The sequence below is a fragment of the Methylocaldum gracile genome (assembly GCF_053646815.1).
The window spans coordinates 3,144,247-3,605,619 of the sequence record NZ_CM132196.1; the positions used below are offsets into that span (position 1 = coordinate 3,144,247).

The 461,373-nt window shown below is 58.4% G+C and carries 426 protein-coding genes, 3 tRNA genes, 2 other RNA genes, 3 pseudogenes and 2 CRISPR repeat arrays (2 of these 436 cut by a window edge); of the genes and pseudogenes, 192 read left to right on the top strand and 242 right to left on the bottom strand.

Annotated features, from left to right (window positions below; genetic code table 11):
* Positions 1-1,197 carry the 3' portion of a toxic anion resistance protein gene (locus tag ACWJJK_RS13775; RefSeq protein ID WP_086135047.1) on the top strand. The gene continues 21 nt to the left of window position 1, outside the view, so only the last 1,197 of its 1,218 coding nucleotides appear in the window; the start codon falls outside the window, past its left edge; it ends in the stop codon at positions 1,195-1,197.
* A gap of 965 nt (positions 1,198-2,162) precedes the next feature.
* On the top strand, positions 2,163-2,363 hold the full coding sequence (locus tag ACWJJK_RS13780; protein WP_077729838.1) for a hypothetical protein: 201 nt from the start codon (positions 2,163-2,165) through the stop codon (positions 2,361-2,363).
* Here the strand turns inward: ACWJJK_RS13780 and ACWJJK_RS13785 are convergent.
* A complete protein-coding gene (locus ACWJJK_RS13785) occupies positions 2,329-3,444 on the bottom strand; it encodes a glycerophosphodiester phosphodiesterase (RefSeq protein WP_156879423.1) in 1,116 nt (371 codons plus the stop codon). The genes ACWJJK_RS13780 and ACWJJK_RS13785 overlap by 35 nt on opposite strands.
* 52 nt (positions 3,445-3,496) lie before the next feature.
* Positions 3,497-4,828 carry a SpoIIE family protein phosphatase gene (locus tag ACWJJK_RS13790; RefSeq protein WP_454128180.1) on the bottom strand — a complete coding sequence of 444 codons (1,332 nt, stop codon included), beginning with the start codon at positions 4,826-4,828 and terminating at the stop codon, positions 3,497-3,499.
* Positions 4,829-5,068: 240 nt separating this feature from the next.
* On the opposite strand from ACWJJK_RS13790, the gene ACWJJK_RS13795 reads away from it, so the two are divergent.
* From ACWJJK_RS13795 to ACWJJK_RS13855, 13 genes are all read left to right on the top strand, one after another.
* Complete coding sequence (locus ACWJJK_RS13795; RefSeq protein ID WP_434112306.1) at positions 5,069-6,064, top strand: PspC domain-containing protein; 996 nt, start codon at positions 5,069-5,071, stop codon at positions 6,062-6,064.
* A 204-nt stretch (positions 6,065-6,268) separates the two neighbouring features.
* The gene (gene glyA / locus ACWJJK_RS13800; protein WP_077729841.1) at positions 6,269-7,525 is read left to right on the top strand and encodes a serine hydroxymethyltransferase; all 1,257 of its coding nucleotides are present in this window, start codon (positions 6,269-6,271) and stop codon (positions 7,523-7,525) included.
* A gap of 67 nt (positions 7,526-7,592) precedes the next feature.
* Positions 7,593-8,102, top strand: a complete 510-nt coding sequence (gene nrdR, locus ACWJJK_RS13805) for a transcriptional regulator NrdR (RefSeq protein ID WP_077729842.1) — start codon at positions 7,593-7,595, stop codon at positions 8,100-8,102.
* A gap of 4 nt (positions 8,103-8,106) precedes the next feature.
* On the top strand, positions 8,107-9,219 hold the full coding sequence (gene ribD / locus ACWJJK_RS13810) for a bifunctional diaminohydroxyphosphoribosylaminopyrimidine deaminase/5-amino-6-(5-phosphoribosylamino)uracil reductase RibD (RefSeq protein WP_454128181.1): 1,113 nt from the start codon (positions 8,107-8,109) through the stop codon (positions 9,217-9,219).
* Positions 9,220-9,249: 30 nt separating this feature from the next.
* Entirely contained in the window at positions 9,250-9,906 is a 657-nt protein-coding gene (locus ACWJJK_RS13815) for a riboflavin synthase (protein ID WP_454128182.1), read from the top strand.
* 2 nt (positions 9,907-9,908) lie between these two features.
* Positions 9,909-11,012, top strand: a complete 1,104-nt coding sequence (gene ribBA / locus ACWJJK_RS13820) for a bifunctional 3,4-dihydroxy-2-butanone-4-phosphate synthase/GTP cyclohydrolase II (protein ID WP_205780727.1) — start codon at positions 9,909-9,911, stop codon at positions 11,010-11,012.
* Between the two features lie 17 nt (positions 11,013-11,029).
* Entirely contained in the window at positions 11,030-11,509 is a 480-nt protein-coding gene (gene ribH, locus ACWJJK_RS13825) for a 6,7-dimethyl-8-ribityllumazine synthase (protein ID WP_434151703.1), read from the top strand.
* The gene (gene nusB, locus ACWJJK_RS13830) at positions 11,506-12,102 is read left to right on the top strand and encodes a transcription antitermination factor NusB (RefSeq protein ID WP_077729845.1); all 597 of its coding nucleotides are present in this window, start codon (positions 11,506-11,508) and stop codon (positions 12,100-12,102) included. The genes ribH and nusB overlap by 4 nt, the downstream gene beginning before the upstream one ends.
* Before the next feature lie 36 nt (positions 12,103-12,138).
* Positions 12,139-13,101 carry a thiamine-phosphate kinase gene (gene thiL, locus ACWJJK_RS13835; protein WP_454128183.1) on the top strand — a complete coding sequence of 321 codons (963 nt, stop codon included), beginning with the start codon at positions 12,139-12,141 and terminating at the stop codon, positions 13,099-13,101.
* The gene (locus ACWJJK_RS13840) at positions 13,094-13,606 is read left to right on the top strand and encodes a phosphatidylglycerophosphatase A family protein (RefSeq protein ID WP_434101691.1); all 513 of its coding nucleotides are present in this window, start codon (positions 13,094-13,096) and stop codon (positions 13,604-13,606) included. Before thiL ends, ACWJJK_RS13840 begins: the two co-directional genes overlap by 8 nt.
* Before the next feature lie 83 nt (positions 13,607-13,689).
* Positions 13,690-13,766 (top strand) — tRNA-Met (locus ACWJJK_RS13845).
* Between the two features lie 283 nt (positions 13,767-14,049).
* Positions 14,050-16,161 (top strand): putative bifunctional diguanylate cyclase/phosphodiesterase, encoded by a 2,112-nt coding sequence (locus ACWJJK_RS13850; protein ID WP_454128184.1) that lies wholly within the window; start codon positions 14,050-14,052, stop codon positions 16,159-16,161.
* A gap of 209 nt (positions 16,162-16,370) precedes the next feature.
* The gene (locus ACWJJK_RS13855) at positions 16,371-16,994 is read left to right on the top strand and encodes a urate hydroxylase PuuD (RefSeq protein WP_208110175.1); all 624 of its coding nucleotides are present in this window, start codon (positions 16,371-16,373) and stop codon (positions 16,992-16,994) included.
* Between the two features lie 105 nt (positions 16,995-17,099).
* Here the strand turns inward: ACWJJK_RS13855 and ACWJJK_RS13860 are convergent, their stop codons facing one another.
* From ACWJJK_RS13860 to ACWJJK_RS13880, 5 genes are all read right to left on the bottom strand, one after another.
* Positions 17,100-17,399, bottom strand: coding sequence for a hypothetical protein (locus ACWJJK_RS13860; protein WP_077729848.1), 300 nt, complete (start codon positions 17,397-17,399; stop codon positions 17,100-17,102).
* A gap of 194 nt (positions 17,400-17,593) precedes the next feature.
* Complete coding sequence (locus ACWJJK_RS13865; RefSeq protein ID WP_454128185.1) at positions 17,594-18,355, bottom strand: slipin family protein; 762 nt, start codon at positions 18,353-18,355, stop codon at positions 17,594-17,596.
* Positions 18,352-19,743 (bottom strand): NfeD family protein, encoded by a 1,392-nt coding sequence (locus tag ACWJJK_RS13870; protein WP_454128186.1) that lies wholly within the window; start codon positions 19,741-19,743, stop codon positions 18,352-18,354. The genes ACWJJK_RS13865 and ACWJJK_RS13870 overlap by 4 nt, the downstream gene beginning before the upstream one ends.
* Before the next feature lie 333 nt (positions 19,744-20,076).
* On the bottom strand, positions 20,077-20,724 hold the full coding sequence (locus tag ACWJJK_RS13875; protein WP_077729851.1) for a carbonic anhydrase: 648 nt from the start codon (positions 20,722-20,724) through the stop codon (positions 20,077-20,079).
* 128 nt (positions 20,725-20,852) lie between these two features.
* A complete protein-coding gene (locus tag ACWJJK_RS13880; RefSeq protein ID WP_454128187.1) occupies positions 20,853-22,235 on the bottom strand; it encodes an OpgC family protein in 1,383 nt (460 codons plus the stop codon).
* 145 nt (positions 22,236-22,380) lie between these two features.
* Here ACWJJK_RS13880 and ACWJJK_RS13885 point away from each other — a divergent pair, with 145 nt between their 5' ends.
* Positions 22,381-23,052, top strand: a complete 672-nt coding sequence (locus tag ACWJJK_RS13885) for a response regulator (RefSeq protein ID WP_133718275.1) — start codon at positions 22,381-22,383, stop codon at positions 23,050-23,052.
* A complete protein-coding gene (locus ACWJJK_RS13890; protein WP_454128188.1) occupies positions 23,045-24,430 on the top strand; it encodes a sensor histidine kinase N-terminal domain-containing protein in 1,386 nt (461 codons plus the stop codon). Before ACWJJK_RS13885 ends, ACWJJK_RS13890 begins: the two co-directional genes overlap by 8 nt.
* Before the next feature lie 50 nt (positions 24,431-24,480).
* Here ACWJJK_RS13890 and ACWJJK_RS13895 read toward each other — a convergent pair whose 3' ends face one another.
* Positions 24,481-25,485 carry a sodium:calcium antiporter gene (locus ACWJJK_RS13895; protein WP_454128189.1) on the bottom strand — a complete coding sequence of 335 codons (1,005 nt, stop codon included), beginning with the start codon at positions 25,483-25,485 and terminating at the stop codon, positions 24,481-24,483.
* A 329-nt stretch (positions 25,486-25,814) separates the two neighbouring features.
* Here ACWJJK_RS13895 and ACWJJK_RS13900 point away from each other — a divergent pair, with 329 nt between their 5' ends.
* The gene (locus ACWJJK_RS13900; RefSeq protein ID WP_133718272.1) at positions 25,815-26,183 is read left to right on the top strand and encodes a hypothetical protein; all 369 of its coding nucleotides are present in this window, start codon (positions 25,815-25,817) and stop codon (positions 26,181-26,183) included.
* 215 nt (positions 26,184-26,398) lie between these two features.
* Complete coding sequence (locus tag ACWJJK_RS13905) at positions 26,399-26,725, top strand: BON domain-containing protein (protein ID WP_086135033.1); 327 nt, start codon at positions 26,399-26,401, stop codon at positions 26,723-26,725.
* 156 nt (positions 26,726-26,881) lie between these two features.
* On the opposite strand, the gene ACWJJK_RS13910 is transcribed toward ACWJJK_RS13905, so the two are convergent.
* Positions 26,882-27,253, bottom strand: coding sequence for a hypothetical protein (locus ACWJJK_RS13910; protein ID WP_434151713.1), 372 nt, complete (start codon positions 27,251-27,253; stop codon positions 26,882-26,884).
* Between the two features lie 420 nt (positions 27,254-27,673).
* Between ACWJJK_RS13910 and ACWJJK_RS13915 the strand changes: the two genes are divergently transcribed.
* Positions 27,674-29,629, top strand: coding sequence for a serine/threonine protein kinase (locus ACWJJK_RS13915; protein WP_454128190.1), 1,956 nt, complete (start codon positions 27,674-27,676; stop codon positions 29,627-29,629).
* Positions 29,630-29,669: 40 nt separating this feature from the next.
* Here ACWJJK_RS13915 and ACWJJK_RS13920 read toward each other — a convergent pair whose 3' ends face one another.
* Both ACWJJK_RS13920 and ACWJJK_RS13925 read right to left on the bottom strand, forming a co-directional pair.
* On the bottom strand, positions 29,670-30,050 hold the full coding sequence (locus ACWJJK_RS13920; RefSeq protein WP_454128191.1) for a hypothetical protein: 381 nt from the start codon (positions 30,048-30,050) through the stop codon (positions 29,670-29,672).
* A gap of 152 nt (positions 30,051-30,202) precedes the next feature.
* A complete protein-coding gene (locus ACWJJK_RS13925; RefSeq protein WP_133718268.1) occupies positions 30,203-30,394 on the bottom strand; it encodes a hypothetical protein in 192 nt (63 codons plus the stop codon).
* Between the two features lie 118 nt (positions 30,395-30,512).
* Between ACWJJK_RS13925 and ACWJJK_RS13930 the strand changes: the two genes are divergently transcribed.
* Positions 30,513-32,018: a phenylacetate--CoA ligase family protein gene (locus tag ACWJJK_RS13930; RefSeq protein WP_454128192.1), complete on the top strand. Its 1,506-nt coding sequence runs from the start codon at positions 30,513-30,515 to the stop codon at positions 32,016-32,018.
* A 355-nt stretch (positions 32,019-32,373) separates the two neighbouring features.
* On the opposite strand, the gene ACWJJK_RS13935 is transcribed toward ACWJJK_RS13930, so the two are convergent.
* Positions 32,374-33,636, bottom strand: a complete 1,263-nt coding sequence (locus tag ACWJJK_RS13935) for a ribonucleotide-diphosphate reductase subunit beta (protein ID WP_454128193.1) — start codon at positions 33,634-33,636, stop codon at positions 32,374-32,376.
* 177 nt (positions 33,637-33,813) lie between these two features.
* Positions 33,814-34,035 carry a hypothetical protein gene (locus tag ACWJJK_RS13940; RefSeq protein ID WP_077729863.1) on the bottom strand — a complete coding sequence of 74 codons (222 nt, stop codon included), beginning with the start codon at positions 34,033-34,035 and terminating at the stop codon, positions 33,814-33,816.
* Between the two features lie 215 nt (positions 34,036-34,250).
* Between ACWJJK_RS13940 and ACWJJK_RS13945 the strand changes: the two genes are divergently transcribed.
* Positions 34,251-34,571, top strand: coding sequence for a PilZ domain-containing protein (locus ACWJJK_RS13945; protein WP_077729864.1), 321 nt, complete (start codon positions 34,251-34,253; stop codon positions 34,569-34,571).
* A 129-nt stretch (positions 34,572-34,700) separates the two neighbouring features.
* Here the strand turns inward: ACWJJK_RS13945 and ACWJJK_RS13950 are convergent, their stop codons facing one another.
* Positions 34,701-35,153 carry a hypothetical protein gene (locus ACWJJK_RS13950; RefSeq protein ID WP_347258360.1) on the bottom strand — a complete coding sequence of 151 codons (453 nt, stop codon included), beginning with the start codon at positions 35,151-35,153 and terminating at the stop codon, positions 34,701-34,703.
* 122 nt (positions 35,154-35,275) lie between these two features.
* Here ACWJJK_RS13950 and ACWJJK_RS13955 point away from each other — a divergent pair, with 122 nt between their 5' ends.
* The gene (locus tag ACWJJK_RS13955; protein ID WP_156879411.1) at positions 35,276-36,055 is read left to right on the top strand and encodes a ceramidase domain-containing protein; all 780 of its coding nucleotides are present in this window, start codon (positions 35,276-35,278) and stop codon (positions 36,053-36,055) included.
* 99 nt (positions 36,056-36,154) lie between these two features.
* On the opposite strand, the gene mgtE is transcribed toward ACWJJK_RS13955, so the two are convergent.
* The 3 genes from mgtE to ACWJJK_RS13970 all read right to left on the bottom strand — a co-directional run bounded on the left by mgtE (position 36,155) and on the right by ACWJJK_RS13970 (position 42,763).
* Positions 36,155-37,441, bottom strand: a complete 1,287-nt coding sequence (gene mgtE / locus ACWJJK_RS13960; RefSeq protein ID WP_454128194.1) for a magnesium transporter — start codon at positions 37,439-37,441, stop codon at positions 36,155-36,157.
* 593 nt (positions 37,442-38,034) lie between these two features.
* Complete coding sequence (locus ACWJJK_RS13965; RefSeq protein WP_077729868.1) at positions 38,035-39,396, bottom strand: AAA family ATPase; 1,362 nt, start codon at positions 39,394-39,396, stop codon at positions 38,035-38,037.
* Between the two features lie 445 nt (positions 39,397-39,841).
* The gene (locus ACWJJK_RS13970) at positions 39,842-42,763 is read right to left on the bottom strand and encodes a ribonucleoside-diphosphate reductase subunit alpha (RefSeq protein ID WP_454128195.1); all 2,922 of its coding nucleotides are present in this window, start codon (positions 42,761-42,763) and stop codon (positions 39,842-39,844) included.
* Between the two features lie 250 nt (positions 42,764-43,013).
* Here ACWJJK_RS13970 and ACWJJK_RS13975 point away from each other — a divergent pair, with 250 nt between their 5' ends.
* The gene (locus ACWJJK_RS13975) at positions 43,014-44,156 is read left to right on the top strand and encodes an AI-2E family transporter (protein WP_077729870.1); all 1,143 of its coding nucleotides are present in this window, start codon (positions 43,014-43,016) and stop codon (positions 44,154-44,156) included.
* A gap of 528 nt (positions 44,157-44,684) precedes the next feature.
* On the opposite strand, the gene rlmE is transcribed toward ACWJJK_RS13975, so the two are convergent.
* Entirely contained in the window at positions 44,685-45,308 is a 624-nt protein-coding gene (gene rlmE, locus ACWJJK_RS13980; RefSeq protein WP_240502477.1) for a 23S rRNA (uridine(2552)-2'-O)-methyltransferase RlmE, read from the bottom strand.
* Positions 45,309-45,353: 45 nt separating this feature from the next.
* Between rlmE and yhbY the strand changes: the two genes are divergently transcribed.
* The gene (gene yhbY, locus ACWJJK_RS13985) at positions 45,354-45,626 is read left to right on the top strand and encodes a ribosome assembly RNA-binding protein YhbY (protein WP_240502471.1); all 273 of its coding nucleotides are present in this window, start codon (positions 45,354-45,356) and stop codon (positions 45,624-45,626) included.
* Here the strand turns inward: yhbY and greA are convergent, their stop codons facing one another.
* The 7 genes from greA to ACWJJK_RS14020 form a co-directional block, all read right to left on the bottom strand.
* On the bottom strand, positions 45,627-46,103 hold the full coding sequence (gene greA / locus ACWJJK_RS13990) for a transcription elongation factor GreA (protein ID WP_077729873.1): 477 nt from the start codon (positions 46,101-46,103) through the stop codon (positions 45,627-45,629).
* Between the two features lie 19 nt (positions 46,104-46,122).
* Entirely contained in the window at positions 46,123-49,347 is a 3,225-nt protein-coding gene (gene carB, locus ACWJJK_RS13995; protein WP_454128196.1) for a carbamoyl-phosphate synthase large subunit, read from the bottom strand.
* 60 nt (positions 49,348-49,407) lie between these two features.
* Positions 49,408-50,568: a glutamine-hydrolyzing carbamoyl-phosphate synthase small subunit gene (carA, locus tag ACWJJK_RS14000; protein ID WP_156879407.1), complete on the bottom strand. Its 1,161-nt coding sequence runs from the start codon at positions 50,566-50,568 to the stop codon at positions 49,408-49,410.
* Between the two features lie 163 nt (positions 50,569-50,731).
* A complete protein-coding gene (locus ACWJJK_RS14005) occupies positions 50,732-50,968 on the bottom strand; it encodes a CDGSH iron-sulfur domain-containing protein (protein ID WP_077729876.1) in 237 nt (78 codons plus the stop codon).
* A 188-nt stretch (positions 50,969-51,156) separates the two neighbouring features.
* Positions 51,157-52,227: a homoserine O-succinyltransferase MetA gene (gene metA / locus ACWJJK_RS14010; protein ID WP_086135024.1), complete on the bottom strand. Its 1,071-nt coding sequence runs from the start codon at positions 52,225-52,227 to the stop codon at positions 51,157-51,159.
* A 33-nt stretch (positions 52,228-52,260) separates the two neighbouring features.
* On the bottom strand, positions 52,261-53,100 hold the full coding sequence (locus ACWJJK_RS14015) for an ATPase (protein ID WP_086135023.1): 840 nt from the start codon (positions 53,098-53,100) through the stop codon (positions 52,261-52,263).
* Positions 53,101-53,131: 31 nt separating this feature from the next.
* A complete protein-coding gene (locus ACWJJK_RS14020) occupies positions 53,132-53,527 on the bottom strand; it encodes a group II truncated hemoglobin (protein WP_077729879.1) in 396 nt (131 codons plus the stop codon).
* A gap of 377 nt (positions 53,528-53,904) precedes the next feature.
* On the opposite strand from ACWJJK_RS14020, the gene ACWJJK_RS14025 reads away from it, so the two are divergent.
* Positions 53,905-54,570, top strand: coding sequence for a helix-turn-helix domain-containing protein (locus ACWJJK_RS14025; RefSeq protein WP_240502472.1), 666 nt, complete (start codon positions 53,905-53,907; stop codon positions 54,568-54,570).
* Positions 54,571-54,754: 184 nt separating this feature from the next.
* Here ACWJJK_RS14025 and ACWJJK_RS14030 read toward each other — a convergent pair whose 3' ends face one another.
* The 4 genes from ACWJJK_RS14030 to smpB form a co-directional block, all read right to left on the bottom strand.
* The gene (locus ACWJJK_RS14030; RefSeq protein WP_077729881.1) at positions 54,755-55,201 is read right to left on the bottom strand and encodes a plastocyanin/azurin family copper-binding protein; all 447 of its coding nucleotides are present in this window, start codon (positions 55,199-55,201) and stop codon (positions 54,755-54,757) included.
* A 203-nt stretch (positions 55,202-55,404) separates the two neighbouring features.
* Positions 55,405-56,490, bottom strand: a complete 1,086-nt coding sequence (locus ACWJJK_RS14035; protein WP_454128197.1) for an AI-2E family transporter — start codon at positions 56,488-56,490, stop codon at positions 55,405-55,407.
* Positions 56,491-56,537: 47 nt separating this feature from the next.
* A complete protein-coding gene (locus ACWJJK_RS14040; protein WP_077729883.1) occupies positions 56,538-57,791 on the bottom strand; it encodes a D-alanyl-D-alanine carboxypeptidase in 1,254 nt (417 codons plus the stop codon).
* A 116-nt stretch (positions 57,792-57,907) separates the two neighbouring features.
* Positions 57,908-58,387: an SsrA-binding protein SmpB gene (gene smpB, locus ACWJJK_RS14045; RefSeq protein WP_086135021.1), complete on the bottom strand. Its 480-nt coding sequence runs from the start codon at positions 58,385-58,387 to the stop codon at positions 57,908-57,910.
* Positions 58,388-58,494: 107 nt separating this feature from the next.
* Here smpB and ACWJJK_RS14050 point away from each other — a divergent pair, with 107 nt between their 5' ends.
* On the top strand, positions 58,495-59,847 hold the full coding sequence (locus tag ACWJJK_RS14050) for a sodium-dependent transporter (RefSeq protein WP_156879404.1): 1,353 nt from the start codon (positions 58,495-58,497) through the stop codon (positions 59,845-59,847).
* Positions 59,848-59,878: 31 nt separating this feature from the next.
* Positions 59,879-60,148 (top strand): RnfH family protein, encoded by a 270-nt coding sequence (locus tag ACWJJK_RS14055; RefSeq protein WP_077729886.1) that lies wholly within the window; start codon positions 59,879-59,881, stop codon positions 60,146-60,148.
* A 29-nt stretch (positions 60,149-60,177) separates the two neighbouring features.
* Here ACWJJK_RS14055 and ACWJJK_RS14060 read toward each other — a convergent pair whose 3' ends face one another.
* A complete protein-coding gene (locus ACWJJK_RS14060) occupies positions 60,178-60,630 on the bottom strand; it encodes an outer membrane protein assembly factor BamE (protein ID WP_086135079.1) in 453 nt (150 codons plus the stop codon).
* Between the two features lie 78 nt (positions 60,631-60,708).
* Between ACWJJK_RS14060 and fur the strand changes: the two genes are divergently transcribed.
* From fur to lolD, 3 genes are all read left to right on the top strand, one after another.
* Positions 60,709-61,140 (top strand): ferric iron uptake transcriptional regulator, encoded by a 432-nt coding sequence (gene fur / locus ACWJJK_RS14065; RefSeq protein WP_077729887.1) that lies wholly within the window; start codon positions 60,709-60,711, stop codon positions 61,138-61,140.
* Between the two features lie 64 nt (positions 61,141-61,204).
* Positions 61,205-62,452, top strand: coding sequence for a lipoprotein-releasing ABC transporter permease subunit (locus tag ACWJJK_RS14070; RefSeq protein ID WP_077729888.1), 1,248 nt, complete (start codon positions 61,205-61,207; stop codon positions 62,450-62,452).
* The gene (gene lolD, locus ACWJJK_RS14075) at positions 62,445-63,167 is read left to right on the top strand and encodes a lipoprotein-releasing ABC transporter ATP-binding protein LolD (protein ID WP_077729889.1); all 723 of its coding nucleotides are present in this window, start codon (positions 62,445-62,447) and stop codon (positions 63,165-63,167) included. Before ACWJJK_RS14070 ends, lolD begins: the two co-directional genes overlap by 8 nt.
* Here the strand turns inward: lolD and ACWJJK_RS14080 are convergent.
* Entirely contained in the window at positions 63,164-63,805 is a 642-nt protein-coding gene (locus tag ACWJJK_RS14080; protein ID WP_077729890.1) for a DUF2062 domain-containing protein, read from the bottom strand. The genes lolD and ACWJJK_RS14080 overlap by 4 nt on opposite strands.
* Before the next feature lie 75 nt (positions 63,806-63,880).
* Here ACWJJK_RS14080 and ACWJJK_RS14085 point away from each other — a divergent pair, with 75 nt between their 5' ends.
* Positions 63,881-66,277, top strand: a complete 2,397-nt coding sequence (locus tag ACWJJK_RS14085) for a DNA internalization-related competence protein ComEC/Rec2 (RefSeq protein ID WP_156879403.1) — start codon at positions 63,881-63,883, stop codon at positions 66,275-66,277.
* On the opposite strand, the gene cysN is transcribed toward ACWJJK_RS14085, so the two are convergent.
* The gene (cysN, locus tag ACWJJK_RS14090; protein WP_156879402.1) at positions 66,245-67,897 is read right to left on the bottom strand and encodes a sulfate adenylyltransferase subunit CysN; all 1,653 of its coding nucleotides are present in this window, start codon (positions 67,895-67,897) and stop codon (positions 66,245-66,247) included. The genes ACWJJK_RS14085 and cysN overlap by 33 nt on opposite strands.
* Before the next feature lie 77 nt (positions 67,898-67,974).
* Positions 67,975-68,883 carry a sulfate adenylyltransferase subunit CysD gene (gene cysD / locus ACWJJK_RS14095; RefSeq protein ID WP_077729892.1) on the bottom strand — a complete coding sequence of 303 codons (909 nt, stop codon included), beginning with the start codon at positions 68,881-68,883 and terminating at the stop codon, positions 67,975-67,977.
* Between the two features lie 177 nt (positions 68,884-69,060).
* On the opposite strand from cysD, the gene ACWJJK_RS14100 reads away from it, so the two are divergent.
* The 8 genes from ACWJJK_RS14100 (at position 69,061) to ACWJJK_RS14135 (ending at position 75,079) form a co-directional block, all read left to right on the top strand.
* Entirely contained in the window at positions 69,061-70,170 is a 1,110-nt protein-coding gene (locus tag ACWJJK_RS14100; protein WP_077729952.1) for a multicopper oxidase domain-containing protein, read from the top strand.
* Between the two features lie 129 nt (positions 70,171-70,299).
* A complete protein-coding gene (locus tag ACWJJK_RS14105; RefSeq protein WP_077729893.1) occupies positions 70,300-70,770 on the top strand; it encodes a hypothetical protein in 471 nt (156 codons plus the stop codon).
* Positions 70,771-71,060: 290 nt separating this feature from the next.
* Positions 71,061-71,419, top strand: a transfer-messenger RNA (tmRNA) gene (gene ssrA, locus ACWJJK_RS14110).
* 584 nt (positions 71,420-72,003) lie between these two features.
* Positions 72,004-72,108: a Fic family protein gene (locus ACWJJK_RS14115; RefSeq protein WP_205780690.1), complete on the top strand. Its 105-nt coding sequence runs from the start codon at positions 72,004-72,006 to the stop codon at positions 72,106-72,108.
* A gap of 504 nt (positions 72,109-72,612) precedes the next feature.
* Positions 72,613-73,041, top strand: coding sequence for a hypothetical protein (locus tag ACWJJK_RS14120; RefSeq protein ID WP_156879401.1), 429 nt, complete (start codon positions 72,613-72,615; stop codon positions 73,039-73,041).
* Entirely contained in the window at positions 73,038-73,787 is a 750-nt protein-coding gene (locus ACWJJK_RS14125; RefSeq protein WP_086135479.1) for an energy transducer TonB, read from the top strand. Before ACWJJK_RS14120 ends, ACWJJK_RS14125 begins: the two co-directional genes overlap by 4 nt.
* Positions 73,788-74,001: 214 nt before the next feature.
* Positions 74,002-74,691 (top strand): MotA/TolQ/ExbB proton channel family protein, encoded by a 690-nt coding sequence (locus tag ACWJJK_RS14130; RefSeq protein WP_077729138.1) that lies wholly within the window; start codon positions 74,002-74,004, stop codon positions 74,689-74,691.
* Positions 74,669-75,079: an ExbD/TolR family protein gene (locus ACWJJK_RS14135; protein WP_077729139.1), complete on the top strand. Its 411-nt coding sequence runs from the start codon at positions 74,669-74,671 to the stop codon at positions 75,077-75,079. The genes ACWJJK_RS14130 and ACWJJK_RS14135 overlap by 23 nt, the downstream gene beginning before the upstream one ends.
* A gap of 80 nt (positions 75,080-75,159) precedes the next feature.
* Here the strand turns inward: ACWJJK_RS14135 and ACWJJK_RS14140 are convergent, their stop codons facing one another.
* Positions 75,160-76,806, bottom strand: a complete 1,647-nt coding sequence (locus tag ACWJJK_RS14140; protein ID WP_454128198.1) for a hypothetical protein — start codon at positions 76,804-76,806, stop codon at positions 75,160-75,162.
* A 317-nt stretch (positions 76,807-77,123) separates the two neighbouring features.
* Here ACWJJK_RS14140 and ACWJJK_RS14145 point away from each other — a divergent pair, with 317 nt between their 5' ends.
* The 3 genes from ACWJJK_RS14145 to ACWJJK_RS14155 all read left to right on the top strand — a co-directional run bounded on the left by ACWJJK_RS14145 (position 77,124) and on the right by ACWJJK_RS14155 (position 79,165).
* Complete coding sequence (locus ACWJJK_RS14145) at positions 77,124-77,489, top strand: hypothetical protein (RefSeq protein ID WP_077729141.1); 366 nt, start codon at positions 77,124-77,126, stop codon at positions 77,487-77,489.
* Between the two features lie 350 nt (positions 77,490-77,839).
* Positions 77,840-78,226, top strand: coding sequence for a YkvA family protein (locus ACWJJK_RS14150; protein WP_077729142.1), 387 nt, complete (start codon positions 77,840-77,842; stop codon positions 78,224-78,226).
* Positions 78,227-78,988: 762 nt separating this feature from the next.
* The gene (locus ACWJJK_RS14155; protein ID WP_156879397.1) at positions 78,989-79,165 is read left to right on the top strand and encodes a hypothetical protein; all 177 of its coding nucleotides are present in this window, start codon (positions 78,989-78,991) and stop codon (positions 79,163-79,165) included.
* A gap of 17 nt (positions 79,166-79,182) precedes the next feature.
* On the opposite strand, the gene metE is transcribed toward ACWJJK_RS14155, so the two are convergent.
* A complete protein-coding gene (gene metE / locus ACWJJK_RS14160; RefSeq protein WP_434112253.1) occupies positions 79,183-81,480 on the bottom strand; it encodes a 5-methyltetrahydropteroyltriglutamate--homocysteine S-methyltransferase in 2,298 nt (765 codons plus the stop codon).
* A gap of 100 nt (positions 81,481-81,580) precedes the next feature.
* On the opposite strand from metE, the gene ACWJJK_RS14165 reads away from it, so the two are divergent.
* Both ACWJJK_RS14165 and ACWJJK_RS14170 read left to right on the top strand, forming a co-directional pair.
* A complete protein-coding gene (locus ACWJJK_RS14165) occupies positions 81,581-82,507 on the top strand; it encodes a LysR substrate-binding domain-containing protein (RefSeq protein WP_156879395.1) in 927 nt (308 codons plus the stop codon).
* Between the two features lie 250 nt (positions 82,508-82,757).
* Positions 82,758-82,967, top strand: a complete 210-nt coding sequence (locus ACWJJK_RS14170; protein ID WP_156879394.1) for a hypothetical protein — start codon at positions 82,758-82,760, stop codon at positions 82,965-82,967.
* 158 nt (positions 82,968-83,125) lie between these two features.
* Here ACWJJK_RS14170 and hisC read toward each other — a convergent pair whose 3' ends face one another.
* The 7 genes from hisC to ACWJJK_RS14205 all read right to left on the bottom strand — a co-directional run bounded on the left by hisC (position 83,126) and on the right by ACWJJK_RS14205 (position 90,972).
* Entirely contained in the window at positions 83,126-84,202 is a 1,077-nt protein-coding gene (gene hisC, locus ACWJJK_RS14175; RefSeq protein ID WP_454129044.1) for a histidinol-phosphate transaminase, read from the bottom strand.
* A complete protein-coding gene (locus ACWJJK_RS14180; protein ID WP_156882071.1) occupies positions 84,195-85,145 on the bottom strand; it encodes an IS1595 family transposase in 951 nt (316 codons plus the stop codon). The genes hisC and ACWJJK_RS14180 overlap by 8 nt, the downstream gene beginning before the upstream one ends.
* 93 nt (positions 85,146-85,238) lie before the next feature.
* The gene (locus ACWJJK_RS14185; protein WP_077729147.1) at positions 85,239-85,706 is read right to left on the bottom strand and encodes a GNAT family N-acetyltransferase; all 468 of its coding nucleotides are present in this window, start codon (positions 85,704-85,706) and stop codon (positions 85,239-85,241) included.
* A 19-nt stretch (positions 85,707-85,725) separates the two neighbouring features.
* Complete coding sequence (locus tag ACWJJK_RS14190) at positions 85,726-86,214, bottom strand: cupin domain-containing protein (RefSeq protein WP_347258363.1); 489 nt, start codon at positions 86,212-86,214, stop codon at positions 85,726-85,728.
* 85 nt (positions 86,215-86,299) lie between these two features.
* Complete coding sequence (locus tag ACWJJK_RS14195) at positions 86,300-86,725, bottom strand: SRPBCC family protein (RefSeq protein WP_077729261.1); 426 nt, start codon at positions 86,723-86,725, stop codon at positions 86,300-86,302.
* A 507-nt stretch (positions 86,726-87,232) separates the two neighbouring features.
* Entirely contained in the window at positions 87,233-88,060 is an 828-nt protein-coding gene (locus ACWJJK_RS14200) for a helix-turn-helix domain-containing protein (RefSeq protein ID WP_077729149.1), read from the bottom strand.
* Positions 88,061-89,004: 944 nt separating this feature from the next.
* Positions 89,005-90,972, bottom strand: a complete 1,968-nt coding sequence (locus ACWJJK_RS14205) for an AsmA family protein (protein WP_077729150.1) — start codon at positions 90,970-90,972, stop codon at positions 89,005-89,007.
* Positions 90,973-91,436: 464 nt separating this feature from the next.
* On the opposite strand from ACWJJK_RS14205, the gene ACWJJK_RS14210 reads away from it, so the two are divergent.
* On the top strand, positions 91,437-91,763 hold the full coding sequence (locus tag ACWJJK_RS14210) for a hypothetical protein (protein WP_077729151.1): 327 nt from the start codon (positions 91,437-91,439) through the stop codon (positions 91,761-91,763).
* A gap of 484 nt (positions 91,764-92,247) precedes the next feature.
* Here ACWJJK_RS14210 and ACWJJK_RS14215 read toward each other — a convergent pair whose 3' ends face one another.
* The 8 genes from ACWJJK_RS14215 to hemP all read right to left on the bottom strand — a co-directional run bounded on the left by ACWJJK_RS14215 (position 92,248) and on the right by hemP (position 99,221).
* Positions 92,248-92,562, bottom strand: coding sequence for an HPF/RaiA family ribosome-associated protein (locus ACWJJK_RS14215; protein WP_077729152.1), 315 nt, complete (start codon positions 92,560-92,562; stop codon positions 92,248-92,250).
* 40 nt (positions 92,563-92,602) lie between these two features.
* Positions 92,603-93,754 (bottom strand): baeRF3 domain-containing protein, encoded by a 1,152-nt coding sequence (locus tag ACWJJK_RS14220; RefSeq protein WP_454128199.1) that lies wholly within the window; start codon positions 93,752-93,754, stop codon positions 92,603-92,605.
* 156 nt (positions 93,755-93,910) lie between these two features.
* Positions 93,911-94,609, bottom strand: coding sequence for a PepSY-associated TM helix domain-containing protein (locus ACWJJK_RS14225; RefSeq protein WP_454128200.1), 699 nt, complete (start codon positions 94,607-94,609; stop codon positions 93,911-93,913).
* The gene (locus ACWJJK_RS14230; RefSeq protein ID WP_454128201.1) at positions 94,609-96,756 is read right to left on the bottom strand and encodes a TonB-dependent receptor; all 2,148 of its coding nucleotides are present in this window, start codon (positions 96,754-96,756) and stop codon (positions 94,609-94,611) included. Before ACWJJK_RS14230 ends, ACWJJK_RS14225 begins: the two co-directional genes overlap by 1 nt.
* A 76-nt stretch (positions 96,757-96,832) precedes the next feature.
* Entirely contained in the window at positions 96,833-97,261 is a 429-nt protein-coding gene (locus tag ACWJJK_RS14235) for an ExbD/TolR family protein (RefSeq protein WP_454128202.1), read from the bottom strand.
* Positions 97,261-98,007 carry a MotA/TolQ/ExbB proton channel family protein gene (locus ACWJJK_RS14240; protein ID WP_454128203.1) on the bottom strand — a complete coding sequence of 249 codons (747 nt, stop codon included), beginning with the start codon at positions 98,005-98,007 and terminating at the stop codon, positions 97,261-97,263. Before ACWJJK_RS14240 ends, ACWJJK_RS14235 begins: the two co-directional genes overlap by 1 nt.
* A gap of 4 nt (positions 98,008-98,011) precedes the next feature.
* Positions 98,012-98,773 carry a TonB family protein gene (locus ACWJJK_RS14245; RefSeq protein WP_434112234.1) on the bottom strand — a complete coding sequence of 254 codons (762 nt, stop codon included), beginning with the start codon at positions 98,771-98,773 and terminating at the stop codon, positions 98,012-98,014.
* 259 nt (positions 98,774-99,032) lie between these two features.
* Positions 99,033-99,221 carry a hemin uptake protein HemP gene (hemP, locus tag ACWJJK_RS14250; protein ID WP_086135471.1) on the bottom strand — a complete coding sequence of 63 codons (189 nt, stop codon included), beginning with the start codon at positions 99,219-99,221 and terminating at the stop codon, positions 99,033-99,035.
* 188 nt (positions 99,222-99,409) lie between these two features.
* On the opposite strand from hemP, the gene hppD reads away from it, so the two are divergent.
* From hppD to ACWJJK_RS14290, 8 genes are all read left to right on the top strand, one after another.
* Complete coding sequence (gene hppD / locus ACWJJK_RS14255) at positions 99,410-100,465, top strand: 4-hydroxyphenylpyruvate dioxygenase (protein ID WP_077729160.1); 1,056 nt, start codon at positions 99,410-99,412, stop codon at positions 100,463-100,465.
* Positions 100,465-101,583 (top strand): homogentisate 1,2-dioxygenase, encoded by a 1,119-nt coding sequence (locus ACWJJK_RS14260; protein ID WP_454128204.1) that lies wholly within the window; start codon positions 100,465-100,467, stop codon positions 101,581-101,583. Before hppD ends, ACWJJK_RS14260 begins: the two co-directional genes overlap by 1 nt.
* Positions 101,584-101,585: 2 nt before the next feature.
* Positions 101,586-102,563 (top strand): fumarylacetoacetate hydrolase family protein, encoded by a 978-nt coding sequence (locus ACWJJK_RS14265; protein WP_454128205.1) that lies wholly within the window; start codon positions 101,586-101,588, stop codon positions 102,561-102,563.
* Positions 102,563-103,207: a maleylacetoacetate isomerase gene (gene maiA, locus ACWJJK_RS14270; protein ID WP_240507123.1), complete on the top strand. Its 645-nt coding sequence runs from the start codon at positions 102,563-102,565 to the stop codon at positions 103,205-103,207. The genes ACWJJK_RS14265 and maiA overlap by 1 nt, the downstream gene beginning before the upstream one ends.
* A gap of 130 nt (positions 103,208-103,337) precedes the next feature.
* Positions 103,338-104,273, top strand: coding sequence for a hypothetical protein (locus ACWJJK_RS14275; protein ID WP_454128206.1), 936 nt, complete (start codon positions 103,338-103,340; stop codon positions 104,271-104,273).
* A 753-nt stretch (positions 104,274-105,026) separates the two neighbouring features.
* Complete coding sequence (locus tag ACWJJK_RS14280) at positions 105,027-106,982, top strand: acetoacetate--CoA ligase (protein WP_454128207.1); 1,956 nt, start codon at positions 105,027-105,029, stop codon at positions 106,980-106,982.
* 175 nt (positions 106,983-107,157) lie between these two features.
* Complete coding sequence (locus ACWJJK_RS14285; protein WP_454128208.1) at positions 107,158-108,249, top strand: tryptophan 2,3-dioxygenase family protein; 1,092 nt, start codon at positions 107,158-107,160, stop codon at positions 108,247-108,249.
* Positions 108,250-108,523: 274 nt separating this feature from the next.
* Positions 108,524-109,624, top strand: coding sequence for a M14 family zinc carboxypeptidase (locus tag ACWJJK_RS14290; RefSeq protein ID WP_454128209.1), 1,101 nt, complete (start codon positions 108,524-108,526; stop codon positions 109,622-109,624).
* A 218-nt stretch (positions 109,625-109,842) separates the two neighbouring features.
* On the opposite strand, the pseudogene tnpA reads toward ACWJJK_RS14290, so the two are convergent.
* Positions 109,843-110,082, bottom strand: a pseudogene (gene tnpA, locus ACWJJK_RS14295) (IS200/IS605 family transposase); the annotation flags it as partial.
* Between the two features lie 127 nt (positions 110,083-110,209).
* Positions 110,210-112,837, bottom strand: a complete 2,628-nt coding sequence (locus ACWJJK_RS14300) for a DUF7948 domain-containing protein (protein ID WP_454128210.1) — start codon at positions 112,835-112,837, stop codon at positions 110,210-110,212.
* A gap of 748 nt (positions 112,838-113,585) precedes the next feature.
* Here ACWJJK_RS14300 and ACWJJK_RS14305 point away from each other — a divergent pair.
* From ACWJJK_RS14305 to ACWJJK_RS14335, 7 genes are all read left to right on the top strand, one after another.
* Positions 113,586-114,377, top strand: a complete 792-nt coding sequence (locus ACWJJK_RS14305; RefSeq protein WP_077729168.1) for a GNAT family N-acetyltransferase — start codon at positions 113,586-113,588, stop codon at positions 114,375-114,377.
* Positions 114,352-115,128: a lysophospholipid acyltransferase family protein gene (locus tag ACWJJK_RS14310; protein WP_077729169.1), complete on the top strand. Its 777-nt coding sequence runs from the start codon at positions 114,352-114,354 to the stop codon at positions 115,126-115,128. Before ACWJJK_RS14305 ends, ACWJJK_RS14310 begins: the two co-directional genes overlap by 26 nt.
* Before the next feature lie 72 nt (positions 115,129-115,200).
* On the top strand, positions 115,201-116,010 hold the full coding sequence (locus ACWJJK_RS14315; RefSeq protein ID WP_133716791.1) for a metallophosphoesterase: 810 nt from the start codon (positions 115,201-115,203) through the stop codon (positions 116,008-116,010).
* Positions 115,967-117,007, top strand: coding sequence for a glycosyltransferase family 4 protein (locus tag ACWJJK_RS14320; protein ID WP_454128211.1), 1,041 nt, complete (start codon positions 115,967-115,969; stop codon positions 117,005-117,007). Before ACWJJK_RS14315 ends, ACWJJK_RS14320 begins: the two co-directional genes overlap by 44 nt.
* Positions 117,008-117,200: 193 nt before the next feature.
* The gene (locus ACWJJK_RS14325; RefSeq protein WP_077729172.1) at positions 117,201-117,725 is read left to right on the top strand and encodes a phosphatase PAP2 family protein; all 525 of its coding nucleotides are present in this window, start codon (positions 117,201-117,203) and stop codon (positions 117,723-117,725) included.
* On the top strand, positions 117,722-118,765 hold the full coding sequence (locus tag ACWJJK_RS14330; RefSeq protein ID WP_086135462.1) for an MJ1255/VC2487 family glycosyltransferase: 1,044 nt from the start codon (positions 117,722-117,724) through the stop codon (positions 118,763-118,765). The genes ACWJJK_RS14325 and ACWJJK_RS14330 overlap by 4 nt, the downstream gene beginning before the upstream one ends.
* Positions 118,758-119,147, top strand: coding sequence for a diacylglycerol kinase (locus tag ACWJJK_RS14335; RefSeq protein ID WP_434112218.1), 390 nt, complete (start codon positions 118,758-118,760; stop codon positions 119,145-119,147). Before ACWJJK_RS14330 ends, ACWJJK_RS14335 begins: the two co-directional genes overlap by 8 nt.
* A gap of 193 nt (positions 119,148-119,340) precedes the next feature.
* Here the strand turns inward: ACWJJK_RS14335 and ACWJJK_RS14340 are convergent, their stop codons facing one another.
* From ACWJJK_RS14340 to wecB, 14 genes are all read right to left on the bottom strand, one after another.
* Complete coding sequence (locus tag ACWJJK_RS14340) at positions 119,341-120,951, bottom strand: glycosyltransferase family 4 protein (RefSeq protein WP_434112216.1); 1,611 nt, start codon at positions 120,949-120,951, stop codon at positions 119,341-119,343.
* Between the two features lie 167 nt (positions 120,952-121,118).
* Positions 121,119-122,780, bottom strand: a complete 1,662-nt coding sequence (locus tag ACWJJK_RS14345) for an exosortase C-terminal domain/associated protein EpsI (protein WP_454128212.1) — start codon at positions 122,778-122,780, stop codon at positions 121,119-121,121.
* 29 nt (positions 122,781-122,809) lie between these two features.
* Positions 122,810-123,565 carry a WecB/TagA/CpsF family glycosyltransferase gene (locus tag ACWJJK_RS14350; protein WP_077729176.1) on the bottom strand — a complete coding sequence of 252 codons (756 nt, stop codon included), beginning with the start codon at positions 123,563-123,565 and terminating at the stop codon, positions 122,810-122,812.
* Positions 123,566-124,047: 482 nt separating this feature from the next.
* The gene (locus ACWJJK_RS14355; protein WP_454128213.1) at positions 124,048-125,937 is read right to left on the bottom strand and encodes a heparinase II/III domain-containing protein; all 1,890 of its coding nucleotides are present in this window, start codon (positions 125,935-125,937) and stop codon (positions 124,048-124,050) included.
* A gap of 36 nt (positions 125,938-125,973) precedes the next feature.
* On the bottom strand, positions 125,974-127,275 hold the full coding sequence (locus ACWJJK_RS14360; protein ID WP_454128214.1) for a lipopolysaccharide biosynthesis protein: 1,302 nt from the start codon (positions 127,273-127,275) through the stop codon (positions 125,974-125,976).
* Between the two features lie 40 nt (positions 127,276-127,315).
* On the bottom strand, positions 127,316-127,939 hold the full coding sequence (locus tag ACWJJK_RS14365; RefSeq protein ID WP_086135456.1) for a class I SAM-dependent methyltransferase: 624 nt from the start codon (positions 127,937-127,939) through the stop codon (positions 127,316-127,318).
* A gap of 28 nt (positions 127,940-127,967) precedes the next feature.
* The gene (locus ACWJJK_RS14370; protein ID WP_454128215.1) at positions 127,968-130,160 is read right to left on the bottom strand and encodes a bi-domain-containing oxidoreductase; all 2,193 of its coding nucleotides are present in this window, start codon (positions 130,158-130,160) and stop codon (positions 127,968-127,970) included.
* 135 nt (positions 130,161-130,295) lie between these two features.
* Positions 130,296-131,966, bottom strand: a complete 1,671-nt coding sequence (locus tag ACWJJK_RS14375; protein WP_454128216.1) for a Gfo/Idh/MocA family protein — start codon at positions 131,964-131,966, stop codon at positions 130,296-130,298.
* A 100-nt stretch (positions 131,967-132,066) separates the two neighbouring features.
* Complete coding sequence (locus ACWJJK_RS14380; protein WP_347258100.1) at positions 132,067-133,203, bottom strand: glycosyltransferase family 4 protein; 1,137 nt, start codon at positions 133,201-133,203, stop codon at positions 132,067-132,069.
* Between the two features lie 11 nt (positions 133,204-133,214).
* The gene (locus ACWJJK_RS14385; RefSeq protein ID WP_454128217.1) at positions 133,215-134,372 is read right to left on the bottom strand and encodes a glycosyltransferase family 4 protein; all 1,158 of its coding nucleotides are present in this window, start codon (positions 134,370-134,372) and stop codon (positions 133,215-133,217) included.
* On the bottom strand, positions 134,369-135,226 hold the full coding sequence (locus ACWJJK_RS14390; RefSeq protein ID WP_454129045.1) for a glycosyltransferase family 2 protein: 858 nt from the start codon (positions 135,224-135,226) through the stop codon (positions 134,369-134,371). The genes ACWJJK_RS14385 and ACWJJK_RS14390 overlap by 4 nt, the downstream gene beginning before the upstream one ends.
* On the bottom strand, positions 135,226-136,245 hold the full coding sequence (locus ACWJJK_RS14395; RefSeq protein WP_454128218.1) for a family 10 glycosylhydrolase: 1,020 nt from the start codon (positions 136,243-136,245) through the stop codon (positions 135,226-135,228). Before ACWJJK_RS14395 ends, ACWJJK_RS14390 begins: the two co-directional genes overlap by 1 nt.
* Positions 136,242-137,531, bottom strand: coding sequence for an O-antigen ligase family protein (locus ACWJJK_RS14400; RefSeq protein WP_454128219.1), 1,290 nt, complete (start codon positions 137,529-137,531; stop codon positions 136,242-136,244). Before ACWJJK_RS14400 ends, ACWJJK_RS14395 begins: the two co-directional genes overlap by 4 nt.
* Positions 137,532-137,987: 456 nt before the next feature.
* Positions 137,988-139,112 (bottom strand): non-hydrolyzing UDP-N-acetylglucosamine 2-epimerase, encoded by a 1,125-nt coding sequence (gene wecB, locus ACWJJK_RS14405; RefSeq protein ID WP_454128220.1) that lies wholly within the window; start codon positions 139,110-139,112, stop codon positions 137,988-137,990.
* A 338-nt stretch (positions 139,113-139,450) separates the two neighbouring features.
* Between wecB and ACWJJK_RS14410 the strand changes: the two genes are divergently transcribed.
* Positions 139,451-140,596 carry an IS701 family transposase gene (locus ACWJJK_RS14410; RefSeq protein WP_454128221.1) on the top strand — a complete coding sequence of 382 codons (1,146 nt, stop codon included), beginning with the start codon at positions 139,451-139,453 and terminating at the stop codon, positions 140,594-140,596.
* A gap of 308 nt (positions 140,597-140,904) precedes the next feature.
* Here ACWJJK_RS14410 and ACWJJK_RS14415 read toward each other — a convergent pair whose 3' ends face one another.
* Entirely contained in the window at positions 140,905-142,578 is a 1,674-nt protein-coding gene (locus ACWJJK_RS14415) for a formate--tetrahydrofolate ligase (RefSeq protein WP_454128222.1), read from the bottom strand.
* 312 nt (positions 142,579-142,890) lie between these two features.
* Here ACWJJK_RS14415 and ACWJJK_RS14420 point away from each other — a divergent pair, with 312 nt between their 5' ends.
* The gene (locus ACWJJK_RS14420; RefSeq protein WP_454128223.1) at positions 142,891-143,550 is read left to right on the top strand and encodes an RT0821/Lpp0805 family surface protein; all 660 of its coding nucleotides are present in this window, start codon (positions 142,891-142,893) and stop codon (positions 143,548-143,550) included.
* 378 nt (positions 143,551-143,928) lie between these two features.
* Here the strand turns inward: ACWJJK_RS14420 and ACWJJK_RS14425 are convergent, their stop codons facing one another.
* The 6 genes from ACWJJK_RS14425 to tusD all read right to left on the bottom strand — a co-directional run bounded on the left by ACWJJK_RS14425 (position 143,929) and on the right by tusD (position 148,788).
* Positions 143,929-145,941, bottom strand: coding sequence for a cation:proton antiporter domain-containing protein (locus ACWJJK_RS14425; RefSeq protein ID WP_454128224.1), 2,013 nt, complete (start codon positions 145,939-145,941; stop codon positions 143,929-143,931).
* 281 nt (positions 145,942-146,222) lie between these two features.
* Positions 146,223-147,125 carry a universal stress protein gene (locus ACWJJK_RS14430; protein WP_454129046.1) on the bottom strand — a complete coding sequence of 301 codons (903 nt, stop codon included), beginning with the start codon at positions 147,123-147,125 and terminating at the stop codon, positions 146,223-146,225.
* 304 nt (positions 147,126-147,429) lie between these two features.
* Positions 147,430-147,759: a TusE/DsrC/DsvC family sulfur relay protein gene (locus ACWJJK_RS14435; RefSeq protein ID WP_454128225.1), complete on the bottom strand. Its 330-nt coding sequence runs from the start codon at positions 147,757-147,759 to the stop codon at positions 147,430-147,432.
* Positions 147,760-147,762: 3 nt separating this feature from the next.
* Positions 147,763-148,077, bottom strand: a complete 315-nt coding sequence (gene tusB, locus ACWJJK_RS14440) for a sulfurtransferase complex subunit TusB (RefSeq protein WP_454128226.1) — start codon at positions 148,075-148,077, stop codon at positions 147,763-147,765.
* A complete protein-coding gene (tusC, locus tag ACWJJK_RS14445; protein ID WP_454128227.1) occupies positions 148,071-148,430 on the bottom strand; it encodes a sulfurtransferase complex subunit TusC in 360 nt (119 codons plus the stop codon). Before tusC ends, tusB begins: the two co-directional genes overlap by 7 nt.
* 4 nt (positions 148,431-148,434) lie before the next feature.
* Positions 148,435-148,788 carry a sulfurtransferase complex subunit TusD gene (tusD, locus tag ACWJJK_RS14450; RefSeq protein WP_454128228.1) on the bottom strand — a complete coding sequence of 118 codons (354 nt, stop codon included), beginning with the start codon at positions 148,786-148,788 and terminating at the stop codon, positions 148,435-148,437.
* 91 nt (positions 148,789-148,879) lie between these two features.
* Here tusD and ACWJJK_RS14455 point away from each other — a divergent pair, with 91 nt between their 5' ends.
* Positions 148,880-150,334 (top strand): M48 family metalloprotease, encoded by a 1,455-nt coding sequence (locus ACWJJK_RS14455; protein WP_077729193.1) that lies wholly within the window; start codon positions 148,880-148,882, stop codon positions 150,332-150,334.
* 26 nt (positions 150,335-150,360) lie between these two features.
* Here the strand turns inward: ACWJJK_RS14455 and ACWJJK_RS14460 are convergent, their stop codons facing one another.
* The 3 genes from ACWJJK_RS14460 to ACWJJK_RS14470 all read right to left on the bottom strand — a co-directional run bounded on the left by ACWJJK_RS14460 (position 150,361) and on the right by ACWJJK_RS14470 (position 153,765).
* Entirely contained in the window at positions 150,361-151,902 is a 1,542-nt protein-coding gene (locus ACWJJK_RS14460; protein ID WP_454128229.1) for a long-chain-fatty-acid--CoA ligase, read from the bottom strand.
* A 113-nt stretch (positions 151,903-152,015) separates the two neighbouring features.
* Complete coding sequence (locus tag ACWJJK_RS14465; protein WP_086135442.1) at positions 152,016-152,405, bottom strand: glycine zipper family protein; 390 nt, start codon at positions 152,403-152,405, stop codon at positions 152,016-152,018.
* 142 nt (positions 152,406-152,547) lie between these two features.
* Positions 152,548-153,765 carry a UbiH/UbiF/VisC/COQ6 family ubiquinone biosynthesis hydroxylase gene (locus ACWJJK_RS14470; RefSeq protein WP_454128230.1) on the bottom strand — a complete coding sequence of 406 codons (1,218 nt, stop codon included), beginning with the start codon at positions 153,763-153,765 and terminating at the stop codon, positions 152,548-152,550.
* Between the two features lie 406 nt (positions 153,766-154,171).
* Between ACWJJK_RS14470 and gltB the strand changes: the two genes are divergently transcribed.
* The 3 genes from gltB (at position 154,172) to ACWJJK_RS14485 (ending at position 161,519) form a co-directional block, all read left to right on the top strand.
* The gene (gltB, locus tag ACWJJK_RS14475; RefSeq protein WP_454128231.1) at positions 154,172-158,803 is read left to right on the top strand and encodes a glutamate synthase large subunit; all 4,632 of its coding nucleotides are present in this window, start codon (positions 154,172-154,174) and stop codon (positions 158,801-158,803) included.
* 136 nt (positions 158,804-158,939) lie between these two features.
* Positions 158,940-160,379: a glutamate synthase subunit beta gene (locus ACWJJK_RS14480; protein ID WP_434112179.1), complete on the top strand. Its 1,440-nt coding sequence runs from the start codon at positions 158,940-158,942 to the stop codon at positions 160,377-160,379.
* A 309-nt stretch (positions 160,380-160,688) separates the two neighbouring features.
* Positions 160,689-161,519, top strand: a complete 831-nt coding sequence (locus tag ACWJJK_RS14485) for an EcsC family protein (protein WP_077729199.1) — start codon at positions 160,689-160,691, stop codon at positions 161,517-161,519.
* Between the two features lie 66 nt (positions 161,520-161,585).
* Here ACWJJK_RS14485 and ACWJJK_RS14490 read toward each other — a convergent pair whose 3' ends face one another.
* Positions 161,586-161,957, bottom strand: coding sequence for a YidH family protein (locus tag ACWJJK_RS14490; protein ID WP_077729200.1), 372 nt, complete (start codon positions 161,955-161,957; stop codon positions 161,586-161,588).
* Between the two features lie 190 nt (positions 161,958-162,147).
* On the opposite strand from ACWJJK_RS14490, the gene adk reads away from it, so the two are divergent.
* The 6 genes from adk to ACWJJK_RS14520 all read left to right on the top strand — a co-directional run bounded on the left by adk (position 162,148) and on the right by ACWJJK_RS14520 (position 170,329).
* The gene (gene adk / locus ACWJJK_RS14495) at positions 162,148-162,792 is read left to right on the top strand and encodes an adenylate kinase (RefSeq protein WP_077729201.1); all 645 of its coding nucleotides are present in this window, start codon (positions 162,148-162,150) and stop codon (positions 162,790-162,792) included.
* A gap of 103 nt (positions 162,793-162,895) precedes the next feature.
* Positions 162,896-164,464, top strand: coding sequence for a 3-isopropylmalate dehydratase large subunit (leuC, locus tag ACWJJK_RS14500; RefSeq protein WP_086135439.1), 1,569 nt, complete (start codon positions 162,896-162,898; stop codon positions 164,462-164,464).
* Positions 164,461-165,102, top strand: a complete 642-nt coding sequence (gene leuD / locus ACWJJK_RS14505) for a 3-isopropylmalate dehydratase small subunit (RefSeq protein WP_077729203.1) — start codon at positions 164,461-164,463, stop codon at positions 165,100-165,102. Before leuC ends, leuD begins: the two co-directional genes overlap by 4 nt.
* 33 nt (positions 165,103-165,135) lie before the next feature.
* On the top strand, positions 165,136-166,224 hold the full coding sequence (gene leuB, locus ACWJJK_RS14510) for a 3-isopropylmalate dehydrogenase (protein ID WP_077729204.1): 1,089 nt from the start codon (positions 165,136-165,138) through the stop codon (positions 166,222-166,224).
* An 18-nt stretch (positions 166,225-166,242) separates the two neighbouring features.
* Complete coding sequence (locus ACWJJK_RS14515) at positions 166,243-167,265, top strand: aspartate-semialdehyde dehydrogenase (RefSeq protein ID WP_086135438.1); 1,023 nt, start codon at positions 166,243-166,245, stop codon at positions 167,263-167,265.
* Positions 167,266-167,392: 127 nt separating this feature from the next.
* On the top strand, positions 167,393-170,329 hold the full coding sequence (locus tag ACWJJK_RS14520) for a FimV/HubP family polar landmark protein (protein ID WP_454129047.1): 2,937 nt from the start codon (positions 167,393-167,395) through the stop codon (positions 170,327-170,329).
* Here the strand turns inward: ACWJJK_RS14520 and mrcB are convergent.
* Both mrcB and ACWJJK_RS14530 read right to left on the bottom strand, forming a co-directional pair.
* Entirely contained in the window at positions 170,326-172,659 is a 2,334-nt protein-coding gene (mrcB, locus tag ACWJJK_RS14525; protein WP_347257524.1) for a penicillin-binding protein 1B, read from the bottom strand. The genes ACWJJK_RS14520 and mrcB overlap by 4 nt on opposite strands.
* A 65-nt stretch (positions 172,660-172,724) precedes the next feature.
* Complete coding sequence (locus ACWJJK_RS14530; RefSeq protein ID WP_077729208.1) at positions 172,725-174,563, bottom strand: putative bifunctional diguanylate cyclase/phosphodiesterase; 1,839 nt, start codon at positions 174,561-174,563, stop codon at positions 172,725-172,727.
* A 172-nt stretch (positions 174,564-174,735) separates the two neighbouring features.
* Here ACWJJK_RS14530 and ACWJJK_RS14535 point away from each other — a divergent pair, with 172 nt between their 5' ends.
* Positions 174,736-175,596 (top strand): HDOD domain-containing protein, encoded by an 861-nt coding sequence (locus ACWJJK_RS14535; protein WP_077729209.1) that lies wholly within the window; start codon positions 174,736-174,738, stop codon positions 175,594-175,596.
* 14 nt (positions 175,597-175,610) lie between these two features.
* Here the strand turns inward: ACWJJK_RS14535 and hemH are convergent, their stop codons facing one another.
* From hemH to dusA, 3 genes are all read right to left on the bottom strand, one after another.
* Positions 175,611-176,603: a ferrochelatase gene (hemH, locus tag ACWJJK_RS14540; protein WP_347257523.1), complete on the bottom strand. Its 993-nt coding sequence runs from the start codon at positions 176,601-176,603 to the stop codon at positions 175,611-175,613.
* Between the two features lies 1 nt (position 176,604).
* Positions 176,605-177,162, bottom strand: coding sequence for a GTP cyclohydrolase I FolE (folE, locus tag ACWJJK_RS14545; RefSeq protein ID WP_077729211.1), 558 nt, complete (start codon positions 177,160-177,162; stop codon positions 176,605-176,607).
* 63 nt (positions 177,163-177,225) lie between these two features.
* The gene (gene dusA / locus ACWJJK_RS14550; protein WP_077729212.1) at positions 177,226-178,200 is read right to left on the bottom strand and encodes a tRNA dihydrouridine(20/20a) synthase DusA; all 975 of its coding nucleotides are present in this window, start codon (positions 178,198-178,200) and stop codon (positions 177,226-177,228) included.
* A 287-nt stretch (positions 178,201-178,487) separates the two neighbouring features.
* Between dusA and ACWJJK_RS14555 the strand changes: the two genes are divergently transcribed.
* Positions 178,488-179,753 carry a GGDEF domain-containing protein gene (locus ACWJJK_RS14555; RefSeq protein ID WP_454128232.1) on the top strand — a complete coding sequence of 422 codons (1,266 nt, stop codon included), beginning with the start codon at positions 178,488-178,490 and terminating at the stop codon, positions 179,751-179,753.
* A gap of 25 nt (positions 179,754-179,778) precedes the next feature.
* Here the strand turns inward: ACWJJK_RS14555 and ACWJJK_RS14560 are convergent, their stop codons facing one another.
* The 13 genes from ACWJJK_RS14560 to rpoE form a co-directional block, all read right to left on the bottom strand.
* Positions 179,779-180,435 carry an ATP synthase subunit B family protein gene (locus ACWJJK_RS14560; protein ID WP_133716826.1) on the bottom strand — a complete coding sequence of 219 codons (657 nt, stop codon included), beginning with the start codon at positions 180,433-180,435 and terminating at the stop codon, positions 179,779-179,781.
* 163 nt (positions 180,436-180,598) lie between these two features.
* Complete coding sequence (pdxJ, locus tag ACWJJK_RS14565; protein WP_156879451.1) at positions 180,599-181,351, bottom strand: pyridoxine 5'-phosphate synthase; 753 nt, start codon at positions 181,349-181,351, stop codon at positions 180,599-180,601.
* On the bottom strand, positions 181,351-182,208 hold the full coding sequence (gene recO / locus ACWJJK_RS14570) for a DNA repair protein RecO (protein ID WP_077729215.1): 858 nt from the start codon (positions 182,206-182,208) through the stop codon (positions 181,351-181,353). Before recO ends, pdxJ begins: the two co-directional genes overlap by 1 nt.
* Positions 182,096-182,977 (bottom strand): GTPase Era, encoded by an 882-nt coding sequence (gene era, locus ACWJJK_RS14575; RefSeq protein WP_086135433.1) that lies wholly within the window; start codon positions 182,975-182,977, stop codon positions 182,096-182,098. The genes recO and era overlap by 113 nt, the downstream gene beginning before the upstream one ends.
* Positions 182,974-183,666, bottom strand: a complete 693-nt coding sequence (gene rnc, locus ACWJJK_RS14580) for a ribonuclease III (protein WP_086135515.1) — start codon at positions 183,664-183,666, stop codon at positions 182,974-182,976. The genes era and rnc overlap by 4 nt, the downstream gene beginning before the upstream one ends.
* 144 nt (positions 183,667-183,810) lie before the next feature.
* Positions 183,811-184,188 (bottom strand): DUF4845 domain-containing protein, encoded by a 378-nt coding sequence (locus tag ACWJJK_RS14585; RefSeq protein ID WP_077729217.1) that lies wholly within the window; start codon positions 184,186-184,188, stop codon positions 183,811-183,813.
* Positions 184,189-184,234: 46 nt separating this feature from the next.
* Positions 184,235-185,008 carry a signal peptidase I gene (lepB, locus tag ACWJJK_RS14590; RefSeq protein ID WP_156879367.1) on the bottom strand — a complete coding sequence of 258 codons (774 nt, stop codon included), beginning with the start codon at positions 185,006-185,008 and terminating at the stop codon, positions 184,235-184,237.
* A 28-nt stretch (positions 185,009-185,036) separates the two neighbouring features.
* Positions 185,037-186,842, bottom strand: a complete 1,806-nt coding sequence (lepA, locus tag ACWJJK_RS14595; protein ID WP_077729219.1) for a translation elongation factor 4 — start codon at positions 186,840-186,842, stop codon at positions 185,037-185,039.
* Positions 186,843-186,846: 4 nt separating this feature from the next.
* Entirely contained in the window at positions 186,847-188,253 is a 1,407-nt protein-coding gene (locus tag ACWJJK_RS14600; protein WP_077729220.1) for a DegQ family serine endoprotease, read from the bottom strand.
* A gap of 55 nt (positions 188,254-188,308) precedes the next feature.
* Positions 188,309-188,749, bottom strand: coding sequence for a SoxR reducing system RseC family protein (locus ACWJJK_RS14605; protein WP_168175369.1), 441 nt, complete (start codon positions 188,747-188,749; stop codon positions 188,309-188,311).
* On the bottom strand, positions 188,742-189,692 hold the full coding sequence (locus ACWJJK_RS14610; protein WP_168175370.1) for a MucB/RseB C-terminal domain-containing protein: 951 nt from the start codon (positions 189,690-189,692) through the stop codon (positions 188,742-188,744). Before ACWJJK_RS14610 ends, ACWJJK_RS14605 begins: the two co-directional genes overlap by 8 nt.
* Positions 189,693-189,774: 82 nt before the next feature.
* Positions 189,775-190,296 carry a sigma-E factor negative regulatory protein gene (locus ACWJJK_RS14615; protein WP_077729223.1) on the bottom strand — a complete coding sequence of 174 codons (522 nt, stop codon included), beginning with the start codon at positions 190,294-190,296 and terminating at the stop codon, positions 189,775-189,777.
* A gap of 11 nt (positions 190,297-190,307) precedes the next feature.
* Entirely contained in the window at positions 190,308-190,880 is a 573-nt protein-coding gene (rpoE, locus tag ACWJJK_RS14620; protein WP_077729224.1) for an RNA polymerase sigma factor RpoE, read from the bottom strand.
* A gap of 385 nt (positions 190,881-191,265) precedes the next feature.
* Between rpoE and nadB the strand changes: the two genes are divergently transcribed.
* On the top strand, positions 191,266-192,861 hold the full coding sequence (gene nadB, locus ACWJJK_RS14625) for an L-aspartate oxidase (RefSeq protein ID WP_156879366.1): 1,596 nt from the start codon (positions 191,266-191,268) through the stop codon (positions 192,859-192,861).
* A 53-nt stretch (positions 192,862-192,914) separates the two neighbouring features.
* Here the strand turns inward: nadB and amrS are convergent, their stop codons facing one another.
* Positions 192,915-194,024, bottom strand: coding sequence for an AmmeMemoRadiSam system radical SAM enzyme (gene amrS, locus ACWJJK_RS14630; RefSeq protein ID WP_156879365.1), 1,110 nt, complete (start codon positions 194,022-194,024; stop codon positions 192,915-192,917).
* A gap of 108 nt (positions 194,025-194,132) precedes the next feature.
* Here amrS and amrB point away from each other — a divergent pair, with 108 nt between their 5' ends.
* Together amrB and amrA are read left to right on the top strand one after the other, a co-directional pair.
* Positions 194,133-194,918 (top strand): AmmeMemoRadiSam system protein B, encoded by a 786-nt coding sequence (gene amrB, locus ACWJJK_RS14635; RefSeq protein ID WP_077729269.1) that lies wholly within the window; start codon positions 194,133-194,135, stop codon positions 194,916-194,918.
* A complete protein-coding gene (gene amrA, locus ACWJJK_RS14640) occupies positions 194,905-195,495 on the top strand; it encodes an AmmeMemoRadiSam system protein A (RefSeq protein WP_077729227.1) in 591 nt (196 codons plus the stop codon). Before amrB ends, amrA begins: the two co-directional genes overlap by 14 nt.
* A 133-nt stretch (positions 195,496-195,628) precedes the next feature.
* Here the strand turns inward: amrA and ACWJJK_RS14645 are convergent, their stop codons facing one another.
* Entirely contained in the window at positions 195,629-196,927 is a 1,299-nt protein-coding gene (locus ACWJJK_RS14645; RefSeq protein ID WP_077729228.1) for a hypothetical protein, read from the bottom strand.
* A 331-nt stretch (positions 196,928-197,258) separates the two neighbouring features.
* Between ACWJJK_RS14645 and ACWJJK_RS14650 the strand changes: the two genes are divergently transcribed.
* The 4 genes from ACWJJK_RS14650 (at position 197,259) to ACWJJK_RS14665 (ending at position 200,018) form a co-directional block, all read left to right on the top strand.
* Positions 197,259-197,741 (top strand): hypothetical protein, encoded by a 483-nt coding sequence (locus ACWJJK_RS14650; RefSeq protein WP_077729229.1) that lies wholly within the window; start codon positions 197,259-197,261, stop codon positions 197,739-197,741.
* Between the two features lie 145 nt (positions 197,742-197,886).
* Positions 197,887-198,279 carry a hypothetical protein gene (locus ACWJJK_RS14655; protein ID WP_156879364.1) on the top strand — a complete coding sequence of 131 codons (393 nt, stop codon included), beginning with the start codon at positions 197,887-197,889 and terminating at the stop codon, positions 198,277-198,279.
* A gap of 333 nt (positions 198,280-198,612) precedes the next feature.
* Positions 198,613-198,891, top strand: a complete 279-nt coding sequence (locus ACWJJK_RS14660; protein WP_077729231.1) for a hypothetical protein — start codon at positions 198,613-198,615, stop codon at positions 198,889-198,891.
* Between the two features lie 227 nt (positions 198,892-199,118).
* Positions 199,119-200,018 (top strand): GGDEF domain-containing protein, encoded by a 900-nt coding sequence (locus ACWJJK_RS14665; protein WP_077729232.1) that lies wholly within the window; start codon positions 199,119-199,121, stop codon positions 200,016-200,018.
* A 17-nt stretch (positions 200,019-200,035) separates the two neighbouring features.
* Here the strand turns inward: ACWJJK_RS14665 and rluB are convergent, their stop codons facing one another.
* The 8 genes from rluB to ACWJJK_RS14705 all read right to left on the bottom strand — a co-directional run bounded on the left by rluB (position 200,036) and on the right by ACWJJK_RS14705 (position 206,916).
* Positions 200,036-200,923: a 23S rRNA pseudouridine(2605) synthase RluB gene (rluB, locus tag ACWJJK_RS14670; protein ID WP_156879363.1), complete on the bottom strand. Its 888-nt coding sequence runs from the start codon at positions 200,921-200,923 to the stop codon at positions 200,036-200,038.
* Complete coding sequence (gene scpB, locus ACWJJK_RS14675) at positions 200,898-201,482, bottom strand: SMC-Scp complex subunit ScpB (RefSeq protein ID WP_454128233.1); 585 nt, start codon at positions 201,480-201,482, stop codon at positions 200,898-200,900. The genes rluB and scpB overlap by 26 nt, the downstream gene beginning before the upstream one ends.
* 1 nt (position 201,483) lies before the next feature.
* A complete protein-coding gene (locus ACWJJK_RS14680) occupies positions 201,484-202,374 on the bottom strand; it encodes a segregation and condensation protein A (RefSeq protein ID WP_156879362.1) in 891 nt (296 codons plus the stop codon).
* Complete coding sequence (locus ACWJJK_RS14685; protein ID WP_086135421.1) at positions 202,375-203,025, bottom strand: site-2 protease family protein; 651 nt, start codon at positions 203,023-203,025, stop codon at positions 202,375-202,377.
* 29 nt (positions 203,026-203,054) lie between these two features.
* Positions 203,055-203,675 (bottom strand): L-threonylcarbamoyladenylate synthase, encoded by a 621-nt coding sequence (locus ACWJJK_RS14690; RefSeq protein WP_156879361.1) that lies wholly within the window; start codon positions 203,673-203,675, stop codon positions 203,055-203,057.
* Between the two features lie 88 nt (positions 203,676-203,763).
* Positions 203,764-204,453 carry a tRNA (adenosine(37)-N6)-threonylcarbamoyltransferase complex dimerization subunit type 1 TsaB gene (tsaB, locus tag ACWJJK_RS14695; RefSeq protein WP_156879360.1) on the bottom strand — a complete coding sequence of 230 codons (690 nt, stop codon included), beginning with the start codon at positions 204,451-204,453 and terminating at the stop codon, positions 203,764-203,766.
* Entirely contained in the window at positions 204,450-206,381 is a 1,932-nt protein-coding gene (locus ACWJJK_RS14700) for a helicase C-terminal domain-containing protein (RefSeq protein WP_434112156.1), read from the bottom strand. Before ACWJJK_RS14700 ends, tsaB begins: the two co-directional genes overlap by 4 nt.
* Before the next feature lies 1 nt (position 206,382).
* Positions 206,383-206,916 carry a tetratricopeptide repeat protein gene (locus tag ACWJJK_RS14705; protein ID WP_077729238.1) on the bottom strand — a complete coding sequence of 178 codons (534 nt, stop codon included), beginning with the start codon at positions 206,914-206,916 and terminating at the stop codon, positions 206,383-206,385.
* Positions 206,917-207,242: 326 nt separating this feature from the next.
* Here ACWJJK_RS14705 and ACWJJK_RS14710 point away from each other — a divergent pair, with 326 nt between their 5' ends.
* Positions 207,243-208,481, top strand: a complete 1,239-nt coding sequence (locus ACWJJK_RS14710; protein WP_347258340.1) for a DUF1015 domain-containing protein — start codon at positions 207,243-207,245, stop codon at positions 208,479-208,481.
* Positions 208,482-208,564: 83 nt separating this feature from the next.
* On the opposite strand, the gene ACWJJK_RS14715 is transcribed toward ACWJJK_RS14710, so the two are convergent.
* Entirely contained in the window at positions 208,565-209,680 is a 1,116-nt protein-coding gene (locus tag ACWJJK_RS14715) for a protein-L-isoaspartate(D-aspartate) O-methyltransferase (RefSeq protein WP_454128234.1), read from the bottom strand.
* Positions 209,681-209,748: 68 nt separating this feature from the next.
* Between ACWJJK_RS14715 and ACWJJK_RS14720 the strand changes: the two genes are divergently transcribed.
* Entirely contained in the window at positions 209,749-210,633 is an 885-nt protein-coding gene (locus ACWJJK_RS14720; RefSeq protein ID WP_454128235.1) for a carbohydrate kinase family protein, read from the top strand.
* Positions 210,634-210,643: 10 nt separating this feature from the next.
* On the top strand, positions 210,644-211,501 hold the full coding sequence (locus tag ACWJJK_RS14725; RefSeq protein ID WP_454128236.1) for a CheR family methyltransferase: 858 nt from the start codon (positions 210,644-210,646) through the stop codon (positions 211,499-211,501).
* A gap of 12 nt (positions 211,502-211,513) precedes the next feature.
* Here ACWJJK_RS14725 and lgt read toward each other — a convergent pair whose 3' ends face one another.
* Positions 211,514-212,344 carry a prolipoprotein diacylglyceryl transferase gene (gene lgt, locus ACWJJK_RS14730; protein ID WP_454128237.1) on the bottom strand — a complete coding sequence of 277 codons (831 nt, stop codon included), beginning with the start codon at positions 212,342-212,344 and terminating at the stop codon, positions 211,514-211,516.
* A 302-nt stretch (positions 212,345-212,646) separates the two neighbouring features.
* Between lgt and ACWJJK_RS14735 the strand changes: the two genes are divergently transcribed.
* Positions 212,647-213,111, top strand: a complete 465-nt coding sequence (locus tag ACWJJK_RS14735) for a DUF6763 family protein (protein ID WP_086135415.1) — start codon at positions 212,647-212,649, stop codon at positions 213,109-213,111.
* A gap of 102 nt (positions 213,112-213,213) precedes the next feature.
* Entirely contained in the window at positions 213,214-213,789 is a 576-nt protein-coding gene (locus ACWJJK_RS14740; RefSeq protein WP_454128238.1) for a hypothetical protein, read from the top strand.
* A 224-nt stretch (positions 213,790-214,013) separates the two neighbouring features.
* Here the strand turns inward: ACWJJK_RS14740 and ACWJJK_RS14745 are convergent, their stop codons facing one another.
* Both ACWJJK_RS14745 and ACWJJK_RS14750 read right to left on the bottom strand, forming a co-directional pair.
* Positions 214,014-214,916 (bottom strand): diaminopimelate dehydrogenase, encoded by a 903-nt coding sequence (locus tag ACWJJK_RS14745; protein ID WP_156879354.1) that lies wholly within the window; start codon positions 214,914-214,916, stop codon positions 214,014-214,016.
* Between the two features lie 190 nt (positions 214,917-215,106).
* Positions 215,107-215,841 carry a SagB/ThcOx family dehydrogenase gene (locus ACWJJK_RS14750; protein ID WP_454128239.1) on the bottom strand — a complete coding sequence of 245 codons (735 nt, stop codon included), beginning with the start codon at positions 215,839-215,841 and terminating at the stop codon, positions 215,107-215,109.
* A 475-nt stretch (positions 215,842-216,316) separates the two neighbouring features.
* Here ACWJJK_RS14750 and ACWJJK_RS14755 point away from each other — a divergent pair, with 475 nt between their 5' ends.
* The 4 genes from ACWJJK_RS14755 to ACWJJK_RS14770 all read left to right on the top strand — a co-directional run bounded on the left by ACWJJK_RS14755 (position 216,317) and on the right by ACWJJK_RS14770 (position 221,469).
* Positions 216,317-216,817, top strand: a complete 501-nt coding sequence (locus ACWJJK_RS14755; protein WP_347257704.1) for a Spy/CpxP family protein refolding chaperone — start codon at positions 216,317-216,319, stop codon at positions 216,815-216,817.
* A 47-nt stretch (positions 216,818-216,864) separates the two neighbouring features.
* The gene (locus ACWJJK_RS14760) at positions 216,865-216,999 is read left to right on the top strand and encodes a hypothetical protein (protein WP_347257703.1); all 135 of its coding nucleotides are present in this window, start codon (positions 216,865-216,867) and stop codon (positions 216,997-216,999) included.
* Between the two features lie 337 nt (positions 217,000-217,336).
* A complete protein-coding gene (locus ACWJJK_RS14765) occupies positions 217,337-218,497 on the top strand; it encodes a PrnB family protein (RefSeq protein WP_086135412.1) in 1,161 nt (386 codons plus the stop codon).
* Between the two features lie 452 nt (positions 218,498-218,949).
* Positions 218,950-221,469, top strand: a complete 2,520-nt coding sequence (locus ACWJJK_RS14770) for a PAS domain S-box protein (protein ID WP_086135411.1) — start codon at positions 218,950-218,952, stop codon at positions 221,467-221,469.
* Positions 221,470-221,527: 58 nt separating this feature from the next.
* On the opposite strand, the gene ACWJJK_RS14775 is transcribed toward ACWJJK_RS14770, so the two are convergent.
* From ACWJJK_RS14775 to ACWJJK_RS14790, 4 genes are all read right to left on the bottom strand, one after another.
* Entirely contained in the window at positions 221,528-222,757 is a 1,230-nt protein-coding gene (locus ACWJJK_RS14775) for a dicarboxylate/amino acid:cation symporter (RefSeq protein WP_156879352.1), read from the bottom strand.
* 762 nt (positions 222,758-223,519) lie between these two features.
* A complete protein-coding gene (locus tag ACWJJK_RS14780) occupies positions 223,520-226,687 on the bottom strand; it encodes a discoidin domain-containing protein (RefSeq protein ID WP_454128240.1) in 3,168 nt (1,055 codons plus the stop codon).
* A 42-nt stretch (positions 226,688-226,729) separates the two neighbouring features.
* Entirely contained in the window at positions 226,730-228,445 is a 1,716-nt protein-coding gene (locus tag ACWJJK_RS14785; protein ID WP_077729254.1) for an ABC transporter ATP-binding protein/permease, read from the bottom strand.
* Positions 228,446-228,857: 412 nt separating this feature from the next.
* Positions 228,858-229,280, bottom strand: a complete 423-nt coding sequence (locus ACWJJK_RS14790) for a hypothetical protein (protein WP_133716859.1) — start codon at positions 229,278-229,280, stop codon at positions 228,858-228,860.
* A 582-nt stretch (positions 229,281-229,862) separates the two neighbouring features.
* On the opposite strand from ACWJJK_RS14790, the gene rpoD reads away from it, so the two are divergent.
* On the top strand, positions 229,863-231,665 hold the full coding sequence (gene rpoD / locus ACWJJK_RS14795; protein ID WP_280858449.1) for an RNA polymerase sigma factor RpoD: 1,803 nt from the start codon (positions 229,863-229,865) through the stop codon (positions 231,663-231,665).
* 221 nt (positions 231,666-231,886) lie between these two features.
* Here rpoD and ACWJJK_RS14800 read toward each other — a convergent pair whose 3' ends face one another.
* A complete protein-coding gene (locus ACWJJK_RS14800; protein ID WP_434112139.1) occupies positions 231,887-232,069 on the bottom strand; it encodes a hypothetical protein in 183 nt (60 codons plus the stop codon).
* A 54-nt stretch (positions 232,070-232,123) separates the two neighbouring features.
* Here ACWJJK_RS14800 and ACWJJK_RS14805 point away from each other — a divergent pair, with 54 nt between their 5' ends.
* The 20 genes and pseudogenes from ACWJJK_RS14805 to cas1 form a co-directional block, all read left to right on the top strand.
* A complete protein-coding gene (locus ACWJJK_RS14805; protein WP_077732654.1) occupies positions 232,124-232,432 on the top strand; it encodes a GYD domain-containing protein in 309 nt (102 codons plus the stop codon).
* Between the two features lie 320 nt (positions 232,433-232,752).
* Positions 232,753-233,208: an archease gene (locus tag ACWJJK_RS14810; RefSeq protein ID WP_347258395.1), complete on the top strand. Its 456-nt coding sequence runs from the start codon at positions 232,753-232,755 to the stop codon at positions 233,206-233,208.
* Positions 233,209-233,233: 25 nt separating this feature from the next.
* Positions 233,234-234,664, top strand: a complete 1,431-nt coding sequence (locus tag ACWJJK_RS14815; RefSeq protein WP_077732655.1) for an RtcB family protein — start codon at positions 233,234-233,236, stop codon at positions 234,662-234,664.
* 445 nt (positions 234,665-235,109) lie between these two features.
* The gene (gene acnA, locus ACWJJK_RS14820; protein WP_434112137.1) at positions 235,110-237,935 is read left to right on the top strand and encodes an aconitate hydratase AcnA; all 2,826 of its coding nucleotides are present in this window, start codon (positions 235,110-235,112) and stop codon (positions 237,933-237,935) included.
* A 348-nt stretch (positions 237,936-238,283) separates the two neighbouring features.
* Positions 238,284-239,246 carry a CRISPR system precrRNA processing endoribonuclease RAMP protein Cas6 gene (gene cas6 / locus ACWJJK_RS14825; protein WP_434112135.1) on the top strand — a complete coding sequence of 321 codons (963 nt, stop codon included), beginning with the start codon at positions 238,284-238,286 and terminating at the stop codon, positions 239,244-239,246.
* Positions 239,247-239,324: 78 nt separating this feature from the next.
* A complete protein-coding gene (csm6, locus tag ACWJJK_RS14830) occupies positions 239,325-240,434 on the top strand; it encodes a CRISPR-associated ring nuclease Csm6 (protein WP_434112133.1) in 1,110 nt (369 codons plus the stop codon).
* A 16-nt stretch (positions 240,435-240,450) separates the two neighbouring features.
* Positions 240,451-243,114: a type III-A CRISPR-associated protein Cas10/Csm1 gene (cas10, locus tag ACWJJK_RS14835; RefSeq protein WP_210023805.1), complete on the top strand. Its 2,664-nt coding sequence runs from the start codon at positions 240,451-240,453 to the stop codon at positions 243,112-243,114.
* 12 nt (positions 243,115-243,126) lie between these two features.
* Positions 243,127-243,621, top strand: a complete 495-nt coding sequence (gene csm2 / locus ACWJJK_RS14840; RefSeq protein WP_454128241.1) for a type III-A CRISPR-associated protein Csm2 — start codon at positions 243,127-243,129, stop codon at positions 243,619-243,621.
* Positions 243,622-243,636: 15 nt separating this feature from the next.
* Entirely contained in the window at positions 243,637-244,353 is a 717-nt protein-coding gene (csm3, locus tag ACWJJK_RS14845) for a type III-A CRISPR-associated RAMP protein Csm3 (protein WP_077732661.1), read from the top strand.
* Positions 244,354-244,369: 16 nt separating this feature from the next.
* Positions 244,370-244,603 carry a hypothetical protein gene (locus ACWJJK_RS14850; RefSeq protein ID WP_133716869.1) on the top strand — a complete coding sequence of 78 codons (234 nt, stop codon included), beginning with the start codon at positions 244,370-244,372 and terminating at the stop codon, positions 244,601-244,603.
* Complete coding sequence (locus ACWJJK_RS14855; RefSeq protein WP_077732663.1) at positions 244,603-245,001, top strand: type II toxin-antitoxin system VapC family toxin; 399 nt, start codon at positions 244,603-244,605, stop codon at positions 244,999-245,001. The genes ACWJJK_RS14850 and ACWJJK_RS14855 overlap by 1 nt, the downstream gene beginning before the upstream one ends.
* A gap of 1 nt (position 245,002) precedes the next feature.
* Complete coding sequence (csm4, locus tag ACWJJK_RS14860; protein ID WP_168183899.1) at positions 245,003-245,974, top strand: type III-A CRISPR-associated RAMP protein Csm4; 972 nt, start codon at positions 245,003-245,005, stop codon at positions 245,972-245,974.
* The gene (gene csm5 / locus ACWJJK_RS14865; protein ID WP_168175549.1) at positions 245,971-247,641 is read left to right on the top strand and encodes a type III-A CRISPR-associated RAMP protein Csm5; all 1,671 of its coding nucleotides are present in this window, start codon (positions 245,971-245,973) and stop codon (positions 247,639-247,641) included. The genes csm4 and csm5 overlap by 4 nt, the downstream gene beginning before the upstream one ends.
* A gap of 53 nt (positions 247,642-247,694) precedes the next feature.
* Positions 247,695-248,177, top strand: a complete 483-nt coding sequence (locus ACWJJK_RS14870) for a Uma2 family endonuclease (protein ID WP_077732665.1) — start codon at positions 247,695-247,697, stop codon at positions 248,175-248,177.
* 104 nt (positions 248,178-248,281) lie between these two features.
* Positions 248,282-248,806: a CRISPR direct-repeat array (repeat unit 36 nt; unit sequence GTTTGAATCGAGACCTTATGAAGAAGGGATTAAGAC).
* A gap of 65 nt (positions 248,807-248,871) precedes the next feature.
* Positions 248,872-249,177 carry a CRISPR-associated protein Csx16 gene (gene csx16, locus ACWJJK_RS14875; RefSeq protein WP_156879348.1) on the top strand — a complete coding sequence of 102 codons (306 nt, stop codon included), beginning with the start codon at positions 248,872-248,874 and terminating at the stop codon, positions 249,175-249,177.
* Complete coding sequence (locus ACWJJK_RS14880; protein ID WP_077732667.1) at positions 249,174-249,758, top strand: hypothetical protein; 585 nt, start codon at positions 249,174-249,176, stop codon at positions 249,756-249,758. Before csx16 ends, ACWJJK_RS14880 begins: the two co-directional genes overlap by 4 nt.
* Positions 249,755-251,911, top strand: coding sequence for a CRISPR-associated ring nuclease (locus tag ACWJJK_RS14885; protein ID WP_454128242.1), 2,157 nt, complete (start codon positions 249,755-249,757; stop codon positions 251,909-251,911). Before ACWJJK_RS14880 ends, ACWJJK_RS14885 begins: the two co-directional genes overlap by 4 nt.
* On the top strand, positions 251,908-253,059 hold the full coding sequence (locus ACWJJK_RS14890; protein WP_454128243.1) for a Card1-like endonuclease domain-containing protein: 1,152 nt from the start codon (positions 251,908-251,910) through the stop codon (positions 253,057-253,059). The genes ACWJJK_RS14885 and ACWJJK_RS14890 overlap by 4 nt, the downstream gene beginning before the upstream one ends.
* A 95-nt stretch (positions 253,060-253,154) precedes the next feature.
* A CRISPR array of direct repeats spans positions 253,155-253,470; the repeat unit is 36 nt; unit sequence GTTTGAATCGAGACCTTATGAAGAAGGGATTAAGAC.
* Positions 253,471-254,348: 878 nt separating this feature from the next.
* The gene (gene cas2 / locus ACWJJK_RS14895; RefSeq protein WP_156879344.1) at positions 254,349-254,633 is read left to right on the top strand and encodes a CRISPR-associated endonuclease Cas2; all 285 of its coding nucleotides are present in this window, start codon (positions 254,349-254,351) and stop codon (positions 254,631-254,633) included.
* Positions 254,634-254,640: 7 nt separating this feature from the next.
* A pseudogene (gene cas1, locus ACWJJK_RS14900) lies at positions 254,641-255,492 on the top strand (CRISPR-associated endonuclease Cas1); the annotation flags it as partial.
* 3 nt (positions 255,493-255,495) lie between these two features.
* On the opposite strand, the pseudogene ACWJJK_RS14905 reads toward cas1, so the two are convergent.
* Positions 255,496-255,558, bottom strand: a pseudogene (locus tag ACWJJK_RS14905) (hypothetical protein); the annotation flags it as partial.
* Positions 255,559-255,578: 20 nt separating this feature from the next.
* On the opposite strand from ACWJJK_RS14905, the gene ACWJJK_RS14910 reads away from it, so the two are divergent.
* Positions 255,579-256,346, top strand: a complete 768-nt coding sequence (locus ACWJJK_RS14910) for a CRISPR-associated endonuclease Cas1 (protein WP_086135395.1) — start codon at positions 255,579-255,581, stop codon at positions 256,344-256,346.
* Positions 256,346-256,660, top strand: coding sequence for a CRISPR-associated endonuclease Cas2 (gene cas2 / locus ACWJJK_RS14915; protein WP_077732673.1), 315 nt, complete (start codon positions 256,346-256,348; stop codon positions 256,658-256,660). Before ACWJJK_RS14910 ends, cas2 (ACWJJK_RS14915) begins: the two co-directional genes overlap by 1 nt.
* A 413-nt stretch (positions 256,661-257,073) precedes the next feature.
* On the opposite strand, the gene ACWJJK_RS14920 is transcribed toward cas2 (ACWJJK_RS14915), so the two are convergent.
* On the bottom strand, positions 257,074-257,232 hold the full coding sequence (locus ACWJJK_RS14920; protein ID WP_156879342.1) for a hypothetical protein: 159 nt from the start codon (positions 257,230-257,232) through the stop codon (positions 257,074-257,076).
* 479 nt (positions 257,233-257,711) lie between these two features.
* Between ACWJJK_RS14920 and nifL the strand changes: the two genes are divergently transcribed.
* Positions 257,712-259,307 carry a nitrogen fixation negative regulator NifL gene (gene nifL / locus ACWJJK_RS14925; protein WP_240502432.1) on the top strand — a complete coding sequence of 532 codons (1,596 nt, stop codon included), beginning with the start codon at positions 257,712-257,714 and terminating at the stop codon, positions 259,305-259,307.
* Positions 259,300-260,832, top strand: coding sequence for a nif-specific transcriptional activator NifA (gene nifA, locus ACWJJK_RS14930; protein ID WP_077729108.1), 1,533 nt, complete (start codon positions 259,300-259,302; stop codon positions 260,830-260,832). The genes nifL and nifA (ACWJJK_RS14930) overlap by 8 nt, the downstream gene beginning before the upstream one ends.
* Before the next feature lie 237 nt (positions 260,833-261,069).
* Here nifA (ACWJJK_RS14930) and ACWJJK_RS14935 read toward each other — a convergent pair whose 3' ends face one another.
* The 6 genes from ACWJJK_RS14935 to ACWJJK_RS14960 form a co-directional block, all read right to left on the bottom strand.
* On the bottom strand, positions 261,070-261,600 hold the full coding sequence (locus ACWJJK_RS14935) for a hypothetical protein (protein ID WP_086135394.1): 531 nt from the start codon (positions 261,598-261,600) through the stop codon (positions 261,070-261,072).
* 502 nt (positions 261,601-262,102) lie between these two features.
* Complete coding sequence (locus tag ACWJJK_RS14940; protein WP_454128244.1) at positions 262,103-263,092, bottom strand: Rossmann-like domain-containing protein; 990 nt, start codon at positions 263,090-263,092, stop codon at positions 262,103-262,105.
* A gap of 353 nt (positions 263,093-263,445) precedes the next feature.
* Positions 263,446-263,823, bottom strand: a complete 378-nt coding sequence (locus ACWJJK_RS14945; protein ID WP_077729105.1) for a hypothetical protein — start codon at positions 263,821-263,823, stop codon at positions 263,446-263,448.
* Positions 263,824-264,145: 322 nt separating this feature from the next.
* Positions 264,146-264,349, bottom strand: coding sequence for a hypothetical protein (locus tag ACWJJK_RS14950; RefSeq protein ID WP_454128245.1), 204 nt, complete (start codon positions 264,347-264,349; stop codon positions 264,146-264,148).
* Positions 264,350-264,970: 621 nt separating this feature from the next.
* On the bottom strand, positions 264,971-265,219 hold the full coding sequence (locus tag ACWJJK_RS14955) for a (2Fe-2S)-binding protein (RefSeq protein ID WP_133716884.1): 249 nt from the start codon (positions 265,217-265,219) through the stop codon (positions 264,971-264,973).
* A 24-nt stretch (positions 265,220-265,243) separates the two neighbouring features.
* A complete protein-coding gene (locus ACWJJK_RS14960) occupies positions 265,244-269,008 on the bottom strand; it encodes a pyridine nucleotide-disulfide oxidoreductase (protein ID WP_454128246.1) in 3,765 nt (1,254 codons plus the stop codon).
* 529 nt (positions 269,009-269,537) lie between these two features.
* On the opposite strand from ACWJJK_RS14960, the gene ACWJJK_RS14965 reads away from it, so the two are divergent.
* The 19 genes from ACWJJK_RS14965 (at position 269,538) to ACWJJK_RS15055 (ending at position 281,692) form a co-directional block, all read left to right on the top strand.
* A complete protein-coding gene (locus ACWJJK_RS14965; protein WP_086135392.1) occupies positions 269,538-270,755 on the top strand; it encodes an IscS subfamily cysteine desulfurase in 1,218 nt (405 codons plus the stop codon).
* Positions 270,756-270,792: 37 nt separating this feature from the next.
* Positions 270,793-271,212, top strand: a complete 420-nt coding sequence (gene iscU, locus ACWJJK_RS14970) for a Fe-S cluster assembly scaffold IscU (protein ID WP_077729100.1) — start codon at positions 270,793-270,795, stop codon at positions 271,210-271,212.
* Between the two features lie 24 nt (positions 271,213-271,236).
* A complete protein-coding gene (gene erpA / locus ACWJJK_RS14975; protein WP_240502434.1) occupies positions 271,237-271,620 on the top strand; it encodes an iron-sulfur cluster insertion protein ErpA in 384 nt (127 codons plus the stop codon).
* A gap of 29 nt (positions 271,621-271,649) precedes the next feature.
* On the top strand, positions 271,650-271,973 hold the full coding sequence (gene iscA / locus ACWJJK_RS14980; RefSeq protein ID WP_077729098.1) for an iron-sulfur cluster assembly protein IscA: 324 nt from the start codon (positions 271,650-271,652) through the stop codon (positions 271,971-271,973).
* A gap of 13 nt (positions 271,974-271,986) precedes the next feature.
* Positions 271,987-272,520 carry a Fe-S protein assembly co-chaperone HscB gene (gene hscB / locus ACWJJK_RS14985; RefSeq protein ID WP_077729097.1) on the top strand — a complete coding sequence of 178 codons (534 nt, stop codon included), beginning with the start codon at positions 271,987-271,989 and terminating at the stop codon, positions 272,518-272,520.
* Positions 272,517-274,379 carry a Fe-S protein assembly chaperone HscA gene (gene hscA / locus ACWJJK_RS14990; protein WP_168175360.1) on the top strand — a complete coding sequence of 621 codons (1,863 nt, stop codon included), beginning with the start codon at positions 272,517-272,519 and terminating at the stop codon, positions 274,377-274,379. Before hscB ends, hscA begins: the two co-directional genes overlap by 4 nt.
* 272 nt (positions 274,380-274,651) lie before the next feature.
* Positions 274,652-274,999, top strand: coding sequence for an ISC system 2Fe-2S type ferredoxin (fdx, locus tag ACWJJK_RS14995; RefSeq protein WP_434101703.1), 348 nt, complete (start codon positions 274,652-274,654; stop codon positions 274,997-274,999).
* A 2-nt stretch (positions 275,000-275,001) separates the two neighbouring features.
* On the top strand, positions 275,002-276,186 hold the full coding sequence (gene nifV / locus ACWJJK_RS15000; RefSeq protein ID WP_077729095.1) for a homocitrate synthase: 1,185 nt from the start codon (positions 275,002-275,004) through the stop codon (positions 276,184-276,186).
* 12 nt (positions 276,187-276,198) lie between these two features.
* Positions 276,199-276,561 carry a nitrogenase-stabilizing/protective protein NifW gene (gene nifW, locus ACWJJK_RS15005; protein ID WP_077729094.1) on the top strand — a complete coding sequence of 121 codons (363 nt, stop codon included), beginning with the start codon at positions 276,199-276,201 and terminating at the stop codon, positions 276,559-276,561.
* Between the two features lie 37 nt (positions 276,562-276,598).
* Positions 276,599-276,925 (top strand): (2Fe-2S) ferredoxin domain-containing protein, encoded by a 327-nt coding sequence (locus ACWJJK_RS15010; protein WP_077729093.1) that lies wholly within the window; start codon positions 276,599-276,601, stop codon positions 276,923-276,925.
* 30 nt (positions 276,926-276,955) lie between these two features.
* Positions 276,956-277,420, top strand: a complete 465-nt coding sequence (locus ACWJJK_RS15015) for a hypothetical protein (RefSeq protein ID WP_077729092.1) — start codon at positions 276,956-276,958, stop codon at positions 277,418-277,420.
* 81 nt (positions 277,421-277,501) lie between these two features.
* A complete protein-coding gene (locus tag ACWJJK_RS15020) occupies positions 277,502-277,810 on the top strand; it encodes a 2Fe-2S iron-sulfur cluster-binding protein (RefSeq protein ID WP_077729091.1) in 309 nt (102 codons plus the stop codon).
* A 243-nt stretch (positions 277,811-278,053) separates the two neighbouring features.
* Positions 278,054-278,383, top strand: coding sequence for a Grx4 family monothiol glutaredoxin (grxD, locus tag ACWJJK_RS15025; RefSeq protein WP_086135390.1), 330 nt, complete (start codon positions 278,054-278,056; stop codon positions 278,381-278,383).
* A gap of 5 nt (positions 278,384-278,388) precedes the next feature.
* Positions 278,389-278,670 carry a BolA/IbaG family iron-sulfur metabolism protein gene (locus tag ACWJJK_RS15030; RefSeq protein ID WP_133716889.1) on the top strand — a complete coding sequence of 94 codons (282 nt, stop codon included), beginning with the start codon at positions 278,389-278,391 and terminating at the stop codon, positions 278,668-278,670.
* Between the two features lie 42 nt (positions 278,671-278,712).
* Positions 278,713-278,949 carry an FmdB family zinc ribbon protein gene (locus ACWJJK_RS15035; RefSeq protein ID WP_077729088.1) on the top strand — a complete coding sequence of 79 codons (237 nt, stop codon included), beginning with the start codon at positions 278,713-278,715 and terminating at the stop codon, positions 278,947-278,949.
* A gap of 47 nt (positions 278,950-278,996) precedes the next feature.
* Entirely contained in the window at positions 278,997-279,305 is a 309-nt protein-coding gene (locus ACWJJK_RS15040; RefSeq protein WP_077729087.1) for a hypothetical protein, read from the top strand.
* A gap of 608 nt (positions 279,306-279,913) precedes the next feature.
* Positions 279,914-280,177, top strand: a complete 264-nt coding sequence (locus ACWJJK_RS15045) for a hypothetical protein (RefSeq protein ID WP_454128247.1) — start codon at positions 279,914-279,916, stop codon at positions 280,175-280,177.
* Between the two features lie 52 nt (positions 280,178-280,229).
* Positions 280,230-281,180 carry an IS1595 family transposase gene (locus ACWJJK_RS15050; RefSeq protein ID WP_156882071.1) on the top strand — a complete coding sequence of 317 codons (951 nt, stop codon included), beginning with the start codon at positions 280,230-280,232 and terminating at the stop codon, positions 281,178-281,180.
* Complete coding sequence (locus ACWJJK_RS15055; protein WP_454129048.1) at positions 281,180-281,692, top strand: SIMPL domain-containing protein; 513 nt, start codon at positions 281,180-281,182, stop codon at positions 281,690-281,692. Before ACWJJK_RS15050 ends, ACWJJK_RS15055 begins: the two co-directional genes overlap by 1 nt.
* Before the next feature lie 734 nt (positions 281,693-282,426).
* On the opposite strand, the gene ACWJJK_RS15060 is transcribed toward ACWJJK_RS15055, so the two are convergent.
* The 25 genes from ACWJJK_RS15060 to nifH all read right to left on the bottom strand — a co-directional run bounded on the left by ACWJJK_RS15060 (position 282,427) and on the right by nifH (position 307,131).
* Positions 282,427-282,918 (bottom strand): cytochrome P460 family protein, encoded by a 492-nt coding sequence (locus tag ACWJJK_RS15060; protein ID WP_143735089.1) that lies wholly within the window; start codon positions 282,916-282,918, stop codon positions 282,427-282,429.
* Positions 282,919-283,537: 619 nt separating this feature from the next.
* On the bottom strand, positions 283,538-285,073 hold the full coding sequence (locus ACWJJK_RS15065; RefSeq protein WP_454128248.1) for a choice-of-anchor Q domain-containing protein: 1,536 nt from the start codon (positions 285,071-285,073) through the stop codon (positions 283,538-283,540).
* Positions 285,074-285,399: 326 nt separating this feature from the next.
* Positions 285,400-285,843 carry a CopD family protein gene (locus tag ACWJJK_RS15070; RefSeq protein WP_454128249.1) on the bottom strand — a complete coding sequence of 148 codons (444 nt, stop codon included), beginning with the start codon at positions 285,841-285,843 and terminating at the stop codon, positions 285,400-285,402.
* Positions 285,844-286,137: 294 nt separating this feature from the next.
* Positions 286,138-286,446 carry a hypothetical protein gene (locus tag ACWJJK_RS15075; protein ID WP_086135384.1) on the bottom strand — a complete coding sequence of 103 codons (309 nt, stop codon included), beginning with the start codon at positions 286,444-286,446 and terminating at the stop codon, positions 286,138-286,140.
* A gap of 222 nt (positions 286,447-286,668) precedes the next feature.
* Entirely contained in the window at positions 286,669-287,067 is a 399-nt protein-coding gene (locus ACWJJK_RS15080) for a nuclear transport factor 2 family protein (protein WP_454128250.1), read from the bottom strand.
* A gap of 20 nt (positions 287,068-287,087) precedes the next feature.
* Positions 287,088-287,252, bottom strand: coding sequence for a hypothetical protein (locus tag ACWJJK_RS15085; RefSeq protein WP_166642633.1), 165 nt, complete (start codon positions 287,250-287,252; stop codon positions 287,088-287,090).
* Positions 287,249-287,731 carry a hypothetical protein gene (locus tag ACWJJK_RS15090; RefSeq protein ID WP_086135382.1) on the bottom strand — a complete coding sequence of 161 codons (483 nt, stop codon included), beginning with the start codon at positions 287,729-287,731 and terminating at the stop codon, positions 287,249-287,251. Before ACWJJK_RS15090 ends, ACWJJK_RS15085 begins: the two co-directional genes overlap by 4 nt.
* Positions 287,732-287,807: 76 nt before the next feature.
* On the bottom strand, positions 287,808-289,373 hold the full coding sequence (locus ACWJJK_RS15095; protein ID WP_347259152.1) for a flavin monoamine oxidase family protein: 1,566 nt from the start codon (positions 289,371-289,373) through the stop codon (positions 287,808-287,810).
* A gap of 161 nt (positions 289,374-289,534) precedes the next feature.
* The gene (locus ACWJJK_RS15100; protein WP_434129913.1) at positions 289,535-290,071 is read right to left on the bottom strand and encodes a flavodoxin; all 537 of its coding nucleotides are present in this window, start codon (positions 290,069-290,071) and stop codon (positions 289,535-289,537) included.
* Between the two features lie 358 nt (positions 290,072-290,429).
* Positions 290,430-292,856 (bottom strand): endopeptidase La, encoded by a 2,427-nt coding sequence (gene lon, locus ACWJJK_RS15105; protein WP_434129911.1) that lies wholly within the window; start codon positions 292,854-292,856, stop codon positions 290,430-290,432.
* Between the two features lie 144 nt (positions 292,857-293,000).
* Positions 293,001-294,275 (bottom strand): ATP-dependent Clp protease ATP-binding subunit ClpX, encoded by a 1,275-nt coding sequence (gene clpX / locus ACWJJK_RS15110; protein WP_156879333.1) that lies wholly within the window; start codon positions 294,273-294,275, stop codon positions 293,001-293,003.
* A gap of 69 nt (positions 294,276-294,344) precedes the next feature.
* Complete coding sequence (gene clpP, locus ACWJJK_RS15115) at positions 294,345-294,995, bottom strand: ATP-dependent Clp endopeptidase proteolytic subunit ClpP (protein ID WP_077729074.1); 651 nt, start codon at positions 294,993-294,995, stop codon at positions 294,345-294,347.
* Between the two features lie 19 nt (positions 294,996-295,014).
* Positions 295,015-295,395: a Co2+/Mg2+ efflux protein ApaG gene (gene apaG / locus ACWJJK_RS15120; protein WP_077729073.1), complete on the bottom strand. Its 381-nt coding sequence runs from the start codon at positions 295,393-295,395 to the stop codon at positions 295,015-295,017.
* Positions 295,396-295,670: 275 nt separating this feature from the next.
* A complete protein-coding gene (gene ygfZ / locus ACWJJK_RS15125) occupies positions 295,671-296,771 on the bottom strand; it encodes a CAF17-like 4Fe-4S cluster assembly/insertion protein YgfZ (RefSeq protein ID WP_156879332.1) in 1,101 nt (366 codons plus the stop codon).
* Complete coding sequence (locus ACWJJK_RS15130; protein WP_434112096.1) at positions 296,750-297,400, bottom strand: nitrogen fixation protein NifQ; 651 nt, start codon at positions 297,398-297,400, stop codon at positions 296,750-296,752. Before ACWJJK_RS15130 ends, ygfZ begins: the two co-directional genes overlap by 22 nt.
* Complete coding sequence (gene fdxB, locus ACWJJK_RS15135) at positions 297,400-297,705, bottom strand: ferredoxin III, nif-specific (RefSeq protein ID WP_077729070.1); 306 nt, start codon at positions 297,703-297,705, stop codon at positions 297,400-297,402. The genes ACWJJK_RS15130 and fdxB overlap by 1 nt, the downstream gene beginning before the upstream one ends.
* Before the next feature lie 9 nt (positions 297,706-297,714).
* Positions 297,715-297,903: a CCE_0567 family metalloprotein gene (locus ACWJJK_RS15140; protein WP_077729069.1), complete on the bottom strand. Its 189-nt coding sequence runs from the start codon at positions 297,901-297,903 to the stop codon at positions 297,715-297,717.
* Positions 297,904-298,018: 115 nt separating this feature from the next.
* Positions 298,019-298,498, bottom strand: a complete 480-nt coding sequence (locus ACWJJK_RS15145) for a NifX-associated nitrogen fixation protein (protein WP_077729068.1) — start codon at positions 298,496-298,498, stop codon at positions 298,019-298,021.
* Positions 298,491-298,913: a nitrogen fixation protein NifX gene (nifX, locus tag ACWJJK_RS15150; protein ID WP_077729124.1), complete on the bottom strand. Its 423-nt coding sequence runs from the start codon at positions 298,911-298,913 to the stop codon at positions 298,491-298,493. Before nifX ends, ACWJJK_RS15145 begins: the two co-directional genes overlap by 8 nt.
* A 43-nt stretch (positions 298,914-298,956) precedes the next feature.
* Positions 298,957-300,549, bottom strand: a complete 1,593-nt coding sequence (gene nifN, locus ACWJJK_RS15155) for a nitrogenase iron-molybdenum cofactor biosynthesis protein NifN (RefSeq protein ID WP_156879331.1) — start codon at positions 300,547-300,549, stop codon at positions 298,957-298,959.
* Positions 300,550-300,558: 9 nt separating this feature from the next.
* Positions 300,559-302,247, bottom strand: coding sequence for a nitrogenase iron-molybdenum cofactor biosynthesis protein NifE (nifE, locus tag ACWJJK_RS15160; RefSeq protein ID WP_156879330.1), 1,689 nt, complete (start codon positions 302,245-302,247; stop codon positions 300,559-300,561).
* A gap of 288 nt (positions 302,248-302,535) precedes the next feature.
* Positions 302,536-302,883, bottom strand: coding sequence for a 2Fe-2S iron-sulfur cluster-binding protein (locus ACWJJK_RS15165; RefSeq protein ID WP_077729065.1), 348 nt, complete (start codon positions 302,881-302,883; stop codon positions 302,536-302,538).
* A 144-nt stretch (positions 302,884-303,027) separates the two neighbouring features.
* Entirely contained in the window at positions 303,028-304,587 is a 1,560-nt protein-coding gene (nifK, locus tag ACWJJK_RS15170; protein WP_077729064.1) for a nitrogenase molybdenum-iron protein subunit beta, read from the bottom strand.
* Between the two features lie 93 nt (positions 304,588-304,680).
* Positions 304,681-306,150 carry a nitrogenase molybdenum-iron protein alpha chain gene (nifD, locus tag ACWJJK_RS15175; RefSeq protein ID WP_077729063.1) on the bottom strand — a complete coding sequence of 490 codons (1,470 nt, stop codon included), beginning with the start codon at positions 306,148-306,150 and terminating at the stop codon, positions 304,681-304,683.
* 99 nt (positions 306,151-306,249) lie between these two features.
* Entirely contained in the window at positions 306,250-307,131 is an 882-nt protein-coding gene (nifH, locus tag ACWJJK_RS15180; RefSeq protein WP_077729123.1) for a nitrogenase iron protein, read from the bottom strand.
* A gap of 534 nt (positions 307,132-307,665) precedes the next feature.
* Between nifH and ACWJJK_RS15185 the strand changes: the two genes are divergently transcribed.
* From ACWJJK_RS15185 to ACWJJK_RS15240, 12 genes are all read left to right on the top strand, one after another.
* The gene (locus tag ACWJJK_RS15185) at positions 307,666-308,091 is read left to right on the top strand and encodes a response regulator (RefSeq protein ID WP_077729062.1); all 426 of its coding nucleotides are present in this window, start codon (positions 307,666-307,668) and stop codon (positions 308,089-308,091) included.
* The gene (locus ACWJJK_RS15190; RefSeq protein WP_077729061.1) at positions 308,088-308,522 is read left to right on the top strand and encodes a globin domain-containing protein; all 435 of its coding nucleotides are present in this window, start codon (positions 308,088-308,090) and stop codon (positions 308,520-308,522) included. The genes ACWJJK_RS15185 and ACWJJK_RS15190 overlap by 4 nt, the downstream gene beginning before the upstream one ends.
* Positions 308,523-308,531: 9 nt before the next feature.
* A complete protein-coding gene (locus ACWJJK_RS15195) occupies positions 308,532-309,116 on the top strand; it encodes a hypothetical protein (protein ID WP_086135376.1) in 585 nt (194 codons plus the stop codon).
* Between the two features lie 22 nt (positions 309,117-309,138).
* Positions 309,139-309,954, top strand: a complete 816-nt coding sequence (locus ACWJJK_RS15200; protein ID WP_454128251.1) for an NAD(+)--dinitrogen-reductase ADP-D-ribosyltransferase — start codon at positions 309,139-309,141, stop codon at positions 309,952-309,954.
* Entirely contained in the window at positions 309,954-310,874 is a 921-nt protein-coding gene (gene draG, locus ACWJJK_RS15205; protein ID WP_077729058.1) for an ADP-ribosyl-[dinitrogen reductase] hydrolase, read from the top strand. Before ACWJJK_RS15200 ends, draG begins: the two co-directional genes overlap by 1 nt.
* A gap of 19 nt (positions 310,875-310,893) precedes the next feature.
* Positions 310,894-311,301 carry a GIY-YIG nuclease family protein gene (locus ACWJJK_RS15210; protein WP_454128252.1) on the top strand — a complete coding sequence of 136 codons (408 nt, stop codon included), beginning with the start codon at positions 310,894-310,896 and terminating at the stop codon, positions 311,299-311,301.
* An 11-nt stretch (positions 311,302-311,312) separates the two neighbouring features.
* Positions 311,313-311,642 carry a Rieske 2Fe-2S domain-containing protein gene (locus tag ACWJJK_RS15215; protein ID WP_077729056.1) on the top strand — a complete coding sequence of 110 codons (330 nt, stop codon included), beginning with the start codon at positions 311,313-311,315 and terminating at the stop codon, positions 311,640-311,642.
* Positions 311,643-311,777: 135 nt separating this feature from the next.
* On the top strand, positions 311,778-312,209 hold the full coding sequence (locus ACWJJK_RS15220) for an ArsC/Spx/MgsR family protein (protein WP_454128253.1): 432 nt from the start codon (positions 311,778-311,780) through the stop codon (positions 312,207-312,209).
* Positions 312,209-312,415, top strand: a complete 207-nt coding sequence (locus ACWJJK_RS15225) for a hypothetical protein (RefSeq protein WP_454128254.1) — start codon at positions 312,209-312,211, stop codon at positions 312,413-312,415. The genes ACWJJK_RS15220 and ACWJJK_RS15225 overlap by 1 nt, the downstream gene beginning before the upstream one ends.
* Positions 312,412-314,022 (top strand): SagB/ThcOx family dehydrogenase, encoded by a 1,611-nt coding sequence (locus ACWJJK_RS15230; RefSeq protein ID WP_454128255.1) that lies wholly within the window; start codon positions 312,412-312,414, stop codon positions 314,020-314,022. Before ACWJJK_RS15225 ends, ACWJJK_RS15230 begins: the two co-directional genes overlap by 4 nt.
* A gap of 116 nt (positions 314,023-314,138) precedes the next feature.
* Complete coding sequence (locus tag ACWJJK_RS15235; RefSeq protein ID WP_454128256.1) at positions 314,139-314,402, top strand: hypothetical protein; 264 nt, start codon at positions 314,139-314,141, stop codon at positions 314,400-314,402.
* A 38-nt stretch (positions 314,403-314,440) separates the two neighbouring features.
* Entirely contained in the window at positions 314,441-315,211 is a 771-nt protein-coding gene (locus ACWJJK_RS15240) for an ankyrin repeat domain-containing protein (RefSeq protein WP_086135504.1), read from the top strand.
* 36 nt (positions 315,212-315,247) lie between these two features.
* Here the strand turns inward: ACWJJK_RS15240 and ACWJJK_RS15245 are convergent, their stop codons facing one another.
* Positions 315,248-315,559, bottom strand: a complete 312-nt coding sequence (locus ACWJJK_RS15245; protein ID WP_077729052.1) for a hypothetical protein — start codon at positions 315,557-315,559, stop codon at positions 315,248-315,250.
* Between the two features lie 212 nt (positions 315,560-315,771).
* On the opposite strand from ACWJJK_RS15245, the gene ACWJJK_RS15250 reads away from it, so the two are divergent.
* The 3 genes from ACWJJK_RS15250 to ACWJJK_RS15260 are packed head-to-tail and all read left to right on the top strand — an operon-like array spanning position 315,772 to position 317,424.
* Positions 315,772-316,458: a fumarylacetoacetate hydrolase family protein gene (locus ACWJJK_RS15250; protein WP_156879321.1), complete on the top strand. Its 687-nt coding sequence runs from the start codon at positions 315,772-315,774 to the stop codon at positions 316,456-316,458.
* Positions 316,455-317,072 (top strand): glutathione S-transferase family protein, encoded by a 618-nt coding sequence (locus ACWJJK_RS15255; RefSeq protein WP_077729050.1) that lies wholly within the window; start codon positions 316,455-316,457, stop codon positions 317,070-317,072. The genes ACWJJK_RS15250 and ACWJJK_RS15255 overlap by 4 nt, the downstream gene beginning before the upstream one ends.
* Positions 317,073-317,124: 52 nt before the next feature.
* Complete coding sequence (locus ACWJJK_RS15260) at positions 317,125-317,424, top strand: DUF6156 family protein (protein ID WP_077729049.1); 300 nt, start codon at positions 317,125-317,127, stop codon at positions 317,422-317,424.
* A 459-nt stretch (positions 317,425-317,883) separates the two neighbouring features.
* Here ACWJJK_RS15260 and ACWJJK_RS15265 read toward each other — a convergent pair whose 3' ends face one another.
* The 5 genes from ACWJJK_RS15265 to ACWJJK_RS15285 all read right to left on the bottom strand — a co-directional run bounded on the left by ACWJJK_RS15265 (position 317,884) and on the right by ACWJJK_RS15285 (position 322,528).
* The gene (locus tag ACWJJK_RS15265) at positions 317,884-318,429 is read right to left on the bottom strand and encodes a phage tail protein (protein ID WP_077729048.1); all 546 of its coding nucleotides are present in this window, start codon (positions 318,427-318,429) and stop codon (positions 317,884-317,886) included.
* A gap of 340 nt (positions 318,430-318,769) precedes the next feature.
* A complete protein-coding gene (iscX, locus tag ACWJJK_RS15270) occupies positions 318,770-318,964 on the bottom strand; it encodes a Fe-S cluster assembly protein IscX (protein WP_077729047.1) in 195 nt (64 codons plus the stop codon).
* 198 nt (positions 318,965-319,162) lie between these two features.
* Complete coding sequence (locus ACWJJK_RS15275) at positions 319,163-320,038, bottom strand: tRNA nucleotidyltransferase (protein ID WP_077729046.1); 876 nt, start codon at positions 320,036-320,038, stop codon at positions 319,163-319,165.
* Positions 320,035-321,642, bottom strand: a complete 1,608-nt coding sequence (locus ACWJJK_RS15280; RefSeq protein ID WP_240502430.1) for a protein adenylyltransferase SelO — start codon at positions 321,640-321,642, stop codon at positions 320,035-320,037. The genes ACWJJK_RS15275 and ACWJJK_RS15280 overlap by 4 nt, the downstream gene beginning before the upstream one ends.
* On the bottom strand, positions 321,635-322,528 hold the full coding sequence (locus ACWJJK_RS15285) for an NRDE family protein (RefSeq protein WP_156879320.1): 894 nt from the start codon (positions 322,526-322,528) through the stop codon (positions 321,635-321,637). The genes ACWJJK_RS15280 and ACWJJK_RS15285 overlap by 8 nt, the downstream gene beginning before the upstream one ends.
* A gap of 135 nt (positions 322,529-322,663) precedes the next feature.
* On the opposite strand from ACWJJK_RS15285, the gene ACWJJK_RS15290 reads away from it, so the two are divergent.
* Positions 322,664-323,419: a YkgJ family cysteine cluster protein gene (locus ACWJJK_RS15290; RefSeq protein WP_205780684.1), complete on the top strand. Its 756-nt coding sequence runs from the start codon at positions 322,664-322,666 to the stop codon at positions 323,417-323,419.
* 59 nt (positions 323,420-323,478) lie between these two features.
* Here the strand turns inward: ACWJJK_RS15290 and ACWJJK_RS15295 are convergent, their stop codons facing one another.
* The 29 genes from ACWJJK_RS15295 to ACWJJK_RS15435 all read right to left on the bottom strand — a co-directional run bounded on the left by ACWJJK_RS15295 (position 323,479) and on the right by ACWJJK_RS15435 (position 343,514).
* Positions 323,479-325,176, bottom strand: coding sequence for an AAA family ATPase (locus ACWJJK_RS15295; RefSeq protein ID WP_077729043.1), 1,698 nt, complete (start codon positions 325,174-325,176; stop codon positions 323,479-323,481).
* A 39-nt stretch (positions 325,177-325,215) separates the two neighbouring features.
* Positions 325,216-325,488 (bottom strand): BolA family protein, encoded by a 273-nt coding sequence (locus ACWJJK_RS15300; protein ID WP_077729042.1) that lies wholly within the window; start codon positions 325,486-325,488, stop codon positions 325,216-325,218.
* Positions 325,489-325,673: 185 nt separating this feature from the next.
* Positions 325,674-326,528, bottom strand: coding sequence for an SIR2 family NAD-dependent protein deacylase (locus tag ACWJJK_RS15305; protein WP_086135369.1), 855 nt, complete (start codon positions 326,526-326,528; stop codon positions 325,674-325,676).
* Positions 326,525-326,830 carry an RNA polymerase sigma factor sigma-70 region 4 domain-containing protein gene (locus tag ACWJJK_RS15310; RefSeq protein WP_240507116.1) on the bottom strand — a complete coding sequence of 102 codons (306 nt, stop codon included), beginning with the start codon at positions 326,828-326,830 and terminating at the stop codon, positions 326,525-326,527. The genes ACWJJK_RS15305 and ACWJJK_RS15310 overlap by 4 nt, the downstream gene beginning before the upstream one ends.
* Before the next feature lie 16 nt (positions 326,831-326,846).
* Positions 326,847-327,134 (bottom strand): 2Fe-2S iron-sulfur cluster-binding protein, encoded by a 288-nt coding sequence (locus tag ACWJJK_RS15315; RefSeq protein WP_240502428.1) that lies wholly within the window; start codon positions 327,132-327,134, stop codon positions 326,847-326,849.
* 63 nt (positions 327,135-327,197) lie between these two features.
* On the bottom strand, positions 327,198-328,352 hold the full coding sequence (locus tag ACWJJK_RS15320) for a DegT/DnrJ/EryC1/StrS aminotransferase family protein (protein ID WP_156879319.1): 1,155 nt from the start codon (positions 328,350-328,352) through the stop codon (positions 327,198-327,200).
* Positions 328,353-328,361: 9 nt separating this feature from the next.
* A complete protein-coding gene (locus ACWJJK_RS15325) occupies positions 328,362-328,625 on the bottom strand; it encodes a hypothetical protein (RefSeq protein WP_077729038.1) in 264 nt (87 codons plus the stop codon).
* Positions 328,626-328,627: 2 nt separating this feature from the next.
* Positions 328,628-328,840 (bottom strand): putative nitrogen fixation protein NifT, encoded by a 213-nt coding sequence (gene nifT / locus ACWJJK_RS15330; protein WP_077729037.1) that lies wholly within the window; start codon positions 328,838-328,840, stop codon positions 328,628-328,630.
* A gap of 222 nt (positions 328,841-329,062) precedes the next feature.
* Complete coding sequence (locus ACWJJK_RS15335) at positions 329,063-330,211, bottom strand: cysteine desulfurase family protein (protein WP_077729036.1); 1,149 nt, start codon at positions 330,209-330,211, stop codon at positions 329,063-329,065.
* Positions 330,208-330,567 (bottom strand): DUF3024 domain-containing protein, encoded by a 360-nt coding sequence (locus ACWJJK_RS15340; protein ID WP_077729035.1) that lies wholly within the window; start codon positions 330,565-330,567, stop codon positions 330,208-330,210. The genes ACWJJK_RS15335 and ACWJJK_RS15340 overlap by 4 nt, the downstream gene beginning before the upstream one ends.
* 183 nt (positions 330,568-330,750) lie before the next feature.
* The gene (locus ACWJJK_RS15345; RefSeq protein ID WP_077729034.1) at positions 330,751-331,020 is read right to left on the bottom strand and encodes a nitrogen fixation protein NifZ; all 270 of its coding nucleotides are present in this window, start codon (positions 331,018-331,020) and stop codon (positions 330,751-330,753) included.
* Complete coding sequence (locus ACWJJK_RS15350; protein ID WP_156879318.1) at positions 331,017-331,343, bottom strand: nitrogen fixation protein NifZ; 327 nt, start codon at positions 331,341-331,343, stop codon at positions 331,017-331,019. Before ACWJJK_RS15350 ends, ACWJJK_RS15345 begins: the two co-directional genes overlap by 4 nt.
* Positions 331,344-331,369: 26 nt before the next feature.
* Complete coding sequence (locus ACWJJK_RS15355; RefSeq protein WP_156879317.1) at positions 331,370-332,158, bottom strand: 4Fe4S-binding leucine-rich repeat protein; 789 nt, start codon at positions 332,156-332,158, stop codon at positions 331,370-331,372.
* Positions 332,142-332,714 (bottom strand): tetratricopeptide repeat protein, encoded by a 573-nt coding sequence (locus tag ACWJJK_RS15360; RefSeq protein WP_454128257.1) that lies wholly within the window; start codon positions 332,712-332,714, stop codon positions 332,142-332,144. Before ACWJJK_RS15360 ends, ACWJJK_RS15355 begins: the two co-directional genes overlap by 17 nt.
* 17 nt (positions 332,715-332,731) lie before the next feature.
* A complete protein-coding gene (locus ACWJJK_RS15365) occupies positions 332,732-333,109 on the bottom strand; it encodes a HesB/IscA family protein (RefSeq protein WP_077729031.1) in 378 nt (125 codons plus the stop codon).
* Between the two features lie 9 nt (positions 333,110-333,118).
* Positions 333,119-333,343: a 4Fe-4S binding protein gene (locus tag ACWJJK_RS15370; RefSeq protein WP_077729030.1), complete on the bottom strand. Its 225-nt coding sequence runs from the start codon at positions 333,341-333,343 to the stop codon at positions 333,119-333,121.
* A gap of 83 nt (positions 333,344-333,426) precedes the next feature.
* Entirely contained in the window at positions 333,427-335,004 is a 1,578-nt protein-coding gene (gene nifB / locus ACWJJK_RS15375; RefSeq protein WP_156879316.1) for a nitrogenase cofactor biosynthesis protein NifB, read from the bottom strand.
* 302 nt (positions 335,005-335,306) lie between these two features.
* Complete coding sequence (gene bfr, locus ACWJJK_RS15380; protein WP_077729029.1) at positions 335,307-335,771, bottom strand: bacterioferritin; 465 nt, start codon at positions 335,769-335,771, stop codon at positions 335,307-335,309.
* Between the two features lie 55 nt (positions 335,772-335,826).
* Positions 335,827-336,111 carry an RnfH family protein gene (locus ACWJJK_RS15385; protein ID WP_077729028.1) on the bottom strand — a complete coding sequence of 95 codons (285 nt, stop codon included), beginning with the start codon at positions 336,109-336,111 and terminating at the stop codon, positions 335,827-335,829.
* 14 nt (positions 336,112-336,125) lie between these two features.
* On the bottom strand, positions 336,126-336,815 hold the full coding sequence (locus ACWJJK_RS15390; protein WP_077729027.1) for an electron transport complex subunit E: 690 nt from the start codon (positions 336,813-336,815) through the stop codon (positions 336,126-336,128).
* 15 nt (positions 336,816-336,830) lie between these two features.
* Positions 336,831-337,535: an electron transport complex subunit RsxG gene (gene rsxG, locus ACWJJK_RS15395; protein WP_156879315.1), complete on the bottom strand. Its 705-nt coding sequence runs from the start codon at positions 337,533-337,535 to the stop codon at positions 336,831-336,833.
* Positions 337,532-338,611 carry an RnfABCDGE type electron transport complex subunit D gene (locus tag ACWJJK_RS15400; protein ID WP_086135366.1) on the bottom strand — a complete coding sequence of 360 codons (1,080 nt, stop codon included), beginning with the start codon at positions 338,609-338,611 and terminating at the stop codon, positions 337,532-337,534. The genes rsxG and ACWJJK_RS15400 overlap by 4 nt, the downstream gene beginning before the upstream one ends.
* Positions 338,608-340,080 carry an electron transport complex subunit RsxC gene (rsxC, locus tag ACWJJK_RS15405; protein ID WP_156879314.1) on the bottom strand — a complete coding sequence of 491 codons (1,473 nt, stop codon included), beginning with the start codon at positions 340,078-340,080 and terminating at the stop codon, positions 338,608-338,610. The genes ACWJJK_RS15400 and rsxC overlap by 4 nt, the downstream gene beginning before the upstream one ends.
* A 2-nt stretch (positions 340,081-340,082) precedes the next feature.
* On the bottom strand, positions 340,083-340,628 hold the full coding sequence (rsxB, locus tag ACWJJK_RS15410) for an electron transport complex subunit RsxB (protein ID WP_077729023.1): 546 nt from the start codon (positions 340,626-340,628) through the stop codon (positions 340,083-340,085).
* Positions 340,629-340,636: 8 nt separating this feature from the next.
* The gene (rsxA, locus tag ACWJJK_RS15415; RefSeq protein ID WP_077729022.1) at positions 340,637-341,218 is read right to left on the bottom strand and encodes an electron transport complex subunit RsxA; all 582 of its coding nucleotides are present in this window, start codon (positions 341,216-341,218) and stop codon (positions 340,637-340,639) included.
* A 32-nt stretch (positions 341,219-341,250) separates the two neighbouring features.
* Entirely contained in the window at positions 341,251-341,532 is a 282-nt protein-coding gene (locus ACWJJK_RS15420) for a hypothetical protein (RefSeq protein WP_077729021.1), read from the bottom strand.
* 60 nt (positions 341,533-341,592) lie between these two features.
* Positions 341,593-341,916, bottom strand: coding sequence for a Rieske 2Fe-2S domain-containing protein (locus ACWJJK_RS15425; RefSeq protein ID WP_077729117.1), 324 nt, complete (start codon positions 341,914-341,916; stop codon positions 341,593-341,595).
* A 9-nt stretch (positions 341,917-341,925) separates the two neighbouring features.
* Positions 341,926-342,150 (bottom strand): hypothetical protein, encoded by a 225-nt coding sequence (locus ACWJJK_RS15430; RefSeq protein WP_077729020.1) that lies wholly within the window; start codon positions 342,148-342,150, stop codon positions 341,926-341,928.
* A 20-nt stretch (positions 342,151-342,170) separates the two neighbouring features.
* A complete protein-coding gene (locus ACWJJK_RS15435; protein WP_156879313.1) occupies positions 342,171-343,514 on the bottom strand; it encodes a 4Fe-4S dicluster domain-containing protein in 1,344 nt (447 codons plus the stop codon).
* 367 nt (positions 343,515-343,881) lie between these two features.
* On the opposite strand from ACWJJK_RS15435, the gene ACWJJK_RS15440 reads away from it, so the two are divergent.
* Positions 343,882-344,235 carry a hypothetical protein gene (locus ACWJJK_RS15440; protein WP_139841157.1) on the top strand — a complete coding sequence of 118 codons (354 nt, stop codon included), beginning with the start codon at positions 343,882-343,884 and terminating at the stop codon, positions 344,233-344,235.
* A gap of 108 nt (positions 344,236-344,343) precedes the next feature.
* Here ACWJJK_RS15440 and nifA (ACWJJK_RS15445) read toward each other — a convergent pair whose 3' ends face one another.
* From nifA (ACWJJK_RS15445) to ACWJJK_RS15460, 4 genes are all read right to left on the bottom strand, one after another.
* Positions 344,344-345,969: a nif-specific transcriptional activator NifA gene (nifA, locus tag ACWJJK_RS15445; protein WP_086135363.1), complete on the bottom strand. Its 1,626-nt coding sequence runs from the start codon at positions 345,967-345,969 to the stop codon at positions 344,344-344,346.
* Positions 345,970-346,321: 352 nt separating this feature from the next.
* The gene (cysE, locus tag ACWJJK_RS15450; protein ID WP_086135362.1) at positions 346,322-347,149 is read right to left on the bottom strand and encodes a serine O-acetyltransferase; all 828 of its coding nucleotides are present in this window, start codon (positions 347,147-347,149) and stop codon (positions 346,322-346,324) included.
* Positions 347,150-347,974: 825 nt separating this feature from the next.
* Positions 347,975-349,087: a patatin-like phospholipase family protein gene (locus tag ACWJJK_RS15455; RefSeq protein WP_077729016.1), complete on the bottom strand. Its 1,113-nt coding sequence runs from the start codon at positions 349,085-349,087 to the stop codon at positions 347,975-347,977.
* 102 nt (positions 349,088-349,189) lie between these two features.
* Entirely contained in the window at positions 349,190-349,882 is a 693-nt protein-coding gene (locus ACWJJK_RS15460) for a hypothetical protein (protein ID WP_077729015.1), read from the bottom strand.
* Positions 349,883-349,982: 100 nt separating this feature from the next.
* Here ACWJJK_RS15460 and ACWJJK_RS15465 point away from each other — a divergent pair, with 100 nt between their 5' ends.
* Together ACWJJK_RS15465 and ACWJJK_RS15470 are read left to right on the top strand one after the other, a co-directional pair.
* Positions 349,983-350,252 (top strand): hypothetical protein, encoded by a 270-nt coding sequence (locus tag ACWJJK_RS15465; RefSeq protein ID WP_454128258.1) that lies wholly within the window; start codon positions 349,983-349,985, stop codon positions 350,250-350,252.
* A gap of 134 nt (positions 350,253-350,386) precedes the next feature.
* Positions 350,387-350,602 (top strand): hypothetical protein, encoded by a 216-nt coding sequence (locus tag ACWJJK_RS15470; RefSeq protein ID WP_139841156.1) that lies wholly within the window; start codon positions 350,387-350,389, stop codon positions 350,600-350,602.
* A 432-nt stretch (positions 350,603-351,034) separates the two neighbouring features.
* On the opposite strand, the gene eboE is transcribed toward ACWJJK_RS15470, so the two are convergent.
* From eboE to ACWJJK_RS15560, 18 genes are all read right to left on the bottom strand, one after another.
* Positions 351,035-352,279: a metabolite traffic protein EboE gene (eboE, locus tag ACWJJK_RS15475; protein WP_077729013.1), complete on the bottom strand. Its 1,245-nt coding sequence runs from the start codon at positions 352,277-352,279 to the stop codon at positions 351,035-351,037.
* Positions 352,276-353,154: a TatD family hydrolase gene (locus tag ACWJJK_RS15480; protein ID WP_086135358.1), complete on the bottom strand. Its 879-nt coding sequence runs from the start codon at positions 353,152-353,154 to the stop codon at positions 352,276-352,278. The genes eboE and ACWJJK_RS15480 overlap by 4 nt, the downstream gene beginning before the upstream one ends.
* Before the next feature lie 26 nt (positions 353,155-353,180).
* On the bottom strand, positions 353,181-354,041 hold the full coding sequence (locus ACWJJK_RS15485; RefSeq protein ID WP_139841155.1) for an EboA domain-containing protein: 861 nt from the start codon (positions 354,039-354,041) through the stop codon (positions 353,181-353,183).
* A gap of 46 nt (positions 354,042-354,087) precedes the next feature.
* Entirely contained in the window at positions 354,088-354,966 is an 879-nt protein-coding gene (locus ACWJJK_RS15490; protein WP_156879311.1) for a UbiA family prenyltransferase, read from the bottom strand.
* The gene (locus ACWJJK_RS15495) at positions 354,963-355,811 is read right to left on the bottom strand and encodes a sugar phosphate isomerase/epimerase family protein (protein WP_086135355.1); all 849 of its coding nucleotides are present in this window, start codon (positions 355,809-355,811) and stop codon (positions 354,963-354,965) included. Before ACWJJK_RS15495 ends, ACWJJK_RS15490 begins: the two co-directional genes overlap by 4 nt.
* Before the next feature lie 13 nt (positions 355,812-355,824).
* On the bottom strand, positions 355,825-357,969 hold the full coding sequence (locus tag ACWJJK_RS15500) for a TonB-dependent receptor (RefSeq protein ID WP_156879310.1): 2,145 nt from the start codon (positions 357,967-357,969) through the stop codon (positions 355,825-355,827).
* Positions 357,962-360,448, bottom strand: a complete 2,487-nt coding sequence (locus ACWJJK_RS15505; RefSeq protein ID WP_156879309.1) for a VWA domain-containing protein — start codon at positions 360,446-360,448, stop codon at positions 357,962-357,964. Before ACWJJK_RS15505 ends, ACWJJK_RS15500 begins: the two co-directional genes overlap by 8 nt.
* A gap of 6 nt (positions 360,449-360,454) precedes the next feature.
* The gene (locus ACWJJK_RS15510) at positions 360,455-362,026 is read right to left on the bottom strand and encodes a BatA domain-containing protein (protein ID WP_156879308.1); all 1,572 of its coding nucleotides are present in this window, start codon (positions 362,024-362,026) and stop codon (positions 360,455-360,457) included.
* The gene (locus ACWJJK_RS15515) at positions 362,019-362,918 is read right to left on the bottom strand and encodes a DUF58 domain-containing protein (RefSeq protein ID WP_077729005.1); all 900 of its coding nucleotides are present in this window, start codon (positions 362,916-362,918) and stop codon (positions 362,019-362,021) included. Before ACWJJK_RS15515 ends, ACWJJK_RS15510 begins: the two co-directional genes overlap by 8 nt.
* The gene (locus tag ACWJJK_RS15520; protein ID WP_454128259.1) at positions 362,900-363,922 is read right to left on the bottom strand and encodes an AAA family ATPase; all 1,023 of its coding nucleotides are present in this window, start codon (positions 363,920-363,922) and stop codon (positions 362,900-362,902) included. Before ACWJJK_RS15520 ends, ACWJJK_RS15515 begins: the two co-directional genes overlap by 19 nt.
* 4 nt (positions 363,923-363,926) lie before the next feature.
* The gene (locus ACWJJK_RS15525) at positions 363,927-364,895 is read right to left on the bottom strand and encodes a hypothetical protein (RefSeq protein WP_454128260.1); all 969 of its coding nucleotides are present in this window, start codon (positions 364,893-364,895) and stop codon (positions 363,927-363,929) included.
* 308 nt (positions 364,896-365,203) lie between these two features.
* A complete protein-coding gene (locus ACWJJK_RS15530; protein WP_454128261.1) occupies positions 365,204-365,677 on the bottom strand; it encodes a hypothetical protein in 474 nt (157 codons plus the stop codon).
* Positions 365,674-367,158: a hypothetical protein gene (locus tag ACWJJK_RS15535; RefSeq protein WP_454128262.1), complete on the bottom strand. Its 1,485-nt coding sequence runs from the start codon at positions 367,156-367,158 to the stop codon at positions 365,674-365,676. The genes ACWJJK_RS15530 and ACWJJK_RS15535 overlap by 4 nt, the downstream gene beginning before the upstream one ends.
* Positions 367,159-367,168: 10 nt before the next feature.
* Positions 367,169-368,284, bottom strand: coding sequence for a prenyltransferase/squalene oxidase repeat-containing protein (locus tag ACWJJK_RS15540; RefSeq protein WP_077729000.1), 1,116 nt, complete (start codon positions 368,282-368,284; stop codon positions 367,169-367,171).
* Between the two features lie 31 nt (positions 368,285-368,315).
* Positions 368,316-369,032, bottom strand: a complete 717-nt coding sequence (locus ACWJJK_RS15545) for a hypothetical protein (protein ID WP_454128263.1) — start codon at positions 369,030-369,032, stop codon at positions 368,316-368,318.
* A 39-nt stretch (positions 369,033-369,071) separates the two neighbouring features.
* Positions 369,072-370,307 (bottom strand): inositol-3-phosphate synthase, encoded by a 1,236-nt coding sequence (locus ACWJJK_RS15550; RefSeq protein ID WP_434112018.1) that lies wholly within the window; start codon positions 370,305-370,307, stop codon positions 369,072-369,074.
* A 574-nt stretch (positions 370,308-370,881) separates the two neighbouring features.
* Positions 370,882-372,300, bottom strand: a complete 1,419-nt coding sequence (locus ACWJJK_RS15555; protein ID WP_086135345.1) for a sigma-54-dependent transcriptional regulator — start codon at positions 372,298-372,300, stop codon at positions 370,882-370,884.
* A complete protein-coding gene (locus tag ACWJJK_RS15560; protein WP_454128264.1) occupies positions 372,297-373,721 on the bottom strand; it encodes a sensor histidine kinase in 1,425 nt (474 codons plus the stop codon). The genes ACWJJK_RS15555 and ACWJJK_RS15560 overlap by 4 nt, the downstream gene beginning before the upstream one ends.
* A 284-nt stretch (positions 373,722-374,005) precedes the next feature.
* On the opposite strand from ACWJJK_RS15560, the gene ACWJJK_RS15565 reads away from it, so the two are divergent.
* The 3 genes from ACWJJK_RS15565 (at position 374,006) to ACWJJK_RS15575 (ending at position 377,198) form a co-directional block, all read left to right on the top strand.
* Positions 374,006-375,721 (top strand): thrombospondin type 3 repeat-containing protein, encoded by a 1,716-nt coding sequence (locus ACWJJK_RS15565; protein WP_454128265.1) that lies wholly within the window; start codon positions 374,006-374,008, stop codon positions 375,719-375,721.
* 80 nt (positions 375,722-375,801) lie between these two features.
* Entirely contained in the window at positions 375,802-376,431 is a 630-nt protein-coding gene (locus ACWJJK_RS15570) for a cohesin domain-containing protein (RefSeq protein ID WP_454128266.1), read from the top strand.
* Positions 376,432-376,523: 92 nt separating this feature from the next.
* The gene (locus tag ACWJJK_RS15575) at positions 376,524-377,198 is read left to right on the top strand and encodes a hypothetical protein (RefSeq protein ID WP_086135342.1); all 675 of its coding nucleotides are present in this window, start codon (positions 376,524-376,526) and stop codon (positions 377,196-377,198) included.
* 32 nt (positions 377,199-377,230) lie between these two features.
* Here ACWJJK_RS15575 and ACWJJK_RS15580 read toward each other — a convergent pair whose 3' ends face one another.
* On the bottom strand, positions 377,231-377,848 hold the full coding sequence (locus ACWJJK_RS15580) for a TVP38/TMEM64 family protein (RefSeq protein WP_347258922.1): 618 nt from the start codon (positions 377,846-377,848) through the stop codon (positions 377,231-377,233).
* Positions 377,849-377,993: 145 nt separating this feature from the next.
* On the opposite strand from ACWJJK_RS15580, the gene ACWJJK_RS15585 reads away from it, so the two are divergent.
* The 3 genes from ACWJJK_RS15585 to ACWJJK_RS15595 are packed head-to-tail and all read left to right on the top strand — an operon-like array spanning position 377,994 to position 380,960.
* Entirely contained in the window at positions 377,994-379,235 is a 1,242-nt protein-coding gene (locus ACWJJK_RS15585; RefSeq protein WP_347258923.1) for a radical SAM protein, read from the top strand.
* A gap of 22 nt (positions 379,236-379,257) precedes the next feature.
* Complete coding sequence (locus tag ACWJJK_RS15590; protein ID WP_454128267.1) at positions 379,258-380,250, top strand: methyltransferase; 993 nt, start codon at positions 379,258-379,260, stop codon at positions 380,248-380,250.
* An 11-nt stretch (positions 380,251-380,261) separates the two neighbouring features.
* A complete protein-coding gene (locus tag ACWJJK_RS15595) occupies positions 380,262-380,960 on the top strand; it encodes a YdjY domain-containing protein (protein ID WP_156879297.1) in 699 nt (232 codons plus the stop codon).
* A gap of 518 nt (positions 380,961-381,478) precedes the next feature.
* Here ACWJJK_RS15595 and ACWJJK_RS15600 read toward each other — a convergent pair.
* The 5 genes from ACWJJK_RS15600 to ACWJJK_RS15620 form a co-directional block, all read right to left on the bottom strand.
* Positions 381,479-381,790, bottom strand: a complete 312-nt coding sequence (locus tag ACWJJK_RS15600) for a hypothetical protein (RefSeq protein ID WP_454128268.1) — start codon at positions 381,788-381,790, stop codon at positions 381,479-381,481.
* Positions 381,791-382,303: 513 nt separating this feature from the next.
* On the bottom strand, positions 382,304-383,803 hold the full coding sequence (locus ACWJJK_RS15605) for a HEAT repeat domain-containing protein (protein WP_454128269.1): 1,500 nt from the start codon (positions 383,801-383,803) through the stop codon (positions 382,304-382,306).
* A 36-nt stretch (positions 383,804-383,839) separates the two neighbouring features.
* A complete protein-coding gene (locus tag ACWJJK_RS15610) occupies positions 383,840-391,126 on the bottom strand; it encodes a PKD domain-containing protein (RefSeq protein ID WP_454128270.1) in 7,287 nt (2,428 codons plus the stop codon).
* 93 nt (positions 391,127-391,219) lie between these two features.
* A complete protein-coding gene (locus ACWJJK_RS15615) occupies positions 391,220-391,789 on the bottom strand; it encodes a PEP-CTERM sorting domain-containing protein (protein WP_454128271.1) in 570 nt (189 codons plus the stop codon).
* A 719-nt stretch (positions 391,790-392,508) separates the two neighbouring features.
* Complete coding sequence (locus tag ACWJJK_RS15620; RefSeq protein WP_454128272.1) at positions 392,509-393,876, bottom strand: alkaline phosphatase family protein; 1,368 nt, start codon at positions 393,874-393,876, stop codon at positions 392,509-392,511.
* Positions 393,877-394,049: 173 nt separating this feature from the next.
* Between ACWJJK_RS15620 and ACWJJK_RS15625 the strand changes: the two genes are divergently transcribed.
* A complete protein-coding gene (locus ACWJJK_RS15625) occupies positions 394,050-394,544 on the top strand; it encodes a recombinase zinc beta ribbon domain-containing protein (protein ID WP_347259155.1) in 495 nt (164 codons plus the stop codon).
* 465 nt (positions 394,545-395,009) lie between these two features.
* Here ACWJJK_RS15625 and ACWJJK_RS15630 read toward each other — a convergent pair.
* The 3 genes from ACWJJK_RS15630 to gltX all read right to left on the bottom strand — a co-directional run bounded on the left by ACWJJK_RS15630 (position 395,010) and on the right by gltX (position 396,636).
* Positions 395,010-395,085 (bottom strand) — tRNA-Glu (locus tag ACWJJK_RS15630).
* A 27-nt stretch (positions 395,086-395,112) separates the two neighbouring features.
* Positions 395,113-395,188 (bottom strand) — tRNA-Ala (locus tag ACWJJK_RS15635).
* Positions 395,189-395,232: 44 nt separating this feature from the next.
* Positions 395,233-396,636: a glutamate--tRNA ligase gene (gltX, locus tag ACWJJK_RS15640; protein ID WP_086135334.1), complete on the bottom strand. Its 1,404-nt coding sequence runs from the start codon at positions 396,634-396,636 to the stop codon at positions 395,233-395,235.
* A gap of 272 nt (positions 396,637-396,908) precedes the next feature.
* Between gltX and ACWJJK_RS15645 the strand changes: the two genes are divergently transcribed.
* The 3 genes from ACWJJK_RS15645 to ACWJJK_RS15655 are packed head-to-tail and all read left to right on the top strand — an operon-like array spanning position 396,909 to position 399,381.
* Positions 396,909-397,715 (top strand): HDOD domain-containing protein, encoded by an 807-nt coding sequence (locus ACWJJK_RS15645; RefSeq protein WP_240507114.1) that lies wholly within the window; start codon positions 396,909-396,911, stop codon positions 397,713-397,715.
* Positions 397,716-397,720: 5 nt separating this feature from the next.
* The gene (gene fliK / locus ACWJJK_RS15650; RefSeq protein WP_156879603.1) at positions 397,721-399,109 is read left to right on the top strand and encodes a flagellar hook-length control protein FliK; all 1,389 of its coding nucleotides are present in this window, start codon (positions 397,721-397,723) and stop codon (positions 399,107-399,109) included.
* Positions 399,106-399,381 carry an EscU/YscU/HrcU family type III secretion system export apparatus switch protein gene (locus ACWJJK_RS15655; protein WP_077728979.1) on the top strand — a complete coding sequence of 92 codons (276 nt, stop codon included), beginning with the start codon at positions 399,106-399,108 and terminating at the stop codon, positions 399,379-399,381. The genes fliK and ACWJJK_RS15655 overlap by 4 nt, the downstream gene beginning before the upstream one ends.
* Before the next feature lie 22 nt (positions 399,382-399,403).
* On the opposite strand, the gene queC is transcribed toward ACWJJK_RS15655, so the two are convergent.
* From queC to ACWJJK_RS15730, 15 genes are all read right to left on the bottom strand, one after another.
* Positions 399,404-400,075, bottom strand: a complete 672-nt coding sequence (queC, locus tag ACWJJK_RS15660; protein ID WP_086135497.1) for a 7-cyano-7-deazaguanine synthase QueC — start codon at positions 400,073-400,075, stop codon at positions 399,404-399,406.
* Between the two features lie 8 nt (positions 400,076-400,083).
* Positions 400,084-400,725, bottom strand: a complete 642-nt coding sequence (queE, locus tag ACWJJK_RS15665) for a 7-carboxy-7-deazaguanine synthase QueE (protein WP_086135332.1) — start codon at positions 400,723-400,725, stop codon at positions 400,084-400,086.
* Positions 400,726-400,745: 20 nt separating this feature from the next.
* Positions 400,746-401,597, bottom strand: a complete 852-nt coding sequence (ybgF, locus tag ACWJJK_RS15670) for a tol-pal system protein YbgF (protein WP_454128273.1) — start codon at positions 401,595-401,597, stop codon at positions 400,746-400,748.
* A 4-nt stretch (positions 401,598-401,601) separates the two neighbouring features.
* Positions 401,602-402,186, bottom strand: coding sequence for a peptidoglycan-associated lipoprotein Pal (gene pal / locus ACWJJK_RS15675; RefSeq protein ID WP_156879601.1), 585 nt, complete (start codon positions 402,184-402,186; stop codon positions 401,602-401,604).
* Positions 402,187-402,270: 84 nt separating this feature from the next.
* On the bottom strand, positions 402,271-403,560 hold the full coding sequence (gene tolB / locus ACWJJK_RS15680; protein WP_156879600.1) for a Tol-Pal system beta propeller repeat protein TolB: 1,290 nt from the start codon (positions 403,558-403,560) through the stop codon (positions 402,271-402,273).
* Positions 403,561-403,578: 18 nt separating this feature from the next.
* The gene (tolA, locus tag ACWJJK_RS15685) at positions 403,579-405,096 is read right to left on the bottom strand and encodes a cell envelope integrity protein TolA (RefSeq protein ID WP_077728974.1); all 1,518 of its coding nucleotides are present in this window, start codon (positions 405,094-405,096) and stop codon (positions 403,579-403,581) included.
* Complete coding sequence (gene tolR / locus ACWJJK_RS15690; RefSeq protein WP_077728973.1) at positions 405,093-405,539, bottom strand: protein TolR; 447 nt, start codon at positions 405,537-405,539, stop codon at positions 405,093-405,095. Before tolR ends, tolA begins: the two co-directional genes overlap by 4 nt.
* Positions 405,536-406,213, bottom strand: coding sequence for a protein TolQ (tolQ, locus tag ACWJJK_RS15695; RefSeq protein ID WP_077728972.1), 678 nt, complete (start codon positions 406,211-406,213; stop codon positions 405,536-405,538). Before tolQ ends, tolR begins: the two co-directional genes overlap by 4 nt.
* Positions 406,203-406,628, bottom strand: a complete 426-nt coding sequence (gene ybgC, locus ACWJJK_RS15700; RefSeq protein ID WP_077728971.1) for a tol-pal system-associated acyl-CoA thioesterase — start codon at positions 406,626-406,628, stop codon at positions 406,203-406,205. Before ybgC ends, tolQ begins: the two co-directional genes overlap by 11 nt.
* Positions 406,629-407,657 (bottom strand): Holliday junction branch migration DNA helicase RuvB, encoded by a 1,029-nt coding sequence (gene ruvB, locus ACWJJK_RS15705; RefSeq protein WP_077728970.1) that lies wholly within the window; start codon positions 407,655-407,657, stop codon positions 406,629-406,631.
* 31 nt (positions 407,658-407,688) lie between these two features.
* Entirely contained in the window at positions 407,689-408,249 is a 561-nt protein-coding gene (locus ACWJJK_RS15710) for a Uma2 family endonuclease (protein ID WP_077728969.1), read from the bottom strand.
* Positions 408,250-408,288: 39 nt separating this feature from the next.
* The gene (gene ruvA, locus ACWJJK_RS15715; protein WP_086135330.1) at positions 408,289-408,885 is read right to left on the bottom strand and encodes a Holliday junction branch migration protein RuvA; all 597 of its coding nucleotides are present in this window, start codon (positions 408,883-408,885) and stop codon (positions 408,289-408,291) included.
* Positions 408,882-409,388 (bottom strand): crossover junction endodeoxyribonuclease RuvC, encoded by a 507-nt coding sequence (gene ruvC / locus ACWJJK_RS15720; RefSeq protein WP_077728967.1) that lies wholly within the window; start codon positions 409,386-409,388, stop codon positions 408,882-408,884. The genes ruvA and ruvC overlap by 4 nt, the downstream gene beginning before the upstream one ends.
* 9 nt (positions 409,389-409,397) lie before the next feature.
* Positions 409,398-410,144 (bottom strand): YebC/PmpR family DNA-binding transcriptional regulator, encoded by a 747-nt coding sequence (locus tag ACWJJK_RS15725; RefSeq protein ID WP_156879599.1) that lies wholly within the window; start codon positions 410,142-410,144, stop codon positions 409,398-409,400.
* Positions 410,145-410,234: 90 nt separating this feature from the next.
* Positions 410,235-412,466, bottom strand: coding sequence for a heavy metal translocating P-type ATPase (locus ACWJJK_RS15730; RefSeq protein WP_434101717.1), 2,232 nt, complete (start codon positions 412,464-412,466; stop codon positions 410,235-410,237).
* A 206-nt stretch (positions 412,467-412,672) separates the two neighbouring features.
* Here ACWJJK_RS15730 and ACWJJK_RS15735 point away from each other — a divergent pair, with 206 nt between their 5' ends.
* Both ACWJJK_RS15735 and ACWJJK_RS15740 read left to right on the top strand, forming a co-directional pair.
* Positions 412,673-413,722 (top strand): agmatine deiminase family protein, encoded by a 1,050-nt coding sequence (locus tag ACWJJK_RS15735; protein WP_454128274.1) that lies wholly within the window; start codon positions 412,673-412,675, stop codon positions 413,720-413,722.
* A gap of 1 nt (position 413,723) precedes the next feature.
* Positions 413,724-414,614, top strand: a complete 891-nt coding sequence (locus ACWJJK_RS15740; protein ID WP_156879597.1) for a carbon-nitrogen hydrolase — start codon at positions 413,724-413,726, stop codon at positions 414,612-414,614.
* Between the two features lie 139 nt (positions 414,615-414,753).
* Here the strand turns inward: ACWJJK_RS15740 and ACWJJK_RS15745 are convergent, their stop codons facing one another.
* On the bottom strand, positions 414,754-415,077 hold the full coding sequence (locus tag ACWJJK_RS15745; protein ID WP_077728962.1) for an H-NS histone family protein: 324 nt from the start codon (positions 415,075-415,077) through the stop codon (positions 414,754-414,756).
* Between the two features lie 351 nt (positions 415,078-415,428).
* On the opposite strand from ACWJJK_RS15745, the gene mfd reads away from it, so the two are divergent.
* From mfd to ACWJJK_RS15780, 7 genes are all read left to right on the top strand, one after another.
* A complete protein-coding gene (gene mfd / locus ACWJJK_RS15750) occupies positions 415,429-418,911 on the top strand; it encodes a transcription-repair coupling factor (RefSeq protein ID WP_454128275.1) in 3,483 nt (1,160 codons plus the stop codon).
* A gap of 94 nt (positions 418,912-419,005) precedes the next feature.
* Complete coding sequence (locus ACWJJK_RS15755) at positions 419,006-420,016, top strand: DUF475 domain-containing protein (RefSeq protein WP_077729113.1); 1,011 nt, start codon at positions 419,006-419,008, stop codon at positions 420,014-420,016.
* A gap of 106 nt (positions 420,017-420,122) precedes the next feature.
* An RNA gene (gene ffs, locus ACWJJK_RS15760) (signal recognition particle sRNA small type) lies at positions 420,123-420,219 on the top strand.
* 50 nt (positions 420,220-420,269) lie between these two features.
* The gene (gene dnaX, locus ACWJJK_RS15765; RefSeq protein WP_077728960.1) at positions 420,270-421,919 is read left to right on the top strand and encodes a DNA polymerase III subunit gamma/tau; all 1,650 of its coding nucleotides are present in this window, start codon (positions 420,270-420,272) and stop codon (positions 421,917-421,919) included.
* 11 nt (positions 421,920-421,930) lie between these two features.
* Entirely contained in the window at positions 421,931-422,254 is a 324-nt protein-coding gene (locus tag ACWJJK_RS15770) for a YbaB/EbfC family nucleoid-associated protein (protein ID WP_077728959.1), read from the top strand.
* 37 nt (positions 422,255-422,291) lie between these two features.
* Positions 422,292-422,888 (top strand): recombination mediator RecR, encoded by a 597-nt coding sequence (recR, locus tag ACWJJK_RS15775; protein WP_077728958.1) that lies wholly within the window; start codon positions 422,292-422,294, stop codon positions 422,886-422,888.
* A gap of 107 nt (positions 422,889-422,995) precedes the next feature.
* The gene (locus ACWJJK_RS15780; protein ID WP_086135325.1) at positions 422,996-423,340 is read left to right on the top strand and encodes a histidine triad nucleotide-binding protein; all 345 of its coding nucleotides are present in this window, start codon (positions 422,996-422,998) and stop codon (positions 423,338-423,340) included.
* 104 nt (positions 423,341-423,444) lie between these two features.
* Here the strand turns inward: ACWJJK_RS15780 and ACWJJK_RS15785 are convergent, their stop codons facing one another.
* Positions 423,445-423,894: a hypothetical protein gene (locus ACWJJK_RS15785; protein WP_240502423.1), complete on the bottom strand. Its 450-nt coding sequence runs from the start codon at positions 423,892-423,894 to the stop codon at positions 423,445-423,447.
* 246 nt (positions 423,895-424,140) lie between these two features.
* On the opposite strand from ACWJJK_RS15785, the gene ACWJJK_RS15790 reads away from it, so the two are divergent.
* Positions 424,141-425,064, top strand: a complete 924-nt coding sequence (locus ACWJJK_RS15790; protein ID WP_240502422.1) for a 5'-nucleotidase — start codon at positions 424,141-424,143, stop codon at positions 425,062-425,064.
* Between the two features lie 165 nt (positions 425,065-425,229).
* On the opposite strand, the gene ACWJJK_RS15795 is transcribed toward ACWJJK_RS15790, so the two are convergent.
* The 4 genes from ACWJJK_RS15795 to ACWJJK_RS15810 all read right to left on the bottom strand — a co-directional run bounded on the left by ACWJJK_RS15795 (position 425,230) and on the right by ACWJJK_RS15810 (position 431,766).
* The gene (locus tag ACWJJK_RS15795; protein ID WP_086135324.1) at positions 425,230-426,957 is read right to left on the bottom strand and encodes a cation:proton antiporter; all 1,728 of its coding nucleotides are present in this window, start codon (positions 426,955-426,957) and stop codon (positions 425,230-425,232) included.
* An 88-nt stretch (positions 426,958-427,045) separates the two neighbouring features.
* A complete protein-coding gene (locus ACWJJK_RS15800; protein ID WP_086135323.1) occupies positions 427,046-428,137 on the bottom strand; it encodes an ABC transporter ATP-binding protein in 1,092 nt (363 codons plus the stop codon).
* Between the two features lie 88 nt (positions 428,138-428,225).
* Positions 428,226-430,301, bottom strand: coding sequence for a glucoamylase family protein (locus tag ACWJJK_RS15805; protein WP_156879595.1), 2,076 nt, complete (start codon positions 430,299-430,301; stop codon positions 428,226-428,228).
* A 370-nt stretch (positions 430,302-430,671) separates the two neighbouring features.
* Positions 430,672-431,766 (bottom strand): phosphatidylinositol-specific phospholipase C, encoded by a 1,095-nt coding sequence (locus tag ACWJJK_RS15810; protein WP_454128276.1) that lies wholly within the window; start codon positions 431,764-431,766, stop codon positions 430,672-430,674.
* 416 nt (positions 431,767-432,182) lie between these two features.
* On the opposite strand from ACWJJK_RS15810, the gene ACWJJK_RS15815 reads away from it, so the two are divergent.
* The 10 genes from ACWJJK_RS15815 to pmbA all read left to right on the top strand — a co-directional run bounded on the left by ACWJJK_RS15815 (position 432,183) and on the right by pmbA (position 444,903).
* Positions 432,183-433,088 (top strand): hypothetical protein, encoded by a 906-nt coding sequence (locus tag ACWJJK_RS15815; RefSeq protein ID WP_156879593.1) that lies wholly within the window; start codon positions 432,183-432,185, stop codon positions 433,086-433,088.
* The gene (locus tag ACWJJK_RS15820; RefSeq protein ID WP_086135320.1) at positions 433,069-433,368 is read left to right on the top strand and encodes a helix-turn-helix domain-containing protein; all 300 of its coding nucleotides are present in this window, start codon (positions 433,069-433,071) and stop codon (positions 433,366-433,368) included. The genes ACWJJK_RS15815 and ACWJJK_RS15820 overlap by 20 nt, the downstream gene beginning before the upstream one ends.
* A 112-nt stretch (positions 433,369-433,480) precedes the next feature.
* Complete coding sequence (nadA, locus tag ACWJJK_RS15825; protein ID WP_156879592.1) at positions 433,481-434,578, top strand: quinolinate synthase NadA; 1,098 nt, start codon at positions 433,481-433,483, stop codon at positions 434,576-434,578.
* Between the two features lie 184 nt (positions 434,579-434,762).
* Positions 434,763-435,230, top strand: coding sequence for a 23S rRNA (pseudouridine(1915)-N(3))-methyltransferase RlmH (rlmH, locus tag ACWJJK_RS15830; RefSeq protein ID WP_086135318.1), 468 nt, complete (start codon positions 434,763-434,765; stop codon positions 435,228-435,230).
* Between the two features lies 1 nt (position 435,231).
* Positions 435,232-435,831, top strand: a complete 600-nt coding sequence (locus tag ACWJJK_RS15835) for a Maf family protein (RefSeq protein ID WP_086135317.1) — start codon at positions 435,232-435,234, stop codon at positions 435,829-435,831.
* A gap of 7 nt (positions 435,832-435,838) precedes the next feature.
* Positions 435,839-437,293: a ribonuclease G gene (rng, locus tag ACWJJK_RS15840; RefSeq protein WP_077728946.1), complete on the top strand. Its 1,455-nt coding sequence runs from the start codon at positions 435,839-435,841 to the stop codon at positions 437,291-437,293.
* Between the two features lie 9 nt (positions 437,294-437,302).
* Complete coding sequence (locus ACWJJK_RS15845) at positions 437,303-441,178, top strand: YhdP family protein (RefSeq protein ID WP_454128277.1); 3,876 nt, start codon at positions 437,303-437,305, stop codon at positions 441,176-441,178.
* Positions 441,171-441,992 carry a carbon-nitrogen hydrolase family protein gene (locus ACWJJK_RS15850; protein ID WP_156879590.1) on the top strand — a complete coding sequence of 274 codons (822 nt, stop codon included), beginning with the start codon at positions 441,171-441,173 and terminating at the stop codon, positions 441,990-441,992. Before ACWJJK_RS15845 ends, ACWJJK_RS15850 begins: the two co-directional genes overlap by 8 nt.
* Positions 441,993-442,046: 54 nt before the next feature.
* Positions 442,047-443,492 carry a metalloprotease TldD gene (gene tldD, locus ACWJJK_RS15855; RefSeq protein WP_086135314.1) on the top strand — a complete coding sequence of 482 codons (1,446 nt, stop codon included), beginning with the start codon at positions 442,047-442,049 and terminating at the stop codon, positions 443,490-443,492.
* A 58-nt stretch (positions 443,493-443,550) separates the two neighbouring features.
* Positions 443,551-444,903 carry a metalloprotease PmbA gene (pmbA, locus tag ACWJJK_RS15860; protein WP_454128278.1) on the top strand — a complete coding sequence of 451 codons (1,353 nt, stop codon included), beginning with the start codon at positions 443,551-443,553 and terminating at the stop codon, positions 444,901-444,903.
* A 51-nt stretch (positions 444,904-444,954) separates the two neighbouring features.
* Here the strand turns inward: pmbA and ACWJJK_RS15865 are convergent, their stop codons facing one another.
* Entirely contained in the window at positions 444,955-446,070 is a 1,116-nt protein-coding gene (locus ACWJJK_RS15865; RefSeq protein ID WP_156879589.1) for a glycosyltransferase family 4 protein, read from the bottom strand.
* A gap of 254 nt (positions 446,071-446,324) precedes the next feature.
* On the opposite strand from ACWJJK_RS15865, the gene ACWJJK_RS15870 reads away from it, so the two are divergent.
* From ACWJJK_RS15870 to ACWJJK_RS15900, 7 genes are all read left to right on the top strand, one after another.
* Positions 446,325-447,632 carry an oligosaccharide flippase family protein gene (locus ACWJJK_RS15870; RefSeq protein WP_156879588.1) on the top strand — a complete coding sequence of 436 codons (1,308 nt, stop codon included), beginning with the start codon at positions 446,325-446,327 and terminating at the stop codon, positions 447,630-447,632.
* Positions 447,633-447,654: 22 nt separating this feature from the next.
* Positions 447,655-448,503, top strand: a complete 849-nt coding sequence (locus ACWJJK_RS15875) for an FkbM family methyltransferase (protein WP_156879587.1) — start codon at positions 447,655-447,657, stop codon at positions 448,501-448,503.
* A gap of 11 nt (positions 448,504-448,514) precedes the next feature.
* Complete coding sequence (locus ACWJJK_RS15880; RefSeq protein ID WP_156879586.1) at positions 448,515-449,414, top strand: glycosyltransferase family 2 protein; 900 nt, start codon at positions 448,515-448,517, stop codon at positions 449,412-449,414.
* A gap of 62 nt (positions 449,415-449,476) precedes the next feature.
* Positions 449,477-450,382 (top strand): class I SAM-dependent methyltransferase, encoded by a 906-nt coding sequence (locus tag ACWJJK_RS15885; protein WP_205781137.1) that lies wholly within the window; start codon positions 449,477-449,479, stop codon positions 450,380-450,382.
* A complete protein-coding gene (locus tag ACWJJK_RS15890) occupies positions 450,383-451,453 on the top strand; it encodes a glycosyltransferase family 4 protein (RefSeq protein ID WP_454128279.1) in 1,071 nt (356 codons plus the stop codon).
* Between the two features lie 73 nt (positions 451,454-451,526).
* Complete coding sequence (locus ACWJJK_RS15895) at positions 451,527-452,495, top strand: ABC transporter substrate-binding protein (RefSeq protein WP_086135494.1); 969 nt, start codon at positions 451,527-451,529, stop codon at positions 452,493-452,495.
* A gap of 491 nt (positions 452,496-452,986) precedes the next feature.
* Positions 452,987-453,733: a GlcG/HbpS family heme-binding protein gene (locus tag ACWJJK_RS15900; RefSeq protein ID WP_454128280.1), complete on the top strand. Its 747-nt coding sequence runs from the start codon at positions 452,987-452,989 to the stop codon at positions 453,731-453,733.
* 115 nt (positions 453,734-453,848) lie between these two features.
* On the opposite strand, the gene ACWJJK_RS15905 is transcribed toward ACWJJK_RS15900, so the two are convergent.
* The 7 genes from ACWJJK_RS15905 to ACWJJK_RS15935 form a co-directional block, all read right to left on the bottom strand.
* A complete protein-coding gene (locus tag ACWJJK_RS15905; RefSeq protein ID WP_347258088.1) occupies positions 453,849-455,516 on the bottom strand; it encodes an ABC transporter ATP-binding protein in 1,668 nt (555 codons plus the stop codon).
* Positions 455,513-455,719 (bottom strand): type II toxin-antitoxin system HicA family toxin, encoded by a 207-nt coding sequence (locus ACWJJK_RS15910; RefSeq protein ID WP_077728934.1) that lies wholly within the window; start codon positions 455,717-455,719, stop codon positions 455,513-455,515. Before ACWJJK_RS15910 ends, ACWJJK_RS15905 begins: the two co-directional genes overlap by 4 nt.
* Positions 455,716-455,919: a type II toxin-antitoxin system HicB family antitoxin gene (locus ACWJJK_RS15915; RefSeq protein WP_077728933.1), complete on the bottom strand. Its 204-nt coding sequence runs from the start codon at positions 455,917-455,919 to the stop codon at positions 455,716-455,718. Before ACWJJK_RS15915 ends, ACWJJK_RS15910 begins: the two co-directional genes overlap by 4 nt.
* A gap of 70 nt (positions 455,920-455,989) precedes the next feature.
* Positions 455,990-457,378 (bottom strand): ABC transporter permease, encoded by a 1,389-nt coding sequence (locus ACWJJK_RS15920; RefSeq protein WP_156879581.1) that lies wholly within the window; start codon positions 457,376-457,378, stop codon positions 455,990-455,992.
* A 124-nt stretch (positions 457,379-457,502) separates the two neighbouring features.
* Complete coding sequence (locus ACWJJK_RS15925; RefSeq protein ID WP_077728931.1) at positions 457,503-457,688, bottom strand: hypothetical protein; 186 nt, start codon at positions 457,686-457,688, stop codon at positions 457,503-457,505.
* Positions 457,689-457,750: 62 nt separating this feature from the next.
* Entirely contained in the window at positions 457,751-458,728 is a 978-nt protein-coding gene (locus ACWJJK_RS15930) for an ABC transporter permease (RefSeq protein ID WP_156879580.1), read from the bottom strand.
* A complete protein-coding gene (locus tag ACWJJK_RS15935) occupies positions 458,725-460,815 on the bottom strand; it encodes an ABC transporter substrate-binding protein (RefSeq protein WP_454128281.1) in 2,091 nt (696 codons plus the stop codon). The genes ACWJJK_RS15930 and ACWJJK_RS15935 overlap by 4 nt, the downstream gene beginning before the upstream one ends.
* A gap of 364 nt (positions 460,816-461,179) precedes the next feature.
* Here ACWJJK_RS15935 and ACWJJK_RS15940 point away from each other — a divergent pair, with 364 nt between their 5' ends.
* Positions 461,180-461,373, top strand: partial view of an enoyl-ACP reductase FabI gene (locus ACWJJK_RS15940; RefSeq protein WP_077731210.1) — the 5' end (the start) only. It continues 589 nt past the right edge of the window; 194 of the gene's 783 nt are visible here — the first part of the coding sequence; its start codon is at positions 461,180-461,182; the stop codon falls past the right edge of the window.

Below are 461,373 nucleotides of genomic sequence, written 5' to 3' on the forward strand. Positions count from 1 at the left end.
GACACTCTGACCTTGACTCCGCCCCAGCCGGTCCCCGAAATCGACGAGGAACAGGCGACCAGCATGGTTAAACTGGATCAGGAAACCATTTCCAAATTGGACGAGAAAATTACGGAATTCCTGCACACCGTCCTAGCCGCCGATGTGAACGACGCCGAATTCCGGGAACGGCTATCCGGCGTACACAACATGGGCAATCGCGAGATCAGGGCCGCGGCAACGGTTTCGAACCGGCTTCTGGAACGCCCGGTACGGGCCATGAAATCCGGAGTGTATGACGAGTCTTCGAGCATCTCGAAATCGCTTCAGGAACTGCGCGCGACCGTGGAGCAGCTCGACCCTTCGCGTCAGGGCGACCTCCTGGCCCCGCGGAAACTCCTCGGAATCATTCCGCTCGGCAACAAGCTCAAAAATTACTTCGAAAGCTATCAATCCGCGCAAACGCATCTGAACGCCATCATCCAGGCGCTCTACAATGGCCAGGACGAGCTCCGCAAAGACAATGCCGCTTTGGAGCAGGAAAAAATTCATGCCTGGGAAGTCATGCAAAGGCTCGAGCAATACATCTATGTGGGGAAAAAACTTGACGAGGCCATTGAACGCCGCCTACCGGAAATCGAGGCGCAAGATCCCGAGAAAGCGCGCGTCGTCCGCGAGGAGATGCTTTTTTATACGCGCCAGAAAGTCCAGGATCTGCTGACCCAGATGGCGGTGACGATCCAGGGTTATTTATCGATGGACATGATTCGCAAGAACAACCTGGAGCTGATCAAAGGCGTCGACCGAGCCACGTCGACGACCATATCGGCACTGCGAACCGCGGTCATCGTGGCGCAAGCGCTGACCGATCAAAAGCTGGTGCTGGATCAGATTTCAGCCTTGAACACCACCACCGGCAATCTCATCGCCTCCACGTCGCGCCTCCTGAAACAGCAAGCGGCCCGTACTCACGAACAAGCCGCCAGTTCGGCGGTATCCCTGGATCAGCTGAAACAGGCGTTCGAGAATATCTACGAGACCATGGATGCGATAGCGACATACAAGACTCAGGCGCTCGGCAATATGAAGGAGACCGTCAAGCTTCTAACGCACGAAGTCGATAAAGCCAAGACCTATCTCGACCGGGTTCGGAGCGAACAGCAAGCCGAGGTCATCAAAGAATTCGAATTGGACGAATCGGACGAGATTCGGCTCTAAAGCGAGCCCGACAGCGGAAGAGCATCTCGCTTTTACAACCAGATTCTGCTCCGGCAGAACACGGCGAATCCAGAACGAGGTGGGTAAGCAAGAGACTTGGACTCCAAAGCCTGTTAGGAACTCCGTTAGCCAATTGCATTATCGAGGCTAGGGAACCCTGTTGAGTCAACCGATATCTTGGCCTAGATGATTGATTCTTCGAAGTATCCGTGAAAGCTCGTAACAGGTTCGTTGGCCGGCGCCAGTTCCGCTGAGGTGGCATGATGCCCCTAAACACAATACGAAGAACTGCGCCAGATGCATCACGACGCCGGCCGCTCGTCGGTCGCAATGTCGTAAGCTTCGCGTTATCGACAATTCCGACCGACTAGCCAACGAGGCGGCATCGGATGGTCATGCGAGGGGGAATGGCGCGGAGCAATAAAGCATCATCCCCGACAGACCGTTTCACCTTCTGCTCGTTCGTATTCGAACTGTCAATCCCTTTCCATTCGGCTCGGCTGCGTCGGAATAGTTTGAGTGCTCGGTGTCTCCTGTTTCTGGCACTCGCTTTCACACCCGTTCGCGTCCCGCCGGTGGGCTTCTAACGGCTCATTCCATCCCTTTCGGACCGGATAAACGCGCCGACGCCCAATGACTTTGATACACCCGTTCTGCATATAAGTTCTTCCTGTTGTCTTTTCCTAACACGAGGCTATCGTTTCTATTTGACAAACTAATGACGCAACGGGTTCTTTGGTGTCCTGCAAGATCCGGTAGCGCGCCATTCGACCTCGGAAGATTCCCAAACTGTAGAAAAAATCGGTCACATGCGCGCTAGAATCACCTTCAAGGGGCAAAACACCTACAAACTGCCACTCTTAAGCTAGAATACGGAATCTCCTTAGCCGCCCTGGCTCATCGAACGTCGATGACTTCACTTATCCACTTATCTTCTGCGATGACTCAAATAGGAGACCTACCCTATGAACAAACATGTCGGACACGACCATCTTTCCGGTAACCGTTTCCAGATCGTCGGCTTGGATCCGGCGGCAAACACGGTAGCGATACAATACGATCCCAACGCTTGGATGCCGAATGCCGAACCCAATCAACAGATGACATGGACCGAATTCGTCAGTCATCTGATCAACGGCCATTTTGAAATCTATCGCGGGACTTGATCCCTTTGTTTTTCTTGCCTGCACGCGCGGCGACTGCCGTATCGGGAAACTCCGAAAATACGCCATCGACGCCTAAGCTATAAAACTGGTGGTACTCCTTCAGCGGATCACCGCCATAGTCGCTTGCCAGATAGCGAGATTCGTCGCGAAACGTCCAGGCGTGAACGAACAGGCCGACACTGTGCGCATCCCGAACGACAGCGGTCGGGTACCCCAATTTCTCACCGTAATCATTCCTCGACGCGCCGACTTCGCCGGGATCGGCAAGACCGATCAAATAACGTTTCCATGGTCCGATTCCGTCAGCATAGGTTTTGATTTCCATTAGCCCCTCCGGAGTCAAAAGGTCCGCATAGGTACGGGGATCGCCGCCTGCGGTGAAATCGTACGGCTTGCCGGGTATCGGGCCGCCACCCGGCGCAACACCATCCCCATCGATGAGCTGCACGAGCCGGACCTCCGTCATCTTCCTCAAGGCTTTCAAATTGTCCGTCTCGAAGGACTGGATCACTACAGGAGCCGTTCTTCCGTTCAGTCCGTATCGCTCCAGCATCTCGACCAGTTTCTCCTCCAGCGGCAGGCCGACCGATCGATGGTGAGTGGGGTGCTTGGTTTCCGGATAAATGCCGATGACCCGTCCGCTCCGTTCACTTGCTCGTTTTGCCAATTCAATCACTTCCTGGAAGGTCGGGATTTCGAATCGGTCGTTGAACTGCTGCGGGCGGAACGGAAGACGTTGCCTCGCGCGCAATGTCTTAATTTCGGCAAGCGTGAAATCGTCGGCAAACCAGCCCTCCGCATGTATCCCGTCGATGGTCTTGAATGTGCGGCGGGCGGCGAACTCGGGATGCTCGGCAACATCGGTGGTTTCGCTGATGTTTAGCTCGTGACGCACGATCAACATCCCATCCTTGGTGGACACCAGATCGGGCTCGATAAAGTCCGCGCCTTGCTCGATCGCGAGCTCATACGCGGCAAGCGTATGTTCCGGCAAATAGCCGCTAGCGCCACGGTGGGCGATGACGACGGGCGGTGCTCCGCTTAAGGTCGGAAAGCTTGAGTGAGGCGTACAACCGGTCATGATCAGAATGCAGCAGACGCTAAATCCAAACCCATTGGTTCGGAGATTCTGCCTATTCCATGCACACTTGAAAACGGGATTTTTCGAACGCGATATCGCCGATTTCGACAGCCAACAAACATACATCGTCTTCGAACTCCCCATGGAGAGACGGGCCACGAACACCGTTGAGCAGTTCCTGAACCAGTACCTCGCCCGATTGGCTCATGGTCGCTGCTGCTAACTCCAGCAAACGCTCCTGGCCGAGGATGTCGTCGTCCTCCCCCCGGATTTCGAACAGTCCGTCGGTGAAGAGCAGCACGGCATCCCGCGCCTTCAATTCGGCGCTACCGGTACGATAAGTCACGTCGGGTCTCACGCCGAGTACGCCGCCATTGCTCGATTGCGCGCAATCCAGGTGCACTGCGCGTCCGGATCCCCGACGTAGGTGGATGGGGCAAGGATGTCCGGCATTGGCGTATCGGAGCTGGCCGCCTCCGATATCGATCACCAACGAAAAAGCCGAGACAAACGTCCACAGATTGCTGCACTTCAAAATCTCGCAAAGACTTCGGTTCAGCGACGTCAGTAACCTGCCCGGATCGCTGGCCGCCTCGCGATGATTCTGTATCAACGCCCCCATCATCGCCATCACCAAGGCTGCCTGCACACCGTGCCCCATAACATCAGCGATCAGAATGGCGATAGCATCGTCGGCGATCGGAAAAACCTCGAAAAAATCGCCGCTTACCAGACCGAGGGGGGCATAGTGGCTGAAAATGCGTACAACACTTGAGTCCGGCGCGACCTCGGGAGGAATGGTCGGCACCGTCCGCGGCAACATGGCCAGCTGTACCTCGCGGGCCATGCGCAAGTCTTCCGTCAACTGCTGATTGCGTCGGCTGATTTCGGCCTGCTTTTGCTCCAATTGCACGATGCTTTGCATCAACAGCCGGGTCTGGAGGCGGACCAAGGTTTGCACCGAAATAAGCCCCAGGAACGTGCATCTATCGTCGACCAACAGCACGTCCTGATTGAAGCTTTCGCCGGTCCGCGAAAACACGCGCTGAAGCACGTCCGCCCAAAGCTGGTTGATGTTGATCAACAAAGGCTGTGCGACCAGATGATCGCGGACCGGCGCCGTTCCGAACAGCGAGAACCCGTATTGAGAGCCGAGACACATGCCGATTTCGTGGCGCGCGCACAGGCCGATCACGCGTTTCCTGTCGAGGACGGCCATGAAGCTGACGTCAGCCTGCCGGAACTTCTCCTGGACGCGAGCCAGAGGCTCGTTCTGCTGAACGCAGGTTCTGTGATCCACCAAGTTTTCCCAGTCGACGCTCGCCATCTCGGAAATCGATTCGGTGAGGCCAATCGGGTTCTGTCCTGTTTCTAAATCGTTCATTGCTAGGATTTCCGCACTTTGGCGTTCCAACTCGTTACCCGCTATCTTACCGGAATCGGGATGTGCCATTGTGCTGAATGCGCCGGCTTAGTCCGTACGGCTTTTCCGACCGCGGCGTTTCGGATTTCGAAACTTTCCCGCCCTTTTTCGTTCGAAGTGTCAACTTCTCGTTTAGAATCTAGACCCATGCCGAACACTGGCTATCCGGATACAGCAAATCCGTTCCAATCGCTCCGAAAAATGAGTTCCAGACCCAAACTCCAACGCAACCGTCAGCGGCGCAGGCTGGGCGGCGTATGCGCAGGGATCGCGGATTATTTAGGCGTAGACGTCACGCTGGTGCGTTTTCTCTTCGCCCTATCCGTGTTCTTTTCGTTCAGCCTGACGATGTGGATTTATCTGGCGCTTTGGGCTCTGTTGCCGGCCGGAACCGAGGCGCCGATGCCGGACGTGTCCTGGCGTCTGTCCCGGGAACTCAGACGGGTCGAGAAACTGGTCCGCAAGGCCCATCGCCGGTTGCCGGCGCCAATCGCCGACGAGGTTCAGGAAACCTTCGACGTAATCAAGATCATCGCGCCCTATTTCGAACATACCGGTCTTGCGCCGAGAACGATCGATTCGCTAAGGGAGCAGGCGTTGCTGCGTTTTCCGGCCATCCTGAAACAAATGCTGCCCTTCCCCGTAAACCTGCCTCCTTTCAAACGCGCACACATGGAACTGGCGGAACTGAAGGATGAGCTTCAACGCGCCTCGAACGAATTGATCGATCAGGAGATACACCTCACCGTGGGCGATGCCGACATGATTTCGCCGCACGTAAGGTTATGGAAGGAACGGCTCGCACCTCTCAGAGAAATACTGCGCGAACGTGCGAGTGAAAGCACCTTGCGCACGCTGCAACAAATCGAAGAAAAACTGGCGTTTCTCATGGATAGGACCGATAGCGGCGGCGATGTGTTCGATTTGACGCCTTTCGAGGTGCGCAAGATCGCTTTCGATTATCTGCCGGATACCGTCAACCAATATCTGCAACTTCCGCCGGCCTTGGCGCGCTCGCAACAGTTGAGCAGCGGCAAGACCGCCGAGGAATCGCTCAACGACCAACTGAACTTGCTTGATCGCGCCCTGCACGATCTTGCGAAAAGCCTGTTTGAAAAGGACGCCCAAGGGTTGCTGGTGCACGGACGATTCCTCAAGGAAAAATTCGCCGAGCAATCCTTCCGGCTGCCGGATTGAATGCAGCAGCGGCCAAAACGCTCCGGAACCAAAGGTGTGTATGGCCCACGCCGGCCCCGCCAGTACCGAATTACTGCTGCCATGCCGCCAGCTCGAGGTGATCCATCGTCGAATAATTTTTTGTATGACAAAGCGAGTTTGTCCCCGTGGCCGTTGCGTTACAATATGCCATTCATCTAACCACCAGCCTGTAGGTTCGCTTTTATGTTTAGCAAGGGTATGGAAATCGCGGGATTCGACGACGAACTGTGGTCTGCCATTGAAAAAGAAGAAAGAAGACAAGAAGACCATATCGAGCTGATTGCTTCCGAAAACTACGCCAGTCCCCGTGTGTTGCAAGCACAAGGCACCGTGCTCACCAATAAGTATGCCGAGGGTTATCCCGGCAAACGGTACTACGGCGGCTGCGAGTATGTGGATATCGTCGAGAGTCTGGCTATCGAACGCGCAAAGGAACTGTTCGGTGCCGATTTCGCCAACGTCCAGCCTCACTCCGGCTCGCAGGCCAATGCGGCGGTCTATATGGCCCTGCTCGAACCCGGCGACACCATACTCGGCATGAGCTTGGCCCACGGCGGCCACCTGACCCACGGCGCCAAGGTCAATTTCTCCGGCAAGATTTACAACGCCATCCAGTACGGTCTCAATCCGGCGACCGGCCATATCGATTATGAACAGGTCGAAACCCTGGCCAAGGAGCACCGGCCGAAGATGATCGTTGCCGGTTTCTCGGCCTACTCGCGCGTTGTCGACTGGCAGCGCTTCCGCGACATCGCCGATTCGGTCGGCGCCTTTCTGGTCGTGGACATGGCGCATGTCGCGGGACTGGTCGCGGCCGGTGTCTACCCGAGCCCGGTACAAATCGCCGACGTCACCACGACAACCACCCACAAGACCCTGCGCGGCCCGCGCGGCGGCTTGATTCTGGCGAAATCCAATCCGGATATCGAAAAGAAACTGAACTCACTGGTTTTCCCCGGCATTCAAGGCGGACCTTTGATGCATGTGATCGCGGCGAAAGCCGTCGCCTTGAAGGAAGCCGCACAGCCGGAATTCAAGCAATACCAGGCGAACGTCGTCGAAAATGCGCGCGCCATGGCGCAACGCTTCATCGACCGCGGGTACAAAATCGTCTCCGGCGGCACCGACAACCATTTGTTCCTTGTGGACCTAATCGAGAAGGGACTTACCGGCAAACTGGCGGACGAAACATTGGGACGAGCCAACATTACCGTAAACAAGAATGCCGTTCCGAACGATCCCCAGTCGCCGTTCGTCACCAGCGGCATTCGCGTCGGCACTCCGGCTGTCACCACCCGCGGTTTCACCAAGCTCGATTGCGAAACGCTGGCCGGATGGATGTGCGACGTACTCGACGAGCCGCAGAACGAATCGGTCATCGAGCGAGTAAAAGAGGACGTGCTCCAGCTTTGCCGCAGATATCCCGTCTACGCGGATTGAGCGTTTTTTCTCGGAGCGACGCGGATTTCTTACCGGGCTGCGCCGTTCCGCTTTCAAAAAAACAATAATGCGCTGTCCATTTTGCGGTGCTCAAGACACCCGAGTAATCGACTCTCGCTTGTCACAGGAAGGCGATCAGGTACGTCGGCGCCGCGAATGCACCGAATGCAGGGAACGCTTCACGACCTACGAAACTGCGGAGCTGAATATGCCTCGGGTGATCAAGGCCAACGGCAGCCGTGAACCGTTCCGCGAAGAAAAACTTCGCGCCGGCATTCTTCGCTCCCTCGAAAAGCGACCGGTGGGGAGCGACCGGATTGAGGCGGCCATCAATCGCATCAAAAAGAAGCTATTGGCCCGCGGCGAGCGCGAAGTCTCATCGCGATTGATCGGCGAAAGCGTGATGCAAGAACTCAGCGGGCTTGACCATGTCGCTTATGTTCGGTTTGCCTCGGTGTACCGCAGCTTCGAGGACGTGAACGAGTTTCGCGAGGTCATCGATCGTCTCGAGAAACAGCCGAATCCGGATGAAAAGAAGGATCAGCCGGACTTGTTCGGCGACGATTCGGAGCCATAGCCCGATGGAGCTATCTACGGTTTTTGCCCGCGAAGATGCGGAATTCATGTCTCGTGCGCTGCATCTAGCCGAGCGGGGTTTATACACGACCGATCCCAATCCGCGCGTCGGTTGCGTCATCGTCAAAGACGGCCAAATCGTCGGCGAGGGCTGGCATCGACAAGCGGGAGGACCTCACGCCGAAGTCGAGGCGCTCCGGCAAAGCGGCGCGCGGGCGCACGGCGCGACTGCCTACGTCAGCCTGGAGCCGTGCTGCCATCACGGCAAAACGCCGCCTTGTACGGACGCTCTGATTTCGGCCGGGATCGCCCGCGTGGTCGCGGCCATGAAAGATCCGAATCCACGGGTTGCGGGCGAGGGTCTGAAAACACTCAGAGACGCCGGCGTGGACGTCGCCTGCGGGCTTTTGGAAAACGCGGCTACGGCACTGAATCCCGGTTTCTGCAAACGCATGAAAACCGGCCGGCCTTATATCCGCAGCAAACTGGCCATGAGCCTGGACGGTCGCACCGCCCTGCCCTCCGGCGAAAGCAAATGGATTACCGGCGAGGACGCTCGCCGCGACGCCCATCGTTTGCGGGCCAGAAGCTCCGCCATCGTGACCGGAATCGGCACGGCGCTGCAGGACGACCCGGAACTGACGGCACGCTTGCCGGAAGCGGCGGGAGAGATTTTGCAGCCGGTCCGTGTCGTCCTCGACTCCCGGCTGCGCATGCCCGCGAGCATGCGTCTCGCCGGCGGGGGGAACCGCGCGGTGGTCTTGACGACCGTGTCGGACGAGGAACGAACTCAGACCTTATCGGACAGCTTCGACATCGAAACCCTGCCCGCAACGCTTGACGGGCGACTGGACTTGACGGCGGTCGTCGACTGGCTCGGACACCATCAATTCAACGAAGTTCTGGTGGAGGCCGGCCCGACTCTGAACGGCGCCTTGCTCCGGGAAAACCTGGTCGACGAATGGGTGATATATCTCGCGCCGGTGGTTTTGGGCGATAAGGCGCGCGGACTATTCCACTTGCCGGATTTGACGCGGATGGCCGAGCGGTTCGAGATGACGATTAGCGACGTGCGGCAGGTCGGGCGCGACCTCAGGCTGACCTTGTTCAGGCAGTAACGTTTTTTTTGAATCACCAACGAGCTCTTTATGTTCACCGGCATTATCCAAGCAATCGGAACAATAACCCGCATCGAGCCTAAAGGCGGCGATTGCCGCTTGACGGTCGCTACGGGCAAACTGCCTTTCGCCGATGTCCAATTGGGCGACAGCATCGCGGTCAACGGCGTGTGCTTGACGGCAATCGAACTCGGAGACCGGTTTTTCGCCGCCGATGTCTCGCGTGAAACCCTGTCGCGCACCACGCTCGGCGACGCCAAAACCGGAACCCATGTCAATCTGGAACTCGCCCTGCTCCCTACCACCCGCCTCGGGGGGCATCTCGTCAGCGGCCATGTGGATGGCGTGGGCACGGTGGTCGACAAGCGCAGCGAAGCCCGCTCGGTGCGGTTTACCATCGAAACGCCGGCCGGTTTGGCGAAATACATTGCCGAGAAAGGCTCGATCTGCGTCGACGGGATCAGCCTGACGGTCAACGAAGTGAACGGCAATCGATTCGGTATCAACATCGTTCCCCATACCTTGGCCGAGACCACTTTGAGCGAAACTGGCGTGGGGCAGCGGGTGAACCTCGAAGTGGACATCCTGGCCCGTTATCTGGAGCGGCTTCTGCTCGGAGATCGCGCCGCCGAAAGCGGGCCGGCCATTACCGAAGAACTTCTCAAGAATACCGGCTTTATCTCCTGAACATGAACAGCATCGAAGAAATCATCGAGGACATCCGCCTCGGCAAAATGGTCGTCATCATGGATGACGAGGATCGCGAAAACGAGGGTGATCTGGTCATGGCAGCCGTGCACACACGCCCCCAGGACATCAATTTCATGGCGCGTTACGGCCGCGGACTGATCTGTCTGACGCTGACCCGCGAACGCTGCCAGCAGCTGCGCTTGCCCTTGATGGTGAACGAGAACAAGACGCCGCATTCCACGAATTTCACCGTATCCATCGAAGCCGCAAGCGGCGTCACCACCGGGATTTCGGCCGCGGACCGCGCCCGCACCATTCTTTGTGCTGTAGCGCCGGACGCCAAGCCGGACGATTTGGTGCAGCCGGGTCATGTTTTTCCGCTGATGGCGCAACCGGGAGGGGTGCTCAATCGCGCCGGACACACCGAGGCCGGCTGCGACTTCGCTCGGCTGGCAGGGCTCGAGCCCGCCGCGGTGATCGTGGAGATCCTCAACGAAGACGGCTCCATGGCCCGTGGCCCCGATTTGGAGAAATTCGCGCAAGAGCACGGACTCAAGATCGGAACCATCGCCGATTTGATTCATTACCGGATTCAGAACGAAAAGACCGTGGAACGGATCTGCTCCTGCGATTTTCCGACGGAATTCGGTCAATTCCGTTTGCACGCCTATCAGGATCAAGTCGACAAGCGCCTGCATCTGGCGCTGACCATGGGAAAAGTTGCTGGCGACGAGCCGATACTGGTCCGGGTGCACGGACGCAATCTCCTTAGCGATCTTTTCGGTGCCAGACGGAACGACAGCGGACTGCCCCTGCGCAATGCCATGAAACGTATTGCCGACGAAGGGCGCGGAGTGTTGGTGGTCATCCGCAAGGAGGAGGACGACAAGTTTCTGGTCGAACGCATACACCAGTATCAGATGGAAGATAACGGCATCGAAATGGCTGTCGACGAGCCGAAGACCGACGATTGGCGCACCACCGGAACGGGTGCGCAAATCCTGGCCGATTTGGGTGTGCACAAGCTCCGCGTATTGGGCGCGCCGAAAAAATACCTTGGCTTATCCGGCTATGGGCTGGAAGTCGTCGAATACGTTTCCTGAGAATAGAGAGAACATCGATGTCCGATATCAAAACCTACGAAGGCCAACTCTTGGTCCAAGGCGCCCGCTTCTGCATCGTGGCGTCACGCTTCAACAGCTTCATCGTCGACCATCTGGTTGCCGGCGCGGTGGATGCCCTTTTGCGGCACGGCGCGAAAAAAGAGGATATCCATCTGGTCAAGACGCCCGGGGCCTACGAACTGCCGCTGGCGGTGCAGAAAGCGGCCGCTTCGAAGCGCTACGATGCCATCGTGGCCGTCGGCGCTGTCATTCGCGGCTCAACGCCTCATTTCGACTATGTGGCCGGCGAATGCGTGAAGGGCATCAGCAGCATCTCGCTCAAGCATGAAATTCCGGTCTCCTTCGGCGTCCTCACGGTGGATACCATAGAACAGGCCATCGAACGGGCCGGAACCAAGGCCGGCAACAAAGGCGCCGAAGCGGCGTTATCCGCGGTCGAGATGGTCAACTTATTGAACCAGATAGGTTCGGCATGAGTAATGCGCGAACCATGGCGCGCCGCTGCGCGGTACAGGCCGTTTATCAATGGCAGTTGAGCGACGCCGATCTGTCGGCGATCGAAGCCCAGTTCCTGGGTGAATTGAAGGAGGCAAAGGTCCTTTTCAGACGATATAAGAGCGGATACGACCTGACCGATCACGAACAAAATCTGCTCGAAGAATCGCTCGAGAAATACTGCCGCCAGCGGGAAACGGAAGATCAGCAGCCCGAAAGGCCGCCGCTCGACGAGCTGATCGAGCATTGCTGCGCACCCGAAATCAACGCCCGTTATTTTAAGGAACTGCTGCATGGCGTACCCGAACACCTTCACACGATCGATTCGGCGCTAGGCGAATTCGCCGATCGCCCGGTCGCCGAAATCGACCCAGTGGAGCGGGCCATCCTTAGGATCAGCGCTTACGAGCTGCTGTTCCGCCTGGAAATACCGTACCGGGTGGTGCTCAACGAAGGCATCGATCTCGCCAAGCACTTCGGAGCCACGGAAAGCCATAAGTACATCAACGGCATCTTGGATCGCTTAGCCCGTAAGCACCGCACGGCGGAAATACAAACGCGGCATAAAACCTAGTAGTTGCCGCACTACCCTTCTACTTTGCACAATGCCATGGCCTTAGGTGAATTCGAACTGATTCGCCGTTTTTTCACCGATCAAGCCGTCAAGCATCCGTCCACGGTTTTGGGCGTCGGCGACGATTGCGCTTTACTGCGCGTCGAGGAAGGCGAGGATCTGGCTGTAACCGCCGATACGCTGGTGGAAGGAGTCCATTTCCTGTCCGATGTCGATCCGGAAAGCCTGGGCCACAAGGTACTGGCCGTTAATCTCAGCGATCTCGCCGCGATGGGAGCGAAGCCCAAGTGGGTGGTGCTCGCGCTTACCCTTCCCCATGCCGACGCCGCTTGGCTGCAAAGTTTCGCAAAGGGTTTTTTCGCTTTGGCCGAGCGCTACGGCGTCGAATTGATCGGTGGAGATACCACCCGCGGCCCTTTGACCATTACCGTCCAGGCCCTTGGCCTCACGCCGCGAGACGGCGCTCTTCGACGTTCCGGCGCGCGTCCCGGCGACCTGATTTATTTGACCGGCGAATTGGGCGCCGCAGGGCTGGGACTCAAGATGCGTCAGGGCCGAACCGGTATCGAAGACCAAACGGCCATTGCCCATCTGGAAAGACCGGAACCCCGCGTCGATATCGGCTTGAAGCTGCGCGGCTTGGCTAACAGCAGTATCGACGTGTCCGACGGACTTGCCGCCGATCTCGGACATATCTTGGAAGTTAGTGGCGTAGGCGCGACGCTAGCCTGGGAACGGTTGCCATTACCGGACGGGGTACGCCGTTATATCGAGGAAACGGGCGACTGGCGGATGCCGTTATCGGCGGGCGACGATTACGAACTTTGTTTCACCGTTCCGCCGGGAAATCGGGAGAAGTTGGAGCGCTGCCTAACGACAGGCGGTTTTCCGTTCGCCCTGATTGGCCAAATCGAGCCGCAAACCGGCCTGAGACTCTTCAAAGACGGCAGGTCCATCGAGCTTTCCCAAGACGGATATCAGCACTTTTCCAGTGATTAATCAGACAATAAAAACAAGGTCCCATCGCCTCATCAAACCGGCGGAGATTTTCGGTAATCCCGCGTGCTTCCTGGCATTCGGCTTCGGTTCCGGTCTTGCGCCGGTCGCACCGGGAACCTTCGGAACGCTGGTCGCCGTTCCGATCTACTTGCTGGCAGCCAATCTAAGCACCCCGTTTTATGCACTCACCGTAATCGTCTTGTTGATCGCCGGCGTTTATATCTGCGGGCGGTGCGAGCAACAGCTCAACGTGCAGGATCATCCGGGCATCGTGTGGGACGAGATTACCGGCTTTCTCATCACCATGATGTTCATGCCGGCCTCCTGGGAATGGGTGCTCGCCGGCTTCCTGGCCTTTCGTCTTTTCGACATCTGGAAACCCTGGCCGATCGCCATGCTCGACCGTAGCGTTCACGGCGGACTCGGAATAATGCTCGATGATGGATTGGCCGGTATTTACGCAGCCATTTGCTTAATATTGTTACGAACGGGATTCGGAATCTGAAGATCCGACGAGCCTGTTTCGTTACCCAAAGTAAACGTTGGATTGCATCGAGGAAGCGTTTACGGTATAGTACTCTGAATTGACGCGGGGTGGAGCAGTCTGGTAGCTCGTCGGGCTCATAACCCGAAGGTCGTAGGTTCAAATCCTGCCCCCGCTACCAACAATTTGAGGGCTTACAGATCAACATCTGTAGGCTTTTTTCGTTTCTGGCGATCCCATTGATACGCAGAAACCGAGCCGTCTCTTTTCCTCCTGCCGAACGTCTGATTAAGGCCCGAGTTGCCAATCGGGTTTGCCCGCTCCGCCTGGATCGCGACATAAAGCCGCACGATCCGATGTTCTTCTGAGCAAGCACGCTTTGTGTGCCGAACTGTGGTTATGTCCTGAGGGATAAGCGATAAACTAAGCTTCGTTCATCAGTCCCAGCACAATAACAAATCATAATGGCTCACTTCCTCTACTTTGGAGAAGACGCCTCCCTGGCGCTTCTCGTACAGGCACGTCTAGCGAAACTTGGTCATCGCGTCGATATCGCGGCAAGCTGCGACGAGGCTCTGGAAAGGCTGGCTAGGGAACAGTACGACCTCGTGATTCTCGATCAATTGATTCCTGGGAAGCGCGGATTGACCACCCTTCGCGAAATGCTGGCCTTGCCGTTCGTCCCCGGCGTCATCGTGATTTGTAGCGATCACGCCTTTGATGTCGCTGTCGAGGCTCTTCGGCTTGGCGCCACGGATTATGTCGTAAAGGACGAGCATGAGGCATTCTTCGATCTTTTGCCGTCTGTCATTCAAAAGGTTCTCGACCGAGAACGCTTGCTCCGCGCCCAGAGAGAATCGGAAAACCGGGATCGAATTGCCGAGATGGTGTTTCATAACGTCACCGAGGGTGTCCTGATCACCGATTCCGAAACGCGCATTATCGCGATCAATCCCGCATTCAGCTCGATCACCGGTTACGCGCCCGAGGAGGTCATCGGCAATACGCCGGCTATTCTGAGCTCAGGCAGACACGACAAGGCATTTTATAGGAGCATGTGGGAGGCTATCGATCTGACCGGACAATGGAAGGGCGAGATCTGGAACAAGCGGAAGAATCAGGACATTTATCCTCAATGGCTCACCATCAATGTCGTACGAGACGAGAACGGCCGGTTGTTGAACTATATCGCGACCATCTCGGACATCACCGAACGCAAGAAGATCGAAGATCGTCTCCGCAATCTCACTCATTACGACACGCTGACAGGGCTTCCCAATCGCGAACTGTTCAATAAACGACTGAATGAAGCCATCAATCGGACCAGGCAAAACAATACCGGCCTCGCACTGCTGTTCGTCGACCTCGACCGGTTCAAAACCGTCAACGATTCCCTGGGTCATAACGCCGGCGACGAATTGCTGCGGCAGGTCGCCGCGCGCATCAAACAGTCGGTCCGCGAGAGCGACGTGACGGCGCGCTTGGGAAGCGATGAATTCACGGTCATTCTGGAGAACATCACGGAGCCGCAAAAGGCGCAAATCGTTGCACAAAAGATTATCCATGCGCTGAACAAGCCGATTAACCTGAAACGTCATCAAGTTTTCATTTCGCCTAGTATCGGAATCGCGTTCTACCCGTCGGACGCTACCGAGATGGAAGAATTGGTCAAGAATGCCGACCGCGCCATGTACACGGCTAAGTGCGAGGGACGCAACAACTTCAAATTTTATTCGCCCGGCATGAATGCCGCGGCCCTGGAACGACTCACACTGGAAACCCAACTGCGGTTGGCTTTGGAGAAGAACCAGTTCGTCCTGAGCTATCAGCCGCAAATCAATCTTCAAACCGGAAGCGTCATCGGAGTCGAGGCCCTGATTCGGTGGAACCACCCCGAGTTTGGGCTTGTACCGCCGGATCAGTTCATACCCTTGCTCGAGGAAACCAATCTGATCCTGCCGGTCGGCGAATGGGTCTTGCGGGCCGGGTGCCGGCAACTCGGCGAATGGCACAAACTGGGGCTGTATCCGTTACGCCTGGCCGTCAATATTTCCGTCCGGCAATATCGTCTCGATCATCTTGTTCCGTTACTCGATGCCATCATTGCTGAAACACAAGTCGACCCGAGCTGCCTGGAACTGGAAATTACCGAGAGCATCATGATCGAAAACCTCGATGCTACGCTGCAAATCTTCGAGGCATTCCGCAAACGAGGAATCAGAATTTCGATCGACGATTTCGGTACCGGCTATTCCTCTCTAAGCTACTTACAGCGATTGCCGATCGACGCACTGAAGATCGATCGCTCGTTCATCCAGAACATTCATACCTCAGCGAGCGACATGGCGATCACCAAAGCCATCATCTCAATGGCGCACAGCTTGGGAATCAAGGTTATTGCCGAGGGCATCGAAAATGCGCGCCACTTACAGTTTCTAAGAGAAGAACGCTGCGAAGAGGGACAAGGTTACTTCATTCAACGCGCTATGCCTGCCCACGCGTTGACCGAGTGGTTGCTGAGCCGTACGCCGCGTCGGCAAAGCATCCATGATACGGAAACTGTTACGACCGAATAAACCAGGACGCTAGCCGCCCGCCTGTCACGTTTTCTCGCCTGGCGTAGCGTTTGCGGAGGAAGGCGCTACGCATCGCAAATATCGTCGCCCCCTATATCGGCCACGCCGCCGAATTCCATTTGATTGCCGCCCGAGAGAAGAATACCCTGTTGAGCCCGCGCACACTTTGCACGGTCTAGTCAACACTAACAAAAAAGGGGAAAACGACGATGCAAAATGTCATGCTTCAGGTGATCAACGCACTTGCGAAATTCGGATTGGACAAACTGGAAAGGGCTCTGATCTTCGGCGCCGTGCTGGTCGTGGCTCTGGCGTTCGCCACCGGCACCGTTCAGATGTCGCAAGTCTGGTTTGCGTTTCTGTTTCGCTGGCTGCATGTGCTTTCGGGCGTCATGTGGATCGGCCTGCTCTGGTACTTCAATTTTGTCCAAATCCCGTCCATGCCCAAAATTCCGGACGAACAAAAACCCGCGATCGGCAAGGTCATCGCGCCGGCCGCTCTGTTCTGGTTTCGCTGGGCAGCCTTGTCCACGGTCGTGACCGGGTTGATCCTGGCAACCCTGAACGGCTATGTCCTTCAGGCGCTGCTGCTGGGCTACTTCAAAGGCGGTCAGGCCACGTATATCGGTCTCGGAATGTGGCTTGGCCTGATCATGGCCTACAACGTTTGGAACATCATTTGGCCGAACCAGAAGAAGGCGCTGGGGCTGGTCGAAGCCACGGATGACGAGAAAAAGGCGGCCGCACGGACAGCGATGCTGACCAGCCGTTTCAACACCATGTCCTCGATCCCGATGCTTTACTTCATGGTCGCCGCCCAAAACCTGGCGTAGGGGGTTCATCGAAATCAAAAAGGGATTCCGGTTTAAGCTCGGAATCCCTTTTTCCGTGTATCGAACCTAGAATCGGTTGCTCGGTAGCTACCGAAAAATGACCGATTACGATTCCCGAACATTGGCTTTCAACAGGACGAACTTGTAAACCAACACGGCACATAGTGCGCCCACCAAAATCCAGGAGTGACCGATCAGGAACGCCGACATTCCAGTTTTCGCCGCTCCTCTGAGTGAGGACAGGTACGGTTTGGAAACCAAGATCATCCACGCCCAGGCCGGCACCTGGTAAGCGATGGCTCCCGCGACACCCCAGTGCAGCGACTTCAATCCCAACCGCTCTGCGGTCCGGTAATACCAATAAATGATGCCTATGGTGAGCAATATGGAAATGAATAGCGGCATATCAGCATAACCTCGCTTGACTGGTAGGAATCGACGCGACCGAGCCACGTCCTGGGCAGCAAGGCTGCCCGCAATCGGATTATCCTACCTGTGGGTACCACCGCGAAAGAGCGGCGAGAACAAAGTCGCGGCGTAATCGCCTTCCTTTTCCGGCGCCTGTTCTACCGCATGGCATGGGCAGAACGATGAACCGATCAAGATGTCGTGCTTTGACTGCTCCTGAAGGCACTCACGATTTCCATCGGCAGCGGAAACACGATGGTTGAAGATCTGTCGCCCGCAACCTCGGTCAGGGTCTGGAGATAGCGCAGTTCGATGGCTCTGGGGGCCTGCGCCAATGTCCGAGCCGCTTCGACCAAGCGTTGCGAAGCCTGAAACTCGCCTTCGGCGTGTATCACTTTGGCGCGGCGTTCCCGCTCGGCCTCCGCCTGTCGCGCAATGGCTCGAACCATGCTCTCATCCAAGTCGACATGCTTGATCTCCACATTGGATACTTTGATGCCCCAGGCATCCGTCTGCTGATCGAGGACGCCCTGTATGTCGATGTTCAATTTCTCGCGTTCCGCCAGCATCTCGTCCAGTTCGTGCTGGCCGAGCACCGAACGCAAGGTTGTCTGCGCGAGCTGACTGGTCGCTTCGTAATAGTTGGCCACCTGAATGATTGCGTTGGCCGGATCGATCACCCGAAAAAAGACGATCGCATTCACCTTGACCGAAACATTGTCCCGCGAAATCACATCCTGGGTCGGAACGTCCATCACGATGGTCCGGAGATCTACCTTGACCATCTGCTGAATGATCGGAATGACGATGAACAGTCCCGGTCCCTTGACCTTGTAGAATCGGCCCAGCAGAAAGATGACGCCTCGCTCGTATTCGCGCAGCACTTTGATCGCCGCGAACAGAAACATCAGTACGACGACGGCGAGAAAAACGACGAAATAGGTGGTGATCATGGCTCTAGCTCCTTTCGTTCTTCTAATGGCGCGACGTTGAGAATTAATCCGTCCATTCCTTTTACGCGAACGCGTTGACCCTTGTGCACCGCAATCCCGGTTCGCGCCGTCCAGATTTCGCTTCGGACATGGATTCTGCCCAATTCCTGGAAGTCCTCCAGGGCGGTCCCCACCGCACCGATCAGCTCTTCGCGCCCGGTGACGACGGCCTTGTGCCGCGACCGCAAGATCAGGCCTACCGCAACGCCGAAGAACATCAGGCTGGCTAGGGCGAATGCCGCGATCACGGCCCAACTGAGGCCGACGCCGGGCATTCGTTCGGTGTCGATCAGGATTACGCTGCCGATGATGAACGCCGCGATGCCGCCTAGCCCGAGCGCCCCGAAGCTCGGCGCGAACGCTTCGGCGATCATCAGACCGATGCCGACGATGATCAGGGCGAGACCGGCATAATTGACCGGCAGGACCTGAAAGGCATACATCGCCAGCAGGAGGGAGATGACGCCGACCGTGCCCGGTACGATGGATCCGGGGTTGTAAAATTCGAGAATGAGTCCGTACACCCCGATCATCATCAGGATGTATGCAACATTGGGATTGGTGATGACGGCGAGCAGCCGGCTGCGCCAGTCGGGATCGATCGTTTCCACGGCGGCCCCGGTCAAATCGAGCGTCACGGAGCGGCCCAACACGTCGACCTGCCGTCCATGCAATTTCGCCAGCAAAGCAGGAACATCGGACGCGACGATGTCGATGACGTGCATCTTAAGCGCTTCCTCGGCGGTAAGACTGACCCCTTCGCGCACCGATTTCTCGGCCCAGTCGGCGTTTCGGCCCCGAAGCTGAGCAAGACCGCGCAGATAGGCCACCGCGTCATTGATTATCTTCTTGGACATGGCGTCGCCGGAGTCGCGCGGCGTTTTCGGCTCATCCTTATCGTTCGGCCCGGGCTTGCCTTCGTTTCCTCCCGGCGCGCCGATGGCGACCGGCGTCGCGGCACCGAGATTGGTGGCGGGTGCCATCGCAGCAACATGGCTGGCATAAAGAATATAAGTCCCTGCGCTGGCCGCCCGGGCTCCGCTCGGGGCGACGTAGGACACTATCGGAAAGGGCGAAGCCAGAATCATTCGGATGATGTCGCGCATCGCCGTGTCGAGGCCGCCCGGCGTATCCATCCGAATGATTGCCAGGCTCGCATTTCGCGCTTCGGCGTCCTTCAGCGCACGGCCGATATAATCGCTGGTCGCAGGCCCTACAGGACCGTCTATCGTCAACTGCGCAACCACCTTCGGCGGCGGAGCCGGACGTTCGGACGGCTGCTCGGCTCCACCCGCGATCTCCGCCGTGAGCCACAACCCGATAAAGATGACGATGATATTTCGCAGCATCCGTTCTCCGCGACTCCCGGTGAATGTGTTTGACCTTTCCGAGGCGGAGCTCGCCGGCAAGCCTCCGGTTCCGATTGATTCCTCTCTTTCTCGGACTCTCTTATACCGCTAACGGTTCTCGGGCGGCAAATCTCTTCTCGCGCGACGCTTCAGGTGTATGGGAACTACGCAGACGCAAAAACCGGATGCGCGCCGAAAGCCTATCTCGGTCGGCCGTTCGCCCTGAGCCCTTCGACTTGGTTCAGGACAGGCCCTTCGACGGTGCTCAGGACAGGCTTGTCGAAGGGTTTGGGGACCTACCAGAATAGGCTCTAAGCGTGCCGACCGGAAGGGTCAACCCTCGGGCAGATCCGTGTACTGGTAAATCGGATGAATCAGCGTTTCGGGCGGAAGCCGGATGAGTTCTTTGATGATTCCATCTTTCAGGCCATATACACACCCGTGCAGTACCGGGCGTTGATGGCGTTTCCATGCATGCTGGATTACCGAGGTGTGCGCGAGCGTCTGAACCTGTTCGATGACGTTGAGCTCCACCAATCTCTCCGCCCGCGCTTCTTCGGTCTCCAGCGCATTGATCTCGGACTGGTGCAAACGGTACACGTCCTTGATATGCATCAGCCATTTGTTGACGATCAGCAGTTCCGAGCGTTGCGGGCTGAGCGCCGCCCGGATGCCGCCGCAGTTGTAATGCCCGCATACGATCACGTGGCTCACCTTGAGCACGTCGACCGCATACTGGATCACGCTGAGACTGTTGAAGTCGGTGGTAATAACCTGATTGGCGATGTTCCGGTGTACGAAAATCTCGCCGGGCTGAGCATTGACGATGATTTCCGCCGGAACCCGGCTATCGGAACACCCGATCCACAAAAAATCCGGTGTCTGAGCGTTAGCCAACCGCGAAAAGTATTCCGGCTCCCGGATCGTTTTTTCTTCGGCCCATGCTTTGTTTTCCAATAATAGTTTCTCGAACGGTCTCATAGTTGCCTCTTCAAATGTTCGTTAATCGGCGTTTGACGGTGCCGGTCCAGATACCGACGCTGCACGCATTGGACCGGCCTGCGGCCAAATGCGTCACGCACTCGCGACGTACTCATCGCCCGAGCTTGCTACTTGAAATTCTCTTGAGTGCCCACTGCCTCGTTTACATGACCATGCACACGATCTTGCACTAAGATCCCTTCGGCCCCTCGCATGGCCACCATGGAATAGTGAGCGTCCGAATTCCTTTGAGAAAGAGACAAAGGCACCGCTGCCACAAAAGCTACGAGAACCATTACCGGAGTTTGCTTGAATCGGCTCGGCCGTACCGCAAAAACCGGGAAGAGCGAGTCGCTTGCTCCATCATCGTGCCAAGCGGCCGACAAGGAGCTCCGCCCGCTCTGAACTTTCCATGGGCTAGACTTCAACCACGCCATCGTGCGGGCAGTAAGCAAGAGCAACGCGCAGCCGCCCAAATTGACCGCCGTAAGCGCCGCGACCTCGTGACCGAATTGGTCCAAGAACATACCGCCGACATAGGAAAGCGCCATCGTTACGATGAATATCGGCAGCGACTGCTGACCCATTTCGATAATGGGCCGGACGGCCTTCGAATTCAGCCAATGTTCCCGGTTCCGCAGGAATGTCGTGACGAGATAGGCCAAGGCCATGAAATACGCCCACCGTAACGGCCCGAGATGGGTTTTGTCCAGCCAGGGCTGCAAACCGGCGTGGAGTTGAATCAGGAACTCGGTCGGCCGGAGCGCCGGCTCGGGACTCAGCGGCAAAGACAGAATCACGAACGCCACACAGATTGCCGCCAGCCATATCTTGTGTCCGGGAGGTTTAATCCAGCCGGATCCGAAGGCGAAGCCGGTGAAAAAAATCAGCTGCCAGCCGAACGGATTGAAAAACCAGGGGCGATCGCTGTGCAAGTCCGCCGAAAGCTCCAGTCCGTATCGCCACATGGCGAGGTAAACACCGATAGGGAAGGCGAAGGCCAGCGCTATATGAATGCGGGACAGCGTCCACACCACCGGTATCCACAACATGACCACCAGATACATCGGCAGAATATCGAAATAATTCGGAACATACCGTAGGGAAATGAGTCCCAAAAGGGCCTCCTGAGTATCATCGAAAAAATATCGAATATTGAGACGGTGGATATAATCCGGCTCTTCGAAAACCGCGTTGCCCAGCACGCAAACAGCCGCCAAAAGCATGAACAGAGCGAGGTGGGCGCCGTAGATTTGCCCACAGCGGTAAAACACCCGAACGCTGCCCAACCATAAACCGGACGTGCGGAAACTGCGGCCATAAGCGATGGCCGCTGCATAGCCGGAGAGAAACACGAAGACCTCGGCCGCATCGCTCAAGCCGAAACGAGACGGGGTATAAAGCAGCAGCTCGTTGGCGGGGATGTGATTGATAAAGATAATCAGCAAGGCAAGGCCGCGAAAAAAATCGAGCTTAAGGTTTCGCTGTTTGTGTAAGCTTTGTCCGGTCATCGGGATCTTAATCTGTCGACGAAAATATGCACCGGGTCCACGCTGACTTAGACACTCACCCCATAGCGCTCTCGGCGCGGGCGCCCTAACGCTCCATTCTATAATCCGAAGCTTTCACAAACCTTTCATAACGCTTGTTTGACTTATGAAGATTCTACTCGTGGAGGATGATACCGTTCTGGCCGACGGCCTCACGCACGTGCTCGGTCAATCGGGCTACGCGGTCACCGGTGCGGCTTCGGGTGCTTATGCCGAATCCGCACTGCTCACCCAAAGCTTCGATTTGGTCATTCTGGACCTGGGCCTGCCCGACATGGAGGGCTGCGAGCTATTGCGAAGATTGCGAGCGCGGAAAAATCCCGTGCCCGTCTTGGTCCTGACCGCACGAGATGCCCTGAATGACCGAATCAAGGGTCTCGAATGGGGCGCGGACGACTACATGGTCAAGCCTTTCGACCTCCGAGAGTTGGAGGCAAGAATTCACGCTCTGATACGTCGCCGTTATGGAGGATTCGGCGATCTCAAGGTCGGCCGATTGACGCTGGACACCCTGAATCGCCAAGTACTGGTTGACGATATGCCGATCATTCTGTCCGCAAGAGAATACGGAGTGCTCGAGGCGCTGTTGATCCAGGCCGGACGGGTGGTCAGCAAGGACCGTATCGCCCAGCGCCTGTCGGCGGGAAACGAAGAACTCGGAGACAACGCCATCGAAGTCTATATCCACAGGCTGCGCAAACGGATGGAGGCATTCGGCGTGAGAATCCGGACTGTGCGCGGCCTAGGCTATTTACTCGAAAAAGACACCGATGGCTAAAGTCCAGAGCCTCCGAACCCAGTTTCTGCTGCGCTTGGCGCTCCCTCTCGCCCTGTTCGTGGTGCTGGACGCCATAGCCTCCTATTACATCGCGTTTCATTACGCCAATGCGGCCTATGACCGCTGGCTGCTCGACTCGGCACGCTCCCTGGCGCAGGAAGTCAAGGCCCAGAAAGGCAAGGTGACCTTCGAACTGCCACCCACCGCATTGGAGATTTTCCAGTGGGACGAGGTAGATCAAACCTTCTTCAAAATCGAATCGTCCCGCCACGGATTCATGGCCGGGGACAAGCGAGTTCCACCGCCGCCCGACTTGGCCTCGGTCCGCGACCAGCCAGTGTATTTCGACAGCATGATTCAAGAGCACAGGGTCCGGGTGGTTTCCATGCTCGCCACACCCAAGGACAGTTCCGAGGAGGTTTTGGTCCAGGTTGCCGAGACGATAAGGAAAAGACGCAGCATGATGACCGACATTCTCCTGGCCGAGCTGGTACCCCAATTTTTGCTGGTTTTTGGCGCTGGGCTGTACATCTGGATAGGCATCAACCGGGGCCTGCATCCGCTAAACACATTGACGCGCGAAATCGCCCAACGCTCGCCGCGCGACCTCGCGCCGATCCCTGATACCGGCGTACCTCTCGAAGTGCTCACGCTGACCCATACCATCAACGATCTACTCGCGAGGCTCTCCACGGCAATCACTGCCCAGCAGCGCTTCATCGCCAATGCCGCGCACCAGCTGCGAACCCCGTTGGCCGGCCTGAAAGTCCAGGCGGAGCGTGCTCTGCGGGAAACCGAGCTGGCGACGATGCGCCCCGCCCTCGCGCAAATCCGAAACTGCGCCGACCGGGCATCGCGGTTGAGCACGCAGCTCTTGGTGCTGGCGCGCTCGGAAACGGCTCTGGGCGGCTCTCGCCCCGGTTCGCGGGCGGACCTCCGCGCCATCGCAAGGGATGCCTGTATGGATTGGGTGCCGAGAGCGCTGCAACGCGATATGGATCTGAGCTTCGAAGGACCGCAGGCTCCGGTGTACGTGCAAGGCGAGGAAACCCTGCTCCGCGAATTGCTCAACAATCTCCTGGACAACGCCATCCGCTACGGACGCGATCATGGCCAAATTACGGTACGGCTCGCGGCGGATACCCATCCATGCCTCATCGTGGAAGATGACGGGCCGGGCATTCCGGATTCCGAGGCGGACAGGATTTTTGAGAGGTTTTATCGCCCCCCGGGCAGTCCCGGCGACGGCTGCGGGCTCGGGCTTGCGATCGTCAAAGAAATTGCCGAGCAGCATGACGCGCGGGTCCGGCTGTCACGTTCCGATCACGGCGGAGCGCGGATCGAAGTTCTCTTTCAAGACCGAGAACCGTTTTTTTGAGCTGAGAAACTCTTCCGGCGAACCGACTGGCAAAGCCTACCTTCGGCCGGTTACTCGCTATGGAGGTAGAGCACCGTGGAATTTAGCAAATAAATCGCAAAGAGCCCGAGGCTGATCCAGCCCACTGTTTTGAAGACACGCGTCGCCGGTCGATACAGAATGCCCACGATCGCGAGGCCAGTCATGATTACGGCCGACATCGCCGACGCGCCGTGGATGGCCGATACGTTGGATAACAAAGGCCCTGGGCGGTAAAACAAATCGTCGATCGCGATAATCAAAATGTTGAAAAGATTACTCCCCAGGAGATTGGCGATCGCCATGTCGAGTGCCCCGAGCCGCAAAGCACCCAGAGTAACCGTGAGTTCGGGCATCGAGGTGACTATCGGGACCAGCAGCGTGCCGACGAATGACGTGTGCCACCCCATGGCCGTCGCGAGCTTGGTCGCGATGAACGGCATCCATACGCCGGCGGCGACTACGACCACCACGGCCCCGCCGTAACTCACGATCGCGCGGCGCAGCGAGATGCCGGCATAACGATCGGTAACCTCTTCCGCGAACTCGATCACCTGCTGCTTTTCGTAATGAAAAATCGAACGCACGGCGATCAAATACATCAGAACGATGACAGGCATATAAACGCCTACATGCCCTATGGCCCAACCGTTTCGCTGTCCGAGGAGAACGTTGAACCCCACCAGGCCGATCATGACCACTCCAAAACCCGCGGAGAGAATATGGCCCTGGCTGGCGCGGCGATAAATCGATTCTTTACGGTGGAGGAAATCGACCACGACCAGAATCATCAGATTTAAAACGCAAGCACCGAGCACATTACCCACGGCGATGTTCGGCGCCGATGCGAGCGTGACCGAGCTTAACCCGGTAATCAACTCGGGCAACGATGTCGCGGTGGCAAGCATGACCAGTCCCACCCAGTTTCCCGAGAGGCCGGTCTTGTCAGCAATGACATCGCCGTATAACGAAAGCTTCGTTCCGGCATAAGCGATCAAGAGGAAGCAAGCGGCAAATTCCGCCCAAATACTGAACATTATTGGATATTGATTGTGTTTCGTGACAAGTCGCAGGGTTCGCCCGCTCCATGGCCGCAGAGGGTTGCCGCATGATCCCCTTTCTGCGGACGGGACGGAGGTAAAAGTTGGCGCGTAGTTTAACGTCTTTTCACGAGACCTCCGATTAACCGCATTTCACCGGGCCGTGGGGCGAAATCGGAGTATGGGTGTTTGCATGTTTACATGAGCTCGGCACCTTCCCCTCGTAATAGTCCATAGAGACCGAGACCGGCGTTCGTGCTATTAGTAATTTTCATTCGATGTTGTCGGGTAGCTTCCGAATAAGGATGCGAAACAGGAGGGAATCCATGCGCCACAAAATCTCGATCGCCCTGGCGGCAGCCGTATCGAGTCTGCTATTTGTCGCGAATCCGGTCTGGGCGGCTAAGAAATCTCTGGACAAGGCGACTGTCGTCGCGGGGACCGAAGCCGATCGCGATAAGTCCTACCCCGGCTGGGAGGGTTTCCAACCATTCGGGGAAAAACAAAAAGAAGGCGGAACCGGTCAGCCGGAGACGGGACAGCAACCCCAAGGCGAAGGCCAGCAAACCACGCCCGCGGCGGAGCCACGGCAGCCCGAAGGCGAGCAAGGTACGGGCAGTCCCGGCGGGGCAACGGGCGGAGACAGCGGCACGGAAGGCGGAGAAGGCGGCTCCGAAGACGGGCAAAACCAATAGATTTTCACATCGGGTTTGCGGCCGACGCTAAACAGAAGCGCCTTTCGAGCGCCAACGCGAATCCAGCACGAAAACCCCGATCTCGCTCAGATGACGGAGGAAACGAGACGCTCTAGGGACGGCTGGCTAAGAGCGTCTCATGCTTCAAGTACGACTGGATTGAACGAGCATTTGGGCTTGGCTACTGCCGTAGATCGAAACCAGGCAAGGAAAAAATGAAACGGCGATATTTCCTGGTGTCCATTGCGGTGCTCGTCCTGACCGGCTGCGCCAATTCGGAAGGCAAGAAGACGGAGTTCGGCGCCAATGCCGACGACGTTACTATTGCGAGCAGGGTCAAGGCAGCGCTTTTACAGGACATTTATGTCGGCGGTCTCGGCATCCAGGTGCAAGCCCATCAGGGGCATGTGCAACTCGGCGGTTTCGTTCCCGACGAGGATCAACGCCGGCATGCCGAGGCGATCACGCGCGGAATCCGAGGCGTCAAGTCGGTCGAGAACAACATCCGCGTCAGGCAGAAAAGCGACGAGCCGCGGTTTTAGGAAACCCCGTCGTGGAGCTGAGACTTGGCGTCAGGCTCCTCGGGAGACTGTTTGTTCTTTTCGGTTCGTTCGTCGTCGCCTTTCTTATCGGCTCGGTTTGATTTCGCGTTGCCGCACCTGCCGGCGCGAGGAATGTTCCCTTGTTCGGCCCGGTCCTTATCGCCGCTCTCGCCAGAAATGAATTCGGTCGGGCGACATTCCGTATCGCGAGTAGCGCCTTGCGTCGTGCCCATACGGGAACGGGTATCCGCTAAAACTCGAATAATCACGAAAAATGGGGACTCCGGGATAAGTCCATAACGGAAAATAGACCGGCTGAGGATATTGGCAATACTGAGCGGCCTCGGCGTCGATCATGGCCGCGCGTGCCGATTGCCATGCCGCCAGGGCTTCCAGCTCGCGAACCCGGACCAAGCGTTCTTCACGCGCTTCCGCCGCTTTCCGGGCCGCCTCGGCCGCCTGCTGCTCTTTCCATTCCTCCAATCGCGCAATCGCCTCGGGGTCGGGTTTGGTGACCTTGATATGCATCCGACGGCAACTCCTCAAAGCCGGTTCATCGGTATATAACAACCCGGCATCGGTTCGGCATTCGTAGATCTCCGCCGAATGAACCGGTCGAAACCACAAGACCGCGATGCTCGCGAGAAGGCAGAACAAAAGGCACGTGATCGGACTCGATTTCCCTGAGCTGACGGCGACTCCCTTCCCCACGCCTTCGTTCTCTGCCCCTGTCGCTAAATCGCCCATTACGCGCTTAGTGACCATATCGCTACTTCCGTACGATTCGGGCAACGTCAAGCAATTAGACCCGCGTTCCGCCCCTTCCGTTCTTGGATAAGAGCCGACCGTGGCGCCGATCGGCTCGGCACGATCGTCGCCGTCCGTTTGTCCCTTAGCCGATGACGAACTACATTAATGTGAGCTTCGTTCAATACACACGATCGACCAATGCGCGGTAACGATAACGCCGATTTCGACGATTACACGGTGCTGAAACTCCAGCTCGATGCTGCGCAAGGTTCGCAGGAATCCACAGCCGATTACAGACTCACCGATCATTACTCCTTGTGCGGCACAGTGGGCCAGGGGGGCGTGGGGCGGGTGCTGCTCGGTTTCGACGAGCGCGTTGGGCGTCAGGTCGCCATCAAGGAAATGCTCGCATCGAACGAAGCCGTCGACTCCACCATCAGGCTCCGTTTTCTCCGTGAGGCCCAAATCACGGGACGCCTGGAGCATCCGGGCATCGTTCCGGTCTACGACATGGGAACCACTTCCCAAGGTGCTCCTTATTACGTGATGCGCCTCGTACGGGGGCAGACCCTGGCCGAAGCGCTTTCCGCATGCAATTCGGAACAGCCCGAACAGGCGCTTGCAAAACGTCTGCAATTGCTCGACCGGCTCATCGATGTCTGCGAGGCTATGGCCTACGCCCATTCAAAAGGCGTGGTGCACCGGGATCTCAAACCCGGCAACATCGTGCTGGGACAATTCGGCGAAACCATCATCCTGGACTGGGGTCTCGCCAAGATCGGCATCGAAGCCGATGTCTTCCGCCGGGCCGTACCGGCCGCATCCGAAGAGGCCGGATCCGACGACCTCACTCAAGTCGGCGAAATCCTCGGGACACCCGCTTATATGGCGCCCGAACAAGTGGATCAGCGTTATGGCGAAGTGGACGCGCGAACCGACGTATTCGCCCTCGGCTGCATTCTGTATCACATCTTGGTCGGACGGGCGCCGCTCAAAGGCAGCCTCTCGTCCATCGTCGAGCAGCTCAAGTCCAAAGCGCCGCTGCCCTCCTCGCGCAAAGGTCCGGTTCCCGCACCGGCCGAGCTTACCGCCATTTGCGACAAGGCCCTCGCGAAGGACAAGCTTTGCCGCTTCCGGGACGCCGCCGAATTGACCGACGAGCTGCGCGCTTTCCGCGATGGACGATTGGTCAGCGCGTACGCTTATTCGCGCGGCGAGTTGCTGCGCCGTTTCGTCGCCCGCAACAAGGCAGCGCTTTCCGCTGGACTTGCGGTCGTCATGGCCGTCGCGATCGGTGCGGGGCTGGCGGTCCATTTCGCCATGGATGCCCGGAAAGAGCGGGAAGTGGCCGTCGCCGAGCGACGAATGGCGGTCCATGCCCGCGAGCGCGCGGAAACGGCGCTGGCCGACGTCACCCGCATATCCAACGAAAACCTGACCGCCGCCGATCAGATCGCGGAAGACATAGCGAATGCCATAGGCTCGATACGGAACGGGATGGAACGGCTCGCGGACGCCGCGGGCAACATAGGCGACCGCAAGGCCATGACTCCGCTTCTGACATCCCTGCTAACCCGGTATCCCGACGCCGAACTTTTCGCCGCCACGATCGCCCCCGGCACGATCACCGCCGTGGCGCCGGCGAAATACGCTGAGGCCGTGGGCGCCGATACCTCCCGGCTAGAACACAATCGTCTGGCGTTGGAACTGGCCGAACCCATACTGAGCCGCGTCTACGAGGCGCCAGAAGGTTTCGACGCGGTAACCCTCGTCGTACCCATAAAGCGCGGCAAGACCATACCGGGTTTTCTGTCCACCCGTTTCAAGGCCGCCGAGTTCCTGGGAAAACTATTGCCCGCGGGACTCCAAACCCAGGAGAGAGCCGTGTGGATCATTCAGGACGACGGTTTCATCCTTTACGATACCGATACGGACGAAATCGGGGAAAACCTGTTCCGCGAAGAACGGTTCGACAAAATTCCGGAACTGCGCCAGCTCGCGAGACAGATTGCGGATCAGGAAGCCGGCATCGGCTATTACCACGGCCCGACCCATGGAAGCGGCCGAGAATCCAATCGCATTGCCGCCTGGCAAACGGTTCGGCCCACAAAAAACCGCGCGTGGAAGGTCGTAGTGCTGGAGCAGTGGGGATAAAACGGCCGAAAAGCTCACGCTGGCGCAGTCGGCCGGAAACTCACGGCTTGACCTCGACAGCATACGGCTGAAATCCCCAGCACCCGTCGCGGCTCTTCGCCTTGACCGAAATCCGAATCTTACCGGGCTCGGTGAGGGGCTGCGGCGGGACGGCCTTGACTCGCCAGTCGCCGCTTCTCATGCGTTCGAGTACCGGCTGAACCGTCTGGCCGTTGATTTCGACCGTAAGAGTATCGCTGTCGGTATTGTCCGACGCGACGAAAGCGAACTCGGCAAGCGCGGCAACGGCGCCGGTCGGATTCGGTTCGAAGAATTTCGGCTCGGCGCACCCGCTGCTTCCGCCGCCCCCGCCACCGTAAGCCCAGACGCTTCCGCTCGCGATAGCGATCAACAAAACCGCCGTCTTAACCAAACCGTGCATATTGCCTCCTTCGGACAAGCCGGAACCGGAACGATCATCCTGCCGACTGAAACAAATCGGCGGAACGCCGTCAAGACACTTTCGGCGGCAAAGGATCGCGTACCTGCAATTCGTTTGTCGAGAAGCCCGTTGCGCGGCCGGCACGTTCGAGACTAGGGTTTGTCCGACACGTTCATCACCATCTTGTGCTCGGCCACCTGCCGCGAATCGAGGAAATCGCGCATCGCGAGGGCCACGGTGCGGATAAGCTCCTCCTTGTGCGGATAGTGATCGATCTGCTCTTGGACCCACTCGTCCAGTGCGACTTCTAACGTAGATTGCTGAAAAACCCAAACTTTGCTCATCGACTTCAAATCCAAATAAGCACACCTCGGCACGCCCGCGAAGTTTCGATGGCGGTGGCGCCCGGGGTGGCCGGAGATCATAATTCAAAGCACCACATTTTAATCGGCGCGACGAACCGTGTTGACCCATCGCACTTCCGAAATTCAAAGCCGGCTTCACCACTTTCTATTTAGCTCGCTCGACGAACTGATGGCCGACCGGCTTGCCATGGATGCTGAATCCGCCGTATTGGACCTTTTCCACCGAACGGCGAGCCGTGTTCCGGCTTACCGAACATTTCTCGGCGCCCATGGCATAGCGCCGGAGACCGTCGGATCTTTTGATGCCTTTCGGCAGCTTCCCCTGATCGACAAGCCCAATTACATGCATGTCTACCCACTGCCGGAGCGCTGCCGCAACGGCCGCTTGGCGGAGTGCGACCGGGTGGCGGTTTCCTCGGGTTCGACCGGAAAACCCACGTTCTGGCCCAGATCGATCATCGACGAGCTCGATATCGCGCTTCGTTTCGAGCAGATATTTCACGACAGTTTCAGGGCGCACGAACGCAGCACGCTGGCCGTGGTTTGCTTCGCCCTCGGGAACTGGGTCGGCGGACTGTACACCACGTCCTGCGCCTGGCATCTCGCAGCCAAAGGGTATCCCCTGATGGTGGCGACGCCCGGCAACAAAAAGGACGAAATCTTCCGGGTGATCCAGGAACTCTCGCCGAGTTTCGAACAAACCGTGCTCCTCGGCTATCCGCCGTTCATCAAAGATGTCATCGATGCGGGTCTTGCCGCCGGAATCGAATGGCCGCGCTATCGGGTGAAAATGGTCTTCGCCGGCGAAGTGTTCAGCGAGGAATGGCGGAACCTGGTAGGCGAGCGGGTCGGCTCGAAAGCGCCCTGCTACGATTCGGCCTCGCTCTATGGCACGGCGGATGCCGGGGTTTTGGGCAACGAAACGCCGCTCAGCATCGCCGTCCGCCGCTTTCTGGCGGACCACCCCAAGGCGGCCAGAGAGGTCTTCGGCGAATCGCGCCTGCCTACGCTGGTTCAGTACGACCCGATCAGCCGGTTGTTCGAGGTCCACGAGGAAACCCTGGTGGTTTCGGGCGACAACGGAGTGCCGCTGATCCGATATCACATCGCCGATAAAGGCGGAGTTGTCGGTTACGGTGAGATGCGCGATTTTCTGCGAGATTGGGGAGCGGGCCCGCTGGCCGACTACGGTTTGGACGAAACCTTTCCCTGTAGACCCCTGCCCTTCGTTTACGTGTTCGGACGTGCGGACTTCACAGTATCGTTCTACGGTGCCAATATCTATCCGGAAAACGTGACGGTCGGCCTGGAGCAGCCGCATATCATGACTTGGGCGACGGGCAAGTTCGTCCTGGAGACGAAGGAATCGGCAGACGGGGACAAATACCTGAGCGTGACCGCCGAACTTCTGCCCGGCGCCACGGCGGACGATCAGAAATGCCGGACGCTTGCGGAATCCGTCAAAGCGCAGTTGTTGCGGCTCAACAGCGAATTCGCCAACTACACGCCGCCGGAAAAACAACTCCCCAAAGTTACGCTACGGCCATTCGAAGACCCCGAATACTTTCCCGCGGGCGTCAAGCACCGGTATACCCGGCGATGAGGCCTTAGCTTGCCCGGCTTTACACGGGAAGACTACGATGCCGGGGACTCTCCGTCGGTAGAGGAAGCTTGCTCCGGTCGGCCAGCGAGACAGCGCAGCACGATCGATAAGCGCTGCACTGTCGCCAGCCGGACAGGGAAGCCTGATGGCCTAGAGCGCTTTTCACCGCGGTTTAGCGGCGAGGATCGGGAGTTTGTAGGTCGGCAATCCTTTGCCGACAAACCCGCTGCGTCGGGAAGGGTCGCGACTAAAGCGACCGTTTGCGATTGGGAAAGGATGCCGACCTACTGCACCTTCGGGCGCCACGCCAAACCGGAAAAATGCTATAGAGCGTAGTTCCGGGAAGAGACCGAGATCAATCCCAGCTCAGAACGCCGCCGGTCTGATATTCCGTTACCCGGGTCTCGAAGAAGTTCTTCTCCTTCTTGAGATCCAGGATTTCGCTCATCCAGGGGAATGGATTGCCAGCGCCGGGGTACTGCTCCGGCAAACCGATCTGGGCGCAGCGTCGGTTGGCGATGAACTCCAGATAATCCTTGAACATGCCGGCATTCAGCCCCAATACGCCACGCGGCATGGTGTCGTAGGCATATTGCGTCTCTATCTCCACCGCCTCGCGAATCATGCGGATGATTTCATCCTGAAAGTCTTTGCGCCAGAGATGCGGATTCTCGATCTTGATTTGGTTGATGACATCGATGCCGAAGTTCATGTGCATCGATTCGTCCCGCAAGATGTATTGAAACTGCTCGGCGGTGCCCGTCATTTTGTTGCGTCGCCCCATCGAAAGGATTTGGGTAAAGCCGACGTAGAAGAAGATCCCTTCGAAAATCACGTAGAAGGCGATGAGATCGCGAAGCAGGCGCTGATCGTCTTCGGGCGTTCCGGTCCGGAATGCGGGATCGCCCAGAGACTGGGTGAACGGCAAGGCCCACTCCGCCTTGCGCGCCACGGCCGGCAATTCACGGTACATGTTGAACACTTCACCCTCGTCCATGCCGAGAGACTCGACGACGTATTGATAGGCATGAGTGTGCAGCGCTTCTTCGAAAGCCTGGCGCAGAAGATATTGGCGGCATTCCGGATTGGTAATGTGCCGGTATACCGCCAAAACCAGATTGTTGGCCACCAGGGAATCGGCGGTGGAAAAGAATCCGAGATTTCGCTTGATGATGGTGCGCTCGTCTTCGGTCAGTCCGTCGATACTCTTCCAAAGCGCAATGTCCGCGTTCATGTTGATTTCCTGCGGCATCCAGTGATTGGCGCAGGCATCCAGATATTTCTGCCAGGCCCAACGGTACTTGAACGGCACGAGCTGATTCAGGTCGGCGCGGCAATTGATAATCTGCTTGTCATCGACCTGGATGCGCCGGGCCCCCATTTCGATGCTCTCAAGGCCAGTCGCACCGGTACGAGAGTCGCTGCCCGCAGCAATCCCCTGGTCCGCTTCGTATCGCGTTTCAGCAAAAAAATCCTGAAATTCGGGACTGACCTTGCCGGTATCGCGCGCTGCGGCTAGTTCCCCTCCCCATTCCGCCAGCCGGGGCGCATTCGGATTAGTTTCAGCTTTGGCGGATTTGCCGGTAACGCCAGCGAGGGGATCTTCCCAATTCAACATGCTTTTTTCCTCTTTTCGGCCCGTGAGTGTTCAGGAGAAATATCTATGCAACTCTCGATCGTTGAGCGGTTGCCAACCTAAGCGACTATATATTGTGCACAAAAACATTATAGACACAATATGTAGGCTATAACTTTTGCCGGCAAGCCTCTCCCGCGTTTTTTGGGCCGAACCGCGCTACCACTGCACGGTAAAGGACATGGTGTTGATGTTCTTCCTGAACACTTCCAGCGCAAAGGGCTGCGCCAGTTTGTAAAGGTCCAAGATGGAATAATCGAGCCCCGGCCGTGCTCCGCTCTTGAATAACGACTCTTCGATGTTCTTGGCCATGATCAGCATCAGATCGTCAAGGTTTTCAGGGGAAACCGGTTTAATATCGCGCAAAAGTTTTTCGGCCATGATCCGAGCTCCTTTGGTTGCTGCGTCGCATCTCGATCGACTGATTCTCTTCCGAGTCCAAGTCGACTCTCGATTTGTGGTATTTATTCTACTCCTTAGACAGTTCGGATGTGGGTTGCCTCCGAACCGGGGATGTGCAAACCGTTCTCGTCAAGCTCTGACAAATGTGATGAAATTTCGACGTTGGGGTTATCTAATAACAAAGGCTGGACACGATGAATAAAAAGACCGACTCCCCCGAAGATCGACGGGTCGCACCGCGTTCGATTTCTTCCGTTCGCACTTATCTCATCCCCCCTGCCGGCAATCCATCACGCGGAATCACCAAAAACCTGAGCCGTTCCGGCATTTTTCTGCAGATGCCCACGCACACAGAGGCATCCGTGGGAAAACCCGCCATGGTCGTTTTTGCCGTCGAAAGAGGAAAAATCGTGCGGTTGCTCCGGTATTCGGTCATCGTCAAACGTGAATCCCAACAAGGATATGGGCTCGAATTCGGGCGGGCGTTATGGTCCACCGCGGTATTCCGCCGTTAATAGGCTGTGTTTACGCTGCACGGGATATGGACAGTCCATCGGCCGGCGTACGCCCGAGTGAATCCGGCCAAGAGTTTATCAATCGAGGTTGCCACCTCGCCCTTGACCGGGCGAGGTGCAAAAAGCAGGTTAACGCAATAGCTCGAGTGCCTTCTCGGCCGCTTCTTGTTTAGCCTTGCGTTTTACGACCTGAGCAGCGTCCCGGGTCGATTTGGGTGCATTTTTGACTTGGCTTTTGATCGCCTTGGCCTGATCCACACCGTCCTCGACAGCCTTGACGCCTTGTTTGGCTTGTGCCGGGACAGCATCCTTCAGCTGCCGCTCGGCAGATTCCTTGGCAGTGTCTAGGGCTTGCTCTCCTATCGCAGCAGACGCTTTATCGATGCTTTCCCTCAGGTTTTTGGCTTTCTCTATGCTCTCGGCCGCCACGTGCACTCGCTCGCGCGTACCGCGCTGAACCACCGTTTTGGCAGTATCTTTCAAGAGTTGTTTGGTGGCGCTTTCGATACCAGCCTCGGTAGCGGTTGTCGTGCCGCTCTCCCCTAAAAGCATGACCAGCAACCCCAGCGTTATTGTTTTCATAGGATGTCTCCTCATGTCTGAACACGGACGCCCAAGGCCATCCGTCGGCTAATAGTATGCAGACCGGCCGGCTGTGTATAGCATGGAGTGCGTCAACGCTCGCATTCCTTTAGCTTCATCGCATGAAAACAGAACGCCACAGAACCCCAAAACTGGCTTTACTGCTCGGCATTATCGCGCTCGCGGTCATCGGCATGTTTTTGGTTCCCGCCGTCCCGCAAGACCCGGCCTATCACGAGTTCGCCGACCGCAGCCGGTGGTTCGGCGTGCCGCATTTCTGGAATGTCGCGACCAATCTCCTCTTCCTCCTGGTCGGTCTGGCTGCGCTTCGGGAACTCGTCCGGGGAGTGCCGGATCGAACGCTCCCGGAGCTCCGGGCAAGCTATTTCGCCTTCTTCATCGGTATCGTACTGATCGGCCCCGGCTCGGCGTATTACCATCTCGATCCAAACAATACGACACTGGTCTGGGACCGCCTGCCCATGACCGTCGCCTTCATGGCTTTCGTCTCCATCATCGTCGGCGAATACATTTCCCGCCAGGCGGGGCAAAAACTGTTATGGCCGCTGATTCTCGTCGGTATTGCCTCCATCATCTATTGGCACGTGACCGAACAATCCGGACAAGGGGACCTACGCCCTTACGGCCTCGTCCAATTTCTACCCATGCTGCTGATTCCGCTGATACTGCTTTTGTTCTCACCTTCGTTCACGGGAAGCGGGTATATCTGGGCATTGCTCGGGTTCTATTTGGTCGCCAAACTGGCGGAGCTGCTGGATGAGACGATCTTTCAGGTGATGTACCCGATCAGCGGGCATGCGCTCAAACATGTTTTGGCGGCGATAGGGGCTTATTGTTTCTTGCTGGGGCTGAGAAAAAGAAAGCCGATCCGACACGAATGAGCTTTAGCGGAGCAATCCGCCGCCCCCCCGGCAGGGTAAACCGATTACTCGCGGATAAACGTCAATTGTGTTTCCGCCCGCCCCCCATTCGCGCCGCCATCAAAACTCCATGACGACCCTTGCAATCAGGAAATATAAGACTAAGCCGAGAGTATCGACCAGCGTCGTTACAACAGGAGCGCTCACTACCGCCGGATCGATACCGAACCGTCGCGCCAACAGCGGCATGCCTGCACCTACCAGAGTTGCGAGGACACAGATGGCGATCAGGGTCAGGGAAACTGTCGTAGCCAGCCCCGATTCGAACAGCAGCAACACGGGCACATAGGCGAGCAAAGCCACGGCAGTGCCGAGCAGAATGCCGATCCGAGTCTCGCGGAATACCACGCGCCCGACTCCCACCCCGTTGACATCGCCTGTGGCCATGGCACGGATCACGGTAGTCGCCGATTGGGCTCCACAATTGCCCCCAATACCGACGAGAAGGGGTATGAACACCGAGAGACTGATCGTCTGCTCCAGCAGTGATTCGAAAGCGGTGATTACGTTGACCGTCAGGGCGCCGGCCAAGGCAAGCAGCAACAGCCAGACAAAGCGGGCGCGGGCCAGATCCAACAAGGTGATCGAAAAATAGGGACGATCCACCGGCTCGCTACCCCCGGCCCGAGCAAAGTCCTCCTCCTGCTCGAGCTGAACGACGTCCATGGCGTCGTCCACCGTAATCAAGCCGAGCAAATGCCGAGCATCGTCGATTACCGGCAGCGCCAATAGATCCGCCGCCTGAATCAGGCGGGCCACCTGCTCCTGGTCGGTCTCAGGGGCTACCGTGGGCACCGGCGCCAGCATCACGTCCGCCACCTGCTGGTCCGGGTCGGCCAGCACCAGTGCGCTGAGCATTGCCAATCCCACCAGCCGCTCGTCGCCATCGAGGACCGGCAGCACGTTCACTGTACCGACCGCACGGCCCTCGCGGTGGACTAGGATCAACGCATCCCGCACCGAAAGTTCCGGCCGAAGCGGCAGATACTCCGGGTTCATGATGCGGCCCGCGCTCTCCACGGGGAAGGCGAGCAACTTGTGGGTCAGGCGCCTTTCGCGGGGACTGAGGCGAGCCAGCAAAGCCTGGCCGACCGGCTCAGGCAAGGTATCCAGCAGTCGGACTCGATCATCCGGATCGAGGTCCTCCAGCAACCGATTGACTTGATGATCGCGCAGAAACGCCAGCACCTCCTTCTGCAGCGGCGCTTCGAACTGCTCGAAAACAGTCCGCGCCACCTCCGGCGGATAACGCGACAGCGCCTCTGCCCGCTGCGGCGGTTCCAGCCGCCGCAACGCCTTGACAGCATCGAGCGTGTATTTCGGCATTTCACCGCCTTGATGACTCATCACGTCCTAGATTGTTGGATGCCGAAGGAATTTCAGCTCGACCATGTGCCAAACTCGGGATTCTCGTGTGTCACGCTGTCCTTTGCAGGCTATTCCATGCGCCTACTTCTTTGGACAACCGGCATGGCCGGTATCGTTCAGAGCTCTTCCGTAATATGGTATTTATCTTTTTCGAGTTCGAAAGAATAAGGTTTCGCTATTAAGGTGTCGCTGCCGCGACAGATTGATTTGACTGTGGGTGCTCGGACCCACGGCCGAGGTCCTTTCTTTTGCGCCGCCAAAAGAAAGGACCCAAAGAAAAAGCGGCCCGACGACTTGCCGCTTCGCGGTGCCCTGCGCGTCGCAGGCCCGGTCGGGGCTCGGCAGAAGGGATTTCCTATCCCTCTGCCGAGTGGACGCATCCCTGCGTCCACCCTTCGGGCCATTCCCGCCCGCGCCTGCGATGCTCGGCTACGTCGACGGGATACAAATCGTGTATGTCGCACGCCGATAATGTGTGCAGTCAGACAGTATCAGAGCACTATTGGGTAATACTTATACCGAATTGTGCCTCGTGCAAGCACGCACTCATAGATATAATTGGTATAAATATTTCATTTCCTTTCTCCATTTCTGGAAAAAGTAATCCCCCGCGGAATCATAGACTGCCGGTATCCAGTGGAGACACGAGCTGGAACATGCATATATTGCTTCTCTCTAGATCGCGCTTCTTCTCCATACAACTCGATCCCATTTGCTTCAGCCTGCATTCTCACGTAACCGCGTAGCATTTTTTCGCGATATGAATACAAGCCAGGCCGATTTCCGGAAATTAAAACTGAACCGCAAGAAGCATTTTTCAGATTTCTAATTCTGGCACTGTATTTACCGTTATCAAGCCGCAGCTTATCGGTGTACTGATCCATTATTTTGCCGTAAGAAGAATACATATCTTTTAAATAACGGAGCAACATATCCGAATCCGCTGTTGACCAGAGAACTTCCTCATAATCACCTGATGGTTGATTTACCGCTAACTCATATGGACGTTTTAGCTCTGCGGAAATACTATGTATTGCGTCCCTAATTGCAGGAAGATAATGCTCCCACGTTACTTTTTCAACTTCTTTTGCCTCATCATAAACCCGCCATAGCATTTTCTCCGTTATTAGATGTACATAATAAGGGTATCCGTCACTCACTTGTGCAATACGAATGTAAACATCTCTGTCCACATCGATACCAAATGTTCGTGCTGCATGGAGCACAATTTCCCATCGAGCCTCCCAAGGCAATTTAGGGAGTTCAATCGTCTGTAACTGTCGATAGGCAGACTGATGTGCGCCAAGCAATTCTTCTAGAGTTTTTCCGACACCCGTAAAAATAAATTTGAGCGGTATTTTTTTGTCACCAAGTTGTTTAATTAAATCTGCAAAAAGGTTTCTCTCTTCTGCAGAGCTAATCCGATCAAATTCATCCAATACAACAATTGGTTTTTCAGAGTGAAGGTACGAGACCTCTCTAAGTAACTCTACGGCCTCAGGCAATGTTCGAATCTGCTCACGAATATTCAAGCGTGTTTCATTTTGATTCTTTTCGATCTTAAAGAAACGCAGATCAATTGATTTCTTGACTTGTCTTGTTATCGAACGGAAACGACTTATATTTGCGGCCTGCATTGCGATATCGGCGACAACTGAGAGTAAAGTCGCATCGGGAGAGCACGAAACATCGATATAATCAGCCTCTGGGCTTTGATATTGATTTGCAGCTATCGCCGCAAGAGAAGACTTTCCGACCCCTCGATCTCCATAAATGAATATGTGTCTACCTGGAGCATATAAAGCCTTATCGATTTGATCAAGCTCTTCTCCGCGCCCAAAGAGATGTTCAATACTCTGAATCGGCTGAGATGGAAACACCACTGTATTTAACTTTTCTCCAAACTCATGACGATTAAACGTGGAAATCGACATATTTATTGCCTTCGATATTGAGTTCAGAAATGGCAAATGTGGAATTCATTTACTTGGGAAAACTGATCTTGAAATTCCCTTCCCCGTTTGCCGCGCCGAGCACCGGAGCTTTCGGCGGGAATAGCCCGGGAGGGGCGCGGAAAGGATTCCGCGCGTTGCCGGAGGGCCATGGATGGCCCTTCCGGCAACCCCCGACGAAAGCGAGGAGCGGAGGAGACAAGCGGCAATCGGGTGTCCTTTCTTTTGGCTCCTTTTCTTTGGACAAGCAAAGAAAAGTGCCTCGGCCGTGGGTCCGAGCACCCACAGTCAAATGAACCCTCGCGAAGCGAAACCTTTTATTCGGTGGGTTACGGCCAAAGGCCTAACCCACCCTACCATACCCTCACCCTAACCCCCTCCCAGAGGGAGAGGGAACTGAAAGGTCCCACAGTAGAGAGGAAGTAAATTACTGACACGCCTCACATTCCGGATCATCAATCGAACACATCTTCACCCCCGAAGCCGCCGCCTCGGCATAGGCGGCTTCCGCCGGGTGGTGCTTCGTTCCGGGAATCGCATCGTCGATGGGGTCGGTCTTCACGGCGTTGAGCTTGCCGTCGAAGGCGGTGCTCTTCTCCACGTGGGTGGCGCCCATGGTGCGGAGGTAGTAGGTGGTCTTCAGGCCGCGAATCCAGGCCAGTTTGTACAGGTTGTCGAGCTTCTTGCCGGAGGGCTCGGCCATGTACAGGTTGAGGGATTGCGCCTGGTCGATCCATTTTTGCCGGCGCGAGGCGGCTTCGACCAGCCAGCGCGGATCGACTTCGAAGGCGGTGGCGTAGATCTGTTTGAGCTGGTCCGGTATGCGCTCGATCTTTTGCAGGCTGCCGTCGTAGTACTTGAGGTCATTGATCATGACCGCATCCCACAGGTCGAGCTTCTTGAGATCGTTCACCAGGTACGGATTGACCACGGTGAACTCGCCGGAGAGGTTCGATTTGACGAACAGGTTCTGATAGGTCGGCTCGATCGACTGCGACACGCCGCAGATGTTGGAGATCGTCGCCGTCGGAGCGATCGCCATGGTGTTGCTGTTGCGCATGCCGACCGTTTTCACCCGCTCGCGGAGCGCGTCCCAGTCCAGGGTAAAGCTGCGGTCTTGCTGGAGATAACCGCCCCTGCCCTGTTCGACCAGAGCCATGGAATCGTAGGGCAGGATGCCCTGGCTCCACAGCGAGCCTTCGAAGCTGGAATATCGGCCGCGCTCTTCGGCGAGATCGGTGGACGCCTTGATGGCGTAGTAGCTCACCAGTTCCATGCTCTTGTCCGCAAAGCTTACGGCTTCATCCGAGGCATAGGGGATGCGCAGCTTGTACAGCGTCTCCTGGAAGCCCATGATGCCCAGCCCCACCGGCCGATGGCGCAGGTTCGAGCGGCGCGCCTGGGGAACGCTGTAGTAGTTGATGTCGATGACGTTGTCCAGCATGCGCATTGCGGTGGAGATCGTTTTCTCCAGCTTCTGCGCGTCGAGAACGCCGTCCTCGGTGACGTGATTCGACAGATTCACGCTGCCCAGGTTGCACACGGCGATTTCGTTGTCGTTGGTGTGCAGGGTGATCTCGGTGCAGAGATTGGAGCTGTGAACCACGCCCATGTGCCGGTTGGTATAGCGCAGGTTGCACGGATCCTTGAAGGCGACCCAGGGATGTCCCGTTTCGAACAGCATGGACAGCATCTTGCGCCAAAGCTGCGTCGCCGGAAGCCGCTTGTACAGCGTGATTTCGCCGCGGTCCACCTTGGCTTCGTACTCCAAATAGCGCTTCTCGAAGGCTTCACCGGTGAGGTCGTGCAGATCCGGCGTGTCGCTGGGAGTGAACAGCGTCCAGTCGCCCTCTTCCGCCACCCGCTTCATGAACAGATCGGGCACCCAGTTGGCGGTGTTCATGTCGTGGGTACGGCGGCGATCGTCGCCGGTGTTCTTGCGGAGTTCCAGGAACTCCTCGATATCCAGGTGCCAGGTTTCCAGATAGGCGCACATGGCGCCCTTGCGCTTTCCGCCCTGATTGACGGCGACGGCCGTGTCGTTGGCCACCTTGAGGAAAGGAACGACGCCCTGGGATTTGCCGTTGGTGCCTTTGATATGGGACCCCATGGCGCGAACCCGGGTCCAGTCGTTCCCCAGGCCGCCGGCATATTTCGACAGAAGGGCGTCGTCCTTGATGGCACCGAAGATGCCGTCCAGATCATCCGGCACGGTGGTGAGATAGCACGAGGAGAGCTGCGGGCGCAGTGTGCCGGAGTTGAACAAGGTGGGCGTGGAACTCATGAAATCGAAGCTGGAAAGCAGGTTGTAGAACTCGATGGCTTTCGCTTCACGATCGATTTCGCTGATGGCGAGCCCCATGGCGACGCGCATGAAGAACGCCTGGGGCAGCTCGAAACGGACGCCTTTGGCGTGAATGAAGTAACGATCGTACAGCGTTTGCAGGCCCAGATACGTGAACTGAAGATCGCGTTCGGGTTTGAGCGCCGCGCCGAGGCGCTGTAAGTCGAATCGGGTCAGCTCGGGCGACAAGAGCTCGAGTTCGGCACCGCGCTTCACGTAATCCGCGAAATATTCCGCATAGCGGTCCGCCATTTCGTCTTGAGTGGCTTCGAAAAAGCCGTGGCCGAGGAAACTCAGCGCCTCGCTGCGCAGGCTGTCCAGCAGCAGCCGGGCGGCCACGTAAGAATAATTCGGCTCCTGTTCGATCCGGGCGCGCGCCGCCATCATAAGCGCCGGGGCCACGTCCTTCTCGGGCACGCCGTCGAACAGGTTGCGCTGCGTTTCTTCCAGAATCCAGGCTCCATCCACGTCGGCGAGATCGCGGCAGGCCTCTTCGACGATCTTTTGCAGGCGCGCCATGTCCAATGGCTTTTGGCTGCCGTCGGGCAGGGTCACGTGAATGACCGGCGCTTGGGCTTCTTCTTGCTCCGCGGCTTTCTGCGCCCGAAGCCGCGCCCTGTCCTCGCGATACAACACGTAAGCGCGGGCGATCTTGTGATGCCCCCCACGCATCAAGCCCAGTTCGACCTGATCCTGAATGTCTTCGATATGAATGGTGCCGCCGGAAGGATTCCGCCGGAACAGGGCATTGACCACCTGGCCGGTCAGCTCCTCGACGGTCTCGTGGATGCGGCGGCTAGCGGCGGCGGTATTACCTTCGACGGCCAAAAATGCTTTGGTAATGGCGACGCTGATCTTGCCGGCGTCGAAAATAGTCACCTTGCCGTTGCGCCGGATGACGCGCATCTCGCCGGGAGCGGTTGCGCGCAGATCGGCGGAAACAGTTGGCAGATCCAAGGGAATCGCGGTCGGCTGATTGGTACGGGCTGCGGATTCGGTTTCCATAGATGCGTGTCCTCCGAGGATGGCTGTATGTATTACGACATACACTATAGAATGTGGTCCGCCATATCGTCAAGCACAACATCCTGTGGTTTACTCTGTTGAGGGCCTGTGGATAAATTGTGCAAGAAAAGCGTTAAAATGCATTGAAATCAAGGTACTTGGCGCACGTCCATTATTCGTCCAACGGGTTTGTTGTACTATTTGTCCGCCAATACACAACAACAATTCATAACAAGGGCAACTTCTCACCATGCAAAGCGTGCGGGAATGGTTGAGTGACTGGGTCAAGCGAGTGCTGCCGAACTCGCAGGCCGTCTCTTTCGCAATTCTTTTGATCGTCGGTTTCGTGCTGGTGATCAGTTTGGGGCAGATGCTCATGCCGGTATTCGCGGCAGGCGTCATTGCCTATCTGCTGGAAGGCCTAGTCGCGATCGGCGTGCGGAAAAAGCTGCCCCGCCTTGCCGCAGTCATCATCGTCTACGTACTTTTCCTCGCTTTTCTATTGTTTTTGTTCGTCGCACTCCTGCCGCTCCTTTATCAGCAAACCGTGCAACTCATAGAGCAGCTGCCGGCTTGGATGAACCGCGGACAAATGCTGGTGATGCAGCTGCCGCAGCAGTATCCGAACTTCATTACCGAGGAACAGATCTACGAATTGACCGGCGTGGTACGGAGAGAACTCCTCGCCTGGGGCCAATCCATGCTGACTTATTCGTACGCGTCCTTGGTCAGCGCCATCACTTTGATCGTCTATCTGATCCTGGTGCCGTTGCTGGTGTTTTTCTTCCTTAAAGACAAGGACTACATCCTCGGTTGGTTTAGCCAATACATGCCCCGCGACCGCAATCTTTCTACCCGTGTGTGGCGCGAGGTAGACATGCAAATCGGAAATTACGTACGCGGAAAGTTCTTCGAGGTCACGGTGCTGCTCGCCGTCAGCTATGCGGTGTTCTCGCTGATGGGGCTCAATTACTCGCTGCTGCTCGCGGTGCTGATGGGGCTCTCGGTGATCATTCCCTACGTCGGCGCGACATTGGTAACGTTTCCGGTGATGATCGTGGCTTTCTTCCAGTGGGGACTCACCGACGATTTTTGGTATTTGCTGCTGGCTTACGGCATCATTCAGGCCCTGGACGGGGTCGTATTAGTACCGCTGCTGTTTTCCGAAGTGGTCAACCTGCACCCGGTGGCCATCATCGTCGCCATCTTGTTTTTCGGCGGGTTCTGGGGATTCTGGGGCGTGTTTTTCGCCATTCCCTTGGCGACATTGGTCAAGGCGGTACTGGCGGCTTGGCCGCGATTGGGGGAAGAGGAAATTCCGCCGGAAGACGCCGCCCCGGCTCAGTTGGTAAAACCACCCAAAACCATACCCTTGAGCCGGGAGCAGGTTTAAACCCGCATTTCTCACCCTCCTTCGTAGCGACGGCGTCGAAACTCCGCTGTGGCGCGCCGCACGGACTGAGCGACGGCGGAGGCGTAGCCGACACTACGTCGAGCCGCCGTGCCAAGGCTATAGGATGTGCCGACCAAGGAAGGGTTGCGACTAAAGCAACCGTTTGCGATTGGGTGCATCGCTCGCGAACGATGCCTGTCCTGAGCCCAGTCGAAGGGCGGTTCGTTCTTCACAGCATCCTACGGCCTCTGTTTGCAATTGGGACGGCGTCCGTAGTAGGAAGGGTCGCTTCGGCGCTCCCGAAGCGACCGTTTGCGATTGGAAGGGCATCTCTGACGCTCCCAGAGATGCCGTTTGCGATTGGAAGGGGCCGATTAAAGGCCCGTTTGCGATTGGGAAGGGATTCCCGACCTACTCGCGAGTGCCCGTACAGTAGGTATGAAAATGCTCTAAAGGCCCGTTTGCGATTGGAAGGTCGCGACTAAAGCGACGTTTGCGATTGGAGGAGAGTGAGAAATGCGGGTTAATCTACGATTTTCTCGACTTGGCCACCAAATAGACTTCGGGGCTTCGATCCCGCGAAGCTTTGGGTTTTCGCACCGACACCTTGCCGAACATCTGGCGGGATTTCCGCACGAAGTCGTCGAAGTCGGGTCCTTGGAACAGCTTGGCCACGAAGCTCCCGCCGGGCTTGAGGAGCTGTTCGGCGGTATCGAGAGCCAATTCGGCGAGATACATCGCTCTTGCCTGATCCACAACGCGTGCGCCGCTCATGTTGGGCGCCATATCGGACAAGATCAGGTCGACCGGCCGGCCCTCCAGTTTCGCCTGCAACTGCTCCAATACGGATTCTTCCCGAAAATCGCCCTGAATTGCGGTCACACCCGGAATCGCTTCCATCGGCAGAAGATCAAGCGCTATAATTTCGCCGCTTTTTCCGATCCGCTCCGCTGCGTACTGGGACCAACCGCCCGGCGCGGCTCCCAAGTCCAGCACCACCATGCCCGGCTTGAACAAGTGCTCCCGCTCGTCCAATTCTTTCAGCTTAAACACCGCCCGTGAGCGGTAGCCAAGCGCTTGGGCTTGTTTTACATATTCGTCGGAAAAGTGTTCGGCCAGCCAACGACGGCTGCTTCGACTACGCGGCATAATCTAATGTACGGCCAAATTGAATCCCAGTTCCCGAGGAAATCCGAGTTGAAATCTGATTATAAGAAATTCTTGCGTGCCAAGGCCCATTCCCTGAAACCCGTCGTCATCACCGGCCAGGCGGGAATCACACCCGCCGTATTGAACGAGATCGGTTTAGCCTTGGACCATCATGAATTGATCAAGGTGCGGGTGAACGCCGCCGACCGAGAAGAACGCCGCGAGATGACCGCCCAGATCTGCGGAGAACTGGGCGCCGAATTGATTCAATCGATCGGCCATATCATCACGCTTTATCGGCAAAATCCTGACAAGAAATAACTAAATATATTTGACCGAGCAAACTTCGAATTCCCTTACGCCACCCGGCGCCTGTACCGTCGCGACATCGCCCTCCCGCTTGCCGATCAGCGCCCGGGCGATGGGCGAGGTGATGGAGATCAGTCCTTCCTTGATATTGGCTTCATCCTCGCCGACGATTTGGTAAGTCACCGAATCGCCGCTGCCCATGTCTTCAAGCTCGACCGTGGCCCCAAAAACCACCTTGCCCCCGGCATTGAGCGTCGTCACATCGATGATTTGAGCGTGCGCCAACTTGGCCTCGATTTCCTTGATCCGGCCTTCGGTAAATCCCTGTTGCTCGCGCGCCGCGTGATATTCCGCATTTTCCTTCAAATCGCCGTGCGACCGAGCCTCGGCGATGGCTTCGATAATCCTCGGGCGCATGACTGTCTTAAGGTGGTTAAGCTCTTCGCGCAGCTTTTCTGCCCCACGGGCGGTCAGTGGAACTTTATTCATAGTTGCGTTTCCTCAAAAGTCACACTTTGCAGAATTCCTGGTGCAAATCCTGTAGGCGATTGACATCGCCGGCATCCAGTTCGCTAAGGGCGGAACAGGTGGCACGGGCACCGGAAATAGTAGTCGTGTAGGTAATCTGCTGTTGCAGTGCCTGGCGCCGAATGGTGAATGAATCGGCAATGGCTTTCTTGCCTTCGGTCGTGTTGATGATGAACTGGAGTTCGTCGTTCTTGATCATATCCACGATATGCGGCCGCCCCTCGTAAACCTTGTTCACGGTGATGCAAGGTATGCCGGCGTCTTCTAGCACTCTCGCCGATCCGCGCGTGGCCACTAATCGGAAACCTTTGGCCAGAAGATCTCGGGCTATCGGGATGACCTTGGACTTGTCGCTCTCCCTCACACTGATCAGCACATTGCCGCTGTGGGCCAGTTTTACGCTGGCGGCGCGCTGCGCTTTGGCGTAAGCCTCGCCGAACGTGACTCCCACGCCCATCACTTCGCCGGTGGACTTCATTTCCGGGCCGAGCAGCGGGTCCACGCCGGGGAATTTGATGAAGGGAAACACCGCCTCTTTGACCGAGTAATACTCGGGGATGCGTTCCTCAAAGATGCCTTGTTCGTCCAGACTTTTTCCCACCATACAGCGGGCCGCGATCTTGGCCAGCGGATAGCCGGTGGCCTTGGATACGAACGGAACGGTACGCGAAGCGCGCGGATTGACTTCCAGAATGAAAATTTCTTCGCCCTTGATGGCGAACTGGGTGTTCATGAGCCCCACAACGCCCAGGGCCTCGGCAAGCTGACGAACCTGTTCGCGCACCCGAGTCTGAAGCTCGGGGCTCAAATCATACGGCGGAATCGAGCACGCCGAATCGCCGGAATGCACGCCCGCCTGCTCGATATGCTGCATCAGTCCGCCGATCAGGACTCGTTTTCCGTCGCATATGGCGTCGACGTCCATTTCGATGGCATCGTCCAGGAACCGGTCCAACAGCACCGGCGACTCGTTGGAAACGCTCACCGCCTCGCGCATGTAGCGCCCCAGGTCCTCGTCGTTGAACACGATTTCCATGGCCCGCCCGCCCAATACATAAGAGGGCCGAACCACCAGCGGATAGCCGATTTCGTTCGCGCAGCGCATGGCTTCGTCCAGGGAACGCGCGGTGCGGTTGGGCGGCTGTTTGAGATTTAGGCGATCGACCAGCTTTTGGAAACGCTCCCGGTCTTCCGCCAGGTCGATGGAATCGGGCGACGTGCCGATAATGGGCGCATCGGCCGCCTCCAGCGCCCGCGCCAGCTTCAGCGGCGTCTGGCCACCGTACTGGACGATGACCCCGGCTGGTTTTTCCAGATCAATGATCTCCAGCACGTCTTCCAGCGTGAGCGGTTCGAAATAGAGCCGGTCGGACGTGTCGAAGTCGGTGGAGACCGTTTCCGGGTTGCAGTTGATCATGATGGTTTCGTAACCATCTTCACGCAGCGCCATCGCGGCGTGCACGCAGCAGTAGTCGAATTCGATGCCCTGGCCGATTCGATTGGGTCCGCCGCCCAAAACGATGATTTTCTTCCGCTCGGTAGGATTCGCCTCGCATTCTTCCTCATAAGTGGAATAAAGGTAGGCCGTTGCCGTGGCGAACTCCGCCGCACAAGAATCGATGCGCTTGTAAACCGGACGGATGCCGTGCTTGTGGCGCACGGCCCGGACTTCCGACTCGGCGCTGCCCAACAGCGCCGCGAGACGCGAATCGGCGAACCCTTTGCGTTTTAAAGCGAACAGTTCTTCCGAAGACAGCGTGGCCAAGGTGCGCTTCGCCAGTCCCATTTCTTCCTGCACCAGCTCCTCGATCTGGGCCAGGAACCACGGGTCGACGCGGCAATGGGCATGCACCTCGTCCAACATCCATCCCGCCCGGAAAGCGTCGGCGATATAGAAGATGCGCTCGGGTCCGGGATGGCGAAGCTCCCGAAGAAGAATATTGCCGGCATCCTCGGCGGAAACGTCGAGCTTTCCGACCAGACCGTCCACGCCGGTTTCCAGGCTGCGCAGGGCTTTTTGCAGAGACTCCTGGAAGGTGCGGCCTATGGCCATGGCCTCGCCGACCGATTTCATTTGGGTCGTCAGCCGATCGTCCGCCTGCGGAAACTTTTCGAACGCGAACCGGGGCACCTTGGTGACCACGTAATCGATGGTCGGCTCGAAAGAGGCCGGCGTCGCGCCTCCGGTGATCTCGTTCTTCAGTTCGTCCAGCGTATAGCCGACCGCCAGTTTGGCCGCAACCTTGGCGATCGGGAATCCGGTTGCCTTGGACGCCAGGGCCGAGGAACGGCTCACGCGGGGATTCATCTCGATGACGATCATGCGCCCGTCCTTGGGGTTAATCGCGAACTGTACGTTGGAACCGCCGGTGTCGACTCCGATCTCGCGCAGCACCGCAATGGAGGCGTTGCGCATGATCTGGTATTCCTTGTCCGTCAGGGTCTGCGCCGGGGCGACGGTGATGGAGTCGCCGGTATGGACCCCCATGGGGTCCAGATTCTCGATGGAGCAGATGATGATGCAGTTGTCCTTGCGGTCACGCACGACTTCCATCTCGAACTCTTTCCAGCCCAGCACCGACTCCTCGATGAGAAGCTCATGGGTAGGCGAAAGTTCCAGGCCGCGTTCGCAAATCTCGACGAATTCCTGTCGGTTATAGGCGATGCCGCCGCCCGATCCGCCCAGCGTGAACGAAGGGCGGATGATGGCCGGAAAGCCGATTTCGTCCAGACAGGCGAGCGCTTCTTCCAGGCTGTGGGCAACGCCGGAACGGGCAGAGCCCAGACCGATCTTGGTCATGGCCTGCTTGAATTTTTCCCGGTCTTCGGCCTTGTCGATGGCTTCCTTGGAGGCACCGATCATCTGTACGCCGAATTTCTCCAGCACCCCGTTACGGTCCAGATCGAGCGCGCAATTCAGCGCGGTCTGTCCGCCCATGGTCGGCAACAGTGCGTCCGGCCGCTCCTTCTCGATGATTTTGGCGACGGTCTGCCAGTCTATAGGCTCGATGTAGGTGGCATCGGCCATCTCCGGATCGGTCATGATGGTGGCCGGGTTGGAGTTGACCAGGATCACCCGGTAGCCCTCTTCCTTTAGTGCCTTGCACGCCTGTGCGCCGGAATAGTCGAACTCGCAGGCCTGCCCGATGACGATGGGACCGGCGCCGAGTAAAAGGATGGACTGAATGTCGGTTCTTTTAGGCATGAAGCGTTGTATCGTTGATCTATGTCTGAGCGAAAGCCGTTCCGGACTGTGCGAAAAAACTCAACCTGCGGGTACCGTGCGTGCGGACCGGCCGTCCTGGCGACAGGCCATGCTTTCGATAAAGCGGTCGAACAACGGCGTCAGGTCGTGCGGTCCGGGACTGGCCTCGGGATGGCCTTGAAAACTGAAGGCCGGGCGATCGGTCAGCTCGATGCCCTGCAGGCTGCCGTCGAAGAGCGAGCGGTAGATCGGTCGTACGTTTCGCGGCAGGCTGCCTTCGTCCACAGCGAAGCCGTGATTTTGGCTCGTGATCAATACGCGACCGGTATCCAGTTCCTGAACGGGGTGGTTGGCGCCGTGGTGACCGAACTTCATCTTCATCGTCCTCGCGCCGCTTGCCAAAGCTAACAACTGATGGCCGAGACATATACCGAATACCGGAATCTGGATGTCCAGAAACTCCCGGATTGCTTGGACGGCGTAATCGCAGGGCTCGGGATCGCCCGGTCCGTTCGATAAGAAGATTCCGTCCGGGTTCAATGCCAGAACCTCACGGGCCGATGCGGTGGCCGGAACTACCGTCAAGCGGCAACCCCTGTCGGCGAGAAGGCGAAGAATATTGCGTTTGACGCCGAAATCATATGCGACCACATGGAAGCGATTCTGATCGAGTTCGCCGTATCCCTGCCCGAGCTGCCAGGACGTTTCCGACCACGCATAGCTTTGTCGTGCGGTGACCTCCTTGGCCAGGTCCATGCCTTGCAGCCCCGGAAATTCCCGCGCTTTGGCGACGGCATAATCCGGGTCGATCTCTTTGCCGGCGATAAGGCAACCGCGCTGGGCTCCCTTGTCGCGAAGAGTGCGGGTCAGTTTCCGGGTGTCGATTCCGGCAATGCCAACCACCCTATTTTCTTTCAGATACTCCGGGAGACTCTTGTCGGCCCGCCAATTGCTCAAGCGCGTCGGCACGTCGCGAACAACCAGTCCGCTGGCATACACGCCCCCCGACTCCAGGTCTTCACGGTTGATGCCGACGTTACCGATGTGCGGATACGTGAGCGTTACGATTTGGCGGGCATAGGACGGGTCCGTCAGGATTTCCTGGTAGCCGGTTATGGACGTGTTGAAAACCACTTCACCGACGGAACAATCTTCTGCTCCGATGGATATACCCCGAAAAACGGTGCCGTCTTCCAAGGCCAGCAATGCGAGCGTGTTCAATTTGTGTCACCTTAGACATGCAAAACGGGAGGGACCATATGGTCCGTCCCGTTGCTGTTATTCGTGGATATCGCTAATTTAACGGGGATTTTACGAAAAATGGGCATCTGCTGTCTATGAGGGTCAGTCAACCGTCCGGTCGACGCCCCGCCCTTCGGAGTCTTCACAATCGGCTGTGGGTTCCGTCGCACATGGGTTGCTTATCGGTATGCTTGCAGCCGCAGAGCCAGACTTTCTTTGCCTCGGCAAGTTCGAAAACTACTGGCGAAAACTCCGTTCCCTTATGGGAACCATCGCAAAACGGTTGCTTGGCGGATCGCCCGCAGGCACACCACCAGTATTTACCCGGCGCTAGATCCATGGCGTACGGGGCCTTCTGAGGGATGGTCGGTTCGGACATGGCTATCTCCTGTTCTCGTTCTAAGGGCAAAGAAGGTGACATAAATAGGCCTGATCTGTCATCAGTCTGGATAATCCATGATCAGTTTTCGAGCGGCCGGAGTTCGCCGTACGTGCGCCCCATCGTCCCGAGTTTCGGAGATACGACTCGGAACGACTAATCGCGGTTCCGCACAGAGCCACGCCGAATCATATTCTTAGCCCCAGAGGATTATCGGGATCGATATGGTCCATAAACGGTTTACGGCGGTCCTGATCGGTGACTTGGTAAATACACCCCAACCAATTGTTGAACACCGCTTTCGCAGTATCCCGCCAAGTGTTGTCCAAATGCCGGATCACCTCCTCTTCGGGAAACTCCGGAGGCGTTTTGCCAAGGCGCCGGGCGCTTCGGAGATGTTGACCGTATTCGTTAAGTACACCGCCCACGTCCAAATTGAAATAATGTTCCGGAAACGGCGGATAATCCTCGCGTTCTCCGTGGTAGTGGCGCATCACTTCGCGCTTGTACTCCTTCAGCAGGCTGATCGTGTCGTACTCCGGATGCCCTTGGAAATAGACTACGCGGAACAGGTCCGGGCTCACCGCGAGATGGACGCCCGCCTCCTCGCTTTCAACCAGAACTTTAAGCCCGGCAGCTTCCATATCTTCCCGAAAAATTTCATTGTAACGGGAGTGAGGCACGTCGAAACGGGTATTGATGTCGGCAACCAAAGGATGGCGCCGCTCGACCACTCGGTGGGAATAGACTCCCCAACGCTTGAAGCCCAAATGAGTGCGCTCTACGCCGTGGCAATACTGAAACAGCGCATGGGTCGCGAGACACGAACATAAAATGGACGTGACGTTCTGCTTCGCCCAGTCGAACACTTCGGTCAACGGTTGCCAGAACGCCTCCTCAGGAAGATGCGGATGAGTGACGTTCGCGCCGCTCACGATCAGCCCGTCGAGCCCATCGCGTTTGATTTGCCCGAAGGTCTCGTAATAGCGGTCGATATGGTTTTGCGCCTGTTCGCTCCGCTGTATGCCTTCGATCGTGAACGGATGCATGTGAAACTGCACGATCGGATTGGCGGCCCCAACCAGGCGAAAAAATTGCCGCTCGGTCGCCTCCAGAGCCGAATCCGGCATCATATTGAGAAGCCCGATATGCATTTCTCGGATGTCCTGATGGCGAGCGCGCTCGACCGAGAGGATTTCCTGCCCCTCCTCCCTCAAGCGCCTGAACGTGGGCAATTCGGTGTGCGCTACCAAAGGCATGTCTTCAAGCTCTCCGAAACTGAATTAACGCGATCAGCGCCCCAAGGCGTCCATGATGAGACGAATGAAATCGTTCTCACCTCGAACGTTCGCAATCTCATTGGCATCGACGGTGTAGCCGTATTCGTCGGCGATGGCCTGGTAATTGGGCAAGCGCGCGCGGAACAGCCGGGGAAACACCCAGGAAACGAATTCGTCCGGCGGGATATCCTCGATGGCCGAATAGGCTTTTTCCGCCATGAATTCGGCGAGTTGCCGGTCCAGAAACTCTTCCCGATAGTACAGCGGCTTGGGATCGCGTTGAGCGCGCTCGATTAGAAGATGCTCCAATTCCGGAGTGGTCTTGATATACAGAATAATCGTGTGCTCGGCGAGAATCCTGATGGTTTCCGGATCTTCCAGTTCGCAGACGCTGCCGCCCGCGTCATTGATGAAATGCTTGTAGCCGTAGATAGAGTCGACCTTTTCGATAAATTCCGGCACGTCGCGCATGGCGGCGATTTCGGCCTGCCGGTGCAGGGCCTGACGACGCTTGAACTCGGCCGGAGTGAGTCCGCCCTTCGCCGGATCGCCGATTTTCCCGAGGAACGTCGAAACCGGCGCCAAGTTGTCTACGGTGATGTTGCTGCGGATATAAATCGAATCGGAACGCAGCAAATCGCGCAAGAACGGCACGTCCATGGCTTGCCGCTTGATATTGTCGAGAATCGGCTCATCCAAATACCGGGTGCCGATTCGATAGTCGCCGGAGTAATGGAACCACGTCTTCTTGGGCAAACTATTGGCCAGCGTCGTTTTGCCGACGCCGGACATGCCCAGCAGCGTGATGCGTTTGGTCTCCCAGTCCAAGAACGCCTTGGGGCTCATTCTCATGGTATGTTCCGTGTCAGTGTGTAATGAGCGGTTACTCGCCCCGGTTGATCATGTGAGTCGCAGTCTGCGCGAATGCCCGGGCCAGAGACTCGCGCAAAGCGGGGTCCAGGGGCATATCGTCGAGAGCCTTATACATACAAAGCAGCCATTGATCCCGTTCCTTCGTGCCGATAGAAAACGGAAAATGCCGCATCCGAAGGCGCGGATGCCCGAACTCCTCCTGAAAAAGATCGGGACCTCCCAGCCAACCGGACAGAAACTTGAACAGCTTGTCTTTCGAACCGGCCAAATCCGCAGGATGCATCGCTCGAATATCGAGAGCTTCCGGCATTACATCCATGTACCCGTAAAATCTTTCCACCAGTTCCCGAACGGCGCTCTCGCCGCCGACGAGTTGGTAAGGGGTCATTACGTCGGGGGGATTCATCATAATTCCGATACGTCAAAAATCGCGCGAATTTTAACAGGTTCGGTTCCTGAGCGGTTTAACTCGATCGGGCGGTCTCCCCAATTTGAGATGATATGTTTAATATAAAACACCGCGAGCGAATCAACCGCGCTAGCGATACACGCTGGTTATCCGCTTGATGACTTGACGCAAGGCCATCGCCTCGCGATTATGGGCGCTCATGCGATGGAATACGCGGCTTGAGCAACTATTAGCATCCGCCTCCGACTTGTTACCAATCGTCAAAAACTGCAAACGGTTTATCCCGGCTGATTATCCGTCCAATCGAACTCGTGACCACAACACCTTCGCTCGACCTTAAGACGAAACTGCAAGTTACCTGTCAAAATTGCAGTTTGACTTCATTGTGCATTCCTCGGGGATTAGCCCAGGAGGATATCGAACGCATCAGCCGCATCGTCGCTCGTAAGAAAACCTTACAACGAGGCGAGCATCTCTTCCGCGAGGGCGACAAGTTCCGCGGGGTCATCGCGATCAAGGGAGGAACGGCCAAGACCGTCATTTACGACGCGCAAGGCTACGAATACATCACCGGCTTGCTGTTACCGGGGGAACTATTAGGTTTCGACGCACTGGCCACGAATCACCACAAGTGCTCTGCAATCGCGCTCGAAACCTTGAGCTACTGCGAACTTCCCGCCAATCAACTCGACCAATTGTGCCACGAAGTACCGAATTTGCTGCGGGAACTTTTCCGCCATGCCAGCGCCAAGCTGGACGAGGAAACGGATCAAGTAATTGTCAACAAGCGCGCGGCAGAAGACCGGGTTGCCATGTTTATCCTGAATCTGTCCGACCGCCTTCGAAAACGCGGCTTTTCGCCGGTGGACTTCAATCTCACCCTTACTCGTCAGGAAATAGGCAATTTTTTGGGATTAGCACTCGAGACGGTCAGCCGTACCTTGCGGAATCTAGAAGATGCCGGGCTGATTACGGTCCGCCATAAACATATCCGTATACTGGATCTAGAGGCATTGAGAGCCACATATACCCACCGCTGATTCAGCCTAACCGCATTTTCAACAAGCCCGAATAATTCGGATCTTCGCGGGACGGCAATGTCCCTAGCGCCACGGGATACCGGCCGGCAACCCATAGAGAAATATCGCCTCACAAGACCTAAACGAAAAAAGGCGCGCAGAGCTGAACTCGGCGCGCCTTTAAGTAGAGACTGAAAAAGGATAATTATTTCTTCTCAGACTCTTTGAATTTCGTTAGAAGACCTTTCGCAGGCTTCGCTTCTTTAACGGTATCGGCAACCTGAAGGTATTTTTCTACCGTAGCGTCCAGATCAGCCGGTTGGCCCACTACCATCACGGCGCCCATGCGAGCACCCCAGTGCGGCGGACATTTGAAGACGTACAGACCCTCTTTCTCGACGGCATAGTCGTAATCGGCGCCCATAGCGGACAGCATTTTCGGAGCCCCTTCCGGCCACATGCCTTCTACGCTCTCCACGAAATGGGTCGCCATATTGCGGAACGAAATAACATCGCCAACTTTAGCGTGAATAAACTCGGGCGCGAATTTCACACCTTGGCCTTTTACTTCGATCGTCTCCGCGTTAACGGCGGCCGATGCCAGCATCGCCACACCCGCCACAGCAAGCATCGCTTTCTTAGCAAAAATCATTACATAACCTCCAACACTACTGTTTTTCGTTCTCACGGATACCAGGCAAATCGGACAACAAACCCTGTTTTGCCAAAGCCGTTTTCCTGAACTGATCCGATATATCACCGTACACCGCGGCGCAGGATGATACACCAATTTGGCTTAATTAGCTATGAATGATATTTAAGCCTGCGCATCGAAAACCGTATTTCCACGGCTCATCAGCCGAACTGTCCGGAATTTCCCTCAGAAGAGTCGTCGCCGTACAGATCGCTCATTTTATAAAAGCCATGAATATGCCGAATCATCACCATGATTACCGAAGCAACGGGCAATGCGAGCAACACCCCTAGGAAACCAAACAGCTGACCGCCCGCCAGAACAGCAAAAATGACCGCGACGGGATGCAGTCCGATCTTATTTCCTATCAGCCACGGGGTTAACCAAACGCCCTCAAGCATTTGGCCTACGCCGAATACAGCCAAAACCGGGACGATCGACCACAAATCTCCGAATTGTGCCAACGCCGCTATCGATGCAGCCACCACGCCGGAGATGGAACCCGCATACGGTATGAAACTGATCAGCCCGGAAAACATGCCGATAAGAAGCGCCAAGTCCAGTCCGGCCAGCCATAATCCGATACTGTAAATCGTGCCCAGAGCGGCCATGACCGCAAACTGACCTCGAAACACGGCACTCAACACTTCATCCGATTCTTCCGCCAATATGACGACAACCGGCGCCCAGCGACGGGGCAAGAGATCGTGGACACGGGCGACTATGTCATCCCAGTCCCTCAGCAGATAAAAGATGACCACCGGAATCAGCACCAGATTCATCAGCCACGAGATGACTACGGCGCCGGAATGCGACAAAGAGGACAGCACAGTGGTCGCCACCCCTCCCGCCTGCTGCCAATGCCCGCTCAAAACCCCGGCCACCTGTTCCAGATCGACAAACTTGATGCGGACTCCTAAATGTTTTTGCACCCAAGGGACAACGGACGTTTTAAACCAGCGGGTGTATGCGGGGAGATTATCGATGAACCGGCTGATCTGCTCCTCTAACATTGGGATGATCAGCAGAAGCACTAGACCGATAACTAAAACAATGACTGCAAACACGACGATGACGGCATTTTGACGTTTTAGTCCGAGCGCTTCCAAACGGTCGGCAAGGGGATCGCTCAGGTAGGCTATCAGCGCGCCGGCCACAAAAGGCGTCAAAATGGGCATCAATAAATAAATCAGCCAGACGACTGCGAGAATGCCGGCTACTGCCATGCATTTGTTCAAATTAGCCATCCCCGCCCTGTTAACGTTTCACGAATATGACAAGCACCGGCGTCGACTCACCTAGACGAACGCCCCGAAACGCATTCTATGCGTTTACGTTTGAGCGCCTGACAGGCCGCGGTTGCGTCCTCCTTCGTCATTCCGTTGAAAATGGCCAGATAGAGCTTTTTTCTGCCCTGTGAGCGCGCGGTCACCGTTGCACGTGCATGACGAAGCGGATATGGAGCGAGCTTCAAAGCCTTCGACAGCCGCTGTTCCGCCGGCTTTTCGGCGGAAAATGTGCCCACACGAATGTGCCAGGCCTGCTTTCCACGATTGGTGCCCGATTTCTCGCGTCCATCTCCTTCATCGGCGGAGCGCCTGTTGCCTCCCGCTAACTTGACGTTTTTCTTTCCGCCCGACTTCTCGACCGACCGTTCAGGCAATTTTGGACGCGAGAGTAAAGCAGGCGGTTCCGGTTGGTCAAAGGAGGCCGTACGCACCTCGTATTCCAATCCGTTGAGCTGCGCAAAGCCGTAGTCGAGTATATCCTGCATATGGGCATCCCTCGCCGAAGCGCTGGTTCCGCCAAAAACCACCCCTATCAGCCGTTGACCGCCTCGCCGCGCCGATGCAACGAGGTTAAAACCGGACGCATTGACGAACCCGGTCTTGATCCCGTCCGTTCCCGGATAGTTTTTCAGGAGATGGTTGTGATTATGAAAGCTACGGCCCTCGAACTGGAACTGGGTCGTAGAGAAGTAGGGATAGTACTGGGGAAAATGTTTGTACAGGGACTTCCCGAGCCGGAACTGGTCCCAAGCCGTCGTGACTTGATTGGGATCGGGCAAGCCGGACGCATTCCGGTAGACGGTGCGCTCCATGCCCAGCTCGCGAGCTTTCTCGGTCATCAGCTGCGCGAACGCGGACTCGGAACCGGCCATTCCTTCGGCGATCACCGCCGCCGCATCATTTGCGGACCGGGTTACCAAAGCCAATATGCCTTGCTCGACCGTGATCGTATCGCCTGATTTCAACCCCAATCGCGACGGGGGACGAAGAACCGCAAACCGGGACGCCCGAAATAGGGTATCGGAAGAAAGGCGTCCGTTAGCCAAAGCTTCGAAGACCAGATAAAGCGTCATCATCTTGGTGAGCGATGCCGGATGCCTCAACTCGTCGGCATTCCGCTCGAACAGTGGACGCTCGGATTCGACTTCCACCACCAGCGCCGCATAAGGACCGGCCTCCGCTCGATGAGCGAAGGAAAAGCCAGTCGCCAAGACCAATAAAGCCAAGACCAAGAGGTGATTGTGCTCAATCCAATGCATCGTTATCGTCAAATTCTTCTGAATGCGTGATTTTTGCCAAATCTGCACGGGGCAGCCGGAAATTCACTCCTGAGGCAACCCGCTGGGCAGGAGAGGCCAGATCCAAAAATTCAGTCTCAGCGCTGCTTCAATACGCGCTGCTTCTCGCGCTGCCAGTCCCTTTCCTTTTCGGCGGCACGCTTATCGTGCTGCTTCTTACCTCTCGCTAAACCGATTTCCAGCTTGGCACGTCCGCTTTTCCAATACAGCGCGAGCGGAATTAAAGTATAACCTTTGCGTTCCACATGACCGATGAGCTTGCTCAATTCTCGACGATGCAGGAGCAGCTTCCGGGTTCGGATGGGATCGGGTGTGACATGGGTGGAGGCAGAAGCCAGCGGAGAAATATGTGCTCCGAGCAGCCAGGCTTCGCCGTTTTTCAGCGTGACATAACTCTCCTTCAGCTGCGCTCTTCCCGCACGCAAGCTTTTCACCTCCCACCCTTGCAGGACTAGTCCCGCCTCGTAGCGCTCCTCGATGAAATACTCGTGCGTGGCTTGCCGGTTGAGAGCGATGGTGCCACTTCCGGCTGTATCCTTGTTTTTCTTTGCGGCCATGTACTTAAAACTAAATTGCCTGACTCGATGGAAAAATCTTGTTATTTTACCCCAACCTCGGGTTGCCCGGACCTTCGATTGGCTCAGCATAATAATTCGGAGAACACATGACCGATCAACGTTTTCTGCACAACCAATGGTCATCGCGCTTGGCGTTCGTTCTGGCTGCAAGCGGTTCGGCCATAGGCCTCGGGAATATCTGGAAGTTTCCCTATCTGGCCGGCGAAAACGGAGGCGGAGCGTTCGTCGCGGTTTACCTCTTATGCGTCGCTGCCATCGGTATTCCGATCATGATCGCAGAGACCATGCTGGGGCGCCGCGGTCGGCAAAATCCTATCAATACCATGTTGTCGCTGGCACAGGAAGCGAAAGCCGATCCTGCCTGGCACTATGCCGGTTGGCTCGGCGTGTTGTCGGGCTTCCTGATTCTGTCCTATTACTCGGTCATCGCCGGCTGGTCGATGGTCTACATCTTGAAGATGAACAGCGGCTACATGAGCCATATCAGCGCCGAAACCGCCGCACGGGTATTCGACGACCTCAAAAGCGCTCCGGAAATTCAGTTTATCTGGCACACTGTCTTCATGGCCGCCACGATGCTCATCGTCAGCCGCGGCGTCAGCGGCGGACTGGAGCGAGCGACGCGCTTCATGATGCCGGGCTTGTTCATCATGCTCATACTCCTGGACGGTTATGCGATGAGTTCCGACGGATTCGGCCAGGGAATGTCGTTCCTGTTCAAGCCGGATTTCAGCCGCATCAACGGCGAGAGCGTGCTGGTCGCGATGGGGCAGGCCTTTTTCTCTCTCGGATTGGGCATGGGCGCAATCATGATCTACGGCTCATATCTCCCTGATCATGTTTCGATTTCGCGGTCTACCATTTTTGTCGCCTCCGCGGACACCCTAGTGGCTTTATTGGCGGGTGTCGCCATTTTTCCAATCGTATTCGCCAACCACTTGGAGCCGACCATGGGCCCCGGCCTGATTTTTCAGACGCTGCCCATCGCCTTCGGCCAAATGCCCGGCGGTTCACTGTTCGGGGTATTGTTTTTCGTTCTCGTATTTTTTGCGGCGATTACTTCCGCGATTGCCTTGATCGAACCCGCCGTGGCCTGGCTGTCCGAAAACCAGGCGATGAGCCGCGAGAAGGCCTGTCTTTGGAGCGGACTAGGCTGCTGGCTACTTGGGCTCGGAACCGTATTTTCGTTCAATCTATGGTCCGGAAATACCTGGTTCGGCAAGAATTTCTTCGAGCTCGTGGATTTTCTCACGGCCAATATCATGTTGCCCGTTGGCGGCATCTTGGTTGCCTTATTTGCCGGCTGGATCATGAGGCGCGAGACCTCGGAAACGGAGCTCGAAATGGGGTCGGCTTATAACTATTGGCGTTTTACTATTCGCTACGTTTCTCCCTTGGCTGTCGCCCTCGTCACCCTTAGCGCCGTCGGCGTGATTTGATTCGGTAAAGATCGGACAAGCAGCAAAAGAAATGAAAGTCGAAGTCGCTTACGCGAAACCGGATGTACAGGTCATTCTCACCGTGAACGTACCGGAAAATGCGACAGCGGAAACCGCCATCGCCGCATCAGGTATCCTGGACCGTTTCCCGGAGATCGACCTGACAAAGGACAAGATTGGAATTTTCAGCAAGGTCTGCTCCATCGACCAACCGATAAAGCCGGGCGACCGAGTGGAGATTTATCGCCCCTTGATCGCCGACCCCAAAGAAGCTCGGCGCGCGCGGGCAGCGAAGAAGTAGAACCGCGGACCGAGACTCCTCGCACTCTACTAATCGCCTTTTCGGAACAAACCCGTGATCTTTTCCCACAAGCTTTTCTCGCGCTCGATCTTCGGGATATCGATCGTCACATCCTTGCCGGGTTCAATCTCGGGAAGGTTGCCCGGTCGGAAGTCACCCTGAAGCCCGATCAATTCATCCTTGTCGAAAACCAGGGTAATCCGCTTCTGCATCCGCTGCTTGCCACCGGGCTCGTTGGAATAGATATAGTCCCAGCGATCGTCGTGGAAAGGATCGACGACCAGTGGCGTACCCATGATGAATGCCACTTGCCGCTTGGTCATACCGGGCCGAAGTTGATCCACCATTTGCTGAGAAACGATATTGCCCTGATGGATGTCGAGCCGGTACACCCCAGGTAGGGACTCTTTAAGCTTTTCGGTGGAACAGCCGGCTAAAAACAGAGTCAGGCAGTAGGTTATTACGATGAAACGCTTCGGCATGTTATGATTGCGGAGAATCGGACCCAACGTCCAATCATACTCGATCGACAGAGTTAAAACACTGCGTAGGTTGCCGCTTTGGAAAGTCAAGACATACGAAACGCCGGGCTTAAAGTGACTCTCCCGCGCGTCAAGATTCTAGAGATGCTGGAGAACCGTAGCGGATCGGATCGACACCTGACAGCGGAAGAAGTCTACAAGTCGCTGCTCAGCGAGGGTGAAGAAATCGGCTTGGCCACAGTTTACCGAGTCCTGACCCAATTCGAGGCGGCGGGCTTGGTCAAACGCCATCATTTCGAAGGCGGAAACTCGATCTTCGAGCTAAACCGCGGCGAGCATCACGATCACATCGTATGCGTCAAGTGCGGCCGAGTCGAAGAATTCAGCGACGAGTTCATCGAGCGCCGCCAAAACGAAATAGCAAACGAGAAACATTTTAAGCTGACGGATCATTCGCTCTGTCTCTACGGCATCTGCATGGATTGCCAAAAGGGCCAATCGCCTCTCTGATTCCCGACAACCTTCTTTTTCCCCATGAAGCTCACTTTTTGCGGAGCCCGGTCGATATCGGCGCATGTTTAAGCCACTGATCTTTTTCATCGGTCTGCGCTATACGCGGGCTAAGCGGCGCACGCGCTTCATTTCGTTCATTACCTTCACTTCGGTTCTGGGCATCGCCTTGGGCGTCACCGCCTTGATTACAGTACTGTCAGTGATGAACGGATTCGAAGCGGAACTTCGCGAACGCATACTGGGCATGACTTCGCATGCCTCCATCTCCGGCTTGGATGGCCAACTGCGGAACTGGCGCTCGCTTGAACCCCCGCTCGAACAAGACTCCCGTATTCTAGGCTGGGCACCTTATATCGAAGGTCAAGCCATGCTCAACTCGGACCGCCGAGTTAGCGGCGTGATGCTGCGCGGCATCATGACCGACTACGAACCGCGCGTGTCCGAGGTCGCCAACCGCATCGTGGAAGGCCACCTCGAAGCGCTCAAACCCGGCGAATTCGGCATTATTCTCGGTTCTGAGCTGGCTGATTATCTGGGTGTCCTCACCGGCGACAAGGTGACCGTCATCACCCCGCAACTTACGGCAACACCCGCCGGCATTCTGCCGCGCCTCAAGCGCTTTACGGTGGTCGGAGTTTTCCAGGTCGGGATGTATGAGTACGACCGGAATCTGGCGCTGATTCAGCTGGAAGACGCCGCCAAGCTGTTTCGCCTCGATGACGCCATATCGGGGCTTAGACTCAAGCTGGACGACGTATTTTACGCGCAGCGAGTGGCGCGGGACCTTGGCCCCAAACTCGATGGGCGTTATCAGATTGCCGACTGGACGCAGTCGCACAGCAACTTCTTCAAAGCCATACAAACCGAAAAGCGGGTGATGTTCATCATTCTCCTGCTCATCGTCGCGGTTGCCGCTTTCAACATCGTCTCCACACTAGTTATGGTGGTCACCGACAAGCGTTCGGATATCGCGATCCTCCGAACCCAGGGCATGACTCCACTCGAAGTCATGGGAATATTTATCGTGCTCGGTACGGTCATCGGTACGTTCGGCACCTTGCTGGGCGGTGTCGGCGGAGTCTTATTGGCGTGGAATGTGGAAACCATCGTACCGGCGATCGAGCGGTTGTTCGGCGTTCATTTCCTGTCGGCCGACGTTTACTACATCAGCGAGCTGCCGTCGAAACTGATCTGGTCCGACGTGTACCGGATTACCGGCATGGCCTTCCTGCTTTCCATCCTGGCGACGATCTATCCGGCCTGGCAGGCATCTCGCATCAAGCCCGCCGAGGAACTCCGTTATGAATAAGCCGGTGCTGCAGTGCCGCGATCTGCACAAGCGTTATGCCCAAGGCAATCTGAGCGTCGATGTGTTGCAGGGCATAACGCTTTCCGTCGAACCGGGACAGCAGGTCGCCATTATGGGAGCGTCCGGCTCGGGCAAAAGCACGCTTTTGCACTTACTCGGGGGTCTAGACGCGCCAACCCGAGGGCAAGTCCAACTGGACGGCGTGGACCTGGGAACACTGAACGAACGCAAGCTCGCCCAACTGCGTAACCGGGTGCTTGGATTCGTCTATCAATTCCACCACCTGCTGGGTGAATTCACGGTACTGGAAAACGTCGCCATGCCGCTTTTGATCGCGAAGCTGCCGATACATGAAGCAAGAAAGCGCGCGGCTTCGATGTTGGAGCGGGTCGGACTCGGCAAACGCCTGGAGCATAAACCCGGAGAATTATCGGGCGGCGAACGCCAGCGCGCAGCCGTCGCCCGCGCGCTGGTCACGAAACCAAAGTGCGTTTTGGCTGACGAACCGACCGGAAATCTGGATCGAAAAACCGCGGAACAGGTGTATCAACTCATGCTGGAGCTGAACCAAGAAAACGGGGTGAGTTTCCTAGTCGTCACTCACGATCCGTCTTTGGCTCAGCGGATGGACACGATATTGCATTTGGAAGACGGACGGATCGTCAAGCCGGAAAACCTATCCGAACCCGTCCGCCTAAAGCAGCATTACGATTAGCCTGCTTTCTTCGCGACAGGCTTCGCTGCTCCGATCAATCGATCGTTCTGATGCTTGTGCCGGTGTTCCAGGAACTTCTTGTACGACGCGTAGCTTTCCCGGACCATAATGGCCGTACTCAATTCCGCATTGCGGAACTTTCTCAATTCCACCTGATGTCGCACGGATCGCCGCCACATGAAAAGTATGCCGAAATAGCCTAGGACGGCCCCGAGGTGCATCAGAATGGCGCAACCAATCAGCAAGGGTGCCCCTAACTCCAATGCTTTTTCTATGGTGAACAGTTCCGAGAACTGATCGAAGTCGAAAGCTGCTTGTCCCATAACAAGCGCGCCTACCTTGTAGGCGAAGTAATACATCGGCACCCAGGTCAGCGGATTGGTAATCCAGACCAAGGCCACGGCGATAGGTAAATTGGCATTGAAATAGATCGCCAAAACCGCGGCGATGATTTGTTGCCAGGGCAATGGCGGGGTATACATGGCCCATAGCCCTATGGCAAAAGCCCGTGATACCGACCGACGGTTCAGATGCCATAAATTCGGCGAGTGAAGCTTATCCCCCAAAAACTCCAGCGATTTAATTTCCTTTACTTTTTTCGGGTCCGGCAAGTAGCGCTTAAAAAACTTTTTAGGCATAGCCCTTAACTGGGATGATTGTGAACTATTTTTTTAGGTAAAAGGCGCGCTATTGTACGGATTTGAAATTCAAAGTTGAATGAAATTCTCCATCCACAAACCCGCAGCCCGCTGGTTCTTCCGCTAGCCATCGGCTTTGTCGGCGGGGTCAGCGCTGTCCAGCAACTTCCGTCTTTGCCCGGTGCCTGGGCTTTCGTCCTCTTGAGCTCCGCTTTCGGTCTAGCCGTTTATTATAAGCTGCGTTTTCCGGCAGCATTTGCGTTCGGCATCCTCTGGGCGCTTGCCTTTGCCGGAATTCGACTCGACCAAGGTCTTCCGACTGCAACTGAGAGACAAACGGCCGTCGTCGAAGGCGTCGTTCGTACCATTCCCCAGCCCGTGGACCACGGTTTCCGTTTCGACTTCGATATTGAACAAACTCTACAGCCCGACGACCTAAGTTTGCCGTCACGCGTTCGCCTGAGCTGGTATGACCGCGGAGTTTCGCCAAAAGCGGGCGAACGCTGGCAGCTCAGAGTAAAGCTCAAGCCGCCGCATGGAATGCTGAACCCGGGAAGTCTCGACTACGAACAATGGCTGTTTGCCCAGGGAATCCGCGCGGTCGGTTACGTCGCGAAGTCTCCGGACAATCGGCGGCTCGATGCGGGAGACAACCGGTATTCATTCGAAATTTGGAGGCAGGCCCTTTACGATAGCCTTTCGGCAACACTGAACGACGAACCCGCAGCCGGAATCATCAAGGCTCTGGTCATGGGAGTCGACGATGACATTACGCCCATTCAATGGGACGTGCTTCGGCGCACGGGCACGACTCACCTGGTTGCGATTTCCGGCTCGCATATCGGTTTAGTCGCAGGATTTGTCTTTTTCGTCATACGCCGAATGTGGTCGAGGTTGGGCATCATGCGCTGGTCGCCGCCGACTGTTGCGGCCGTTTGTGCTTTTGCGGCCGCCCTCTTCTACTCGGCGCTGGCGAACTTCGCGATTCCCACTCAACGCGCCATGATTATGATCGGCATCGTCATGGGCGCCGTCATCGGCCGGCGGCATCTCAATAGTTTTCATGTCCTCGCGACGGCCTTGCTGGCCGTGGTGCTTTACGATCCGTTGGCGGTTCTTTCGGCGGGATTCTGGCTTTCCTTCACAGCTGTCGCTCTAATCCTTTTCGCTGTTTCATACAGAAGAGGCGAAATCAGCGGTTGGCGGGCCATGATGCGGGTGAACTGGGCCACCTCGCTAGGCCTTGCACCCCTGCTGTTGTTATTCTTTCAGCAGGTTTCGATCATTTCTCCAATTGCCAACTTGTTTGCCGTCCCCGTGATCGGCTTGCTGCTGATTCCGGTTTGCCTGACCGGCGCACTGCTGTTACCGATACTGCCGGTGGCGGGCGAAGCGCTGCTGATCCTGGCATCACGCCTGCTTGAATGGACGTGGCCTTTTCTCCAATGGATTGCCGAACAGCCGGTGGCTCAGTGGACCCATGCCGGACCGCCGTTCTGGACCATTCCGCTGGCATTGAGCGGCTTCGTGCTGCTGCTATCCCCCAAGGGCATTCCGGCGCGCTGGCTCGGTCTCGTTCTGGCCGTTCCGGCCGTGACCGCGCAGCCCGATAGGCCGCCTCAAGCGGGCTTCCTGCTTACCCTGCTCGATGTAGGCCAGGGACTCGGCGTTGCCGTCGAGACTAGCGAACACCTCATGATCTTCGACACCGGAGCCCGGTTCGGGAGCCGGTTCGATATCGGCTCCGCCGTCATCGAGCCTTATCTCCGCCATCGAGGGATCGAGCGCATCGACGCCTTGATCGTAAGTCACGGCGACAACGACCACATCGGCGGCGCGCCGTCGCTGCTCAGACGATTTGTGGTCGGGCGGACTTATACCAGCGTGCCGGAAAAGTTATCGGAATTTTCGACTGAAACCTGCAAAGCCGAACAGTCCTGGGAATGGGACGGCGTCAAATTCGAGATGCTCGCGCCCATCGAAAAAAGCGAGCGCGAGAACGACAATTCCTGCGTATTGAAAATCAGCGGGCCCGGCGGCAGCGCACTATTGACCGGCGACATCGAAAAAACCGGTGAACGCCTATTGGTTGACCGTTACGGGCATCTTTTAGCCAGCGACATTCTGGTCGTCCCCCATCATGGCAGTAAAACCTCTTCAAGCTCCGCCTTTTTGGCTGCCGTGAAGCCTCGTTACGCTCTCATTCCCGCAGGCTATCTGAACCGATACGGGTTTCCTCATCGGGCGGTGCTGCAACGCTACGGAAACATGAACATACCGGTACTGAATACCGCCGAGACAGGCGCACTTACCGTGCTCGTAGGCAACCGGAAGGATGATCTAAAACTGGAAAGCTACCGCAGGGAAAACGGCCGATACTGGAATGCCCATTCCGCGGCGATGGCGGAATGGGCGGAAACGGAAAATCAAGTCAGACGATCAGAACTCGAGGACCTGAGTTTCCTTCAATAACGCAAGCACTTCGTCCGCTTCCATTTCATCGGCCGAAACATGGAGCGCGCTCAAACCGTCGCCACTCGGGCTTGCTTCGCAAGGACAGATGCAGATCAGTCCGGCATGGTTGATCTGCTCTGCAATGGCTTGAACCTGTACGCCCAGCGCCTCGTTATCCAAAACGGTGCTGGCATGCCCGACATCGAAGAGCTTCCGTTCGAGTTCATACGCCACATCGTGCCGGCGTTCGCCGGTAATCCATAGCGTCACCGCCTTTTGTCCGAAACGCGCGCTCCGCTCTTCAACCGTCACCCGCCGTAAACCGGATTCGCCGTCCGCCTGACTTAGGATCATGCCGGCGCCGACGGTAACGTTGGTCAGGCGATCGATGACGATGAACGATCCGGTGCCCTTGCAAACCTTGTAAGGATCGAACGCGATCGGCCCGCTCAGGGAGACCTCGCACAAGCCGATTTCGTTCAGCTTGAGCTGGTCCGCCGGAAGCTGCTCCAAGGTATTGATATCGACGCGGTGATGGATCTGAGAAACCGAGCCGTTGACCACCTTGGTCATCTGCTTCAGATAATACTGGCGGCCCGGAACCAAAGGCGCCTCGGTCATCCACACGATATGGGCCTTGAAACGGGTGCCGAGCATCGGCAAGTCATCGGAACGGACCAGCATGTCGCCGCGGCTCACGTCGATTTCATCCGTAAGCGTGATCGTAACGGCTTGAGGCGGAAATGCTTCTTCCAGTTCTCCGTCGTAAGTCACGATGGACTTGATGCGGCTGGTCTTCTTGGACGGCAGCACCGTAATCGGATCGCCCTTGCGAAAAACCCCCGCGGCCACGGTGCCGCTGTAACCGCGGAAATCCAAATTCGGTCGATTGACGTACTGCACCGGAAAGCGCGGATTCGTAAAATTCTGGTCCTTGGCGATCTCGATGGTGTCCAAAAGCTCCATCAGCGCCTGCCCCTGATACCAGGGCATTTCCTCGCTACGGCTGACGACGTTGTCCCCCTTCAAAGCCGACAGCGGGATAAAGCGGACATCGTGAATATCCAGTTTTTCGATGAACGCCAGGTAATCGCTGCGAATGCGCTCGAATACGTCAGCGCTGTAGCCGACCAGATCCATCTTATTGATGGCTACGACCACGTGCCTGATGCCCAGCAGGGACACGATAAAGCTGTGACGCTTGGTCTGCGTCATCACGCCGTGACGCGCATCGACCAGAATGATGGCCAAATCGCAGGTGGACGCTCCGGTCGCCATATTCCGGGTGTACTGCTCGTGCCCCGGCGTGTCGGCAATGATGTATTTCCGCTTCGCCGTGGAGAAATACCGGTAGGCCACATCGATGGTGATGCCCTGCTCCCGCTCGGCCTGGAGCCCGTCGACCAGCAGCGCCAAGTCGATATCGCCGCCGGTGGTGCCCGATTTGACGCTGTCCTTCTTGATCGCCGCCAGCTGGTCCTCGTAAATCATTTTCGAATCGTGCAAAAGGCGCCCGATCAGGGTGCTCTTGCCGTCGTCGACATTGCCGCAGGTCAAGAAGCGCAATAATTCCTTGCGCTCGTGCTGAGCGAGATAGGCGTGGATATCGGAACTGATGAGCTCGGACTGATGAGACATAGACTAATTCACTGGATGAATGGGTCAGACGCAGACGCCAACGTTGAATGCACGCTCGGCACCTTCCATAGCGAAAATCAGAAATAACCCTCTTTTTTCTTCTCTTCCATCGACCCCGCTTGATCGTGATCGATGACACGCCCTTGGCGCTCCGACGTCTTGGTCAGCAGCATCTCCTGGATGATGTCGGGCAAGGTGGCGGCGGTCGATTCGACGGCGCCGGTCAAGGGATAGCAACCCAGGGTACGGAAGCGGACCATCTTCATGATCGGCTTTTCGCCGGGTGCCAGCGGCATGCGATCGTCGTCCACCATGATCCATATCCCATCGCGCTCGACCACCGGCCGCTCTTTGGCGAAATACAACGGGACGATCGGAATGTTCTCCAGATAGATGTACTGCCAAACATCCAGCTCGGTCCAGTTCGAAAGCGGAAACACCCGGATGCTCTCGCCCTTGTTGATCTTGCCGTTGTAGAGATTCCACAGCTCCGGCCGCTGATTTTTCGGGTCCCAACGATGGTTTCGGTCGCGGAAGGAATAAACGCGTTCTTTCGCCCTCGACTTCTCCTCGTCCCGGCGCGCTCCGCCGAATGCCGCATCGAACTGGTATTTGTTCAAGGCTTGCTTGAGGGCCTCGGTTTTCATGACATCCGTGTGCTTCTTGCTGCCGTGGGTGAACGGACCGATGCCCTGCTCCACACCCTCCAGGTTGACGTGAACGATGAGATCCAGCCCCAGATCGTGGGCGCGGCGATCGCGAAACTCGATCATCTCCCGGAATTTCCAGGTCGTATCGACATGCATGAGCGGAAAAGGCGGTTTGCCGGGAAAAAACGCCTTCATCGCGAGATGCAGCATGACTGCGGAATCCTTGCCAATCGAATAGAGCATTACGGGACGCTCAAACTCGGCAGCCACCTCGCGGATGATGTGGATACTTTCGGCTTCCAGCTGCTTGAGATGGGTAAGTGTATGTTCGTTCATGGAAAAGAGTGTTGATCCCGAAACCCGGAAAGAGATTCATCCCATTGTTTATGGCGCTCAATACTACCATAAAAGCCTTTGGCCACTTCCGGGGAACAAATACTGGCATCCTATAATGATATTGATTATCATTTTCTCACGCTTTTTCGATCGATTCCCCGTCCCAGGTTTATCGCCGTGATCCAGATCCGAATCCTCCTTTCACACTTGGCGGTTCTACTGTTGTTCTCCGAAGCCGTGACGGCCAATTCGACGCGAACCTACTACATCGCCGCCGAAGAAATCTTGTGGGACTACGCCCCCTCCTATCCCGTCAATCCCATGCATGGCGCAGAATTCAACGAGGACGAGAAAGTCTTCGTCGAAGGGAATAACGCCGATCGGATCGGCCGACAGTATTACAAAGCGCGTTATATCGAGTACGCCGACGCCAGCTTTACCCAAATCAAGGAACGTCCGCCCGAGTGGCGGCACTTAGGGATACTAGGGCCTGTAATTCGCGCCAACGTCGGCGACACCATCAAAGTGGTGCTGAGGAATAAACTGGCAAACATGCCGATTTCACTCCATCCGCACGGCGTGCTTTACCGGAAGGACAGCGAAGGCACTCATTACGCGGACGGCACATCCGGAGATGACCGCAAAGACGATACGGTCGAACCGGGCGAAACCCACACCTACCTCTGGCAAGTACCCGAACGTTCGGGTCCGGGCCCCGAGGACCCGAGTTCGATCGTGTGGCTTTACCATTCCCATGTCAACGAGGTGGTCGACACGAATACCGGCCTGGTAGGACCCATCATCATTTCCCGCCGAGGCGTTCTGCAGAACAACGGTAAACTGAAAGGCATCGACCGCGAATTCGTCGTGCTGTTCACCGTGTTCGACGAAAACAAGAGTTTCTTTCTGGACAAGAACATCAGCACCTTCGCACCGGCTGCCACGGACGAGAAAGATGACGAAAGCTTCGTCGAAAGCAACTTGATGCACAGCATGAACGGCTACGTCTATCACAACCTTCCGGGAATGACGATGAAAGAAGGCGAAACCGTGCGCTGGTATCAACTGTCCCTCGGAACCGAAGTCGATCTCCATACCCCGCATTGGCACGGCAATACGCTCACCGAGACCGGGCGCCGCGTAGATGTCGTGAATCTGCTTCCGGGAACCCACGTCACCGTCGATATGAAACCCGACAATCCCGGCGTCTGGATGTATCACTGCCACGTCAATGACCACATCGACGCGGGCATGATGGCCAGTTATACGGTCACGCGCCGAAAGTGACAATCAGGTCGCGCCTGCGGAATTCCGCAGGTCGAACCGACCGCACGATTGCACTATTGCCTTGCGATGCCAAAAGAGAGATGCTTCGAACCGTATGAAACCTGCCGAATAACACTTTCGGAGTGCCATATGGACCAGCAGATGCATAACTTCGAGCAAGTTAAAGATGTGCTCGACTACGGTATTCAACTACACAGCCAACTGACAGAACTTTACGATTCGCTGAACCAACAAAACGATCAGGCTCGGGTAAAAATGCTTTTGGATTACCTCAGCCGCCACGAAAAAAATCGGGAACAGGCGATGCAGCGGTTCGAAGATGGATCGCGCAAGAGCATCCTCAATTTCTGGCTCCAATATTCTCCAGGCTCCAACGTCGAACAACTGCTAAAGAATTGCGCCGTTAGGCCCAATATGTCCGTCGATGACGTCATAAAGATCGCCATGGCCTTCGACAACGCGCTGATCGAACTCTATAAAGGAGCGGCAATCATCGTCGACGATCCGCATGCCAAAGAAGTGTTCGCGAATCTCGCGGAGATGGAAGAACAAGAGAAACACCGCTTCGTCCGCGACGCGGAATGGATGGACGATCTCTGAAAGACTGAAAACCAGTTCTACTCACGGACTTGTCCGTGCTTAAGGCCGGAAACACCCTTCCGGCCTTAAGGAAGACTGCATCTCACGAGAGATGAGCGCATAGCGCCATGCCGCTTTAGCGTGATTGAAATTTGTCCCCTGCCGGTAGTCGCTAGCCTGCATTACCCGATCCCTTCAGCGTATCGCAACGTTCCGCCAAGAAAAGCTGTTTCGCACGATTATCGCGCCACGACTCAAACGCTGGTTGCTCGAAACTTTTTTGCGGTTATACTGTCTATCTTCCTGACCTAGGGGGCGACTTGGCTTCGACGAGGATCGCAAAACCCGAGGTGCATGCCGAGGTGCAGATAACCTCGTTAATCAATCTGCAACCAATATAGTTGCCAACGACGACAACTACGCTCTGGCCGCTTAATCCGGCCGGCCTCTGATCCGAAGCCCGCTTATAGGCGTCGGTTTTCGGGGGTAACCCAATTGTAAGCTCGCGATGAGGTCTGTCCGGGGCCGATTCGCTAAAACCTAACGGAACCGCCGGCCGTCTTCCCTGCCGCTCGGGTAGCGACCGGTTAAATCAATAGAGTCGGATAAGCATGTAGAGCCAAAGGCGGAGGATTCGCGGACGCGGGTTCAATTCCCGCCGCCTCCACCAAACACCCATTCAAAGACATCCAAAGAAATCCGTAAGCCCGCGTAAATGCGGGCTTTTTCGTTTATATTCCATCCATCGCGATCCTATAGAGTCCGTTGACATCCGGGGTAACTGGGGGCACTTTCGGGGTAATTCAGTTATCCTACAAGGCGTTACCTCCATGCTCTGACCGATACCGCGCCGCGATCCGCAATACAAAGGCCGGGGCAAAGCCGATCAAGCTGGAATGACTGAAAGTCTTACTCCATAAGGCTTTCGTCGATTTCCGATTGACGCCGCCTCAACGAGATGAAAACCGCGTCTGACCTCTTTCGGCGGCGCGTTTTACTTTGGATGTTCACAACTTACGCCGCTTTTCGTGCAACAACACTTTTACCTCGCGCACGTACGCCTCGGAAATCACGCCAGCCGTTTCTGGGCGAACCTGGTCCAGATCACCCGAGAAAGACTTTGATCTGGACATAGAGGGCACGACCGTCACGATCGCCCATATCGAGCGACCTCGAAAGGTATGTGGTGAGTGACGCCTCCAGCGGATCACGTCCAGGTATTGATGCACGACCTCTTCCGGTGGCTGGCGACCGGTGAAGAGCACTCTGATTACCAGTTCCGTGTTTCACTACGAGTTCAAGTTCATCCATCCCTTCACAGACGGCAACGGCCGCATGGGGGACCGTGGCAGACCTTAACCTTCCCGCTGGAATCCCTCGTTCGCCGGCATCCCGGTAGAAAGCCTGATCTATAAGCATCAGGCGAAGTACTACCAGGCACTGCAAAACAGCATGAAGCAAACCGACTCAGCTCCCTTTATCGAGTTCATCCTCAGGATGATCCTTTAGGTGAGGGCGGAAAACTTGCAACACAACAAGTGATAACCTGCCATGGCCTGAATTAGCGTTGGCGTTTCCGGCAGCCGCTCCGGCTTCGGACGGTGGTGCTCGGGGTGCTACACCACATTCGAAAATCCCCGATCCAACACACCCCGAGATCAGCGCCAAGCGCATTCGTCCGGATCGAGCGTGAGCTTTAGACACAGCGAGTACGGCATATCCCACAGATCCGCTCTACCCGGTTTTTCTTTTTTAGGCTTTACAACAACTTATAGACGTCAGAAAAATTTTTTCTATCGGAAGTGCGGGATTAGCCGCGCTCATACGTCATTAGGGATAAGAAGCAACAAAAAAGGAATCGTCATGAGGATCAAGCAAGGCCGCCCCGCCTCTAGCCGAAGGGTCGACCCGAACGGAACTCGAGCCTCGGAATCCGGGACAACGAGCGGACCGGAGTTTCCTTCGGCGCGCTATTTTCAGATTCATTTCGAATATCTCGAGGAGTTGCTCGCCGACGTTCGCCTGCGCCTCGATGCGTTGCGACAGCAAGTCGCCGATTTTCAACAAGATTCCAGTTACAGTCCTGCCGATAACACCGGATGCCAGCCCTCCGGGCAAGACAGCCGGATTGCACGCCAAGTGCCGGAAGAGTGCGGGACGGAGGCACACCGCAACAAATCATCCTCCGTCGGACCGACACTCTCGCTCCAAGGCGTCGACAAGTGCCAGAAGTCGCGGCGCAAGACGACGAGCGCGGTCGCTCCCATATTCGGCACGGTGTCCCGAGAATGAGCACATATTTCTTTTCCGGGGACCCGCCGTTCGATGGTCCCGGAGGTACGCCGGTCACGATGGCCGAGATTCCCGTTACCTGGAAGCGACCGCTCGCGGTGGCTGCCGCCGCCGGACTGGCCGCCGTACTGCACGGTTTGCTTTTCTTCTGGTATCTCGCCCGCCCGGAACCTGTGCCCTTCACCGAAGCCGCGCCGCTGCCGATGATCGACATGGTTCTGTCCGCGCCTCCCGCACCGGCGGTGACCCAGCCGACCGTACCGTCCCCGCCGACACCTCCGAAGGAAGCGAAGAAACCCGATCCCAAGCCGGTGAAAAAACCCAAACCGAAACCGGTGCGCAAGGATTCCGCGGTCAAACAGGTCGAGCCGCAAAAGCAGGAACAAGCGGACACCGCACCGCCAGCACCGGCGGCACCTTCCGCACCGCCCCAAGACCGTGCCGCTGCTCCGCGCAACGACACCTATACGCCGGCCAGTTCGAACGCCAACTATCTGAACAATCCGAAACCGGTTTATCCGGGCATCGCGCGCCGCCGACACTGGGAAGGCCTGGTCCTGCTGCGGGTCTACGTTACCGCCGACGGCCGCTGCGGCGAGTTATCGGTGCAACGATCGAGCGGCCACGACGTATTGGACGAAGCAGCCCTCGAGGCGGTGAAAAAATGGCGCTTCGTGCCCGCCAAGCGCGGTGATGTCGCGCAGGCAAGTTGGGTTACCGTGCCCATCGAGTTCCAATTGGAATGACCCGGATGAGAGGAACGTTTCGTTAGGTGGCTAGGCGCGTCGGGCAGAGCTTTGTCTTTGACGGTCGGCCGTCGCCCGCCTTAACCATCGTTCGGGACTGATCGGTGAGTGATGCTGTGCGGCGAAGTTGCGACAGGCACGAGGGCGCAGAAACCGTGCGGCCCACAACCGCGCGAAACAAACGAAATCACAATCTTAAACGCGAGAGGAGATCATGTTTAACCTATCGGAAACCGCCATTGTCGACGGCACTCTGTGCATGCTCGGCTGTTTTTCTCTGCTGACCTGGAGCGTGATTCTGCTGAAAGCGGGGGAACTCGGTTTGAACAAGCTGCGCAACCATAGCTTTCTGAAAATTGTCAGGAACGGCTCGGAGCTCGGTATCGATCAAGAATCGGTAAGCCACAGCGCGGCTCAGCTCGCCCGGGTGCAGCAGACCGGGCTGAAAACCCTGGCGCGGGCCAAGGTACAATTGGCTTTCCGCGCCGATAAGCATGAAGCCTGGCACGACCTGATCGAACGCGCCATGCGTTTGCAGATTCAAAAGGAGAAGGCCCGGATGGACGCCGGTCTCGGCTGGCTAGCCAGCATCGGCAGCACGGCGCCGTTCGTCGGCCTGTTCGGCACGGTATGGGGCATCATGCACGCCCTCAAGGACATCGGCGCCAAGGGTTCGGCCAGTCTGGAAGTGGTGGCCGGCCCCATCGGCGAGGCGTTGATCGCGACCGCCTTGGGCATTGCCGTGGCGATTCCGGCAGTGATCGCCTACAACTTCTTCCTGCGTCAGAACCGGCGCATCGTCATCGCACTGGACCACTTTGCCAGCGAGTTCCTGCACGCGACAATCCAAGACCATCTGATCCAACAAACGGTGACCGAACATGGCCATACAATTGCCCAATGACGACGACGGCGGCGAAATGAGCGAGATCAACGTCACGCCTCTGGTGGATGTGATGTTGGTGCTTCTGGTGGTGTTCATCGTCACGGCGCCGCTGCTGACCCAGGTGGTTCGGGTCAAATTGCCCAAGACCGAGCAAACCGAACCGGCACCGGACCAACACATCGCCATCCTCAGCGTGAACGCGGAGGGACAGCCGATGCTGGACGACCGTCCGGTGCCGCTGGAATCCTTGGAGGCCGAGTTGAAAGCCCTACAGGAGCGCGATCCCGAGATCGGCATCCAGCTCCAGGCCGATCGGGCGGCAGTGTTCGATGCCGTGGCCAAGGTCATGGCCAGCGCCCAGCGTTCCGGGATAGGCAAGCTGTCGTTCGTGACCGTCCAGCAATGAGAGGGGGTTTTCGGCCGATCGGAACCCCGGAATCCTAGGTTCGTGGCGACGCATGCCGTCAAGCAAAACTTCCGCGACGCTTATTTTGCGGACCACATGTCCTTCCGGCCCAAGTATTGGAGGCTGCTCTTGCGATTCCTCGAATTTGCGGCATCGAAACTTAGCCGTTCCACGCCCGAGATGCAGCTCGTGTCCGGCTCACCGTACGGATCATCGAGGAAGGAGAGCATCACGCGTGTCCCGCAATGATCAGCCGGTTTATCGCCTTTGGCGCCAGCCATAAGCGAATTCAAAATCACGACGTGCCCGGCGTCGGGCACTGTGACGAACCGCTGATTGGGGCCATTCAAGTCCTCTCGAATCGGTATGGCTTCGGCCAGGGGAGTATTCGAGTCGATATCGCTGTTGAGCATCAACGCGGGGGCTCGCGTGTTAGCGTGCAGATCGCTCAATGGATCGCGGTACACCGGCCAGACCTGCGCATCGGCCAATAGAGCCAGCGAGGGCGCCACGTTCAACCAGGCGTAGAATCCCTCCGCTTCGTTCATGATTTGCGCGAAAGAAGTACCTTCCCACAGCTCCGAAAGCGTGATGTGCGAACTAAGGGGTGCCGAGTACTTCACCTGTTCGTAAGGTACGAAGCCAGGTCCCGGATCGGCCGCGGGCGCTTCCGAATCCGCCGCCGAAAAGAGCGACTCCGAAGAGAGTGATCGGATCAGATGTTCCAGTGCCATAACGTCGTCCGGAACACAGCGATTCAGCCGTAACACCACGGCCGGCATCAATCCTCGCAGGTCGGTCCTCTCGATCATCGTACCGAATAAACTGCGTAAATAGGAACGGGTTAGGGGCGAATCCAGTCGCGCCTGCAACTCCGGGCACAGTTGCCCCTGATCGAGGCGCGCGAAAGTCACGCCGAGAGCGGTCCACGGATCGGCGGCGATGCCGGCCAGGCGCCGACGGCAGTCGGCGTCCTTCGCGCAGCGGTCCATCACCATTCGCGCCGCCGCATTGGTACCGCGTTCAATCGTGTCGTACGCTTCGTACCCGGTTGCGACGATCGAATCGAGAATTACCGCATCGGGCTGCTCACCGCGCAGGGCCAAGTACCGCTGCACCAAATACGTGCCGTAGGAGACGCCGTACACTACCACTTCCCGACCGGGCGGACGTAGCCGGTCGATGATGTGAGCGAGATCACGTGCGGTGTTGGTGACGGTAAAATCCTCGATACCCTCCGGCCAAGCTCGGCGCAACTCGGCCAGGCAGTCCAGCGCATCCTCGGGCGCAACGATCGCCTCGTCAGCCGCGGCGGCACAGTAGAGCGGCGCCGAATTGCCGATGCCGCGCTGCTCGAAGATGTAGTAGTCCCATTCCGGGCGCAGTTCCGCAAAGGATTGAGACTGTTGCGCGAACCCGATGGCCGATGCGCCCGGCCCGCCGGTGACAAACCATAACTGTCCGCGCTTTTCGGTTTCCGGCGCGCTGCCCCGCACTCGCGCAACGAATATCGGAGCCGTTCTACCGGGATTCGAGTATCTGAGCGGTACCGGAATGAAGGCGCATTCCGCAGCTACATCCTTAAATTCCGGGTAATCGGGACACTCGCCCCACTGGATCGACGGCTCGGACGTCGAACCGACAACACCACCGCTGACCGCCAGGACGCACAGGACTAAGGCCAAGTGCAGCGGATTCCTGAATGAGATTTCGAACCGAAGCGGCATGATTCCTGTCCTTGCCTGAGCTGTCCGTAGTAGTACTCGGATTACAACACCGACGCCTAGGTCCTTCGAGCAGCCCGTCACCGCCCGAGTCTTGCCTGACATCCACATCAATATGTATTAGACGAGCATCCTCGGCAAAGATCGCGATCCGATGGCACGTTCCCGATCGTCGTCCGGTGCCGGGGATTCGGTCTCGCGCACTAGGCCGTCCGAAATGTCATTCGCAGCGGAACCACTTCGCCATTCCGCTCTACCGCGGACCACAGATGAAATATATTTAGCGGCAGAGAGTCTGAACGATCATGGAGGTGCGCAGAATGAATATCGACGTATCGAATATCCGGAACGACAGGTCTCTCTCCTGTCTCCTTTATTTGTATCTGTGGCCGCTCTGGATCTTTGAAAACGTAAATGTGGGCTCCTTCCTGGAGCGCGCTGCGGCATACCGCCGCAACCGATCCAAGCGGGTCTACCTGCCAGGCTACACGGCGAAGTGGATTGTCATCTTCGCGATACTCATGGCCATGCTATCGGCGCTCGAATGCATGGGAAACGTCTTTGCCGCATGGAAATTCTCCTTCACCCTTCTGGCATGCGGAACGGGTATATTGGCAATTTTGGCTTTCGTTGTGGTTGTGATGACCGTCGCCATTTATTTGTTATTGACTCATTGGGAGTACTGAGATTCTACTTGCAAGAGTAATCGAATCGGCACGGGCGCCGGGGCCGTCATCCGCCTCCGGCGCTCGCCAGATGTAGCGAGCGGATATTCGTCACCATGCTCTTCAGGCACTGAGTTACGGCACAGCCAGCCGGCAGCATCCGACAAGATAGCCACACTTGCCACTTCGCTCCCGGCTCATCCCGCACCTTTCGAACGCTCACAGGCGTTCCCGTCATCCCGTGATCGAACAAACCGGAAAATACGCCAAAGATTGCTGCGGAGCACACACGGAGAGCGTAAATTAGACCTGCCGCTGATCGTGTGAAACCGCGATCAAAGGTCCTCGAATTTCCTTGAGAGGAAAAACCAATGTTGAGACAAAAGATTAAAGAACGGCTGAACGCCGACGCCAAAAAGCTCACCGAGAGCGATATCAAGCGAGTGATCGAAAAGGCCGACGACATAAAGCGGACGTTCGAATCCAAAGGTCCGCTCGGCCGTTTCCTGCGGGACGTCAAACTGATGATCGCACTGGTGCGGGACTATCGGAACGGCACCTATCGCCAAATCCCCTGGTATGCGCTCTCGGCGATTGTCGCCGCCCTCCTCTACGTCTTGAGTCCGGTCGATCTCATCCCGGACGTCATCCCGATTCTGGGCTACACGGACGATGCGCTGATGTTGAGCGTTTGCCTGCTTCTGGTCGAGCAACAACTTGCTGAATACGAGTCCTGGACCGCCGAAATGTCCACCTAAGCTAGCGATTTTCGCAAGATACGGCGAGTATCCGAATCGCATCATCTGCAAACCGCCGCTTCGATCACGGCCTAGGAAAACTCGGTTAGCCCGCATTTCTCATACCCCTTCGTAGCGAGGGCGTCGAGACGCCGCTGTGGCGCGCCGCACGGACTGAGTGACGGTGTCGTTGTAGGTCGGCAATCCTTTGCCGACGAGCGTGTGTCGGGAAAGGATTGCCGACCTACGATACGACGTCGAGCCGGCGTGAAGGGCTTCTCCGAGCGGGTGGCCAAGGAACGCCACCCCGAACTTGGCGCGGAGCCGGACGGCGCGTCACGGCGAGCGGATCGGCGTCCGCAGTAGGAAGGGCGGCTCCGGCGCTCCCGGCCAGCCCCTTCCCCGGATAACCGTTTGCGATTGGAAGGGTCGCGGCTAAAGCGACCGTTTGCGATTGGAGGGTATGAGAAATGCGGGCTAGGTAACCCCACGTATTGTCTTAACCTATTCCGAGCGATCTAATACCTGCCACTCGGCTCGGACATCCGCCATAACCCGCGGGACGCGCGGATTGATGCGCCGAGTGCGAAACGGGATGTTTCGTCCCAGAGAGCCAAGGGAATAGCGGTCTTCTGGACGTCTCCACGGATGGCGAGTATCAGCACTGAGTGATGACGGGGGTCAACGGGTGGGAGGCCACTCGGGCTCGCCGAAGTCGGCGGGAACACGGAGGTTCAGCCCGTCATCACTCAGTGGCTTTCCCGCGAACGTGCACGCGCAGCCATGATCCAAATTTCTTCCTCGTCGCGATTTCCCCGCTGGGCACGGACGGCAACCCGCATCTTCGTCGCCGGACAGTTGCTCAAGGCGGTTTCCCGGCTGACTGTAGGCAGCCCGGTGGCACGGGCCATAGCGCTCGTCAAAGTGATCCGGATGGTTCGGAACCGACGGCGCGTTTGATCGGTAATCGGATCGCCTCACGAATGAAGTCGATCTTCAACCGCTGGCGCCCATCTTCGACGCAACGTTCTTGCCGCCTCGACCATATGAGCCAGGGTTTGCTCCGCCTCCGGCCATCCGCGCGTCTTGAGTCCGCAGTCGGGATTGACCCAGAGCCGTTCCGGAGAAATGGCCTCGCACGCTTTTTCCAGAAGGCGCAGCATCTCCTCTTTGTCCGGTATGCGGGGAGAGTGAATGTCGTAGATACCGGGGCCGATGTCGTTGGGATAACGGAAATCGCGGAAAGCGGTCAGCAAATCCATGTCGGAGCGGGAGGTTTCGATGGTGATCACGTCCGCGTCCAGATCGGCGATGGCCGGCAAAATGTCGCTGAATTCCGAGTAGCACATATGGGTGTGGATCTGGGTATCGTCCGCCACGCCGGATGAAGCCAGGCGAAACGCTTTTACCGCCCAATCCAGATAGCCGTTCCGGTCCCGCCGCTTAAGCGGCAAACCTTCCCGAATAGCAGGTTCGTCGATCTGGATGGCCGCGACGCCCGCTTGCTCCAGGTCGTCGACTTCGTCGCGAATGGCCAGGGCGATTTGCAGAGCAGTGGTAGCTCGGGACTGATCATCTCGTACGAAGGACCATTGCAGGATAGTCACCGGACCGGTCAGCATGCCTTTAACCGGCTTTCGGGTCTGCTTCTGGGCATAGGCGATCCATTCCACGGTCATGGGCTTCGGCCTTGACACGTCGCCCACGATGATCGGCGGCTTGACGCAACGGGAGCCGTAACTCTGCACCCAACCCTGCCGGGTGAAGACGAAACCCTCCAGTTGCTCGCCGAAATACTCCACCATATCGTTGCGCTCGACTTCTCCATGCACCAGGAGATCCAACCCGAGCGCTTCCTGTTTGTGCACGGCTTCGCGTATGGCTTTGCGCATGGTTTCCCGGTACAGGGCGTCGTTCAGCTCCCCGTTGCGGTAATCGGCGCGGGCCTTGCGGATGTCCGGCGTCTGCGGGAAGGAACCGATCGTGGTGGTCGGAAAGACAGGCAGCCGCAGCCTTTTCTGCTGCAATGGGATCCGTTCGGGAAAGGGCGAGTAACGCCGAAAATCCGCTTCGGTCAACTGGTCGAGACGGGCCCCGACCGCCGGATTGTGAATCCGCGGTGACGTCGCCCGGTTCTGCAACACCCGATCCTGGGCTTCCAGTTCGGTCCGGATGGCATCCACGCCCAGCCGCAAGCCTTTGTCCATGATCGCCAGCTCATCGAGCTTCTGCACGGCAAAGGCCAGCCAGTCTTTGATCTCTGGATCCAGTTCGGACTCCGGCTCCACGTCTACCGGTACGTGGAGCAGTGAACAGCTCGGCGCCAGCCACAGCCGCTTGCCCAGCTCGGCACGGGCGGTTTCGGCCAGCGCCAGCGTGCGTCTGAGGTCGGTACGCCAGATGTTGCGGCCGTCGATGAGCCCCAGCGACAGAATTTTGTCCGAAGGATACCCGTCGACGAAAACCGGCACCTGATCCGGCGCTCTGACGGCATCGATATGCAATCCAGCCACCGGCAGCGCCTTCAGCAAACTCGCCTGATCCGCCGCCGAATCGAAATAGGTCGCGAGGAGAATTTTCGGCCCCGCCGCTGCCAGAGCGCGGTAAGCCTCCCGATAGCCGGCGAGCCAATCCAGCGGCAGGTCGAGCACGAGGGCCGGCTCGTCCATCTGCACCCAGGCGACGCCTTGATCTTTAAGTCTCCGGAGGATTTCCGCATAGACCCGCACCAGATGGGGCAGTAATTCCAGCCGGTCGAACCCTTCTTCCTTCGCCTTGCCCAGAAACAAATAGGTCAAGGGACCGATCAGCACAGGCTTGGGATTGAGTTTCAGAGCCTTGGCCTCCTCCACCTCTTCGAACAACCACTCCGCGCCCAGGCGGAACCTCGTGTCGCGATGGAATTCCGGGACGATATAGTGGTAGTTGGTGTCGAACCACTTGGTCATTTCCATGGCCGGCTGATCCTTGCTGCCTCGGGCCAGTTCGAAATAGCGGTCGAGATCCGGAGGCTCGTCGCCGAAACCGAAGCGTTCCGGAACGGCTCCCAGCAATACCGCCATGTTCAGCATTTGATCGTAATAGGCGAAATCGCCCACCGGCACCAGGTCGATCCCGGCTCGGGCTTGGAGTTTCCAATGCCGTTCGCGCAACTGTCGGCCGGTTTGCTTCAAATCCGAGAGACCGATCTTGCCGGTCCAGTAAGCTTCCAGAGCCTGCTTCAACTCGCGCTTAGTCCCGATGCGGGGAAATCCCAAAGAATGCGTCACCGCCATGAGTCTGCTCCTCTTGTAGGTCGATTCGGAGCTGGCATGATCGGCTCGCGATGATTATTATTCAAACTCAACTTTTTCATAAACTTCATCGATTTTGTTCATGATTCAGTCGATTTTGGAGCTGCGCCATTTGCAAACCCTGCTGGCCCTGGTGGAAACCGGCACCCTGTCCCGAGCCGCGACCCGGATATATCTCTCCCAATCGGCGATCTCGCATCAGATCAAGCAGCTGGAGGAGCACTACGGCGTCAGCCTGTTCGAGCGCAAGAGCCAGCCGCTGCGGCTCTTGCCGGCGGGCCAGCGCCTGCATACGCTGGCGGAAACAGTCATGAAACTGGTCGGAGATGCGGAGCGGGACGTCGCGCGCATCGCCCAGGGCGAAGCCGGGCAGCTCCGCATTGCCGTGGAGTGTCACACCTGCTTCGATTGGCTCATGCCGGCCATGGACCAATTCCGGGAGCACTGGCCGGAAATCGAGCTGGATCTGGTCTCGGGCTTCCACACCGACCCGTTGGCCCTACTGCTGGAAAATCGCGCGGAACTGGTGGTGGTTTCCGAGCCGCAGCACCGCTCGGGGCTTGCTTTTCATCCACTGTTCAGTTTCGAAATCGTCGGCTTGGTGTCGCGGCAGCATCCGTTCGCGCCCAAACGCTTCCTGAAACCCGAAGATTTCGCCGCGGAAACGCTGATCAGCTATCCGGTGCCGGACGACATGCTGGACATCGTGCGCAAGGTCCTGAAGCCGGTCGGTATAGAACCGAAACGGCGCACCGCCGAACTGACGGTGGCTATCCTACAACTGGTGGCCAGCCGTCGCGGCATTGCGGCCTTGCCCAACTGGACGGTTCAGAGCTATCTGGAGCGGGATTACGTCTTGGGAAAACCGATCGGCAAAAAAGGTCTGTGGAGCGCCTTGTACGCGGCGACCACCGCGCCGATGGCGACATCGGCCTTTATGCTGGACTTCCTAGATACCGTACGTTCCAGCAGCTTCCGGAACCTGCGGGGACTTCAACCGCTGTCGTAGCCGGTTGGGTCTGCCCGAAGACGGCTCGTAGGTAATTTTACGTGCTTACAAGGCGCGCAAAGGAGGCTTGAATAGAGTCCTCTGTAAATTTGTCGCACCTTATCTTTGATTTCCTCAGTCACGACCCGAACCTGTTTCGGTATCGATTTACACCGACCACTCGTCGAGATCAGTTCCGCTCGATGTCGTCGACATTCCGATGCGGTTTGAGCGTATAATGGATAAATCTTCCACGGCTATGAATCCTCGATTGTCACAATCAAGCACCAAAATTCCCCTCGGTACGGCAGTACTGTATAAACCCAAACGACCGCGCTTTTTCAAGGACTCCTACCTCCCCGGTCAACCCGCCATCGTCAAACGCTATTCGCGCTTCAACAGCGACGACTGTTTTATCGAATTTCCTTCCGGCGGCATTTTGCGGGTACCCGAGAGCGACATCGAACCCGTGGTAGCGTAGCTACAATCTGGTGAATTCGGTAATCACCCCAAAATCGACCATGGGTCCAACGTAGCGATGTGGTTTGATGCCGCGGTTGCAGGCGTTCGGGTCCGTTGTGTGCCGTTGCTTCCGCCAGAGATCCCCGCGTTTTATGCCGGTGGCCGGTATGAAACGACTCAGCGCGGCGATTCCAAGATAGACGCTAGCGCCTCCGCCAACGCTCGGCACTGAGCGTCGGTGCCGACGGTGATGCGCAGGAATTGCTCTATCCGCGGCTGCCTGAAGTGCCGCACGATAATATGCCGCTGCCGAAGCAGCGCAGCCAGCTCCGCTGCGTCCCTATGGGGATGCCGGGCGAATACGAAGTTCGCGCCGGACGGCAATACCTCGAATCCCAATCCGGATAGCTCCCGAACGAGCTGATTCCGGCTCCGGATGATGGCTAGCCGCGTGCTCTCGAAATAGTCCCGGTCCTCGAACGCCGCCACCGCGCCGGCGATGGCCAAGCGATCCAGCGGATAGGAATTGAAGCTGCCCTTCACGCGCTCCAAAGCCTCGATCAAACCGGCGTCTCCGATGGCGAAACCTACCCGCAGGCCGGCCAGGGACCGCGACTTGGACAACGTTTGTATCACCAGCAGATTGGGGAAGCGTTCGACCGCCGCCACGGCGGATTCGCCGCCGAAATCGATGTAGGCCTCGTCTATCACCACGACCGATTCCGTGTTGTTTTCGAGCAGCGCTTTGATATGGGCGAGCGGCAGCAGGCAGCCGGTAGGCGCGTTCGGGTTCGGGAAGATGATCCCGCCGTTCGGGCGCCGGTAATCGTCGATCCGGATGTCGAAGCGCTCGGTCAGCGGAATGCAGGTGTGCTCGATGCCGTAAAGACCGCAGTAGACCGGATAAAAACTGTAGGTGATATCGGGAAACAGAATGGGCAAGTCGTGCTTCAGCAGCGCTTGAAAGGCATGGGCCAGCACCTCGTCCGATCCGTTGCCGACGAAGATTTGATGTTTCTCGACGCCATAAAATCGGCCAATGGCCTCTTTCAGGCGATCGGCATCGGGATCGGGATAAAGCCGGAGCGTTTCGCCCATCTCGCCACGCAAGGTTTCTAACACCTTGGGCGAAGGAGGATACGGATTTTCGTTGGTGTTGAGCTTGATGAGATCGTTCAACCTGGGCTGCTCGCCGGGCGTATAACGCGTCAAATCCCGAATGGCGGGACTCCAAAATTTATCCTGATTAGCGATGAACTTCAGCCAAGCGAATTTGCCACTCGGGTCGAGGCTTAGCGAACGCCGCGGCGCGCGCCAGCCGTTGAAGCAGGGTTTTGAGATTGAAACGCCGATTGAAGCGGTATTGGAACTCGGCCAGGTACCGCTGGGCGTATTTCTCGAATTTGAACGCGTGATAGGTGCCGGAAATGGCTGTCTTCAGGTTGCTCAACATCGTATTTACCCAATGAAACTCCGGATGTTGCGCCGACTGCCGCCCAGAGCCCAGGATCAGGCGATGATGGCAAGCGACGACCTGGTGCAGCCTCCGAAACCCGCTCAGGCCATCGGTGAGTGCGTAGGTCGACGGGGCCAAGGCGCGTTTGGCCCAGTCCGCGATAGCCTGCTGCGTGAACGGCAGGGGATCGACGCGCAGGAACAACGGACGCCCGTCGTCCGTGGTTTGTACCGCCATCACAAAGGCCAACTTGTTTTCGGAGCCACGCCCCGGTTTCCCCGGCCGCTCACCGCCCAGGTAGGCATCGTCGATCTCGACCCGCCCGGCCAGCTGCCGATCCGTTTCCCGTTCCGCCATCACCTGGATCAACTTGTGCTTCACCAGCCATGCCGTGCGATAACACACCCCGAGATGGCGCATCAGTTCCAGTGCCGAGACATTGTTCTTGGCCTGGGTCAGGAGATACATGGCCAGAAACCAGGTGGTCAGCGGCAGCTTGGTCGCTTGGAAGATCGTCCCGGCGATCAGCGTCGTTTGGCTCCGGCAGTGTCCGCATTGCCAGTATTTCCGCCCGGTCCGTTCGAACACCGTGTGGCGCGCGCCGCCGCAGACCGGACAGCGGAAACCGTCCGGCCAGCGCAGGGCCTCCAGTGCCGCTTCGCACTGCGCTTCACTGCCGTATTGCGTCAGAAACTCGGCCAACGACAAACCCTTTTGAAATTGCACCCGGTTCATAGGCATGGGACACCCCGCTTGTGATAGATGCCCATAGTCTAAGGACCCTAGCGGCTCACTATGTGAGCCTGTACTGAACTTCGTCGCTAATCAGGAAATTTATTCACGAATTACCGACTCCAGTTTCATGGGTATACAAATCACGCCCGAAACGTCGACCGCTTCGGATTGCCTGACGAATCCGAATTTTTCGTATACGGCGACGGCATAACGAGACGAATTCACGGTAAACACACCTGGATTTCCGGCACTGAGACTCGCGGCCTTGGCGACTTCCCAGAGCCTTCTGGCCACGCCCTTGCTCTGGAAACGTTCGGATACGAACAAATGATAGAGATGGCGATTGTCCCTGATTGCGATCACACCGGCCAATTCGCCATTTTCCTCGGCAAGGTGATAGCGGTAACCCGACTCCAGGTAGCTCCTGATCGCGACCTCGCTCATCGACTCGAGCAAGCGGCCGGCTCCTTCCTCGGAAAATTCGTGCGCGATGTACTTGCCGGCGAGATCGCGAAGGAGCGCGCTGATGCGTCGCGCATCATCCGGAGTGGCAGCTCGAATGTCCATTCATGGCTCGCCTGGAACCTCACTCGTAAGGCGTACCGTCTTTGCGGAAGAACCGATAAGAGCCGCGAACCGCACGCGCCTCCAAATCTTCGTCGGGATAGTTGGCAAGGTCCCCCGGAAGCCGGTCGCCGATTTCCAGATAGACCGCGACGGATTGTCCGCGGTTGATCAGCTGATGCCCGTCCGGCTGGCCGCCCGGAAATCCGGCACATAGTCCGGGGCCTAGGATTTGCTCCCCTTGCTCGGTTACCAGGGTCAATTCCCCCTCCAGAACGTAGATGAACTCGTCCTGCCGGGTATGCCAATGCCGCAGCGCCGACACGGCACCCGGCTCCAGTGTGACCAGGTTGACGCCGAAGGTCTGCAGGCCCAGCGCATCGCCGAGAGCCCTTTTGCTTCGTCCGGCGGTCAATGAACGGAGTCGTTCCGTCGGATAGGTCGAGGCGGTTCTGGCGGGAACACGGGAAGGGTCGAGCGCGGGTAATGTCAAAGATGTTTCTGTCTTCATCGGGCAAATTTCCAATTAGGCTGGTTCGAAGAGTGGCTCACCGGTCGTCGTGCTTGGGGAAATCTCCGCTGCATTCGATGATGCTCTATGCGGACTGGAGGTCTTTCTCCATGCCGTCAATACCTGCGCTGATAGCACCGCGCACTAGCTCGGCCACCGATGCGGCATCTTCGGGCTGCGATTCGAAATCGATAGTCCACACTACAACGCCCAAGCCATCATAAGACTTAAAGACTTCGACCGTCCCTTTGTAATAGGTTACGGGAAATGGAGATATCGGCCGAAGATATATCAATCGCATGTTTATGTCGTCGATTTCTTCAATAGTGTCTTTTATCTCGCCGCCGCCTGCTACGGTCATATATCGCAATGCGCCCTTTCCATCACCCTCTACTCTGCACGTTTCGATGAACGGAAACCAAACGTCGAGTCTTCCTATTTTTCGGATCGCTCCCCAAACCATATCGGCGGGGACATTTAGCTTTTTCGTAATCGGTTGTTTAGTAAACATCGACATCTCCTTAACCAGTTTTCGCGATCGAATGAACACCTTTGTGACAATGCCGCACCGTTCTATCGATCTACAACGACTTCAATCTACAACGAACCTTTTGGCGGCCCGTGCGGCGTACTGTAGCAACACGATCTATCGTTCGTATTGGAAAAAACCGACAAGCGGAAGCGGCACAGTCCTAAACAGCGTGGCCGAGCGTGAAACGGAGAGAAATATAGAGGCGCGAGAAATGGCCAAGAGGGTTCTTCGAGCGATAAAACAATCACCCTTAGAGCGTTTTCATCGCGCTCGTACGGCAAAACCGGCTTGGCGGACGTCGTTGGCGCCTTCGGCTCGGGTGAATGGATTCAAGTATTCGTAGGTCGGCAATCCTTTGCCGACGAAGACGCTCGCCGGGACGTGGCGTCGGGAAGGGGGGCTTCGGCGCTCCCGAAGACGCCGTTTGCGATTGGGAAGGATTCCCGACCTACTCGTGAGTGCCCGTACAGCAGATATGAAAATGCTCTAGCGTCCGGCTCCATGTAGATTCAATAATCCGGAAAACTGTATGGTTTTGGAAGCTTCCAATCGAGGATGGATGGATTCCGGCGACATCCCGTAAAGCTCATGGAAATCGCGAATCATGTGGCTCTGATCGTAGTAACCTGCTGCATATGCCGCATCCGCCCAATTTGAAAGCATTCGGCGCTGGAAAAGCGCGTTCCGCAAACGGACGATACGAGCATATTTCTTGGGCGTAGCGCCGACATGAAACTGGAACCGCCGTTCGAGCGTGCGTTCGGTCAAGCCTAAAGTTCGGGCGAGCTTCGAAATGGGATGATTTCCGTTTGACTTATCCAACTCCTTGCACGCTGTTTGAATCAGCAAATCCTCATTGTCCCGATTCAAAATCGAAAGCAAGAAATGCTCGACACATTGGACGCGCTCGCTAGCGCTCCTCTTAAGAGACAAGTTATCCTCGATTTCTTCTATCGAATATTTGGGGAAAATATCTCTACAGTCCACCCGCCTTTCGGCGCAATCTCTCACTATGCCGCGACAAAAAACATTTAACCCCCATGGGGTAAGGCGCGCCGAAACCCCGGATACTTTTCCAAAAGACCCAAGATCACTGCGAAAACTTTGAAAACCGGCGAGTCCGCTACGGGTTGTATAAATTCGGTCCTTGTGCGCCGTGGTCAATAAATCGGCATACAAAAAACATAAATAGGTTGCGGTATCCGGCAAGATCGTCAGCGCCGAGTTGTCAGCACCCATTAAATCGTCATAGTCCCAAATCGCCGTAACATAAGGTGCCAGCAAGCGAGATGGCCGAAAGATTCTTAAACTCATAATGACACACCTGTTTATCGAGCACGGCAGGCCGTGATCTCTCGGTTGTCCCTGCCCATGAGTCGCGACTTTGAGAGGCGGGTAATTGAGCTATCTTGGGCCCAGCGCATTTTCATCCCGATAGTACGGACACCGCGACGGGAGAGATGAACGCAATCCCCCCTGGCCCAATGCTGTTAAGTTAACTCGTCATTCCGGCAGGGATTGCTCACCCCATCCCTGGGGTTCGTCCTACGGACCGTGCTCCGCACGTCCAAATTTGCTCCTGGCAAATTTGTGCCGGACAAATCGGCAGGATGGCCGATTTGCACGCGAAGCGTCCGTAGGGTGCCGCACAGGGACTGTGCGGCATGAATCCAGGGCACAGGGAAATGACACGCCTCTGCCATCCATGGCTTCTGGACCCCGGCATTCCAATCGCAAACGGTGTCTTCGGGAAGGGCGTGGCCGGCGCTCCCGGCCAGGCCGTTTGCGATTGGAAGGGTCGCGACTAAAGCGACCGTTTGCGATTGGAAGGGTCATCCCAGCGCTCCTGGGATGACCGTTTGCGATTGGAGCACCGAAGCCACCCTTCCCTGCCGGGGTGACGTCATTCGCCTTAACTTAACGGCATTGCCCCCCCTGGCCCCTTTTGCAAAGGGGGGAATGACGCTTGCCTCCCCCCATTGTGAAAGAGGGATCGAGGGGGATTCAAAACGCCGGCCGAGCACCGGATCCCTGTCGGTTTTCTCATCGGACCGACACGACCTAACGTCCAGTAGATGGCGCGTTGCCGCGTAAGCCGTCGTCGGTAAGCGAAAACGCCATATCCGCCGCGAATCTACGCCGCCAAAGTATCCCCGTCAATTGCAAGCAGGTTGAGACTCAGCGCACAACTCGAGACGTCCGGCCCGATAAATTCCGGAATGTGGCGCCCCGTCTCTTTTCAAAGACATGGACCCGGTTTAGTGCCGTTCTTGTCGTTCCCGCTCTTTTTCCGGAATTTTCTCTTTGGATGTGGCGGCATCGACCAGTGCGTGGCACGCGCTGTCCTCGGCCAAGCCGAGTTCGATCCAGGGAATCAATGCTGCCGCCGGAGTCAGGAGCGCTCCCAGCGCTACGGAAGCTGCGCCGCGGGCGATCAGGGGCGCAGGCTCGGGATAGGGGCGCGGCTTTTTCAGGTTTCCTTCGATCTTGATCGGATTTCGCGCGCTGAACGGGCTGAAGTCCTTGGGATGGGCGGTCAGGCGGAGATCCAGGGCCTCGGTGGCCAGATTCACCTGGCCTTCCATCAGCACATTGGTATCGGTGGTATCCATCAGGAACAACTGAGTCTTCACCACGCCGTCGCTGACGATGAAGTCGGCGATGGTGCAGCGGACCGGAATGCTCGGATCCGTGCCGATGAGTTTCTGGAGACTCTCCGCGAAGTCGATACCGAACAGTTCCATCATCAGGTTGCTGATGCGGCCCTGTTCCATCAGGATGGTTATGCCGCCGTCCGCGTGAGCGGCCATCTCCGCCACCGAGTTGCCGGCGGTGGTCAGATTCACGCGGCCGAAAAAGGTGCCGGCGGTTTCTTCTTCGAACGGGGTTCCGGCCACCAGCCGCTTGAACGGCACCTTGTCGATTTTTCCTTTGACTTCGGTCTGTAATTTGTCGCCGCGTGCGTTCAGAGTCACATTGGATTCGATCGCCCCGAAGCCCACGGTAAGCTTTACCGGTTGGATCGTCAGCATGCCTTGATCCATTTTGACATGCACGGACACATCGTCCACCGGCATCCAGGGGGTCACGATATTGCTGCTTTGGAAGCGCACGTCCCCGTCGGCGGCGCGCAAGCCCTCCACGGGATACGGCTTGTCGGGAAGCAGTCTCGGGCGCTCCGGTTCCTCCGGGGACGGCGTCGGATCGGCACCGAAGACGCCCACGAAATCCTTGAAGTCGAGTTTGCGGGAAACCACGTCGCCTTGCAGGTAGGGCCGCTCGTCCCGCATCGTGAACATCAGGTCGCCGGTGAGATCGCTGTTGCCGAGACTGCCCTCGAACCCCTTCAACAGCCAGCGTTCGCCCTCACGGTTAATCTTTCCGCTGAACCGATACGGCGGCGTTTCGGGTATCCACATGGGCGCTATGGAGGCGAGCGCCGCGAGATCCGGCCCTTTCGCCTCGAACTGCAAATCGGGGCCCTGAAGCTCCAAGGGTTCGGCTATCGTGCCCGATACCTTGGCCTCGGTCTTGCCGTACTCGACTTCGACGTTAACCGGGAAAGGCTGATCTTCTTGCCAAAGATCCAGCACCGAACCGCCTCTGACCTTCAGCGTGAATTGTTCCTGCTGCAATCGGCCCTGGCCGCTCAGTTCGACCGCCTGCTCGTCCGACTCGCCGACCACCGTCGAAACGTTCATGTCCAAGCGGGTATCCGTGGTCGGATCGCGGAACAACAAGCGGCCGTCGTCGATGGCGAGGCTATCGATTTTCGGAACCCATCTTTCGCTAACGGGGGCTCCGGCCGGTTCCCGCTTCTCTTTTTTGTCGCCGAACTCCCAATTGGCCATTCCCTCGGGATTCCGTTCGAGCAATATGTGGGGTTTCGAGACGCGGACTTCCGGAAGCACGATGCGCCCTTTGAAGAGTTCCGGAATTCGGACGGCGAACGCCAGCCGGTCGAGGGTGAACATCTCCGGTTCGCTTCCCCAGGGCGCATTGGCCAGTTCCACGTCGTTGATCGTGAAGCGCGGCGTCCACGACCAGTCGGCGCTCAGATCGCCATTGATCGCGAATTCGCGGCCCAGGGACTTGCTGACCGCCGTGGATAGCGGCTCGCGAAGCCTGTTCAGGTCGAAGAAGGCTATGACGAGAACGATGGTAAGAATCAGAATCCCGATCAGGGCACCGATTCCGATAGCGATCCATTTCAAGACGCGCAGCATAAGCTTTCCCAAGGAAATCGGTTATCGGGCTGATCGGCAACCCGCCTGGTGAAGGCCGGTACCGCTCCAAGTTCCTCCCGGATTCCGCTCTCAATGTCCATAGTACCCTCGGCGCCGCGAGCGATTTACACGGTCCGTATCTTTCAAGCCTCGCTGCCGGCGAATCCGCTCGGTCGTACGATGCCTTGCCGGATAGACCTGTCGCCGTCCAAATTCTCTTAAATCGTTATGACCGCCGATCCGGCAAAAAGGTCGTTGGAAAGACGCTTTCCATCCTTAGACAGTACGGATGATTGTTCCCCCACGATTTCGCTATCGACCCGATCCGCCCGCTCACGGAACTTTTGATTTAGTATCGCGTCAATACGATCGTCATCGCCTCGGTACCCCGCATTGGGTGGTGTAAGCCAGGCGTAAGTATCAACGAGATGAATCCGCGTCCTTGGAGATTTCTGGAGACAATCATGTTCAAGCTTTTCCCGCCGAATTCTAAAACCACGGGATCCGCCATCTTGGCCTTGAGCGCTCTAATTTTCTCGGCAACGACACTGGCTGACGAGCCGCCTGTCGAGGCCACATCCGATGCAGTCGAGTATTGCGAATCGCTCGGCATGGTGAGCGGGCACTCGGGCTACGGAAAACATGGCGGCGTGCACTGGGAGCGAGTCGCAAAAGGCCGGGCGCTACGGAAAGCGGACAATCTCGGAGCCACTCATATCGTATGGGAAAGCGCCACCCCTCGCGGTGCATTCAATGGTCATGTGACCGGCAACATCTACGAGTGTGAATGAGTAACCGGCTCCGCGAGAGGTGAAACGCCGCTCGCGGAGCCGATCGCGCAGGTCTTTCGCATCCCGCCGCGCGTTGGGGCAGAGGACTCGATACCGGTATCGAAGAAAATATCCGAACCGTACTCGATCACCGTTATCCGGGAGAGGTCGAAACGCTCTTCATTTTCGACGACGCACACGAACCGGCGCTTCCCTTATTAATCAGGCCCGTAAATACCCTCCTGGTATTTCGGGCCGCCGCCCGGGCCGGTACACGCCCGGCCTGGGCTCACGCGGCTTGTCGCCGCGCCGGGGCATCCCTGTCCCGGATTAACCCGGCCTATTATTTATAGGCCGGGTTAATAGTCGAAAAAGCGCTTGCCGAGCGGAAGCGAGCCGGACAGGCCGTCGACGCGCGAGTCATTTTTTGCGGCCACACGCCGATTCTCAAAACAGACGTCCGCGCCGAATCGTTCGTTGGATACGCCTGTGCGAATGCCGTTCGCTAGCGGTTTTCCAGTCGGCTGAAGGTGGAATCCAGCGCTCTCTTCAGCTTTTCCGCGGCTCCGTTGACCGCCTGCTCGACGCTGTCGGCCCTGTGACTGACCGCTACCGGCTTCAGGCCCGCAGGGCGAGCCTCGAGCAGGCAGCGTATATCGTCTTGACCGATCTTGTGAGCGTTGATGTCACTGAGATGAGCTTCCACCCGGGTGACCCTTTCGCCGAAACGACCCAAAATCGCCGCTACCGAATCCTCGACCCAGTGGGCCAGTTCGTCGCGGCCTTCGATGTTGCTGTCGGTGTTGAACTGAATCTGCATGGACGCGTCCTTTTGCCTAGGCTATCCGGGAACGACCCCCTTAATAGCGATAAATCGCGGCAACCCCGGTCCCGGTGGGCATCCGCTCGGGGGGAACGACGACCACCTGGCCGCCGCTCCTCATGACCCACTCCGCGAGATCGTCGAGCAGATCATCGACCTCGGGATGAGCCAGATCGTCGAATTCGACCTGTCCGGTCGTGGAATCAATTCGGCCGGGAATCTCGCAGCCGGCGTCGATCAGCAAGCTCGTAACCCGACCGGCTACGGCCGCCTCGGCGACCTGGGCCGGATCGTCGGCACCGAGCCCTTTGGCTTTCGCCGCGCCGAATGCCTCCACCAGCTCGTCCAGCCTTGCCAGATAATAAGGCTCGACCGCCCGCCACGCGCGCTCCCGCAGTTCGCCGGCAGACACCGCGTCCGGATGGACATCGATGCCTTCCTCCAGCAGGAACGGGTTATGGCTCACCCGGCGGAAGAGATGATGGTGTTCCGGCAGCGCCGCGAGCACCAAGGGCAAGCCCGAGGGCCGCGAATGATGTTCCAGCACGGCGCGGTCGACGACGCGAAAGAACCGTTCCGCATCAAGGTCCACCTCGTCCTTTCTCCCGCCCTGGCCATGGTGCATCGCCGGACCGGCGGGGCCGGAGCCATAGGTGGAGACGGTCAGGTGCGGCTCGGTCAACTCCTCGCCCAGCGCTTCGATGATGGTGCGCGGGACCTCATCGGCCAGTTCGATTTCGTCCAGTGCGTCGCGATTCCCTTCAAAAAGCTTGATTTCCTTACGATTCAGTCCGAGAACCTGGTAGCGATCGGCCGACTGGAGGATGCGCAGCAGGGGTTTGGTGTGGAAGCTGTCGGCCACTACCGCCAATTCCGGAACCGGCCGCTGCAGCCTATAGGCTAGGAACAAGCCGGGCGCGGCCAGTACGGCTAGTCCATCCAGCGTGTGATTCCAGAAGCCGCGATCGGCGGCCAGGTTTCGAAACGGCTCGATGAGCGCTCGAATCTTTTCTTCCGGATAGGTCCGCCGCAACGAGTCTTCCAAGGCTTTCACCAGGTTCCGAAACCGGATTCGGTCCTGCTGGTTATCCGGATGGGACCGGTGAGTCGGCGCGTACAGCGAGAGGCATGGGGGCCCTTGAACGTCGAAGAAGAGCCCGGTGGGGTAATCATGTGCCGGTGAATCCATAAAGCCTCCGGGGCAAGGCGAAAGTCCTGGAAAATACCCAAGATGAATAAGTATCAATGACCAAGAACGTTCTCCAATCGTTCCCCTGCTTTCAGCCGGCCGCCTTCCGCTGCGATGATTCCCGTTGTTCCGGTCGACGCGGCCTCCCTCGTCTCTCTATAGAGCCTGCCAGACAAACCAGAGTCCCAGACCGAGCGAGCCGAGGCCGAGCCCGGCGGCGGTGAGCCGGCGGCCATGCAGCCGGGTCCACAGCAGCACGCCGGTCAGGCCGAGCACGATCAGTCCGCCGGCCAGCGTGTCCGCCAGCAAGATCCAGCCGACGCCCAACCCGGCGCCGCGGTGCAAGTTGCCGAGCAGGGCGAAGACATTCGCTTCGCCGCGCTTGACGGTGACGAAAGCATTACCTTCCCAATATTCCGCTTGGAGGAAGCGTTGCGGCGTACGCGCGGCGATCTGCCAGCGCGCCGGCTGCCGCACCTCCACGCCGTTCCAGATAACGGTCTTGCCAGGCTCCTGCATGATCTTCGCCTTGTCGGATGGGAACTGCAGCGCTTCTGCTAGCCATAGTGCCAAGGCCTTGGGATCGGCGGGACGCGGTTCCGGCAGCGGCAGCTGTATCACGGTCTGCTCCATCCGGGCGGCCGGAATTTTCAACTTCTCGTGGTGATTGAGCAGAATTCCCGTGGTCCCGAACAAAAACCCCAACGCCGCGCCCCACAGCCCTATCCAGGCGTGAGTGCGGCGCAGCCATTTAAGGAATGCCCCGCGCGCCAGACGCCTCGGGAGGAACAAGTATCCGCCCGAGGGTTTGGAACGCGGCGAGTGAGCCGGAAGACCGAGCTCGGCGGGCTTCATCAGAATCTCACCCGCAGCGCGGCAGTGGCGGCAATCGGCGAGCCCGGCATGATGTTGTTGTTGCTGTGCGCCGAAGCGTAATACTCCTTGTCGAATAGGTTTTCGACGTTGACCTGCACCTGGACATTGTCGTTGACCGTGTAATAGACAGCCCCGTCGAAGCGGAGGAAGCCCGGCAGGGTGACGTTATTGTCGGTGGCCGCGTACATTTCGCTGCGGTATACCGCGCCGAGGCCGACGCCCCAATGAGGGGTAATGTCGTAGCGGTTCCAGAGCGAAACCGTGTGTTCCGGGACCTGGGCCACCTTGTTGCCTTTCGGAGCGCTGGCCGACAAGCTCTCGGTGATTTCGGCATCCTGGTAGGCGTATCCGCCGATCACGCGCCATTGGTCGGTGATGTTGCCGCTCAATCCCAGTTCAATCCCCCGCGTGCGCTGGCCGTCGACCAGGAACGACGCCGCGGGGTTATTGGGGTCGGTGGCGATCGCGTTGAGGCGATCGAGCTGATAAAAGGCCAGGGTCGCCGACAGATCGGGACGGATGTCCCACTTCGCACCCACCTCGTAGTTCTTGAACTCTTCCGGCTCCAACGAGCTGTTGGCCAGTGTCAGCGAGGCCAATTGATCGCCCGCCCGCGGCACATAGGCCATGCTGTAGCTCGCATAGATCGAGAGCTCGTCGAACGGCTTGAAGATCAGGCCCCCGCGCGGCGACCAAAGGTCGTCATTGGTGTAGAAAGTCTGGCCGTTGCGGTTGTTGCGGAAATCGACCTCGAAGTTGTCGTAGCGAAGCCCCGCCACGAGTTGCCAGTGCTTGGTGAGCTCGATCTGATCCTGAAAATAGCCTGCCGCGATGGTCGCGAGGCCGTGGTTGTCCGCATCCGTGGCGCTTTGCCGGAAGGTGACGGGGCCGGTATATCTCGGATCCGCCACGGGAACCCTGGCCGATGTCGCATTGGGACCCACCGCCGTGAAATATCCGGTCTGGCGAAAGTTGTCGGTTTCCTGGTGACCGAACTCAGCGCCGGTCAACAGAGTGTGTTTGAACGGTCCGGTTTCGAGCTCGAACGTCAGATCGGTCTGGTTGAAGAAATTCTCGCGCTGGGTCGCGTTGTTGTAGGCCGAGATCGCCACCTGGTCGCCCGCGGCATTGACCGCCCCCGGGAAAATGTTCTGGTAGAACTTGTCGTAGATCGCATAACGGGTGCGGTTGCGGAACTTGATCCCGTTCCCGAAGTCGTGATCGATCAAGGCGTTGAACGCGTCGACTTTCGACCAGGTCGGACTGCGCCTCGGATCGCCGAAAAACGTGGAAACGTCGGTCTCGACCGGGCGGCCCGAGAACGAAGAAATGCCGCGGTCCGCGACACGGTCGTCCTCGTAATGCTCGTAGCCGAAGGTCACTTGGGTCTGATCGCCCAGACGCCAGGACACGGTTGGATTGACGCCCCAGCGCTCGGCATGGAAACCCTCGCGAAAGCTGCGTGAACTCTCCCATAGGCTAGTGAGACGAACGGCGAAATTCTCGTTGATGGCTTGGCCGAAGTCCCCGGTTAACCGGAATTTGTCCCAGGAACCGACCTGAAAGCTCGCCTCGCGCGGGTTCTCCCAGTTCGCTTGCTTGGTTACCCGGTTGATCAGACCGCCGGAGCTGCCGCGGCCGAAAATCATCGCGTTCGGGCCTTTCAGCACCTCCACCCGGTCGATGTTGTAAAGATCGCGGAAATACTGGACATCGTCGCGCATGCCGTCGACGTACATATCGCCGGTCGTGGCGTTGCCGCGAAAAATCACCGCATCCCGGTTGCCTTCCCCTTGCGACATCACGACGCCGGGCACGTAGCGGACCGTATCGGCGATGCTCTGCATGTTCTGGTCCTTGATCAGCTCCTGCGTGATGACGGTGATCGACTGCGGAACGTCGATCAGGGGAGTGTCGGTCTTGGTCGCCGTCGTGGTGCGTTTGGCCATGTAACCTTTCGTGTCGCCGCCCGCCTGTTCCACCTTGCCGACCACTTTGACCTGGTCGAGCGTGGTGAGATCTTCGTCCGCCGCGATGGCGCCATCCGTCGCGCACGCCAGGGCGAGCGCGAGTGGCGTTCCGGCCAACGCCGTGGATTTAAGCCGGTAGTTGTTATTCTTAGTCATGGATGTTTTCCCCAAGTTAACTGGTTCTGTTGGCTGGCTACCTGGCTGGAAAACGGCTGGGTGGCTAATTCGTATGTCAAGGCTTGGCTTCGTTCGGATCGGAGACGAAGCCGATGCGTGTCACGCCGGCATTGGCCGAGGCGGCGAGCACTTCGGCGATGATCTGGTAGGCCGTGGCTTTATCGGCCCGGAGGTGCACCTCGGGCTGAGGCTGCTGCCGTGCCGCCGCCGCGAAGCGCTCGCGCATCCCTGCCCGGTCGATCGCGTCATTGTTCCAGAAAAGCCGGCCGGCTCCGTCGATCGCCAAATCGATGTGCTCGCCCTGGTCTGCGCTCGGCTGGCTCGCCGCTCTGGGCAGATCGATCTTGACGTTGTGGGTGAGCAAGGGCGTCGTGATCATGAAAATGACCAATAACACCAGCATGATGTCGATGAGCGGGATCATGTTGATCTCGGCCGAGGGACGCATGCCGCCCTGCCCCTGGCTGAAGCTTCCGAACGCCATCACGCACCTCCCGCGACGGCCTGGCCGACCGCGCCGCTTCGGTCATCGGCTTCGGTCCCGACGCAATGCGCGCCGGTGGTCAGGAAAGCGAACAGGTCGTGGGCGAAGGCATCGAGCTTCGCCAGCAGCAGCCGATTGGAGCGGGCGAAGGCGTTGTAGGCCAATACTGCGGGAATGGCCACGGCGAGGCCGGCGCCGGTCATGATCAGCGCTTCGCCAACCGGGCCCGCGATTTGATCGAGGCTCCCCTGCCCGCTCATGCCGATGTTGACCAGGGCGTGGTAAACGCCCCAGACCGTGCCGAACAAGCCGATGAACGGGGCGGTGCTGCCGATGGACGCGAGCACGGTTAGCCCCCATTCGAGAGACGCGGTTTCCTCGTCGATGACCCGGCGCATCGAACGCGTCAGGAATTCCGCCGCCGAACCCGCCTCGTTCAGCCGCCCCGCGCCGTGCCGAGCATGATGCCGGGATGACACCAGCGCATGATAGGCGAGATGGGAAAACGGTTCGTCCGGGTGGTGCTCTTCCAATTGCAATTCCACGGCATGCAGGGAAGAGGCGTTCCAGAAGGACTCCAGAAAGCGGGCCGTCCGGCGGCGCGCGATCAGCGCCTGCAGGTTCTTCGCCACGATGAAATACCAGCTCGCGACGGACATGGCGACGAGGATCGCGAAAATCGCCTTGCCGGCCGAGTCGCTTTGCGCCAGGAAATGGGTCAAGCCCAGGGTTTCTGTCGTTTCCATAGGATTATCCTTCGAGTGAGAATGAAATCGGGACCAACACCCACGCCGGCACGGACTTGTCTCCCTGGCGGGCGGGAACGAATTTCCACTGCTTTACGGTTTCGAGAGCGGCGGCATCGAGCCGGTCGTATCCGCTGGAGGTCTGGACGTTAACCGCTTCGGCGCCGCCGCCGGCATCCACCAGAACCCGAAGCACGACTTTGCCCTGTTCTTTTCGGCGGAGGGAACCGACCGGATAGGCCGGCGCCGGATTGCGCAGATAAGCCGCGTTGAAGCGTGGCGGAACGACCGGCCCCGGCGACGGAGCCGTCGCCGATACGGCTGATGGCGGCAGTACCGGGCCCGGCGCCGCTTCGGTCGAAGTTGGACGTGGAGACGGTTCCTGTTCGGCAGTCGTCTGCTGCACGGCTGCCTGGCTGGGCCTGGACAGGATCGGCGACCGCTTGGCCGACGGTCGGACCTGTTTCGGCTTGGGCTTCGCTTTCGGTTTGGGCGTTTCGGTCTTGGGCTTGACGGGTTCTACCGGTTTCTGTACGGCCTGGGGCGCATCGGCTTGCGGGTGCGCCGTCGAAATCAGGTCGACCATGACCGGCGCCGCTTGCGGACTCTGCACTGCCGGCACCGACTCGTCCTCTATCAGCATCGGTAGCACCGCGGCATGGACCAGGGCGGCCCCCAATATGCCGGCGGTGCGAACTCCCCAACAACGATCGACGATTGAGATGCCGGGCCAGAGACGGTCCGGCGGAAAAGTGGCTGCCCACATGATGCTGCCTCACCAACAGAAGCGTAACTAAACCAAACTGTCTGGCTGGCTACCTATGCCGTGAGGCCGGGTGGCTGGCTACAAGGGGTGTCGGAACCTGCGACGCGTTCCACTAAAGCATTTTCCGATTCGGTGTAAGGGATCCCGATGTGTAGGTCGGCAATCCTTTGCCGACAGCAACAGTCCGGCCAGCGGGTTTGTCGGCAAAGGATTGCCGACCTACGCTCTCCCCACCCGGGACGAGTCTCACACACACAAACTATTTCGTCAGAATGAGCTTGTCGTTGCTGGTTAGGCGCAGACGGTATTCGTCTCCGCCATGTTCGATCACGATTTCACGACCGGAGCCCAACAACTCCGCACTTGTGACTCTGCGCTTCGAATGAAAGGGCCCCGCATCACCCCGACGATGCGGGCGATCGGTTTCGGTTCGGTTGCTTGGGCTCATACTTTTTCCTCATGTCGTTCAGCGGCGGCGGACGGCACATCCACCCTGTCGCAAATGATATCCATTATCATTTTCATTGACAACCGTTCTTGCTGCGCCTGACTCGTCGAGCCATGGGAATCTTTATGCGACCACCGAGGTCATAGGAATCAAAGAACTCAAAAAAATCCGCCACTGGGGTATCCAATATGACAAGCGACGACGTCCCCCCCATAAGGACCGATGGATTCGAATTCATCGAATATACCGCCCGTGACACTCAAGCCTTGGCGAGACTTTTCGAGCAGATGGGATTCAAGGCCGTGGCCCGCCACCGGTCCAAGGATGTGGTTCTATACCGGCAGGGAGAGATCAATTTCGTCATTAATCACGAACCGGGGAGTTTCGCCCAGCGCTTCGCGGAGCGGCACGGGCCTTCGATTTGCGCCTTCGCGATTCGCGTCGAAAATGCCGCCTGGGCCTTCCGGCGCGCGCTCGAACTGGGCGCCAGGCCGTCCGCCAGCGAGGCTGGTCCCATGGAACTCAATATCCCGGCCATCCGCGGAATCGGACGGAGCCTGATTTATCTGGTCGACCGTTATGGAGAGCATTCGATCTACGATGTCGACTTCGTTCCCATCGAAAACGAGCCGGCGGAACCTTTCGGGGTCGGCCTGACCCGCATCGACCATTTGACCCATAACGTGCGCAAGGGCCACATGGACGAATGGGCCGATTTTTACGAGCGCGTCTTCGGTTTCAGGGAGATCCGCTATTTCGACATCCACGGCAAGGCGACCGGGCTGAAATCGCGGGCGATGGCGAGCCCCTGCGGAAAGATCCGCATTCCCGTCAACGAGCCTTCCGATCCCAAGTCGCAGATTCAGGAGTACCTCGACCTTTATCACGGCGAAGGCATTCAACACGTTGCTCTGGCCACGGACGACATCTACGCCACCGTTGAGCGGCTCCGCGAGAACGGCGTCCGCTTCATGGACGTGCCCGATACCTATTACGAGCGGGTGAACTCCCGCGTTCCGGGCCACGGTGAGAATTTGGAGCGGCTGCGGCGGAACCGGATTCTCATCGACGGCCTGCCGGGCAACAAAGTGGGCCTTCTCCTGCAAATCTTCACCGAGACCGTGATCGGGCCGATTTTCTTCGAGATCATCCAGCGGAAAGGCAACGAAGGATTCGGCGAGGGCAATTTCCAGGCGCTGTTCGAGGCGATAGAAGACGATCAAATGCGACGGGGGGTAATCTGATGTTCCGCTGGATTTCACTGCCGAGAGTCGAGGGCGTCGCCGCCCGCCAGGCTCACGCCGATTTGCCCGAGGGCACTTACGAACGCGAATTGGGGCGGGAGGGCTTCTACGGCCCTTCCACGCAAATGCTCCACCGCCATCCGCCGACCGGCTGGATCAGCGTCGAGGGACCGCTCAGGCCGCGCGCCTTCGATACCAACCAGCTCACCGGAACCAGCGTCTCGCCATGGGACGCCACGCCGATGCTGGGCAATCTGAGCGTGAAAATCCGGTGCTGGCATACCTATTCCGCCATGGACCACCTGGTGCGGAACGGCGACGGCGACGAATTGCTGTTCGTCCACGAAGGCTCCGGACATCTTTATTGCGACTACGGCCATCTCGCCTTTTCCGAGGGCGATTACCTGGTGATTCCACGGGGCACCCTGTGGCGCATCGAAACCTCCGGCATGGGCGTCTTCCTCCTAATCGAGGCGTCCAACAGTACCTACCGGCTTCCCGAAAAAGGCATCGTCGGAGCCCATGCCGTGTTCGACCCGGCGGTCTTGGACACGCCCAAGATCGACGACGCCTTTCTCGCCCAGCAGTCGGACCGGACCTGGCGGGTGCTGGTCAAGCGGCGCGATCGGCTCAGCGCCGTGACTTACCCATTCAATCCGCTCGATGCCGTCGGCTGGCAGGGCACGCTGATGCCGGTCCGGCTCAACTGGCGTGATATCCGCCCGCTGATGAGCCATCGCTATCATCTTCCGCCTTCGGCCCATACCACCTTCGCTAGCGAGCGCTTCGTCGTGTGCACTTTCTGCCCGCGGCCGCTGGAAAGCGATCCGGGCGTGCTCCGGGTGCCCTTCTATCACAACAACGACGACTACGACGAGGTGATCTTCTATCACCGCGGCCATTTCTTCTCCCGCGACAACATCCATCCGGGCATGATGACCCTGCACCCGGCGGGAATCACCCACGGCCCTCATCCCAAGGCATTGGAGGCGGCTAAGGCGAGGTCGCGCACCGAAACCGACGAGGTGGCGGTCATGATCGACGCCCGCGACGCCCTCGAAGTGGCCGACCTGCCCCGAGGGGTCGAGTGGGCGGGCTACGTGGACTCCTGGAAATAGCCATGAAACTCGCTTCGCTGAAATCCGGAAGCCGCGACGGAACCCTGGTTATCGTCGACCGGGAGCTGAAAACGGCATTCCCCGCCCTGGAGTCCGGCTTCTCAACGCTGCAATCGGTACTGGAGAACTGGGAAGACGCCGCACCCGCACTGGAAACCACCTATCGCGCCCTCAATCAGCGCGAGCTCGATGCGCTCCCCTTAAGACCTACCGAGCTGGCGTCGCCCTTGCCCCGAAGCTATCAATGGCTGGACGGAAGCGCCTATCTGTCCCATGTCGAGAGGGTGCGAAAGGCCCGCGGCGCGCCCATGCCGCCTAGCCTGTACACCGACCCCCTGATGTATCAGGGAGGATCGGCGGCTTTCCTCGGCCCACGGGACCCGATCCGGCTCGCCGATGAAAGCTGGGGACTGGATTTCGAGGCGGAAGTCGCGGCGATCACCGACGACGTGCCCGTGGGAACGACAGCCGAAGAAGCGGCCTCGCACATCAAGCTGCTGATGCTGGTCAACGACATTTCGCTGCGCAACCTGATTCCCCAGGAACTCGCCAAAGGCTTCGGGTTCCTGCACGGCAAACCCGGACCCGCCTTCTCGCCGGTTGCGGTCACGCCCAACGAATTGGGAAATGCCTGGGACGGCGGCAAGATCCACCTTCCGCTGCTGACCCACCGGAGCGGTATTCTCGTCGGCAATCCCGACGCCGGCCAAGGCATGCAATTCGACTTCCCCGCCCTGATCGCCCACGCCGCCAAGACCCGCCCCCTCCCCGCCGGCACCATCATAGGCTCCGGCACCGTCAGCAACGCGGACACCGGCCGGGGTTATTCCTGCATCGTCGAAAAACGCGTCCTCGAACAGATCGAACCCGGCGAAGCCCGGACGCCTTATCTCCGGCACGGCGAGACGGTACGGATCGAAATGCTGGACCGGAACGGACGCTCCGTTTTCGGCGCCATCGAACAGGACGTGCTGCAGTGATGGGGCTGGAGCTGTACACCTACTTCCGAAGCTCGGCCGCCTACCGGGTCCGCATCGCCTTGAACCTCAAAAGATTGTCTTACCGGCCGCAATTCGTGCATCTCGCGAAGGGCATGCAGCGGCAACCCAAATATCGTGAAATCAATCCGCAGGGACTGGTACCGACCCTGGTGGACCGGGGAACGCCGTTCACGCAGTCCCTGGCGATCATAGAGTATCTGAACGACACCTATCCCGACCCGCCGCTGCTGCCACGCCGCCGCGACGAGCGGGCTTACGTCCGAGCGCTTGCGCAAATCATCGCCTGCGACATTCATCCCTTGAACAATCTTCGGGTCCTACGGTATCTCGCGGAGGTGCTGGGCCAGGACGAGCTGGCCCGAAACGCCTGGATTCGGTACTGGATCGAGGAAGGGTTCGGGGCGTTCGAGGAACAGCTCGCCCGCCACGGAGGCAGCAGCCGATTCTGCTTCGGCGACACGCCGACCCTTGCGGATATCTGCCTGGTGCCGCAGGTGTTCAACGCCCGGCGCTTCGGCTGCGATTTGAACGGGTTCCCCCGAATACGAGCGATCGACGAAAGCTGCCTTGCGCTCACCGCATTCCGCGACGCGGCACCGGAGCAGCAGGCGGACGCCGAATAGTGAATTTTTCGGGCTGGCGTAGCGCCGGGAGTGCCCATGTCGGCAACGGATTGCCGACCTGCCGGAGAAATTCGGAACGAATTCGCGGGTCAAATAAGTAGTTTTCCTTCTTATGTTATGAGGAGGTTCCATGATAGCCGTCGCCGACTCCAAACTTGAGCGCTATGCCGAGGAACACCGCTTGTCGGGCCTGACCGCTCCGACGCTCGAGGCGCTTGCGACGAACCGGACCGGGTATTCGGTCGACAAGGCCCAACGCTTTCTCGCCTTTCAGCGGCGCATAGACACCGAAATGCTGAGACACCGGATCATCACCGACAATCGTTATACCGCCTGGTTCAGCCAGGGCGAGCAAACCTTCGATCAGGTCCGGGCGTTCATCGTCCAGTTCTCGGTGTTTTCGAACCAGTTCCTGGTGGCCCAGCTTCAAAAAATGATCAATGCCGATTCTCTCGAAGGCATGCGGGCCTCCAAGGAAATTCTCGCCAACGAAATCGGCGTCGTCTTCAATGCCGGGCGGAAAAGGTCCGCCACGCGCGATCCCGACCATGAGGTCGATCCCGAACTGGTCTCCACCGAGGGCACGGTGGAAGGCGGCATATTCCATTTCCGTGCGGCGCATTTCGAGTGGCTGCTGCGAATCGCCGGGGAGCTCGGACTCGGATTTCAGGATCTCGGCGGCCGCAGGCACGGCACCCCCGCCACCCTCCATTTCTGCGACGAACTGATCCGGCTCTACGGCAACGAGAACTACGCAATCACCCAGGCCGCGAGCTATGCCGTGGAAAACTGGGCGGCGGCCGGTTTCTGGCAGGAACTGATCGACGGCTTGGTCCGCTACAACGCGCGTACCGGCTCGAACTTGCCGCTCGCTTTCTTCACCTGGCACAACCGCCTCGAAGCCCAGCACGCCCAGCATACCCAGGAGGAACTGGAAGAGCTTTATTTCACCCGCGACATCGACGAGGATGATTTCATACGTTACGGCAACGAAATGCTCGACGGCGTGGCGGTGTTTTGGGACGGCCTGGACGAGCAGCGGCGGGCGTTGGCGAAAGCGGCTTAAGCAGCGCTTCCCGCAAATCGTAAATATGAGGAGTCGCTTGCGCGACAGCTATTTGAATGTGGGTTTCCGAACCCACGGTCGGCTTACTTTCTTTTGCTCGGCCAAAAGAAAGTAACCAGAGGGAAGGCCGCCCGGTTGCCGCTTGGGTCCTGCGCTGCTACGAAAACCATCCTTGGTTTTCGCCCTTCGGGCCAGCGTACCGCTGTTCAAATTCGCTCCCGGCGAATTTGTCGCTTTCGGCGGGAGGCGATCGAAGGGTCATCCATGACCCTCGATCGCCGCGCAGAATCCATTCTGCGCCCCTTACGGGTTATTCCCGCAGAAAGCTCCGATGCTCGGCGCGGCAAACGGGATAAGAACACAAAGCCGGAAACGCAGAACCTGTCCTGAGAAAAGTCGAAGGACTTATTCCGGCTATTGGAGTTTGCGTGAAGTAACGATCCACCGGCAAAGCCAGTGGCTTTCGACGGCTGGCCCCTCAAAGGGGCCTGACCGCCATCGGGCAAAAGCCATGTCGTCACCCCGGCAGGGAAGGGGCCGACTAAAGGCCCGTTTGCGATTGGAGTGCCGGGGTCCAGTGACCACGGATGGTTTCGACCATTCACAATCCCTGTGAACTGGATTCCGGCAATCCCTGCCGGAATGACGGCCCAGCGAAATTGGGACAATACCTGACTCCCGGAAATGTCAAACTTTGCGAGTCCCTCGGCAGAACCGGGGGTTTTCCCGCGATAAATAATCTGGAGCGCCGTCTTGAATCAACCCCTCTGGCAACCCACCCGCTCGCGCATCGAAAGCACGAATCTGTACCGATTCACGCACATTCTGCGAGACCGATGGAGCATCGAATTGCCCGATTACGCTGCCCTTCACCGCTTCTCAATCGAGCAAATGGACGAATTCTGGCTGAGTCTGTGGGACTACGCGGGAGTCGTGGCGGAGACGCGCGGCGACCGCATTTTGGCGGACCGCGACAAGATGCCCGGCGCGCGGTTCTTCCCCGAGGCGCGGCTCAATTTCGCCGAGAATTTGCTCAAACGCCGGGATGACGGAGACGCCATCGTCTTCTGGGGCGAGGATAGGGTGCGCCGGCGGCTGAGCTGGCGCGAGCTTTACGAGCGAGTCAGCCGTCTGGCGCAGGCTCTCGAAGCCGACGGCGTCGTGCCGGGAGACCGGGTCGCCGTCATCATGCCCAACCTGCCGGAAACCGTGATCGCGATGCTCGCCGCCGCATCGGTCGGGGCGATCTTCACCTCCTGCTCGCCCGATTTCGGCGTACAGGGTGTGCTGGACCGGTTCGGGCAAGTCGGACCGAAGGTTCTCATCGCCGCCGACGGATGCTTTTACAACGGCAAAGCCCATTTCGCCGCCGACAAGCTCCGCACGATCATGGCCAACTTGCCGAAGCTCGAACGCATTGTCCTCGTTCCTTATATCTCCGAGCAGCCTGAGCTAGAGGCGCTGGGCGAACGGGCGATTCGCTTCGACGATTATCTCGCGCCCTACCAAACGAGCGAGATTCCCTTCGCCCGGCTACCTTTCGACTCGCCGCTATACATTCTCTATTCCTCCGGCACGACCGGCATTCCGAAGTGCATCGTTCACGGCGCCGGCGGCACGCTGCTCAAACATTTGGAGGAACACCTACTGCAATGCGACGTGAAGCCGAACGATCGGGTGTTCTATTTCACCACCTGCGGCTGGATGATGTGGAACTGGCTGGCCTCCGCCCTCGCCTGCGGCGCCACCCTGCTCCTTTACGACGGTTCTCCCTTCCACCCCTCGGGCAATGTGCTGTTCGATTTCGCCGATGCCGAGGGCATGACCCATTTCGGCACTTCGGCCAAATACATTGACGCCTTGCTCAAGGCGGGAGTGGAACCGAAACGCACGCATCGGCTGACATCGCTCAGGACCGTTCTTTCGACCGGTTCGCCCCTGGCGCCGAACAGCTTCGATTACGTCTATGAGCGCGTCAAATCCGACGTGTGCCTGTCCTCGATCTCGGGCGGGGCCGATTTGATCGGCTGCTTCGTGGGCGGCAATCCGATGGGGCCGGTTCGACGGGGCGAGATCCAGGCCAAGGTGCTCGGCATGGCGGTCGAAGTCTTCGACGAAAACGGCCAACCGGTCGTCGGCACGAAAGGCGAACTGGTCTGCACCAAACCCTTTCCTTCGATGCCGCTGGAGTTCTGGAACGACCCGGACGGAACCAAATACCGCGAGGCGTATTTTTCCATGTACCCCGGCGTCTGGCGGCACGGCGACTGGGCCGAGATCATGCCGCACGGCGGCATCGTCATTCACGGCCGCTCCGATGCGGTGCTGAATCCCGGCGGCGTGCGCATCGGCACTGCCGAGATCTATCGGCAAGTCGAAAGGCTCGACGAAATCGTCGAAAGTTTGGTCGTCGGCCAGAATTGGGATAACGATGTCCGCATCGTGCTGTTCGTGCGCCTGCGCGAAGGCCTGAAGCTGGACGAAGCGCTGGCGGCAAGAATCCGGAGGCAGATTCGCGAAAACGCGAGCCCGCGCCATGTTCCGGCCAAGATCGTGCAGGTCGCCGACATTCCCCGCACGCTCTCCGGCAAGATCGTCGAACTCGCAGTACGCGAGATCATTCACGGACGCCCCGTGAAAAACCGCGACGCGCTCGCCAATCCCGAGGCGCTGGAACTCTTCAGGAATTTGCCGGAGCTGGCGAGCTGAGGGATTTGAGCCGGGCGTGTCATGCCTGATGCCGTTCTCCCGCCCGGCCGAACGGGACGCGCGTTCGTGTCGGCAAAGGATTGCCGACCTACTTGGGTTTGCCTACAAGCGTAGGTCGGTAATCCTTTGCCGACGATGCCTGTATAACATCAATCAATCAAGCGGAGACACCCCGATGAATCAGCGCTCCACGAAAGAAATCTACTACGCCGACTACCTGCAACTCGAGCGTCTCTTGAGCGCTCAGACGCCCGAAAGCCGCCGGCATGGCAGGGAAGCCCACGACGAGATGCTGTTCATCATCACGCACCAGGCTTACGAGATCTGGTTCAAGCAAATCCTGCACGAACTCGAGTCGGTGCTCGGTGCATTCGCGGTCACGCCTTTGGACGAACACAGCATGGGCGTCATCGTCGCCCGTCTCGAGCGCGTCATTGCGATACAAAAGGTCTTGAATCAGCAAATCGACGTTCTGGAGACCATCACTCCGCTGGATTTTCTCGATTTTCGCGATTACCTGATCCCCGCTTCCGGATTTCAGAGCGTGCAATTCCGCGAGATCGAACTGCGCCTGGGGTTGGGCGTTCACGTTCCGCAACCGGTCACCGGCCGGCTCAGATCCGAGGATGTCGCATACCTGCGTGAAATCGCCAGCGAGCCAAGTCTTTTCGAACAGGTGGACGCCTGGCTGGCGCGCATGCCTTTCCTCAAGTTCGAGGGCTATGACTTTTGGGAAAGCTACCGTCAGGCGGTCATGGCTATGCTGGCGAAAGACCGGCGCTCGATCGAGACGAATCCTTTATTTTCCGATGCCGAGCGTAGCGCGCAGCTCGCCGAGCTGGAAAACACCCGGCGGAAATTCGATTATCTGCTCGACCCGGCAGGATTCGAGCGGCTCAAGGCGCAAGGCATGTTTCATCTCTGCCAAACGTCCGTGCTATCGGCCCTCTTCATCCAGCTGTACCGGGACGAGCCGATTCTGCACCTGCCGTTCCGCCTGCTCAGTCACCTGATGGACATCGACGAACAGTTCACCACCTGGCGCAGCCGCCACGCCCTGATGGCGCAACGCATGCTGGGGAGCAAAATCGGTACCGGGGGAAGCAGCGGACACGAATATCTCCAGGAAACGGTGGACAAGAAGCGGATCTTCAAGGATTTGTTCAACCTCTCGACCTTTCTGATCCCGCGCTCGTCCTTGCCGGCCCTGCCCAAGCGGCTGAAACAGAGCCTCGACTTCCATTTCACCGGAGAGAGGTGCAGCTGAGCCGGCAACATTTTGTATCGGTTTAGCGGTGAGGATCGTGAAATTCGTAGGTCGGCAAGGGATTGCCGACCTACTGGACCTTGACGGCGCTGCGCCAAACCTGAAAATGTGCTCAGGCCCACCCCCGCAGAGCCTTATCCAACAACTTAAGCCTATCTACCGTTCGATGTTCGACGAGACAGAAGGCAGACATCGTCCACCGCTGGATCGGACGGACTAGGGCAGCGATGTCCATCCTGCTAAGCTGTCCAAATCACGCTCTTCACGTACACCCATGACCGATTTCTCCGCCAGTGAATCGACGTCCTTCGAGCCTCGACAGGGGTCGCTCACTCGTCCGGTGATGCGCGCCCTCCCCGAACTGCGGGAGCTTCTGATACTCGCGGAGCACGTCGCGGATGCGGGCTGGGATTGGGCGCGGGTGGAAGTTTTGGCGGAATTGCATCACGGTGAGGAATCGTTTCCGCTGCTGGCCTTTCGCTTCGGTCCGTCCGATCCCGCCTTGCCGGCTCTGGCGCTATTCGGCGGGGTCCACGGGCTCGAGCGCATCGGCACGCAGGTCGTGACCTCATATCTCCGGACCCTGGTGGAAATGGCTCGCTGGGACCGGGTGACCCGAGACATGCTCTCCACGACTCGCCTGCTGATCATGCCGCTGGTCAATCCGGTCGGCATGTATCTCAAACGACGATCCAACGGCAACCGGGTCGATCTCATGCGAAACGCGCCGGTTCGGGCGGAAGGATTGTCCCGTTGGCATCTATTCGCCGGGCATCGCATTTCTCCCGCATTGCCCTGGTATCAAGGGCAGGAAGACGCTCCCATGGAGATCGAAGCGCAAACCCTTTGCGATTGGGTGCGCCGCGAGCTCTTTCCCGCCCGAACCGCACTCAGCATCGACGTGCACTCCGGCTACGGGAAGGTAGACCGCCTGTGGTTTCCCTTCGCGAAAACCCGGAAGCCCTTTCCGGCACTGGCGGAAGCCGTCGCCTTGAAGCACCTGATCGACAAGACCCATCCCAACCACGTCTATTGCATAGAGCCCCAGTCCCGACAGTACCTCGCCCACGGCGACTTGTGGGATTACCTCTACGACGAATACAGAACCGTCCGGCCCGACGGCCGCTATATTCCCTTCACCCTGGAGCTGGGTTCGTGGCTTTGGGTGAAGAAGAACTGGTCGCAGGCATTCTCGGCCCTCGGCGTCTTCAATCCGCGCCTTCCTCACCGCGTGCGGCGGACCCTAAGGCGTCATCTTTTGCTGTTCGAGCTTTTCTACCGCGCCGTACGCTCGCCCGAGCCATGGACCGAGCTCGACGAAGCCGAGCGAGAGCGGTTAAGGCGTCAGGGCTTGGAATGGTGGTATGACGGATGATGAGACGCGCAAACGCCGGACCAATCGGCCGGATGTCGATTGGCACGCACTGTGCCCATATGATTCGCCGACGCATATTCTGGTCTACGGTACATTTTCGTGCGTGCTGAATTCTCCTGTATGACGCGCAGGATCAGCGCGCCGCCGGGTTGTCTGCTGATTTCGCATCCTCCCCGGCGCTCGCCCGCTGGGCGCTTCACGCATCCAAATCGACTCCCGCCGGTGAAGTTCCTCTGCCGACCGCCGAACTTCCTGGCGATTTGGATCGCACGCTTACCCTTGATGTAGCCCACCACGTTCGAAACCGCATACTTCGGCGGAATGCTGATACACATATGAACGTGGTCGCCCATCAGGTGACCTTCAACAATTTTCGATTCCTTGTGCCCGGCGAGCTCCTGAAATATCTCTCCAAAATGCCGCTTGAGCGCACCAAAAATCAATTTCTTCCGCCGCTTCGAACCGTCCCCGCCGCAGAAGACCTGCAACAGGCCGCGCACTCCCCCTGGTTTTGCATGCTCTCCTCGATGGCCGCACCGGCGCGGCCTGCGTCGGCCAGGTCTTGAGCCGCTATGAGCTTGGATGTCAGGGAGTCGGCGCTCCCCAAGCTGCCGATCGTCCCGAGTTCCTCTCCTGGAGCGGGCTGATCGTCTGCATGGTGCTGGGGATCGTAGTGACGACGTTCACGGTCACGGGGGCCGCGTGCGCGACCGAGGTCCCCGGAAACCCGACGATCCACAGCGTGTACGTGCCGGGCGTGACGGTGGACGCGACACCGATGGTGAGCGTGAAAGAGAAGGACCCATTGGGCGGGAGGGAGCCGATGTCCTGGGGGAAACCGGGCGCCGTGAAGCCGGCCGGCAGCGCCCCTCCGGTCGGCTGGGCGAAGATCCCGAGCTTCACGGCCTCTCCCGTGAACCCGTTCAGCGAATTCACCGTCACCGTCGCCAGGCCCTGTCCGCCTTGGGTGACGTTGATCGTAGGAAGGGGCGAGAAGGAGTAGTCGCTGACGAGGACGAGTTTGTCGGCGAAGCCATCGCTGGCGCCACCGCCGTACCTCGGCTGAGCGGCTCCCATCTGGTCTGCGTTGCTCGGTGGGATCTCGCCCGCCAGATAGACATTGAACCCCGAGATGGACGGCGGAACGGCGAGGGCAGTCGCGACATCGGACGATCCAAAGGAGAAGAAGGCCGAGTTCTGGACGACCGCCGGGTTCGCGGTCTGGAATGTTTCGGCGAAGCCCTTCAGGTCGTACCTGAGGACCCACAGAAAGGCATCGGGGCCGACGCTCCCGTCCGGGTCCGTATCGAACGACCCCGCCACGTTGACGACCGGTCCGAAGAACGAGCCGCTGATACCCAGGGCGAGCACCCGGTCGAAGCCGCTGGCGCCCACGTAGCTCGCCTGGATCACGTTCGCCAGGCTGGAGTTGAGTCGAGCCACAAAGCCGTCCGCGGCCCCTCCGAACGTCGGTTGGAGCCCTCCCAGCGTTCCGGGGAAGCTCGAGGCAGTGGTCTCTCCGGCGACGAACACGTCCGACCCTGAAACGGCTATGGCGTGTGCGATGTCCTGACCAAGCCCCCCGAGGTAGGTGGCCCGCACCTGCGTGGTCAAACTGCTGGTCAGGAGCGCCACGAAGGCGTCGGACTGGCCGTCGGGATAATGGATCTCCTGAGCGCCCCCTCCCGTCTTCGGAAAATCTGTCGAGGCGGTTTCCCCCGTCGCGTAGACGAACCCCGCCGAGACCGCGATGGCATTGATGGAATCGGAGGAGCGGCCTCCCAGGTACGTTGCCTGCGTCAGGCTCTTCAGATCAGCGGAGAACGCGGCGATGAAGCCGTCGTTTGTGTTCTGCCCGACAGGGCGGATGACCGGGTCCCCGTTCAGCGGCTGAGCGCTGTCGAGGGTCCCGACGAGATCGTGCGAGGCCGTCCGGCCCGCCACGAACACGGCATAGGCGCCCCCGAAAAGAGCCACGCTGCTGGCGGCGTCCTCGTCGGTCCCTCCGAAGTAGGTCGCCTGGGTCAACGCCTTCAAGTCCGAGGTAAGAAGCGCGGCGAACGCGTCTTTGCCCCCCGCGTTCTCCGGTCGGGCGCCTCCGGTCGTTCCCGGAAAGTCCGTCGATGTCGTCGAACCTGTGGCGTAGATGCCGGCTTCCGAGACCGCGAGACCGCTCACGATGTCATCGCCGGTCCCCCCCAGGTACGTCGCCTGGATGATCGTCTTCAAATCCGAACTGAGGAGAGCGACGAAGCCGTCGCTCGGGCCGGCCAGGGCAGGCCGAGCCCCTCCCGCCGTCCCTGGGAAGTCCGTCGAGTCGGTGGTCCCCGCCACGAGCACGTTCGACGCCGTGGCCGCTGCGGCGGTGACGCGGTCCCCTCCCGATCCCCCGAGGAAGGTGGCTTGGATCAAAGGGTCGATCTCGAGGTCCTTCGTCCGATCGTACTGCCCGACTTCGAAGCGGTAGCTCGTTCCCTCGACCGCATAGGCGACCTCCACAGGGTGTGCGCGGCCCGCGACCGTCTGGTAGGCCTTCGGCCTGCTGAACACGACCGTGCCGAGCCCCGTGCCGACCTCCAGCTCGCCCTTGTCGTTCGCCCGGAGGAATGTCGCGCCAGAAATCCTCACTCCGATCTTCTCGGGCCTCGCGCCAGGCCTGACGTGGAAGAGTTTCTCGACGGTTGCGCCCGCCGCCCTCAGCTCGAGCTCGATCCCCTCGTACACCTCACCGAGGGTCACGCGATCGTAGGTCGGGACGTTCGTTCTCCAGGCGGATTCCTCACTCCCGATCAGATAGTTCACCTCGGTTGGGGCCTTCTCTGCGCCGTCCACCAAGGCAGCGGCGCCGCCGACGAGCGCCTCCTTCAGGGACCAACCCGTTGTCCCGGTCTTGCCGGACACCTTCGGGAGGTCGTACACGATCTCGCCGATGCGGGTGACATAGACAGTGCCGCCGTCGATCCCCGCATAGAACCTCACCCGCTCGTCGGTCTGCCCCTGGTTCGCGATGAAGGGGACGCTCGGATGAATGAGCTTCCCGCTCACCTGCGGCGAGGGCGAGCTCGAAGCGTCATGCGGCTCACCGCCATGCTTGGGCCGGGCGAACAGGATCGCCCCCAGCAAGGCCAGCAGCCCCAGGAAAAAGTACCGTAAGCCCGGAAACCGGCCGCGGGAGCTCGGCTTCCTGTCCCTTTGCCGCGTCGAGTATTGCATGATTCCCTCTCCGGGATCGGACCTGTCCATGGCGCTCACCCCCCGTTTGGGCAGAATCTGAGCCTCGCAGAGTTTGAGTCCAGGAAAAATAAACGTCCTTTTTCTAATTCCTATGACCGGCTTCGCGGCATCAAATTCCGATCAGGGCTGTTCAATGCTTGATGCCCTGAGAGTTTATGAATCAGGCCCGTAAATACCCTCCTGGTATTTCGGGCCGCCGCCCAGGCCCGGTACACGCCCGGCCTGGGCTCACGCGGCTTGTCGCCGCGCCGGATTAACCCGGCCTATATATATAGGCCGGGTTAATAAGATGCGCTCCAGGTTAATGGCGTTGTCATAGAGAGCGGCAGCGATATTGGGGGCTGATCCCAAAATGGGAAATATAGTCCGCGTTGGGCGCAATAGGGTACTCCCGTATTGCGCCGCATGAGGAGGTTTCCCATGCGGCTCTACGGCCCTGTTCGATCTGTTCTACCGCGCCGTCCGCTCGCCGGAACCCTGGGTCGCACTTGGCCACGCCGAGCGCGAGCGGTTACGGCGTCAGGGGTTGGAATGGTGATATTAGGTGTCGCTGACGCGGCGCCCCCTTCAATCATGCTTCCAACCGTCGACCGCCAAGACGAAAAATACTCCGAGCCAAAACGGATCGCCTGCGGCGCTTGTCATCATTTCGTCACCAAACCGCAATATTTGCGTCATACCGCCTCCGTAAAGTGCCTTTCCATCGAAGCACAGACGGAAGGCTTACATGTCAGTACAAGACGCTATTTCTCTCTCGTCCCGTCCTCGCCGTTACGCCGCCGAAGTCGCCAGCGATCCGGCGACCGTCCGCGCAACCCAAGCCCTGCGCTACCACGTTTTCGCCGAAGAGATGGGCGCGCATCTGCATACCCGGATCGAGGGTCTCGATTATGACGAAATCGACGATTACTGCGATCATCTCTTGGTGCGCGACACCCAAACCGGGCAGATCGTCGCTTGCACTCGTTTGCTGGACGACATCCAGGCTGCGCGCCTGGGACGTTTCTACTCCGAGGGCGAATTCCAACTCGACGAGGTTCTGGCCTTGCCCGGACGCTTCCTGGAGATCGGCCGCACCTGCGTCGATCCGTCCCACCGCGGCAGCGTGGTTCTCGGAACCTTGTGGAACGGGCTGGCGGAATACGTCTACAACGGCCGTTTCAACTACCTGATGGGCTGCGCCAGCATCCCGCCTGGCCCCAGCGGCTTCGCCGTCGATGCGGTCTATCGGCAGATCGAGCCGCACCAGTTCGGCCCGTCGGAACTCTTGGTAAGGTCCAAAAATCCGGTTCCTGCGCACAAGCGCTGCGTCCAGGACGAAAGCGGCATTCCGCCTTTGTTGCAGGCTTATCTCAGGCTGGGCTGCTGGGTCTTGGGCGATCCTTTCTGGGACGAGGACTTCAACGTCATGGACGTGTTCATTCTGCTGGACCTCTCCCGCATGCAGGCCCGCTACGAGAAGCGCTTCATCGCCAGCAAACAGGAAAATTCGCGTGCAGCGCTGTCGGCAGTGGTTTAAAGCCCTGGCCATCGCCGCCATGTTCGTGGCCGGCATCGTGGCCGTCAGCACGGTCATGCCGGCCCTGAGGCTGCTATTGGGGAAGAAGTCGGCCGCCTTGAACGACGCCATCGTGGTGAGCTGGAACCGTGCCGTCTGCCGGATTCTCAATCTGCGCTTGCACATTCGCGGGCGGCCCGACGCGAACGCCCGATTAGTGGTGGCCAACCACATTTCCTGGCTGGACATCATCGCCCTCGGAGCGCAAGGCCCCTGCTTGTTCGTCGCCAAACGGGAAGTGGCGGATTGGCCGGTCATGGGCTACCTGGCGAAAGGCATCGGCACGCTTTTCGTCCAGCGCGGCGATACCGGGCAGAGCGCAGCCGTGGCCGAACGGATGGCCTGGCAATTGCGCCAGGGGAAACGCCTGGTGCTGTTCCCGGAAGGCACGACAACCACCGGCGACCGCGTGCTGCGTTTTCACGGCAAGCTGCTCCACCCGGCGCAGTTGGCGGGAGCGCACGTCCAGGCGGTCGCCCTGCGTTACGACGGCGCGGCGAAAGAATGCGCACCCTTCGTCGGCGAGGACGAATTTCTGCCGCATCTCCTCGACATCCTCAAGCTGGAACGGATCGATCTCCATGTGCACTATTGCCCCGCCGTTCCGCCCGGACCGGGCCGGAACGAGTTGGCGCAAACCACGCGGCAACAGATCGTGGCCGCGCTGGATGCCGGCCATTCTTGCCGCGGACTGGCCGTCATGAATTCTTAACCGGTCCGTCACGGCGCTTTAAGAAAATCGGTTTAAGTTCTTTGCCAGTTTCAACCGCAGCGAGGACTATCCATGAAGCTGAAATACCGTACCGTCTGGATTTCCGACGTACATCTAGGGACGAGGGGCTGCAAGGATGAATATCTCCTCGATTTTCTGCGGCACATCGAATGCGAACGCCTTTATCTGGTGGGCGATATCATCGATTTCTGGAAGCTCAAGAGCGGTGTTTACTGGCCCCGCCTGCACAACGAGATCGTCCGCACCGTCATGGCGATGGCGGCTCGGGGCACACGGGTGATTTACATTCCGGGCAACCACGACGAAATCTTCCGCGGCTATATCGGCACGGTGTTCAACGGCATCGAGATCCACGCCAGCGCGGTCCACGAGACGGCGACCGGACGCCGGCTTCTGGTACTGCACGGCGACGAGTTCGACGGCGTGGTCTGCTCCAGCCGCTGGCTGGCGGTTCTCGGCAGCGGCGCCTACGACTTCCTGATCGAGGTCAACCGCTGGTTCAATCACGTCCGCCGCATTCTCGGCTTTCCCTACTGGTCGATGTCGGCCTACATCAAGCACAAGGTGAAGAACGCCGTGAACTTCATCTTCGATTTCGAGCGGGCGCTGATTCACGAGGCCTATGAACAAAATCTGGACGGCGTGATTTGCGGCCACATTCACCACGCCACGATCCGGACGGCCGAGCACGGCACGCTGTACGGCAACTGCGGCGACTGGGTGGAAAGCTGCACCGCCCTGGCCGAAAGCCACGCCGGAACGCTGTCCGTCATCCGCTGGCTGGAAGAAAGCACCCAACTCCTGGAGGATCTCGCACTTGAAACTCGCCCTGATCACGGACGCCTGGCTCCCACAAACTAACGGCGTCGTCACCACGCTTCGCACGATCTCTGAGCAGCTCCGCGCGATCGGACATACGGTCGAAACCTTTACGCCGGATCAGTTTCGCAACTGGCCCTGTCCGAGCTATCCCGAAATCCGTCTGGCGCTGGGCTGCGGCTCGAAACTCCGAGCCCGGCTGGACGAATTCCAGCCCGATGCCATTCACATCGCCACGGAAGGCCCGCTCGGCATGGCCGCCCGGAATTTTTGCAAACGGCGCGGGCTTCCCTTCACGAGTTCTTTCCATACCCGATTCGCCGAATATATCCATCTCCGCACCGGTCTGCCGCTCGCTGTCGGCTATTCCTTTCTGCGCTGGTTTCATGGCGAAAGCGAGCGCCTGATGACTGCGACGCCCACCTTGCTGGAGGAACTCAAGGCGCGAGGCTTCAAGAACCCGGTGCTGTGGTCGCGCGGAGTGGACACGGACTTGTTCCGTCCCCGAGACAAGGGTTTTCTGCCCGATGCCCGCCCCGTGCTGCTCTATGCCGGCCGGGTGGCGATCGAAAAGAATATCGAGGCTTTTCTCAAGCTGGATCTGCCGGGCGCCAAGTACGTGGTCGGCGACGGACCGCAGCGGGAGGAGCTCGAGAGCAAATATCCCGATGTCCGCTTCGTCGGTTACAAATACGGCGAGGAACTGGCCCGCTATCTCGCGGCCGCCGATGTTTTCGTTTTTCCGAGTCGAACCGACACTTTCGGCCTGGTGATGCTGGAAGCTCTGGCCTCTGGCGTTCCGGTCGCGGCCTTTCCGGTGGAAGGCCCGAAGGACGTGATTCTGAGCGGTCGGGTCGGCTGCCTGGACGAAGACCTCAAGAACGCTATCACCGAGGCGCTGAAACTCGATCCCAAAGACTGCCGCCAGTATGCCCTGCGCTATTCCTGGCGCGATTGCGCCCTCCTGTTCGAAAGCTATCTGGCGCCGATTCCGAAAAACGGCGCGCGTTCGACGGCGTGGTGGCAGCGGTATTCGTGATCTCCGTGCCCGAGCCATGGGCATCTGCACCCTCGCGATTGATGCCTGTCCTGAGCCTAGTCGAAGGGCGCTCCACTTCGTTCAGCACATCCTACGAGTTCTAAGCGCTGTCATGGATCGTTCATCTTTCCGTCACCGGATTGTCATCTGCCCCGGCTAAGGTTTAGGAGTAGCCCTTAGGGAGTAGCGTGCCATGAAATTCATGCAGACGATCCAAACCTACGACGTCAATCTGTTTCTCTGGGTAACGCAACGGAAATCCCGGCGCGTGCTGGTTCGCGGTGCGCGATGCGTCTCGAAGACCGGCGACGGGCACTTGTACCTGATCCTCGGCCTGGTGCTGGCATGGTCCGGGCAGCCTGCGGGCTCGGTTCTGCTGGCTTGCCTGTTAACGGGCTTCGCCATCGAGCGTCCGGTCTATTTCATCCTCAAGAATCTGTGCCGGCGCGACCGGCCCCAAGCCGCGCTGAATATTCCGAGCTTCATCATTCCGTCCGACCGTTTCAGCTTCCCGTCCGGGCACACCTCCGCGGCGTTCCTGGTGGCGACGTTGCTGAGTTTCTTTTATCCGGCCCTTGCGCCTCTGCTCCTAACCTGGGCTGTGCTGATGGGCATGGCGCGGGTGGTGCTCGGCGTTCACTTTCCCACCGACACGCTGATCGGCGCGCTGATGGGAATCCTTTTGGCCCTTCTGAGTTTAGAGATCCATCTTACGTGAAAGTGTTCTATGGCGTTCAGGCCACCGGCAATGGTCACATTACCCGAGCGCGAGCCATCGCGCCCAAACTCGAGCAAGCCGGAGCCGAAGTCACTTACCTGTTTTCCGGCCGCCCTTGGGAAAAGCTGTTCGAAATGGACGTCTTCGGCGACTACCAATGGCGTGCCGGTCTTACCTTCGAAACCAAAGCCGGCAATGTGCGGTACATCAAGACCGCATTTCGCAACAATCTTCCGAGCTTCGTCCGCGACGTCAAATCCCTGGACTTGAGCCAGTACGACATCGTCGTCAGCGATTTCGAACCGGTTACCGCCTGGGCCGCACGGCTGCAGGGCATCAAAACCGTCGGCATCGGCCATCAGTACGCCTTCGGCTACGATATCCCCAAGGCGAATGCCGATGTCATGGGAAATCTGGTGCTCAAGTATTTCGCGCCGGTCACGGTGGGCCTGGGCGTGCACTGGCATCATTTCCATCATCCCATCCTCCCGCCCATCATCGAGACCGATCTCGAACCCGCGGCGGTTCAGCCGGACAAAATCGTCGTCTATCTGCCCTTCGAAGACATCAATCAGGTCGTCCGCTTGCTGAAGCCGTTCCACGATCGTCAGTTTCACATCTACAGTTCGACCATGCCGGACGAACGCCATCCGCGGCCCGAGCACATCCACATCAAACAGCTTTCCCGGAAGGGATTTCAGCACGACTTCGCCGACGCCGCCGGCGTGATATGCAACTCCGGGTTCGAATTGACCAGCGAAGCGCTTCATCTCGGCAAGAAGCTCCTGGTCAAGCCGCTGCACGGCCAGATGGAACAGAACTCCAATGCGCTGGCCCTGGAGGTCTTGCAGCTCGGCCAAGTGATGCAGACCTTGGACGGCCCCACCGTCGAGGCCTGGCTGCAACAGAGCCGGGCCACACGGGTCGTCTACCCCGATGTGGCACGGGCCGTCGCCGATTGGCTGATGCAAGGCGATCTGAGGGTCGACAAATCCTGGGTGGATAATATCTGGAGCCAGGTTCACCGAACCGATGGGTAAATTCGAAATCATGGCAGGTCAGAATCTCACCGGCTGGTCCCGCATTCATGCGGCGTTTTTCAACTCCATGAAAGGACTCAAAGCCGTCTGGCTGAGCGAGGAAGCTTTCCGCCAGGAAATTTATCTGCTCATCGTTACCGGACCTTTGGGATTCTGGCTCGGACAAACCGGTTTCGAAAAGGCATTGCTGGTGGGCAGCATTCTCCTGGTCCTGATCGTCGAACTGCTCAACACCGGTATCGAAATCGTGGTCGACCGGATCAGCTTCGAGCATCACGAACTGTCCGGCCGGGCCAAGGACGTGGGTTCCGCGGCGGTGTTCCTCGCCCTGACCTTGGCCGGCATCATCTGGCTGCTCGTGCTGCTGCCGAGATTCGGCTGACGGTGACCGTTTTGTCGGCAAGGGATTGCCGACCTACGAACCACGGCCGCATAGTAGGTAGCGAATCCTTTCACGACATTAACGGGTCGGCCAGCAGGTTTTATCGGCAGAGGATTGCCGACAAGCTTCCTACGCCTTTGCCGGAAACGCTTCGCTTATTCATGCCTACGACTAGGACATGGTGAGCAACGCCCTAAAGCGCCTTGATTCCGACGATCACGAAAGCCGCCATGGCCCCGATCGATATCGCCAGGCTGGCGGCGCTTCGCCGTCTCAATACGAACTCCACGCCGTAGAGCACCACGGCCGACTGAATCGCCAGCTTGGCGTAGTTCACTTCGCCGAAGACAGGCAGGTTGGCTGCCGCCAGCAGGATGAATACGACCAGAAAGTCCGACGGGGTAACGGAAAAATAATAACGTCCGGAGAAGCGCACACCCACGGCGGTAACGGCCGCCAAGACCGGGAAAAAGTATTTCAGCCCGATGTGCCAAAGACGCCGTTCCGTAACGCCGGAGAGCTCGATCGAATAGATCACCAGGATGACGCAGGCATAAATCACGAACCGCTCTATCCATCTGGCCGCTGGCAGTCGCGATACGCGGGCGACCAGCCAGGCCGTCATACTGACGGCTACGAAGTAACGGATATCGGACGCCAGTTCCCTGGCTACCACGGCCCCCATGATCAGAAATCCGGTAATGAGCAGGCTCAATACCAGATTCGGGGTTTCGTCCAGTCTCGCCCGGTCGCGCGCGCGCTTGAGAAAACCCGTCACGGGCGAGGTGCCGCCATGCAGCCGCCATCCGAACTTTCGGGCGAGCGGGTAAAACAGGACGACCGCCGCGCTCAGAGCCAGATAAAGCGCCGCGATCAGCCAGTAGGATTCGTACCGGAACAGATAAGCGGATACCACGAATAGGGATTGAACGGCGTATATGGCCAGCACCGCTTCGTACTGATCGAACCCTAGGGCCAATAGCTTGTGGTGAAAATGGCTTTTGTCCGGTTTGAACGGGGATCGGCCTTCGGCCATCCTTTGCGTCATTACCATCAAGGTATCGATGATGGGCAATCCGAGAATGGGCAAGGCGAGTCCCGGCGTCAGCGCGGTATTGACTTGCTCGGTCAGCATGAGCACCAGCACGCCCAGGCTGAAACCGAGAAACTGGCTGCCGGTGTCGCCCATGAACACCATGGCCGGATGGGTGTTGTAGCGGAGAAAGCCGAGCGTCGCGCCGATGATGGCCAGGCTCGTAAAAACCAGCTCGTCGCCTTCCGCGAGATCGGCCAGGGAAGCGATACAGGCGAGACTCAGGAGACTCAAGCCGGCCGCGAGCCCGTCGAGGCCGTCCGACAAATTAGTGGCGTTGGTGGTCCCGAGGAGAAAGAAGACGGTCAAGGGATACGAAACGAACGCCGGAATTTCCCGGCTCTCGAACCCCGGCAATCGTTCGACCGCCACACCTCCGAGCCAAACCACCACGGCGATCGCCAATAGCTGCCCGGCGAATTTGGTCCGGTAATCGAGATTGACGCGATCGTCCCACATGCCGAAAACCGTGATCACGCCAATGCCGAAAAGAAACATCTCGGTGCTTCGGCTCAAATCGATCCAGGCCAAAACGGACGCTACAGCGCCCAAGACCATCCCGATACCGCCGATCCGCGGAATAACCGCATGGTGAATCTTGCGTCCGTCCGGCACGTCGACAAACCTCAGGCGGGGCGCCAGCCGCATGAATACCGCGACCAACACCATCGCGACGAACAAGGCGGTGAGAAAGACGAAGAAATGAAACATAAACCGAGGCAGCCCCACACATCCTTTGCAGTGATATCGACGGCGACTCGCCGTAGTAGCCTCTCATTCCCCTAGCACTCCGCTTTCCGCCCGACTTCCGCTCCGGAGAGATCATGGGATGGACGTCGATGCGAGTGCCGCTTTGCCCACGCATGGGATTCCGGCGTTCAGTTCGCGACGTACCGGTCCAATCGCGGTATCAGCGAAGCGAGAAAACTGACGAGGCGCTTCTCGGTCACCGCGAGATCCTCGCCCGGAGGTGCGCGGGTCGTAAGTCGCACCAGCGCGCCGTCGCTACGGTTCAGGGTCAGCGCGTCCCAGAACAGATACCACTTGACGAGATATTCATTGGTCAGATTCCGGCCACGCTGCTGAAACCAGTAATGAACCAGTTGCCTTTCGTCGCCTTTCTGAATCAGGACCCGATTGACCCTGAGATCGCCGGCGTAAAGCCAGATGCCCGGAATCGACACCGTCTCCAAGGACTTGATCTGCCATCCGCCGCCCGGTATGCAGGAACGCGGGGAATGCACCGACTCGCCCTTGCGCTGCGAGGCGTAATAGGCCGCGTAGAAATTCACCGGCGGCGCGCCGCTCTTGCTGAAATCGGCCAAGATGTAATCGTCGAACTTCAAGGCATCGACATACTGCTGTTCCATGATCTCGCGCCGTCCCTGCCAGGCGTCCATTTGCATCGGAAACTCGGCGAACGATGCGCGCGGCGGAACCGATTCCGCCCGCTTCTCCAGAGACAGCGACAAGCCGGCCGCAACGATCAGCATGCCTCCGACCGTCCAGAACTCCCGAGGCAGCGTCCGCTTTCGAGGTGCGACACCCTCGTCGGGCCCTTCGGGCCACCGTCTCCCGGAAGGAGAAGGAGCCAAGGCGCGGCCCTCGGCCGCATATTTTCGGGCAGGCTCGGGAAAAGCGATGTCGAAAAGCTCACTCAGCGGGCGCTTGTCTTCACCGATCCGCGCCAGCAAGCAAATCTCGCCGATCAGAATGGCGGTACAGGCCATGAAGATGGCCCAGCCTTCGAAATCGTGCAGAAAGCCCTCCGCCATCGACGGGCCCCGATATTCCACGAGCACCCCGATGAGCCCGACGCGAAGGCTGTTCATCAGAACGGTAATGGGAATGCTCGACAGGAACACGAGCACCCGCTTCCAAAGCGCCGCTTTGAAAAGGTAAGCGCAGATGAAGGCCAGCCCCATGAGAGGGAACAAGTATCTAAGCCCGCTGCACGCTTCCACGACCTGGAGCTTGTACGCGCCGAGGTCGATGACGTTGCCCTCGAGGTAGACGCTGATATCGCACAAGCGGATCAAGCCGACCCCTAGCCGGGAAGAGAGCAGTTGCAACTCCGAAGACAGTCCCTGATAGATGAAACTGGGCAACGGGATCGCGAAAAACAGAAAAAACAGCGGAACCCGGACAAGGCGGAAAATTTCCGGTCCCAGAGCGGTGATAACCACGCCGAAAAGCACGATCAGGAATGCGTACTGCTCGATGATGAGCAGCGTGCTCAATTCGCCCAGAAAGAAGAACGCCAATCCGGCGACGACGAGCGATGAACCGGGCGGATATCCGGATATCCTCGCGGCCGCGATATCGTTCTTTTTTTGCCAGATGAGAAAAGCCGTGACGAAGGGGATGAGGATGCCGTGGCTATATTCATCCGAATTGAGCCAGGCATCGACCGTATAGGTCAACGCGTCGAAAAAGATGATGGCTATCAAGACACCGAGTATGGCGAGCCTCGACCAGACCCGGCCTGATGCCCTCCGCTGCAACTCGGAGTGAATTCCCTTCACGATATCTTGATCCATCTAGGCATCCTGCCCGGAGCGATGATGCATCAGTTCATCGCTACGCCCGAGCGATTCGCCCACTTCTCGCGCATCACGCGCCATGCGAATTTCGGCAGTTCGGCTTGCCGCCGGAGTCTTTGGGGCTCGCGGGCGAGCCGGTAAAACCACTCGAGATGCATGCGCCTGAACAGCGCCGGAGCGCGCCTCACCTTTCCGGCAATGACATCGAAACTGCCGCCCACGCCCTGACACACTTTTACCGAGAGCTCGGGGGCGTGCTGCATCATCCAGAACTCCTGCCGGGGGCTTCCCAGTGCGACGAACAGAATTTCGGCCCTCGATGCGTTGATGTCGGCCACGAGCCTCGGCATATCGGGTTCGCGGACATAGCCGTGCTGAAAGCCGGCGATGCGAAGCCCCGGATGCCGCTCGGGAAGAATCCGGGCCACCTTTTCGTTCACTTCGGGGCTTGCTCCGAACAGAAAGACGTTTCGCCCTTGGGCCGCGCCGATTTCGCAGATGGCCGGCATCAGATCGGCTCCCGGCACCCTGCTCGGCCAGCCCAGCCCCAGCCAGCGCGCGGCCCAGACCACGCCGATGCCGTCCGGGATGAGCAGCTTCGCGCTCTTCAATGCCTGCAAGAGCCGCGCGTCGTCGCGGGCCCGCATGATCTTTTCCGGATTGACCGCCGCGATAAATCCGCCCCCATCGCCTCGAAGGATATCGTCGACGGTCGCCAGCGCCCTGGGGAAATCGACGACGTCCACGGGCACGCCGAAAATATCGATTCTCTCGTTATTCATGGAATCCCTTCCCTGACGAGTTCTACAGATCGAGAACGACTGACTCCACCCGTCGATCCCTGCTTATCGCGGGTTATCGACGCTCATACCATATCGACACGATCCGCAGTGAAATCGTCACACCCCCAGTAATGCTACGTATCGTTTTCGTATCGAATGGCAAGCTCAAGTGACGTCGTCAGGGCACGATTCAGGGACTTATTCCAAATCGCTTTCAATAAGGAATTCATGTTTGTAGGGTGGGTTAGGCGCACATCAGCACTGACCGACCGCCGATCACTGCGCTTCGCGTGCGCCGTAACCCACCGAGCGACCGTCAATCGGTGGGTTACGCGGAGCCTGTCCTGAGCTTGTCGAAGGGCCTGTCCCGAGCGGAGACTAGGGGCCTGTCCTGAGCCTGTCGAAGGGCTAACCCGCCATCGATGGGTTTCGCTTCGCTCTGCCCATCCTACGATGAATGTTCATTCGAATGCCGAATGGAATTACATGGTTTTCAAAGGCTCCATCGCGCGCTCCAATAACAATTCCAAAGCCGCCATTCCGTCGCGATGTGTATCATCGAAAGAGAGCGCAGTGTGGAATTGGTGGGGAAATTCGCCGGCATATCGGACCAGAATGGAAACCGCCGGCTTTCGGACTCCGTAACACGGAGACTGCCAGCCGAGTATGGGATCCGTTTCTCCGCGGTGCAGGGTCATGACGCCTCCGGCAAGATCCAGCCGGGCGCCGATGTCGTTGCCGCTCAAGACGAACCCCGCTCCGGCGGGCGCCGCCTCGACGCCGAGATGCCAGATCAGTTCGGCGACATGATGCCCCTGCCCTGCCAGATAATCCCGGATCAGCAGATGATCCGACCCGTCGAAGGCGATCGCCCGCCAGTGGGTGATTCCTAACCGGCGATATCCGTCATGCCGGGCCAGCAGCAGAATTCTTCCGCTTTCGTCGCGATGACACTTCACCAGGGAAGCGTCGTGGCCGTTCGACCATTGGAACGACGTTTCCTGTCTCGCCTGATCCCGCCCGTCGACGCGCACCGTATTGTGGGCGGCGGTGCTTCGAAACCAGCGCCGCCAGGTCGGATCGCCGGTATAGGTGTATGTGTTGGGATCGATCAGAAGCTCGCTGCCGCCGAACGTCACATGAAGGGACAATGCATCGGCATGAGCGTGCCCATGGGCCGGCGGCATGCCGAGCGGACCGTGATCGAAGATCAACCGCACCGGCCGTTCGCCGCGTCCCCTGACGACCGTATAACCCGTATTCGGAAAGATCGCGGGATTTTCCGCCGGCGCCGGTCCGCTCCAGCTGATGCGGAGATGGCGGGACAGCGCGTAGCCGTCGTCGCAATCCCCTATTCGCGGCAAATCGTCCGGACCGTCGGCCAGTGCTCTCAAGAAGCGCCGGCCACGGCGAACGGCATCGGCCAAGGCTCGCGGTACCCGGTGCCGGCGGTGTTCGAGCAGCGCTTCTACCAGCCCGAGCAAATCGACGATGAAAAGCTGATACCAGAAGGCCTGCTCGATTCCGCCCCCGTCCGGGAGCACCTGGCGCTCGGCTTCGTGCTGGAGAATGCGAAGTCCCCGCGTCCGCCATCGAAAGGCATCCGGCAGCTCCGGGAACAGGGTTCCGGCATAGACCAGCCCCGCGGCCTCCGCGACGGTGTGATTGCCGGCCGAGGAATGAAGCGACAACCTTTTCGCGATGAGTGGCGCGTGGGACGAAACGAGCCTCAACAGATTGCCCCAAGTCTGTTCGGGCGCCGTTAGGCGATCTCTCGTCAGATCCAGCGCATGGCACGCGGCGATCACCCGCAGTGCGCATTCCATGGCGGACACGTAATGAATCCCGGTCAGGGGCGGATTGGCCTTCACCCAGGAATCGAGCACGGCTTCCATCAGTTCGACCGCTTCCCGCGCCCGGTCCTCGTCCGCGTTCGCCAGCAGCGCCAAATTCACCAATTGCTGTAGACGGGAGGGTTCCCACACCACGCGCGCATCGCCATACGGATTGCCCTGTCGATACGCAATCGATCCGAAGAAGGTTTGCGGCCAAACGTGGCCGGTATCGGGGGCAACATGCCAAATGCCCGGATCGGGTGCCCAGGCCCACCGGCATCCCAAGGCCGGCCACTCCCCGGCCAGCCAGCTTTCGGTTTCGGCAGCGGTCGGCAGAAAGGCAAAGGGAAGATCGGGCATCTGCCGGACGGAGCCACGACAGAACGTGAAGCCGTCCGGACGACGGTCCGCATGCCGGCCGCCAAGGCGATGCTCCCGCCGCAACCGCCGCAGCGTCCACAGCTCGTTGAGCCGATGAACGATCTCCCCCCCGCTCATAACGCCGAGGCGTTTGACGTACCAGATGATGCTTTCCATAGCCTTATGGGCGCCTATCGGAGTTCGAATCGGCTCCTATCCCTGGGAAACGATGATTCGCCGCGTCTTGTAAAAAAGGAGCGCATACATCACGGCCATGCCGATGGCATATGAGAGCACCGCCGTCGTCAAACCGATGTTGTAGTGTCCGCTCGCCGAAAAAATCGCGATCACGACTAGCGTTCTCGCCAGATCCCAGAAAAATAGCCATCTTTCATGACGCATGATCGTGATGACGGACGAAAGCGGCGACGCGATGATTTGAGCGACGATGAAGGGCGTCAATGCGGCGAGAACTTCGCCCGCGCCGCTCCATTCTTCCTTTCCAAAAATCAGGCCCACATACCAGGGACCCGCGAGACAGGCGATCGCGACGGGGATGCTCAGAAGCATGAGCCGGCTCGAGGTCCGCTCGAACAGCGCCTGAAGCGCTTTGGGATTGCTATTGGCCAGGCTCCGCGCCTCGCCCCAGAAGCTCTGCCCGACCGCGCCGGTGAGCGTACTTACCGGCCCGGTGGCGAGGCGGTACATGAGCGCGTACCACCCCAACTCGACGGCCGAAAAATGGTGGGAAATCATGATGGCGGGCAATAGCAAGCCGCTGACGTTGATGATCCCCGTACTTCCCGAAACCAGCACGCGCCGCCGGATCGCTCGGGCTTTCGCGCACAGCGCGAGCGCGCGGATATTCGCGAGGCTGCGCCGCAGATCGTTCCGGGCGTGCCGGTACAGACCTCCGACACCGATGAAGGCGCCGAGCACCGTGGCCCCGATCAATCCCAGCGCTCCGAGAGAATAGATGCCGCCGATCAGACCGAGCGCGACCACGGCCAGGCTTTGTCTCACTCGTGCCCGTGCTACCGGGGTGAGATGGGCCGCGCGAACGAACCAGCCCGAAAACAGGGTGTGAAGACCGCTCCCGAATACGGCCACAGGCACGAGCCAGAGAAAAGGGTCGATAATCCGCCAGTCGACGAACGCGATCGTATGATGGAGACCGAAAAAGGAGACGCCGAAATAGGCTAAGGACATCAGCAAGAGATAGAGGATACCGATCACCTCGATATAGGCGGCCGATTTTTCTGTGTGGGCCGCGGCGACCAGCCAATCGAAGCGCATGGTGGCGATGGCCACCGCGACACCCAGTATGGCGGCAAAAAGAGCGAGAACGCCGTAATCGTGCGGCGAGTACAAGCGAGTCATGATCGGAGAGACCAGTACCGGCAAGGCCTGGGCAAAGAGGCTCGCCGAGGCGACTTTAAGAAAGTTTTTCTTGAAGCGCGAAGAGGCATCGAAACGTGCGTGCAGTTTTCGGCGCCACCCATAGAACATTTCCATTCCGTAACCGCGCAAGAAAATACTCAATCAGCGGAAATATTCATTTTTCCAAGATATAGAAGAGATGATACTTGTTGTCGCTGGCGAAAAATTGGTAAGCGATACGCCCCACCCTGGATATGGAATTTTCAATCCGCCTCCTTGAATAGAATTTCGTGCCTATTTCCCAGTAATGCTGTCCGTCGAATTTCCAATCCTGCCAAAAGCAAGGCAAAGTCAAATTGAGCGAGATCCGCGGCGTCTTCGGCAATTTCATCCGCAAACCGGCAAGCGTCACGTGAGCGTAGGGAAGGCTTAACACGACGCGCTTTCTGGCAATCCGGAAAATTCCTTTTAGCGTTTCTTCGAAATCTTCGTACGGCAGATGTTCGAGAACTTGGCAACACACGACGACATCCGCACTGCCGACGGGCACGATCGAAGCGATTTCCCGCACGTCTCCGGTGAAATCGCAGCCAAGACTCGGATCGAAATCGAATCGCTTTACCCTGATGCCCCGCGCCTCCAGAACTTTCGGCACGATGTCGTCTCCGATCCCGATGTAAAGCACATCATCCGGCTTCGCGGCAACAACCTCCCTGATTTGGTGCCAGTATGAGTTCCACCGGGCGGGCGTAACGTAGCTCTCGAAGCTGTAGTGTTGCGGCGGCACTTGGCTGGGCATCGCGGATCTTCCTTGAAAGCGCGCGGAATCAGGTTAGAGCCGCAGAACTTACGCCCGGCACGACCGTGGTCGTGCCTATCGGATAACATTCGCCGGTAACGAAACCCCGTTCGGCCGCGATGCAGGCGCGCGTCACCGCCTCGATTTCGTCAAAAGCCGGTAATACGACATCGGGCCTGAGCAGGCTCGCGCAAAACAAAGCCATCTCTTCAAAGAAACCCTTCTCCTGTTTCCTGGTGCGGAAGGCATGCCGCCTTCCGCCCGAGTAGAGTTCGGTCGACGTGAAATCGTCTATGACGGCGGCTCTGCCGCCGCCGAACGCCTCGAAGCGCTCCTTGGCCAACCCGGTATCTCCCGCCGCCGCGTAGACCAGCGTTCCCACCGAGCCGTCGGCGAATTCCAAAGCCATGATGCTCTGGTCGTTGGTAATGCCGGTTTGGTGATATCCGACCGAAACGCTCCGAACCGTCGTCACCGGAGAACCGCAAACGGACTGCATCAAATCGACGAAGTGGCAGCCTTCGCCGATGATGCGTCCGCCGCCGACGGCGCGGTCCTGGATCCAGTGGCTCGGATCGATCGTCCCGGCATTGACCCGGTAAACCATGACCAGGGGACTCGTGCGCCCGTCGAAGTGGGCTCGGACCTTTCGCGCATGCGGCGAATGTCTTCGGTTGAATCCCACCATCAGCCGCAGACCCGAATGCGCCGCGCGGACGTAGACCTCCGCGATCCCGTCGAGTTCGTTTTCGTCGAGGCACAAAGGCTTTTCGACGAAGACGTGTTTGCCGGCGCCCAGCGCCTTTACGACCATGGCCGCATGGCTGTCGTGGCGGGTCCCGATCAGAACGGCGTTGATGTCCCTATCGTCCAATATCGCTTCGTAATCGTTCGAACAGTAGGCCGCTTGAAGCTTGTCCGCCACCGCGCGGGCACCGATCCCGCTGCCGGTGCACACGGCACGGATTTCCACGCCGGGCCGGCCCCGAAGATGCGGAATCAGCATGTCTTTAACGTGGTTGCCGGCGCCGATGATGCCCAGGCGCACGCGGGATTCGCTCCTGGCCGGCCGCAGCTCGACCACCCGAGCCGGCCGGTCTCCGGCAATCGCCGGATAATCCAGCACGATGCCGAGATAGGGCTCGGTCTCTTCCATGATCAGGGTGTAAGCGTCCGTCGCACGATCGATGGGAAAGCGATGGGTCGTCAGTCGCTTCAGGTCCAGATGCCGTTTTCGGACCAGGTCCAAGAAGGCTTCCATGTTGCGCCGCTCGGTCCAGCGGACATAGGCATAGGGATAATCCACTCCCTTCTCTTCGTAGACCCGATCGTGGCGGCCGGGGCCGTACGAGGTCGAAAGCCGGAGATCGATCTCCTTGAGATAAAACGGCTCGCGCGGAAGATTCATGCTCACCGCGCCGACCACGATCACGCGGCCGCGCTTGCGGCAGACCGCCGCGGCCGTGCGCACCGGTCCGTTGTCCTTGGCGCTCGCCGTGATGATCGAGGCGTCCACCCCCTGCCCTTTCGACAGGCTTTCCGCCGCTTCTTCGAGTTGCCCCGGCAGCACGGCCATTGCACCGGACTCTCGGGCCATTTCCAGCTTGTAGGGGTCCGGATCCGATCCGATCACCGTGCAACCATTGGCCAGCAACAGCTGAACCGTCAACTGGCCGAGCAGTCCCAAGCCGATGACCGCGACCGTTTCTCCCAACCGCGGCTCGGCCTGGCGAATGCCCTGCAAGGCGATGGCGCCCAGGGCAACATAACTCGCGTCCTGGAAATCGACCCCCTCCGGGAGTTTTACGCACAGATTCTTCGGGACGAACACGATTTCGGCATGGGACGCATAGTTCTGTCCGGCGCAGGCGACGTTATCGCCGACCTTGAAACCTTGTACCTCGTCCCCTACTTCGATCACCACCCCGGCGCAGCTGTAGCCCAATGCCACCGGAGCATCCAGGCGATTGAGAACCAGTTTGGCGGTTTCCACCAATCCTTTTTTCTTCACCTGGTCCATCACTTTCCTGGCCTGATCGGGTCGTTCCATCGCCTTGCCCATCAGGCTTCTCTGTGCGACCCGCACGCTTGCCCGCTCGGTGCCGGCACTAATCAGCGAGCACCGGCTCGCGACGATCAATCCGCCCGGCCGCACCATCGGTGCCGGCACCTCGCAAACCTTCAACAATCCCTTACGATAGTTTTGTACAAGCTGTTTCATTCCTCGGCGAACCTCCCTATTGTTTCGGAACTTCCGTCATTCCATTCGGCATTCGAACGAAGATTCATCGTAGGGTGGGTTAGCGGAGCGTAACCCACCGATTCGAGGCCGCGCAGTGGGTTACGGCCCTGCGGCCTAACCCACCCTACCAAATCCGGTAACGCTGACGTCGGATGTGCGAAGCCCGGCGGACGCCGTCAGCCTGTAGGCTTCCGGCTCGGTCAGCGACAATCTGCTCATGCCGCGCCTGGCCATTTCCGATGCAGCCAGATACATCCTGCATACCTGCAGCAAATCCTCCGCCGGATACGAAGGCGGCATCCGATTCTCGACCGCCTTCAGGTAATGCCGATACATTTCGGCATGGCCCTTGTTTCGGAACCAATAACGAAATACCCGATGTCTCGCCCCATCCTGGACCTCCAGCTTCAGAAAATCGTGGATGGTCAGAGTCATATCCCCTCGCCGTATATCGACGTACTCCTGTACCCCGCGCAAGGAATTGCCCCGGTCGGTCGAGACCAGCGTCGCCTTGGAGCCATCCCTGAACGCAATGACAATGGAAACCTCGTCTCCGGCCGGAATCCCGCTCGGCGAGGCGAGCGTTATCCCGACGGGCGGAGCGCCGATCAGGTAATAGGACAAGTCGATCCAGTGGCACAGGTTTCCGGTAATTCTCGTCCCCTGTGCCGGCCAGTAATACCAGTGGCTAGCGGGAAGACCCAGCTCCTTGACGATGCAGGTCACGGTAATCGGACCGCTCCCAAGGGACAACAGATCCTTGCACCGTTCGATGATCCGGCTGTGTCTCCGGTTGAATCCGATTTCGATGAAGGCGCCCTCCTGCCGGCGCAGATCGGAGAGCCGGCAAAGCTGCCGAAAATCGGTTACCGGGGGCTTTTCCATGAATATCCTGGAACGTTCGTTGATCGCCAGGGCTCGCTCCGCCAGTTCCAGATGGGTGGAGTGATAGGTACAGATGACAACGCAGGGTTCGTCCAGATGGCGCAACCTCGCCAAGGGCCGCGTGGCGGAGGTATCCCAGTAACCAAACCCTTCCCTTGCGCCGACCACCGCCGCCGCGGCGGGATTCAGATCGACGACGGTATGCCTCCGCAGAGGTCTCAGGCTGGGCAGGACGTAAGCTTGGGCATAGGCGCCGGCGCCGATCAGGAAAAGCGCTCTTTCATTTCCCATCGTTGGCTCTTTTCGTTGGAACCGGGATTTTCGCGGGGACGGCTTGTACCGCCGCTCGATCATCGGATCGTTGCCGCCGTCGTCAGCGGCGTGCGAATCGAGGTCTTGGAGAGCGTTTTCCAAATCGAACTCGACATGGGTCCCGGAGTAAGGCGACCAGCCGTGCATCGCCTCGAACCGCTCGGGATGTTCGCTCAAATACCGGAGAACGCGGTGCAAAACCGGCCGCCATCGCTCCCGGTCTGGAATCTTGACGCACCAGCGCCGGGGAAAGGCCAATACCGATGAATAGGGATATTCCTGAGGTCCCAGACCTACGAACAGATCCGAGCCTTCCCTGATTTTTCCATAGGCCAACACCAAGGCACGCTTTGCGTGTAGCCGACGCTGGAATCCGGCGGCTCTCGCTTTCGACAACGCGAGCCTCGGGCCCTCGTGCAAAAGAAAGAAGATGATTTTGGACAGGCGGTGCGGATAGTCGAAGCGGTGGGCTTCAGACTGAACCGGCTTCCTGAAAGCGACAGCCTCTTCCACCTCGATCAGGACCGACGGGTAAGGCGGCTCGGGATCGGGCAGAAGGTACGACTTGTCGGCGAATTCAATTTCCATTGGCGCTGGCTATCCCTTCCAACGATAGGCTCGTGTCCGTTCGATATCCGGACGGGCGACTTCGTCCGAGGCCAATAAACTACCGTTCGACAGGGTGGCGTCAGGCGGTGCTAGCCGTCGACTCGCCTCCGGCGCTATCGAACACCGATACCATGTCCTTGATAAAACGCTCCTTGGTATACAGTGCCTCGTATCGCTTGCGCGCATTTCGCCCCATCTCTTCCCTGCCCGGCCGGTTGTCCATCATCCATACGATGCGTCTCGCCACGTCATCCGCATCGTTCGCCCGCACCTCCAGTCCGGTGACGCCCTCGATCACGGTTTCCCGAAGGCAACCGCGATCGGAGTACAAGACCGGCAACCCCGCCGCCATGGCTTCGAGGACGACCAGAGGTTGGCCTTCCTGCTGAATGCCGGCGAACACGAACAGATCGGCGGAGGCATACAGCCTCTGTTTTTGTTCTCCGGAAACCGGTCCGGAAAACGTCACGGCAGCGCTCAGATCATGCTCCCGAATGAACGCCATGGCCTCATCCCGATCCTCGCGATTCGACCATTCGCCGGCGATGACGAATTCCGCACGATCCCCCTTGGCGCGCAGCACCTGCGGAACGGCCGCCAAAAGCGCCAAAGTGCCCTTGGCTCGGTTGAGCGTACCGACATGGAGAACCCTGAATCGCGTATCCTGTCTTGGACGCTCATAGTCTTTGACATATTGACGAGGCCAATCGATGCCGTTCGACACCACCGCGACCCGCCCGGCATCCGCCAATCCGTCGAATATCGGCCTCAGCGAATCGCCGAGCACGACGATGCGTTCGGTTCTCCGCAAAAAGGCGCTTACGTACGCCTTGACCGGTTTCCCCTGCGTCTCGTACCACGTCCTGAGATTGCCGCCGTGCAGATGGATTACCAGGCGGCATCCGGACAAATAAGCGAACCAGAAAAACAGGCTGTCCCTCAAAATGCCCAGGGTGGATTGAGAGATCGGCAGATAAGCCAAGTGCGGCCGCTCGGTGAATACGATCTTGGCCAGGCTGAGCCATTCCTTTACGAACAGAACCACGTCGTAGGCATCGGGCTTGTATACATTCGCGATGCCCCGCCTATCGGCCGTGTCCACCAACGATACCTCGAACGCCCGGGCAAGCTCGGAGTGGAGCAGCATCTCGGTCGCAACGGCCACGCCGTGATACGGCGGCGGCGTCGGTCCTATGATCAGGAGCTTCCGTTTCATTCCTTGAACCATCATCTATGTCTGATAGCGCGAGAGGCTCCAGGTTTCACCTTCGAGTGGAAAAATTCGATCATCCGCCGGGCCGAACCCTCGATGCCGATGTTTCGGACCCGCAAGAAAGCCTCGTGTCCGACTCGGCGCAGCTCCTCCTCGGGCATGGCGAGAACCTTCAATATGGTTTGGATTGAGCCGGAAATATCCAGGGGGTCGATGACAAACCCGGTTTTGCCCTCCTCGATCAGATCTTCCGTGGCAGCGGCATGGATCGACGAAATGACCGGAAGTTCAGCCGCCATACCCTCCGCGACAACGGCGCCGAACGTATCGGCGAGGCTTGGAAAAACGACGATGTCGGCGAGCGCGTAATAGGTCATCAAATCCCGCCACTGGACGTGTCCGACCAGATGCAGGTTGCCCCACCCGCGCGCTGCGATATGGTTTCCATACCGTTCTCCCTCCGGACCGTCTCCGACCGCCAGGAGCGTCGTTTCCGGACGCGTCTTCACGATCTCCGCGTACATGTCGAACAACTGCGGATAACCCTTGGCGTCGATGAGTCGCGCGACCGACAGCAGGACCGGCCCCGGATACCGGCTCTTGATGTCCTGAAACCCGGGATGCGCTCTAAAGGCGGCCACTTCCGAATTGACGTAGTCCACGTCGATCGGCATCGGTGCACATAGAATGTCTGCTTCGTCGATTCCGTAGTGCATGAAAACACGCTTCGCTTCGCTCGAAGACGCGACCGCTCCCGAGGAAAGCCCGCAGATCAACCGCCTGAGCCCATGGCGCAGTCGATTGCCGCCGGCGCAGCTCCGAAGCGCCAACTCGCCCCAGGCCAGATACGGTTTTCGATGTTTCGCGCAATACAGAAGAGCCCCCCAATTGGCGGGGGCGAATCCGCCGCTAAGAACGAGATCGGGATTTAGTCTCCTTAGCCGCTCGGTTACTCCGTAGTTCATGTGAACGGCCGTTTCACGGCCCCGGATCGGCAAATGAAATCCCGGCAAAACCTCCGCATCGAAACGGTAACCCTCCAGAATCCAATCCCGGTTCTCCTCGGTTTCCGCCATGAGCAAGACCGATAAACGGTCTACTTGCCGGGATATCGCCTCGAATAACGGAATCCGATACGGCGTCAGTATATTCGTTACGATGGCCAGGTTCATACCTGCTCCATACTGCCCCGGACAAAATTCATGACCTGCCATTTAATAACCGCATACCAGGGAATAAAATCATAAATCCTCGCCCATTTCGGCAGCGGTAAAATAGTTCTGGCGCGGCGCCGGATAATCCGTAAATTATGTAGATAACTTATTGAACTCTTGGTTTTGAAGAAACTCGATGGGTTTCGATAATAAATGATCGTCGGCAGCGGGAGTAATACCACTCCGCCGTGCCGCATCGCACGAATGAAAAAATCGTAGTCTATGCACATCTCCAGGCTTTCGTCATACCCTTTGACGCGTCGCCATATCGATCTCGGATATATCGCCGTGGAATGAACCAATGGGTTACTGCGATAGAGTCTGGCTACCGTAATTGAAACAGGCCGTTCTCCCGCGGCGGCCGCGGGCTGGCTCGATATTTCGGGGATCGTTCCTGAAAAATGATCGGTCGGTATATATCGGGTAGACGCGATCGCGACGTCCGGATTATCGAGCAGAAATCCGACCACGTAAGACAGGCGCCAAGAAACGCTCAAATCGTCGGCGTCATTAATCGCAATATAGTCCCCGGATGCCCTTCGAATCGCTTCATTAAGCGCTCGCGACCGGCCCATGCGTTCGCACCTGATATAGTGGAAACGCGGATCCTTTATCGCTTTGCAAATATTTTCCGTCGCGTCGGATGATCCGTCATCCAGAAAAACCACTTCGAAGTTCGCATAATCTTGAGCCAGGGCGGCGGATATCGAGGATTCGATATACCGATCGGCATTGAATGCCGTCATGACGATCGATACCTTTGGCGGTTCGGGTCCATTTTCCAATGATGAGCTCATACATTCCCTAATCATCAAACCCTGGCCCGCCTCCAAGACGGCTTCGCCTTGGCTCGAAAAACCCCTTTTCGCAGAGTCTCGATCTGCCGCTCGCTCAGCTGTCCGTAAAGATAAACAGCGACGCCATTCCCCTTCGATAAGGCTCGCGCTTTAGAGATAAGCTCGGACAGCCGATCGGGACGGCGATCGACCACCTTGTTCCCCGGACCGACACGGTCGAAATTTCCGACCATGACGACCATCGCCTCGGGACGCTTCATTTTGGATTGAATGGTTTTGATGATGCCGAAATCCGGATTGGCGTGATATTGCATGGAATAAACGACATCCACGATTCCTTCGTCAGCCCATTTCGGAGCGTTTTGACCGAAGGTTTTTATATCGTCCTTCCATGGGGCGGCATCGACACTGACCACCAAATTCGGTTTCAAACGTTTTCCTTCCTTATATATTCTCCCTATAACCCCTGATATCGCGCGCTCCGCTTCGTCGGCCCGCTTGCCCTGCGGTACCGAAAAGCGAACATAATCGAGATTCACGCCGTCGACGGGATATTTCGCGATCACTTCCAACACGATCTCGGTAATTCGATCCCGAAACGCGGGCTTGTACCAGTCGAACGATTTCGCGCCTTTTACCGCCAATTCCGGAAATAAATCGTCCCGGTTCCGGAGCCCCATCGAGAACCAGGGATGAACCTCCAAATCATGTTTTTTCGCGGTATCCAGCAGGATGCGCACCGGGTCGAACTGTTCGCCTTGGCCTTTGATATAACCCCGCAGCCGCTCGTCTCGGGGTGCCAGACGGCTAGGCCATGTGGTTCCCCGGCCGTCCCAGATACACGGCACCAGCACATTGAAGCCGGCTTCTTTCACCCGGCGGCATATCTTTTCCGCGTTCGAATGCCCCAGCCAATGCAATCCCTCGTCGAGAATCGCCCGGCTTTCGTTCATCTCTTCGGCGGAGCCGCCGGACAGCGGATAAACGCACAAAGACGCGGTTGCCGCCAAAAATTGCCGACGATTCAACCTCATCGGGCACCTCCATTTTTCTCGGACAATTCGTTCGCTTTTTCGGCCATGGCGACCAAAGAAAACACGAATATCGCGAATTGCGTCACGTAATCGAAACCGTTATCCGTGGCGATGAAAATCACATAAGTCGTCAAGCCTCCGACACCGGCAAGCGCATATTTCCTGGTTTGAGAATCGTCACGAAACCGCAAGATACGAAACAATCGCCATAAATAGCCAAGGATGACCAATATGAATAAGGTCAGACCCACGACACCGATTTCGCTCAGCATCCTCACGTATTCCGAGTGAATGACACCCAATCCGCCCGCCGAGCGTTCGTAAAAGAAATCCTGGGTCGCCCCGATCCCGGAGCCCAGCAAGGGATGGGGTTCGAAAAATCGATTCAGCACCATTTCCCAGGCGTCGAAACGGCCGGAGCCATGAATTCTTCCCACGGCATCCTCAGGATTCGCGATTACCGTATCGAAACTCATCTCCTCGCCGCCGATAAACATCCTGCTTCGGAATTTCGGGCTGAGCAGAAACAAGGCCGGGAAACTCACGATGCTGAATACGGGAAGAATGATTCTGCCGATACCTCGGCGGCCCAGGAACAGAATCACCGAAAATCCGATGAATATCGCGGCTATCGTGATACGGGTAAACGCGGCCATCACCACGATCGAGAATCCGATAATCATCAGTCCTCTGGATAAGGTTTTATCGGCAACGGCAAATCCGGCCATGGCAAGCATGCTCACGGCGGCGATATGGGCAGAAAACGTGGCCGGGCTGGTATGAGGAAGCGTAAGTCTCGGATCGGAACTCAGACCGAAGAGCCGCGCCATCAAGGCCAACACCACCATGACGATGCCGCTCGCCAGGATGATTCGCTCCGTCTGCAGAAGCTGGCGCGTTGAGGACACGGCGGTCATGACGAGCATCACGAACAGAAGCGGCGCGCTCAATTTGGCGATCATCCTGAGACCGAACGACAAGCTCGGCGCCCACAAGATCGACGTCAGGCAGAACGCGAGAAAAAGCAAGTGAAGCTTGTAGCGGGAAAGGTATTTGAGCGTCTTCGACAGGCGGGGAACCAAAACCAGGCAAACGGCAACCCATAGCCCGAACAACCGCACAGCTGCGAGACTCATGTGCCCCATAGGCGTCGAGCTGATCTCATCGCTCCCGGGCGTCAACGGAATCGGCCCCGTCAGCAACGCATAATTGAGCAGGAATACCGGGGACCAAAGAGCCAGCAGGCCATACTGGCCCACGGCGACGAGAAGCAATACGAAAAACATAAGGGATTACGTCGGCATACTGTGGAATCATTCCAATAAACCACTGAGCTACCTTGCAATTCGGCTTCGGATTAGCGAGCCGCGGCCGAAACGTACTGCCGAAAAATGACGCCGGTCGGCCTCGGATCAACCCGAGTGGCAATCCGACCGGTTCGGGGCGCATACCACGACCTCAGACTGCGTCTTGAGGCCGGGACTAGAGCGTTTTTCACCGCCGCTTAGCGGCGAGGATTAGGAAAATCGTTGGTCGGCAATCCCTTGCCGACACACAGGATCGGCCAGGGACTTTGTCGGAAGGGTCGCGACTAAAACAACCGTTTGCGATCGGGAAAGGATTGCCGACCTACAGCACCTCGGAGCGCGATGCCAAACCGGAAAATACTCTAGAAAAAATCCGGCTTTCGCCTTCGCATAAGCTCCGTTTACTTCGCTTCGCGCCTCCTGCGATGAACTTGTTCAGTCGGCACGCATAGCGTCCGAAAGAACGGATAGAATTCGGGCCGATGCTTTACCGTCCCATAACTCCGGCTTTTTCCTTGCCGCACCCGATCCGCTCAGCACTTTTCGAGCTTCCGCCACGATACGCGCAGGGTCGGAACCCACGATCACGTTCGTACCTTCTTCCACCGTAATCGGGCGTTCCGTGTTGTCGCGCAGGGTAATGCAAGGGACTCCCAGCGCCGTGGTCTCTTCCTGAATGCCGCCGCTGTCCGTCAACACCATCCTGGCGTCTTTGAACAGGTTCAAGAATTCCATGTAGGACAGAGGTTTCGTGGTGACGATGGAATCGGGAATCGTCAGGCCGAATTTCTGGATGTTCGCCTGAGTGCGGGGGTGTATGGGAAATATCAGAGGCAATGCGGTGCTCACCTCCGTCAATGCCTCGACGATGCCGGCCAGCGTTTCCGGACTATCCACGTTGGAAGGCCGATGCAGCGTGACTACGCCATAGGACGGATTCCGCTGCTTGAAGATCGTCGTCTCGAATGCCGTCGGCGCGAGGTGTTTCAGCTTCTCCACCTGATGGAACAGATTGTCGATCATCACGTGGCCGACGAAGAAGATGCTGTCCTTCCCTTTGCCTTCGGCCAACAAGTGACTTACGCCGCTTTTTTCGGTCACGAAGAAATAATCCGATATCGAATCGGTCACGATGCGGTTGACCTCCTCCGGCATCGTGATGTCTCCGCTCCGAAGTCCGGCTTCGACGTGAGCCACCTTGATCCCGAGCTTCTTCGCCACGATCGAACAGGCCAGCGTCGAATTCACGTCGCCCACCACCATCACCAAATCGGGCCGGTCCTTCAGGCAGATTTCCTCGAAACGGAGCATCACTTTCGCCGTCTGCTCGGCATGGGAGCCGCTGCCCACCTCCAGGTGATAATCCGGCGACGGTATCTCCAATTCTTCGAAGAACACGTCGCTCATTTCCTTGTCGTAGTGCTGTCCGGTATGGACCAGCTTGTATTCGAACGGATACGAGCCCTGCCGAAGCTCCCGGATGATCGGGGCGATCTTCATGAAATTGGGCCGCGCACCGGCGACGATAAACATCTTGTAGGTCTGGGCGATTGTATTCAAAGCATCGTCTCTCTTCGGTTTTTCGTGTTAGCACTGCACCAAACGGCCATTCGCATTACAACGATTCCGCGCCACACGCTTCGAGAATTGAACAATCGCCGAGCGATGTAACGAGTTTATGCGTGGACGTCCTAAGAAGTTTATACGTAAGAGCGCTTAAATCGCCCCTAAGCCTTGTGCCGAACAAACTTCCCCTCATTTCTGGTGGCGGTAGCCGCAAGCCGACAAAACCCTTTGCCGGCAATTCTGTCGGGAAGGGATTCCCGACCTACAACTGACTTAGTACTACAGCCGCAGTTGTTGGTCTAACAAGCATGGTAATCACTGAGGAGACTGCCATGCAAGGCTCGATACGACAGTGGGACGCGGAGCTGACCGCACTGCATGCGCGGATTGGCTCGCGTTTTCGGCGGGCGGAACCGCGGCAACGCGCGTTGGGGTATCTGCGTGGGCTGTTAAGTCCGGTCGCGCGCAAGAACGGCTGGCAGCTGGCGGAGCACTTGGGGGAGCGGACCCCGGATGGCGTCCAGCGGCTGTTGAATGGCGCTGAGTGGGATGCCGATCGGGTACGGGATGACCTGAGGGCTTACGTGGTGGAGCGGTTGGCCGATCCAGAGGCGGTGTTAGTGGTGGACGAGACGGGTTTTTTGAAGAAAGGCAGGCACTCGGTCGGAGTCAAGCGCCAATACAGTGGCACGGCCGGCCGCATCGAGAACAGCCAGGTCGGCGTTTTTCTCGCTTATGCCAGTGTGCACGGGGCGGCTTTTCTCGATCGGGCACTGTACCTGCCCAAGGAGTGGGCCGCCGCCCCCCATCGCCGCGCCGAGGCGCACGTGCCTGAAGGGGTGACGTTTCGCACCAAGCCTGGGTTAGCGTTGGAGATGATCGAACGCGCGTTGGACGCCGGTGTGCCGTGCCGCTGGGTGACCGGTGATGAGGTGTATGGGGGCGATCGGCGGCTGCGGTTTTGGCTGGAGCAACGGCGCCAGCCGTTTGTGCTGGGGGTGGCCTGTAACGTGCCGTTGTGGCGTGATGGTCCGGTGTATCGGCCGGCGCAGGAACTCGCCGCCGAACTACCCGCTTCGGCGTGGCAGCGGCACTCGGCCGGAGACGGTGCCAAGGGGCCACGGGAGTACGACCGGGCGTGGCAGCCTTTGTGGCGGTGGCAACCGACCGCTGAGGAGCGGGCCTGGGGCCATTGGCTGGTGGTGCGCCGGAGTCTTGAGGATCCGAGCAAGCTGGCGTATTACGTAGCTTTTGCCCCGCGGGAGGGCACGACGCTGGAGACCCTGATTCAGGTCGCCGGGCGACGGTGGACCATTGAAGTGGGCTTCGAGAGGGCCAAGCAGGACTGTGGGTTGGACGAGTATGAGGGACGGACGTGGGACGCCTGGCATCGGCATATCACCTTGGCGCTGCTGGCCCAGGCGTTCTTGGTGGCTATGAGCACCCAAGCGAAAAAAGGGGCACTGAGGCCGGCTTGATCCCATTTACTGCCCCGGAAGTCCGCCGCTTGCTGGTCCACGTGCTCTGGACCCGGCGTCCCGAGGCGGCGCATGTGCTGGCCTGGTCACTCTGGCGGCGCCGTCATCAGTGGCGCGCCAGGCAGTGCCATTACCGACGCCGCTGTCGTGGTCGTCCACCATAACTGCGACTGTAGTATTAGAGCCTATCCCAGTAGGTGATAAAACCCTTCGACAGGCTCAGGGCGAACGGCCTACTGAGATAGGCTTTTCGTGTCGTAGGTCGGCAATCCTTTTGCCGACGCTTCCGCCGGCGCTTCGTTGAACCTTTAGAACAAGCCCGTAATCCGGCCGTTGTCGTCCACGTCTATGGCCTCGGCCGCCGGCATTTTGGGCAGTCCCGGCATGGTCATCATGCTGCCGCAGACGGCCACCACGAACTCGGCGCCGTGGGAAGGCCGCACTTCGCGGATGGAGAGCACGTGGCCGGACGGCGCTCCCTTGAGATTCGGATCGTTCGAAAACGAGTACTGCGTCTTGGCGATGCACACCGGGAAATGGCTGTATTCCTCGCTCAAGCGCTCGAGCTGCTGACGGGCCTTGCTGTCCGCGGTGATATCCGCCGCCCCGTACAGATGGGTGGCGATCGTCTTGATCTTGTCCCAAAGCGGCGCTTGCTCTTCATAAAGGAAACTGAAATTCGACTGGCCGGCATCGACCATCCGGACGACTTCCCGAGCCAGGTCTTCCGCGCCCTTTCCGCCCTCGGCCCAGTGCCGGCAGACGATGACCTTGGCCCCCATCTCCTCGACCTTGCGCTTGAGCAGCGCGATTTCGGCGTCGGTGTCCGAGGTGAAATGATTGATGGCGACGACGCAGGGCAAGCCGAACCGCTGCTGCACGTTGCCGAGGTGCCGTGCGAGGTTCACGAATCCGGCTTCGAGGGCTTCCAGGTTCTCCTGTTGCAGTTCCTTGACCGGCACGCCGCCATGCGACTTGAGCGCACGCACGGTGGCCACCAGCACCACGCCGTCAGGCTTGAGGCCGGCCTTGCGGCACTTGATGTCGATGAATTTCTCCGCCCCGAGATCGGCGCCGAAGCCCGCTTCGGTCACCACGTAATCGGCCAGCTTCAAGGCTGTCTTGGTCGCGACCACCGAGTTGCAGCCGTGGGCGATATTGGCGAAAGGACCGCCGTGGACGAATACCGGATTGTTTTCCAGAGTCTGGACCAGATTCGGCCGCAGAGCGTCCTTCAGCAGCGCGGCCATGGCGCCGTGCGCCTTGAGATCGCGGGCGAAAACCGGCTTATTGTCGAAACGGGTATAACCCACCAGGATGTTTCCGAGGCGCTCTTTCAGTTCTTTCAAGGAGCTCGACAGGCACAGGATGGCCATCACTTCTGAGGCGGCGATGATGTCGAAGCCGTCTTCGCGCGCAAAGCCATTGGCCGTTCCGCCCAGGCCGATGACGATGTCGCGCAGCGCGCGGTCGTTCATGTCGATGACACGCTTCCAGGCGATCTGGCGCGGATCGAGGTTCAACCGGTTGTCGTGGTGGATGTGGTTGTCGATCATCGCCGACAGCAGGTTGTGGGCGACACCGATGGCGTGGAAGTCGCCGGTGAAATGAAGATTGATGTCCTCCATGGGCACGACCTGAGCGTAGCCGCCTCCGGCCGCTCCGCCCTTGACGCCGAAACATGGCCCCAGAGCGGGCTCCCTGAGACAGATCATGGTTTTCTTGCCCAACCGGTTCAGCGCATCGCCCAAACCCACGGTCGTGGTGGTCTTGCCTTCCCCCGCCGGCGTCGGGCTGATGGCCGTGACCAGAATCAGCTTGCCGTTGGGCCTGTCCTTGAGACCGTCGATATAGTCCAGGGACAGCTTGGCCTTGTAGTGGCCGTACGGGTCGAGATGTTCGGGCGCTATACCCAGCCTGTCTTTGGCCAGATCGATGATCGGCAGCATCTTGGCTTTTTGAGCGATTTCGATGTCGGACATGAATGCACCTTTTTATCTATCTCGGTCGTGGATATGGAAGTCGGGATCAAAAGGGCAGCGAGCACAAGGCGTCAAACGCCGTAACCGAACCCTCGAAGTTGGCAGATATTAACAAGTTGCCGAAAGCAACGCAGCAAGCCGGCCGAGTTCTTGGCTACACTATCGCGTTGGGCTTTGTCGCGAGCCGGCGACGCGTTCGGCTTGCATGCTCTCCATACGTCAGCCGGAATGAGCGTCCTTCAGGGATGGCTTGCGAATTGCTTTACGGCCGAGCGGATAACAACAATCACTTTTCGACAATAAGAGGCAACCATGTCGGCGACGAAAACGTCACCCGTATTCGATCGGTTCAACCCATTCGTTTTTCTCGGCGGAATCTTTTTGGCGTTTAGCCTGAGTTTTCCTCAGGACGCGTACAGCGATCCCCCCGACTGGGCGCCGGCCCACGGCTACCGGAGCAAACACAAGGACAGACATCGCGATGACTACGACGACCGTTACGAACACCGCGAAACCCGTCATTACCATGACCACGATCACGACTACGGCGTAAGATCGGGCCGCTGCGACCGCACCATGGTCGGCAAGGTGCTGGGCGGCGTTGCGGGAGGTGCGCTAGGCGGCGTCATCGGCTCCAAGGTCGGAAACGGCGACACCGCTTCGACGGTCATTGGCGCCGTCGCCGGCACGGTGATCGGCGCGATCATCGGAGACCAGATCGCTCGCCGCATGGACGCGAGCGACATGTTCTGCACCGGACGGGCGCTCGATTTCGCCGACGACCGCCGCAGCGTCCATTGGATGAACCCGGACAACCAGGTGGGCTATCTGGTCACGCCCTTGCGGACCTTCAACGACAACGGAGAACGCTGCCGCGAATTCTCCACCCGCATGACCTACGGCAAGCAGCGCGACTCGGTCAACAACATCGCCTGCCGCCAGCCGGACGGGAGCTGGGTGATTCGGAATTGAGCAGGGGCAAGGCCCGCAATGCCCGTATGGAGTCGATCGGAAGGCATCCATCCTTCTTACGGGCTGGCTTTTGGCGGGTTACGCTTCGCTAACCCGCCCTACGAGTTCTGCGAGTTCTTACACTCGTCGACTCGTAGGATGTGCTGAACGACGTGAAGCGCATCGTTCTCGACTGTCCGGCATCCTGCGGGCGGCTTCGCCATGGAAGTCGGCGATTCTACCGATTATCGTACCTCAGCGCTTCTTACGTCATAACATCGCAAGCGAGAACCGGGCCGCGCAGTCGGTTCTTTCGCAGCCGTCCGGTTCGTAGGGCGAAACAGCGCAACCCATTCCGCCTTAAAGATGCCACCGGGACACGGCAGTAACCCATCGCCTTCACGCCGCGTCAGACTCCGTCGGCTGCGGGGTCAGCAAACGCTCCACGGCACCCAGCTGTTCCGGATTTCCGAGCAGGCCGATGCGGTCTCCAGGAAGAAACACGGTCTGGGTAGACGGGTTGACCATCAGTTCGTTCTTGCGCTTGATCGCCACGAGGGTGGCTCCGGTCCGGGTACGGAGGGCGGCCTCCCCCAGCATCTTCCCGGCCAGCGGACTTTCCTCGGGTACTTTTCGCCAGGCGATGTCGATCAATTCGGAAGCATCGAGCAGGTCCCTGAGCAAGGCGTGCTCGCCCTGCGACTTGACCAGCGCCTCGTAGTTTTCGCGGCGCACGGTATCCGCGTAGCGCCTCACGTCGTGCAGCGGGAAGCCCAGTTGCAGCAGCGTGTGCCGCAGCACCTGCAGGCCGCCTTCCAATTCCGGATGGATCACCAGCTGTGCGCCCAATTCCGAGAGTCGCTTGACCCCGGCCCTGGTGGCGGCGCGGGCGATGATCGGGAGATCCGGGGCAATGTCCCGGGCAGCCGCGACGGTCAATTCGGTGGCCGCTTCCTCGGGCAAAGTCACCACCAGCAGACGGGCCCGGTGCAGCGCCGCATGGGTCAGGATGTCGGAGTTGGCCGTATCGCCCAGGAGCGTGGGGGCGCCTCGTTTGGCCAATTTTTCGATTCGGCTGATACGGAAATCGATGACCAGATAGGGAATGCCCAGCTCACCCATCACGTCGACGATGTGCGAACCCACCCGTCCGTAGCCGACCACCACCACGTGGTCGGCGACCGACTCCTCCACCGGCGTCTGCGTCGAGCCGTGGCGGTCCAGCCATCGCCATAACGGCTGGACCCCTCTTAAGCTCCGTTGCAGCGGATGAACGCTGTGCAGCATGAACGGGTTCACGACGATGGACAGAAGAGCGGCCGCCAATATCAGCGCGTGTTGGCCCTTATCCAGTATGCCGAGACTCAAGCCGGTCTGATCCAGGATGAAGGAGAACTCGCCGATTTGGCAGGAGCCGGCCGCGACTACCAGCGCGGTGCTGGCCGGACGCGGGAACGGCAACACCCAAAGCCCCGAGACGATGAACTTTCCGATGACCACCAGCGCGGTGAGAACCAGGACCGGTTCGAGGTGCTCCACCAGGAAGCCGGGATCGAGCATCATGCCGACGGACACGAAGAACAAGACGGAAAAGGCTTCGCGGAACGGCAGCAGATCGGATGCGATGCGGTGACTGAGCGGCGACTCGCTCACCACCGCTCCCGCGACGAAAGCCCCCAGAGCCAGCGAAACCCCGAACAATTGCGAGGCGCCCAAGGCGATTCCCAAAGAAATGGCCAGGATCGCCAGAATGAACAGCTCGCGGGAGCGGGTATGGGCCACCCGCAGCAACAGCCAGGGAATGAAGCGTTTGCCCGCAAACAGCATGAACACGAGAAAGCCCAAAGCCGACAGCAGCGCGAGGCCGAGAGTGCGCCATTCCATGGGCTTGCCGGTGTCGGCCAGGTTGGGCAGGATCATGATCATGAGAACGGTGGCGATGTCTTCCATGACGCGCCAGCCGACCGCGACTTGCCCGTCCGGGGTGTTCAGCCAGCCGCGGTCCATGAAGCCGCGCAGCATGACGATGGTGCTGGCGATGGACAGCACCAGTCCCAGCACCAGTCCGGACTTGGGCGTCCAGCCCCAGTATTGGCTCAGGCCATAACCCAGGGCCGCCATGGTCAGCATCTGTCCCAACGTCCCGACGATGGCGATATCTCGCACTTTCCACAGATCGGCAAAGGAAAAATGCAGCCCCACGCCGAACATCAGGAAAATGATGCCCAGCTCGGCCAACTGGTTGATGGTTTCGGCATCGGCCAGATAACCCGGCGTGAACGGGCCGATGACCACGCCCGCGAGCAAATAACCGACAATGGACGGCAGGCCGATGCGTTGAACGATCAGCCCTCCTAGAAAGGCAACGCTCAGCGTAACGGCGATATTTTCGAGCAAACCCAGGTTATGCATGAGATATGTGGAGTATGGTGCAGGCAGGTAGCCAAGAAGTTTATCAGGGTGCGTCGATCAGCGCCGATTTCCCGCGCCTTGAATCGCCGACACTCATGAAAAGCTCAGGCACGATAGCCATCAACGGACAGCAAACTCTACGGCAACGGCTTGCAACGCTGCTCAAAAGGGCTCCCCATGCCTTCAGGCGTTCTTGAGTCAGGCTCGATTTGGAAACAACCGCACCGCCGCGGTTGAACCGACTTCCGGATGATGCGGCGGCCCTATCGGTCGGTCATGCGTTATGCGGCGGGCGAGCCGGTAGCCGTGGAACCCTCGTGCACGATCAGCACGTCGCACTTCGAATCGGAAAGGATGCGACGCGTCACGCTGCCCAGGAGCATTTCCTCGACGACGTTTTTGCCGTGTTTGCCCATGACGATCAGGTCCGCCCCGAACGATTCCTCCTTGGCGAGAATCAGGCGAGCGGCATCCTCGAGCTCCACGAATCGGAAGAGCCGACGCGAACCCTCGGCCACCTCATCGATCAGGCTGCTGATGCGGCTCATTGCCTCCTGCTGAGCCTGACCGCGGAATCTTTCTATCTCGTCGTCCAGCACGCCGCCCTGCCGCAGCATCCCCTCGAAAGGAACGGCGGAAGCATGGACAACCATGATGTCGGCATTTGGAGCGACCCGCATCGCCATATTCAGCGCGGCGATGGAGTGGGAGGAGAAATCCACCGGAACCAGTGCACGCCGGTAGCTTGTCTCCGGCGGACGCTTGACGACGAGAACCGGCCGCGTGCACATACGCAACAAACGGTCCGCGGTCGTACCCAGAAACAGTTCGCGCCAACGGTTAGAACCGTGCGCTCCCAATACCAGCAAGTCCGCCTGTTCGGCGGCCGACAGAATCTCGTCCAGCACTGCTCCGATGGCGATTCGGGAAACCGCGGCTATCCGGGTATCCTCCGCGATCCGCGATCCCAGTGCGTCCAACATGCGTTGCGCGTCATCGATCAGCTTCGTCTCGGCATTGCCGTGCGAGAGAATCAATTCGCGCACGGTCTTCAGGGCCGTTTCACTCAAGACATGCAGCAGCTCCAATCGCCCCTGTTGTTCCGCAGCTAGGAAGGCCGCCCGGTAGACGGCGTTAGTGGCATCATCCGAGAAATCGGTTGCTGCCAATATAGTTCTGAACATATCCACGCAGCTCTCCTCTTTGGGTATGCATGGGGATTCCATTCCCGTTTTGGCGGCAGGCTGAGGTGCCTGCTTCTGAATCTGCAGCGCCCCCGGTCCACGCCGGCCCTCCGAATGGAGCCGCTTGATCGCCTGCCTGGCGCCGTGGCCGAAAAAAACCGTAGAACGAACCCATACGTCCAATGTCATCGGCCGCAAGGGAAAAATTAGGATAAAAACATGCCGAGCTTACACGTACCTTACGGAGCCATTGGCCCACAGCCTGTTTTCCCCGTGGAATGGCGCGGTATTGTGAAACCAACGACTAGATACAGCCCGGCGGCTTGGGCAGTCCCGCGATCAAACAGGCGTATTTCAACGGGCTTTCCGGAAACAGCCGGTGCAGATAGCGGGAATTGCCTTTTTCTTCCCCGAATTCCTTCTGCACCGCCTTGACGAACATGCGTGTGTTGGGAAGGTGGTGAAATCTGAGATAGTAATTCCGGATGAAGCGCACGATCTCCCAATGCGCTTCGGTCAATGCTATGGGTATGCTCGCCGCCAGAGCGGCGGCGACATGCTCGTCCCAGGCGTTCGCATCGGTCAGAAATCCGCTTTCGGTCGTTTCCAGGAATTTACCGTCGACTTCGATCATCGCTCAAAACCAGGATTGGATAGGCCGGTAATCGGCAGTCAAATCGACGAATCCTCCATAGTCGACGATTCGAATCGTCTCGGCGACCTCGGAAGTTTGCACGCCGCGCGCGTCGAGATCCGGCCCCAAGGCATAAAACCTGACGCGTCCTATAGCCGACTTCAGGACGGCTTCGGAATCCGCGCCTTTCACCGCGGCGTAAACCCCGTTTTCGATCAGCAGAACCGCATCGCCCTCCCCCGCCCGGACGAGACAATCTTCCAGGGCACGGCTTTCCCGAGGCGAACGGCTAACTATATGCAGGACTGTCATCAACATGGGATCACGATGTCATGTTCCGCCGTCAATCCGGCGATTTCCGCCCTGTCCACGACGCGCACGGGGATGACGAGATCCTCGGTCGTCAAATGCCTTCCCCGCAAAGACTCCCGCTCGACCAAAACATCCTCCACATCGTACAAAGCCAAGGCTTCGAACAAGGGAGCGACGGGTTTCAGCCCGCTCGGTTCGGACCCCTGTCCCCGTTTGAGCAGGAACACGCCATCGTCCAGTATCAGGAGCCGTACGGCCTGATCGAAGGCGGCGGCGGTCATGGCCATGTCCAGCGATTCCCGGACTCTTGCGCCGTCCCAAGGGGCACTGCGCATTACAAACAAGAATTTTTTTTGCACCGATTCAGCCACCAAAAACCAATACCCGGTCGGCCTTCAGACAGGCGTCCATCCATTGTCCCAGGCCGCCGATTCGAAAACCGTCCGCCCCGGTTGCCGGCATGCCGCGCCGCTGCGCGGCCGAAACGCACAGCACCAGGTCGATCCCGTGCTTATCGGCGAGATCGGGCCAGGGCGGAATCGAATCTTTGTCTTCCGCGGATAAACCGGATCGCAGCGCGTTATAAACCCCGTCATGGTAAAAGAACACGCATACGATTTCGTGATCTTTATCCAACGCGGCTTTGATAAACTGATAGGCAGTGCGCGCCGCTTGAGCGGAACAAGGCCCGGCATTGACCTGAATGGCGTATTTCATCGCGGCGACACCCTTTCGAAAAAACGGTTCATCGAGTAACCGTACACCGTGGACTCATTCACACCCGCGCCGCACACGGCGCTGAAACATCATGAAATTCGACAAACTGCTTGCATCGCTGTTGATTCTCAGCTACGGCTCATTGGCGCTGCAACCCGCCCATGCGCAACTCAACCTGGAGTTGCCCGAAATCGGCGACCCGACCGGAACCCTCATGACGCCGCAGCAGGAGAAGGAACTCGGCGCAGCGTTCTACCGCAAGTTGCACGCCCAGCTCGAAGTCAGCCAAGATCCGGAAGTCAACGATTACATCCAGTCCATAGGGCAGAAACTGGCCGGGTCCAGCGACAACCCCGCGCAAGCGTTTCATTTCTTCGTGGTAAGCGATCCCACGGTCAACGCATTCGCGGGGCCAGGCGGATACATCGGCGTCAACTCCGGACTGATCCTGACCTCGGAAGCCGAGAGCGAACTCGCTTCGGTACTGGCCCACGAAATCGCGCACGTCACGCAGCGGCATCTTTATCAAACGTTCCAGGCCGCCGGCCGCCTGGCGCTGCCCACCGCCGCGGCCATGCTGGCCGCCGTTCTGCTGGGCGCGAAATCCGCGCAACTGGGCCAAGCCGCCTTGATGGCCGCGCAAGCCGCCAATATCCAGTATCAAATCAATTTTACCCGCGACAACGAGGCCGAAGCCGATCGCGTCGGCATGCAGATTTTATCGAAGTCGGACTTCGACCCGCGCGCCATGCCGACGTTCTTCGAAAGAATGCAGCAATCCACCCGCTTCGTCGGCCGAGAATTGCCGGAGTTCCTGCTGACCCACCCGGTGACCGTGTCCCGTATCTCGGATACGCGGGGACGCGCGGAACAGTTTCCGTATCGGCAATATCCCGATTCTTTCGCCTATCAGCTCGTCCGCGCCAAGCTGCGGGTGCAGACCGCCGCCCGCCCGCAGGACGCGCTGAATTATTTCAAGGCGGTCAGCGGCCAGGGCACCAAGCTGCAACAGGATGTTTCCGCCTACGGTTTAGCCTTGGCACTGATCGCCAACGCGCGTGCGGGGGAAGCCAAACCGATCCTGCAGCGGCTGATGGAGATTTATCCCGATCAGTCCCATTTCGCCAATGCGCTGGCCAGCGCCGAGCGGGAGACCAAGAATTACCCGCGCGCGATCCAGCTTTACGAATCGGCCCTGCAACGCTTTCCGGAAAACCGGGCGCTGACGCTCAACTATGTCCGCACGCTGCTCACCACCGGCAAAGCGGAACAGGCGCGCAAGCTGCTGCAGAACTACGCCCGCCGCCATCCGCCTACTCCGGAAGTCTACAACCTGCTGGCGCAAGCCTATAGCCAGCTCGGGAACGATGCCGAATCGCACCGCTATGTCGCCGAATCCTATTACGCCTCGGGCCAGAACCGCGCCGCCATACTGCAACTTCGGCTAGCCAGAAAAACGGCCGGCGACAATTTTTATCTGAATTCCGTCATCGACGAGCGCTTGAAGCAGCTGCTCGCCGAAGAGGAAGAGCGCAGAAAGCAGTGAGGCATAGAAACCGCGGCGGCCGGAGTTTATTCGAGATCCTGCACGCCGCGCTCGATTTCGCCGTGCTTTCGAAGCTGCCGCTTGAGGATCTTGCCCGCGGCGTTTTTCGGTAACTCCGGCTGAAAGACGATCTTGCGGGGAATTTGATGCCGCCCGAGGTGCTCCCTGCAGAAAGCGCGGACTTCGCTTTCCGTGATCGGCTTGGACTCGTCTATCGCGATATACGCGACCGGAATTTCGCCGTGCAAATCGTGCGGCTCCCCGACCACCGCGGCCTCGCGGATCGGCGGAAAGCGGTATAGCACCTCCTCGATCATGCGTGGATAAACGTTCATGCCGTTGACGATGATCAGATCCTTCTTGCGATCGACGATGCTGAAATAGCCGTCTTCGTCCCGCGTACCGAGATCGCCGGTCAGAAGCCATTCGCCGCGAAACACTTCACGGGTCGCGTCCGGCTGCTTCCAATAGCCCTTCATCACGTTGGCACCGCGTACGGCAATCTCGCCGACTTCGCCGCACGGCAACTCGCGCCCGTCTTCGTCGACGATTTTCATCTCGACTCCGGGAACCGGCAAACCCACGGTTCCCGGTTTGATGAGGCCGTCGATCGGATTCACGCAGGTTACCGGGGAACATTCTGTCGGTCCGTCGCCCTCGTAGATCCTGATGCCGAATTTTTCTTCGAAGCGCCGCAACACGTCGACCGGAAGCGCAGCGCCGCCGGAAACGCAATAGCGTATGGAGGAAAGAAGCGGCGCACGCTCGTCTTTGAGTCTCAGCAGTACCGAATACATGCTGGGCACGCCGAGAAAAATCGTGGCTCGGCTGGCATGAATCGCGTCGACGACCTGATCGGGCTCGAATCGCGGCAGGGGAATGAACGCACAGCCGTTGGTCAGGGGCGTGAGCATGCCGACGGTTGCCGCGAATGCGTGAAACATCGGAAGAACCAGCAGCACGACATCCTGCCCCGGACGCCAGTGCATGGCTTCGCGGACGCTGCGCGTGTTGGCGACCAGATTGCCGTGGGTCAGCATCGCCCCCTTGGGACGGCCGGTGGTTCCCGAGGTGTAGAGGATGACGACCAGGTCCTCTTGCGGGTCGCAATCGATATTCGGTGCCGGCGCGTCGGATCTTAGAAAAGCATCGAACGCCTCGGCGCCTTCGACTTCTCCGCCGATGGATACGCGAAACTCGATTCCCGGCGCAGCCTGAAGCGCGGATTCCGCCTGTTTCGAAAAGGCTTGATGGAAAATCAAGCCCTTGGCGCCGGAATCGTTGAGAATGAAGCCGATTTCTTCCGTGTTCAGCAACAAATTGATCGGAACGACCGTGGCCCCGGCTTTCACGATGCCGGTATAGGCAATGGCGAATTCCGCCGAATTGGGGCAGTAAAGGGCAATCCTGTCCCCTTTGACCACGTCTCGGGCCGCCAAGGCCGCCGCCACGCGATCCGATCGGTTGCCTATGGTGGCATGATCGATGACCTGAGAGCCCTGGATTACCGCGGGCCGATCAGGATAAAGCCGGGCGCTCTCCCGGAGTGCATGGATCAATGACGACATCCTGGCACCTTCTCGTCGGTTTATGCCCTCGTCAGGGCAGCAAAAACGGAAAAAATAATCCCGCCGGGCTAGAGGCACAACGGCGGGATTATTTTATTTGACCGATTGCTTACTTAATTGACGACTCTGTGTCCCCGATTGCGGAGGCAATTGATGTAAGACCGCTTGTATTGATCGTCGCCCGAGACCCCGCTGTAACCAGCGCCGCCGAGGCCGCCCGCGGCAGCGCCGATCGCGGCACCGCCGCCGGGATTGCCAGCGACAGCGCCGACCGCGGCGCCCGTTGCGGCACCTAGCAATGCGCCTGCAGCAGCACCCTTCGCCGCTTCCGTTCCGGTACTGCCCGCTTGGCGAGCGAGCATTTTGCACTCTTCCATATCCTGCTGCAGCCGATAGGCATTCGGATCGTTATACGTGTCCACCACAGGCTCCCATCCGGTGTAGGTTGCGCAACCGCTCAGAATCAACACGGTGCAAAGAAATACAGGTAGCTTTTTGACCATAAGTCGTTTCACTCGTATAGGACGTTAATCGATATCTCAGCAACAGTATCCGGAACACAGGTACTGAATTGCTCTGCCTACTATAGCAAACTCACTCTGCTCAATCCGCAGGAATACGTATCGTAATGTTTCCGACCGTCATTCAACCCAGAATGGCTTCGCCACGGGCCAAATTCGGGAGCTGGCCGCCCAAGCCCATCGCGTATCGCATGACCAATTTCTTGGCCGGCGTGATTCGCTCCGCCAAACCCAGCCCCAGATTCCGAATGAATCGGAGCGGACGGTTCGCGTTTCCGAACACGCGATAGAACAGGTCCATCGTCGTCATCATGACCAGGTTGTTGCTGCGGCGCATGCTTTCGTAAGTTTGCAGCACATGGGCTGCGCCGATGTCCTGGCCATTCTTGTGAGCGCCGACCAGCACCTGCGCCAGCGCCGCAGCGTCCAGAAGACCGATGTTGACGCCCTGCCCCGCCAGCGGATGAATCATGTGGGCCGCATCGCCGATCAAAGCCACGCCCTCTTTACTGTAACTCAAGGCATGCTGACGCTTGAGCGGGAAGCTGCCTTTCGCCTCGATATGCTTGATCTCGCCCAGAGCCGAGGGGAACGCAGCGATAAGCTCCCGGAGCAGCGCGTCATCCGGCAAAGCCTTCAGGCGTTTGATGTCCTCCGGCGCCTCGTACCAGACGAGAGATGCATGAGGCCCGTCCAGCGGCAGGAAAGCCTGGGGTCCCTTGGGGGTAAAGCGTTGCCAAGTGATGTCCTGCTGGCTGTATGCGGTTTCCACCGTCAGCACCAGGGCGTGCTGCTCGTAATCCCAACCGCTTACTCCCATGCCGGCCACTTGCCGCACCCGGGAATAGCCGCCATCCGCGGCAACCAATAAGCGCGCCGACAAGACGCGGCCGTCGTCCAATTCGACGGTCGAGCCTTGCGGCCCGTAATCGATCATTTTGGTTCTGGCGGGACAAAGAAAATCGATATTGGAAAATTCGACCAGGCGGTCGAGTAAAGCCAGCTGGATTACCCGGTTCTCGACGATATAGCCCAAGACCGGCTCATCGATGTCCTCGCTCCGAAACTCGACATCGCCCGACTCTTCCCATACCCGCATCCTCCGGAACGGGCAAAACCGGCGCGAAGCGATGCCTTTCCATGCGCCCACGGTTTTGAGAATGCTGGCGGACGCGATGCTGATCGCGGACACGCGAAGATCGTGGGGCTGCTCCGACGCAAACGCCGGCGGCGGGGCATCCTCGATCACGGCAACTCGCAGACTGCTTCCTCCGAGGCCACACCCCAAAGCGGCACCGACCATGCCGCCGCCCACAACGATCACGTCATATTTTTCGGTCATTCTAATTCCCCATGCTTGGCACGCATGCTCAACCGCCTAAATTTTCTGGCCATAAAGTAAAGGTAACCGGGTTCGGCAAGCAACACCGGCTTTTTCTCGTCGACTCGGGCGGACGGTCGCGCGGCGAGCAGGTTCATTCTCTATCGAAACAAGTCGTTTCACCACCTTATTCACAACAAACACTGAGTGCGCAAGCTTGGCGCCCTTGAAAAGACCGGCCGGATTCTTTATATTTCTTGCCCATTTTGGCTAAATGGGCGGCCTCACGTCGCCATTTCGGATATTTCAAAACCAACTGCGAACACGAATTCTTGACTGTCGCGGCGGTCCATTATTGGAGCCGCAATATTCTCTTGTAAACCGCGAACCGGCAAACGACAGACCACACCCCTGACAGAGGTACACCATGAGTTTCAATGCCATACCCGCCAAGCAAGGTCTATACGACCCGCGCAACGAACACGACGCTTGCGGCGTAGGTTTCATCGCTCACATCAAAGGCCATAAGAGCCACGACATCGTCTGCAAGGGGTTGGAAATTTTAAGAAACCTGACTCACCGTGGAGCGGTTGGTGCCGATCCGTTGGCGGGCGACGGGGCCGGTATTCTCATTCAAATACCGGATGCTTTTCTCCGCGACGAATGCTCCGCACTCGGGATCGCCCTTCCGGATTACGGTCACTATGGCGTCGGCATGCTGTTTCTGCCGCGCAATCCGGAACATCGCGCGACCTGCGAACAAATCGTCGAAGATTTCATTCGCACCGAAGGCCAAACCGTTCTCGGCTGGCGCGATGTTCCGGTAGACAACTCGACGCTCGGGGAATCGGTCAAGACAATCGAACCCGTGATTCGCCAGGTTTTCGTGGGGCGGGCGGAAAGTTGCCGGGATCAGGACGCGTTCGAGCGCAAGCTGTTCGTCATCCGCAAGCAGATCGACAAGAAGATTCGTGCCTTGAATCTCGAGGAAGGCAAGATGTTCTACATCCCTTCCTTCTCGTCCCGCACTTTGGTTTACAAGGGCATGCTGCTCGCCGATCAGGTCGGCGTGTTTTACCGCGACCTCCGCAACGAGCAAATGGTGTCGGCGCTTGCCCTGGTGCACCAGCGGTTCTCCACCAACACCTTCCCGACCTGGGATCTGGCCCATCCTTTCCGAATGATCGCCCACAACGGCGAAATCAACACCTTGCGCGGCAACATCAATTGGATGGCCGCTCGACGCCATTCGATGTCATCCGAAGTTCTGGGCGAAGATCTCGACAAGATCTGGCCGCTGATCGCCGACGGCAAGTCCGATTCCGCCAGCTTCGACAATGCGCTGGAGCTTCTGGTCATGGGGGGCTATTCGCTGGTCCACGCCATGATGCTGCTGATCCCGGAAGCGTGGGCCGGCAATCCCTTGATGGACGAAAAACTCCGCGCCTTCTACGAATACTACTCGGCCCTGATGGAACCCTGGGATGGTCCGGCCGCCGTGGCCTTTACCGACGGACGGCAGATCGGCGCCACGCTCGACCGTAACGGCCTGCGTCCGGCGCGCTATCTCATCACCGACGACGACACCGTGGTGATGGCCTCCGAGATGGGCGTGCTGACCATTCCGGAACACAAGATCGTCAAGAAATGGCGTTTGCAGCCCGGCAAGATGTTCCTGATCGACCTCGAACAGGGCCGCATCATCGACGATGCCGAAATCAAATCGGAACTGGCCAATCGCGAGCCGTATCAGCAGTGGCTCAACGATACCCAGATTCAATTGGAAAAGCTGCCGGCCGAAATCGCCGCGATGCCGCCCGACTCGGAGACCCTGCTCGATCGGCAGCAGGCTTTCGGCTACACCCAGGAAGACATCAAGTTTTTCCTGACCCCCATGGCCTTGAGCGGTCAGGAACCGGTCGGCTCCATGGGCATCGATGCGGCGCTCGCGGTGCTCTCCAAGCGTTCGCGATTGCTCTACGACTATTTCAAGCAGGGTTTCGCGCAAGTTACCAACCCGGCCATCGACCCGATCCGCGAAGAACTGGTCATGTCGCTGGTGTCCCACATCGGCCCGCGGCCGAACTTGCTGGCGCTCCACAATGGCGGCAGCCACAAGCGGCTGGAAGTGCATCAGCCGATCCTGACCAATAAGGATCTGGAAAAAATCCGCCGTATCGAGGCCCGCACCGGAGGCGCGTTCAAGACCAAAACCATCAGTTTCTGCTACTCGGCCGATACCGGCGCCGGCGGCATGGAACCGGCGTTGACAGCCTTGTGCGCACGGGCCGAACAGGCGGTGCACGAGGGCAACAATATCCTGGTGCTGTCCGATCGGGAGATCGACGCGGAGCACATCGCGATTCCGGCCCTCCTGGCCACCTCCGCGGTCCATTACCACCTGACCCGGACGGGCCTTCGCACCAAGGTCGGCCTGGTTGTGGAAACCGGCGAAGCGCGCGAGGTACACCATTTCGCGCTGCTGGCGGGCTACGGCGCCGAAGCCGTCAATCCGTATCTGGCTTTCGACAGCCTGTCCGATCTGCGCGAGAAGCTGCCGGAACAGCTGTCCGAAGACGAGGTGCACAAGCGCTATATCAAGGCCATCGGCAAAGCCCTGCTCAAGATCATGTCCAAGATGGGCATCTCGACCTATCAGTCGTATTGCGGCGCTCAAATCTTCAATGCCGTGGGCTTGAGCGAAGAGTTCCTGGACGAATATTTCACCGGCACCGTCTGCACGATCGGCGGCGCGGGACTCCGAGAAATCGCCGAGGAAACCGTGCGCCGGCATCGTGTAGCTTTCAGCGATGCCCCGCTGTACCGGAATGCCCTGGACGTAGGCGGCGAATACGCCTACCGCGTTCGCGGCGAAGATCATGTGTGGACTCCGGAGACCATTTCCAAGCTGCAGCACGCCACACGCACCAACAGCTGGGAAACCTATGTGGACTACACCCGCTCGATCAACGAGCAGAGCGAACGTTTGCTCACGCTGCGCGGCTTGATGGACTTCAGGTTCGACGAACGGGAGTCGGTACCGCTGGATGAAGTGGAACCGGTCGCGGAAATCGTCAAACGCTTCGCCACAGGCGCCATGTCGTTCGGCTCGATTTCATACGAAGCCCATACCACGCTGGCGATCGCCATGAACCGCATCGGTGGCAAATCCAATACCGGCGAGGGCGGCGAATTGCCGGAACGCTTCAAACCTTTGCCCAACGGCGACTCCATGCGCTCGGCCATCAAGCAGGTAGCATCGGGCCGCTTCGGCGTGACGACCGAATATCTGGTCAATGCCGACGATCTGCAAATCAAGATTTCGCAGGGCGCCAAGCCCGGCGAAGGCGGCCAGCTGCCCGGCCACAAGGTGGATGCCATCATCGCCAAGGTGAGGCACTCCACGCCAGGGGTCGGTCTCATTTCCCCGCCGCCGCACCACGACATCTACTCGATTGAGGATCTGGCGCAGCTTATCCACGATCTTAAGAACGTTAACCCGGCCGCGCGCATCAGCGTCAAGCTGGTGTCCGAAGTGGGCGTCGGCACGATCGCCGCGGGCGTTGCCAAGGCTCATGCCGATCACGTCACCATCGCCGGCTACGACGGCGGCACCGGCGCCAGCCCGATCACCTCGATCAAGCACGCGGGGCTCCCTTGGGAAATCGGCTTGGCCGAGACCCACCAGACTCTCGTATTGAACAAGCTGCGCGGGCGCATCTGCGTGCAGGCGGACGGCGGCATGCGCACCGGGCGCGACGTCGTGATCGGCGCGCTTTTGGGCGCGGACGAATTCGGCTTCGCCACGGCGCCGCTGATCGTCGAAGGCTGCATCATGATGCGCAAATGCCATCTGAACACCTGCCCGGTAGGCGTCGCAACCCAGGACCCGGAACTCCGCAAGCGCTTCACCGGACAGCCGGAGCATGTCGTCAATTTCTTCTTCTTCATCGCCGAGGAAGTGCGCCAGCTTATGGCAAAACTTGGTTTCCGCCGGTTCGAGGAAATGATCGGGCGCTCCGACAAGCTCGATATGCGCAAGGCCATAGCCCACTGGAAAGCGGCCAAGGTCGATCTGTCCAGGATTTTGTACCGGCCGGAGCCCGGTGAGGGCGTGGCCATCTCCAATTGCGAACCGCAGGATCATGGCCTGGACAAGGCACTGGATCACAAGCTGATCGAACTGGCCCGCCCCGCACTCGACGAACGCAAGCCGGTCCGCATTGAAATGGGCGTGCGCAACTACAACCGCACGGTTGGCGCCATGCTGTCCGGCGAATTGGCGAAGCGTTACGGCCATACCGGTCTGCCCGAAGATACCATTTACATACGGATGAAAGGCACGGCCGGGCAAAGCTTCGGTGCTTTTCTGTCGGCCGGCATCACTCTGGAGCTTGAAGGCGACGGGAACGATTACGTGGGCAAAGGGCTATCGGGTGGGCGCATCGCCATCTATCCGTCCCCGGAATCTCCGGTGGTGCCCGAGGAAAACATCATCGTCGGCAATACCGTGCTGTACGGCGCCATCAGCGGCGAATGCTATTTCCGCGGCGTCGCGGGAGAACGCTTCGCGGTGCGGAACTCCGGCGCCATCGCCGTCGTCGAAGGCGTCGGCGATCACGGCTGCGAATACATGACCGGCGGCGTCGTCGTGGTTCTGGGCTCGACCGGCCGTAACTTCGCTGCGGGCATGTCGGGCGGTGTCGCCTACGTGCTCGACGAAACCGGCGATTTCGAGCATCGGTGCAACCTGGCCATGGTCGAACTGGAACCGGTTTTGGCCGAGGACATCGCCCTGGAAAATCTCGATCACCAGGGCGGCGATCTGGAAACCCACGGAATGGTGGACATCATGCATGACATGACCCGTCACGACGTTCAGCGCCTGCGAACCCTGATCGAAAAGCACCGCCGTTACACGGGCAGTGGACGAGCGAAGCAGATTCTCGAGAACTGGTCGGCTTACGCGCCGCGTTTCGTCAAGGTCATGCCGGTCGATTACCGTCAGGCGCTCGAAAAAATGCAGAAGACAAAAACGCAGACCGAAGTTCACCACTAGACGCGGGGGGGCGTGGCGTAAACGCGCCCCTCGCCGACCCGGACCGATCGGAAAAATGGAAGGCACTTCGGCAAACAAGACCCCGAGGTCTAGAGCTTTCTCGTGCAATAAAGCACAGTAACGAGGTAGAAACAGAATGGGCAAACCCACGGGATTCATGGAAATCTCACGTCAGGACAGACGCTACAAGCTGGTGGCGGACCGTCTCCAGCACTACCAGGAATTCGTCGTCCCGCTGACCGAAGAGGAAGTCAGCCGTCAAGGCGCGCGCTGCATGGATTGCGGCATTCCCTATTGTCATCAGGGCTGCCCGGTCAATAACATCATCCCCGACTGGAACGACCTCGTTTATCAAGGAAATTGGCGTGAAGCCATCGAGGTACTGCACAGCACCAACAACTTTCCCGAGTTCACCGGCCGTATCTGTCCGGCGCCGTGCGAAGCGGCCTGCACGCTGAATCTGACCGACGAACCGGTCACGATCAAAACTATCGAGTGCTCCATCATCGACAAAGCTTGGGAGATGGGCTGGGTCAAGCCGCTGATACCCCAGCATCGAACCGGCAAAAAGGTGGCGGTAGTGGGTTCCGGTCCCGCCGGTCTTGCCTGCGCGCAACAATTGGCCCGCGTCGGCCACAGTGTCGTGGTTTATGAAAAGGCCGACCGCATCGGCGGACTGCTGCGCTACGGCATACCCGATTTCAAGATGGAAAAGCATCTGATCGACCGACGCATCGCGCAAATGCAAGCTGAAGGCGTGGTGTTCCGCCCCAATAGCCATATCGGCCGAGACGTTCCGGTTCAAAAGCTGCTCGACAACTACGATGCCGTCATATTGGCCGGCGGCGCGGAAAAACCGCGCGATCTGAACGTACCGGGCCGCGAGCTCAACGGCGTTCATTTCGCCATGGAGTTTCTGCCCCAGCAGAACCGCCGCGTGGCCGGAGATACGCTTTCCGACGACACCAGCATCTGGGCGACGGACAAGCATGTCATCGTCATCGGCGGCGGGGATACCGGTTCCGACTGTATCGGCACCTCGGCACGGCACGGTGCGGCCTCCATCACCCAGTTGGAAATCCTGCCGAAGCCTCCGGAAAAGGAGAAAAAAGAGGTCACCTGGCCGAATTGGCCCAACAAGCTGCGCACGTCCAGCTCCCACGAAGAAGGCTGCGAACGTTTCTGGAGCGTCGCCACGAAGTCGATCGAAGGGGAAGACGGTCGCGTTACCCAAATCCGCTGCGTCAAGCTCGAGTGGAAGCAAGAGGGCGGACGCTGGGTTATGAACGAAATCCCCGGCAGCGAATTCACCTTGAAAGCGGACCTGGTACTGCTTGCCATGGGCTTCGTCCATCCGGTGCACGAGGGCATGCTCCAGGATCTCGGCGTGACTCTCGACGAACGGGGCAACGTCAAGGCCAATACCATAGACTATCGCAGCTCGATGGATAAGGTTTTCACCGCCGGCGATATGCGCCGCGGCCAGTCGTTGGTCGTCTGGGCCATCCGCGAAGGCCGCCAGTGCGCCCGAGCCGTCGACGAATACCTGATGGGACACTCGGATCTCCCTCGGTAAGTTCCTCCTCTCAGCCGCCGATTCATGTGTTTGATGAGTCGGCGGCTTGTCGACCAGGCGTCGAACCGCGGCGGGGTACACCCAGCCTTGTATGCCTGCCAAACTCAGCCCAGTTTTTCTCACGGCGTCGCGTCAGTCCCGCAGGCCGGATTACGTGGAACCGGCCGGAAGTGCCGCCGTCCAACTGCAATTGATCGCGCAATCCCGCCGACTCATTCCGCCGTCCGTGGCACACTGTCCAAGATCGATTTGTCCCAATACTCAGCAGCTAAAGGACAATCGCACAAACCGCAAACCGTGGAGCACGTCATGGCAAAACCATCGTTCACCCCCGAGGAACTGGAGCAACTGCGCTGGGCGTATCAGCATCTGGAACACCCCTCCTTCGCCGCGCGCCTAAGCAACGTGATCGGCACGCCGATCGAACAAACGCTCAAACTATTGCCGAAGAGCTGGCACCAACGAGTCAATAGAGCAGCCGAATTTAGTATCCGTCAGGCTATGAGCATGGCGGTAAAGACTCTCGACGCGCGCGCGGTTTCCGGAGCGCGTGACACCTACCACAAGTTTGCGGCATTCACAGCCGGAGCCGTCGGCGGCTTTTTCGGTCCAGTAGGGTTGACGGTCGAGTTACCGGTCATAACCTTGCTGATGCTGCGTTCGATTGCCGATATCGCGCGCAGCGAGGGCGAGGACTTGGATACGCTCGACGCGCGCCTCGCTTGCGTGGAGGTGTTCGCCTTGGGAGGGCGATCGACTGAAGACGATGCAACCGATACCGGCTACTATGGGTTGCGATCCACATTGGCTTTCCATTTCGCCGGTGTTGCCAATTATGGCGGAGCCTCCGGCCTCAACGTTCCTGCCGGCGTCGAGTTGATTCGCGGAATTTCCGCCCGTTTCGGCGTCGTCATTTCGGACGAGGTCGCCGTGCAGATGGTGCCGGTAGCCGGCGCCGTCAGCGGCGGCCTGTTGAACCTCGTATTCATGCAACACTTTCAGGACGTGGCACGCGGTCATTTCACCCTGCGCCGTTTGGAACGAAAATACAAGCCGGACGTTGTGCGGAAGGAATACCAGCGGATTCAAAAAGACGAAATTGAATCGATCAAGGGATTTAGCCACTTGGAAGGATGGTGAATGGATCGTGCGGGGCTCCACTTCGAACCTTATTAGGGCCTGGCGCTTTTATCTCGCTTCATCTTCTCAAAGCTCGCCATAAAACAGATAAACGATCAGCGTCATGCCGAGCAGAACGACGACCAGATTCGCGAGTATCCCCAGACCGGCCCGATAACCGCGCGGAATCTCCACGGGCTTCAGCGTTTTCAGGACCTTTCGATACTGAATCGTGGACAGTATCGCAATGACGACTCCGAAAAACACAAAAGCGATGCCGAGCCAGAACGAAATGCCTTTTTGCAAGGGCTCGCCGGGTTTCGAAAAAACCAGATGCACGAATAAACCGAAGCGCTCGATCACAAATCCGAACGCCATCCAGGCCAAGCTGGTCCGGTTCCAGGCGAGAAGAGTGCGCTCCGCCGCAAAAAATACGCGCGGGTCATTAAGCTCGGACATTCGGATAGTCTAGCGGTAATTTTGTCGAATGGATTAAACGATACGGCCACAACTGGCTCGGTCACATTGCGAAACGTACATCGGCCAGCGACCGGCGCAAGCGGTGGCTTCCCACATAAAGTGCTCAGTGTGACATTCCCGGCGCATTTGTGACAGAATTGCAAGTTTAATTAACCACGGAGTCCATGACATGCGCGTGATCCTTCTCGGAAGCCCCGGGTCCGGAAAAGGCACTCAAGCCAAAGCCATAATGGAAAAATTCAACATTCCGCAGATCTCGACGGGCGACATGCTGCGCGCTGCCGTGAGAGAAGGCACGCCATTGGGTCTCGAAGCGAAGAAGGTCATGGACTCGGGCGCCCTGGTCTCGGATGAAATCATCCTGGGACTGATCAAGGAACGCATTGCCCAGGACGATTGCAAGAACGGTTTTTTGTTCGACGGATTCCCCCGAACCATCGCTCAGGCGGAAGGGCTCGCGGAGATGGGCGTCGATATCGACCATGTCATCGAAATCGTGGTGGACGATGAGGAAATCGTCAAGCGCATGAGCGGTCGGCGCGTCCATCCTGCTTCCGGACGCACATATCATGTCATCTTCAATCCGCCCAAGGTCGAGGGACTGGACGATGTCACCGGCGAACCCCTGATTCAACGGGACGACGACAAAGAAGAAACCGTGCGCAGGCGTCTTGAGGTTTATCACGAACAGACCAAGCCATTGGTCGGCTATTACAAGCAAAAGGCCGAACAGGAAGCCGTCAAATTCTCCAGCATTGACGGCGTCGGCAGCGTTGAAGCCATTCGCGATAAGATTTTTTCGCTGTTGGAATAACTTCGGTTTATCGGACAAACCCCAACATCCATGGGAAGCCGCCCCTGAGTAATTAGCTGGAGCGCAGCATTCCCCGTGTAAAACCCGCCACTCATAAGAGCCCATGGCCGCCAAAACCCTTTATGACAAATTATGGGACGATCACGTGGTTTACTCCGAACCGGACGGATCGACTCTCATTTACATCGATCGCCATTTGATTCACGAGGTAACCTCGCCGCAGGCCTTCGAAGGGCTGAGGCTCGCGGGCCGTAAGCCCTGGCGGGTTACAGCCAATCTGGCGACGGCCGATCACAACGTGCCGACGGCCGAACGCGAACATGGCCTCAGCGACCCCATTTCACGGCTTCAGGTCGAAACGCTGGACCGGAACTGCGCCGACTTCGGCATTACCGAATTCGGCATGAACGACGATCGCCAAGGCATCGTCCACGTGATCGGCCCCGAACAGGGTGCGACCCTGCCCGGCACGACCATCGTCTGCGGCGATTCCCATACCTCGACGCACGGAGCCTTCGGCGCTCTCGCCTTCGGCATCGGCACATCCGAAGTGGAGCATGTGCTGGCCACGCAATGCCTGGTTCAGAAAAAAGCCAAGAACATGTTGGTCAAGGTGGAAGGGAAGCTCGGCCAAGGCGTCACGGCCAAGGACATCGTACTGGCCGTGATCGGCAGAATCGGCACCGCCGGCGGCACCGGATATACCATCGAATTCGCAGGATCGGCGATCCGCAGCCTATCGATGGAAGGACGCATGACCGTGTGCAACATGGCAATTGAGGCCGGAGCCCGAGCTGGACTGGTGGCCGTCGACGAGGTGACGATCGCTTATCTGAAAGACCGGCCTTATGCTCCGAAAGGGAATTTGTGGGACAAGGCGGTGGCGGCTTGGCGGCAACTTCGAAGCGACAAGGGTGCCGTATTCGACAAAGTGGTCGAGATCGATGCCGCCGCTATCAACCCCCAGGTCACCTGGGGCACTTCGCCCGAGTTGGTATTGCCCATCGATGCCGCGATACCCGACCCTGAACGGGAGCCGGACCCCGTGAAACGTGAAAGCATGAAGCGCGCCCTGCAATACATGGATTTGAAGCCCGGCACGGCCATAACCGATATTCGCATAGACAAGATTTTCATCGGTTCATGCACCAACGCCCGGATCGAGGACTTGCGCACTGCCGCCGAGGTGGTCCGCGGCCATAAGCTCGCGAGCAACATCAAGCAGGCCCTGGTGGTTCCCGGATCGGGCTTGGTGAAACGCCAGGCGGAACAGGAGGGCCTCGACCGAATTTTCCGGGAGGCAGGTTTCGAATGGCGAGACCCCGGATGCTCCATGTGCCTCGCGATGAATGCCGATCGCCTGGAACCGGGCGAGCGCTGCGCGTCCACATCGAACCGCAACTTCGAAGGACGCCAGGGCTACGGTGGCCGCACCCATCTGGTGAGTCCCGCCATGGCGGCGGCGGCCGGTATCTACGGGCATTTTGTCGACATCCGTCAACTGCCGTTGATGCCGTCTCCCGCAAGCGAACCCAAAAAAGCACCGGCCAAGAAAGCGCCGGCGAAAACCGCCGCCGCATCGAGGACGAAATCGGCTGCTGCCGTAAAAACGTCCAAACCCGCCCCTACGACCCGAAATCAGTCTGCGCGAAAGAGGAAATCCGAGCAATGAAAGCTTTTCGCCGTTTCGCGTCCAGAGTCGCCCCTTTGGACCGCGCCAACATCGACACCGACGCGATCATTCCTAAACAATTCCTGAAATCCATTCGCCGCAGTGGTTTCGGTCCCTATCTATTCGACGAGTGGCGCTACCTGGATCGCGGCGAACCCGACATGGATTGCTCGTATCGCCCTTTGAACCCGGATTTCGTGCTCAATCAACCGTGCTACTTCAGGGCGCGAATTCTGTTGACGCGCGAGAATTTCGGCTGCGGCTCGTCGCGCGAACATGCGCCCTGGGCTCTGGCAGATTATGGTTTCCGCGTAATCATAGCCCCGAGCTTTGCCGATATTTTCTACAACAACTGCTTCAAGAACGGCATTCTGCCCATCGTACTCGATGCCGAAATCGTCGACCGCCTTTTCGAGCAAGCGGGTCCCGGCGTCGATCTCACCGTAGATCTGGAAACACAGACGATCGCCACCCATTATGGCGACAAAATCCATTTCGAAATCGATCCTTCGCGGAAATACCGCCTGCTCAACGGCCTGGACGACATCGGCCTGACCCTTCAGCATGCCGACAAGATCCGGGCTTACGAAGCGAGCCGCCGCCAAACCGCGCCTTGGCTGTTCCCGGAATACGCTTAGTTTCCAAAAAACAAAGAGAGACTCATCAATCGCATGACCAAGAAGATCGCAGTGCTGCCCGGCGACGGCATCGGCCCGGAAATCGTCGCCGAGGCATTAAAGGTGCTTGACTGCCTGAGACAGGAATTCGGGCTTGACATTGAAACTGAAGACGCTTTGATCGGCGGTGCCGCATACGACGCCAAAGGCACGCCGTTTCCGGAAGAAACCCTGACCCTGGCGAAAGCGGCCGATTCCGTGCTTTTGGGCGCGGTCGGGGGTCCGAAATGGGAACCGCTGGACTATTCGGTGCGACCGGAACGCGGCCTTCTGGGAATACGTGCCGAATTGGAACTGTTCGCGAATCTTCGCCCAGCGATTCTCTATCCCCAGTTGGTCGCCGCTTCGACGCTGAAACCGGAAGTGGTCTCGGGACTCGATATCATGATCATCCGCGAACTGACCGGCGGCATCTACTTCGGCAAACCGCGGGGCCGCCGCATCAATGAAAAGGGCGAACGGGAAGGCTTCAACACCTTGATTTACAGCGAATCGGAGATCCGCCGCATCGCCCATATCGCGTTCCAGATCGCTCAAAAGCGCAACAAACGGCTGTGCTCCATCGACAAAGCCAACGTGCTGGAGTGCACCGAACTGTGGCGCGAGATCGTGATCGAGGTCGGCCGCGAGTATCCGGACGTCCAGCTCAGCCATATGTACGTCGATAACGCCGCGATGCAGCTGGTGCGCGCGCCCAAGCAGTTCGACGTCATGCTGACCGACAATATGTTCGGCGATATCCTTTCGGACTGTGCCGCCATGCTGACCGGCTCCATCGGCATGCTGCCTTCGGCGTCGCTCGACAAAAACGGCAAGGGCATGTACGAGCCCATTCACGGTTCGGCACCGGACATCGCCGGCAAGGGCGTTGCCAACCCCATCGCCACCGTACTGTCGCTGGCCATGATGCTGCGTTACAGTTTCAACGATGCCGCCTCCGCAGACCGGATCGAAAACGCGGTGATAGCCGCTTTGGACGCAGGCTACCGAACCGCCGATATCTACTCCGAAGGCATGAAGAAGGTCGGAACCGCCGATATGGGCGATGCCATCGTATCCGCTTTACGATCATTGAACCGCTAATCCCGAACGAGTTTCCCCATGAGCAAGACTTACGATATTGCAGTATTGGGCGCCACCGGCGCGGTGGGCGAGACCATGCTGTCCATCCTGGAGGAGCGCAACTTTCCCGTTGGCCAGGTGTATGCCCTGGCCAGCGCACGCTCCGCCGGCCAGCGCGTGGAATTCAAAGGCGGCTATCTCACCGTGCAGGATGTGGCCGAGTTCGATTTTTCCAAGGCACAGATCGGCCTGTTTTCCGCAGGCGCATCGGTTTCCGCCGTTTACGCCCCTAAAGCTGCGGCAGCCGGCTGCGTGGTCGTGGACAACACCTCCTGTTTCCGCTACGAGACGGATATCCCCTTGGTCGTGCCGGAAGTCAATCCGGAGGCCATCGGGCAGTACAAGCCCCGGGGAATCATCGCCAATCCGAATTGCTCCACGATTCAGATGCTGGTCGCTTTGAAGCCGATCTACGATGCTGTCGGCATCGAGCGAATCAACGTCTGCACCTATCAGGCGGTATCCGGAACCGGAAAAAAGGCCATCGAGGAACTCGGCAAGCAAACCGCTTTATTGCTTAACGGCAAACCGATCAACCCCGAAGTCTATCCGAAGCAGATCGCTTTCAACGCCATCCCCCAGATCGACGTCTTCATGGATAACGGCTACACCAAGGAAGAGATGAAGATGGTATGGGAAACCCGCAAAATCATGGGCGACGACAGTATCCAGGTGAACCCGACTACGGTGCGGGTACCCGTATTTTACGGCCACTCCGAGGCGGTCCATATCGAGACTCGGGAAAAAATCACCGCTGCGCATGCGCGGGAATTGCTCAGCCGTGCTCCGGGAGTGGCGGTGATCGACGAACACAAGCCCGGCGGCTATCCGACTGCGGTTACCGACGCAGCCGGGCACGATGCCGTTTATGTCGGACGCATCCGCGAAGACATTTCCCACCCGCGAGGTTTGGATCTTTGGGTCGTAGCCGACAACGTACGAAAAGGCGCGGCGCTCAACAGCGTACAAATCGCCGAGGTGCTGGCAAAAACATACATCTAGGCTAAGCTTTCCTTCAGCAATCTAGGCAGCTCCCGCCACCATGAATGGCGGGAACGATTGGACAAAGGAGCGGCAATAAGTGCGTAAGTTATCAAAAACCTTGGCGATGATGAGTCTACTGGCCCCAATGGGAGCGAGTGCGCTAGGTATTGGAGACATCAGGCTACGCTCCGCCCTGAATCAGTCGCTAAACGCCGAGATTCCGCTAGTTCTTTCCGGCGGGGATTCCCTGGCGGACGTCAAAATCGCTTTGGCGTCCCCGGAAGCGTTTGCCAAGGCCGGCTTGGAACGGCACTATTTTCTCACCAAACTGCGTTTTACCGCCGTGCAAAAACCCGATGGCAGCTATGCCATCGAGGTGAGTTCGAACGATGTCATGCACGAACCGTTCGTCAGCTTCTTGGTAGAGGTCAATTGGCCGCGCGGGCGCGTAGTACGTGAATATACCGTACTGCTGGACCCGCCTGCCACCTTCTCCGATCGCGCGCTCGTCGACTCACGATCTCCATCGGTATTCGAGCAACCGAACGATGACCACCCGCAAACTGCGGATGCCCAGGTTTCGCCCCGCAAGTCCCAGCCCCGTGCTTCGACGGCAAGCGCTTCATCCGAGTCCGAAAGTCCGATCCAAGGTTCTGAATACGGGCCAGTCAAAAGAGATTCCACGCTTTGGGAAATCGCCAAACAGGTAAATCGCGACCCAAGCATCGCTCAGGAACAAATGGTCGTCGCCCTTTACCGGCACAACCCACATGCGTTTTATGGAGACACGCCGGACACTTTGAAGGCAGGAGAAACGCTGAAAATTCCCGATCGCGAATTTGTTCTGCAATTCACCAGCTCGCAAGCGCGGGATGAGCTTTATCGATCAAGCAGTCGGACTGGGAAAGTCGCAAGCCGCAGTAACAAGGCACAGAGCTTGGGCGCTGTGACGGGCTCCGCGACACAGCCGACGCAAACTCAGCTCAAATTGTTAGCCGCATCCGATACCAAGACGAAAGATGAAGAAGCGGTCGCAGGAAGCACGGATGGCGCCGGGAAATCCAAGGGAGAAATTGCGCTCGAAATCGCAGAGACGCTCAAACAGGAAAACGAGGATCTCCGTTCCCGCCTGACTCAGCTCGAGCAGCAACTGACGGAGATGCATCGTCTCTTGACCCTGAAGAACGAACAGATTGCGCTGCTGCAAGAACCACAGGCACAACAACCTTCGACCGAATCGGCGAAGAAAGAGCCCCCTAATCCGGAACAGCTAACAGCTCAAACGACACCGGCTCCGGAAGCACAGAAGCCGGTGGAGCCATCCACCCAGCCGGCGAATCCGCCGACTTCTCCAGAGACGGTTCCAGAAACGCCTCAAACACCCCAACCCACCGCCGTCCAGACCGAGCAGCCGAAGGTCGAGGCGCCTAAGCCCGTTCCTGCCGCGCCGCCGCAGCCTGAACAGAGCAGCATTTGGGACGACTTGTTCGATCAGCCGACCTATCTCGGTGCCGCAGCAGGAGGTCTGATGTTGCTGGCGGTCATACCATGGCTGCTTGCCCGTCGCCGTGCGGCCATGATCGAAGAGACCGAAAGCATCTTGCTTGCGACCGAGAAAGAAAACCTGCAAAAGGCGAAAAAAGCGGAGTCCAAATTCAACTCCACAATCTCGGAACCGACGACCGCTACAAAAACCTCTTTTCTGAGCGAATTCACGCCGAGCGATTTTGACGCCTTAGGAGCCGAGGCGGACGAAGTCGACCCGATTTCGGAAGCCGATGTATATCTCGCTTACGGCCGTTACAAGCAGGCGGAGGATTTGATCCGGAACGCGATAGAGCAGTACCCCGAACGAGACGAATGCAAACTCAAGCTTCTGGAAATTCATTACGCCACCGAGAACCGAGAAGCTTTTGAGCGTTTCGCCCAGGAACTCAAAAGACAAGGTAAAGACGGCGATGCCGACTTCTGGGAAAACGTGGTTGAAATGGGACGGGAATTATGTCCCGGAAACTCGCTGTTTAGCGCGTCGCCATCGTCCAGCCGACCTTTGGCTCTTGATGCGAATGCAAGGGATATCCTGGGCTCTATCGATCTTACCGATGAACTCATCGAGGATCTGAAGCGCTTCGATAGCGAGGTGGCCGAAACATCGACATCCGCAGAGGAAAAGCGTGTTTCTCTCGACTTCAATTTCGATGCGCAAAACCCAGATGAAGATCAGGCAATTGCCGCCGAGCACCCCGTCATGGAATTCGATGTCGACGATCTTCGGAGCGAAACCCCTTCCGTCGTCACAGCTCAGCCTGAAGATGAATCTCCAGAACTCGAAAATCTCATCGTCTTTGAGACCGACAAGCCGGGGTCCAATTCCCGAAAAGAACCCATAACACAGGGTTCGGAGAACAGCATTGACGATATCTTGCTCGAGCTAGCGGCCAATGCACAGCACAAAGACAAGCCGGAGTCTGACGACGCCTCATCCGGCAATGAAATGTTTGATTTCGATTTCAGTTCCTTCGGCCTTGAGGACTCTGAAGCCAACTCAAAGGAGCCCGAGAGTGAGCTGCCGAAACTTGACAACCTGATTGCTTTTGACGCGGGCAAACTGAAAGCTCATCCTGAAACTAAAACGCACGAAGAAGCGGATCAATCCATAGACGACCTATTGCATGAGCTGAATAAAAGCAGTGTACCGCAAGATGACGTATCCAAATCGGACCGCGTAGCGTCCATTTCGAATCTCGAAACATCGGATTTCAATTTCGAGCTTGACTTGGCTTCGTCTGTTCAAGCGGAAAGCGAAGCGCTAAACACGGAAAATCTGGAGAATCTTTCAGATGAGAACGAGGATCAGTACGCGCCGTTGACCGACATGGACCAGTTGGAAACCAAACTGGATTTGGCTAAGGCTTATGCGGACATGGATGATAAGCAGTCGGCGCTGGACATGCTCAAGGAAGTTCTGGAAATGGGCAATGAGCAACAGAAAACGGAGGCGAGAGCGCTGATGGGCAGATTAAGCATACAAGACGCTCAGCCGGAACCCATATCTCTCGCTAGCCCTGGCCGCCGGACCTAAAATAGACGCCTAAACCAAGAGTCGACTCCTTCCGGTGGATTCGACAGCCGACCGCATGGCGAAACGTCTGTCGGGGCAGAACCCGCAATAAACGGATAGCGAATCGCACTGGGGCAGCTTTCATCTGATCTCAAGCCATTTGCACGATCGATCCAAACGAAATCGACGTTTTCGGGCGGCTCCAGCTCAAGCGACTCCTTACTCACTTTTTGCATGGTAGATGCCCAAACCGGTAACGCGCCCTGGGCGCCGGTTAGCTTTGCCGGCTGGTTGTCGTCACGCCCGACCCAGACTACGCCCACATAATCGCCGGTAAATCCAGCAAACCAACTATCTCTGAGATCATTGGTCGTTCCAGTTTTTCCGGCGCAGTCGAAATGGGAAGGCAAATAGGCATAGGCAAATTTCCCGGTACCCTCCCGCATGACTTCCTGCAGGATCGTATCGACCAAATAAACTGCCGCTGAATCGATTGACTGCTTGACACTGAGGCCGTATCGCTGCAGGGTCTTCCCCTCTTGTGAAACAACCGCCTGAATCGCCCTTAGCGGAACCACAAAGCCGTCGCTGGCCAGGGTTTGATACATTTGGGCGACTTCAAACGGGGTTAGCGAGGCGGTGCCCAGCAACAGCGACGGAACCAGCTCCACCGACTTCTCAACCCCTAATTTCCGTAAGGTTTCCGCGGTACGGGCAATCCCGACATCCATGCCTAAATTAACTGTCGCCAGATTAAAGGAATGCGCTAAGGCTTTATGCAAAGGAATTATGCCGTGCTCCCGATTATCGTAATTCTTCGGTGTCCACGGCCGGCCGCCGGGATTCCTGATCCGAACCTCCATGTCTTGCAGCGGCGACATCAGCGTGTAGCGTTGCGGATTCTCCAATGCCGTCAAATAAACGACGGGTTTATACAGTGAACCTATTTGGCGTTCTGCGTCCAATGCGCGATTGAACCCGGAATTCTGCGGGTCTCTTGATCCCATTAAAGCGGCTACTTCGCCGGTAGCGCGGCGAGTAAACACAACGGCGGTTTCCAGTTGCGTCGTCCGGGTCTGTTTGTCGAGCTTTTTCAGCGTTGTCTCGACGGCCGATTCAAGATAGTGCTGCGCGAATATGTCGAGTGTCGTGAAAAGCTGGAGCCCTTCCGAGGTCAAGTCTTCGGGACGATATTCCTGCTGCAACTGACGCTTGACCAAATCCAGGAAAGCCGGATAGCGGCTGATGGCTTGGTGCGGATTCTTCACCACATCCAGAGGCTTTGCCTTAGCCTCCTCGGCCTGGCTCGCTGCAATCTGCCCTTGTTCCACCATCTCGTCCAATACCAGGTCCCTACGCTTCCTTGCCTTTTCCGGCCATCTAAACGGGTCGTAATAGGATGGCCCTCGCACCAGAGACACCAACAGAGCAACATGATGCAGTTCCAGCTCTTCCAGCGATCGGCTGAAATAGTACTGGCTGGCCAAACCGAACCCGTGTATCGCTCGGGCACCGTCTTGACCGAGATAAATTTCATTTAGATAAGCTTCCAGAATTTCATCCTTGGAATAACGCGCCTCCAATACCAATGCCATGACCAGCTCGTTAAGCTTGCGCCACCAGGTGCGCTCAGAGCTTAGAAAAAAGTTCTTTACCAGCTGCTGAGTCAAGGTGCTGCCTCCCTGCACGATTCCCCCCGCGCGAATGTTGGCCCACATCGCCCGAAGAATGCCGCGAGGCGAAATTCCGAAATGCTCGTAGAAATCCCGGTCTTCCACCGAGAACAGGGCCTTTAAGAGAAGCTCCGGCGCTTGATTGAGCTTGATCAATATACGATCTTCCTTCAGAGCCGGATAAAACGTCCCGATTTGGACCGGGTCCAAACGAAACAATGCCAGGGGCTTGGCGTCTTCGGGGTCGCTAACCGAACTTATTTGCCCGGCATCGAATCGCACCCGTATGTTGCGAGAGTTTTCTAGTTTGTCCCAGAACCGAAAATCGCGCGTCTTCAGCGTATACTCGGCACCCTTCCTGAAATAAGTACCCTGCGATAACAAGCTCGGATCGTTTCTGTATTTCAGCTGCTCCAATAACCATTCGAGCCGATCGGCACTCATCTCGTAACCGGCGAACAACTCGACGGGGCTGGCGTAAACCCGGGCCGGCAAAGACCAGCGCTTACCCTCGAATTGCTGACGGACCGTGTGGTCCACATAGGCCAGATATCCGACGATGATCGCGATCACGAAGGGAGACAAATACAGTGCGATGCGCCGAAATGACGCGTTCAGAAAAGACAAGATGGACGACCGTTTTTTGCGTGGCGTCTTGCCGCGTCTGGTGTTTTGCATGGGATAAAAAATATGCCCGTCAGGGCTTAATCAACTGGACCGGAAACTAAAAACAGCGGATTCGGCTAGGCAGCTTGAGTCGACTGCGAAGAACCGGCGATCTCGTTAATCGAGATAGTCGTTTTGTCGAGTAGATGGGGTTCCGGCTTACCGATCAGATAACCTTGGACATAATCTATGCCGAGCGTTTTTAAGAGAGAAAGAACCTTCGGGTTTTCCACAAATTCGGCGATGGTCCTTTTTCCCAGCTTCCGAGCGATATCGATCATTGCCTTGACAAGTACCTGGTCTGTTTCATCATGAAGCAGGTTTTTTATGAACTGTCCATCGATTTTCAAATAATCGACTGGAAACTTTTTGATGTAATCGAACGAACTAAAGCCGGCACCAAAGTCATCCAAGGCAAAATGGCATCCCAGCGCCCTTATGCGGGCAATCATTTCCCGAGTTTGCTGATAATTCGCGACAGTCGCGGTTTCGGTAATCTCGAATGCAAGCCGAGACGCGGAGATCCAGGTCATTTCCAATTTTTGTTTAATCAGGGGTAACAAGGACTGATCTTGAAATGCAACACCCGACAAATTTATCGTTAGACTGACATGCGACTGGTGTTCCGGCAGAGAGGCCAGGAAATCGATTGATTTATCGACCACCCACAGGTCGATATGGTGAATCAAACCCATGCGCTCGGCGACCGGAATGAATTCTCCCGGCGAGAATATATCCGAACGCTTGCCCCTCATCCGGATCAAGACCTCGTAGTGCGTAATGGCACCGTCCTTGACCCTGACAACCGGCTGAAAAACCAGAAAAAACCGATTTTCCATCAAGGCTTCCCGGATCAGCGGAACCCATAAGATGTCGCTTCGCCGCGTGCAAGCCTCGGTATCTTTGTCGTTATACAACTGAACCATGTTACGCCCGTTCGCCTTCGCTGCGTAACAGGCCTGATGCGCTTCGGCAATCAGCACACTCGGATGACTGGCCATCCTCCGCGATTCCAGCAGGGCCACACCGATACTGGCCGATATATGATAACTGTCTTGTCCGGTAACGAAGCGAAAACCATCCATGGCTTGGCGGAGCCGTTCAGCGATGGACAATGCCTCCTGCTGTTTGACGTTTTCTAGAAAGATACAAAACTCGTCAGCTCCGATCCTGGCTGCGATGTGGTCCGAATCGAGCGTGCCGTGCAACAGGCTGACCGTCTCCACTAATAAACGATCGCCGGTCTCGTGTCCCTCAAGATCATTGATCATGTTGAACCGATCAAGATCCAGGTACAGCAATGCACCTTCCTGATCGAAGTTCCGGCACCGGTGGATGGCTAGCTGAAGTTTCTTTTCCAAGCTGCGGCGATTTGCAAGGCCGGTCAACTCATCGTGGGCCACGAGATATTTGAATCGGGCCTCCATGATTTTGCGTTCGGAGAGTTCGTTTAAAAGTTGCTCTTCTTGGCTACGTCTCAGGTGACGCTCGTTTCTGAGTATCAAACTCATGTTAACCAAGGGGATAAAATCGCGTCCGCGAATAGGCTTGGTAATCAGACTGACGCCTTGCCTGCTCAGCTGGGTTAGGCGGCGTACTTGCGTGCTGTCCAATTCGACCGATTCTTCAGTAAAAATGATAGCGGGAATGCCGATTCCCTCGTCTATCGAGGAAAAAGACAGGCAAAACTCGTCAATCTGACATTCGGGCAGGCTACTATTAAGAATAATAAGTCCGATTTCTTCAGGGCTCCGCTGGAATTTTCTCAATTGCTCAAGAAGCTCTCTTCCATTAGAGACCGCTACGAAATTCACGAAACCGGCTTCGGATAGGATTAACTCGACTTGGGCACGATGACGCTCATTATGCTCACCGATAATAATTAACTTTTCGCCGAACTGGTTGGTTGGCGTCATAGCACCCGATAAAAACCTGAAGCTCAGTTAGAATAAAGGAGGCAATTGGAACTCGCGTCACATATAAAGTCTTCCATGAACCAACTGCGATATAGATGCCACTTATCGGCGTATCAGTCAAATCAAATTAACGACAGGATAGTATTAGGTATGCGCATCAAGAGCTAAAGCGATGTATGCATTCACCCCACTTAGCGTCCGCGTAATTTTGAATGGGAACGTGCAATTAGCTTCCCCGCCGGAGTTATTCTTAAAACTGAATGAACTACTGGATAACCCGGGGGCCGATCTGCGCGATGCCGGCACACTGATTGAAAATGATCCTGGTCTCACAGCAAGGCTGCTACGGGTCGTCAATAGCGCCTTTTATGGAATTCCGACCAAAGTCACCTCCATTCATCGTGCACTCAATATCGTCGGCATCCACGAAATTCGGAGTTTGGTATTAACTACTTTAGTGATCGATAAATTTTCATCTTTAACCAATACCTTGATGACAATGAAGGAATTCTGGGCCATGAGCGTGCGCTGTGCGCTATTGGCAAGATTATTCGCGAGTTGTCATCCCTTTGGCGAACGTCTAAAGGCCGTATTTCTATGTGGACTATTACATGAAATAGGGCGATTGGTCGTATATCACCGCCTTCCGGAATTGGCCCGTGCCGCGGCACTTTTAGCGGAATCGGAGAACATAAGCTATCAGGAAGGAGAAAGACGAGTTATCGGATTCGACCATTATCAGGTCGGCGCCGAATTGGCTCGGCTATGGAAGCTGCCGGAGATCATCGCCGTGACTATCGAGCACCACGATACGCCGGAAAATGCCGACGTGTTCAGTTGCGAAGCAGCCCTGGTCGCTCAGGCACAATCCTTTGTTTATTCACGCTATTCTAACCATGCATCACGCGACACCACAGTAACCGACATGGACAAGCCGAGTCTTTTCGGCACTGACATCGCAACTGCGAATGAGTTGGCCCAAAAACTCGACGAACAATTCAATCAAGTATTCAAGCTTATTTATGCCGGTTGAGCGACTTTTTCCTTTTACCGCAAGTGCTCTGTAATCAAACCAGCCAGGACGCGGCCATGTTCCGGACTATCGTTCAGTGCTGGGATTAACCGATACTGGGCACCACCCGCTCTTTCAAAGACCTCCTTGTTGGTAATGCCGATCTCCTCCAAGGTTTCCAAGCAGTCCACGGCAAATCCCGGGCAAACGACATCGACGTCCTTAACGCCCTTTTGCGGCAGTGCTTTTAGCACATCGACGCAATAAGGCTGAAGCCACCGCCCCGGGCCGAAACGGGACTGAAAAACTAACTGCCAAGCATTCTCCGGAAGCTTCAGTTCAGCCGCGATCAGCTTTGCGGTCGTACGACATTGCTCATGGTAAGGATCGCCTAGGGAGCGGCTTCGTTCCGGTAAACCGTGAAATGAAAACAACAAAAAATGAGGTCCGCCATTGTCGCGCCAGAAATCTTCGATTCGGTTCGCCACAGCCCGGATATACGCCGGATAATCATGATAGTCGCTGACGAATCTGGTCTCCGGAACATATCTCCAATTCTTCAACACCGAGGCGACCGCATCGAATACGGTCCCGGTACTCGGTGACGAATACTGGGGATACAACGGCAAAATCAGAAGTCCATCGACCCCGGCGCTATTCAACTTCTCCAATTTTTCCCGAATTCCGGGTTTACCGTAGCGCATCGCCACCTCTACCAGGATTTCCCCAGCCGTTCTCGCCGAGATCTCGGCTTGCACCGATCGAGTCAAATCCGTGCTGAACACCAGTAACGGGGAGCCTCTGTCGGTCCAGATCGACCGATACGCTCGTGCCGACTTGGATGGCCGCACCCGCAAAATCACGCCATGAAGGATCATCCACCAAATTGGCCTCGGCAGTTCCACGACACGGGAGTCCCATAGGAACTCGCCCAGATAGCGTCGGACTGCGGCCGTGGTTGGAGCCTCGGGCGTACCCAGATTGACCAAAAGCACACCCCAACGGTGGGATTTCCCTGCTTCTGTCACGCTATTTTCTGTTGATAAGATCCAGAAACTCCGAACGGGTACTGATTTGTTTGCGGAACAAACCCAGCATGGATGAGGTGGTCATAACCGAGTTTTGTTTCTCGACGCCTCGCATCATCATGCACAGATGCTTGGCTTCGATTACTACGGCAACCCCCGCGGGATCGATCGCGGTCTGAATGGCGTCCGCAATTTGTTTGGTCAATCGCTCCTGGATCTGAAGACGGCGAGCGTACATTTCGACGATGCGCGCGATCTTGGAAAGCCCGATCACCTTACCCTTAGGCAGATAAGCGACATGGCATTTACCGATGAACGGCAGAAGATGGTGCTCGCACAATGAATACAATTCGATGTCCTTCACGATCACCATATCCTCCGTATCCGCCTCGAAAACGGCATTATTGAGGACACGCTCGAGGCGCTGATTGTAGCCGCTATTGAGAAAACGAAAAGCCGCCGCCGCCCGCTTAGGCGTATCCACTAGTCCTTCTCGGGTAATATCCTCCCCAAGAGATTGTATGATTTGGGAAAAAAGATGCTCCATTACGTTTTGCATGATTGATGTCGCTAATAGTGATCGGTAAGTATATCGCGCAGGAATGCGCCATGTCTTTCTCGATCAAACGCATATTGACTCTTCGCAATAGCGGGTGGCTTCGAGAAGCACATCCGCTCCCGCATTTGCTTTCGTCGCATGCTGGCTAAGATGCCGACGCCATGCCCGCCCGCCGGGCATACCGTGATACAACCCTAAAATGTGCCGAGCGATGGCTTGTAAACGTACGCCCCGCCCCAATTCCGTTTCGACATACGGCAACAGCGCTTCGACCACTTGACGCCGGGAGCGGACCGGACGGTCATCGCCGAAAAATCGCCGGTCGGCCTCTGCAAGCAAGTACGGTTGATGGTAGGCCGCTCGTCCTATCATCACACCGTCGAACCGCTCAAGATGCAGCCCCGCCTGATCCAGATCGACGATACCGCCGTTCAGGATGATTTCGAGTGCCGCATAATCGTCTTTGATTCGATCGACCACATCGTATCTTAGCGGTGGTATTTCCCGGTTCTCCTTAGGCGATAAGCCTTTAAGCCACGCTTTTCTGGCATGGATGACAAAGGTGTGACAACCGCCGGACGAGACGATCTCGACGAAGCGCGCGAGATCCTCATAGGAGTCCTGCTCATCGATGCCTATTCGGGTTTTGACTGTGATCGGAAGCGATACGGCACCGGCCATCGCGGCCACGCACTCGGAAACCAACTCGGGGTCGGCCATCAAGCATGCACCGAACCGCCCATTCTGCACCCGATCGCTCGGGCATCCGACATTGAGATTAATCTCATCATATCCATACGCTTCGGCAATTCTCGCACACTCGGCAAGATCCGAAGGGTTGCTGCCGCCTAATTGAAGCGCCAACGGCTTTTCGGCGGGGTGGAAGCCGAGCAAGTGGTCGCGATTCCCGAACAAAATCGCACCGGCGGTGACCATTTCGGTATAAAGCAGCACCCGCCGAGAAATTAGGCGTACAAAATAGCGAAAATGCCGATCCGTCCAATCCAGCATCGGGGCTATGCTCAAAACTCTCTGCATATGGATGGTCGTCTTAAGGAAGTGGAAAACAGGCTGTAGCCTTAAGGATTGATTAGCAAGCGATTACCGGTAGAATGAATCGCGGCTTTTTCGACAAAAATACAATGGGAATTTCTTAGATCGGGACTGTGAAAGCCACTCCTTGTTTCCAGCCAGGACACACTAGACTGTAGCTATTTGTCGCATTCGATGTTCAGAGTATCGTGTCGGAATTTAACTTCTTTGACCTTAACACTTGATAAGTCATGAAATCGCGGCCGGCCGATTTCGAACGGATACTCTCCAATTTGCACGCGTTAAGGCGTTACCCGTCCGAACCTCTTCTTATCGATCATATTCAAAATAGTTTCGAGTCGCTGACCCAAATTCATAACGCGAGGGAAACCCGTTACCGCGCCCTTGTTCAACAACTTCTCCGTTATGTTGAACAATTGGTTTCCGACAGAAGCCAGTGGCTCGCGCGACGAATCGAGTTTCTCCAAACTCTGCTCAGTCCGTCTTTATCCTTAGCGGAATTAAACACCTTAATTAAAGGCGTTGAAGACCTCAAACATTCTTTGTTCCAATCCAATTTTGCCTTTTCCGATCGAATCATAGGAGACCATGAACCCTCGCCCGACAAACCGGACGTGATTGCACAAAGGGCTAAGGCCACAGAAATCCATGTGACGACTTCCGAAAAGACATCACATAACATGGACCCCGCGCCGCCGCCTCGCGAAGGACAAAGCGTAGGAATGGCCGAAATCCACAAGTCGTTGACGGCAAGCCTTAACGAAGTTGATGATGCAAATCTACATTCCGGCCAGTTGCTGAAGAATATCGCTCAGGCGTTGAGCCATCCGGAAAATTTTTTGCTCACCGATACGGCGCGATCTGGACTTCTAAAGCAGACCGACGCTTTGTTAAACGAACATCAACATCAGGCCAAACAAATCGACATTATCCGAGCTTATCTCGATTTGCTGGAGACGAATAATCGAAAGACCGATCTGGAATTCACACGAGTTCGCCAACTGAGCCTTACGGATGAATTAACCGGGCTTTCCAATCGGCGAGCCTTCCTGAATCGGCTGGAGGATGAGATCGGACGCGTGCAACGTTACTACACCCCTTTGGCCTTGGCCATGGTGGACCTCGACGGATTCAAGGAAATCAATGACCGTTACGGCCACGCTGCAGGCGATGAAGTTCTCAAAATTTACGCCCAAAAAATCCTTCCTGCATTTCGCCGTCACGACCACGTAGCCCGTTTCGGCGGCGAAGAATTCATCGTACTGCTTCCCAACACCGAGCTGGATGGCGCTTTATGGGCGCTCAAGAAAATTCAGGCGCAGGTCCACCGAACCACGTTTTCAATTGGCGGCACGGCCATGGCTTTGCCGACTTTCTCCGCCGGCATCACCGTGTACGTGTCAAACGAATCGGCGGATTCCTTCATCAGGCGGGCCGACTCTGCAATGTATCGCGCCAAGGGGATGGGAAAAAACCGGATCGAAGCCGAGCATGTCAAAAAGGGGCATCACGAGAATCGTGACTCGTCGAATACCTAAATATTCCTGAGGTCCAGACCAGGCATCAATCGCCGGGCTTCTTTGCCAGCATCGGAACAGCGGTCATTCCCGAGTGGAGGCGATACGCCCGACTCCGCTGTCTCAACCAATAGCCACTGATGAGAACAGTGGTCGTTGCGAGACTGGCGGCACAAAAGTAAAGCAGGTTCTTTACCTGCAAAACCTCATCCATAAGCTCTTCGTTACGGACTACTCCCGAACCGGGTAACCGCCGGAAACGGGAATGCTCGATCTCGGTGTTGTCGAACGCATTGGCTCCGCCGGCTTCGGCATAACCTTCCAACAGCACCAGATCGCTCTTTAATTGCTCAAAGGCCTCGAGATCCGCGGAACTGACCGCTCCCGCCTCAATGTTCTTCTGAAGGGTTTTAAGTCTCATTTCGACCGATTCGGCCAAGAGAATGCCGAACTTGCGTTGCAGCGCTTCCATTTGCTGGTTGATCGCCTTGATCCGGGCGTGACCTTCCGTTGGACCGGCTACCGTGGTTTCAAGACGCGTCGATAAATAATAGAGAATGACCAACGAACAGAGACAAACCGCAAGCAAGGCGACAAGCACTTGCGGAGCTCGCCACCAAGCGGCCGACACTGGATACCGAACCGTAGTCCCGGCGCGCAATGCTGGCGCAGTCGTCGACTCGCTCTGATATCTTTCGTACACCCCATCTCCTCCGCTATGCTGCCCCAGCTATCGCGAACCATCGTTATATTTGATTTGGGCCCCGAGCATTCTCTACACCACGCGCCATCTCGATTACGACGGAATGCGAGAAAGCGGACCAGTTGTTCGATTCGATAGCCGTTCAACTATGGCAGAATAAGCCCTATGGGTCAATTGATAAGCGCGACGACGCCATCGCCCGCTTCATCTCGCTCACCGCTCGCTCCAGCCCGACGAACAGCGCCCTCGCCACGATGGAATGCCCGATATTGAGCTCCTCGACCTGGGGAACGCGGCAAATTTCCCCTACGTTGTGATAATTCAATCCATGCCCCGCATTCACTCTGAGGCCGATTCCGGATGCATACTCTGCCGCCCGTGCCAAGCGGTGAAACTCATCTTTACTTTCCTTGTTCGAAGCGGCATCGGCATAGTGGCCCGTGTGTAATTCGATCACGGGAGCACCGGTTTTCGCTGCCGCTTCGATCTGCCGAAAATCGGCGTCGATGAACAGGGAGACCTCCACCCCGGCTTCGCCCAGCGTTTCGCAAGCGGCACGAATTCGTTCGAAATTTCCGGACACATCCAGACCACCCTCCGTGGTCAATTCTTCGCGTCGCTCCGGAACCAGGCAGCACGCTTGTGGCCGCACGGTTTTTGCGATAGCGACCATCTCATCGGTCACCGCCATTTCCAGGTTTAAACGGGTCTCGATCATCTCTCGCAACAATCCGATGTCTCTGTCCTGAATATGCCGGCGATCCTCGCGAAGATGAGCGGTAATACCGTCGGCGCCAGCTTGCTCCGCGAGCAAGGCCGCCTGGATCACTTCGGGGTATTTGGTACGCCGAGCCTGTCGAATGGTGGCGATATGATCGATGTTTACGCCGAGTAAGATAGGGCGAGAGGTCGTCATCATGGTCTGCTTTTTGTGACTTGCTTGAAAAAGTCCCGGCTTTTAAGAGATTTTCCGTTGAGATAATAATTGATTACTCGTCGCATCAGATGCTTCGCCTCTTGAAGTTCATCCGGATCGTTCAGCGTCTTCCGCTCCAATGCAAGCAAGGTGGCACCTCCGACCGAATCCGCAGTCCTTTCGTCGTTCTCTACCGGACCTTCCTCGATTCTGTACACATATCTTTTTGCCGGATCGATCGGTTGCCCGGACGTTGCCTCCCGATCAAAGGCCATACCGTAACCCATCTCGCCCAGCAGAGAGACTTCGAACAATCTTAGAATCCGTTCCATGCCGTCATCTGCTGCGAGTTGATCCAAGGTATTCCGATATAGATCGAATACTTCCGGATGAGGATCGCGGGAAGGGAGAAAATTGAGAAGCAACTCGTTCACATAAAATCCGCAGAACAGCTTGGGCCCGCTCAACTTGATGCTGGTTCCTCCGATGGATTCCGCAGCCGTCAAGACTGGTAGATCGCCTTTTCCCGCCCAGGAAAGACGCAATTGAACGAATGGCTGAAGTAGAGAATGCAATCCTCTTTTGCTCTTGCGCGCACCTTTTGCCAGCAGGCGAAGGCGACCGAAATCCAATGTAAATACGTCGAGAAGAAGGCTTGATTCGCGATAAGGTCTACTGTGAAGGACGAATCCGTTCTGCAGCGAGATGCGGCCTTGGAAGTCCCGAGAAGCACCCTTGCTCGCGTCATTCGCTGTAGCCGAGGCTGTGCAAAGCACGCTCGTCATCCGACCAACCTTTCTTGACCTTAACCCAAAGCTCCAGGTAAACCTTGCAATCGAGCAAACGTTCCAGTTCATGCCGCGCCCGCTCGCCGACCTTCTTGAGCACTTCGCCGCTGCGGCCGATGATGATTGCCTTCTGACCCTCGCGCTCGACCCAAATCACCGCACTGATTCGCGTCAATCCGCCCTCGAGCTTGAATTGCTCGATCTCCACCGTCAGCGCATGAGGCACCTCCTGGGACAGCGAACGAAGCAATTTTTCCCGAATGACTTCGGCGGCAAAAAAACGCTCCGGCTTGTCGGTGATTTGATCTTCCGGATAAATCGGTTCGCCCTCCGGCAAGAGTTCGATGATCTTCCGCTCCAAAACGTCCAGATTCGTGCCCTTTAAGGCGGATACCGGAACCAAATCGGCAAACGAGTGGCGAGCCGCCGCCTCTTCCATAAAAGGCAATAAAAGCGCCTTATCCTCGAGCCTGTCGACTTTATTGATGACCAAGATGACAGGCACCCCTGCAGACTTGATCCTCTCCAGGACCAACTCGTCTTCGGAAAGCCACATCGGTCTGTCGATGAGCCAGACAATCACATCGACGTCAAGCAGGGCGGAGACCGCTGCGCGGTTGAGGTAGCGATTCATCGCCCGCTTTTGGCTGGCATGAATGCCCGGAGTATCGACAAAAACAATCTGTCCGTCTCTGGTGGTCTTGATACCGCAAATCCGATGCCGCGTCGTCTGCGGCCGGCGGGACGTGATGCTGATTTTTTGTCCGACCAGATGATTGAGGAGGGTAGATTTACCGACGTTCGGGCGCCCCACGAGCGCGACAAAGCCTGCTTTCATGGTTTGAGCCCCAGTTTTTCCGCCAGCACAGTCAGCATCTTTTCTGCCGCTTGCTGTTCGGCCTTTTTCCGGGAAGGCCCTACGCCCTCGCAGGAAACCGGGATCAGCGACACGCGGCACTCCACGCAAAAGCTCTGGTCGTGCGGCTGACCGATGACCGTTTTGAGGGTATAGGTAGGCAATTCGAGTCCTCGCGCTTGCATCAATTCTTGTAATCGGGTCTTCGGATCCTTTTTCCAATCCCGCAGCGAAAGACGGTCTATCGGCTCGGCAAAAAGGTTTAAAATCCACTCCCGACAGGCATCCATCCCTTGATCGATAAGCAGAGCGCCAATGACGGCCTCCAGCGCGTCGGACAAAATCGAGTCGCGCCGATATCCGCCGCTCTTCAATTCGCCCGACCCCAGAACTAAGTAATCCCCCAGATTTAATTTACGCGCCAATTCCGCCAAAGAGCTTTGATTCACGAGAGTCGCGCGCAACCGGCTGAGCACGCCTTCGTCCGCCTCCGCGAACTTGTCATAAAGCCTTTCCGCGATCACAAACCCGAGCACTGAGTCGCCCAAAAATTCGAGCCGCTCATTGTTCTCGCTCTCAGCACTCCGATGAGTCAAGGCTCTCTTGACCAAGGCGGGATTCTTGAAATGCAAGCCCAGTTTTTTGGCGATCTTTTCCGGTTCCAAAATCACGAGTCCACCGGCGGGATACGAGTTAAGCACATAACGACCTGTCCGAGTGAGTGACAGCTCAGAGAAACAACCGATTTATGCGGGTCCGCGTCATTTGACGCGGATGGCAAGCACACAGAAAGCAGTAACTAGAAACGCTCTTCATCAATTCGATCCGACCTCGATAAGATCGTTAAAGTGCAGCAAAGCATCCACGTTTCCAAAAAGATGCTCGGCGACGTCATAAGCTATTTCAATCTTTAGATAAGATCCCTCCTTAATGATCTTCACATCTTTGGTCGATACCCGTTCGACCATGTTGATCTCCCAGCGTTTCTGCAGGAGAGTCAAGATTTCGTCTCTGGTTTTCGAAGCGAGATCGTTATCTTTCTTGAGCGATTCAAGCGACGACACGATCTTATAGTGCTCCAGATACACCGGGCCGATCTTGAGTACAAGCAAGGAGAAAAAACCGATTAAGAATAGAACGAACAAAAAGCCGATAAGCGTCAGACCGCTCTGCCGGGAAGGGACATTAGCCATTTTCGCGTACTCCGGGAGTTTTCGGATAGTTTCGGTACTAGAACCACTAATTCAATATAGTACCGAGACGATCAAATGCGATGCCGCCGTTCTCCCAGTCCCAACTCATCCAAATGAAAAACGCTTTTCCGACTAAATGGCTTTCCGGCACGGTACCCCAGTACCGGCTATCGTTGCTGTTGTCGCGATTATCGCCCATGACGAAATACTGACCTTCGGGTACCGTAAATTCCCCCTGCACCGAAGGTTGGCCTTCTCGAATCAGGATGTCGTGATTAACCCCTTTCAAGTCTTCGCTTAAAAGGCGCGCACCGTTCATGACGCTGCCCTGCCCCACGCCTTGATATTCGGCGATGGCTGTTTGCTTGATGGCTTCTCCGTTTACGTAAAGCTGTTTGTTGTAATACGCGATGCGGTCGCCAGGCAAACCGATAACCCGCTTGATGTAATCCACCTTCGGGTCTTTCGGAAAACGGAATACCACGATATCGCCCCGCTCAGGCTCGCCCATCTCGACGATCTTCGTGTTCAAAACCGGAAGACGAATACCGTAGGTGTATTTATTGACGAGAATGAAATCGCCGATGAGCAGTGTAGGCATCATGGAACCCGAAGGGATACGGAATGGCTCCACCAAGAACGATCGCAGCAAGAGTACGATCAGAACGATCGGAAAAAACGAACGAGCATATTCCACGATAGTCGGCTCTTTCGCCGGAGCCGTAGCCGGCTGAAAGCGCCGCAGCAACGCGTAACCGCCCCAAATAATCCCGGTCAGGGCGGTAGCCATGACCAAAAAAAACGAAAAATCGAAATCCATAAGCTGGGTCTTTTGTTGTTTTTCGGTATTAGGTATCTTTGTTTACGCGCAAAACCGCCAAAAACGCTTCCTGCGGAATGTCGATCTTCCCTACCTGCTTCATTCTTTTTTTACCGGCTTTCTGCTTTTCCAGCAGCTTCTTCTTACGGGTAATATCGCCGCCGTAACACTTGGCCAGCACGTTCTTGCGCATCGCCTTGACTGTGGACCGAGCGATGATCTTCGAACCAATAGCGGCTTGAATGGCGACTTCGAACATTTGTCTCGGAATAAGATCCTTCATTCGCTCCACGAGATCTCGCCCCCGAGTTTGACTGATGTCCCGATGCACGATCAAAGACAGCGCATCCACACGCTCTCCGTTGATGAGAATGTCCAGTTTGACCAGCGGCGCCGCCTGAAAGCGCCTGAATTCGTAATCGAACGAAGCGAATCCGCGGCTGACCGATTTAAGACGGTCGAAAAAATCCAATACGATTTCGCTTAGAGGCAACTCGAAGCTGAGGGACACCTGCCCGCCCATGTACTGCATCTTTTTTTGTATGCCGCGCTTTTCGACGCAAAGCGTCATCACCGCGCCCAAATAATCCTGCGGCACCAGAATATTGGCTTCGATGATCGGTTCGCGGATTTCTACGATTTCGTTGGGCGGGGGCAGCTTGGACGGGTTGTCGATCAGAATCGTCTCGTCGTCCGTTTTGAGCACCTCGTAAACGACGGTCGGCGCTGTCGTGATCAAATCGAGATCATACTCTCGCTCCAGCCGCTCCTGGATGATCTCCATGTGCAGCATGCCGAGAAACCCGCACCGAAAACCGAACCCTAAAGCCTGCGACGTTTCCGGCTCGTACTGCAGCGCGGCATCGTTAAGATGCAGCTTGTTCAGCGCCTCCCGAAGATTCTCGTAATCGTCGGATTCAACAGGATAGAGCCCTGCGAACACTCTCGGCTGGACTTGCTGGAACCCCGGCAGCGGGGCCTGGCAAGGGCGATCGGCCGCGGTGATCGTGTCGCCCACCGGCGCACCGAAAATATCCTTGATACCGGCCACAACGAACCCTACCTCGCCGGTTTGGAGTGTCTCCTTATCGAAGGACTTTGGGGTAAAGACGCCCAGCTTTTCCACCAAGTGGCTCTTTCCGGTGGACATGATGAGGATCTTCTGTTTCCGGGAGATGGAACCGTTAACCACTCGCACCAGCGAAACGACTCCCAGATAGTTGTCGAACCAGGAGTCGATGATCAGCGCTTGCAAAGGCCCCTCGGGATCTCCCTTGGGCGGAGGCACCTTGCTTACCAGCTGTTCAAGAAGATCATTGACACCGAGGCCGGTTTTCGCGCTGATTTTCAAGGCTTCGTCGGCCGGCAACCCGATAATCTCCTCGATCTCCTTGCAAACCCGCTCGGGTTCGGCCGACGGCAAGTCGATCTTGTTCAGCACGGGAATGACTTCCAGGCCCTGCTCGATCGCCGTATAGCAGTTCGCTACGCTTTGCGCCTCCACCCCCTGCGCTGCGTCGACCACGAGCAGGGCGCCTTCGCAGGCCGCCAATGATCGGGACACTTCGTAGGAGAAGTCCACATGACCGGGCGTATCGATCAAGTTGAGCTGGTAGGTCTCGCCATCCTTGGCCTTATAGTTGAGCGTTACGCTTTGAGCCTTGATGGTGATGCCGCGTTCCCGCTCGATGTCCATCGAGTCGAGCACCTGGTTGAGCATCTCGCGATCGCTAAGTCCTCCGCAAGTCTGGATGAATCGGTCTGCCAAGGTCGACTTGCCATGGTCGATATGAGCGATGATGGAAAAGTTACGAATATGCTGCTGATCAGCCACGGCCTCAATCCTTGAGCTTCAAGGCCAGGAACAATGAGCCGCCGCGTCGCTGGACCAGCACCGCAAGCGATTTGCCTTTTGGCAACTCCTTCACAACCTCATTGAAATGGTTTACGTCTTTGACGACTTGGTCCTGAATACGAAGAATCACATCGCCACGGCGTATACCCGCATCGTAGGCGGGCCCCGGGTTGACCGCTTGTACCAGCACGCCATGCCGCGGAACTTCCAATTGTTCTCGCTGCTCCACCGTCAAATTGGATACGCTAAGCCCCAAACGGTCGAACGTCTGAGCCCCCGGAGCCTCCTCGGCCCCCAAGAGCACTCCCTCATCCTCGGGCAAGGTGCCAATTTTGATCTTTACATCACGGGTCGAACCTTGACGGATGATTTTGACCGCTGCCGTTTCCCCCACTTTGGTCATACCTACCATTGGCGGTAGCGACGACGAACCAACGACCTCCTGTCCGTTGAACTCGATAATGACGTCACCGACCTGGATGCCTCCCGCCTCGGCTGGACTCTTCGACAATACTCTAGATACCAGAGCTCCCTGCGGCTTCTTCATCCCGAAAGATTCGGCCAACTCGCGCGTGACGTCCTGTACCTGCACGCCCAGCCAGCCCCGCGACACATGGCCCTGCGATTTCAATTGTTCGACCACCTGCATGGCGACTTCGATCGGAATAGCGAACGACAATCCCATGAAGCCGCCGGTACGGCTGTAAATCTGAGAGTTGACGCCGACCACCTCGCCCTCGAGATTGAACAAAGGGCCACCGGAGTTGCCCGGATTGATGGCCACGTCGGTCTGAATGAAAGGCACATAGTTATCGCTCGGGAGACTTCGGCCCTTGGCGCTGACGATGCCCGCCGTCACCGAATGATCGAAGCCGAAGGGTGAACCGATAGCCAATACCCATTCACCCACTTTCAGTTTATCGGCCGACCCCATTCTTACGACTGGCAAATGATCAGCCTCTATCTTCAGCAACGCGATATCGCTGCGCTTATCCGATCCGACGACTTTGGCCACCAATTCTCGGCGATCTTGCAATCGCACGACGATTTCGTCGGCATCCTTGACAACGTGGTGATTGGTCAAGACATAACCATCGTCCGAAACGATGAAGCCCGATCCCAAAGATTTCACCTCACTCGGCTGGCCACCACCTTCGCCAAAGAAGCGACGAAAGAAATCGTCAAATGGCGTTCCTTCCGGTATTTCGATCCCTTCCGGCAACTGGGGCTCAGTAGCGCTCACTTTCTGAGAGGTACTAATATTTACGACCGCCGCGCTGTTTTTCTCGACTAAGCCGGTGAAGTCGGGAAGCTGAGCAAGGACTCCCTGAGACGAAAGCCCTATGAGAAGGAAACAAAGCACGAGGGCTATCCACCTGGTTTTAAGCATACGAAACTCCCAAGTCTTCACGGACCTAAGCATGGATTTAAAAGCGGATTTGATATCAGCTAAGTTTACGGAGTATCACGGGGTGCAGTTTTTCGCGAGAAAGAACCCCTGTGAACTTCAAAAGGACAAAAGACAAAATCAGGCCAGTTACGCCTCCGAATGCGCTGGCCCCGTCGCTGGAAATAGCTGGTCTTAGCGAGGACGCGACGATGTCTCCCAATACCGCGCCAAAAAATAAGCCCAACAAAGGAATCAAGTATGCCCATAGGGACCCCTTTACCAGGGCGTCCTCCTGAATTCCGAGCACAACACGATCACCCACATGAACTTCGATTGGGGAAAATACCTGTAACCGAATTTTCGGTGCCCCGAGGTACTCGTCCACCACGCCAGACGCGCATTGCTGCGAACATCCGCCACACGCCGATTTGCGCGGCTTTTCGACCCAAACTTTTTCGGCTTCCGTGTGTAAGACGACTGCTTCTTCCTCAATCATGGGCGTCATTCACTTGAAGATGCACGCCCCCTGCGATGGCTTGCACGGTTTTGGCGGGAACTTCGCCCATCACGGTGACCAGATAGCGATCGATCTTACGAGAATGCGCATTTATGGCACCGACTTTCTTCTGATGTCCCTTGACGATATCGCCTCCTAACTCATCAATGTAAATTGAAACAGAAGAAAAACCGTCACTCAACAAGATATGTTCTACCGGATGCTCTGTCGGCGTACGAATCAGCCGAGTATACGAAATCATTTGAAACCCATCTGGCACGCTTCTAAGCGCCCATTTCAACGACCTGAGCGGCATCGCCTCACGCCGATTAACCTGCCAAGTAAAAGCATCGACCTTTGTGGATGCATTCAGTTCGGAGTCCGGGATGATTTCCTCGATACTCAGCGACGTGAACATCATCTGCTCGACCGCCTGGCCATTTTCGCCGATTAGCTCGAATTTGAGCGGCAACTTGGATTCCAAATCCACCCAAATCCGGCGAGCGTACCGAAAGTCATCTCGCGGCTCAATACTGATGACCTGTGACAAGCGCTGCGCAACGTATTCCTGCGCCTCAAGCTTAAAATCGTAATGTCGTGAAAGTTGTTTCAAGTCCTCTGGCAACTCCAGCAAAACCGAACGTCTTGGCGGTTTATTTTCGACAAAGACCGTTTTGGTGTCGGGAAAGTAGCAAGACACTTTTTCTGCATTTCGGACGACTTCCCGCAAGGGAGTGTTCATCGACACCAACCGTTCGTGCTCCGTACCCCCTGTAAACGCATGAACTAGCTGAAAGCTCTCGACGTGTTTATCTTTGAGATAAGCCACTACTCCCCGATAATTCAACTGAGTCACGGCTTGACGCATATCCATTAGCCAACGGACGGCATCACCATGGCGAGGTTCGCCGGTTCCGCCCAAAGCTTCGGCTGCAAACATCATTAGACAAATCTGCCATGCCAAAACTCGGCGTATGCGGAGCATGTCCACAGAGAGCGCAAAAAGTGAAACCATCAATTCGAACTTAGCGAGAAGAATCGTAGGTCACCAGGCGAGCATAGGGCAACAGACCTGGAGCGCCTGCCAAATAAGCCGTTTCGTAATGCGTAACCAGATAATCCTGGAACTGGGGATCAAGCGCTGAACGAACCTCATCGGGATCGACCAACTCGGTTTGCGCCAACACCTCCGGACCAGGCACCGGAGAATAATCCTTTACGGACTTCCCGACCAAAACCGCAACCACCGCCAAAGAGGCCGCTAATGCGGCCGTTACCGCTTTTTCACGATAGCGGTGTTTCTCCGGTCTTGGCGCAAGAATCGCCGGTTCGTTCGCTATAGTAGCCCGAACCTGATCCACGAAGCGATCATCGACGGGCAGGACCTTTCCCGACCGCATCACCTCGCTGACCAGACGGTAACGATGCCATTGCCTTCGAAGCGTGGCGTCGCTCTCTATACGAGCCATCAATGCCAGCGAATCGCTCTCACTCAATTCTCCGTCTAACAGTAATGACAGCTTTTGTCTCAGATCATCATCCGACATGGACTTGCCCCCTAACCGAGTAAAACTTTTAATTTCTTATCGATGGCTTCGCGCGCACGAAAAATGCGTGAACGCACGGTCCCCACCGGACAATTCATTACCTGAGCGATTTCGTCGTAGCTTAAGCCATCGAACTCTCGCAAGCTTATCGCCGTACGAAGTTCTTCGGGCAGCTCGTCTAGCGCAAATTGGATTACCCGAGCGAGTTCCTCACTTAACACTACTCCCTCAGGGGTTTCTTGATCCTTTAGACGTACGGCGGACTCGAATTGTTCCGCCTCCTCGATTTCGATCTCGTCCTCCGAAGGGCGGCGTGCGCGCATCGCAATGTGATTCTTTGCCGTATTGATCGCGATCCGGTACAGCCATGTGTAAAAAGCGCTCTCGCCGCGAAAGCTCGGCAACGCCCGATAGGCCTTTATGAAGGACTCCTGAGCGACGTCCAGGGCCTCGTGCGGGTCCTTGATATAGCGGTTGATCAGCTGCGCGATTTTGTACTGGTATTTTCGAACGAGAATGTCGAATGCCGTTTTATCGCCTCGCTGTACCCTCCGGACTAATTCCTCATCGAGTTGCTCGCCCATTGCGGGAAACCTTTTTCCCTATTTAACGGCGCACACGCACGACCAAAAGATCTGGGCTCTTATTTGAATACGGCGAGCGAATGAAAAACACGGCTTATTTGAGAGCTTCATTAAGAGTGAGATACGTGGCTTGACAGAAAACACTGTCAAAGACTGCTGCACAATTGCATTAGCTTGATTCTACAGGAAGAATTATCGTAGTTTCGCAAGCGCCATTCAATGCGTATTTCGCCGTATCCGCCACGACCCACACTTTTGACGACTCATCAGCACCGAATCGAGATTCTGCTTTAGGCTGCCATTCCCATGGCTAATTCAACGCCACCTGTTTTAGACAAAATACTTTTACAGTAGGATGGCGAAACCACCACGACACACACACTTCATGCCATCCTCAGTTCACGACGTTTTGATCATCGGCAGCGGCGCAGCCGGCTTAAGCTTGGCGCTACGCATCGCCGATCACGCGCGTGTCGCCGTCCTGTCCAAAACCGCCTTGACCGAAACCAACACGCTTTACGCCCAGGGCGGCATATCGGCCGTGCTGGATGCCGACGACTCGATCGAGTCGCACATACAGGACACACTGAACGCGGGCGCCGGCCTTTGCGATCCGGATATCGTGCGGCTCGTCGTTTCGCTAGGCAAAGAATGCATCGACTGGCTGCTGGAACGAGGTGTTCCGTTCACTGCAGCGGACGCGGAAAGCGGCGGCCACCACCTTCACCTGACTCGGGAAGGCGGACATACCCATCGCCGCGTTGTCCATGCTGCCGATGCCACGGGACGGGCTGTCGAAATCTCGCTGGCGCAACATATCCGCAACCATCCTAATATCGATTTATTCGAATACCATAACGCGATCGATCTGATAACCGAGAAAAAGGTCGGCCGTGACGGGAACCGCGTGCTGGGCGCCTATGTGCTCGATACCCACGACAATAAAGTAAAAACGCTCCGGGCCCGAGTCGTCGTTTTGGCGACCGGTGGCGCCAGCAAAGTTTATCTATATACCAGCAACCCCGACATCGCCACCGGGGATGGCATTGCCATGGCCTGGCGCGCCGGCGCATGCATCGCCAATATGGAATTCATTCAATTCCATCCGACCTGCCTTTACCACCCACATGCCCGCTCGTTCCTGATTTCGGAAGCGGTTCGCGGAGAAGGCGGAAAACTGGTGCTGCCGGACGGCTCGCCCTTTATGCACCGATTCGATTCCAGAGAGGAACTGGCTCCCCGCGATATCGTCGCGCGCGCCATCGATCACGAAATGAAGCGCCTGGGCGTCGACTGCGTTTACCTGGACATCAGCCACAAACCCTCCGATTTCATCAAAAGCCATTTCCCGACCATTTACGCGCGGTGCCTAGAGCTCAATATCGATATTACATCGCAAGCGATACCGGTCGTCCCGGCCGCTCATTACACCTGCGGAGGCGTGCAAACCGACCGCCACGCGCGCACCGACGTGCCCGGCCTTTACGCCGTCGGAGAAACAGCCTGTACCGGTCTCCACGGAGCCAACCGCATGGCCAGCAATTCCTTGCTCGAATGTCTGGCCTTCGCCAAGCTGGCGGCAGAGGATATTATCAGGGCCCTGCCCGAGATCCCTCCGCCTCCGGACTTGCCCGAATGGGACGAATCCCAGGTCACGGACTCCGACGAGGAAGTCGTCGTCGCCCATAACTGGGACGAAATCCGACGTTTTATGTGGGATTACGTAGGCATCGTCAGAACCAACAAGCGCCTGCAGAGGGCGTTGCGCCGTGTCGAGCTGTTAAAGCAGGAAATCGCCGAATATTACGGCAATTTCAGGGTCACCAGCGATTTATTGGAGTTGCGCAATCTGGTCATCGTAGCCGAACTGATCATCCGCTCGGCCTTAGTGCGCAAAGAGAGCCGAGGACTCCATTTTACGCTGGACTATCCGCGCACGAACGATGATGAGCCTCCACGAAACACGGTGATCTGTCCCTGATCATCGATCAGCGGCTCGTAACGGCATCCTCCGATCAATCTTCAAGCAACGCCTTAGTGGTGCGTTGCCGCCCGGCGGCACGTGCTGACCGGCACGCGCCTGCCGCCCCAGTCTCCGGGGCTTTCTTCGAACACGCCGGCGCAAGGCGTGTTGCATGCATTGCAAGCGCCTTGCGGCGTCAAATTCCATTCCGACAGTTCATACCAGTCGCGGCCAATGAGCAACTGGCCGCAGTGATGGCAATAAGTGCTGTCAGCCGCTTTATCGTGAACGTTTCCGACATAAACGTATCTAAGACCGTTTTTCATGGCGATGCGCCGGGCCCGAACCAAAGTGTCCCTCGGAGTAGAACGCTTATCCATCATCTTCCAGTCGGGATGAAAGGCCGAAAAATGGAGAGGCACGTCCGGTCCCAACTTGTCGGCTACCCATTGAGTCAATGCCTCCAACTCATGATCCGAGTCATTCTCGCCGGGAATCAGCAAGGTCGTTATTTCCAGCCACACGGACGTTTCGTGCTTGATGTATTGCAGCGTTTCCAATACCGGTTGCAAATGGCCGCCGCAGATCTTGCGGTAAAACTCGTCGGTGAACGCCTTCAAATCGATATTGGCCGCGTCCATCACGCTGTAAAACTCGGCGCGCGGCTCGGCGCACATATAACCGGCCGATACCGCGACCGATTTGACGCCATGCTTTCGGCATTCCTTGGCAACGTCCACGGCGTATTCATGAAAGACAACGGGATCGTTGTAGGTGTAAGCGACGCTGCGACAACCCAGCTCTTTTGCCGCCAGCGCAATGGCTTCGGGGGAAGCCTGATCCATCAGTGAATCCATCTCGCGAGACTTGCTGATATCCCAGTTCTGGCAAAACTTGCACGCGAGATTGCATCCGGCCGTGCCGAACGAAAAGACCGGCGTACCGGGAAGAAAATGATTCAGCGGTTTTTTCTCTATAGGGTCGATGCAGAAGCCGCTAGAGCGCCCGTAGGACAACAATACGATCTTGCCGTCCACATTGCCGCGAACGAAACACAACCCCCGCTGTCCTTCATGCAACTTGCAAAACCGGGGACACATCGTGCATTCCACACGACCGTCCTCCAGCGTACGCCAGTAGCGCGTAGGAAAACCCTGCGCCGTTTCGATGGTCCGATTCATGATCTACACCCCATTCGTCAAATAAAATCGCATTTGTAAAATATGACCCATCGGGTGCCTGTCGACGTTTTGCCGTCGGCCGGCGTCGATCCCACAGAGGACTTTGCAATGAAGAACATACGCCAACCTGCCGTCGCGGGGCTTTTCTACCCGGATGACGAACATCGGCTTCGCGCTATGGTTCGGGATTTTCTGCTGGATGCAAACACAGCCGGGCCGCTGCCGAAGGCCATTATCGCACCTCACGCCGGGTACATTTATTCGGGCCCCATAGCCGCCAGCGCCTATGCCCTGATCAAACAAGGCAGGGATGTCATTCGTCGCGTTGTCTTAATCGGCCCTTCTCATAGAATCGGCTTTCACGGCATCGCCGTCAGTCATGCGGACAGCTTCGCCACTCCCCTGGGCAACATCCCTATAGACTGCGCCGCCATCGAAAAGATTCTCGATTTACCATTCGTCAAAAGGCTCGATGAGGCACACTTGCTCGAGCATAGCCTTGAAGTTCATATGCCTTTTCTGCAGGCGGTCTTGAACCAGTTCGAACTGGTTCCTTTGGTCGTGGGCATTGCCGCACCTTCCGACGTCAGCGCGGTACTCGAGCGGCTTTGGGACGATTCGGGGACTATGACCGTGATCAGCTCGGATTTAAGCCATTACCATGACTATGCCACGGCCAAGCGAATAGATCAGGCCACATCCGTCGCCATCGAAAGGCTTCGGCCGGAGGATATCGGTCATGAATCGGCTTGTGGACGGATAGCCGTCAACGGCTTACTCTACTTCGCCCGCGAGAAGGGTCTAACAGCCCGAACGCTGGACTTACGCAGTTCCGGCGATACGGCTGGCCCGAAAGATCGAGTAGTCGGCTATGGGAGCTATGTCTTTGCGTAACACAAACGGTTTCTTGAACTCAACGCACCGCCGGTTTCTGCTCGCGCTTGCGAAACGATCAATCGAGTACGGCTCGGTCCACGGACGACCGATTCCCGTCGAACAGCAAACGCTAGCACCTGAGCTCATCACCATGAGAGCTACGTTCGTGACGCTCGAAATACTAGGCAAACTCTGCGGATGCATCGGCACGCTTGAAGCCATTCGCTCTTTAGCCGAAGACATCGCTCATAACGCTTACGCCGCCGCATTTAGGGATCCTCGGTTCCCGCCGGTCAGACAGTGGGACATCGAGCGGCTTGATATCCATCTATCGTTGCTGACGCCGGCGGAGCCGGTGTCGTTCACGTCTGAGGACGATTTGCTACAACAATTGGCGGCGGGCGAGGATGGCTTGATCTTGGAAGAAGGGCTCAGGCGCGGAACTTTTCTGCCCTCGGTTTGGGAATCACTGCCGAATCCTCGGGCATTCTTGCAGCATCTGAAATTGAAAGCCGGTCTCCCCAAGGATTACTGGTCCGACTCGATCAGGATCTATCGTTATCGCACGGAAGCAATCGATGGGGATTCGACATAGCTCTTCATCCCGCTTGAAATGGAAGCTTATCGAACACTTCCATGTGATACGGGCAAGCCATGGGCTCGGCAAGTGAAATTGCGGGTTATCTCTCGGGGTTGAAGAGTTTTCGCCACTCACCGGACTGCAAAAACTAATATCCTTCTTTTTCAATAAGATATCTTTGCACAGCCGACTCGTACACCTCGGTCGAAATTTTAGGCCCGTACACCACGGTCTGGCAGTGTTCTTCGACGATGATGCTCAGCAATCGAAAGGCATTCCGCGGCGTCAACTGGCGTACGATGAATTGAGCTTTGCTTTCTCCCTCTTCCTCGAACAGATCCGCCAGTTTGATCGGCGCACTTCCCGGTTTCCGGGAAACGTTCATGCGCTTCTCGATCAGCCGGATCATATTGTCGGCCGACCAATTGATCGACGAAATGGTCTTGATTCGATCGCTCCGATAATACTTCTTGAGATCGTGCAATTCGTACGGCAGGAACAGAATGATGCCAAGATGATCGATCTGGAACAGCTGATCGTCGAGAATAGGCGTTACCAGCTCGCGCATCTTTTCCGGATCGCCCTTGATGCTGGTGGGCTCGTCCACGCGATCGACCAACAGATAAACGCCGGACAGCCCGAAGTATTGGACTAGATCCATGTAGCTCTTGAGCAGCGTGAACCGGTTCTCCGTCATCCTCGGAATACCGTGGAACTCGAACAGACCAGGTCCGATTTCCTGGATGATCTTGAACATGTTCTCCACCGAAACCGGAACGCCGCGGATATTCCGATAAATCTCTCCGGCCAAAAGCTTTGCCTGCTTATTGGAGAAAAAGCTGTTCCGCTTCTTGTAACCGGCAATACTGATCAGTTTCCGAAGCGCGGAGATCTTGTTCGACAGATCATTGGGGGAGAAATAAAGTGCCGTAAGCAATATGAATTTTTCCGCGAACTCCCGGTTGTCCTTGAGCATGTCTTCCTTCTGAGCCTCGGTAATATTGCGGTACAGCTCCTCTATTCCCAATTTGAGAAGGTAATCCAGATGATCGTCGAGGGTGATCTTGCTCTCGCGGATGAGTACCTCTTCCTTTCTTCTCCGAAATAGCTTCGCCAAACCCGGTTTCCTCGGAGAATACTCGGCCGGAAGCTTCCTCACCTTGGTGACTTCGCTGAGCAGTTCGTTGAATTCTACGTATCTGACTACCAGCACCTTGTCCTGATACTGTCTCAGATAGCGCTCGGTGTCGATCCGCATGGAGGATTTTCCGGCTCCTCGGATCGCAAAAATGACGTACGGACTGGGCTTGTCCAGGTTCAGCAACGCCGACCGCAACGACGTGTTCTCTATCATGGCCGCCTGCAGATAAGGATCGCGGTCTGCGTCGAAGATTACGAAGGGATGATGTTCAAACTGCCATACATGCAGCCATTCTTTAATTTCCATCAGGCTCTCGATGAGATCTTATTCGTCGGACTCTGTCGGATAGTTCGCTACCGCCCCGATGCAAATCCCGAAATTAGGAAGGCTCAGATGATCCCGGGATAACCGCACCCTGTGGCTGCCGAACTATAGCACAGTTCGCGTCGATTCCAGCCGCCTCATGTTCTCGGACCGGGTGTTTTACGCTCCACGCCTGACACGCCGAGGGCCAGCCGGATTAGGACGCTGCAAAAATTCAAGACGTTTTCCGTTGGAGCGCCCACACCACCAGTGCTTGAACGGTACGTGAAACGCAGCTACCCTTGCGCAAATCCAGACTAGCCGTCAATAAAACATGAGTGACGTAACAGAGAATTCGAACTCGGACATAGAAAAGTCCGGTACCGATCCCCAACCCGAGCCCAGCTGGAAACCGTTGCTCTGGTTCGGAATCGGCCTGGTCGCCGTGATTGCCTCCGCAGAACTGATCTTCGAATTGATCCTCGACATCATGGAACTGCTTGGGGACGCTATTTTCATTCTCGTGGAAGGCGGCGAGGAAATCCTCATCGAAGACAAGTTGGAGGACTGGTTCGACCTTTCGCCACGCCACGCAGAACTGATTACCGCCTGGACGATAACTCCACTCAAGATCCTGCTCGGCATCGTCACTGTGAGATGGCTCTGGCGATATAGCCGAACCAGGCTTATTCCAGCCTTGATGCGTTGGATTAAAAAACAGCTAAAAATCTTGCGCCTGTCTTGGTCGGCTCTTTGGTGGCCTTGGAAAGGCGTGGTCTTGAGCATGCTGATAGGCAGTTTGTTTGTCTTGATTTAGAGCGGTGCGTGGAAAACCGATATACCGTCAAACCGAGCCTCCAGGCCGAATTACAATCATAAAGACCAGAAACGCTTCTCCGCGGGAACAGCAACGCTCGTTCGCTTGAACGACGGAACAGTCAAAACCGAGTAGGGTAAATACAATGATAAAACCTGTCGCGATTGCGTCCCTCGCGTACCTATTACCCGCCACAGTCTTTGCTTTCGGAGTGAGTCACCACGGCGGAATCATTCTCGATTGCACGCCACCGATTTTCTTTGACGAATCGCCCGCCAAGAAGACCAGCGTCCCGGCACTCCAAAAGTTCTCTTTCGTCGCCTCGGAAAATACCGACCGTGACACCATCAAAGTCTGGGTCAATAACGAGCCCGTCGCCGTCACGATTTCCGAACAGCGTAGCGGGAGACTAGCGGTCGAAGGCGTGCTCTCTCAACCGATCACGGACGGGCGGGCCTGGATCAAAGTTACTGGATACAGCAACGATGGCTGCGATCAACTGCACGTGTGGAACGTGTACTCGGGCAGTCACCCATGAAGCGATTTACATGCATAGCACAGGAGCCGAAGCCAGTCCCTGAGACGTCTGTCTTCGCACGATAACGTCGGCACTGCCTTGCTGAACGGGCAAGATTCATTCGCTATGTCCTCGTATCGCAAGGACACCATAAATTGTATCCCTTCGCTCACCTCCGCCGATCGCATGCGATAAAATCAATACCGCATCGATTTCGCACTTCCGTTAACACGACTTCCTGGATAAGGTACGATTACGCAAGAAACCGAAGGATCGAGGCACGCAAAGTGCATTTCCGAATTTTGGGCTTACCTGGAAGCATTTTTTAAATAGCGAACGATTCAGAGATTTGTCATGTCCGACAATTTACAGCCGATCACAGTTCTGGCTAACCGAAGCGAGCTTGGAGTACAAGAGCCGTCCGCTTTTTTCCTCGGCGACCGACGCATCGAAGTCGTGGAGGTCATCGACCGGTGGCTCGCGTCGGAATATGGATATTTCAAGCTGCTTACCACGGACGGCATTTATATTCTCCGCCACGACAGCGATCAGGACCGCTGGGCACTGACTCTTTACAAACAGTCCGAATTTTTACCGGTTTTAGATGTCGGCAAAAAACCGAGAATTCACTGACGTTTTCTTTGACGGGCACGCAACTTCGCGCTCGGCTTTGCTGTCCCTCGATCAATTTTCGATGCTTGCCATAAACCGACAAAATGGTCCTACCTCACCCGTCAAATTTCCGACAGGCAGTAGCATCGAACGCTTGAATTTCGGGTGCCGAGGACACTGGCATAAATCTCGCTTTAGAAGAGACCTAAGCCATCAGACACCCTTTCGGCGAGAAGAGAAACTGCGCGATGAAAAATAATAAAGCGGAAAATTTAGCCGCGCTGTCGAGCCAAAAGAGCGAGAAAAAAACCGCTCTGGGTGATGGATCCTACTACGAAATGGTCTTAGCTCTTCAGACCACGCTGGACATAGAGCAGCTTCTCGGTTTGTTCAGCACGCACTTGAAGTCTATCGTTCCCCATTCCGGCTTGCGCTTTTGCAACGAAAAGCTCGGCATCGAACTTTCGCTGGGCAAGAAAGGACGGCACGTCTGCGCTTACAATCTCGAACTCGAGAACGAGCCGCTCGGCGAATGGCGGATGAGCCGAGACCGGCGCTTCAGTGAACCGGAGTTGGCCCGAGTGGAAGCGCTACTCTGCCGCCTACTCTATCCCTTGCGAAACGGGCTCAAGTATCGCGAAGCCTTGTGTTATGCCCACACGGACCAGTTGACTCAAACCGGGAATCGACCGGCACTGCTCAGTAGTCTGCAGCGGGAACTTGAGCTCGCGCGCCGCTACGGCACCCCCCTTTCGATCATTCTTCTCGACGTCGATCACTTCAAATCGATCAACGACAGTTTCGGGCATGACACAGGCGATGCCGTGTTGCGGTCGGTAGCGCGATCTATCAAGGATTCCGTGCGCGGGAGCGATATCCTGTTCCGTTATGGCGGTGAAGAATTCGTCATTCTGCTTTCCAACACGTCCAAGGACGGCGCGGTAAATCTTGCTGAACGCATTCGTAACACGGTCGAAGGAACATTCTGCGGAGTACGCGATTCGGGCGTCCGCGTTACGTTGAGCTTGGGGGTAGCAACGCTGATTTCCGGAGAAACTCATTTGGACTTGCTGCGCCGCGCCGATCAGGCCATGTATCTGGCAAAACGCGGCGGACGCAATCGGGTTGCGGCTGCAATCGATACGTAGCCAAAAGACCGACGGTTTTAAAAAATCTTGGTTTTTCGGCGGCGGACAGCTTTGTCGCTCGCATGCCGGCGCGCAGGGCGCCGATCCGAAGGCGTTTTTCCGATATCCAGTCCAACCGAACGCATCAATTCGGCGACTTCTTCAGCGGGGAGTTCGTAAGACGCTCCCGCTTTCAATCGGGACGGTAGGGCAATCCCGCCAAACCGCGTCCGCATCAATCGGCTTACCGTAATTCCCTGCGATTCCCAAAGCCTCCGAACGATACGGTTGCGCCCCTCCTTCAAGGTGACGCGAAACCATCGGTTGGCGCCCTCACCGCCCGCCGGTTCTATCGTCTCGAATCGAGCCGGTCCATCTTCCAGCGCGATACCGTTCGACAGCCGAGTCAACATTTCGTCGTTGACGGGGCCAAGAACCCGGACCGCGTACTCCCGCTCCATTTCCCGCGACGGGTGCATGAGACGATTGGCCAGTTCACCATTATTGGTGACCAACAACAGACCTTGGGTATTGATATCGAGACGTCCGACGGCAATCCAGCGCCCGGTCGCCGGTTTGGGCAACCGGGTAAAAATTACCGGACGCCCCTCCGGATCACGCCGGCTGACCACCTCTCCGATCGGCTTGTGATAGATGAGCACACGGGTTGGCGCTTCGGACCTTTTGGCGACATCGACCGGTCGGCCGTTGACGGTGACATGGTCGCCGGTTCTGTAACGATCCCCCAGCTCGGCCGGCTTGCCGTTTATCGATATCCGACCGGCCCTGATCCATTCCTCGATTTCCCGGCGCGAGCCCAGCCCGATCTGAGCGAGAACTTTCTGAATCCGCTCGCCGGCGTCATCCGGTGATGGACGTACATCCGCCGGCGTCTTGGTCTTATTCGATCGATTCGGTATTCGCATTTTCGGTCACTGGCTGGTCTTGCGGCGCCGCTTGCAGCGCCAAGTCGTCTATGAGCTCCTGGAGCGGCGGTAGTTCGCCAAGGCTCTTCAGATTGAAATAGTCCAGGAATTGCTTGGTCGTGGCGAGCAGGGCCGGGCGCCCCGGGACCTCTTTGTGCCCTACCACCTGTACCCATCCCCGCTCCTGAAGCGTTCGCACGATACCCGAACTGACGGCTACGCCGCGAATATCCTCGATTTCACCGCGCGTAACCGGCTGACGGTAAGCAATGATGGCGAGAGTTTCCAAGAAGGCGCGCGAATAACGCCCAGGCCTTTCCTCGAACAGCCGCGAGACCCAGGGGGAAAACGCCTCCCGCACTTGGAGACGGTACCCGCTGGCCACCTGCTTCAATTCGACGGCCCGGCCGCGGCAATCTTCGGCCAACTCCGCCAAAGCGGAGTGTATTTCTGAGGGTTCTGGCCGCTCGTTGTCGGCAAACAGATTTTCGAGTTCGGCGAAGGACAACGGTCTGCCGGCGGCTAACAGCGCCGCCTCGATGATCGTTTTCAGTTCCACGTCAATCGACACCGGAAGCCATCAGAGGCCTAACTTGCAATTCGCCCAACGGTTCTTCCTGAATGATCTCGATCAAACGCTCCTTGCTGAGTTCGAGGATGGCGAGCAACGAAACGACCGCGCCGTGCCGCCCTTCCTTCCGTTCGAACAAGCTGGGAAACGGGATCAATAATTGGGTCCGCAATCGCGCCAGTATACTCGACATGCGCTCGCGCACCGACAATGGCTCGCGCTGGATGTGATGATGCGTCGATCGCTCGGCGCGCCGCAGCACGTCTTGGAAAGCTAAGAGAACTTCTTTCAATTCCACTTCGGGATAAATCTTTTTGACCTTGATGGCACCGGTATCCGCCGACGTTTCGAAAACGTCGCGCTCGCATCGCGGCAGGGCGTCGAGCTCCTGGGCGGCGTGCTTGTAGCGTTCGTACTCCTGGAGGCGGCGCACCAGTTCGGCGCGAGGATCCTCCTCGCCCTGTTCCGGCCCTGTCGGACGCGGCAGCAGCATGCGCGACTTGATCTCGGCGAGAATCGCCGCCATCAGCAGGTATTCGGCGGCAAGCTCGATCCGGAGTTCGCTCATCATCTCGATGTAGGTGATGTACTGGCGGGTGATATCGGCAATGGGGATGTCCACTATGGACAGGTTCTGCCGGCGGATCAAATAAAGCAGAAGATCGAGCGGACCTTCGAACGTTTCCAGGAATACTTCCAGCGCGTCGGGTGGGATGTAGAGGTCTTCCGGCAACTCCGTGAACGGCGCGCCGTTGACGAAAGCCAACGGCGCTGCGGTGACCGCTCCCTCGCTTACAGCTTGTGAATCGACCTGCCGTGCATCTTGGTCCGAATTCGATTCGGTCGCAACGGTCTTTTCACAATCGGCCAGATCAGTCATCTACAGACCGGCAAAACCGAACAACAATTGCAGCATGATATTTAGCGGAAAACCCAAGATTATGGACAGCCATCCTGTGGCAATCAGGGCTAAAAGGATAAAAAAGCCGTAGGGCTCAATTCTGCTGAACTTAATGGAAAGTCTCGTTGGCAACAGGCTAGCGACAATACGCCCGCCGTCTAACGGCAAAATCGGCAGTAGATTTAGCACCATCAACAATATGTTAAATTTTATTCCCGCCTGTCCCATAAACCCGAGAGGCAGGGAGACATACTCCAAATCTAAAGCAACTGCTAAGCGCAAAATAAGAGCCCAACCAATCGCCATGATTAAATTTGCCATTGGCCCTGCAATTGCTACCAGCGCCATATCGCGCCTGGGATGACGTAATTTGCCGAAATCCACCGGCACGGGTTTAGCCCAACCAAAAAGGAAACCCGTCTGTAACATTAGTAAAACCCCTGGCACTAATAAGGTTCCAACTGGATCAACGTGACGCAAGGGGTTCAAGGAAAGCCGGCCGAGACGGGCGGCGGTATTATCACCAAACAACCTGGCAGCCCAGCCGTGGGCTACTTCATGTAAAGTGACTGCAAACAAAACAGGAATTATTGAGCCGGCAATTACCTGAATAAAGTTGAAATTTTCCATTGGAAGATTGTATGGCGGAACGAACAGGATTATTGCAAAGAAGCGACGACGCCCGATCCCTGCCGGACGATCTCCGGCGTGTCTTCGATAAAGCCGATGATAGTGGTCGGCGTATAGGGAACGACTCCGGCATCGATGATCAAATCCACCTCTTTCTCGAGGCGGTCGCGAATGTCTTCTGGGTCGGTCATGGCGTCATCATCGCCGGGGAGAATCAGGGTCGAACTGAACAATGGCTCGTTCAGTTCCGCTACCAGCGCCAGCGTGATCGGATTGTCCGGCAGGCGGATACCGATGGTTTTGCGCTTTGAATGTTGCAGGCGACGCGGCGTTTCGCGGGTCGCTTTGAGAATAAAGGTGAACGGCCCCGGCGTCAGCGATTTGATCAGTCGGAATGCTTCGTTGTTGATCTTCGCGAAAGTCGATATCTGCGACAGATCCCTGCAGACCAAGGTGAAATTGTGATCTTCCTCCAACTGGCGAATTCGGCGGATGCGGTCCAGCCCGGATTTATTATCCATCTGACAGCCGAACGCGTAGGAGGAATCGGTCGGATAAACGATTACGCCCCCTTCGCGAATGATCTCGACGCTTCGGCGAATGAGCCGAGCTTGCGGGTTGTCCGGGTGGATCTGAAAATATTGAGCCATCCCGATAGTTTACTATAGAGGCCCCCTCCTCAGGGATTTTTCCCTTTCTCTGCGTTTTTCGACGGGACCGCTACAAAGATCGATCCGCCTACGTTCGTGAACCCCGCTTTTTAGCGACATTGTCGCGCAGATAAACCGGCAGCGCCTGTTCCGGCTCCACGAAGAAACCGCTGCCGAAAGCATCGGCGCCAAGACGAGCCACCATCGCCGCGCGCGGAAAGCGGTCGGGCAGAATCCTTTTTACGTCGCTGCCCAAACGCTCCTGGAGAACCGAACCGTAGGTCTTCCATCCACTGCCGATACCGACGCCTTCGGCATGATCGGGAAACGAAACGCGTTCGGCCGGCCGTACCGATTCTTCGCCCAAAAGCTCCGCCAACCCCGATTCTCCCCTACGGTAGACCGCCCAGTAGACTTCGCCCATGCGCGCATCGATGCAGGAAAATGCGACCTTTTCCGGAGACTCGATCAAGGCATCCTGCGCCAGGGCCGCCAGCGTCGAAACCGGAACCACCGGCAGATCAACACCGAACGAAATCCCCTGAGCCACGCCCGCCGCGATGCGGACGCCGGTAAAGGAACCGGGCCCCCGTCCGAACGCTAAAGCATCGACTTGCGAAACCCTGACTCCGGCTTCGGCCAGCAAGGAGTCGATCATCGGCAGAATCAGCCGATTATGCTGCTGCGGCGCAAGCTCATAACGTTCGAGAACGGTGTCATCGATCAGCAAGGCGGCCGAACACGCTTCCGTGGCGGTTTCGATGGCCAGAATCTTCATACCGCGATCTCTTTTTCGAATTCACTGGAGAAAAACCGCTGCACATCGGCGAGCGAACGGGTCCTCGGCGTATCCGGCAGGCTGTTCAAAAAAACCTTCCCGTAGGAGCGGGACAAAATCCGCGGATCGCACAGCATCAGCACGCCGCGATCCTCCTGATCCCGGATCAAGCGCCCCACGCCCTGCTTGAGCGCGATGGTTGCGGCCGGAAGCTGATAGGTCGCAAACGGATTCAGTCCGTTGCGGCGGAGGGTTTCGAGCCGAGCATTGAGCACCGGGTCGCTGGGTGAAGCGAACGGCAATTTGTCGATAATGACGCAGGAAAGCGCCGGTCCCGGAACGTCGACCCCCTCCCAAAAGCTCCCGGTGCCCAGGAGAATGCCGTTGCCGGCTTGCTTGAACGCTTCCAGAAGCACCGCTTTGGGCTGGTTGCCCTGAACGAACAGCGGATAATCGAGATGCTGCGCGATCAAAGCCGCAGCCTCCGACAAGGCCTGATGCGAGGTGAACAACATGAATGCCCTGCCCCGGCTGGCCTTCAAAACCGGCAGCGCGGCTCGCACCACGGCCTGGGTGAAGCCGTCGACCGCCGGGTCCGGAAGCCCCGGCGGCAGAAACAACAAGCACCGGTTCCGGTAATCGAACGGGCTTTCCCAAGCCCGGCAATCGGCACCGCCGAGTCCCAGTTGTCCGACGAAATGATCGAACCGGCCGCTCACCGTGAGCGTTGCCGATGCGAAGATCCAGGCGGCCTGACTGTGCTTCCGAAACCGCGCGAATTCGCCGGCGATGGCCAACGGGGTCCGGTTCAGGGAAAAACTGTGCTTATAGACCTCGAACCAGCGTACGGCTTCGCTGCCTTCGTCCTTGTCGAAAGTCTCCAGCCGCACGCCCAAATCCGTACAACGTTTCCAACACGACTCGAGGCCTTTGCTGCGAACGGCGGCTTCTTTCAGGATGGCTTCGAGATCGTGCAAATGCCGGCGCAACTCGGCGAGCTTTTCGGTTACCGCCGAATCGTCCGCCACCTTGTGCCACGCCTCCCGCCGCGAAGGGTCGCCCAAAGCCTGCCGCAGCTCCGCCGTCAATTGCTCGAGCAGTTCCGCTTCTTCGAGCAGCTGCGGCATATCTTTCGCGTTCTTGAGCCGCTCGACCAGGATATCGTCCGCCAACCCGTGGAGCTGGCGGGAGCTGATGCTGAGCCCCAGAAACTGGGCCGCCGATTCGACGAATTGATGAGCCTCGTCCACCACGATCGCTTCGCAGTCGGGCAAAAGCTCGCCGAAGCCGTCGTTCTTCAAGGTCCAGTCGGCCCACAGCAAATGATGATTGATCACCAGAATATCGGCATCCTGAGCACTGCGGCGTGCCTTCACCAAGAAACAGTCTTCGTATTGGGGGCATTCCTGCCCCAGGCAGTTGTCTCCGGTCGAGGTCACCGAAGACCAAAGCACCGAAGATTCCGGCACGTTGACGACTTCGGCGATGTCACCGGTCCGGGTGGTCTTGCTCCAGCGCCGGATCGCCTCCAGGGCGTACGCCTCGCGTGGGCCGTAACCCGCCTTGAATCCCAGGGTGTTTTGCAGACGGTACGGACACAGATAATTGGCTCGCCCTTTCAGAAGTACCGCCTTGAACGGCACGGCCAGCGCTTGCCGGACCATAGGCAGGTCCTTGCGGAAAAGCTGATCCTGGAGAGTCTTGGTGGCGGTCGAAACGATGACTTTCTTGCCGGACAAAGCCGCCGGAACCAAATAGGCCAAGGTCTTGCCCGTGCCGGTACCTGCTTCCGCGACCAGGCAGCTCTTGCCGTCGATTGCTTGTTTGACGGCTTGCGCCATCTCCGCCTGTCCCTGGCGCGGGCGAAACCCCGGCAAGCACCGGGCGAACGGGCCTTCCGCCCCCAAGATCGAAAGCAAATCCGGCAATTCAGTTCCCGGCTTTCTGCTCGGCCATCGCCGCACCGGCCAGGTCGCCTTTCGCCCGGCGCGCCTGCGCAATAATGGACCAGTTCTTTTGGGTCAGCGGCTGGCTTCCCCTCGCAAGCTGGTTCGATTTTTTCGCCAGATCTTCGGCAAGGCCCGGCTGATGCTGCTGGAGCCGAATTTCGGCCAATTGATGCCACAACAGAGGATTGCGCGGCTGAATGCGTATCCCTCTTTCCAGTGCGGAGGCGGCATTGTCCAGTTGCCCGCTTTTGCGGTTGTTTTCGGCCTCGCTCAACAAGGCCAGAACTGCAGGCGATGAAGCGACGGGCTCGCTTCTGACGGGTGGTTTCGCTCTCCATGACGGAGCGGGGGTTTCTCTCGCGCCTGCCTGTGGAGTACCCGGCTGGCGCTCGGCCGTGGACTCGCCCGGTATCTGGCCAGGTTGGTAAATCCCGCGAGGCTGATTCGAAACGCTGACACAGGCGGCTTGCAAAAGAAGCGTTGCAACGAAAATCGGACGATAGGCTTTGCTCATGTTGAAATGAAGACCTCGATACAAGGGGCTGAAACTGCTAATGGTAGAACAAGACGCATAGTCGTAGGTCGGCAATCCTTTGCCGACAGCCACGTCGGGAAGGGATTCCCGACCTACAGCCGGGGCACTACACTAAACCGGGAAATGCTCTAGCCTCGAAAGATGAGGGAGAATACAGGACATCGTCATTGGGCTCCAGTTCGCCATTCCTTGCTCCATTGGACCAACGACCCGGTGAAATTACTGACAGCCGCACGAGTCATTACTGAAATAAGGTTTCTCGGCTCCGGTGTTAGAATTCAGCCATTGCCCTCAGGAAAACGACCATGCCCCTCATCCGCCCCTTCTCCGCTCTCCGTCCGGCGCCCGGTCGCGCCGCGGAGGTTATCTCACCGCCCTACGACGTGTTGAATACCGAAGAAGCCAGAACGCTGGCGGCGGGCCGTCCGTGGAGCTTTCTGCACATTTCCAAACCGGAAATCGATTTGCCGCCCGGAACCGACGCTTACGCTCCGGAGGTTTATGCCAAGGCCGCGGACAATCTGAAGCGGATGCTGAATTCCGGCATCCTGAAGCGGGACGACCGGTCGCTCTATTATGCCTATCGCCTCGTCATGGGCGACCATACGCAACTGGGCCTGGTCGCGACGGCCAGTGTCGCCGCTTACGACGCCAACCGCATCCGAAAACACGAGTTCACCTGCCCCGACAAGGAGGACGACCGGGTACGCCAGATCGTGGCGTTGAACGCTCAGACCGGTCCGGTGCTTTTGGCGTATCCCGATGCGCCCGAGATCGACAGCCTGTTGGCGAAAACCGCCGAGCAACCGTCCGAAGCCGACGCGGTAGCGGAGTCCGGCGTGCGGCATACGTTCTGGAGCATTCGCGATGAAGATACCATCGCCCGGCTCACCGAACTTTTCGATGCGCTGCCGGCACTGTATATCGCCGACGGGCATCACCGTTCCGCCGCGGCTTCGCGGGTTGCGGCCTCGCGCCGGCAATCCGATCCCGGCCATACCGGCGATGAAAGCTACGAATACTTTCTGTCGGTGATATTTCCCAAGAGCCAGATGCGGATCATGGATTACAACCGGTTGGTCAAGGATTTGAACGGTTTGAGCGAAGCGGAGTTTCTGAGCCGGGTGTCCGAGCGCTTTGCCATAGAAAAAGCCGACAATCCGGTGAAACCGGAAAATCCCGGCCAGTTCGGCGTGTATCTCGGCGGACACTGGCGCAAGCTGACCATAAGACCCGAGTTGATCCCCGCGGACCCGGTGGCGCGGCTCGACGTCAGTCTCTTGCAGGACAACCTCATTTCGCCGGTCCTCGGCATCTCCGATCCCCGCCGCGACCGGCGGATCGACTTCGTCGGCGGCGTCCGCGGCTTACGCGAACTGGAGCGCCGCGTCGATTCCGGCGAAATGGCCGTGGCGTTTTCGGTGCACCCTACCCGCATGGAAGACTTGATGGCCGTGGCCGATGCGGGAAAGGTCATGCCCCCGAAATCGACCTGGTTCGAGCCCAAGCTGGCGGACGGGTTGGCGTCCCACGTGCTGGACTAGCCCGGATCGACCGAATGGCGGATGCGCGGACCGGCGGCCCTCTATCCGGTTCCGCACGGTACCGCCGCATATCCGGCCGTTCCCTATAAGCTCGGCGAAGTGGCGGCGTGGGTATGCTCGTATCGCTCCTGGCAATCGTGGCACCTCAGCGCCGCGGGATTTACCTTCAGCCGAGGATAGCCGATCTCCCCTTCGCACTCGATACAGATACCGTACTCGTTGTTGGCGATTCTGAGCAGGGCTGCGTCTATCGCCTGAAGCTCCCGAATGTGCCGGTCGATGATGGCCAGGTTGAGGTCCACCAGTAAGTCCGCGACGGATTCCTCCTCCATGTCGTGAACCTGACCGGCGAGATCGATGTATTGCTCGTTATCCGAAGACAAGAGCTCCTGACGGATTTCTTCCCTGAGATCTCGATAGCGGCTCTTGAGCGCCAGTTTCAGCTCGTTGATCTGGGCATCCGATAATTTTGCAGTCATGGTCGTTCTCCATCCGTATTCGTTCGTTCGATCGATGCGCGTCACGGATTCGCGCTCCGGTTCGATCATCGAGTCTCCTGTGAGCGGCACGAAGGCCACATCCAAAATGCTCCGGGTTTCGATTTGGCCTTGCTTGTCCTTCTCCACCAGCATCAGTTCCTGGTGGCGATAAGGCAGCCCGATAGGGATCACCATCCTGCCTCCGGGCCTGAGCTGATCGAGCAAGGCTTTCGGCAGGTACGGGGCGGCCGCCGTGACGATGATGCCGTCATAGGGCGCATGTTCCGGCCAACCGTGATAGCCGTCGCCGGCACGGACCTCCACGTTGGCGTAGCAGAGGCGCATCAGCCGCTCCTTCGCCTGCTCGGCCAGCTCCGCTATGATTTCCACCGTGTAAACCCGCTTAACCAACAGCGACAGGACCGCCGCCTGATAGCAGGAACCGGTGCCGATTTCCAGAACGATGTCGTCCGGTTCTGGATCGAGGAGATCGGTCATCAAGGCCACGATGTAGGGCTGGGAGATGGTTTGACCGTAACCGATGGGCACGGGCCCGTTCTCATAAGCGTAAGCCTTGGACTCGGAAGGCACGAAACGGTCACGAGGGACTTTTCGCATCGCGTCCAGCACCCTCGGATTCAGCGTGTCTTTACCGATGAGATGCCGGGTGAGGGTAACCTCCTCCTCGATCTCGCGCATCATTCGAGACAATCTAGTCATAAGACCTCGTTTGGTCCGAGCGGCGGAATAGGCTTATCTTACGCTTTAACCGACGGCTAAGGTTAAACATGATTACCCGATTTATCTGTGCCGGGAGCTTGAACGCGGATCTCACGTTTCCGGTCGAGCGCCTGCCGGAAGAACACGAAAAACTGCGCTGCCGAAAATGCGTTTTGAACTACGGCGGATCGGCCGCCAATACGGCCTATTGGCTGGCGCGGCTCAACCAGTCTGTACGAATGCTCGGGTGCGTGGGCGACGATCCCTTCGGCACGCTTGCCATCGCGGCGCTGGCCGAAGCTGGGACGGATACGAGCCTGATTCAGCGCACCCGCCGGAGCCTTACCGGCATGGCCGCCATTTTCGCGACCCCCGGCAGCAAGCGCATGGTCACTTCGGGCGGGGCGAACGCTTGCTTCGATCCGGCGGAGATCGATGGCCGGATTTTTTACCCTGGCGCGCACTTGCACGTGGCGACCTCTCTGCACGAGCTCGCGCTGCCCTTGATCCGTCTCGCCAAGGAACGGGGCGCCACCGTCTCCTGCGATCTGGATGAAGGGCCTACGGAAGAAATGATCCCCCGGCTGGATTTGATCTTCATGAACCAAACCGAGCTGCGCCGCTGGACCGGTTCGACCGATCCGCGCAAAGCGCGGAAGCGTCTCTCGCCTTCAAACTTTTTGGTCGTTACCCAGGGCGCCCGAGGGGCGGTGGCGTTGGGACCGAGCGGCGAATACGCCCATCCCGCGTTCCCGGCGACAGAGGCCGATCGAACCGGCGGTGGCGACGCCTTCGACGCCGGCTTTCTGTACGGACTTGCACAAGGGGCCGCCCCCGAAACCTGTCTGCGCTTCGGCTTGCTTCTCGCTGCCCAAGTGATCGCGAGCGAAGGAAGCCGTCCACGGTCGGTCGACGCGGCAAGGGTTCTCCGGGCCTCTCTGCGGACTCCCTGAATGTTCGGCGTTGCGCGAACCCTTGATTCAGAAGGACGCAACGGTGACGGACCAGGAAGCTAAATGGGTGGATTTCTTGCAATGGGCCTTGCCGCGCCTGGAACTGCGCTGGCCGGGGTTCCGCAAAGTCCGGCGTCAGGTGATCAGGCGCATCGCTCGACGTATGGCGGAATTGCAGATGGATGATCTCGACGCTTATCGCCGCCACCTCGAAACTCACGCGGAGGAATGGCCGCGGCTCGATAGTTTCTGCCGAATTACGATCTCCCGCTTTTACCGCGACCGCCGGGTCTTCGATATTCTCGCCCGCGACGGATTGCCGGAGCTGATTCGCCTCTGCCGAACCCGCGGCGAACGCCGTATGCGCGGCTGGAGCGCAGGCTGCGGCGCCGGCGAGGAGTCGTACACGCTGGCTCTCATTTGGGTGCTGCAAATCGCCCCGCAAGTTCCGGATTTTGCGTTTGAACTGATCGCCACTGATGCCGATCCGGATCAGATTGCCCGAGCCCGGCGCGGCTGCTATCCGCCGAGCAGTCTCAAGGAATTGCCGCCGCCTTGGCGCGACCTAGCCTTCACGGAAAATCAGGGACGGTACTGCATCAAACCGGAATATCGCGGACCGGTGAGCTGGGCCGTGCAGGATCTGCGCAAAACCTTGCCGGACGGCCCCTTCGATCTCATTCTCTGCCGCAACCTCGCATTTACCTACTTCTCGATCGCCCTGCAGCGGGACATCCTGCACGGTCTCGACGCTCGCCTGTCGACCGGAGGGCTTCTCGTGATCGGTGCGCACGAATCGCTGCCCGAAATGCCGCCCGAATGGAATCCTTGGCGACCAGGACTGCCCATCTACCGCAAAGGTCGATAATCCGTATCGCGATCAAGCATCCGACTGGGGCGGCGCGGCATTCCAATCCGCTCCGAACGCCCGCTGCAAGCGCCACGCTCGCCGCACCAAATACATCCCGACCAGCATCGCCGGAATACTCAGCCATTGGCCCATGGTAATCGTCCAGCCGGACTCGAAAGCGGCCTGGCCCTCCTTGAAGAATTCCAGGACGAAGCGGGTACCGAATACCAGGATGAAAAAGCGACCGAACATATAACCCTCGGGCACGCTATTCCCGCGCCTGAGATAAAAGCGAAACTGGACCAGAAAAATCAACAAGTAACAGAAAGCCTCGTAAAGCTGTACCGGGTGGCGCGGCAGCAAATCGACCCGGGCGAAGACAATCGCCCAGGGAACGTCGGCGGGGTGGCCGAGGATTTCAGAGTTGAAGAAATTGCCGATGCGTATCAGGCATCCGGACAAAGGCACGGTAACGCCGATGCGATCGCACACCCAGAGGAACGATTGATTGGTCGCCCGACGGGAATATAGCCAGACCGCGATCAGAATGCCGACCACCGCGCCGTGGCTCGCGAGCCCGCCTTCCCACACCGCGAGGATTTTCCACGGATGCGTCAGATAAAAACCCGGATTGTAAAACAGCACGTGGCCCAAGCGGGCTCCGATCACGGTTCCGGCAAGGACGAACAGCACCAGATCGTAAACCTCGTCCTCCGGCCGTCCCTCACGCCGAAACAAGTAACGGAAGACGAACAGACCGTAGACGAAAGTCGACGCGAAGAAAAGTCCGTACCAGTGGACCGGAAGCTGGAAAGCGCCTATGGAAATGGTGAAGGCGACGGGCGAAATATCCCACAGCATGACGAACATGTCCTTCGGTGGTTGCGGTTGATGAAAAGTTCTCTGATCGGCTGACCGTTGAGGTTTAAGAATTTCTTCTGCTATGTGAGCTTTGTCAATTTAGAGCGTTTGCACGCCCGATCGATGATCCGGCGACGGCTCTCGGCCGTTTCGTCCAATTTAAACTTCCATCTGCTTTGCAGACCTAAAGGATGGACAGACTCAATTTCGATTCGGCTAGCTTACCGGCCGAGCGTTCCTTAGGGTATCCGAGCCGCTCGCCGGTAGAACGAGATCTCGGTGTATAAGACGAGGGCATAACGATGAATTCTGAAGCGGATCCTATTGTCGGCAATTGGTACCAACATCTGGACAAGGGTCAAGCCTTCCAGGTCGTCTTCGTGGATGAGGAGGCGGATTTGGTGGAGATCCAGCATTTCGACGGAGATGTGGAAGAGATGGATTTCGATGCCTGGTACCGGCTCGAGATTCAGCCTATCGAGGCGCCGGAAAACTGGAGCGGGCCTCTGGACGTCTCGGAAGTGGACGATCTCACGGGTACCGAAGTCTCCGATACGCCGCCCGAAGATTGGGTCGAGCCTCTGAAGGAAATCGAAAAGTCCCAGGAGCGGCCGACCGGTACAAGCCCGGAAGAAGGCGGAGACGAGTGGGGCGAGGGATTTCCGGAAGAAGAGCCCTTGGAACAGGAACCCTCGGCGGGAACTCCGGAAGAGCCCGGCGAGAAAAAGTCGCGGCAAGGAAGCGGTGAACCCTGGTCGGAGGAATGATCGAGCCTTTTCGAGCAGAAAATTGCTGTCGCTCGGACAACGGTATGGCTAATCCTCCCAAAACTTCTAAAATCAAGGCGCTTTATCAAAGGAGGCGCCAAGATGAAAACTATGCCATACCGAAAATGGGTCGATTATGTCATAGGCTTTTTGAGTCTCGTCGCCTGGATCACGCTGTTCGGTTCAGGACTGCTGATTTCGTCACGCCCCTATCGCGACCATCTCGCGGCATCGTTCAATTGGCACGATTTCATCATCGCAGCTTCTCTTTACACCTACACCAACGTCGCCATCCTGACATGCCTCTCTGGCGTGATAGGTGGAGTATCGAGCCGGTTGACATTCAAGGGGTATCAAGCAGAGACCGAAGACCAGGATCAACCCGCAGACTCCGACCAGGCATTGGCTTCCGTAAGCATGGCCTACCGGGTGGAGTCTCCATTGGCCAGCATGTGCCGCAGCTTTCTGGTTTATCTGCTGTACATCGCCGGTTTGGCCATCGGAATTCCCGGTGGAACGACGGAAGCGATCAGCGAGACGAATGCCGCCCAGTATCTCAGGATGGCGGGACTGTTATCCTTGCTGGGATTTGCTGTCGGTTACGATCCGACCTTGTTTCACGCATTCTTGGCCAACATCCCTTCGCCGATTCGAAAGAAAACAGGCGAACATAGCTAATTCCATTCGGCATTCGAGTGAACATTCATCGTAGGATGGGTAGAGCGAAGCGAAACCCATCGATGGTGAGTTAGCCCCTAGTCTCCGCTCGGGACAGGCCCTTCGACAGGCTCAGGACAGGCTCCGCGTAACCTACCGATCCGAGGTCGCTCTCCCGGTGATCAGCCGGAAATTCTGCTTCTTGTGAACGGAAGAATCGAGATATAAGGATGCACGGCAGCGACTCAGAGAAACGTCTGTTCCGAATCCTTACGCAACTCACCCCAAAGGGCGCCCAGAGGCAGATCGAACAGCGAATAAGCGCGAGGCTTCAAACCGGGCAGCGCACGGGCCGCCGCCAGCATCATTTGAGCGCTCAGGGCGGCCTCGGAAAGGCGCGCTTCGAACATCAGATACTGGTGTCTGGTTTGACCGGCCGAACCGTGGCGTTGCAGCAGTACGCCGTGCTCGTCCTCGAGCGCCGCCATACTCTCGACCTGAAATACGGTGGTGATGTCGCCCCCGAACAGCGGGTCAGCGGCAACGGCCGCTTTCACTTCTTCCAGTCTCGCGCCGTCCGCCAATTCGACATAGACATAGCGCTCCATCTGCCCGTCGGCGTTCCGGTGTTCCGTCGAAAGCGCCCCCTTAACTCCCGGTACGGAGCCGGCCAGCGTGGTGTGATGCAGGCTGATGCCGGGCCTATGACTGATGTCGGTGTGTCCTTTCGGCGTGAGCAGAGCGAACAAATCCCGCATCAAGGACAGCGCCCCAGGGTCCCAGCCGGCGCCCACTACAGCGGGCCGCTCGAAGCGGATCGCCCAGCGATCTATGGCCTGCTTGTGCTCAAGAACAGCCTCGCCATGGAATCTTGCGCACTCGACGACCGGCAGACCCAGTTGGAGCAAATCGTGTACGCAGCCCCTAACCCACTCCGCTGGGATGCAGACCAACACCGCATCGAGACCGGATAATTCGCGGATATGGGAAACGACACGAATCCGATCGAAGGGAGCGGGCAGGATCTGCGGCGACTCCGGTCGGCGTACGACACCGGCCAAGACAATCTGTTCGTCGTTCCGTGCCGCTTCGGCACACGCCAAACCGAGTCTGCCGAAACCGACGATGGCAATGTGCAAACGTCGCATGGTTCACTCCCTGAATGATCAAAACCGTCAATCGGCACGGTGCCGTTCCAGGATACAAGGGGGATCGCTCTCGCCGCCGGCGTCTCTTGGAGGGTATAAGGGAAGCCTCGCGGGCAGCCCAAGAGCGTGCCCGTCCTAGGCTCAGTCGAAAGGGCCTCTATGGGACGCGAGTAGCTTCTCGCATAACCTCTTAGCGCGGCTTTCCGATGGGCACCAAATATAGGATCTTCTCCTCCGCTGGAAGGTCCAGAACTTGCGCCGACCACTCGTCATCGAATGCCCCGACCGGCGTACCGCCAAGTCCCAGGGATACCGCCTGAAGCAAAACGTTCTGCGCCGCATGCCCGGCTTCCGTATGGACGTAGGCGCGGCCGCGGGAGCCGTACTTTGCGGTCGTTCGCTCCTCCACGGCAGCGAATACCAGGATTGCCGCGCTGTCTTTCAGCCAATCCTGATGCATTGCCGCGGCGGCGAGATCGGCCCGAAAATCGCCGCGACGGATCACCTCCAACCGGTGCCGTTGAGGGAGATACCGGTAAATGCCTGCCGGCAGATTGAGAACGTCGCCGCCCACTAGGTACAGCTCCAACGGATAAAGCGCACCGGCCGAAGGGGCGGTGCGGAGCTGATCGTCGTGGGTGATTCCCTGAGCGGCCCATAAGAGCTGAGATACGTCTTCCAACGACATCGGCGTCCCGAGAAACTCCCTAACCGAATCGCGCCTGTGCAAGGCCTCTTCCAATGACATGGAACTCGCGGTATGCGGCGCGGGCAGAACAATGATCTCGGCGGCTATCACGCGGTGTCTCCCGGTATCGACCGATCTCGCGGAGAGTAAAGACGCATAGGCCGTAAGAGCACTTGCCAAGATAATTCGAAGCACGAAAAACCGGGGGGCGCAGCGTCCGTAGAAAGCCTTCCGCATCGTCTATCTCCTTTACTAGAACAATAACCGGCTTTTCGGTCGAAGCCCAAGAATCCGAACAGGTTACAGCCATGCCCGAACACCGGGACAACGACAATCCAGTCGTACATGCCGGCTTCCTACAAGGATACGCTTTAATCTTTGATAGACCATAGTGCGCGGCCTTCGTTTGCGAAAAAATCTTGGGGCCCACGAATAGTCGACCAACTGCCGTCAGCACGAGACTCACGAGTGCGGTGGTCCAGGCGGAACTAGGCCACGGGCTGTCCGATCGAATATTTCGATGACGGTCGAAATTGGCTCAGGGCCGAGTCGCCCGGTTATTCAAGTCGATGGCCGACGCGATTAGTGCTTTCCGGTGCTCGTTATGTCCAACGTTCTCCCGGGGCACACTCGACGATGCGCTTACCGGGCGTTGCTCGTCGGCCTCGAAGCGCAATGATCTGACGATCGGCGTTGGATGACGAGGAAACCCATGAAAAAGCTCTCCGCTTTGTTGACGGCATCGGTTTTTGCATTAACCGCATGGGGATTGCCGGCAGCCGCGAAAACGCCCGCAACCGAAAGCCAGCCGCGCGCCATGGACAGCGCGCATGGCGCCAAGCTGCGCAAGCTATTGGAAAGCTTGCAAGAAGGCGGATTGCGGGCGCATGAAAGCTATGAAAACGTGATGCTTCGCCACGTCAACGAGCTCAAGCTGTCCGACGAACAAATCGGCAAGATCGTGCGGATACACCAAGACAATCAGCAAAAGATCAAGGAAATCGGCAAGAAACTTCGTGAAACCCAACGATCGGCCTATCGCCTCTTTCTGAACCCGGCGAGCGACGAGGCGGCTATCCGTATTGCGGCAAAAAATCACACGGCGGCTTTCGACGCATTGGTGAACACGGCTTTGAGTTCCCGCGCGGCGATCAATGCCGTATTGACTCCGGAGCAATTTAATCAACTGAAATCGCTTGGGGCTGAACCGTAGCATCGATCCCCATGCTCAAGAGTCCGACCAGTCGCAGGCGTATATCTTTGGGTTTACTGGCAACCGGGGGAGTGCTGTTTCTGCTTGCTCCGGAGAACGCCTGGATCGGCCTGGTTTTTCTAGGATTCGGGGTATTGCTGGAAACCCTCGGGTTCTTGTTGGGACATTCCGGGCACTCATGAACGGTGCCGGAGACATCGGACTTCTGGACCGGCACCGTTCAAGACGTGGTTGACGCGCTGCACGGATTGCGTCCATGCGGCATGCCGCTATCGACGGCAAGTCGATTACCCCCCCCCCGACTGGACACGGAAAAATTCAAATCATAAAGTGGCTCGGTGTCGCGGCGGATATCGACGAGCCAAAAGGACTCGGATTGCCGTTCGGAGGATTGATAAGGGAGCCGCCGCATAGTAGCTCGGAAGGCCATTACCACGGAGACTACTCCCCACAAAGCGAACGAAGTTCGCATAACCGGGGTCTCAGTCGCAGCAAAACCCGCTTTTCACCGGAGCAGCAATGATCACCGACACACACGGGCAGTACGACAGACTCGGCCCGGGAGCCTCGCAGGCCGGAGCAAGCGAACTGTTGAAATCCCATTATGCTGAGCGCGGCTTTCTACCAGAACAGGACCCCCTCACGGCCTTCCCTTACGATTCCCGCTACGCCGTAATCGACGAGGTCGGCCGTGATTTGCCGAGCCTTCTGCATGACGTAGGATTTCGCGCTTATGCGCGGGAGCTCGATATCCCGAGCTGGGAGGAACCGGTCACTGCCGAAACGCTGCCGCAGCTTCGGCTGTACTACCTACGGATCGGTTTTCTCGCCTCCGCTTATGTCAATCAGGTCGGGATGGAACCGGCGCGAATGCTGCCGCGCAACATCGCCGTACCGCTGGCAAAAGCCTGCCTGCTGTTGGGGCGTCCGCCGATTTTGAGCTACGACGGCTATGCCTTGTATAACTGGAAGCGCTTCCGCAAAGACCAGCCGATTCGGTTGGGGAACATCGACACGATCCAGAATTTCGTTCACATGTACGATGAACACTGGTTCATTCTGGTACATGTGGAAATCGAGGCGATTGCCGCAGACATTCTGGCCGCCATTGCTTCGGTCAAACGGAAATTCGCCGTCGATCCGAATTCCGACATCGGCACCGAACTGTGGCAAATCGAAAGTGCAGTGCGACGCCAAGTCGAAGTGCTCAAACGGATACCCGAGAAAATGGATGCACGCCTGTATTACAAGACTTTTAGGCCGTATATCCGATTTTTCGACGGCGTGACTTATGAGTGCGTGGACCAAGCGCCTATCCGATTCCGCGGCGAGACCGGCGCGCAGAGCAGTATCATGCCGACTTTGGTTGCGTTCCTGAAGATTCCGCACCAGCGTTCGGCTTTGACCGATCATTTGGCCGACATGCGGAACTACATGCCTATCGAACATCGCCGGCTCATCGAGGAGGTCGAGGCCATGCCGAACGTCCGACACCCCCGCTACAAAGAATCTTTTAATGCCATACTCGAGGCGATTGCCTCTTTCCGCCGTGTCCATTACGGCTGGGCGCAGGAATATATCAATCGCTGGACCGGCGACCCGAGGGGAACCGGCGGAACCCCGTATATGGAATGGCTCCGGCAAATGATTTTGGAGACCGAAGCCTATCAGCAAAGGTAGACCGTCCCTGGTCCGGTTTGGTGCGACACCTGATGCACCAAGATCCTCGGCTTATATCTTCTCGATAAATTGTTTCCGGCTGATGACAAGCTGCGGACGGCCTGTACCACCTGCCGAACTTCAGGCAGTGAAAACAGAGCGGCGTTCACATCGGCGAAAGCGCAGCTATCGGCGAGCCCCGCGTTTAGGACAAACTCAAAGAAACTTCCACCAAATATCGCGTAAGGCTCTAAAATCATGGAAACCAGGACGGGTTTGAATAGGTCAAACCGCGATGAATAACCACACCCCGGTACCGAGACGCGCAGTGCTCCCGCGAATGTATCCCGATAGCAACTCATTCTCGGCGGTCTTTAATGGTCCATCGGTCTCCGATTGCGTCGATGCCATAAGGAGACACTAACGTTCAGGGAGCGGAAGAAGTAAACTCCGCCGTCCCAGCGTGCAGCATCATGAAACAGATCAATCCCTGCTCTTTTGAAACTCTCTGGGATCGCGCGAAGCCCAAGCCGAGCGAAGCAATATCGCCCGAGAATCAAACGCTGTGCCAGGCTCTTTTCGAAGCCTTGCCGGATGCTATCGCGGTCGTCGATTCTCAAGGCCGCATCCGGCAAATCAACGCGGAGCTGGAGCGATTGTTCGGCTACGATCGAGAAGATTTACTGGGTCGACCAATCGAGAGCTTGATTCCGGAGCGCTATAGAGCACGTCATATCGATCACCGGCAGCACTACCGCGCAGCGCCTTATCGGCTCAAGATGAGCCAGCGCCCCGAACTCTACGGCCTGCGACGGGACGGCAGCGAGTTTCCCGTGGACGTCCATCTGGCGCCCATCAAGGCGGAGGAAGGTACCTTAACCATAAGCGTCATACGCGATATCACTCCCCACAAGACTGCCGAGGCCGAAATCCAGGAGCACGCGCACCGCAAGGCTATTCTCGCCGATCTGAGCCAATCGGCCCTGGCCGGCACCAGTCTTGATCGGCTGATGAAGCACGCCGTGGAACAGATCGCCCAGTGTCTCGACATCGAGTACACGAAAATCCTGGAGCTTCTTCCCGATGGTCGGGCCTTACGATTGAAGGCGGGTGTGGGCTGGCGAGAAGGATTGGTTGGAGAAGCAACGGTCAGCGCCGGTTTGGAGTCTCAAGCAGGTTACACGCTGCTAATCTCCAAACCGGCCGACGAGAGCACCCTGATCGCCGGCGAACCGGTCATCGTCGACGACCTTCGCAGCGAGACGCGCTTCAGCGGTCCGCCTCTGCTCTTCGAGCACGGCGTCGTGAGTGGCATGAGCATCACCATTCCCGGGTATGCGCGGCCCTACGGCGTGTTGGGCGTGCATACCAAAAAGCACCGCGCTTTTACCGAGGATGATGCCCAATTCCTGCGCGCCGTTGCCTATACGCTGGCTTTGGCCATCGAGCGCCGGCAAACCGAAGAGGCCTTGCGCGAAAGCGAAATGCGCGCCCGGCGCTTGGTGGAAGCCAATATCATCGGAGTGTTTGAGGGAATCGAAGACCAGATCTGCAATGCCAACCAGATCTTCCTCGATATGTTGGGTTACAGCCGTGAGGATCTGCAGGCGGGAAGATTACGCTGGCCGGAGATGACGCCGCCCGAATACCAAGCCTTGGATGAAGCGGCTCGGAACCAGTTATTGGATCACGGCGCGATCACGCCTTTCGAGAAAGAATTCATCCGTAAGAACGGCACTCGGGTGCCGATCCTGATCTGCGCCACTGCGCTGGAACGCTCACCGTTCACCTGGATCGCGTTCATCGTCGATTTAAGCGAGTACAAGCGGCTGGAAGACTCGTTGCGGCGCCGAGCGGCCGAGCTTGCCGATGCTGACCGCCGCAAAGACGAATTCCTGGCGATGCTGGCCCATGAGCTTCGGAATCCTCTGGCGCCGATCCGTAACGCCGTCCATATCCTGCATCGCCAAGTGCCGCTACTGCCCGAGAGTCAACGGCCGCTCGAAATGATCGAGAGGCAGACCCAGCACCTGGCTCGGCTGGTGGACGACCTTCTCGATGTTTCAAGGGTCACGCGCGGCAAAATCAACCTGCACAAACTGCCCGTGGATCTCGTGGCCTTAACCGCTCGGGTCGTGGAAAACCACCGGCCCAGCGCATCGGCGCATCAGCATACCGTCACGCTGACTTTGCCGCCCTGTCCTCTTTATGTCGAGGGCGATGATGTTCGATTAACGCAGGTACTCGACAATCTTCTCAATAACGCCAACAAGTACACTCCGGACGGCGGACACATCTGGGTGACCGTCAAGGACCGGAAGGACGAAGTCCTCGTCTCGATTCGAGACAGCGGTATCGGAATTGCCGAGAACGATCTGTCCGAAGTCTTCGACCTCTTCGCCCAAGTCGATCCGGGGATCGACCGTGCCCGCGGAGGATTGGGCATCGGGCTCTCACTGGTCAAACGGCTGGTGGAAATGCACGGGGGCTATGTCGAAGCGCGCAGCGACGGACCTGGAAAAGGCAGCGAGTTCATTATCTACCTCCCGCTTTTGTCTGCAAAAACCGAGCTGGTTTCCCACTCTTGGAGCGCTCTACCGGCGTCCGAAGCACCGCCCGTGCTACGGGTTCTGGTGGTGGACGACAATTACGACGCGGCGGAATCGATGGCCCTGCTGGTGAAGCTGTGGGGACATGAAACACGCATCGTCCATGACGGCCGGTCCGCAGTGGATATATGCCAGACGTATAAGCCGGATGTGGTTTTGCTCGATCTCGGTTTGCCGGGAATGAGCGGCTATGAAGTCGCTCAGCACTTACGAAAGGAATACGGAGACTCGATGACGCTTTTCGCCCTGACGGGGTACGGACAAGCCGAAGACCGACAGCGAAGCGCAGCGGCCGGTTTCAATCATCATCTGGTCAAGCCGATCGACCCCGGTATCCTCAGGACCTTGCTCGCCTCACGCGAGGTGCGGCCAGCCCAAAGCTAGCGCATCGCTGCGGCACAGGATTGTCCACCGAAACTGTGGATAGTCAGCCGAAGTGTCTTCAATGGCGAAGCTGCTTCTCCCACTTCGACAGAACCGTCGCGGCCACTGCATTGCCCAGAACATTGGTGGCGGAACGTCCCATGTCCAGGAAATGGTCGATAGGCAAGAGCAGTAGCAGCCCCGCTTCCGGAATATCGAACATCGATAGTGCGCCGGTAATGATGACCAGTGACGCCCGCGGCACGGCCGCGATGCCTTTGCTGGTAAGCATCAGCGTAAGCAGCATGATGATTTGCTGGTGAAGCGATAAATCGATGCCGTACGCCTGGGCGATGAACAAGGTCGCGAAGGTCATGTACATCATCGAGCCATCCAGATTGAAGGAATAACCCAAGGGAAGCACGAAACTGGCAATGCGGTTGGGACAACCGAACCGCTCCAGTTCCTGCAGCGTCTTCGGAAATGCGGCCTCGCTGCTGGCCGTACTGAAAGCCAGCAAGAACGGTCCGCCAAGCCGCGAAAGCAAGTTTTTTATCCGCGTCCCAATCACCAGAAATCCCACGCAAATCAGCATTCCCCAGAGCAGTAACAGCGCCAGATAGAACTCGATCATCAGCGTACCGTAGGTCGAGATAATACCTGTTCCCTTCTGGGCAATAATCCCCGCGGCCGCCCCGAACACGGCTAATGGCGCCAACAGCATGACGTAGCCGGTCACCCGCAGCATCACGTGCCCCAGGGCATCCAGCGCGGCGATAATGGGTTCGCCCCGATCTCCAGTTGTTGCCGCCGCCACCCCAAAAAACGATGCGAACACGACGATTTGCAAGATCTCGTTGTTCCCCATGGCTTCCACTACATTTTGCGGAATCACGTGGTGGAGGAGCGTCTTCAGGTCAAAGTGGTTTGCAGGCAGAGCAGCATGTACGGCTTCCTGAGAGACAGGCAGATGGAGCTGAACGCCCGGTTGTGCCAGATTGACCAGGACCATGCCGAGCGAGAGCGAAGCGAGGCTCGCAACGAAGAAATAGAACAGGGCTTTTCCGCCCAGTCGACCGATCGCCTTGACATCGCCCAGCTTGGCGATTCCGACCACCAGAGTCGAGAACACGAGCGGGGCGATGATCGCTTTGATGAGGCGCATGAAAACCTCGGTCAAGAGCGAGACATTACTGACGAACGTTTTGATTTCGTCCGGATCGGGAACGAAACGGCGGACCAGTTCTCCGCAGGCCACACCCAGCACGAGAGCGGCAAGAATGGAGATCGTCAGAATATTTTTTGGCATCTCGCTGAATCAAGCAATGTTCCGGCAAAGCCCGATGGCCGATCCATCGGGCTAAAAAGCATGTCAACCGGTGTTGAAAGTATAAGGGGACGAATTCAAACGCTGATGTAAGGATCGGCCTTCTTCGTTTTCATGGTATCGGCCGATCGATGAATATGAAAGGCGCCGCCCAATTCGGCTCGCTTTATTCGATGATGCGCTTAAATAGGCACCGTATCGGAACTTAGTATAACTATCAGCCGAGGTCCGAGGCTACTTGCAAACACTTCAAGTAGTAAATCGCGGCCATACCTGAACATGAGCGTGGCCGGAAGCAGAAATGCGAGGGGGGCTGCGCGCCTCAACCGGACAGGCTTGGGAAGAGCGGTCAACCGCTAACGGTTGCGTTCGGTATTATCCGACAACGGCATGCCAGCAGGATTTTCGAGCCTTACCATATTGCCAATCACTTACCAAGGAAAAAGCGGTCCGCGTAGGGTGGCGCTTCGCACTTCCTCGGGTACCAGAATGAACACTACGAAGGCAACGGTGGCCAGCAAAGACGTGGCGGATACCGCAAGGCCCACAAAGAAGAATCTGGCAAAGCAACTGATCTGTTGTTTAGACTCTAGAAGAAACATGCAAAAGACTCTTTTGTCAGTTACGTCGATGGTGATCATAGACCCGCTAGAGCACAAGAGTCGTCAGGAAACGGTCAGTTCTCGGTTACGATTCACCCGCAGTTCTTATCGGTGCAAGCGGCTCGACGTCGAAAGTCTCGGGTCAATAGCGGAAAACCACCTCGGCCGGAAGATCCCGAAGTAAGAATCGGCCATTGGTCAACGTCTGCGCCTTGCCGTTCACTTCGATCCGGCGCGGCGCCTGCGGCAGGGGCAAATCGATGATGATGTTTTCCGGCGGGATCGTCAGACCCTCATCGATCCGGATCCGGGTTTCGCCGGGGGCAGGCACTTCGGCATGATAACTCAGTATTCCATAGGACGTTTTCAGCCCCGCGACTCCCACGCCCCCCGCCGCTTCCACCCAATGGCGCGGCAAACCGGCACCGATCACCAGGCGCCGATCAGTCTCTTCGTAAGCAAACAGGGTCAGGAAAGCCTGGATGAATTCCGCCCCGATCCACGAATGAGGCATATCGCCGATGAAACGCGGCGAGAGGGGATCGCGCCAGACGATCTCGGCCCACTGATTCCACGCAGCCGGGCGTCTTCCTTGGAAAAGAAACTGTAGCGTCCTGAACGCCGCATCCCGTTTTCCGAGCCGAACCAGGGCGCCGACATTGCGGAATTCGTAAGGCGCATAGGCCTGCTCATCGAGCTCGCGTCTTATCCGGGCCTCGACATCGCCGGCATAACGACCGAAAGTCCGCTGAAAAACCGGAGCCAGGGGTCCCGTTGCCTCGCCGCCGATCGAAAGGGCGATCGCCGTGGAGGTCGGATCGTAGTCGCCGAGCTCCGCGGAACCGGGAACAAAGTCGATGCCGAACTTGCGTCGAGTCAAGCCGATCGAGCTGTGGACATCGGCGCGCAGAGCATCCCGCAATTCGGCATAGCGGGCCGCTCGTTCGCGATCGCCGACGGCGGCGGCCAATTGAGCGGCATCGTCAATGCCCCGGATTGCCCAGAAATCATCCCAGTAAGAATGGACCGGACGGGCCACATAGCCTTCGTGACTGGCCGATTCCGGTATGAGGCCGAAGAAACGAAAAGCTTCGCCTTTGGTGTATTCCTCGGTCAAGCGCTGCCGCCGCAGGGCGGCTAGGTAGTCGATGGTCCGCGTTATGCGGGACCACAAGCTCTTCAGGAACTCGAGGTCGCCGGTATAGCGGTAGTAATTGGCGATTGTGTAAACGAATTGACCGGCACTGTCATGCTCGATCATGGAGTCCGGACCCCACGGGTCCAGGCAGCAGGGAATCGCTCCGTCCGCCGTCTGATAGCCAGCGTACCAGCGGATAAACTCGCGCACCTCCGCCGCATGGCCGAAGGCCAGAAGCGTAGCGGAGGTAATCGCCCCATCCCGAATCCAGGTGCGGCCGTAGCGTCGCGAACCGGGCCGCAAGGCCTGTCCGTCGCGATGAACAAGAATATAGGCGAGATTGCTCTTCACGGTGCGGACAAAATCCTCCTCGGCCGGCGGCACCCGAAACGCGACCTGCCCCAGATCCCTCTCCCACTTTCGAACGATCTCGGTGTATTGCCTTTCCCAGAATTCGCCGGCATCCGCGCCATGTAGAAGTCTTTTCGGGCTGCCCGGCTTGCCTTTTGCGGGAAGCGCAAGATAAACATCCCGCGTTTCGCCAGGGGCGAGAACGAGCGGATAGCGGAGCACGCCGCTGGCCAATCCGTTCGCATCGGTTACTGCTTTCGCAGGCGGAACGGCGTCTCGAGCCAGATCCAGAGTGATCGGATAACCATCTAAGCTCGTGACGCCGGCTTGGGCGGCCGGCGTCAACGGCACGACGCGACGGTCGTCGCCCCGGAGAACGGCATTTTCGCATCCAAGCCTGTAGATACGCGAAACGCCGCCCATGGTATGCAGGGATTGCCACGGCGGATTCACCAGGAACGGGCGCACGGCGAGAAAAAGACTTGCTTTCACGGCCGCTCCAGTGTGGTTCTCGACTCGATAACGGGCAAGGATCGAACCTTTCGGATCATCGCTCGCCAGCGCGGTGACCGTGAGATAGAGCGGCCCTCGTTCCAAGCGCACCGAAGGAATCGGCAGATAGCCGCGTTCGAGAGAGGGCTTAGCGGTTCCGTCGGCCCAGCCATGGAGCCGTCCATCGACATAAAGAAAAGGCTCCACCGAAAACGCACCCTCGTCGACCTCGAGCATGCCGTCTTCGTTCAGAAGGGCTTCGCGTTCCTCACCTCGGCGTTCGGTTCCGGAACTGCCTATCACCGTCCAGTAGGTTTGCTCGCCCAAAAAATAACGGGGGTAAGCCCCCCTTTCGGAATCGCGGGCGATGCGTTCGAACATTCGGTTGGACGAAGAACTGAAGTCGATCGGCGCGACCTCGACGCGGCGAATTCCGAAACCCTTCCCGCGCCGGCTTTGCGCCAGGGAAAGCCGCACGAAACGGGACTCCGACTCAGGCATAGGAATGTAGTCGCGCCGGCCGTTGCCTTGGGTTACCGCATAAGCCCTGTGCCAATTTCGGCCGTCGTCGGAACGTTCGACCGAATACGCCGTGGCATAGTCCTCTGGGTGCCAATCGATGATCAATCCGCCGTACTCCCGGCGCTCGCGGAAGTCCAGAAGCAGCCACTGAGGTTCGCGGTTGCTCGCGCTATGCCATGCCGCTTCGGGGTGCTGATCCAGCAACCGCGCCGGTTCCAGCCCCGGAAGCGAACTCGACGCCGTCAAGAACGGCGATCCGGAATAAGCGCGCTGCGGCGGAAGCGGTTCGAGTCGCAGATCGTCGATCCAGAGCGTGCCGCGGCCTCCGGTTCCGCGCGCGATCACGAACTCGATAAGCCCTAGTTCCGCCAATTCTTTTTCGCCCGCCGGCCCCCAGGCAAACTCGAACCGGCGACGCTTGACGCGCAGCGTCTGCCAGGTTTTGGGGAAACGAAATTCGGGATCTCGGAAGCGCCAGACATTTTTGCCCGACCGGTCGACCAATCGGATCTCGAGAACGTTGGGCGGCGCGGTGCCGCGTAGGGCTAAAGTAACGGCGTAATTATCGGGCAGCGCAATCGGAAACGGCTTGTGGACGATGACTTCGCCGCCGCCCTTCCGGAAATCGAAGTCGATGCGCAAGGCCGATCCCTCCCGGCCCCGGTCCGGCGCCAATGATACTCGGGCTCCCTGCCCTGCGACGGTGCTCCAGCCCTCCACCCGTCCGAACCAGTCCAACACCTGTGCGGAATCGGCCGGCGCGGTTCCGGCTGCCGCGACAAGCATCAGAAATGCAATGAGTGCCAATCCGAGTCGGAACATAGCCGCCGAGGACAAATCGCTTCCATATTATTCTTCATCCTGAATCAACCGCCATTTCCATCCACCGTCTCCGGCGAGTTCGAGGACGGCATCGTAGTTCTCCAGCTTCTCGTCGGTGCCCCTTCGTCCTGTCGTCCATCGACTGAACGTGACATAAGTGATTTCGCTTTTCGAGAGCATCCTCAACAGCTGGCCGGCCTCGTCGGCCCGCATGGAAGTACTGATGCGATCCAGAAAGGCGAAACGCGGGGCGGCCAGCATGAGACGGGCAAAAGCCAATCGCTGTTGCTCCCGGAGCGAAAGCATGTGGTCCCAATCCCGCTCGACATCGAGCCCGCCGATACGCGCCAATATAGGCTCGAGATCCAAAGCGCGCAGCACGCCCAGTATTCGGTTTTCCGCGATCGATTCCTCTGTCCCGCTGCGAACGAGCAATTCCCGCAGCGTGCCCGGTGGAAGGTAGGGCCGTTCCGGAAGAAAGTAAATCTGATTGGACTCGGGTCGAACGATACGCCCCGTTCCGCTATCCCAGATACCGGCAGTGGCTCGGAACAATGCCACTTTGGCCTCCTCGCTCGGCCCGATGACCAAAACCCTGATTCCGGGCGAAATCGAGACGGTCAAATCCTTGATCAAGGGACGGCCATCGCTCGGCGACAGCACGTTCAGCCCCACATAAGCCACGTGCTCGCCTTCGCTAGTCTCGATGGCCGATCTTTCGGGCGCTCGAGCCCCGCTGATGGCCTCGGCCAACGAACCGAGCCGCGCGATCACCGCAGCGAACGAAGAAATCGATTGGAACTGCGTGACGATCAGCGAGAAGGCGCCCACCAAATGGGCGAAGGCTATCGCCGACTGAGTGATCACGCCGAACTCGACGCGCCCTTGAATGAAAAAAGGCGCCACGACGAGGGCGGGGATGATTTGGATCAGGTAGTTATAGCCCGTGGTAAAGAAATTAAGGTTCCGGTTCACCGTGATGATCCGCCGAAAATTTCCCGTCAAATCGTCAAGATGACGCAAGAGCCGGGCGCCAAGCCGCCGTTCGCGGTGCAGCAGCGCCACCGACGCGGCATTCTCCCGGACATGGATGAGATCGGCCCGGAAATTGGCTTCCTTATCGAGCTGGGCATAGTTCAATTCGACCAGCGTTCGGCCCAACACAATGGTCAGGTATGAACCGCCGGCGGCATACGCGATGGTAACGGCGAACAGGATCGGACTGATCGACCACATGACCCCTGAAAATGCCAATACGGTGAACGTGGCATTGAGGAGCATGAGTACGAAGGACAGCGTGGTTGCGGTAAATACCCTTATATCCTCGGCGATACGCTGGTCCGGATTGGTAATCTTCCCGGTTTCATCCAGACGGAAATAGGCCCTGCGCTCGAGGTAGTGGACGACCGCCAATCGCGTCAGCCACTCTCGCCACAGCAAACCGAGCCTTTCTTCGGTAAACCGGAAAATCGCCGCCACCGCCGAGGCCGCGACAAACACGCCGATCCAGAGAAGGGCCTGGCCAGTGAACGCGGACACGTTACGGTGTTCGATCGCCGTCATGAAATCCCGGCCGACGTAGCTGCTGACCACATTCAGGCCATTGACCGCGAACAGCAGGAGAATGAGCCCCGCGAACAGCCGCTTGGCCCGCCCGCCGACCTCGGAACCGGCGAAACTCTTGACCGAGCGGATAAATTGATCCCAAGTCTGCCGGTTGATCAGTACTTGTCGTCCATCCATCCGTTACGCTACCTGCTGGGGTTGGCCGCTGCCCCGGCGGCTCGAGCCGTGGGTGCCTAGTGGTTGCCGTTGAGTCGCCATGGTCATCCTTCCTTTGGTTCCGTTCGGTCCGAATCCATCCTGTCCAGGCCGGGTACCGCGACTGGCTTATCTATTAATCAGGCCCGTAAATACCCTCCTGGTCTTTCGGGCCGCCGCCCAGGCCGGTACACGCCCGGCCTGGGCTCACGCGGCTTGTCGCCGCGCCGGGGCATCCCTGCCCCGGATTAACCCGGCCTATATTTATAGGCCGGGTTAATAACGCCAGTGTGGAGCAAGGCCTTTTCCGTGGCAAGTTCGGACAAACGTGCTCCATGTTCTAGCACCGGGACCAAACGGGCGAAGATGGGGTATTCGACGATGCGCCCGCTATTCAATACGCCCAAGCTTCGATCTTGCCGTGTTTCGTGTAGACGGAGCCGGGCGACATCAGCCAGCCGGCGTGGTAAACGTGTCGGATTTCTTCCTCGGCCCCGTCTACCGTATTCTCACTCATCGGCATGCCCCATGAGGCATAAAGAGCGCATCGGCTCATGCCCTTTTGGATTCGCTTCTGCTCCACCAGTACCCATTCTTCCGGAGTAACCAAGTTTCGCCGCTCGATTTCATGCCTGTATTGATCTGCCCGGGAATTGGAAATGAACCAGGTAGCGTAAACCGCGTACCCGCGACAAACATCGAGATCGCTGAGACCGTTCAGACGGGCCGGATCGATCGCGCAACCGGAGACACCTATCATGGCCAGCACCAACGGGAGCCAACGAATGCCTATCGCATCGATCGGCCGGGCGCTCACTAGGGGCTCGCCTTCCGAGCTGAACGGTAAGGTAAGCATCTGGACGAATCTACGAGCATGGGTGCCTCGCCCGGAAAACTGAGGAAATTAAAACGACTGGCACTATTGTCTCCCCGATCGCGTCAAAGTTTATGTGTAGCCTTGTCGACGAGTCGCTATACCCGGCCACTGAACGCCCGATGAATTAGACCTTGTTTCAAATCCTCGGTTGCTGCGCGGCACTCGCGCCCCGCTCCGAACTCGCCCAATAGATACGGAACTTAAGCGCCCATGGGTAAGTCTATTGCATTGAAAAACCGACAGAACTTCTATAAAGACGGTCCTCTCCCACGGTACCGCGTTCATTCCGAAAGACTTCCCGGTCTATTGGAAAAGCAAGATCTAGCCTTATTTAAGGCCTAGCCGACCGAGCGAAGACGCTCACCCGTCGAGATAATCCGGAACGTCGGCAAGCGTGGAACCCGAATTCAATCCAACGGAACCTGTTTACAGATAGTGATCGATATTCGTCGGTTTTCTCAACGATTTCCATAAATAGACAAGTTTGAATTTTTTAGCAACATAGCTAGTACGACTACTCAGTTGATGAATCAAGAACAGCAGCAATTTCAGCTCGAAGAGCTCATCGCCAAGGGCAAAATCCAGGGCTACCTGACCTACACGGAGATCACCGACCATCTGCCCGACGACATGGCCGATCCGGATCAAATCGAAGATATCGTCGGCCTGATCGAGGATATCGGGATCGACGTGTACGAAGAGGCGCCTGACGCCGATCTGATTTCCGTGCCGGCGGTTGTCACCGAGGAGGATGAAGAGGAAACCGCAGCCGTCGCCGCAGTGCTGACCTCGGCGATCGATGCCGAACAAAAACGCACGTCCGATCCGGTACGCATATACATGCGTGAGATGGGGGCCGTGGATTTGCTCACCCGGAATGAGGAGTTGAGCATCGCCAAGCGGATCGAAGAGGGCCTGAACCAGGCGGCGCAGGAATTGGCGCGTTTTTTACCCGCCATGGACCATTTTCTCAAGGCTTTCGAAACCATCGAGCGGGGCGGCGTACGTCTGTCCGATCTGATTTCGGGTTTCGTCAGTCAGGTACCGCAGTCCGAAGAAGTTTCGCTCGACGCGGAATCGGACGCCGAGTTACCCGAGGAAACCGAAAGCAGTCCGGATTCCGTGCAAGTAAAGGAAAGACTGGCGGAATTCGCCAAGCGTTACGACACCGCGCTCAGCATGCTTCAAGAATTCGGCTACCGCCACGAGCACACGGAAAAAGCCTTCCAGGCTTTGACCGAGAGCTTCCTGGAATTCAAGAAAACGCCACAGTTTCTTAAGGAACTGACGGGAGTTTTACATAGCACCGTCGCCAAGATTCGCGAGCAGGAAAGATCGATCCAGGATATCTGCGTACACCAGGCAAAAATGCCTCGCGCGGAGTTTATCGATTCTTTCGTCGGAAACGAGACTTCTCCGGATTGGCTGCCGGAACAGTTGAAAAAGGACGCGCCTTTTGCCGAGCCGCTGGCGGCATTCGCCGACAGAATCGAACGAGCTCAAAACGAACTGGCCCGAATCGAACAAGCGACCGGACTTTCGATGGGTGACATCAAGGAGATGAACAGACGTGTCTCGATCGCTGAGAATCAGGCACAGCAAGCGAAAAAGGAGATGGTCGAGGCGAATCTGCGGCTGGTGATCTCCATTGCCAGGAAGTACACCAACCGGGGCCTACAATTTCCCGACCTGATCCAGGAAGGCAATATCGGCTTGATGAGAGCGGTGGACAAATTCGAATACCGACGCGGTTACAAGTTCTCCACTTATGCCACGTGGTGGATTCGCCAAGCGATCACGCGGGCCATCGCCGACCAGGCGCGTACCATTCGCATCCCGGTCCATATGATCGAAACGATCAACAAGCTGAACCGGATCTCGCGCCAAATGTTGCAAGAGCTGGGCCGCGACCCAACGGTGGAGGAACTGGCGGAGCGCATGGACCTGTCCGAGGACAAAGTGCGGGCGATACTCAAGATCACCCGAGAGCCCGTTTCGATGGCAACCCCCATCGGCGACGACGGGGACACCCATCTGAGCGATCTGATCGAAGACCCTTATGCCACGTCGCCGGTCGAGTCGGCGACGACTTCGGGCTTACGCGAAACAACCCGGAAAGCCTTGGCCGGTCTGCCCGAGCGGGAAGCCGAAGTCCTGCGCATGCGTTTCGGCATCGATATGAGCACCGACCATACCCTCGAGGAAGTCGGGAGACAGTTCGACATCACCCGCGAGCGCATCCGCCAGATCGAGGTGAAAGCACTGCGCAAGCTACGTCAATCCTCGGGTTCCGAACCGCTACGCAGCTTCCTCGATTTGGGCTGATAAGGATAGTTGTCGGCAAGGGACTGCCGCCCGGCCACCGCCCCTTTCATCGGCGAGCGGTGGATTTTATCCTCGTAGCGCCGGGCGCCGGTTACGGGGATCTCCTTACTTGACAGCGTCTCGGGGCTGGCGCATTTTCTATTTTTGCCGATAGAACTTACGCAAATCCGCTGCTTGTCTCCTCTCCCTCCGAGAGAGGGTCAAAGTGAGGGAGTTGAAAATCAGGGAAGGTTTTCTTTTTTCGATTCCGCCATGCTCGCCTTCTCTGAACGTCCCTCTTCTTCCAATCGCAAACGTCGCTTCAGTAGCGACTTTTCCCAAAGGGCGAAAGGTTCAAAGGTTCCGTTCTTCTTACGGAAGAAAGAGGCAGGAATCGAAAAATGACGAGAGCGATCAAACTGCACAAGCTCTGATCGAAACGCTTTGGATTTTCCAATCTCCAGAGAAGGAGGTATACGATGGCCACTTATGTATTGCTGACTACCTTAACGTCCGAAGGCCGGCAGACTCTGCACAAGAATCCCGACCGGATAGTGGAAGTGAACAAAGAAATCGAGCAATTCGGGTGCAAAGTTCTTACCCAATATGCCCTCCTTGGGGCTCACGATTTCTTGACCATCATAGAGGCGCCAGACAATGAGACTGCCGCTCATCTTGCGGTCGATTTGGGTTCGCGCGGCTCGGTCATTCCCATGACCTTGCCAGCCATGCACATCGACGATTTCATCAAGAAGCTCAAAGGGCCGAAGCAAATGGGGCATGGTTAAGAGCCCACTGAGCAATTCGGACGGCCTGCGAACGCTCGATCGGCCCCGCCGCGCCGCCGAAACCCGTTTTGAAGGAAGGACTTCCGAGTTGTCGTGGCGTCCGAGAACCGAATTTTTTCGGCGCCACGATCAACCAAAGATTTCCGGATAATTCCATCGTTCCTAAGGGTCCCAATATAAGTTGGGCACTGTGCAGATCGATCGGCCAATCAAGAACCAGCGAAACAGGCCATTCCGCGTTCATCCGCTTTCGCAAGGCCGACGAATCTACCGGAAAGCCTTCAGGCGCGACGATTCCAAATCCCGTCAAGAGGCAAGTCATGAGCACCGAAACCGGCCAATTGCAACCCGCAACCGATGCGTCCAGTTGGGAGCATTTTCCGCACATGGCCGACATGGGCGTGCGCGGCCGAGGCGCTACGATCGAAAAAGCTTTCGCTCACGCCGCTGAAGCGCTGAACGCCGTCATCTGCGATCCCGTCCAGGTCGGAACCACGACGCCGGTCGAAATCCGTTGCGAAGCGCCCGACATAGAATCGCTGCTGGTGGACTGGCTGAATGCACTCGTTTATGAAATGGCGGTGCGCCAGATGGTATTCGGCCGCTTCGACGTCAGTATCGACGGTTCCGCCTTGCACGCCACCGCCTGGGGCGAACCCGTCGAACGGGAACGCCACCACCCCGCGGTTGAGGTCAAGGGCGCCACGTACACCGAGCTCAAAGTCTATCGGGATGAAAACGGCGTTTGGATAGCGCAATGTGTCGTAGACGTGTAAAGCATCAGTCAAGAGAGGGTCGACGATGGATATCAATCGCCTGACGCGGCTATCCGAATTCGCCTGGCGCATCGAGCCGGTGAACGGTATGCGGGTGCCGGTCATCATTTATGCCGATGAAACCTTGATCGGCGACATGGATGAAAAAGTCAGGGAGCAGGCTGTGAACGTTACCATGCTGCCGGGTATCGTCGGCGCGTGCTACGCCATGCCGGACGCCCATTGGGGTTACGGCTTTCCGATCGGCGGCGTGGCCGCGTTCGATGCCGAGCAGGGTGGCGTCGTCTCGGCCGGAGGCGTGGGTTTCGACATCTCATGCGGGGTTAGAACCCTGCATACCGGTCTTAAACGCGAACAAGTGGACCCGCTCAAAAAGGAACTCGTCGATGCTCTGTACGCCACCGTACCGGTCGGCGTCGGCAGCCGCGGCCATATCCGCCTCGATCACGCTCAAATGGACGAAATGCTGTCCGGCGGCGCCGAGTGGGCGGTTCGGCAAGGCTATGGCCGCCCCGAAGATCTGGAGAGGATCGAAGAGCGCGGCCGGATGGCGGGCGCCAAGCCGGACGCCGTGTCCGTTCACGCCAAGGAGCGACAGCGAGCGGAGATGGGGACGCTGGGTTCGGGCAACCACTATCTCGAAGTGCAGGAAGTCAGCGAGATTTACGATCCGGCCATCGCCGCATCGTTCGGCCTGGCGACAGGCGACGTGGTGGTCACCATCCACTGCGGTTCCAGAGGCTTGGGCCACCAGATCGGCACCGACTTTCTCAAGCGCATGCAGGCGGCCGCGGTGCAATACGGCATCGCCCTGCCCGACCGGGAATTGGCCTGCGCTCCGATCGAATCGCCGGTCGGTCGGGAATACCTCGGCGCGATGCGCGCCGCGATCAATTGCGCGCTGGCGAACCGGCAGATCATCACGCATCTGACCCGCAAGGTGTTTGCGGAAATCCTGCCCGAAGCCCGGCTCGATTTGCTTTACGACGTTTCGCACAACACCTGCAAAGTAGAAGAGCACCTGATACAAGGCCGGAAAAAGCGGGTCTACGTCCATCGCAAAGGCGCGACGCGGGCTTTCGGTCCGGGCCATCCGGATTTGCCGAAAGTGTTTCGCGAGACCGGACAGCCGGTTTTGATCGGCGGTTCGATGGGAACGGCGTCCTACATCCTGTCGGGCACTGCGAGCGGCGAAACCTTGTCGTTCGCCTCCGCCTGCCACGGCGCCGGGCGAGCCATGAGCCGCCACCAGGCCGTGCGCACCTGGGGCGGCCGAGAGGTGGTCGACGAACTGGCCGCGCGCGGCATCATCGTGCGCAGCCCCTCGTGGCGCGGAGTCGCCGAAGAAGCGCCGGGCGCCTACAAAGACGTGCACGACGTCGTGATAGCCGCGGATAGAGCCGGGCTCGCGCGCCTGGTGGCCAAGGTCACGCCGATGGCTTGCATCAAGGGGTAACCGGCGCTTCCCTTTTTGCAGCTGGACTAAGAGCCTATCTCAGTAGGCTCTTAGCGCGTTTTTCATCCCGGTGTACGGCTTCGTGTCGGGTGGGAGGAACGTAGGTCGGCAATCCCTTGCCGACTTATCGGCTCGGCAAAGGATTTTGTTGGAAGGGGCGTCCTGGCGCTCCCAGAACGGCCGTTTTGCGATTGGAAGGGTCGCGACTGAAGCGACCGTTTGCGATTGGAAGGGTCGCAACTGAAGCGACCGTTTGCGATTGGAAGGGTCATTCGGGCGCTCCAATCGCAAACGACCTGGCCGGGAGCGCCGGCCAGCCCCTTCCCCGGATGACCGTTTGCGATTGGGAAGGGATTGCCGACCTACCTATCGGGCCCTCTGACACCGAATCGGAAAATGCTCTAAGGCTCCACGGCTGGTAACGGCTTGAAAACGGGAGACTCGAATGAAAAACAGCTTCAGCGCCCGCTCGACGCTTCGTATCGGCGGCCGCGAATACGCGATATACCGGCTGGACGCCGCGGGCGACGTGAACCGCCTGCCGTACAGCCTCCGCATTCTGCTGGAAAACCTGCTGCGCAACGAGGACGGTGTGACCGTCACCCGCGAGGATATCGAAGCCCTAGCGGGGTGGAATCCCAAGAATCCGCCGGACCGCGAGATCGCCTTCTCGCCGGCGCGAGCCCTCCTCCAGGACTTCACCGGCGTGCCGGCCCTCGTGGACCTGGCCGCCATGCGCGACGCCATGGCCGAACTGGGCGGCGACCCGGCCAGGATCAATCCGCTCATCCCGGTCGAACTGGTCATCGACCACTCGGTCCAGGTGGACGCCTTCGGCACACCCGAGGCGTTCGAGAAAAACGTCGAGCTCGATTACCGCCGCAACGTCGAGCGCTACGCCTTTCTGCGCTGGGGCCAGCAGGCCTTCGACAACTTCAAGGTGGTACCGCCCAATACCGGCATTTGCCATCAGGTGAACCTCGAATATCTGGCGCGCGTCGTTTTCTCCACCGACGAGAATCCCGAACTCCCTCGCAACGGCGGACTCCCCCTGGCCTATCCCGACACCTGCGTCGGCACCGACTCCCACACGCCCATGGTCAACGGTTTGAGCGTGCTGGCCTGGGGCGTGGGCGGCATCGAAGCCGAGGCCGTCATGCTGGGGCAGCCCGTTTCCATGCTCATTCCCGAAGTGATCGGCTTTCGATTGGAGGGTGAGCTGCCGGCAGGCGTTACCGCGACCGATCTGGTGCTGACCATCGCCGAGATGCTCCGGAAGAAAGGCGTGGTCGGCAAATTCGTCGAATTCTACGGTCCCGGCGTCGCCGCTCTCAGGCTGGAAGACCGCGCCACCATCGGCAATATGACGCCGGAGTACGGGGCGACCTGCGCGATATTCCCGCCCGACGACGAAACCCTCCGCTATCTGCGTTTCACCGGCCGTCCCGAGGAACGGATCGCGCTGGCGGAGGCCTACCTGAAAGAACAAGGGCTCTTCCATAACCCCGACGCGCCCGAGCCCATCTTCACCGATACCCTGGCGCTGGATCTCGGCAAGGTACAGCCCAGCGTCGCGGGCCCCAAGCGTCCGCAGGACCGCATCAGCCTCCCCGACGTGAAGCGGGTCTTCCACGAAACGCTCCCGTCGCTTCTTCCGGCCGCGAAGAAACCTGCGGAATCGCACTCGCCAGAGCCTGAGCTCCGCATCGATCACGGCTCGGTGGTGATCGCCGCCATCACCAGCTGCACCAACACATCCAACCCTTCGGTCATGATCGCGGCGGGGCTTCTGGCCAAGAAGGCCTGCGAATACGGGCTAACGCGAAAACCCTGGGTGAAAACCTCATTGGCGCCGGGCTCCAAGGTCGTGACGGAATATTTCCGCCAGGCCGGTCTGACGAAATACCTCGATCAACTGGGCTTTCAGACCGTCGCCTACGGCTGCACCACCTGCATCGGCAATTCCGGGCCGCTGCCGCCCGAGATTTCGGAGCAGATCCGGGAGCGCGGGCTGGTGGCTTGTTCGGTGCTCTCCGGAAACCGCAATTTCGAGGGGCGCATCAACCCCGAAGTGCGCGCCAATTTCCTGATGTCGCCTCCGCTGGTCGTGGCGTTCGCCATCGCCGGCCGGATCGACTGGGACCCGCACCGGGAGCCGATCGGCACGGGCAAGGACGGCAGTCCCGTTTTTCTCAAGGACATTTGGCCGACCGAGGAGGAAATCAGAGAGACGATACGCACGGCCATCCGTTCCGACATGTACCGCGCGAGCTACGGTCAAGTGTACGAAGGCGACCGGCGCTGGAAATCCATGCCCATTCCTTCGGCAGACCGCTTCGCCTGGGACGAGAACTCCACCTACGTCCGCCAGCCGCCGTACTTCCAGGGAATGCAGGCAGAGGCACCGAAGAGCGTGGAAGATATCCGCGGCGCGAGGGCCATCGCCCTGCTCGGCGATTCGGTCACGACCGACCACATCTCGCCGGCCGGAAGCATCCAGAAGGACTCGCCGGCCGGAAAATACCTGATCGGGCACGGCGTGGAACCGCAAGACTTCAACTCCTACGGCTCGCGGCGAGGCAACCACGAGGTCATGGTGCGCGGCACCTTCGCCAATGTCCGCATCAAGAACCGTCTCGCGCCGGGAACCGAGGGCGGCTACAGCACCTATTTCCCGGAAAACGCCGTCATGACCATCTACGACGCGGCGGTGCGCTACCAGCAGGACGGCACGCCGCTCTGCATCCTGGCGGGAAAAGAATACGGCTCGGGCTCGTCCCGCGACTGGGCGGCTAAAGGACCTTTTTTGCAGGGGATTCGGTTCGTCCTCGCCGAGAGCTACGAGCGCATTCACCGATCCAATCTGGTCGGGATGGGCATCCTTCCCCTCCAGTTCCGGGACGGCGAGAACGTCGAATCGCTGGGCTTAGGCGGCCGCGAGACCTTCGCCGTGCTCGGGCTCGGAGAGGCCATAGCCACCCGCTTCGCCAACGGCCGCGACGTAACCGTACAGGCCACGGACGAAAACGGGCGAATCAAAGAATTCCACGCAACGATCCGCATCGATACCCCGCAGGAGATGCTGTACTACCTGAACGGCGGCATCCTCCAGTATGTTCTCCGCCAGCTCCTGGCCGGAAAAAAAGCCGAGACCATCTTCGATGCGATGACGACCGCCCCCCGGCCGGCGCCGCAAACGCCGCCGTCCGAGGGTATGGTCGACGAAGGCTCCAAAGACTCCTTCCCGGCGAGCGATCCGCCTGCTTATTGAACCGAATCCGGAGGATGCGGCGAGCAAAGCGAGCCGCCCTTCGACTTCGCTCAGGACAGGCATCATTCGCGGATGCCATCGGTGCGGCTCATGCCGGACCTCCTTGTCCGGCACCCTACGGGCTCCGTGCAAACCGGCTATCCTGCCGGTTTGTCGTTCCTCACCGCGCCCTACAGGTCGTAGGATGCGGTGAGCGAAGCGAACCGCCCTTCGACCTGGCTCAGGACAGGCATCGATCGAGGGCCGACCGGCGCGGATCGTTCGAAGACTTCGCAAGCTTGCCGAATCTTTCCTAAACTAGGCGAACGGTATGTACTGAACGCCCAGCAACAAAAACAAGAAAGCCTCATGTCCTCCGCCCGCCAACTCCCGTCGCTGCCCCTGGCAGTGTTCCGCTGTCATTTCGAAACCACCGAACCGCTCCGCCTGCCCGCCTACGCCGGCTCCGCCTGGCGCGGCGCCTTCGGCCACGCGCTCAAGCGCACCGTGTGCGTGGTTCGGGGGACGGAATGCCCTTCCTGCCTTCTCTACCGAAGCTGCGTCTACCCTTACGTCTTCGAAACCCCGCCTCCGCCCGACAGCGAAAAAATGCGCCGCTACACCACGGCGCCGCATCCCTTCGCGCTGCGCATAGACCCGCGACAAAACGGCTCGCCCTATGCATTGGGCTTGACACTGTTCGGACGCGCCGACCGTCATCTTCCCTACTTCATCCATGCCCTGGACCAGGCTGGAAAAGCAGGACTCAGTCGCGCTTCGCAAGCTTTCGAACTGATCAAAGTGGAGCAGGCCGATGCACCGGAGAATCCGATCGTCTACGAACCCGGCCAGCCCTTGAGGATGACGCCCGGCCGGACGCCGGCCATACCCGCCCTCCCCGAGCGCTTCGAAATCCGGATCGAGACCCCGCTCCGGCTGAAACGCGAGGACCATCTGGTGACGCCCGCGCAGTTCGGTTTCGGCGACCTGTTCGGGCATCTGCTGCGGCGGCTGTCCATGCTGAGCTACTTCCACACCGATACGCCGCTGGAGGTCGACTTCGCCGCCCTCGCACAGGCCTCGCGAAACGTGCCGGTGCATGAGCCCAAGCTCCGCTGGCACGACTGGACCCGCTATTCCTCGCGCCAACAAACCGCGATGCAAATGGGCGGACTGCTCGGCCGGTTCGAGCTGCGCGGCGAAGATGTCGAGACCTTCTGGCCCTATCTCTGGCTCGGCCAATGGACCCACGTCGGCAAGGGCGCCACCATGGGTCTGGGCCGCTACCGGATTCGCGCCGCAAGCTTGCCGGAAACCCTGGCCGACGCTTGACGGAGGCACACTGTAGACCGAAGGACAGGGACGCCAAGGACGGCAGCTCAACCGTTCACCCGACCGACTGCAACACAAATGACTTACCCTCGGCGAATTTTGCTCGTCATCACCGGCTTGACGCCTCAAGTCGTGACCGAAACCCTGTTTGCCTTATGGCAAGAGGCGCCCGAAACGCTTCCGACCGAGATCCACGTCATCTCCACAGCCGAAGGCGTGGAGCGGGCGCGCCTGACACTGTTCAGCGATGAGCCGGGCTGGTTTCATCGTCTGTGCAAGGACTACCGGCTGCCGCCGATCCGGTTCGGCGCGGATAGCCTGCACACCCTGACCGACGGCGACGGACGCCCCCTGACCGACATCCGTAGCGGCGAGGACAACACGGCGGCGGCCGACGGCATCACCGAGTGGGTGCGGCGGCTCACCGAGGACGACGACACCCAGTTGCACGTGTCTCTCGCAGGCGGCCGCAAAACCCTCGGCTTCTTCGCCGGCTACGCGCTGTCGTTGTACGGACGCCCGCAGGATCGTCTGTCGCACGTCCTGGTCGACGCGCCGTTCGAGTCGCACCCCGACTTTTTCTATCCTACGCCGTATTCCCATGTGATCTACGCCTATCGGTCCGACCAGAAGCCGCTCGACACCCAAAACGCCGCCGTCACCCTGGCCGACATCCCCTTCGTGCGACTCCGCCACGGCCTGCGCGAGGCGCTGCTCAAAGGCCGCAGCAGCTTCTCGGCGGCGGTGCGCGCCGCCCAAACGACCCTGGGACCCGCGCGCCTCGACATCGATCTCTCGGCACGCACCGTAACCGCCGGCGGCATCGCCATCCCCTTTCCGCCCGCCGAACTAGCCTTCTATGCCTGGCTCGCCCGGCGCGCGCAGCGGGAACTGCCGCCCCTCCCCTGCCCGCCCGACGGCGCACCGGACCGCGACTACGCCGAAGGTTTCCTGGCCGAATACCGCGCCATCATCGGCGAACTCGGCGACGATGACCGGGTGTTTGCGGGGCTCAAGCACGGCATGGACAAAAATTACTTCGAGCGGCGCAAGAGCCGGGGCAACCGGATGCTGCGGGACGCCCTGGGGGCGGGTGCCACCGCTTATCAGATCAAGGGTTTCGGCCGACGCCCCAGAACGGCGTATGGCCTGAGCCTGTCGGCCCATCAGATTGGATTTTGTGCTTGATTCAGAGGAGACCCGGATGAATTCCGAACGATTGGAAGCCTCGGCCCGCGTGGCCCTGGCAGCGTTTCTGCATGATTTGGGGAAGTTCGCGGAGCGTGCGTCACCGGATGTCGATGGCACCGTGCTGGAAACCCACCTGCAACTCTATTGCCCGCGTCACGAAAGGCCGGGCGGAGGATTCTGGTACAGCCACAAACATGCGGCCTATACCGCCCTCGCGGTCGACTGGCTGGAGAACGAAGGCTTGCCGCCGCTCAAGGGGTGGGCCATGGCGCCGTTCGCCGACTGGAAATCCCGCGACGTCGACGACTCGCTGGTCAACGCCGCCGCAAAGCATCACCAGCCGCAAACCTTCCTGCAATGGATCATCGCCACCGCCGACCGGGTGGCCTCGGGATTCGAGCGGGAGCAATTCGAGAACTACAACCGCGCCGAGGAAAAGACCTCCACCGGCAAGAACCATTACCAGGCGCGCCTGCTGAGCTTGTTCGAGCAGATCCGGCTGGAATCGGACTCCCCCGACCGATTCGCCTATCGCTATCCGTTGCGCCCCCTCAGTCCCGAAAGCCTGTTTCCGGAAAAGCGCGAGACTAGCGAACCGGACAACGATACCGCGGCGCAACGGGAATATGCCGCTCTCTGGGACGGCTTCAGGAAAAGTCTTGACGCCATACCCGAATCGCACCGCCATAGCCTGCCCTTGTGGCTGGATCATTTCGACACCCTTTGGCAGACCTACACCCACGCGATCCCGTCGGCCACGGCTTTCAACGTCAAGCCGGAAGTGCCGCTGTACGATCACTCCAAGACCACGGCAGCCCTGGCCGTGGCGCTATGGCGCTATCACGCCGATCAAGGCCACCCCCCCGCCGAACGCCTGGCGCGGCTGCGCGGCCGGGACGATTGGGACGAACCGAAATTCCTGCTGGTGCAGGGCGATTTCTTCGGCATCCAGAAATTCATCTTTGCCGGCGGCGGCGAGACCAAGAAGAACGCCGCCAAGTTGCTGCGCGGCCGTTCGTTCTATGTCTCGCTGATTACCGAATGCGCGGCGCTCAAGGTGCTGGACGAGTTGCAATTGCCCTCCACCAGCCAGATAACCAACGCTGCCGGAAAGTTCCTCATCGTCGCGCCCAATACCGATGAAACCAGAACCCGTCTCGCCGAAGTCCAGAAAACTTTCGACACGTGGTTCTTGAAACACAGCTACGGAGAAGCCGGACTCGGCCTGGCTTTCGAACCGGCCTGCTGCAACGACTTTCTCGGCGGGAAGGAAGGCGAAAGCCGCTTTGCCGCGCTCATGAAGAAGCTGCATCGAAATCTGGAGCGGACGAAATACGAGCATTTCGGTTTATGCGGCGGGAACGCTCCGAAACCCGTGTTCGAAGACTATCTCGACGATTTCGATAACGAGCTTGGCGCTTGCGCCGTCAACGACCGCGCGCCGGCGAAAGTCGAGAGGAACGACGTTCCTCTTAGCCGGCTCGCGGCGGACCAGATCCGGGCCGGCGAATTGCTGGTGAAGTGCGAAAGGCTGATTCTCAGCATCGCGAAGCTGCAGGACAACCGCACGCTGGACCTGCCGATCTTCGGCTATTACGTACACTTCACCGGCAACGAGGAAGCGTCCGGGCGCTTTGGCGGGGAAGTCAAGAACGGCAATATCCGGCGGCTGTTCGATTTTTCGCTGCCCGATCCGAACCCCGCCCGGCCGCTTTGGAACGGCTACGCGCGGCGCAACATTCGCGGCTACGTGCCGGTATTCGAAGACCTGGAATGGAAAGATCCGCGGTACGACCGGATTCAAAGCAACTTGAAAGACGAGGACGAGCCCGCCGCCGAGGATCTGAAAACCCTGCACCACATCGCCTGCGAAGACCTGGACGAACGCCGGGAATTTCGCGGCGTGACGGCTCTGCATACCCTAAAAGGCGACATCGACGACCTCGGCGCCATTTTCCAGCGAGGATTGAGGCAGCCGACCTTCGCCAAGATGGCGGCACTGTCGCGGCAGGTGAACAATTTCTTCGCCGTCTATCTGCCCTGGCTATGCCGGACGGAATACCGGAACAGCTATACAGTGTTCGCCGGCGGCGACGATTTCTTCCTGATCGGTCCTTGGAAAAGCCAGGTGGAGCTGGCCCATCGGATGCGCCGGGAATTCGGGCGCTACGTCGCGGAAAACCCGGAACTCCATTTCTCGGCCGGCCTCGCCGTGACCAAGCCGGCGGTGCCTATCCATTACCTTGCCGAAGGCAGCGAGGATGCATTGGAAGACGCCAAGAAGCACCGCCGCGGCGACGAAGAAATACCGGGCAAGAACGCCCTCACCTGCTTCGGACAAACCGTCGGATGGGAAGAGATGGACGCTCTGTGGGCATGTTATGAACGGCTGGCCGGGTTGGCGGGGGAATACCGGCTTTCCACCGCCTATCTCTATGGCTTGCTCGGGCTAGCGGATATGGCCGAAGGCATGGCGACGGACCCGTCCAAAACCCGGTGGCGCTCTTATCTGTATTACCGGACGTGGCGCATGGTGAAAAGCGAAAGGAAGCAGAGTGCGGAAGAGCAAACGGCCATGCACAACCGAATCGTCGCCGAAATCGAATCCGGCATTCGTCACTACGGGGCGGCTTACAAGATCGCCCTGCATTTGTATCTGTATCAACAACGTGACTAAAGGGGGGAAGCCATGAACTATTACGACAGAAGCAGGCCGCAGCAAGGCGGCGGCAGACAAAATCAGGATACGGGGCCGTCAAGGGAACTGGAAGAAATCCTGAAGCAGATCGACGTCGCGAACCCGAGCGGAGACTTGTTCGACGCGATCGCCGAACGCGCGGCCGAGGAAATCGCGAAATCGGCAAAAGCGGGCAAGAGAGACAAGAACAAATCCACCCAGCTCCGCCGCTTCTACGACGAGATTGTCATGTGGGACCAGCGGATACGCCAGCTGAAGGAGGACGAGCGAACCAGGATTTACGGCACCCAATACCTTCCACTCATCAAGATGCTCAACGCCAAGGCGGCCTATGCGGAGTCCCGCGAACTGATAGACCAGAATTTTCTGACGCTACTGCGGCATGGCCTGCGTCAGCTCGAACCGGATAAGCCCGAAGCATTCAAGAACTTCAAATTGTTCATGGAAGCCTTCATAGGTTTCTACAAGCTATACGGTCCGAAATAACCAGGGGAAACGCTCATGCAACTCAAAGCCATCAACCAGATCAGCGGCGAAATCAAACTCCTGACCGGCCTACGCATCGGCGCCGGCAACGAAGAAATGCACATCGGCGGGATGGACAACCCCGTCATCAAGCATCCCTATACCCAGGAACCCTACATTCCCGGCTCCAGCCTCAAGGGCAAGATGCGCAGCCTGCTGGAATGGCGCGCGGGTATCGTCGCGCTTTGCAAGGACAAGAAAGGCAATCCGGGCAAGCCGGTTTCCGTGGAACATTTGAAGGACATGAACGAGCGTCAGCGCCGAGATGCCGAAGCCATCATCCGCCTTTTCGGCATTTCCGGCGACGCCGGAGACGCGGCGGAAAAATACGGCCCGACCCGCATGGCGTTCTGGGACTGCAATCTGACCGAGGAACATCGGCAATTCGTTCGTGACAATAACTATCTCTACACCGAAGCCAAGAGCGAAAACAGCATCAACCGCATCACCGGCGTGGCCGATAATCCCCGCCAAACGGAGCGTGTTCCGGCGGGAGCGAAATTCACCTTCAGGCTTAACCTGAAGGTGCTGGACGAAAACGATACCGACCTGCTGGACCTGGTGAAAATCGGCCTCAAAATGCTGACGCTCGACGGCATCGGCGGGTCCGGTTCGCGCGGATATGGCAAGATTGAGTTCGACGGTCTAACGCTCAACGGGCAGGCATTCGATTTGCCCGAAACGCTATTTTGAATTGGAGGCGATCCGAATGAACACCGTACGCCAAATCATCGACGATGCACCGGAAACCGTCCCCGTGCCACCGGAATTTCGGCACAAGCGCGTAGAAATCACTTTTCGTCCATTGGAAGAAGGCCCTGTGGAAAAGGACGCCCACGGCTGGCCCGTCGGCTTCTTCGAAGCCACGGCCGGAGCATGGGAAGGCGAACCGTTGACGCGCGAGCCCCAGGGAGAATATGAGAAGCGCCTGGAGCTGGACTAATGTGGCTGCCCGACACCAACGTTTGGATACGCTATCTCAATCCGGCGCCGTCCCCGGTCAAGCAGCGCTTCATCGAGCACCTGCCTCAGTCCATCGTGCTCTGCGATGTCGTCAAGGCGGAACTCTATTTCGGGGCCTACAAGAGTCAAAGGCGGGAAGCCAATTTGAGCCTGCTCGAAACGCTGTTCGTCCAGTTCGTTTCGCTGCCGTTCGACGGCAACGCCGCCCGTCTTTGCGGCGAACTCCGCGCCGATCTCGCCCGAAAAGGCAAGCCTATCGGTCCCTACGACCTGCAGATTGCCGCCGTCGCCCTGGCCAACGATTTGACACTGGTCACTCACAATACCGTCGAATTCGGCCGCATCGACGGTCTTCGACTCGAAGACTGGGAGACTTGACGTGAAGCTTTACCGCATTCTGATACATCCCGGAACCGCCTTCGCCACGCCGCTCAAGGGCGACACCCTGTTCGGCCAGTGCTGCTGGGCGATCCGTAATCTTTGGGGCGAAGCCAGGCTGATCGAACTCCTGCAAGGCTACACCGATAACCAACCGTTTCTGGTGATTTCGGACCCCGTGCCGGAGGGTTTCCTAGCTCGCCCCGCCGCCCCTCCGCATCTGCTCGGTCTCGATACGGAAAACCCCAGGGAACGCAAGCAGATCAAGGCTCGGCGCTGGCTGCCGGAGGACGTGTTGACGAAGCCGGTCGGCGCCTGGGGGCAGGAAGCACTGAGCGAAGCCGACATGATGGACCGGCTGCAACTGAAGGGGCCGTTTCTCCGCCACGAAAACCGCACTCACAACAGCCTGAACCGACTGACCGGCACCACCGGGGCCGGTGAAACCGGGTTCGCGCCGTACGATCGGGCGCTGACCTGGTATCACCCCGAGGTGCGTCTGTCGGTTTACGCGGCGCTGGATGACGACCGCTACTTCACGCTGAAGGACCTGAGCGAAGCTCTCGTGGCCATAGGCCAGCAGGGCTACGGCAAGGAAGCCTCCAGCGGACTCGGCAAGTTCGAGGTTCTGGACGCGGCGCCTTATGATGACCCGCCGCGTCCTGCCGCCCCGAACGCCTGGCTGACCCTGGCGCCCAGCGCTCCCCAAGGGCAGCAATGGAAAGCCGAGCGTTGTTACTACGAAACCTTCACCCGCTTCGGCCGCCACGGCGACCGCGCCGTGCTCGGCGGGAAGCCATTCAAGAACCCGGTGTTGATGGCCGACAGTTTCGCCATCCTCACACCCGCGATCTTCGAGCCCTCCGCCCGTATCACGGGACGGGGCATCGGCGGCGTTTCCAAAGCGATCGGCACCGCGGTCCATCAAGGCTACGCCCCAGTCTTCGGCGTGCAATGGGAGGAAGCACAGTGAGTTCTTTCTTAAACACCCAAACCGTTTACATCTCGACGCTCACCCCGGTGCATGTCGGCAGCGGCGAAGATTATTACCCCACCAATTACGTCATCGACGAGGGTTACCTGCACTATTTCGGGGAGTTGCAGTTGTTGGAAGCATTGAAACCAGCGGAGCTACATGAGCTTGCTAAATTGGCGGAAATTCGCGAAGGTCAGGCCGCCATCCGTCGGATGCAAAAGTTCATCCACGACAAACGCGCGTTACTCAAGACTTATGCGCAACATGCCATGCCGGTTTCGCCCGCCTTGGAGGGATTCTATCGAGACAGCATTGAAGGAAAAAAAGATACGAACAAACTTGCAATCCAGCGCAATACCTTCAACCTCCACACACAACGACCTTACATTCCAGGCAGTAGCCTCAAAGGGGCAATACGGACCGCGATTCTGGACACATGTCTGAAAAAGGACCGGCAGTACGCCGATCACCTAAAGAAGGCAGTGAACGACGCCGTCCATAGCTATGAAAACGCAACGGATCAGCGTGCGGCGAAACGGAACATTCAGCGCAATCTACGGCTGACAGGCCGGGATGTTCCAGGTAAGTTACTGAAATACAGTCATGTCACCGAAGACCCTTTACGACTGCTCAAGATCGGAGATGCGCCATATAACCATTCGGACGGATTGAATGGGCTGGAAATCAGATACGCGGTCAATCGAAAGAAAGGACGCTCAAAGAAAAAGTCGATGGCCGAAGAGCGGGATTTATACACCTTGCTTGAATGCCTCGGTGCCCATCGCAGTCGCAGCTTTCACACCGAATTGACTCTTTTGTCGAGCCGGGAATTGAGTCGCTGGCAAGACAAGCTTCCCTTCGAAAGCCTCTCAGACTTGGCTGATCTCTGTAATAGCTACTATTTCCCGCGCTTGTGCGCGGAACTCGATGTGCTGCAAGACCTGCAGTATGTCGATACCGATTGGGTCACTTCTTTGAGAAAGCTGCTTTCCGGCGAACTGCGCGAAGCGCTGAACCGTCGACAGGCATTTCTGCTCCGTGTCGGCAAACACTCGGGAGCCGAGCACACCACATTAGACAGCGTGCGCTGTATCGAAATCATGCAGAAGCAAGGTCAACCGCCTAAGTATCTCGACCACGCCACCACGCTATGGCTTGCCGTCGACGCCAAGGACCAGACCGGCGCCATGCTCCCCTTCGGCTGGATACTGGTCGAACTCGACGATGCCGGCCTGCGCGAAACGCACGCCTTCCTCCGACGTAACGCGCAAGCGGCCTACGATCGACTGGAACAGGAACAAAAGCGGAAATCCGAGGCCGAGCGGCTGCGGGCCGAACGATGCCGAGCCGAAGCCGACGCGCGGCGGCAAGCCGCCGAAGAGACCGCAAGAGCGGAAGCCCAAGCCGCCCGTTTCGCGGCCATGTCGGAAAACCAGCAGCGGACCGAAGCCCTGCGTGGCGAAATGACTGCGGCCAATAAGGGCAAAGGTCCCGGCAGCCAGTTGTACGACCGCTTACGGAATCTGATCCAGGAGGCGGCGAGTTGGGACGAATCCGACCGCCAGGCCCTGCGCCCCGTAGCCGTCGAGATATTCGACTGGCTCGGCATCCGCAAGGACGACGGCAAGCGCAAGAAACTGTTGCGCAGTCTCATGGCGCCATGATGAGCTTGCACTGAATCCGTCTATCGGTTTCTTCCGTCAGCGGAGAACACGTTATGAACTGGCAAGACATCTGCGATAACCCGTTATTCAAGGACCTTCCCTTCAAATTCGAAACCGACCGCTGGGGGCATATCGTCATGAGTCCGGCCACCGACAAACGTTCCCGGCTCCAAGGCGAGATTTTGAACCTGCTGAGGCAACATCTTCCCCACGGACGGGTATTGTCCGAGTGCAGCGTACAAACCGCCGAGGGCGTAAAAGTGGCCGACGCGGTTTGGGCCAGCGCGGAGTTTTTCGCCCACCGCGGTTTGGCCAATCCTTCCCCGGAAGCCCCTGAAATCGTGGTCGAAGTGCTTTCGCCGTCAAACGGCCGGGCCGAAACGGAGGAAAAGAAGGAACTTTATTTCGCCCGTGGCGTGCGCGCATTCTGGGTGTGCCGGGAAGACGGCGAAATGCTGTTCTACAACAACCACGCCCGGCTCGAACACAGCACCCTGGCGCCCGAATTTCCGACCCGTGTCGAGTTGCCCGCATGACGCTCCGAAAATCGCAATCACTCGACGCTAACTTTTCGGTAAGCCGATTTTTCTGCAAACCCCTTTGTAAACCATTGACTTTGGAGGTGTTTTAGACACGAGCCGTTTGAATCGAGACCTTATGAAGAAGGGATTAAGACGCGTCGCTGTATACTGATAGCCGGTAGATGATTTGTTTGAATCGAGACCTTATGAAGAAGGGATTAAGACACGAGCCATCGAGGGGTTAATAAATCCGGTCGGGTTTGAATCGAGACCTTATGAAGAAGGGATTAAGACGTTCAGAGTAGAACAGGGTGTGTCCGTCGTGTTCGTTTGAATCGAGACCTTATGAAGAAGGGATTAAGACTAGTGGATCGTCGGCGAATTCCAGGGCTCGTAAGCGTTTGAATCGAGACCTTATGAAGAAGGGATTAAGACCGTCTCTCCGCGTTCTATGAAGAACGTCCGGACAGTTTGAATCGAGACCTTATGAAGAAGGGATTAAGACGCCTGCATCCAGGCATTCCCGTATGGCTTCATCGTTTGAATCGAGACCTTATGAAGAAGGGATTAAGACTGGAGTGCTTCCCCGCTCCAGCGGCCTTTGCGGTGTTTGAATCGAGACCTTATGAAGAAGGGATATATGCAAACGATTAAAACCACGATTAAAAGAGCAATCATAAGGTCTTTCCAATAACCATTCTTTTTAACCATGACAACTTACTTCGTTACCCGCCATGCGGGCGCCATCGAATGGGCACGCGAAAGCGGCATCGCGGTGGATTGGCAATTGGCGCACATGGACATGGCCGTGGTGAAAGCCGGGGATCGGGTCATCGGCACCCTGCCCGTCCATTTGGCCGCGGAGGTATGTGCCCGAGGCGCCCGCTATCTTCATCTGGCGCTCGAAATACCCCCGGATTGGCGGGGACGCGAGTTGTCGGCTCAGGATCTTAGGCGTTTCGGCGCCCGCATCGTGGAATACCGCGTCATCGCGGCTGAAGGCGAAAACCCATGAGCGCACGTGTCCTGGTCATCCCGCGAGCCGAGTGTCCATCTTTACCGGAGGCTGATGCCTGGGCGCGAACCACCTGGACGTGGCCCCGGAACTGGTCATGGCGGCGTCGCTCCGAGGCCGAGGGCGACGAGCGGTTGTTGCAGATCATTCCTTACGCGCTGCTCCGGAACGCTCGCGGCGAGATCTGGTGTTATGCCCGGAACGGCGGCGATTCGCGGCTGCGGGACCGGCTGAGCGCCGGCGTCGGCGGGCATATCGAGGACATCGACGCGGCGGAATCGATCGAGCGGATGGCTGATCGCGCGCTTCGCCGCGAATTACGGGAAGAGCTGCTTTGGCAGCCGGACACGGCTATCCCGGAACCGGTCGCCTGGATCTACGAGGGTCTTTCGGCAATCGGCCGCGTGCACATCGGCTTGCTGTATCTCCTTTCCTGGCCGGAAGACGCGCCGCCAAAACCGGCCGAGGGCCAAGGCCTGAGCGGTATCGGCTTTATTCCGGCGGGGCGGATCGCGGATGACGCGCGCTTCGAATTGTGGAGCCGTCTCGCCGCCGGATTTTCGATCCGGAATTCCGTATGAAAGCGAATATTCTGCTATGTACGCTCGGCGCCTCCTGGGCAGTAATTCCGGAGGTTTACGGTTTTCTCGCGCCGGACCGTTTGCCGCTCTACCGTTATCATCCACGATGCGCTGATTTCACGCGGCAACGCGAGGACTATCGACTGGAGGCGCCCGACGAAATCTGGGTCTGTACCACGCTGGGAGACCTGCCGCGGCAAGGACTTGCGTATCTCCGCGATTGGCATGCGCGGCTGGAGCATCCGCCGATCCTCCGGATCTGGCAGGCGGCAGGAACCGACCAGCTCGCCAGCCAGCCCGAGTGCGACCGATTCCGCGAACTCCTGCTGCGCGCCTGCCTCCTGGCGCACGAGCGCGCCGGGGACGGTCAGGTGGTTCTGTCGCTGGCCGGCGGGCGGAAAACCATGAGCGCCGATCTCCAATGGGCGGGCTCCGTGCTCGGCTGTGACGCGCTGATCCATGTGGTCGGGCAAGACCCCCTGCCGGAGCTTTTGAAAACGGGAACAGCCGAGTTCTTCACCCGCGAATTGCCCGCCGAGGTTGCATCCGCGATCGTGCCGCTCATTGCGGGAGCGGGCCGGCGCAGCGAACTCCTGGATGTCGAGCTCGACGGACGGCGCGCCGTCGTCAGCCGCGATTTTCCGCTTCCCCTGGCCTCACCCGGAGCCTCGTTGACATGGACGCCGGCCGCCGGCCACGGGCTTTGCGAGGAGATCCGGTCGCGCGAAAAGGCCGGGAGCCAACTGCTGGGAAATTACTTGAGAGCGCTCGGCGAGACGGAACACCACGAGAACTGGCGCAGCCTTTACCGCCTGCCGCCGCGCGTGATCGAGACCTTGCGGAAGCGGCCGCTGAATGCCGAGTTGGCCGGTTGGCTCAACGGCCTGCCAAAAGCGGACTTGCACCGGCACATCGGCGGCTGTCTCGATCTCGATGCCCAGCGCGAGGTCGGCCGCTCGGTTTGGGAGGCCTTGAGCCCTCCCGAGCGCGAGCGCGCCCTCGGCCATATTGCGCCGCTCCTGCGGCAAGCTATCTGGCCCTGGAATTGGCCGGACCGACTGAAGACCTCGGCCATTCCGAGGCCGCATTGGACCGCGGCGCTGCTCGTACACGCCGACGCCCCCCAATTGACCGGCAACCTGTTCGACGCCACCGAGCCGAGATTCGATCTGAAATCGCGACCCCGTGGCTTCAAGGCCTATGAACGGCCCGGCGAACTGTCCGGCTCGGCGATCCTGTCGCATCCCGCCGCCATTCAACCCTATGCGGCTCATCTCGTAGGTCAGGCGCACGACGAAGGGCTGGCCTATGTCGAGCTGCGCGGCAGCCCGCACAAATACGGCGATGGGCTGGCCTTTCTTCATCGGTTGACCGACGCCCTGCAAACCGCCGCGGCAAGCTTGCCGGCCGATTCGCGGGCCTTGTTCCGATTCATACTCATTGCCGACCGGCGCCAGCCCGAACGTCTTGCGGAGGTAATTGATCTGGCGGTACGAGCGAAGGAGCAATTGCCAAATTTCGTAGTTGGGCTCGACATGGCGGGCGATGAGACGCAATCAATTTCGGCGGATGTCGCACAGGCTTTTGCCCGTGCTTTCGAAATCTGCCTGCCGCTGACGATTCATGCCGGCGAGGGGGAGACGGCGGAAAAGATTTGGACCGCGGCCTATCACCTTCACGCCGACCGGATCGGGCATGGCCTGACGATTGGCGATCATCCGAAACTCGCCCAGCGCTTCCGCGACCGCGGCATCTGTATCGAGCTTTGTCCCAGCTCCAACCGGGAAGTCGTCGGCTATCGCGACGCCGCTTTCCCTGAAACGGCGCACTGCCCCGAGTACCCGCTGTGGCGACTCTGGCAAGCCGGGCTCCCTTTGACGCTCTGCACGGATAATCCGGGCATTAGCCGCACCACCATGACCGGCGAATATTTGACCGCCGCGCGCATGGTCGGCGATTGCTTTAGCTGCTGGGATGCCTTGGCCATGATCAAGCAAGCATTCGTCCATGCGTTTCTGCCGAGCCAGGAAAAAGAAGCGTTGCTGAAACGGATGGACGCTTTGGTTTACCGGCACGTCCTTGCCCAATTTTCGCCTCGAGAAGGTTTCAACCCGCGCCATCTCAGTTTTTCGGAAGACCCGCTAACGCCATGAAGATACAAACCCATGTAATCCTAGTCTCCGGACAGCCGACGCCCAACATCACGCCGGCGCTCGATCCCGAGATCAAACCCAAGCACATCATCATGTTGGTAAGCCCCGACATGGCCCGGCGGGCCGACTGGCTCCGGGCCGTTCTGCAGCCGGCCGGCGTCACGGTGAGCCAGATCAGGATCGAGAATGCCTACGATATCGAGGCCATACGCGAGCAGCTGCTGGCTTTGGTGTCGGAACACGAGCTCGATCAGCTCGCCCTGAACGTCACCGGGGGCACCAAGCCCATGGCCATCGCCGCCTACGAGGTGTTCCGCGCGGCCGGTCAACCAATCTTCTACGTCCATCCCGAACAGGACCGGCTGATATCGATGCATCCCGCCGGCCGGCCGCCGAGGGAGCTAGCCAACCGCATCAAGCTCAAGGGATTTTTTCAGGCCCACGGGGCTCAATTGAGCGAACGGCCCGCCCATTTCGGCATGCCCGAACGGTTGAAGGTATTGGCCGAAGGGCTGGTCCGGCACATCGACAAATATCAGAACGCTCTCCGAATTTTGAACTGGGCGGCAATGTCTGCGGAACAGAACGAATCGCTGGTCTCCGACCAACTCAGACCGGGCCAGATCGAGCGCGAAGACTTCAAGGCCCTCCTCGGCTGGTTTGAGAACGCAGATGTCGTTATGGCGAGGCAAGGCCGCCTCCATTTCGCCGACGAGCCGGCCCGCTTCTTCGCCAACGGCGGATGGCTGGAACAGTACGCGTACAGCCTGGTCCAGAGCCTCAAAAGCGAACTCAAAGCGATACAGGACATCGGCCGAGGGCTGGAAGTCGAGCGGCAAAACGGCGCCGAGCGGATTCGCAATGAACTGGACGTTGCCTTTCTCGCGGAAAACCGGCTGTACATCGTCGAGTGCAAAACCCGCCAGTTCAGGGACGATATCGAGACCGGCGGTGCGGGCGCCGATGCAATCTATCGGCTCGACGCGCTTTCCAACCTCCTGGGCGGTCTCCAGGCAAAGGCCATGCTGGTCAGTTATCAGCCCCTGTCCACCGCCATTCAAGATCGCGCCCGCGCCTATGGGATACTGACCTGCGCCGGACCGGAATTGAAAACCTTGAAGGAAACCTTACGCCGATGGATAGGTTGAACCGCCCGGTACCGAATGCTAACTTTTCGGCAAGCCGATTTTTCTGCAACCCCCTTTGTAAACCATTGACTTTGGAGGTGTTTTAGACACGAGCGGTTTGAATCGAGACCTTATGAAGAAGGGATTAAGACAGCTGGGTAATAATCTGGGCGCGAATATTCGCCGTGTTTGAATCGAGACCTTATGAAGAAGGGATTAAGACAAGCAGCTCACGCGCCTTGCGATCCTTCGCGGCGTTTGAATCGAGACCTTATGAAGAAGGGATTAAGACGGCGCATTGTCTGCAAGTTTTCTGATATTTTTTGGTTTGAATCGAGACCTTATGAAGAAGGGATTAAGACGTGGGACCCGTTAAGGACATGTCCTTAAGGACGCGTTTGAATCGAGACCTTATGAAGAAGGGATTAAGACTTTTGTCGGTTCCGGACCGGGAAGCTCGGCATGAACGGCTAGGTTCGCGACAGATGCGCTTCCCTTCGGTCAGCACATCCTACAAACGGATGGGCCGGGCGAAGGGTTGTCGAGCTGCGGAGGGTCCTTCGCCCTTTTGGTGGATTGCGGAAACCGGGATGTCGTAGGGTGGGTTAGGCGCATTCCGGCGCCGGCTGGCCACCGATCGCCGCGCTTCACATGCGCCGTAACCCACCAACGCTCGGCAACCTTGCCGCTCGCTTCGGCGGGTTGCATGCCTTGAGCGGAAGCGCGCCTAATTCACCCAGCACGGATATATGGGCTTCTAACGGGTTGCGCTGGTCACCTCGCCTGCCGCAAACGATCGTTTTAGAGCGTTTTCCATCCCGGTGTACCGATTCATGCCGGGAGGGGAGAACGTAGGTCGGCAATCCCTTGCCGACGTATCGGCTCGGCGAAGGGCTTTGTCGGAAGGGTCGCGACTAAAGCGACCGTTTGCGATTGGCAAGGGATTGCCGACCTACATATCCGAATCCTTTACACCGATTCGGAAAACGCTCTAACCGCAAACTCGGCCGATGCGCTTCGTGCCTCAGACTCACGAAGGCCGGATACGCTTCGATTAATCCGGCTTACATTCCGGTCGAGGAACCCGTGTGCGGGGCGACGCCCGGCTGTAAAATAGTCTCCCGCTCAAGAGCGCTTTTTAGCCGGCGCCCTCGCCCGTGCTGCCGCCACACGATGGGAAAAATGCCCTAGCCCCTCCCCTATTTTGATCAAGCCGCCTCGTCGCTGACTTTGGCGCGCGAAAACCGATCGATCAGCCCGCAAGCTTGTGAAATGCCCCGCCTTCGACATGCGGCATTACAGTAGCGGCCATGAGCAAACGGTCGCTTTACATCGCCGCCTACGACATCTCCGACGACGCCCGCCTGCGCAAGGCGCTTTTCGTGCTGCGCAACTATTCCACCGGCGGGCAGAAATCCGTGTTCGAGTGTTTCCTGACCGAGGCCGAGAAGCGCCAATTGATCGACGAGGTCCGGGAGGTCATCGACGAGGAAGCCGACCGATTTCTGCTCTTGCGGCTGGATCCCCGGATGAAGGTTCGCGTGCTCGGCATCGCGGTTCCTCCGGCGGACCCGGAGTTCTTCTACGTCGGCTGAGGATCGAATGGGCACGCTTTACCTGGACAGAAAAGACATCGAATTACGCCGCGAGGGCCGGCATCTCTGCCTTTACGAGGGAGGCAGCCGGAGCGCGACGATTCCCCTGAACGTGGTCGAGCGGGTGGTCGTCCGCGGACAGGCGACGCTCAGCACCGGCGTGCTGGGACTGCTCGCCGAGGAAGGCGTCGGCCTTCTGGTCCTGAGCGGCCGGCAGGGACGCACCGCGGCGATTCTGCACGGAAACCGACACGGCGACACCGCCCGGCGCATCGCGCAATACCGTTGGCACCACGATGACGAGTACCGGCTGCCCTGGGCGCGCCGATTGGTGGCGCTCAAATTGAAAGCCCAGGCCCGGCTGCTGCGCTCGGCGCTAAACGTCCGGCCCGATTGCCGCAAGCCGCTTACGGATGGCATCGCGCGAATTGATCGTGCCTTGGCAAACATTGAGGACGCGCCGCGGCTGGAACGGCTACAAGGGATCGAAGGCGCGGCCGCGGCGGCTTATTTCGCGGGGTTCACGCAACTGTTTCCGGCCAGTCTCGACTTTACCGGACGCAATCGCCGGCCGCCGAAGGACCCGGTCAACGCGGCCCTGTCGCTAGGATATACGCTGCTCCATTTCGAGGCCGTCAACGCCTGCCATGCCGCTGGGCTGGACCCTTACGTCGGCTTCTATCACGAACCGGCCTATTACCGCGAATCCTTGGGGGCCGACCTGATAGAGCCGCTGCGGCCGAGGGTGGATCGCTGGGTATGGCGGCTGTTCGCCGAGCGAACCCTGCGCGCCGATTCGTTCGCGACCGAAGCCGACCGCTGTCTCTTGAAAAAGAACGGCCGGGAAGTTTTCTATGCCCGCTACGAAAGCTTCGTCCGTCCCCTGCGTGGCCTGTTGCACCGCTACGGCCTGTTGATCGCGCACCGTCTGACCGAGGAGGCGCCGTGAGACCGCTGTATCTGCAAGGCGCGGGAACCACGATCAAGCGTGATGGCCCCGCTCTGCGCGTCATCCGCGCCGGCGCCGCGGAGCGCTGGTTTCCGTTGCGGCGGATCTCGCAAGTAGTCTCGGCGGCGCACATCGATTGGTCCGTCGACGCCTTGCTGGCCTGCGCGGAAAACCGCATCACCGTGAGCTTCATCGACGACGAGGGGGCGGTGCTGGCGAGATTGATAGGAAGGCCCGGAGAACGCTACGAGCTTCGACAGCGCCTGCTAGATTTTTTGCTGCGCCCGGATTGGCAGGATCTATATCTTCAATGGAACGGCGCTATGGAGCGCATGGCGGTGCGCAGCGTGATTCGCCGCACCGGCCTTGGCTTCGACCGTCCGCCCTCGGCGAAAGAGCTGCGCCAACTGTTCCAGGACGGTGCTCGGGGCATGGATCAACTCCCCGCCTACGAGCGTATCGGACGCGAGGTGTACGGGCTGCTGACCGGCCTGGTGACCAGGCATTTGGCCGACGCCGGGATTACCGCCGAATTGGAGCCCATGGGCGAGCTCAATCCTGTGATCGGCTTGAGTTCCATCCTGTTCTGGGATTTCCAGCTGGCACGGCTGGCCTGGCTCGAAGACCGGCTCCGCGAGAACCGGCTCGGCATCCCGGACCGTATCGAAATCGTCGGTTTTTTCGAGGCCCGTCGGAAACGCACGGAACATTTGACCCTCGGCCTGCTCAACCGGCTGCACCGCTGGCTGATCGAGCTTGTGTGATGCCGCTCAATCAAGCTCAAACCTACCTGGTGTGCTACGACATCGCCGATCCGAAGCGTCTGGGGCGGGTTCACCGCTTGCTCCGGGAGCAAGGCATCCCGGTGCAATACTCGGTGTTTACCGCCCAGCTGACGACCAAGGAACTGGGCCGAATCATTGCGGGCCTGGTCGAACGCATCGACGAGCGCGCCGACGACGTGCGGATCTATCCCTTGCCGAACCGTCCGGAAACCACCAGCCTGGGGCTTCAATATTTCCCGGACGGCGTGCTCTTGATCGAAAAAGGCAAGGACTTGTTGAGAGCGCTTCGTTAGAGCGTTTTCATCTCGCTCTACGGCAAAACAGGCCTGGCCGGAGTCGTTGGCGCCTTCGGCCAGGGTAGATCGACTCAAGCTTTCGTAGATCAGCAATCCCTTGTCGACGGACCGGTTGGCTTAACTGCACCGTCGGCAAAGGATTGCCGACCTACGCGCTGCACTCGCGTTCCACACAATTTTATGGAATGTACTTAGAACGGCATCGCCATGGTTTAGGCAACTTGACCGGTGCGGCTCATGCCGGACCATCCTCGTCCGGCACCAATCCTCCGGGAGAGGATTGGGACGCGGAGCGCCCGCGAGGGTGAAAAACAAGGATGTTTTTCATCAATCCCGCCGGTTTGTCGTTCCTCACCGCACCCTACGGGCGTAGGATGCGGTAACCGAAGGGAACCGCGTCATTCGAGGTACTACGCGATGCTCCAGGCGGTTTTCCCCGGAATCGGCGGTCTCGGGACGATGTAGAACGGAAGCTCGGTGGATTCGAGCGTCTCTTCGGCGCGCTCGGCCTGGGAACGGGGCGTTTCCGGGGGATTGGACTCTGCTTTGGTAGTCGATTCGCTGTTCATGTTCGGCCTCTCTGCTTGGGTTTTAAGGCGGCCTGGCTTACCCGGTGTCGGTACGGACTCGGCGCGACATGGCCGAGAAACGCCTACTTCGGTAAGCGGTTGGTCTTCGCGAAATTTCTAGCAACCCTCGCGCCACCTCGGCCATAAATACGTAACTAATTGATAGTTTAAGCCTTTGCCGCGAGCGAGTGCAGTCTTTCCTCAGCGGAATGCTTACAACGCTTATGCGCATCGTGAGTTTTCCGACAATAGGGATAGAGAGCCGGGAACGCTCCGAACGATCAGGACGCACCGAAAACGCCGCGCGAGCGGCACCCATGCCCACTTTTGTCGCGTTTGCGACAAAACAGTGCAAGAAAGCTTGAAGCGTCGGCCGAGCCGATCGCCTGTGTAAAAAAACGATAAGGGTCTCAGGAGCACTTCTTATCGATGGCATAAGCCTTGCTTAATCGATGAAAAATTGCACCGAAGAGGCGCTCGTGTCCAAACAATCTTCCAATAACCCGCCGCCCGAGCCGTTGGGGAAGTCCGTACTGGCCGACAATCGCATGCTGGCTCTGTTCGCGGAAACCGTGGAACAAGCGCCGGTGGCCATTTCGATCACGGACGACAAGGCCAATATTCTGTACGTGAATCAGGCGTTCACGCGTGTTACCGGGTATGCACCAGAAGAGAGCATCGGCCGAAACGAGTCCATGCTGTCCGACAAGAACACGCCGAAGGCTGTATACGACGAGCTTTGGAACCGCATCAAGTCGCAGCAGACCTGGCAAGGCTATCTGCTCAACCGTCACAAGGACGGCCGCCGCTATCTGGCCGATCTCACCATCGCCCCCATTCTGAACGACCGGCACGAGACCACCCACTACATCGGCATGCACCGAGACATCACGGAAATGTACCGGCTGGAGCAAAGGGTCAATCAGCAGAAAGTGCTCATCGAGACGGTGGTCGATTCGATTCCGGTCGCGACCGTGCTTTTGGACGAATCCGACCGTGTGGTGCTGGACAACAAGATGTACAAGACCCTGTCCAGCGATCTGGGCCTCAGCGACCCGGCCAGGACGTTCATCGATATCCTGCGGGAAGACATGGCGGAAGAATGGGAGCGGATGAAAAAGAAAAAATCCGGCTTTCATAACCGCGAAGTCCGTTTCGACCGCGGCGGGCATCACGCGCCCCGCTGGTATGCCTGCGCCGGCAGCTGGTTCTGCCAGGAAGACGACCGTGTCGAGGCGTTCTTTCACGAAAATAGCCACACTTATCTGCTGCTCACCCTGACCGACATCACCCAACAAAAAAAGCACGCCGAGGAAATCCGCATCAATGCGCTCAAGGCATTGATGGCGGAGGAAGAGAAAACCCAGCGTCTTCGCGAAACGCTGTCGGGAGCCATTCACCATATACAGGGCCCCATCAATCTGCTCAAAGCGGCCAAGACCATGCTGACGCGGCGTGGGCTCGATGACCGCAACATCGCGCTGGTCGACATTCTGGATCAGATCCGCTTGGCCGGCGAACAGTCCGTCGCCCACATGAAGCGATGCATACCGGAAAGCAACACCTCGGCCATGACGCCAGTCAATCTGAACCAGTTGCTGCACGAAACCATCGTGCTATTGACCGAACGGCTCCTCGCCAGCGGCATCGTCGTCGAGTGGAAGCCGACCCCGGTGCTGCCCGCGTTGATGGGCCAGGAGAGCCACCTCCGCACCATGTTCAAGCAGATTATCGAAAATGCCATCGAAGCAATGAACCAGAGCGGCATCGTCACCCGCGAACTGCGCATTTCCACGTGGTCCGACAAACATTTGCTGCATGTCTCCATCGAGGATACCGGCCCCGGCATTCCCGACGAACTGCGCATCAAGGTCTTCGAACCGTTTTTCTCCACCAAGAACGACGGCCATGGCGGGCATTCGGGCACCGGTTTGACCATGGCCCAGGAAGTTATCAATCAACACCTTGGACTGATCCGGATCGATCCCAGCTATCGGGACGGATGCCGAGTGCGTATCCAATTCAATATCCACAACATGATGTTCGTACCGGAGAAGGCTTCCGACCATGGATGAGCGTACTCAACTGATCGAGCGCGAACTGGACGCCCTTTACCAGGTCAGCCAAGTACTCAATCGACCTTTGGGGCTGAAGGAAAAACTGGAAGCCATTCTCGAGATATTGCAGGAGTGCGCCGACATGCGCTCCGGAATGCTGGCTCTCAGGGAACAGGAAAGCGACGCGTTCGAGGTCTGCTCGGTGCTGCGCAGCGACGGCGTCGAAACCCGAAAGCCGGTCCGCTACGAACCGGGGGAAGGACTCATCGGCACGATCCTGGATGCGGGGCGCACCATCGTGGTGGAACGCATCGCCGACGAGCCGCGTTTCCTGGGCAAGCTGGGCCTGTACGATCCGACGCTGCCGTTTATCGGATCGCCTATCCGCGTCGGCGACGACGAGGTCGTCGGCGTGTTGGCGGCACAGCCGGTGGACGCGAAATTGCTCGACGCCCGCGCACGGTTCCTGGAAATGGTCGCCAATCTGATTGCGCAAAGCGTGGGCCTTTTGCGCAGCATGGAGCAAAAGCAGCTCGATCTGGTCGCGGAGCGCGATCAGTTGAAACAGAGCCTCCGCAGGAATTACGGCTTCGACAACATCGTCGGCCGCACTCCGGCCATGCTGCGGGTTTTCGAACTGGTCCGGCAGGTCGCGAAATGGAACACCACCGTCTTGATTCGCGGCGAATCCGGCACCGGCAAGGAGGCGATCGCCAACGCCATTCACTACAACTCGGCCTGCGCCGGCGGCCCTTTCGTCAAACTCAATTGCGCCGCTCTTCCGGACAACCTGCTGGAATCGGAACTGTTCGGCCACGAGAAGGGCGCGTTTTCCGGCGCCATCAGCCAGCGCAAGGGACGTTTCGAACTGGCCAACCACGGCACGATCTTCCTGGACGAGATCGGCGAAACTTCCCCCACCTTCCAAGCCAAGCTGCTGCGCATCATTCAGGAAGGCGAGTTCGACCGCGTCGGCGGTACCCAGACGCTCAAGGTGCAGGTTCGCATCATCGCCGCCACCAACCGCAATCTCGAGGAAGAAGTCGAGGCCGGCCGTTTTCGGGAAGACCTCTACTATCGCCTCAACGTCATGCCGATTTTCATGCCGGCGCTGCGGGAACGGCTCGAGGACATTCCGGACCTTGCCGATTTCCTGCTCAAGCGAATCTCCCAGCAACAGGGCGGAAGACCGTTGATCATCAAGGAAAGCGCCATCCGGCTCCTGATGCGTCACGACTGGCCGGGCAACGTCAGAGAATTGGAAAACTGTCTGGAGCGGGCCGCCATCATGAGCCCGGACGGGATCATCGACCGCGACGTCATTGCCATGACCGGCCTGGAGGACGATGAAATCTCGGTTACCGGACCGGCTGCCAGAACGCCGGAGTTCAACCTAGAGGGGATGGACGAAAGAGAACAAGTCATCGCCGCGCTGGAGCAAACCGGCTGGGTGCAAGCCAAGGCCGCCCGCCTGCTGAACATGACTCCGCGCCAGATCGCCTATCGGGTAAGAACCCTGAACATCAAGATGAAGCGGATTTAGGATTCGCCGGCAAAAGGATTGCCGCCCTATGTTCGAAAGATGCCTGTCCTGAGCCGAGTCGCAGGGCGGCTCCCTTCGGTCACCGCATCCTACGTTTCTTATTCAGCCCATGCCGGCTCGGCAGGTTGGGAATCCCTTCCCGACGCAAAGGATTTTCCGACACGACGAATCGTCGGCAAAAGGATTGCCGAATACGGCGCATTCCGCGCGGAATACTGTTAATGCGGATGAAATGCTCTAGCTTCGCGCGTTCCGCCTGTGTTCCTCGTAACGCGAAATCAACCTGTCCATGAGAGCCTCGTTGCCTAGGCAAGCTTCCAGCTCGCTCGCGATCAAATGGTCGTAATGGCGGCGCAGCACGCTATCGGTCGGACGTGGAAAGGTGGTCGTCTCGATCATGTATTTAATATGGTTTATATGATGTCGCCTGAGCACCGAATCCTCCGGAATACTATGGCGAGGCCGCCTGGCTACCGATGCTCTCGGCGCATCCATCCGCATCGCGTTCGCCGGCGTTTTCGGCGAATCGACCCGCATTTCTCTTGCCGGTGCTTTCGGCGAGTCAGCCCGCGTTTCGTTCTCCGGCGCTTTCCGTAAATCCACCGGCATTTTGTCCACAACGATGGCGCGTTTACTTCGGCTACGCACGAGCAAATACACGATAAGCAGAATGATTAATAAAATGGCGATCGCTGCGATGATTAATACAGGTCGAAACTCGTCGTTCGCCAAATTTTGGAAAAGATCTTTAAGTTCAAATTGATCCACAATTACCTCCTCCCGCTCTATGAGTTGATTATGTCGTTTCCAAGGCGATACGTTTCGGCATCCGCCATCGCCGAGAAATAACGCAGTCGCCCGGCACCAATCTGTTATTGTGTTTTATACCTTTATTTACCCGGATACCATTGCGTCTAGAGCGTTTTCCGAATCGGTGTAAGGGATTCGGATATGTAGGTCGGCAATCCCTTGCCGACGTATCGGCTCGGCGAAGGGCTTTGTCGGCAAGGGATTGCCGACCTACGTTCTCCCCTCCTGGCACGAATCCCTTACACCGATTCGGAAAACGCTCTAGCCGTTCGTGTCCAGGTACCCACACTCGCACTGAAATGTCCAGGGCGGTAACAGATTAAACGCTAAGTAGAAAATGGCCCAGTCCCCTTTTCATGGGCCATCGGCCGAAGGCCATCCCCTCGTCCCCAAATAAAGTTAACTTAGTGTTTGTGAGGAAAATAAAACGAAATCCTTACCTCGGCAAGTAAGGGTTTGACTAGAGCCCCGTCTGCGGTTCGGCCGATCGATCGCGATGCTCGTCCCACAGCCGCTTGAAACAGGTGTCGAGCCGGGATAATCGGGTATTGGAGGCTTCGAGACGATCGTAATCGGGGAAACGCTGGGAATTTCCAGCGTCATACCACGCGGTCATATCCCGTTTCAGACTTTCCTTCTCCTGTACGGTGCGGGCGATGAGCTGGCGCGTCCATTCCTGGGTGGCGGCGGACGTGAGCGGCGCTACGCGGTAGCGCAAGCCTGTTTCGAAGATCCTCACGCCGCCGCCTTCCGCCACGGTTCGGCGCAGGGATTCATGGTCGGACATTTCGACGCCGGCCAGATAATCGATGCCGAAATGGTAGAACTCCGGCAGCCACGGCGTAGTCGGCCCCATCAGCACGCTGACGGCGTTGCGGGACAGCTCGGCCAAACGCGGGAAAGTCTTGTTGGGAATCGAACTCGCCGTGATGAATACCCATTCCGCCTCGGGTAGCAGATACTCGCAGGCTGCATCGGGCAGGTCGCCCGGCACCGGCTGGCGCTCCAGTACGGTGAGGTCCAGCCCGTGCTCGGCGGCAAATCGATCCAGCCCCGGATAGCGGCCGATCACGACGACGCGCCGTCCTTTCATTTCGGACAAGAAGTGTTCGAAAACCGCTAGATTGTTCCCGCCTTCCGGGTGGGGCGCCAGCGTAACGCCGGGCGGCGGAAGTTGCAGGCGATTGATACCGGCATTAACGGCCGCCATGCCGATCGTCGCCCGATAGGGATCGAAGTCGCGAACCCACGCTACCAGTCCGGAGAGGGATTTTCCGCTCAGGGTCCCGGCCCAGGGCAGCGTCCGGGTGGGGATGCCGGGACTCATTGCCAATCCGACGGCGTCGGCCTCGCAATAGGTCCATACCAGCCCGATCAATACCTCCCGAACCGGCGATGGACTGGAGGCGTAATCCTGTAACAGATCGTAGATTTCGTAAGGATTGTTCATGGTCTGCCTGATGGGCGTTGGAGGATCTTTCGACGAGGACGCTGCACTTTACTGGCCCAGCGGCCGGGCTTCGCTTGATCAAACGGTTTGATCAGGACCATCCGCGCCTCGGCTCGACGGCAAACGGGGTTTGTCCGATTCGAGTTCCGGCCGAATGGCGCTGTCATCGATCCGGTACCCATCCTACAACGCAGCGGTAAAAATCCGAGGATGCGGTTTCGGTGGTTTGTGCTGTGCGAACCACCCTATGCACTGAGTTTCAACGGTAGCCTGTATGGGATGAGCCGCGCCTGCGAAGCCTTTTTTGATCGGGAACCGCGTATATCAAAATGGCTCTTTGCGACGAGGCGTAATCAATCCCCTAGCGCAGGCAACAGCTTAGGTTCCGATTTGATGACATCATCACGCCCCCAGGCGACCACGCCCTCTACGAACCAGCGCGGGTCTTTAGGGTGTGGCAAAACGACATCGTATTCGGCGAAGAAGGTGCCATCGGCATGAAACTTCATCTCGCCGACCCGGTGTCCGTTCGGATGGTGCCAATAGGCACAAAGGGTATCCTTGCCGCTGAAAGGATCGCGGCTGGTTTCGAAGCGGGCCTCGCTGAAAACCGGTTTCATCGTGATCTGTTCCGGCAGAAACCCCAATCCGTGAATTTCCGTGATCAGCCGCGCGCAAATAGCTTCGCCCAAAAGCTGATGGGCTTTCATCATCGGCTCGGTAGTATTCATGTCAGGGCCCCGGCGATTCAACCAAGGCTCGGTTCGGCGGTTCCGCGAAGCGGAGTCCCGGGTTTCGGCTCCTTGCTAGGCTCGGAAACCGTTTTGTGAAGCAGTCGGGTGAAGTTTATGGTCGATTTCATGCCTGATCCCATCGGCTTTGGTCCGCCAGGAATCAAGCAATGGCAATGCCACTTCTAGCTTGTTGATTTCTAAAAGGCTACTCGCCTTTCACCTGTCGGAAAGGCTACAAGAAACGATTTTCAGGTCGCTAAAACAACAAATCCCAGCCGAAGGGACTGGGATTTGGTCAACGTTGATAAGAACCAAGGCATTACATCTGCTCGCATAGCGTGTTCGGCTTTTTGCTCAGATTCGGCAGGACTTTGCGACTTAAACCGAGCCCCACGGCGATCAGCAAGAGCACGATCAGCGGGAATTCAACTACGGCAGCGGCCACCGCCATCAAAACAAAAAAACTTACCGCCACGAACAGCAATACGAATGGGACGATCCCAAGAAGCAACAAAATATGCATAACCACCTCCATCATTTAAATTACGGAAATAATCATAACCAAAACTTCGGGGCTGTGCTGGCTATTTTCGTACCTAAATAAGAAATAATCGCTTTTTTCTTTTAGCATAATGCCATCCTATGGAAACAATATAGATCGGCTTATGCTGCGACGGATTCGATACAGGGGCGGTCCGTTATCCACTGTCAGAATCAAACAATCTCGTCGTGTGCCGTATTTTCTGCCGACATGCCGGTCCTAAGCCTTTGATTCAAGGTCAGGTCGCTGATGCGCCCGAACAATCAATGACATAGCAATTTGTCATCAAACTTGAACAGAACCTGACCAAGCTGACGAATACCCCGAAGAAATGGGCGACCGCGCTGTCCATCCCCAAGCTTATCCACAGGGTTGTCCACGGGAATTGTGGATAGTCGAGCACGAACTTAGATCTGGAACTTACGGCCGCAAACCCGAAAACCAAATGAAAAAAAGACCGCGAAACGGCGACCTAACAACCGTTCCGCGGCAAAACATGGCGAATACCAAAACGTTCTCTAAGCTGGGACGACTTTGCTTCCCGCTGCAAACGGCCGTCCCCGAATACCGAACCAACCTGCCGAACGCTAAAGCCGGCGGTTCTTACAAGCGGAGCTCCTGACCGCCGCTTGCCCGGCTTCCGTAACCCGCCGCCTCGCCCGCCCGCACCCTCGGGATGCCGCCGCTCTCCGATTGGGCGAGGCGCAATAGATCACGAATCTCGCGATTGCACTTGCCGCAGGCGGTGCCGACGTTGAGGCAGTCGGTAATCTCCTTGCGCGTGCACGCCCCCGAGCGTATCGCCTCGCAGATTTGGCTTTCGGTAACCGCTTTGCAGATACAGATATACATGGAGATGCCTCAAATCATCGTCGTTCAATCGCGCGGCATCGGATTGGCCTCGAAGAGATAGTCGAGCCATAAATTGGACACTTTCTCCAGAGTCGTGTTCTGCCGCAAACGGGCGTTCAGGTGCGGGAAATCGACCTGGTCCAGATCCTGGTCCTGATTGAAACAGGTATAGACGAAGCGCTCCTTGCCGGTCTCCGGGTCCGTCTGCTTGCACATGCACTGGGCGCACACGCCTTTCATCATGCATTGCATGGGCGAGTTGATGGACCCGATGGCCACGTGGTTTTCCTTGAGATAAGGCTGCAAGACGCCGAACCGAGCCGCTTTGACCGCCGCCATCATGCGGTCCGAACCGATCGCGATGATGCGGTCGGCGGCATCGAGCGGAATGGGAATCTCCCCCAAGGCTCCGCTGGCGTAGGCGACCATAGCCTCCACGATGTTGCCGACGAAGGATTTGTCCTGCGGCCGGGTGGTGGAGATCGGAGTACCGCCCTTGCCCTTGTCGACGGACCACACGATCACGTCGGAAGCGTCCTCGATTTCCTTGACCTTGAAGACATCCTGGCCGCTCCGGTAGCCGGCGAAATACAAAACCCGGTTGTCGTTCTCGCGGAGCGCCTTGCCGATGGAGAACAGCACGGCATTGCCGAGGCCGCCGCCGAGCAGGAGCACGGTTTCGCCCTCGGGTATCTCGGTGGGCGCGCCGGTCGGGCCCATCAGCACGACCGGATCGCCGGGTTTCCAGGTGGCGCAGAGGCGCGAGGAGGTGCCCATTTCCAGGGCGATGACGCCGACCATGCCTTTCTCCCGGTCCACCCAGGCGCCGGTGAGAGCGATGCCTTCCGTTGCCAGCGAGGTGCCGTTCAGCCGAGGCGCGTAGAATTCGAAGTTCTGCACCCGGTAGAACTGCCCCGGCTGAAATTTGCGGGCGGCCATGGGCGCCTCGATGACGATCTCGACGATGGTTGGCGTCAGCCGCTTGACCTCCACGACCCTGGCCGTCAGCAGTTCGTCCAATTGCGCCTGAAACGCCGCGAGTTCCGCGTCCCGCTCGGATTGCGCCGCGGCATCGAGGCGGCTGAGTTCTTCCGCGAACAGCTTGACCACGTAAGGGTACCCGTCCTTGGCGCTGGCCATGGCCTTGACCACGTTGCCGGCGTATACCGGGTGATTGTCGCCGTAATAGGTGATGTACTTTCCGTCCTTTCCATAGGAGGTGAAGGGGGCCGGGACCAATTCTTTCGGCATGCCCCAGCCGTTCTTGGCTTCCATTTGCGGCGAGCCGTTCTCGCTCCACGCAGGTTCGAAGCGCTGGAAGAAATTGCCGTCGAGCTGGAACGTGCCGGGGAATTCGTTTTCGTAGATGGTGTTCGGCGAGGTGCCGGCGGCGACCAGGAGGGTACGCATGGGCACCACTGGCTGTTCGCCCGAATCGACCCAGCGCCCGTCGTCGCGCTTGGCGAGCTTTTCGAAACGCACGGCCTGCAAATAACCGTACTCGTCGGTGATCGCCTCTTGCGGGTTCATGCCTTCGGCGAACACCAAACCCTCTTCCATCGCCTTGATGATTTCCTCGTGGTTCTGGCGATAGGCCGGCGAATCGTTCATGCCCTTGCGGTAGAACAGCGTCACGCCGCCCCATTGCCGGATGAGCGGCTCGAAATCGGGCGTTTCCCCGGTTGCTTCGGCGCGCCAGCGCTCGGCGCGAACGGCGCGGCCATGGTCCAGGAATTCATCCAAAATGGCCAACTCTTCACCGTCGAAACGCGAACGAACCTGGGTGTCTCCGTACCGGGCGACGAGGCGCTCGTAACGGTCGAGCGTCTTTTCCACCTGCACCGGGTAATATGCCAGGAGCTCGGTTACGGCGTCGGTCGCGGTGAGCCCGCCGCCGATCACGCCCGCCGGCAGCCGCACTTGAAGATTGGAGAGCGAAGACTGTTTCGCCGCCCCGGAGAGTTGCAATGCCATGAGAAAATCCGAAGCCTTGCGGATGCCGCGGGCGAGATTGTTCTTGAGGCCGATCATGGTCGGCTTGCCCGCCCCGCTGGCGATGGCGATATGGTCGAAGCCCAGTTCCCAGGCGTCGTCTATGGACAGCGTGCTGCCCAGGCGTACCCCGCCGTAGATGCTGAAGTTTCGGCGCCGGGCCAGGGTCAGATAAACCACCTTGAGGAAGTTCTTGTCCCAGCGCACGGTGATGCCGTATTCGGCGACGCCGCCGAAGCCCATCAGGACGCGCTCGTCGAGGTTCTCGTACAGCATGTGGAAATCGTCCACCGCTTCGGGAATCCCCGCATCCTTTCCGGTCAGCTCTTCCGGCAAAGGCTCGATCTTCAGGGCATCGATGGCCACTACCCCGAAACCTTCGTTGAGTAGATAGTGGGAAAGCGTATAGCCGGCCGGTCCCAAGCCCACCACCAGTACCTTCTTCCCGTTATAAGGCAAGGCGTAGGGCCTTTTGAGATTCAGCGGATTCCAGCGGGTCAGGAGGCTGTAGATCTCGAAGCCGTACGGCATGAACAGCACGTCCGTGAGAATGTTGGTTTCCACTTGCGGAATGTTGACCGGCTCGGTGACGCGCTGGAACACGCAGGCCTTCATGCATTCGTTGCAGATGCGATGGCCGGTGCCGGGGGCCATGGGGTTGTCCGCCACGATCATGGCCAGGGCGGCGATGTTGTCTCCCTGCTGCTTCAGGGCGAAGGCTTCCGAAATGCGTTCCTCCAAAGGACAGCCGATCTGCGTCACATCCAGCGGATTGTGGCGGAACTCGCCCTCTTTGGTGCGCTGCCCCTTGGAGCAGTAATCGTTGTTGCGCTCGTGACAGATGACGCAGCGATCCACTTCGTAATTCGCTTCGCGCGCCGAGGCGCGTAGGTCGGTCAAGGCGAACCCGTCGCGCCGGCGACGTTTATCCAGAGGACCCGCCAGCACCTCGAAGCCCTTGCGCGGTTCGGCATGGCATTCGACCAGATGCTCGTAATCGATGCGCTCCGGCTGTTTCAGGGAGACCCAATCCGTGACCTTCGCGCGGATGGTGGGATGGTGCAGGGCCGCGTAGCTCCAGCGTTCCACCCAATCGAGCAGCCGCTGGACGAAAGCCGGGTGCTCGGCCTCCGCTAGCGCCGCGGCGAAACGTAGGCGGGCGCCGTCGTCGGCTTTGAGACTTTGGCGCAACTCGGCTGCATCGGCGTCGGCATCACCTTGATACGATGCCGTTTCTCCCTTGGCCTGCGCCTGATAATGCTTCGCCAGCGCATCCAGCCGCATCGCGACCACAGCGAGCGCCTGCTCGGGATCGAGATCCGGCGCGCCATCCTCGAGGCTTATCCGCTTCAAGTCTTCGATCGCGGAATCGAGTTCATCGAGATCGAAGCCGGCCAGCGCTTCGGCGTCGAACTTTTGCGCGGCGCGTTTGACCACCGAATTCTTGTAGGCGAAAACGGTTTCGAACTCACGGGCCGCAGCGGCGCATTGAGTCTCGCGCTCTCCTTCCACGTTGAACAGGCGCGCGACGAAGCGCCCGAGGTAAGGCGCCGTGCTGAGCAGCGCGTTCGCGACCTCGGCGGGAGGCAGCTTGCCGTCCTTATCCTCGCGGCAAGCAATGTAGGCGCGATGAACCTCCGGGTCTTCCGCCGCCAGAGTCTCATCGAAGACATCGTAAAGTTCCTTAAGACGCTCCGGGTCGTACAAGTCCCGGTAGTCGAAACCCGGAACGCCCAAGGTAAAGTCGCGTCGGGCGAATGGCTCGCCGACCGTGGCGCAGCGCTGCGTAAGATTCATGATCGAATTTACCCCTTGACTCGTACGGTATTTGGGTCCGTCTCAAGCAGAAGGCATGCCATCGATCGTTTTTCATCTAAAGCCTACCGAGAATAGGGTTTTTTGACCGATATTCGGATCGAAGCCGCTTGTTATCTTTGTTACGAAATCCGGCCGGTTTGAATGTTTTTGTAGTGAACGTGACAAACAGGCGAGCCTCCGCTCGAACCGACGCCTCGGAATCGGGAGAGCCGCCGAGCGAAAGTCCAGACAAGGCTTGGATTTCATTGGCCTCGATACTGCGTTTCGGTACCGAAGAAGAACCTGCGAATGTCGGGCAAGCCCCTTGCATCGAACCATTCGGGCCGACTTTGTTGAAAACCCGACAAATCCCTCCGCCACGCTCGGCGAAATTTTAATTTAGAACTCAAAGCCTTACGAACATTCATTGCATTGGTACGGGCCTTGCTAAGTCCTAGGTAACCCGGCAAAACCGACCGCTCGGGGCGAGCGGCCCGGCTTTTTGTTGAAAGCGAACCCGGAGAAACCAATGCCCACGAAACTACCGATTTATCTCGACTATTCGGCGACGACCCCGGTTGATCCGCGCGTGGCGGAAAAAATGATTCCCTTTCTGACCGAAGAGTTCGGCAATCCGGCCAGCCGCTCCCATAGCTTCGGCTGGACCGCCGAAAAGGCGGTGGAAGACGCCCGGGCCGAGGTAGCGAAGCTGGTCAACGCCGATCCCAAGGAAATCGTTTGGACCTCCGGCGCGACCGAGTCGGACAACCTGGCGATCAAAGGCGCGGCTTATTTTTACCAGACCAAGGGACGCCATCTCATCACCGTCAAGACCGAACACAAGGCGGTGCTCGATACCATGCGGGAACTGGAAGCCCAGGGTTTCGAGGTAACCTACCTCGACCCCATGCCCAACGGCCTCCTCGATCTGGACGCATTTCGCGCGGCGATACGTCCCGACACCATCGTCGCCTCGGTGATGCACGTCAACAACGAGATCGGCGTGATTCAGGACATCGCCGCCATCGGCGCCATCTGCCGAGAGAAGGGCGTGATTTTCCACGTCGACGCGGCGCAATCCACCGGCAAGGTCGAAATCGACCTCGCCAAGCTGCCGGTCGACCTGATGTCGTTTTCCGCTCACAAGACCTACGGCCCCAAGGGGATCGGCGCGCTCTACGTGCGGCGCCAGCCGCGGGTGCGCCTGAAGGCGATGATGCACGGCGGCGGCCACGAGCGGGGTCTGCGTTCCGGCACCCTGGCCACCCACCAGATCGTCGGCATGGGCGAAGCGTTCCGTCTGGCCCGCGAGGATATGGCGGAGGAAACGAAGCGCATAGGCCGCCTTCGGGACAAGCTGCTCGCTGCCGTAAAGAATATCGAGGAGGTTTATATCAACGGCGACCTCGAACAGCGGATACCGCATAACCTCAACATCAGCTTCAACTACGTGGAAGGCGAATCCCTGATGATGGCGCTCAAGGATCTCGCCGTATCCAGCGGTTCCGCCTGCACCTCCGCCAGCCTCGAACCCTCCTACGTTCTCCGGGCGCTCGGACGCAGCGACGAGCTGGCGCACAGTTCCATCCGGTTCACCCTTGGCCGCTACACCACCGAGGAGGAAGTGGATTTCGCGATCTCCCTGATCAAGGAAAAAGTCGATCGACTGCGCGACCTGTCTCCGTTGTGGGAGATGTACAAGGAAGGCATCGATCTCAACTCGGTTCAATGGGCCGCCGCGCATTAAGCGGATATCGTCAATCATTCACCAATTGGAGACCACCATGGCGTACAACGAAAAAGTTATCGATCACTACGAAAATCCCCGCAACGTCGGCTCCTTCGGCAAAGAGGAAGAAGGCGTAGGCACCGGCGTGGTCGGCGCGCCCGCTTGCGGCGACGTGATGAAACTGCAAATCAAGGTCAACGACGAAGGCGTGATCGAAGACGCGAAGTTCAAAACCTACGGCTGCGGCTCGGCAATCGCCTCCAGCTCATTGGTGACCGAGTGGGTCAAGGGCAAGACCGTCGAGGAGGCGCTGGCCATCAAGAACACCGAGATCGCCGAGGCCCTGGCCCTGCCGCCGGTAAAAATCCACTGCTCGGTTCTCGCCGAGGATGCGATCAAGGCCGCCGTCAACGATTACCGGGCGAAAAGCGGCACGGACGAAGCCGGCTACGACGTCTGCAAATCCGCTGCGTAAAACGAGGAGAGCATTATGAGTGCCATGGTTGACATTCAGGACCTGACCCCTCCCCCTTCTCCCGTCATCTTCAGCAGCAACGCGGCCGCCAAGGTCAGCGAACTGATCGCCGAAGAAGGCAATCCCGACCTGAAGCTTAGGGTCTATGTCTCCGGGGGCGGCTGTTCCGGCTTTCAGTACGGTTTTTCCTTCGAGGAAGTCATCGCCGATGACGACACCACGGTCGAAACCGACGGGGTGATCCTCATGGTCGACCCCGCCAGCCTGCAATATCTGGCCGGCGCCGAGATCGATTATCAGGAAGGGCTGGAAGGATCGCGCTTCGTGATCAAGAACCCCAACGCCGCTTCGACGTGCAGCTGCGGCAGCTCGTTCTCGGTCGGCGGCTCCGGCTGCTCGTCCCAGTAAATCTTCGGCGACAAACGGGAGTTCAGATTATGGCAGTAACCTTGACCGAAAAAGCGGCGCGCCAGGTGCAGAAACACCTGGCCGCCCGCGGCACGGGTCTGGGGCTTAGGGTGGCCGTCAAAACCTCCGGGTGTTCCGGCCTCGCTTACGCCCTGGAGTTCGTCGACGAATCCGCTCCGGAAGATTGCACTTTTGAAAGTTTCGGCGTCACTTTGCTGGTCGACCCGAAAAGCTTGGCCTATCTCGACGGAACCGAGCTGGATTACGTGCGCGAAGGCCTGAACGAAGGTTTCAAGTTCAACAATCCCAACGTTAAGGCCGAGTGCGGTTGCGGCGAGAGTTTCAACGTTTGATCAAGGTGTGACCATGACCCCGGAGGCGACCCGCAATTATTTCGAGTTGTTCCAACTGCCGCCCCTGTTCCAGCTCGATCTGGACCAGCTCGATCGTCAGTATCGGGAGATGCAGGCCCGCGTGCATCCCGACAAGGCGGCGCACCTGAGCGACACGGAAAAGCGTCTGTTCCTGCAATGGGCGACGCTCGCCAACGAGGCCTACAGCACCTTGAAACGCCCCTTGGACCGGGCGCGCTATCTGCTCCGGATTCACGGCGTCGACACGCGGGAAGAAGACAATACGGCAATGCCGGCGGAGTTTCTGCTGGAACAAATCGAGTGGCGCGAGGAGCTGCATGCCGCGATGGCCCTCAAGAGCCTTACGGCACTCGATAGCCTGGCAGCGCGCCTGAGAACGGAGATGAACAGCTTGCTGGGCTCGCTCGCCACTCTGCTCGATGTGGAACGGCGTCATCCGGCGGCGGCGGACGTGGTCCGCCAGCTCGCCTTTCTCGAGAAGCTCGGTCGCGATATCGATCAAGCCCAAACCGAATTGGAGGAATGATGCTGCTGCAAATTTCCGAACCCGGCATCAAAGCCCCTAAACCGCGGCGTATTGCGGTGGGGATCGACCTCGGCACCACCCATTCTCTGGTCGCCACGGTCAACGATCAGGGCCCGCAGGTACTCGAAGACGGACAGGGCCGCGTCCTGCTGCCTTCGGTGGTGCACTACCGTGCCGATCGCGCGGTGGATGTCGGCCATGACGCCATGGCGTGGCAGAACGATGATCCCGAGAACACTTTCGTATCGGTGAAACGCTTTATGGGCCGCGGCCGCGACGATCTGCCGGAACGGCACGGCGCCCCTTATCGATTTGCCGATACGCCCGGCATGGTGCAGTTCGAAACTCAGGCAGGAACGGTGAGTCCGGTCCAGGTTTCGGCGGAAATTCTCAAAGCCCTGCGCGAGCGGGCAATCCAGGCCCTGGGCGACGAAATCGCCGGCGCGGTGATCACGGTCCCCGCCTATTTCGACGATGCCCAGCGCCAAGCGACCAAGGATGCCGCGAAACTCGCCGGCCTCGAAGTGTTCCGCCTGTTGAACGAGCCCACCGCGGCCGCCGTGGCGTATGGACTCGATCAGGCCGCCGAAGGCGTCTACGCGGTTTATGATCTCGGCGGCGGCACCTTCGATATTTCAATACTCAAACTCACCCGGGGCGTCTTCGAAGTGCTGGCGACCAACGGCGATCCGGCGCTGGGCGGGGACGATTTCGACCGGGCCGTTTATGACTGGCTGCTCAGGGAAACCGCCACCCCGGCCCCGACTGCCGGCGACGCGCGCAGGCTGCTGACCGCGGCACGTGCGGCCAAGGAACGCCTCTCCGAACAATCCACAGCGCAAATTTCCACGCCGCTGTCCAACGGCTCCGTGGTGAAGTGCAGCCTGTCGCGGGAAACCTTCGATGCGCTGACCGAAGATCTGGTAAAGCGAAGCATGGCGCCGGTCCGCAAGGCGCTCCGCGATGCCGGCCTGTCGATCGGCGACATCAAGGGCGTCGTCCTGGTGGGCGGAGCCACCCGCATGCCCTGCATCCGCAAGGCCGTGGCGGATTTCTTTCAGCAGCAGCCGCTCGTAGATCTGGACCCGGACAAGGTGGTAGCCATCGGCGCCGCCCTGCAGGCCAACGCCCTGGCCGGAAACCGTGGCGATGACGACTGGCTGTTGCTCGACGTGATTCCGCTCTCGCTGGGCATCGAGACCATGGGCGGACTGACCGAAAAGATCATTCCCAGGAACTCCACCCTGCCGCTGGCGCGCGCCCAGGAATTCACCACCTGGAAGGACGGGCAGACCGCCATGAGCATCCATGTGGTACAGGGCGAACGCGAACTGGTCAGCGAATGCCGCTCGCTGGCGCGCTTCGAGCTGCGCGGCATCCCTCCGATGGTGGCGGGCGCGGCCCGGGTCCGGGTGACATTCCAGGTGGACGCCGACGGTCTCTTGAGCGTATCGGCCGCCGAGCAGACCAGCGGGGTCGAGGCCAAGATCGAGGTCAAGCCGTCCTATGGTCTGAACGATGCCGATATCACCCGTATGATCGAGGACTCTTACAAACACGCTCAGGACGACATCGAGGCGCGGCGCCTGCGCGAACAGAAAGTCGAGGCGCTCCGCCTGCTCGAGGCGACCGAAGCGGCCTTGGCCGAAGATTCCGAACTTCTGTCCGCGGACGAGCTCGCGATCATTACCGAGGGGATGCAGGTCCTAAAACAAGCCGTCGACGGCACCGATTGGGAGGCAATCAAGAAAGCCGCCGATGCACTCAACGAGGCGAGCACCGAGTTCGCCGGACGGCGCATGGACCACAGCATCAAGAAGGCATTGGCCGGACAGAAACTCGAAGAATTGGACGCATGACTATGAACACGCGGCAATTCTCATTTTTCCTAAAAACCCGCGTTTTCGTAGGGTGGGTTAGACGCGCATCACCTCGGAGCCGATCGATGTCCATGAAGCCTCACGCGCGTCGTAACCCACCGTTCGAGGTGCGACGCCGGCATGGAGGGTTAGGGCGCGCGGGGAGGTCTGTGCGAAATGGAAACGCCGCGTCTGTGCGCGCCTAATTTACTCTACATAAAGGAAGAAGAGATGAGCACACGCACCGACAACTGCCACGTCAGAGGTAGTACATGACCATGCCGAACATCACCATCCTCCCTCATTCCGAACTCTGCCCGGAAGGTGCGGTCGTACCTGCCCGCAGAGGACAGACCATCTGCGAAGCGCTGCTCGACGCCGGCATCGAAATCGAGCACGCCTGCGAACACGCCTGCGCCTGCTCGACCTGCCACGTCATCGTGCGGGAAGGCTACTCGACGCTGGATAGCGCCGACGAGAACGAGGAAGACATGCTGGACCGCGCCTGGGGGCTTGAGCCTCATTCCAGGCTGGCTTGCCAGGCTTTCGTCACCGGCGCCGATCTGACCATCGAGATTCCGCGCTACAGCCGCAATCTGGCGAAGGAAAAGAAGGCCTGACGATGGAATCCAGGAAGGTCGTCATCAACGATACCACTCTGCGCGACGGCGAACAGACCGCCGGGGTCGCCTTCAACTGGGAGGAGAAGCTCGCCATCGCTAGCGCCCTGGCCGCCGCCGGTGTTCCCGAAATGGAAGTCGGCATCCCGACGATGGGACCGGAAGAACGCGAGATCATCGCCGCCATTGCGGCGCTCGACCTGCCCTCGCGGCTGATGGTCTGGGGCCGGATGTGCGAGGCCGATCTGGAAGCGGCTACCGGCTGCGGGGCGCATCTGGTCAATTTGTCGATTCCGGTATCGGATATCCAGTTGCGCCATAAGGTCGGCCGCGATCGCGACTGGGCTATCGCGACGATAAGCCGTGTCGTGCCACGCGCGCTGGCTACCGGCATGGATGTTTGCGTGGGCGCCGAGGACGCCTCGCGCGCCGACCCCGAATTTCTGCTGCGGGTCGCGGAAACCGCCCAGCGGGCGGGTGCGAGGCGCATCCGCTTTGCCGACACCCTGGGGATACTCGACCCGATTGCCACCTTCGAACGTATCCGGCGGCTGGTCGACGCCGTGGATCTCGAAGTCGAGATGCATGCCCACAACGATTTCGGCCTCGCCACCGCCAATACCCTGGTTGCGATCCAGGCGGGCGCCAGCCATGTCAACACCACGGTCAACGGCCTCGGCGAACGCGCCGGCAATGCCGCCCTCGAAGAGACGGTCATGGCCCTGCACCAGTTGTATCAGTTGCCCACCGGCATCGATGTCAGCCGATTCGGAGCGATTTCCGAGCTCGTCGCCAAAGCGTCGGGACGTCCGGTAGCGCCCAACAAGAGCATCGTCGGCGAGGCCGTGTTTACCCACGAGGCGGGCATACACGTCGATGGCATCCTCAAGAACGTACTCAATTATCAGGGCGTAAATCCCAAGGATCTCGGGCGCGAACACCGCCTGGTGCTTGGCAAGCATTCGGGAACGCACGGCGTCATCCAGCGCTTTCGCGACCTCGGGATAGAGCTGACCGAAATCGCCGCCGCCCAGCTTCTGCGCAGAATCCGCCTGCATGCGAATCAAACCAAGCGCGCGCCGAGCACGGCCGAGCTCATGAGTTTTTATCGGGAAACGGCGGCGTCGGAACCCATCCCCGCCCTGCCCGGCCTGCCCGATGCGCTTACGATCCGAAATCAACCTTAGAAAGGCATCTCCATGAATCCGGTACTGCAACGCATAGAAGGTTTCTCCGCGGCCGAGGAGTTCTTCGATTTTTTCGGCATTCCGTATCAAGCCGACGTCGTGAACGTCAACCGCCTGCACATCCTGAAGCGCTTCAACCAATACCTTGCCAGATCACCGATCCCGGACGACCTGGACGAAGCTTCGGCCTGGAACATCTGCAAGGAATATCTGACCCGCGCACATGATGATTTCGTGACCTCGAACGCGGCCCAGGAAAAAGTGTTCAAGGTCTTTCAGGATCAGGACGGCAAGAGCATTTCGCTGGAGAGCATGAAGGCCAGCCTTTCGACCCGGAAACGAGAGGCTAGCGACGGCAAGCCCGGCACCATCTAAAAACGAATCCGTTTGATCTTGCTACGAGGAATAAAGAATGGCTAAACCCGAAAAACACGTGTTCGTCTGCGCCCAATCGAGACCTCCCGGACATCCGCGCGGATCTTGCGCGCAATTGGGCTGCGCGGCGGTGCTCCAGACCTTCGCCCAGCAATTCGAGGCCGGCCAGCTCCACGGAAAATTCCAGCTGACCAGCACCGGCTGTCTCGGCGCGTGCGACTTGGGGCCCACCGTCATCGTTTACCCCGATGCCGTGATGTACACCAAGGTCAAGCCGGAAGACGTGGGCGAGATCGTCAGCGAGCACCTGCAAAAAGGCGAACCCGTGGAACGCCTGTTAGCACCCGCGGCGGTTTGGTCTTGAGGAATCCCGATCGTGGAGCGCGGAACAGCCATGCGTGAAGTCTTTTATGCCGGCGACGTGCCGCCCAAGGTCGGCGGCCTGCTCGAGGAAGCCATGAGCGCCTATGCCGACACGGCGCGAGCCGAAGCGCTGTTGCAGCAGGCGCGGCAAGAGGCGCCCGAAGCTCTGCCGGTGTATTTCTCGCTCTACAAATTCTATTTCTACAAGGGCCGGCTGGCGGACGCCGAGGAAGCGGCGCGCTCGGCCTTGAAAACCGCCGCGCGTCAAGGCGGCTTTCCGGAAAGCTATGCGAGCCTGACCCCGGAAACTGCGGACTGGACCCTGCACAACAGTCCCCAGCATTTCTACCTTTTTTCGCTCAAGGCGCTGGCCTTCATCCGCTTGCGCCAGGGCGATGCTCGCGGCTGCGAGGAAATACTCGGTAAATTGAGGGAACTGGACTCCGCCGACACGGTCGGCGGCTCGGTGATCGGCTCCCTCGCCGCGGGATTGTAATCCGTCATGGAAGATCCGACCCACTCAATCTCCGTGACGTATTGAATTTTCAATCCACAAAAAACAAGACGAGGTAATCACATGTCGACTCTGACCATAATGCCATCCGGAAAAACCGTCGAGGTCCAGGAAGGGATGAGCCTTTTGGAGGCGATACTGGCGGCCGGCGAAGAAATCATGCACAAGTGCGGCGGCAACGCCGAGTGCGGCAGCTGCCACATCTTCGTGCAAGCCGGCAAAAAGGGGGTATCCAGGACCGCTGCTCCGGAGCACGCGAAACTGGACACGATCGTGGGCGTGGGCTCCAAATCCCGCCTGGCGTGCCAAGCCAAGGTTCTGGGGACGGAAGACATCACCGTCGAGTTGCTGGGCTTTGCGTCCGGATTTTGAGATCCGGCCGTCATAATCGTGGCGGGTGCGACAAATTCGCACCTGCCGGCAGACCTAATTCCAAATTCCAAATCGCTTTCAATTAAGGAATTCATTTTTGTAGGGTGGGTTAGGCCGCAAGGCCGTAACCCACCGAGCAACCTCGAATCGGTGGGTTACGCTTCGCTAACCCACCCTACGATTAATGTTCACTCGAATGCCCAACGGAATAAGCCGATTGATTAACTAATGAGAGGATCAGCAATGAGCATCGAAAATACCATCCGCGAACAGATCGCGACCCATCCGGTCCTCCTCTACATGAAAGGGGTACCCGATATGCCGCAATGCGGTTTTTCCGCCAAGGCCGTTGCGGCACTTCAGTCCACCGGCGTTCCCTTCGCTTACGTCAATGTGCTCCAGGCGCCTTCGATCCGGGAGAAGCTGCCCAGCATCTCGGAGTGGCCCACCTTTCCCCAATTGTTCGTGAACGGCGAACTCGTCGGCGGCAGCGATATCGTTGCGGAAATCGCGCAGAAGGGCGAGCTCAAGCCCATGCTGGAAAAAGCCGTCGCCGGCAAAAAAGCGGACTGATCGCCATGGAGATCGCGGAAGTCCGTAGCCTGATCGAAACCGGCCTGCCCGATTGCCAACTCTCGGTTGAAGGCGAAGGCTGTAATTTCTCGATCGTGATCATCGGGGAGGCTTTCGAAGGCTTATCGCCGGTCCGGCGTCAGCAAAAAGTTCTGGCAACCGTCAAAGAACCCCTGGCAAGCGGCGCGTTGCACGCCATCAGCATGAAGGTCTATACGCCTTCCGAATGGCAGCGGGAACAGCAAGGCGGAACGGGCGCCGCGCCTAACGCTCCGTCTACGGAGTGAGGCTGCGGGATGGTTTTTGATTGACTGACGAGAGATCGATCTATGCCGATTTACGACTTTCATTGCAAGCAATGTGACAAAACCTTCGAATTACTGGTGAGCCTGTCCGCCGTTCCGTCCTGTCCGGAGTGCGGGGCACAGACCTTGGAAAAACTACCTTCACTGACGGCCCCTCAAGGCAAAACGGCCGGCCTGGTGTCGAAGGCCCGAGCGCAAGCCGCGCGGGAAGGCCATTTCAGCAACTACTCCGCTTCCGAGCGTCCGCGCATCAAGTCGTAGCGATAAGTCATCGATACAGAAATTCCGAATCTCAGGATAAAACCGCCATGGCTACTTATATCAAAACCACAGAAGACGGCCGCAAGGTTGAGGTCATCGGTATGGCCATCTGTCTCGAAGGCAAGAAGGAGGCCGACCGACTGATTCCGATCCACGAGCACCCGAACTGGGCAGCCATACTAAAGGCCGTGCCGGACGCCACCCATATCGCAGGCCGCTTGCCGCTGACGGCGGAAGAAGCCGCCACCGCCCAAGCCGCGCTGGACGAGGCGAAGGCCGCTTACGAATCCAGCCCGCTAGGAATCGCGGAACGCATACGCATGGCACAAAGAAACGCTATCGCAAACCGGGATTGAGATTTTGTAGGTCAGCAATTCCTTGCCGACGAATGTACTCGATGGGCACGCTATGCTTTGCCCATCCTGCGGCTATAAATCATCTGACCCGCATAGGATGCGGGCTCCAACGATGTGATAGAAGAGTCGCGGAAGATACAACGGAATCACTCCATTACGGCGGATTGTTTGGCTGGATTCTCAGTCTTGCGGCCGGTTCCTTTCGGTTGATCGGAAAAGCGCCAGACGGGAAAATGGCGGAACGCTCATGCCGGCAAACCATGCAAACCCGTCGCGGCAGCGACGAACGGGTGTTGGCGGGCAGGCTGACGCGGGAAACCGCCTAAACTTTGTTCCAAGCTCTGATTAAGTCCTTCGACAGGCTCAGGACGAACGGTAACGTATTGGTTCCGTTCGCGGTGAGCCCTTCGACTCGGCTCAGGACAGGCTTGTCGAACGCTCTCCTGAGCCTGTCGAAGGGGCATGAACGGAATCCACTTGTTCAGAGCTTCCTTAAACGAATGTATTCGGACTCCGTAAGTTCGTCCGCGGTGTCCGTTTGCTTTCATGCCCCTCGCCGCTCGGCAGGGCGCTAGGCGATACAGTGGGGACAACAGGGGGAAGATGTGATGAACAACATTGGTCGAGCTGAGCTTCTAGTAGTTTCTTTGGCCCTTTCCCTAGGAATCGCTGTTGGCGGCTACTTTGTCAGCCAAACGTTGTATAACGCCAAGGTCGGCATTAACACCGCGGAGGTGAAGGGCCTAGCCGAGAGGCGGGTCGAGGCGGATCGGGCCTATTGGAAGATCCAGTACACCGTATCCGGAAGCGGAACGACCCCGGTGTCAAAACTCTACCTGATTAGCGACGAAGTTCAGTACAGGCTCACATAGTGAGCCGCTAGGGTCCTTAGACTATGGGCATCTATCACAAGCGGGGTGTCCCATGCCTATGAACCGGGTGCAATTTCAAAAGGGTTTGTCGTTGGCCGAGTTTCTGACGCAATACGGCAGTGAAGCGCAGTGCGAAGCGGCACTGGAGGCCCTGCGCTGGCCGGACGGTTTCCGCTGTCCGGTCTGCGGCGGCGCGCGCCACACGGTGTTCGAACGGACCGGGCGGAAATACTGGCAATGCGGACACTGCCGGAGCCAAACGACGCTGATCGCCGGGACGATCTTCCAAGCGACCAAGCTGCCGCTGACCACCTGGTTTCTGGCCATGTATCTCCTGACCCAGGCCAAGAACAATGTCTCGGCACTGGAACTGATGCGCCATCTCGGGGTGTGTTATCGCACGGCATGGCTGGTGAAGCACAAGTTGATCCAGGTGATGGCGGAACGGGAAACGGATCGGCAGCTGGCCGGGCGGGTCGAGATCGACGATGCCTACCTGGGCGGTGAGCGGCCGGGGAAACCGGGGCGTGGCTCCGAAAACAAGTTGGCCTTTGTGATGGCGGTACAAACCACGGACGACGGGCGTCCGTTGTTCCTGCGCGTCGATCCCCTGCCGTTCACGCAGCAGGCTATCGCGGACTGGGCCAAACGCGCCTTGGCCCCGTCGACCTACGCACTCACCGATGGCCTGAGCGGGTTTCGGAGGCTGCACCAGGTCGTCGCTTGCCATCATCGCCTGATCCTGGGCTCTGGGCGGCAGTCGGCGCAACATCCGGAGTTTCATTGGGTAAATACGATGTTGAGCAACCTGAAGACAGCCATTTCCGGCACCTATCACGCGTTCAAATTCGAGAAATACGCCCAGCGGTACCTGGCCGAGTTCCAATACCGCTTCAATCGGCGTTTCAATCTCAAAACCCTGCTTCAACGGCTGGCGCGCGCCGCGGCGTTCGCTAAGCCTCGACCCGAGTGGCAAATTCGCTTGGCTGAAGTTCATCGCTAATCAGGAAACTCTATGAACAGTCGGAAGCTGATCAGTCGCGGATCGTGTCGCTGCTCCTGGAAAGCGGTTTTGAGAAGTCGGAAGTTTCGCCCGGTGTCATTGACTACGAGAAAAAAGAGTTCCGGGACGACAAGCAACAGCTTGTCGAAGAGAAACATGTGCTTGTCGGATCGATTGACGTCGAAACCGGCAAAGTTCGTTTGGTTTCGGAAGCGAGATCGAAGCTAAACAGGCTAATAGCCCAGGGCATTGATATACAGAACAACGCGCCGGCCTATCACTTCACGAAGCTAAACGAGATAAAGCCAGCCATGGTAAAGGAAGCGACTACAAACGCTCGTATTGCCGCGAACGAGTTCGCGGCCGATGCCGGAGTCAAGGTTGGCGGCATAAGGGACGCGCAGCAGGGTGGCTTCATTATTCGTGATGTCGGTGAGGAGTACGGCGACACCAAGAGCATTGAGAAAGAGGTCCGGCTCGTTACGACCATCACCTTCTATCTCACAGATTAGCTCGCGTAGGGCGCATTCGGTGGAATGGCGGTTCCGGCGGTGCGCCTGGAGGGTCGTTCTGGTGCTCCCAATCGCAAACGGCCTGGCCGGGAGCGCCGGCCAGCCCCTCCCCGGACAACCGTTTGTGATTGGAATACGGGAGTACCCTACTCCGCTCTACGCGGGCTGTTCACGCCATCGCTCAGGCAGCCCGCTGATCCCGTCCAGCACGCCGGGGGCGCCGTCGGCGGAACGGATCTTCCTCGGGATCGTGGCGACGGGATCGCATTTCCAGTCGATTTGCCGCTACTCGGCCTTCACGACACGAACAAGCGGCTTTCGAAGCGCCTCACCGCGACCAACATGGCCTTGACCGCTGCGCGCGCCACCTCATCTCGGTACAGGCTGCTCTTGCTCGCCGACCGCATCTTGAATTCGTAGGTCGCCCAGATCGCACCGGAATCAACCTGGTCCGCGGCCTCCACCGCGGTGAGGCCCCTTATGCGTTTCCTCGTTCAGAATCGCCCAATCGAGCGAATTGCCGCCACGGTCACCGACGATTCCGGGATGGAGGATGATGCACGTGTACCGTTTCCAAATGTCGCGGGGAATGACCGACCTGGGCGAGCATCGGACATAGCACCAGGTCGGGCTGGAACTGATGAACCGCCTGGCGCATCGCCTCCGCTGTCGTCGCGGCCGCAATGCCGTAACCCACCAGGCAACCGACTGGATACCCGATCGATATCGGATGACTACTTGCGGTAAGTGCTGTATACGTAATCCGACTGCTTCTGGGGTACATGGCAAGAAAAACATTCGTTCTTCGCGTCCTTGACCACTCTTTCCTGGGTATCTCCTTTGAATCCCTCGAAACCCCATCCTCCGGTTTCCTTGAACTTCTCGGAATCCTTCTCCATTACCCCAAGAACTTTTCGGTCACCCTCCACGATGGCATTGTTCTCGCTCTTGGCCTCGAGGAGATCGAAAATCAGCACTGAACCATCGGGATAGATATCGCCCTTGGTCATGGCCTTCAGTGCCTCGTCATTGGCATAGATATGATGAATTCCGCCGAAGGAATCATAGAGAGGATGCCCTTGCTGGATCACCATTGACTTTACGCGAGTCCAGTCTCGATAAGCTTCGGGATACTTGACCTTAGCCTCCTCCGACCATGTAGTGCCCGCCAGGAACAGGTTAAGGGTGATTCCGATGGACACGATCCTGACTATACGTTTCTTCATCGCTTTACCTCCCAGTAAGTTAATGCCCGTCTAATGCAAGATCTAAGTACATTCCGTAAACTTTTACGGAATCTCGACAGATTAGTTTGATTGGCGGGTTTCTCCTGTAGTGGTGCCTATGCCGCAAGACTTCCCTGAATGTACTTAGAGCGTTTTCCGTCCCGGTGTACGGATTCGTTCCTGGAGGGGAGAGCGTAGGTCGGCAATCCCTTCCCAATCGCAAACGGTCGCTTTAGTCGCGACCCTTCCAATCGCAAACGGTCGCTTTAGTCGCGACCCTTCCAATCGCAAACGGCATCTCTGGGAGCGCCAGAGCTGCCCTTCCGACAACGCCCTTCGCCGAGCCGATACGTCGGCAAGGGATTGCCGACCTACATATCCGAATCCCTTACACCGACTCGGAAAACGCTCTAGCCGCAGGGGAAGCCGTCGTTCAGATAAGCCGCTGCGCGGCGGTTTCTCTTCGGCCGGTACCCACTGGGCCATCTCCGCCGTCAGCAGGCCCGCCGACAAACTCCCATTTCGTCATGATTTGTGCTCCTGTCGGGGGTTGCGTCCTGCGGCTTTTTCAACCCGAACAGAAGACTTCTCATTCCCGTGAGCCTGACGCAAAAACGCTCTAATGCGACTGCGTTTTCCGCTGGGTCAGGTACCGGAGACACTGTCCAAGCCTATCGAAGCCGAATTTCCTGTAGCCGCCGTTCTTGCATTCGCCCGCGGCGGATGGGAAGGCGCGTTCGAAAGCGCCGATGTCGCAAAAGTCGTCACCGGGCCGCGCCCGGCTGACCCCGCGCTGATCGGTCACGACTCCGGCGGAAACGCCGTCGGTCGTACCTTCGCAGCCCAGAGGATTGCCGTTCACGTCGTGAATGAAGGCAATCCGATTCAGCGCTATGCTGTCCCTTCGAAGCGCGTGGGTCAGCGTCGGCCCGCCATTGTCCTCAAGGGGACCGAGCTTGGGATCGCCGATCAGCGGGGGATTCGAATAGCTCGGGTCAAAACACCCGCCGTCCTCGATCAGATTTTGCCCGCTGAAGGCGGTGCGCGTGGTGCCGGGGGCGCTCACACAATCGCCGCCGGTGTTATCGGCAAGAATCGAATTGATCACGGTGCTTCTGTCGATAAAGATGCGGTGCTCTCCGCTGTCGCGGTATACGCCTCCGCCAAGCTCAGCGACGTTATCGGAAACGGTGGTGTTGATGAGCGTTAATTCGGTTACCGGCTGCTCATCGCTGCTATCGCTGGGTATCACGTGAATGCCGCCTCCCGTAGTCTTGGTATTTCCGTTTCCGGACACGGTACTGTTCACGAGCGTGGCGTGAAGACCGGCAACTTCGACGCCACCACCGGTATTGCCGGCGAGGGTGCTGCGGGTCACGGAGAGCACCCCTCGTCTCTCATAAAATGGAAGGCCGCCAAGGGCCGAGACACCACGATCCGCATTATGAGCGACGGTGCTGTCCGTCAAATGAATGTCGGTAGCGTATCCTCCGATGCCGCGGCCGCCATTGCTCTCGATCACGCTGTTCGTGAGCCGCATCGAGGCAAAGCGCGCCGAGATGCCATCGCCGCTGTTGTCGGTAATACGGCTATTCACCAGCTCAAGCTCCGGCGGACACTCGATGCCGAGGGTCGCAACCTTCAACGAAATGCCGGTTTGGCCATGTTTCAGCACAACGTCATTCAGCATGACGATCGGCGGGGGCATAAAGATGCCCTCGCCACAGAGCGCAAAAAGCGTGAGCAGGTCGAATTCCGGGGTATCCGGATCGCGCGAGCGTGCGATCGAATGACCGTGGCCGTTGATCGTGATGCGGGTTTGAACACTCTCAGCACAAGGATCGGGCTCCGGACTGCAGTAGCTCCTCACCTCGGGCAAGGCTTCCGCCAGGATGACGTCGCCGGTGAGTTCAATGATGTCGGTATCGTCCTCGGAACCCGCGGGGCAGCCGCCGGTGCTGATATTGTTATCGGCCGCGACGATGGCATCGGCCAAGGTGCAAGCCACGCCGTTGGCGTCAATCGCACCCACCGTGAGGGTGGTCGCCTCGGCGGACTCTACTGTCGAACCGAACAGCGCCGCGAAAAGCAGCAAATGTCTACGAGGAACTCTGCTGAAGCCGAAAGCAGTCATGTATTGATCCTCCTTGTTCATACGGAAATCCTGCACGCCGGATAGCCGAAATCTGTTTCTCGAAACAAAAACCGGGCACCTGTCGCATCAGAGACAAACGGTATCCGGAACGTGACACCCTGGACTAAGAGACGTAACCGGAAGGGGCCCAAAAGGGTTTTACAACAGTCGCCGGCGTACAGGACAGACCGGCTCGAAACCAGGCGCCGTAAACGGCCGCTACGAACTTAGACTATACATCGGAACCCAAAATGCTCCAGTCCGCAATTTTCCCCATGCTGCCGCAACTTTGTAGACCGAAATAAGCCCGCGTAGGATGCGCTGAGGCACGAAGCGCATCGTTCGAGTTAAGCGAACCACCCAAATCTGTACAAAACGCCGGATATCACAAACAGCACTGAAACCGCCGTTACAGGAATGATATGGAACGCAAGAGAATTTAAATTTGAAGCGCTCAGATTCGGTATTACTCGCAGCCTAGCGTCGGCCGCCAACAGGGCTGTAATCAGCAACAAAGATAATTTTACCCATAGCAACTTAACCGCAGGATTCGCCCAATCAAAGATCTGCGAAACCTCTGGTATGAGAAAACTTGCCAGATATAAACCGGATACTATTTGGACGATTAAGGCTGGAATCCCTATCTTTTCGTAACCGGATTCAAACCGGCGAATATAGTTTAAATCCTTATGTTTCAACACATCAGGCAATACTGCAACCGAAAGGACTATATGACCTCCGGTCCAAACCGTTGCGCCGATAACATGAATCAATATCGCCAGTTCGTACATAATGGTCTTATTGATAGCCTAACATTCAGTTCTCATTCGGCGGAATACGCGAGTACGCTATTCCGCCCTACGAACTAATAACGCCTTAACTTCACAGCTTCGAGTTGAGGTGAGAAGGGTTGGTGTTAGGCGGATCATACCGCATGCGCGACAAACGTCGTTCGTCGGAAGCGACAGGGGCGCTGAAAGAGCGAAGTACGACTGCCGAGCTCAGCCGCGTCGGGAAAGGATTCCCGACCTACTTGACGATGTTGATCCGTCGGCAATCCCTTGCCGACAGTTCTGTTCTATCGCTCAGGAAACCGCGATCCGAATGTCCACGGCGCGGCTTAGCCAACCCACGGTAACGGCTCTGAAGGCTGCTTCCTCGGCCTGATCCCAGATGACGCAGAGCAAGGCTTCGTCACGGTTGAGCAACTCATCCTTTTCGAGCTTTTCGATCGCCGCGGCGCAATCCAGCGGATCGACGCCGTTGCGCTCGAACACCTCCACGGCCGCCCGAATGCCATCGGCAATCTCTTCCGGGGACGCCAGTTTCGCGTGCTCGCCTTCTATCGTGATGGTTCGTTGGGGTATCGTTTCTTGTCTGATCGTGCTTTGCATTTGACCACCTAACTTTATTAGCCGAAATAATTCCAAATCGTTTTCAATTAAGGAATTCATTTTTGTAGGGTGGGTTAGCCGAGCGTAACCCACCGCCCCTTCGACTTGGCTCAGGACAGGTCCGAGGCCGCTCGGTGGGTTGTGGCCTGGCGGCCTAACCCATCCTACGATCAATGTCCACTCGAATGCCGAATGGAATAAAACCTCAACTATCCCGGCGCATTACTGCACCGCCGGTGCGGCCTTAGGTTCCGGCGGCGGCGGATTGGCGCAATGGGATGCGTGATGATGGACGATGCGGATCTCGTCCCTCTCGATCGCGAACGTATTGTTGGCGACCAGCAGCGCTCCCTGAATTTCTTCGTAGCACACCACCGTGGCGACGGTGCCGTAGACAAAGGCTCTGGCGTAATGCGGAGTTACCGTGCCGGTCGCCGGATTCCGGAAAATACGCCGCCAGCTTTCGATGATGGCGGCATGTTCGGTCAGCACCGGCCAGCCGGGATGAATGCAGAGCACCGGCCACTCCCGCGCCCACAAGCGCTCCATGGCGTCGAGATCGCGCTGGGAAAACGCGTGATAGAAGGCTTCGTTGGCAAACAGCACAGCCGTGGCATCCATCGAGCCTGGTATCCCTAGCCTCATTCGTTCATATCGGGAAACAGGATAACCTCGTCCGGCAGCTCGTTTCCGTTTTCCTGCAAATGCAGGCCGCCGACAAGAGCGTAGCCGGCATCGCCTTCGTAAAGCACGACCGCGTTTTTCGGCATTTCTAGCAAGGCAGTTATCAGTTGTTCGACCGTCATAAATCGTCCGAAATGGCTTCCATGGCGATGAGCTGCTCGCGCAGGGCCATGTGTGCGTAAAACCCGTCCCGTCCGTCATAGAGCGGGTCTCCATACAGCGCCGCTACCGCGGCGTTATCGGACAGATACACGCGGCAGGCTTTCCGTTCGTGGGCGACGGCGGCGGCGCAAGCCTCGAGTTCCGATACCGGCTCGGCCTGCCAGAGACCGGGGCTCAGAAGAAAATCGGCCCGGTACAGAACGGTGTCCCAGCCGTGGCGGTCCGCATCGTCGAAAACGGCCGGCTGCGCCGCCCGGGCGCCGGGTGAGTCGGGCGCAAGGCTTGCCGCTTCGAGACGCTGGCGCGGGCTCAGCGCGGCGAAGACCGTGGTGTCTCCGGATTCTTTCGCGGCCCGGACCTTGCGGACGAAATCGTCCCGGTCGAATGCGAACCACGCGGACGCCCGGCCTTCATGGGGAATTTCGACGATATAGATCATGGCTTTCTGAACCTTGAAAAGCGTTTTGTTCCGAGCACGCCTCGCTGCCCTTTCGCCTGAAATTAAACCAACGCACTCATGCGCAGTCGGCCAGCTCCGGAGCCGCGGTGCGTGCCACGATTCGGGCGTTGACCGTAAGCGCGAATTCGCGCCAAGCGGCGGCCAGATCCCTGCGGATGGTCTGCACGTAATCGGGCGACGGATCGTGCTCTACCGGAAAGTTGGACAGGGCGCACGAGCTGCGATTGAAGCGCAGCGCCTCGTCGATCAGCGCATCGTTGAATCCCGTGAACGGCGCAAGAATCGGAGGGGTGAGGTCCGACCGGCCGGCGACGACAGCCACCGAGCCCCCTTCGAGAGGCAGTTCATCGAGTTGCCGCAAGGCTTCGCGGTAAATGTCCTCCACCGTCTCCAACAGTGAGAGTTGAGTCAATTGATCCCGTTGCTGGGTGGAGAGATGGCGGTGCAGGCTCCGCTGGTAATGCTCGAGGGCGGCGGGCCTTTGACCGCTCACCCATTCGCGGAAGCGCGCGAGGCTGTTGGAGTTGGTCGAGTTGACCGGAACTTCCGCCAACTGCCGCTGAATCCGCGCGGCGGCCTCCAGTGCGCCTTCCATATAGCCGCCGCCGTAGCGGGCGGTTTCCGAAGCGCCGAACAAAAGCTTTCCGTCCCAGTACGCCCGGCTCAGGACAGGATTATCGTATTCCGGGTGCTGATCCGGCGGCACGAGGTCCAGTCGGCTACAGGTGAACGGTTCCGTCGCCCAATCCTGATAATGCTGTTCGCCCAGCTCCGCCTCCGAGCCGAAGAATTGGACCAACTGGCTCCGGATCAGCATCGGCATGCCCACTCTAAACGCCTCGCGCTGCTCCGGCGACAGCGCGACGAAGCCTCCCAGGGCGGCCTTCTCTCCGGTGGCGTCGCAGGCGTCGAAAATCTCGCCGAGTACCGCCTGCTCATGCCGGGCGAAACCGTTGCCGGACAAGCCCGCCTCGCGCCAAAAGGGGCGAGCGAAGGCCGCCATGGCCTTGGCCTCTCCGGCCATCCAGGTGGGCGTTTCCCGCATCGCCCGGCGCAGTTCGTCGTCGAGCGCGGGTTCCATCCGGACCTGCTCCTCCAGCACACGGGGCGGAATGGCGAGTACGGCCCGGCGAGCTTCGACTACCGATAAGGCATTGCCGCAGCGAAAATGGAGAGCGACGCGATCGCCCCGCTCTTCCACGGCAATAAGCGCCTGTTCCAGGCGCAGCCGGCTTTCGGGAATCCGGTCCACGAGGGCATGCACCAAAGCCGCCATGCCGCCTTCCAATCGCATGGCGCCGTTATGGACCGGAGCACTGCCCAGGGATTCGAGCTTGCCGTCCGCGTTCTTGAGGCCGAGGACATCGTCCTGGTCGTGCTGGGCGAAGGAGGCGAGTCCCAGATCGGCCACCAGGCGCGAGATGCGCGGATGGATGTCCGGCCAGAACCAGGTCGGACCTAAGTCCAGCGCCATCCCGGATGTCGTCGAGGGCACCGAGAGAATGCGCCCGCCCAGGCGAGAGCGAGCCTCGAACAGGAGATAGGATCGCCCTTGGCGCTCCAGATCGGCGGCCAGCGCCAAGCCGCACAATCCGCCTCCGACTATGACCGTATCCAGCATGACATCACCTCTCTCTTCAATCCGTACATCGGCAAGATCGCCGACTTATGAGCCCTCGTAACGTAGGTCGGGAATCCTTTCCCGACGCAGAGGGCCGACCAACCGTTTCCGTCGGCAAGGGATTGCCGACCTACGCCGCCGCCACTGTAGCGAAAAGCGCTTTAACCCAGCAGAGCCGGCTTGATCTCGGCCAGCCAGGTATCGATGCGCTCTTCGGTCTCGTCGCTCTGGTTTTCGTGGTCGATGACCAAACCGACGAACTTATCGTCGATGATCGAATTGGATTTCTCGAACGTGTATCCGTCGGTGGACCAGAAACCGACCACCTTGGCGCCGGCTTTGACGACGAAGTTGTACAGAAGGATCAGAGCGTCGACGAACTCGTGACCATAGGCTTCCTGATCGCCCAGTCCGAACAGGGCCACGACCTTTCCGTTCAGATCCTTGCCCTCCAGTTTCGGCAGAAACTCTTCCCAGCTTTCGTCGCTACAGCCCGCGGAAAGGCCCGGCAGCTCGCCGTCGCCCAGGGTCGGGGTGCCGAGGATCAGCGCATCGTATTTGAGCAGGTCGTCGGGGCTGGCTTTCTTCACGTCGACGGGTGCATCCGCGGCATCGCCCAGTTTCTTGGCGATCGATTTCGCGACGCGCCGCGTGTTACCCGTGTCCGAGCCGAAAAATATACCGATCTTGTTGGCCATAAGGTTCCTCTATAAAAAACGCTGAAGCGCGTAACTGTTTGAGCAGAGCTCGTTGGCAAGAGATTGCCGACCTATGACTAAACGGTCCTCACCCACCCCCTCCAAAGTTGCACAGGTATCTACGCAAGTTCCTACAGCCGTCATTCCGGCATGGATTGCCGGAATCCAGGACACATGGATGTGACCAGCCGTTGCCGTCCTTGGCTTCTGGCCCCCGGCACAAATTCGCGGGGAGCGAATTTGGACGTGTGGAGCACGGTCCGAAGGACAAGCCCCAAGGAAGGGGCGAGTACTCCCTGCCGGGGTGGCGCCTTGTGTAGATATCTCTGCCCTAAGGGCAAAGGCTTGTTTAGGATTCTTAATGAGCAATCGCCACCCCGCTTTCGACGCCATGGGCAGCGCGGTCCTGTTCGATAGGCAGGGATGGCGCGTCCTGGGATTCGGGCTGGCGCAGCAGCGCGGCGCCGAGCACTTCGTCGATCCGGCGAACCGGAAGAATGCTGAGATCCTTTTTGACGTTTTTGGGAATCTCGGCCAGATCTTTCTCGTTTTCGTAAGGGATCACCACCGTCTTGATGCCTGCGCGATGGGCGGCCAGGAGCTTTTCCTTCAAGCCGCCGATAGGCAGTACCTCGCCGCGAAGGGTGATCTCGCCGGTCATCGCGACATCGGCCCGCACCGGAATATCGGTCAAGGCCGAGACCAGGGCGGTACACATGCCGATCCCGGCGCTGGGGCCGTCCTTGGGCGTGGCCCCTTCCGGCACGTGAATATGCATATCGCTGGCTTGATAGAAACCGGGAGAAATACCCAGCTCGACGGCGCGGGAACGGGCCACGGTCATCGCGGCGCGGATCGACTCCTGCATGACTTCGCCCAGCCTCCCGGTATAGATCTGCTGGCCCGTGCCCGGCATGACGGCGGATTCGATGGTGAGCAATTCGCCGCCCACTTCGGTCCACGCGAGCCCGGTCACCTGGCCGACCCGGTCGGTCTCCTCGGCGCGGCCGTAACGGTAGCGCTGCACGCCCAGAAAATCTTCCAGGTTATGGTGCGTCACCACGCATTTCTTGGTTCCGGGTTTGAGCAGCAGATTCTTGACGACCTTGCGGCAAATCGTGGCGATTTCCCGTTCGAGGCTCCGCACCCCGGCTTCCCGGGTGTAATGGCGGATCATGGACTGCAAGGCCGAATCGGTGATCTGGATTTCGTTTTCCCTAAGACCGTTCCGCCCGACTTGCCGGGGAACGAGATAGCGAGCGGCGATATTGATCTTCTCGTCGTCGGTATATCCGGCGATGCGGATCACTTCCATCCGGTCCAGGAGAGGACCGGGAATGTTCAAGGTATTGGCGGTGGCGACGAACATCACCTCCGACAAATCGAAATCGACCTCGAGAAAATGATCGTTGAACGCGCGGTTCTGTTCGGGGTCCAGCACTTCGAGCAGGGCCGAGGCGGGATCGCCGCGCGAATCCATCGCCATCTTGTCGATCTCGTCGAGGAGAAACAAGGGATTGCGGGTCTTCGCCTTGGCCAGGTGCTGAAGGATCCTGCCGGGCCGTGCGCCGATATAGGTGCGCCGGTGCCCGCGGATTTCGGCTTCGTCCCGCACCCCGCCCAGGGCCATGCGGACATATTTGCGGTTGGTGGTGCGGGCGATGGATTGGCCCAATGATGTCTTGCCTACGCCGGGCGGCCCGACCAGGCACAAGATCGGCCCCTTCGCGTTCCCGGCGCGCTGTTGCACCGCCAGGTACTCCAAGATGCGTTCCTTGACCTTGTCGAGGCCGTAATGCTCGGCCTCGAGCAGCGCTTCCGCCTGCTTCAGATCGAAGCGGGCCCTGCTGCGTTTTTTCCAGGGCAGGTCAATCATCCAATCGAGGTAATTCCGAACCACCGTCGATTCCGACGACATCGGAGGCATCCGCCTGAGCTTGTCCAGCTCGGATTCGGCCTTGGCGCGAGCGGCTTTGGGCATTCTCGCCTTGACGATCTTTTCCGCCAGCGCGTCGAACTCGTCGGGCGTCTCGCCCAATTCCCCCAGTTCCTTCCGGATCGCTTTCATCTGTTCGTTCAGATAATACTCGCGCTGGTTGTCTTCCACCTGCTGCTTGACTCGTCCGCGGATGCGCTTTTCCACCTCCAGGCGGTCGACCGTACTTTCCATCGCCATGATCAGTCTTTCGAAGCGGGCGGCGATATCGACCGTTTCCAGTAGCGCCTGCTTGTCTTCGATCTTGAGAGCCATGTGCGCGGCGATGGTATCGGCCAGCCGGCCTGGCTCTGAGATATCCGGAAGAGCGTTTACGATTTCCCGCGGAATCTGATGATCGAGTTTGACGTACTGGTCGAGAGCGCCGGTGACGATACGCATGAGGGCGTCCATCTCCGCGACGCTTAAATTGACTTGATCGTCCAGTGGCGCGACGAGAGCCATGTCATGGCTGTCGGCCACCTGATACTCCTTAATTCGGCAGCGTTTTGCGCCTTTGATCGACGCCTTCACGGTACCGTCCGGCAGCTTGAATAGCTGATCGACCGTACACAGGGTGCCGGTTTCGTATAAGTCCGCGAACTCCGGCTCGTCGCATTTGGGGTCCTTCTGCGTCACGGCCAGGATTTTCTGGCCGGATTGCACGGCATCGTCCAGCGCCGCGATGGATTTCTCCCGCCCGACGAACAGGGTGACGACCATCTGCGGATAGACCACCACATCGCGCAAAGGCAGCACCGGAACGCGGTTCTCCGCAGGATGAACGTTGTCGGTCGATTCAGTTTCCACGATAAAAGCCCTCCAAACTATTAATCAGGCCCGCAAATACCCTCCTGGTCTTTCGGGTCGCCGCCCAAGCCGGTACGCGCTTAGGCCTAACTCACGCGGCTTGTCGCCGCGCCGGGTTGATAAGCCAAGACTCCGCTGGGCGGCTCACGCCGACGCGCATTGCTTTTCTTCGGTTCGATAGACCAGATAGGGCGGGTTATTGCCGCGCACCACGCTTTCGTCGACGACGGCCTTGGTCACCGACTCGTCGGACGGCAGTTCGTACATCGTGTCGAGCAGAACGTTCTCGAGTATGGTTCTGAGGCCACGCGCGCCGGTCTTGCGCTCGATGGCGCGCTGGGCGATCAGCTTCAGGGCGTCGGGATGGATGTCGAGGTCGCAGCCTTCCATCTCGAACAGTTTTTGGTACTGCTTGACCAGGGCGTTTTTCGGCTCGGTCAGGATCTTGACCAGCGCCTCCTCGTCCAGCTCTTCGAGCGTCGCCACCACCGGCAGCCGTCCGACGAACTCGGGGATCAGGCCGTAACGGATCAAATCTTCCGCTTCGACTCCGGCTAAGATCTCGCCCACATTGCGGCGGTCCTCCTTGCTTTTCACCTCGGCGGAAAAACCGATGCCGCCTTTTTCGGAACGCGCCCGGATGGTCCTGTCGAGACCCGCGAACGCACCTCCGCAGATGAACAGAATGTTCGCCGTGTTGACTTGCAGGAATTCCTGCTGCGGATGCTTGCGCCCGCCCTGGGGCGGGATCAATGCGACGGTGCCCTCGATCAGCTTGAGCAAGGCCTGCTGCACGCCCTCGCCGGACACGTCGCGGGTAATCGAGGGATTGGCCGATTTGCGCGAGATCTTGTCGATCTCGTCGATATAGACGATGCCCGACTCGGCTTTTTGGACATCGTAATCGCATTTCTGCAAGAGCTTTTGGATGATGTTTTCCACGTCCTCGCCGACATAGCCGGCTTCCGTCAGGGTGGTGGCGTCGGCGATGGTGAAGGGCACGTTGAGGATACGCGCCAGGGTTTCCGCCAGCAGGGTTTTGCCGGAACCGGTAGGCCCTATCAGAAGGATATTGCTCTTGGCCAGTTCGACGTCGTTTTTCCCGGCGTGGGCTTTGACGCGCAGCCTCTTGTAGTGGTTGTAAACCGCGACCGCGAGAATCCGCTTGGGTCTTTCCTGGCCGATGACATAGTCGTCCAATATGGCCTTGATTTCCTTGGGCGTGGGAAGCTTGTCCCCACCATCGGAAGTACTTTCCAACTCCTCGCGCAGGATGTCGTTGCATAATTCGATGCATTCGTCGCAGACGAATACCGCCGGACCTGCAATAAGCTTTCTGACCTCATGCTGGGTTTTTCCGCAAAATGAACAGTAGAGAAGCTTTCCGCCTCTTTCCTTGCCGTTTTTTTCGTCGCTCATTGCTTTTACCCTCTTAGCTGGATGTTGATTCGGTCATGCCCGTGTCCGGCCGGCATGCCGCCTTTCGCGTCAAAGCTCGTCGCCAGGTCGATTCCGCTGGCTGAGTACGTTATCGATGAGGCCATATCTTTTGGCGTCGTCCCCGCTCATGAAATTGTCGCGGTCGGTATCGGTCCGGATTTTTTCGATGGGCTGCCCGGTGTGCCTGGCGAGTATCCCGTTCAGGCGATCGCGGAGCGACAGGATCTCCCGTGCGTGGATGTCGATATCGCTGGCCTGTCCCCTAAACCCGCCCAGAGGCTGATGGATCATGATCCTGGAATGGGGTAGAGAAAAACGTTTCCCCGCTGCGCCGCCCGCCAGCAGCAAGGCGCCCATGCTGGCGGCCTGGCCTATGCACAGGGTGCTGACATCGGGTTTGATGAACTGCATGGTGTCGTAAATGGCGAGGCCCGCGGTGACCAATCCGCCCGGAGAATTGATGTAAAGGTGAATGTCCTTGTCGGGGTTTTCCGATTCCAGAAACAGCAATTGGGCGATGATCAGGTTGGCCATATAGTCTTCGACCTGGCCGACCAGAAAGATGACCCGCTCCTTCAGCAGCCTCGAATAGATATCGAACGCTCTTTCGCCACGCGGGGACTGCTCGACGACGATGGGCACCAAGCCGGCGGCGGCTGAAGGGGCATAGGTTTGGTTGGGCGAATGGTTCAAGGTCATGCTCTTGTCAGGTTGCCGGTCAATGGAGAGTACGCGGAATCGCCAGTCGGAAGGGCGCGATGGGCGCTTCGAAAGGCACCCCATCGTCGGCCAGCAGCTGATAGCTGCCCTGCATGCTGCCCACCGGGGTTTCGATCATTGCCGAGCTGGTGTACTGAAACGCTTCGCCGGGGCGCAAATACGGATGCTCCCCCACCACGCCCTCACCGACGACTTCGATCGTCTTGCCGTTGGCGTCGGTAATCACCCAGCGTCGGCCGAGCAGCCTCGCCGGAACGGTGCCGGTGTTTTCCATGGTCACGGTGTAGGCGAATACGTAACGCTCTCCGTCGCGATGGGTTTCTTCTCCGAGATAAACGGTTTTAACGTCGACTTTGAGTTCGCGGATTCTGCTGGTCATAACGTCTCCATTTGTTCTTGGATCGATTGTCTTTCGGTGGCTTGTAGCGTTGTTGGGCGGATTAGGCGGCGGCCGTAACCCGCCGGGCACCGCGATAAGGCGATTTCGCCTACCGTCCAACTCGCCCGTTTTTCGATTCCCTCTCCCTTTCGCGGAGAGAGGGGACTCCTGATTTTTCTAAATCCCAGATGTAGGTCGGCAATGCTTTGCCGACGAAAACGGATGTTCGACCTGCGGTGTCGGCAAAGGATTGCCGACCTACGTCTGGGACTCCGCTATTCGATGAAGCGAAGCGCAGGTCCTTGAGCATCCCCTAACCGAACTTCCCCTTGATCCTTTTCTTCGATCTTCACCACCGCAAGAAGAGCCGTCCGCCCATCCGGATGGCGCGTGGCGGAGACCACTGTTCCGACGCTTTCGGCAATGCCTTCGATATGAAGCGTGGTACCGGGCGGCGGAACCGAATCGCCGGCGACGTAGGCCAGGTATAGGCGACGCTTGAGTTGCCCGCGGTAATGCAGCCGCGCGATGACTTCCTGTCCCGGATAACAGCCTTTGGTGAAACACAGGCCGCCCAGGGCCTCCATGTTCAGCATCTGCGGAATGAACTCGCCGGCCGTTTCCGGCAGCAGCAGCGGTATGCCGGCCAAAATGTCCAGCAGAGACCAGGCGTCCCGCCCTACGGGCGAAACACTGGACAGAAGGCTTTTCCACGTTTCGGCAACCGCCGCCGCGCTGCCGACAAGAACCCAGCGGGGGTGCGGTTGTCCGGTGATCGCCATCAGGGTGCAAGCCCCGTAGCTGCGGGTATCCCCGGCCTGTTCGGGCGGCGGCGCGCCGAACAAGGCGGCGAGCCGGGATTCCATGCTCGGACCGGATAAACCTACGCGGACCAGGTCGTTGCCGGCATCAGTGAGAGTCGCCTGGACCCTGAGAAGGTATAGTTTCAATCCGGTTAAAACCGACTTCACGAGACCTTTCGGCAGAAGAAGGTGAAAGGCACCGTCGTGCACGAACAGCCAGAACGTCGCCTGCGCCCTTCCCTTGGCGTCGCACCAGGCGGTGAACAGTCCCTTTTCCGCCGACACCAGGCGCACGTCGCCGGTGAATAGACTCGCCAGAAATTTCTGGGCGTCGTCGCCCTTGACTTCGATCAGTCCGTAATGGGACAGGTCCGCCATCACATCGGCGCTCAGCGCCTGCCGGCGCTCGGCTTCGACATGCCGAAAGTCGATGACTCCGGAATCGTCGAACCGCGCTCCGCTTTGTTCCAAAACCGCCTGCCATAACCCGGGGGGCGATTCCGCCGCGGTGCAAGCGCCCGCGGGAGGCGCCTTGCCGAGTCCCGGTACGGTCATCGCTTCGCCGGTTGCCATGCGCTTTCCTCCTCGGGTCCGAAACAATTGGAATATTCGACGCACTCCGCGCAGCTGGGGGAGCGGCAGACGAAGGCCCCATCGCGTTCGCAGAGCTGCTTGTAGAAAAACTTCTTCCAGCGCATGCCGCCGGTATTTCGAGCGAACAGCACGGGAAAACGGCGTGCCAGAAGATCGGATAAGGCCTTTCGGTCGGGCAAGCCCATGTCCTGCCAGAGATGGTCGTCCCCCATGCAGCAGGCGGCGATCGCGTAAGCCAGCCAGCGGCTCTCCCGGCTGTCGTCGCCGCGGTGTTCCAAAAGCAGCGCCACGAGATCTTCGAATTCGTCCGTCTCTATCCGGCGGGTTTTGGTGCCCGCAAGCGATGCTTTCAACGCCGGCGTGAGATAAATGCTCGCGGCGCCCGGAAAATACCGGTCGAGCAGCCCCTCGAACTCATCCGCATCGAGCCCGAAGGCCGCCCGCCCGGTCAGCCGGGACGAACTCCGCGCCATCTCGATCGCCGAAACGAAGGTGCGGGTCACGGAGTCCTGCGGGTCGCGGGCGTAGCCCATCAGCGGATCGTAATGAACCGCCGAGGGAACGGGCGCCGAAGCGTTCGGGATGGGCTGGCGCATGGGGGCTGGCATCAGGCTGCCGCCGCTTCGTGGGTATAGCACTGCTTGGGGCATATCTTGGCGCAAGCCTCACACCCCACGCAGTTCGCGACGTTGGCGATCGACATCACTTTCTTGTCGTATTCGTCGTCCTCGTCCTCGTCCTGGCTGAGCGTGACTATTTCGCCGTCCTCGTTGACTCCGACCATCTCCAGGACTTCGCGTCCGCAGACCTTATAGCAGCGTCCGCAGCCGATGCATTTCTCCTGGTCGATGATCTCGACAAATTTGGGGGTCCATACCTTGCCCCCGGGTAGGGTGACCGTAAATTCGCTCATCGTAGACTCCTAACCAGCGCTGGTTTTGCGGAATTCGTCCAGTTCACGATAGGCCTGATAGGTTTTCTCCGCGACTTCCAGGATTCGCTCCCAGCCGGTGGGCAAATCCTCGGCCAAATCGTGGAGATCCATTTTCAGCGCGGTCGCCTGGGCGTTCAGTTTTTTCAGTTTGGCTTTCGTATCTTCTGCGTCTGTCATGGGTGCCTCGTTGGTTTGCCGGTTCGGGCGGGGTTCCGTCGATGACTGTGCCCCGCCTTCTCGCGGTTTCCGGCGGGTTACGGCCGGATCCGGCCTGACCCACCCTACGTTGTTCTCAACTGTAGCGGGCCACTTCGGAATATTTGTTGATCATGTCCACTCCTGCGGCCACGAGTTTCTCGCCTTCCTCCGCGAGTTTTTCCATGGACGGAAATCCGAACCGGTGAACGTCGCGCAACTGCTTGTTCACCACGATCAGCCGGCCGGCGATCAGTACCATGCGGCCGAAGCCTTCGTGCGACATCTTCATCATGGGCGTCACCATGACCCCGCTGGCCCGCTCGATGGAAAGGCCGACGGCGTTATAGAACAGTTCCAGACGCCACAAAATCTCGGGGTCGGGATCGCCGACGATGGGAATCGCCTGCCGCTTCTCCTTGGTGAGGATGTAAGGTTCGAGCAGCATTTCGTCGCTCTTGCCGTCCCAGGTGCCGTAGGAATCCTGCGCGCGCCATTGCTTGACCAATTCCTTGATGAACGCCGACTCCATGGGCGATGCCGCGCCTTCGGTTTTTACTGCCAATGCTTCAGCCATGTTCCACCTCTTCTTCTTCAAAATCGAATTCACGGTCCTGCCCCTTGCCTTCCTTCGCCAGCACCTTGCGGAGCCAGGGCGGCGGAGTGCCTTTGAGGACCTGCTGGAGTTTGTCCAAGAGATCGGTGATAGGCTCGGGCTGCGGAACCTTCATGGGATGTATGCCCTGGGCCACCACCCGCGCCGCGCCGGAACCGCCGATGGCGGCGACGTAAAGAATTGCGCAGTCCTTGATGGCTTCGAGCTTCGGAGCCAGCTTGTCTTCGTTGCCGTCTTCCTGCAGGTCGCCCTCGAATTGCACGGCTTCGAGGAAGCGATAGCCCTCCGCCGACAATTCATAGATGGCGATGTTCTTGGCCCATCCGAAATGGGCGTCGACCCGTTGTAGGTCTTGGGTAGAGAATGCGACCTTCATGCTTCCTCCGCGATAAAAGGATTCGTTTGATTGAGCTTCCGGCTTAATGAGCCGCAACCGCCGCCGTGCCAGCACGTTCGTTCTCCTCAGAGGTTGCGGAAAAACCGTCGCGAGCACCCTGAGGACAAGGAGCCCGGAGCACAGGACCCGGAGTGTACGTGGAGGTACATGAGGAGTGCTCGCCGCATCCTTGCGGCTCGGGCGAGGCCCCGTGCGCTGCACGTCCCAATCCGCTCCCGGCGGATTGGTCCGAGCACCGCGCGACGCCGTCATCGGGGTGCGCAGTAGGTTTTTCCGCAGCCTCCTCGGGTCGATACCAGGTTTCAGGCGTGGGCTCATGGCCGTTGGCGATGAACATATTGGCAATCTCGAAAATGAGGTTGCGGGTCCCGCGATAACCGACGATGGTCTGATGCGCGGCGCCTAGTCGATCGAACATGGGGATGCCGATGCGGTAGAACGGAATCTTCAGTCTTTCCGCCGCTTGCCTCCCGTGAGAGTGAGTCATCAGAAGATCGCAGCCGGCGCCGCGAGCTTCCAGGTCTTCCAAGTCGCCGATCAAGACTTCCTCTGTGGAGATTCGCTCCAGCAGCGGAGAGGCCGTGGTCGTCACCGCCGCGGCGGTTTCGGCGCCGAGTTCCCTGGCCCATTCGCTCAGGGTCCAGAGCAAGTCGGGCTCGGCGCCTATGGCGATTTTCTTGCCGCCGAAATGGAAATGGCCGTCGAGCATGGCGTCGACCAGCTGGCCGCGCTGGCGGCGGATCTTGGTCGGAACCAGCCGTCCGCTGATTCGGGCACACAGGCTGATTAGCGCATCGTTCGGCTCGAGCCCCGTGAGCCGATCGAACAGGGTGTAGGGAACCCCGGTCTTGGCTTCCAGAGCGACCGCGGCCTCGCGCATCTGTTCGCCGACCGCGATGGTATGCGCGGATCGTCCGAGGCTAGCGATTTCTTCCAGGGAAATGCCGCCCAGGGTGGTCGGCGTGAAATCGTCAGGGATGTGGCCGTCCAGGGAGCCCGAGAGGTCCGGCAGGACCAGGACCTCAAGGCCGAAGGCTTCGAGCACGTCGCGGAGTTCGTCGATGTCTCCGGGCGTAAGATGGGCGCCCGGCAAAAGATTCACCCGGTTGGGAAGGCGCGCGGCGCCGACCGGAACCGGTTCGACCAGTTGCTCGACCAGCTTGGTCACGGTCTTGGCCCAGCCGTCCTGAAACGCGTCCTTGAAATCGGGCGTCGACACATAAACAAGAGCGATGTGGTCCAGCTCGGGATGCTTCTCCCGGATCAGCTTGATATAGGCGTCCACGTCGTCGCCCTTGGTCTCGGTCACGCCGGTGGACGAAATGCCGATAATGGAAGGCTTTTGCCGGTTGGCGATCGTGATGACCGCCTGCTCCACGTTTTCGAGTCCGCCGAGCACGGTCGCCACTTCGCTCATGGCGGTAGTCTGCAACGGAATCGCTTCCTTGAAATGCCGCACGAACAGGACCAGTCCGAACGAGGTGCAGCCCTGCGAGCCGTGGAAAAGCGGCATGCAGTTCTTGATCCCCATGAAAGCGAGCGCGCTGCCGATCGGCTGGCTCATCTTCAAGGGGTTGACCGAGCAGGATTTCTTCGGGGTGATCACGGTGGCCATGGCGTTACCTCATGCGGCCTGCTGAGCTTGCGACGCGGCTTTCCCTGCGTCCGGGTGCCAGTGGTCCATCGTTTCGAGAATCTTTTCCAGCTTGCCTTTGCAACTGCCGCAGCCCGTTCCCGCCTGGGTCTTTTCCGACACCGCGTCCGCCGAGCTCAATCCATGCTCGACGATGGCGTCCTCGATAGCGCCGCGAGCGACCGATTTGCAATTGCAAACCGGAGTGGAACGGCGTTTTTCGCGAGCCAGTTCAGGATTCGCGGCCAAGACAGCCGCCTCGGCGGCGATGGCGGAATCGGCCACCTCTTCCCACGTCGCTTCTTCCCAGGGCGCGCGCTTCCGCACCTGTTCCCAGACCGGGTTGTACAGCGCCTTGTCGATTTCCTTGACCAGTTCGACCATGCCGACGTAACCCATATAGGCGTGATGGCGTTCCTGGTTGATGTCCAGCCACGGCATCTTGGCCTTGAGGGCGACGAACTGCGAACGGCCCCCGGACAGCATGATGTCGGCCTTGGCATCCTTGAGCATCTTGTACATTTCGCGCGGCGTCATGTCGTCGATCATGTGGGCGTCTTCGCCCATGATCTCCTTGATCCGCTCCTTGTCTTCCTTGGTCGACTTCTTGACGCTGGTCCCGACGATCTCCATGCCGGCTTCCTGAAGCGCGGCCACCACCGACCAGGATTTCACGCCGCCGGTGATGAGCAGCACCTTTTTGCCGGTCAGGCGCTTCTTGTACGGCTCGATGGCGGCCCACGCCCGCGCTTCCTCCCGGGCGATCAGGGCTTCGGTGCGTTCCATGAGTTCGGCGGGCGCGCCGCGCTCGATCAGCAGGCGCGAGATTTCCCGAAGCGCCTCGCTGGTATCCTCGATGCCGTAGAAGGAGCCTTCGAAGAACGGAATTTCGTAGCGTTCCTCCATCTTGCGGGCGATGTTGATCATGGATTTCGAGCACACCATCATGGCCGCCCTGGCGCGGTGGGAGCTGGCCACGTCCTTGTATTTGGCGTCGCCGGAGATGCAGCACAGGATGCGGATGCCGAGCTCGTCCAGCAGCGGCTTGACCTGCCACAGCTCGCCGGAAAGGTTGTATTCGCCAATGATGTTGATGTCGTAAGGCGTGGTGTGTTCGGGCTCCTCGGTGCCGATGACGTGGTCGAGGATGGCCTCGCCCGCCAGTTTGTTGCCGAGGTTCTTGGGACCCACGAAGCCGGGCGAATTGACCGGTACGACGGGTTTGCCGAATTTTTTCGAGGCCGCTTTGCACACGGCTTCGATATCGTCGCCGATCATGGCCGGCACGCAGGTCTGGTAAACGAAGACCGCCGGCGGGTCGTATTTGTCGATGATTTCCTTGATCGATTTGAACAGCCGTTTCTCGCCGCCGAAAACCACGTCGGTTTCGTTGATGTCCGTGGTGAAGCCGGTGCGCCAGAGATTGGAGCCGGAGGATTTGGAGCCGCGGTTGTCCCAGGAGTTGCCCTCGCAGGCGATGGGCCCGTGAACCAGGTGAGCCACGTCGGTGATGGGCTGCAACGCGATCTTGGCGCCGTCGAAAGCGCAACCGCCGGCCGCTCCGCCAGGCTGCAACTGCTTCGTGCAGCCTTTCTTGCGCTCCTTTTCCGACTTGCCCTGGTTTTTTCCGCAACCGGGCTCGTTGAAAACGTCTTGAATCTTGTTGGATAAGCTGCTCATGGGTTACTCCGCTCTCCAGGGCGCTGCGACAGTAGGGGCACCTCGAAAAACCGTCGCGAGCGCCCCGAGTGCAAGGCGCCCGGAGCACAGGAACCGGAGTGTACATGGAGTACATGAGGATTCCGAGCACCGCGCAACGCAGCACATGGGGGCGCGCAGTAGGTTTTTCGAGGTGCCCTAGAGTAGGTCGGGAATCTCTTCCCGACGCCTTCGTCGGCAAAGGATTGCCGACCTACGACCATATCGTTCAAGCTGCTCATAACCCCTCCGGCTTAGGCTATCGGCCCTTTAGAATCGCACTACGATGTCCTCGTCACGGACGATGTACTGGCAGGCCAGCCGCCAGGGCGGCGGTTCGTCCGTCAGTTCCGCCTGCTCGATCTGCTCTCGGGTGATTTTTCCGGCCAGCCGGAGCACGGTCTTTTCCTTTTCGGTCAAGTGCATGCCCATGGGCAGCTTGTCGGAAAGAACCGTAACTTCCACGGCGCAGGAACCGCATTCCCCGTTTTCGCACTCGAAATGGATGGGAATCTTGTTCTTCTGCGCCACCGCGAGCAGCGTATGGCAGTCGCCGGCGGTGGCATACACCGTGACGTCCTTGCGCATCGCGGGCGAACTGAAAGTCACATTAGCCATTAATAATCCTCTGCTTGGTTAAAAAGTGCCGTAGGGCGGGTTAGCCGGTAATCCGGCGTAACCCGCCGATTCCGCGATAGGCGGGTTACGCTCCGCTAACCCGCCCTACGACTCTGGATGTGTCCGACCTGATAGCTTCCAACCCTACCGAATGATGTCGTAGCTGTAGTCGGTTTTGGCCGGCACGATGGTGTTCTTGTCCATCTCGTCGAAGATCTTGTCCAGAATCCAGACGAGAACGTTCATCGCGCCTTGGTAGCCCCATACCGGATAGCGGTGATGGTGATGCCGATCGAATACCGGGAAGCCGATGCGGATCAGCGGGGTTCCGGTGTCGCGCTCCAGGTACTTGCCATAGGTGTTGCCGATCAGGAAGTCGACCGGCTCGGTGAACAGCAGCGAGCGCATGTGCCACAGATCCTTGCCGGCGTACACGTGGCAGTTCTTGCCGAAGGGCGAGGAATCGAACAGCTCCTGCACCTTCTTTTCCCAGGCTTTACCGCCGTTGGTGGCCAGCACGTGGGTCGGTTCGGCCCCCAGTTCGAGCAAGAAGGCGGCCAACCCCAGGCAGAGGTCGGGGTCGCCGTAGATGGCGAACTTCTGACCGTGAATGTGCGCGGTCGAATCGGCGATCGCATCCACCAGGCGTCCGCGTTCCTTCTCCAGGGCTTCCGGAATCGGCTTGCCGGTGATGCGCGAGATCTCCATCAGGAATGCGTCGGTCGCCTTTACGCCGATGGGATGATTGAACGCGACCGTTTCCTGGCCGTGCTCCGCGATGAACGGCAGGGTCTTTTCCGTGCTGAATTCCTGCATGGAGATGGTTGCCTTGGCGTGCAGAGCGTTAGCGGTTTCTTCCAGAGTGGTGCCGCCGTCGTACATGCGGAAGGTGCCGTCGGTGGGCGTATCCCAAACGTCGCTGTTATCCGCGAGAATGGTGTATTCGACGCCCATCAGATCGAAGATGCGTTTGACTTCACGCAGATTGCCGACCGTGTAGCCGTCGAAACCGCCGATGAAGTTGATCTTCTCGTTGGGCACGCGCGTCAAGGGAGCCGTGGTACCCGCCTTGCCGTCCCAGAAGTGCCACAAAATACCCTTGAGCACGTTGTCGTAGCCGGTGATATGGCTGCCGACGAAGGCCGGGGTATGGGCGAAAGGCACATCGAATTCCGCCGGCAGGCTGCCCTTTTCCTTGGCGGTCTTTATGAAGGCGTTGAGGTCGTCGCCGATCACTTCAGCCATGCAGGTGGTCGATACCGAGATCATCTTCGGCTGGTACATGTTGTACGTGTTGGCCAAGCCGTCGACCATGTTGCTCAAGCCCCCGAATACTGCGGCATCTTCGGTCATGGACGAAGACACGCACGACGACGGTTCCTTGAAATGGCGGCTGAAGTGGCTGCGGTAGTAGGCGACGCAACCTTGCGAACCGTGCACGAAGGGAATGGTCCCCTCGAATCCCACGGCGGCGAACACCGCACCCAACGGTTGGCAGGCCTTGGCCGGATTGACCGTCAGGGCTTCGCGGGCAAAGTTCTTCTCCCGGTATTCCCAGGTCTTGGCCCATTCCCTCACCTCCTCGACTTTATCGTCCGATTCGGCGAATTCGAATTCTTTCTTTTTGTTCTCGAACAATTCCACATATTCCGGTTGGCGGAACAGGTTGAAGTGATCGAGCACCTTCTCTGCATTCTGGCTCATGATGTAACTCCAAAGTAGCGGTTGTAGGGTGCGACGTGCGCACCGGGTCGGTCTGGATGGTGCGCGCGGCGCACCCTACTCTCCCTCACCGGACTAGGCGTGGGCCCCGTTCCGTTTCCAGGGTGTCTTGGCCAAACTCCAGACCGGATTGTTGATGGCCATGTCCATGTCGCGGGCGAAGATGGCGAAGCCGTCATAGCCGTGGTAAGGACCCGAATAATCCCAGGAGTGCATCTGACGGAACGGCACGCCCATCTTCTGGAAGACGTACTTTTCCTTGATACCCGAACCGACCAGGTCGGGCTGGATCGCTTCGACGAACTTCTCGAACTCAAAGCCAGTCACGTCGTCGTAGATCAGGGTGCCGTCCTTGACGTAGTGAGTGGTACGCTGGTAGTCGTCGTTGTGGCCGAACTCGTAGCCGGTACCGACGATTTCCATGCCGAGATCCTCGTAAGCGCCGATCACGTGACGCGGGCGCAGGCCGCCGACGAACAGCATGACTTTCTTGCCTTCCAGACGCGGACGGTACTTGGCGATCACCGCATCCATCAGCGGACGGTACTTCGCGATGACGCGCTCGGCACCTTCCTTGATCTTGTCGTCGAAGTGGCTGGCGATATTGCGCAACGACTCCTCGATCTTGGTCGGGCCGAAGAAGTTGTATTCCACCCACGGAATCCCGTACTTCTCTTCCATGTGACGCGAGATGTAGTTCATCGAGCGGTAGCAGTGGAGCACGTTCAGCTTGGCCTTCGGAGTGTTCTCCAATTCGGCCAAAGAACCGTCGCCGGACCATTGGGCGATCACGCGGAGACCCATTTCCTCGAGCAGGATGCGGGACGCCCAGGCATCACCGCCGATGTTGTAGTCGCCGATGATGGATACGTCGTAAGGCGTGGTCTTGAACTCGGGATGCTTGTCGCCCGACTTGTCGAATACCCAGTCGCGGATCGAGTCGTTTGCGATGTGGTGGCCCAAGGACTGCGAAACGCCGCGGAAACCTTCGCAGCGCACCGGCACTATGGTCTTGCCGTCGTATTCCTTGGATTTTTTCTTGGAGACCGCTTCGATGTCGTCGCCGATGAGACCGATCGGGCACTCCGACTGCACGGTGATGCCGTGGTTCAGCGGGAACAGATCCTGGATCTCGTCGATGATTTTCTCCAGCTTCTTGTCGCCGCCGAAGACGATGTCCTTCTCCTGGAAGTCGGAGGTGAACTGCATCGTGACGAAGGTGTCGATGCCGGTGGTGCCGATGTAGTAATTGCGGCGCGATGCCCAGGAGTACTGGCCGCAACCGACCGGACCGTGGCTGATGTGGATCATGTCCTTGATGGGACCCCAGACCACACCCTTGGAGCCGGCGTAAGCGCAGCCGCGGATGGTCATGACCCCGGGGATCGACTTGACATTGGATTTCACCCCGCAGTCGGGCTTGCCTTCCTCAAATGTGCCGAGGTGCTTGGCACGCCGTTTCGCGGTCTTCTCCGGGTAGACCGACAGGACCTCGCTAATGAGTTCCTTGTTTCTCTGTTTGGTTTGCTCAACTGTGAGGCTCATGTTGCTCTCCAGATTCAGTTGTTGGATGGATGACGCTTGAAGGAGAGGAGCGGGCCGGCCGGATCGTTTGCCGTGAGGTCCCGCTCCCCAACCAACTTCTTACGCCGCGATTTCCGCCGCGGTCTTGCCGACCTGCGACTCGTCGATCTGCTTCATGATGCCGTGGGCCATCAAGAGATCCTCGAGCTCGTCCATGGTGATCGGGGTCGGGATGATGCCGTTGCCGGAATTGTTGTGGATCTTCTGAGCCAACTGACGGTACTCGTTGGCCTGCTTCGAATCCGGAGCATATTCCATGACGGTCATGCGGCGGAGTTCCGCGTGCTGCACGATGTTGTCGCGCGGCACGAAGTGGATCAGCTTGGTGCCCAGCTTACCGGCCAAAGCTTCTGCCAATTCCAGCTCCTTGTCGGTCTGACGTTCGTTGCAGACCAAGCCGCCCAAACGTACGCCGCCCGAGTTGGCGTATTTCAGAATGCCCTTGGAAATGTTGTTGGCCGCGTACATGGCCATCATTTCGCCGGACATGACGATGTAGATTTCCTGCGCCTTGTTTTCGCGGATGGGCATGGCGAAACCGCCGCACACGACGTCGCCGAGTACGTCATAGGAGACGTAGTCGATGTCCTCGTAGGCGCCTTCTTCCTCCAGGAAGTTGATGGAGGTGATAACGCCGCGACCTGCGCAGCCGACGCCCGGCTCCGGACCACCCGATTCAACGCAACGGATGTCGCGATAGCCGACTTTCATTACGTCCTCGAGCTCGAGGTCTTCTACGCTGCCGGCAGCAGCGGCCAGGCTCAGGATGGTATCCTGCGCCTTTGCGTGAAGGATCAGACGGGTGGAGTCGGCTTTCGGATCGCAGCCGACGATAAGGATGCGCTGCCCCATTTCGGCCAGAGCCGCCAGGGTGTTTTGGGAAGTGGTGGATTTGCCGATGCCGCCTTTCCCGTAAAAAGCGATTTGTCTCAAATCTGACATGATCAATCTCCAGTCAATAAACACGTTGATCGATAAAACCTCTGTGGCCAGCAAATCCGCCGAAAGAAAAAATGTCTGGCTCAAACACGGCGAGCTTTTCTTTTTTTTCTTCTGCCGCTCACCGTTTCTTTCGGTGAATGGACGAGTACTGGTCGACAGCTACCGAGCAACGACTGTGCCACACGCAAAATACGACACTTAAGCCATTGTTTATCCAGCTGAAAGTTTCCCATTCCTCGCCGTTTTTGTAGCTTTTCGAGCAGCGATCAGGTGTTACTAACCGGACAAAACCATACGGTTTGTAAGGAACGATACAAACGATCCGGACTGCTCCGAATCCAGGGTCGATCGCCCGATAAACGGAAAATCAGGCACTTCGGCCGCCGTCATCTCCCGCCGAGCTAATGGAACGAAGATTGCTAAAGGTTAGGCGTCACTCGTGAGCGTGCGCGGGTCGTCTCCTATGCCTTATGGCAGTCCGAGAATATTTCCCGCCGCTTGCGCGATCGCTTCAATACACTCGAGGAGTAGCCCATGCAGATCGGTGTAGACACAGAAAGGGCCGTGGACAACAGACGGGTGTTCGTCGTCGACAGCGACGAAATCACCAGCGCCGCCCTACAGTTCATGCTTCACGACGAAATCGAAACGCACGAGTTGTCCAGCCTGGACGCCGCCTATGCCAAGGCGAAGGACTGGAAACCGGACGTGCTGCTTTTAGGGATAGGCATCGTGCAGGAAAAAGGCATCGAAGTCCTGGCGGATATCCGGTCGAAGATTGCCGACCTCAAGATCATCCTGGTCGCGGACTCCGCAACCGATCCCCTGGCCAAGGAATGTCTCAAGAACGGCGTGAATTCCATCCTGCCGAAACCCCTGACCATCGAAAAGACCCGGCAAAAGGTCGATGCGCAGTTGGGACGGAAGGTGAAACTGAGCATACCGGTTCAAGTGGTGTGAAACGGTCGCCCACGCTTCCACTCGCCACGGCGGTCACGCTTCCGGCGTCGGTCGACAATCCTCACTACCGCCAGATCGGGGGTGAGCAAGCCGTACGCCGCTTGGTCGAGCGTTTCTACCAGTTGATGGACGAGCTGCCCGAAGCGCGGGCCATTCGGGCGATGCATCCTCCGGATCTCGCTCCGGCCAAGGAGAAGCTGTTCCTGTTTCTGTCCGGCTGGCTCGGCGGCCCGCCGCTGTATGCCGAGCGCCATGGACCGCCACGGCTTCGGCAGAAGCATCTGCCCTTCCCCATCGACACCGCCGCGCGGGATGCCTGGATGGCTTGCATGAACCGGGCGCTGGAGGAGCAAGTTTCCGACGCCGATCTGCGAGCCCAACTCGCCGCTTCTTTTTTCAAAACCGCAGATTTTCTTCGCAACCAACCCTGAAGGAGTGTTATGACCACTATCACCGAAACACCTCTCGCCAGCCTGGACGCCGAAAAGCGTCTCATCTCTCCGGTTTTCAAGGGAGAGACCAAACCGGGATATTTCGGTTTCCGGGGCGAGATCGCCTTGAAGTTCGCGCAACAATTCAGCGATGAGGCGCGGCCCCCTGAGATCCGCTTCGATCAGGTCATGATCGTCGCCAAGGCCGGCGAGCCGACCATCCCGTTTCTGGCGGGCGTGGCGCTGTCCCTGGAGCACCTCAAGCTGTTGTGCGAGGTCATGGGGGACAAGCTGTCGCCCACCGGAAAATATTTCTTCTTCGCCGGCAACCTGGATATCTCGAGCCGCTATCAGATCGCTTACGGCGGGACCACCTTCTGGGTGCTGCCGCTGGAGGAAGCGACCGTGTACAACGAACTCCGCGACTTGTTCAACATCGATCGCGGCGATCTGAAAAAGCTCGACACCGCCGGCAAGCTGCAGATCATCGCCGATGCGGCGGTCGAGTTCACCGAGAAGTTTCCGGAAATCACCTTCGAGGAAGGCCTGAAGATCATGGGGCCGATCAAGATCCCCGAGAATCGGCCCGTTTAGACGGAATGGGATTCGCCCTTGCATGGCGCAAGACATCGCCCGCATCGGTCACAGCACCAATCTGGTAGGCGTCCCGACCGGGCTCTTGGCCAGCACGGCATTCAACGAGCACCCGCTGCCGCTGCATATCAGCGGCGTGCGGGAAGCGAATTACGGATTGTTCGATCGGCTCAGGGAAGCCGAGGACGCTCAAACGGCGGCGGAGATCTTTCAGGAATACATGTACGTCCTGTTCGGCCTCAACGGCGAACCGCCGGCCGGGCAGGACGGTACCGGTCCGCGCCGCTTCCGTTCCAGCTATCTGAAGCTCTTGAGCGGCTGGGGGTTCGATTCCAACAATCCCCAGGGCGCGGTTCTCAAGGGCTGGGTGGAAAGCCGCTTCGGCCTGTTTCCGACCTTCCACAAGGAGCCCTTGACGCGCTTCACCTCTCCGGCCTGGATCGCCTATATCGAGGAAAAGATGTCGAGCCGTTTCCACAACAACAGCATCAATCTCCAGCTCGACCTGATGTATGAATTCTGCCAATGGGCCATCGCCCGTTTCGGCTTGTGGGATCGACGCCATGTCACCCTATACCGGGGCGAGAATCACTTCGACGAACAGCGTCAGATCGGTCCCCGCGAGGGCCGCTGGCTCAATGTGCGGCTCAACAACCTGGTGTCGTTCACGGCAAACCGGGAGACCGCCTGCGAGTTCGGCGACTTCATCCTGGAGGTACAGGTGCCCGTGGTGAAAATCTTCTTCTTCAATAACCTTTTGCCGCGCCATCCGCTCAAAGGCGAATGGGAATACCTGGTCATCGGCGGCGAGTATCGGGTCAAGGCCTCCTACTACTGATGGACACGCAACTACTCCATGACCGCGCCCTCGGTGCCTATTTGGGACTCGCCGTCGGCGACGCTCTGGGCGCCACCGTGGAGTTCATGACGCCGCGGGAAATCCGGCATCAATACGGCGTCCACGACAAGATCGTCGGCGGCGGCTGGCTCAAACTCAAAGCCGGACAGGTGACCGACGATACCGAAATGTCCCTGGCACTGGGCGGGGCGATCATCGAAAGCGGCGGCTGGGACCTCAAGGCCGTGGCGGAAGCCTTCGCCGCGTGGCTCAAGCGAAAACCGCCGGACGTGGGCAACACTTGCCGCCGCGGCATTCGCCGCTATCTGCTGGACGGAAGCCTTTCCGGACCTCCGAACCCCGGCGACGCCGGCAACGGCGCCTGCATGCGCAACCTGCCGGTGGCCCTCGCCACCTTGGGCGATGCGGACGCCTTCTCCCTGTGGACGCTGGAGCAGTGCCATTTCACCCACCACCATCCGCTTTCGGACGCGGCCACGCTGACTCTGGGCCGCATGGTGCAGCGCCTGGTTTGCGGCGGCTCGCCGGAAGAATGCCGTCCGCTCGTCGCGGCGCTGGTCGAGACCCATCCGGAATTCTGCTTCGATCCCTATCCCGGACGCGCCAGCGGCTACATCGTCGACACCGTACAAACCGTGCTGCATTTTTTCCTCGGCACGGACTCCTTCGCCGGCTGCGTCGTGGGCGTCGTCAATCAAGGCGATGACGCCGACACCACCGGCGCGCTCGCCGGCATGCTGGCCGGGGCGGCTTACGGAGTCTCAGCCATCCCCGCGCGCTGGCTGAAAAGCCTGGACACCGAGGTGGTACGGCACATCGAGCGGCAGACCGCCGCCTTGCTCGGAATCGCGGACGAACACGCGCAATCGCCGGGCTGGGTTCCGCCAACCGGCACTTGACTTCGAGAGGACGGAAATCATGGGCAATTTTTCGATCGCGTTCGAAGGTTATTGGAGAGAAAAGAAAAAGAGAGGGATGCCCGCTAAATCCGGGGTCTATTGCGTTTACACCTGTATCTACAGCGGCAAGAAGCAGACCTGCTCGCCGCAGAAGCTCATCTATATCGGCTCCTCGGAAAACGTTCGCGACTGCCTTGAGGATCACGTCAAACAGGCCGATTGGGAATCCCACATCGACACCGGCGAAGAACTCTGCTTCAACTTCGCCCCGATGGATGCCGAAACGCTCGAACGCTGCGCGGCGGCGCTGATCTTCAAGCACAAACCGCCGGAAAACAGCGAATACGTCCGCGACTTTCCGTTCGATACCACCAGTCTCACCCTGTCCGGTACCGCCGGATTTCTGTCCAAATCATTTACCGTGTGAGGATTTTCAACATGTTTACGAAAGCCTGCGACTTGAACGAACTCCGGGAGGGAAAATACGAAGTGGTGGCGGTCAACCGCACCCTGATGCTGGTGGTTTGGCCACAAGGCGACCAGCCCCGTGCGTTTCAGGGGTTGTGTCCGCATTTCAAGGAGCCGCTGGCCGATGCCCGATTCGATGGCAAAACCCTGACCTGCGCGCACCACGATTGGGCATTCGAAGGCGCTACCGGGGCCTGCGTCAAGGGCAAGCCCTGCACGCTCGCCGAATATCCCCTGAAGATCGAGGGCGAGGAGGTGCTGATCGATACCGACGGGATTACGCCCGTGTTCGTCGGCTAGCCGGAGCAGAGGCGTAGGATGTGCTGAACGCAGTGAAGCGCATCGTTCGCGAGTGATGCCTGTCCTGAGCCTAGTCCAAGGGCGCTTCGTACCTCAGCGCATCCTATGAATTCTCCTACAAAGCGGATCGAATCCATGGCAACCATTCTTTTTTACGAAAAACCCGGCTGCGCCAATAACGCCCGGCAGAAGCACCTGTTATTGGAAGCCGGACACGAGCTCATCGTTCGCAATCTTCTCGAAACCCGCTGGACCGCCGAAGATCTGCGCGCGTTCTTTGGCGATAAGCCGGTGTCCGAATGGTTCAACCGGGCGGCGCCCAGAGTGAAATCCGGAGAGGTGGTGCCGGAAGCGCTCGGTGAACAGGAAGCGCTGGCTCTCATGCTCGAAGATCCCCTGCTGATAAGACGGCCTTTGATGCAAGTGGGCGAGCGCCGGGAAGCGGGTTTCGACACGCAGCGCGTCCACGACTGGATCGGTCTGGCTCCGAGCACGGGCGAAACCGCGAACCTCGAACAGTGCCGGCGTACCGAGCATTGCCCGACGCCAGGGGAGCGTTCGGCCTGATGAACGCCGATGAGGGGTTCGTCGGGAAAGGATTCCCGACCTACCAACCCACCACCGAGGAACGCCGGGTAGGTCGGCAATCCTTTGCCGACTTTAGGGCGTGCGTCGGGAAAGGATTCCCGACCTACCAGCCCACCACCGAGGAACGCCGGGTAGGCCGGCAATCCTTTGCCGACGCCATGAAGCTACCGGGGGCGCAACCATGAATACCGTATCGGACGCTCTGGCGCGGATACTGGCCTATCACGAGCGGACCAAGCATCGGCTGGAGCGTTATGCCGCGGGGCCGGAAACGCTCGATTGGGACAGCCAGCCCGACCCGTTCCGCCGTTTCGAGGGCGCCCCCACGATCCGGCTGCCCTTGGCCGCGGATCGGCTGGCGACGCCCTTCGGCGCTTTGTCGCTGCCCGAAACCGTGACGCCGCAAGCGCTTTCGCTCGAAACCGTCGGTATTTTACTGGAATTGTCCCTGGGACTCTCGGCCTGGAAAGAGTACGGCCCGGATCGCTGGGCCCTGCGCTGCAATCCGTCCAGCGGCAATCTGCATCCTACCGAGGGCTATGTCGTCTGCCTATCGGTTCCCGAGGTTCCCGACGGCGTGTACCACTATGTCAGCCGCGATCATGTACTGGAGCAGCGCTGCCGGTTTGCCGAGCCCTCCACGGCCCCGCGACTGTTCGTCGCCTTGAGTTCGATCCACTGGAGGGAAGCCTGGAAATACGGCGAACGGGCCTTCCGCTATTGCCAACTGGATACCGGCCATGCCATCGGCGCATTGCGCTACGCAGCAGCAACCCTGGGCTGGCGCCTTAGTTGGGTGAGCGGTATCGGCTTTGCCGAATTGGCCGCCGGTCTCGGGCTCGATCGGAACGAGGACTTTTCCGGAGCCGAGCGGGAGGAAGCGGAGCTTCTGCTGGAAGTGATCGCCGATCCCGAGGACGCGAATTCCGGGAAGTTCGATCCCTCGGAACTGGTTCCGCCCGGAAGCGCGTGGAGCGGTCAAGCCAACGTGCTCGATCCCCATCCCATGTACCGCTGGCCGATAATCGAAGAGGTCGCGGAAGCAACCCGAGCGCTCGCCACTCCGCCCGAACCCGGCGTGATCGAAACCTACCCGCCGAGGCGGACCGATTGCCCGGAGCCGGCTGCCGCGCTCATCCGGCAAAGGCGCAGCGCGCAACATTTCGACCGGCGAGAAGTACTGAGCACTGCGGGCTTTTACCATCTGCTGGATGCCCTGCTGCCCCGCCGGATTACGCCCTGGGACGTGTGGAACCTCACCCCGCGCGTGCACCCGGTGTTCTTCGTGCATCGCGTCGAGGGGCTGGAGCCGGGACTCTATGCCCTTCCGCGCCGGACCGCGATCGAACCCGAACTGAGAGCCGCCTTCCGTAGCGAGTTCTCCTGGACCAAGCCGGCGGGTTGCCCGGAACATCTGCCCTTGTTCAGGATCGCGGAGGCCGACTGCGGCAAGCTGTCCAGAGCCCTCCATTGCCATCAGGCGATCGGCTCGGACTGCGCTTTCGCCTTGGGGATGCTGGCGGAATTCGAGCCGATCGTCGCCGCGCAGCCGTGGCGCTATCGGCAATTATTCTGGGAGGCGGGGCTATTGGGCCAGGTGCTCTATCTGGAGGCGGAAGCCGTCGGCATCCGCGGGACCGGCATCGGCTGCTATTTCGACGATGTCTTTCACGACCTCCTCGGACTTTCCGGCCGGGCCTTTCAGTCCCTGTACCACTTCACGGTGGGTTTCCCGCTGACCGACACGCGGATACTCACCCTGCCGCCCTATGCGGGGCGCGATCCGGACTGATCCGCGCATGACAGTACAACTTTTTACGAATCCCGAGAACAGTTCATTGAGCATTACGGTGGATAGATACATGAGCAAGATCACTGATGGTACGACTGCGGAAGGAGAATCAAGCGATGCCTGACACACAGGAACCTGTAATCGTCGTGGCGGAAGGCGAACAGTATGAGCTCTTGTCCAGCGGAAACGGCGCCACCTACATACTCCGCTCAAAGGAAGACCGGGCATCGACTTACATCGAGGGGGACGATGTCGCGGCGTTTCTCACGGAATTCGACACAGTGAAGGCGCAGTACCCGAACTACGACACCGATCGGCTGCTGGCCCAGCTTTGGGACCAAGGCGGCTATAGCTGGATGGCGACTCCGGACGAGGAATGAACGAACCGGGCAAGTACTTTGAATATCGAGGAGACGTTATGACCGCGGAAACCGCGTGGCGACGGCTGAACGTCGCCGAAACCCAAGCTTTGCTGGAACAGCCGGAGCTGTTGATTTTCGATGTGCGAGACGCGGATTCGTTCGCGGCGGGATGCATAGGAGCCGCTCGGCATCTGTCGGGTGCCAATCTGGAGCAGGTGCTCATGCGGACGCCCAAATCGCAGCCGGTGCTGATCTACTGCTATCACGGCAATGCCAGCCAGACCTATGCGCAAATGTTCCGGGACTTCGGCTTCAAGACGATCTACGATCTGATCGACGGCTACGAGGCCTGGCGCGCCACCGTGCCCGCGCCGGGTTCCGCGGACTTGAGCCCTGCCCTTCGCGACTGGCTGAGCGAACAGGGTTTCCCGCCCGACGACATCGAGGCAACCCGCGACAACCGGATGACGCCCCTGATGCACGCCTGCCGGCTCGGCGACGAAGCCATCGTGGAGGCGCTGCTCGAAGCCGGCGCCTCGCTGGAACCCCTCAACAGCGACGGCAACAATGCCCTCTGGCTGGCCTGTTACGGGGAAAACCTCGGCGTCATAGGTCGCTTGATCGAGCGGGGCATCGCCGTAGACCATCAAAACGAGAATGGCGCCACCTGCCTGATGTACGCCGCATCCACCGGCAAAACAGCGGTCGTCGCTCGGTTGCTGGCTGCCGGCGCCGATACCGGCATCAAGACCCTGGACGATTTCACCGCCCTGGACATGGCCGCCAATCTGGATTGCTTGAACTTGCTGCGCGCAGCGGCACGGTAGCGATCCGTGCCGCTGCGCGCAGATTTGTCGACCGGCCTAGGCTTCCATGGCGTGGTGTTGAACCCCGCTATGCACCTTCACTCCGGTCTTGGGCTCCGCCCAGGCGAATCCCGCGTCCGGGTCCATCGGCGCCAGCCCATGCTCCTGCATGAGCTGGTCAGCCAGATCCGCGAGCTTACTTTCCAGGCTTTGAGCCGGATCATTATTGGGGTCTTCGAACCGGTCCAGAGAAATCTCCGGGCCTTCTTCACCGTCGATCATGTGGATGAGGAAAAGCTCTTCGATGCCGGGGCGTCCGTGTACCGTGGCCCTGAAGGTTTCTCCCCGATACGAGAATTCACGCACCATGTTACCTCCTGATCTTGGATTATTTTTGGTTAATAAAAACAATAACTTCTCTAAGTGCGCGCGAGGCACTTCGGGGCCAAATTCTACCACAAAAAGTATGGTTATTTTGCAACCCGATACGGTCTCTTTGCCGCACGAACAATCGCCGGTTTGCCGATACACGCCGTCAAAGAAACCGCCAGCCTATCCGTTATTCGAAGAGGTTTAAAACCATGAAATACGCTTTTGCCCCTCCTCAGATCGTTACGCTTCCAGCCATGTCGTGCAATCCGTTTCCGGTGCGGCGCATCTTCTGCGTCGGACGCAATTATCCGGAGCATGCGCGGGAAATGGGCGCCGACCCGGAGCGCGAGCCGCCGTTCTTCTTCATGAAACCAACCGATGCCATCCTGCCCAACAACTCGGTCCTCCCCTATCCTCCCGGAACCGAGAATCTGCAACCGGAAGTGGAACTGGTCGTCGCCATGCAGCTCGGAGGCAGGCAAATCCCCATCGAGATTGCCAATGATTACATCTTCGGCTACGCGGTGGGCCTGGACATGACACTGAGGGATGTGCAAAAGACCGCGCGCGAAAAGGGACTGCCCTGGGATATGGCCAAGGGATTCGATCACTCGGCGCCCTGTTCGGCGATCACTCCGGAGTTCTATACGGGCGTGATCGCCCAGGGCAAGATCGAGCTCAAGGTCAACGGTGAGGTCCGTCAGAGCGCCGACGTTTCGGACATGATCTGGAAGATACCCGAAATCATCAGCTATCTGTCCACAATGGTGGAAATCTGTCCCGGTGACCTGATCTTTACCGGCACGCCGGCCGGGACCGCTCCCGTGGTCAAGGGCGATGTCATCGAAGCGACGGTTGCGGGGCTCGAACCCTTAATCATCACCATAGGATCATGAAACTCTATATGACGCCCGGTTCGTGCTCGACCGGCATACACATTTTGTTGGAAGAATTGGACCTGCCTTTCGAGGCGTATCTGGTCAATCTCCTGGCGGGCGATCAGAACCGGCCCGATTATCTGGCCCTGAATCCGAAAGGCACGATTCCCACCCTGGTACGCGATGACGGCTCGGCGCTGACCGAGTTTCAGGCCATCGCCTGGTGGCTGGCCCGCGCCTACCCCAAGGCGAAACTGCTGCCGGACGATCCGGACGGCGAAGCGCGGGTGATCGAGGCCATGGCCTATGCCGTGGGCACGATCCACATGCAGGGTTTCGCGCGCATATTTACCACCGATCAATTCACGTCCAACGAAGCCGACCAAGACGCGGTCAAACGGCGTGGCATAGAGATCGTCGCCAAGGGTTACGCGGTGCTGGATACGCTGCTGAGCGGGCGGGAATACGTGGCGGGGCGGTTTTCCATCGCCGATGCGGCGCTGTTCTACGTGGAATTCTGGGGCGACAAGCTCAAGCTCGAACTGCCGGAAAACTGCCGGACGCATTATCGGCGCATGCTGGCCCGACCGGCCGTGCAGAGGGTATTGCGGGAAGAAGGCTATCGTGTTTGAGCGTCTATTAGCTCCTGTTCCATCTTTTCATTTCCAAGGAAACCAACACACCATGACCGATGCGATCGAAGGTCGTTGCCGCTATTTCCTCACCTACACCGGCGTGAAACTGCCGCTCAAGCTGATGACCGAACTGGAACCCGCCCAACTGGAAAACCGCAACACCTATTTCCGGGGATATTTCGACGATGAGGGCCGGCTGGTCGGCCTGCAAAAGCTGGTCTACGGGGAAGTGGAAATGGAACACCGCTATGCCTACCACGCCAACGGCGCCCTCAAGTCGGTCGAAATCGTCGACGCCGACGGCGAATTGAACGGGATGGCGTTCGACGAGAACGGCGAACCGATCTAAAGCCGCTGACTACGAGCGGCACCCTAAAGTAGGTCGGCAATCCCTTGCCGACGCAGAACTCGTCGGGAACGGATTCCCGATCTACTGGCCCGGAACGCGCATGTCCATGGTAGGGTGAGTTAGGTACGCCCTCACACAAGGTGCGGTTGGGCCAACGGGTTCGTCGGCAAGGGATTGCCGACCTACGAATGCTTGAGTCGATCCACCCTGGCCGAAGGCGCTAGCGACTTCCGCCAAGCCTGTTTTGCCGTACGAGCGGGATGAAAACGCTCTAACTTTGGCGCGCACGGTAACCCACCAACACAAGGCTACCGAACATCGGTGGGTTACGGCGCACTCGAAGTACGGTGATCGACCATCAGCGCATACCGGAGTGCGCCTAACCCACCCCACTAAATCCCGGTTATCGTTTGTATATTCAAGAGAGCGGAGCTGTGGTATTCGGCACATCCCGAGGACCTACCGGTCACGCCGGATGCCATCCACAGCCAATACCACGATCTCGACCAGTTTGTGATCCTTATTGCCGAGGCTGACCGAAGAAGGCCATCCATTGAAAAACGACCACGTTGCTATGGGCGCCATGGTGTAGTCGTAAGCAATCAGTGACCCACTCTTGCGCGCTTCCCTCAACTTCCCTTCAATGATCATCTGTCGCCAAGCCCAAAGGTCGGCACCGGAATCCAGAGCTTTCATGCACACCACGCTATTCATTTTCAATCGACCGGGAATCTTTTGCACAATATCCTCCCGGCCTTTCTGACTTACAACTTTATGCTCCGTCACCTCGGTCTCCGAACCGAGTGTGCAATTGCTGAAGTAAACGTGGAACTCACCGGCCTGCAATTCAAAGACCATTCCGGAAGCCGGATCGCTGGAACTATCGATATTCGCAGAGTAGCTGGAACTCCCCGGCGAACTATTGACCGGCAGTCCGCCAGCCGCCGCGGTTGAAGTGATCGAGACAAGTCCGAGAGCCAGAGTCAAACCAGCAATGTGTTTCATGACCGTAATCTCCTTTCGAGTGGAAGTGAAATAACGCAGGGGAATAATTCCTGTCGCGTGACTTCTCTGTCTCAAAAGCGATGCCAGGTCGTGAGAGAAACGGGAACAACGCTCCAAGGCTTTGTTTTAGCATCAAATTATTGAACAAGGAGGAAAAGCGGCGGGTTCTCGGCTCGACCCAGCCGAGGCCGTTTTTTACGTCAATTCGTATCTAATACGATATGTCGTAAATTTGGTCATGACCTACTTCCATGCGAATACGAAAACGGCACATATCCAACAAAAAACGACCAAACCCGATTGGCAGGGCGGATCGCGTGCTGCAATCCTTTCTGCGGGGTTAGCTCACCTCGTCTATCCAGGCCATCTGCACGGCTTCGAGCACTTTCTCGTTGCATTTCTCGGCGCTGTCGTCGAAGCCGTCCAGGCGCATGATCCAGTCGAGCAGATCGGTGAACCGCACATACTTGGGATCGACGTCGGGATGGCTCTCGGCCAGCGCGATGGCGATGTCGAAGGTATCGCTCCATTTCATGGGCTTGCTCCTCAAGAGAAGGTTGGTGATGAAGTCTGGACTGGAAAACCCGTGTTATTCCAAATTGCTTTCAATAAGGAATTAATTTTTGTAGGGTGGGTTAGGCCGCGAGGCCGTAACCCACCGAGCGGCCTCGAATCGGTGGGTTACGCTTCGCTAACCCACCCTACGTAATATTCACTCGAATGCCGAATGGAATTACGCGTCGGCCCAGCGTTCGCTGCGCAATGCTTCGGCAATGGCCCGAGCTCGCTTTTCGAACGCCTGCGCCGAAACTTCCGGGTCGGTTTCGGTCGGCTCGGAGGCGGGCGCCATCTGTCCGGCGAAAGCCTTAAAAGCTAGCCGAAGCAGCTCGGCCTTGGGATACTCCGCACCGGCCCGCCCCGGATAGGCTCGATAGTCGCAGGCGCATACCGCCAACAACTGCTCGAAACGCTCGGGGTAATGGACCGCTTCCGCCCGTTCCAGCATGGCGGCGATCGCCGCGGCCCGCATGTCTACCGCACGGTGGACTCGATCGCATTCGCGCAGCACCAAGAGCGCCAGGTCGCGGCATTCGGCGGGAACCTTGAAGCGTTCGCAAACCGCTTCGACCAGGGGTTCGCCGCGTGCTTCGTGACGGTAGTGGGCGGGCCAGAATTCGCGCGGCGACGCCGCTTTCCCCACCTTGTGCAGCAGCGCCGCCCAGCGCGTGGCGAGCGGGGCGTCTATCCGCGCGGTTTCGTCGATCAGAAGCAGCTGGTGTTCGCCCACGTCGACTTCCGGCGGATCGTCCGCGCTCTGCGGAATTCCGAACAGCGCGTTCAGTTCCGGCAGCAATCGAGCCAGAGCGCCGCAACCGCGCAGGACTTCCAGCATCCGCGACGGACGCCCGCCCATCAGGCCTTGGGACAATTCCGGCCAGGCCGCCTCGGGATTCACCGCGTCGAGAGCGCCGTCCGCCACCAGGGCGACGAGCCTGACCATGGATTCGGGTGGCACCACGAAATCCGGGATGTGCGCGGCGCACGCCGCCAGCCGCAGGATGTCCAGCGGATCCTCGCCTAGAGCGGGTGGGATGGCATAGGTAATCATGACGAGCAGCTGACTTCGATGTTCCGCAGTTCTTCCGGAGGCGGGGCGGCATAGGCGTCCATCTCCGGCTGCTCGTCGTAAGGCCGGGCGAGCAGACGAACGAGCTTGGCGACTTCGGTATCGTCCCCGGCTTCGGCCCTTTCGATGGCGGCCTGGGCCAGATGGTTGCGCAGCACGTACTTGGGGTTGACGCGGTTCATGTCCCAGGCACGGGCCTCGTCGTCGGTGTTTCCTTCGGCGCGCAATCGTGCCCGGTAATCGGCGATCCAGGCGTCGTACGCTTCCAGGTCCACGATCTCCTCGCGGGCCCCGACCGCCGGCTCGTCGCTGTCGGTACGCACCTTGGAAAGATGACGGAAGCTCCGCGTGAAATCGCTCTTGCCGCGCTGAAGGATGGCCAGGAATCGGTTGACCAGATCGACATCGCCGTCACGCACCTCGTAAAGGCCCAGCTTGTCGGCCCAGCGGCGCATGATCGCCTGGGTATACACCGGGGCGTAGCGCTCGAAAATGCCGGTCGCGATTTCCAGGGCCTCCTCCTCGCTGTCCGAGAGCAGCGGCAAGGTCGCCCGCAGCAGCCTCGAGCAATTCCACTGGCCGATTTCGGGCTGTGCGTAATAGGCGTAGCGGCCCTCGAAATCGGAATGGTTGCAGATATGGTATTGCCGGAACGCGTCCATGAAGCCGAAGGGACCGTAATCCAGGGTCAAGCCCAGAACCGAGAAATTGTCGGTGTTCATGACGCCGTGGCAGAACCCGAAGGTCTGCCACTGCGTCATCAGCCGGGCGGTGCGCTCGACCACCTCGCCGAGCCAGGCGGCATGACGGTCGGAACGGTCTTTCAGATGCGGGAAATGCTCGTCGATCACATGGTCGGCCAAGGGAGCAAGGTGCTGGCGCTGTCCGTTGTGATAAAAAAACTCGAACTGTCCGAAGCGGACGAAACTGGGGGACACCCGGCAGACCACGGCCGCGGTTTCCACCGTTTCGCGGTACACCGGCTCCGGCGACGCCACCAGGCTCAGGCAGCGGGTGGTCGGCACGCCGAGGGCGTGCATCGCCTCCGAACAGAGATATTCCCGTATCGAGGAACGCAGCACCGCGCGCCCGTCGAGCCCGCGCGAATACGGCGTCGGCCCGGAACCCTTGAGTTGAAGCTCCATCCTCGCCCCGGCGGGCGTCCGAACTTCGGCGATCAGGAGGGCACGCCCGTCCCCGAGCTGAGGAACCCATGCCCCGAACTGATGCCCGGCGTAGACCGATGCCGAAGGCTCGTATTTCGGCCACGGCCGGTTGCCCGCGAGAATCTCCAAGAGTTTCGGAGAATCGGCTTCGCTGACGTCGAGCCCCAGTTCCAGGGCCAGAGACCCGTTGAAATGGACCATCCTCGGCTCCGGCAAGAGTGCTGCCGACACCGGGACATGATAGGGCTCGCCCAATTCCTTGTAGCGCGGAGCCAAGGGGAGCTCCCGATGAGAATGGCGCGGAGAAAACCCGTGCATCATTTCGGATCGCAACGGCGCACGGTCCGCCTGACCCCGCCTCGTTGAAGCTTTCCGACGTGCGGGCATGGCGCCGGTGTGGGCGTTACGAGTCTCAGTCATCGCCGGCGCTCCCGGAAAAGACTTGAGGGTCGATGCTCCATTCTTCGACCACACGCCCGGATTCGGCGCCTTCCGGATCGAAGCTGCGTTCCTCGAAGTAAACCCGGCCGTCCCGAGCCATGACCAAGGCGGTGCTGGAGCGGGTTCCGGATTCCACCCCCACAACGAAACAGGCGGACAGGCGTTCTTCTTCCGCGCGGCCGATGCCGGTATCGGGCAGCCCTTCGTTTGTGGTTTCGCGATCCGCCAGCATGGCGAAACCCGCTTTCGCGAAGTCGGCCGGCGCGACCGGCTTGGCGGTGCAGATCGGATCGTCGGCGCCCCGAACGCCGGCCTTGGACAGATCCGAATAGGCGCCCAGCAGCATCGCGAAGCCGCCGTGCGTTCTCAGATAAGAACCCAGCAGCGTGTCCAGGCGCACGCACTTGGGCCAGGGTTCGTCCAGCAACCCGTCGGACAAGGTGTGAATGCCGGGAGTCAGCGCCAACGGCAAGCGGGCGCGGGTGGCGGCGTAGTACATGTGACGCGGCGACCCGATCAGCAGATTGAAGGGCGAATGTCCGCCCCGGCTGCGAGCGAAGCGGCGGGCGTGGACGACCGGCTCCTCGCCGGAAGAGAGATAGTCCAGCGGCAGCTGGCCGCGCGACGGCGCGTCCGGGTCCGAAGGCGCGCCGTCGCGAAACGGCGTGACCAGCGCGAAGCGTCCGTCGCGGGCCACGCCGAACCAGGTTCCGCCCCGCGCCAGGTCGCGACCGCCGAGACAGGAGGGCTCCTCCGGCCACCATGCCGCCTGTGCGGTCGCGCGTGCATGCCTTTCGTCCCGGTTGGCAATCAGAATCAAGGGAAAATCGGGGTGGGCACCCCAGGCAAGTGCCACCGTGCTCATAGGAAAACCCGATCCTTAGTCGAATACCCCATCCCGTACGCCGAGGCGCCGAAAAGCTCGAAAGCTGGACAGGTGCATTGACCCGGATACGTCGAGATCGCAATATGCGCACTTTCACACATGACAAAATCACCCATGTCGGAAGAAACGATGCCGGATGAATCCGGTCCTCTGGCCTTCTTCAAGGCGCAGCACCAAGCCTTTACCGAAACCCTCGCCGCCCGGCGCGGTCGCGAAGACCTGATCGACGGACTCTTGGAACAGGCCTTCAGCAGTTTCGAAGGCAATGTCGAAATTCAGTCCGAGGGACTGCCCCCCTTGGCCTGCCACAAGGGATGCTCCACCTGCTGCACGCTCCGCGTCACGGCGACGGCGCCCGAAATTCTGCTGATCGCGCGTTACGTTCGTTGGGCCTCCGACGCCCTGAAACGCGCCGAAGTCGATCTCGAGCAGCGCCTAGCCGATGCCGATCGCGTAACCCGAGGCTTGAGCGAAGAGCAACGGGTGGCTCTCAGGCGCCGGTGTCCCTTCATTGCCAACGGCGTCTGCGTCATTTACCCGGTACGGCCACTCGCCTGCCGAGGCCATGCCTCCTACGACAAGCGCGCTTGTGTCGAGGCCGCGGCCGGACGCGCCGGCGACATCCCCTTCTCCGCCCCGCACATGACCGTCCGCAGCCTGGTTCAGCACGCAATGCAATCGGCGCTTCGGGATGCCGGCTACGCGTTCGGCGCCTACGAGCTCAACCAGGCGGTCTCCATGGCCTTGGCCGACGGCAAGCTCCAGGAACGCTGGACGGCGGGCGACGACGTCTTCGCCGACGCTTTGGCGACCGAAATCAGCCTCGACGAAATGGCGAGCACCTTCGAGGCCATCAAGGCTCATCCGTAGGGCGGAATAGCGAAGCGTATTCCGCCGAATGGCTTCCGTGTACCGCTCTGCGGGAAACGCTATGCAGCCAGACCCAAGTCCATCCCCCGGAAAATCGAGCAGCGCTTGAAAACTTCCAGGGACGGCGGCACCCGCTTCTGCTGACAGTATTTCGCCACCAGCTTGGCCAGTCCCTTGATGTCACGCCCGGTGGCTGCCGGAAACAGATCCGCCAGCTCGTCGATCAGCGGCGGGGCGACCTCCAACGCGAACTGCTCGGTCATTACTTTCCAGATCTTGATCCGATTTTCCCGATCCGGCGGGTAGAACTTGATCAGCGCGATACAGCGCGACACGATGGCCTCGTCGATGTCGTCCACCCGGTTGGTGGTGAGAAACAACAGGCCGTTGAAATATTCGAGCACCCTCAGAAACACCCCGACCACGGCATTCATGGTGATGTTGTCGTCGCGCCGCTTGATGTAGACGTCCGCCTCGTCGATCAGCATCACCGCGCCCCAGCGCTGGGCGCGGGTCAGAACGTCCTTGAGCGCGGTCTCCATGGCCGCGACGTTCAGCCCCAATTGCCCCGAATGCACGCGGTACAGCGGCCGCTGGATGATTTCGGAATAGACCTCCGCGGTCAAAGTCTTGCCGACGCCGGGAGGACCGGCGCACAGCACGGTCGTGCCTCCGGACTTGCCGGCGACGATATCGTCCATCAGGACATCCATCTCGGCGGTCAGGATGTCGATGAGATCGGTCTGTTCCTCCGGCAGAATCAGCTTTTGCTTCAGGGCCGGCTGATACTCGTAGGGTGTGATGTCGTCCACGTGCACCCAGAGATAATGGTGCAGGTCAAGGTGGAACATGAGGATGTAGAAATGCACCGGCAACTGGGTGAACAGTCCCTTGGGCATGGCGTCCTGAGACTCCCGGACCTCGTCCTCGGCCTCATAGTGATTGCTCTTGGCCGCCTTGCGCAGATAAGGCCCCAGAATATCCCCGGGCGCATCCAGGGTCAGCGCGCGCGAGCTCAGGATGCCCTCGTCGTTGACCAGGCGCGCGCTGCCGCCGCCGGACGAGAGCACCACAACGTCCTTGCGGGACCAATCGGTATCCCGGTGCGAAGCCGTCGGGTCCTCCGCGTAGAAACCGGTGCCTTTTCCGGAAAACTGAGCGCCGTAACGGGCACGCCAATCGAAGTAACGCTCCGCGGTCTCGTCGTAATTGCGGATGAGTTCGGGCGTTTCCTTGAGGAACCCCTTGGCGGCGAAAATCTCGGCCACCGTCTTGCCGGCGATGTCGCTCGGCATGATTCGGATGGTTTGGGTGGCGATTGCCCCTTTGGCATTGGCTTTCAGCTCGATGAAGACTTTCCCGATCTCGTCGTTCGAGGTCGGGGTGTAGTCGAGCCGCGTGATGACGTAAGGCAGGGGTCGGCCGGCCACGCTCGCGGTGAACAGCCAGCCGCGGATGGCATCCGCCGCCAAGTAGCGGGCAATCGCAGGCAGCACCATCTCGAGGTCTTCGGCTTCGAAGCGCACTCCGTCGTCGTTCATGGCCTGCTGCAAGGTGGCGAGTTGCGCGGCCTTGGCCTGCATCTCCGGCCCCGCCTGCCGGTAAAGATTCCCTAAAAACGCGAGCGCAGGGCTCGACAGTTGCCTGAACGGCACCTCGACGCGATTGCCGAAACGCAATTGTTCCTTCAAGTGCGCCAAATCCGGGAACTCTTCGACCATCGCTTCGATGTAAGGCCGCTCGATCTGAAGCTTCATTCTCTGCTTATCCCCAAAAAGCCGTTTATGAACCTCGTGCTAAGCCGCCTGCTCCGTTGGCGTCAAGGCAGTGATGCTCAGGGCATGGATGTCGCCCGGCATCATTTCGCTCACCGCCGAATAAACCAGTCGATGGCGCTCCAGCGTCGAACGGCCCTCGAAACGGCGGGAACACACGGTCACGAAAAAGTGGCCGCCACCCTCATGGGCATGGCCGGCGTGGGACCGGCTGTCGTCGACGATTTCCAGGTGAACCGGCTCGAAGGCCTGTTCCAAAAGCGCCCGAAGACGGGCGCCGCGATTCGTAGTCATGAGCCGTTGCCTCCGCGATTCATCTCAAAGGTATAAACGATCTCTCCCGAGCCATGCGGTTCGTAGGTCGGCAATCCCTTGCCGACGAAACGGTCGATCCGCGCCTTGCGTCGGAAAGGATTTCCGACCTACGGAACCGCCGACGCCTCCCTAACCTCCGTACGCCGCTGCCTACGAGATTCGGATTAGGCCACGGCCCTGCGGGACTCCGCCGGCGTTCCGGTGAGCCCGGCGACGAACTCGGCCAAAGGCATGTCGATCCGTTCGATGCCCTGTTCCGCGAGGAACCGCGCCTCGTTGCGGGTGAGGTCGCCTTCCAGCACCGCGAAATGCCGATCGCTGGAACGCTTCATGATCTGCCGCGCATAATTGCGCTCCAGCTGGTTGCGGAAACGGCAGCCCAGGAACAGGAAGCTGCGGCCCGTCCTGATGTCCTTTACCCGGTCCGGAATCGGCGTCTGGATATCGATTTCGGTGAGAACTTCCACGTAGTCGGAATCCGAGACGATGAAGTTGGACGCGGGGGCGATGGAACCCAGCGGCTTGTAGAGCAGGGTCGCCCATCCCGCGGCTTCCCCCGGCTCCGCCTTTGTGTCGTCGGCATGGAAATAGTGAACCCAGTCTCCCAGGTGCTCCGCGCGGCTCACGCCCTGCACTTGCCCGAAATCGCGGCGCGAAGCCAGGGCCGCCGCCATGCTGGCGTCGTACCAGACGTCGACGATCAAGGGCAGCGGGTTCGGGAGATTCGCCAGGAAACCGTGCAGAACGGTCGGTTCCGGCGGGCTCCGAAAGGCTTCCTGCAAAAGTCCGACCAGCGTCTTCCGATGCTTGAAATTCTCGATGTATTGACTGGCGGCGGTAAGATTCTTCCGGATCTTGTGGGGCACGGTGACCTTGGCCGTAATCAGTTCCACCAAGGCCTCCGGCGAACTCGGAATCGCGCCGCCGGGCGCCAGACTCAGAATCTCCGGGCCGAGATACGGAATGACCCGTCCCGCCGCCAAATCTTCTGCCAATTGACTCGGAAACGGCGTGCTCATGATGTCATCCCCGCGGCGCAAGAGGCCTTCAAGGCGTCCACCTCGGTGCGCAGCAGGCGGAACAGCCCGCGTCCGCCGGACAAGGCCTGGTAACTGTTCTGGGTGTTGTTGCACAGGTATTTGTACCAGTCGTGCGGCTCCACCCCTGACGGACGCTCGCCGATTTCGGCCACGGTGCCGTCCGGAAAGAAACGCAGGTGAATGACGCATTCCGTCCGCTGCTCGGCATCGAGCGTCGCGCCGGACGCGACGACGGCCGATTGGGGTTCAGAAGGAGTAGCGACAGCTTCTTTGGTATCCATAACAATGATCCTCTGGTTAATGGTTTATAAGTTCAATTATTACTTTGTTATGAACGCCCAGGGCGGCCTGACAAGCCAGCCTGGACAGCGATTCCGCCCCGCAAAGCTGCGTGAGCCGATCGCGTTCTGCCTGGCGCACCTTGGATAAGCCGCGCCAGCCCTGCCGCACGAGCACATGGCACTCGCCGCAGCGGGCCCGTCCACCGCAACGGTGGGCGACAGCCTCGCCCGCCGCCGCGATGGCCTCGAGCAAATTGGCGCCTCTCGCCACCTGCACCGTCTTGCCCGAAGGCAGTACGGTCACCCAGGCTTTTGCATTCCGCCTCTTTTCGGTCCGCAAAAAGCCCGACATGGTTTCGGAGCGGCGTCAGAGGTAAATGGCCGATCCCGCCCCGATATTGATCGAGGCGTCCTTGGCGGTCTTGACGATGAAGCCCACCTGGTCCTCCGTGATATGGTTGTGGAAAGGCAGCGCAACGGCGCGGTCCGCCAGCTTCTCGGTGACGAAGAAATCGCCCTTGCGATAGCCCAGATTTCCGTAAAAACGCTGCTGATGCAGTGGCCGGCAATAGGCCACGGCCTCGATCTGCTCGGTTGCCAAATCGTGAATGATGGCGTCCCGGCTGGAACGGGAAAAACGGGTGCCGAGATGGACCAGGTAGAGAAACCAGTGCGCCTCGTCCACGTCCGGAGCGAGATACGGCGGCTTGATGCCCTCGAAGGATTGCATGTGGGCGTTGTAATAGGCTTCGATCTCTTTCCGGCGCTCCAGGATTCCCGGAAGACGCTTGAGCTGCACCAGCCCGAGAGCGGCGCCGAGTTCGCTGAGTTCCGCCCGATACGGCGGCGTTTCGCCCAGTACCACCGAATGCCGTTCGTCGAGGCGGCGGCCTCGGAAGCTCCGCAGCCGAGCGGCCAGATCACCGTCGTCGGTCACCAGCATGCCGCCCTCGCCGCAGGTCAGCGGCGACGGCTGGGACAAATCGAACACCGAACAGTCCCCGAAGCTGCCCACCAGCTTCCCCTGGTAACGCGAACCGATCGCCTCGCTGGAATCTTCGATGAGCAGCAGGCCGTGTTTCGTGGCCAATTCACGGAACGCCGGCCACATCGCCGGATGGCCGTTGGTATTGCCGGCGACTATGGCGCGGGTTTTCGACGTGATTCCCGCCGCGGCCTTTTCGGGAACCAGCGTCCCCGACCAATAATCGATGTCGGCAAAGATCGGCGTCGCCCCGGCCAGCGCGATGCCGTGAACGGTTTCGCGGAAACCGAACGCGGACGCGATGACTTCGTCCCCCGGACCTATGCCGTAGGCCTTGAGCGCCAGCATCAGGCCGATGGTGGCGCTGCTCACCGCCACGGCGTGTTTGCGCCCGAGATATTGGGCGAAAGCCTCTTCGAAAGCTTCGACCGTGGGCCCCGCGCTCAGCCGCGGCGATTTCAGGACCTCTTCCACGGCTTCGAGTTCGGACAGGCTGATGTCGGGGTCCGAGAGCAAGATGGTAGGTGAGTTTTTCATGGTCGATAACTACCGTTTCTGGGCGACGATCAGACCGGTTGCCGCGGCCGGATCGCCGGTAATGCGTACGCAGTGTTCCGAGGTGTCTATCAGGTAAACGCAGAACTCGGGAGTTTCGAATGTCGGAGTTTCGGAACTCATGTCGCTGGCGTCGCAACGTGTCAGCGACAGCCCCGGAAAATTCTTGCGCACGCTCGCACAGCGTTCGGCGGCGGGCGCCTCGCCTTCCAGAAGCATCCGGATTTCCCCGAGCGCCTCGTTACTGAGCGCCATGGTCAGTCCCCGCTCACCCGACGCGCGTCGACCGTGATCGGCAGCGCGGTATCGGCGGCCATGGCAGGCAGCGACAGCTCCCAGCCGTTCGCCAGCGTCACCATTCCGCCCCACAGTTCCGGCTTTTCCTGGGAAACGATGGGTTCCTCCAGGTCTTTTTTCGGAACGTAAACGGACAGCTCGCCGGCGGAATTTCTTCTGATCATGACCTTCATGCGGTACTCCAGTTGGTTTCAAAAAATCAATGTTTTGTAGTTTTGTAACTTGTAGGATGTGCTGAACGAAGTGAACCGCATCGTTCGCGATTGATGCCTGTCCTGAGCTCAGTCGAAGGGCCTGTCCTGAGCCTAGTCGAAGGGCGCTTCGTACCTCAGCGCATCCTACGTCTTGCCCTTTCTCACGCTGTGAGGGGAGACAAAGGCCGGTGCTCCTAGGAGTCATGCGGCCTCCGCCTCGAACATTCGGACGATTTCCGGAAGCACCGCTATGATCCGGTCGATTTCCTCTGCCGTGGTATAGCGGCTCAAGGAGAAGCGGATCGTGGCCAGCGAGGCTTCCGGGGCCAAGCCCATGGCGGTCAACACGTGCGAGGGTTCGGTTCCGGAGGCGGTGCAGGCCGCTCCGGCCGAGGCGCAGATTCCAGCCCGGTCGAGCTTGTCGAGAACCGGCTCGGCCTCGATCGTTCCCAGGCACAGGCTGGTGGTGTTCGCCACCCGCTCGGCGCCGCCGCCGTTAACGAAGGCACCGGGAATACGCGCCAGCAGTTCCGCCTCGAGACGATCGCGCAAAGCCCCGATCCGGGACCCGGAGTTTGCCGGAGCGGCTGCGGCCAATTCGGCCGCCACCCCGAGGGCGACGATCCCCGGCACGTTCTCGGTGCTGCCGCGGCGCCCGCGCTCCTGGTGTCCGAACAAAAGCGGCGGAAGCTTTCGGCCCTTGCGCACGAACAGCACGCCAATGCCTTTGGGTGCATGAATCTTGTGGCCCGAAAAGGACAGGAAATCCACCGGAACTCGGGCTAAATCGATGGGCGTCTTGCCGACCGCCTGAACCGCGTCGGTATGAAACAGCGCGCCCCTGGCCTGGGCTATCGCCACGGCTTCCTCGACGGGGAACAGGACGCCGGTCTCGTTATTGGCCCACATCAGCGAAACCAGGGCCGTATCCTCGGTCAGGGCGCGTTCGAGTTCTCCGAGATCGAGCCGCCCCTGTCCGTCCACCGGCAAATAGGTCACCCGCACGCCCTGGGATTCGAGATGGCGCAATAGGGCCAGCGTTGACGGATGTTCCACCCGGCTGGTGACGATGTGGCGCCGCCCCGGCGACAGGGCGAGCGCTCCCAGAACAGCCTGGTGATTGGCCTCGGTGCCGCCGCTGGTAAAGACGATTTCCGGCGGCGTGGCGCCCAGGAGCGCCGCCACTTTGGCGCGGCCGGCGATGCTCTCGACCTTGGCCGCTTCGCCGGCCCGGTGCTTGCTGGACGGATTGCCGTAACTCTCCCTGAGACACCGGGCCATCGCGTCGGCGCACTCCGGCGCTACCGCCGTGGTGGCGTTGTTGTCCAGATAAATGATTGGGTCGCTCATTGCCAGAACTGCCTATCCGGGTCTTCGTTCAAAAGTTCGAGAATCTGAGACAAGGCGTGGTATTCGCCGTGCTCGATCCATAGGCCCGCCTTGTGATCCTTGCGGTACAGCCTCCAGCACCGCGAACTATCCTGAAATTCCAGCCGGGCGATATCGATCACCCCGCCATCGGGATCGATGTTCCGCGAGCAGCACGGGCTGACGATTTCATATCCGGCCTCGATCGGACGGACCACCGGAGTCACGTAGCGGTAGCGCTTGCGCTTCCCGAGCGCGCGGTCGATACGCTTCCGATCCACCTCGTTGGGATGAGGACACACGGACATCAAATTGGATACCGCAAGATTGCCGTTCATCGGATCAAGACCTCCGCACAACTCTTTCCGTCCATGTTCCGTCCGTTCGCTCTCGCTCGTTCCCAAGCTCCCGCTCGGGAACGCGGCCTCGAGAAGCTCCCGCTTCGCGACACAGGAAGCCGGAGCTTCCTAAAGATCCGGTTCCCAACCAGAAGTCGGGAACCAGCGTAATGCGTATGCCGTCTACAGAATCCCGGCCACCTGCCCTCGGGCTTGGTCGGATCGAAGCTCCTCTTCTAAGCAGCCCACGACGCAGCCGTTCGGAAACTCGACCAGGTACACGGGAATTTTCGCTTCCTCGTGGAATCCCACCTGCACGATCTCGCCTTCGCTGCCCGCTGCCACCAGCAAGGCCCCCGGCTCGCGATCAGGATAAGTGCCGTCGTTGAAGAGATCCGTTTCCGCCCAGACCTTCTGTCCCCATTGATAAATCGGTGTGCGTGGCTCGATCATGCCGTCTCCCCTCCTTCGGGAACCGGAACGGTTTTCGGGGGCAGCGGATTGTCCAGGGATTCGATTTCGCGGCCCTTCATGCCCACCGCGTAACCCCGTTCCGGAAAATCCACGGCGTAGATGTAAAACTGTTGAAGGAAGGTGTTGATGCTCTTGATGTATCCCACCTCACCTTTCTTGACCAGGACCTCGCCGATATCGCGGCCGTTAAACGTGCCGTCGTTCCGGACCACCTTTTTCGACTTCACCTTTTCGCCGAACTTGAAGCGCGGCGGATCGTTCAATTCGTTGACATCGCTGTCGCGTACAATAGTGGTAGCCATATCGCTCCTCGATGAGTGATTGTGGTTTAACAAGCTTCCGGTAAAACATCGGCATCGTGCCGCCCGGCGAGGCGCTGCTCGACCAAGTCCCGCACCGTGGCGTCGGAATCGCCGCGCATCGGCGCGAGCTCGGCGAGATCCAGCCGGCTGGCGACCTCGTAGCGCACGCGCCAGTCGGGGTCGTCCCGATAATGTTTCAGTTGACCGGCATCCATGCGTCTAATCGCTTCCAGCCGCACGTCCAGTTCCGGGTCTTTCGCCATCGTGTGCAGCCATTCGGCGCCTGCGCGCCGCGCCACGACCTTGCGCACTTCCCGATCCGGATCGTGCAGCATCCGAACCAGCATGCTCGGCGGAAGACGCCGGGCTACGATCTGCCTGACGTAGTAGTCGGGATCGTCGATCATCGAGGCGAGATCACTAAGCTCCAGGCGTTCCGCCACCCGGATGCGCACCTCCCGATGCGGGTCCCGGCCGAGCGCCTTCAGATGCCGGGAGCGAAGCGGCAGGCGCTGCGCTACGCTCTGCCGCACGGTTTCGTCCGGGTCCGCGATCAGGCGCGGCAACTGAAACACCTCCACGTATTTCGCCGCCACGGCCCGCGTCTCGAAATACGGGTGCTCCAGATACTCCTTGGCGAGATGCGGATTCCACCGGAAGAACCGGTCGATACGGCGGGCGTAACGGTCATGCACGCAAGCATGGCCCAATCGGCACCGCCCATTCGCCGATTCCGCAAGGCGCTCGCATCCGGAGCAGTCCAGCAGATTGCCGTGCCAGTCGCGGGCTTCGTCGATTTCACTCGTCGTCCCCATTGGCTTGCCTCTCAAGGACATCCAGCAGCACCTTGCCGCCGAGCTTGTCGCCCGGGTCGAGTTCGACCAGTTTCTCGACGGCGGCCCGCCCTTCCTCAATCTGTCCCAATCGCAGATTCAGATAACCGTAACCCTTAAGGGTAAACAGGAAGAATCGGGGCAGAATCGCGTCAAAGCTGCCGAAATCGGCGTCCGTCGCTTTCGCTGCACGCCAGTCTTCCGGCAAGCCGTTGTCGAGAGCGGCTTTCTTCAGACAGTCGCGGGCAACGTCCAGGGCCTCCTGCAACCGGTTCTTGTAAAAATAGAACCGGTACAGGCCGATATACACGGCGGCGTGGCCAGGTGCCGCCTGCCAGGCGGCTTGCAGGTGCGCAAGCGCTTCCTCGTCCCGGTGGTAGCTAAGCCCGGCCTGGCGCAGATGCCGCTCGGCCTCTTCGGGCAATCCCGAGCCCAGGCAGGCTGCCGCGGCGGCATCTATACCAAGTCCGAAGTCCGAAGCATCCGGCATGAGCGATGGCGCCTCTGAGGATTGTGCTTGCGCGAAACTGTTCTGCATGTCGGCGCAACCGTCCGTCAATGACTGCTCTTGACCTGGATGGAGGACACCGACACCGTCGCTGCGCCCGCCGAACTGCTGCTGCTACAAGTGCCGCAACCCGTCGAATTGGGGTTGTGGAACACGAATCCGCTGGACGTCGGCGTCTCGGAAAAGTCGATGGTGACGCCCTCCAGCAGCAAACGGCTTTCCGCCGGCAGGAACAGTTTGAGGCCGTTAACTACGACCACGGCGTCGCCCGCCTTGGGCTCGGCTTCCACGCTGAATTCCGATGCCAGGCCGGAGCAGCCGCCGGGGCTCACCGACAGGCGAAACCCAGCGTCTTCACCGACGCCGCCGAAGCGCACCATGCGCCGGATGAACTTTTCCGCAGTCGGGGTAATAGTCAGATCCATGGTATCCACCTAGGCCGCTTGGTAACGGGGATAGTTGTCGTCGATGATGCAAGTGTCGTCGATGGGGCAGACGGCGACGCATTGCGCTTCGTCGTGATGCCCGATGCACTCGGTGCACTTGGCGGGGTCGATGACGAAAAGACCGTCCTTCGTCTCGGAAATCGCCTGGTTCGGGCATTCGGGCTCGCAAGCGGAACAACCGGTGCAGTTGTCTTTCACGATCTTGTAGGCCATGTGTTTACTCCTCTGTCAGTGGTGGGGCCGCCTTCCGGGACTAGCCGTCCCGAAAGGCGGGTGAATACCGGAAAACGGTAGCTCTAAGCCGCTTCCGCGGAGGTCAGCGCACCCTGGCGGATTTGCGCGTCGCCGCGTTCCACGTGCTCGATTTCGCCGCTTTTCACCTTGTCCAAATAATCCTTGAAGTAGGCGATCGCGGATTGCTCGATGAACTCGCCCGCGAATTGATCGACGGGATCGATGCCGGCCGCCTTCAGATCGTTCTTCGGACAGCCGCCGATCTTGGCCACGAATACCGCGTGGCAGTCGTTGATGGCGCGGATGATGGTCGCGAGAGAATCTTCCTCGCCATAGCCGCCCTGGCAGTAAAGATCGACCCGGCGGTGGCCGACGAATTTGGCGCCCGCGGTCGAGAGCTCGTAGACCTGGAACTCCTTGGCGTGTCCGAAATGCTCGTTGACCTTGCCGCCACCCTTGGTGGCCACGGCGATGAGCATCTTGATGTCGGAATGCTCGCCCGCCAGGGATTCCATCTCGGCTTTCTTGGCCGCGACCACCGCGTCACGCTCCTTCTCCACCGCCGCCTGATAGGCCTTGCGGGATTCGAGGTCATAACTGACTTCCATTTCCATGATCTTGTCGGTGGTGAACTCGGCGCTGCGGTCCTCGCCCAGCAGCCCCACCGCGTCGGCTCGGCACTGGCGGCAGTGGCGCATCATGTTCATCTCGCCCTCGCAGCTGTCCTGCAGCGCCTTGAGCTCCTGGGCCGTGGGGCCGCGCTGACCGGTCAGGCCGAACACCGTGCCGTGCTCGGGCGCCGAGATGAGCGGCATGATGTTGTGCAGGAACGCGCCGCGCGATTTGACGGCTTTGTTGACTTCGACCAGGTGCTGGTCATTGATCCCCGGGATCATCACCGAATTGATCTTGGACAGGATGCCGCGCTCGGTCAGCATCTCGAGCCCTTGCAATTGCCGATCGGTCAGGATCTTGGCCGCTTCGACGCCGTGATAGCGCTTTTTCTTGTAGTAGATCCAGGGATAGATCTTGGCCCCGACTTCCGGGTCGATCATGTTGATGGTGATGGTGACGTGATCGATGTTGTACTTGGAAAGCTGCTCCACGTGGTCGGGCAGCGCCAGGCCGTTCGTGGACACGCACAGCTTGATGTCCGGCGCCGTTTTGGCTATCAGTTCGAAGGTTTTGAAGGTCTTCTCCGGATTGGCGAGAGGATCGCCGGGACCGGCGATGCCGAGCACGGTCATCTGGGGAATGGTGGACGCCACCGCCAGAACCTTCTTCGCGGCCTGTTCCGGAGTGAGTTTCTCGCTCACCACGCCCGGACGGCTTTCATTGGCGCAATCGTATTTCCGATTGCAGTAATTGCATTGGATATTGCAGGCCGGAGCCACCGCTACGTGCATGCGCGCGTAATGGTGATGGGCCTCCTCGCTGTAACATGGATGGTTTTTGACCTTCTCCCAGATTTCGGGTGGCAGGTCGTTTTCGCCCGCACCGGAACCGCAACTGGCTTTCCCGGATCCTCCCGAGGTCCCGCAGCCTTTATGCTCGGCGACCTTTTGCATGATTTCGTCTACGTCCGCTCCGGCGTGCGTGTCGACGCCCTCGGCACCCGATTGATGCTGCACTGTCTGCATGGCTTGCTCCTGTCTGTCTATTCGCGCTGTTCCGTCTCAGTGCGGGCATAGCGGCACTTCCTCATCGTGCGGCTTGACCGTCAGAGCCGAAACATCCGTTGAACCTAGTACCGATGGTTTACAGTGCAATCCGCGTACCATCCATATATGCCTTTATATTCAAGTGGATAGATTCATGCCAGCCGGTATGGGAATGTCCGGACAAATACAAAGCAGCCAACATTCATGGGAATTTGTTTAAAAGCGGACAAAAAAAAGGCGGTCAACGACCGCCCGAGTTCGCCTTTCGCATGCGATAGCGTTTACATCATCGACTGCTCGTAATTCTGGATGCCGATCTTGGCGATCAGACCCAATTGCGTTTCCAGCCAATCGACATGTTCCTCCTCGCTTTCGAGAATGTGTTCGAGGAGTTCACGGCTCACGTAATCGTTGACCTGCTCGCAATAGGCAATCGCCTCGCGCAGCAACGGAATGGCGTCCATTTCCAGGGCCAAGTCGCATTCCAGCATTTCCACGGTGTGCTCCCCGACCTTGAGCTTCCCCAAATCCTGGAGGTTCGGCAGGCCTTCGAGGAATAGCACGCGTTCGATCACCTGATCGGCATGCTTCATCTCGTCGATGGATTCGTGATACTCCTTCTCGTTGAGTTTATGCAGGCCCCAGTTCTTGAACATCCGCGCGTGCAGGAAATACTGGTTGATCGCGGTCAGTTCGTTGGTGAGGACTTTGTTGAGATATTCGATAACCTTGCTGTCGCCTTTCACGGGGAAAGTTCTCCGTTTGTATTGTTATTGAAAAAGTAGCCCAAACGCGGCGCACTCAATCATCATCGTCGTCATCGCTTGCGGTGCGGCGACGCTTGACGGTTTTCGGATCGGCCGTGATGGGACGGTAAATTTCGATGCGGTCTCCATCGTTGATCGGACTGTCCAGCTTCACCAGCTTGCCGAATATACCGACCTTTTGCCTGGTCAGATCGATTTCCGGGAAGCACTCCAAGATGCCCGAGCGGCGGATCGCTTCTTCCACCACGCTGTTGTCCGGGACCTCCAGCCGCATCCATACCTGGCGATCCGCTTCCGCGTAACATACACCGACGTGCATATCTCTTCACCCAATTAGACGTTTTCGGCCAAAGGCTGTTCGATCGCCGCGTTTCGCAGCGGCCTGCGCGCCAAACGCTTATCCAGCAATCTTTTTCCGGCAAGAATAAAACCCAGCATCAGGAAACCGCCCGGCGGCAAGGCCATCAGCAGGAATCCGCGATACTCCGGGATCAGCGTGGTTTCCAGCCAGGCGAACCCCTGCCCCAACAGCAGGGAAGCATTGGCGAACAGCGTTCCCGAGCCGCTAACTTCCCGAGCCGCGCCCAGGACGACCAGAGCCAGCGTAAACCCAAGCCCCATCATGAGCCCGTCGAACAGGGCGTAAACCGGCGGCTTGCGCGAAGCGTACGCTTCCGCCCGGCCGAGAATGGCGCAGTTGGTCACGATCAGCGGAATAAAGAGCCCCAGCACTTTGTGCAATTCATGCAGCCAGGCGTTCATCAGCATGTCCACCAGGGTGACGACCATGGCGATCAGCGCCACGAAGACGGGAATTCGGATTTCCGACGGTATGAGCAGCCGGCCGTAAGAAATCAACAGATTGCATACCATCAGAACGGCGGTCGTGGCGAGCCCCATGCCGAGCCCGTTGGTGGTCGTGCCGGTGACCGCCAGGAGCGGGCACAAAGCGATGCTCTGGCTGAAGACGATGTTGTTGCTCCACAAACCTTCTTTGGCGATTCTGCTCAAGGATTCGGACATGACGGCTTTCCTCCGCTACTCGGTTGCCGTTAAAAGCTCCTGGCGGTGGCGCTCGAAGAATTTGAGCCCGCCTTCGACGCCCTTGACCACCGCCCGCGGCGTAATGGTGGCGCCGGCGAATTGGTCGAAGTCGCCGCCGTCCTTTTTGACCCGCCAGCCTTGCGGGGACGTATTGCTCAGGGATCGGCCGTTAAACCCCAGAATCCAGCCGGACTTGGAGGTTTCGACCTTATCGCCCAAGCCCGGCGTCTCGGCATGCGAGATAACCCGAACGCCCAGGATTTTTCCGTCGCGGTCCACGCCCACCATCAGGGTAAGGTCGCCGGCATAGCCGCCGGTAGCCAGCATCTTGAACGCCACGGCGCTGACTTCGCCGCCTTTTTTGGCGACGAAAACCTCGGTTCGATCAAGGCCGGTCCCTTCTCCCGCAGACGGAATCACCCGCAGGCTTGCAAGCACGTCGTTATCGTAAAGCGCTTCCGGCAGCACCTGTCCCAGCGTCGCCCGGAGATCTTCGGCCTGGCGCTCCGCGATCGCCTCTTTGGTGATCAGATCGCCTATCCCTAAGAGCAGACTGGCAGCCAGGGCGCAAACGGCCAGCAAATAGGTCTGATAGTCCAAACGCTGCCGAAGCGCATCCAGATCATCGAACTTTCGGCGCAGTCTTTGCCATCGCAGGAGTGCAAATTGCAGAAGCGTCTCTTTATTCAAGGCGATCATTCTTTACCCTCCGGCAATTTCAAGGGCTTGCCCTTGTAATCGCGCCCGTAGATGCGGGGCCGGACGTAATAGTCGATCACCGGGGTCAACGCGTTCATCAACAGCACGGCGAAGCCCACGCCCTCGGGAAACCCGCCCCAAGTACGGATGACGAAGATCAAGAGCCCGCAGCCGGCACCGAAAATCAGCTGCCCTTTTGGGCTGCCGGGCGAGGTGACGTAATCGGTTGCGATAAAGAACGCGGCCAGCATCACGCCGCCGGCTCCGAGGTGCCACAGCGGACCGAGATAACGATCGCCGTCGATGAGGTGGAAGATGGTTGCGAGGCCGGCAACGGTGACCAGCAAGGCTACCGGGATGTGCCAGGTGATGATCCGCTTCCAAAGCAGCCATACGCCGCCGACCGCCACCAGCAGGGCCGAGGTTTCGCCAAGGCTGCCGGGAATCCAGCCCAGCCATGCTCCGGCCAGGCCGAACTGTCCGTTCGCAAACGCCTCGACTAGCGTTTTGCCTTGAGACAACTCGGTCTTGGCATGGCCTATGACGGTCGCACTGGCGAAACCATCGATGCCGGCACCGCCAAAGGTGATTCCCAATGCCTGGAGCAGGCCGGGGGCGTGCCCGGAGAATAGAGGCGCAGGCTGGACCCAGGTCGTCATTTCCAGCGGAAACGACACCAGCAGGGCGACACGCGCGAGCATCGCCGGATTGAACAGATTTTGGCCGATGCCGCCGTAGATCTGCTTGCCGACGATGATGGCGAGACCCGCTCCGGTCACGCCTATCCACCAGGGCGCCCAGGGCGGAAGGCTCAAAGCCAGCAACCACCCGGTCAACAGTGCGGAACCGTCCAACAAAAAAAGCGAAGCCGGTTTGCCTGCCAACTTCAGGCAAACGGCTTCGAACAGCACCGCTGACAAGACAGTAGTCGAAAACAGATAAAGGGCCGGCCAGCCGAATAGAAACAGGCCGAAAGCGGTAGCCGGCACCAGCGCCAATACCACCTGCGCCATGATGGCTTGCACCGGATGGTCGGCGCCGGTTAACGGAGCGACGGGCAGGTATACCTTGCTCATGACGCATCCTCCTTGGCGGAAGCCTGCGCCTTGCGCGCCGCAGCCGTTTGTTTGGCCCTTTCCAGCCGCAGCCGCTTCTCCTCGGCCAGGCGATTGGTCTGTTCGGTTTTCTGCTGCGCCTGTTGGCGCGCCATCAATTCCCCGCTCGCATATTTGAAGTAATGCACCAGGGGAATTCGCGACGGACAGACATAGGAACATGAACTACAGCTGATGCAGTCCCTAAGCCCGAAACTCACTGCGGCGTCCAGCTGGCCGGCGCGGATGCGGGTCATCATTTCCAACGGCAGCAATCCGACCGGACAAGCCGAGACGCAACGCCCGCAGCGGATGCAGGGCCTGGCGTCCGCAGCCTGGATTTCTTCGGGCGTCAGCGCCAGGATGCCGCTGGTGCGCTTGACCAAGGGCACTTGAACGTGAGGCAGATGATCGCCCATCATCGGCCCGCCCATCACGTAGCGGGCCGTCCGTTCGGGCTTGTGCCCGCAGAAGGCGAGCAGCTCGGACAACAGCGTACCGAACGGCGCCTCCACGTTGCGCGGCGACTCCACCGCTTCTCCACTCACCGTAACCACCCGGCTGATCAGCGGCCGTCCGTAACGAACGGCCCGTTGCACGGCATAAGCGGTCGCGACGTTGTGCAGCAGCACGCCCACGTCGGTGGGACGCCCCCCCGCGGGCACTTCCTTGCCGGTCAGATGGGTGACGAGATTCTTTTCCCAGCCCATGGGATACATGGACGGCACCTGAACGACCTCGATGCGGCCGTGTTTTTTCGCCGCATCGAGCATGGCGGCATACGCTTCCGGCTTGTTGTCCTCGATCGCGATCAGGGCGGTCGGGCATTGCAACCCGTGCAGCATGATCCGGACGCCCTCGACGATCTCCGCCGCGCGCTCCCGCATCAGCCGATCGTCGCAGGTCAGATACGGTTCGCACTCGCCGCCGTTGATGATGAGCGTGTTGATCCGGGTCCGCCATCCGAGGTTCAGCTTCATCGCCGACGGGAAGGCGGCTCCTCCCAGGCCGACGATGCCGGCCTGGTCGACGCGGGCGCAGAGTTCCTCGGGTGTCAGACTGAACGGATCGGCTTCGCCAGTCCCCTCGATCCAGCGATCCTCCCCGTCCGGTTCGAGAACGACGGTCGGGGTCGGGAGTCCCGAAGGATGCGGCGCCGGATATTCTTCGATGCCGGCCACGGTTCCGGAAGTCGAGGCATGCACCGAGGCCGAGACCGCACCCCGGCTCGCCGCGAGCAATTGCCCTTTCAGCACCTTGTCGCCCGCCCGGACCACCGGTTCCGCAGGTTGCCCCAAGTGTTGCTGCAGCGGCAGGTAAAGCCGTTCCGGCAAAGGGAAATCGGTGACTATGGGTTTATCGGCGGTCGATTCCTTGCGCGGTTCCGGATGGACACCGCCCCGGATTTTGCTGCGTCGGCGCCATAGCGCATTGATGTCCAGTACGACCATTTTCAGGCTCCCGCTGCAGCGAGATCGGGTTTGGCCCAGCGCCAGTTACGCAAGGTGGTTTTGATGGGCTGCATCCCGAGACATTCGGTCGGGCAGACCTCCACGCACTTTCCGCAGGCGATGCAGGCATCGGCGACCACGGCATGAATCTGCTTGGGCGCTCCCACGATGGCGTCCGTAGGACACACCTTGAAGCAGCGGGTGCAGCCGATGCAGGTCGCTTCGCTGACTCTCGCCACCATGGGAACCTGGTCTTCCACGCCGGCCAGATCGATGTCCAGCGAGAGCTTGCTCGCCAACTGTTCGGCCAAGGCCTTTCCGCCGGGCGGACACAGCGTGGCGGACGCCTTGCCGGCCACCAGGGCTTCCGCCGCCGGCCGGCAGCCGGGATAGCCGCATTGGCCGCATTGCGAGCCCGGCATCATCTTTTCGATCTCGTCGACCAGCGGGTTGTCTTCGACCTTGAAGTAGCGGGCGGCGGCGCCCAGCATGAAGCCCAGAGCAAGTCCTAAAGCGGTAAGACTGAGTACGGCGAATAGGATGTACATAAGCTGGCCTAATGTGTGTTGAGTCCTGCGAATCCCATGAATGCCAGGGACAGAATCCCGGCGGAGATGAAAGCGATCGGCACGCCGGCGAAAGCTTCCGGAACGCTCATGAGGGCCAGGCGCTCCCGAATGCCGGCGAAGATGACCATGACCAGGGTGAATCCCAGGGCGGAACCGAATCCGAATAGGGCGCTGTGCAGGAAATCGTATTCCTGCTGGATGTTCAGAAGGGCCACTCCCAGCACGGCGCAGTTGGTCGTGATGAGCGGCAGAAAAATGCCGAGGACTTGATAAAGCACCGGGCTGGTCTTGCGAACGACCATTTCGGTGAACTGAACCACGGCGGCGATCACCAGGATGAACGACAGAATCCTGAGGAAGCCGATGTCGAGGGGGGCCAGCAGGTAGTGCTCCAGAAGCCAACTGGCCACGGCGGTCAGCGTGAGCACGAAGGTGGTCGCCAAACCCATGCCGAGCGCCGAATCCAGCTTCTTCGACACGCCCATGAAGGGACACAGACCCAGGAACTTGACCAGCACCACGTTGTTGACCAACGCGGTGCCCAGCAAAAGCATCAAGTAATCGCGCATCGTCTTCTCGCCTCCGCCGATTGCCGTATCCGTCAGTCCGTATTCTCCATTCGCGCCGGCGTGCTCGCGGCGCTTTTGCTGGCCTCATGACCAGAAGCGACGAGCTCTTCCTTTCCGATCGCGCCGCAGGCATAACACTTGAACGCGACGCTGAATCCCTGCTTGCTGCAGGCATGTTCCTTGGCTTGCCGGCAGCCCACGGCTCCGCAGGCCGTGCAGCGGTAGAGCTGGCCTCTGCAGGCACTGGCATACCCGCCGATCCTTTCACCGTCGCAGATCGACATGTCGTTCTTTAATTTTTCGTAATTCGCCATAACAGTCTTCCCAAGGTAATACCAATAAAAAACCCAAGACTCGTGAGAACGCTCTCCGCATCAGGACGGGGAGCACCCCGAAAGATCGACCTGAACCATCCCGTCTTCGACCCGAAGCGGATACTCTTCCAGCGCACAGCGCGGCGGAATCAGGCCTTGGCCGGTACGCGCGTCGAACACCCAGTTGTGGAAGGTGCAAGTGATGGTCCGTCCGTTGAACCCGCCGTATTTCAAACGGGCGTTGTGATGCGGGCAGGTGCCTTGAAAGGCCTTGAGCTCCCCGCCATCCGGCCAGACCAGCAATATTTCGCGGCCTTCCACGGTAAAAGGCACCATGTCGCCTTCGCCGAGGTTTCTGTGCTTGCATAGGCTGGTGTAACTCACCGTCACCGCCTACCAGGGGACCGAGGCGTCCACCAGCTTGGCCTTGATTCCGGCCGCTTCCATGTCCGCCAGGGTTTTGTAAAAGGTGCCTTCATGGATGAGCGTGCCTTTCTGGGACAGCACCGCGACATAACGCGCCACGGTATCGACCTCGCAGCGGTAACCGCCGCCCGGCTCCTCGGTCCGACGGGCATTGCCGGCCCAATCCACGAAAAAACCCGATGCAACCGTCATGCTCTCTTCTCTCCTCTGCTTCAAGTAGCCAAGGCCATCCGCAGCACCCGTGCGAAATGCACGCTCTCGCGTTGTGCGCCGTCGCGAATCTGATGACGGCAACTGGTACCGTTGGCGATCAATAAGGTGTCGGTATCGGCTTCCCGCACTTTCGGCAACAGCGCGAGCTCGGCCATCCGCATGGACACTTCGTAGTGTTCGGCCTCCAGCCCGAAGGCGCCGGCCATCCCGCAGCAGCTCGACTCGATGAACTCGACCTGGAGTTCCGGCACCAGACCCAAGACTTTCCGCATCGCTTTCAATGCGCCAAAGGCCTTTTGGTGGCAATGTCCGTGTACCATCGCCCGCGCGCCGGGCACGGATTTGAACGCCAGCTTGAGGCGCTTGGCGTCGTGTTCGCGGGCCAAAAACTCTTCCAGGAGGACCGCCGCCTTGGCGATCTTGTCGACCTTTTCCCCCAATCCGAGGCTGTAATACTCGTCGCGCAGCATGAGGAGACAGGACGGCTCCAGTCCGACAACCGGGAGCCCGCTCTCCACATAAGGCCACAGCGTTTCGACCATGCGCCGGGCCTCTGCCCGTGTTTCCGCGATCAAGCCGTGAGAAAGAAAAGTGCGCCCGCAGCATAGAGGCCGTTCTCCGGCCGGCGGCCTCGCGATGTGTATCCGATAGCCTCCCGCCAGCAGTACTTCCAGCGCGGCCTCCGCGGTTTCGGTATCGAAATGGTTGGAGAAGGTATCCACTAGCAGGACGATTTCGCGGCCGTCCGGAGCACCGATGCCTTCTCTCGGTGCAGAAGCAAGAAAACTCCGGGCTGCGCCACGCGGCAGCGAACGCTTGGCGGCGATACCAAACACGCGTTCGACCCATCGCGCCAAAAAGGGGAAGCGTTCACGGAAAGAAATCAGCGGATTCAGCGCCGCGAGCCGGTGGGCGAAACGCGGCAGATGGGCGAAGAGACGCTCGCGTAACGGCGCTCCGCCGAGCGCTGCCCAGCGCTGAGCGAGCGTTTCGACGCGAAGCAGCGCCATGTCCACGCCGTTCGGGCACTCGCGCTTGCAGCCTTTGCAGCCCACGCACAAATCCATTGCCTCGGCGAGTTCCGGACCGACAAAAGGCTTAACGCCGTACTCGCCGTTCAAGGCAGCCTTGAGCGTGGCAGCCCGGTGCTGAGTCGAGTGTGCGACATCCTGAGTGGCGCGAAAGCTCGGGCACATCACGCCCTTTTCGGTGCGCTGGCACTGTCGGTTGCCGATACAGACGGCCGCGGCCTTGCCGAAGGCGCCGCCCGCGGCAGGTACCGCCGCGTAGGCGTCGCCAGCACCGTAGCTGTCATAGGCCGACCAGTCGAGTTGGGTATCCATCGCGCTCAATGAGAATAAAAAGCCGTCGCCAAGCATCAAGCAATAACGATGCCCATTCTCAATATAGACGCACAATACTGTTTTATAAGGATGTTTTTGAAATCGCCAGCGCCTGATTCGATTTTTCGCTATGTCAGGTTCGTGACAAAACCCTGTCTCCGTATTCCTCTTGTCGCGACCCCGAGGCGCATTTCCGACAAAACGGGGTTCATCGAAATTCGGAAGTCCCCGCCGCTATTTACAAATCGCGAGCTCGCTATTTCCTTTACTAAATAGCGCAAGAATGTAGAATCGGCGCGTTCGGGGCTTGCATCGCACTCGACGGGCTGCCGAATCTGCACAACTTTCCTGATCGATGGGGTTCGCCATGACCATTCAGTGGAACGCCGATCTGCCGGACGACTATCACCGGCAAGCCATAGCGCCCGTGAGTTTCGAGCGCCACGTGGATACCTTCGCTCATGCCAGCAAGGAGCTAGGATTCGATGATGCCGGAGAACGATGCTTCTATCGGCATGAATTCACGCTGACCGAGGACCGCTTCGACGCGGAGGAATTTCCGGTCGAGGTCGGCGTTTACTGGGAAAGGGTCATCGCCTGGCGGCTCGTCAGCGGACTATGGCTTAAGCTGAAAATCTGGGCCGATCGCCTCGACCGATGCCCCCGCCGCTTCGTTACGCAAGCGCCGGAGCTCGTCGAGGAAGCGGAGATCGAGCGTTAGCGCCTTTTCACTTCAAACAGGTTTCGATTCCTGGGTCATCGCGAACGATGCGGTTCATGCCTCACCGCATCCTACGGACTCAAGGCGGGCGGCCAACTGGGAAAGGCTCTAAAGCTTCTTGATCTCGATGTTGTATTTCTGAAGAGCGTAGTGCATCTGCCGCGTCGTCATCCCGAGCAGCCGCGCGGCCTTGGCCTGCACCCACCCGCACTCCTCCATCGCCCAGATCAGCCTTTCGCGCGTCGATTTGAATTCCGGCACTCCTCTTCCCGCTTGCGAATCGTGATCGGGTTCGGCTGCGGCGGGAGCTTCCGCGGAAACGGCCGGAACCGGGCTCGACATTTGCGAGATCGGCCTCAGCGCCAGCGAAAAACACATGTTTTTCTGGCATGGCAGATTGATGTCGCGAATCGTTTTGCCGCGGGACATGGCCGCAGTCCGCTCCACGCAGTTTTCCAGCTCGCGGACGTTGCCGGGCCAATAGCATTCCGCCAGGATCTGTTTCGCCTCCGGCGACAGCATGAGCTGGCGCTGATTGGCGTGGTTGAAGCGTTCCAGGAAATGATCGGCCAATGGAAAGATGTCTTCGCGCCGTTCGCGCAGCGCCGGCAGGAGAATGGATATCACATTGATCCGAAAATAAAGGTCGGCCCGGAATTCGCCCTTGAGCACCGCATCCTCGAGATTGCGGTTGGTGGCCACGATCAGCCGTACGTCGACCTGTATCGGTTTATTGCCGCCCACCCGTTCGAATTCCCGTTCCTGCAGCACGCGCAGAAGCTTGACCTGGAAATTGGGAGATACGTCGCCGATTTCGTCGAGAAACAGCGTTCCGCCGTGGGCCAGCTCGAAGCGGCCTTTTCGCTCCTGCGTCGCGCCGGTGAAAGATCCTTTCTCGTGGCCGAACAACTCGGATTCCAGCAGGGTCTCGGACAAGGCGGCGCAATTGACCCGCACGAAAGGCCCGTCTTTGCGCGCGCTCAGATGGTGAATCGCGTGCGCGATCATCTCCTTGCCGGTCCCGGTTTCGCCGCGCAGCAGCACCGTGGAATGAACCGAGGCCGCCCGTTCCACATCGGCGAACACCTCTTGCATGCGCTGGCTCTGGCCGATGACGTTGACCAGTCCTCGAACGGGCTGGGCCGCCTTTTGCAAGCGGTGCTGCTCGATGATCCGCTGTTCGCGTTCCGCCGCCACGAGCTGGTGGAGCCTGATCGCCTGGCCGACCAGATTGGCCACCATCTTGAGCAAACGGACGTCGTGCTCCAGATGCCCATGATAGGTCGTCATGTCGCGGTCGGCGCTGAGGACGCCTATCGTGTCCCCCATGGCCTTGATCGGAATGCCTATGAACGCGATCCTTTGCCCGCTCGAAAGGTCGCGCGAGCCCGTCCTGTTCAGAAACTGCGGCTCTTCGGCGATATTGCGAACGACGATGGGAACGCCTGTCTTGATGATCTTGCCGACGATTCCTTCGCCCTTCCGGAATTGTCCTCGCTCGATTTCATCGCGAGACAAACCCGCCGCCCCAATAACATGCACGTCGGCGTTGTCCTGCACCAAGCTGATCATGCAGCGCAGCATGTGCATGTGCGATGAAAGAACGTTGAGCGCCTCCCGGAGGGTTTTATGAAGATCCAGGGAGGAGCTGAGAATCTTGCTGATCTCGTAAATCGTGATCAGCTCCAAATTCCTTTGCTTTTCCAATGGGTTAGCTGCTTCTCTTGCTGACATAGCCGGCCTCGTACGGTGGGGTTAGCCCGCAATTCCCTGACATGCTCGAATGCAGCTCTGATGAGCCTCCGCTGGCAACTTCAGAACTCGATTAATGGGATGAAGCAGGTTTTATGCCCGGTTTCGGCTTTGAAATGGACCTCGGCCGCCCGGTTACGATCCGGAACGGCGGCCTTGGTCATAGGTAGCCCCGAAGGGCAATGCCGGTCGCCATCGGACCGGCGGGACTGGTTCGATCAAGCTACGGAAAATGCGGCATGGGGCACGTCGATAAACGGTTCAAGATTGGCGGAGATTTGCTGTATTCGAGGCCGGAGTTCGTCCCATCCTCACCACGTCGGGCAAGCCTGGCTCAGAGCCGCCCACCTCTTATATTGCCGACGTTTCGCAATGCGTATAAACGGTCATTTTCAGGGGGAGTCATCGCGGCAACCAGATTTTCCAGCGACTCGATGCGAGCCTTCATGTCGGCCATGGTCTGATTCACGACATCCGGGATGTGGTGATGATCGAGATCGATCCGCTGCGGATTCATGGTAACGCCTTCCTTGGGCTGCACGATCCTCCCCGGAATGCCGACCACGGTCCGGTTTGCCGGCACGTCCTTGACGACGACCGAATTGGCGCCTACGCGCACGTTGTCGCCCAGGGTAATCGGCCCGAGAATCTTGGCGCCGGCGCCGACCAGAACGCCGTCGCCCAGAGTCGGGTGGCGCTTGCCTTTGTTCCAGCTCGTACCTCCCAGCGTGACGCCATGGTAAAGCGTGACGTCATCGCCGATTTCCGCCGTTTCGCCTATGACCACCCCGGCTCCGTGATCGATGAAAAAGCGGCGGCCGATGGTCGCTCCGGGATGAATGTCGATATTGGTCCAAAGCCGCGTCAAGAACGCCAGCAAGCGCGCCCCGTAAAAAAATCCGCGTTGCCACAGACGATGGGCCACGCGGTGTATGAGAACGGCATGCAGGCCGGGGTAAGTCGTCAACACTTCGAAGCGAGTACGGGCGGCGGGATCGCGGCCGAAAACGCAGGCCACGTCTTCTCGCCATTCCGCGAATAGATTCTGCGCCCGGGAACCGGCGGACGGTCTTGGCGACGGGGCCGATGCGGGCCGAGCGTCCGAATCCGAGAGAGATTCAACTTTGCGGTCCAGAATCTCATAGCTCGCTTGATGTCTCATGGTCCCGCTACCTCTATCTCGCTCGTGGGCCGTTGACGGCTTGAAAAGTACTCGTGGAGAAATACCGACTGACGGTGGCCTCGGTTTGATGAATTCGCATTCGGGTACAGCCATTCGGCAATGATTTGGTTCTTCGGAAGCATGCCTCATGCCATGGCAAATCCAGACCAAAATGCCTTTAAATCAACGCTTGGCGGACTTATGCCGATCGATGCTGATAGTGGCAAACACGACAATCCGTAATTAATTGTGAGACTTCTTACAAATTCGGGTGGCGAATCCGTTCTCGTCGTCCAAACGATTCTTGGAGATTCGAGACGATCGCGGATGGGGCATAAGCTTGCCCCTTATAGTGCAGTCGTTGAGTTTTTCGTGAGGATTTGCGGTTCGCGCTGAACCACTATGGACGGCGCGGCACCATATTAGCGCATAGCTGGCGGATACGTTTTCCGTGGCCGAATCATACCTTCGAAAATTGCGCTATGGTTCAAACACTTATCGGATGATCAATATCTGGCACAACCGTTGCTTAAAGATTATCGGCATATCTTATCCTCCCACTTCAACGAGTGTTGAGTTAACCCGGCTTCGGCCGGGTTTTTTATTGGGAATAAAAAAAGCCCCGTTTGTCGGGGCGGTTCGTCCGTGAACCTGGTTGGCGGCGCCATTCTGTCGCACCGTTACCCGCGCGGGAATGCGTATTAATGCGTATTCCGGGATATTACGGTTTGCCGTCCGGAGAATTTGGTCTACGCTGAATATGTCGCATCAATTCTTGTGATTGTCTTCGGCGACAACCCGGCTCGCACCCCGTAGCCGGGTTTTTTATGGGTCCATCGGCGGACGGGAACTCGTTTGTTTTAACCTTGATTCCAAAAACCGCCGTCCTTGCTCTTCGCCATCCTGGACGAGACGGGCGATATGTTCGGGGCAGCGATCGAGTTTGCTTTCGTAATTCAAGCTTTTCGCCAATTCGACCGACATCTCTATTCTCGGGATATGGTAGGGCGCGTCCGGATCGTCGGGGAACGATCGAGGAATCTTTATTGGTTCCTTGATATCGAATTCGGCCAAAAATTCGTCCTTGAACGCTCCTGCGACGATGAAATCGTTGATCCGCTCGATTTGGCGCAGACTGTGAAACAAGGATATGTTGCCCGTCAGTTCGTTATGGCGATCAAGAATGTCGTCCGGCGCGACCGGGATTTCATCGGCCGTGGTTGGATTGATCTTAATCACCCAGATTTCATTGGGGATGTTTCGAGCGCCGACGAACCGGGGATCGATCAAAGTAGAAATCGGCGGATTGTCGGAAAACAGCCCGTCCCAATAGGCCATTTCGCCAATCGACACCGCCGGGAAGATGCTGGGAACGCACGCCGAAGCGAGGAGATAGTCGATTTTGATCGGCTCGAGGTATGAACTGAACTTATGCAGTCGGCCGGTGAGCACATTGCAAGCGCCTATGATCAGAATCGGCGGCTCCGTTTGCTGACCCAGAGCGGCCAGTTTGTCTGCATCGATATGGGTTTCCAACAGCGTCCGAAGATCCGTGAATTCGTTCCGAATACCGAGAGTCGCAACCGAAAAGGAACTGCGCGCCACCGGAGACGAGGGGCTCACGTTGTACTGGGGCATCAGTCCCTTTCCCGTCAGATAAAGCGAGTGGATAACGGAATCATTGAAAAGGCGTTCCTGATACGTCTGGGCGGTATTGTCGTTCCAGAAATCCAAGACCCGCTTGCAAAAGGGTTTTTCGCCGTGTTTCAAGGCGTACCAAAGCATGAAACCGCAGATGGCACCGCCCGAGGTTCCGCTAATGCTGACGATGTTGAAATGATCTTGAACATTGTTTTCCGCAAGGGCTTTGAAGACGCCGGCCGTAAACGCGGTTTGGCTTCCGCCTCCCTGGCAGGCGATGGCAACTTTGGGTTTCATCGAGAAAAATCCTCCGAAAATGCGTTAAGCAGATGATGAGCAGGATTGTGATTTCGTCCTGATCCCCGGTTTACCAACGGCCGGCCGAGTGGTTTCGCCTTTCTACCTAACCGGATAGGTCGCCAACTGGCCCAGCCCAACCAAAACCATCACCCCGGCGATGCTCAACAATGCGACGCGGACCCGAAACTTACTGAAATGCGCGGCGATGCCCGTGAAGAACAGGGCGGCGGAAAAGATCACCGTTGTGAGTACATAGTCGTCGCCCTGCTGGTTGGCTGCCTGGGCCTGATCGGAAGCCGTTCCCGCTTCCTGTTCCAATTGAGCAGCCCGGTCGGAAAGTTCCTGGCGGTACTCCGGCAGGACGAAGGGCGAGCTGGGTGCGGCAGCATTTTCCAGCGGCCGGCTGGCCACCCAGGCTTCGAAGGCCGGCCTGAATTCGGGTCGAAAGCGTTGTTCGAAAAATCTCGCCCGTTCTTCGTCGCCGTCCTTATAGGCATTGAGCCACTCGATGAAAAGCTCCAGGTCGACGGATCGGTAAAGATAGGCGAACGTGGACATGCGGGTCGCTTGGACCCACCGTATGGAGGAAGTGTTGTAGTTGGTCGATTGAACGCCGCTCCAGCGTTTGGACTGGTAACCGGCCCACGACGAAGCCAGAGCCGCAACCGACAGCAGGATCGCGCTGGCGATGTCCAGCCAATATTCGTATGACATAGAAGCTTGATGCTGCGCCGTCCCCTCATCAGAGGACGCGGCCGTCTTGCCGGATTCGGTGCTGTCGTCCTTTGCCATCGTTCCTCCCTGTTGTTGGCCTCACGGCCCCTTACTTCTCCATACACAGGCCGCCGTTATTCGGAGCGTTTCCTCGATCGGCAGTCTCGGCAAAGACCGAATGGTCGCCCTCGAAATCCCCAGGATGGATTTCGCTGCCCACTCCGGCGAGAGAATGCGCTCGGGGCGTTACACGATCAATACAGGAAATTACGGGGGGGAAGCACCGCTAACTCTCCTTCTTGGTTATGTTTATCGGGCGGAAAACCCGGTTTGGCCGGGTTTTTATCGGATGATTGATCAAAAGATCATGTCTTGTGACAAGCGACATCTTGCAAGATGCTTTGCACACAACTTTGCATCATTTGGCGCGAAGTTCTCTTTTTTATAAAAAAATCAACATAATACGTTTGCATATTGACTTGCACAAAAGTGTTCACCAATGTCGGACATCACTGTCGAAACCCATCGGGCAGGACCATTCACGTTTCGCGTCGGGGCCAAACTAGAAGCATTAAAAAGCTGTTGAATAGTAAAGAAATCAACCCACGACAGTACCAGGTACTGGAATATTTGGCGTCCCGTCCGAGCGGAATTAAGCTTTATGAACGCAATCTTTGGTATCGCTCTATTTACCGCAATGTTTCTGCAGCTACGGAAAGCCGCGATTGGAAAAACCTGCTGGCGCAGGGGTTGGTGGAAAAAACCGAGCATGGAGTTGTTTCTCTGAAGCGCATGTAGGCCACGACCAAGCGGTCTGATTCCATTCGGCATTCGAGTGAACATTAATCGTAGGGTGGGTTAGCGCAGCGTAACCCACCGATTCGAGGTCGCTCGGTGGGTTACGGCCTTGCGGCCTAACCCACCCTACAAAAATTAATGCCTTATTGAAAGCGATTTGGGATCACCTCCTTGCCGGCGGCACATAACCGCGGCTCGCCCTTTTTGTGCCGGCTGGAACACCCGCAAAGGGACCGGATGGGATCAAGAAAGGACAATACGCATCTTTCAAGTCGCTTGGCACATGGCCGCCTCGCTCATTGGACCACATTCTTTTCAAACCTCGCTGCTCTAACCAAGTGCTAGGTTTGAAGACAGGTCCTTAGACAGGATCGAGACGTGGCACAGACCTTTACCCTTTGATAGACCCGTTGCATCAAGAATATCCTCGTCTTACATGCTTATTTCTTGATCACACTCCGAGCCATGAAGCAGCTCTCGCTCGTTCATTTCTGCTTCAACCCATTGAATTTCCTGCACAAGGCTTGTCAGAAGACCGTCCTCGGTCTGGGGTCTTAGCTCTTCGGGCAGAACATGCCAGGTGTAGGTTTCAATTTCCAGGTGCGGTTTTGAGTCCGACGTGTTCCTGAGAAAGTCGAACACCTTACCGATCTGATCACGGGTCGTTCCTAATGCTCCATTTCCGAACCCGCTGATTTGTAACGGGACATGGAAGTGAATACGCCAAGGTGCATGCGCCGCCCAAGCGGAGTCATTCAATACGATGGGAAGATCCCTTGCACCTATTACTCGTCCATCGCCAAGTTGCGAACGTACTTGATGAAGGTACCGCGGCTCGGCAAAACCTTGTAAAACTTGCCGAACTTCCGGGTCCGACGGGTCGATGACCTCCAATGCGCTGGAAAGCTGAATTTTTCCGATTTCAATGCCCGCGTTTCGAAGTCGAGCCAATGACGCGGCAACATCTTCGAACATGACGGCTTGGTGGCAGACATCGAGGCATACGCCCAAGTACTCGCGAATCAGTTCGGGTTTCAGGCGTGCGCGCTGTGCCGCTTCCGGGAGATCGCGCTGAAAAAAAACAATGGCTTCATCGGTGGACTCCAGTGCGGCATCGGGCTCCATTTCCAGACACACGCGGATACGTTTGCCGCTGACTTCGTGCAGCCGTTCCAGAGCTGCTGCAAGTCTGCACAAAGTATCTGCCGCTTTTCGGGTTTGCTCGATCGTCCACCCATATCTGTATCCAAGGGGAACCGTCGATATGGTGCCCTCGCTTTGCCATTCCGGTAAGCATGCCGCGAGCAATTGGGCGAGATCGAGGGTGTAATCGTAACGTGCCGGTTCCGTCCAAGCGGGCAGGTAGACCCGTTCCTTGAGCGAGATAGAGTGAAATCCGCCGTATGGAAACCCGTTCAGGGTAAAGAGTTCGAGCCTGCATCGATTGAGAAGATCGATAAATTCGAGGCCCTGCCGGGATATTTCCCGCAACTCTGCCGCAACGCTTTGGCTGAGCCAGAGCCCGGTTCCCATGGATGCAATCCGGCGACGCTCGCGCACGCCATTGACCGAATAGCTGATTACGCGGCGAACCTCGTCGAAGGTTTCTCCCGGGTGAACGTTGGCGCAATAAGTGAGCTCATGGCGATGCCATTTGGGTCGAGATGCGTCACTCACTGCACGACCGGTAGTTGTCCGCGCAGCACCGAATTGTTCTCCCAGAGTCGGGTCTGGTCGATTTTGACAGGTCCCACTTCTTCTAGGGAAATGCGGCCACTCTGCGCATAAAAGTTGATTGGGTTGACGTACAGTACGTATTCGATCTGATCCTCGTTGAATCCGGCCTGACGCATGGCTTCGCCCGTCTTCGGCACCTTGAGCGGATCGCTCCGCCCCCAGTCAGCGGCGCTGTTGACGACCATCTTTTCCAACCCGTATTTCTGCAGCAGGGCCACCATGCGGTCCTCGCTCATCTTGGTGTGCGGATATACCGAATGTCCGCGCCAGCAACCGGTCTCCAAAACCAAAGGCAGCGTCTCCTCGTTCAGATGATCGATCAACACCATTTCTTCATCCATGTTCATCTCCCGAATGAGGGCAATGGTTCGCTCGGTGCCGCGCTTTTTATCCCGATGGGGGGTGTGCACCAGCACCGGCAGGTTCAAGTCCTTGGCGATTTGCAACTGCTCGGCGAAGAATCGCTCTTCCCCGTCGGTCATGTCGTCGTAGCCGATCTCGCCTACGCCGACGACACCGTCCTTCTCGCAATAAAGCGGTATGAGTTTCATGACCTCTTCGGCTAGAGCCGTGTTGTTGGCTTCCTTCGGGTTCAGTCCGATAGTGCAATAATGCCGAATGCCGAACTGACTGGCCCGGAACCGCTCCCAACCGACGAGCGAGTCGAAGTAATCTATAAAAGTGCCCGGCTGGGTACGCGGTTGCCCCTGCCAGAAAGCGGGTTCCACTAAGGCCACGATGCCGGCGGCGGCCATGTTCTCGTAGTCGTCGGTGGTACGGGAAAGCATATGGATGTGAGGGTCGAAATAGCGCATGAAAGACTCCTGGACTTCAACTGATATCAACCACCTGCGGCGGCGCCTAGGACTTCCCGCACGTGCTCGTCCGTTTCGAGGCTAAACCGCTGATCGAGCGCGGCGCGCAGCTCCGGAAACCGCTTTAACGACTGCACCATGGCCTTCGCCGAGTAGTACCGATGCAGTGGATTCGGGTCGTCAAGATAACGACTTACAAACTCGACACCCTTCACTGAGGCATAGGGTAAAAGGGCCATCCAGATTTCCGGAGGCACGTCGCGATCGGCCGCCAACAGTTCGTCGACGTAGTCCTCGCACATGCGCGAGAGTTCGGAATTCACGCGTTGTCCGAGACCGTAGATCAAATCGGCGTTAAGGCGTACGAAGAGAGCCTTGAGCACCATCTGATTGAATTCCCGATCGGAATAATAGGCTGCGGGATAAGGATTCAGCAGTGCAACCGACGAAACCAGTACAAGGCTGTTGGCACGTCCGGCTTCCAGCGCCAGGGGCTTCAAGCGATCGGCGGAAGGAAACAGTGCCAGCCCTCTGACGATCGCGGCACGCTCGGATTCATCCCCTTGGCGAAAAAGGCTCGTTACCAGCGTCTCCGCCTGCTCCGGCTCCCGCTGCAAACATAGAAGAATCATGGCAATACGGCCTGCGTCGCCGCTTTCCCAGTGATCTATCGCGACCGGCCCGACTGAGCTAATCAAAGGCGAATATCCGGCGCCAAGCGGTTGGCGGCCAAGCTGCCGGCGGGCCTGGGTTGAACACCGGCCTAGATCGGTTGCCGGCGCTTTGCTGTTCTCGAGTTTAGTCAGCGCTTCCCGCAGCCAGTCATTCTGCTGGTCGGAGCAAACGTCGCCAATCGCGCTGACCAGGCTGTTCAACATCTCAGTCATTGATGAATCCGGTAAAAAGCCTGCCACGGGAGCGATCGATTCTTGTTTATGTAACCCTGATATGCCGGGCGAGCAGGCGGCTTGGCAAAACGAAGGATAACACCAGTACTCCACCCCACCAAGGTCCGCCGCAGAAAGCGAGCAGAGCGTCGAGCGGAATGATGCCCAGCACCAGGCTCTTGACGGAACGCTGCACGCTCTCCGGTGTCGGCTCGCGGTAGGTCGCTATCAGTTCCCGCAGAACGCTCCATAGAGCGAGCACCAAAAGGACCAAAGGCCAAGCGTGCGGCAGCGTTCCCGACATAACCAGACCGACAAGAAGCAGAGCGGCGCCGATGACTCCTACAATGCACTGCACGATAGGCCTTCGGGAGAATCCGGACGTCTCTATGGAACTGAGCCGAGTCAGGCTGATCACGTAAATCAGGATCACCAAGGGCACGGACAGCAGCGCGCCGTCGAGATCGACGATGGACAACCCGAGTACCCAGTTCAAATAGCGGCAGCCGCCCATCGCCAGGGCGCCGACGGCACTCCCTTTGGCCAAGCCGTCGTAGATAAAGATGAGCGCGGCCAGCGCGAGCGCCCAATACAACTGAGTCTCGCCGACCATCCCCGCGGAGACGACGCCTAACGCCAGGAGCAGCCCCCCCAGCAACCATGCCGTCGAAATCGGGACTCGACCGGAGGGGAGCGGTCGGAACGGACGATCGCGGCGATCTTCCTCGTAGTCGAAACAATCGTTGAAGACCATTCCGCCCGAATAAAGAAATGCCGAGGCCAGCATGAGAAGCAGCAAGCTTCCCCAGCGTATCTGCCCACCCGTTGCAATCAGATGGGCTGCCAGGCTGTTCGAAACGGCGGTAAAGGCGTTGGGAATGCGCACCAATTGCAAATAAGGCAGCCAGATTCTCTCGGCGATCACGGGTTTTCTCCCAACAGCGCAGTGAGATAAGCGAGCGCCCGGCTTCCCGCTTCCACGGGTTTATCGGGGTAGCTGTAGAGTTCGACGGTAATAAATCCCCCGTAGCCGATACCCCGCAAGGCGTGCAAGTAACGCTGGAAAGGCAGTTCGCCGTCGCCGGGAACTCGATGGAAATGTTTTCGGTCTTTGATGTCCTCGACGTGCACGTTCCAGATGCGTCCCTCCAGAGCGGAAACGGTTTCCTCGACAGGCTCGCCGTCAAGGAACGAGTGGCCGATATCGAGGTTGACGCCGAGCACAGGCGAACCCACGGCGCGGATCACGTCCAGCGCTTCGGAGGCCCGCTCGACCAGCAAGCCCGGTTCGTACTCGATGCCGATTCGAACGCCGTAATCGGCAGCCACGCCACAGATTCTGACTAGGCTTTCGACGAAATAGGCTATCGACCGCTCCGGTTCGCAGGCTGACGTCGGCCGGCCGGAGGTCACGCTCACACAGCGCGCGCCGACCTCTCTGGCCAGCCGGACAGCTTCGATGGTGTAGTTTTCGCGCCACCGCCGCAGCTTTTCGTCCGGGTTTGTGAGAGCCGGTTCGAACACGTTTTCCGGCGGCGAAGGCGAATAGTATCCATTGGCCGTATTCGCATTCAGATTGCTTACCCCCAGTCCCGTCTCGTTCAAGATCGCCTTTACTTCGTCCAACGCGCCGCGGTCGACCTGCCCCGGAAACCAGTGAGGACGATCGCAAAGTATCTCGACGCCGGCGAATCCCAGCGAGGCGATTTGCCGGAGTGATTCCGGCAAATCGAAGCGGGTAAAGGCGTTTGTGCTATACGCGAGCTGCATCTAAGTCCCCCAATCAAAACTTCCAGTCGGCCGCCAAAACGAAATTCCGGCCGGGTTCATTCAGACCCGATCCGTGAATGCGGTAGTCTTCGTCGGTCACGTTTTCCAGGGCCAGGCTCAGCTTGAGGTCGCGGTAGACTTGCCAGCCGCCGCGCAGCGTCAAAACCGTGTAGCCCGGCGTTCCTCCCGGAGGAATGCGCTGATTGTCGGCACGATCGGAAGAACTCGGCCGGTCCTGTTCCTCGGCGACCGTCACCACGCCTTCCGCCCATAACTTGCCGTCCGGATGATCCCATCGGAGCCCTACGTTGCCCATGATCGGCATCAGCCGATCGATGTATTCCTCGGTCGGAGAGGAACTCGCCGACGGATATCCGTCGATACGCCCGTGCATCCAGGTGAATGCGCCGAACGCGGTGAACTGGGACAGAAACCGATAGCTCCCGGCGATTTCGACGCCGTGGATATATCCGTCTCCGGCATTGCTCTTGGTCACCTCTCGGCTTCCGTTCACGGTTCTGCCCGTGGGTTTTCGAACGATCATGTCTTCGACGTCGGTGTAAAAATAAGCAATCTGGCTCGAAAAGTTTTCGTGCTGGGTCTTGATGCCGAACTCGTAGGCGATGAAGTCTTCCGGCCTCAAATTTGGCGCCGGAGTCTCCAACTCCCCCGATCGGGCGATGTCGAAGCGGGTCAGGTCGGAGAGGTTCGGCGCGCGGAATCCTTGGGAGATGCCGCCGAACACGTGCCAATGTTCCGCATCGTCGACGTGGTAGGTGGCTCGGACAGTCCCGAGCACGTTGTCCCAGCTTCTTTCAAGCCGTGTCTGCCGGCCGGTCAGGGGGTGCTTGACGCGATCGGCGCCCGCTTCGATGTGGTTGTAACGGCCGCCTATGACCAAATCGAGCGAATCGATCAGCCTGATATCGTCCTGAACGAAGACCCCCAGCGTGTCGTAGCGCGCATCGTCGGCGACCGGGCCCTGAATTTCCTTCGATGTCAACCGCCCGGCGGCATTGTAGTTATTCTGATAGGAACGCACCTCGTCATGGTAGTACTCGACGCCGTAAGTCCAAAACCCCACCGGGCTAAAACTGTCGAGCTGGGCGAAAAAGCCGGTGGTGCCCACGTCGAATCCGTTTCGCTCGCTGCGAAGATTGTTCCGGACCCGCAACTGGTCCTCGCTCTGGAGATGATAGGAAACGCTGACCCGAGCGCCGTCCACGAAAGAATCGAAATTCCTGCCATGGTACTGGAGATAGGTCAGCTCCCGATACTGATCCAAGGAGAGTTCCCGGTCGGTTCCGACTTGAGTGCCGGCGAAACTCTTGCCGAACGCGGTTCTGTGCGTACGCCACGCATTGTCCGGATCGACCCTCTGATGAGCCAGCACGAACTTGTGGTCTGGATTGAGGAAATACTCCAGCTTCAAATCGGCATCCTGCTCGTCGTAGCCGGTCATCGGCTGCTTGCCGGTAGGCTCGCCTGCCTCCAAATCTCCATAGCTCTTGATCGACGCGCCGGCCAGGAAGCCGATGCGCTGATCCCAACTGCCGCTGATTTCCGCCCGGCCGGTGTGGGAGTCCTCGGCATCGGCGAAACGATAATAGACTCGCCGGTCCCACAGAAAACCGTCGCCGTACTCATCGCGGCCGCGGGTCAAAGCATTGACGGTGCCGCCGACGGCATCGCTGCCGTAAAGCACGGAACTCGGCCCCTTGATGACTTCCAAGCTCCGGACGGTGAGCGGATCGACAGTGTTCCAGTATTGGTTGGGACCGTCGCGGAAGACCGAATTATTGAGCCGGATGCCGTCGATCAGGAACAGGGTCCGGAAACCCGTGAAGCCGCGCAGAAATGGCGAACCCTGGCCGTGGCCGGTCTTTTGCACCATAACCCCCGGCATCCCGCTAAGTGCTTCGGGCACCGTCCGTGACATGCGGCGGTTCTGAATATCCCCGTCGGTGACGCGCTCGGTGCTGTAAGGCAGATCGAAAGCGGGCTTATCGGTCCGGGTACCGGTGATCATGATCGGGGCAAATTCGAAGAACTCGGTTCCGGGCGATAGTGAGTCCCGCTTTGCCGTATCGGCACGGGCCGGAGATCCATTGATCAGGCTGATCGTCAGCAATGTGAAGGTGAAGGGATGCTTAGTCATTTTTTGTTGTCTTCTTGCACAAAAACCCCCGAAAACCGCCGACCCTTTCGCAAACCAGCAGCAACAGATAGCTCGCGCCCGCCAACCCCGCCAAAAGGGGGCGCAAGCTCACGGCGACCGGCGAATCGACGGCGATTTCGCCATCGCTCGGCCAAGGGCGAATCAGCCCCTCCCGAAACCATCTATCCCCCAGGGACTCGCCGTTTCCGGAAGAACCGGCCTCTTCCTCCGATTCATGCAGGGCCGCCGTTTGCAGGCTCCGGTCCCCGGCTTTGAATACCGCGCGATAGATACCCGGCAGACTGACCGGCAGATCGCCCCGATAGCGGCCGGGAGCGATGCGATTCAGGGGAATCCGGTACGTGCCGCCCGAAGGCGTGGTGACGACGGACTCAACCGCCGGGTACTCGGCCCACTCGCTCTTATCGGAAGCCAAAGCTTCGAGTTCCAGCTCCAGACGGCCCGGACGGTCATGGATTTGGGCATGCAGCAAGGGACTGAGGGTGGCGGCACTGATCCAATCGATGAGACCGCCGAAAAAACGCCCCCAGTCGGACCACGCCAGCCAAGCCGGGGCCCACGCGTTCAAGCCCCCCGGAAAAACCGCGACCTTACCGCTGCCGGCCTGCCTGACCGCCAGCAGCGGATCGCCGTTCGGCGATTCCAGAAAGACCGTCGCTTCAGGTTGGGGGCTGGTGACCATATACCCGGACAAGACCGGCCAAGACACGACATCGGTAAAGAAAGGCAGCGTTTTTCGCGATTGGGGAGCGACGTTTCCCAATTCCGCCGCATCGCGGTATTTTTCCACTTCGCGCCGCATGAGCCGGGGAAGTTGGGCCAATTGCCGAACGTGCATGACCTTGCCGCGCCCCATACGGGCGAGCCGCTCGAGCGCGGGCATTGCGGCTTGGTTGCCCACTGCCAGAGCGATCACTTCGATATCGGCGTCCGCGAGTTTTTTCTCGATGCCGCCGAAATCGCTCTCCAGGAAGCGGCCGTCGCTGACCAGCACCAGGATGCGCCTTTCGGTCCCGTCGTGTGACAAACGTTCGACCCCGGATTCGAGGGCCGGCAGCAAGCGGGTGCCGCCGGAAGGCGTGAAGGCCAAAGTCCGTTCCAGCATTTTCGCCGGCTCCTCGTAAACGCCGAGAGGCAGGACCTCGTGAACGCCGGCGTCGAATACGGTGAGACCTACGCGGTCCCTCTCCCATAAACCCCGGACCGTTTCCAGCACGGCTCGACGGGCCATGCCCAAGCGGCTGACTCCGCCGCGGTCCTGGTCCATGCTGCCCGACTTGTCGAGCAGGAATAAAACCGATGCCGCCTGCTGGGTGTCCCGGCCTTCGGCCGTCACCGGCAAGATTTTCTCCAGGGCCGAATGGCGGTAAGCGCCTGCGCCGAAGCTGTTCGCACCGCCCAGCACCAGGAGCCCAAGCCCCGACCGACGCACGCCGTCGATCAAGGCCGACCAGGCATCCGGAACCATGTCGCCGATGGCCACGTCGTCCAAAACCACTGCGCCCCAGCTTTGCATGTCGAGCTCACGCCGGGGAAACTCCACCGGCGGGATGATCCGCACGGCCCGCCCTATTCGCTGTAAGCCGAGCGCGGCGGGCGGCGGGCGGTTTGCCGAGCTGACGTAAAGGATGGGCCGCGGGTCGACTGCATTGATCAGTGCGATACGCGCGTTATTGCTGAAATCCCGGTCCGTACCGGATTCAAGTGAGAATTCGAGCCTGCATATGCCCGGCGGGCAGGGGTCGATCGGAATCTGGGCGACGTTTTCGCCCCGTCGCCCGAAATCGATTTCGATGCTTTCGCGATCCTGCCCGTTCACCCGCAAGGCCAGCCGCCCCGTCGTCGAGGGAGAGCCGGATACGCGAACGATGACAGGAATCTTCTGCCCGGCATGAACGTAAGTCGGGTATTGGACGTCCAGAATCGCGCCATCTCCAGGGTCGGCTTCACCGGATGGAATAAAGCCGTAGACCGGAACACTCGATGCGGCGGCTATTTTCAGGGCATGTTCCGCTTGGCCACGGGTTTCACGCATGTCGCTGACCACCAGCAGGGCGGATGACCGATCGGGGCGAACCCGCCGGAGCGCGGCTCGCAAAGCCGTCTCGAGATCGGTGGCGCTACGGTCCAAGGGCAGCCGCCGGGGATAACTCGGTGACGACAGTAATTTTTCCCGCCCTTTCTGTCCGTCTATGGATGCGGAGTAATCGTCGACCGCTGCGGCGGCGAAACGGATGACATGGAGTTCCGCGCCCGGAGCTTCGGCGAGCTGTTGCGCCAACACCGGCCATGTCGTATCGAGTCCGTTCCTCATGCTCGCGGAGTCGTCCAGGAGAATGACAAACTCTTCGATGGCGGTATTCCGGGATATCGTCGGATTGAACAGAGCCAGCAGCAAAAGGCCCAAAACGCCCAAGCGGGCGTACAGAGCGCGAGATGACGGGATATCACCGGTCATGGGCGTTCAAACCGGCTTGGCGAATTTTTCCGCCCGCCCGATGCATCGCCGCATATCCAGCACCAGCAGCCCAATCGCTCCGATGATCAGATAAGGACTCAGATCGACACCGGCTCCGCCTGAAATCCGATCCGGCGCAGCCATCGGTTCGGGCATCGGTAAGGGGGCTATCCGCGATTCGCCGCTCGAGCGCCGGGCCGCATGCACCCGGTCGAGACGCGCCTCCGGCAAGAGCCGTTCGATCAATCCGGCGATCAGCACGGGATATTCGGGCTGTTCCGCGAACGCCTGAAATTCCATGTCGAGGCGAACATCAATCTCACTGGGATTTTCGTTAGAGGCGATCAGCCACTCCGATCCCGCAGCGAGGAGCGCCTTGCCGGAATCCGGGCCAAACGCACCGGCGGGAAAAGCGCGTAGCCATCGGTGGTCGAGAAACACGTGTTTCAGTTCTCGCGCCCCGGATGTCCACAGGACCGGTTTGCCGAGGGTGTGGGAACGCCCCGTTCGTTGAAAACGAAGCCGCGCCCGGCTCGCGCCGGCTTCGCCGTTTCCGCAGACGACGGCGAGATCGACATCGTTTTCGTCGCCCGATGGAAACGTCAGGGCGGGATGCACGCTCAAGGCCGTCGATAAGTGACGCCCGCAAGCGCCGAAAAGTCGTGCACGAACTCTTTGCGGATAAGCCAGGGCCAATTCGTCGTCGTAAGCGAGCGCATCGGCCGGTTTGCTGCGCGCGATGAGCGGACTGTCGACCGGGTCCGGCAGATCGAATGCAAGCGTTTCGGTGCCTCCGCTCGATACGACCACCGACCAGCTTCGAAGCATACGTTCGCCCACGTAAAGCTCGATCGTCCGCCGGGCTTCCGCATCGCCCGTGTTCGCCAATTCCAGAACGCCGTTCAATCCGTTCTCGCTCTTGAGCGACGGCCGCAGAGCGAGAGCGGTGAGCGCCAGGTTGTCGCGCGCCCTGCCAACTTGCACGATACGACTCAATGGCGCGGTATCCGCCCAGCGATTTACATCGGAATCAGCCCCATCGGTGACCAGCCAATGAACGGCGTCGGGACCCATTTCCATCGCCAGAGGCATCTGGACACCCGGTCCGGGATCTTGAAACCAACTGTCGACTTCCCCTTCCCAGCGGTTCGCGGATAAGGAATCAAAACGGACGGAACGGCCGGGATACGTCAACGAATGAATGACCGCCCGGAAGGGAGACAAGTCTTCCAGGGCTTCGCGCAAAACCTGCAAGGCCATCTCGTGGCGCTTCGCTTCACCCTCGTCGACCAGCATGCTCACGGAATCGTCCAGCCAGATTTCGATAGAGCGCGAATCGGTCCAGCGGGCTCCGGCCTCGGCGAGAATCAGCAGGGCAAGGATCAGAGCACGTCGGCGCCACGCCGGATCGGCGGAACTCCAGCGGCTTCCCGTTGTTTCTTCGGATGCCGCAAATCGCCACAGAAAAACGGCGGACACCGCAAGTTCTCCGCGTCTGGCCCTTAGTTTGTGCAAGGCCCAAACCAGCGGCAGAACGACGAGGCCCCAGAGCCATCCGGGCGAGGACCACTCAATCATTCGAGGCCTCGAGTTTTCCGATGTGATCGATCAGCCATCGGTCCCAGGTCCGCGAGGTCTCGCACGAACTGAACGGTATGCCGCGTCGGCGGCAATACGCGTCCGACGATTCTCTAAACCGGTTTAAGCTAGTTTGGGCGGCGGCTCGGCCGGATTCCGAAGCATCGACGGGCAGACTGACGCCGTTTTCGACGTCCCGGATGAGCGTCGGCCCGGTCCGATGCAGCGTGCATTCCTCGGCCGAGAGCGTCTGCACGACCTGCACTTCGTGGCCGCGCCGCAGCAGAAGGTCCAAGGCGGGCCGCATGCCGTCCTCCGTCAGCAAGTCGCTGATCACCAACACGGAAGCATCGGCGCGCAGGGCGGGGATACAGGCGGCCAGATTCGAACCGCCTCCCTCCTCTCGAGGGCGGCAGCGGCGCACGGCGTCCAGCAGCCGGGTGTATTGTTCCCGTCCGCTTCCGGACGCGCACAGCGTATCGATTCCGCCGCTGAAGACGATCAGGCCGACCCGGTTGCCCGCGTGGAGCAGTACATAGGCGAAAGCTGCCGTCAGATGCGAGGCCAGCGCCCACTTGCCGCTTTCCGGCAAACGCATGGACGCGCTGCGATCCAGGCAGATGAACCAACGCGTCGAGCATTCGCTTCCGAATTGTTTCACCTGGGGATGCCAGGCGCGCGCCGAAGCGCGCCAATCGAGGGCTCGCAGATCGTCGCCCGCCCGATAGTCGCGATAGCCCAGAAAATCGTTGCCGGATGCGGTGGGGCTTCGCCGCGGACGACGTCCGGGCAGAGCCGCCGCCCGGCCGCGGAACAGATGTCCGGCTACGGATGCAAGTCTGCGGAGGGTCGGCTCATCGATAAAGCATTCATCTAGATCGAACGTCGCCATGAGCCGATCACTCTCTCCAGTGCAGAGTCGATCGCGATACCGTCCATTTCGCTTTCGATGTTGAGGAGTACGCGGTGCCGCAAAGCCGGCAGCGCCACGCCGGCGATATCGTCCGCAGCCACGTGCCCGCGTCCGCTTTGCAAAGCTCGGACGCGCGCGGCCCGCAAGAGAGCCTGCAAGCCCCGCGGACTCGCGCCGTAACGAAAATGACGGCGCGCCTCTTCGCTGCCCGCACCGTGCTCGGGATGAGTGGCGAGTACCAAGGAAACCGCCGCCCGCTTCATCTCGTCGGCGATCACGACTTCGCGGCACAAGGCCATCATCTCGCTGATCCGCTGAAGCGAGATCACGGCGTTCATGTTTTCGGTGGGTTCTTCGTCCAGGGAGATGTCGATCAGTCTGAGCATCGCGTCCACCGCCGGGTACCCCACGGACAACTTGAACAGAAACCGATCGGTTTGCGCCTCGGGAAGCGGAAAGGTCCCTTCGATCTCGATCGGGTTTTGGGTGGCGATGAGCCAGAACGGATCGGGTAGACGATGGCTTCTGCCGGCGGCGGTCACTTGCCGCTCCTGCATGGCTTCCAGCAGCGCCGCCTGCGTCTTCGGAGTCGCACGATTGATCTCGTCGACCAGTACCATGGGCGCGAAAATCGGCCCCGGCCGGAACTCCAGACGGTGTTCGCGATCGTCCTCGGCTCTCAGCAGGACTTCGCTCCCGGTGATATCGGCGGGCATCAGATCGGGCGTGCACTGCACCCGCGACATGGCAACCCCGATACAGCAGGCCAGCCCCTTGGCCAGATGGGTCTTGCCGAGGCCGGGATAGCCTTCGAGCAGAATGTGTCCGCCCGCCAGCATCGCGCTGACCATATCCCGGATCAGTGCTTCCTGGCCCACGATGACCCGGGCCAGGGATTCGCACAGCCGATTCATATCATCCCGGAAATGCTTGATTGCCGTTCCGATATCCGGGTCCGCACGACGGGAAGTCGATAGCGCCATGGTGTCAATCCGAGTGTTTCGTCAAAAATTGAAAGTAGCGGTCCGAATAGCGGCGCATGGCCGGAGACAAGGGAACGAATGCTTGCGATTCTCCGTGTCTGGACGCCCCGGACGGCGGTGCGAGCTCCCCCGATGCCGGCCGCGTTACCGAACTGTGCTTCAGCGCCCGGCGCCGGTTCGAAGCGTGTTCGCCTTTGCCCCGTTCGAGGTCGGTCCAACGAAGCGTGAGTTCCGCTTGCTCCGTGCTACGGCCGTAGGTTCTCGAAAAATCCGAGCCCTCGCCCGCCGCAGAGGTTTTTTGAGCGGCCCGATCATCGGGCGATACGTGATCCGATGTCGTCGACTGCCCGCCGGATCGATCCGGCGACGGCATGGACCTTATGGACTGTCGTCCCCCGGTTTCCTGTCCCGAGTTTTTCGCACTCGCGGCGTTCCGAATCGGCGTTTCGCTCGTATGGGATTTCGGCGGCTGCGCTAGTCGAGGATTTCGCTCCGTTTCCTCACGAAGACTGCTCGCCGCAACGAATTGCGAAACCTTGGAGTGGGTATCGGGATTTTCGGAAAACGAAATCGGCTTTTCCGGCGTGAATTGTCCAACTTGTTCAAGGGGCGTCTTCCCATCGGCCGCAACCGGAAATGTTCGGTCCGCGCCCACGGAAAACAGCACGAAAAAGCCGCCCAGCCCCAGTCCGAGCGGTATCCAGGCATTGGACCAGGCCTCGAGGCGGGGCAGTCGCTCGGGATATTGTTTCCAGGAGGCGGCGGACAATTCAGCTTGCTCGAGCACATAAAACCTCATGCGGCTCCGGTCGACGGAATCCTGGAGCACCAGCTCGAGGCTCGTAATGAACAGATTCTTGCCGTCGAATGTCTCGTCCAGTCGTTTTGCGGCTTGCCGATAATCGGAACGGGAAAAGCACATGAAAAACACGGGAGGAATCAGTACGGGCGTTAATAAAATCGCAAACGTCATAGAAAGCGGCAGCGGACGTAGCCCGAGATGAACGGCCCCTGCCAGAGCCATAAGCACAGCGGAACACCATGACCCGATTCGGAACAGATTCCACGCGCCGCACCACCGAAGCCGCGCGGCTGTTGTCTTAAGCAGCGCGGAAAGGTTCGGGCAATCGACTAGTGCATTTTCCGATTCGGCGTAGCGGAGCCCAAATGTAGGTCGGCAATCCTTTGCCGACAAAGCCCCTTGCCGATCTTGTGCGTCGGCAATGGATTGCCGACCTACGATCTTCCGACCCGTACCGCTAAACCGGGGTGAAAAACGCTCTAATAGGTGATCCAGCCGAGCCATACCTTGTCGAACCGCCAGACGAAATAGACAAGCACCAGACTCAAGACGCCGTGCCACGGCCAAGGAGAGCCGTGACTGATCCTCCCGAGCCCGCGATTGAAGGCCAGAAGCGCCGACGAGAATGCGAGAGCCGCCGCCAATCCTCTCGCCAACATCCATGCATCCGCGGCACCGCCTGCCCAAACGAGGGTAAGCAAGGGAAGCGGCACGAGCCAGAACGCCAGCATTCCTTGGGCGTGTTCAATCGGATCATTCTCGACCGGCATCGTTGCCATCAGCGCCGCCGCGCAAGCTTGAACCAGCCACAACGCTTCGACGGCAGTTCTCAACGTCTCATCCGTTTTCGCCGACGCTGCCGTCGAATCCGACATTAATTGTCCGGCCGTCCAGATCAGTACGGGTCCGCAGCACAACAGCGCCATCAACAAACCGAAGCGAACCGAATTCATAAGCGGGCCTTGATAAGCAGCCATTCCGCATCGCCCGGCACTTCGTTCCCGCGCCACAGGCGCGATGCATAGGGAATAAGCAGCGCCGCCATCCGATCCCGATTTAGGTAGGGGCGCAGCTTGTAGGCTTCGGGACTGTCAGGAGCGACCGGAGCTTGGTTCTCGGCAGACCAGCGCTCGCCGGGACGCAATGACGGCAGAGCGAACAGCTTGCCGTCCCAGGCTAGCAGTCCAGCCGGCTGAGTCGTTCCGCCGGGATTCGCGACGGCGACGGCATCCTGGTCGAGATCGAGCGTCAATGGCGGATGGAATCGGCGGATGGTTCCCCGAAACAGCAGCTCGTCGTACGAAAACAATTCGGTCTTTAGCGCCAGCCCGTGAGTTTCGGGCCGGTCGATGTCCAATTGAATGTCCGGGTAGGTCTCTGCCTTCGGTAGCCAGAATTTGATCGGCGCCGGCAGCCTGCCTTGCCAGCGGCCGGTGCCCGACACGGTCAGGAGCGCGACGAAGCGAGCGTTGTCGTCTCCCACGCTGGTTTCGGTCCAGCCGGTCAGCCGCATCTCCGGCGGCTTGCCGGTCAGCAAAGCCGCGGCCAAGGCGCTGAAAGCCAAGGGCAATAAAAACAGGGGCCAGGGACGCGACGATGTGAGGCCGGCCACGCTCAAGGCGGTGAAATAACAAAACAATAGAACGGCCGCCGTGCGCAAGGCCATGGGAGGCTGCGCCGCGGACAAATCCCGGAGATCTTGAATGCCGGGCAGAGACGGCTGCGCGCGGTCGAGCAGTTCACCGGCAAGCTCCGCCCCCTGGCCGGGATGTTCGGCGCGGATAGCGAACGCACCGCCGCATCCCGCCTCGGCTTCGAGGTTTTCCCAGGTTTCCTCCGCTCCCAGAAATACGAGACGCCCGCAATCCCGGAGATAGTCCGACAGAGCCTCGAACTGCTCCGGATCGAGCTCGGCGAATTCCCGGTCGCCCAGGAGAATCATGTCGACGACCTGGTAGGATTGAGCCATTCTGGGCAAGTCGGACGCGTGCGCGCTTATGACCGCGGCGGTTCCGGCCAGGGATTCCAATAGGCTATTTGTCTCGACGCCTTCGGCCGCGACCGCCACCGCCCTGCCGCTGATCGGGTACGAGGCCGCGATCTCCGCTTCGAAAGTCCGACGGTTCGGCAGGAAACCGCTTATCCGAATCGGTTGTTCCGCGGACGGCGTGACGGGTATCGAGATAAACCGGGGAGTGCCGGGGTCTACCGCTAATGCCGCGTCGATCGGGGCCGTATCTCCGGAGACGAGCCGAACGGCGGCCCTGCCTCCCTCGGCGGAAATCAGGGTGAGCCCGATCTCGGTCCGGACGCCGCTCCGAAAATACCCGCCCCAAGCGATTTTCGCTGTCAGTTGTTCCGGCTCGTCCGCTCCCGCGTCGAGGCTCAACGCCAAGAAGACGGGAAGCAACTTCAGAAGCGGACGGCCGATCATCGCGTCAAACTCAGCGCACTGCCAAATTGAGCGCAATGATGCTCCATGCCGTGACCAGATTCTTGTCGCCCTCCCACCATTTCGTGGTCGAGTTGACCCAGGAACCGTCTGGATTCTGAAGGCTGACGAGCTTGCGCATCAAATCTTCCCGCCAATTGTGCTTGCTTCCTTTCCCGTCGGTAATTTCCGCTTCCCCGTAGGCGTACATGCTCTTCGCAAAAGCGTTGTAATAGTAATAAAGACCCTGCTTATTAGGCGCTCCGGGATTTTCGTCGACGCTGTAATGGTTACGAATCCAGTCGTAAGCCGCCTGAACGCGCGGATCTTGCTTGTCCGCGCCGGCAAACAGCAGGCTGAGCAGACCCGCGTGGGTCATGCCGCCATAGGAGGCGGTGGCTTCGTGCGGGCTGTATCCGGGCATATAGGTAAAGCCGCCGTCGTTGGCTGCCCAAGTCTGGTCGTTGCTTTCGCTGCGGTTTTGACAGCGGTTGATGAACACCAGGGCTTTTTCCCAGGCCGGGTCCTTGGGATCCAAGGCCGTGGCTTTCAGCGACTCGAGCGCCAGGTAGGCGTTGGAGAGGTCGGGGCGTTCATCGCCGCCATAGCCTATGCCGCCATAATATTTATGGTCCTTCGAATAGCCCTCCCCCTCGTCGATCAGATGTTTTTTCAGGAAACTCTGGCCGCCTTTGATGGCCTCTTGATACTTCGGATTTCCGGTGGCCTGAAGCGCCGTAATGGCGACTGCTGTGTTGTAGCTCAGATTCTGCATTTCACCGCTGATCGCCCCGTCCTCTCGAACACGGGATAGAACGTATTGGACAGGCTTGGTAATGAAGGCGCCGTCGTCCTCGGTGTATTTCCGGGGGCTTTCCAAAAATGCCCGCAGCGCCAGGGCGGTTATGCCGACGTTCTTGGACCAGGAACCATCTTCCGCCTGATTCTCGCGCAGATAATGAAGTCCTCGATCGATGGCACGCTTGGCCTCTTCCGCGAGCTTTTCATCCTGCTGCATCACGGTCTTTTCGATGGTTTTCCGTGACGTCGATTTATTCGTTTCCTTGGCGGCAGCGGAAACCGTCGTCGCCGACATCATCAACGCGACCAATATAGGCAGATATTTCATGGTTTGGCTCTTTATTCGGATTAACGGACGATTACGTATCATGTTGGAATTTTCCAAACGGTTCGTTCGGACTGCTTTTCCGGAATCGGCGGTCTATCCGTACCGCAGCCAGGCACAGGAATCCGTAAACGAAAATCAGTAGGCCCGCCGAAGGGTATTCGTATCGATGCATGGCGTAGGCCGTGTGCTTGTAGAACCAGGGGCTCCGCAAGTAATCGTAGTCCAGCGCCACGGCAAAGCAGGTGGGCGGGCTCATGGCCAATGCCAGATCCATCAACGGGCTGTGCTCGCCCGACCATTCCAGCCATGGGCTCAGCCATATTGGCGATGAGGCGCAGAGTATCGTCAGAGCCGCGACGAGAACGCCGGCGCGAGCTTGTGAAAAACGTCGGTCGATCACGTGTCTCAAGAGAAGAATTGTGGCTTGGATCAGTCCGATGGCCAGACCGAGCCGAATGACCAGCGGCAGGGCCAGGGTGACCGAAACCACGAGCCAAAACGCAAAGACGCTAATGGCGGCTCCGGAACTCCAGACGAAAATGGCCAGGAGCGGGCTAGAACAAACCGACGATTTGACGGGGTAGAGAATATAGCCGACCGCCGTGCCGACTATCGCATACAGAAATAGCGCATGCGTGGAAGAACCCGATTCGCCGCCACGCCAAAAATCGAGCGTCATCAGCAGCGAGATCCCGATTCCCAGCAGATACGGCGGGATCATGGCCACCAGTGGATTTCCGCGCCACATAGCCGGCTATCATCCTTCGTGCTGTTAGCCGTGAATTCCCTAAGTCGCTGCCCTTAATCCGGCGAGGTTCTTACCGCCTGACTTGGCTGCAATTTTGGACCGATGGCGCTCGACGTACTCGAGCAACAGCCCGAACTGGGCGGATAACGACTGCTCGGCCACGCCGATCGGATTCTTGAAGAAACTGGCGAGGTGTGGCGTCGGTCCGGACTCTCCTTGACAGCCGGCGAAATGGATCAGACGGATCAGATCCAGTACCAAGGGAGCGGCCAGTATGGAATCGCAGCCTTGCCAGGTGAACTGCATCGTCATGGGCACATCCATGAATCCCTGAAAGTGGATCAAGTCCCACGCCGTTTTCCAATCGCCCAAGGAAGGCACGAAATTGATGGAAACTCCCGCTTGAACCGGATAACCGAGTATTCTCTCCAGAACGGCTTCCTTATTGCCGATTTTCGCTTTGCTGTTGTCGGGATCGTTCAGTGTCCGCCCGTCGTTATTGCCGAGCAGGTTATAGCCCTCCCAGCTCATGACGCGAAGGTTGCGGCAGGCGAACATCGGCGCCAGCGCGGTTTTCACCAGCGTTTCGCCGGTTTTACCGTCGTTGCCGCAGTACGATACGCCTTTCGCCTCGGCGAGCTGCTGCAGGGCCGCCACGTTCGCGCCCAGATTGGGGGTGAAGTTGACGTAAGCGCAGCCTTCGGAAAAGCCCGCGTAGACCCAGGCCATGCCCGGCGAAATCAAATCCTTTCTGTCCTCGTTCAGGAGTCTTTCGAAAGCGGTCAAATCCAGGTGATATTCAGATAGCGGCGGATTCGGCTCGGCCGATGTCAGATTGACCAGCACCACACGATCGAAACCGAATTTGTCGATGAAGCCGCGCAGATAGCCCCGCATCCGTTCAATCAGCGCATCGAGCGGCGGCAGACGGTCTGACGGACTCAATACGTTCCATTGCAGGGAGGAATCGATGACGACGTTACCGTTGATGCGTTGCAGATCGGCCTGAACCGCATCCAGAATTTCCCGCGAAAAGGTCCGCGACTCGCGGTAAATGCGGTCGGCGGACTCCGGCACGGAGCCCTCGGCAATGTCGTGCCCGCCGAATTCGAGATTCTCCAAGGCAACCAAATTCAGATCGGCGAAAGGCGTCAGGTCTGTGACGAGTCCGGCGCCGGAGACTAATCCCCGCCGTATCGCCGAACACCCCACGAACAGCGTGTTTGCGATGTCCCCCAAGGCACCGATTATGAAAACTCCAGTTTTCGAGACCATTTTTATGAAACCTTATTATCGTTTTGATCGAGGCACGATCCTTTTCAGGCGCGGACGACCGCTGCGGAAGCGAATAGGCCGCTCGATGCGTACCAGGCAAAAAGTCAGAGGGCTGACCAACAGAACTCACTGACCGTAGATCCAGCAGCCCCAGGTGTTTACCGGCTTTGAAACTCCGGCGAGCGTGCGGCTTGGATGTACGGACGCCGGACCTGCGCAGGTGTCTCTGTCGGAATTTGGACTCCGAGCCAGAACGCGCACGGCTCACCCGTTCCAGAAAGTAGCCGACCCAGGAGAGAGATTGAGTCGGCTTTCGTGAGAAGAGAGTTTTCGATTGATTTTAGAGCAAACTATAGACCAAGTTTTAAAGCTCACCGATTCAAGACTGAATCTGCCGTAAATTCCGACACTTAGATCACCTGGTTTTCTTGGGCACGCTGACGACGGGTCGTTGGCGTGTCGGTTTTTTGTACAGACGCCCTTTTTCGGTCTTTACTCAAAACCGCTTGTAAAGCCGGTACAGCTGCGGAATTCGAATCCGAGAAGGAAACAAGTACCGCTGTACAATTTTGCATCAGGAGGGGAAATATTTTTTTCTCAAGGTCGTGCGGTGCAGGCCCAAAAGTTCAGAAGCGGCTACCTGATTTCCTTTCGTGATTTGCAGAGCCTCGTCGATAATCGCGCGTTCGACCGCTTCGACCACTGTATAAAAAACCCCCAAAGTCGAATCTTTGGGTCCATCGACGTTAATGGCGTCGCGCAGCGCGCGCCGGGCGGCATCCAGTAAATCGTCCAAATCCGTGGAATCCAGGGAATGGCCGTCCGTGCGAGCCTTCGGTTTTATACCGAGTTCGTGCAGGCTTAACGAATTGCCCCGGCAGAGCAACACCGCACGCTTGATCGTATGTTCCAGCTCCCTGACATTTCCCGGCCAGTCGTGGGCTTGAATGGCTTTCATGGCGTCGGCCTCTATACCCGTGATTTGCCGGCCGAGTTCGTTGTTTGCCTGTCCAAGAAAATGCCGAGCCAGTAACGCGATATCTTCGCGGCGCGTTCGTAACGGCGGGATTTCGACCGTAATCAGTTTGAGCCGAAAATAGAGATCTTCGCGAAACCGCCCCGCGGCCGTTTCGACATCCAGATTCCGGTTGGTGGCGGCGATAAGTCTGGCTTTAAATGGAATCGACGCGACGCTGCCGACACGCTCGAAGTTTCGCTCCTGTAAAACCCTTAACAGCTTGCCCTGCAATTGAAGGGGAAGTTCTCCGATTTCGTCGAGAAACAGCGTACCCTCGCCGGCCGCTTCGAATCGACCGATGCGTCTCGCCTCCGCTCCGGTAAACGCGCCGCGTTCATGGCCGAACAATTCGCTTTCCACGATGTTCTCGGGCAAGGCGGCGCAATTGACCGCGACGAAGGGATGCTCGCGCCTAGGGCTATTGAAATGAATGCCGCGCGCGACCAATTCCTTGCCCACGCCGCTTTCTCCGGTTACCAGAATCGTGAGATCGTTGGTGGTCAGCAGGGACATCAGCTTGAAAATTTCCTGCATCGCTTTGCTCTGACCGATCATGACACCTTTGCCATTCGTATCCAGGCTAGCCTCAGCCGGGATTCCGGCGGCAGATTCGGCACGGCTCGACAGGGCACGCTGCAGCAACGTTCGAATCTGCGACAGTTCCAGAGGTTTTCCGAGATAATCGAACGCGCCGAGCCGCATCGCCTCCATTGCGCTTTGCATGGTTCCGTAAGCCGTCATGACGATGACCGGCAGTTGCGGATCGCGTGCGCGGATTTGAGCGAGGGCATCCAGACCGCTCAAATCCGGCATGTTGACATCGAGAAAAACGGCCGCCGGTTTCTCCCTCTCGACCAGCTCCAACGCTTCCCGTCCCCCGGAAGCGATGAGCGGCTCATAACCGTCCCGCTTCAGCAGCTGACTGAATGCCAGGCAGATGGCGCGTTCGTCGTCGGCGATCAGAATCTTGGTCATCTGATCGACTCAATCGGCAACAAAACGGCGAAACGCGCACCGCCCAAATCGCTTCGCGATATCTCTATAGTGCCCCCATGGAGCTCGACGAGCTCTTTGGAAATGGGCAACCCTAGCCCGAAGCCACCTTTTTTGTCGGTATGCAGCGGCGTGAAAATCAAGTCCATCCGCGATGGATCGATCCCCGAACCCGAATCCTCGACCGTTAACGAGACATGATCGCTTCCCGTCCGGCACGTTCCGATTCGGATCAGCCCGCCCGTCGTCATTGCTTCGGCGGCATTGACGAGCAGATTCAGCAACACCTGCTTGATGCGGTCGGCATCCAGGCGAACCTGCGGCAGCGAAGCGTCGAGCTGGCAATCGAGAGAAATGGCCCGGTGTTGCAGTTGCGGACCGAACAGGCGCCTTACGTCGTCGACCAGATCGTTCAGGTCGATCTCGACCGGATCGAGACTCCGGGACCGCCCGAAGTCTAGGGCACTGGAGATCACCAATTCCAGACGACGGATCTCGTCGAGCGCTTGTCGTATCGGCTCTGCTTGAGCTTTATCGACATTCTCCTGCATCAGTTGCAGTTGCAATTTGATTGCCGTGAGCGGATTTCTCACCTCGTGGGCAATACGGGCGGACATTTCGCCCAGGGCTTCCAGCCTGGTTCTTCGCGACAGGGCCTGTTCGAAAGATTGGAGTTTTTCCGCCATGGTGTTCAAAGCGCCCATCAATTCACCGATCTCATCGGATCGACGAGACTCGACGCGCACATCCCTGTCGCCTCCGGCGAGTCTTTCGGCCATGCGAGCGAGATCGCGCAGCGGATTGATGATGCCCGCCGCAATCCGCTGACCTGCCCACGCGATCAGCATGCCCCCCAGCAGCGTGGCTGCGCCGATCCAAACCGCCGCATTGCGGGTAGCCGACTGAACGTCGGCAAGCGATGACAGGACGGCCACCGCCCGATAGCGGGAGTCGCGCCCTGCCGGAACTAGCCTGAGAACCACACTGTAAAGACCGCTTGGCAATTGCATCGGCATCGGGCGTATACAGCCACTTTCCTGAGGACACTGCGCGAAGATTTTCGATATTTGGCGATGTGCTTCATCCCGGCCATTACCCCAGGTCGACATCGCGATATAGCCATCCCTTTGTATCAGCACGATTTCGGTCTCGAGCAATTGCCGAACCTTGAATACCAAATCGTCGGTCAGCGGAAGATTGCCCTTGGCCAAGACGGTCGCGACATTCGTAAGCTGTTCGTTGACACGCTCCTCCAGCGCTATGGAAAACATACGCGTCGTGAGCCACCAGGCGATAGCGGCTGTCACCAGCAAAACCACCGAAAAGGGAACCATCAGTTTCAGATAAATGCTGGGTGTCCAGTTCCGGAGCGCGTGCCGGCTCAAAAGGCTTGCTCTTGCCATGACCAATCGACTTTTGACGAATCGGAATGCTAGTGAAGCGGCAAGTCTACATCAACCTTTCGTGAAGGCCCGGATCACTGTCAGTTTTTTTTACAGCAGTTGGCTCGATCGTGAACACTTTTTCAAAGAAAGCAGCCACCCACTTGATTTTTAAGTCACCTTTCATTGTGGCTCGACTCTTGCTCGGAACCTCCTTGTTTCCGGAATCGCTTGGAGAGAGGGGATTCCCGGACATGGGCGCAGGGAAGCCTATCGAGACGAGTTTGAGAAGAGAGAGAAAACCAATGAAAAACTTACGATTGAAACCCGTGATACTGGGCACGGTGCTGAGCCTGGCCGGAACGGGCGCGCAAGCGGTCACGCCTTTCGAGCAGGATGTGGCCGTGGCGATCGACCGCGGCTTGGAATATTTAGCCAACGTAGGCGCCTACAACAACCCCAGCAGTGCCGGGGACGCAGCCGGTCTGACAGCGCTCGCATTGCTCGAGAAACGCGCTACCGGAAACCCTGCCGATCCGCCACAGGGCTATTCCGGCGCCAATGCAACCGACAAGGCCCGCATGCGCACAGTCGTCGCCTATATGCTGGATCGCGTCAACGAGACTTCGCTTTACCTGTATCGCGACGGCAGCTTCCTCATGGCACTGAGCGAATATCTGCGCTCCGGCGGACCGGACAAGGGCGACCCCAGCGCTCCGGAAATCCCCGATACCGCAGATTACGTGGATCTGATCACCTCCATCAACACGCTTTCCGACCGGATCGTCGCCGGACAGACTAAAGACAACACCCCTCCGGAAGATCCCCCGAGCACTTCGAACAACTACGGTTATTGGGGTTATACAGGTCCGGGTGCGGACTCCTCGACCACCCAGTTCGGCGTAGCCGGTCTCGCGGCGGCCAAGGCCGTGTACACGGATCCGGCCTTCGGCGATCCGGGCAATCGGCTTCCCACGCTTAATGCCGCCTTGGAGCGCTCGAAGCTGGCTTACGCCGCCAACGGGTCTGCGGCGGGTTCGAACAACTCCGCTTGCGACTCGATCGATGCTATAGAGCGAGGACACGGCTACCAAAGAACCGGTTATGCCCCCAGCCTGCAGCAAACCGCCTCGGGCACTTGGGTACAGCTCCTGGGCGGGGCCAACGTCAACGATCCATCCGTTCAGGCTTATCTCCGCTGGCTGCACAACCACTATCGCTGGCAGGACCTGGACAGCATGGGCAATAGCTGGCCCGGCAACTCTTACTGGTATTACCTCTGGAGTTCTTTCAAGGGCATGGAGTTCATGCGCCAATCGGGCATAGCGCCGGCGCCGGGCAACCTGGGTCCGGACGATCTCGGCACCAAGGCGCCCGATGCGGCCTGTACCGTACGCCAGGTACACCAGGATCCGGATGCACTGCCCCGCGTGGCGAGCTTCGGTGCCGGCGGCGTAGGTTATTACGGCGCGGACCCGACGCAGACCCAGAACCAATATTTCGACTACGCCTACGAAATCCTCGAACACCAGTGTTGGGACGGCTCTGCGCCCATCAACGGCAACGACGGTAATTTCATTTGCAACAGCGCTCCAGGTTCTTGGAATAACTACTCCAAACAAGCGTACGCGCTCCTGGTGTTGCAGCGGGCCACCGGCGGCGCCTTTATCGACAGCGACGGCGATGGCGTGCCTGATAACACGGACAATTGCCGCGCGGTTGCCAATCCGGATCAGAAAGACAGCGACGGCGACGGCGTGGGCGACGCCTGCGACAACTGCCCGAACGCTGCCAATGCCGATCAGACGGATTCGGACGGCAACGGCAAAGGCGATGTCTGCGATTTCCTGCGCTGTGACGTGGAGCCGGACGGCGATGTCGACCGCGATGACATTAATGCCATTGCCGCGGCGCGGAACCAGCCTGCCTCAGGTCCGAACGACCCGCGCGATGCTGACGGCAACGGCTGGATTACCGTGCTGGATGCGCGTAAATGCGCCACTCAGATGACTGTTCAGTAAAGCCAAGAAATACCCGACGCACCTTGCGGGGTGCGTCGGACATAACTCGAATTGAGACTTAAGACGATGGGGAAAGTGATATGAATAAATTACTCAAGATATTGGGACTTGCCGTCCCGCTCAGTCTGCTGGCCGCCCAGCCGGCCTCGGCGATTTCTCTGGTGTTTAATCCAGTTTCCCAGGACGTGGCGCTCGGTGACCCGGCTAAGGTCGATGTCATAGTCACCGACCTTAGCGGTGAGTTCGTCGGCGCCTACGATTTCAACGTGCATTGGAATGACAGCATCCTGTCTCTTGCCAGTGTGGATTTCGATATCTTTCTGGATGGTCCGTTCGACTCCATTCAAGGCTTTGACGACAGTGTTTCCGGTACGGTGAATGTATTTGAGACCTCCTTGGATTTGCTTACGAACCAGGACGGCAACACCGCATTCCGGTTGTTCACATTGACCTTCGATACCCTTGCAAACGGCCTCAGCCCACTGTCGTTCACGGATAACATCGCTTCGACCGGCGAGTTTTTGGGAGATGAAAACGGCGATCCGTTTGTTCCCCCGGTATCGGCTGGAAGAGGCAGTGTTTGCGTGGGGGGCAATTGCCAGCAGTCACAGCCTATCCCTGTCCCCGAACCGCCGGTCGTGATGCTGATGGGAGCGGGATTGTTGGGGTTCGCATTTAACCAAAGGCATCGTAGGGCCGGCGTTCGATAAAAATAACGGTTTAGTGAACAACGGGTGGGTTGTTTTTGATTCCCATCCGTTGTTTTCGGAGATGGAAGTTCCAAGCTGGATCGATTAAGCGCATGAATATTCGTAGGACAACCCTGTTTTCGTTACCGGCATTTCTATTGGCTATCGTCAGGGTGGATATCGCAATCGCCGCATCTTCGTCGGAACCGCCCTTCCGTCTTTCAGGTGTGGTGACGGTCGGCGACGAAGCTCGGGTTGCCATGATCGAATTCCCGGACGGCCGACAACAGACGGTGCGACGGAATACCTCGATTCCGGACGTGGGCAAAGTCGAAAAGATTTCTCGCGACCGCCTTTGGCTGAAAACGGAAACCGGCGAGATCGAGATCCAGTTGACCGCGGATGGTTTGCCGTCCGAGCAGGGGCATCGGAATTTGTTGTCGCCCGAGTCATCCAATGCCGATGCGGCAGCCCCGACAGCCAGCGAGGCCGAAACACAGCCGAAACACCGAACGGTGGAAGTAAGCGAGGAGATGGCCTACCAAATCGAACAACTGGCCAAAACCCCCGCCGCGACGGTAGACGAACTTTATTTCGCCCTCAAACCGATGCTGGGATTGCCGTCCGCAGCAGAGCTGAAGCTCAACGGCCTCAGTTTCGAACCGATGGACTCGGTCTCGCAAATCAAGCAGCAGCTGGACCAGGGACAGATGATGCGTGCAGTCGTCCAAGGCGCAGAGGGTGTCGAAATGATTTACCTTCAACCCGGTCCTACCCAGCAGCCGTAACCCGGTAGCAGGGCCGATCCGTTTTCGAGGTTTCAGTTTCCCGTTTGCATGACTTTGCTCTTCTGCTTTTTCCGGAGGCGCCATCCCAGCCAGGCAACGACGGGTAATGTCATGGGAACGATGATTCCTGGTCCGACTATCGCATCGGGTAATAGTGCGGCGCCATTTCCTGCCAGTACCACCGAGTACAATAAGTTGCCCGCAGCCGCCGTCAGCAGAAATCGAGAAAAATCCAGACCTTCGGCACCGGCTGTAAAAGCCACGGCCTCCGCCAGCACCGGGACCGGCCGGCTCGCGAACACCGCTAAGAGCGTCGGCACTTCCGGGAGCCGCGTGCCGAGCCGGGCCAGCAGCAGCCGCCCGGCGGCATAACCGATAAGATGGCCGATAGTCAGTCCCGCCCATGTCCATAATGTTCCGGAGATGAAACCGAGACGCGCGCCGAGCAGGGTTCCGATGACGCTGGACGGTATGGGCAGGAGGGCATCGCCGGCCAACAGCGCACCGCCGAGGAAGCCGAACCGAAGCGCGTTGTCATCCGTGGCCGACAGCCATCGTTCCCCGGGCAGTTCGCCAATGACGAGAAAAGGAATGATCGGTATCGCCAGTGCCGTGGAAACCACGAGAATAAGCTGTCTGTTGATTTTCATGGGTTAAACGTATCGGGAACGCGATTCGGCATACTACACTAAGTGCCGATCCCGGTAGACCTTAAAACACGCTTCGACAAGCTCAGGGCGAACGGCCTGCCGGGATAGGCTTTAAGCCCAAAGAAAAACTCAGGAGACCAATGCCATGCAGCCTCCCGCTCTCCCAGAAACCGCCAAACGCAAACTGGATCTGATTTTCGAAGGCATTCGCTACACCGACGCTTTGGGACGGGCGACGGAGCACTCGTTTCCGGGTTTCTACCCGTATCGTTTCAAACCCGGCGAACACGATCCGACCGGCAAGGGCAAGGCGATGGTTCCCTACTCGCTTGCCACGTCCGACGGCGTTTTCGCCAGGATCAAGGGCAACGGGGACTCGGCTTGGTCCGTAACCGGCTCTTTCGAATCGGGCTACCGCTTGGCTCACGATCGCGGTACGCACCCGGAAACGTCGGTCGAGTTCATGAATCTTCCCAAGTGGATGCACGGAAAAACCAGCGACGGCTTCCCCATGGCCCAGGCCGGCATCACCTTGCACCACGACATGGCGGTCATCAACGTGGCGCCTGCTTGTCAGTATTTTCTCGCCGATAAACAGGACGGGCAGTCCATGCGCTGCCTGTTTTGCGGTTACGGCGCTCCCGACGCGCGTACCGAGCAATTGGGGCAGGTGATGGATCGCACATCCTTGTCGCCCCTGACTTACACGCGCCTAAAGGAGACGCTTGATGCCGCCTTGCGGGAAAGCGAAATCCGCCACATCTATCTGGTCGGAGGCTCCATGACCGATTGGCGGGAAGAAGGCGAACGCTTCATCGAATTGGCCCGCGAGGTACAAACGGTCAATCGGCATCGGATTCCGGTCACCTGCGGTTCCGGTGCGTTGCCCGAGGAATGTCTACGCCGGTTACATGATGAGAATCTGGTGGATGCCGTTTGTTTTAATCTGGAAGTCTGGTCCGAGCGATTGTTTAGCCAGGTTTGTCCCGGCAAGCACCGGTTCGTGGGTTATCAGCGTTGGATCGGGACCCTCGAAAGTGCAGTGTCTTTTTGGGGTAAGGGACGTGTCTACACGGCCATGGTGGCGGGAATCGAACTGGAGCCGGAGTACGGATTAACCGAGAAAGAAGCGATCGAGCTTGCGCTCGAGGGCGCCGAGACGCTTGGTGCGAAGGGCATCATTCCGATTTACTCACTTTATTGGCCCATCGCGGGGCGGGATCATCCCAAACACCTGGAGAAACTGCGCAGCTACTTTGAGCGCGTTAACCTAGGCTATTTCGACATCCGCCGGAAATACGAATTGAACATCTGGGATGGATTCATGTGCCATCGCTGCGGTTACATGCAGATGGAATGCGACATCGACCATGCCCTTTGCGCCTAAGACATCACAAGGAAACGATCACATGCTCGATCCTACACCGATCATGCAACTCACCACCGCCTACTGGAATGCCATGACATTTCTGACGGCCAATCGTATCGGCGTGTTCGAAGCTCTCGCCAAGACACCCATGAGCGTCAGCGAGGCAGCCGATGCCCTGAATACCCACCCTCGGCCTACCCGTCTGCTGCTGAACTCTTGCGTTGCCTTAGGGTTACTTGAAGAATCCGAAGGGGTTTACACGAATAGCGCTCTGGCCAGTGTCTTTCTGGTGCCGGGCAGTCCGGCGTTCATGGGAAATGCCGTGCGTTACAGCGATGACCTTTACGCCACATGGGGCAAGCTGGAACAAGCGCTCCGGGAAAATCGCCCCCCTCTCGCCCAGGAAACCTATCTCGGCGACGATCCCGCGAAAACGCGCCATTTCGTCTATGGAATGCACAACCGCGCCTTGGGCATCGGCAATGCTTTGGCCGGCCTGGTCGACCTGAGCGGACGCAAACAACTGCTGGATATCGGCGGCGGACCGGGTACATATTCCGCTTTGTTCGTCCGAAGATATCCGGAACTCCGGGCGAAAGTGCTCGACCTGCCCCATGTGGTGGAACTGGCCGATGAAATCATAGGAAGTCTGGGCGCCAAGGATCGGGTGTCTACACTCGCAGGCGATTACCACACCACCAAATTCCCGACCGGTAACGATGTGGTGTTGATCTCGGGGGTCCTGCATCGAGAGAGCGAAACGGGATGCCGGGAACTCATCGGCCGTGCCAAGGACGCCCTGGCACCCGGTGGGCTGCTGATTTTGAGCGATGTCTTCACCGACCACGGCGGAACCGGCCCCCTGTTCGCGACCCTTTTCGGCCTCAACATGATGCTGACGGCGCCGGAGGGCGGCGTACATGCCGATACGGACGTGGCGGCGTGGATGGCCGAAGCCGGATTTACGCACATTGAAACCCGTCCCTTTCCTTCCCCGATGCCGCATCGGGTGGTCACCGGCATGGTCGGCTAGGAGATCGGCCGATGCGACAAATCAACTTTGTTATTTATAGCGCTTTGATCGGTGTTCTGGTGTCGTCCGCCACCTTTGCGGAAGCCCCGCTGGAATACGGCTCTCAACCCATGCCGCCGCAGCCTGAAATCCGCGACCTGGGCGGCCAGCGATACCAAGTCGGCAGCATCGAAGTCAACAAGGCCGAACGGAACTTCGCCGTTCCAGGCACGGTGATTCGCTCCGAGCCGCCGCTGGAATTTCTGGCGGTTACCAAGGGAGGGTATAAATCCTACGAAAGCCTTCTCGAACTGGATGCCAACGCGGTCGAATTCAATTTGGCCTGCATTCTCATCGGCTTGGATGCAAAAAAAGCCAAGCCCGCCAGCTTTCATTTCGATAAAGAACCGGTCGCAGGCGACAAGCTCGAATTGTGGATTACCTGGGAATCCTCCGGCAAAACCGTTCGACGCCGGGCCGAGGAGCTATTGACGGCAGCGGAAGGCCAAGCGACTCACGAGTGGGTTTATACCGGATCGACATTTACGCCCGATGGTCGCTACCTGGCTCATATGGACGGCACGTTAATCGGATTCGTGCACGATCCGGCCAGCGTCATCGAGCATAGAGTAGGCATCGGCCTCGGCGCTTTCGGAACCATTGAGGCGAGAAAGAACGTTCTGCCTCCTGTCGGCACTCCCATTCGATTGCTCGTCCAAAAAAGCAATTAACGAATGCCCGCCGTCATCACATCTATCGCCGGGAATTTTCACTATAACCAAATATCGCTAAAGCATTTTCATATCTACTGTTCGGGCACTCGCGAGTAGGTCGGGAATCCTTTCCCGACGCGACGCCACGTCCCGGCCGAGCGTCTTCGTCGGAAGGGTCGCGACTAAAGCGACCGTTTGCGATTGGGAAAGGATTGCCGACCTACGAATGCTTGAATCCATTCACCCGAGCCGAAGGCGCCAACGACGTCCGCCAAGCTGGTTTTGCCGTACGAGCGCGATGAAAACGCTCTAAGCACATTCAGGGAAGTCTTGCGGCATACGCACCACTGCAGGAGAAACCTGCCAATCGAACTAATTTGTCGAGATTCCGCAAAAGTTTATGGAATGTACTTAGATTTGAGGCCTGGATTTCTAGTTCGATTCTGTCAACGCAAATCGTAGCCAGATAAGTGCTGCAACTTTGGATTTACCCCAGAAGTCCGGTCGCCCTGAGCTTGTGGAACGGGTCCGCGGACCTACCGGGATAGGCTATAACAAGCCGCGGCCATCTCGAAGGCGTGCGTCACCAAGGCTAAGGTGATGTGCCGATGCCACGCGGCCCACACGCCTTGCCTTCTATTCATCCAGCCCACAGTCTGGCTTGGCCGCTTCGAAACGCGATATTCGATGGACCGAGGCCTTTCCGCGACGTAAACCAGGGCGTCCAGCATGCCGTCCCTCGGCGCGAAGGTCACGTAATATGCCCGGTCGCTCGGGTCGTCGAGACTCCGGCGCAGCAAAAGCGAATGGCCCTGCGCGCGTTTCTCGGCCGTTCGTTCAGCCGTCACTTCGTTCGATGCTGCGGATCAAAGACCGGAACAAAGCCCTGACCGACTGGCTGCGTACCCAGCGTCGCGATATTGCAGAGTATCGGAGAATTCAACCGGACCTTGCGCGGCTGGCCAACTATTTCCACGACCGTAACTGCACCAGGACGATCTCCAACGTGAAGCTGCGTGTGGATGAGCGGGTGCAATTTTATCTGCTGCATCGTCACAAGCCAGGAGCGAGCACATGGATACATCGCTTCTCGGGACCTGTGATCTATGTACGCAATGGACTTTTTAGACTGCCGACAAAGGCGCTTTGGCGATCGGCACATGCCTTGTTGCGAAGACCATTGGAAAGCCGCGTACGGAAAAGCGTAGGCATGGTCCGATGAGACGGGACAGGCCAACTTGACGTCGTCGCGGTTTGTGACTCAACGCCAGACAAAAGGGTGGCAACAGATAGACCGGCGCTAAACTAATGGCAACCCGTCCCCTACTTTACCCAGCTTCATTAGGACAACTGGCGAAAGCTCATTTCCTACCCTTGTCGATCTTGGCTAGTGACTGCTGCGACACCAGTTTTAGCTGCCGCGCCTGCTGGAGTTTGATAATGCTGTCCAGGCTCATGTTACCGGAGTTTGTCTGCTCCAGGCGATCCTGCTCCTCGACAACGAACCGCAACGCACCCGCAGCCTCGTCGCCCCCAAGCTCCCCCAAGGCTGCTGCGGCGAGTATCCGGGTCTCCATCGGAGACTCCTTCACGAACTCGATTAATGCAGGTATTACGGAGGTATCGCCGATCTTTCCCAGAGCCTGGATGATGGCATTTCGCAAAGGAATATGCTCTTCCTTCTTAAGATGCGCCTCCAGTTTGACCGCGGCATCATGGGCTTTGAGCTCTCCTAGAGCCCACACGGCGCGCATGCGTACGGAAGTCGCGGGGTCGTCTAGCGCCACGATGAGCGCATCGACAGCCTGAGGCCGCCTAAGTTGTCCTAACGCTGCGGCAGCCTCGCCGCGCACCGATTCCTCCGGATCTTTGAGGGCATTTAGCAATGGCGGAACGGCCGAGTCGCCGCCGAGTTCCGCCAGCACTCGGGTTGCCAGTTCCCTAGCGCTCGGATCAGCGCTACGGATAACTTGCGCTAACAGTGGTATGGCTGCCTCGTCATGCAGTTCCATCAGCCTGCCGGCAGCCTCTCCCCTCGCTTCGCCATCGGCGGAGGCCAGGATGTGAACTAGTCGTTCGATCTCACTCATATTCCCAATCTCCGGAGCCCGGTTACTAACCACACGATAACCCGCGGTTATGGCGGCAACGCTCTTGATATCTTCCTGCAAGATTCCGGAATCGCCAACTCGAAAGGCACCCTGCTCAAAACATCTAGCGACGATCTCCATCATGTCCGAAAGGCTTGCGTATCTTCTGACTGGTATGCGGTCCTCGTTCGTAACGAAGTAAACGGGGGACACCTCGATCGGCCGATCGGAACCTTCTACGACGTAAAAATCTCCGTGACTGACAAACACCGGGAACCACCGCGAACTCCAAAGTTTGTCTGGTTCTATCTTGGCTAGTGTGGCAATTCGAGCCGCGGTTTCGATTTGCAGCTTGTAGATTGCCATAGCCTCGGAGAGAGTTAACATCGTGCCGCCGGGAAAAAGTTCAGCCACCTTCGCCCCTTCGGCCACTCCATCTCGCCAGGCATAGAAACGGTGGAGTTCTCGCGGCAGTTGCCAGGGGAAATCCGCTAACACGGCCTGTCGGTCCCTATCTGACAACCCGGGTCTGAGTAGACCAGGCAACAGATATCCACTCCGCTCCATCGCGGCAAGGATCCGGCCAAGGGCATTGCTTAAACAGTCGTCCACGGCAGAATGAATAAAACACTCAGTGTCAATCGGGCGGCCGGTTATTAGATCGGCGTTTTCCGAATTGGGTAACCGCAGGCCGGCGGAATATGCCCCCAGGTAAAGGGCGACCGCCACGATTACCTCAAGCAAACATCCAAATCTGATAAATCTTTTCATCCCTTAGCATAAACCCACCTGGCACACCCGAAGCGGTTACTTACATTGCCACGAGGTTGTCGGTGTTCCGGGCACGACTCCGAAAACGCCGTTCAACGGATCGTTGGCGACCACGTTACAAGCAAAGTAGAACGCCGACAGCATACCTCCCTGATACATCTGCTCCACCGCTGGAACCAACATCAGCGACGGGCCATTTGCCTGTCCACCCCGGTCAGTGGATGCGAATGGATACTCATCGCACCACAATAAAGTCTGGCTTGCAACGTTTCCGGAACAGCGCGGATCGCTCCGCAGCCAAGCTCTGGAAAGTGGCGGCGAAATCCGCCGCAAAGGCGATGCGGGCGCGCCGGTCGCTATCGCCGATGCGATATGAGCGGTCGTAAACGGGGTATCCATGCCCGAGTAGAAGATATTGAATTTGCTCACATCGCACGCCCCGCCCGAGCCGATTGCCGTCGAGAAGGACAGCGCGGCATTCAAAGCGCAGGCGGCAACCGCGGCACCGGCAACGGCCAGCGTCACCTTCGCGAGAAGGAGCGCCGCGCTCGCGATCGCTGCGGTATTGATGCTAATGCTTATGCTGATGCTCGGCATCGCCATCGCTACACCCGCAAAATGTCCCGAGGGATCCACCAAGTTAACCGGATCTCCGTTTGCATACACGTATTTGTGTAGCGATTTCGGATCATAAATGTTGCCCTGGAAGCTATCCATCGACGTGAAGCGCCCGACACCCGGATCGTAATAGCGGGCTCTAAGGTAATAGAAAGCCGTCTCTGGATCGAACTCTTCACCGGTAAACAGATACCGGTTATCGGTGATTCCTGAGGAATTCAGCAGATTACCGAATGCGTCGTAAGCATAGCGGTCGGTGATCCCGGCGCCAAAATCCGTCAGCAAGCGCGTGCTGCCCAAGCCATCGTAATGGTAGAAACGAATCTCGGTGCCGCGTTGCTGGCTGATAAGATCGTCGCCATGAATATAGGCCACGATGAGCCCGTTGGCAGAGTCACGCTCTTCCAGTACCTCGGGTAACTCCCGGTTCTTATCCACGAGATAGGATGATGTCACTCCGTTACGCACAGTACCGATTCGCACCCCGTCGTCATCGTAGATATATTCGGTGACGTTTCCTGGCTCGGTCGCCTTGACCATGCGATTCTCGTAGTCAAACTCGAATTGAGACGCCGATCCGCCGTTCGACCTTTCAATGAGATTCCCGTTGGCGTCATAGCTATACGTCACCACTCCCTCGCTGATCATCCGGTCATTGTCATCGTATACGTAATTAATGACCTCGCCATCGGTCGTCTTGGATAACCGGTTCCCGACACCGTCGTAAGTATAGGAAACCACTTTTCTCACGATACCGGATTCGGTGATCTGCTCTTGGGTCAACCGGTATAGTTTGTCGTACGAATAATCGGTCCTGACTCCACCTTCCTCAGTTGCGGCTGTGCGATTGCCGACGGCATCCAGGATATATTCGAACCCTGCCAAAACGCTGCCGTCGCTTGTCACATGGGAAAGGCTCGTAAGTCGGTTCAATGCATCGTAGCCATAATTTGCTTTGCTGCCGTTTGGATATTCGATCCGCGTCCGATTACCCACATTGTCGTATGAATACCGCGTAACTCGGCCTTGAGTGTCAGTAACGGCTATCAGACGATTGATTGCGTCGAACTCATGGTTAATGGTACCCGACGGCAGCGTTACCGATGTTCGGTTACCTTTCGCATCATACTGGTACTCCAGTATCGTTCCATCGGCGTTCACCACTTTCACGGGCATATCCCGCAGATCGTATTCGAAGGTAGTAACGCCATGATCATCAACGATGGTCGTCACTTTACCGGTTGGAGTATAGGAATACGTTATCTGGCTTCCGTTCGGAAGAGTTTTCAAAATAAGTTGATTATTCGAATCATACGAATAGGAAATAGTCTGTCCTTTGAAGTCGGTATGCGTGGAAATATTACCGTTTGCGTCGTACGTGAAAGTTTCCGTCATGCCCAACGGCAACGTCCGACTCAGAATTCGCCCTAGACCATCGTAAGTCCATGTAGTCTGATGACCGTTAGCATCGATCTGGGCTGTCCGATTTCCCACTTCATCATATGCGTACTGAGTTACACCGCCGAGCGCATCCGTAACTCTTATCAATCTTCCCTGTGCATCGTACGCGAATTGCGTGATATTCCCGGCCTGGTCGCTCTCCGAAATTTTCCTGCCAAGCGTGTCATAAGCGAACACCTTGAAGGTTCCGTCTGGGAACACGGTTTTGGTTTTTCGATCGTTCAGGTCATATTCAAAGCGCGTTATGTTGCCATTGGCATCAGTCATGGAGACCTGGTTGCCTTTGGCATCGTAGGCATAGCGCGTTACGTGACCTAACGCATTGGTGACGCTGATCTTGCGGCCAACGGCATCATAGTCATACCGGGTAGTATGCCCATTTTGATCCGTGATCGAACCCACCTTGTCAATTGCGTTATAACTCCTGGTTTCTGAAGTGCCGTCGGGGAACTGGGTACGGACCAGTCTGTTGTTGCCATCATACTCATAGCTTGTGATCCGACCGGCCCTGTCAGTCGAACCTATGCGATTGTTTTCCGCATCATAGGTATACGCTTCAAAGGTTCCATCAGCATAAGTGGTTTGAATGAGATTACCGATGTCGTCATAGTATCGGGTTAGCCGATTGCCATTCTTATCGGTAAAGGTCTCCTCTTTGCCCAAACTGTTATATGTGAACCTTACCGAGTTACCCAGTGCATCGATCTGCTCAATCGGCTTATTGCGTTTGTCGTAGAGCATGCTTGTAGTAACGACAACCACATTCCCATTCGCGTCAGTCCTGGATGAGGACTCGGAGGTCTTATTGCCATTAACGTCATATTGATAGGTCGTGATGTTCCCGGCAGCATCGATATACTTAGTTCTATTCCCGGAAGCATCATATTCATATTTAAGGAGATTACCCTCGGCGTCCTGCGTAGAAGTTCGATTCCCACGCGCATCATAGGTATGGGAGGTTGTATTTCCCGCTGGGTCCACGGTACTGATCAAATTTCCTTTGGCGTCATAGTTGTTAACCGTTTTGCGCCCGAGCGGATCGGTTATCGTCAATAACTGGTTCCGGGTATTGTAGGTATAGGTAGTGACGTTACCGCCAGCATCGGTCTCGGAAGTCCGGTTGTTATTCTGGTCATAGGTAAACGTCTTTCGATTGCCTAAAGGGTCGGTGATTGACAGCTCGTTTCCGCGATCGTCATAAGTATGCGTTGTCGTATTACCTAAAGGATCGGTTTCGGAGGTCAAATTGCCCTTATCGTCATAAGTGCTAACCGTAACATTGCCATTACGGTCTCGACGAATTTCCCGCTGACCGGCCACATCATGAATTAGCTCAACTCTGTTTCCTTTAGTATCTATCGTTGCAATTAGCCGACCTTCGGCGTCATATTCGTTACGCGCAGGCACATTACCGCGCGGATCACGAATCTCCAATAAGCCATGGCTGAAGTTGTACTTGAATCTCGTGCTGTTACCTTCAGGATCGGTATGGGTAATCAAGTCTCCCTGGACATCATAAGCATATTGAATTACGTTCCCATTAGGATCGGTAATTTTGGTAATACGCCCTTGGCTATCGCGGGTAAAGGTGATGCCTTTGCCACTGGAATGCATGATACCCGTCGTTCCGATGGTCAACGAATTGCCGTTAGCATCGCTGACTTTTTGCACACCTGAATCCTTGTTAATGATGAATACACGACCTTCGGGCGTGCTGTATTCGAAGGTAGTTGGATTATAGACAGTGAAAAAGTCGCCATCGTCCAACAAAGTTACTGCCCCGGGCTGCGAGCCGGAGACGAAAATGCCGCCGCTTAGAGGTCTTAGCTTGCCGAGGGTCCCGGGCCGCGCCTTGTAGACCGGGGTGACGAAATCCAGCGGGAACAACAGCTGACTGCTTGGCTCGGTCGATAGGTCGAATTGCTCTACCTTGCCGTCCGGCAGAGTAATACTGACGACATGGCTTTGGTTGGGCACCAGGGTGTAGGTTGGGAAAAAGCCGCCGCTCTTGTTCACCTGCCAACCCGAGCCCTGCTCTCGATTGACGCGCAGTCTCAAAGTCTGCAGATCCAGCCGCCAACCGAAGCCGAAATCGCCGCTCGTCTTGTCCCGGCTGTCGTAAACCCGGGTGATGGTGATCGGAATGCCGGCAACCGGGATGTTCAGATCCTGGAAAGCCAGGCTGAAATTGCCCACTTTCTGGTCACGGCCCACCTGAACCTGCACACTGACCTGAGCCGTGTTGCCGCCTTTGTCATAGGTGGTCAGGCGCAGGGTATAGAGATCATTGAGCAGCAGCGTGGGATCGAAGGTGCCGAGCGTGCCGTTAACCACCGGCGTCGTACCGGTCGCGAGCACAGTGAAATGGGTCTCGCCGGCAGGAGCATAATCGAGTACGTACTTCAGGAAGTTGGCGTCGCTCGCGGTGCCCTTGACTTCCGTCGGATCGGTCACGGTGCTGTCTGCCGCGGGAGCGGTGAGGACCGCAATCGGCAGAGTGGTATCCGAGACCGTCGCACTGACGGTTAGGAGGGTAGTGCCAGCGATCGCGCCCTGGCTGGCACGGATCGTCGTGCTACCTTCGGTCAGGGCCGTGACCACCCCATCGGCCGTGATGGCGGCCACTGACGGATTACTGCTGTCCCAAGTCACTTGCCCCGTCATGTCTTGACCGGTGCCGTCGCTGTTGGTGCCGATGGCACTGAACGGCTGGGTCTGCCCCACCAGGATCGTGGGGCTCGGTGGAGTTACCGTGAGCTGGCTCAGAACCACCGGCGCAGCCCCGGTAGAGACAATCAGGTCGACCGGCGTACCGGCAGCCACGTTGGTTCCACCGACCGGTGTCTGGCTGACGACGCTGCCGGGCGGGATCGTATCGCTACTCTGCTGGGTGACGATACCGACGCTCAGTCCGACGCCGGTAATGGCGGCCGTGGCCGCTGCCTGGGTTTGGCCGACGACATTCGGCACAGTGACTAGGGCGGGACCGGAGGAAACGACTAGGTTGACCGCCGAACCCTTGGCGACGGACGCCCCGGCCAGCGGATTCTGGCTGATCACCTGCCCGGCCGGGACCGTGTCGCTGGCCGCGGGGGTGACCGTGCCGAGCGTCAACTGGGCGGCGCTGATCGCCGCCGCGGCCGCCGCCTGGGTCTGACCGACCACGTTCGGCACACTGACCAGCGCCGGGCCCGTGGACACCACGAGGGTGACCGCACTGGCCTTCTCCACCTCGGTGCCGGCCACCGGAGCCTGGCTGATCACGGTTCCGGCGGGCACGGTGTCGCTGGCTTGTGCGGTGATCGCGCCCACCGTCAGTTGCGCGGCGATAAGGGTGGCCTCGGCCGCCGCTTGGGTCTGGCCGACCACGTTCGGTACCGTGACCATGACCGGCTTGGCCTCGATCGTGACCGTGTCGGCCTCGCTGTTGAGCTGGCCGTCGTTCACGATGAGTTGCAGCACATAGGCGCCGGTCCGATCCGCGACGAAGGTGGGGGTCGCGCTGGCAGGATCCGACAGCGTGGCCGTGCTGTCCTGGGGCTTGGCCGTGAACGACCACTGGTAGGTCAAGGGCTGGTGGTCGGCATCGCCGGAGGCGCCGCCGTCCAGCTGCACGGCATCGCCTACTTTAACCTCCTGGTCGGGTCCGGCATTCGCTACCGGCCGGCTGTTTTCGGTGCTGATGATGACGTTCGCGGGATCACTCGCCAGGTGACCATCGTTGACGATCAGCTGGGCGATATACGAACCGGGGAGATCGACCAGGAACTGCGGCTGTTGCGCGCCAGGGTCGGACAATGTGGCGGCGCTGCCGAACGGAATGCTCGTCAATGACCATAGGTAGGTCAGAGGGTCGTTCTCGGCATCGGAGGAGAGACTTCCGTCCAGCGTAACGGTAGTCTGCAGAGGTACCGTCTGAGGAGTGCCGGCATTCGCCACGGGCTTGGTGTTCTCGGTCGTCAGGATCACCGAGGCCGGCGCGCTGTTGGCTTTGCCGTCATTGACGATCAGTTGGGCGACATAATCACCGGGCAGATCGGCGGTGAATTTAGGTTTGACGAGGCTCGGATCGGAGAGAAAGGCGGTGCTATTGGCCGGTTTTCCGATCAGCGACCACAAGAAGCTGAGGGTGTCGCCGTCAATGTCCATGGAGGCGCTGCCGTCCAGCACCACTTCCGCCTGGAGCGCGATCTTGCGGTCCGACCCGGCATGGGCCACCGGCGGCGTGTTTTCGGTGCTGATGACGAGCGGCGTCGGAGTGCTGTCCTCGGTGCCGTCGTTGACGATGAGTTCGACCGTGTACTGGCCGGCCTTGTCGATCGGCAGGGTCGGTGTCACGGTGGCTGAATCCGACAGAATCGCCGTGCTGCCCGCCGGCTGGCTCGTGAGGGTCCATCGGAAGGTCAGGGGGTCGCCGTCGACATCCGATGATGCGCTGCCGTCGAGCTGCGCGGTTTGTCCCACGCGAACCGCTTGGTTCAGACGGGCCACCGCCACGGGCGGAGTATTGAGCGTGCTGATCGTGACCTGGGCCGGCAGGCTGGATGCCTTGCCATCATCGACCACGAGCTGGAGGGTGTAGTCGCCGGGCCGGTCGATCACAAACGTCGGCTTGATGGCGGCGGCATCGCTGAGCTGCGCCGTACTACCCGGGGGGACCGCCACGAAGGACCAGGCATAGGTGAGATCATCGCCGTCCGGATCGGACGAGCCGCTGCCGTCCAAGGTGACGGTGCCGCCCACGGCCATGGTTTGGCCGGCCCCCGCGTTTGCTGCCGGGGCTCGATTGGCCTGGACCGTCCACACCAAATCGTTCGGATTAAACGGGACGGTGCGGTTTTGGCGAATGGTGAACGTGTCCTGACTGAACAGCGTCGCGCCGCCCGTTACTTCGCCGAAAAACACCGCGCCATCGACGATCATCGTGCTGGCGGCCTGGCTCACCACGGTGGCGGCGACGTCGGGGAAGGTCTCCGTACCGCTGTTGGTGATCTCCGCGCGGTAGGTAAAGTCGATCAGCGTGCTGGACACGCGCTTGGACCCGATCAGCTGGTAGGTCCCGGTGACCGCTAACTCGGTGACTGCCGCGGATGATGGAGAGTCGGAAGGCGTTGCAGCAACAGCGGGGGCCGGCAGACCGAGAAAGATTTGAGTGAAGATTAAAAGCCGCGCGAAAAAGCGGAATAGCGCGGTCTCGTTGAAATGCTCGAGAAATCCTTTGTAGGTATCGGTCTGCATGGACATCGCCATAATCCTTATCTCCCCTCAGATTTAGTAGGCGGCAGGTGTAGACGAGCCGCTTTTGTCACTGCCAACAATCCGGCAGCGGAAAAATGGCTACGGCTTGGAAAGCTCGCGTTGGCTGCGCCGGGTCCGAAACCAGGTCAATCCGAACAGTCCTACGAGCAGCAACGCGGGAACCGCGGGTTCTGGGATCGCTTCACCGAACGGTCTGGTGCGCCCGGCTTCGAGGATGTCGAAGTTGGCATCGTAAATCGCAAAGCTTTGCCCACCCGGGGCTCCGGTCCCGGGCCAGACAAAGTTGACGCTGAAATAAGTATCGGGAAGATTCGGTAGAACCGGCGAAACGGCGACGATCTCGGCATAAAAACGGCCGTCGTCCGGCAGGACCGGGTCGGGCTGAAGGAGGACGACCGTCCAGTCGCCATTGGGTGCCAGCGGATCGCTCAAGTCGCCCGCCTGGTAGCCCTCGCTCAGATTGAAGAACACATCGAACCCCACGGCCGATCCGGGCAAGCCGCTAACGTCATAGCGGTATTGCCAGAGATCCTGGCCGACCACGCTGTCGGCGAGATCGATCGCCTGATAGCGAATCACCGTCGCACTTAGATTCGAACCAGAACAGATAAGGAGCAAGCCAAGACTGGCTTTTAGAAGACTTTTCATCCGGATCCTTCCCCAATCAAAGCGGACAAAATGGGCTTGTTCGTAGACGCCCTATGGTTGGCGCTCGAAACCCGTCGACGTCACTCCGAGCGAGCGGCCTACCGGGATAAGCGCTTATTACCGTCGAGAATCAAAAGCGTACGGACGACTCAAATGACTTGCCGACCATAACTGCCTCATGTACAAGGCAAGGCCTGTGCCATAAATGCAACAGATATGATAATGAATTGATTTTATGGGGCTTTTTGTGTGATGCAGGGAACTTTAGCAACTCAGGTCCCTTATCGGCCGGCGAGACCGTAAAAGATTTCGACACTCGCGGTGAGGTTTTTTAACGAGTGTTCTCAGACTGATACACCTAAGCACATGTTTGTATTGAAGATTGAGCACGCCGCACCGAACTCTGGTATGTAAAAATTTTTGACATTGCAACTCCGGTTTAAGCCACCTCGATAGCCGAGAGTGCCGGAACTTCCGTTGCCACCCCGCCCCGTACATCACCGCTCGTGGTTATCGCCTGATTCAATAGGGCCCGGCCCCGGCTTGCCTAAGGGCGAAGATCGCGCCCCCGACGATCATGTGCGAACGACTGAGATAACCGGAAGAATGAACGCCGAAGTTTCAAATGAAGAAATAATGGTGAGCTATGCCGGAGGCGAACCCATGACCATGGACCGGTAGACCCTAAATCCAGTGAATGGCTTCTACGGAAGCCGCTGTCAATTAAGGCTATTCAATATCAGTTGTTTAATTCCGGTTATCGGCAACTGATCAAGCGCAAAGTCGCGCCGGGAAGAGATCAAAACGGGATTCAAGTCAGCCGATTGGTGGCACCGGCCATGAGTGCCCTTAACCAGGTCCGGTTTGAGTGGAATCACATCCATCAACATTCGGAAGCCTAGTTGCTTTTGGAGCAGCCGAAACCCAATTTTCAGCTTTGGCCACCGGATGTCCGGATCGACGAAAAGCTCCACCGGATCGTAGCCCGGCTTGCGGTGGATATCGACCGTACGGGCAAAGTCAGGACTCTTCGCATCGTCCTGCCAATAGTAATAGCTGAACCAATGCCCGGGTTCGGCGATGGCGATCAATTCCCCGGAGCGCGGATGATCCAGGCCCATTTCGGCTTTTCCCTGCTCCGCCAGTACTCGCTCGATACCCGGTACCGTGCCAAGCAAGCGTTCCACGGCAGGACTGTCCGAAGCGTTCCGCACGTAGACATGGGCTATCTGATGATCGGCCACGGCGAAGGCGCGCGACGCGCCGAAGTCCAGCAACTCGTAGCCGAGGGTCTCGCGCACGGAGATGTAGCCCTGTTCGCGCAAAACTTTATTGATATGGACACAGCCCGTGGCCGGCTCGATGCCGTACTCGGAGACCACCATAACATCGGCTCCCTGAGCCCTAACGTGGTCGATCAAGTCTCCCGCGACGGCATCGATGGCGCGGACGTCTTCCCATATTCGCGGATCGGCCGGCCCGAGGCGCTGAAGGTTGTAATCCAGGTGCGGCAGATACACCAGTTGCAGTTTGCAGGGATGATGGTCGAACGTCCATTTGGCGGCATTTGCGATCCAGCTCGACGATCGTAAGTCCGCCGCCGGGCCCCAAAAGTTAAACATCGGGAAAGGACCCAATTCGGCTTCGATCCTCCGGTGCAGATCTGCGGGATTCGAGTAAAGCGCCGGAATTTTCCGCCCATCCGCGGGATAAATGGGGCGTGGGGTAACAGAGTACTCCACGTCAGCGTACATGTTGTACCACCAGAAGAGTTGAGCGCAGCTGAAATCGCGGATGGACATTTTCGCTGCATCCCAAACCTTCTCGCCATGGACGAGATGATTGGACTGACGCCAGAACCATACTTCGGCAAGATCGCGAAAATACCAGCCGTTGGCGACTATTCCGTGCTCCCGGGGAAGGGAACCGGTCAGCATCGATGCTTGGGCGGTACACGTCACGCCCGGAAAAACCGGCTCCAAATTAGCGACAAATCCATCCGCAATCAGCCGGTTCAAATGTGGCGTGTGCTCGCCCAAGAGCGAAGGATTAAGCCCAACGATATCGATCACAACCAGTCGTTTCATGGTTTAGCATCAATCATTAATAACGAGAAATTTGGAGCTTAAGCTCAAGAACTTAACTTCACAACGGATGAATAAGGACCAGTCGGAGCAATGGCGATATGGGTACAGAGTCCCGAAAATCAATTGAGAACAAACACCCAGACCGAACAGGTTGTATCCGTGCGATCTTTCAGATGTATGCGGGTGGACATCGCTATACCACCCTGGTCAAGACCCTGAGCGGCGATCCAACCGATGCTGCGTCGGCGGCGCTATCTCGGGTGAATCCCGTTTGGCGAGTACCGAAACACCCGTCAGGGCGGATCGGCGAAGAAGCGGATGCCCCAGGCGGACCATCTCGAAATCCGTCGGCCCGAAGCTCGCCATCGTATCTCAAGACCTCCGGGATGAAGTCCAGGCCGGCTCGAAGCGGCGCCCCAAAATTATCTCAAAGCGACCGGAGGCGAGCGCTTCTATCGCCCCGATCCCCGAAGGAATCGAAGTATCTTCTCTCGAGCCTGGCCTGCAGCAGTCTTTGCGGGAGCAACATCGCGGCCTTGGGCGGCAAGCGGAATCACTACTACTATGACTGTTCGTACCACCACAGCCGCGGCGCCAGCGTCTGCGTGAACGATCACAAAGTCCGGGTGGAGACGCTCGATCAGGAGATCCTGTCCGGTCCCGGGTGACGATTCTCACGTCCGAGGCGATCGATTATGTGATTGAAAAGGCCCTGAGCCTCATCAAGCAAGCCCTGACGACTGAGCCGCCCGACTATCTGGGCGAGATCCAAAAGCTCAAAAAGGAACTGGCCAACTTCATGGCGCTGATTGCCTCGGGCCAGACGTCCACCAGCATCCTCGCAGAAACCCCCAAACGCGAACCCCGGATCCAAAGCCTTGACGAGGACATGAGGCGTTTGAGCGAAACGCCGGCCGCATGGGATCCGCGCCAGCTTCGCCAGCAACTTCATGACGGGATTGGATGCTTCAAGATCCAGATGCAGGGCGATGTGGCCGCGGCACGAAAGGCGCTCCGGAAACTGCTCAAGGAACCGATTCGGCGTATTCCGGTGGAACGGGACGGCAAGAAAGTCTTGCTGGCGGAACGACAAACGACCGTTGGGACCTTGCTGCCCCAAGGTTATATAAACGTGGCGTCCCCAAGGGGATTCGAACCCCTGTTACCGCCGTGAAAGGGCGGTGTCCTAGGCCTCTAGACGATGGGGACAAGGAACTTGATTGGTCAATCCGCGAGTGGTGGAGCCAGCGAGGATCGAACTCGCGACCTCAACAATGCCATTGTTGCGCTCTCCCAGCTGAGCTATGGCCCCACGCGATCGAGAACGCGAATATTAAAGAAAGACTTCGCGTTTGTCTAGGCTTTTTTATTGATATAGGCGATGGCTCGGCCGACCCTGGAGAGCGTCGTATCTTTTCCCAACAACTCCAGGGTGAGGTCGATGGGAGGCGATACCGTCGTTCCCGATACGGCGACCCGAAGCGGCTGAGCGACGCTGCCCATCTTCACTCCAAGCGTTTCCGCCGTCTCCACGACCACCTGGTGAATCGCCTCTCGGCTCCAGTTACCCAGCGCCCAGAGTTTTGTTTCCAGCGCTTGCAGCGCCCCGAGATTATCGGCGGTCAGGTTCTTGCTGGCGGCCTTCTCGTCGTACGCTTCGAACTCTTTGTAAAAGAAGACGCTCGCGTTCGCCATATCGACCAGGGTCTTGCACCGCTCGCGCTGCGCTTCGACCACCCTGACGGGATCGGGCCCCCGAGTGGGATCGATGTCCAGTTGCCCCAGATGCCAGCGCAGATGATGCGCGACATGCAAGGGATCGCTGTGCATGATGTAGTGATGATTCAGCCACAACAGTTTTTCCGGATTGAACGCCGAGGCCGAATGATTGATGTCGTTAACATCGAACAGCTCGATCATTTCGTCCACCGAAAAGATCTCCTGATCGCCATGGGACCAGCCGAGGCGCACCAGATAATTGATGAGCGCCTCGGGCAAATAGCCGTCGTCGCGGTATTGCATGACGCTGACCGCTCCATGGCGTTTCGATAGCTTGGCTCCATCTGGCCCTAAGATCATCGGCACGTGAGCGTATTTCGGCAGCGGCGCGCCCAAAGCCTTCAGAATGTTGATCTGGCGCGGCGTGTTGTTGAGATGGTCGTCGCCGCGGATGACATGGGTGATCTGCATGTCGAGGTCGTCGACCACCACCGTGAAGTTGTAGGTGGGGGTACCGTCCGAGCGAAGAATGATGAGATCGTCCAATTCACTGTTCTTCACAATGACCTGGCCACGCACGAGATCTTCGATGACGACTTCGCCGTCGTCCGGATTGCGAAACCGCATCACCGGCTGAACGCCTTCGCGGGGCTCGGTACGATGGCGGCAACGGCCGTCGTAGCGGGGCTTTTCCTTGCGTGCCAGTTGTTCGGCACGGAGGTTATCCAACTCTTCCCTAGTGCAGTAGCAATGATAGGCCTTGCCTTCGTTCAGCAATTGCTGGGCAATGGCTTTATAACGCTCGAACCGATGAGTTTGATAAAACGGTCCTTCGTCGTATTCCAGCCCGAGCCAGGTCATACCCTCCAGAATCGCATTGACCGCGTCGACCGTGGAACGCTCCAAGTCCGTATCCTCGATGCGCAGGATAAAGGTGCCGCCGTGCTTGCGTGCGTAAAGCCAGGAGAAAAGCGCCGTGCGCGCGCCGCCAACGTGCAAGTAACCCGTAGGGCTGGGAGCAAATCGGGTGCGTATGGTCATTCGAATAATCCTGAAAAAAGACTAGAGTTGCCGACTTTTGCCGTCGGCCCTCAGTGACTAGAGGGTGGAGGAACGCTAATAATACCAAAATCCGGTGTATTCCTTTATCGCGAAGATCGAGGGATGTTACCGAGGGACCGGAACCAGGCTATCCTTATTGTTTTTCCCGGATTCAGTGTCATCGGCGATCCAACGAACGCATTCCATTCGTAATGACTCTCGAGACGGCAGATACTCTTCAAAACCCTTTATTGCAACTTTGCTACCAGGAAATGCGGGCGAAGAAACTGGTGCTGCCCACGCTCCCCGACATTTCCCTCAAGATACGCAAGGCCATCAACGACGACCGGGCGAATAATTCGAAGATCGCGCGGGTCGTTCAAATCGATCCGGCCATTACCGCACGGCTGATTCATATCGCCAACAGTCCGCTTTATCACGGCCGCAAGAAAATAGAGAGCTGCCCCGAGGCTCTGACGCGACTCGGGCTCAAAGCGGCGCAGCACTTGATCACCACGTTTTCCTTGAAAGCAGTGTTTATCGCCAAGTCGTCCCAGATCCGGAAACGGATGCATGAACTGTGGGCGCACAGCAGCTACGTCGCCGCCATCTGTGCCGTGCTCGCCCATAAGACCAGGGGGTTCGATCCCGATCGGGCGATGCTGGCTGCGCTGGTTCACGATATCGGCACCGTTCCCGTGCTCACCTTCGCCGATCGGCATCCGGAATTGATCGCCGATCCCCGCCATCTCGACCAGGCGATACAAACCTTGCGCGCCCCCGTAGGCGCGATGATCTTACGGAAGTGGAATTTTCCTCCGGATTTCGAAGATGTGACGGTCCACGCCGAAAATTGGTTTCGCGATCACCCCGGCGCTCCGGATTATACGGATCTGGTCATTCTGTCCCAGCTCCACAGCTTCGTCGGCACGCTGCAGATCCACAAATACCCCCGCATGGATGAAATTCCGGCTTATCGCAAACTCATGGAGGGACAAGCGGCGACGGATTTGAGCAAAGACGTGCTCGGTCTTGCCAAGGAAGAAATTTTGCAGATTCAGCAAATGCTTACACGTTGACACAAATGGAAATCCGGCTGCCTGTCCTCGTCCCGACGACTCCCCTGTTTCAAGCCGGGGCGCAGCCGCTAAAGCTCGGGGACATTCTTCGAGCGGTCGTTGAGACACAACTCAAGGACAACAGCTTCCTTCTCCGACTCGACGCCGGCGGCCGCACTCTTACGGCAAACAGCAGCGCGAACCTCCAGCCGGGGCAGATACTCGAACTCGAGGTGGTCAAGCTCGGCACCACGCCCGAGCTTCGCATCGTGCCGCGCGATTCCGGCGCCGATATGCCCGAATCGACGGTTCAGCAGGCTTTACGCCTGTTCTTGCCGAAACAGGAACCGCTCGCCGATGTGATCCAGGAACTCCACCGCCTAGTCGCGCAGGCCAGACAAACGTCCTCGTTGCCCGTCCCGATCACACAAGCTTTAGAAAATCTGTTGGCCTCGATCCCGAAAAAATCCGAGTTGGCGACGCCCGAGGGCTTGGAAAAAGGTTTATTGAACTCGGGGATATTTCTTGAAGCAAAGCTCGCCGACAATGCCGATTCGTCGGCCGAATTCGCCGATTCGGATTTCAAAGCGCAACTGCTCCGAGTTCTCGATAGGCTGAAGGTGCTTCGGACCAGTGCGGACGCTATCCCCGATACGCCCCGCACTACGGCGGACGGAGGAGAGATTCAAACCCGACCGTTCAGCGCCGATGCCGAAGAGCAAGCGGAACTAACCGAGTTTCGTTTCGAAGACGCCGGCACATCCGAAGATATCGCGCTCGCGGATGAACGAATCGCGCGAACTGCGGAGCGCGGCGAAAAGGATTCACCGAAACTGCCTGGAGACTCGCAGCTCGCGACGCCGCGCACCCCGGAGCACGAATTATCCACCGCACGCCGCAAGACTCTTCCGTCACCGGACGAACAGAACGAACTCGTGCAGGGGAATGAACGCGGAGCCGAACGTATCGCGCAAAAAGTCGAAGCCGCAATCGCCAGGGTGGTCATGGATCAGCTTGCGTCACTGCCCAGGAACGATGCCGCGCCATCCGTTTGGCAAGTGGAAATCCCTTTTACCGATGGACAGCATAAGGACGCGGCAAAACTGCTGATAACCAAGGATGCGAAGCCCGGCAGCGCGGAGAGTCCCGACTCTTGGTCGCTTACGCTGGAATTGCACCCGCCGGGGCTCGGGACGTTCTGTGCGCGCGTCGTCTTGAAGGGCGACCGGATCGACACCTATTTGTGGAGCGACACGGCAACGACATCCGACCTCATCCGCGAGCAGTGCGAACGTCTTAGAGCGCGACTGCATGGCGCAGGGCTAGCCGTAGGTCAACTGACGGCGCTGGATCGACCGCCCGATTCGCCGCGCTCCGAAAATCCCTCCCCGCCGATCCTGGATCTCCGCGCATGACCCGGCTGGTCAATCCTCCCGATATCGCCGTCGCCCTGCATTACGACGGAGAGAGCACCCCGCGCGTGACCGCAAAGGGCAAAGGTGCGGTCGCGGAGCAGATCATAGAGCGGGCGCGGCAACACAATATTCCGCTGCACGCGGACGAGGGTTTGGCGAACGTGTTGGCCAAGGTCCCGCTGGGCAATGAAATTCCGCGGGAACTCTATCTTGCGGTGGCCGAAGTGATCGCTTTCGCCTATTCGCTCAGCGGCAAAATGCCGGGCAAATAGCGGAAGCCGAACCATTCGATCTTTAGGATTTATAGCGCGTGGGATCTGAAATACCGGCTTCGGCAAAACCGATTTTTCGGAATCGGCACGAGTCGCACGAACCGCAGGCTCGCCCTTCATCGTCGGCCGAATAACATGACACCGTTAAAGCATAATCGATGCCCAAATCTGTCCCGATGCGGATGATTTCGGCCTTTTTGAGCGTGATCAACGGCGCATGTACCTTGAAATGCTTCCCCTCGACACCGGCCTTGGTCGCCAAGTTCGCCAGACGCTCGAAAGCCTCGATATACTGCGGCCGGCAATCGGGGTAGCCGGAATAGTCGACGGCATTCACGCCTATGAAAATGTCCGCGCTGCCCAAGACTTCCGCCCAGCCGAGGGCGAATGCGAGAAAGACGGTATTCCGCGCAGGTACGTAAGTGACCGGAATGCCTTCCTGCGGAGTCTCCGGCACGGCGATGCGGGTGTCGGTGAGCGCCGAGCCGCCGAACTCGCCGAGACCTATTCGGATGATCTTGTGCTCGATCGCGCCGCAGCTCTGCGCCACGCGCCGGGCGGCATGGAGCTCCGCGCCATGGCGCTGTCCGTAATCGAAACTGAGGGCGTAACACTCGTATCCTTGCGACTTCGCGATAGCCAGAGTCGTCGCCGAATCGAGTCCGCCGGAGAGCAAAACAACCGCTTTTTTCATCGTCGTCATCACCGTCCGGGTGTGTCGCCCCAGAGGATCTTGTGTAGCTGTACTTGGAAACGAACCGGCAAACGGTCGCGCAAAATCTTGTCGGCAAGCTCCGCAGGATCTTGCGCGCCCATGGCCGGCGAGAAGAGCACTTCGCAACGATCCGACAAGCCGTATTCCTCCATCTTGGCCTTTGCCCATTGATAATCGGCCTCGTTCATGATGACGAACTTGAGCTGATCCTTCCGATCGAGATAGTCCAGGTTGCGATAGAGATTCCTCGACTCTTCGCAGGACGAAGGCGTCTTGAGGTCCAGAACCTTGACGACTTTCGGGTTGACGTCCGACACGTCCAGAGCCCCGCTGGTTTCCAGCGAAACCTCATAGCCTTTCTCGACCAGCGCATCCAGCAAGACGAGACACCCGCGCTGCGCCAACGGCTCGCCCCCTGTGACGGTCACATAACCCGGATGGTAGGTCCCAACTTCAGCCACGATTTCGTTGATGGACATCTTTTGGCCGCCGGTAAAGGCGTAAGCCGTGTCGCAATACACGCAACGCAACGGACATCCCGTCAAACGGACGAAGACCGTCGGCAATCCAACGGTGCGGGACTCCCCTTGCAGGGAGTAGAAGATTTCGGTTACTCGAAGTTGATTCACTAATCAGGCGCTGCCAAAAATCAGCGCTTTGCTTCTTGCCGTAGCTTATCCAGCCGTTTCTCCGCCATCTTTGCGGCGCTGGAATCGGGATAACGCTTGACGACCTCGGTCAGCAGTTCCTTCGCGTTCGCCTTCTGGCCGGTTTCGTACTCGATGAAACCGATTTTCAACAGAGAGTCCGGCACTTTGCTGCTCTGTGGAAAGTCCTTGATCAGTTTCCGGAAAATGTCGCGCGAAGTATTGAAATCACGGCTGACATAATACGCTTCCGCAAGCCAGTAGTGCGCATTGTCCGCGTATTCGCCGGTCGGATAGGCCGCGATGAAGTTTTTGAATTCCTTGACCGCTTCCGGATATTTTCCTTCTTTCAATGTATTGAAAGCCTTTTGATAGGCCGCCTGGCGATTTCCCGGATCGCCAGGCGAAACGGGCGCTTGTGGCGCCGGTGCCTGAGACGCGGTCGCTTCCGTCGGGGCTGCGCCATCGGGCGAAGCGGACTGATCGAGGGGCGCCTGCGGCGCAGCGGAACCGCCGGCGGACAACTGCTGCATACGCTGGTCCAAGTCCGTATACATAGCCTGTCGCTGGTTTTTCAGCTCTTCGAGCTGATGGGCAAGCTCCTCGTTTTCCCCGCGGAGCTTGAGGACTTCAGCCTGCAACTGCTCCATCCGATTGAACATTTCGATCAAGGTGTTTCCCGAGAGACGCTTCTCCAACTGAGAGACGCGCTCCTCGAGGGTAGCCACCCCGTAGCCGGTTTGATTTTGATCGTACCTTCGATCGTATATCTGGTCGTACTGCTGGGCACTCGAAATCGTCGCATGCAGCGATCCCAAAAACAGCAATGTGAAAACCGGCTTTTTTAGATGCATACGGTTAACGTCCCGAATAGGAAATTTCCACCCGACGATTCTGCTGCCAAACCGATTCGTCGTGACCCGATACGGCAGGTTTTTCCTCGCCGAAGCTGACCACTTGGACCTGGCCATCATTAGCGCCCTGGAACTGCATCATCTTGGCTACGGCCTTGGCCCGCTGCTCGCCCAACGCGATGTTGTACTCGGGAGAGCCCCGCTCGTCCGCATGTCCTTCCAGAATGATGTTGCGCTCCGGATGGGAAGCCAAATAATTCGCATGAGCACTGACGACCTGCTGATACTCCGGCAGCACTTCGTAGCTATCGTACATAAAGTAGATGACTCGCTTGGACAACGGACTGGACGGATCATCCAGCATCGGATCGCCGGTACCCCCCGCACCCGGACCGTAACCGGCGCCGCCCGGACCGCCGTACGCGCCGCCATCCGTGCCTTCGCCGTACTTGCTGATCTGCGGGCCGCCGGGCCCACCCTCCATGCCCACTTCGGCGCCGGCCTCCTCTTGCACACCGCCTTTCGAGCTACAACCGCTCAGGACAAGAGACATCATAGCGACGACCAATGCAGTCTTGACAAGTTTCATCTGTTTTCCCCACTAGCAAGATAAAAATCGACCTACTGTTTTTTCTAAGCTTCCGCCCTTCTCACGAAACCCGCCAACGCCGCCTTACGGGGACCACGCCGGCTCGCGCACTTGTCCGCTGTCGATACGAAGGCTCTGCTGAACCCTGCCGTCTATCGAAACGGCTGCCAACTGCCCTACTCCGCCGCTCTTCGAAGCGTAAAGAATCATGCTCCCGTTAGGCGCAAAACCCGGCGATTCGTCCAGACGCCCCTTGGTTAGCACGCGCAATGTACGGGTCTGCAAATCCATCACGGCGATCCGGTAGTCGCCGCCATTGCCGTGGACCATCGCAATGCTGCGTCCGTCGGGCGAGAACACTCCGCGCGCATTGTATTCTCCCTCGTAGGTCAAGCGCTGCGCCGGCCCCCCGGAGGAAGACACGAGATAGAGCTGCGGTTTCCCGCCTCGATCCGACGTGAATACGATGCTCCCGCCATCCCGCGACCAGTTCGGCTCGGTATCGATGCCGATATGATCCGTAATTCGGCGCAAAGAGCGGGACGCCAAATTCATCACGTAAACATCAGGGTTGCCATCCTTGGAGAGGGTCATAGCCAATTGAGAGCCATCCGGAGACCAGGCCGGCGCCCCGTTGATGCCGGGCGCGTCGGACACCTTCTGACGTTCGCCCGTCGAAAGGGTCTGGATGAAGATGGCCGAGGTCTTGTTCTCGAACGACACGTAAGCGATCCGCTTGCCGTCCGGCGACCAGGCCGGGGACATGATCGGTTCGACCGAGCTGATGATGGTTTGCGGGTTATACCCGTCGGTATCGGCGATTTGGAGACGGTACTGCCGATCGCGAGGGCCGCTGCCGGTCACGGTTACGTACGCCACGCGAGTAGCGAACGCGCCGGGCTCGCCGGTCAACTGCTGATAAATGACGTCGGCGATACGGTGCGCGGTGCGGCGCGTCTCCGGCGCATTGAACGGGATTCTGGCGCTGGTCAGCAGCGTACCTTTTATCGAGTCGTACAGGAAAAACTCGGCCTCGTACTGGCTGCCGGCACCGGGCTGTACCCGCCCTATGACCAGATGATCCTGCCCCAACACTTGCCAGGTGCGGAATCGAACCTGCTCCGGCGACGTCGGCGTTTCCAGCATTTCGCTTTCCGGCAAAGGTTTGAAGCGTCCGCTACGTGCGAGATCAGCCGCGATGATGCTGCCGATGTTGTCGCCCGGCAAAATCTGCTGACCGAAAGGCACCACGGCGATCGGCATGGCGCCTTCGACGCCCTGAGTAATTTCCACGTTTAGCTCGGAGCGCGCCCAACCACTGAAGAGCGTGAGAAAGACGCTCAAAAAGAAAACGCTGCGAAATCGTCTATTCATCAAACACCTGGACAAGAATTATTCGGGCTTGAATGTGAACTTAAATGCTCGAAGTTGTTCCGCCACCTTCGGGTCAGAAGGCCATGGCAAAGGCGATGCTTTGCGCACGGCAGCCTCGGCGGATCGGTCGAACGTGGAGTCGCCGCTACTGCTGACCACTTGGACATCAGCCACCTCACCGCCCGGCAGCAAGCGGACTTGAATTATACAGGACAGCCCGCTCTTGGCGGACGGCGGACGAAGCCATGAGCGCGTAACTTTCGGCTTGATGTACGTATTCGCCCAGTCGCTCGCCGCTTTCTTGGCTTGCTGTTCCATCGCGGCTCGGTGTTCTTCCTCGAGCTGCTCGCGCAATGCCAATTCGCGCTCCGCCTGTAGCCGGCGGGCCTCTTCCTCGGCCTTCCGTTTCGCCTCGGCTTCGGCCTTCCGGCGCGCTTCTTCTTCGGCTTTCCGCTTTGCCTCCAGCTCGGCTTTTCGCTTCGCTTCCGCTTCGGCTTTCTGTTTGGCTTCGAGCTCCGCTTTCCGTTTTGCTTCGGCCTCCGCTTTCTGTCTAGCTTCCAATTCGGCAGCTTTCCGTTTCGCCTCGGCTTCCGCCTTTTGTTTGGCCTCCAATTCGGCCTTCCGCTTCGCTTCCGCTTCGGCCTTGAGTTTGGCTTCCAGTTCAGCTTTGCGTTGCGCTTCAGCCTTTTGCTTGGCATCCAACTCGGCTTTCCGTTTTGCCTCGGCTTCCGCCTTTTGTCTGGCTTCCAGCTCGGCTTTTCGCTTCGCGTCGGCTTCGACTTTCCGTTTGGCTTCCAACTCGGTCTTCCGTTTCGCTTCCGCTTCGGCTTTCTGTTTGGCTTCGAGCTCCGCTTTCCGTTTCGCCTCGGCTTCCGCCTTCTGCTTGGCTTCCAACTCCGCCTTCTGTTTTGCCTCGGCCTCCGCTTGACGCTTGGCCTCAGCCTCGGCTTTTTGTTTAGCTTCGACTTCGGCCTTTCGCCTCGCCTCCTCTTCAGCCCGGCGTCTGGCTTCGAGCTCGGCCTGACGGCGATCTTCCTCCTGGCGTTTCTTCGCTTCCGCCTCCGCTTTGCGCAACGCCTGTTCTTCCGCCTTGCGCTTGGCTTCCAGCTCAGCTTGCCTGGATTCGTCGGCCTTACGCTTCTGGTCGGCGAGGCGCTTGGCCTCCTCCAGGCGTTTTCTTTCCTCCGCCTCGGCTTTGCGCTGAGCTTCCAGTTCGGCTTGCCGCTTGGCATCTTCGTCCTGTTTGCGCTTCAATTCTTGGGCTTCGGCCTGCTCCCGGCGTTCGGCCTCTTCTTGGACGCGCCGCTCCTCTTCCAGCTTTTCCTGACGGGCCTGCTCCTCGCGCCGCCTGGCTTGCCGTCCCCGCTCGATCTGGAATTCGTCGACCGCTGTCGCCTGAATGATTTCCGGCTGGGGCGGCTGCGCGACCGGCGTGACGGAATCGAACTGAACCGCAAAAAGAAGGATCAGAACAGCGTGTAGCGCCACCGATAGCCCGAACGGACCACGGTAGCGTTTGGAATGGGAACGACTCATTCGTCCTCGGCCGGGCCCGTCATCAATCCGACGCTCGGTACGCCCGCGTTTTTGAGCGAGGCCATGACCATCACGACTTTGCCGTAATCCACGGTCTTGTCGCCCCGAATCAAGACCGAGAGCCCCGGTTTTTTCTGGAGAGCATCCATGACTCTGGCGGTAAGCGCGTCGGAATCGACCTCGACGTCCTCCTGATTGCCGGCATCCACGAACAAGCGGCCTTCGGCATTGATCGATACGATGATGGGCAGATCCTGCTGCGGATCGACGGTTCTGGCCTCGGCTTGGGGAAGATCCACGTCCACCCCGGTTTGAAGCAGCGGCGCCGTCACCATAAAAATGATCAAGAGCACCAAAGAGACGTCGATATAAGGAACGACATTGATTTCGGCCATGGGCCTGCGGCGACGGCCGCGCCCGCTTCCCCCGGATGATACGTTCATTTTGCGTGCGCCTGACGATGCAATAAGCTCAGGAATTCTTCGGTGAACGCTTCGTACCGATTGGCCAGCCGCCCGATATCGGTCGAATAGCGGTTATAGGCCATGACCGCCGGAATCGCGGCGAACAAGCCCATGGCAGTCGCCACCAGCGCTTCGGAAATGCCGGGCGCCACCATGGCCAGGGTCGCCTGCTTGACGCTGCCGAGCGACCGGAACGAGTTCATGATGCCCCACACGGTGCCGAACAGTCCGACGTAGGGACTCGTGGAACCGACCGTGGCGAGAAACGGCAAGCGCTCGTCCAGGCTCTCCAATTCGCGGTTCAGGGCCACGCGCATCACCCTCTGCGTTCCCTCCATCACCGCATCGGGACCGATGTTCGGCTGTTGCCGCAGCCGCGCGAATTCCTTGAATCCGGCCATGAAGATATTTTCGAGCCCTTCCGTCCCCAGATCCTCTCGGGTCAATTGGCGGTAGAGATCGGCAAGATCTATCCCCGACCAGAAGCGTTCTTCGAACTCCTCCGAAGTCTCCTCGGCGCGCCTGATCTCCTTGTATTTCGAAAAAATGAAGGTCCATGAAATAACCGATGCCAAAACCAGAATGAGCATAACGATCTGGACCACCGGGCTCGCTTCGGTGATTAACTTGAATATGGAGAGTTCAGAGGTCATTTTTTAACCGTTGCAATAAAAAATCAGGAATGGCCGTGGGCCGGAAGGTTTCGGCGACGAGACAGACGACGCGCACCCGCGCCTCGCACACGAGTTCGTTATCTTGCCGTACCGCCAGTTGTTTGAACGTCAAGCTCGCCGACTTCAACTGCTCCACTTCGGCAGACACCCAGAGCATCTCGTTGAACCGTGCCGCTTTCACGTAGTCGATCTGCATCGAGCGAACGGCGAACAAGATCCCATGTCGGGTCCGAAGGTCATCCTGCTCGAAACCCAACGAACGCAAAAACTCGGTCCTTGCCCGCTCGAAAAATCTGAGATAGCTGGCGTGATAAACCACGCCGCCGGCATCGGTGTCTTCGTAATATACGCGGACGGGCCAGCGAAACCCGCTTTGTTCGGAAATATCCCCCAACTAAAAGAGCTCCTCGTTCACATTGAGCGCCTTCGGCGGCTCCAGACCGAAATGAAGGTAAGCCGTGCGCGTCGCAACCCTCCCCCTCGGCGTGCGCATGATGAAGCCTTGCTGAATCAAGTAAGGCTCCAGAACGTCCTCTATGGTGCCGCGCTCTTCGCTGATCGCGGCGGCTATGTTGTCTAGCCCTACCGGACCGCCCTCGAATTTCTCGATCATGGTGCGGAGCAGCTTGCGATCGAGCTGGTCGAAGCCGTTATGGTCGACGTTCAGCATTTCCAGCGCCTTGCCGGCCACCTCGACGGTGACTCTTCCGTCCGCCATGACTTCGGCGAAATCGCGAACTCGCCGCAACAGCCGGTTGGCGATGCGCGGCGTTCCGCGCGACCGGCGCGCGATTTCGCGGGCACCTTCGGGGCTCATTTCAACGCCGAGGATTTTCGCCGAGCGGGTGACGATCCGGGTCAATTCCTCCGGCGTGTAGAACTCCAGGCGGTGGACGATCCCGAATCGGTCACGCAAGGGCGAAGTCAAAAGTCCGGCCCGGGTAGTCGCACCCACCAGGGTAAACGGCGGGATATCCAGCTTGATCGAACGCGCAGCCGGACCTTCGCCGATCATGATGTCGATCTGGTAATCCTCCATCGCCGGGTAGAGAACCTCCTCCACCATCGGGCTCAAGCGATGGATCTCGTCGATGAAAAGAACGTCGCGCGGCTCCAGATTGGTCAGCAAAGCCGCCAAATCCCCCGCCTTTTCCAGAACCGGCCCCGAGGTCTGGCGTAGGCTGACGCCCATCTCGTTGGCGATGATGTTGGCCAGGGTTGTTTTGCCGAGTCCCGGCGGACCGAAAATCAGAACATGATCCAAAGCTTCGCGTCGCGCCAGGGCCGCTTGAATGAAGATCGCCATCTGCTCGCGCATGGCCGCCTGGCCGATGTAGTCGTCCAGACGGCGCGGACGTATGGCGCGGTCGACTGCGTCTTCGTCCGGGGAGCCGGCGGGATTGATGAGACGGTGGGTAGGCATAGTTATAAATACGGTCTATTTTGAGCGGCAATTACTCCGCCCACAGTTCCCCCAACGCCCATTCGACGGCTTCGAAAGGCGGAACGGAAACCCGGCTGTCGCCGGCATGGGTCTGTACCAGCAACCAGCGCCCCTGCTGGTTTTCGTAAGCCTCGAGAACCCGCGTGTCAGGGTCGACCAGCCAGGCATGAGCTACGCCCAGGGAGCCGTAGAGCGGCAGCTTTTCGGCGCGGTCGTCGCGGGCCGTAGACGGCGACAGCACTTCGCAAACCCAGTCCGGTACGCATTCGAACCAGGCGGCATCGGGCAAGCGGGGCATTCGCTCCCGTCGCCATCCGGCCAGGTCCGGCACCAGGACGTGCCCACCGAGATGAAGCTCCGGCTCGTCCAAAATCCACCAGCCTCCGGGGCCGCCATCACCCAAATCGAAAGGACCGCCGATCCGAACCCCGAGATTCGATGACGCCCGCGCATGACGCGGCGCCGGACGGGGATGGGTGATCAGGCGCCCGTAAACGATTTCTCCCACCAAATTGGGCGGAAGGGCGAGAATGTCTTCGTAGGTCGCGGGTTTAATCGCTGGATTCGCCATGGCTGCTCGGATTCTATCGTATCAAAGTTCAGCCGGTTTTTACTTCGCCGCGGACTGCAAGGCTGAACGAATGATCTCCTCGCTGCTCTTGCCGTCGACCGGAACCTTCCGCACCAGGTTGCTGGCATCCTGCGGCTTGAATCCTAAAGCGATCAATGCGCTGACCGCATCGTCCACCGGACTCGCCGCCGGTGCCGGCAGGGTTCCCGCGCCGGGCAGATGAACCGTGGGCAGCTCGGGCAGACGGTCCCGCATTTCGATGATCAAGCGTTCCGCGGTTTTCTTGCCGACCCCCGGCAAGCGCACCAGACGGGCGGCGTCCTGCGCTTCCACGCAACGGTGGAACTCTTCGGCGCTCAAACCCGACAGAATCGCCAGGGCGAGCTTCGCACCGACGCCGCTGACACGGATCAGGCTGCGGAACAGGGCGCGCTCCGCCTCGGATACGAATCCGAACAGGCTGTGGGCGTCCTCGCGGATCGCCAGATGGGTGTACAGCGTCACCTCTTCGCCGATCTCCGGCAGCTTGTAGAAGGTCGACATCGGCGCGTCGATCTCGTACCCGACGCCGCGCACGTCCAACAAAAGAGAAGGCGGCTTTTTGGCGACCACCAAACCGCGCAAAAATCCGATCATCGCATCACAACTCCGGCCAGCCGCAGACGCCGCAAGGTCTGCCGGTGGTGGATATGGCACAAGGCCACGCCCAGGGCGTCGCTGGCGTCCAATTGCAGCGGCGAAGAAAATTTGAGCAGGAAACGCACCATGTGCTGGACTTGCAGCTTGTCCGCACTGCCTTTTCCGACCAGGGCCTGCTTCACCTGCCGCGCGGCATATTCATGAACCGGCAATCCCGCCGCAAGGCCCCCGCAGATGGCGGCTCCCCTGGCCTGCCCGAGCTTCAGAGCCGAATCGGCATTCTTGTGCATGAATACTTGCTCGATGGCCAGTTCGTCGGGCCGGAATTCGAGCGCGATTTTATAGACCCCGTCATAGATTTGCTTGAGGCGTTCGGGAAAATGATCCGTTTCCGTGCGAATACACCCACAGGCAATCAAGACGGGTCCTTTATCGCTATCGCGAACGACGCCGTAGCCGGTACGGCGTGACCCCGGGTCCAGTCCCAAAACGACCGTCACATCGCCTCTTTATCCGATCTGGGCGAGGATGTCCTCGCTGATATCGGCATTGGAATAAACATTTTGTACGTCGTCCAAATCTTCCAGACGCTCCAGAAGGCGGATCATCTTCTCCGCGTCGTCCTTGTCCAAGGCCACGCTCGTGCTGGCTCGCATAGTCACCTCGGCGCTCTCTGGCGCGAGCCCGGCTTGCGCGAGCGTATCGCGCATCGTCTCGAACTGATCCGGAGCGACCAGCACATCGATCGAACCGTCGCCGTTGCTGATCACATCGTCCGCGCCGGCTTCGAGCGCGGCCTCCATCACCCGGTCCTCTTCGACGCTCGCCGGATAACTGATGATGCCGGTCTTCGAAAACAAATAGGCCACGGAGCCGTCGGTGCCCAAGTTGCCGCCCGCCTTGGTGAAGGCATGGCGCACTTCCGAAACCGTGCGATTGCGGTTGTCGGTCAGGCAATCCACCATTACCGCAATGCCGCCGGGGCCGTAGCCCTCGTAGCGCACTTCCTCGTAATTGTCGCCTTCGCCAGCACCGGTACCTTTCTTGATGGCCCGTTCGATGGTGTCCTTGGACATATTGGCGGTGAGGGCCTTGTCCATCGCCGCCCTAAGGCGCGGGTTATTCGCGGGATCGCCGCCTCCGTTCCGGGCCGACACGGTGATCTCCCGAATCAGCTTGGTGAACAGCTTGCCGCGCTTGGCGTCTTGAGCGCCCTTGCGATGTTGGATGTTGGCCCACTTGCTATGACCTGCCATTGATTAACTTACCTCCGCTTCAGCTAAAACCGTGCCGAAAAACCGGAGAATTCTACCACCATTGCTATAGAAGCGAGCGGGCCCGGTCCGTCAAAAATACCGCAAGCGGTTGGCATTGCTCACCACCGTCACCGAGGACATCGCCATGGCTGCGCCGGCGATCATGGGATTGAGCAGGATTCCGAAAACCGGATAGAGAAAACCGGCGGCGATCGGAATAGCAAGCGTGTTGTAGATAAAGGCTCCGAACAGATTCTGCTTGATGTTGCGCACCGTGGCCCGCGACAGCTCCATGGCCTCGGCTACTTTCAGGAGCGAACCGCCCATGATCACCACGTCGCCGCTTTCTATGGCGATGTCGGTGCCGGTGCCGATCGCCAGCCCCACATTGGACTGGGCCAAGGCCGGTGCATCGTTGATGCCATCGCCTACCATGCCTACGATCTCCCCGGCCTCCTGCAAGGCTTTCACGACAGCAGCCTTATCCTGGGGAAGCACCTGCGCGCGTACCTCGTCGATGCCGGCCTCGGCGGCAATCGCCTTGGCCGTGACCTCGTTGTCGCCGGTTACCATGAGCACCCGTACGCCCATGGATCTCAATCGCGCAACGGCTTGCTTGGAATCCGCCTTGATCGGATCGGCCACCGAAAGCAGCCCGACCACGGTTCTGTCGACCGCCAACAGGACGGGGGTTTGCCCCTCGCTAGCCAACTCGGTCAAGCGTTCGGCGAAACGTCCGCAATCGATTCCCTGTTCGGCCATCAAGGTCAAATTACCCAACAGTACGGCACGGTTTTCGATGAGACCCGAAACGCCATGACCCGCAACCGCCGCGAATCCCGTAACCGGCAGGAGAGTGCCGTTCTTCTCGGCGGCCGCCGCCAGAATCGCCGCGGCCAGGGGATGCTCGGACCCGGTTTCGAGACTCGCCGCCCATTGGAGCACCTGTTCCTCGGTCCAATCCTGGGAGGTCTCGATTCGAACCAGACGCGGTTTGCCCTCGGTCACCGTTCCGGTTTTGTCCAGCACGATGCAGGTCAGTTTCCCCGCCGATTGAAGCGCGTCGCCGTTGCGGATGAGGATGCCCTTCTGCGCCGCCTTTCCGACCGCCACCATGATGGATATCGGCGTAGCCAGCCCCAAGGCGCAGGGACAGGCGATTACCAGCACCGTCATGGCCGTGACGAAGGCGTAGCCGAGCGCCGGGGCCGGCCCGGCCGTCCACCAAACCAGGAAGGTCAGCAGCGAAACCGCCACGACTGCCGGAACGAACACGGAAGCAACACGGTCCACGAGGCGGGCGATTTCCGGCTTGCTCGCCTGCGCCTTTCGAACGCTGGCGATGATTTGCGCCAATACGGTGTCGCGCCCGATCCGGGTTGCCTTGAACAGCAGCGTTCCAGACTGATTGAGCGTGCCGGCGACGACTTCGTCTCCCACGGTTTTCTCGACCGGCATGGGTTCGCCGGTGAGCATGGATTCGTCCAGGCTGGAATGACCCTCGATGACGACGCCGTCCACCGGGATTTTTTCGCCCGGCCTCACCCGCAAGGTTTCATCCAGGCCAACCTCCGCGATGGGAATATCGATCTCCTGACCATCCCTCAACACGCGTGCCGTTCGCGGCTGAAGACCGATCAACTGACGGATTGCGGACGACGTTTTGCCGCGGGCGCGCATTTCCAGGGCGCTTCCCAGGTTGATGAACGCCAGAATGATGGTCGCCGCTTCGAAGTAGGCGTGCCGCGCCAGCATCGGCAGGCTGTCGGAAAAGAAAATGGCCATGGTCGAGTAGAACCAGGCGGCGCCGGTGCCGAGCGCGATCAGGGTATCCATATTGGCCTGGCGATGCTGCAAACTCTTGATCGCCCCCCTGAAGAAATGGCCGCCTGAGAAATACAGAACCCACAACGTGACCATGGAAACGATCAGCCACACGCCGCGGGCGGTCGGCTCCCCCAGCATAGGAAACCATCCGAAGTGCTCTACCAGCATCAAGGGCGCGCCGACCGCGCCGGCGACGGCGGCCTTGTTGAGCAGCGTATGGTAACGGGCGGTTTCCAGCGCCTCCTGTTCGGCCGGATCTTCCAATCCCTCCATTACCGCCGCATCGTAACCCGCATCCTGCACGGCCTTGCGCAAGACGTCCGGGTCCACGTTCCCTCGCACCAGAGCGGAATGATCGGCAAAATTGACATCGGCGGAAAACACATTGGGCAGCGAGCGCAGCGCGGTCTCGACGGCCTCGACACACCCGGCGCAGCGCATGCCGGAGACGGAAAGGCGGATAGTTTTCGATTCGGGATGGAGAGTCGATGCCATAGTGTTCTCTATGAAAAAAAGCTCTTGTGCGGAATTAATACCCTTTCGCCGCCATTATTTTTATCGGCTGTCCAGCGGAGTTGCTGTCCGCATAACGTATTGGGCCGTGCCTAATACCCCGCTACCGTATACCAAACCGAGCGCCCCCGCTACTACGGATGTTTTACGGTACAATAATCGGTTTTTCCGGAACCGATATTCTGACCGTGACATCATCACTTTTATCCGTTTTGGTGCCCGAATGGGCGGAGCAATCAGCGGTTTTGATCGCTTGGCCTTATTCTCAAGGCGATTTCGAGCCGTGGCTAAATGCGGTCGAAAAAACATACGACCTGATCGCACTCGAAATCGCTAGCCGTGAAACTGTGATTATTATTTGCCGGGATGATGCCCATCAAAGGCATATCCATCAACGGTTGGCGGCATGCGCCGCGAATCTCGACCGGGTTCGGTTCGCTCAGATGTCTTACGACGACGTGTGGGTGCGGGATACGGCGCCGCTCACGCTAGCAACCGAACAAGGCGTAAGGCTTATCGACTTTCGCTTCAACGGATGGGGCGGAAAATATCCGCACGAGGCTGATGCCCGATTGGCTCAGCACCTCCACGCGTCTGGATTGCTTGGCGACATCCCGATGGATAGAGTCGACTTTACATTAGAAGGCGGAAGTGTGGAATCGGACGGTGAAGGCACGATCATGACAACCAGCCGCTGCCTGCTCAATCCCAACCGCAATCCGGAACTGACGCGCGAACAAATCGACAATCGGCTGAAAACCAGCCTCGGCGCCAACCGTATTCTTTGGCTCGACCATGGCCATGCCGAGGGCGACGATACCGATGCCCATATCGATACCCTGGCCCGCTTTTGTTCGGCAGATACGATCGCCTACACCGCCTGCAACGATCCCGGCGATCCGCTATACGACGAATTCAAAGCGATGGAAAATCAACTGCGAACCTTCGTCACGTTTTCGGGTCAATCTTATCGCTTGATACCTTTAAATATTCCGCAACCGATTTTCAGCGAAGAAGGCAATCGATTGCCGGCGACTTACGCCAATTTTCTAATCATCAATGGAGCCGTTCTAGTCCCTGTATATGACGATCCGGCGGACTCCGAAGCTGTGGCGCGTTTGGCCGATGCCTTTCCGGATCGCGAAATCGTGGGCATACCTTGTATACCGCTCATCCGACAATACGGCAGCCTGCACTGCATGACCATGCAGTTTCCGAGAATAGTTCGAGTAACCTGATATGACACAATCGATCAAAATAGGTTTGGTACAACAAGCCTGCGGCTCTGCGGACAAGGATGTCAATCTGAAGATATCGATTCAGGGTGTGAAAGATGCCGCGGCCCAGGGTGCGAAACTGGTATTGCTGCCGGAACTCCATCTCGGCCCTTATTTCTGCCAGACGGAAGATTGCAGCCGTTTCGATCTGGCCGAACCCATACCGGGACCGACCACCGAAATCTTGGGCGTACTTGCTAAAGAGCTTGGAATAGTCATCGTAGCTTCGCTATTCGAACGGCGCGCTCCGGGGCTATATCACAACACGGCTGTCGTACTGGAAAAAAACGGCAGTTTGGCGGGTAAATACCGAAAAATGCATATACCCGATGATCCGGGATATTATGAAAAATTTTATTTCACGCCCGGTGATATAGGTTTCAAACCGATAACCACCTCATTGGGAAAACTCGGAGTCTTGGTATGCTGGGACCAATGGTATCCGGAAGCCGCGCGGCTAATGGCCCTTGCGGGTGCCGATCTGCTGCTGTACCCCACGGCCATCGGCTGGAATCCGGACGACGACGCCGACGAACAGCAAAGGCAATTGCAAGCCTGGATAACCATTCAACGGGCACACGCCGTTGCCAATGGCCTACCGGTCATCTCCTGCAATCGCATCGGGCACGAGCCTGATCCAAGCGGTCAAACCAGAGGCATCATGTTCTGGGGAAATAGTTTTGTCGCCGGCCCCCAAGGGGAAATTCTTTGTCAGGCCAACGAGAAAGAAGAGCGGGTTATGGTGGTTGAAATAAACCGCCGCCGATCGGAGGACGTCCGTCGAATCTGGCCGTACCTGCGTGACCGGCGGATCGAAGAGTATGGCGGATTGACTAAACGTTATCTGGATTAGCAAAATCGCCGCGAAACCAGGTACAAGAATTCATCGGCAGCCAAGTTTCAGGAGCCAAAATCCTTTCGATCCTGTTCACTCGATAGCAGAATTGCAGTGGAACCCGGCGGTCCGGCCGGGGACCTTATCTTGCTCTCGATCAGGACTTCACTTCAAAGTCCTCCAGCTTATGGCCTTGCTCGATGAGCGTTTGCAGCCATTTCGGTTTCATACCACGGCCGGTCCATTTTTGAGACAGATTATTGGGGTTTTGGTATTTAACCGGAACTTTACTGCCCTTTCTCCCGGAGACCTTTGTGCCTTCAGTGATGTCCACATTAACACCGATCGAAGCAGCCAATTCCTTTATCTTGCTTATGACTTCCTTGCGCTTAGTTTCCTTCTTTTCTTTCAACGCTTTCTGAGCGTTTTCGATCATGTTTGCCAGTTCGGCTTCGGAAAGGTCTGCTAAATTGCCCTTCATAAACTACCTCTATTATAAAATTGACGTAACAAGATATAGGTTAACCTTGTGAAGACGTAATTAGTATATTAAAAAAATATAAAAAATAAATCGCTCATATTTTAGACAATTAGATAGAAGCAATGAGCGCTGATTCCGCAGTGCCCGTGTTAAAACGGAAGATTGGCGTTATTTCGATTGAATTCCAAGAACCAGGCTGTATCGATGCCGGTCCTACCTGTCAACAATTTGACCGTATATATATAGGTAGACATCCGAATACCGCTAACCCGGTCGCACGAGAGCCTAGAGCAGATTTTTCTGCGACACTACCCCTTTAGTTATTCGTTCGACATTCATCACTTCAGAGCCATGAATCAAGCTGCAAAACAGTTCGGAGCCATTTCACCGTTCACGCCGACCGTTCCGGGCTACAACGCCCCGTCCATGGTCTGGCAAAACCTAAATGGCTGCGGCGATTCTCTGGCCTTGGCTCAGGCGGTAAAGCAAGATAAACGGCTCTATCTGATCGTGACCGAAGATACGCAAACCGCTCTGAGGCTCGAACACGAAATCGAGTTTTTTCTGGACGGAAGCGCGCCGGTACTCCACTTTCCCGATTGGGAAACCCTGCCTTACGACGTTTTCTCTCCCCTGCCCGAAATCGTCTCGGAACGGCTGAAAACGCTCGCCCAATTGGCGCGCATCGAACACGGAATACTGATTACTCCGGTCGCCACCTTGATGCAGCGGTTGGCGCCGCGCTCGCATGTATTGGCCAACACCTTTGCGCTAAAAGTAGGCAGCCGGCTTAATCTAGAAGAGACCCGGCAAAGACTGGAAAGCGTCGGATACGAGTGCGTGTCGCAAGTTCTGCAACACGGGGAATTTGCGGTACGGGGATCGATCATCGATCTTTTCCCTATGGGCAGTACCGTCCCGTATCGTATCGAGCTTTTCGACGATGAAGTGGAATCGATCAGGACTTTCGATACCGAGACTCAACGTTCCCTGGAGAAAGTCAGAGAAATCAGCTTATTTCCCGCTCGCGAGTTTCCTTTCGACGAGGAAGCGATCAAACGGTTTAGACGGGCATTCCGAACGCATTTTTCCGAGGCGTCCATCAACAATCCTTTGTATCAGGACGTCAGCAAAGGCATCGCGTCGGGCGGCATCGAGTACTATCTGCCGCTGTTCGTGGACCAAACCGAAACCTTGTTCGACTATCTGCCGAAAACGGCCGCGGTCGTTCTACACCGTGCCATCGACGATGCCGCCGAGGTTTTCTTTCGAGAGGTCGAAAAGCGGCACGATCACCGGTCGGGGCATATCGACCGCCCTCCACTCCCGCCGGAATCGCTGTTTCTGACGCCCAGCATTCTGGCCGAACGGCTTGCCGTCCATCCCAGAATCTGGATTGCGTCCTCTCCCGCGCGTCCTACCGAAAAATTCGATTCGGTCGACTACGATTGCCGGCCGCTTCCCCCTGTCGCGATAGACCCGAAATTGAAGCAGCCGGCTGTCGCATTGTCCTCTTTCCTAAGCGAGAAGGCTGGCAGGATTTTGTTCGTCGCGGAAACCGCGGGTCATCGGGAAGCACTGCTGGATACCCTGGCGAAATACGCCATAAAGCCGCAAGTCGTCGAAAACTGGCAAGGATTTCTCGCCGCCGAGAAAAGCCCCTGCCTGGTCGTCGCGCCGATGGACCACGGCCTCTGGCTTACCGATCCGCCGTTGGCCATCATTACCGAAACTCAGCTTTCCGGAGAAAGGGTTCAACAACGGAGACGGCGCCGGACCGCAGCCGATCGCAACCTCGAACAGATCTTCCGTAACCTGGAGGAACTGGATATCGGCTCACCGGTCGTGCATCAGGATCACGGCGTCGGCCGCTATCTCGGCCTGACCAAGCTGACAGTAGGCGGGATCGAAACCGAGTTCCTCGCACTGGAGTATGCAAACAACGACAAGCTGTACGTCCCGGTTTCCTCTTTGCACCTGATCAGCCGGTACAGCGGCGCCAGCCCTGACACCGCCCCCCTGCACAAACTGGGCGGGGAACAGTGGCAAAAGGCCAGGCGCAAGGCACTCGAGAGGGTAAGGGATATCGCGGCGGAACTGCTGAATATTTACGCCAAGCGAGCGGCCAAGGAGGGACACGCCTATAAAACGGTGACCGAGGAATATGCCGCTTTCGCCGCCGGCTTTCCCTTCGAGGAAACGCCCGATCAGGAGAACGCCATCCTCGACGTCGTCAAGGACATGGCCGCGCCCCTCCCCATGGATAGAGTCATCTGCGGCGATGTCGGCTTCGGCAAGACCGAAGTAGCCATGCGAGCGGCTTTCATCGCGGCGCAAAACGGCAGACAGGTGGCGGTTCTGGTGCCCACGACCCTATTGGCGCAGCAGCATTTTCAGAATTTCCGGGACCGCTTTGCCGACTGGCCGATTCGGGTCGAGGTGGTTTCACGCTTCGTCGGCAAAAAACAGCAGGAGCAGCTTCTCGAAGACTTGGAGAAGGGCACGATAGATATCCTCATCGGCACCCACAAGATTCTGCAAAAGGATGTCCGCTTCAAGAACCTGGGACTGGTGATCGTCGACGAGGAGCACCGGTTCGGCGTCGCCCAGAAAGAGCATTTCAAGAAACTCCGCAGCGAACTGGATTTTCTCACCCTGACCGCGACGCCGATTCCGCGCACGCTCAATATGGCGATGTCCGGGCTCCGGGATATTTCCATCATCGCCACTCCGCCGCCTAACCGGCACGCCATCAAGACCTTCGTCAGCGAATGGGGCGATGCCCTGATTCAGGAAGCAATACTCCGAGAAATCAAACGCGGCGGGCAGGTTTATTTCCTGCACAACAAGATCGAAACCATGGAAAAAGCGGCGCGGGACTTGGAGAAGCTGGTGCCGGTCGCCCGTGTCCGCACCGCTCATGGGCAGATGGCGGAGCGGGAACTGGAGCGGATCATGCTGGATTTTTACCATCAGCGTTTCAACGTACTGCTTTGCACCACCATCATCGAAAGCGGTATCGACGTTCCGACGGCAAACACCATCATCATCCACCGCGCCGATTTGCTGGGACTCGCCCAGCTGCACCAGATTCGAGGGCGGGTCGGCCGCTCGCATCATCGCGCTTACGCTTATCTGGTGGTACCGCCGAAATCCTTGATGACCGCCGACGCGGTCAAGCGGCTCGAGGCGATCGAGGCCACGGGCGAACTCGGAGCAGGGTTCATGCTATCTTCCCATGACCTCGAAATCCGCGGCGCCGGCGAGTTGTTGGGCGATGAACAAAGCGGCCAGATTCAAGAAATCGGTCTCAGCCTGTATACCGAGTTGCTGGAACGGGCTGTGGCGGCACTCAAATCGGGCAAATCGCTGGATCTCGACATGCTTCCCCACGAGGCCGGCCCCGAGATCGACCTCCAGTGTCCAGCCCTCATTCCCGACACTTATCTGCCGGACGTTCACACCCGTCTCGTGCTCTACAAGCGCATCGCCAATGCCAAGAACGAAGAGGATTTGCGCAAGCTGCAGGTGGAAATGATCGACCGGTTCGGACTCCTGCCTCCGCAGACCAAGAACTTGTTCGCGATCACCGAACTCAAACTGAGAGCGGAAGCCCTCGGGGTCCACAAGATCGAAGCGGGCTCCGGAAACGGCCGGCTATTATTCAATCCGAATCCGGCCGTCGATCCGGCCCAGGTGATTCGTCTGATCCAAGCCCAACCGCAAACCTACAAACTGGACGGCCCGGATAAACTGAAATTTTTTGCCCGCTTCGATACTCCCGAGAGTAAGGTCGTTTTCATCGGCCAATTGCTGGAGGAACTGGCCGCTTAGTTCGACTGACCGCTTTCGCCTGAACGGCGGCTCTTGGCGGAAAGAACGGTTACCGACCCTCATGGCCGTACTTTTATTTAATGCGGAGTTTTTTGTGCGGTATTTCTTGTTTTCGTTCTTGATTTTGCTGATCGGCTTATCGACCGCTTACTACTGGGCCGGACTGGCCGGTCTCTTCCTGGCGGGCATTTTGAGCGTGATGGAGGTCAGCCTTTCGTTCGACAATGCCGTGGTCAACGCCTCGGTACTGAAAAAAATGACCCCGCGCTGGCAGAGGCGTTTTCTCACCTGGGGCATGGTTATCGCCGTATTCGGGGCCCGTTTTCTCCTGCCCATCCTGATCGTCGCCGTCATCACCGGGCACAGCCTACAGGATGTGGTGATCATGGCTTTCCGAGAAAGCGACGAGTACGCCCGTCACATCACGTCCGCGCACATACAGATTTCCGCGTTCGGCGGCATGTACCTGCTGCTCGTGTTTTTCAGCTTTCTGTTCGAATCGGAAAGAACGCTGCACTGGCTGGGCTGGGTCGAACGCCGCTTGTCGCGCCTGGGCAAACTGGAATCGATCGAGGTCATCACCGCGCTCACGGCTCTTTTGACCGCTCAACACTATCTGCCGCACGAAGAGCGCCTGGACGCCCTGATCGCCGGATTGGCCGGCGTCATCCTATTCGTCCTGGTAAAAAGTCTGTCCGCCCTTTTCGAAACCCCGAAAGCCGCCGAACACACGGCACACAAAGCCGGCTTCATGTCCTTTCTTTATCTGGAAATACTCGATCTGTCTTTCTCTTTCGACGGCGTCATCGGCGCTTTCGCATTATCCAAGGACGTCGTGATCATCATGCTGGGCCTGACCATAGGCGCGATGTTCGTGCGCAGCCTCACGGTTTTCCTGGTTCACAAGCGCACCCTGGACGAATACCTGTTCCTCGAACACGGCGCCCACTACGCCATAGGCGCGCTGGCCCTCCTGATGCTGGCCAGCATGGTCGTCGAAGTGTCCGAAGTGATAACCGGACTGACCGGGATGGGGTTCATTCTGCTGTCGCTGCTGTCGTCTGTTCGTCACAAACGGAGACACCTACGCCGGAAGACCGCTTGAGACAAACGTTATATAGCCTTGAAGCCGGACTCTTAATCGACGATAATACGTTCTCTTCAGCCCCGCCATAGGACATGGCCGGGTCTTCGAGTTCAATGGCGAGTCGCGTCGGTCCCCTCGCAACGATACGCTGTAAACCCCGTCAGGCCCGGAAGGGAGCAGCGGTAGCAGCGGATTCGTGTGCCGAGGTGCGGCTGGCGCGGCTTGCCGCCCTAATTCATTCATCCCGGTCGATAGCGTGCACAAACCCAGAATGCCGTATCAGGCCCTAGCCCGGAAATGGCGCCCCCGCACTTTTAGCGAAATCGTCGGCCAGGAGCATGTGGTCCGAGCGTTGACCCACGCGCTCGAATTCGACCGTATGCACCATGCCTATCTCTTCACCGGCACCCGCGGCGTCGGCAAAACCACCATCGCTCGAATCCTGGCCAAGGCGCTCAATTGCGAGGATCGAAAAACTTACGACCCGTGCGGCGAGTGCGTGATCTGCCGCGAAGTGGACGAAGGCCGCTTCGTCGATTTGATCGAAGTGGATGCCGCTTCGCGCACCAAAGTCGAAGATACCCGCGACCTGCTCGAAAACGTGCAGTACGCCCCCAACCAGGGGCGGTACAAGGTCTACTTGATCGACGAAGTGCACATGCTTTCGGGGCATAGCTTCAATGCCCTGCTCAAGACGCTTGAAGAACCGCCGCCCCACATCAAATTCCTGCTGGCCACGACCGATCCGCAGAAAATTCCGGTCACGGTGCTGTCGCGATGCCTGCAATTCAATTTGAAGCGGCTGACGCCGGATCAGATTCGCGCCCAGATGGAAGAAATCCTAAGGCGCGAGAGCATCGAATACGAGGCCGCCGCCGTGAAGCTGCTAGCCCGTGCCGCGGAAGGCTCCATGCGCGACGGGCTGAGTCTTCTCGATCAGGCAATCGTCCACGGCGGCGGCCGGCTCAGGGAAGCCGAAGTCAGCCTGATGCTGGGCACCGTGGCGAGGCATCCGGTCTTCGAGCTTCTTTCGGCACTGGCCGAAGGCGATGCCGCAACCTTGCTCCGGCACATCGAGCAGATGGCGGAGCACACGCCGAATTTCGCCGACGTGCTGCAACAAATCCTGATCATCCTGCACCATGCATCGCTCGCCCAATGGATTCCCGAGGCGATCAAGCGGGAGGACGACGCCGACCTGATTTTGAATCTCGCACAACGGATCGGCGCAGAGGATTTGCAGCTGTTTTATCAGATCGGCTTGATCGGACAGCGGGACTTGCCGCTCGCCCCCGATCCGCGCTCGGGTTTCGAAATGGTGATGCTGCGCATGCTGGCCTTTCGTCCGGCGACGAAATCTGCGGACCTGCGGAGTGCCGTCGACGCGGCTCCCCCACGAAAAACCGATCCGCCGAAAATTGCTCGTCCGCTCGACGCTAGCCCCGTCTCCATGCCGACTCAGGTCGAAGCCGAGCCTGCTCCCGAACCGATTAAGACCGAGATCGGAACAGCTCCTGCGCCGCCCGCGTCTCGAATCGGATCGAGCCATGACTGGCACGGACTGATCCAGGCGATGGGCGTCGCCGGACTGACTCGCGAACTGGCGAACAATTGCGTATTGCAAGACCTGGACGAAAAATCCTGTATCCTGGTGCTCGATCCACAACATGCTCACCTCCGCGTCAGCCGGGTGGAGGCCAACCTGGAAAAGGCTCTGAGGGATTATTTCCGAAGTCCTTTGAAACTGACGATCAAAATCGAGGCGCCCGGACGGGAAACGCCTGCTTCGCTGATTCAACGCGAAAAAGAGGAACGCCAGCGGACCGCGGAAATCGAAATAGAGCAAGACGAGAACATCAGGGCACTGAAAGAGCGTTTCGACGCCCGTATCATCCCAGGTTCCACCAAACCCATTGACTGACGGAGAATCCCATGAAAAACCCGCTCGCCAATCTCATGCAGCAGGCGCAGAAGATGCAGGAAAACCTGCAGAAGGCCCAGGAGGAATTAGCCGCTTTGGAAGTTCAAGGCGAATCGGGCGGCGGACTGGTCAAGGTCGTCATGAACGGCAAAAAGGAAGTGAAAAAGGTCAGCATCGACGAAAGTCTGGTAAGAGACGATCGCGACATGTTGGAAGACTTGGTCGCCGCCGCCGTAAATGACGCGGTAAACCGGGTCAATCGCCTCAAACAGGAAAAAATGTCGGCTTTAACCGGCGGTATCGAGCTGCCCGCCGGATTCAAACTTCCGTTTTGAACGAGTCCCGCCCTAACATTCGACCGCTCTATCGCCAATGCCAAAGACCGGGGCCTTGTCCCAATTGATGCAAGCCCTGCGCTGCCTGCCGGGCGTGGGTCCGAAATCGGCCCAGCGGATGACGTTCTATCTTCTTCAGCGCGACCGGCAAGGCGCGCGGAGTCTCGCCGAATCCCTGCTTTCCGCTCTCGAAAAAATCGGACATTGCGCGCTATGCCGCACCTTGACCGAAGGCGAACTGTGTAATATCTGCGCCAGTCCCAATCGCGACAGAACGCAGTTGTGCATCGTAGAAACGCCTGCCGAGGTTTATGCAATCAGTCAGGCAACCGGATTCAAGGGTCTCTTTTTCGTGCTCAACGGAAGGCTTTCTCCGCTGGATGGCATCGGCCCGGAGGAGTTGCGCCTCGATTTGTTGGAACAGCGGTTGAGGTCGGGCGAAGTCGCGGAAATCATCCTAGCCACCAATACCACGGTGGAAGGAGAAGCCACAGCTCACTACATCAGCGAGATGGCGAGGAAGAACGGAGTTCGGACGACCCGCATAGCCTACGGCGTACCCTTCGGCGGCGAACTGGAATACGTCGACGGCGCCACCTTGGCACATGCGTTCGACGGCCGCAAAGACTTTTGAACCTCGAGACGGCAGTTGACCGCTTTGATGGTGTAGAAAAGCCCTAGGGATTCCGACCGTCCAGCCTTACTATTCCCGTTTCTAGGTTAGACCCAGCGGAGGAAACGATGACGGATTGTCTGTTTTGCAAGATGGTCGCCGGCGACATCAAGCCTGCGGTGGTATACGAGAACGATCACGTGCTGGCGTTTCGGGATATTCGGCCGCGTGCACCGGTTCATGTGCTGGTCATACCGAAGCGGCACATCCCGACTCTCGACGATCTGCCCGAGGCCGACTCGGTATTGGCTTCCGAGCTACTGCAAGCGGCCAGGAAAGTCGCCCGATCCGAAGGCATCGCGGACACGGGCTACCGCACGGTCATCAATTGCCGAGGGGATTCCGGCCAAGAGGTCTACCACCTCCACCTCCACGTTCTCGGCGGACGCCCGATGAGCTGGCCGCCGGGTTAATGCCGACGCCGACGGGCTACTCAGATCCGGATTAAAGATCCGGCGTTTTTCCGCCGGATCTTTAATCCGCCACTACGGATTTTCCGGAAACCCCGGCCGGGTACTTATTCCTCCTCGTCTTCCGAGTGGAAATCGATACCCAGAATCGACCAATTCTTGAAATCCGTCGGGTCGTTCTCGACCAAACGGATTTTGCAAGCAAACTTCCTCTCCATCTGTCCCTTCTCGGGATCGACCACCCTGATGCCTGAACGAATGATGTAGGTTCGATTGCCCAAGGCCCACGCATCGTACTTGGCGTCGAGAAAGTCGGCATTTTCAGGCAACATACCCTCTTCTTTCATCGAATTTTTGCAGTGCATCAGCGCGAAGTCGGTACGTTCATTTTTGACGTTACCCAACTGTTCTTCTTCCGTTTCTTGCTCAAAGAACACATCCGATTCGACCACTTTCATCACGAAAGGAAGCACTGCTTTGTCCAAAAGGACATAAAGCAGGATGATGAAGAGGAATAAGAAAAGAAGTGAATACTTGCTACGCAATAAATCTTTCATGGCTGACGCTTTGTTATAGTCTTAGGTAAATTGATAATTGAATAATTTTGGCACGTTCATAAAAGGAGGACAGATTTTGCGGCAGCAGAAAAAAATGTATATATTGATCGCTTAACCAAACGGCTTTTCGAAGCTCCCTCGGCTGGGCGAAGCAACAGACCGCAAAACAGCAGCTAAGACCCCTCAGATTGCTATTAGTGCCCGCATTGACGTTACGAATTATTTTTCTATGGATTTTTTCGCGACGTGACCAGCCTTCCAGATTTGACAGCCAAGCTTACCAAACAGGATAAGAAACTGGTCGTGGCCATCTCGTCCAGAGCACTATTCGACTTGGACGAATCCCACGCTATTTTCGAACAGGACGGCAAAGAAGCCTTCTGCCGGTACCAGGTCGAGCACGAAGACAGCGTCTTGGCGCCGGGCGTGGCTTTTTCGCTGGTCAAGAAACTCCTGGCGCTGAACCGGGTACTGGCCGCCCCGATGGTCGAGGTCATCCTGCTGTCGCGCAATAGCGCGGATACGGGACTTAGGGTTTTCAACTCGATTCGGCATCATGAGCTCGATATCTGTCGCGCGGCATTCACCAGCGGCCAATCGCCTTTCAATTACATCGCGGCTTTCGGCGCGCACCTGTTTCTCTCCGCGAACGCAGAGGACGTGGCCAAGGCCTTGGATGCCGGATATGCGGCGGCGACCATCATGTCGGCCAGCAAGTCCGCGAACGAGTCTGAACAACTGAGAATCGCTTTCGACGGCGATGCCGTGCTGTTTTCCGACGAATCGGAGCGCATCTATCGCTCCGACGGGCTGCAAGCGTTTACTGAAAATGAAATTACCGAGGCGCGAAATCCGCTCTCCGGCGGCCCGTTCAAAGCCTTTCTGGCCGCGCTCCACCAAATTCAGACCCTGTTCGGCCCGGACCAGTCGCCGATCCGGACCGCTCTCGTAACGGCCCGCGCGGCTCCCGCCCACGAACGGGTGGTCCGTACCTTGCGCGCCTGGAACATCCGCATCGACGAAGCGCTGTTTCTGGGCGGGATGGATAAAGGCCCGTTTCTGCGGGCGTTCGGCGCGGACATTTTTTTCGACGACCAAAAAGGCCATTGCGAATCCGCCTGCCTCCACGTCGCCACCGGCCACGTACCGCACGGCATCGCCAATCGTTAGCGTCCTACGCTTTTAAAACCGGCGTCAGCGGACTTCCGGACCACGTCACACAAATGCTCGGAAAAGTAACGCCTTCTTTTCCTCCGGAGCGTGTCGTGAGCCCAACATGTAAGTTGGGTTGGGAAACGAAACCGGGCATTTTCGCGGAAATGGCGGGATCCTTCGTCATCCGAGCCTACTAGTCCACCTCAAATGCCTATGGCGCTTCCGCTCGGCGTCGATTTGCTCCTCGACCTCGCCTTTTGAAAAACCGAGCATGGTCAGAACTTCCGCCGCAATCAGCAGGCTGGCCTCGAACATCTCGGGCACCACGTGATTGGCGCCGGCCATGATCAAGCCGGTGTAATCGCTGTGGTGCTGGGTCCTGACGATGATGGGCAGCGCATAGCCCGACGAGCGTATTTTCGAAACCGCTCGCTGGGCTTCCTTAAGCGATTTGAAGGTTAGGATCGCCAGGCGCGCGCGGGCGATGTGGCAACGCTCGAGCAGCTCGATCCGCTCGCAACTCCCGTAAATCACCAACTCGCCGTCCTTACGCCCTTTTTTGACCTGCTCGCTGTCGATATCCATCGCGATGAACGGAATCTGGTTGGTCCGCAAAAATCTCCCGATCATTTGCCCGACCCTACCATAACCGGCAAGGATCACGTGATCGCTCAAATCCGGCGGGACATGCTCGCTTTCTCTGTCGCGCGCCGAGAACCGCTGCCCTGCCATTCCGGCCAGAGCTTCGCTGATTTCGAAGTTGTAGCGGATCAGCACGGGACTCAAAACCATAGTGGCCCAGGCAATCAAAAGCACCCGTGAACTGGTGTCCGTGGCGAGTATGCCCACTTCGGTGGCCAAGGCGATCAGGGCGAAACCGAACTCGCTCACCTGAGCCAACAGCAGCCCGGCCTTGCAGGCGGTGGGGAAGGATTCGCCGACGATCAGAGCCGATGCGACTGTGATGGCCCATTTGCCCAGTACCACCAAGGCGGTACCGATCAGGAGCATGGACCACTCGCCGCTCAACAGCCCGATGTCGAGCTTCATGCCGAGACTCGCGAAAAACAGTCCCATCAAGATATCGCGGAACGGCCGTATGCTCATCTCGACCTGATGGCGGAATTCGCTCTCGCCCAGCATGACCCCGATGATGAAGGCGCCGAGCGCCATCGATAGGCCAAAGGCACTCATCAGCCAACCGGAGAGCAATACGATTACCAGAGTCGTCAGCACGAAGATTTCTTCGGATTGAATCTTGGTGATCTCATAGAAAACGTGCGGCAACACCCATCGCGCCACGCCGAGAAGAAAACCTCCCAAGAGCAGACTCGATCCGAGAGTCCACGCGATTTGCCGGTAAACCGGTTGATCGGGGGTAACGGCGAGCGCCGGAATGAGTATCAAAAGAATTACGGCGGCGAGATCCTGAAGAATCGAAACGCTTATGGACAGCTGGGCGTGGTGCCGATTGATGAGTCTCAGCTCATTTAATTCCCGCACGATGATCGCGGTCGACGACACCGTCAGCGCACCGGCGATCACCAGAGAGGCGGCGGACGAATAACCGCCGAACCAGATCAGGACGCCGGACATTACGGCGATCGTAAGGGTCAGTTGCAATACCCCCAAGCCGAACACCGACCGGCGCAGAGCGAGCAGCCTGGGCAGAGAGAATTCGAGCCCCAGATCGAATAGCAGGAAGGTGACGCCCAGATCGGAGAAGAGACGGATATTCGCGTCGTCTTTCACCAGGCCCAGCGCATAAGGCCCAATCACGGCGCCGGCGAATAGATAAGCCAGAATGTCCGGAATGCGGAAACGCCGAAAAACGACGACACTGACCAGCGAACTGGTCAGAATGACCAGCAGTTCAAGAAAAAATGCCGGTTGTTTCCAGTCGATCATGACTACCCCGGCTTAGGCGTGGCAGCTACTTTATAGATAAAGCCGGCGGCGAATAAATATCCGACAGGCGCTTATCCCGTTCGTTCAGCTAATCGAACAAGTAAATTTGATCCGGCGATACCGTCAAGCGAACGGCCTCATCCTTGGAGAAGAGATGCAATCCGGGCAGTCTTGCCGTCCAGACCGGCGCATCCGACAGTTGATCGCTGGCGCGTCCGGGACGAAAGTGAAGCAAAGTCTCGTGGCCCAGGTATTCCGCGTTGACGACTACGGCCGGAAAGCCGTTTCCGCCCTCTTCCGACAAACGCACGGCTTCCGGGCGAAAACCCGCGGTTACCGGCAAGCCGCGGTCGCGAAGGCTTGCCGCGCACTTGTCGGGCAACACCAGGAGGGCTTGTCCGTTGACCAAGAGTTGCAAGCGTCCGTCTAAGTCCTTTCGCAATTCCGCGGTAAACAAATTCATCGGCGGGTTGCCGATAAATCCCGCGACGAAGGCATTCGCCGGATGCTCATACAGTTCCTTGGGATTGGCCACCTGCTGAATGCGGCCTTGATCCAGCACGGCGATACGCTGCCCCAAGGTCATGGCCTCCACCTGGTCGTGAGTGACATAGATCATGGTCGCGCCCGTGCGCCGCTGCAGATCGCCGATTTCCGCCCGAACCTGAGTGCGCAGCTTCGCATCGAGATTCGATAGCGGTTCGTCGAGCAAGAACACCGTCGGCTCCCGCACCAGCGCCCGCCCCATGGCGACACGCTGACGCTGGCCGCCGGAAAGCTGCTTGGGCAGGCGGTCCATGACATCCCCCAATCCGAGCATGTCCGCGGCCCAGCCTACCCGCCGTCTGATTTCCTCCTTGGAGAGCTTCCGCATCTTCAAGGGAAATTCGAGATTGCCGCGCACAGTCATGGTCGGGTACAAGGCATAATCCTGGAACACCATGGCGATATTCCGCTGCTGCGGACTGAGCTCGTTCGCCACGCGGTCGCCGATTCTTATGATTCCCCCGGTGATCTCCTCGAGTCCCGCGAGCAGTCTCAGCAGGGTGGATTTGCCGCAACCCGAGGGACCGACGAAAACCATCAGCTCGCCGTCCTCGATGCGGAGACTCAGGTCGGAAATGGCCCGATGGCCATTCGGATAGGTTTTATCGACGTGCTCGAATTCGACGCTGGCCATCCTCGACAGGCCTAAAGTGGATGATGGACGTTTCGGCGCGCTGCGCCGCGATCGAAGGTGCGGATAAGCTTCGCTGTCGATGCCACGGTCAAGGCGCCTGATCGACGAACTTCTCGAAGCCGATCAGGGGCAAGGCCCGTTGTACGATCGGATCGGCCGCGAAGCGCTTCTGCACCGCATGGTCGGCGAGATGGTCCGCCAGAGCCACGAGAATCATCGCCTGATTCAGGCATAGATAGTTGTACGCCACTTCGCCCGTCACCGGATTCACCGCGTCGTAGAATCCGAAATCGCCGTAAATGGGATAAAGTTCGATCAGTTTCCGCAAATTGACCGCCGCTTCGGAGGGTTCGGTGAGCAGGGCCAGGGCCGCCGCATGAGGCGTTACCACGCCCTCGCCGTAGCCCGCCGCACCGAGAAACTTTACCCCGTACTCCGAATAGCGGTCCGCGCCCGGAGTAGAACTGGGCGACATGCCCCAGACCGGATAACCGAGCGACTCCAGCGCGTATGCCCGCTGTATGTCGGTATGCACTTTGCCGTTGTAGCCGAGGCTGCCCGGTGCGTGCTGCGCTTCATCCAGCACCAGCGCCGGCATCAGCGCCTCGAACAAACTGCCTCCCCACGACGGCACATAGCGGTAATCCCGCCATTGGTAATAGCCGCCGATCCAGCGAAAACCGTTCACGCTCTTCTCCGTGCGCTCCAGAGGCGTAAGCGACTGCCAATCGAATTCCGCCGGCAGGGTGCGCGCCATCCTGAACCAGTGTTCCTCGGGAACATCGCCCTTGCCGATGGCGATCAAGCTTCCGATGCGGGATTCGGCGTAAAACACCCCGTAATGGAAGGTCGACAGCAAGGCCATGTTCACATAATACCCGTGGGACATGAGCTTATGGTCGGGATCGTAAAAAAAACGGTAGTTGCCGTTTTCGATCAGCCGCGTGCAACGGGCAGCGAACTCCGGAAACGTCTGCCGCGCAACGACGAGACCCGCCGTCAGCCAGGACGAATCCACGAACGAGACGAAATTGCTGGTACGCTCCAGTGTCGTGGTGTTGTAGTAATTGAAATAAAAGCCCCGATAGGTTTCCAGAACTTCCAAGGTCGCGAGCGTCGCCGCGAGCCGTTCCAGCGCCTGCTCGCGGGTAATGAATCCGAGCTCGTGAGCGGCAACCACCGCTAGAAAATGAAAACCGATATTGGTGACGCTAGTGTAATCGCCGATTTTCGAAACCGAGAGATCGACGGAGCCGTTGCCGAAATGCACGCGATCCAGCGGCAAACCGTGCAGCTTGTCGGTCAAAGCGTCGAGGCCGCGCCAGGTATCCTGCGCGATGCGGCGGAGAAATTCCCGCTCGTCGGCAGGCAGGGTTTTGCCGTCGATCAAGGGCGTAGCGGGCCAGCCGGCCAGTCGCTCCCGCAGTTTGGGACGCGCCGCCGCTTCGCCGCCTAAAGCGTCTTCCCAGGCTTTCTTCTTTTCGGCGATGACCAGATCGCCGGTGCCGGGCCCCGGTTTGCCGGTTTTGATCAGCGCGATATCGTCGATCCAATAGGCCCCATTATGGACGCGCATCTCGCGCGGCGAAAAAGTAATGACGAAGGAAGACAATTGGCTCCAGTCCTTGATGCCGATCATGTAATTCAAAGGCACGACGACCTGTTTCCATTGATCGGTAATACCGCTCACCATGAAGCTGCCGACTTCCTTCATCCCGCTCCCTGCCGGTTCCGGACGGCGAAACTGCACCTCGAACTCGGGGTTGAAACCCTCGGCCGGATCTCCCTTGACCCAGAACCTCAAATGATCGTAGTCCGCCGCATCCAGCGAGTTCAAATTCAGCGACGCGCTGAACTCGCCGCTGGTTTCCGGGAGATCCACCGAATCGGCCGACGGCGGCAAGGCGTATCTCACCTGGAGGGACCTCCCCGAAACACCGTTCGTTCGGTCTTCGCCCAGCCGAAACGCCATGCTGGCCGGTTGTCGCTCCACTATGATCTTCCAATCGCTCAATAAGGCGGCTTCGTCCGCCTTACCGTCGAAATCCGCCAAATGAAATTCTTTTAATAAAGGTTCGTCGCTCAGGCCCAGATCGCTTCCCTTAACCGAAACAGCCATCAAACCCAGGCCGACCGTCAATAACAATTGCTGGATTAGGTTCACATCTCCGCCCGCCGGTTATCGTCTTATTGAGCACGAATCGGCCAATTTTATTAAAGTCGCTAAGAATAGAGGATGCCGGCAGGCATCTCAATTCGCGGACGGCGGGCTCGTGCGATGCCGAGTATGCGTAGTTCTCGTGCAACTCGGCTTATTGTCCAGGTCTGAAAAAAGTCTCCGCGTGAAACGGTCATGCATTTTCGAACCGCCTCAGACAGCGTTGCGCAATGGAATGGATTCCAAGCGGAACGGTGTATCCCGTTTTATTTCCAGTTTCAGCATGAGCGATGCTTTTCACGGTGTGCCAAGATAATAAGAGGGGTGGCAATGCCTCCTCATCTTGCCACCCCTTCATGTGCTCCACCGCTCGAGACTACCTGCGATTCAGCGCGATGATGTTCTCGATCAAGCTTCTGCCCGGAAAATCGGCCCAGATGAGGCCGACGCGGGGATAGGGGATGCGCTCCCGGTCTTTGTTTCTCGGGTCCATGTTGAGCAGGTCCACCGTCATCCTCTGCGTCAGAAGCCAAAGGTTGGTCAACTGGTTGGTGCCCAGGAAGGCGATGGAGCAGATGCCCAACACGCAGTTGACCCGCGGAAAATCCGGATACCAGTCCTTCCAGCCCGGCGTGGTCAGGCCGGTCATCAGTTGGGGCGCGTTGGTGCCCGGCGAGCTATGGCCGCTGGCGACGAAGTAGGGAAAAGCGATTTCGGCGCCGTTCAGGCCGATGGAAAAAACCGTATCGGTCGACGCCGTCGCGGCCAGTTGGAGCTGGGATTTGACCGAGGTCCATTTGTCGTAGAGTTTCCAGTTGGTGCTGACTTTCCAATCGTTATCCCGCTTGACGAAGCGGTCGTAATCGAGACCCACTGCGGGCGAGTGATAGAAATTCTGAATGACGACGACCTTGCCTCGGGTTTCGCCCAGGGTCGGATTCTCGCCGGTATGCTCCCAGAACAGACCGGGATACCGGGACTTGTAGTCGTCGAAGGTTTCGGCGAAGGACCGGGTGTTTCCCTTGGCCGGCGTGATGTCTGTGGTTTCCGACTGGATATACATGTAAACGGTTTCCCGGGGGTTTTGATTCAGGAACTGCTGCACGGCGTCCAGCACGGTCTCGAAGCTCGCAAACTGGTACACGAAGCCGTGATAGATCTGGAAAGTGTTTTCGTAATGGCGGCAGCGGATATCCAGTGCCCGGATGCCCGCATCGAGTTGTTTCGCGAGCGACATGGATTGCGCCTGAGCATAGTCGCCGCCGTACAACGCCATGGTGTCGTGGGTTCCCGGCACGGATAGTTCGCTGAACTTGCGGCTATCGGGCAGCGAACTCATCCACTGCGGATTGCGGGCGCCGTTGTCGGCGTCGTGCGAATAGGCGGAGTTGTCGATGGCCGGGGAAACCGTGCTTGCCAGGGCGGTGGCTGCGGTAAGGAACCAGGCGGTCAGTGTTTTAAGAGTGTTCACGGCTCGTCTCCTGAATGTATGTAAAGAGATTTCTTTTCGGGTACGGTGACGATGCGTACTGGCGCAAACCGCGGGCCAACGCTCGCCTCCTCATGTAAGCGACTGAATTCACTGGGTTATGCCTAAGAGCATGGGGTAGCGAGCCGATCGTAATCCGTCGAGGAATTACGATATTTCGTACACAAAACGATATGGCGTAAAAATGGCGCTGATTTGAGGGGGGCGACCGAGGGGGAACCCAATCCGAAGCGCGTCACCCTGCCTGGCGAGCTTCCCGAGTGCGGGAATTCGGCGCGCGTGTGTCCAGTCTTCGAGGCGATGGCATCCCGGTTGCTTTCAAGGTAAAAGCGCCGTCGTGCCCGGCGGGGCATGGCGAAAGTAACGGGCGAACCCACACCGAACGAGGTCTTGTGATCATGATCCACCGGAAAACCATTTTAGGAGCCGTCGCACTGTTGGCGGGAGTTTGCGGCGAAGCGCTTCCGGCCACTTCCACGGTTGAGCCCGAAGCGCGCTATACCGATCAGCGCCTGAGCCTGCGCTGCGAAAATCAAACCTTGCAGCGTTGCCTGGAAGAAGTCGGGGCCGCCGCCGGAATCCGCTTCCTCATCGGCGAGACGGAAGCCGACCGCCGAAAGGTATCGGTGACGTTCGCCGACCTCGACGTGCCCGAGGCGCTGCGACGACTGCTCGACGGTTATTCCTTCGTAGCTTATCCCGACAACCAAGGACGTTGGGTAACGCGAGTCCTGGGAAATCCGGGCAGCGCGGACACGCTCCGGCTGATCGCCGCGGAGCCGAAACCCGCTCCCGGTGAGCCTAAGAGCCTGGACGAGTTCCGCCCACTGCCCGGATCGTACGCGGGGATCGATCCGGACGAAGCAAGAGATCCCGAAGCCCAGCAGAAACTTTTCGAAGAGGCTCAAAGGCGCCGACTGTCCGCTTCGGTGGAACGGGCCCTGGATGCCTTACGATCGCCGTATAGCCGATTGCACGAGGAGGCGCTGGATGTACTGGAGGGCGTTGACGATCCCAGGGCTACGGAAGCGCTGATCGCCACCGCCCAAGCGTCCGGCCGCACCTCCGAGTTCCGTCAGCGTGCAGCGCACCACTTATGGCAGCATGGCGCTAGTCAGGGATTCCGCGATCGTGCGGTGATCGATGCATTCGAGCGACTCGCCGGAGATGCCGATCAAGGAGTGCGGTCGTTTGCGCAACGCGTGGTGCGGGACTGGAACGTCGCCATGAACTCGGGTGCCGAGACTGGCGAGGCTTCCACAGAAACAACGATGACGGAATTAGATGGCGGCGCCATTCCCTGACCGGCCTGCTGCGGCGGAAGCTGAAACTGGTCGGTCATCGCGGCCTGACTCAACGTTAACTGTCTCCGGGAAAACCGGGGCGGTTCAGCTGGACGGTGCACGCACCGCGCTGGAACGCGAAAGCTTTAGCGTGAACAAGGCTGCGCACCGGGCCGGTTTCACCAGTGCCGCCAACTTCGCCACCGCGTTTCGCCGCCAATTCGGCGCCCCCCCTGAATCAACTGCGTCCGCGGAACTGAGTCGGAATATCCCAAACGTCAGTCCGCATTTCTCAGATTGATTCGCAACAAGACCACACCGTCGATCCCGTTCGCGACACCTATTACGCACTATTTTGCTGTGTTATTATCGGCCTCCACACTGCCATATTTCACTCGTGTTACCGCCGAATTATGTCCGTATCCGCTCTTGCCATACAGCAATTTGCCCTATTGGATGACGCCGAGTGCGAGCAACGAATCATCGCCGCGAAGCGAAAACTCGGCGATCGTTGCGTGATTCTGGGCCATCATTACCAGCGCGATGAGGTGTTCCGCCACGCCGACCTGACCGGCGATTCCCTCAAGCTGTCCCGCGAAGCCTCCAAGTCCAGTGCCCAGTACATCGTGTTCTGCGGCGTGCATTTCATGGCGGAGGTGGCGGATATCCTGTCGCGTCCCGAACAAATCTCGATTCTCCCCGACCTCGCGGCCGGCTGCTCGATGGCCGACATGGCGAACTTGGCCGCCGTCGAGCGGTGCTGGAACGAACTCGGTCAACTGTTCGATCCCGACGAAATCGTGACGCCGGTGACCTACATCAATTCCGCAGCCGATCTGAAAGCCTTCTGCGGGCGGCATAACGGCATCGTCTGCACCTCCAGCAATGCCCAAAAGATTCTCGACTGGAGCTTCGCCCAGCGGCAGAAAGTGCTGTTCTTTCCCGACCAGCACCTCGGACGCAACACCGGCTATCGCATGGGCATTCCGCTCGACGAGATGGTGACCTGGGATTTCGCCAAACCCATGGGCGGCCTGACCGAAGAGGAAATCCGCCGGGCGAGGATCATTCTCTGGAAGGGCTTCTGCTCGGTGCATCAGATGTTCCGCCCGGAGCATATCGACCGCTTTTTGGAGCGTTCCCCGGACACACGGGTGATCGCCCATCCCGAGTGTTCTTTCGAAGTCTGCCAGAAAGCCCAGTACATCGGCTCGACCGAATACATTCTGAAAACCGTACGCGAGGCGGAGCCGAACACCCGCTGGCTGGTGGGCACCGAGCTCAACCTGGTCAATCGGCTGGCCGAGGAACTCAAGCCGCAGGGCAAGGAAGTTCATTTCATGTCCCCGACCGTGTGCATGTGCTCGACGATGTTCCGAACCGATCCGCAACACTTGCTCTGGGTGCTGGAAAACCTTGTGGAAGGACACGTCGTCAACCGCATCAAAGTACCCGAGGGTGACGCACGCTGGGCCAAGCTGGCTCTGAACAAGATGCTGCAACTGGCTTGATTCGCAACGCGTCGATGGCGAGCCGGTAGGATGCGCTGACGCAAGGAAGCGAATCGTTCGCAACCGATGCGCTTCCCTTCGGTCAGCACATCCTACGTGCTTTTTCTTTCAGCCACCCCATTTGTCGCAGTCGGTAAATTAGGCCGATTGCCTTATAATTCGTTTTTTTGTCCCGCGCTGTCACATGCGGATTCATTTGGTGGCCGTCGGTAACCGTATGCCGGATTGGGTGACGGAAGCTTATTCGGAGTATGCCAAACGCCTGCCCCGGGAGTGCGAACTGGCGCTGAAGGAAATCGCCCCGGCGAAACGCGGGAAGAATGCCGACATCGTCCGACTGACCGAGGATGAAGGAGAGCGGATGCTGGCGGCATTGCCGCGCGATGTGCATGTAGTCGCGCTCGATGTGGCGGGAAAGGAGTGGAGCACGCCGGACTTGGCCGCAGCTTTGGCGCGCTGGCTGGAAAGCGGACGCGACGTGGCGCTTCTGGTGGGAGGACCGGACGGACTCTCTCCGGCTTGCCTGGAACGCGCGAATCAACGATGGAGCTTATCGAAGTTGACTTTTCCTCACCCGGTGGTGCGTATCATCGTAGCCGAGCAGATCTACCGGGCGTGGAGCATTCTGCAGCATCACCCTTATCACCGATAGCATGGACACCCGAAGTCCGCAGATTATTTTGGCGTCGGCATCGCCCCGCCGCCGCGAACTGCTCGATCAACTCGGCATCGCCTATGACGTGATGCCGGCCGCAGTTCACGAACACCCGCAGCCGAACGAGTCCCCCGAAGCCTATGTCCAGCGCGTGGCGGCGGAAAAATCGCTCGAAACATGGAAGAGCAGCGGCGGCAGGCTGCCGGTATTGGCGGCGGATACCGAGGTCGTATTGGACGGGAACATCCTGGGCAAGCCGCAAGATTTCGAGCACGCTTCGCGCATGCTCTCGCAGCTGGCCGGTAGGGAGCATCGGGTCCTGAGCGCCGTTTCGCTGCGGAAAGGCGACCGGCATTGGGAAGCGCTGAGTGTCAGCAGCGTGAGCTTTCGCCGAATGAGCCAGGAAGAAATCGAAGCTTACTGGGCCACCGGCGAACCCCGCGACAAAGCCGGCGCCTACGCCATTCAGGGCAAGGGTGCGGTCTTCATTCGGCATCTGTCCGGCAGCTACTCGGGCGTCATGGGTTTGCCGCTTTTCGAGACGGCGGAACTGTTGAAATGTGTCGGGATCTCGGTCCTCAACGTTTCTGCCACCTAGCCGGCGCATGAGCGACGAAATACTCATCAACGTCACACCGCGGGAGACTCGCGTAGCCATCGTCGAAAACGGCGTCTTGCAAGAGGTCTTGATCGAGCGAACCCGCCGCCGCGGGCTGGTCGGCAACATCTACAAGGGCAAGATCTGCCGAGTGCTGCCCGGCATGCAGGCCGCTTTCGTGGACATCGGGCTGGAACGGGCGGCATTCCTGCACATATCGGATCTAGGAGCCACCGATCGGGAGAAAACACCGACCGACCAGATCGAGCTGATTTTTCACGAAGGGCAGGAACTGGTCGTACAAGTCGTCAAAGACCCCATAGGTGCCAAGGGCGCGCGGCTCACCACCGAAATCGCCATTCCGTCGGTGTACGAGGTCTATATGCCTTACAGCCGAACCTGCGGCGTATCGCAGCGCATCGAGTGCGCTCAGGAACGGATTCGGCTGCGCACCGTCATCGAAACCTTTCAGAAGGAGCACGCCACCGGAGGATTCATCTCGCGCACCGCCGCCGAGGGCATCGAAGAAACCGCGCTCCGCACCGACATGCTGTTCCTGCTCAAGCTGTGGAACTCCATCGCTCAGCGGATCAAGACCGTCAAGCCGAAAACCTTGCTTCATGAGGACCTGCCGCTCAGCATGCGGGTCTTGCGCGATCTGCACCGCGCCCGAGTCGAGAAAATTCGGGTCGATTCTCGCGAAACCTACGGTCGCCTGGTCAAGTTCGCCAAGGAATTCGTTCCGGAACTGGCTCCCCTCGTCGAGCATTATTCCGGCGAACGGCCTTTGTTCGATCTCTACGGCGTCGAGGACGAAATACAGAAGGCTCTGGAGCGCCGGGTCATGCTCAAGTCAGGCGGCCATCTGGTGTTCGACCAGACCGAGGCGATGACGACCATCGATGTCAACACCGGCGCCTTCGTCGGCGGACGCAGCCTGGAAGAAACCATCTTCAAGACCAATCTGGAGGCGGCCCAAGCCATTGCGCGCCAGCTACGGCTGCGCAATCTCGGCGGCATCATCATCATCGATTTCATCGACATGCGGGACGAGGACCACAAGCAGCAGGTCCTGCAAGCGCTGGAAAAAAGTCTGGAAAAGGACCACGCCAAGAACACCATCAGCGAGGTGTCTTCGCTCGGGCTGGTGGAAATGACGCGCAAGCGCACCCGCGAGAGCCTCGAGCACATCCTGTGCGAGCCCTGTCCGGCGTGCAGCGGACGCGGGGTGTTGAAAACGCCGGAAACGGTCTGCATGGAGATTTTCCGCGAAGTCATTCGCGAAGTGCGTCAATATAATGTCCAGGAACTCCTCGTGCTGGCATCCAACGAAGTCGTCGAGCGACTGCTGGACGAGGAAGCCGACACCTTGTCGGAACTGGAGACATTCCTAGGGGTTCGCATCAAATTCCGCGCCGAAACGCAGTATACCCAGGAGCAATACGATGTCGTCCTGCTGTAGCGCCGTCTTTTGAAAAGAATTCTTCGTTTTACCCACCGAACGGCGCTGTATTTCGGTCTTTGCTTCATTGTCATATTGGCGCTGACGGTTACTGTCCTGCGCTTCTGGCTGTTTCCCGGAGCGGCGGAGTATCGCCGCCGCCTGGAAACCGAAATCGGTTTCCTGATCGGCGAAACCGTCCGAATCGACGAACTGTCGGCCCGCCTGCATGGCTTCCATCCCGAGTTTTCCCTGAACGGCTTCCATATCCTGGACTCGCAAGGCCAGCCGGCGATCCGATTCGCCGCAATCCGCGTCGACGTCGATCCGCTTCGCACCTTGTTGACCGGCCAACCCAGCTTCGACCGGCTGAAGATTATCGGAGCGAAACTCTCGATCCGGCGCAGGCAAGACGGCACGATCGGCATCGTAGGTCTGCACGTGCGCGACCGGCCGCCGGCCTGGCTCATGGGCGACGGCCGCTTCGAACTGTTGGACTGCGATCTGGAATGGCTGGATTTGCAAGGGAACAAACCGTCTCTGCACTTAGGACGGGCGAATATCCGGCTTGCCAACAAAAACGGAAAACATAAGCTCGGTGCCGATATCATCTTGCCTCAAAGTCTGGGCCAAGCATTCCGGCTTGTCCTGAATGCGGAAGGCGATCTCTTCCGGGCCGAGGAGTGGTCCGGAAAGCTTTACCTCGAAGGAAAGCGCATCGATACGGCCCGGATAGCCGACGCCTTATCGACGCCGCGTTTCGCCATGAAATCCGGAATAGCGGATTTCAGACTTTGGGGAAACTGGAACGGCGCGCTGAATTCCGTGACGGGAGACGTCAAGCTCGCAAAGCCGTTATTCGTTTTCCATGGGGATTCAAACACCGAAAATCAGCTGGCTTTGGCCTCCCTGGAAAGCCGGTTCAGGTGGCAGCTGGAAAACGACGGCTGGCGACTGGATCTCGATCGCTTCAGGCCGGCGTTGACCGACACCTGGCCCAAGACCCGCCTTTCCTTCGCTCTCACCCGTCGCGCCGGCGGAACGCCTGCCGTCATACGCGCCGCAGCGTCGTACCTCGAATTGGGCGATATCAACACCGTCTTGCACGCTCTCCCGGTGCTCGGCGAAAAAGCCGGCGGAATGTTGAGGGACTTGGCTCCGCGCGGCACCGTACGGAATACCAGTTTCTTTTTCGCACCCGGAAGATCGCTGGGCGAACGCGTAGCCCTGTGCGGAACATTCGACGATTTCGGCTCGAATGCCTGGCAATCGCTTCCGGGCGTTTCCGGCTTCACCGGAAAACTCTGCGGTACCGACAAAACCGGCCGGATCTCGGTATCAGTCGAAAACGGGGATATCCAACCGGCCGCGCTGGGACTGAAGAGCCCGGTTCATCTGAATAAGGCCACGGCCGATCTGTCCTGGCGGCAAACCGACACGGATTGGTCGATTTCATCCCGTTCGCTTTCGCTCGAAAACGCCGATCTCGCCGCACGCGGCCGGTTCGGAGTCGTCCTGCCGAAAAGCCCAAATGCCTCTCCCTTCCTCGATCTTCGCGTGCAACTCGGCGAAACGACTGTGGCCGCCGTCAAGAATTACCTGCCTTTCGCCGTAATCCCCCAAACTTCGCGTTGGTTGGAGCAGGCGCTGATCGGCGGACAAGTCCGAAATGCCCATCTTCTGTTTCACGGCGCGATCGCCGATTTCCCGTTTTATCGGAACGAAGGCGTATTCGAATCCTCGATCGAAGCGCAAAACATCGAACTTCGCTTTCATCCGGACTGGCCGCCGCTGACCCAAACCGACGCCCGCGTGCAATTCCACGGTCCCGGCATGGAAATCGGCTCGACCAAAGGACGAATCGGCCAGGGCCAGATTGCGGAAGCGCACGCCGAAACCAAGGACCTAAAGTCTTCGCCTTGGCTCAAACTGAGCGGAACCGCTCGCGCGACGGTGCCGGATGCCCTGGATTTTCTCGCCCACACTCCCCTTCGGGATATCCCCGAACGGCTCGGCAAGTTCGTGAGCACCGCCGGCGAAACGGATATTTCGCTGAACCTGACCATTCCGCTCGATCAAAAACTGGGCGATACCGAAGTCGAAGGCAAAGCGGAATTCAAAAATGCGACCCTCCGCGTCGAGGATGCCGGGCTGGAACTGGGGCACATCAACGGCCCCTTGCATTTTACGCGAACCGGTTTGAGCGCCGATGCCATTCGAGCCTCGGCGTTCGATCGTCCCGCCGTCATCCGCATCTCGGGACAGAAGGCCGAGACTTCGGTCGAGATCAAAGGCCGAATCGGCGTGTCGGACCTGCAGGAACAAATCCCCGGCAGTCTTTGGCGATGGGCGCGGGGAGCCACGGATTATCGGCTCAACCTCCGGATTCCGGAATCGCTCGATACCGAAAGCGATCCGCTGGTTCTGTCGCTGTCGTCCGGAATGACGGGCCTGGAGTTGAATCTGCCGGCGCCACTCGGAAAGCGCGAAAAAGCGAGAAAAGATCTATTCATCGAAACGGCGATTCTCGCCGGCAGCAAGATCCCGCTTCGGCTGAGCTATGGACACGATGTCACCGCACGGCTCAGGCTCTCGGAATCTGATACCGGCATCGAGCTGGAAGGGGGCGATATCGCCATCGGAACACCGCTCCCCTCCCCCTCATCGAAACCCGGCCTCGCAATTTTCGCCCGACTGGATGAACTCGAAGCCGCCGAATGGCGGCGCTTGCTGCCCAACTCCTCGGACGAGCCGGGCAGTACCGGTCTCTTGCGTAAACTGGAACTGAACGTCGGGACGCTATATTGGAACAAAGAAACCTTGGGTCCCCTGATCATCGACATGGAGAGCGAAGACCGACATTGGCGGGGCCATATCGCCAGCGCTTACGGCAAGGGGGGCTTCAAAGCCACGGCCGATTCGATCGCTTTCGATCTGGAACACCTCAAGATACCGAAACTGAAGGCCAATAAAGCCGGACCGGCGAACATCGAACCCATCGATCCGTCCGCCGTACCGAATCTGGCGCTTAATGCCAAGCGGCTACTCTGGCAGGACGCCGATTTAGGCCCATTCACACTCCAAACCGAACGCCACGCTCATGGCATGATCATAAGAACACTCGAGGGCGGGACCAAAAATCACCGCTTCGACATCCACGGCAGTTGGACACGGTCGGCGGACCAAACCGTATCCACGCGTATCGAGGGGAAACTCCGCATCGAGGACATGGGTGATTTGTTGACCGTCATCGGTTATTCCGGCGAGGTCAGGGAAACCCCTTCCGACGTCGACTTCACTTTGTCCTGGCCGGGCGCGCCCCAGCAATTTTCCCGTGCCGGCGTCAACGGCGACATCCGGATGAAGCTGGGCAAAGGCGCGATTCTCAAGGTCGAGCCGGGGCTGGGCCGGGTGCTCGGTATGTTAAACTTGGACACGTTGTGGCGCAGGCTGTCCTTCGATTTCAGCGATTTGTTCGGCAAGGGCCTAGCCTATGACAGCGTCCTGGGAACCTTTCAGCTCGGCAACAGTCAAGCCGTAACGAAGGGTTTTCTAATCGATGCGGTTCCCGCCAAGATCGTCATCAACGGCCGCGCCGGATTGGTGGCGAGAGATTTGGATCAAGTCGTCACCGTCATACCCCACACCAGCGTCGCTCTGCCCATCGCGGGCGCTCTGGCCGGCGGACCCGCAGTCGGGGCTGCCGTGCTTCTGGCACAACAACTGGTCGGCGAGGAAGTGGACAGCATCACCGCGACCCACTACGCCGTCAAGGGTAGTTGGGACGAACCGCAAATCACCAAGATTAGCCGCAACCTGCCGCTCGACATTCTCGACCGGGCCTGGAGCGGCATGAAAGATTTATCAGGTTTTGGCACCGAAACGGAGAAAAAGACGAATGAGTAAAACGGTTCTCGCCGCTATCCAGATGGCGTCCAGTCCCAACGTCAGCGCCAACCTCATCGAGGCGGGGCGACTAGTCGAGAAAGCCGCGTCCCAGGGCGCTTCCCTGATCGTGCTCCCGGAAAATTTCGCCATCATGGGTACATCCGAAACCGACAAACTGGCCGTAGCCGAAGCCGACGGTTCCGGACCGATCCAGGATTTTCTCGCCCAGACGGCGGAGCGGCTGAAGGTCTGGCTGGTCGGCGGCACCATGCCGATCCGCGCCGACAACGGCAAAGTCCGCGCTGCCTGCCTGGTTTATAACGACAAAGGCGAGCGGGCAGGACGCTACGACAAGATTCATCTGTTCGACGTCAACGTGCCCGGCACCGACGAACAGTATCACGAGTCCAAGACCATAGACGCCGGTAGCGAGGCTCTGGTCCTGGACACGCCGTTCGGGCGACTCGGTTTGTCGATCTGCTACGATCTCCGCTTCCCCGAACTGTTCCGGCAGATGGCGGACAGCGGCATGGACATTCTCGTCGTTCCCTCGGCCTTTACCGCGCAAACCGGCGCCGCTCACTGGGAAATCCTGGTGCGCGCCCGTTCGGTCGAAAACCTGTGCTACACCGTCGCCGCCAATCAGGGCGGGTTTCACGTCAACGGCCGCGAAACCTTCGGCCACAGCATGATCGTGGACCCTTGGGGCCAGGTGCTCGGCAGCCTTCCACAGGGCGCCGGTGTGGTGACTGCGGAATTCGACCGCGACCGGCTGCAGAAAGTGCGGGCCGCGTTTCCGGCCCTGACCCACCGCAAACTGCATTGCCGCTGAGGGCTATGGCGTGTAGGCTAGTTTTTATCATCAGCTTAATTCTCACACCTCATCATGAGTCATGATCCTCTTGTAATCGCCCGGCAAACCCTGCTGGAGCCGGCTGGACTCATAGGCGGCGACATCGACCGCGTCATGGGACAGCTCTTGAGCGCGTCGGTGGATGCCGCCGACGTCTATCTGCAATCCACCCGGTTCGAGTCCTGGATGCTGGAAGACGGCATCGTGAAGGAAGGCAGCCACAGCATAGAACAAGGCGCCGGGGTACGCGCCGTTTCCGGCGAAAAGACCGGATTCGCCTACAGCGACGAAATTACGCTGCCGACCCTGCTCGAAGCCGCCAAGAACGCGCGAGCCATCGCTCGAGAGGGAGCACAGGGCAAACGGGAAGTCTCCGGACTATATCGCCCGCCACAGCTTTATCTGCCGATCGATCCGCTGCAATCGTTGCCCGAAGAAGAGAAAATCGCCCTCCTCAAACGTCTGGACGAGGAATGCCGGAGACTCGATCCGCGCGTCGAACAGGTCATGGTGAACCTTGCCGGCAGCCACGAAGTCGTTCTGGTGATCGGCCAGGACGGAGCGCTCCATGGCGACGTGCGTCCGCTTGTGCGGCTCAACGTCAGCGTGATCGTCCAGGAAAACGGGCGCCGCGAACAAGGCAGCTGCGGCGGCGGCGGCCGCGCGGATTACCGCTTCTTTTTGGAAGAAGACCGGGCCATCGAATACGCACGGGAAGCCGTGCGCCAGGCTCTGGTAAATCTGGAAGCGGTCGAAGCTCCCGCGGGAACCATGACCGTGGTCTTGGGACCCGGCTGGCCGGGCGTTTTGTTGCACGAAGCGATAGGCCATGGACTCGAAGGCGATTTCAACCGCAAAGGCACTTCGGCCTTCGCCGGGCGAATCGGCGAACGCGTGGCTTCGCCGCTCTGTACGGTAGTCGACGACGGCACCCTGCCCGGCCGGCGCGGTTCGCTCAATATCGACGACGAAGGCACGCCGACGGAATGCACGGTTTTGATCGAAAACGGCATTCTCAAGGGCTACATGCAGGACAAGCTCAACGCCCGGCTCATGGGCGTATCGCCGACCGGCAACGGCCGCCGCGAATCCTATGCCCACCTTCCCATGCCCCGCATGACCAACACGTACATGCTGGCGGGACCTCACGACCCGCAGGAAATCATCGGTTCGGTGAAAAAAGGGCTGTTCGCCAAGAACTTCGGCGGCGGCCAGGTCGACATCACCTCGGGCAAATTCGTGTTCTCCGCCAGCGAAGCCTATTTGATCGAAGACGGGAAAATCACCCGGCCGGTCAAAGGCGCGACCCTGATCGGCAACGGCCCGGACGTGCTGACCCGCGTCAGCATGGTCGGCAACGATTTGCAGCTCGATACCGGCGTCGGCACCTGCGGAAAGGACGGCCAGAGCGTACCCGTGGGCGTCGGCCAGCCGACCTTGCGGGTGGACGGGCTGACCGTGGGCGGTACTCGGGTTTAAGACCAGCGCCCGACCCGTTCCTATATCCGAACGATTTAACGATTAGAAGGAGCCATCCGTGCAGGAACCCACGACTTTCGCACGTGAAGCAAAACAACTCGAACAATTGAAATCCCTGGTGGCGGATTGCCTGGCCGAAGCCCGGCGGCAAGGCGCCACCTCGGCGGAGGCCGGCGTCAGTCTGGAGCACGGCCTTTCCGTCACCGCGCGGATGGGCGAGGTCGAAACCATTGAACATCATCGCAGCCGCGGACTCGGCGTCACGGTCTACGTGGGCCAGCGCAAGGGTTCGGCCAGCACCACCGACCTCAGCGCGACGGCGATGCGGGAAACCGTAGAAGCCGCGTGCCGGATCGCTCAATACGCGGCCGAAGACGAATATGCCGGATTGCCCGACCGGGACATGCTGGCCACCGAGTTCCCCGATCTCGACGTTTATCATCCCTGGGACCTGGACGCGGAAACCGCCATAAACCTGGCGATAGGCTGCGAAAATGCCGCACGCCAGTTTCATCCCGAAATCGTCAATTCCGAGGGCGCGAGCCTCAACACCTTCCAAGGGTTACGAGTCCTGGGCAACTCGCTGGGATTCCTGCATGGCTATGCGTCCAGCCGCCACAGCCTGAGCTGTTCGGTCATCGGCCAGCGGGGCGACAGCATGCAGCGGGACGATTGGTGGACCGTGGCGCGAGACGCCCGAGACATGGAAGCGGCCGAGCTGGTGGGCCGAAAGGCCGCCGAGCGCACGGTAAAGCGGCTCGGCGCCCGTTCGCTGAGCACCCGGCAATGCCCGGTCATCTTCGCGGCGGATATCGCGTCCAGCCTGCTGGGCCATCTCATCGGCGCCATCCGCGGCGGCAATCTCTATCGGAAGTCGTCGTTCCTGCTCGACCATCTGGGAAAGCAGATCTTCCCGGCCTTCATACGAATTCGCGAGGAACCGCACCTCAAGAAGGCCTTGGGCAGCGCACCCTACGACGCCGAGGGCGTTCGGACCCGACCTCACCACATCGTCAAGGACGGCATACTCGAATCCTATGTGTTGAGCACATACTCGGCCCGCAAGCTCGGCATGAAAACCACCGGCAATGCCGGCGGCGTGCACAATCTCGTCATCGACCCCGGCGAACTCGATTTAGAGGGCTTGCTGAAACGCATGAATACGGGACTTCTCGTCACCGAACTGATGGGCCAGGGCGTCAACCCGGTCACCGGCGATTATTCCCACGGCGCATCCGGATTTTGGGTGGAGAACGGCGAGATCCAGTTCCCCGTGGAGGAAATCACCATCGCGGGCAACCTGAAAGATATGTTCATGAATCTACAGGCCGTCGGAAACGATGTAGACCTGCGGGGCAATACCCGAACCGGATCTATTTTGCTCGAAAAGATGACGGTAGCGGGGAATTGAAGTTCCCCTGACGGAGACACCTTCGTCGGCAAGGGATTGCCGACCTACCACTCACGAAAGGACGGCGTTATACAGGGCTAAAGCTTCGGAGGTTATCTTTTCCGAGGAAAATTCGGTCTCCGCGATTTCCCGGCCGCGACGCCCCATCCGCTCCCGCTGCGGCCCATCCTCGATTAACGTTTTGAGCGCTTCGGCCAGAGCGAGCGCATCCGCCGCCGGTACCAGCAGACCGTTGTCGCCGTGACGGACCACCTCCCGACAGCCGGGGGTATCGGTGGTGATGATGGGTTTTCCCGCGGCTGCCGCTTCGAGCAGCGCCTTGGGGAGGCCTTCCCGATATGAGGGCAGGCAGACGATATGGCATGCGGCGAGCACTTGAGGCATGTCGTCCCGCCGCCCCCACCATTCGACCGCCCCTTTCTGCCGCCAGCTTTCGAGTTGGTCGATCGAGACCGATTCCGGATTGTCGGGGTCAGGATCGCCTACCAGGACGAATCGCGCCGCGACGCCTTCGGCGCGCAGCCGCTCGGCGGCCGTGACGAACTCTCCTACCCCCTTGGTCCAGAGCATGCGCGCCGGCAGGACGACCAAAGGGACCCCATCGCGCTCTACCGCCGGACTGAATTCCCGGAGATCCACACCGGCGCCCCGGATCAAGCTCACGCGGGCGGCCGGCAACCCCAAGCTCATCATCTGCTCGTAATCGTCCGGGTTTTCCACGATAACGTGCCCCCGTGCGAAAAGCTGCCTCAACACGGCGCGGACCACCGGACGAAGCAGCCGCGCCTTGACGCTGTCCGAAGTAAACAGCCAGCCGAGACCGGCCATGTAATTCACCACGGCACATGGCTGGCTGAACCACGCAGCAATGGTGCCGTACACCACCGGCTTCATGGCGACATGCTTCACCAGATCGGGCCGAATCTTTCGGTAAATCTTGATCAGATCGGCAATCACCCGGAGTTCCGCCATCGGATTGCGGCCGCGCCGCGACAATTCGAGCGGAACGACATGGACGCCTCGCGCTTCGATGATAGCCCTGTGCTGCCGTACCCGCGTCACCACGTAGACCTGGTAGCCTGCGTCACGGGCGGCAGTCACGTGGGGCAGCCAATGCGAGCAAACGAACCAGTCTTCGGTAACGAAAAATAAAAGTTTCTTGTTCAAAACGGCTTGGCTCAATGACCTGGAAAGGCGGAACGTCGTCTTTTCGTATGGCCCGTGTCTTGGTTGCCTGTTCGCACTCGACCCGCAGCCCGTCGTCCCGAAACTCGCGAAGAAAGACTCAAGAAAATGGGACAGTATAATACCCGATGGCGCGAACTTGATCGGTTCAGGGTCAGCATCCGCCGCTTCGTGCCGCAACCGAAAAACGATCGGTCGCGCGCTCGCGCAAACCCATTCAAACCTTATCGGAATCAATGATCGCAAAACCGAGGTTCGGGAAAGACCGGACCTTTTTTTATCTCGCTCGCAACGCAATAGGCACTTTCAGCCTCCGAGCGGTCGGCATCGGCCTGTCGTTCACGGCTCAGGCGATTACCGCGCGGTTCATGGGTTCCGACAATTACGGGCTATTCGTGTACGCCCTCGCCTTCGCCCCGGTCTTATCCTGGCTGGCCCAACTGGGCATGGTACATACCTCGATCCGGTACGTCGCGATTTACAACTCGCAGGAAGACTGGGGCGCCATTCGAGGTTTCATGGCTTTCGCGACGCGCAGCACGCTCGGAGCTTGCCTTGTCGTCGGGTCAGCCGCAGCGATGATCGGCTGGCTGCTGAAAGACACAATGGACGATCTGCATCGTTATGTTTTCATCCTGGCTTTCCTCCATGTGCCCTTCATGTCCTTGTCCGAATTGCGCGTGGGCGTTCTCCGCGGCCTGCTCAAGATCAGTTTCGCCGAACTCCCGGAAAACCTCGTTCGCCCCCTGCTCCTGATCATTCTGCTGTCGGCGATTTATTTCGGGTTTCACGACTTCGTCGATCCCGTGACGGCAATGCTGATCAGCCTGGCCGTAGCCATGACCAACTTCCTGCTGGGCAGCGCATGGCTTCGGCAATCCCTGCCGGGAGGCGTTTCCGGCAGCCTGCCGTCCTATCGAAAAAAAGAATGGCTGACCATGGCCGTTCCCATGTTCGTCGTCGTCGGCATCCAGCTGCTGATCAGCCAATTGGACATCCTCCTGATCGGATCGATGGTGGGCACGCGGGAAGCCGGTTCGTATGCGGTAGCGGCCAGAGTCGCAGATTTCGCAGCTTTCGGCTTGGTCGTGGCCAGCAGCGTAACCGCGCCTTTAATCGCCGCACATTGGAACAATCGCTTGATTCCGGACCTCCGGCGGCTACTGAAAATCACCACAATAGGCAATGCCTTGTTCGTTTTGACGGCCGCCTCATTCATTGCCGGCACCGGAAAATACATACTCGGTATTTTCGGAGCATCGTTCGTGGATGCTTACCCTCTTCTGATCATGCTCCTGGCCGGAAAATCGCTGTACGCTCTGACCGGACTCGGGACCATCCTGCTGACCATGACCGGACATCAGAAGGAAGCCACGTGGCTCATGGGCGGCGGCTTGGCCGTGCAACTGCCTTTAGAGCTGTATCTCATCGGCGAACACGGCGCCATGGGCGCGGCTATTGCCAGCGCGATCGCGGTCGCCGGCATAAACCTTTCAGCGCTGGTAATCGTCAAAACCAGGTTAAAATTGAGCCTCATCGGCTAAACGCCAACAACAAAAATCAACGATGAACATGGATCTAGCGATCAGCCCGATACCGCCTTTCGTCAAAGCCGCCAAAGCCGTGACGCGGCTTATTCCGCCCGTTTGGCGGTTTAGCGGAATTAGCAACCGCATCGTCAAACCCTTGGTCTGCTCGTTCATCTCTGGGGCCTGGTTTCGCTCCACCATCTGGACTTATCGGGGACGCGACATCGAGATGATCGTCGATCCGTCCGATTGCGTGGGCGGCAATCTGTTCTTCATCCCGCACATGTACGACCGGTGGGAGCGAAAATTCCTGATGAAGCGTTTGCCGAGAGGCGGCGTATTCGTGGACGTGGGCAGCAATATCGGCGCCTACGCGCTGTTCGCCGCGGAGATCGTCCGCGCATCCGGCAAGGTGATCGCCTTCGAGGCGGCGACGGAAAATTTCCGACTCCTGCGAAAAAATATCGAAATCAACGGCCGGAACAGCGTGATCGCCGCTTATCAAATCGGCATCTCGGACAAGAAGGAGATGCTGCGGCTAGGGCTCAATCGGCAAGGCAACCGAGGCGCCAACAGTTTCCTCAAGGCCGAGGGAGAGACGGAGGAGGTCCAGTGCTATTCCTTGTATGACGCTTTGCAGATGGCTGAGGTGAAAAAGATCGATGTCCTGAAGCTGGATATCGAAGGATTCGAATATCCGGTCCTGAATCGGTTTTTCGATGACGTCAAAAGAGCTCCGCAGCTTAAACCAGCCTACATCCTGGTCGAGATCGAAGGCGGTCCGCAAACGGCCGAGCGGAAACAACTATTACGATCCCTCATTTCGGACAACGGGTACCGCATTCTTCGGGAGCGGGAAAATACCCTTTTCGAGCGGTCTGCCTGATCGGTTCGACGATGCCATCATACTCATTCACGGTCTTCACCCCGACCTACAACCGGGCTCGGTTGCTGGCCGAGGTTTTTGAGAGCCTCAAGGCGCAGACGTTTACCGATTTCGAGTGGATCATCGTGGACGACGGTTCCACCGACGATACCCGTGCGCGGGTCGAGGAATGGCAAGCGAGCGCCGGTTTTCCTATCGTCTACGTACATCAGGAGAATCGAGGCAAGCATGTGGCGATCAACCAAGGGCTGATGCTGGCATCCGGCGAATTGTTCCTGATTCACGACTCGGACGATCTCCTTCTGCCCCACACTCTGAAACGATTCCATGAAATCTGGCATGCCATTCCTCCCGAAGAAAAAATGTCCTTGGATGGCGTCATGGGATTGTGCGCTTATCGCGACGGGAGCATCGTCCCGAAGCGGTTTCCCCGTGACTCCATGGATATGAGCCATCGGGAATACTGGTTCGAAATGAACATGAAAGGCGACAAGTGTTATTTCGTCCGGACCGAACGGCTGCGGTCATATCTTTTTCCGGAAATTCCCGGCGAAAAATTCCTGGCGGAAGGTGTCGTGTTCAACCGGCTCAATCCGAGATTCCGGTGCGTCAACGAGGTGATGCGGATCATTCAGTATCTGCCCGACGGATTGACCGCCAAAGCGAGGGCAATACGCTATCGAAGCCCGAGAGGCGCTCGGCTTTATTACGGCGAAGCGGTACGCTTGCCCACCGGGATCAAACCCAAGCTCAAGAATATGGCCAACTTCATCCGATACTCGGTCCATGCCGGAGAATCCTTATATGCCAGCTTGGCGGAAGTCGGCTTTCCGCTGCTGTTCGGGATCAGCCTTCCGATCGGTCTGGGCTTGGCGTGGATCGATAAAGCCCGTCTAGCCAGCTCTCGCTAAACATCAATATGGTTTCAACTGATACGCCAGATTCTATTGCTCTTGAAAGCAAGCCCTGTCCCATGGGCTGCGAAAGCCGCGATGAATTGGTTCTGCAAGGAAGGGACAGACTGCACGACCTGCCCGGCACGTACTCCGTGGTTCGATGTTCGGCGTGCGGGTTGTTGCGAACCGATCCGAGACCGACCGCGGACACCATCGGCTATTACTATCCCGAGACTTACGGGCCTTACGCCGGCACCCGCATTACCCATTCGCGTTTCAGAACAGCGGCGAATGCCATCAAGGAATTCGTCAGAAATGCCTTGAGGATACACAGCCTGTCCTTGCCCGCACTCGAACCGGGACGAATGCTGGAAATCGGTTGCGCCTCGGGCAGCTTTCTAGGGCGAATGGCCGATAAAGGCTGGCGACTGGAAGGCATAGAATTTTCGCCCACGGCGGCGAAGAATGCTCAAGATGCAGGCTTCTCGGTTCATTGCGGGAGCCTGGAATCGGCGCCCGAACCCGCCGAACAGTTCGATCTGGTGGTAGGCTGGATGGTGCTGGAACACCTGCACGACCCCGTGCTCGCGCTCAACAAGCTGCATCGCTGGACCCGGAAGGACGGCTGGCTGGCCATCTCGGTTCCCAACGCGGCCTGCTTCCAACTCGGCTGGTTCAAACAGCGATGGTTTCCCTTGCACTTGCCCGCCCATTTGTACCACTTCACCCCGGAGACTTTGGAAGCCCTGCTGAACGCTACGGGTTGGCGCATCGAGAAGATTCTTTACCAGAAAGTGATGACCGATTTAGTGGCGAGCACGGCTTATATCATCGAAGACAAATGGCCCAATTCGACCGTTTCCCGCTTCCTCAAGCGGCATCCGGGAATTTTCAACCTGCCGCTTTATCCGCTGGCCCTGATCCTGAGCCGGCTCGGCCAAACCGCACGGATGACGGTTTGGGCCAGACGCGTCGATCGATAAATGAAGGTTCTGCTCCTTAGCCGCTACGGCCAACTCGGGGCCAGCAGCCGGCTCCGCTCGTATCAGTATCTACCCTATCTCGAGAGCCAGGGATTTCGGATCACGGTCGCGCCTTTCTTCAAGGACGAGTATCTCGAACGATTCTATGCCGGACACAGAAAATCCCTACTCTACTCATTCGACGGCTATACCAGGCGGATCGCATCCCTGATGGGATTACGCGCATACGACCTGATCTGGATCGAAGCGGAGGCATTGCCCTGGCTTCCGGCTTGGATCGAGACCGCCATGGCGCGCGCGGGAATTCCCTATGTCGTCGACTACGACGACGCCATCTTCCACCGCTACGATCGTCACGCCAATCCTGTCATCCGCAAAATCCTGGGCGATAAGATAGACCGCGTCATGCGGCATTCCAAAGCGGTGATCGCGGGAAGCGAATACCTCGCCGAGCGGGCGACTAAAGCCGGCGCCGCACGTGTGGCGCTTATCCCAACCTCGATCGACTTGAACCGCTATCCCCAGAATCCGACCGAACCAAACGACATCTTCACCATCGGCTGGATAGGTTCGCCCACTACGGCGCAGTATTTGCGAAACTTGAATGCCGTGCTTTCGGCAATCGCACGGAATCATCCCGTACGGATAAAAGTGGTGGGGGCGGAAGCCGCGCATTTGCGGCTCCCCGATGTCGACATCGAGTATCGCGACTGGTCGGAACAAACCGAAGTGGACGAAATCCGGCGCTTTGACGTCGGCATCATGCCGCTGTCCGATACCCCTTGGGAAAGGGGGAAATGCGGCTATAAACTCATCCAGTACATGGGCTGCCACAAACCCGTGGTCGCCTCGCCGGTCGGAGCCAACCTCAGGATCGTCGAGCATGGCGTCAACGGCTTTCTCGCCTCCACCGAATCGGAATGGAAAGCCGCCTTGCTGGAACTACTGCATAACCCCGACCTGCGCATCCGCCTGGGACAAGCCGGACGAGCCACGGTCAAACGCGAATACTGTACCGCAGTCAACGGGCCCAAAATGGCAAGAATTTTAAGCGAGGCATGCGGACAATGATGTGTTCGGCTTTATCCTGAAGCTACCGCCCTGGAAATGTTACAGTCCTTTCTTTAGCACCGGTTTAAACATCATGCACAATCAAATCGTCATCTCGATTTTCCTCGCCCTGATCGCTGCCGGTCACGTTTGTGCCGAAACCGTCGATCAAAAGATCAAAATCGGCATGCTGGCTTTCGGCACGCTCAACTGGGAGCTTGCCGTTATTCAAGAGGAAAAACTCGATAAGGCGCAGGGGATCACCATAGAAACGACTCCCCTTGCCAGCGCCGAGGCGGGGAAAATCGCCCTGCAAGGAGGAAGCGTCGATGTAATCGTGTCCGATTGGATCTGGGTGGCCAATCAGCGCGGGCAAGGCATGGATGTCACTTTTCTGCCCTACTCTACCAGCCATGGGGCGTTGATCGTACCGGCCGGCTCTTCCATCCAAGGGATCGCCGATCTCAAGGGAAAGCGGCTAGGCATCGCGGGCGGCGGATTGGACAAAAACTGGCTGCTGCTGCGCGCTCTGGCTCAAAAACAGCACGGCCTGGACCTCGACAAGTCCGCCGACAAGGTCTTCGGCGCGCCGCCGCTGCTCAACCAACAGTTGCAACAAGGCAAGCTGGACGCCGTCCTGAATTACTGGAATTTCGCCGCCAAACTGGAGGCTCAGAATTATCGTCGTCTTATCGATGGACGCGGCATACTTCGAGGCTTGGGGGTAGACGCCGATGTACCGAGTCTCGGTTATGTTTTTGGGGAGGACTGGGCCAATGCTCACGAGAATGCGCTTTCAGGATTTTTGAAGGCGGCGGACGCGGCCAAAAAATCGATCTGCGAGTCGGACGCCGTTTGGCGCAAGGTCGTCCCCTTAACGCAGGAAACCGACGAACGGATTCAAAACGCCCTGCGACAGCATTACTGCGACGGAAGAATCAAAAGCTGGGGGGAAACCGAGAAAAAAGCCGCAGCCGAAATTTTTGCGCTGCTGCATCAATCGGGCGAGGGACGATTGACCGGAAAGTCTGGAACGTTACCTGAAGGAGTGTTCTGGCGCTAACCGATTCGGCTTATTTGTAAAAAAAGCTGACACTTTAACTTCCTGATAAAGATGTAAAAACATATGAAAAAGGATACGGACATAGGTTTATCCGGATTAATCACTCATTCCGGCTTCTTGATAACAGAAAATGTCAGTTTTTTTTACAGTCGCAAAACGGTATAGCCGGTTTATAGTCGTGCCATTTGTCTTAGCAATCTAGATTTAATGGAAAATCGCTTCGTGGAAAGCTTATATCGTCTTTTGAAACACTGGGACAAAAGACATGGCCCGCTTTATGCCTCTGTTATTGTCGAAATCTGACTTCAAACCCTATTAATTAATGCTTTTTAGGCTTTTTTCTTAATTTGCCTGTAATCCGCCGACTGCGGACGGCACGCTCAATAATTTTATTTATCTTTCAACACCAACAAACGGATGGAAATTCTGCTATGAAATCAAGAGAAATAATAATAGCCTTGGGGGCGGCTGCCTTGGCTTGCAGCAATGTTATGGCGGATTCTTCCGCTGGCAAGGAGGCGTGCAACGGTTTGCCCTCCCATGCCGAGCTGAAAAATGCTCTCATCAGCGCCGTTGCCAGCGAAAGCAGCGGACTGGACTTCGACATGTGGGGCACCATCGTCAATCGTGATGGCGTAGTCTGTGCGGTTGCCTTCTCCGGAGCTAACCGTGGCGCCCAATGGCCCGGCAGCCGCGTAATTTCCGCCCAAAAAGCCAATACGGCCAATGCATTTAGCCTTAATGGCCTAGCACTCTCCACCGGTAACCTTTACTCGGCCGCGCAAGGAACCTCCGGCGCCAACGCGGAAACGATGCTCGGCGGCAGTTTGTACGGCCTTCAGTTCAGCAATCCGGTAAATCCCGACGTGGCTTACGGCGGTCACCCGAAGCACTATGGTCAGGCAAATGACCCGATGGTGGGCAAACGTCCCGGTGGTGTAAACGTATTCGGTGGAGGATTGGGCCTCTACAAGAATGGACAGATCATTGGTGCCGTGGGTGTCAGCGGCGACACGTCCTGTGCCGACCACAACATCGCCTGGCGCGTTCGGAATAACCTGCAATTAGACCAGATGCAAGGCGTCGGCGGCGTATCGGGCGATCCCGACCGTCCGGACAACATCATTCTCGACCAGTATAACGGCAACAAGGATGGCGTCACGGCCGGCTTTGAACAGCCCGGCTGTCTTAATGACGCCAGTGGCGATCCTCGCGCTTTGCCGGCGGTACAGCACTAGACGAACGCCTGTTATCGATCTGCACATAGCCGGGCCTTGCGCCCGGCTTTTTCATTTCAGCCGAGCGGCCATAAGGCGTTTCGTTCCGCTCACTGTCACTTGGAAGTGAGAGAAACTATTTTTGTCCCTTTCTTAACTTCGGCACTGCCTCCAACAGACGCTTGGTGTAAGAGTGAGCCGGCTTAAAAAGAACTTGCTGAGTCGACCCCATTTCGACGATCTTGCCCCGGTGCATGACCGCCACCCGATCGGCCAACTCGGCCACCACGGCCAAATCGTGGGTGATGAACAAATAACTGAGACCACGCCGATCGCGCAGATCCCTCAAAAGCTTCAAAATTTGGGCTTGGACCGAAACGTCGAGGGCGCTGGTCGGCTCGTCGCACACGATCAGCTTGGGATCGACAGCCAAGGCCCGCGCGATGCAGATGCGCTGCCTCTGTCCGCCGGAAAATTCGTGCGGATAACGCAATCGGGCCTCTTTCGGCAAACCGACGCTGTGGAGCAAATCCTCGACTCGTTCGCGCCGCTCCTTCTCGATCATGGACGGATGCAAGGCACGTAGTCCCTCTTCGACGATGTCGCCCACGACCATGCGCGGATTCATGGAGGAATACGGGTCCTGAAACACGATCTGCATCTCGGCGTAACGTTTCCGGCGTTCCTCGCCGCGAAGCCCGGTAATATCGGCGCCATCGAAGCGGACCCGCCCACCGGAATTCTCGATCAGATTGAGAATCCCCTTGCCCAGGGTAGTCTTGCCGCATCCGGACTCGCCCACCAGGGCCAGGGTCTCGCCCTGCGCCACCGAAAGCGAAACACCATCCACAGCCCTGACATAATCCACGGTCCGCTGAAGGATGCCGCGCTTGATCGGGTAATGGACCTTGAAGTCCTCCACGACTAGCAGCGGGTCCGAATGATGTGTTTCGGGCCGGGCTAGGCAGGCGTCCAAGCGGGGCATGACCGTGAACAGCTCGCGGCTGTAAGGATGCTCCGGTTTTTCGAAAAACCCTTCTCGATCGCTCTGTTCCACGATCTTGCCGGCGCGCATGACGGCCACGCGGTCGGCCAGTTCCGCGACGATGCCGAAATCATGGGTGATCAGCCACAGCGCCATTCCGCTTTCGCGCTTCAGTCGCTCGAGAAGCTCCAGAATTTGCGCCTGAATCGTCACGTCCAAAGCGGTAGTCGGCTCGTCGGCGATCAAGAGGTCCGGCTCCCCGGCCAGAGCGATGGCAATCATGACCCGCTGCCGCATGCCGCCGGAAAGCTGGTGGGGATATTCATTCAGATGCCGCTCCGGGTTCGGCAGTCCCACATGATCCAGGAGCTCCGAGGCACGATTTCTCGCCGCCCTGCCCTGCAAACCCCGTTGCAAGCGCAGGACTTCGCCGATTTGCCGTCCTACCGTCATGACCGGGTTCAGCGAACTCATGGGATCCTGGAAAATAATGCCGATGCGCAGCCCACGGATGGCGCTCATGGCATATTCCGGCAACCCGAACAAATCGGTGCCCCCAAGACTCACTTGCCCCCTCATGATTCGTCCATTGTGGGGCAAGAGCCTTAATACCGACAGCGCCGTGACCGATTTTCCCGAACCCGACTCGCCCACGAGGGCGAAAGTCTCGCCCTTGTCGATATGAAACGAAACCCCGCTAACGGCAGGTATCAGCTCCGCGCCCTGACGGAAACTCACGTGGAGATCGGAGACCGACAAAAGCGAGCTGGCCGGTTGCCGCTCTACACCGGTTTCCAGCACCTCAGAGACAACACTCACAATTCATGCTCCGAAATTTCGGCCACCTTAAGAAAATGTTTTAGAAGCCCGATTTTGAGCGGCTCATTGCCGTGAACAGGAACCGAAATACGCGCCGAATAACCTTGCTTTCCGTAGACATGATGGCTGCCGTTGATTCTCTTTAGCTCCCATCCATGCCGCTCCGGCAATTTCCCTAAAGCTTTGCCGGAAATGGTTTTCAAACGGCGATCTCCAAAATCCTGTCCGTCTGTGCGAGACCTTTCTCCTCGACCTCAATGGACAAGCAAGCTTCTACGGCCTCATGAAGATTCGCCAACAACTCCTCTAAGGTTTCGCCTTGAGAAGCACAGCCTGGAATCGCAGGAATTTCAGCCCAATAACCGCCCTCCTCGGCCTGATGGACGATCACTTTTAATTTCATGAAAAGCTACCTCCGGGAATCTGGAAAAAATACCATGGCCTTATCGAACATGATGACAATGGCTAGTCCATTACTCCGCCCGCCTCGGATCGAAAGCATCCCGCACGGCATCCGCAAAGAGATTGGCGGCGAGCACCAGGGTGAACATGAACAGAAACGCGGCCGCCAAAGACCACCACACCACCGGGTCCCGCGCCATTTCGAGCCGGGCGCTGTTGATCATATTGCCCCAGCTCTCCATGGTCGGATCGACGCCGATATTCACGTACGACAGTACGGCCTCGGCCAGTACCAGCGAGCTGAAATCCAGGGCTACCGAAATCAGCACCAGATGGAATACGTTGGGCAGGATATGCCGCGCCAGGATCGTGCCTTGCCTGACGCCCAGCGCCCGAGCCGCCTGAACGTATTCCATTTCGCGCAACTTCAGGGTTTCCGCGCGGAGCAGGCGGCACAAGCCGGTCCAGCTGGTCATGCCGAGGATCAGGCAAAGAAACAGCAGCCTGAAATCGGCCCGCAGCGCCAGACTGGCGAAATCGTCCTCGTGCCGGGCCATGTACACCTGCATGATGAGCATCGCGGCGGCGATGAGGAGCACGCCGGGAATGGAATTGAGCGTGGTGTAAAGATACTGGATCACGTCGTCGACCCAGCCGCGGAAATAACCGGCGAGGATGCCGAATCCCAAGGCTAGCGGCAGCGTGGCGAAGGTGGTCAGGGTGCCGATCAAAAGCCCGGTCCGAACGCTCTTGAGGCTTTGGTAGAACACGTCCTCGCCAACCTTGTCCGTGCCGAGCACGTGATAGCGCAGCCCCAGCTCCCCCAGCATTCCGCCGCACCCCAAAATGAGAAACAGCGTCAGTAATGCGGCCCGCCACGGAATTTCCGTCCGGCCGAGGGCGATGCGCTTGAAACTCTCGGCCAGACCGATACGATCCTGGCGGCTGCGCCAGACGATCACCGAGAAAGCCGACATGAGCCAGACCAATGCCCCCTTTCCCAATCCTTTTATGCCGGTCGCCAGGATATCCGCTATTTTCTCGTGTTCCGGATCGACCAGATGCGCGCCCCCGTATTGCAAGCGGGGATAATCCCAGAGTTGAGTGCCGTCCGGCTGGCGGATCATTTCCTTGGCGTAGGCGTAAGACGAAAAAGGCGCCGAATAGGTTTTCTCCACGCGCGTCCGGATCGGCGTCATCCAGCTGTCCAGCACGCTGATCACCTCGCCCTGGTATTGCCCGTTTTCGCCTTCAATCCGCGGATGGAAATGGATCGAATCCAATACGGCAATGAAAAGGTAAACCAGCAGAATCACCAGCGACACCATGGCGCTGCGGCTCTGCGCCACCTTGCGCCAGGGCCGGCGCAAGTGCTCGCGGCCCCTGGCCCGGACGACGAGCACGGCGAACCCCGCCAGCAGGATGAAGAACAGAATGTCGGTCCAGAGCAGCTTCAACATGTCGGATTACTTTGCGAGCGGCACACCTAAGTCCTTGCAAATCTTGAGAAGATTAATTGTAGGGTGGGTTAGCGCAGCGTAACCCACCAATCCGAGGTCTCTCGGTGGGTTACGGCCTCGCGGCCTAACCCACCCTACGAGAACTCGCCTCCTCGTGATTGAATTGCAGCGCCTCGATCAGAGTTATCCTGAGGCTTTTCAACAACTCTTCATGAGTTCTTTCCTGGCAATTCACGCCGGGGATTTCTTCGATCCATCCCACCCGCCATTCGCCGATTTGCTTGGTAATCGCCGTGTATTCTCTGTTCATGTGCGTCTCCGCATTTAACACCGTTGCAATGGCCTGTCTTTTTCGACGCTTGCGAGTCCCGCTCAACCCAGCCTCACCCTTGGATCGACCAGCGTATAGGAAAGATCGGTCAGCAGAAGACCGAGGACGTAAAGCGCAGAGCCTAGAAACACCATGGCGCGCACGATGGCGAAATCCTGCTGGCTGATGGCATCGATGGTATAGCTGCCCAGCCCCGGAATGGCGAAGAACGACTCGGTGATGAGGCTGCCGGTGAACAGCAAGGGCAGCACCACGACCACTCCGGTCAGAATGGGAATCATGGCATTCTTGAGCACATGCCCGAACAGTACCTGCGGCTCGGACAGCCCCTTGGCCCGCGCGGTGCGGACATAATCCTTCTCCACTTCTTCCAGAAACAAGGTCCGGTACCAGCGCACACCGGAACCGATGCCGGCGATCACGCTGATGGCCAAGGGCAGGATCAGGAAGCGGATAGCGTTGACTCCGGAGTCGTAACCCGAGATCGGCGTGAGCTGCAGCAGTTTTCCCAGCAAATATTGCCCGCCGATGATATAGAACAGGAACGAAACGGACATCAGCGCGACGCACAAGGCAATGCCCCAGAATTCCAGATAAGTCAGCCGGAAAAACACCAGGAGCAGCGCCAGGCTGATGTGCACCAGGAGCCCTACCAAAAGCGAAGGCACTGCGATAGCGAGGGACGGCCACATGCGCTGACGGATATCGGCGCCGATTTCGCGTCCGCTGTCGGAACGTCCGAACCGAAACATAAACAGACCCACCGACTTCTGATAAAAAATCGTCCGGGTCGCCTTCTCGGCGCCTTCCGCTTTATCGTTCCAGAACAGGGGCAAATCGTAGCCGCGCTCGTGTTTCCACCCGTCGACCGCCTCCTGGGTGACATGCTTCTCCCCGAGATGCATACGCGCCATGTCGTCCGGCGTATTCACCACGAAGAACAGCAGAAAGGTCAGGATGTTCACGCCCAAAAGCAGCGGAAGAGCGTAGAGCACGCGGCGGATGATATAGCGGATCATAACGCGGTGGACCTCATGCGGCGGCGATAGGTCGAATAGGCCGGGACGATCGCCGCGACCAGCAGCACCGAACCCGCGGCCAGCGGCCAATAGATCGGCCGGTTCCACTCCGCCCGCTTGAGCTCCCGCTGCTCGGCTTCGATGCGCCGGTACTTGAGCCCGTTGTTGGCCATCAGATTGGGTTTGAGGTTGCGGAACCAGTCATGATGCAGCGAAAAAGCCTTGGGATGATAACCGAATAACCAGGGCGAATCGTGCCTAAGGATTTCCTGCATGGCCTGGATGATACGGAAACGCTCCTCCCCGTCGTCCATGTTGCGCATACGCTCGAACAAGCGATCGAATTCCGGGTTCTTATAATTGGCCGCGTTCTCTCCGCCCTTGCCCACCTTGGCGTTCTCGCCGTACACCAGGAAAAAGAAGTTTTCCGGATCGGGATAATCGGCATTCCAGCCCCACATGAAAATCTGCGCGTTGCCGTTCAGCATCTTCTGCTGGAACTGGTTGTAATCGGTGGTGCGCAGCACCAGCTGGATGCCGAGCTTGGCGAATTGCTTGCGGTACCAGTTCAGAATCGATTTGTCGTCGGGGCCCCGCGCCACGGTATCGAGATAAAGCACCAAGGGCCTGCCGGTCTTGGCGTCGACACCGTTGGGGTAGCCGGCCTCGGCCAGGAGCTTTTTCGCGGCGTCAATGTTCTTGCGGCGCGGCGCGCCGTCCGCCCAGTCGTACACGTAAGGGTTGATCCCGTCCTTGCCCTCGACGTGACCGAAAATGTCCGGAGGCAAAATCCCCTGGGCCGGAACGCCGCGTCCGTTGATGAAAATATCGATGAATTCCTCGTAATCGACCGCGATGTTGATGGCTTGGCGAAGCTTGGATTTGGCCTCGTCCAGCCCGCCCACCGTGGCATCGAGCATGTTGAAGCCCATATAGAATATGGTCGTCGTGATCGCCGTCTCCAAGTGGATATCCTTGGCCTTCATCTCCGGCGTCAGTTCGGCATCGTTCTGCCCGGTGAACTGGACGGCCTGATCGAAATTGTCCGAAGCGATCCCCGAGGCGTCGTAATAGCCCTGCAGGAACTTGTTCCAATAGGGAATCGTTTCCTTTTCCAAAGTGAAGACGACTTTCTCGATAAACGGCAGCTTTTGCCCGGCATCCTTCAAGTAACCCTTCGCCGCATCCTCCGGCTCGCCCTCTGCCGGGTAGAACTCATCGTGATAATTGGGGTTTTTCAGCAACACCATGCGCCGGTTCGGATTGTTCTCCGCCAGCATATAGGCGCCGGTGCCGACCGGATACCAGTCGAGGGTGATGTTCTTTTCGATCAACCCCCTCTGGGCATAAAACGCATCCGCTTCCCAGGGCATGGGGGCAAAAAACGGCATCGCCAGCCAGAAGCGGAACTGCGGATACTTGCCGTGCAGCCGGATCTTCAAGCGGTGCGCATCGGCGATGTCGACGCCCTCCACGGTATAGCCGCGAATATCGAAAAATTCGGATTTATCGGACCGGGCTTCGAAATCCTTCGCCATCCGCTCGCCCGTCTCCTTGAGACCGACGATATAACTCTTCATCATCTCGGCGATCGGAGAATGCAGCTGGGGATGCACCAGCCGCTTGATCTGATAAGCGTAATCCTCGGCCGTCAGCGCTCGGGCGCCGGTTTCGGCAAAATCGGTAATCGTGCTTATTTTCGCCAATTCGCCTTCGGTCAGCGCGTGATAGCGAAAGCTCCCATCGCCGTTCCTGGCGAATGCCGGATGAGGCTGAAACAGGATGTTCGGACGAAGGCGAATATCGTATTCGCTGTACGCTATCCGTTCCTCAGGCGCGTTGTCCGGGAGCGGACGCAAATCCTTATCGAGGTAAGTCACTATTGGCAGAGCCTCCGCCGTCAGCGGCTCGAGCTGATAAGGCCGTTTCAGATAGGCGTACTGCAGCAGCGGCTCGTAAATCTGGGCGATGATCTCGTATTCATTCGAGCTGTAGGCCCGCGCCGGGTCCAGGTGCTTGGGCCGCTCGGTGAAGGAGGTATAAAGAATGTTCCTGCCCTTGTCCCCGGCCGGATAAGGATTGTTCAAGGGACTCCCGCAGGAGGCGAGCAGAAAAGCGAGGAGGAGAACCGCGGCAGGCCGGAATAAATGTATAAAGCTTCGACGTGCAAAAAAAAGCTCGCGGCCGGAACTTGCCGGACCGGAAAAACGATGTACCGATTCTTGCCTGATCGCCATAGGCGGCCATTATACGCGAGCGAACGGTGCGATAGTCGCATCGTTAGCCGCATTGCAGGTGAACTGACACCGCTCAGTCCGTAGGTCGGCAAAGGATTGCCGACCTACTTAAGCGACCGTTTGCGATTGAAGGGGGGGAGAAATGCAGGCTAGACAGCATTCGGCCTCTAGCGGATACTTTCGCGCCATTTCCAGACGAAATCGGAGATTCACCATGGGTTTCATGCAAGACAAGCGTGCTCTTATCGTCGGTGTCGCCAGCAATCGGTCCATCGCCTACGGCATCGCGGAGGCGATGCGGCGGGAGGGAGCGGAAATCGCGCTGACTTATCAGAACGACAAGCTCAAGGAGCGCGTCGAAAAACTGGCGGCGGAACTGGGCGCGAAAATCGTCCTGCCCTGCGAAGT

Coding starts and splice junctions, on each gene's coding strand:
- ACWJJK_RS14655 (WP_156879364.1), top strand. CDS start 197,887: ATGATAAAACCTGTCGCGATTGCGTCCCTCGCGTACCTATTACCCGCC.
- ACWJJK_RS15235 (WP_454128256.1), top strand. CDS start 314,139: ATGCCTGACACACAGGAACCTGTAATCGTCGTGGCGGAAGGCGAACAG.
- ACWJJK_RS15645 (WP_240507114.1), top strand. CDS start 396,909: ATGCGGGCGAAGAAACTGGTGCTGCCCACGCTCCCCGACATTTCCCTC.
- ACWJJK_RS15275 (WP_077729046.1), bottom strand. CDS start 320,038: ATGATTACCTATGCCATCCCACCCGCTCTAGGCGAGGATCCGCTGGAC.
- nifK (WP_077729064.1), bottom strand. CDS start 304,587: ATGAGCCAGAATGCAGAGAAGGTGCTCGATCACTTCAACCTGTTCCGC.
- ACWJJK_RS14435 (WP_454128225.1), bottom strand. CDS start 147,759: ATGATCGAAGTCGACGGTAAATTCCTGGAAACGACCGAAAGCGGATTT.
- ACWJJK_RS13895 (WP_454128189.1), bottom strand. CDS start 25,485: ATGTTCAGTATTTGGGCGGAATTTGCCGCTTGCTTCCTCTTGATCGCT.
- ACWJJK_RS15535 (WP_454128262.1), bottom strand. CDS start 367,158: ATGATCGGCCGTCCGCTTCTGAAGTTGCTTCCCGTCTTCTTGGCGTTG.
- ACWJJK_RS14470 (WP_454128230.1), bottom strand. CDS start 153,765: ATGACCGAAAAATATGACGTGATCGTTGTGGGCGGCGGCATGGTCGGT.
- queC (WP_086135497.1), bottom strand. CDS start 400,075: ATGAAAAAAGCGGTTGTTTTGCTCTCCGGCGGACTCGATTCGGCGACG.
- csm6 (WP_434112133.1), top strand. CDS start 239,325: ATGACTTACCCTCGGCGAATTTTGCTCGTCATCACCGGCTTGACGCCT.
- ACWJJK_RS14315 (WP_133716791.1), top strand. CDS start 115,201: ATGAAGCTGAAATACCGTACCGTCTGGATTTCCGACGTACATCTAGGG.
- ACWJJK_RS14685 (WP_086135421.1), bottom strand. CDS start 203,025: ATGGAAAATTTCAACTTTATTCAGGTAATTGCCGGCTCAATAATTCCT.
- ACWJJK_RS15420 (WP_077729021.1), bottom strand. CDS start 341,532: ATGGCGAATTACGAAAAATTAAAGAACGACATGTCGATCTGCGACGGT.
- ribH (WP_434151703.1), top strand. CDS start 11,030: ATGTCCGATATCAAAACCTACGAAGGCCAACTCTTGGTCCAAGGCGCC.
- adk (WP_077729201.1), top strand. CDS start 162,148: ATGCGCGTGATCCTTCTCGGAAGCCCCGGGTCCGGAAAAGGCACTCAA.
- ruvB (WP_077728970.1), bottom strand. CDS start 407,657: ATGCCTACCCACCGTCTCATCAATCCCGCCGGCTCCCCGGACGAAGAC.
- ACWJJK_RS15895 (WP_086135494.1), top strand. CDS start 451,527: ATGCACAATCAAATCGTCATCTCGATTTTCCTCGCCCTGATCGCTGCC.
- ACWJJK_RS14350 (WP_077729176.1), bottom strand. CDS start 123,565: ATGAATAACGAGAGAATCGATATTTTCGGCGTGCCCGTGGACGTCGTC.
- recO (WP_077729215.1), bottom strand. CDS start 182,208: ATGAACTGGAACGTTTGCTCGATTGCAAGGTTTACCTGGAGCTTTGGG.
- ACWJJK_RS13905 (WP_086135033.1), top strand. CDS start 26,399: ATGAAACGGCGATATTTCCTGGTGTCCATTGCGGTGCTCGTCCTGACC.
- ACWJJK_RS13925 (WP_133718268.1), bottom strand. CDS start 30,394: ATGAGCAAAGTTTGGGTTTTTCAGCAATCTACGTTAGAAGTCGCACTG.
- ACWJJK_RS15835 (WP_086135317.1), top strand. CDS start 435,232: ATGGACACCCGAAGTCCGCAGATTATTTTGGCGTCGGCATCGCCCCGC.
- ACWJJK_RS15230 (WP_454128255.1), top strand. CDS start 312,412: ATGAATACCGTATCGGACGCTCTGGCGCGGATACTGGCCTATCACGAG.
- ACWJJK_RS14230 (WP_454128201.1), bottom strand. CDS start 96,756: ATGACTAAGAATAACAACTACCGGCTTAAATCCACGGCGTTGGCCGGA.
- ACWJJK_RS14205 (WP_077729150.1), bottom strand. CDS start 90,972: ATGCTGCGCGTCTTGAAATGGATCGCTATCGGAATCGGTGCCCTGATC.
- pdxJ (WP_156879451.1), bottom strand. CDS start 181,351: ATGACGACCTCTCGCCCTATCTTACTCGGCGTAAACATCGATCATATC.
- clpX (WP_156879333.1), bottom strand. CDS start 294,275: ATGAGCGACGAAAAAAACGGCAAGGAAAGAGGCGGAAAGCTTCTCTAC.
- ACWJJK_RS14920 (WP_156879342.1), bottom strand. CDS start 257,232: ATGAACAGCGAATCGACTACCAAAGCAGAGTCCAATCCCCCGGAAACG.
- ACWJJK_RS13900 (WP_133718272.1), top strand. CDS start 25,815: ATGCGCCACAAAATCTCGATCGCCCTGGCGGCAGCCGTATCGAGTCTG.
- nifN (WP_156879331.1), bottom strand. CDS start 300,549: ATGGCCACCGTGATCACCCCGAAGAAATCCTGCTCGGTCAACCCCTTG.
- ACWJJK_RS13815 (WP_454128182.1), top strand. CDS start 9,250: ATGTTCACCGGCATTATCCAAGCAATCGGAACAATAACCCGCATCGAG.
- ACWJJK_RS14690 (WP_156879361.1), bottom strand. CDS start 203,675: ATGGCTCAATATTTTCAGATCCACCCGGACAACCCGCAAGCTCGGCTC.
- ACWJJK_RS15570 (WP_454128266.1), top strand. CDS start 375,802: ATGAATAAATTACTCAAGATATTGGGACTTGCCGTCCCGCTCAGTCTG.
- ACWJJK_RS15300 (WP_077729042.1), bottom strand. CDS start 325,488: ATGACTACGAATCGCGGCGCCCGTCTTCGGGCGCTTTTGGAACAGGCC.
- ACWJJK_RS14150 (WP_077729142.1), top strand. CDS start 77,840: ATGTTGAGACAAAAGATTAAAGAACGGCTGAACGCCGACGCCAAAAAG.
- ACWJJK_RS15020 (WP_077729091.1), top strand. CDS start 277,502: ATGTCGACTCTGACCATAATGCCATCCGGAAAAACCGTCGAGGTCCAG.
- ACWJJK_RS15800 (WP_086135323.1), bottom strand. CDS start 428,137: ATGGCCAGCGTCGAATTCGAGCACGTCGATAAAACCTATCCGAATGGC.
- ACWJJK_RS15195 (WP_086135376.1), top strand. CDS start 308,532: ATGACCACTATCACCGAAACACCTCTCGCCAGCCTGGACGCCGAAAAG.
- metE (WP_434112253.1), bottom strand. CDS start 81,480: ATGGCGGTGACGCATTCTTTGGGATTTCCCCGCATCGGGACTAAGCGC.
- ACWJJK_RS14615 (WP_077729223.1), bottom strand. CDS start 190,296: ATGTCGGATGATGATCTGAGACAAAAGCTGTCATTACTGTTAGACGGA.
- fdxB (WP_077729070.1), bottom strand. CDS start 297,705: ATGAGCGAATTTACGGTCACCCTACCCGGGGGCAAGGTATGGACCCCC.
- nadB (WP_156879366.1), top strand. CDS start 191,266: ATGCCATCCTCAGTTCACGACGTTTTGATCATCGGCAGCGGCGCAGCC.
- ACWJJK_RS15145 (WP_077729068.1), bottom strand. CDS start 298,498: ATGGCTGAAGCATTGGCAGTAAAAACCGAAGGCGCGGCATCGCCCATG.
- ACWJJK_RS13790 (WP_454128180.1), bottom strand. CDS start 4,828: ATGAACGATTTAGAAACAGGACAGAACCCGATTGGCCTCACCGAATCG.
- ACWJJK_RS14040 (WP_077729883.1), bottom strand. CDS start 57,791: ATGCATTGGATTGAGCACAATCACCTCTTGGTCTTGGCTTTATTGGTC.
- ACWJJK_RS15240 (WP_086135504.1), top strand. CDS start 314,441: ATGACCGCGGAAACCGCGTGGCGACGGCTGAACGTCGCCGAAACCCAA.
- ACWJJK_RS14070 (WP_077729888.1), top strand. CDS start 61,205: ATGTTTAAGCCACTGATCTTTTTCATCGGTCTGCGCTATACGCGGGCT.
- ACWJJK_RS14425 (WP_454128224.1), bottom strand. CDS start 145,941: ATGCATAACCTGGGTTTGCTCGAAAATATCGCCGTTACGCTGAGCGTT.
- ACWJJK_RS14395 (WP_454128218.1), bottom strand. CDS start 136,245: ATGAGGTTGAATCGTCGGCAATTTTTGGCGGCAACCGCGTCTTTGTGC.
- ACWJJK_RS15930 (WP_156879580.1), bottom strand. CDS start 458,728: ATGATCCGCTATATCATCCGCCGCGTGCTCTACGCTCTTCCGCTGCTT.
- ACWJJK_RS15625 (WP_347259155.1), top strand. CDS start 394,050: ATGTATGCGGGTGGACATCGCTATACCACCCTGGTCAAGACCCTGAGC.
- ACWJJK_RS13935 (WP_454128193.1), bottom strand. CDS start 33,636: ATGTTGAATTGGGAAGATCCCCTCGCTGGCGTTACCGGCAAATCCGCC.
- ACWJJK_RS15655 (WP_077728979.1), top strand. CDS start 399,106: ATGACCCGGCTGGTCAATCCTCCCGATATCGCCGTCGCCCTGCATTAC.
- ACWJJK_RS14870 (WP_077732665.1), top strand. CDS start 247,695: ATGAACTGGCAAGACATCTGCGATAACCCGTTATTCAAGGACCTTCCC.
- ACWJJK_RS15480 (WP_086135358.1), bottom strand. CDS start 353,154: ATGCGCTATTTCGACCCTCACATCCATATGCTTTCCCGTACCACCGAC.
- ACWJJK_RS13780 (WP_077729838.1), top strand. CDS start 2,163: ATGAACAAACATGTCGGACACGACCATCTTTCCGGTAACCGTTTCCAG.
- ACWJJK_RS14215 (WP_077729152.1), bottom strand. CDS start 92,562: ATGCAGATTCAGTTCAACACCGACAGCAACATCGAAGGCCGCGACGAA.
- ACWJJK_RS15200 (WP_454128251.1), top strand. CDS start 309,139: ATGGCGCAAGACATCGCCCGCATCGGTCACAGCACCAATCTGGTAGGC.
- grxD (WP_086135390.1), top strand. CDS start 278,054: ATGAGCATCGAAAATACCATCCGCGAACAGATCGCGACCCATCCGGTC.
- thiL (WP_454128183.1), top strand. CDS start 12,139: ATGGCCTTAGGTGAATTCGAACTGATTCGCCGTTTTTTCACCGATCAA.
- tldD (WP_086135314.1), top strand. CDS start 442,047: ATGAGTCATGATCCTCTTGTAATCGCCCGGCAAACCCTGCTGGAGCCG.
- rsxC (WP_156879314.1), bottom strand. CDS start 340,080: ATGGTCGTACTGGACATCAATGCGCTATGGCGCCGACGCAGCAAAATC.
- ACWJJK_RS15210 (WP_454128252.1), top strand. CDS start 310,894: ATGGGCAATTTTTCGATCGCGTTCGAAGGTTATTGGAGAGAAAAGAAA.
- amrB (WP_077729269.1), top strand. CDS start 194,133: ATGAAGAACATACGCCAACCTGCCGTCGCGGGGCTTTTCTACCCGGAT.
- ACWJJK_RS14490 (WP_077729200.1), bottom strand. CDS start 161,957: ATGTCCGAGCTTAATGACCCGCGCGTATTTTTTGCGGCGGAGCGCACT.
- ACWJJK_RS15725 (WP_156879599.1), bottom strand. CDS start 410,144: ATGGCAGGTCATAGCAAGTGGGCCAACATCCAACATCGCAAGGGCGCT.
- leuC (WP_086135439.1), top strand. CDS start 162,896: ATGGCCGCCAAAACCCTTTATGACAAATTATGGGACGATCACGTGGTT.
- ACWJJK_RS14745 (WP_156879354.1), bottom strand. CDS start 214,916: ATGCGACGTTTGCACATTGCCATCGTCGGTTTCGGCAGACTCGGTTTG.
- pal (WP_156879601.1), bottom strand. CDS start 402,186: ATGAAACTTGTCAAGACTGCATTGGTCGTCGCTATGATGTCTCTTGTC.
- ACWJJK_RS14300 (WP_454128210.1), bottom strand. CDS start 112,837: ATGCAATACTCGACGCGGCAAAGGGACAGGAAGCCGAGCTCCCGCGGC.
- ACWJJK_RS14515 (WP_086135438.1), top strand. CDS start 166,243: ATGAGCAAGACTTACGATATTGCAGTATTGGGCGCCACCGGCGCGGTG.
- ACWJJK_RS15095 (WP_347259152.1), bottom strand. CDS start 289,373: ATGCTGGATACGGTCATAGTCGGAGGCGGATTGTGCGGCTTGGCGCTG.
- ACWJJK_RS14955 (WP_133716884.1), bottom strand. CDS start 265,219: ATGTATATCTGTATCTGCAAAGCGGTTACCGAAAGCCAAATCTGCGAG.
- ACWJJK_RS15310 (WP_240507116.1), bottom strand. CDS start 326,830: ATGGATACCAAAGAAGCTGTCGCTACTCCTTCTGAACCCCAATCGGCC.
- ACWJJK_RS14665 (WP_077729232.1), top strand. CDS start 199,119: ATGAAAAATAATAAAGCGGAAAATTTAGCCGCGCTGTCGAGCCAAAAG.
- ACWJJK_RS15225 (WP_454128254.1), top strand. CDS start 312,209: ATGAACGCCGATGAGGGGTTCGTCGGGAAAGGATTCCCGACCTACCAA.
- ACWJJK_RS14185 (WP_077729147.1), bottom strand. CDS start 85,706: ATGGACATTCGAGCTGCCACTCCGGATGATGCGCGACGCATCAGCGCG.
- fdx (WP_434101703.1), top strand. CDS start 274,652: ATGACCATGCCGAACATCACCATCCTCCCTCATTCCGAACTCTGCCCG.
- tsaB (WP_156879360.1), bottom strand. CDS start 204,453: ATGAAGATTCTGGCCATCGAAACCGCCACGGAAGCGTGTTCGGCCGCC.
- ACWJJK_RS14050 (WP_156879404.1), top strand. CDS start 58,495: ATGACCGATCAACGTTTTCTGCACAACCAATGGTCATCGCGCTTGGCG.
- ACWJJK_RS14200 (WP_077729149.1), bottom strand. CDS start 88,060: ATGAGTTTAAGAATCTTTCGGCCATCTCGCTTGCTGGCACCTTATGTT.
- ACWJJK_RS15370 (WP_077729030.1), bottom strand. CDS start 333,343: ATGGCCTACAAGATCGTGAAAGACAACTGCACCGGTTGTTCCGCTTGC.
- ACWJJK_RS15085 (WP_166642633.1), bottom strand. CDS start 287,252: ATGACGGTCGAACAACTGATAACTGCCTTGCTAGAAATGCCGAAAAAC.
- ACWJJK_RS15435 (WP_156879313.1), bottom strand. CDS start 343,514: ATGGATACCCAACTCGACTGGTCGGCCTATGACAGCTACGGTGCTGGC.
- ACWJJK_RS14015 (WP_086135023.1), bottom strand. CDS start 53,100: ATGAGAATGAGCCCCAAGGCGTTCTTGGACTGGGAGACCAAACGCATC.
- ACWJJK_RS15595 (WP_156879297.1), top strand. CDS start 380,262: ATGCGACAAATCAACTTTGTTATTTATAGCGCTTTGATCGGTGTTCTG.
- ACWJJK_RS14705 (WP_077729238.1), bottom strand. CDS start 206,916: ATGAGCAAAGCCTATCGTCCGATTTTCGTTGCAACGCTTCTTTTGCAA.
- ACWJJK_RS14415 (WP_454128222.1), bottom strand. CDS start 142,578: ATGTCCGACATCGAAATCGCTCAAAAAGCCAAGATGCTGCCGATCATC.
- ACWJJK_RS15305 (WP_086135369.1), bottom strand. CDS start 326,528: ATGAGCACGCCGTTTCCGAGTCAATTGGCAGAAGATTTGGCGGCGGGA.
- ACWJJK_RS14135 (WP_077729139.1), top strand. CDS start 74,669: ATGGCCATACAATTGCCCAATGACGACGACGGCGGCGAAATGAGCGAG.
- leuD (WP_077729203.1), top strand. CDS start 164,461: ATGAAAGCTTTTCGCCGTTTCGCGTCCAGAGTCGCCCCTTTGGACCGC.
- ACWJJK_RS14265 (WP_454128205.1), top strand. CDS start 101,586: ATGAAACTCGCTTCGCTGAAATCCGGAAGCCGCGACGGAACCCTGGTT.
- ACWJJK_RS15550 (WP_434112018.1), bottom strand. CDS start 370,307: ATGGTCTCGAAAACTGGAGTTTTCATAATCGGTGCCTTGGGGGACATC.
- ACWJJK_RS15220 (WP_454128253.1), top strand. CDS start 311,778: ATGGCAACCATTCTTTTTTACGAAAAACCCGGCTGCGCCAATAACGCC.
- ACWJJK_RS13885 (WP_133718275.1), top strand. CDS start 22,381: ATGAAGATTCTACTCGTGGAGGATGATACCGTTCTGGCCGACGGCCTC.
- smpB (WP_086135021.1), bottom strand. CDS start 58,387: ATGGCCGCAAAGAAAAACAAGGATACAGCCGGAAGTGGCACCATCGCT.
- ACWJJK_RS14105 (WP_077729893.1), top strand. CDS start 70,300: ATGGACCAGCAGATGCATAACTTCGAGCAAGTTAAAGATGTGCTCGAC.
- ACWJJK_RS15345 (WP_077729034.1), bottom strand. CDS start 331,020: ATGATCGAGCCACGCACACCGATTTATCAATGGGGACAGAAGGTCTGG.
- ACWJJK_RS15075 (WP_086135384.1), bottom strand. CDS start 286,446: ATGCAAAGCACGATCAGACAAGAAACGATACCCCAACGAACCATCACG.
- clpP (WP_077729074.1), bottom strand. CDS start 294,995: ATGACCTTGAACCATTCGCCCAACCAAACCTATGCCCCTTCAGCCGCC.
- ACWJJK_RS13965 (WP_077729868.1), bottom strand. CDS start 39,396: ATGTCGATTTCCACGTTTAATCGTCATGAGTTTGGAGAAAAGTTAAAT.
- nifA (WP_077729108.1), top strand. CDS start 259,300: ATGGATGAGCGTACTCAACTGATCGAGCGCGAACTGGACGCCCTTTAC.
- ACWJJK_RS15875 (WP_156879587.1), top strand. CDS start 447,655: ATGAACATGGATCTAGCGATCAGCCCGATACCGCCTTTCGTCAAAGCC.
- metA (WP_086135024.1), bottom strand. CDS start 52,227: ATGCCTTTGGTAGCGCACACCGAATTGCCCACGTTCAGGCGCTTGAGG.
- ACWJJK_RS14005 (WP_077729876.1), bottom strand. CDS start 50,968: ATGTCCGAACCGACCATCCCTCAGAAGGCCCCGTACGCCATGGATCTA.
- ACWJJK_RS15780 (WP_086135325.1), top strand. CDS start 422,996: ATGACGGATTGTCTGTTTTGCAAGATGGTCGCCGGCGACATCAAGCCT.
- ACWJJK_RS15340 (WP_077729035.1), bottom strand. CDS start 330,567: ATGAACGGCAATCTTGCGGTATCCAATTTGATGTCCGTGTGTCCTCAT.
- iscX (WP_077729047.1), bottom strand. CDS start 318,964: ATGAAATGGAGCGATACCTTCGACATCGCCATCGCGCTGGCCGAGAGC.
- ACWJJK_RS13865 (WP_454128185.1), bottom strand. CDS start 18,355: ATGATCACCACCTATTTCGTCGTTTTTCTCGCCGTCGTCGTACTGATG.
- ACWJJK_RS14410 (WP_454128221.1), top strand. CDS start 139,451: ATGCAAGGCTCGATACGACAGTGGGACGCGGAGCTGACCGCACTGCAT.
- ACWJJK_RS15495 (WP_086135355.1), bottom strand. CDS start 355,811: ATGCAGCTCGCGTATAGCACAAACGCCTTTACCCGCTTCGATTTGCCG.
- ACWJJK_RS14130 (WP_077729138.1), top strand. CDS start 74,002: ATGTTTAACCTATCGGAAACCGCCATTGTCGACGGCACTCTGTGCATG.
- ACWJJK_RS13950 (WP_347258360.1), bottom strand. CDS start 35,153: ATGAAAACAATAACGCTGGGGTTGCTGGTCATGCTTTTAGGGGAGAGC.
- ACWJJK_RS14740 (WP_454128238.1), top strand. CDS start 213,214: ATGAAAACTATGCCATACCGAAAATGGGTCGATTATGTCATAGGCTTT.
- ACWJJK_RS14165 (WP_156879395.1), top strand. CDS start 81,581: ATGATTCAGTCGATTTTGGAGCTGCGCCATTTGCAAACCCTGCTGGCC.
- ACWJJK_RS15590 (WP_454128267.1), top strand. CDS start 379,258: ATGCTCGATCCTACACCGATCATGCAACTCACCACCGCCTACTGGAAT.
- ACWJJK_RS13955 (WP_156879411.1), top strand. CDS start 35,276: ATGAAAACAGAACGCCACAGAACCCCAAAACTGGCTTTACTGCTCGGC.
- ACWJJK_RS15820 (WP_086135320.1), top strand. CDS start 433,069: ATGGCGGCGCCATTCCCTGACCGGCCTGCTGCGGCGGAAGCTGAAACT.
- ACWJJK_RS14180 (WP_156882071.1), bottom strand. CDS start 85,145: ATGCCTATGAACCGGGTGCAATTTCAAAAGGGTTTGTCGTTGGCCGAG.
- ACWJJK_RS14060 (WP_086135079.1), bottom strand. CDS start 60,630: ATGCCGAAGCGTTTCATCGTAATAACCTACTGCCTGACTCTGTTTTTA.
- ACWJJK_RS15540 (WP_077729000.1), bottom strand. CDS start 368,284: ATGAAATATCTGCCTATATTGGTCGCGTTGATGATGTCGGCGACGACG.
- ACWJJK_RS14235 (WP_454128202.1), bottom strand. CDS start 97,261: ATGGCGTTCGGAAGCTTCAGCCAGGGGCAGGGCGGCATGCGTCCCTCG.
- ACWJJK_RS14735 (WP_086135415.1), top strand. CDS start 212,647: ATGAATTCTGAAGCGGATCCTATTGTCGGCAATTGGTACCAACATCTG.
- ACWJJK_RS15770 (WP_077728959.1), top strand. CDS start 421,931: ATGAAAAACCCGCTCGCCAATCTCATGCAGCAGGCGCAGAAGATGCAG.
- nadA (WP_156879592.1), top strand. CDS start 433,481: ATGTCCGTATCCGCTCTTGCCATACAGCAATTTGCCCTATTGGATGAC.
- ACWJJK_RS15565 (WP_454128265.1), top strand. CDS start 374,006: ATGAAAAACTTACGATTGAAACCCGTGATACTGGGCACGGTGCTGAGC.
- ACWJJK_RS14285 (WP_454128208.1), top strand. CDS start 107,158: ATGAATCAGCGCTCCACGAAAGAAATCTACTACGCCGACTACCTGCAA.
- hscA (WP_168175360.1), top strand. CDS start 272,517: ATGATGCTGCTGCAAATTTCCGAACCCGGCATCAAAGCCCCTAAACCG.
- ACWJJK_RS14965 (WP_086135392.1), top strand. CDS start 269,538: ATGCCCACGAAACTACCGATTTATCTCGACTATTCGGCGACGACCCCG.
- hscB (WP_077729097.1), top strand. CDS start 271,987: ATGACCCCGGAGGCGACCCGCAATTATTTCGAGTTGTTCCAACTGCCG.
- ACWJJK_RS14770 (WP_086135411.1), top strand. CDS start 218,950: ATGAAACAGATCAATCCCTGCTCTTTTGAAACTCTCTGGGATCGCGCG.
- amrA (WP_077729227.1), top strand. CDS start 194,905: ATGTCTTTGCGTAACACAAACGGTTTCTTGAACTCAACGCACCGCCGG.
- acnA (WP_434112137.1), top strand. CDS start 235,110: ATGAAAAACAGCTTCAGCGCCCGCTCGACGCTTCGTATCGGCGGCCGC.
- ACWJJK_RS13945 (WP_077729864.1), top strand. CDS start 34,251: ATGAATAAAAAGACCGACTCCCCCGAAGATCGACGGGTCGCACCGCGT.
- ACWJJK_RS14885 (WP_454128242.1), top strand. CDS start 249,755: ATGAAAGCGAATATTCTGCTATGTACGCTCGGCGCCTCCTGGGCAGTA.
- gltX (WP_086135334.1), bottom strand. CDS start 396,636: ATGACCATACGCACCCGATTTGCTCCCAGCCCTACGGGTTACTTGCAC.
- ACWJJK_RS14385 (WP_454128217.1), bottom strand. CDS start 134,372: ATGAACCTGGCCATCGTAACGAATATACTGACGCCGTATCGGATTCCG.
- ACWJJK_RS15500 (WP_156879310.1), bottom strand. CDS start 357,969: ATGACTAAGCATCCCTTCACCTTCACATTGCTGACGATCAGCCTGATC.
- ACWJJK_RS15045 (WP_454128247.1), top strand. CDS start 279,914: ATGAACAACATTGGTCGAGCTGAGCTTCTAGTAGTTTCTTTGGCCCTT.
- ACWJJK_RS14035 (WP_454128197.1), bottom strand. CDS start 56,490: ATGGCTAATTTGAACAAATGCATGGCAGTAGCCGGCATTCTCGCAGTC.
- ACWJJK_RS14755 (WP_347257704.1), top strand. CDS start 216,317: ATGAAAAAGCTCTCCGCTTTGTTGACGGCATCGGTTTTTGCATTAACC.
- ACWJJK_RS15080 (WP_454128250.1), bottom strand. CDS start 287,067: ATGGATGCCACGGCTGTGCTGTTTGCCAACGAAGCCTTCTATCACGCG.
- ACWJJK_RS14400 (WP_454128219.1), bottom strand. CDS start 137,531: ATGTTTTTCGTATTGCTTCTCGTCGCCGTGGGCCAGTATGGCCTGCTG.
- ACWJJK_RS15050 (WP_156882071.1), top strand. CDS start 280,230: ATGCCTATGAACCGGGTGCAATTTCAAAAGGGTTTGTCGTTGGCCGAG.
- ACWJJK_RS14660 (WP_077729231.1), top strand. CDS start 198,613: ATGTCCGACAATTTACAGCCGATCACAGTTCTGGCTAACCGAAGCGAG.
- ACWJJK_RS13880 (WP_454128187.1), bottom strand. CDS start 22,235: ATGACCGGACAAAGCTTACACAAACAGCGAAACCTTAAGCTCGATTTT.
- ACWJJK_RS15335 (WP_077729036.1), bottom strand. CDS start 330,211: ATGAGCGACCCAATCATTTATCTGGACAACAACGCCACCACGGCGGTA.
- tolB (WP_156879600.1), bottom strand. CDS start 403,560: ATGAATAGACGATTTCGCAGCGTTTTCTTTTTGAGCGTCTTTCTCACG.
- ACWJJK_RS15365 (WP_077729031.1), bottom strand. CDS start 333,109: ATGGATCTGACTATTACCCCGACTGCGGAAAAGTTCATCCGGCGCATG.
- ACWJJK_RS15530 (WP_454128261.1), bottom strand. CDS start 365,677: ATGAATTCGGTTCGCTTCGGTTTGTTGATGGCGCTGTTGTGCTGCGGA.
- ACWJJK_RS14890 (WP_454128243.1), top strand. CDS start 251,908: ATGAAGATACAAACCCATGTAATCCTAGTCTCCGGACAGCCGACGCCC.
- nifB (WP_156879316.1), bottom strand. CDS start 335,004: ATGCAGACAGTGCAGCATCAATCGGGTGCCGAGGGCGTCGACACGCAC.
- folE (WP_077729211.1), bottom strand. CDS start 177,162: ATGCAAAACGTAATGGAGCATCTTTTTTCCCAAATCATACAATCTCTT.
- iscA (WP_077729098.1), top strand. CDS start 271,650: ATGGCAGTAACCTTGACCGAAAAAGCGGCGCGCCAGGTGCAGAAACAC.
- ACWJJK_RS15035 (WP_077729088.1), top strand. CDS start 278,713: ATGCCGATTTACGACTTTCATTGCAAGCAATGTGACAAAACCTTCGAA.
- amrS (WP_156879365.1), bottom strand. CDS start 194,024: ATGAATCGGACCATCGAAACGGCGCAGGGTTTTCCTACGCGCTACTGG.
- ACWJJK_RS15070 (WP_454128249.1), bottom strand. CDS start 285,843: ATGTACGAACTGGCGATATTGATTCATGTTATCGGCGCAACGGTTTGG.
- nrdR (WP_077729842.1), top strand. CDS start 7,593: ATGCGCTGTCCATTTTGCGGTGCTCAAGACACCCGAGTAATCGACTCT.
- lgt (WP_454128237.1), bottom strand. CDS start 212,344: ATGCTGTGGGATATTTCGCCCGTCGCCTTCACCATTTCCATAGGCGCT.
- ACWJJK_RS15785 (WP_240502423.1), bottom strand. CDS start 423,894: ATGAAAGATTTATTGCGTAGCAAGTATTCACTTCTTTTCTTATTCCTC.
- ACWJJK_RS15285 (WP_156879320.1), bottom strand. CDS start 322,528: ATGAGCACGGTGGCACTTGCCTGGGGTGCCCACCCCGATTTTCCCTTG.
- csm2 (WP_454128241.1), top strand. CDS start 243,127: ATGAACTATTACGACAGAAGCAGGCCGCAGCAAGGCGGCGGCAGACAA.
- gltB (WP_454128231.1), top strand. CDS start 154,172: ATGAGTTTCAATGCCATACCCGCCAAGCAAGGTCTATACGACCCGCGC.
- cas6 (WP_434112135.1), top strand. CDS start 238,284: ATGTCCTCCGCCCGCCAACTCCCGTCGCTGCCCCTGGCAGTGTTCCGC.
- ACWJJK_RS14290 (WP_454128209.1), top strand. CDS start 108,524: ATGACCGATTTCTCCGCCAGTGAATCGACGTCCTTCGAGCCTCGACAG.
- ACWJJK_RS13870 (WP_454128186.1), bottom strand. CDS start 19,743: ATGCTGCGAAATATCATCGTCATCTTTATCGGGTTGTGGCTCACGGCG.
- ACWJJK_RS14535 (WP_077729209.1), top strand. CDS start 174,736: ATGTATGCATTCACCCCACTTAGCGTCCGCGTAATTTTGAATGGGAAC.
- greA (WP_077729873.1), bottom strand. CDS start 46,103: ATGAATAAAGTTCCACTGACCGCCCGTGGGGCAGAAAAGCTGCGCGAA.
- ACWJJK_RS14275 (WP_454128206.1), top strand. CDS start 103,338: ATGATAGCCGTCGCCGACTCCAAACTTGAGCGCTATGCCGAGGAACAC.
- tolR (WP_077728973.1), bottom strand. CDS start 405,539: ATGAACGTATCATCCGGGGGAAGCGGGCGCGGCCGTCGCCGCAGGCCC.
- ACWJJK_RS13920 (WP_454128191.1), bottom strand. CDS start 30,050: ATGCACGGTTTGGTTAAGACGGCGGTTTTGTTGATCGCTATCGCGAGC.
- ribD (WP_454128181.1), top strand. CDS start 8,107: ATGGAGCTATCTACGGTTTTTGCCCGCGAAGATGCGGAATTCATGTCT.
- ACWJJK_RS15615 (WP_454128271.1), bottom strand. CDS start 391,789: ATGAAAAGTCTTCTAAAAGCCAGTCTTGGCTTGCTCCTTATCTGTTCT.
- ACWJJK_RS15925 (WP_077728931.1), bottom strand. CDS start 457,688: ATGAACAGAGAATACACGGCGATTACCAAGCAAATCGGCGAATGGCGG.
- ACWJJK_RS14815 (WP_077732655.1), top strand. CDS start 233,234: ATGGATATCAATCGCCTGACGCGGCTATCCGAATTCGCCTGGCGCATC.
- ACWJJK_RS14420 (WP_454128223.1), top strand. CDS start 142,891: ATGTCGGCGACGAAAACGTCACCCGTATTCGATCGGTTCAACCCATTC.
- nifH (WP_077729123.1), bottom strand. CDS start 307,131: ATGTCAGATTTGAGACAAATCGCTTTTTACGGGAAAGGCGGCATCGGC.
- ACWJJK_RS14390 (WP_454129045.1), bottom strand. CDS start 135,226: ATGATTAGGGAATGTATGAGCTCATCATTGGAAAATGGACCCGAACCG.
- ruvA (WP_086135330.1), bottom strand. CDS start 408,885: ATGATCGGATTTTTGCGCGGTTTGGTGGTCGCCAAAAAGCCGCCTTCT.
- ACWJJK_RS15545 (WP_454128263.1), bottom strand. CDS start 369,032: ATGTGGCGCGGAAATCCACTGGTGGCCATGATCCCGCCGTATCTGCTG.
- ACWJJK_RS14380 (WP_347258100.1), bottom strand. CDS start 133,203: ATGAAACGGAAGCTCCTGATCATAGGACCGACGCCGCCGCCGTATCAC.
- ACWJJK_RS15575 (WP_086135342.1), top strand. CDS start 376,524: ATGAATATTCGTAGGACAACCCTGTTTTCGTTACCGGCATTTCTATTG.
- ACWJJK_RS15515 (WP_077729005.1), bottom strand. CDS start 362,918: ATGGCGACGTTCGATCTAGATGAATGCTTTATCGATGAGCCGACCCTC.
- ACWJJK_RS15245 (WP_077729052.1), bottom strand. CDS start 315,559: ATGGTGCGTGAATTCTCGTATCGGGGAGAAACCTTCAGGGCCACGGTA.
- ACWJJK_RS15485 (WP_139841155.1), bottom strand. CDS start 354,041: ATGACTGAGATGTTGAACAGCCTGGTCAGCGCGATTGGCGACGTTTGC.
- csm3 (WP_077732661.1), top strand. CDS start 243,637: ATGCAACTCAAAGCCATCAACCAGATCAGCGGCGAAATCAAACTCCTG.
- apaG (WP_077729073.1), bottom strand. CDS start 295,395: ATGACCAGCAGAATCCGCGAACTCAAAGTCGACGTTAAAACCGTTTAT.
- ACWJJK_RS13795 (WP_434112306.1), top strand. CDS start 5,069: ATGAGTTCCAGACCCAAACTCCAACGCAACCGTCAGCGGCGCAGGCTG.
- ACWJJK_RS14720 (WP_454128235.1), top strand. CDS start 209,749: ATGATTACCCGATTTATCTGTGCCGGGAGCTTGAACGCGGATCTCACG.
- ACWJJK_RS15880 (WP_156879586.1), top strand. CDS start 448,515: ATGCCATCATACTCATTCACGGTCTTCACCCCGACCTACAACCGGGCT.
- ACWJJK_RS15525 (WP_454128260.1), bottom strand. CDS start 364,895: ATGACGTTTGCGATTTTATTAACGCCCGTACTGATTCCTCCCGTGTTT.
- ACWJJK_RS15390 (WP_077729027.1), bottom strand. CDS start 336,815: ATGTCCGAATCCTTGAGCAGAATCGCCAAAGAAGGTTTGTGGAGCAAC.
- ACWJJK_RS15815 (WP_156879593.1), top strand. CDS start 432,183: ATGATCCACCGGAAAACCATTTTAGGAGCCGTCGCACTGTTGGCGGGA.
- ACWJJK_RS14710 (WP_347258340.1), top strand. CDS start 207,243: ATGCCCCTCATCCGCCCCTTCTCCGCTCTCCGTCCGGCGCCCGGTCGC.
- ACWJJK_RS15140 (WP_077729069.1), bottom strand. CDS start 297,903: ATGACAGACGCAGAAGATACGAAAGCCAAACTGAAAAAACTGAACGCC.
- ACWJJK_RS15740 (WP_156879597.1), top strand. CDS start 413,724: ATGACACAATCGATCAAAATAGGTTTGGTACAACAAGCCTGCGGCTCT.
- ACWJJK_RS14775 (WP_156879352.1), bottom strand. CDS start 222,757: ATGCCAAAAAATATTCTGACGATCTCCATTCTTGCCGCTCTCGTGCTG.
- ACWJJK_RS15215 (WP_077729056.1), top strand. CDS start 311,313: ATGTTTACGAAAGCCTGCGACTTGAACGAACTCCGGGAGGGAAAATAC.
- ACWJJK_RS15030 (WP_133716889.1), top strand. CDS start 278,389: ATGGAGATCGCGGAAGTCCGTAGCCTGATCGAAACCGGCCTGCCCGAT.
- ybgF (WP_454128273.1), bottom strand. CDS start 401,597: ATGCATCTAAAAAAGCCGGTTTTCACATTGCTGTTTTTGGGATCGCTG.
- nifD (WP_077729063.1), bottom strand. CDS start 306,150: ATGAGCCTCACAGTTGAGCAAACCAAACAGAGAAACAAGGAACTCATT.
- ACWJJK_RS14305 (WP_077729168.1), top strand. CDS start 113,586: ATGTCAGTACAAGACGCTATTTCTCTCTCGTCCCGTCCTCGCCGTTAC.
- ACWJJK_RS15580 (WP_347258922.1), bottom strand. CDS start 377,848: ATGAAAATCAACAGACAGCTTATTCTCGTGGTTTCCACGGCACTGGCG.
- ACWJJK_RS14430 (WP_454129046.1), bottom strand. CDS start 147,125: ATGTTCAGAACTATATTGGCAGCAACCGATTTCTCGGATGATGCCACT.
- carB (WP_454128196.1), bottom strand. CDS start 49,347: ATGCCTAAAAGAACCGACATTCAGTCCATCCTTTTACTCGGCGCCGGT.
- ACWJJK_RS14605 (WP_168175369.1), bottom strand. CDS start 188,749: ATGATTGAGGAAGAAGCAGTCGTCTTACACACGGAAGCCGAAAAAGTT.
- ACWJJK_RS13850 (WP_454128184.1), top strand. CDS start 14,050: ATGGCTCACTTCCTCTACTTTGGAGAAGACGCCTCCCTGGCGCTTCTC.
- ACWJJK_RS15280 (WP_240502430.1), bottom strand. CDS start 321,642: ATGACTGAGACTCGTAACGCCCACACCGGCGCCATGCCCGCACGTCGG.
- rsxB (WP_077729023.1), bottom strand. CDS start 340,628: ATGTACATCCTATTCGCCGTACTCAGTCTTACCGCTTTAGGACTTGCT.
- ACWJJK_RS14715 (WP_454128234.1), bottom strand. CDS start 209,680: ATGACTAGATTGTCTCGAATGATGCGCGAGATCGAGGAGGAGGTTACC.
- ACWJJK_RS15010 (WP_077729093.1), top strand. CDS start 276,599: ATGGCTAAACCCGAAAAACACGTGTTCGTCTGCGCCCAATCGAGACCT.
- ACWJJK_RS14360 (WP_454128214.1), bottom strand. CDS start 127,275: ATGGAAATGTTCTATGGGTGGCGCCGAAAACTGCACGCACGTTTCGAT.
- ACWJJK_RS15265 (WP_077729048.1), bottom strand. CDS start 318,429: ATGAAACACATTGCTGGTTTGACTCTGGCTCTCGGACTTGTCTCGATC.
- ACWJJK_RS15385 (WP_077729028.1), bottom strand. CDS start 336,111: ATGCACGTCGGTGTATGTTACGCGGAAGCGGATCGCCAGGTATGGATG.
- ACWJJK_RS15745 (WP_077728962.1), bottom strand. CDS start 415,077: ATGAAGGGCAATTTAGCAGACCTTTCCGAAGCCGAACTGGCAAACATG.
- rluB (WP_156879363.1), bottom strand. CDS start 200,923: ATGCGAATACCGAATCGATCGAATAAGACCAAGACGCCGGCGGATGTA.
- ACWJJK_RS15250 (WP_156879321.1), top strand. CDS start 315,772: ATGAAATACGCTTTTGCCCCTCCTCAGATCGTTACGCTTCCAGCCATG.
- ACWJJK_RS15320 (WP_156879319.1), bottom strand. CDS start 328,352: ATGAAAAACTCACCTACCATCTTGCTCTCGGACCCCGACATCAGCCTG.
- ACWJJK_RS15900 (WP_454128280.1), top strand. CDS start 452,987: ATGGCGGATTCTTCCGCTGGCAAGGAGGCGTGCAACGGTTTGCCCTCC.
- ACWJJK_RS15460 (WP_077729015.1), bottom strand. CDS start 349,882: ATGGCAAAGGACGACAGCACCGAATCCGGCAAGACGGCCGCGTCCTCT.
- ACWJJK_RS14610 (WP_168175370.1), bottom strand. CDS start 189,692: ATGATGTTTGCAGCCGAAGCTTTGGGCGGAACCGGCGAACCTCGCCAT.
- ACWJJK_RS15350 (WP_156879318.1), bottom strand. CDS start 331,343: ATGGCTACCACTATTGTACGCGACAGCGATGTCAACGAATTGAACGAT.
- hppD (WP_077729160.1), top strand. CDS start 99,410: ATGACAAGCGACGACGTCCCCCCCATAAGGACCGATGGATTCGAATTC.
- rsxA (WP_077729022.1), bottom strand. CDS start 341,218: ATGCGCGATTACTTGATGCTTTTGCTGGGCACCGCGTTGGTCAACAAC.
- lolD (WP_077729889.1), top strand. CDS start 62,445: ATGAATAAGCCGGTGCTGCAGTGCCGCGATCTGCACAAGCGTTATGCC.
- ACWJJK_RS15290 (WP_205780684.1), top strand. CDS start 322,664: ATGTCGGAAGAAACGATGCCGGATGAATCCGGTCCTCTGGCCTTCTTC.
- mfd (WP_454128275.1), top strand. CDS start 415,429: ATGAATCAAGCTGCAAAACAGTTCGGAGCCATTTCACCGTTCACGCCG.
- hemP (WP_086135471.1), bottom strand. CDS start 99,221: ATGAGCCCAAGCAACCGAACCGAAACCGATCGCCCGCATCGTCGGGGT.
- ACWJJK_RS14585 (WP_077729217.1), bottom strand. CDS start 184,188: ATGGCTAATGTCCCTTCCCGGCAGAGCGGTCTGACGCTTATCGGCTTT.
- maiA (WP_240507123.1), top strand. CDS start 102,563: ATGGGGCTGGAGCTGTACACCTACTTCCGAAGCTCGGCCGCCTACCGG.
- ACWJJK_RS13855 (WP_208110175.1), top strand. CDS start 16,371: ATGCAAAATGTCATGCTTCAGGTGATCAACGCACTTGCGAAATTCGGA.
- ACWJJK_RS14140 (WP_454128198.1), bottom strand. CDS start 76,806: ATGCCGCTTCGGTTCGAAATCTCATTCAGGAATCCGCTGCACTTGGCC.
- ACWJJK_RS15885 (WP_205781137.1), top strand. CDS start 449,477: ATGGGCTGCGAAAGCCGCGATGAATTGGTTCTGCAAGGAAGGGACAGA.
- lepB (WP_156879367.1), bottom strand. CDS start 185,008: ATGGATTTCGATTTTTCGTTTTTTTTGGTCATGGCTACCGCCCTGACC.
- ACWJJK_RS14030 (WP_077729881.1), bottom strand. CDS start 55,201: ATGATTTTTGCTAAGAAAGCGATGCTTGCTGTGGCGGGTGTGGCGATG.
- ygfZ (WP_156879332.1), bottom strand. CDS start 296,771: ATGGCAACCGGCGAAGCGATGACCGTACCGGGACTCGGCAAGGCGCCT.
- ACWJJK_RS13970 (WP_454128195.1), bottom strand. CDS start 42,763: ATGGAAACCGAATCCGCAGCCCGTACCAATCAGCCGACCGCGATTCCC.
- ACWJJK_RS14680 (WP_156879362.1), bottom strand. CDS start 202,374: ATGACTGATCTGGCCGATTGTGAAAAGACCGTTGCGACCGAATCGAAT.
- ribBA (WP_205780727.1), top strand. CDS start 9,909: ATGAACAGCATCGAAGAAATCATCGAGGACATCCGCCTCGGCAAAATG.
- ACWJJK_RS14260 (WP_454128204.1), top strand. CDS start 100,465: ATGTTCCGCTGGATTTCACTGCCGAGAGTCGAGGGCGTCGCCGCCCGC.
- nifW (WP_077729094.1), top strand. CDS start 276,199: ATGAATCCGGTACTGCAACGCATAGAAGGTTTCTCCGCGGCCGAGGAG.
- ACWJJK_RS14460 (WP_454128229.1), bottom strand. CDS start 151,902: ATGTCGTCATTGATCCATGCACTCCGGGAGAGCGCCCGGCTTTATCCT.
- ACWJJK_RS15920 (WP_156879581.1), bottom strand. CDS start 457,378: ATGTTGAAGCTGCTCTGGACCGACATTCTGTTCTTCATCCTGCTGGCG.
- ACWJJK_RS14345 (WP_454128212.1), bottom strand. CDS start 122,780: ATGGATCAAGATATCGTGAAGGGAATTCACTCCGAGTTGCAGCGGAGG.
- rlmH (WP_086135318.1), top strand. CDS start 434,763: ATGCGGATTCATTTGGTGGCCGTCGGTAACCGTATGCCGGATTGGGTG.
- ACWJJK_RS15505 (WP_156879309.1), bottom strand. CDS start 360,448: ATGACCGGTGATATCCCGTCATCTCGCGCTCTGTACGCCCGCTTGGGC.
- ACWJJK_RS14750 (WP_454128239.1), bottom strand. CDS start 215,841: ATGCGGAAGGCTTTCTACGGACGCTGCGCCCCCCGGTTTTTCGTGCTT.
- ACWJJK_RS15260 (WP_077729049.1), top strand. CDS start 317,125: ATGACCGATGCGATCGAAGGTCGTTGCCGCTATTTCCTCACCTACACC.
- ACWJJK_RS14485 (WP_077729199.1), top strand. CDS start 160,689: ATGGCAAAACCATCGTTCACCCCCGAGGAACTGGAGCAACTGCGCTGG.
- cas2 (WP_156879344.1), top strand. CDS start 254,349: ATGAGCAAACGGTCGCTTTACATCGCCGCCTACGACATCTCCGACGAC.
- ACWJJK_RS15560 (WP_454128264.1), bottom strand. CDS start 373,721: ATGGCAAGAGCAAGCCTTTTGAGCCGGCACGCGCTCCGGAACTGGACA.
- rpoE (WP_077729224.1), bottom strand. CDS start 190,880: ATGGGCGAGCAACTCGATGAGGAATTAGTCCGGAGGGTACAGCGAGGC.
- ACWJJK_RS14850 (WP_133716869.1), top strand. CDS start 244,370: ATGAACACCGTACGCCAAATCATCGACGATGCACCGGAAACCGTCCCC.
- ACWJJK_RS15325 (WP_077729038.1), bottom strand. CDS start 328,625: ATGGCGCTCAGTAACGAGGCGCTCGGGGAAATCCGGATGCTTCTGGAA.
- ACWJJK_RS14155 (WP_156879397.1), top strand. CDS start 78,989: ATGATCCAAATTTCTTCCTCGTCGCGATTTCCCCGCTGGGCACGGACG.
- ACWJJK_RS15585 (WP_347258923.1), top strand. CDS start 377,994: ATGCAGCCTCCCGCTCTCCCAGAAACCGCCAAACGCAAACTGGATCTG.
- ACWJJK_RS15360 (WP_454128257.1), bottom strand. CDS start 332,714: ATGCAGAACAGTTTCGCGCAAGCACAATCCTCAGAGGCGCCATCGCTC.
- ACWJJK_RS14530 (WP_077729208.1), bottom strand. CDS start 174,563: ATGACGCCAACCAACCAGTTCGGCGAAAAGTTAATTATTATCGGTGAG.
- era (WP_086135433.1), bottom strand. CDS start 182,977: ATGAAAGCAGGCTTTGTCGCGCTCGTGGGGCGCCCGAACGTCGGTAAA.
- ACWJJK_RS15605 (WP_454128269.1), bottom strand. CDS start 383,803: ATGAAAAGATTTATCAGATTTGGATGTTTGCTTGAGGTAATCGTGGCG.
- ACWJJK_RS14225 (WP_454128200.1), bottom strand. CDS start 94,609: ATGAAGCCCGCCGAGCTCGGTCTTCCGGCTCACTCGCCGCGTTCCAAA.
- ACWJJK_RS13890 (WP_454128188.1), top strand. CDS start 23,045: ATGGCTAAAGTCCAGAGCCTCCGAACCCAGTTTCTGCTGCGCTTGGCG.
- ACWJJK_RS15465 (WP_454128258.1), top strand. CDS start 349,983: ATGGTCGCCCTCGAAATCCCCAGGATGGATTTCGCTGCCCACTCCGGC.
- ACWJJK_RS15430 (WP_077729020.1), bottom strand. CDS start 342,150: ATGACGGTTGCATCGGGTTTTTTCGTGGATTGGGCCGGCAATGCCCGT.
- ACWJJK_RS14055 (WP_077729886.1), top strand. CDS start 59,879: ATGAAAGTCGAAGTCGCTTACGCGAAACCGGATGTACAGGTCATTCTC.
- ACWJJK_RS14805 (WP_077732654.1), top strand. CDS start 232,124: ATGGCCACTTATGTATTGCTGACTACCTTAACGTCCGAAGGCCGGCAG.
- ACWJJK_RS14145 (WP_077729141.1), top strand. CDS start 77,124: ATGAATATCGACGTATCGAATATCCGGAACGACAGGTCTCTCTCCTGT.
- rsxG (WP_156879315.1), bottom strand. CDS start 337,535: ATGATCGCCTTGAATAAAGAGACGCTTCTGCAATTTGCACTCCTGCGA.
- ACWJJK_RS13875 (WP_077729851.1), bottom strand. CDS start 20,724: ATGAGACCGTTCGAGAAACTATTATTGGAAAACAAAGCATGGGCCGAA.
- recR (WP_077728958.1), top strand. CDS start 422,292: ATGCCAAAGACCGGGGCCTTGTCCCAATTGATGCAAGCCCTGCGCTGC.
- ACWJJK_RS14195 (WP_077729261.1), bottom strand. CDS start 86,725: ATGTTTACTAAACAACCGATTACGAAAAAGCTAAATGTCCCCGCCGAT.
- ACWJJK_RS14880 (WP_077732667.1), top strand. CDS start 249,174: ATGAGCGCACGTGTCCTGGTCATCCCGCGAGCCGAGTGTCCATCTTTA.
- nifE (WP_156879330.1), bottom strand. CDS start 302,247: ATGAGCAGCTTATCCAACAAGATTCAAGACGTTTTCAACGAGCCCGGT.
- ACWJJK_RS13860 (WP_077729848.1), bottom strand. CDS start 17,399: ATGCCGCTATTCATTTCCATATTGCTCACCATAGGCATCATTTATTGG.
- ACWJJK_RS14855 (WP_077732663.1), top strand. CDS start 244,603: ATGTGGCTGCCCGACACCAACGTTTGGATACGCTATCTCAATCCGGCG.
- ACWJJK_RS15015 (WP_077729092.1), top strand. CDS start 276,956: ATGCGTGAAGTCTTTTATGCCGGCGACGTGCCGCCCAAGGTCGGCGGC.
- ACWJJK_RS15100 (WP_434129913.1), bottom strand. CDS start 290,071: ATGGCCAACAAGATCGGTATATTTTTCGGCTCGGACACGGGTAACACG.
- cysE (WP_086135362.1), bottom strand. CDS start 347,149: ATGAGACATCAAGCGAGCTATGAGATTCTGGACCGCAAAGTTGAATCT.
- ACWJJK_RS14355 (WP_454128213.1), bottom strand. CDS start 125,937: ATGGAAAGCATCATCTGGTACGTCAAACGCCTCGGCGTTATGAGCGGG.
- tusD (WP_454128228.1), bottom strand. CDS start 148,788: ATGAAATACGCCATTCAGGTCAATGCCGGGCCTTGTTCCGCTCAAGCG.
- rng (WP_077728946.1), top strand. CDS start 435,839: ATGAGCGACGAAATACTCATCAACGTCACACCGCGGGAGACTCGCGTA.
- leuB (WP_077729204.1), top strand. CDS start 165,136: ATGACCAAGAAGATCGCAGTGCTGCCCGGCGACGGCATCGGCCCGGAA.
- ACWJJK_RS14465 (WP_086135442.1), bottom strand. CDS start 152,405: ATGGTCAAAAAGCTACCTGTATTTCTTTGCACCGTGTTGATTCTGAGC.
- ACWJJK_RS15510 (WP_156879308.1), bottom strand. CDS start 362,026: ATGATTGAGTGGTCCTCGCCCGGATGGCTCTGGGGCCTCGTCGTTCTG.
- csx16 (WP_156879348.1), top strand. CDS start 248,872: ATGACAACTTACTTCGTTACCCGCCATGCGGGCGCCATCGAATGGGCA.
- tolA (WP_077728974.1), bottom strand. CDS start 405,096: ATGAGTCGTTCCCATTCCAAACGCTACCGTGGTCCGTTCGGGCTATCG.
- ACWJJK_RS15870 (WP_156879588.1), top strand. CDS start 446,325: ATGATCGCAAAACCGAGGTTCGGGAAAGACCGGACCTTTTTTTATCTC.
- ACWJJK_RS14210 (WP_077729151.1), top strand. CDS start 91,437: ATGTTCAAGCTTTTCCCGCCGAATTCTAAAACCACGGGATCCGCCATC.
- ACWJJK_RS14785 (WP_077729254.1), bottom strand. CDS start 228,445: ATGGATGGACGACAAGTACTGATCAACCGGCAGACTTGGGATCAATTT.
- ACWJJK_RS14455 (WP_077729193.1), top strand. CDS start 148,880: ATGAAATTCGACAAACTGCTTGCATCGCTGTTGATTCTCAGCTACGGC.
- nifV (WP_077729095.1), top strand. CDS start 275,002: ATGGAATCCAGGAAGGTCGTCATCAACGATACCACTCTGCGCGACGGC.
- ACWJJK_RS15185 (WP_077729062.1), top strand. CDS start 307,666: ATGCAGATCGGTGTAGACACAGAAAGGGCCGTGGACAACAGACGGGTG.
- ACWJJK_RS14220 (WP_454128199.1), bottom strand. CDS start 93,754: ATGGATTCACCGGCACATGATTACCCCACCGGGCTCTTCTTCGACGTT.
- ACWJJK_RS14375 (WP_454128216.1), bottom strand. CDS start 131,966: ATGGAAATTGAATTCGCCGACAAGTCGTACCTTCTGCCCGATCCCGAG.
- ACWJJK_RS15040 (WP_077729087.1), top strand. CDS start 278,997: ATGGCTACTTATATCAAAACCACAGAAGACGGCCGCAAGGTTGAGGTC.
- dnaX (WP_077728960.1), top strand. CDS start 420,270: ATGCCGTATCAGGCCCTAGCCCGGAAATGGCGCCCCCGCACTTTTAGC.
- ACWJJK_RS14365 (WP_086135456.1), bottom strand. CDS start 127,939: ATGCCCAGCCAAGTGCCGCCGCAACACTACAGCTTCGAGAGCTACGTT.
- ACWJJK_RS15165 (WP_077729065.1), bottom strand. CDS start 302,883: ATGGCTAATGTGACTTTCAGTTCGCCCGCGATGCGCAAGGACGTCACG.
- glyA (WP_077729841.1), top strand. CDS start 6,269: ATGTTTAGCAAGGGTATGGAAATCGCGGGATTCGACGACGAACTGTGG.
- ACWJJK_RS13975 (WP_077729870.1), top strand. CDS start 43,014: ATGCAAAGCGTGCGGGAATGGTTGAGTGACTGGGTCAAGCGAGTGCTG.
- ACWJJK_RS14810 (WP_347258395.1), top strand. CDS start 232,753: ATGAGCACCGAAACCGGCCAATTGCAACCCGCAACCGATGCGTCCAGT.
- ACWJJK_RS15440 (WP_139841157.1), top strand. CDS start 343,882: ATGACCATTCAGTGGAACGCCGATCTGCCGGACGACTATCACCGGCAA.
- ACWJJK_RS14765 (WP_086135412.1), top strand. CDS start 217,337: ATGATCACCGACACACACGGGCAGTACGACAGACTCGGCCCGGGAGCC.
- nifX (WP_077729124.1), bottom strand. CDS start 298,913: ATGAAGGTCGCATTCTCTACCCAAGACCTACAACGGGTCGACGCCCAT.
- ACWJJK_RS14080 (WP_077729890.1), bottom strand. CDS start 63,805: ATGCCTAAAAAGTTTTTTAAGCGCTACTTGCCGGACCCGAAAAAAGTA.
- ACWJJK_RS15850 (WP_156879590.1), top strand. CDS start 441,171: ATGAGTAAAACGGTTCTCGCCGCTATCCAGATGGCGTCCAGTCCCAAC.
- ACWJJK_RS14120 (WP_156879401.1), top strand. CDS start 72,613: ATGAGGATCAAGCAAGGCCGCCCCGCCTCTAGCCGAAGGGTCGACCCG.
- ACWJJK_RS15355 (WP_156879317.1), bottom strand. CDS start 332,158: ATGGGGACGACGAGTGAAATCGACGAAGCCCGCGACTGGCACGGCAAT.
- ACWJJK_RS14950 (WP_454128245.1), bottom strand. CDS start 264,349: ATGCATATTTTGTTGCTTCTTGGGATCGTCCCATTCGTATTGCTGTTC.
- ACWJJK_RS14600 (WP_077729220.1), bottom strand. CDS start 188,253: ATGCTTAAAACCAGGTGGATAGCCCTCGTGCTTTGTTTCCTTCTCATA.
- nusB (WP_077729845.1), top strand. CDS start 11,506: ATGAGTAATGCGCGAACCATGGCGCGCCGCTGCGCGGTACAGGCCGTT.
- ACWJJK_RS15060 (WP_143735089.1), bottom strand. CDS start 282,918: ATGAAGAAACGTATAGTCAGGATCGTGTCCATCGGAATCACCCTTAAC.
- cas2 (WP_077732673.1), top strand. CDS start 256,346: ATGCCGCTCAATCAAGCTCAAACCTACCTGGTGTGCTACGACATCGCC.
- ACWJJK_RS14190 (WP_347258363.1), bottom strand. CDS start 86,214: ATGAAGACAGAAACATCTTTGACATTACCCGCGCTCGACCCTTCCCGT.
- ACWJJK_RS14340 (WP_434112216.1), bottom strand. CDS start 120,951: ATGTTTCATTTCTTCGTCTTTCTCACCGCCTTGTTCGTCGCGATGGTG.
- ACWJJK_RS14520 (WP_454129047.1), top strand. CDS start 167,393: ATGGGAGCGAGTGCGCTAGGTATTGGAGACATCAGGCTACGCTCCGCC.
- ACWJJK_RS15130 (WP_434112096.1), bottom strand. CDS start 297,400: ATGCCAGCCCCCATGCGCCAGCCCATCCCGAACGCTTCGGCGCCCGTT.
- nifA (WP_086135363.1), bottom strand. CDS start 345,969: ATGTCAGCAAGAGAAGCAGCTAACCCATTGGAAAAGCAAAGGAATTTG.
- ACWJJK_RS14335 (WP_434112218.1), top strand. CDS start 118,758: ATGGGTAAATTCGAAATCATGGCAGGTCAGAATCTCACCGGCTGGTCC.
- ACWJJK_RS13915 (WP_454128190.1), top strand. CDS start 27,674: ATGCGCGGTAACGATAACGCCGATTTCGACGATTACACGGTGCTGAAA.
- draG (WP_077729058.1), top strand. CDS start 309,954: ATGGACACGCAACTACTCCATGACCGCGCCCTCGGTGCCTATTTGGGA.
- ACWJJK_RS14325 (WP_077729172.1), top strand. CDS start 117,201: ATGAAATTCATGCAGACGATCCAAACCTACGACGTCAATCTGTTTCTC.
- ACWJJK_RS14370 (WP_454128215.1), bottom strand. CDS start 130,160: ATGAAACAGCTTGTACAAAACTATCGTAAGGGATTGTTGAAGGTTTGC.
- cas10 (WP_210023805.1), top strand. CDS start 240,451: ATGAATTCCGAACGATTGGAAGCCTCGGCCCGCGTGGCCCTGGCAGCG.
- ACWJJK_RS14940 (WP_454128244.1), bottom strand. CDS start 263,092: ATGAACAATCCTTACGAAATCTACGATCTGTTACAGGATTACGCCTCC.
- ACWJJK_RS15090 (WP_086135382.1), bottom strand. CDS start 287,731: ATGATCTATATCGTCGAAATTCCCCATGAAGGCCGGGCGTCCGCGTGG.
- ACWJJK_RS14645 (WP_077729228.1), bottom strand. CDS start 196,927: ATGGAAATTAAAGAATGGCTGCATGTATGGCAGTTTGAACATCATCCC.
- ACWJJK_RS14125 (WP_086135479.1), top strand. CDS start 73,038: ATGAGCACATATTTCTTTTCCGGGGACCCGCCGTTCGATGGTCCCGGA.
- ACWJJK_RS15730 (WP_434101717.1), bottom strand. CDS start 412,466: ATGGCATCGACTCTCCATCCCGAATCGAAAACTATCCGCCTTTCCGTC.
- dusA (WP_077729212.1), bottom strand. CDS start 178,200: ATGCAGAGAGTTTTGAGCATAGCCCCGATGCTGGATTGGACGGATCGG.
- ACWJJK_RS15890 (WP_454128279.1), top strand. CDS start 450,383: ATGAAGGTTCTGCTCCTTAGCCGCTACGGCCAACTCGGGGCCAGCAGC.
- ACWJJK_RS14020 (WP_077729879.1), bottom strand. CDS start 53,527: ATGAATCCCCCCGACGTAATGACCCCTTACCAACTCGTCGGCGGCGAG.
- ACWJJK_RS14240 (WP_454128203.1), bottom strand. CDS start 98,007: ATGGAAACGACAGAAACCCTGGGCTTGACCCATTTCCTGGCGCAAAGC.
- ACWJJK_RS14245 (WP_434112234.1), bottom strand. CDS start 98,773: ATGTGGGCAGCCACTTTTCCGCCGGACCGTCTCTGGCCCGGCATCTCA.
- ACWJJK_RS15795 (WP_086135324.1), bottom strand. CDS start 426,957: ATGATCGACTGGAAACAACCGGCATTTTTTCTTGAACTGCTGGTCATT.
- ACWJJK_RS13940 (WP_077729863.1), bottom strand. CDS start 34,035: ATGGCCGAAAAACTTTTGCGCGATATTAAACCGGTTTCCCCTGAAAAC.
- cysD (WP_077729892.1), bottom strand. CDS start 68,883: ATGAACGAACATACACTTACCCATCTCAAGCAGCTGGAAGCCGAAAGT.
- ACWJJK_RS15295 (WP_077729043.1), bottom strand. CDS start 325,176: ATGAAGCTTCAGATCGAGCGGCCTTACATCGAAGCGATGGTCGAAGAG.
- mgtE (WP_454128194.1), bottom strand. CDS start 37,441: ATGAGTCATCAAGGCGGTGAAATGCCGAAATACACGCTCGATGCTGTC.
- ACWJJK_RS13785 (WP_156879423.1), bottom strand. CDS start 3,444: ATGACCGGTTGTACGCCTCACTCAAGCTTTCCGACCTTAAGCGGAGCA.
- mrcB (WP_347257524.1), bottom strand. CDS start 172,659: ATGCAAAACACCAGACGCGGCAAGACGCCACGCAAAAAACGGTCGTCC.
- ACWJJK_RS15620 (WP_454128272.1), bottom strand. CDS start 393,876: ATGAAACGACTGGTTGTGATCGATATCGTTGGGCTTAATCCTTCGCTC.
- nifT (WP_077729037.1), bottom strand. CDS start 328,840: ATGAAGGTCATGATCAGAAGAAATTCCGCCGGCGAGCTGTCCGTTTAC.
- ACWJJK_RS15555 (WP_086135345.1), bottom strand. CDS start 372,300: ATGACCAAGATTCTGATCGCCGACGACGAACGCGCCATCTGCCTGGCA.
- fliK (WP_156879603.1), top strand. CDS start 397,721: ATGGAAATCCGGCTGCCTGTCCTCGTCCCGACGACTCCCCTGTTTCAA.
- ACWJJK_RS14945 (WP_077729105.1), bottom strand. CDS start 263,823: ATGAATACTACCGAGCCGATGATGAAAGCCCATCAGCTTTTGGGCGAA.
- tolQ (WP_077728972.1), bottom strand. CDS start 406,213: ATGACCTCTGAACTCTCCATATTCAAGTTAATCACCGAAGCGAGCCCG.
- ACWJJK_RS14960 (WP_454128246.1), bottom strand. CDS start 269,008: ATGAATCTTACGCAGCGCTGCGCCACGGTCGGCGAGCCATTCGCCCGA.
- ACWJJK_RS14650 (WP_077729229.1), top strand. CDS start 197,259: ATGAGTGACGTAACAGAGAATTCGAACTCGGACATAGAAAAGTCCGGT.
- erpA (WP_240502434.1), top strand. CDS start 271,237: ATGGTTGACATTCAGGACCTGACCCCTCCCCCTTCTCCCGTCATCTTC.
- iscU (WP_077729100.1), top strand. CDS start 270,793: ATGGCGTACAACGAAAAAGTTATCGATCACTACGAAAATCCCCGCAAC.
- cysN (WP_156879402.1), bottom strand. CDS start 67,897: ATGTCTCATCAGTCCGAGCTCATCAGTTCCGATATCCACGCCTATCTC.
- ACWJJK_RS15610 (WP_454128270.1), bottom strand. CDS start 391,126: ATGTCCATGCAGACCGATACCTACAAAGGATTTCTCGAGCATTTCAAC.
- ACWJJK_RS15400 (WP_086135366.1), bottom strand. CDS start 338,611: ATGAGCAAGGTATACCTGCCCGTCGCTCCGTTAACCGGCGCCGACCAT.
- ACWJJK_RS15455 (WP_077729016.1), bottom strand. CDS start 349,087: ATGAAACCCAAAGTTGCCATCGCCTGCCAGGGAGGCGGAAGCCAAACC.
- ACWJJK_RS15915 (WP_077728933.1), bottom strand. CDS start 455,919: ATGAAATTAAAAGTGATCGTCCATCAGGCCGAGGAGGGCGGTTATTGG.
- ACWJJK_RS15520 (WP_454128259.1), bottom strand. CDS start 363,922: ATGGCGCTATCGACTTCCCGTCGTGCGGACCCGGATATCGGAACGGCA.
- ACWJJK_RS14480 (WP_434112179.1), top strand. CDS start 158,940: ATGGGCAAACCCACGGGATTCATGGAAATCTCACGTCAGGACAGACGC.
- ACWJJK_RS15255 (WP_077729050.1), top strand. CDS start 316,455: ATGAAACTCTATATGACGCCCGGTTCGTGCTCGACCGGCATACACATT.
- tusB (WP_454128226.1), bottom strand. CDS start 148,077: ATGTTGATGACAGTCCTGCATATAGTTAGCCGTTCGCCTCGGGAAAGC.
- ACWJJK_RS15065 (WP_454128248.1), bottom strand. CDS start 285,073: ATGAACAAGGAGGATCAATACATGACTGCTTTCGGCTTCAGCAGAGTT.
- ACWJJK_RS15710 (WP_077728969.1), bottom strand. CDS start 408,249: ATGGCGAATCCAGCGATTAAACCCGCGACCTACGAAGACATTCTCGCC.
- ACWJJK_RS13910 (WP_434151713.1), bottom strand. CDS start 27,253: ATGCATATCAAGGTCACCAAACCCGACCCCGAGGCGATTGCGCGATTG.